This window comes from Tenacibaculum salmonis, from assembly GCF_041053065.1.
Lineage (GTDB): Bacteria > Bacteroidota > Bacteroidia > Flavobacteriales > Flavobacteriaceae > Polaribacter > Polaribacter pacificus_A.
This window is the reverse complement of sequence record NZ_JBFCVV010000001.1, coordinates 1687501-2148873: the sequence shown is the minus strand read 5'-3', so window position 1 is coordinate 2148873 and position 461373 is coordinate 1687501. Positions and strand designations below refer to the sequence as shown.

Sequence of the window (461373 nt, the reverse complement as noted above, 5' to 3'; positions counted from 1 at the left end):
TTGTTTATAGTTTGTTATATTTTCTGCACCTGCATAAATTTCAAACTTCTTTGAAAACACTTTAGTTATTTGTGTGTTTAATAAATTATAACTTTCTGAATATTCTGGTAATTGATGCGTATTTGGTAATCGTTGCTCCCCTACCCAATTATAAGTTACATCAAATTTCCAATGAGCATCGTTTTCTTTTTTAGGAGTTTCATAAGATACATTTGCAAAAAAACGATTTTTTGCCTGTAAAGCTTTATTTAAATTTCCTGATTTAAAATCGGTATTTACATTGTAATGTTTATATGAAAAACGAGTATTAAAATAAGGAATTATATTTTGATTTACTTCTAACTGAAAACTATTAGCAACGCTTTTTCCGTTTAAATTATAAAAAGCTATTTCCTGCGGATTTTCCCAATCAACTACAACTTGATTCGTAAAATCTGTTCGATAAAAATCAAAAGTAACATCTCCTTTTTTACCAAATAATTTATATCCTTGTAAAAAAGATACACCATAATTCCATGCAACTTCAGGATTTAATCCATAAATATTACCTCCTTCGTTATCAATATTTAAACCTCTAGCGGATGCAAAAAATTGTTGATTTTCAGCGAAAATATTCGCACTTCTTTTTCCTTTTCCTACGGATGCTCTAAAAACTCCTTTTTCCCAAGCCGTATAACGAATATGTAAACGTGGCGTTAAAAAAGTTCCTAATAAATTATGAGTATCAACTCTTAAACCAGCGGTAATACTCAAGTTTTCAGAATTATCATAAGCATATTCAAAAAAAGCACCTAAAGAATTTTCTTTTCTATCAAAATTTTGAGCATCAGAAACCTTTACAAACTCATTATAAGTATCGTATGTAAAACTAAGTCCTGTTTTAAATTTATTTCTTGTATCGCTAATAATAGAATTAAAAGTAAAGCTAGAAAATAAACTTTCATGTTCAATATTATAATCTCTTAACCCAAAATAAGAATCTTGTTTATGATTACTATAAGCTGTTTGAATTCCCATACTTTGAAAAGGTAAATCAGGAAAAACATACCCTAATTTAGCAGAAGCATCAAAACGTTTTGTGTTGATTTCACTTCCCCAAATAGTGGTAGAACCTTTATCAAAATCAGGATTAAAATCAACTTCACCTAGTTGTTTATTATCTTCTAAATATCTGAAATTGATAAAACTAATCCATCCTTTTTGGGCATCAATATATTCCCAACGATTCATAACATTTACCTGTTTGGCTAACGGATTATCTAAAAAACCATCTTTATTATTATCAAATTTTTGATTTCTAGAATTTCCATGGATATAAATTCCTGTTTGCCATTTATCACTTATTTTCTGATTAAAATGCGTATTAAACTCAAGCCTTCCTCCTGCTGATCCATAAACATTTGCAAAAAATCGATGATTTGTAAACGGTTTTACTAATTCGGCATTTATTTGCCCTGAAATACTTTCATATCCATTAACAACACTTCCAGCTCCTTTGGTTATTTGAATACTTTCTACCCAAGTTCCTGGTGTAAATGAAAGTCCAAATGCTTGAGATGCTCCTCGAATAGATGGAATATTTTCTTGAGTTATTAACAAATACGGACTTGTTAAACCCAACATTTGAATTTGCTTTGTACCTGTTAAAGCATCAGAATAATTAACATCAATTGACGGATTTGTTTCAAAACTTTCAGCTAAATTACAACATGCCGATTTTAAAAGTTCTGCACTATTGATGGTTACTAAATTTTGAGATGATAAATACGATTTTTGAGTCGCACTCTTCTTTGATTTAACAACAATCTCATTTAAAGTGTTACTTTCCTTTAAAAAATGATGAATCGGTTTTAAACTATTTATAGTAATTGTATCGGTTTTATAACCAACAAAACTAATCACTAGCTTTTTGTATTCGGTTTTATAAGGTATTGTAAACCATCCTTTTTCATTGGTTGTTACACCTACATTTGTATCTAACCAATGAATATTTGCACCGTAAACACCTAAATTATTTTTTTGATTATTTTTATCCATAATCATACCTTTAAACTCACTTTGAGAAAAGGCAACAGACGAAATCAGTATTAAAATACCGAGTATATATATTTTCATTATATTATATTTAAATTCAACAATAATTTGTTACGTATTATTAATACGTACCTAAAAAAATTGTAAAATCATATAATAAAAACTTCATGAAGTACCTGAATATCAAAAATTAAATCAGGCGGAGTGTAATCAGTATGTGATACATCTTGTTTTTCAAGAGCTTGAAAAAGTAATTTATAAGACGCATAAAAAGCAAGAACAAACTTTACTTTATCAAAACTTATTTTATCTAAAGAATCTTTAAATATTTCATCTTGACCTTTAATTTGTTCTACTTCATCTTTACAACATTCTTTTTTCTTAATTATAGTTTCGCAAGTATCATTATTTGAAATACTTCCGCAACTATCTGCATTACCTAAATAAGAGGTATCAACTAAAAAATCACCACAATAATGCTTTTCTACACTAAAAGATAAGGTAGAGAATAATACTAGCAAAGCTAATAATATGGTTGATATTTTAGTAAAAAAAAGTTTCATTTAGTGCAAATATACAAAAAATCATTTTTTTTATTATTTAATAATAGTTAAAGTTATTTTTGTAAGTTGTTAATTTAAATTACGAATAAGATACTAAATTTTTAATTATGAACTTACAAGATTTAAAAAATAATATAAATAATATTACAGAAAGTAATACTACAAAAGAAGAAAAATTACAGCAAATTTGTGACTACCTAGCAGCTAAAGTGTCTTACTATGACTGGGTAGGGTTTTATTTTAAAAATGGAGATAAAGACGAATTAAAATTAGCACAATTTAATGGCGAACCTACTGACCATATAATTATACCTTTTGGAAAAGGAATTTGTGGGCAAGTAGCTGTTAGTAATGAGAATTTTGTTGTGCAAGATGTTACAGAGCAAGATAATTATATTTCTTGTGGATGGAAAGTAAAATCGGAAATTGTAATTCCTATTTTTGTTGATAATCAAAATATTGGTCAAATTGATATTGATTCTCACACCGCTAATATTTTTACATCAGATGATGAAGCTTTATTAGAATATATCTGTAAAAAAGTAGCTTTATTTATTTAAAATAATAAAATAATTATTGTATAACCATTAGGCTTTTAGTAGCTTTGTAAGCTTAACAAAACAACAACAATGAGCAACGAAAAAACTATCAAATCTGCACTAATTTCAGTCTTTCATAAAGACGGATTAGAACCTATAGTAAAAAAATTGAACGACTTAGGAGTAACTATTTACTCTACAGGAGGAACAGAATCTTTTATAAAAGACTTAGGTATTAATGTAGTACCTGTTGAAGAAGTAACTTCTTACCCTTCTATTTTAGGTGGACGTGTAAAAACATTACATCCAAAAGTATTTGGAGGTATTTTAAATCGTCAAGATCATGATGGTGATGTTGCTGAAATGCAAGAATACAATATTCCTCAATTAGATTTAGTAATTGTTGATTTATATCCTTTTGAAAAAACAGTAGCTTCTGGAGCTCCTGAACAAGATATTATTGAAAAAGTTGATATCGGTGGTATTTCATTAATTCGTGCTGCTGCAAAAAACTTTAAAGACACTATTATTGTTTCTTCAATGGAACAATACGGAGATTTTTTAAACACAATTACTGCAAGTAACGGAACAACTACAATTAGTGATAGAAAAAAATTAGCTGCTAAAGCTTTTAATGTTTCTTCTCATTACGATACTGCTATCTTTAACTACTTTAATGAAGATGAAGTTGTTTACAAAGCAAGTGAAACTACTTCTAAAACTTTAAGATATGGTGAAAATCCACATCAAAAAGGATATTTCTTTGGTGATTTAGATGCAATGTTTGATAAATTACACGGAAAAGAATTAAGCTACAACAACTTACTTGATGTTGATGCTGCCGTAAATTTAATGAACGAATTTAAAGGTGAAGCGCCTACTTTTGCCATTTTAAAGCATAATAATGCTTGTGGTTTTGCACAAAGAGAAAACATATATAATGCATATGTAGATGCTTTAGCTGGTGACCCTACTTCTGCTTTTGGTGGAATTTTAATTGCGAATACAACAATAGATAAAGCTACTGCTGAAGAAATTCATAAATTATTTTGTGAAGTAGTAATTGCTCCTTCTTTTGATGATGATGCTTTAGAAATTTTAAAAGGAAAAAAGAATAGAGTACTTTTAATTCAGAAAGAAGTTGCTTTACCTACACAAACTGTTAGAACAGCATTAAACGGTGTTTTAATACAAGATAAAGACAATATTACTGATAAGTTAGAACACTTAACATATCCTACTGATACAAGACCTACTACTGCTCAATTAGATGATTTATTATTTGCATCTAAATTGTGTAAAAACACCAAATCTAATACTATTATTTTAGTAAAAAACAAGCAATTATTAGCTGGTGGAACAGGTCAAACTAGTAGAGTTGATGCCTTAACACAAGCTATTACAAAAGCAAAAACTTTTAATTTTGATTTAAATGGTGCTGTAATGGCAAGTGATGCTTTTTTCCCTTTCCCTGACTGTGTAGAAATAGCAAAAAATGCAGGAATAGAAAGTGTAATTCAGCCAGGAGGTTCTATTAAAGATCAATTAAGTATTGATTATTGTAATGAGAATAATGTTTCTATGGTTTTTACAGGAACAAGACATTTTAAACATTAATCAAATTCAGTGTAAAATACCCGCATATTTTAACTAGATTTGTGAGAGCACATTAAAAACAAGTAAAACAACGGACTTTATATGGGATTCTTCGATTTTATGACGGAAGATATTGCAGTTGATTTAGGTACTGCAAACACACTTATAATCCACAATGGAAAGGTTGTCATTGACAATCCTTCCATTGTTGCACGTAACCGATTGACAGGTAAAATTATTGCTACCGGTCATGAAGCTAGCAGAATGCAGGGGAAGACTCATGAAAATATAAAAACAATTCGTCCGTTAAAAGATGGGGTTATTGCAGATTTTCAGGCATCTGAAGAAATGATTAAAGAATTTGTTAAACAAATTCCGGCTATTAAACGAAAACTTTTCCCTCCTTCTTTAAGAATGGTTATTTGTATTCCTTCAGGAATTACGGAAGTTGAAAAACGTGCTGTAATTGATTCTGGACGTCATATGAATGCTAAAGAAATTTACTTAATTTATGAACCAATGGCAGCAGCTATTGGTGTTGGTATTGATATTATGGAGCCTAAAGGAAACATGATTATTGATATAGGTGGTGGTACTACTGAAATTGCTGTAATTGCACTTGCTGGTATTGTATGTGACCAATCTGTAAAAGTTGCTGGTGATTTATTTACTAGTGACATTATGTATTATATGCGTACACAACACAATTTATATGTGGGTGAAACTACTGCCGAAAAAATAAAAATACAAATAGGTTCTGCTACTGAAGATTTAGAAAGTCCGCCTGATGATATGATGGTGCAAGGACGAGATTTACTTAGTGGTAAACCAAAACAAGTACAAGTTTCATATAGAGAAATTGCAAAAGCTTTAGATAAATCAATATTACGTATTGAAGATGCGGTAATGGAAACTTTATCTAAAACACCGCCTGAATTAGCTGCCGATATTTATAATAGTGGTATTTATTTAGCTGGTGGTGGTTCTATGCTTAGAGGATTAGACAAGCGTTTATCTAGAAAAACAGATTTACCAGTTTATGTAGCAGAAGACCCTTTACGTGCAGTTGTACGTGGAACAGGTATTGCTTTAAAAAACCTTGAAAAATACAAATCTGTATTAATCAAATAAATTTTTAATGATTATTTATGCAACAGCTTCTTTATTTCCTTCAGAAGTATAAAAATTTCTTATTTTTTCTATTTCTAGAAATTATTGCTGTTGCATTAATGATTAATAATCATTCTTTTCACAGGAGTAAATTTATTAGTTCTACGAACTTTATAACTGGTAGTTTTTATGAAAATTCAGCTAATTTTTCTGAATATCTTCATTTAAAAACTAGAAATAAAGAACTTGCAGAAGAAAACATGCTATTAAAAAATAAAATAGCAAAATACTACTCGGCTATTGATTCTGTAAAAACAACTACGGATACCTTAAATTCTAATCAAGAATTTTTATATACAAAAGGTAAAATAATCAATAATTCATACAAAAACGCCAACAATTTCATCACTATAAATAAAGGAGGTAATCATGGAATTACTTCAGAAATGGCGGTTATCAATAATAAAGGAATTATTGGTATTACAGATAATGCAAGCAACAGATACGCAAGAGTTCAATCTATTTTGAATGCTAAAAGTAGTATTAACGCAAGCTTTAAAAACAATAATTATTACGGTACTTTAAAATGGAATGGTGACGATTATAATACTGTTCAATTAACAGATATTCCTCGACAAGCAATTTTTAAAATTGGAGATACTATTATTACAGGTGGTAAATCTACTATTTTTCCAAAAGGAATTCCTATTGGTACTGTTAATGAAATTCCTAATAAATTATCCGCTTCATATAATATTGATATAAAATTATTTAATGATATGGCTAATTTAGGACACATCTATATTATTACAAATCTTCATAAAGAAGAAATTAAAAGCGTAGAAAACACAAATGAATAAAACAATTTACATCATATTCTTATTTGTTTTTTTATTACTGTTACAAGTTCTTGTGCTAAATAATATTTTATTTTTAGGATATATCAATCCTTATTTATACATAGTTTTTGTTTTTTTATATCCATTAAATAAAAATAGATTACCTTTTTTCATTAGTTCTTTTTTATTAGGTTTATGTGTAGATGCTTTTTGTAATTCTGGTGGAATTCATGCTTTTTCAATACTATTTATAGCATATATAAGACTTTCTTTTGTAAAGGCTATTTTCAAAAAAAATGAAGGAGATTACTTATTATTCGACTTAAAATTAGAAACATTTGGGCAAGTTTTTAATTACACTGTAATTTTAACACTAATTCATCATTTTATTTTATTTAGTTTAATTAATTTTAGCTTTTATAATATTCCTAAAGTACTTATGAATACTCTTTATTCAAGTATCTTTACATTAACATTATATTTTTTAGGAAGTTTTATCTTCAGAAAAAAACTAAAATAAATATTAATAGATTAAAAATTACTGTGATTTACTTTATTAAAAGTACACAGAACACAAAATGAAACGAAGCTTATTACTCCTCTTTTTAATTACACTTGTTGGTTTCATTTATATCGGTAGATTATTTCAACTACAAATTATTCGCGGAGCAAACCCAAATCCGATACAAAGTTCAGCTATTAAAATTGAATATGATTATCCTGAACGTGGCTATGTATATGATCGTAATGATAAATTATTAGTTGCTAATCAGCTTTCATATGATGTAATGGTTATCCCTAAAAATGTTACAACTTTAGATACTTTAGAATTTTGTAAGCTGCTAAAAATCGATAAAAAAAGTTTTAAAAAACGCTACAAAAAAGCAGAAAATTTTGCACGTTGGTTGCCTTCTGTATTTTTAAAACAATTAGCCAAAGAAGATTTTGCTTATCTACAAGAAAAATTACCCAAATATAAAGGGTTTTATATTCAAAAACGTATTATCCGAAATTATCCTGTTAAATCTGGGGCAAATATTTTAGGTTTTATTGCCGAAGTAAATGAGCAAAAAGCAAGAACAAATAATTATTACGAACAAGGAGAGTTAATCGGAAAATTAGGTATTGAAAAACAATATGAAACCGTACTTAGAGGTGTTAAAGGTCGAAAATTCTTCAAAAGAAATAATTTAAATAAAATTACAGGCTCTTATAAAAACGGGTTATACGACACGCTTGCCGTTACAGGAAAAGATTTAACATTAACTATTGACAATGAACTTCAAGCATATGGAGAGCTTTTAATGTCAGGAAAAAGAGGTGGTATTGTAGCTATCGAACCAAAAACTGGAGAAATTTTAGCACTTGTAACCGCTCCTTCTTATGATCCTAATTTATTAGTAGGTAGAAAACGTTCTCCTAATTCTGTAAAATTATTTAATGATTCTATCAATATGCCCACTTTTGATAGAGGATTACAAGCAATGTATCCTCCAGGCTCTCCTTTTAAAATACTTAATGGTTTAATTGGTTTACAGGAAGAAGTTATTGATAAAGATTTTGGCGTTTTTTGCCACCATGGATATAGATACGGTAGAGGTAAAAAACAAATAATGGCGTGTCATTGTGGAATTACAGGAAGACCCATTCGTTTAAAAACAGCCATTGCAAAGTCGTGTAACAGTTATTTTGCGACCACTTATAAAAAAATTATTGATAAATCAGGTAATCCAAAAGTTGGAATGCAAAATTGGAACAAACATGTTGAAAGTTTTGGGCTTGGAAACTACTTAGGCTATGATTTACCCGTTGGAAGAAAAGGAAACGTTCCTGATTCGGCATTTTATAATAAATGGTACAAAAGTAGATGGAGATCTTCTTATACAATTTCAAATGCCATAGGTCAAGGTGAAATATTAACCACGCCAATGCAATTAGCAAATATGACTGTCGCAATTGCTAATAAAGGTTATTTTCATACACCACATATTGTTAAAAAAATTAATAATAAAGCAATAATAGATACTGTTTATACTACAAAAAGACATACGACTATTGATCCAAAGCATTTTCCGATTGCTATTGAAGCAATGCATGAAGTTTTTACAAAAGGAACCGCTAGAGGTAGTCAAGTAAAAGGAATTGAAATCTGTGGGAAAACAGGAACTTCAGAGAATAAAATTAAAATGGTCGACGGTAAAAAAGTACAAGCAAAAGATCACTCTATATTTGTTGCATTTGCTCCAAAAGATGACCCTAAAATAGCGATTGCCATTTTTGTGGAAAATGGTGGATATGGTTCGACAATTGCCGCTCCGATAACAAGTTTATTGATTGAAAAATATCTGAACGGAAAAACATCAAGAAAATACATTGAAGATCGTATGATTAATATGAGTCTTCAAAAAGAATATGAAAAATTAATTAAAAAGAAAGATACCCTTGCGCCAGGAACGAAATAACATTTTTGAAGGCATCGATTGGTTGCTTATCGTACTATACATTTTACTTGTTGGTTTCGGATGGATGAATATTTATGCCTCTTCATCAACAGAACATACCAGAGAATTTTTTGATTTTTCAACCAAATATGGAAAACAATTTATTTTTATATCCTTAAGTGTTCCTTTAATAATTGGAATCTTGTTTTTTAATTCGAAATTTTATGAACGCTTTGCCGGTGTATTATACGTTTTATCTTTAATATTATTAGCAGGGATTTTTGTCTTCGGAAAAAAAATTAATGGAGCAACATCTTGGTATAATTTTGGAGGAATTGGACTGCAACCTTCAGAGTTTTCAAAAGCATTTACAGCATTAGCACTTGCTAAATTAATTAGTGATAGAAAATATAACCTGAATTTAATTAAAAATCAGCTAAAAGCATTTGTAATTATATTTACACCCGCTTTTCTTATTGCTTTACAACCCGATATGGGTTCAGTTTTAATCTATTTTGCGTTCTTTTTCGTTTTACATAGAGAAGGATTGAGTTTAAATTATCTTCTATTGGGTGCTTTATCTGTTATATTATTCATTTTAACGATTTATTTTGGGGCAAATTGGATTCTTTTCAGTTGTTTATTAATTATTACTTTAGGAATTGCTTACGGGCTTTATAAAGACAAACGTTTTCTTCGATTTAATGCCATTAAAATAATAACTTTATATTTATTTACTACTGGATTTATTTTTGGTATTGGATACGCCTATGAAAACGTATTAGAACCGCATCAGAAAGATAGATTCGATATTCTTTTAGGAAAAACAACAGATCTTAAAAATAAAGGATATAATACCTATCAATCAGAATTAACAATTAGTTCTGGAGGTTTTTTAGGAAAAGGTTTTTTACAGGGTGATAGAACTCAAGGTAAATTTGTTCCTGAACAAGAAACCGATTACATTTATAGTACTGTTGGTGAAGAATGGGGCTTTTTAGGAAGTTCTTTAGTTATCGTTTTATTTATGCTATTACTTTATCGAATTATTTATTTAGCCGAAATTCAAACAAATAAATTTGGAAGAATATATGGCTATGGTATCGCTTCTATTATCTTTTTTCACATTATTGTGAACATAGGTATGGTTATCGGCTTACTGCCTACTATTGGTATCCCTCTGCCCTTTTTCAGCTACGGAGGATCTTCTTTATGGGGATTTACAGTACTCTTATTTATTTTTATTCGTTTAGATGCTCATAAAAAATACGACTTTTAATAAAATTTTATTTTGATAATTATTTTTATCGACAAAAAACTTAAGTAGTTATTAAAAATGATACACTACTTTTTTTTGATAATGAAAATCATTAAACATTCTAAATTAAGAACTTTTAGAAATACCTTACCGAAGTATTCAATATAAATAAACAGAAAACACTATTAAAAAATATTTTAGTCTTAAAACTAAAAAAACCTCAATCTTTATAGATTAAGGTTTTGTGGGGAGAGCAGGATTCGAACCTGCGAAGTCGTAAGACAACGGAGTTACAGTCCGTCCCAGTTGGCCGCTTTGGTATCTCCCCAAAGCTAGAAAAAAAATAAAAGCTTCTCTTATAAATAAAAGAAGCTTTTTAGTGACCGGGCTGGGGCTCGAACCCAGGACCCTCTCCTTAAAAGGGAGATGCTCTACCAACTGAGCTACCAGGTCATTTATCTTTTATCCTTAGCGGTTGCAAATATACCACCTATTTTTGGTTCTACAAACTTTTTTATAGAAAAAAAAGAATAAAATTAAAACAAAAAACTAAATAACCTCATTATCTGCATGTTAATTAAATATTATTTTTATTTATTTTTTATAAAATATTAACTTCGATAATAAAATTAAGAAAAAGCATTAATCGAAAATGATAGCATCTTCTCCTACTTTTTTTTTGATAAAAATTATTATCCAAGAAAACACAAAGAGTTTAAAATTAAAGAAAAACTAGATTACTATCATCTTCAATTTATTTCAGCATTTCATAAAGCTGAAAAACAAGGATATTAAATTTAAAACAAACTATAATATAACAAAAAGTTTAAAAGAAGAGGTTTAAGACACTTATTTTGATAATTAATAAAGTAAAAAATAAAAATCAACAAGTTATTAATAATTCTATTTAAAGCAATAATAATCTATCTGATATAGTTTTATTCAGATATGAATAATAAACACTTTTAAAGAACTTAATAACAAGGAAAAATCAAATAATTAGAAAAGTATAAAGCAAAAAAAACGTTTCGATATATCGAAACGTTTTTTTAATATTTTAAGTAAACTTAAACTCTTATAAAGAAGCTACGTGTTTAGCTAATTTTGATTTTAAATTTGCTGCTTTATTCTTGTGAATAATGTTGTTCTTTGCTAATTTATCTAACATAGATACTACAGTAGAAAACATTGCAGTTGCTTCTGCTTTATCTTCAGATGCTTTTAATCTTCTAACAGCATTACGTGTTGTTTTATGCTGATATTTATTTCTTAAACGCTTAGCGTCGTTACTTCTGATTCTTTTAATCGCTGACTTGTGATTTGCCATTATGCTAAAATTCTTAAAGGTTTATAAAAAACTTTGTAGTCCGTACGGGAATCGAACCCGTGTTACATGGATGAAAACCATGCGTCCTAACCCCTAGACGAACGGACCAAAACAATCATTCTGATTGCGAGTGCAAATATAAGATACTTTTTTATATTTACGGTAATTTTATTATTAATTTTTTGTTTCGTTAACAAAATAAACATTAACAAAACATCAATTAAATTGTAGTCCGTACGGGAATCGAACCCGTGTTACATGGATGAAAACCATGCGTCCTAACCCCTAGACGAACGGACCGTGACAAACAATTTACCTGATTGCGGGTGCAAACATACAACTGTTTTTCAATATTGCAAAACTTTTTTGAAATTATTTTTAAAAAAACTTACGTATTTCTTCAACAAAAAACATAAACAACTAGAAATCATTTATATAATTTAAACTTATAAGTAAATAAAAAAACTGTTATTTACTTATAAGTTTGAACACAAAAGTAGTTTTCCTTACTTTACTACAATAAAGCCCCTACTCCTAAACTTAAAAAAATTAATAAATATCTGATTCAATTTGATTTTTTATCAGTTTACATTAACTTAATATAGTTTGAATTCTGATTATTAAAAAATAGTAGAATTTCTAGCCCCGATTGAAGCGTTTGTTTGAGCTCTTTTTTATTTTTCTTTTTTAAAAAATAAAAAAAGCGAGTGCGGAAAGCGGGAAATTGCTTCTAATTATTATTCTTAAATAAAAATTGCACTCATTTTTACCCATAAAAAAACCCTACCGAAGCAGGGTTTTTAAATTGTATATAATATAAATACTAGTACGCTTTTGCAAAAAGTACTTTTTTAGAAGAAGGATTTCCTGTAAAAACACAAGTTCCCGCCTCTTCTTTAGCATCATTAGGAATACATCTAATAGTAGCTTTTGTAAGATCTTTAATTTTCTCTTCAGTTTCTTCAGTTCCGTCCCAGTGTGCTAGTACAAATCCTCCTTTATTTTCAATAGCATCTTTAAATTCATCGAAAGTAGTCACCTCTGTAGTGTGATTAGCTCTATAATCTAAAGCTCTTTTAAATAAATTCTCTTGAATCTCTTCTAATAAATTGGTAATAACATCTACAACGTTATCAATAGCAACCGTTTGTTTTTCGAAAGTATCACGACGAGCAACCTCAACAGTACCGTTTTCTAAATCACGATTACCCATTGCAACTCTTACAGGAACTCCTTTTAACTCATATTCAGCAAACTTTGCACCTGGTCTGTAAGTGTCTCTATCATCAAATTTAACAGAAACTCCTTTTTTACGTAACTCTTTTACAATTACAGCTACTTTTTCAGAAATAGCTTCTAATTGGTCATCACCTTTATATATAGGAACAATTACTACTTGAATAGGCGCTAATTTTGGAGGTAATACTAAACCAGCATCATCAGAATGTGTCATAATTAACCCACCGATTAAACGCGTTGAAACTCCCCAAGAAGTAGCCCAAACGTATTCTTTCTTTCCTTCTTTTGATGTATATTTTACATCAAAAGCTTTTGCAAAATTTTGTCCTAAAAAGTGAGATGTTCCTGCTTGTAAAGCTTTTCCATCTTGCATTAATGCTTCAATAGTATAAGTATCTTCAGCACCTGCAAAACGTTCGCTTTCAGATTTAGCTCCTTTTATAACTGGCATCGCCATAAATTCTTCAGCAAAAGTTGCATATACTTCTTGCATTTGTTTTGCTTCTGATACAGCTTCTGTTTTAGTTGCGTGAGCGGTATGCCCTTCTTGCCATAAAAATTCTGCTGTTCTTAAAAATAAACGAGTACGCATTTCCCAACGAACTACGTTTGCCCATTGATTTATCAATAAAGGTAAATCACGGTATGATTGAACCCAACCTTTATAAGTGTTCCAAATAATTGCTTCTGATGTTGGTCGAATTACTAATTCTTCTTCTAATTTAGCGTTCGGGTCAACTCTTAATTTCCCTTTATTCTCAGGATCATTTTCTAAACGATAATGTGTTACAACCGCACATTCTTTAGCAAATCCTTCGGCATTTTTTTCTTCTGCTTCAAATAAACTTTTGGGTACAAGTAACGGAAAATAAGCGTTTTGATGTCCTGTTTCTTTAAACATTCTATCTAATTCTTTTTGCATATTTTCCCAAATAGCATATCCGTAGGGTTTAATAACCATACATCCTCTAACGGCTGAGTTTTCAGCTAAATCAGCTTTTACCACCAATTCGTTATACCATTTCGAATAATCTTCGTCTCTTTTTGTTAAATGTTTGCTCATAATCAAAAGTTTGGCATAAATATTGTTATATTTTATGCGTAAATTGTCTATGCAAAACTACATTAAAAAGGCTACAAGCCCAACAAAGAAATCGTATTTTGTACCCCAGTTTTCTAATTAGTTTTTATAACCTTAAAATTTAACTCATGAAGTTCCATTATACTAACACTAAGCTTCCCTTTTACATGCTATTATTATTTATGACAGCAACAATTGTTTCTTGCGGAACAATGCAAACGGTTGCTGATAATGATGATGGAATTTATGCAGATGATAAACCTATCAAAAAATATCAGCGTACTATTATTGTTGCTGATACAAAAGAAGTTGAAGAGAATGACGAAAATTATTTTTCGAAAGAATTAGACCGTTTAGATAGATTAAATGATACCGAAATTTTTACAGATATTGAAGAGTATGCATCCGAAGAAAATGAAGAGGATACATATGAAGCACCTATAAAATATAATAACTACAATACAAACGAACCTTGGGGATATAGTAATACAAGTAATGTTGTTGTTAACATAAATACTTCTCCTCAATGGGGGTATTACAATAATTGGGACACCTATTACGGATATAATTACAATAGACCTTGGTGGCGTTCTGGATATAATAATTATCACTGGAACTTTTACAATTATGGTACGCCTTATTATTACAGACCATATTACAGAAATAATTATTACGGATACAATTATAACAGGTACAATTATAGAGGAGCTAATTCTTACAGAGGATATAGACAAAATTCAAGTTACAGAAGAAACACAAACTCTTACAGAAGAAATAATACAAGCAGTAATAGAAGATACTCTTCATCAAGAAGAACTTCTAATACATACAGAAAAAGTACAAGGAATGTAAAATCGTCAAGAAGAGCTAACGCTACAAGAAACACTCGCGCTAACTCAACAGGAAATTATAAAAATAACAGAAGTAATACAAGATCGAAAAGATCAACTAGAAAAAGTAGTTCTAGTACTAGACAGAATAACTCTTATAGAAGAAATAATTCTAGAGCATCGAAAACTTATACTAAACCATCATCTTCATCAAGAAGTTCAAATAGCAGAGCAACAAGCACACCAAGAAGAAGCTCATCTTCTAGCAGTAGAAGATCAGGAAATAATAGACGCTAATTTAAATAGCTTTTCTAAATACGTTTTTAAACTAATCAACGAAAAAAATGAAACGACTTTTAACATTTGCGGTTATTATCGCTAGTACTACTTACACTTTTTCGCAATCATTAAATTATACTGATTTAGGTATTTTATTTTCGCAAAATGAAAATTATGGAACAGCACGTTTTGAAGCAATGGCTGGTGCATTTGGAGCTTTAGGTGGCGATGTATCATCAATAAATATTAACCCTGCTGGAGGTGCTGTTGCTAGAAAAAACTTAGTTTCTATTACTTTAGGTAACAGAAATACGGATACATCTATTAATTATTACGGAGAAACATTTAATAATCAAGATAACTTTTTTAACCTAACACAAGCAGGCGCAATACTTTCGTTTGATACAGCATACGATTCTGATTGGAATCGATTTGCTTTAAGCTTTAATTATAGTATTAAAAAAGATTTTAATAACTCTTATCTTTTAAATAATGGAGAATATTTAAAATATTCTGAACACCAAAATGATGAAAAAATTAATAAAACAGCATTTTTAAACTCTGTAGAACATAAATATTCCAATTCATTTGGAGGACAAACAGCTATTTATAACTTTGGATTTTCAGCTGTACATTTAAATAAGTTTTTTGTGGGAGCTGCTTTAAATATTCATGATTTAAATTTCACCCAAACAACCCACTTAAATGAAGTAAATCAAGATAATAAAGGAAATACTTTAAAGGCATACAATTTGACAAGCTCTCAAATGCAAGGAAATGGTTTTTCACTTAGCTTAGGGTTTATTTATAAAGTAAATCGTAATTTTCGTTTTGGTTTAGCATACGAAAGCCCTGCTTGGTATGAAGAAGTTATTGAAAACTATAAAGATAGACTAACAATGAATGGTATCAAAAACCTTGATTTAGACTCTTATTATGATCTTATTAATGATTATCCTAATAGTTTCCGTTTTAAATCTCCAGGTAGAATAACGGCAAGTGGAGCAATTATTTTCGGTAAAAAAGGATTGGTTAGTTTCGATTATACTTATAAAGATTTTAGAAATATTAAATATCAAGAGACTGATCAAACACTTTTACAAGCAAATCAAAGTTTTTCAAATACATTAAGAAGTACACAAGCTTTAAATGTTGGTACGGAATGGCGTTTTGATAAAATGAGTATTAGGGGTGGTTATCATTATGAAAAAAACCCGAACTTACTTACCGCTTTTGGAGGGAATACCAATAAAGATAATTTAAGAGGTTTTACCTTAGGGTTAGGATATAATTTTGGAAAAACAAAATTCGATTTATCATATAGGAAATCTGAAAACATGGATTATTATACCTTAAATAATTCAGGAGATACTGAAGTAAATAATAATAGTTCAAGAGTTTCTGCTACACTAACTTTTAATTTATAATTTCCAATAGTAACAAATTATATAAATCCTGCTTTTGCAGGATTTTTTATATACATATATCTCAGTTTTTTACCGTAATTTTGCACTTCATTTTACAACTTATTATGAGCACTATAAAAATAAATATACAAGAAACAAGTAACGAAACCATCTTAAAATTTACGAGTACTACAATTCTAGTAAACGGTGGTAGTTATGAGTTTAATAATATAGATGAAGCTAAAAATTCACCTTTAGCACAACAACTTTTTCACCTTCCATTTGTAAAGAAAATTTTAATTACAGCTAATTTCATTGCAATTCAACGTTATGATATTGTTCAATGGGAAGATGTAGAAGAAGAACTTCGTGAGCAAATTGAAAACTATTTACAAGAAGGAAATAAGTTAGTAACTGAAGTTACAACTAAAAAAGATGCTGTTGAAGTATATGCTGAAGTTACTCCGAATCCTGCGGTTATGAAGTTCGGTTCGAACAAAGCACTTACTCAAACAGATGTTGAGTTTAAAAATATCGAAGAAGCTAGTAAGTCTTCTCCTTTAGCTAAAGAATTATTCGGATTTCCGTTTGTAAAAGAAATTTTTATTTCTGAAAACTATGTGTCAATTACAAAATATGACATGATAGAATGGAATGAAGTACATCAAGAAATTCGTTCTTTTATTAGAACTTATATTCAAGATGGAAAAATAATAATACAAGAACTTCCTAAGCAAAAAACCAAAGAAAACGTTGAAATTCCTAAAGAAGATTTAACAGATACTGAAGCTGAAATTGTTGCTATTTTAGACGAATATATTAAACCAGCTGTAGCTTCTGATGGTGGAAATATTGCGTTTCAATCATACGATAAAGAAACTAAAATAGTAAGCGTAATTTTACAAGGTGCTTGTAGTGGATGTCCTTCATCAACAGTAACTTTAAAAAATGGTATTGAAACCATGCTTAAAGATATGTTACCTAATAAGATTAATCAAGTAGTTGCTATTAACGGATAATTTATAAAACAGATGTCTAAAACAATCAAACCATACAAAGATTCTGAACTAGGAAAGAAAGAACAAGTAGCTAAAATGTTTGACAATATTTCTGAAGATTATGACGGATTAAATCGTGTAATCTCTTTAGGAATTGATGTTAGTTGGCGAAAAAAAGTAGTAAAATTAGTTGGAGAAAATAATCCGAAACAAATTTTAGATATTGCTACCGGTACTGGTGATTTAGCCTTAATGATGGCAGGTTTAAACCCTGATAAAATTGTAGGTTTAGATATTTCTGCGGGAATGTTAGAAGTTGGTAAGCAAAAAATTGCAAAAGCTAATTTAACTGATAAAATAGAAATGATTGTTGGCGATAGCGAAAAAATGCCTTTTGAAAACAATACTTTTGATGCAATAACAGTCTCTTTTGGAGTAAGAAATTTTGAAAACCTAGACAAAGGTTTAACTGAAATATATCGTATTTTAAAACCTGGTGGTAAATTTGTAGTCTTAGAAACCTCTAACCCTACTAAGTTTCCTTTTAAACAAGGTTATAAATTTCATACAAATGTTTTACTTCCTATTATTGGTAAAATGTTTTCAAAAGATAAAGTTGCATATTCTTATTTATCTGAAAGTGCAAATTCTTTTCCTTTTGGACAGGCCTTTAACAATATTTTACAGAAAAACGGGTTTAAGAATGTAAATAATATACCTGTAACTTTTGGAGTTGCATCAATTTACACCGCTTTCAAATAATATGTTAAAAAAAATTTTACTTTTCGGATTTTTCGGATTTTTTACAATCTGCTTTCAAGCACAAACTGAAAAAATATTAAACCTTCCTAGTTTTGATAAAGATATTTTTCATTATGGTTTTTACTTAGGTGTAAATAACAATGGCTATAAAGTAGGATACAAACCTAGTAGTTTTAATAATGCTGAAGTAGAAGTATCAAGTGCTGTAGGATTTAACGTTGGTTTAATTGCTGATTTAAAGTTACATGAAAATCTGAATTTAAGGTTTGAACCAGGGTTAATGTCCAATACAAAAACATTATTTTTTAAACACATTCCTGGAACAGAAAATAAACATACTAGAGAAGTTGGAGCTACATACTTGCATTTACCTTTAATACTAAAAATGAGTACAAATAGGCTTAACAACATACGCCCTTATGTATTAGGAGGAGTATCATATGATTATAATTTTTCTAGTAATCAAAAAAATGGTGATGATAATTCTGTTGGTGAGTTTAGAACTACAACAAATAATTTAATGTATGAAGTAGGTATTGGAGTTGATTTTTATTTAAATTACTTTAAATTTTCTCCTTCTATTAGAGGTGTTTTTGCTATTAATAATGAAATTATACCAGATAATAATAGTCCAAGTCAATGGACTGACCCTATAGATTATTTAGGTACACGGGGAGTCTTTCTACACCTATCATTTGAATAATATATAAAAGCCACTGTTAAAAAACAGTGGCTTTTTTTATATCTTAATAATGTCGTCTAAAAAACTACATCTTTTACCAATAAAATTCTGAAAAGAAAAATGACTTTCTTACATGAAAGTCATTTTATATATAAGATAGAAGTCCCCCGAAATCTACCTTATACTATTTAGACACTAATTTACCCTACAAGTCACATATAAAACAAAAAAATGACCATCTTTCGATGGTCATAATAGTAAGAATAATATCCTTACTTATAAAATAGAAGTCCCCCGAAATCTATTATTTTAATAAGAGACTGCAAATATAAAACAAAAGGCTAGAAACTATTAATTTTCAACAATTATTTTACTGTCTACTATATCTTTAATAGGAAAGACTACTTTTCCTTCACTAGTTGTAACAACTAAACATATATTATCTATTGCTGTAACAACACCTTTAACGTCTCCTATTATAACTTTTTTACCAATACTAACATTCTTTCTTGAATAGTATCCATAAAGCAACCTTACCACTACTTCTTTTGCACCAAAGCCAAAAGCTAAGGTAAAAGCTAAAAGAATAGAACCTATTAATAAAGTTAAATTACTTTTTATTACTGAAGTATCAACTCCTGCTTGATCTAATGCTGTTATTGTTAAGAAAACTACTATTAAATAAAAAGCAATATTTCCTATTAAATTACCTCCAGAAATATCCAAAGACTTAAACATTGTTTGAGTTGCTTTTTTAAGAATAGTACCTAAATAAACTCCTGCTATAAAAATACCAATAGCTGTTAATAATTTTGGTAAGTAAGCAAAAAAGTTTTTAATTCCTTCTGAAACAATTTCTAACCCAAAAATATTTGAACCAGCCATTACAAATGTTAATATTAAAAACCATTTTAACACTGCAAGTATTATACTTGTTAATTCTATACTTATAGTTGAATTTCCAAAAATTTCTGTTTTACTTAGTTTTTTAGATAATTCATCAATCTTTGTTTTAGCTAAACCTTTTCTTACAATATATAATAAAAACTTAATTATTAACCATGTTAAAATCACAAAACCAACAAACCCTAAAGCTGTTGGTAACGAATCAATAATATTTTTAAAAACCTCATTAAAAGGTTCTAAAATAACTTCTAATATATTCATGACTGTTTTTTATTTAATTTTACCTTTAGATTCTTTTTTAGACACACCTCCACATAACAGATCAGCAATTACACTTGGGTATTTTACCACAAATAAATCAGCCATATCTATAGATAGCTTTATCATCGCCACATCTTTTAGTACTTTTTCTTTAAGTACCTCTGGCAACTCTTCATTATGTAATATTTTCTTAAATGGATTTTCCATAATTATTACAGTGTGTTATATGTTTTTATAACTTTTTCTTTTGCTCTTTTTAAGCGCATTTTTACAGCACTATCCCCTAAATTTAATACCTCTGAAATTTCTTTAATACTCATATCATCTTGATATTTCATTAATAAAATCATTTTTTCAGGAGCAGGAATAATTTCAAGTGCTTTTGCTAGTTTATCAGCTTTTAATTGGAATAATTCAGCATCATCAATTTCATCTTCATCACTATCTTCTTTAATTTGGTCAGTTACAACAGTTACTTTTTCTTTTTTCTTTTCCTTATTTCTTTGTACATAATTTACACAAAAATTATAAGTAAAAGAATACAGCCAAGTAGAAAATTTAGATTTCCCCTTAAAAGTTCTTAGCTTAGCAAATAGACGAATAAACACGTCGTGTGTTAAATCTTGTGCTTCTTCTTTATTTTTAGAAAAACCATAACATTTATTATACACAACTCCAGCATAACGATCATATAAAACTGCGAATAAATGACTATCATTTTTTTCTACTATTTTACTAACCAATTCTTCATCAGTTAATGTTGTAATATCAATACTTTTCAATAGCTTAATTTATAGTTCGACTTACAATTCTTTAGACACTTTTATTTCGAAAAGGTCACTTTTTCTTCTTTTACAAGACAGCGAATTTAAGAATTCTTTAAAGATATTTAGTTTTAAACTAAAAAAAATTAATAAAATAAAATAAAACACTATAGTTTCATATTAATTTCTAAAGCTCTTTATAAACTTTTAAAATTTTAGCTTTAGCTCTTTTTAAACGCATTTTTACGGCACTAACTCCTAAATTTAATTTGTTTGATATTTCTTTAATACTCATATCATCTTGATACTTCATCAATAAAATATTTTTTTCAGATACTCCTATCAAACCAAGTGCTTTTCCTAATTTAACAGATTTTAATTCTAATAATATAGTTTCGTTATCTATTTCTTCTTTAAGAATATTTTTGTCTTTTATTCGATCTGTTACAACCGTAATTTTCGATATTTTTTTATATTGATTTCTTTGAACATAATTAACACAAAAATTATAAGTAAAAGAATATAACCACACTGAAAATTTAGAATTTCCTTTAAATGTTTTTAATTTAATAAATAATCTGACAAAAACATCGTGCATTAAATCTTCGGCTTCTTGCTTATTTTTAGAAAAACCATAACATTTATTAAAAACCATTCTAGAAAAACGATTATATAATATGGCAAATAAAGCAGAATTATTCGTTTTAACTATTTCATAAACTAAATCCTCATCCGTAATTTTTATAGCTATTGCGTTCATAGTAGTTTGGTTTTATAATATAAATTAAAGGAATAAGTCACAATTTCTTTTTAAATAAAGATAAAAGAACTTTTACTATCGATGAATGGTAAAAAACTACCTTTAAAAAAAGATTCATTTTTTTTGTAACATTTATCAAGCATCTTACGTATAATATAGTGTAGACCGATTGATGAATTAAAATATCCTTTAATTAGATGAGACAACTTAAAATTACCAAACAGGTTACCAATAGAGAAACCGCTTCATTAGATAAATATTTACAAGAAATAGGAAAAGTAGATTTAATTACTGCTGATGAAGAAGTAGAATTAGCACAAAGAATTAAAGCTGGTGACCAAAGAGCCTTAGAAAAATTAACTAAAGCAAACTTACGTTTCGTTGTTTCGGTAGCAAAACAATATCAAAATCAAGGATTAACTTTACCCGATTTAATTAACGAAGGTAACTTAGGTTTAATTAAAGCGGCAAAACGTTTTGATGAAACTCGTGGTTTTAAATTTATTTCATATGCTGTATGGTGGATTCGTCAATCTATATTACAAGCATTAGCTGAACAATCTCGTATTGTACGTTTACCGTTAAATAAAATTGGTTCTATCAATAAAATTAACAAAATGTACGCCTTTTTAGAGCAAGAAAACGAAAGACCTCCAAGTCCTGAAGAAATTGCTAAAAAGTTAGACATGACCGTGAATGACGTAAAAGAATCAATGAAAAATTCTGGTCGTCACGTATCAATGGATGCTCCTTTAATTGAAGGGGAAGATTCAAATTTATATGATGTATTAAACTCTGGTGAATCTCCAAACCCAGACAAAACTTTATTACACGAATCTTTACGCATTGAAATTAATCGTGCTTTAGAAACATTAACGCCACGTGAGGCTGATGTTGTAAAATTATACTTCGGATTAGGTGAGCACCAACCAATGACTTTAGAAGAAATTGGTGAAACTTTCGATTTAACTCGCGAGCGTGTTCGTCAAATTAAAGAAAAAGCTATCCGCAGATTAAAACATACTTCTCGTAGTAAAATTTTAATGACTTACTTAGGATAACAATCGCAGATTGTTTTAAGTATTTCACTTATAGATAAAACAGTAAAACTCTCGAATTAATTTTCGAGAGTTTTTTTTTGAAGCAAATTCCTGCTTTCTGCTATATCTTTTTTTCATACTTCAAAAAAGGATGCCGCTTCAATCAGGGCTAAACATCTCAACAAAACAACTTATTGATTAACACCATTTTTAAAATCAGTAATAATATTTTTAAGACTAATTAATTATCTTTGCACAAAAATAACAATACAACAAAAAACCAATGAGTAATTTAATTGCACCTTCAGTTTTAGCAGCAGATTTTGCTAACCTACAAAGAGACATCGAAATGGTAAATAATAGTGAAGCTGATTGGTTTCATATTGATATTATGGATGGTGTATTTGTACCAAACATCTCTTTTGGAATGCCTGTTTTAAAAGCCATAACAAAACACGCAAAAAAAACAATCGATGTACATTTAATGATTGTTAATCCTGATCAATATATTCAAACTTTTGCAGATTTAGGAGCAAATATTTTAACTGTACATTACGAAGCTTGTACTCATTTACACAGAACTATTCAAGCAATAAAAGCTGCAGGCATGAAAGCTGGTGTTGCATTGAATCCACACACACCTATTTCTGTTTTAGAAGATGTTATTCAAGACTTAGATATGGTTTGTATAATGAGTGTAAATCCAGGTTTTGGAGGACAATCATTTATTGAAAATACATATAAAAAAGTAAGTCAATTAAGGCATTTAATCGAATTTTCAAATTCAGAATGTAAAATTGAAATTGATGGTGGTGTAACCGATAAAAATGCCAATCAACTTATTGAAGCTGGAGCAGATGTTTTAGTTGCTGGTAGTTACGTTTTTAAAAGTGACAACCCTACCGAAACTATTAAAAACTTAAAAGAATTAGTAAATTAAATATATAAAAAAGGAGGCTGTAAAAGTCTCCTTTTTTATTATAAATTAATACTGTTCTATTAAATAATTAATTAAATCTGTTGTAGTTACAATTCCAACTAACTCATTATTATCAACAACAGGCAAAGCATGAAATTCTCTTTTCGCTAAAATTTCAGCAACCTCTTTTATTGTTGATGCAGAATTTACAGTCACTAAGTTTTTAGCCATTACTTGTTCAATAGTAAACATATTATAAACCACAGTATCTACCTCTTTTTCATCATCATAAATGGCATCGGCAAAACTGATTCTTAATAAATCGGTATAACTTAGCATTCCTTTTATTTCTGAACCACTTACAACAGGAATATGTCTTATATTTTCTTTTTTAAACAACCTTTCCGCTGTTATTAAATCATCCGAAGTACTTAATGTTAGTACATTTTTAGTCATTATTTCTGAAACTTTTGTGTTTTTATTCATCTTATTTTTTATTTATCAGTATAAATTTCAACAATTAAATCAATTTAAAAGCAAACTAAAATCAGCTATTATTCTTTTATTTTTTTGTAAATTATCGCCTAAAAAATTATTAAAATTGATAGGGAAACTAAAACAGCATTACGGATATTTATTTGAAGATGAACTAATTAAAGAAATAGCAAAAGTAGCTATATATAAAGAGTTTAAAGAAGATACTGTTATAATTGATGCTAATAGCTATCTCGTTGCTATTCCGTTAATTCTTAGCGGTGCAATTAAAGTTTTAAGGGAAGACAAAGACGGTGATGAATTGGTATTATACTACATTGAAAAAGGCGATACCTGTGCTATGACACTTTCTTGTTGTATGGGAGAAACTAAAAGTAAAATTAAAGCGGTTTCAGAAACAGATGTTGCAGTATTAATGATTCCTAAAAATAAGATGTCAGAATGGTTAAGTAAATACAAAAGCTGGCAAGAATATATTTTACAAAGTTATAATTCAAGGCTTAATGAATTTATTGAAGCTGTAGATTCTATTGCTTTTTTAAACATGAACGACCGTTTACTTAAATATTTAAAAGATAAAGCAATGGTTATCGGTAATGATGTTTTAAATGTTACACATTTACAAATAGCTAACGACTTGCACACCTCTAGAGTTGTAGTTTCGAGACTCTTAAAAGCTTTAGAAAGAGAATCAAAAATAAAATTACATAGAAATCAGATAAAAATATTAGAGCTTTAAATAATTTGATTTATGATTAAACATTTCTAAGTTCTAATTTAAATATGTATTATGACTAAAATTAGTTTGAGTTGGTATAATTTAAAACCAAATATTAACGAATATGGTGACTTTGAATGTTTTAATTCTTACATAAAAAGAATACGAAAGCTTAAAGAATTTTCACATATACCAGAAATTATCTTTAAACAATGGATTCGTGGACTTCATGATGATATAAATACTTTAAATAACTATGCTTGGATAGATTATGAAAATATTGTTTTTGAAGCCCAAGAATGGAAGGTCGAAGATTTTTTAAATATAAATGTAGCTAATGATTATGAAACTTATTTTGCGGGAAAAAAAAAATAGAGATTTTTCTGAATTAATTGAATCTAATAATAGAGCTGAATGGTATAATTCATGGGTAGAAAATGGAACATGGCTAACACCTCCTATAATTTTAGATGTTTCTTCAATTAATATTGAAATTCCAGAATGGAGTAATATTAAAGCTCCATTTCAATTAGTTGAAGGGCATACAAGATTAGGTTTTTTATTATCATTGATAAGAAAAAACAAAAAGGAAAATACTACGTTAGCTTTGACTCATTCGGTATACGTTATGAAAGTAGAGAATAAAAAAATATTTAAAAATGAATTAATCAAAGAAGATGAAATAAAACCTCTAACAGTCGAAGAAATCAAAGAAGCTAGGGCTAAATTGAACTCTTTAACACATGAAGAAATCAAAGAATATGAAAGAAAATTTGATGATGAGCTAGGAATTTAATTAAAAAAACATTTTATAAAATTGTTTTATAAAATCAGATAAAAGAACTCTTTTCAAAAAACAATAAAGGAATAAACTGAAAAACTAGCTTATTCCTTTTTATTTGTGACCACGAAGGATTCGAACCCCCAACAGTCAGAGCCGAAATCTGATATTCTATCCAGTTGAACTACGAAGCCTTTCTTTGTCGTTAATTTTTTTAAGCTAATGCTTTTTTAACAAGTACCGAAATCGTTGAACCATCGGCAACTCCTGCCAATTGTTTAGAAACCATCCCCATAACTTTACCCATATCTTTCATTCCTGTTGCGTTAGTTTTGGCGATAACCTCTGCCACTACTTTTGTAATTTCTTCTTCGGATAAAGATTCTGGCAAGAACTGTTCTAAAACTTTTGCTTCTTCAAGTTCTGGTTTTGCTAAATCGTTTCTTCCTTGTTCAGAAAAAACAACTGCACTATCTTTTCGTTGCTTTACTTGCTTTTGAATAATTTTCAATTCTTCTGCTTCAGAAATATCTCCTGTACCTGTTTGGGTATTAGCTAACATAAAAGCCGATTTTAAAGCTCTAAGAGCAGTTAAAGCTACAGTATCTTTCGATTTCATAGCTTCTTTCATCTTATCCATTACTTGTTTTTGCAACCCCATAATTTTTTATTTTAGCATTAAAAAATTCCCGACTAAGCGGGAATTTAAATATAATATATTATTATTTTTATTAATCTACATTATCATGTAAAAATGAATTATTAGAACGTGATAAATCATTGTTATCTGTATTTAATGTAGTATCTGATTTACTTATCGATGAATCAGTATTAATATCTACACCTAATCTCTTATAAGCTGGTTGACGCTCTATTTCGTCAATATTTTTACCTACCTGATCATTGAATTTGTAGTTAAATCCTTTCATTTTATCACGTCTTTCTTGCGTTCTTTTTTGCAATTCAGAAATGGTGATACTCAATGGCGAAATTTCTTCACTTGTAGTATCATTTTTACTAACCTCTTGTTTCGCTTTGGTTTTTACTTGAAACCTTAACGCTTCTTCAACATCATCTTTTATAACAGGAGTAGAACTTTTAGTTATAGTTGGTTCTGCATCAAAAGCATCTAAAACATAACGCTTTTCAACTTGCTGTTCACCTTCATTTGGTGTAGGTTTATTTATAGCTTTACCAGGATTTTCATTTACAGTATTATTAACTGGCAAATTAAATAATAAATCTTGTTCAAAAGGCTCTTGTGCTACCTCTTTATAGTCATTTTTTGAGTCAGAAATATTAGTAATAATAAAATCATCTTCACCTACTGTATCACTAGTAATATCATCATATACTACGTTTATATTATTAATAGTATCTGTAGTTCTATTTAAATTATGCCTAGGTTCTTCATCATCTTCCTTTAAAACGTTAACAACTCTATTGGGTTTATTAACCGAAATAGGGTCATTAATCCCTGGTGTATTTTGTACTTTTCTTTCTCCAAAATTATAGGTTGCTTTCTGTTCATCTTCTAAAGTATGAACAATTTTAGGCACTTCTGCGTTGGTAATTGTTCCTTGTTGATCGGCAGTAAAACCTGTAGCAACAATAGTTACAGCAATACCATCTTCTAAAGTTTCGTCTTCACCAACTCCCATGATAATATTTGCATCATAACCTGCTTCATCTTGAATATAGTCATTTATCTCTCCAATCTCATCTAAAGTTACTTCATTAACTCCTGAAACAATTAATAATAATACATTTTTCGCTCCTGTAATTTTATTATCATTTAACAACGGAGAATCTAATGCTTTTACAATGGCATTTTTAGCACGATTTTCACCTGCTTCTTTAGCTGAACCCATAATTGCAGTTCCACTATTAGAAAGGACTGTTTTAGCATCATGTAAATCGATGTTTTGCTTATAGTGATGTGTTATAACCTCTGCAATACCTTTAGCGGCTGTTGCTAAAACCTCATCTGCCTTAGAAAAACCTGCTTTAAAACCTAAATTCCCGTAAACTTCACGTAGCTTATTATTATTTATAACAATAAGAGAATCTACGTTCCTACGCAATTCATCTATTCCGTTTTGAGCTTGTTTAGTACGCATTCTTCCTTCAAACTGAAATGGCATTGTAACGATACCTACCGTTAGAATATCCATATCTTTTGCTATTTTAGCGATAATAGGTGCTGCACCAGTACCAGTACCACCTCCCATACCTGCGGTAATAAAAACCATTTTGGTATGCGTACTTAACATTTGTTGAATTTCTTGAATACTTTCTGCTGCTGCTTGTGCACCAACATCAGGATTCGCACCTGCTCCTAACCCTGAAGTTAAGTGTGCGCCTAATTGAATTTTATTAGGAATAGGACTACTTTCAAGTGCCTGTGCATCTGTATTACAAATCACGAAATCTACTCCATGAATTTGCTTACTAAACATGTGGTCTACAGCATTACTTCCTCCCCCACCAACACCAATCACCTTAATAGCATTCGACTGTGTTTTTGGCATATCGAATGAAATGTTATTGAATTCTGTGCTCATAATAACTTTTCTTTTTATAATTTGTATTCACTTACACTTCCTTTTTCTGGGGGAAAAATAAAGGTAACTTTTTTATAATTTAACTTATTCTGCGTTATCTAAAAACTCTTTAAACCTATCTGTAAATTTTTCAAAAATAGATTTAGGTTTTTCCTGCGCTATATATTCTTTTCGCTTTACCTCCTCTTCTAAAAACGCTTCATTTTCGATATCGTTTTCAACTTCAGATGTTACTGGTTCTTCAGGAACAACGACTTCTTGTACTACTTTTAAATCCTTTCTCAAACCTTCCATTAACAAACCAACAGCGGTTGCATATGCAGGACTTGATAAAGCATCGTCAGAATCATCTGCCAAATGTTCGTTAGGATATCCTATACGAACGTCCATTCCTGTAATATATTCTACTAATTGACGTAAATGTTTTAATTGAGAGCCTCCTCCTGTTAATACAATACCTGCAATTAGTTTTCCTTTCTGAGTTTCATGTCCATAATTCTTTATCTCTAAATACACATGCTCTATAATTTCTTGTACTCTTGCATGAATTATTTTTGATAAATTTTTAAGTGTAATCTCTTTCGGTTCTCTTCCTCTTAAACCAGGTATAGAAACAATTTCTGTTTCTTTATTTTCTCCTGGCCAGGCAGAACCAAATTTTACTTTTAATAATTCTGCTTGTTTCTCTATAATTGAGCAACCTTCTTTTATATCTTCAGTAATTACGTTTCCTCCAAAAGGAATTACTGCTGTATGACGAATAACACCATCTTTAAATATTGCTAAATCAGTAGTACCACCACCAATATCAATTAAAGCAACTCCTGCTTCTTTTTCTTCTTGACTTAATACTGCTGATGCCGATGCTAAAGGCTCTAATGTTATGTCTGCTAAGTTTAAACCTGCACTTTTAACACATCTTCCTATATTTCTAATAGATGAAACCTGACCAACTACTACATGAAAATTAGCTTCCAATCGCCCACCGTACATCCCAATAGGTTCTTTAATATCAGATTGGCTATCTACTTTAAATTCTTGTGGTAACACATGAATAATTTCTTCCCCAGGTAACATTACCAATTTATGTACTTGACCAACCAAACTTTCAATATCATCATCACTAATTACTACATCTGATTTTTCACGAGTAATATAATCACTATGATGTAAACTTCTAATATGTTGCCCTGCAATTCCTACAACTACATCTTCTATAGATTGACCAGAAATACTTTGTGCTTCATCAATAGCCTGTTCAATCGATTTAATAGTTTGTGTAATATTATTTACCACACCACGTTTTACACCTAAACTTTTAGCTTTACCAATACCCAAAACCTCTATTTTACCATATTCGTTCTTACGACCGATCATAGCAACAATTTTGGTAGTACCAATATCTAAACCAACTGAAATTTTATTATTTTTCATCTTGCTTTTGTTTTGTGCACACAACTTGGTTGTGGTATTTTACATTTATTGTCTTATATTTTTTAATTGTTTTATCAATCAATGCTTTATTGTAAAATGCTATTAACTTTTTAAATTTAACAGCTACATTTTTATGCTTTCCAAAAAGTACTTTATACTCACCACTACGGACTATAAATATATATTCATTTTTAGAATTTTTTTGAATTCCTATAATTTCTTTTTTAAAAAAATCATAATTTTCAATTTTTTTTATTAACTCGATTAATTCGCTTATACCTTCTGAGCCTTCTACTCCTGATACTAATGGAACTCTTGCTGAAAAATTTTCTGATAACGGTATTGCTATTCCAAATTCATCAACATAATAAGATTCATATTTGTTTACAATACGAGCTATCGGTTTACGCTGATTTATTAATGTTTTTAATACACCATCAATCGTTAAATAAACAGTAGCTTTTTCAACATATGGATTTCCGCAAACATTTGTTTCTAAAAAATGTAAATTTACTACTCTTTTCTGTTGATTTTTAACAAATTCACTATTTTGTATTAACATTTTATCAACCATACTGTGTGTCAAAAAGTTATTATCACCTTCTTCAAATTGAATTACAGTGTTTTTCACCTTTTTTAAACCATTTTTACTTGTTGTAAATCCGTACAAAAAACTTATAAAAAGTAACAATAATAAAAAAGACACATATGTTAACAATGTTTTCATAGTTAATTTTTGTATTTTTTATGTAATTTATCTTTTATATTATCAACTAATAAACCAATATCGCCTGCACCAAGTATAACTACAACTTTAGACACACTTTTTAATATTTGGTCACTTACTTTATCCTTAGAAACTAACATTTTATTATTCACTTTCACTTTATCTAATAACCAAGAAGATGTTATCCCTTTTATAGGTAATTCTCTTGCTGGATAAATATCTAATAATAATAATTCATCAAACCTAGAAAGTGCCTTCGCAAAATCATCTGAAAAATCTTTTGTTCTACTAAATAAATGTGGTTGAAAAACAGCTAATACTTTTTCATTCGGATACATTTCTCTTACCGAATCTGCTACAGCATTAATTTCTGTTGGATGATGTGCATAATCATCAATCAATACTACATTTTCTGTTTTAATTTTATATGAAAACCTACGCTGAACGCCTTTAAACGTTTTCAACTGATTTTTAATATCTTCAAGAGGAATACCATAAACATCTGCCATTGCTAACGCTGCTAAAGCATTCATCATATTATGTTTCCCGGGCAAATTAAATTCAATATTTTTGATAATAGCTGTTGGTGTTTTTACATCAAAAATATAAGTTCCTGTTCCTACTTTTACATTATAAGCGCTATAATCAGCATCTTCATTTACTGCATAAGTTAACCCTTTTAAAGGCAAACCTTTTGCTACAATTAAAGTATCAGAAACCTTGTTTGCAAACTCTCTAAAAGATTGTTGCAACATTTCATTTTCACCATAAATATCTAGATGATCGGCATCCATTGAGGTAATACAAGCTATATTTGGTGATAATTTTAAAAATGATCTATCAAATTCATCAGCCTCTACAACCGTAATTTTATCTTCTCCTAAAATAAGGTTTGAATTATAATTTTCTGCAATTCCTCCTAAAAAAGAAGTTGCCTTTACAGGTTGCATAATATGTCCTAAAATAGAAGATGTCGTGGTTTTTCCATGAGTTCCAGCAACCCCCAAACAAAGAGTTGTTTTAGTGATTTCCCCTAAAATTTCGGCTCTTTTTAAAATATCGAATCCATTATTTATAAAATAATTTAATTCTTGATGCGTACTCGGAATCGCAGGCGTATAAACGACTAACGTTGTTTTGGTATCTAAACAAGAAAGAGCTATATTTTTAACTGCATCTTCAAAGTGAATTTTCACTCCAATATCTTCTAGTTTTTTGGTTATCGGACTTGGCGTTTTATCGTAACCAAATACGTTTTTTCCGTTTACAGAAAAATAACGAGCAATTGCACTCATTCCAATTCCTCCAATCCCTATAAAATAGACGTTATGTATTGCTTTTAAATTCACTAAATAATTAATTTTTCTATTTCGTTAACTATATGATTCGTTGCATTAGGTAATGCTAATGCTTTTATATTTTCACTTAAACTATGTTGTTTTTCTTCATCTTTTAATAATGCTTCCATTACTTTCGGAAAAGTAGCTAATTCTTTTTCTGCTACCAAAATCGCGCCATGTTTATCAACTATTGATTTCGCATTTTTAGTTTGATGATCTTCAGATACATTTGGCGATGGAATAAATATAGTTGGCTTACCAACAATGCACAATTCAGAAACAGAACTTGCACCAGCTCTTGATATTATAAAATCCGCAGCTGCATAAGCTAAATCCATTTTATTTAAAAATGTATGAACTTGTACATTTTCTAAAGTATTGTATTGTTTATAATCATCAATATATAGCTTTCCACATTGCCAAATTAATTGAACATTCTGTTCTTTAAAAAAATCTAAATTAGATTCAATTAACTGGTTTATTTTTCTAGCACCTAAACTTCCTCCTAAAATTAAAATTGTCTTTTTTGAAGAATCTAATTTAAAAAAAGTTTTTCCTTCGGATACTTTTGTTTGAACACTTAACAAATCTTGACGAACAGGATTTCCAGTTTTTATAATTTTATCTTTCGAAAAAAAACGTTCTAAATTATCATAAGCAACACATATTTTACTTGCTTTTTTACTTAACAATTTATTGGTAATTCCTGGATATGAATTTTGCTCTTGTATTAAAGTCGGAATATTTTTTTTACCTGCAACCATTAATGTAGGTCCACTAGCAAAACCTCCTGTACCAATAGCAATATCTGGCTTAAATTTTCTGATAATAGCATTTGCCTTCCATAAACTACTGATTAATTTAACAGGAAATAATAAGTTTTTAAACGTTAATTTTCTTTGAATTCCTGAAATCCACAATCCTTTAATATCATAACCAGCCTCTGGGACTTTTTGCATTTCCATTTTATCCGAAGCACCAACAAACAAAATTTCTGCCGATGGATATCGATTTTTAATTTCATTTGCAATAGCAATTGCAGGATAAATATGTCCTCCAGTTCCACCACCACTTATAATAACGTTAATCGACTGTTTCATGTAAAATATCTAAAGGATTATCATCTAAAATTGTTTCTTCAGTTTCATTTTTTGAAGCACTAACACTTAATATCATTCCTAAAGCAAAACAAGTCATCCAAATAGAAGTACCACCACTACTAATTAAAGGAAGTGTTTGCCCTGTTACCGGTAATATATTTACAGCTACCGCCATATTAATCATCGCTTGAAAAACAATAGGAATTCCAACACCTAGTACCATTAATGTTGCAAAAATAGTTGTTGCTTGCTTGGCTGTAATTAAAATTCTTAATAATAATAGTAAATAAATAAACACCACTACTACAGCTCCTACAAAACCATACTCTTCAACAATAATAGCATATATAAAATCAGAAGATGATTGTGGTAAAAAATTTTTCTGTACACTTTTACCAGGTCCTCTTCCTACCATACCTCCTGTTGCAATTGCAATTTTTGCTTTTTCAACCTGATAATTTTCTTTTCCTTCAGATTTAGAAAAACCTTCAATTCTGCTCTGCCAAGTATTTACACGGTTTGGCATTATATCAGGAAAAGCTTTTGCTACAAGTATAAAAAAAAGTAATGAAAAAAGTCCTATCCCAATAATATAACCAATCTGTTTTAATGGATATCCACCGATAAATATCAACAATAAAATCATTAGAAAAATAATAGCTGTTGTTGAAAAATTTGCAGGTAACACTAATAATAATACCACTGAAACAGGCAACCATAATTGTAATAAACTATCTTGAAAGTTTATTACTCTATCTTTATTTTTTGCTAAATATCTTGACACATAAATCATCAAAACTAATCCTGCTAATGTAGAAGTCTGAAAACCAATACCTACAAAAGGAATACTTATCCATCTACTAGCATTTGCACCACCTATAACTCGTCCTTGTGCCAAAGTAAACATTAATAACAAAATTACTACAGGCATCATTAAAACAGCACCACCACTAAAGTACCTGTACGGAATTCTATGTACTCCATAAATAACCGCAAAACCTGTTATTAATAATACTACGTGTTTCATTAAATGCCCAATAGTTGAGCCATTACCGACTACATAAACCAGATTGGTACTTGCACTATATATAGGCATAAATGAAAATATTGCCAATACAGCAACAATAGCCCAAATAGATCTATCTCCTTTTATATGTTTAAATATATCTTTAATCAATCAATTTTATTTTTATAAATTCTTAATTGCTTCTTTAAACTTAACACCTCTGTCTTGGTAATTTTCAAATAAATCAAAACTAGCACATGCTGGCGATAATAAAACAGCATCGCCTGAACTTGCCATTTGACTTGCAACTTCTACTGCTTTATCTGCTGTTTTGGTTTCAATAACAACATCGACAAGGTTACCAAATGTTTCTATAATTTTTTGATTATCGATACCTAAACAAATAATCACTTTTACTTTTTCTTTTACCAAAGATAATAACTCCGTATAATCATTTCCTTTATCAACACCACCAACAATCCAAATTGTTGGAGATTTCATAGAATCTAATGCATAAAAAACAGCGTTTACATTAGTTGCTTTACTATCATTAATAAATTGTACGCCATTTACTTTTTGGACATATTCTAATCGATGCTCTACAGCTTCAAAACTTGATAAACTTTTAGCAATTCCATCAGTATTTATTTGTAATAGTTTTGCAGTTATTGCAGCTGTCATTGCATTTTTAATATTGTGTTTGCCTTTTAACGCTAAATCATCAATTTTGATTAAAACTTCTTCGGTTTCTAGTTTTATTATTATTTTATCATCCCTTAAAAAAGCACCATATTCCAATTCTTTTTCAATTGAAAAAGGGATTTTTTGAGCCTTTGTAGTATTTTTTTTCAGCCAATTTTGTATTTCTATATCATCAGCATCATAGATTAAAAAATCTGTTGCTGTTTGATTTTTTGTAATACGAAATTTTGAATTTATATAATTATCAAAATTATAATCATATCTATCTAAATGATCTGGCGATATATTTGTAACAACAGCAATATGTGGGCTGAAATCAATAATTCCATCTAACTGAAAACTACTTAATTCTAACACATATTCATCATAATTTTGTTCAGCAACTAACTGAGCAAAACTATCACCGATATTACCACCAATACCAACATTCAATCCTGCTTTTTTAAGTAAATGACCTGTTAGTAATGTAGTCGTTGTTTTTCCGTTTGAACCTGTAATTCCTACGATTTTAGCATTTGTATATTTTGCAGCAAATTCAATTTCTGAAACAACTTTTATTTCTTTTAAAATTAGTGCTTGTATTAGCGATACTTTATCAGGAATACCTGGGCTTTTCATAACAACATCAGCATTGAATATTTCAGCTTCTGTATGTTTATTTTCTTCGAAATTAATATTATGCTTTAAAAGAACTTTTTTATATTTTTCAGATATACTTCCTTTATCAGAAACAAAAACATCGAAACCTTTTTGTTTACCTAATAATGCTGTTCCAACACCACTTTCTCCACCACCAAGAATAACTAACCTTTTCATATTATCTTAATTTTAAGGTTACAATAGTTAAAACTGCTAATAAAATTCCAACAATCCAAAAACGAGTAACTATTTTACTTTCGTGATAATTTAATTTTTGATAATGATGATGTAATGGCGCCATTTTAAAAATACGTCGTCCTTCACCAAATTTCTTTTTTGTATATTTAAAATAGAATACTTGTAGTATTACTGATAAATTTTCAACTACAAAAATACCTGCTAAAATTGGTAATAATAATTCTTTACGAATTGCAATAGCAATAACAGCTATAATTCCACCAATAGTTAAACTACCAGTATCACCCATAAATACTTGTGCAGGATATGTATTATACCAAAGAAAACCAATTAATGCACCCGCAAAAGCGAATATAAAAACGGTCATTTCTCCCGAATTAGGAATGTACATGACATCTAAATAATCAGCAAAAATAATATTTCCTGAAACCCAGGCAAATATTGCCAAAGCCATTACCATAATTGCAGAACTTCCGGCAGCAAGTCCATCAATACCATCGGTTAAATTTGCTCCGTTTGAAATACCTGTGACAATAAAAACAACTACAAATATGAAAACAATCCAGCCATATTTTTCATATCCATCACCTAAAAAGCTTAAAGCATCAGCATAATCTAATTCATTATGTTTCAAAAAAGGAACGGTTGTTTTTGTTGATTTATGTGCTTCACCAAATACTTTTACTTTACCGTTTACTTGCTCAATTTGTTGTGTAGCAGGAAGCTGTTCTTTCATGGTTACATCTGGATGAAAATATAACATCGACCCAACAATAATACCTAAACCTACCTGTCCTAATACTTTAAATTTGCCTTTTAAACCTGCCTTATCTTTTTTAAATACTTTAATATAATCATCAGTAAAACCGATAAATCCCATCCAAACGGTGGTTATCAATAAAATAATGATATAAATATTTTCTAATTTCGCCAATAATAATACAGGAAGTAAAGTGGCTAGAATAATAATAAGCCCTCCCATAGTTGGCGTTCCTGCTTTTTGTACTTGACCAGCTAAACCTAAATCACGAACAGTTTCACCAATTTGTAACTTTCTTAAAAAGTTAATAATTTGTTTTCCAAATATTGTTGAAATCAACAAAGACATTATAAATGCCATTGCTGAACGAAAAGTAATAAACTGAAAAACACTTGCTCCAGTTAAATTAAATTCACTTTCTAAATATTGAAATATATAATACAGCATACTAAGTATTTTTTAGTTGATTAAAACAATTTTTTACTTCTTCTAAATCATCAAAATGATGTTTTACACCATTTATCTCTTGATAATCTTCGTGTCCTTTTCCTGCTATTAATATAATATCTCCTTTAACTGCCAATTTACAAGCTGTTTTTATTGCCTGTCTTCTATCTAAAATTGAAAGTGTTTTTTTATAATTTTCTGCGGATACACCAGCTTCCATTTCATCAATAATCACCTGAGCATTTTCAGTTCGAGGATTATCCGAAGTAAATATTGCCTGACTACTTAATTGAGCTGCAATCATTGCCATTTTCGGACGTTTTGTTTTATCTCTATCGCCACCACAACCAACAACAGTAAGTACTTTTTCAGTACCTGTACGAATATCATTAATGGTTTGTAACACGTTTTTAAGTGCATCAGGAGTATGTGCATAATCAACAATGGCTGTTATTCCATCATTTGAAACTACATATTCAAAACGACCATTTACACTTTCTAAATCACTAATAAGTCGTAGTGTTTCTAGTTTTTCAAGACCTAATAAATCGGCAACGCCAAAAATTGCTAACAAATTAGAAGCATTAAATTCGCCAATTAATTTTGTCCAAACCTCAACATTATTGATATATAATAAACTTCCTGACAAACGTTTTTCTAATACTTTTCCTTTAAAATCTCCGAGTGTTTTTAAGGCATAAGTTTTCTTTTTAGCTTTAGAGTTTTGCAACATTATTTGTCCATTCTTATCATCAATATTTACTAAAGCAAATGCTGATTTTGGCAAGGAATCAAAAAATGTTTTTTTCACATCTCTATATTCTGCAAAAGTTTCATGATAATCTAAATGATCGTGTGATAAATTAGTAAAAACACCACCTACAAAATTTAATCCTTCTGTTCTTTTTTGATGAATTCCATGAGAACTAACCTCCATAAAACAATGACTTACTCCCGCATCAATCATTAATGATAAATACTTATTTATAGCTAAAGAATTTGGCGTAGTATGAGTTGCTTTATGTTCTTTATCATCAATCATTATTTTTACTGTTGATAACAAACCAACCTTAAATCCTGCTTTTTTAAAAAGGTGATATAATAAAGTAGCAATAGTCGTTTTACCGTTTGTACCTGTAATACCAACTAATTGCAGTTTTTTTGATGGATTTTGATAAAAATTAGCTGCTATAATTGCCAAGGCTATATTAGAATCTGTAACCTCAATATAAGTTATTTCTTCTTTTTTATCCGTAGGAATATTTTCACAAACTATAACTCTAGCTCCTAAATTTAATGCTTTTTCTATAAATTGATGTCCATCGACTGTTACTCCTTTTTGAGCAATAAACACATCATTTTTTTCAACTAACCGACTATTAAACTGAATATTATTTATAATAATATCACTATCTCCGTAAATTTTATTTACAGATACTTTTTCTAATATTTCTTTTAATTTTTTCAATTATAATAACTTTAAATAAACCGTAGCTCCTTTTGATACTTTTATTCCATTACCTATAGATTGTTCTGTTACTTTTCCCATTCCTGAAAATTCCACTCGTAAACCCATATTTTCTAATAATGCAATCGCATCCATTCCGCTCATACCTACAACACGAGGCATAATTGTTTTATACTTTATTAATTTATTATAATAATCTTGATAATCTTTATCAATACTTGCTGATGAAATTTCATCAGAAACTAATTGATTATTTATAGGTGTTGTTGTGTAAATTTTCTGAGCAATTTCTTTAAAAACTGGCGCAGCAACGATACCTCCATAATATCCTTTTGATTTATTCGGACTATGAACTACTACAATACACGAGTATTTCGGTTTATCTGCAGGAAAAAACCCAGTAAATGAAGCTACATATTTTTTCTTCGAGTAATGACCATAAACAGTTTTACCATTACTGTTTTTATATTTCGGAATCCATTTCTGAGCAGTACCTGTTTTTCCTGCCATAGAAAAATTGGAAGAATATATATTTTCAGCAGTACCTCTTTTCACAGTGTTTTCCATGATTTTTCGCACCTGATTGATAGTGTTTTGAGAAGCTATTTTATCTTTTAAAACTTCAGTTTCAAAACTTTTTTCTACATTTCCACCAACTCTTAATTCCTTAACAAAATAAGGTTTAACTAATTTACCATTATTAGCAACTGCATTATAAAATGTTAATACTTGTAATGCGGTTAAATGAACTCCATATCCCCAAGCCATCCATTCTAATGAAATCGGACTCCAAGTATTTTCCGATGGATTAGGAATATACGGCTTTCCTTCTCCTCTTATTTTAACTCCTGTTAACTGATCTAAACCAAAAGATTTAATTCGTTTTACAAATCTCTTTGGATTTTTATCATAATTTTTTCGAATGGTTTTTACAATTCCAACATTTGATGAAACTTCAAAAACACGTGCTAATGAAATTTTACCATGACCACCACTTTTACTATCCTCGACTTTTCTATTGTTAATAAATATTTTTCCATTTCCACAATTAACAACATCAGAAGTATCTGCAACTCTATCTTCTAAAACAGCCATTAAACTAGCTAGTTTAAAAGTAGATCCAGGTTCATGACTTTCCCAAACTGCGTAATTTCTTTTCTCGTAATATTTTCCTTCGGATGTTCTTCCTAAATTAGAAATCGCTTTTATTTCACCAGTTTCAACTTCCATTACAACAGCACATCCATGGTCTGCTTCAAAATATTCTAATCGATTAAGTAACGCATGATGCGTTATATCCTGAATATTTACATCAATTGTAGTAATTACATCACTACCATCTATCGGTTCTTTTTCATTAACATCATTAATAGGTCTCCATTGCCCTTTTGCAATTTTCTGCTTTAAACGCCAGCCGTTTTCACCTTGCATATAATCTGCAAATGCACCTTCAATACCTGCTCCTCCTCTTTTATTATCGTAGCCTATTGTTCGCGCAGCAATTTTACCTATCGGATGTACACGAACAGTACTTTGTTCGGCAATAAATCCTCCTCTATAAAGTCCTTCGTTAAAAATTGGAAATTTTCTAATTTTCGCACAATCGTTATACCCAACATTTCGAGCAATTAATAAGTAGCGATTTTTTCGTTTTCTGGCACGTCTAATTTTATTTTGATAATAACTAGCAGGCTTGCCTAGCATTTCAGCTAATGCTTCAGATAATGCTCTAATATTTTTTTCGAACACTTCTGATTTTACCACAACAGCATCCATTCTTATGGTATACTTAGTTATTGAAGTAGCTAATAAATTTCCATCAGCAGCATATACATTACCTCTGTTTGCAAATATGGTATCGTTTTTTACTGTTTTTTCTAGAGAAAGTTTACGATACTTATCTCCATCTAAATATTGAAGTTTAAAAACCCTAAAAACAATAAGCAAAAGAAAAAGCGTCATTAAAACTACAACTACATAGAGTCTGTTTAATATGCTTTTTTTTATGACCATTTTTTATCTATTCTTTTTTTGTTGTTACTTTTATTTTTTGAGGTGGTTTCTTTGCGGGAAACAATCCATTAGCTTTTACTTTATCTCGAATACTACTTTCTAATCTAATTTTAGTCAATTCAGTACTCGTATCAAAATCTTCAGCTCTCAACTCTCTTTTTTTCCTATTCAACTTAGCTATTTTCACAACTTTTGCATCTAAACGATGAGAGCTCGATATCATCATTAATAATAAACTCACCACAAAAATTAAGATACCCCAATTATTAAAAGAGTTATCATCTGTTAAAAACCGCCCTCGCAAAACATCATAAATACCTTTCTTTACTTTAGACATTATTTTAAAGTTGCTATTCGTAGCTTTGCACTTCGTGCTCTATTATTTAATTTAATTTCTTCCCAACTTGGTATAATTAGCTTACCAACTTTTTTTAATGGAACAGTAAAATTACCATAAAAATCTTTTTCTGGTTCACCAACAAACAACCCTGTCCTTATAAATCGCTTTACCAATCTATCCTCTAACGAATGGTATGAAATAACGCTTAATCGTCCATTTTCATTTAATAAACCAGGAATTTGCTCTAAAAACTCTTTTAAAACTTCCAATTCTTGATTTACTTCAATTCGAACAGCTTGAAATATCTGAGCTAATATTTTGTGTTCTTTAGCTTCTGGAAGAAATTCTTTTAATACCTCTTTCAATTGAAAACTAGTATTAATTTCTTCTTCTTGCCTAGCCTCTACAATCTTTTTAGCTAACATTCTTGCGTTTCTTAATTCGCCATATAAAAACAAGATATCGGCTAATCGTTCTTCACTATATTTATTGATAATTTTCTTAGCAGATAAATCTGATTTCTGATCCATTCTCATATCTAAATCAGCATCAAAACGAGTAGAAAAACCTCTATCGGCTTCATCAAATTGATGAGAAGAAACTCCTAAATCACCTAAGATACCATCTACTTTTCTAATTCCATAGAAACGTAAAAACCTAGAAATAAATCTAAAATTTTCACCTATTAATACAAAACGACTGTCATCAATTACATTTTGTTGTGCATCAGGATCTTGATCAAAAGCAAATAGCCTACCATTTTCTCCTAACTTACTTAAAATTTCTTTTGAATGACCACCGCCACCAAAAGTTACATCAATATATACTCCGTCTTCTTTAATATCAAGAGCATCTACACTTTCCTTTAACAATACTGGATTATGATAATTCATCTACATCTTCTATATTTCCCATTACTTCTTCTGCTAAATCAGCAAAATCAACAACAGTGTCATCAATTACTTTTTCGTATCTTTCTTTATCCCAAATTTCAATAATATTAACAGCTGAAGAAAGCACTATTTGCTTACTAATACCTGCAAATAAACATAAGTTTTTTGGAATTAATAACCTACCTGAAACATCTACTTCTAGCATTTTTACACCAGCAGTAAACCTTCTTATAAAGTCATCATTTTTTTTACAAATCTATTTAATTTATGAATTTTACACATCACTAAATTCCACTCTTCCATTGGGTATAACTCCAAGCAAGGCTGAAAAACAGACCTTTTAATAACAAACCCATTTAACAACACATCAGACAGTTGTTTCTTGAAAGCTGATGAGAACATAAACCTCCCTTTAGTATCAACTTTACATTCGTATGTTCCTATTAAATTTATCAATTTAAAAAGTCAGTAGTTTGCATCAAAAATAAAAAAAAAATACCACTTATCCCCACTTTACACCACTTTGTTAATAAGTTTTGATTTCACCATTAAAAACTGATTACTAGCTCTTTTAACGACAACTAGAAGCATCAAATAATAAAACTGAAAATTTAACAAAAAAGGACTACATTTGTCATTAAGTCAAACTGATAAATTAATGGGTGATTTTTTAAAGAAAGAGGGCAAATTTACATATGCAGAAGCAGGAGAAGGAAAAGCATTAGTCGTATTACACGGATTAATGGGTGCTCTAAGTAATTTTGATGAAACATTTAAACATTTTTCTGAAAAAGGATATCGGGTTTTAATACCTGAACTACCTTTATATACACTACCGCTAATAAAAACAAATGTAAAAAACTTAGCAGATTATGTACATGATTTTATTGAATACAAAGGTCTTAAAGACGTTGTTCTTTTAGGAAATTCATTAGGTGGACATATTGCTTTATATTACACAAAGCATTACCCTGAAGATGTGGGTGCTATCGTTTTAACAGGTAGTTCTGGTTTGTATGAAAAATCAATGGGAGATAGTTACCCTAAAAGAGGTAATTATGAATATATTGAAAACAAAGCTAGAGAGGTTTTTTACGATCCTGAAATTGCAACAAAAGAACTCGTAGATGGTATTTATGCTATTGTAAGTGATAGAGTTAAAGCTTTAAAAACTTTATCTATTGCTAAAAGTGCTATTCGTCATAATATGGCGAATGACTTACCAAATATGCACCAACCAACCTGTCTTATTTGGGGAAAACAAGACGGAGTCACACCACCTGAAGTTGCAGAAGATTTCCATAAAATATTACCAGATTCAGATTTATTTTGGATTGATAAATGTGGGCATGCAGCAATGATGGAAACTCCTCAAGAATTTAATGAAATTTTAGAAAGCTGGCTTTCTAAAAGAAATTTATAATAGCATAACTTATATTTATGAAAATAAGATCTGCAGATTTTGTAATGAGTAACAGTAATGTTATGAAAGCTCCAAAGGATAGAATTCCTGAATATGCTTTTATAGGTCGCTCAAATGTGGGGAAATCTTCGTTAATCAACATGTTGATGCAACGTAAAGATTTAGCCAAAACTTCTGGTAAACCAGGAAAAACTCAACTGATAAATCACTTTAAAATAAACCAAGAATGGTTTTTAGTCGATTTACCAGGATATGGGTATGCTCAAATATCTAAAAAGAAAAGAACTATTTTTCAATTTTTTATTGAAAATTATTTCAAAGAAAGAGAACAACTTGTTTTTACTTTTGTTTTAATCGATTCTCGCCACGATCCGCAAAAGATTGATTTAGAATTTATGCAGTTTTTAGGTGAAAATCAAATTCCTTTTGGAATCGTTTTTACAAAAGCCGATAAATTAGGAACAACTAAAATAAACAATCAAATAGCAAACTATAAAAAGAAGTTGCTAAAACACTGGGAAATACTTCCTACTTCTTTTCTTACCTCATCAGAAACAGGTTTAGGACGTGAAGAATTTTTAGAATTCATTGATAAAACCAATGAAACTATTCTTAAAGATTTTAAATAAATTACCAATACAACATTTTACATCTTAAAAAATGCACTCTACTAAAGATAATTTACAAGTTTTACATGAAGATAATCATTTAGTGATTATTAATAAAAGAGCTGGTGATATTGTTCAGGGTGATAAAACAGGCGATAAACCATTGTCTGATGTTGTTAAAGAATACATCAAAGAAAAATACGACAAACCTGGTGCTGTTTATTTAGGTACTGTTCACCGATTAGACAGACCAACATCGGGTGTTGTAATTTACGCCCGTACCTCAAAAGCTTTAGAGCGTTTGAATAAAATGTTACGTGATAAAATCATCAAAAAGACATATTGGGCAGTTGTAAAAAATCAACCAAAAAAATCAACTGATACACTTATCAATTTTTTAAAGAAAAATCCGAAGAATAATAAATCTACGGCATATCCGAAGGAAATAAAAGATAGTAAAAAAGCAATTCTTCATTATAAAGTTATCAAAAAATTAGATAATTATTCTTTATTAGAAATTGATTTAGAAACAGGACGTCATCATCAAATTAGAGTACAGTTATCTAATATTGGCGCTACAATTAAAGGAGATTTAAAATACGGTGCAAAAAGAAGTAATAAAGATGGAAGTATTCATTTACATGCTAGTAAAATTGAATTTATTCATCCTGTAAGTAAAGAACTTATAAAAGTTACAGCTCCAACACCTAAAGACCCTATTTGGGAAGCTTGTTCATAATCCTACATATTTTTTAAATAATCAGTTAAATTTGTATCTTTAAACAAATTCTAACAGATGACTATTTCTGAATTAGTACAAGCACAAAAAAACTTCTTTGCAACACAGCAAACTAAAGATATTTCTTTTAGAATAGCATCTTTAAAAAGGCTTCAAAAAGAACTTATCAGAAGAGAAAATGATATTATTAAAGCTTTATATGATGATTTTAAAAAATCTGAATACGAAGCTGTAATGACTGAAACTTCCATTGTTTTAGCTGAATTAAAAATGGCGATTAAAAACTGTCATTCTTGGAGCAAACCAAAACGAGTTTTACCATCGCTATTAAATTTTCCTTCATCAGCAAAAATATATAAAGAACCCTACGGAACAACATTAATTATTGCTCCGTGGAATTATCCGCATCAATTAGCTTTTGCACCACTTTTAGGAGCTATTACAGCGGGAAATACCGTAATTTTAAAACCATCAGAATTAACACCACACGTAAGTAAAGTTACAAAAGAAATTATAGAAGCCGTATTTGATAAAAATCACGTGGCAGTTATTGAAGGTGGCATTGCTGTTTCTGAAGAATTATTAGCACAACGCTGGGATTATATTTTTTTTACAGGAAGTGTACCTGTTGGAAAAATTGTTGCAAAAGCAGCTGCCGAACACCTTACGCCTATCACTTTAGAATTAGGTGGAAAAAGTCCTTGTATTATTGATGAAACGGCAAATATTCCACTAACTGCAAAACGCTTAGTTTGGGGTAAATTTCTAAACGCAGGGCAAACCTGTATTGCTCCTGATTATTTATTGATTCATCAATCTGTAAAAGAAAAATTTGTAAAACATTTTAAAGAAGAAATAATAAATGCTTATGGAGAAAACCCTCAAAACTCACCAGATTTCCCACGAATTGTAAATACTCGTAATTTTGATAGATTAGCCTTACTTTTAAAAAATGAAAACTGCATAATTGGAGGAAAAACAGATAGAGAAAATCGCTATATTTCGCCAACACTTATTGATGAGCCAAGCTTAGATAGTGAGGTTATGAAAGATGAAATATTTGGACCTATACTTCCATTAATTTCATATCAAAAAGAAGAAGATTTTGATAAAATAATTTCTAATTATAATAAACCTTTAGCCTTGTATGTTTTTACAACACGTAATAGTTTTACTAAAAAGATAATTGCAAAATATTCTTTTGGCGGAGGAACAATTAATGATACAACTGTACATTTTGCTAATCATCGTTTACCTTTTGGTGGCGTTGGCGAAAGTGGCATTGGTAGCTATCACGGAAAACAAAGTTTTGAAACTTTTTCTCATCAAAAAGGAGTCGTTACCAGAAAAAACTGGCTAGATATTCCTGTACGATATGCGCCTTATAAAGGAAAATTAAAACAATTAAAAACCTTATTAAAAATAAGTTAATCATTTTTTATGATAACTTATTTTACTAAATATTTTCTTCAAAGATAACAAAGATTTAATTCGTATTTTTGAAGTTCAACAAACTGTTTTTTTAGATGAAAAAAATTCAAATGGTTGACCTACAAGGTCAATATGCAAAAATAAAACCACAAGTAACCAAAGCTTTTGAGAGCGTTTTAGACACTGCCTACTATATTGGAGGTCCTGAGGTTAAAGGATTCGGAAGCGATTTAGAAAAATATTTAGACGTAAAACACGTAATTCCATGTGCTAACGGAACTGATGCTTTGCAAATTGCAATGATGGGTTTAGGTTTAGAACAAGGTGATGAAGTGATTACTGCCGATTTTACCTTTGCTGCAACCGTAGAAGTTATTGCTTTATTAAAGCTAACTCCTGTTTTAGTTGATGTTGATGCTGATACTTTTAACATTAATATTGATGCTTTAAAAAAGGCAATTACTCCAAAAACAAAAGCTATTGTTCCTGTTCATTTATTTGGGCAATGTGCAAATATGGAAGCGGTAATGGAAGTTGCCAAAGAACATAATTTATTTGTTATTGAAGATAATGCTCAAGCAATTGGTGCAGACTATACTTTTTCTGATGGAACAAAAAAGAAATCTGGAACTATTGGAAATGTAGGTACAACATCTTTTTTCCCTTCTAAAAACTTAGGTTGTTATGGTGATGGTGGTGCAATTTTCACTAATGATGATGATTTAGCACATACTATTAGAGGAATTGTAAATCACGGAATGTACAAGCGTTATTACCATGATGTTGTTGGTGTAAATTCTCGTTTAGATAGTTTACAAGCTGCTGTTTTACAAATAAAATTACCTTTATTAGACGGTTTTTGTGATGCTCGTAGAAAAGCTGCTAGATATTATAATACTGCTTTTGCTAATAATCAAAATATCATAACACCAACTACTAGTTCTTGCGGTGCAAAAATATGTGATAATTGTAATTGTCATGTTTTTCATCAATATACTTTAAAAATTACAAACGGAAAACGTAACGAATTACATCAGCATTTATTAGATAATAATATTCCAAATGCAATTTATTATCCTGTTCCATTACATTCTCAAAAAGCATATAAAGACGCACGTTATAATGAAGATGATTTTAAAGTTACAAATCAATTAATTGATGAAGTAATTTCATTACCAATGCACACCGAATTAGATGAAGAGCAATTGGCTTTTATTACTAAAACAATTTTAGATTTTTTAGGATAAAAAAATGATAAATCAAAAAATAAAAACACTTAAAATAATTCATCTTGCCTTAATAGCAGGAGTTACTTTAGCCTATTTTTTAATGGGTGATTTTAAAAACATCTTAAAGATAGAAATAGATGATGCTTCTTTAATATATTCATTTATTCCTGCGGTAGCTTATGTTTTAAGTAATTTTATATTTAAAAATACTTTAAAAGGAATTAAAAAAGAAAGTACTGATGATGAAAAATTTGCTATTTATCAAAGTGCTTCTATTTTTAAGTGGGCTATATTAGAGATTGCTTGTTTTTTGATTCTTCTTTTAAAACCCGATTTTATTCTTTTTGGTGTTATTCTTTTATTTTATATGATTTTATTAGCACCTAAAGAAGATAAAATATTTCAACTTTTGGATATTAAAAATTCAAACATTTAAAAAATACTATGAAAAAGATATTAGTTACTGGTGGATTAGGTTTTATAGGTTCACATACTGTTGTCGAATTACAAAATAAAGGTTTTGAAGTTGTTATTATTGATGATTTATCAAACTCTAAAATAACTGTTTTAGATAAAGTTACAGAAATTACAGGTGTAAAACCCGATTTTCATCAATTAGATTTACGTATAAAATCAAACGTTACTAATTTTTTCAACAATAATACTATTGATGGAATTATTCATTTTGCTGCTTTTAAAGCCGTTGGAGAAAGTGTTCAAAATCCGTTAGATTATTACGAAAACAACATCGGAAGTTTAGTTTATTTACTACAAGAAATCAGAAATAGAAAAATTGATAATTTCATTTTCAGTTCATCTTGCACCGTTTACGGACAAGCCGATGAATTACCAATTACCGAAAATGCGCCTACAAAACCTGCTGAATCTCCTTACGGAAACACAAAGCAAATTGGTGAAGAAATTATAAAAGATAGTTGTGATGCCTATAATATAAATGCTATTGCATTACGTTATTTTAATCCGATTGGCGCACACGATAGCCTTAAAATTGGCGAATTACCTTTAGGAGTTCCTCAAAATTTAATTCCGTATGTAACACAAACTGCAGCAGGAATTAGAGAACAATTAGCCGTTTTTGGTGATGATTACAAAACACCTGACGGAACAGCAATTCGTGACTATATTCATGTAGTCGATTTAGCAAAAGCACATATTGCGGCGTTAAATCGTTTATTAGAAAAAAAGAATAAAACTAATTTTGAGTTTTTTAATGTAGGTACAGGAACAGGAAGTTCTGTTTTAGAGGTTATCAATACATTTGAAAAAGTTACTCATAAAAAACTAAATTATAAAATTGTAGAGAAACGAGCTGGTGATATTACCGCTGCCTACGCAGACACTACAATTGCTAATAAAGAGTTAAATTGGAAAACTGAAAAAACCTTAGAAGATGCTTTATTATCTTCTTGGAAATGGCAAGAAAACCAATAAAAAACCACATTATTTTATAATTATTAAAAACAAGACTCAATATTTTTTATTGAGTCTTATTTTTTTTAGAAGCAATTTCCCGCTTTCCGCACTCGCTTTTTTTATTTTTTTAAAAGAAAAATAAAAAAGAGCTCAAACAATTACTTCAATCGGGGCTATAAATACATCTCTAATTTATAATTTTAGTTTTACATCAAAAAGAACAACTTCTTAACATTAAAAAATCAATTTCAATACTTTGAGTAAACATTATAAGAATTAAAATCAAAACACATTAACAATTACTTGCTTTTATATTAACATTAACTTCTAAAAAAAATTACAGTTTTGCTGAAAATAAAAACAACTGATGAAAACATTACAAAAAATTATTTTAGGTACTACTTTAAGTGTTTTAGCTATAGGATGTCAAAACGATGATGACACTGTTAAAAAACAAATAAATACAGACGTAAACTTCAGTTACAAAACAAGTATAAAAATTGGTGGTGAAGGCGCTTCAGAAATTTCGGCTTTCGATAAGATATCGAAAAAATTATTTACGGTTAATGTTGAATCTAATGAGATATCAATAAATAATATTACAGATTTAAACAACCCTAAAAAAGAAAAAATAGACCTTACTGCTTATGGTTCGCCAAATAGTGTAGCAGTACTTAACGGTCAATTAGCTGTTGCAGTTGAAGCATCAGTAAAACAAAATAACGGTAAAATTTTATTATACAATACTGCTGATAATAAATTAATAAGTGAATTTACAGTAGGTGCTTTACCTGATATGGTTGCTTTTTCACCTGATGGAAAAACAATTGTTTCTGCTAACGAAGGAGAACCAAATAATGATTATACAAACGACCCAAAAGGAACTATAAGTATTATTAATATTGAAAGTAAAGATGTTACTACTTTAAATTTTGATGCTTTTAATTCAGATGAAAGTGCTTTAGAAAATAACGGATTTAGAGTTTTTGGTCCTAATGCTACTTTATCAGAAGATGTAGAACCTGAATATGTTGCTATTTCTGATGATTCTAAAACAGCTTGGATTTCTTTACAAGAAAACAACGGAATTGCAAAAGTTAACTTAGCTACAAAAACAATTGAAGCAATTTATCCTTTAGGATTTAAAGATTACAATCTTGCTGAAAATAGTATTGATGCGAGTGATAAAGACGATAAAAAAGAATTAAAAAACTGGCCAGTAAAAGGAATTTATCAGCCAGATGCTATTAAATATGCAAATATTGGTGGTGTTGATTATATTTTCTCTGCAAACGAAGGGGATTCTAGAGATTATGACGGTTTTAGCGAAGAAGTTAGAATGGATGATTTAACTTTAGATGAAACTGTTTTTCCTACTTCTATGGATTATTTAAATGAAGTAAATTTAGGAAGATTAAAAACTACAACAACTTTAGGAGATACTAATAACGACGGAAAAGTAGAAACTTTATATAGTTATGGAGCTCGTTCTTTTAGTGTATGGTCTGGCGATAGCGGAGCACTTTTATATGATAGTGGAAACAGCATTGCTACTGAAACATTAAACGCTACTTTAGATAGATTTAATGATGACGATAAAAGAAGTGATGATAAAGGTGCTGAACCAGAAAGTGTTGAAATTTTAAATATCGGAAATGAGCGTTATATTTTATTTGTTGGTTTAGAAAGAAACGATCAAGTTATGGTGTATGATGTAACAAATCCTACTGCTCCTGTATTTTTAAATATTTTATCTCATACTGGTGATGAAGGTCCTGAAGGTTTATTAGCTATATCTGCTGAAGATAGCCCAACAGGAAAAGATTTATTAGTAGTTTCTAATGAAGATAGTGGAACTGTAACATTCTACGAAAACAAATAACATTTAGTGTTTTTAGACAAAAAAGCTCAACTTATTAAAATAAGTTGAGCTTTTTATTTTTATAAAATATAATATTATTTTTTTAACTATTCTGCTAAAGTAGCACCACTTGCAGTAACGCTTCTATCAATTTTACGCATTAAACCTTGTAAAACTTTACCAGGACCAACTTCAACAAATTCAGTTCCTCCATCAGCAACCATTGCTTGAATACATTGCGTCCATTTTACTGGTGCAGTTAATTGAGCTATTAAATTTAATTTAATCTCTTCAGGATTTGTAACTGCTTTTGCAACTACATTCTGATATACTGGGCAAGTTGGCTCACTAAAAGTAGTTTCTTCAATTGCTTTTGCTAATTCCTCACGAGCTGGTTCCATCATTGGTGAATGAAATGCACCTCCAACAGGTAAAACTAAAGCTCTACGTGCCCCTTTTTCAGTTAATACTTCACACGCTTTTTCAATAGCTTCTACTTCTCCTGAAATTACTAATTGACCAGGACAGTTATAGTTTGCAGCAACTACAACGCCATCAATTTCGGCACAAGTATCTTCAACAATTTTATCTTCTAAACCTAAAACAGCCGCCATTGTTGATGGCTTAATTTCACAAGCCTTTTGCATTGCCAAAGCACGTTTAGAAACTAAAGTTAATCCATCTTCAAAAGATAAAACTCCGTTTGCTACTAATGCAGATAATTCACCTAATGAATGTCCTGCAACCATTTCAGGTTTAAAATCATCTCCTAAAACTTTAGCTAAAATTACAGAATGTAAAAATATAGCTGGCTGAGTTACCTTTGTTTGCTTTAATTCCTCAGGTGTACCTTCAAACATTACGTCTGTAATACTGAAACCTAATATATCGTTTGCTTTTTCAAATAATTCTTGGGCTACGGGTGATTTTTCATATAAATCTAATCCCATTCCTGTAAATTGCGCTCCTTGACCTGGAAAAATATATGCTTTCATCTTTAATTTATTATTAATAAAAAAATGTAAATTGAAATAATTACATTCTTTAATTGTTATTTTTTGTTTGTTATGTATTGCAAACATACACATTTTTAGATTCATTATTAATTCGAAAAATGGTTCTATAACTGATGAATTAAAAAATAAAACAACATTTTTATTCCTTTTAAAAAAAAAGAATATTAACGATTTTGTAAAAGATTTAAAAAGTATGTAAATATGCCTAGCCCCGATTAAAGCATTTGTTTGAGCTCTTTTTTATTTTTCTTTTCGAAAAAATAAAAAAAGCGAGTGCGGAAAGCGGGAAATTGCTTCAAAAAAAAATGCTTCCTAGTTTTACACTACTATTTTATCGTTTATTATTGTACTTTGGTTTTGAAGAGAAATCAATTAAAAGTTGGTTAATAAAAACCTACTTTTGAAGCTCAAATAAAATTATGATAAGTAAATCTTTTTATCGATTATTTAAAAATTATTTTTCAATATCAGAAGAACTAGCAATTAATTTAAATTTAATTGCAAATTTACTTGTTATTGGAATTTTAGGCTATGTTTTTTATAAAGCTTTTCGATATTTTGGAACTAAATTTATAAAAAAATTGGTTTCAAAAACAACAACAAATTTTGATGATTTTTTATTGAATAATCGAGTGTTTTTAAATATTTCGAGAATTTTTGTTTTTCTGTTTTTACACTCGTTACTTGCTAGTATTTTAATTGATTTCCCTAATGTTTTAAACTACGCACAACGATTTATTAATTTAATTATTTTATTTTCGATTATCTGGTTTATCCGAAGTATTTTATTAACAATCAAAGATTTTTTAAGAACCTTAATAGCTTTTAAAGACAAGCCTTTAGAAAGTTATATTCAAATTTTCATGATTGTTTTATGGGTTATTGGTTTTATTATTTCATTTTCAATAATTACAGGAAAACCACTGATTCGTTTTTTAACAGCTTTAGGAGCTTTTTCAGCTGTTTTATTACTTATTTTTAAAGATACTATTTTAGGTTTTGTAGCAAGTATTCAAATAACTGTAAACGATACGGTACGTTTAAATGATTGGATTACCATCGACAAATACAACGCCGATGGAAATGTAACAGCAATTAATTTAGCCTCGGTAATTGTACAAAATTTTGATAATACAGTAACAAGTATCCCTACGTATTCTTTAATTTCTGAATCGTTTAAAAACTGGCGTGCAATGGATAATTCTGGCGGACGTAGAATAAAACGCTCGGTACTTATAAAATCGAATAGTATTCATTTTTTAACAGATGAAGACATTGAAAACTATAAAAAAATAAGCTTATTAACCGATTATGTTACCACAGCTTATGAAAATGTAAAAGCCCATAATTTGGAAAATAATATTGATAAATCGATATTAATTAACGGTAGAAACTTGACAAATTTTGGAATGTTTAGAAAATATTTAGACGAATATTTAAAACAACATCCGAAGATAAATCAAGAATTATTATTTATGTCACGTCAATTACAACCTACCGAAAACGGAATTCCGTTAGAAATTTATGCCTTTTGTAAAAATAAATCGTGGGTCGCTTACGAAAGAGATATGGCAGATATTTTTGATCATATTTTGGCAAGTATAAAATACTTTAACCTAGAAATTTTTGAAAATCCGACAGGAACAGATATTATCAATTTAAAAAATAACTAGTAACATTGAACTCTAAAAAACCAAATTCGTTATGGCAATTAGCCATTCAAAAATTTAAACAAAGTAAAATAGGTTTATGTAGCTTTTGGTTTATTATTTTCTGTGGATTAATTGCTGTTTTTTGCTATGTAATTGCTCCTGACAATAGTAATTCAGCAAACCAAATGCATTTAGAAATTCACTCAAAATCACCTGGATTTTCAGTATTGATGCTTAGTATTCCGTCAAAATCAAAAGAATCGGAATCGTGGTTTTCAGTTTTTATGGATGGAAAAAAAAATGTTGCTACAGAAATTCCTATAAAGTCATATCAATTAAAAAATAATCAATTAGAGGTTTTAAAATATTCGGATGGTTTATCAAAAGTATATCCGCTGTCTTTATTTAAAAATGAACCTAAAAAATATATTCAACAAAAAACATTTTGGTTTGGAACAGATAAATATGGACGAGATTTATTAAGTCGCTTATTAATTGGAGCACGAATTTCTTTTTTTATCGGATTTATAGCTGTTTTTATATCGCTTTTAATCGGGATTCCTATTGGAGCAATTGCAGGTTATTTTGGTGGGAAAGTTGATAATTTTATTATGTGGATTATCAATATTACTTGGTCTATTCCTACTTTATTATTGGTTATTGCTATCACTTTAGCTTTAGGAAAAGGATTTTGGCAAGTATTTATTGCAGTAGGATTAACCATGTGGGTAGAAGTTGCTCGTGTAGTACGAGGACAAGTTATTACCACCAAACAACAACAATATGTAGAAGCTGCAAAAGCCTTAGGTTTTTCTGATTTTAGAATTATTTTCAAGCATATTTTACCTAATATTTTAGCTCCGATAATTGTAATATCTGCAGCTAATTTTGCAGCTGCAATTTTAATTGAAAGCGGTTTAAGTTTCTTAGGAATTGGAGCACAACCTCCTACTCCATCTTGGGGCGCTATGATTAAAAATCATTATAATTATATCATTTTAGGAAAACCTTTTTTAGCCTTAATTCCTGGATTAGCAATTATGAGTTTAGTAATGGCTTTTATGCTAATAGGAAATACACTTCGTGATGCTTTAGATGTTAAATCTTAATTTAAGAGGCTTTATTTTGTACTTTCGTTTTTCTTAAAAAAAATACAAATGAGTTTTAATGTACCTTTTAAAACAAGATGGGCAGATTTTGATGCCAATATACATATGCGACACACCGCATATAATGATTATGCAGCCGAAGTTAGATTACGATTTTTTAAAGAACATAATATTACTGTTCAAGATTTTTCTAAAGAAAAAATAGGCCCTATTTTATTTGAAGAAAACACCAAGTTTTTAAGTGAAATCCATATGGGTACAGATATTACTGTAAATTTAAAAATAATAGGATTATCAAACAAAGGTGAACGTTGGAAAATTCAACATGAAGTTTTTAATGAAGTAGGAAAATTATCAGCAATAATAACAGTTTACGGTGCTTGGTTAGATTTAGTAAAACGAAAATTAACTGTTCCTCCTGTTAAGTTTCAAACAATATTTAACACAGTCGAAAAAACCGAAGATTTTAAAGAAATTATATTAAAGAATTAATGATTACATCAAAAAAAATAAAATTAATAGTTGGTATTATTGTACTTATTGCAGGTTATTTTATTAACAAAAACCCTAATGGAAACTCGATACAAGTTGAACCGACAGACCAAATAAACATAGGTGATTTTAACTATTTACCAACCTCAACAACAGGAGTTATCGTAAAACATGATGGGTATCAATTATCTTATAACGAAAAACATGAACAGGCAGAATGGGTAGCTTATTCATTAAGTAAAAACGATATTCGTACAACAAAAATTAATCGCCCTTATTTTATTAATGACCCTAAGGTAAAAACAAGGTCTGCTAATTATAAAAGCTATAAAAAATCGGGATATGACAAAGGACATTTATGTCCTGCAGCAGATAAAAAATATTCTAAAGAAGCTTTTAAAGAAACTTTTTATACTTCTAATATTACACCTCAAAGACATAGTTTTAATGCAGGTATTTGGCTACGATTAGAAGAAAAATCAAGATATTGGGCAAAAAAATATGACAATATATATATTGTAACTGGTGGTATTTTAAAAGATGATTTAAGAACTATTGGTCGTGATAAAGTTTCTATTCCTACTGAATTTTATAAAATAATATTAGATTATACAGGACCCGAAGTTAAAGCTATCGCTTTTTTAATACCTCATAAAAAAAGTGCAAAACCATTATATGATTATGTTATTTCTATTGATGATTTAGAAGAAAAAACAGGTATTGATTTTTTTCCTGCCTTACCAGATGATATTGAAGAGAAACTAGAAAGTTCTAGTAATTACAAAGCTTGGAGCTTTAGATAATTTTTAAATTTATAGCATAAAAAAAGCTTCTCATAAATGAGAAGCTTTTTTGTACGGGCAAAGAGACTCGAACTCTCACACCTTGCGGCACCAGATCCTAAGTCTGGCGTGTCTACCAATTCCACCACACCCGCAGTTTATTGTGGGTGCAAATATAAACAATACTTACAAACTACAAAGCAGAAGCACATTTTTTTTATTATTTTTGTAATAGACTAAAAACAACACATGGAAAACGTTCAAGAATATATTGCTCAACATAAAGATAGATTTATAAATGAGCTTATCGATTTATTAAAAATACCATCAGTAAGTGCAGATCCTACTTATAAAAAAGATGTATTAAATACCGCTGATGTTGTTAAAAATAGTTTAGAAAAAGCTGGATGTGATAAAGTAGAAATTTGTGAAACTCCTGGCTATCCTATTATTTATGGTGAAAAAATAATTGACCCTACTTTACCTACTATTTTAATATATGGTCATTATGATGTACAACCTGCAGACCCTATTGAATTATGGACTTCACCGCCTTTTGAACCTGTTATTAAAAAAACAGATATTCATCCTGAAGGGGCAATTTTTGCTCGTGGTGCTTGTGATGATAAAGGGCAAATGTATATGCATGTAAAAGCTTTAGAATACATGACAAATACAGGTAACTTACCTTGTAATGTAAAATTTATGATTGAAGGTGAAGAAGAAGTTGGTTCTGAAAGCTTATCATGGTTTGTACCTAGAAATAAAGAAAAATTAGCAAACGACGTTATTTTAATTTCTGATACAGGAATGATAGCTAACGACATTCCATCAATAACAACAGGTTTACGTGGTTTAAGTTATGTTGAAGTAGAAATTACAGGACCAAACAGAGATTTACACTCTGGTTTATATGGTGGTACTGTTGCTAATCCTATTAATATTTTAACAAAAATGATTGCTTCATTACAAGATGAAAACAATCATATTACTATTCCTGGTTTTTACGATGATGTAGAAGAATTATCTCGTGAAGAACGTGATGAAATGGCAAAAGCTCCTTTTTCTGTTGATGCTTATAAAGATGCCTTAGATATTGATGATATTTATGGTGAAAAAGGATACACAACCAACGAACGTAATTCTATTAGACCAACATTAGATGTAAACGGAATTTGGGGTGGTTATACTGGTGAAGGTGCAAAAACAGTAATTGCATCTAAAGCATATGCTAAAATTTCAATGCGTTTAGTGCCTAATCAAGATTGGAGAGCTATTACAGAATTATTTAAAAATCATTTTGAAAGCATCGCTCCAAAATCGGTAAAAGTAAAAGTTACTCCACATCACGGAGGACAAGCATACGTTACTCCTATTGATAATATCGGTTATAAAGCAGCAAGTAAAGCATATACCGAAACATTTGGTAAAACTCCTATTCCACAACGTAGCGGAGGAAGTATTCCTATTGTAGCTTTATTTGAAGAAGAATTAAAAAGTAAAAGTATTTTAATGGGATTTGGATTAAATTCTGATGCAATTCACTCACCAAACGAACATTTTGGAGTTTGGAACTACCTAAAAGGAATTGAAACAATTCCTTATTTTTATAAATATTTTACAGAATTATCTAAATAAATCCTTTAAAAAACTAATAAAATAGCCTTGAGTTTGAATCAAGGCTGTTTTTTATCAAAAAAAATATTTTATAAAACTATTGTATTAGATTCTTTAACTTTTCCAATAGTAAATGTACTATGTGTACTTCTTATATGTTTTAATACGGTTAATTTATTTACCATAAAATTACGATACTCATCCATATCTTTTACATATACTTTTAAAATATAATCGTATTCTCCACTTACATGAAAACACTCAGTTACCTCTTCTAGCTTATTTATTTCTCTTTCAAAAACAACAATATATTCTTTAGTATGCTTTTCTAGTTTTAAATGACAAAAAACTAAAAAATCTTTCCCTATTTTATTTTTATTTAATAAAGCTACATATTGTGTTATTACTTCTTCTCGTTCTAACTTTTTTATACGCTCATAAACAGCAGTTACCGAAAGTCCTAAATGTAAAGAAAGTTGTTTTGTTGTTTGTTTACTATCTTTTTGAAGTAATACTAAAAGTTTTTTATCTATCGAATCTAATTTCATCTGAAAAATTTTATACTTTTAAAACTAAGGTTCATCAAATTTAAAAAATTTATACACATAATCTTATAAAAAATTATCAAATGAATCCTTTTAATATTTTTAATATTACTTATTAAATAATACTAAAAAGAAAATAATATAATGATAATAAATAGAATCTAATAACTTTAAAAGCCTAATTGAGTATTTAAACACAAAAGAATTAACAATTTTCACTTAACTTAAAACTGACTTTTTACAATTAAGAAAAAAAATATAATCATCTTTAATAAAAAACATTGTAATTAACGAATAAGAAACTCATTTATAAACACCTATAAATCAAGTATTATTAGTATCATAAAAGTAAAATAAAATACTTTTAGTAAGGCGATATTATATAAACTATTTCATCATAAATAATAAGTTAAAAAAAGACTGAATATTTTTTTTACTAAACAAATGTTGTAAACTGATTCTACTTGTATAATTCTTTACAAAATCGTAACATTACATATCTAAAAAAATGACAAATGCAAGACGATAAAAACCTATCTGAAATTAAAATAAAAGACCAAAAAATTATTGATAATAAAGAATTAAGTATCTGGGAAGCCTTAATACCTGTATTTGCTTTAGTAATTATGTTAGCTTATAATGTTTTTATATATGGTGATGATGCTTTAAGTGGAAGTAATCAATTTATACTATTATTAGGAGGAGGTGTTGCAGCTATCGTAGGTTTTAAAAACAAAGTATCTTACGAAAGAATGATGGAAGAGGTTGCTGAAAATATAAAATCAACAGTAGGTGCTATTTTAATATTACTAATGGTTGGTTCTTTAGCGGGTACTTGGTTGATTAGTGGTATTATTCCATCCATGATTTATTATGGTTTACAGGTTTTAAATCCCACAATATTTTTAGTTGCTTGCTTAATTATAAGTGCTGTAATTTCTATTGCCACAGGAAGTTCTTGGACTACTTCTGCTACAGTAGGTATTGCATTAATTGGAATTGGTGAGGCTTTAGGTATTTCATTAGGAATGACTGCTGGAGCCGTTTTATCAGGAGCTTATTTTGGAGATAAAATGTCTCCAATGTCTGATACTACAAATTTAGCACCTGCAATGGCAGGAACAGATTTATTTACACATATACGCTATATGGCATATACCACAATACCTACCTTTGTAGTAAGTATAGTATTTTTTATCATTTTAGGTTTTACTCAAACAGCCACAGGAGAAGCTGATACTCAAGGTATGTTAATAGATATTAATAAAGCTTTTAATATTACTCCTTGGTTATTTTTAGTACCTGTATTTGTAATCATATTAATTATAAAAAAGACGCCACCCTTAATTGCTTTATTAGGAGGAACACTTTTAGGAGGTGTATTTGCTTTAATTTTTCAACCAGAAGTGGTGGCACAAATAGCTGGTGTAAAAGTATTAGATTTTAATGCTGCTTACAAAGGAATAATGCAAGCAATAACAGTTGAAACATCTGTTGCCACAGATAATGAAGTTTTAAAAGATTTATTTACTGCAGGAGGTATGAAAAAAATGTTAGGAACTGTTTGGTTAATTTTATTAGCAATGGTTTTTGGTGGAATTATGGATGCAATTGGAGCATTAGCAAGAATAAGTAGTTTTATGTTAGGTTTATTTGATTCAGTTTTTGGATTATTTGCAAGTACTGTAGCAACTTGTATTGGTTTAAACTTTACAGCATCTGATCAATACTTAGCAATTGTAGTTCCGGGTAAAATGTATGCAAAAGCATATAGAGACAAAGGATTAGCTCCTGAAAATTTAAGTAGAACTTTAGAAGATTCAGGAACGGTAACCTCTGTTTTAATTCCATGGAATACCTGTGGAGCTTATCATTCTGGAGTACTAGGAGTACCTGTTGTTGATTATGCTTTTTTTGCTATGTTTAACTGGCTAAGCCCGTTTATGACATTGCTTTTTGCTGCTTTTAGAATTAAAATTAGAGAAATATCAAAAAAATAATAAAAAGCCTCACTTTTAAACGTGAGGCTTTTTGATATCTAAAAAAGAAGCATCCCCCCGGATTGCTTCTTTTCAAAAGTAAGTTATATAAAACGATTAACTTATACTGTAAAAATAGTACGTTTTATCCTTCTTTTTAAAACTATTAGATGAATGGCAGTTTTTTAAAGATTAATTGCAAGACAAAGTTATTTTAATTTTAAATTGATAAAAAAATAAAGGTTTATATTAGATAAACCAGTTCCAAACAACTCCAAAACGAATTGTAAAATCTCTATACGGATTATTAGGTGCTGATAAATAATCTTTCTTTAAAACAAAAGAACTCACATTATCTGCTTTAAAATAAATACGTGTTCTACGTACTCTTCCATTAAAAAATAAATCAACTGTTGGATAGCCTATTTCAGTATCATTTTGTAAAGTAAATTCTGATAATAAAGGATTATATGCATTTGCTTTATATTTAGAAAAATATTTAAATGTAGCTCCTATTTGTACAAATAACGGATTTCCTTTAAACCAATTATCAGAATAATAAATAGTATTTCTAGTTACAAAATCAGGTACTCTAAATACTGTATTTCCGTTTGCTACTTTTTGATACATTAATGTATTATCTAAAGCAAATTTACCAAGGCTAAATTCTTTTGATACTTTCGCTTTCAAATAATTTACATTTCCTGAAAATTGTTTTGGTAAGCTATTAGCATCAAAATAAGTGTAATTATTAATATTTGTAACATTTACTGATGCATTTATCCATTTAGATTCAATTGTTCCTCCTAAACTTCTTGTTCCTACAGATGCAAAATTATTTTCCCAATTATACTTATTGTAAGTACTTTGATGTAATAAAAAATTAAAATTTGGTAGTTTATTACTAATTTCTAAATGTCCTTTAATCGTTACTATACTATCTTTTTTATAAAATGCTTCTACTTTTAAATTACTACCTGAAAGCCTTCCTTTACCTGGAGTTATATCACCCGAGCTATTTATATAAAAGTTTTTAATTTTTCCTTTCCAATTAGCTCCAAAAGAAACTGCTTTTCCTTTTAATTTATTTTTAGTAATTCCAACAACATTATTTTGTAAGTTTTCATAACCATAATTATACGTTGTATAACCTGTATGTACTCTAAAAGTTCCTAGTACATATTTAGAATTAAAATCTAAAAACACATTATTATTATATAATAAAAAATTTGTTCTATCATTTACACTTCCTATTGTAGGAGCTTCACCAAAAACCAAAGGAGTAACAGATGCTTGTTTAAAGTTATAATATTTAGAATCTCTTGTAAACGAGTGTCCAATTTTTAAATTAGAAAAATCTTTTTGATGTAAACTATCTTTTACTGATAGTAATTTAAAAGTATGTTCAAAATGTAATCGTTTTGCTTCTAAATTATTTTCTGCATCATTTAAATTAATATCTAACCTTCCTCTATCACCACTAAAATTAGGATCATTATTTAAAAAAGAAACTAAAGAATCATCTGTTAAACCACCATTTTCTTGATTTAAAATATCTTGATTAACAGCCTGTCCTCTTATTGCATATTGTCCCTTTGGGCTTTCGTAACTAAAACTAAGCCTAAAATTACCACTACTAGCCAATGAACGCCTGTAAGCACCTAATGAACGAATTCCTTTATAAGCTATTCCTACATTAAATCGTTTTGAAAAATTAGTAGTAAATAACATGTCTAAAACTTGTCCTTGTTGTAAACCTGTTCTGTACATTGCTTCAGTTGTGGGTGTTGGTACATGATAGTAATCAACATCTTCAATTTCAAAATAATTAAACTGTTTGGCACGAAAACCAATATCAGGAAATTGAGAAATATCTGTAAAATTATAAGCTAAATTATTAAACGTTTGTCCTTGATTATGAAATTCTAATAATTCAAAATTATCTTTTCTTAAAGCATTAAATTTATAATGTTTTTTTAGAGTTAGTGTAGTATCAATAATTGTGGTATCATTTTTAAATGATATAATTTTATAGTCGGTATACTTTGTTTTTCCGCTAAGCTTTACACTAATTTCATTATCAGATATAGAGTCTAAATTTCTATTTAAACCTCCTTTATTTAATCCATTTCTCCCACCTTCAAACTGTCTTATTTGAGCATAAAACAATTGAGTACATAATAAACAAAAAAACACTACAAAAAATCTCTTCATAACTACAAAAGTAAAATAATTAAACGACAAAAATTGTGAATATTTTCTTTGAAAACTGTTAATTTGTAGCATGCTAAAATTAAATTATAGTCAATACAAATTAGAAACAGGAACGGATGAAGCTGGTAGAGGTTGCTTAAGTGGTCCTGTGGTAGCTGCTGCCGTTATTTTACCTGAAAATTTTAAACATGATTTTTTGAATGATTCCAAACAACTTTCAGAAAAAAAACGCCAAGAATTACGCCCATATATTGAAAAACATGCCTTAGCGTATGGCGTTGCTTTTGTTAGTCATCAGGAAGTTGATGAAATAAATGTTTTACAAGCTTCTATAACTGGTATGCATCGCTCTATTGCGAAACTTTCCGTACAACCAGAATTTATTATTGTTGATGGAAATAAATTCAAACCTTATAAAGATATCCCACACGAAACAATTGTAAAAGGTGATGCCAAATTTATGAGTATTGCTGCGGCATCTGTTTTAGCAAAAACATATCGAGATGAATATATGGAGAAAATCCATAAAGAATATCCGCAATACAACTGGAAAAAAAACAAAGGATATCCTACAAAAGAGCATAGAAATGCTATTCGTGAATTTGGTATAACTCCTTATCATAGAAAGACTTTTAAATTACTTCCCGAACAACTTAAATTAAAGCTTTAGTTTCTTTATTTTTGTCATCCAATAACTTAGAAGATGATTAAAAGAACACGTGCAGAAATTAGCAAATGTATTATTCATAAAGTTGCTAATAAGTATAATAGCGGTCAAAATGCTTTTTCAGAAAGTTTAGTTCGTTTTGATGAAGAAAGTTACGAATTACTGATGCCTTTTTTATTAAAAAACTTTGGAACAGTTACACAAAGTTATCGTTTTAAGCATCATGCTGATGTTCGTTTAAACGAAATTAACAAATATACTTCTGATATTTTTGACAATAATGAAACATTTATTGAGCATTCAAAAAATATTGTAAATCATTTATATGAGCAATCAAATTCTGCAAATATAAAAACTGGTGATGTACTTGTTGTTTATTTTGAAAACATCGAATATAAAGATATTCTTACAGATGCTGTTGGTGTTTTTAAAATTGAAAGTAAAGTAGATTTTTTACAAACTTATTTAGATGATGATAGTTTTGATGTAGTAGTTCAAAAAGGAATTTCAACTAAAAAATTAGACAAAGGTTGTTTAATTGTAAATTCTACAGATGCAGAAGGAACTGTAATTTTATCTGTTGATAATAATAATTATGATGCCCAATATTGGATTAAAAATTTCTTAAACGCAAAATTTGCAGATGATAGAAACTTACATACTCAAAATTATTTAGAGATGTGTAAAGATTTTTCTGAAGAAATCATCAAACCTGAATTTGGTAAACAAGAACAAAGTAATTTCTTAGCCAGCACCGTTGATTATTTCAAAGAAAATGAAGATGTAGACTATCACAAATTTAAAGAAGAAGTTTTTGAAGATGATAAACATCAAGGAATGTTTGAAGACTACAAAAAACATTTTGAAAAGTTAAATGATGTTTTAATTCGTAATAATTTTGAAGTTTCTGATGTTGTTTTAAAGAAAGAAAAAAGCAAATTTAAAACTGAAATTAAATTAGATACCAATATTCAAATTAAAATTGATATTGATGCTCCTGATGCTTCTTCAGATTACTTAGAACAAGGTTATGACGAAGATAAAAAAATGAAATACTACAAAGTTTTTTACAATACTGAAAAATAAAAAAACACAGAAAAATAAAGAATCGCATCCGTCAACCTGAATTTAGTTCAGGTTCGCATTCTAATTTGCCGTAGTTTTCCTGTTGATGCGATGCTGAAATAAATTCAGCATGACGTTTATCTGTCTTGAAAAACACTTTATTTTAAACAAAAAAGCTGAAGTTTTAAAACTTCAGCTTTTTTGTTTTATTTTATAAAAAACTATTCTTTTTCAGACATTTTCTTTACATAATCAGTAATAATTACAATTTGAGTAGGTCCTACCTTACCTTCAATATAATTAGCATTTTCATGGTCTAAAGAAATTCTTCGAACAGCTGTTCCTTGTTTAGCTACCATGCTAGAACCTTTTACTTTTAAATCTTTAATTAATACAACAGAATCACCTGCTTGTAAAATAGCACCATTTGCATCTCTATGAATAATTTTTTCACTTTCATCTAAATGGTCTCCACTTTCTTTAGCAAAACGTAAATCATCATCTTCTAAATATAACATATCAAGTAAATCTTGAGGCCAACCTTCGTTACGAAGTCTTGATAACATTCTCCAAGCAACTACTTTTACGGCTCTATATTCGCTCCACATACTATCATTTAAACAACGCCAGTAATTAGCATCTGTTTTTTCTGCGTCGTCAATTTGTTCAATACAAGTATTACAAGCTAATAAGCTTCCATCTACACCACCAATTTGCATTGGTTTTACTTCATAAATTGATAAATTTTCTTTTGAAGCACATAGTTCACATTGCTTTCCACTTCTATCTTCTAACTCTTGTAATAAACTCATTTTTTTACTATAAATTATGAGTTGTAAAAGTACATTATTATTTTATCTTATAGATTTAGAAAATTAATTATTAGATAGATAAAAGTCAAAATTTACGCAAAAAAAACACATAACATTAATAGTTAAAAATAAATTATCATTAAAATCACTTAATAATTTAGGCTTAAATTATATCAGATTATAAACAATTTTAGATAATAAAAAAGAGTTTCAGTTTAAAAATCATTGTTTTTTCTAAAAAAACAACAATTAAATACAATAATTAGTTCGAAATCATCCAAATTACATGATTTAACACTTTGAATGTATTTAATCTAGATATATTTGTGATGTAATTATACCCCCCATATAATTAAAAAAACCTTGTTGTTTCTTAAGACAACAAGGTTTCTTTTTTATTAAAAGACTTAAAAGATCCTGATTTTTTATATTTTAAATTTATTCAAAATATAACTCAATTAATCCTTTAGGAGTTTCAACTTCAATAACTTTATTCACTTTATCTACTTTCTTAATAAAATCGTCAATCATAGGAATAAAAATCTCTATATCTCCATTTTCAATTTCAAAAAGAGGCTGAGCAGCTTTATCATTTATATATGCTAAAGTACCTACTTCACCAAAGTTTTTATCAACAATGGTAAAACCAATAACTTCGTGATAATAAAACTTATTTCCTGAAAGTTTTGGCAATAAATTTAAAGGTAAATAAATTCCTGCTCGCATAATGGCATCTGCATCTGCTTCAGTATCTACATCTTCAAATTTTACGCGAAACATAGTACTTCTACTTAAAGAAGATTTTTCAATAAAAAAAGGAACCAGATTATTGCCTAAATCGACAAAAACTGATTCCAAATTTTCGTAAAGATCGGGTTCGTCAGTATCTAACTTAATAACTACCTCTCCCTTAAAACTATGTTTTTTAACGATTTTGCCAAGATAAAAGCAATCTTCTTTTTGCATCATCATTATAGTACAGTTTTTTTATTCTTCGCTATCTGCTCCATTTTCAGCAACAACCTCTTCGCTATCAGCAACAGGTGTGTTAGCAGCAATACGTGCAGCATTTACAGCTTTTTCAGCTTCTAAAGCTTTTGCTTTAGCATCTGCTTCAGCTTTAGCTAAACCATCAACTTTAGTAGCAACTAAACCAGTTTTTTCTTCTAACCAAGCTGCAAATTTAGCATCTGCTTGTTCTTGTGTTAAAGCTCCTTTTTTAACTCCACCAGCTAAATGCTTTTTTAATAAAACTCCTTTATCAGATAAAATAGTTCTAGCAGTATCAGTTGGCTGTGCTCCTTTTTCTAACCATGATACAGCTACATCAACGTTTAAGTCAGTAGTTGCAGGGTTAGTGTTAGGGTTATAAGTTCCAATTTTTTCTAAGAAACGTCCATCTCTTTTAGCTCTTGAATCAGCAGCTACTACCCAGTAAAAAGGTTTTCCTTTCTTTCCGTGTCTTTGTAATCTAATTTTTACAGGCATAATTTTAATTTTTAAGGTTCTCGACCTTTATTATTAATAAATCTTATCATCTCGTGATAAGCGGATGCAAATGTATAATTTATTTTTAATTAAAAAGCAAAAATCAAACATTAATACAACAAAAAAGAGCTTGAATACCAAGCTCTTAAGAAAATAAGTTATGTTTAAATGTTATAAAACTCTAACATCAACAGCATTTAATCCTTTTCTTCCTTCTTTAAGGTCAAATTCTACAGTATCACCTTCTCTAACCTCATCGATTAAACCTGATACGTGTACAAAATATTCTGTGTTTGACCCTGACTCTGTAACAAATCCAAAACCTTTAGATTCGTTAAAGAACTTAATTGTTCCTTCTTTCATTGTAAAAAATATTATATTAAATATGTCGCAAATATACTTTTAATAATTTAGTCTAAAATGATTATTACATAAGATTAAAAAAACTTAACAACTACCTAACAATTAGTTAGCAATTTAATTCAATAAGAAAAATAATACTTTCACTAAAAGCTGGTTAACAAATTACTTCTGTACTAAACATAACAAATTCTTCGTATTTTTACACTTTGTTTTTACCAAAACATTTTAACAAACAAATTTTCTAGATGTATTTAATTTTTGATACTGAAACTACCGGATTACCAAAAAATTGGAAAGCACCTTTTACAGATACTGATAATTGGCCAAGAGCAACCCAAATTGCTTGGCAATTACATGATGAATTAGGTAATTTAATTGAACATAATGATTTTCTTATAAAACCAGAAGGATTTAATATTCCTTATGATGCTGAGCAAATTCATGGTATTTCTACTGATTTAGCTCAAGAACAAGGAATTGAACTTCCTGAAGGTTTGGCTTTATTTAACGAAGCTTTAAGTAAAACAAAATTTGTTGTAGGTCAGAATGTTGGTTTTGATTTAAACATTATGGGTTGTGAGTTTCATCGTTTAGGTGTCGATACCATTTTAAACGACCTCCCTATTTTAGATACTTGTACCGAGCAAACCGCTAAAATGTGTCAAATTCCTGGTGGTCGTGGAGGTAAATTTAAATTACCTACGCTAACAGAATTACACAAACATTTATTTGGTATTGGTTTTGGTGATGCTCACAACGCAACTGCCGATGTAGAAGCAACAACCCGTTGTTTTTTAGAATTAGTTCGTTTGCGTCAATTTACCAAAGAACAATTAGATGTTTCTGTTGATTTCTTTGATAATTTCAACAACACAAACCCTGCTCCTATTCAAGTAATAGGATTAAATCACTTAAACTTAAAGAAAGAAAGTGAAAAAATTCGTACGAGAATTGAAAAATCAAAAGGTGTTACAAAAACCATCAGCACTAATGAAGGTTTAGCTAAATTAGAAAATGCAAGTTTTGCTCATCTTCATAATCATACACAATATTCTGTTTTACAATCAACTATTCAAATAGGAAATATTGTAAAAGCTGCTGCAAAAGACAACATGTCGGCAGTCGCAATGACCGATACTGGTAATATGATGGCGGCTTTTCATTTTGTACAAGCGGTTTTAAATCATAATAAATCCGTAGAAACAGCAAATATTGAAGCTATTGAAAAAGGAGAAACACCAACTCAAAAACCTTTAAAACCTATTGTAGGTTGTGAATTTAATATTTGTAACGATCACACTAATAAAAGTCAAAAAGATAACGGTTATCAAGTTGTTTTATTGGCAAAAAATAAAAAAGGATACCACAATTTAGCAAAAATGTCTTCTATCGCTTTTGTTGATGGATTTTATTATATTCCAAGAATCGACAGAAAAGTAGTTGAACAATATAAAGAAGATATCATTGTACTTACAGGTAGTATTTATGGTGAAGTTCCTAGTAAAATATTAAATGTTGGTGAAGCACAAGCCGAAGAAGCATTACTTTGGTGGAAAGCACAATTTGGTGATGATTTATACATCGAATTAATGCGTCATAATCAAGATGATGAAAGAGTTGTAAATGAAACACTTTTAAAATTTTCGAAAAAACACAACGTAAAAACTGTTGCCTCTAACAATACTTTTTATTTAGATAAAAAAGATGCCAATGCTCATGATATTTTATTGTGTGTAAAAGATGGCGAAAAACAAGCAACTCCAAAAGGACGAGGACGAGGTTATCGTTACGGTTTACCCAACGATGAATATTACTTTAAGTCATCCGAAGAAATGAAAACGTTGTTTGCTGACCTTCCAGAAGCAATTATAAATATTCAAGAAATTGTTGATAAAGTAACCCCTTACACCCTAGCTCGTGATGTTTTATTACCTGCTTTTGATATTCCTGATGAATTTAAAGATGAAAAAGATAATGAAGACAAAGGAAAACGTGGTGAAAATAATTTTTTACGTCATTTAACTTATGTTGGTGCAAAAAAACGATACGGAGAAATTACAGAAAGTATTCGTGAACGTTTAGATTTTGAGCTTGAAGTAATTGAAAAAACAGGATATCCTGGATACTTTTTAATTGTTGAAGATTTTATTCGAGAAGCAAGAAATATGGATGTTGCGGTTGGTCCTGGTCGTGGTTCTGCGGCAGGTTCGGTGGTTGCATATTGCTTGTGGATTACCAATATTGATCCAATTAAATACGATTTACTTTTTGAGCGTTTCTTAAATCCTGAACGTGTATCAATGCCCGATATTGATATTGATTTTGATGATGAAGGACGTGGGCGTGTAATGGATTATGTAATTGATAAATATGGTGCAAATCAGGTAGCGCAAATTATTACTTACGGAACTATGGCGGCAAAATCTTCGATTAGAGATACCGCTCGTGTACTAGATTTACCGCTTTTTGAAGCCGATAGAATTGCCAAATTAATTCCGGGAATGAAGCTGAAGAAAATATTTTCTTTAGATGATAAACAACTAAGCGAAAAACTTAGAACCGAAGAAATTGAATTGGTTAACGAACTTAAAAGACTTTCTAACGGATCTGATTTAATGGCAGAAACCATTAATAAAGCTCGAATTTTAGAAGGTTCTGTTCGTAATACAGGAATTCATGCCTGTGGTGTTATTATTACACCTGATGATATTACAAAATTCGTACCTGTTGCCTTGGCAAAAGATTCTGACATGTATGTAACTCAGTTTGATAACTCGGTTGTAGAAGATGCTGGTTTATTAAAAATGGATTTCTTGGGATTAAAAACGCTAACCTTAATTAAGGATACCGTTAAAATTGTAAAAGCACGCCACGATGTACTTTTAGATCCTGAAACTTTTCCGTTGGATGATGTGAAAACCTACGAACTTTTCCAAAGAGGAGAAACTGTTGGTATTTTTCAATATGAATCTCCAGGAATGCAAAAACATATGCGCTCATTAAAGCCTACTGTTTTTGAAGATTTAATTGCCATGAATGCATTATATCGTCCTGGACCGATGGAATATATTCCTTCTTTTATCCGAAGAAAACACGGTGATGAAGAAATTGAGTACGATTTACCAGCAATGGAAGAATATTTATCTGAAACCTACGGAATTACGGTTTATCAAGAGCAGGTAATGTTATTATCGCAAAAACTTGCCGATTTCACAAAAGGTGAAGCCGATGTTTTACGTAAGGCAATGGGTAAAAAACAAATTGCCGTTTTAGATAAAATGAAGCCTAAATTTGTAAAACAATCAATTGCAAACGGGCATGATGCTAAAAAATTAGAAAAAATCTGGACGGATTGGGAAGCCTTCGCATCATATGCCTTTAACAAATCTCACTCTACGTGTTATGCTTGGATTGCCTATCAAACAGCTTATTTAAAAGCGCATTATCCAGCTGAATATATGGCGGCGGTGCTTTCAAATAATATGAATGATATTAAATCGGTTTCATTTTTTATGGAAGAATGTAAACGTGCTGGAATTACTGTTTTAGGTCCTGACGTAAATGAATCATTTTCTAAATTTTCAGTAAATAAAGAAGGTGCAATTCGTTTTGGAATGGCTGCTATTAAAGGTGTTGGAGGGCTTGCTGTAAAAGCAATTATTAACGAACGAGAAAAAAATGGTACTTTTAATTCTGTTTTTGATGTAGCTAAACGTGTTGATTTACGTGTGGCAAATAAAAAAGCTTTTGAAGGTTTAATTTTAGCAGGGGGTTTTGATTCTTTTGGAACTGCACATAGAGCACAATATTTTGTTGAAGATGAAAAAAATCAAAAATTTATAGAAAAAGTATTACGATTTGGAAATAAACATCAAGAAAATTTAAACTCAGCACAAGTTTCTTTATTTGGCGGCGCATCCGAAGAAGAAATGCCTGAACCTATTATTCCTCTTTGTGAAACTTGGGGTACTATGGAATTACTTGGAAAAGAAAAAGAGGTTGTTGGTATTTATATTTCTGCGCATCCGCTAGATGATTTTAAAAATGAAATGAAATTTTGTAACGCCAAACTTTCTTATTACAATGATTTGCCTAAATATGAAGGAATGGCATTAACTTTTGGAGGAATTGTTACCGATGTACAGCATCGAATTTCGAAAGCTGGAAAAGGATGGGCAACATTTTTTATTGAAGATTATACTGAAAATTATGAATTCAGAATTTTTGGAGAAGAGTATTTAAAATTCAAACACTTTTTAGTTCCTAATTCATTTTTATTTGTAAAAACTATGGTTAAACCTGGTTGGACAAGCAGAGAAGGTGTAAAAGGAGAACCAAGAATTAGCTTTACTGATTTTTCGATTTTACACGACATTATGGATAAAATGTGTAAAAAAGTAACTATAAAAATGCATCTAAAAGAAGTAAGTGAAAATCGAATAAAAGATTTACAGCATTTATTTACGATGAATAAAGGTTCTCAAAATTTACATTTTACCATTTGGGATGAAGAAGAAAAAATAAAATTAGATTTACCTAGTAGAAATACTAAAGTTAAAATAACTAATGCCTTTTTAAAAACTTTAGACGATCAACATATTAATTATAAATTGAATTAAAAAATGCTACCAAATTCTATAAAAAAGTATCAAAATAGCACCGATTTATTAATAAATATAGCTGAAAATGATTTATATAGTAAGCTGATTATACAGCTTACTAAGGATTTTGGTTTGGCAAATTCTGATTTAAAAATTTCAGAAAAAAGTACACCTGATACTTTAAAAGAAGCACTTAATAATGCTATAAAAAATTTAATTCTTACAGATTCAAATACTTATAAAACACTTTTATATATTATTGATGTTCCTGAAGAAATAATACAAAAAATTGACACTTCCGATATTAATAACTATGTAGAAGCCGTTGTTTTTTTAATCTTAAAAAGAGTTTGGAAAAAAGTATGGTTTAGAGCTAAATATACTAACTAGTCAACTCTCTAAAAAGGCTTTCTAAATTCTTATTTTCGGTATTTAAACCTAAAATTTTTAAACCGTTTTCTTGAGCGAAATCAAAAATTACAGGACGCATATCTTCTGATGTTTTAAAAGTAAGTATCCAATTATTTTCAACCGTATTTTTATAATGAGCAATATTTGGTAAACGTTGTATAAATTGTTCTTCTAACTTATAATCAAAAGTTACTTTTATAACTTGCTCTTTACTTGTTTTGAGTTCGGCAATAGGTTTATCAACAACTATTTCACCTTTATTTATAATAATTACTCGACTACAAACAGCCTCTACTTCTTGCATAATATGAGTAGAAAATAACACTGTTTTATCTTTACCAAGTTCTTTTATCAATTCACGAATTTCTACTAATTGATTCGGATCTAAACCTGTGGTTGGTTCATCTAAAATTAAAACCTCTGGATTATGCAAAATTGCTGCAGCTAATCCTACTCTTTGGCGATATCCTTTAGATAATTGCCCTATTTTTTTATGAGCTTCAGGAGTTAAACCTACTTTTTCAATTACTTCAGATATTTTAGTTTTTGATATTTTATAAACAGATGCCTGAAATTGTAAATACTCACGTACATACATTTCTAAATACAACGGATTATGTTCAGGTAAATATCCTATTTTTTTTTGTGCTTCAATAGGATTTTTAAGAACATCTATTCCGCTTACAAAAACAGTTCCTTCGCTAGGCTGAATAAAACCTGTTAAAATTTTCATAGTAGTTGACTTCCCTGCACCATTAGGTCCTAAAAAACCAACTATTTCACCTTTTTTAGCTTCAAAAGAAATACTATTTACGGCTTTTTGTGTTCCGTAATTTTTAATTATTGATGTAAGTTGTATAGACATATTTTTATCAGCTGTAATTCTAGAAAAATTAATAAGTTAAGAATAACGTAAATTCTTATTTTCTTATATAAGAAACGAAACTATAATCGTATTTATTTTTTTCATCGGCTTTAAAATCTTCTCTTGATGCTTCTTTCCAGATATTCATATCAATATTTGGGAAAAAAACATCAGCTTCAAAACTATGATGAACAAGACAAATATCTAGCTTATCTACTAAATTATTTTCAATTGCTTCTTTATAAACTTGTGCACCTCCAATAATAAAAATATCGGTTTCATCTTTTGATAATTCAATAGCTTCTTCTAGCGAATGAGCCACTAAACAACCATCTTTTAAATAATCGTTATTTCGAGTTATTATAACTGATGTACGATTAGGTAATGGTCTACCAATACTTTCAAAAGTATTACGCCCCATTAAAATATAATGTCCTGATGTAACTTTTTTAAACCGTTTTAAATCCGCAGGAAGGTGCCAAATTAAATCGTTATCTTTTCCTAAAGCATTGTTATTTGCTATTGCTGCAATTATTGTAATCATAAATTGTATTTACTGAATGGTTATATATCTTTTGCCCACTCTTTAATATAACTTGTTAAATCTCTTTTTTCTGTAACAGCATCTTGTAAAATATCTGTTTTTATACTATCTACTAAAGTTATAATTGCTTTTAAAACTTTTTCATCGTTTATTCCTTCAATTTTTTCATAAAGGGAATCTTTTAAAACATCAATATTTGTAACCATCGTTTATCTTTTTTAGCACCTCTTACAAAGTTACTAAAGAATATGTTACATACAATGTTAAATTATACCGCTACAACACCTTTTATATGCGAATGTGGATTATATCCAATTAATTCAAAATCTTCAAAAGTAAAATCTTCTATGTTTTTAATTGCCGAATTAATTTTCATCTTAGGCAAAGGTCTTGCTTCACGAGATAATTGTAATGCTAATTGTTCTTGATGATTATTATAAATATGAGCATCACCAAAAGTATGGATAAATTCTCCTGCTTCATAACCACAAACCTGTGCAATCATCATAGTAAATAAAGCATAAGAAGCAATATTAAAAGGAACTCCTAAAAAGATATCTGCGCTTCGTTGATATAATTGACAAGATAATTTTCCATCAGCAACATAAAACTGAAAAAAAGCATGACACGGTGGTAAAGCTGCTTTTCCGTTTGCTACATTTTCAGAAAATGATTTTGATGTATCAGGCATAACAGAAGGATTCCATGCAGAAACCAACATTCTTCGGCTATTCGGATTCTTCTTTAAAGTTTCGATTACATCTTTTAATTGATCAATTTCATCACTATTCCAATTACGCCATTGATGCCCGTAAACAGGTCCTAAATCACCATTTTCATCTGCCCAATCATTCCAAATACGCACACCATTTTCTTGTAAATATTTAGTATTTGTATCACCTTTTATAAACCAAAGTAATTCATAAATAATAGATTTTAAATGTAGTTTTTTGGTAGTTACCATTGGAAAACCTGCACTTAAATCAAACCTCATCTGATGCCCAAAAACACTTTTTGTACCTGTTCCTGTTCTATCTCCTTTTTCGTTTCCGTTTTCTAAAACGTGTTTTACTAAGTCTAAATATTGTTGCATTTGTTACTTGTAATTTTTGAAAAATAAAAAAGCTTCCACATTTAATGTTGAAGCTTTTAAAAATTATATAAATAATTATTAACTATTATTTTGCCTCTACTTTTAATGATTATCCTATAATCATACCTGCAATAGTTGCTGACATTAAAGATGCTATTGTACCTCCAATTAAAGCTTTCATTCCAAATTCTGATAATGTTTTACGCTGTTTTGGAGCTAATGAACCAATACCACCAATTTGAATACCTATTGATGCAAAGTTAGCAAAACCACACAACATATAAGTAGCCATTATAATCGATTTATTATATGTTAAATGTGTTGCACTAGCTACATTTTTAAGTTCTGATAATTGAATATACCCAACAAATTCACTTGCTGCTAATTTAATTCCTAATAACTGTCCCATTAAAGCCATATCTTCTCTAGCAACACCTATTAACCACATTAATGGTGCAAAAGTATATCCTAAAATAAACTCTAATGAAAATGCTTTATAAGCTGTTGAATTTTCTATAATTGTATTAAGAGATGTCATTTTCCATCCAAAATATTCTATTCCATCAAAACCTCCTAAACCGCCTAAAACTCCATTTATCATGGCTATAAAAGCAACAAAAACTAAAAGCATTGCGCCTACATTCATCGCTAATTGTAAACCTTCGGTAGTACCATTTGCTATTGCATCTAATATATTTGAACCTATTTTATCTTGAGAAACTTTTATATCTGTAACAATTTTTTCTGTTTGCGGATATAAAATTTTAGAAATAACAATTGCTCCAGGTGCTGCCATTACAGAGGCTGCTAATAAATGTTTTGCATAAAATAATTTTAATGTTTCATCATCACCACCTAAAAAACCGATATAAGCGGCTAAAACTGCTCCAGCAACGGTTGCCATTCCGCCAATCATTACGAGTAACATTTCCGACTTATTCATTTTTTCTAAATAAGCCTTAATTAATAATGGAGCTTCTGTTTGTCCTAAAAAGATGTTTCCTGCTACCGATAAACTTTCTGCACCAGATATTTTTAACACTTTACTTAACGACCAAGCTAAGGCTTTTACTACCTTTTGTATAACTCCTAAATAAAATAATAATGATGTTAATGCCGAAAAGAAAATAATAGTAGGCAATATTTGAAAGGCAAAAATAAATCCAAAAGTATCCATATCAGAAATTAAACCCTGAAACAAAAATTCACTACCCGCTTGGGTAAAAGCTAATATACTAACAAATCCTTTTCCTATAAATTCAAAAATAGATTGCACAAAAGGTACTTTTAAAACGCCAATCGCAATTACTAATTGAAAAGTAAGTCCTAACCCTACAATTTTCCAATCAATACCTCTTCTATTTGCACTAAATAAAAAAGCGATAATTAACAAAGAAATCATCCCTAAAGCACCACGCCATAAACTCTGCATAGAAAACCCTTTACTAGGAATAATTTGATTTATTGGTGTTTTTAATTCAGTTATTTCTATCACCTTAGCAACAGGAGTAACTGTTTTAGGTTTTGAAGTAAATTTATATGTAATGTTTTTTTCAGATAAAATTAATAAAGTATCTGATAACTCACTGATATTATAATAACGAACCGTATCTCTCGGCTGTTTATAATTAAAAATCAATAAATTATTTTGATGAATATAATTCCCTGAAGCCTGTAAACTATCTTTAGATATTAAGGAATAATTAAATATTCCTTCGGATAAATTTAATACATCTGTAGAATCAATTAATGAAACTACCGATGTACCTTTAGTATTTTTAATTGATGAAAAACGCCATTTTTTCTCTATACTTTGACCAAAAATAGTTATTGATAAACAAAGTATTATGAGCGTAAATAATTTTTTCATATTTAATTTTTTATTAAGAACGCTTACTTATTTCGTCTCTAATTTGTGCGGCTAATTCATAATTTTCATTAGCTACTGCTTCGTTAAGTTGTGCATGTAATTCAGATAATGATATTTCTATATCATCATCATCTTCTTCTAAAGAAAACTCTATTTCATCAGAATCTAAATCTTCTTCAATAATTAATTCTTCATCCATTTTTAAAGATACACCTGCTTTATCTAAAATATTCTCGTAGGTAAAAATAGGTGCTTCAAAACGAACTGCTAAAGCAATTGCATCTGAAGTTCGAGCATCAATAATCTCTTCAAGCCCATCTCTTTCACAAATTAGACTCGAATAAAAAACACCATCAACCAACTTATGAATAATAACTTGGATAACTTTTATAGAAAACCTATCAGAAAATGTTTTAAATAAATCATGCGTAAGTGGACGTGGCGGGCGAATTTCTTTCTCTAAAGCTATGGCAATAGATTGAGCTTCAAAAGCTCCAATAATTATAGGTAATGTCCTTTCTCCTTTGGTTTCACTTAGCACTAATGCATAAGCCCCACTTTGAGTTTGGCTATATGAAATCCCTTTGATATTTAGTTTAATTAAGCTCATGTAGATTATAATAAGTAACTAAAAAGGCTGTCTATATTTTTGGCGCTATGCTTCAAAATTTAGACAACCTACTTAAGTGGGCACAATTTACTAAAAATTATGAATTGATTTATAATTTCTATAAAAAGAAAGTTCCTTTATTTAAATTATGCTTGTTTAAAAGCTTTTAGCTTTTCTATTAATTGAGGTATAACTTCAAAAGCATCACCAACAATACCGTAATCTGCTGCTTTAAAGAAAGGAGCGTCAGCATCAGTATTAATAACAACTTTTACTTTAGATGCATTAATACCTGCTAAATGCTGAATTGCTCCAGAAATACCAATAGCAATATATAAATTTGAAGCTACAGGCTTACCTGTTTGTCCTACATGTTCACCATGAGGTCTCCATCCTAAATCAGATACAGGTTTAGAACATGCCGTTGCAGCACCTAAAACATCAGCTAATTCTTCTATCATTCCCCAGTTTTCAGGTCCTTTTAACCCTCTACCCGCAGAAACTACGATATCAGCATCAGCAATACTTACTTTTCCGCTTGCTTTGTTAACACTTTCAGATTTTACACCTAATGTAGGTAAAGTAGCATCAAAGCTTTCTGTAACTCCGCTTACTACATTTTCATGAGCTCCGTATGAATTCTTAGCAACACCAATTACTTTTTTATCCGTAGAAATTTCAGTATTATTAAATCCTTTGTTTGAAAAAGCGATTCTTTTTACTGTAAACGGACTCGTACTACTTGGCAAAGCAACAACATTAGACGCATAACCAGCCTCTAAAGCAACGGCTACTAATGGCGCTACAGTAAACCCATCAATACTTGAATCAATAATTACAGTATCTGCTGAATTTGCATCGGCTACTTGTGTAATAACTGAAGCGTATGCTTTTGCATTAAAAGAAGCTAAATCATTTTTTACCTCAACAACTTTTTCAGCTCCGTAGGTATATAATTCAGTAGCATCTCCTCCATTAATTGTTAAGGCAACTAAATTACTATTTAATTGTTCGGCTACTTTTTTTCCGTACGAAACTACCTCAAAAGCAGTTTTTTTAAATTTTCCTTCCGATGAATCGGCAAAAACTAATACAGACATATTTTTATATTTTTTAGGTTATTAAAATAATAAATAGCTGTTTTAAATAACAGTTTTTATTTATTGATAACAACGTGATTTTAACTATTATTTTTTAAATAACTTTAGCTTCGTTATGTAATAAGTCGATTAAAGCATCAACATTATCTACTAACTTAACAGCTCCTTTTGCGGCAGGTTTTTCAAAACTTTTTGTTGATGTACTTGCTACAACACCTGTTGGTTCAACAACAGTTAATGGTTTTTTACGAGCAGTCATAATTCCACGCATATTAGGGATACGTAAATCTTTTTCTTCTACCATTCCTTTTTGTCCAGCAATAACCATAGGTAAAGTTGAAGAAACTTTTTCTTCTCCTCCATCTATTTCTCTATCTAAAGTTACATTTGTTCCCTCAACTTCAACACCTACACAAGCGTTTACAAAGTTAAAATCTACTAAAGAAGCTAACATTCCTGGTACCATTTGCCCATTATAATCTGATGATTCTTTACCTGCTAAAACTAAATCATAGCCACCGTTTTTAACAACTTCAGCCAATTCTTTAGCAACCATAAAACCATCTGTTGGTACTGCATTAACACGAATTGCAGCATCTGCTCCAATAGCTAAAGCTTTACGTAATGTTGGTTCTGTTGAAGCATCTCCAACACCTACAACAGTTACAGTAGCACCTTGTTTTTCTTTAAACCACATAGCACGAGTTAAGCTAAACTCATCATAAGGGTTTATAACATATTGAACTCCATTTGTATCAAACTTTGTATCGTTATCAACAAAGTTAATTTTCGAAGTAGTATCAGGTACATGGCTAATACAAACTAATATTTTCATATATCGTTGTTTTTAAGAAACTTAATTTTTGAACTACGAAGTTACGTTTTTTTTTTATTTTACTATGCATGCATAATAAAAATTTTACCTTAAGATGTTTTAATAATTACAAATTAAAAGCAATACAATGATTTGTTTAGCTTAAAAACCCTATTTCTTATTTCTATTTTTATTATTTTTGCTATATTGATAAAACAACTACTAATATAACGTATGAAAACAATACAATTTAGAGAAGCTATTTGCGAGGCAATGAGTGAAGAAATGCGAAGAGATGAAAGCATTTACTTAATGGGCGAAGAAGTAGCAGAATATAATGGAGCTTATAAGGCTTCAAAAGGAATGTTGGATGAATTTGGTGCAAAAAGAGTTATTGATACTCCTATTGCCGAGTTAGGTTTTGGTGGTATTGCGGTTGGGTCTGCAATGAACGGAAACCGTCCAATTGTTGAATACATGACTTTTAACTTCTCTTTAGTTGGTATTGATCAAATTATCAATAACGCAGCTAAAATTCGTCAAATGTCAGGTGGTCAATTTAATTGTCCAATCGTTTTTCGTGGTCCAACAGGTGCTGCTGGTCAATTAGGAGCAACACATTCACAAGCTTTCGAAAACTGGTTTGCAAACACTCCTGGTTTAAAAGTAATCGTACCATCGAATCCTTACGATGCTAAAGGTTTACTTAAAGCAGCCATTCGTGATGATGATCCAGTAATTTTTATGGAATCAGAACAAATGTATGGTGATAAAATGGAAGTTCCTGAAGGAGAATATATCATTCCTATTGGAGTTGCTGACATTAAAAGAGCAGGTACAGATGTTACTGTAGTTTCTTTTGGAAAAATTATCAAAGAAGCTTACAAAGCTGCTGATGAATTAGCTAAAGAAGGTATTTCTATTGAAGTTATTGATTTACGTACAGTTCGTCCGATGGATCATAAAACTATTTTAGAATCTGTAAAGAAAACTAACAGATTAGTTATTTTAGAAGAAGCATGGCCTTTTGGAAGTATTTCTTCAGAAATTACTTTTAGAATACAAGATGAAGCTTTTGATTATTTAGATGCTCCTATAAAAAGAATTACAACTGCTGATACTCCTGCACCGTATTCTCCTGTTTTATTAGCAGAATGGATGCCAAATGCAAATGATGTTATTAAAGCTGTAAAAGATGTTTTGTATATTAACAAGTAATTAACGGCTACTTCAATACATTTTAAATACATTTTAAATACATTTGAATAAAAATAAAAATCCTTTTGGCTACTGTCAAAAGGATTTTACGGTAATAAAAAGAATGAAAAACAAGCTATCAATATTACTTATACTGTTTGTCAGTACTTTATACGCTCAACTTACTTTAAATGGTAAAATTGTTGATGAATTTAATAACCCAATGCCTTTTGTTTCTGTTTTTTTAAAAAACACCGTTAATGGAACAACCACTGATGATATGGGTGATTTCTCGTTAAAAACAACTAAAAATAACGGCGTATTAGAAATATCTTTTATCGGTTTTGAAACACAAAAGATTAACGTTAATCAGAAAACAAAATTTCTAAATATTATTATTAAAGAAGCGGCAAACGAATTAGAAGAAGTAATTATTGTTACTAAACCAAAAAAACGCTTAAAGAAAAAAGAAAACCCTGCATATCGTATTTTAAAAGAAATTTGGAAAAGAAAAAGAAAAAACGGGCTTGATTTAGTTGATTATTATCAATACAAAAAACATAATACCATTGAAATAGGACTTAATAATTTAGATTCTGCTTTCTTAAAAAAAGCATTTAAAAATGATTATAAAGAAACCATCAAAAAAGTAAAATTTGATAGCGATGGAGTTAATTTTTATGTCCCTATTTATTTAAACGAACAAATTTCGAACGTATACGGAGATAATAAAAACAAAAATATTAGAGAAGATATAGAGGCTGAAAAAACAGAAGGTGTAGGTACTGATGGTTTTGTTTATAATCGTATGTCTAATTCATTTCAAAATATTGATGTTTTTAAAAATAATATTCCTTTATTTCAAAAATCATTTGTAAGTCCCTTATCTACTGATGGTTTTGCTACTTACGACTACGTTCTTTACGATAGTATTGTTAAAAATGATAAAAAATTATATAACATCTATTTCTTTCCTATTAGAGATGGTGATTTAGCTTTTCAAGGAAATTTTTGGGTAACCGATAAAATATTTTCTATTAAAAAAATAAAGATGACAGTACATAAAAGTATTATCATAAACTTTATTAGAGGCTTAACATTTGAAAAAGAATTTGATGTATTAAAAGATAGTATTTATATTACTACTAAAAATACTTATGAAGCCGATTTTACTTTTGTTGATAAAAATGAAAGTCAAAAAGGACTGACAATCAAAAAAAAGACACTCTTTGATAAATACAAACTTGACAAACCTTTAAAGCAAGATTTTTACAGCCAAAAAATTGTAAAAACAAGACCTAATCAATATAAAAAAGAAGCTAATTATTGGAAATCAAAAGAAAATAATGAAAGTAATTCAACTTATCAATTTATTAAAGAAGTAAAAGAAAAAAAGAGAATTAAAAATGTTACAGGAATAATAAACACCCTTTCTAGTGGATATATAAACACAAAATCAAGTATTCAATTTGGTCATTTATGGTCATTATTTTCAAGAAATCCAGTAGAAGGTTTTAGAACAAGATTAGGTATTAGAACTTTTAAGACAAAAGAAGATCGCTTTCGATTAGGCGCTTATGTAGCCCATGGATTTAAAGATAATAAAACGAAATATGGTGTTGAAGGACGCTATTTATTATCATACCAACCAAGAATAAGTATTGGTGTAACATATCAAAAAGATATAGAACAACTTGGTCGCACTAGGATTAAAACGACACAGCTTCTGTCTCAAAATTTTGGCACAATGTCTTTATTATCAAAAAATAACAACTTTTTTTTATCTAAAATAGAAAGAACAGCTACAAATTTTGATTATCAAATAAAACAGAATTTACATATCGGTATTAATTTTACACATTCAAAAATACAATCTGCTTCCCCTACTAATTTTTCGATGGATTATCTTGATGAACAAACAAATAAACAATCAAAAGTAACCGATACCGCTTCTGAAGTTTATATTGCTTTTACACCTGGTCGATTTGTATATGGACTTGGTGTTGAAAGACAATTTGGAGAAAATATATTTCCTACCTTAATACTGAACTATCGCAGAGGTTATAAAGATGTTTTTAACGGATCCAATACCTACGATAAATTACAATTCAAATACAAACAACCTATTCTTTTAAGTAAATTTGGTGTTTTAGAAGCTACTTTTGAAGCTGGAAAAACTTTTGGAACAGTACCTCTTGCTTTATTAAACATTATCCCTGTAAACAATACGTTATCAATATCTAAAAACACATTTTCGCTATTAAACTCTTATGATTTTGTAACAGATACTTATTTAACTACTTATTTAGAACATCATTTTAATGGTTTTATAATGAATAGAATCCCATTATTAAATAAATTAAAATTACGTAGTTTGGTTACTTTTAGAGCAGCATACGGTACTATTTCTGATAAAAATGTAGCTATAAATAAATCAACCATAAACTACAATGCTCCTAATAAAGTGTACTATGAATACAGTGTTGGACTTGAAAATATTGGCTATCGTAATTTACGTTTTTTACGTGTTGATGCTGTATGGAGAAGCGACTACAAACAGCCAAAAGACGCAATAATTCCACCTACTCCAAAGTTTGCAATTCGTATAGGAATTAATGTTGGTTTATTATAATTTAATAATTTAATATTAAGATAACCTGTTTTTATATTTAAAAACAGCAATAAATTATTACTTTTGCAATCCGATTTTTAGAAACGAAGAAAAGAAATATATATATGACTTCAAAAGAGAAAAAGACAGTAGATGTCTTAATTGAAATACCTAAAGGAAGTAGAAATAAATACGAATACGATTTTGACTTAGGAAAAATCCGTTTTGATAGAATGTTATTCTCATCAATGATGTATCCTGGAGATTATGGTTTTATTCCTGAAACTTTAGCATTAGATGGTGACCCATTAGATGTATTAATTTTAGGTGCTGAACCAACTTTTCCAATGTGTGTAATGGAAGTAAAACCAATCGGTGTTTTCCATATGGCAGATGAAAAAGGTCCAGATGAAAAAATTCTTTGTGTACCTGTTTCAGATCCTATTTGGAATCAGTATAACGATTTATCTGACTTAAATCCTCACTTACAAAAAGAAATTACTCATTTCTTTAAAGTGTATAAAGATTTAGAAAAGAAAAAAGTTGATATCGGAGACTGGGGGAACGCAGACGAAGCTTATGAAATTTTAGATAAATGTATCCAACGCTATGAAAATAGTGAACATAAAGCTACTGGAAACTTTAAAATATAATTTAAAGCTACCTTTACAAAAAAAGCCATTCAGAATATTCTGAGTGGCTTTTTTTTTATCATTTAAATAGTATTTGAAGCAATTTCCCGCTTTCCGCACTCGCTTTTTTTTGAAGAAAAATCAAAAAAAGAGCTCAAACAATTGCTTCAATCAGGGCTAAAAACTCTTACTATATTTCGAATATTTTATAAATGAATTTATATTTACTTACAACAATATTTGTTTAAAGAATTCAATGCTATTTTTAACAAGCGGTTTCTTATTTTTGTAGCATGTTTAAAAGAACCCAACATAATTTTCAAATAGAAGAACCAACAGTGTTTAAGCAAAAATTATTTGCTTGGGCTAAACAGTTTGAAACCGCTATTTGGTTAGATTCTAATAATTACAAACAAGAATATTCATCATTTGATTGTTGTTTGGCTGCAGAAGAATTTACTTCGATAAAAACAGATTATCAGAATGCTTTTGATAAACTTAAAGAGTATCAAAATTACACCAAAGATTATATTTTTGGATATATTTCTTATGATGTAAAAAATGACGTTGAAAAACTAAAATCTACTAATTTTGATGGACTTCATTTTCCTGATTTGTATTTTTTTCAACCTCAAAAATTAATTTTCATCAAAGGAAATACTGTCGAATTTCATTATTTACAAATGATAGATGATGAAATTGAAGAAGATTTTGAAGATATTATCAGCATAAATGCAAATACTACTCCCCTTTCTGATTCTTTAAAAGACACTGATAAAAAAACATCCGAAGAAAATAATATCAAAATAAAACTTCGAATTCATAAAGAAGAATATCATCAAAAAGTAACAAAGGTTTTAGAACATATTCATAGAGGTGATATTTATGAAGCTAATTTTTGTCAAGAATTTTATGCCGAAAATACAAGCATAAATCCTTATAAAATATATTCACATTTAAACGAAATATCAACACCTCCGTTTGCTACTTTTTTCAGACATGAAAACCTGTATGTATTATCGGCAACGCCAGAAAGATATCTAAAAAAAGAAGGACTTAAAATAATTTCGCAACCTATAAAAGGAACTGCAAAACGATTAATTAATCCTATTGAAGATGAAAAAATAGCCTTCGATTTAGCTCGTGACGAAAAAGAACGTGCCGAAAATATTATGATTGTTGATTTAGTTCGTAATGATTTATCTAAAACTGCAAAAAAAGGAAGTGTTCAAGTAGAAGAACTTTGCAAAGTTTATTCTTTTAAACAAGTACATCAAATGATATCGACTATCGTTTCTGAAATTTCAGAAAACACACATCCTGTTGATTTGATTAAAGATACCTTTCCGATGGGAAGTATGACTGGCGCGCCAAAAGTATCAGCAATGAAAATAATGGAAGCCTTAGAAGAAACAAAACGTGGTTTATATTCAGGAACTATCGGTTATTTTACACCTGATGGCGATTTTGATTTTAATGTAATTATTAGAAGTCTTTTATATAATTCTGACCAAAAATATGTTTCTTTTTCTGTTGGTGGCGCAATTACGGCAAAATCAATTCCTGAAAAAGAATACGAAGAATGCTTGTTAAAAGCTAAAGCAATGAAATATGTTTTACTTAATTCAAAGTAGATAATTATATTAATAAATACCCCTAAAAAATAAGATTAATGATTATAGATCAAGAAGAAAAATTTGCAGCAGTACTTCCAAAAATAGAAGGAAATGTAAATGAACAAAGTTTTTTTAACAAGTTTTTAGATATGTATCCTGAAGCTTGGAAACAACATAAAATTACTTTTTCAAAATTTAAAAGAAGTAAACAATTTGGAAGAACAATACCTTTACCAAGACCTGAAGTATCTTTAAGAAAAGATATCAGACAGTGGTTACAAAAACAATAAAAAATGACACATCAAGACTTCCATTTCGAGTATCATAAAACTACTTTTTTCGGGCAATATTGGCAACCTGAAACAGTAAAAGCAGTAGTTATTATTATTCACGGAATGGGAGAACATTCTGGACGCTACCAAAATGTTGCTAAAAAATTAACTGATAATAATTTTGGTGTAATTGCTTTTGATCATTTTGGACATGGTAAAACATCAGGGAAAAGAGGTCATAACCCTAGTTTTGATGCTGTTTTAGATAGTATTACCATACTTATTAACAAGGCTACTGATATTTTTGGAGATACAGCAATGTTTTTATATGGTCATTCTATGGGTGGAAATGCGGTTATCAATTATGCTCTTCGTAAAGAAAATAATTTAGATGGAATTATCGCCACTAGTCCTATGCTAAAATTAGCTTTTGATCCACCAGTATGGAAACTTAAATTAGGCAAGATTATGCAAAAAATTGCGCCGTCATTTACTTTGAGTAATGAATTAGATAACAATGATCTTTCTCGTGATAAAAATGAAGTTCAAAATTATATTGATGATCCTTTAGTTCATGATAAAATTAGCCCTAATTTTTCTTTATCTTTTATCGATTCAGGTAAATGGGCGATTGAAAATGCTTCTTTATTAAAAAAACCTATGTTATTATTACATGGTACTGCTGATAAAATCATTGATTATAAAGGCTCTGAAGCTTTTGCTAAATCAACAAAAAAAGCAACTTTAAAACTTTATGAAGGCGGTTATCATGAATTACAACATGATTTATGTAAAGAAGAAATGCTACAAGACATCCTAAATTGGTTAAATAATCAACTATAAATATCTTTAAAAAATAAAATGCTACAACAATTAGCAAAACATATAGACACTAATTTTTCGTTTTTAAAAGAGAAAAAACTCCTAATTGCTATTTCTGGAGGAATTGACAGCGTAATTTTAACACATTTATTAAAGCAATTAAATCATACAATTTCATTAGCACATTGTAATTTTCAATTAAGAAATGACCAAAGTAATTTAGATGAAAAATCAGTTATAGAATTAGGAAAAACATTAAATATCACGGTTTTTTCAACTCGATTTGAAACAAGTAAATATGCTTCTGAAAATAAATTATCAACACAATTAGCAGCAAGAAAATTACGCTATGATTGGTTTGATGAATTAATAGAAAAACATGATTTTGATTATGTTTTAACAGGGCATCATGCCGATGATAATTTAGAAACCGTTTTAATCAACTTAACAAGAGGTACAGGATTAGATGGTTTAACAGGAATTCCACCCGTAAACGGAAAAATTGCCCGTCCTTTATTAATTTTTTCAAGAGAAGAAATTGAAGAATTTGCATTAAAGAATGATATTAAATGGCGTGAAGATGCTAGTAATTCAGAAATAAAATATGTCAGAAATAAAATAAGACATCAAGTAATTCCTGTATTAAAAGAATTAAACCCTAGTTTATTAAAAGCCCATCATAAAACAACTGATTTCTTAAAACAATCTCAACAAATTATTGTTGATAAGATGGAAGAAGTATCAGCAAAAATTATTTCTAAAGATAATGATTTATTAAAAATTAATATTTCGGAACTATTAAAGTTATCTACCCCCAAAGCATACTTGTATCAACTTTTAAAAGACTATAAATTTACAGAATGGAATGATGTTTACAAGTTAATTTATGCTCAATCAGGTAAAAAAGTATCAACTAATTATCATACTTTACTAAAAGACAGAGATTTTTTATTACTTTTACATACTAACAAAAAAAAAACCCCTGAAAATGAACAAATTACAATACATAGACAAACTACTAAGATAACAAGCCCTGTAAATTTGTTTTTTGAAAACGATCCTAAGAGTACATTTATTAATATAAATTGTATTTTGGTTGATAAAAATTCATTAAATTACCCCCTCAGTATTAGGAAATGGGAAACTGGCGATTATTTTTACCCAACAGGTATGATTGGAAAGAAAAAAGTTAGTAAATATTTTAAAGATGAAAAATTATCAATTTTTGAAAAAGAAAGCACTTGGTTGCTTTGTACAAATGATAATGAAATTATATGGATTATAGGAAAACGACAAGATAGACGCTTTTTATCATCCAATGAAACAACAGAATTATTAAGAATAACTAATTAAAAACAACCAATTATAAACTAAATCGAATGAAAAAATTATGTACTCTATTTTTATTATTCTTAGGTTTAACGGTCTTCTCTCAATCTGATGATAATCCTATAGTTATAACACCTGTCGTTGAAAAAATTTCGGAGACAAAATATGACTTAATTTTCGATATTGAAATTGCAGAAGATTGGCATTTATACTCTCAATACAATCCAGAAGATGCATCTTTACCAATGACTATTTCTCCTGCAGAAGGACAAACTGGATATGCTCTTAACGGAAAAGCAATAGAAAGTAAAACTGAATCTGAATTTAGTGAAATTTGGGGAAAAGATGAAATTTTCTTTGTAGAAGAAGGTAAATTAGTACAACGAATTACCGTTTCAGATACAAGTTTAACACAAGTTACTTTAAACTTAGATGCTCAAGTTTGTAAAGAATACTGCTTACCATTTGATGAGGATTTTACGTTTTCATTAACAGGTGAAAAAGTTTCACAAACTGTTACTGAGGTTGATGACAAAAGCCAAGCTATGTCACAATCATTAAACTTAAACTTAAAAAATACCGCTGTATTAAAAAGCACAACAAAAGAATCATCTAAAGAAGATGGTGAGGCTAGTTTAATTAATATATTTTTACTTGGATTTGTTGGTGGTTTACTAGCATTTTTAACTCCATGTGTTTTTCCAATGGTTCCTTTAACAGTATCTTTTTTCACAAAACATACTGAGAAAAAAGGAAAAGGAATTGGTAGTGCTATATTATATGGGGCTTTTATAATGATAATTTATGGACTATTAAGTTTACCTTTCCACTATTTAGATACTTTAGACCCTGAAATTTTAAATAGTATTTCAACCAACATGTGGTTAAACTTATTTTTCTTTACAATATTAGTTTTCTTTGCTGGTTCTTTCTTCGGATTTTATGAATTATCATTACCTAGCTCTTGGAGTAATAGAGCTGATACAGCTTCAAACATTGGAGGTATTATCGGTATTTTCTTTATGGCTTTAACATTAGCTATTGTATCATTTTCATGTACAGGACCAATTTTAGGTTCTTTATTAGCAGGTTCTTTAGGAGCTGATGGTGGTGCAATGCAATTATCTGCAGGTATGATTGGTTTTGGACTTGCTTTAGCATTACCTTTTGCATTATTTGCAATGTTTCCTGGATGGTTAAATTCTTTACCTAAATCAGGAGGATGGTTAAATACTGTTAAAGTTGTTTTAGGATTTTTAGAATTAGCATTTGCTTTTAAATTTTTATCTAATGCTGATTTAGTTGGGCATTGGGATTTATTTAAAAGAGAAATATTTATTGGTATATGGGCAATAACAGCTTTATTAATGTCATTATATTTATTTGGTGTTATGGGTAAAAAATATGGTAAAATATCTTTCTTTAGAGTTTTATTAGGAGGAGCTTGTTTTGCTTTGTTTGTTTATTTAGCACCAGGAGTATTACCAAAACCTCTTTGGAATCAAAATAAATTATTAAGTGGATTTGCTCCACCTCAATTTCATAGTATCTATAAAAAAGATAACAAATGTCCTTTATCATTAAATTGCTTTAAAGATTTTGAAGAAGGTATTGCATATGCAAAATCGGTAAACAAACCTGTTTTATTAGATTTTACAGGTTGGGCGTGTGTAAACTGTCGTAAGATGGAAGAAAATATTTGGGTTAAACCTGAAATATATTCATTAATTAATGATGATTATGTATTAATTTCATTGTACGTAGATGACCATGAAAGACAATTACCTGAAGAAGAACAATTCGATTTTATTAAACCAAACGGTAAAGTAAAAAGAATTAGAACTTATGGTGATAAATGGGCTACTCTACAAGTTGCAAACTTTAAAACAGCATCTCAGCCATTTTATGTATTAATGAGTCCTAAATTAGAATTATTAAATTCACCTCAACAATATTCTGACCATACAACTTATTATAACTGGTTAAAAACAGGATTAGATAATTTTAATAAAAACTAATCAATATCATCATATAACATAAAAAAAGCCTCTTTTATAAAGAGGCTTTTTTTATGTTATAATGTTAAATAAATCATCAAAATAGAAATACATAACAAATGTATTTTAGCTATTTCATAAGGTTTTAAATTTCAATATTTTTAGCTACCTTTATCATAAAGAGAAAGTTATGTTGATTAAAACTTATGGATCTGCTGTTTTTGGTATTGAAGCAACCACTATAACTGTAGAAGTAAATATTGATAAAGGTATCGGATATCACCTTGTTGGGTTACCAGATAATGCCGTTCGAGAAAGTTCTTATCGGATTTCTGCAGCACTTAACAACAATGGCTATAAATTACCTGGAAAAAAAATCATTATAAACATGGCTCCTGCTGATATTCGTAAAGAAGGAGCTGCTTATGATTTATCAATTGCAGTTGGTATTCTGGCTGCTTCAAAACAAATTCAAGCAAAAAACATTGATGATTATCTAATTATGGGAGAACTTTCTTTAGATGGAAGTGTACAACCTATAAAAGGAGCTTTGCTTATCGCTATTAAAGCACGTGAAGAAGGCTATAAAAATTTTATTCTGCCTAAAGAAAATGCCAAAGAAGCGGCTATTGTTAATGATGTAAATATATTGGGTGTATCTAATATTATGGAAGTTATCAATCATCTAGAAAACAAAAAACTCATTGAACCTACAATAGTTGATACACGAGCCGAATTTTATAAACATATGGATTTTCCTGAGTTCGATTTTTCAGATGTAAAAGGACAAGAAAGTATAAAACGTTGTATGGAAATTGCGGCATCTGGTGGACACAATATTATTTTAATAGGTCCTCCTGGTGCAGGAAAAACAATGTTAGCCAAACGACTTCCTTCTATATTACCTCCTATGACTTTAGAAGAAGCTTTAGAAACCACCAAAATACATTCTGTAGTAGGTAAAGTAAAAAATACAGGGTTACAGTATAGCCGTCCTTTTAGAGCCCCACATCATAGTTGTTCTGATATTGCACTTATTGGCGGTGGAAATAGTTTACCACAACCTGGTGAAATTTCATTAGCTCATAATGGCGTTTTGTTTTTAGATGAATTACCCGAGTTTAAACGCGGTGTTTTAGAAGTTATGAGACAACCTTTAGAAGATAGAGAAGTAACAATATCTAGAGCTAAATTTACCGTAAATTATCCAAGTAGTTTTATGCTTGTTGCTAGTATGAATCCTAGTCCTTCTGGTTTCTTTAACGACCCAGATTCTCCAATGACTTCATCACCTGCCGAAATGCAACGCTATTTAAGTAAAGTTTCAGGTCCTTTACTTGATCGAATTGATATTCATATCGAAGTCACTCCTGTTCCTTTTGATAAATTATCCGAAGAAAAAAAAGGAGAAGCTAGTATACATATCAGAAATAGAGTTACAAAAGCTCGTGAAATTCAAACAACACGTTTTAGTACTTCTGATACTGTTCATTATAATGCACAAATGACTGTGAAACAAATTCGTGAGTTTTGTAAACTATCAAATGAAAGTAATATATTACTAAAAACAGCTATGGAAAAATTAAATCTTTCGGCAAGAGCTTATGATAGAATTTTAAAAGTTTCTCGTACTATTGCCGATTTAGATGGCTCTGAAAATATAAAATCTAATCATTTAACAGAAGCAATTCAGTACCGAAGTTTAGACCGTGAAGGTTGGTTAGGATAAATTCTAAAAAAACATAAAAAATAAAAAATTATTACAGTTCTATAAAAAAATGTAATTTAGTATTCTCTTAAAATTAATTAAATGCACCAAAAAATGAAAAAAATAATTTATTTAATGGCTATTGCCATAACGATGATCTCCTGTAAAAAACAACAAAATGATTTTGTTACTTTTTCTGGAAAAATCACTAATAAAAACTCTAAATCTATAACACTTTCTAATCCTCAATTAAACTTTAATAGAGTTATTGAAGTTGATGAAAATGGCGCATTTAATGATACTATAAATCTTAAAGATGGTTTTTATCGTCTTTCTGATGGAAAAGAAGCAACAGCATTATATTTAAAAAATGGTGCTACTATTACAATGACTCTTGATACAAAAGAGTTTAATGAATCTATCACTTTTACAGGTGAAGGATCAAATGAAAGTACCTTTTTAGCAAAAAATGCAGTATTACAAAAAGCAATGTTTAAAGACAAAAACTTGTTTAATTTACCTAAAGATAAGTTTGATGCAAAAGTAAAAAAATTTATTACTGACTTTAACAACAGAATAAACGAAAATAAGTTAGACTCTACTTTTGTTGCTTTTCAAAAACAAAATATTACATCTTTAGAAAACTATTTAAATAAAACACATACTGATAAATTATACGCAAATACTGTATTAGCTAAAGGATCTGTATCACCTAAATTTATTAATTATGAAAATCATAAAAAAGGAAATACTTCTTTAGATGATTTTAAAGGAAAATATGTTTATATCGATTTATGGGCTACTTGGTGTAATCCTTGTAAACAAGAAATTCCTTCTTTAGAAAAAGTTGAAAAACAATATCATGGTAAAAATATTGCCTTTGTAAGTATTTCTGTTGATAATCCTAAGGATTATGAAAAATGGAAAAAAATGGTTACTGATAAAAACTTAAGCGGAATTCAATTATATGCTAAAAATGATAAGACTTTTTCTAAAGCTTATAAAGTAAATAGTATTCCTCGTTTTATTTTAATTGACCCGAATGGTAATATTGTTGACTCAAATGCTCCTAGACCTTCTAATCCAAAGTTAATTACTTTATTAGAGTCTTTAAATATTTAATTAGAAACTAAAAATTTGATATATAAAAATCCTGTAACTAAGTTGCAGGATTTTTTTTGCGTTAAGGATAGCAACGGCATCCTTTTTTGGAGGAACGGAAAAAAAGATATAGTGGATAGCCTGTTAAAACGCCCAAATAAAAAAACCCTCACAAATTAATGTAAGGGTTTTTTAATATTTTAAAAATCTAAATTAAATTTAGATATTCAGTTTATTAGTATCTGTAATGCTCTGGCTTAAATGGACCTTGAACAGTTACACCAATATAAGATGCTTGGTCTTCACGTAATTCAGTAAGCTCTACGCCTATTTTAGCTAAGTGTAAGTTTGCTACTTTTTCATCTAAATGCTTTGGTAACATATAAACTTCATTTTGGTAAGCAGCTCTGTTTGTCCAAAGTTCGATTTGTGCTAAAGTTTGGTTTGTAAATGAATTACTCATTACAAAACTTGGGTGACCTGTTGCACATCCTAAGTTTACTAAACGTCCTTCTGCTAAAACAATAATATCGTTTCCTGCAATGTTGTATTTATCAACCTGAGGTTTAATAGTATCTTTTGTATTTCCGTGGTTTTCATTTAACCAAGCCATGTCAATTTCGTTATCGAAGTGACCAATATTACAAACAATAACTTTATCTTTCATAGCCTCAAAATGACGACCTTGAATAATATCTTTATTTCCAGTAGTTGTAATAATGATATCAGAATTTGCTATAACAGTTTCTAAACGCTTAACTTCAAAACCATCCATTGCCGCTTGTAACGCACAAATAGGGTCGATTTCAGTAACAGTAACGATAGAACCCGCACCTTTAAAAGAAGCCGCTGTACCTTTACCTACATCACCATAACCACAAACAGTTACACGTTTACCTGCTAACATGATATCAGTTGCACGACGAATTGCATCAACTGCAGATTCTTTACATCCGTATTTGTTATCAAATTTAGATTTTGTTACAGAATCGTTTACGTTAATTGCTGGCATTGGTAAAGTTCCTGCTTTTACTCTGTCGTATAAACGGTGAACTCCTGTAGTAGTTTCTTCAGATAATCCGTTAATTCCTTCAGCTAATTCAGGGTAACGATCTAAAACCATGTTTGTTAAATCTCCACCATCATCTAAGATTAAGTTTAATGGTTTTTTATCTTCTCCAAAAAATAATGTTTGCTCAATACACCAGTCGAATTCTTCTTCTGTCATATCTTTCCAAGCATACACAGGTGTTCCTGCAGCAGCAATTGCAGCAGCAGCTTGGTCTTGTGTAGAAAAAATATTACAAGAACTCCAAGTTACCTCAGCACCTAAAGCTTGTAAAGTTTCAATTAAAACCGCAGTTTGAATAGTCATGTGTAAACACCCTGCAATTCTTGCGCCTTTTAATGGTTGTTCGTTTTTATATTCTTCACGTAAACTCATTAATCCTGGCATTTCAGCTTCTGCCAATCTAATTTCTTTTCTTCCCCAATCAGCTAAAGAAATATCTTTAACTTTAAAAGGAACGTATGCAGCGGTTTTTGTGCTCATATTTATGTATATTTATGTATCTAAATTTTTATATAGCAAAATTACGAAATAACTTTCTAACTTATGCCTGTTCACAAAACAATAACAGTAAACCAAACCACTAAAGTATTGATTTGGAAGATTGAAGAATCTTTTGATGAATTATCTGAAAATATTACACTTAATCAACGAAGTACTGAGCGTATTAGTAATATGAAATCTGACTTACACCAAAAAGGATTTTTAAGCGTTCGACAGTTATTAAAAGAAGTTAATTATACTGATGATGACTTAATTTATGATGAATTTGGAAAGCCTCATTTAAAAGATGGAAAATTTATTTCGATAACACATTCCTTTACTTTTTCGGCAATTATTATTTCTGATGATAAACCTGTCGGAATCGATATTGAAAAACAACGTGATAAAATCTTAAAAATCGCTCATAAATTTACGCCTATTGAACAATATAAATCAATAGCAAATCATGATGCTTTAATTAGTAAACTTACCATTGTTTGGGGAGCTAAAGAAAGTTTATATAAAATTTATGGTAAGAAAAAATTACTTTTTTTAAACAATATTTATATTGATGATTTCTCTTTTGAAACCAATAACACTTTAGGTAAAATTTTATACGAAGGTGTTACCGATGAATATAAAATCCACTTTTTAGAAACCGAAGGATTTACTTGTGTCTATGCACAATAAAAAAGTAAATCCTTAAAAAAATATCTTATCATAAAATGAACTACAAACTTTGTAACTTTGCAGTTCATTTTTATTTTTTGAAACTTATTTTATGAAAATATCAGTAGAGCTTACTTTAACACCACTTCAAAATGAATTTGAAGCGCCAATTATCGACTTTATAAAAAAATTAAGAGCATCAGGTTTAACAATTCTTGAAAATCCGTTAAGTACACAAGTATATGGAGATTATGATGCTGTAATGCAATTATTAACTTCTGAAATTAAAAACTCTTTTGAATTAATAGAAAGCGGAATAATTTTATTAAAAATTGTAAAATCTGACCGTAGTAAGTATGAACCAAGTTTTTAATTATCTTTTTAGCCAATACGCTACCTACGATACTTTAGATATTTGGTTAGAAATTATTGCCGTTATTTTCGGATTTTTATCTGTTTGGTATTCTAAAAAGAATAAAATTTGGGTATTTCCAACAGGTATGGTTAGCACCGTTATTTTTGTGTATTTACTTTTAAAATGGCAATTATTAGGTGATATGATGATTAACGCATATTACTTTATAATGAGTGTTTACGGCTGGTATATTTGGACTAGAAATATTGACGATACAAATGTTACTCCTATTTCAAGAACAACATCAAAAGAAAAGAAAACTAGTGTTTTTATATTTATAGCAACCCTGTTTTTTGTGTATGCTGTATATTCTTATTTTGATAAATGGACGCATTGGACAGCTTATGTCGATACCTTTACAACAGCAATTTTCTTTGTCGGAATGTGGCTGATGGCTAAACGAAAAATTGAAAATTGGATTTATTGGATTATTGGCGATATTATTTCTGTACCGCTTTATCTTTATAAAGGATTCACTTTTACTAGTTTTCAATATTTAATATTTACCTTTATTGCCGTTAGCGGTTATTTAGCATGGAAAAAAACCTTAAACAACAAAAAAGTAATCTTGTAAAGGTTGTTTTATTTGGTCCTGAATCAACTGGAAAAACAACTCTTTCTAGTCAATTAGCACGATATTATAATACTGTTTGGACACCAGAATTTGCTCGTAAATATTTGCAAGATAAATGGAATAATGAACGCAAAATTTGCGAACAAAAAGATATTATTCCTATTGCCGAAGGTCAAATTAAGTTAGAAAACGATTTAGCTAAAAAAGCAGATAAAGTATTAATTTGTGATACCGATTTACTTGAAACAAAAGTATATTCCGAAGAATATTACGGTGGTTTTGTTGATGGTAATTTAGACAAAGCCGCTATTGAAAATTCTTACGATATTTATTTTTTAACATATATTGATACGCCTTGGGAAGCCGATGATTTACGTGATAAACCTGGCGAGCGTTTAGAAATGTTTAAAGCTTTTGAAAATACATTGATAAAATATAAACGTCCGTATGTTTTATTAAAAGGCGATAAAGAAACGCGTCTTAAAAAAGCCGTTGAAATAATTGATGTACTACTTTCTAAAAAGAAAAATTTATATTCTTTTTCTAAAACATTAAGTCAGGCTGATATTCAATCAATGCTTAAAAATATTAATATAAACGACTACACACTATAAAATGAACATACCAGAACTTATTAAAGAATTAAATTTTAAAGCAACAAGAAGTTCTGGTGCTGGTGGGCAACATGTAAATAAAGTCTCATCAAAAATTGAACTGACTTTTGATGTATCTAAATCTAATGAATTATCAGAAAATCAAAAAGAAATACTCTTAAAAAAATTAGCTTCTCGATTAACAAAAGAACAAATTTTAATACTCTTTTCTGATGAAACTCGCTCACAATACAGAAATAAAGAATTAGCTATTAAGCGTTTTTTATTTATTATTAAAGAAGGTTTAAAAAGACCAAAAATTAGACGTATTACCAAACCAAGTAGAAATTCTGTACTTAAAAAATCGGTAAATAAAAAGCGTCAAGCATTAAAAAAATCGCTTCGAAAAAAACCTAATTTAGATTAATCTTATCTAGATTAAAAAAACTTATTAAATAGACTACATCTAACTTCTTAATGTTACTAATTTAATAAGAAAACATTATAAAATTCTTAATTCTTTAATCGCTATTCTAAAAATGTATCATACATTTGCGCCGTTCTCGTAAAGGGGTGCCAAATATCGGCTGAGATCACACCCAATGAACCTAGAACAGGTAATGCTGTTTAGGGAAATACTGTTATTGCAAAGTAATTTATAAATAGGTAAAACTGTTTATAAATTAATGAAGGTTTTTCTTTGTTAAAGCACTTTGTAATTCTAAAAATTTTATTCAAAAAAACAAAGAATAATTACCTCTTTTTATTCGATTTTATTTTAAAAATGAAAACGATTTCTTTTATTAAACAAGTGAAGATAGTAGCTTTTTTAATGGTATTATTTGCAACCTTAAATGCAAATGCTCAAAATTTTATTTTATCTGGTAAAGTAATTAATAATAATCAAGAACCTTTAATAGGTGCGACTATTACAATTAAAGAATTAAAAAAAGGTACTGCTTCTGATTTTGAAGGTAACTTTAAATTACAATTAGCAAAAGGAACTTATAATATTAGCGTTTCTTATGTAGGACTTAATAGTGTAGTTCAAAATATTGAAATATCAGAAAACAAAACTATTACTTTTCAATTATCTGCTGATAAAAATATACTAGATGAAGTTTTAGTTGATGCTATTCGTGTAAAATCGGATGCTCCTATTGCGCATTCTAATTTATCAAAAAAACAAATTGAAAAACGTAATTTAGGACAAGATATTCCTGTTTTATTAAATTACATGCCTAACGTTGTTTCATCTTCGGATGCTGGAGCTGGTGTTGGATATACTTACATGAGCGTTCGTGGTTCTGATGCTACAAGAGTTAACGTTACCATAAACGGAATTCCTTATAACGATGCCGAAAGTCAAGGTACATTTTGGGTTAACTTAGGTGATTTTGCTTCATCAACTCAAAGTTTACAATTACAACGTGGTGTTGGAACTTCAACAAACGGTGCTGGTGCATTTGGTGCTAGTTTAAATATTCTTACTGATGCAACTTCGGAAGAAGCTGGTGGAGAAATTTCAAATTCTTTTGGTTCATTCGGAACAAGAAAACATACCGTAAAATTTACTACAGGAAAAGTAAACAAACATTTTGAATTTGCTGGTCGTTTATCTAATATTTATTCTGATGGATATGTTGATAGAGCTTCTACCGATTTAAAATCGTACTTTTTACAAGGAAGTTATACTGATGAAAATACTTTAATTAAAGCTGTTGCTTTTGGAGGACAAGAAGAAACTTACCAAGCTTGGTACGGTTTATCTGCTGATGAATTAAAAGAAAATCGTCGTCAAAATCCTTATACTTACGATAACGAAGTTGATAACTACAACCAAAATCATTATCAATTACATTGGAACGAAAAATTAAATAAAAACTGGGCAACTAATGTTAGTTTAAACTACACAAAAGGAGAAGGTTATTTTGAACAATTTAATGGAGAAAGTGCTGTTTCTAAATACAACGGAATTGTTGAAGCAACAACAACTGATTGGTATGGTATTCCTGCAACCGATATTATTGTACGTCGTTGGTTAGACAATGATTTTTATGTTGCTAACGTTAATGCTACGTATAAAAACGATGGTTTAGAAATTATTACAGGAGGTTCTTATAGTCATTATGAAAATGATCATTTTGGAGAAGTAATTTGGGCTAAAGAATTTGCCGATGACGCAAATATTAGAGACCGTTATTATGAAGGAAAATCAACCAAAAATGATTTTAATGTTTTTTCTAAAACAACTGTTAATATTTCTGAAGATTTAAAAGCATTTGTTGATGTACAAGGAAGATTTGTTACTTATAAAACAAACGGTTTAACATCTAAAAGAAAACCTTTAAATGTTGATAAAACTTTTAATTTCTTTAATCCAAAATTAGGTTTAACTTATAAGTTAAATAATGAAAATAGCTTTTACGCTTCATATGCAAGAGCTAATAGAGAGCCAAATAGAGGTGATTTTAAAGGTGGTGTAGATACTCACGAAAGCTTAAATGATTACGAATTAGGATGGCGTTTAAATAACAAAACTGTTAAATTAAACACCAATATTTATTTTATGGATTATAAAAATCAGTTAGTTTTAACTGGTGAAATTGATGATACTGGTGATGCTTTACGTAATGCTAGCGGTAATAGTTATAGATTAGGTTTAGAAATGGATGCTGATATTCGTGTAAATGATAAATTTTCTATTCGTCAAAATGTTTCAGTAAGTCAAAATAAAAATGTAGACTTTTTTATAAATAGAGATGATAACTTACAAGATTTAGGAAATACAAATATTGCTAATTCACCAAATATTGTGGCTGGTAATGCATTTGTATATCAACCATTTGAAAACTTTCAAGTTGCATTTTTATCTAAATTTGTTGGTGAACAGTATTTAAGTAATACAGATACTGAAGCATCTAAATTAGATAGCTACTTTACAAGTGATTTTAATATAATGTATGAATTAAAAACAAATTCAATATTTAAATCTATTGTATTTACAGGTATGGTAAACAATGTTTTTGATAAAGAGTATGTAGATAGAGGTTATATTTATTTAGATGATTGGTCTACTCCTGGAACAACAACAGAAGCTCAAGGATATTATCCACAAGCTACTATTAACTTTTTAGCTGGTGTTACTTTTAAATTTTAATAAGTAATTTTCTTTTTTAGATAAATAAAAAATCCCAAGTTTAAAACTTGGGATTTTTTTATTTATTGATTTTTCCTACGGCACAACTTACAAATGATTTTGCTTTATGTAATACTGTGTTTTCGTTTCCGACTTCTGGATAACCTAGTTTAGCTAATTTTTCTTTCACTAAAATTAAAATAGCTTCGGTAGTATTTAAAGTAACTAATGACTTTTCTACATCGACTTTTACTTCTTCAACTCCTTTAATATTTGTTAATCCGTTGATAATTGTGTTTGCACAACCACAACATTTTAAGTTTTCGATAGAAATTTCTTGCATATTATCGCTGATTTTTTCCGTTCCAAGCCGTATAACCTCCTAAAACATTATAAGCCTGAAAACCTTTTTTTAATAAAATTTCTGAAGCTGTTTTACTTCTACCTCCCGATTTACAATAAACATAAACTGGTTTAGTTTTATCTAACTTTTCTAAAGCTATTTTTTCAAAATCAGCTGATTTTACATTAATTTCTAAAGCATTTTCAATTGTACCTTTTGAACATTCTCCAGGAGTTCGTACATCTAATAATTGAATATTTTTATTCTTTTTAAGAATAATTTCTAAATCATTAACAGAAATATTTTGAACTTCTTCAGTTTGTGATTTACATGAAATAATAAGTGTAAAAATTAATGCGATAAATAAAAAGTATTTTTTCATTAGTTTTATTTTAAAGTTGATGGACAAACTGCTACAGTTTTAGCAATTGTTGTTTTTCTTATTGCTGCAAAACCTCCTGCAACGTCTATTACATTATGATATCCTCTAGCCTTTAATATTGATGAAGCAATTACCGAGCGATATCCTCCTCCACAATACAGATAAAAATCTTCTGTTTTTGGAAATTCATCAATATGATCATTTAAAAAATCTAAAGGTGTACTTGGCACATCAATAACATGTTCTTTGCTATATTCTCCTGGTTTACGTACATCAAAAACTTTTGCTTTCTGTTTTATTACATCTTCTAAATCATCCGCAGTAACAGATTCTAAAGTATCAATTTCTTTACCTGATGTTTTCCAAGTATCAAAACCTCCTTCTAAATATCCTAAAACATTATCAAAACCAACACGAGATAAACGTGTAATAGTCGTTTCTTCTTCGCCAATAGGTGTTATTAATAAAATTGGCTGAGTTATATCTTTAATTAAAGTACCTACCCAAGGAGCAAATGTTCCATCTAAACCAATAAAAATTGATTGCGGTATAAATCCTTTTACAAAATCTAATTGATGACGGACATCTAAAATTATAGCACCTGTATCATTCGCTGTTTTTTCAAAAGCAGCTGCGGATAAACTTATTGCCCCATTTTTAATAACATCATCTATAGATTGATATCCTTCTTTATTCATTTTTACATTTAAAGGAAAATAAGCTGGCGGAGGCAATAACCCGTCAGTTACTTCTTTTATAAATTCTTTTTTTGTCATATCAGAACGCAATGCATAATTAGTTTTCTTTTGATCTCCAATAGAGCCAACAGTTTGTTTACTTAAATTTTTTCCGCAAGCAGATCCTGCCCCATGTGCTGGATATACAATTACGTCATCCTCTAAAATCATAATTTTAGTGCGCAAACTATCATATAAAAAGCCTGCTAAATCATCTTGAGTAAGCGCTCCTTTTTGTGCTAAATCAGGTCTTCCTACATCCCCTAAAAATAAGGTATCTCCACTAAAAATAGCATAATTTTTTCCATTTTTATCTTTTAATAAATAAGAAGTACTTTCCATAGTATGCCCTGGGGTATGCAATGCTGTAATGGTAATATTTCCTATTTTAAAAACTTCGCCATCTATTGCTATGTACGATTTATAATTAGTTTTAGCTGTAGGTCCATAAACTATAGTTGCACCTGTTTTTTCTGCTAAAGTTACATGACCACTAACAAAATCTGCATGAAAATGAGTTTCAAAAATATATTTAATTTTAGCATTATCAGCGTTAGCAGTTTTAATATAAGGTTCAACTTCTCGTAGCGGATCAATAATAGCTACTTCTCCTTCACTTTCTATATAATAAGCTCCTTGTGCTAAACAACCTGTATAAATTTGCGTTATCTTCATAATATTATTTATTTATATGCTTGATGTATATATTGTGCGTATTTTTTTTGATTTTCATTATTTCCTGTTTTGAAAAAATGTACTGCTCCATTGGCTCTCATAAAAAAATGTTCTAAACCAACTTCTTCTAATATACCTCCTCTAAAAAAATCATCTCTTACAGGTCCTTTTACTCCAGCAAAGTAAAAGGAAATATTTCGTTTATGATAATAGCGAATACGTTCTTTTAACATTTCAATTCCTGTACTATCAACTCGATTGATACTTTCCGCATCTAATATAATTAGTTTTAATGAAATTCCTTTTTCTTCGGTCATATCGTCTAATTTTTCACGGAAATAATTACAATTTGCATAAAATAACTGTGCATCAAAACGAAATATTAATATTTCTGGATCGATAATTACTTCTTCAAATCTATTTTTATTTCGATAAAAATCAGAATTTGGTACTCTTCCTAATTGTGCTACGTAAGGTCTGGATGTTCTATAAATCAATACAACTAAAGATAAAAGAACACCTGTTAATATTCCTGGTTCTATTCCTAAAAATATGGTCGAAAAAAAGGTTGCTATTAATAGCCAAAAATCTAAATGATTAGCCTTCCAAAGTCTTTTTGCTTCTTTTATATCGATTAAATTAAATACCGCTACAATAATAATTGCAGCTAATATTGTTTTTGGTAAATAATAAAATACAGGTGTAAAAAAAAGTAAAGTAAGTATTACTATCAATGCTGATACAATTGCTGAAACTCCTGTTTTACCTCCTGCTTCTTCGTTTATTGCTGAACGAGAAAAACTTGATGTAGTTGGATATGATTGAAACAATGAACCAACAATATTACTTAATCCTAAAGCTACTAATTCTTGATTTGCACTTATTCTATATTCATCTTGTTTTGCTTCAAGAGTTTTTCCTATTGATATAATTTCTAAATATCCAACCATTACTAATGTTGCTGCAATAGGAAATAATTGTCTTATTAAAACAGTGTCTATAACAGGAATATTAAATTTAGGCAAACCTGAAGGAATATCTTTTACTATCGCAACATCGGTAAGAAAGTTTTCAAAAAAGCGAAGCACTATAATTCCTAATACTACAACAATTAAAGCATTTGGTATTTTTTTATTTATCTTTCTAAAAAGAACAATTATAATACAAGCTAAAATTCCTATTATAGAAGTATTAATATTAAGATAAGAAATTTTAAAAAAAATATCTTCTAATAAAATGTGTACTTGATCGCTTTGTAAAAAATCTACACCAAGCAAATTTCTAAATTGATTTAAGCCAATAATCATCGCTACCGCGGATGTAAAACCTATAATTACAGGTCTTGATAAAAAATTAACGATAAACCCTAAACGAAAAAGCCCCATTAAAAGTTGCATACTACCAACCATCAATGCTAATAAAATTGCGATAGCAATATAATTTTCAGAACCTATTAAAGCTAATGTAGAAACACCAGTTGCAACAATTAACGAATCCATTGCCACAGGACCAATTGCTACTTGACGAGAAGTTCCGAAAATTACATATATTAATTGGGGTACTAAAGCGGCATATAATCCATAAATAGGTGGCAATCCTGCAATTAATGCATAGGCAATTCCTTGAGGAATTAGGACGGTTGCTACGGTTATCCCAGCTAGAATATCAGCTTTTAATGCTGTTTTTTTGTAGTTGGGTAACCACGCTAATATGGGTATGAGTTTCTTTAGTAATTTCATTTTAAAAAAGCCCGCCTTGTGTTGTTTCTCTTATTTTTCCTAAATGTTTATATGCTAAATCTGTAACCTCTCTTCCTCTTGGTGTACGCATTATGAAACCTTGTTGTATTAAAAAAGGCTCATATACTTCTTCAATAGTTTCGGTGTTTTCACTAACAGCTGTTGCAATTGTACTAAGTCCTACTGGTCCTCCTTTGAATTTATCAATAATAGTTGCTAAAATTTTATTATCCATTTCATCCAAACCATTGGCATCGACATGTAAAGCTTTTAATGCAAAAACAGCAATTTCAATAGTAATACTTCCGTTACCTTTTATTTGAGCAAAATCTCTAACTCTTCGTAATAAGGCATTTGCAATACGAGGTGTTCCTCTACTTCTACCTGCTATTTCAATTGCCGCTTCCATAGAAATTGGCACTCCTAAAATATAAGCACTTCTTTCAATAATGGTAGTTAATAATTCTGTTGAATAATATTGTAATCGACTACTGATACCAAAACGAGCTCTCATCGGAGCAGTTAATAATCCTGAACGAGTTGTTGCACCAACTAAAGTAAATGGTTCTAAATGGATTTGAACAGTACGTGCATTTGGTCCTGACTCAATCATTATATCGATTTTATAGTCTTCCATTGCTGAGTATAAATACTCTTCAACAATAGGGCTTAATCTATGGATTTCATCAATAAATAATACATCACGTTCATCAAGATTTGTTAATAATCCTGCTAAATCTCCTGGTTTATCTAAAACAGGACCTGATGTTACTTTTATTCCTACATCTAATTCATTGGCTAAAATATGAGCCAAGGTGGTTTTTCCTAATCCTGGAGGTCCATGAAATAAGGTATGATCTAATGCTTCGTCTCGTTGATTAGCTGCTTCAACAAATATTTTTAAATTATCAATTGCTTGATCTTGACCTGCAAAATCATCAAAAGAAAGTGGACGTAATTTTTTTTCTACATCCAAATCATCATTTGATAGATTTGTGTTTTCAGGGTTTAAGTTTTCATTCATATAGTCACAAATATACTTGAAATATACTATTTGGTTTGTAATAATTGTTACGTAGTGGTATTATCAATGCTAAGATACATATAAGTAAGAAAGATATAAAACAAAAAAGCCTTCCAAAATTGGAAGGCTTTTTTTAATAATTTATATATTATGAAGGTTCTTCGCCTTCTAATAATGGAGTAGTTTGTAACACGTAATCTTGACCGTGTAAGTACTCACCATTTTCATCTGTTTTACTATAATCATAAGCCCATCTGTGAACTTCAGGAATAGCACCTGGCCAGTTTCCGTGAATGTGTTCTACTGGAGTAGTCCATTCTAAAGTATTCGATTTCCAAGGATTCATAGTTGCTTTTTGACCTCTGTACATTGAGATAAAGAAGTTTGCTAAGAATAATAACTGAGCAGCTCCTCCTAAGAATGCCATTAATGTCATAAATACGTTAATTTCAACTAAATCATCAAACATTGGAAAGTTTGAGTTTGTATAATAACGACGAGGTAAACCAGCTAATCCAACAAAGTGCATCGGGAAAAATACTCCGTAAGCAGAAATTATTGTTAACCAAAAGTGCCAGTAACCTAATGTTTTGTTCATCATTCTACCATACATTTTAGGGAACCAGTGATACACACCAGCAAACATTCCTAATAAAGCAGATACTCCCATCACTAAGTGAAAGTGAGCTACTACGAAATAAGTATCATGTACGTTAATATCTAAAGCAGAATCTCCTAAAACTAATCCTGTTAAACCTCCTGTTACGAATGTCGAAACTAATCCGATAGAAAATAACATTGCAGGATTTAATTGTAAGTTACCTTTCCAAAGCGTTGTTACATAATTAAATGCTTTTACTGCCGATGGAATTGCAATTAATACTGTTGTAAAAGTAAACACAGATCCTAAGAATGGATTCATTCCTGAGATAAACATGTGGTGCCCCCAAACAATTGTAGATAAAAATGCAATTGCCATAATAGATCCAATCATTGCACGATATCCAAAAATTGGCTTACGAGCATTTGTTGAAATTACTTCAGATGTTAATCCTAAAGCTGGTAATAAAATAATATATACTTCAGGGTGACCTAAGAACCAGAATAAGTGTTCAAATAATACTGGTGATCCTCCTTGATAATGTAATACTTCTCCAGAGATAAAAATATCTGATAAGAAAAATGATGTTCCGAAACTTCTATCAAAAATTAATAATAAAGCTGCAGATAATAATACAGGAAATGAAACAACACCAATAATCGCTGTGATAAAGAAAGCCCACATTGTTAGTGGCAATCTTGTCATTTTCATTCCTTTTGTACGTAAATTTAAAATAGTTACGATGTAGTTTAACGATCCGATTAATGAAGAAGCAACAAATATTGCCATAGACACTAACCATAAAGTCATACCTGTACCTGAACCTGGAATTGCTTGTGGCAATGCAGATAATGGAGGATAAATTGTCCATCCTGCTGATGCTGGTCCTGCTTCAACAAATAATGATATAATCATTACTACTGATGATAAGAAAAACAACCAGTATGAAACCATATTTAAGAAACCAGAAGCCATATCACGAGCTCCAATTTGTAATGGTATTAATAAGTTTGAGAAAGTACCACTTAAAGCAGCAGTTAATACAAAAAACACCATTATTGTACCATGTATTGTTACCAATGCTAAGTACATATCAGGATCCATAATTCCATCGGTTTGATGATCTCCTAAAAATGCTTCTATTATTGAAAAAGATGTTTCTGGCCAAGCAATTTGTAAACGGAATAACATAGACATAAAACCTCCTATGATACCCATAAATATACCCGTAACAAGAAATTGTTTCGAGATCATTTTATGATCTTGACTAAAGATGTATTTAGTTACAAATGTTTCTTTGTGATGATGATCTGACATAATCTATATATACTTTTAAAAAATATCTTATTTAATAACTTGCGCTAACGTTTTTTGTTCTGATAACCACTTGTCATATTCTGCTTGTTCAACAACAGTGATTTTCATTTGCATATTGTAGTGAGATGCACCACAAATTTTATTACATAACAATAAATAATTAAATTCGTAAAGGTCTTCACCTTTTACTTTTCTAATTTTGTTAATTCCAGCTGTTTTTTCTATTACTTCAGAACTTAAACGCATTTCATCCGTAGTAAACTTTGGTGTAAAAGCAAATTGAGTAATCATACCTGGTACACAGTTCATTTGCGCTCTAAAGTGAGGCATGTAAGCAGAGTGTAATACATCTTGTGAACGAAACTTAAATAAAACTTTTTTACCCTTTGGTAAAACCATTTCAGTAACTTTCTTATCATCTTGTGCTTTAGGATCAGACATATCAACTCCCATTGAGTTAATACCTTTAATAAAGTTTACGTTTCCTAAACCTAATTCATTATCTGCTCCTGCATAACGTGCTTGCCAGTCAAATTGTCTTGAATATACTTCAATTACAATTGGGTTTTCGTCATCACCAACATACATAATGTTATTCCAAGCCCATAAACCATATCCAATTAATATTACAATTGTTACCGCAGGGATAACAGTCCATATTAATTCTAAAGTATGACTATCAGCATAAAACAATGCCTTTTTACCTTTTTTACCTCTATACTTGTAAGTGAAAAAGAAAATTAAAAATTGCATTGCAAACTGAACAACACCGATTAACCAAAATGTAATGTTAAATAAGTTATCATCATGTTCTCCTTCTATAGAAGCCGATTCAGGTAACATAATTACATTCATGGCTACTAAACAGTAAACCATCATTGCATAGAAAAAAACTAAAAATCCTATAGCTAATTTACCTTGTGTTTCGTTGTCTTTGTCTGTAGCTATTACAGAACGAAGATTCATGATACGTGTAATTTGCCAGAAACTAACTCCTATTGCAATTGCTATGAAAATATAAAATAAAGCGAGCATATTATCTAAACTATTTGTTAATTATTAATGATTACTATCTTCTCCTCTGTGTTCGATATTATAGTAATGGTGTGTTTCACTTTCGTGTAAGAATGGATTTCCTTTTGCTAATGGATTTGCTTTTGCAAACGCGCTAAATGTAGCATAAATAAATAATCCTAAGAAGAATAAAATCCCGCTTATTTCTCCAATACCAAATCCATATTGAGCACCAACTGTTCCTGGCATAATCATTACGAATAAATCTAAATAATGACCAGCTAATATTACAACTCCTCCTATTGTTACAAACCAAGGTATGCTTTTAAAATCACTATTTAATAATAAAAGTATAGGGAAAATAAAGTTCATAACTACCATTGCTAAAAATGGCACTTTATATTCATTAAAACGTAATAAATAATAAGTTGTTTCTTCAGGAATATCAGCATACCAAATTAACATAAATTGAGCAAACCATAAGTAAGTCCAAAATACAGAGAAACCAAACATATACTTTGCTAAATCATGAATATGACTATCATTTACAAATGGTAAAAGACCTTTAGCTCTTAAGTAAATTGTTACAAAAGCAATTACTGTTAATGCAGATACTAAGAAAGTTGCTAATACATACCATCCAAATAATGTAGAGAACCAGTGTGGGTCAATTCCCATAATCCAATCCCAAGACATCATAGATTCTGTTACAAGGAAAAGGAATAAGAAAACTACAGAAATATTGTAATTTCTCATGTGTAATTTTAAATCTCCATTTTCTTGTTTTATAGAACCTTTTCTAATGATAAAACGATATACATTCCAAACTGTTAAATAAAAGATACTTCTAATTAACCATCCTGGCGTATTTAAAAACCATTTTTTTCCATCGATAACAGCATCATAATTTGCGTGTTGCGTATCAAAAACTCCCTCATTCATCCAAGGAAATAAGTGATTCATGTGCATCGCTGTTGCTATTAAAAATAATAACATGATAACACTTACATAGTGTAAATTTGCTGTAATAGCTTCCATTACTCTAAATAATACAACAGACCAACCTGCTTGTGCTACTCTTTGAATTGCATAAAAAGCTAACACTAATAATGTCATTCCTAAAAAGAACATTAAAGCGACAAAAAATGCTGCCCAAGGGCGATTTTGCATTTGATGAAAAGCATGTTCTGCGTGAGCATCATGATTTTCGGCATGAGCTTCAGTAGTATCAGTATGTGCTACTGTAGCTTCAACATGTTTTTCGGTTACTTCTTCTGCATGTGCATTATCTACAGCGTGAGTAGTTATTGCTTCTTCTGAGTGTACTTCTTTTACCGCTTCAGTTTGTATTGCTGTAGTATCAGCAGTATGTGATTCGGTTCTTTTTTCTGAATGTTTTTCAACTTCAGTATGTGCTTCTTCAACATGAGGTGTTGCTACTGCATGAGTATCATCCGTAGCATGTTCATCATGATGAGCACCATGTTGTTTTTCTAAAATCGCTTTTGCCTCTGTTAACGTTTTAGGTGCCGACATAAAACTAATGGCAGTACCTAACGCTCCTAAAATCATAAGAGCAATAGCAAGTATTTTTAATTTTCCTGTAAACTGGTACATATCTTAACTATCTATTATAGAGTTATTTTAATTCGCTTCTTAATTTCTCTACATACTGTACAATTTGCCAACGCTCATTGTATTGTAATTGTCCTGCATGAGATCCCATTAAATTTTTACCATACATAATAACATGATAAATATTCCCTGGATTTAAGTCTCTTTCTTTATAGTTTGGTATACCGTTAAATTTATCTCTTTGAGATAAAACTCCGTTACCATCACCTTTTTTTCCGTGACAAGTAGCACAGTAAATTCCGTATAACTCTTTACCTTTTGCTAAATTTTTTTCAGTAGTCGCTAAAGGATTTTTTAAAGTTGCTTTCGCTTTTTCATATCCTTCATTTGTATTCGGAATATCATAAGCTACAATACCTTTTCTACTTACTGTACCTGCAACAGGTAACCTGTCTACCATTTTACCATTTAAACCATCTGCACCATTCGCATCATAAGGAATAGACACATACATATCAGGCATATATTGTAGTTGTGGTGTACGTTTATCTCCACATGAAATAACACTTGTTATAACAACTAAAGCAACGATTATTTTAAAAAAACTTTTCATATCTCTTTATTAGTGCTTTTCTACTATGTTAATTTCTACAGCTCCTGTTGTTTCTAACAAAGCTTTTAACTCCTCCTCGTTTCCATTTACAGGAATTTCCATTAAAAAATGGTCATCTGTTGTTCTTGGATCTGGATTCTCTGCTTCTTTAAATGGCCATATTCTACTTCTCATATAAAAAGTAATAACCATTAAATGGGCTGCAAAAAAGACTGTTAATTCAAACATAATTGGTACAAATGCTGGCATATTAGAAAACCAACTAAAGTTTGGTTTTCCTCCAATATCTTGTGGCCAATCTTGAATCATCATATAATTAGTCATCCAAATAGCAAAGCACAAACCTGTAATTCCGTAAAAGAATGCAGTAATAGCTAAACGTGTAGGTGCTAATCCTAATGCTTTGTCTAACCCATGAACTGGAAATGGACAAAATACTTCTTCAATGTGGTGATGTTCTCCTTTGATTTTCTTAACGGCATCCATTAAGATATCATCATCATTATAAAATGCGTGAATTACTTTACTAGTGCTCATTGTTCTTATCTCTTAATTTTTTAAAATTCTCTCCTGAAGACTTCAAGATAGTCTTAACTTCTGCTTGTGCAATTACTGGGAAAGTTCTTGCATATAATAAGAATAATACAAAGAAAAAACCAATAGTTCCTACAAAAATACCCACATCTACAAATGTTGGTTCAAAACGCCACCATGTTGATGGTAAGTGTCCTTTACTTAATACAATTGCAATAATGTCGAAACGCTCAAACCACATACCGATATTAATAATGATAGAAATAATGAAAGAAAATATAAAACTTCTTCTTAATTTCTTAATCCATAATAATTGAGGTAAAATAATATTACATATTAACAATGACCAAAATGCCCATCCATATGCTCCTGCTTCTGCTCCAAATGATAAATAAGTATAGTTTTCATAAGGTGATCCTGTATACCATGCAATAAAGAATTCTGTTGCATAAGCTACAGCTACAATACCACCTGTTAAAAGGATTACAATATTCATATATTCTACGTGTAAACGTGTAATATATGCTTCCATATTTGTAACCTTACGCATAATACCTAATAAGGTTTGTACCATTGCAAATCCTGAAAAGATTGCTCCAGCTACGAAATAAGGAGGAAATATTGTTGAATGCCATCCTGGGTTAATAGAAGTAGCAAAATCCATTGATACAATTGTATGTACTGAAAGTACTAATGGTGTAGCTAAACCTGCTAACACTAATGATACTTCTTCAAAACGTTGCCAATCTTTAGCTCTACCTGACCATCCGAAAGATAATAAAGCATATATTTTCTTTTGAAAAGGCTTTACTGCTCTATCACGAATCATTGCAAAATCTGGTAATAAACCTGTCCACCAGAAAACTAATGATACAGATAAATATGTTGAAATTGCGAATACATCCCATAATAATGGTGAGTTAAAGTTAACCCATAATGATCCGAATTGATTTGGCATTGGTAATACCCAGTATCCATTCCATGGACGTCCCATGTGAATAATAGGGAATAAACCTGCTTGGAATACAGCAAAAATTGTCATTGCTTCTGCCGAACGGTTAATTGCCATTCTCCATTTCTGACGGAATAATAATAGTACTGCCGAAATTAAAGTTCCTGCGTGACCAATACCTACCCACCATACGAAGTTGGTAATATCCCATGCCCAACCAATGTTTTTACTTAATCCCCACACACCGATACCTGTACCGACAGTGTAGAAAATACACCCAAACCCCCATAACATTGCTGCTAAGGAGATAAAAAATGCGATATACCAATTTTGATTTGCTTTACCTTCTATAGGCTTTGCAATGTCTTCAGTGATATCATGGTAACTTTTGTTACCTAACACTAAAGGTTCTCTATAAGATGATTCGTAATGAGACGACATAAATCTATATACTTATTAGTTTTGTTATTATGCTTCGTTTGTATTTCTTACTTTTACTTGATAAACTACGTTTGGTTTTGTACCAATATAGTCTAACACATGAAAAGCTCTATCATCCTCTTTTAATGCAGTAACTGCATCTTCAGGATTATTTATATCTCCAAATACCATTGACCCAGATGAACAAGCTGATGAACAAGCTGTTTCAAATTCATCTTTATGTACAGCTCTACCTTCTTTTTTAGCATTTAAGATAGTTGCTTGTGTCATTTGAATACACATAGAACATTTTTCCATAACTCCACGAGAACGAACTACTACATCTGGATTTAACACCATTTTTCCGTATTCGTTATTCATGTTAAAGTCAAACTCGCTATTTTCTGAATAATTAAACCAGTTAAAACGACGAACTCTATAAGGACAGTTGTTAGCACAATATCTTGTACCTACACATCTGTTATAAGCCATTTGATTTTGACCTTGACGACCATGTGATGTTGCTGCTACTGGACATACTGTTTCACACGGAGCATGATTACAGTGCTGACACATCATTGGTTGGAAAGCTACTTCTGGGTTTTCTGCAGAATTTTCTAAAGCGTCAAATAAATCACCTTTACTTAATTCTAAAACTTTTTCAGTATACTTTCTTTCAACTTCTTTGTTTGATAATCTAGGGTTTTGAGCTCTAAATTCTTCAATAGTCATTGAAGCATCATGTTGCTTATCAACTACTGTAGAAGAATAATAACGGTCAATACGCAACCAGTGCATATCTCTACCTACTCTTACCTCGTCTTTACCTACAACTGGCACATTGTTTTCTGCATGACATGCTACAACACAAGCCCCACATCCTGTACAAGATGTTAAATCGATAGATAAATTAAAGTGATGTCCTACCTCACGATTATGGTCTGCCCATAAATCGATACTTTTTGCTTCAACTTCTTGGTGATCATAAGAAACCATTGAAGGCTTATTCCAAGTATGTTTTGGATCTAAATTTTTATTTGATACTTGGTTTAAAGTAGCTTCTTTTAAAATATCATTACGACCAGCAAGAGTACTTTGTACTTGAGTACAAGCAAATTTATGCCATCCTGAAGTTTTTTCTATAGAAACATTATATTGAATATGGTTTCCATTTTTATAAAGAGGATATGCGTTTAAACCAACTTGCATCTCTTCTTTTAAAGTTTGTGTTCTACCGTATCCTAATGCTAAACCTACAGATCCTTTTGCTTGACCTGGCTGAATCATAACTGGAACTTTTTCAACAGAAACTCCGTTTACCGTTACAGTAGCATAGTTACCATTAATAGCTCCGTTATCTTTTACAGGATTTTCAAAACCTAATTCTCTAGCATCAGCCATTGAAACGGTTAAGTAATTATCCCAAGAAGCACGTGTTATAGGGTCTGGTAATTCTTGTAACCAAGGATTGTTTGCTTGTTTACCATCACCTAATGCAGTTGATGAAAATAAGTTTAATTCAAAACCAGAAGCAGTACTTGTAGTTTTTAATAACTCAGATACTGTATTTGTTATAACTACTGCAGATTGAAAAATCTCTTCGTCTTCAGAAGTAATAACATTTGCTTTGAAAAAACCATCATGCAATGCTTGATTCCAAGATGCTCCACCTAATACATTAGTACTCCAAAACTCTTTTAAAGTATCGTAATAGTTTACAGAACTACCTGACCATTTTAATAACACATCTTGTAACTGACGTGTATTAAATAATGGAGAAATTGTTGGCTGCATTAAACTATACGTACCTTTAGTAATTGTAACATCTCCCCAGCTCTCTAAATTGTGAGGTGCTGGTAATGTATATTGTGTAGCATTAGCCGTTGCATCGTTTTGAGTCGATATTGCAACAGATAATTTTAAGTTCTTAATTCCTTCTGCTAAATCAGCAGCATTTGCTAAAGTATATAAAGGGTTTGTGTTATAAGTAACTAAACCTTTTACAACTCCTGCTTTAATATCAGCAACTAATTGAACTACTTGAGTATCGTTACCTTGACGTGTTAAATTAACAGCTTTTGTATCGAATATCTCACTTTGTAATTTCTCGTTAATAGCAAAAGCAATTAACTGAGCATTTTTATCATTTAATCCTGTAACAACAACTCCTTTTGAACCTGCCTTTTTTAAACTAATTGCTAGTTTTTTAATTTCAGCATCAATTTGAGTTGCTTTAGAAGGAATTGACTCTCCTGTTACTTCGTTATATAAATTAACTAAAGCATATACTTGATCAGAAGGTTTCACAACCAATCTTTTATCAGCATTTGCTCCTGCTAAAGACATATTACTTTCTACCTGAACATGGTAAGACATCTTACCAGATGCAGCTTTACGACCATCAGTATATGATTTTTCATAACCTCCTTGCCAGTCACCAATAAAATCAGCACCAATAGAAGCGATTACTTCAGCTTTACTAAAATCGTAATTAGGTAAAGCGCGTGTACCATACATTGCTTCGAAAGCATCAGCAGTTGCACTTTCTGAAATAGCATCATAAACAACGTGCTTTACGTTTGGATATGCAGCAGTAAATGCTGTAATTACTTTTTCAGTTGAAGGACTTGCTAAAGTACCTGTTAATAATACTACAGGTTCATTTGCTGTTTTCAACTCATTCAAAGTTGCAACAATTTCTTTATCGGCAGTTGCCCAAGAAATTTGTTCAGCACCTTTTTTAGGTTCTTTTAAACGTAATTGATCATCGTATAATGATAAAACAGATGCTTGTGTACGTGCGTTTGTTTCTCCTGATGCCAATTTGTTAGGCATTACAAGAATCGGACGACCTTCACGTGTTTTTACTAATACGTTTGCAAAATCAAAACCATCTGCTATTGTAGTTGCGTACCAATCAGCAACACCTACAACGATATCATTTGGTTGTACTACATAAGGGATTGATTTTCTTACGGGACCCTCACAAGCTGCTAAAGAAGCTGCTGCTGTGGTAAATCCAACATATTTCAAGAAATCTCTACGTGAGGTTGATGAAGTTTCTAACGTTTCTTTATCACCTAAAAATTCATCTGTAGGAATATCTTGTACAAACTCATTATTACGTAGCGTTTCAACAACAGAACTACCTTTTAGTTCTTCAACACTTTGCCAGTATTTTTTGTTTGAAGCCATTTATATATGTGTTTTTCTACTTTCTAATTGATTAATAGTGGCACTTACCACACTCTTTTCCACCTAACTGTGCTATTGAAACTTGATCAACTCCATACTTTGCTGCTAATTGCTTATGAATTTTAGCATAGTATTCATTTCCTTTCAAGTCTACTTTAGTCTCTTTATGACAATCGATACACCAACCCATTGTTAATGGAGAGTACTGATATACCTCTTCCATTTCTTCAACTGGTCCGTGACATTTTTGACATTTTACACCTGCAACAGTTACGTGCTGTGAGTGATTAAAGTATGCAAAATCTGGTAAATTATGAACTCTAACCCATTTAACAGGCTTAGTGTTACCAGTATATTCTAAATTTTCAGCATCCCATCCGGCAGCATCATATATCTTAGCTATTTCTTTATCTAAATCAGATTTAGTTAAAGTATGATCATCCATAACCACTTTAGTATCATCTGCTACTTCTGAAATATTCTTATGACAGTTCATACAAACACTTACTGAAGGAATACCTGAAGTTTTACTATGTTTTGCTGAAGAGTGACAATATTGACAATCTATCTTATTATCACCTGCGTGAATTTTATGCGAAAAAGCAATTGGTTGAATTGGCTGATAACCTTCATCAACACCTACTTGAAATAATGTTCCGAATAAAACATAAATCCCAATTAAAGCTCCAAAAATCACAGCTAACACATGTAAAAATGTATTCTTTTTAATACCTTCCCATAACTCAGCTGTTTGACCTGCTAAACCTGGTGTTTTAGGTGCTCCTTTTAACTCACTAATTGTTTTTAATAAACTAGCAATAATTAAAAAAGCAACAATAATCGCTGCTGCTAAAATATACAACAACCATCCTGGAGCATCTCCTTTTTCAGTTGAACCAGCTGCAGCAACTTCAGTTGCACCTGCCTTCTTAATCTCACCAACAGTTGTGTAATAAAGAATATCATCAATATTTTTATCTGTTAACTGAGGAAAAGCAGTCATATTAGATTGCTTATATTCTTCAAAAATTTCAATTGCATCTTTATCTCCAGAAGCTCTTAACGCTGCGTTGTCTTTAATCCAAGACTTTAACCAATCGTTTTCTCTTCTGCTTTCTACTCCTCCTAGTTTAGGACCAACAAGTTTTTTATCTAACTTGTGACAAGAAGCACATAAAGACTTAAATAATTTTTTCCCTTCTTTTTGACGGGCTTCATCAACATCTTGTGAAAACGCTGAAAAACTCACGAATAAAACTAAAAAGAAAGCTAAACTCTTTACGAGTGTCTGGGTTAATCTGTTGTGATGTTTCACACTTTTCATACTGTTAAATATAAGTTTTAATAGATTTTTATCTATAAGACTATTATAAAAATAGCACATAGAAGGTTACGCAAAAGTACTACTTATCTCTAAATTGTGAAAAGTTAAGAGATTGCTAATTTATAATTTATATTTGTTCTAAATAACTTAAGTAGACAATCTATTAAATTGTAAGTCATTACTTTTGTATAAAGTTTTAATCAAATGAAAAAAAGAGGTATTATACTAACTTTAACGTTATCTCTTACAATAGGTGTATTTAGTACAAAAGCACAAGAGAAACACAATAAAAATAAAGATATAGCTTCTCTTATTGTTAAGAAAAGAGAATATAATAAACGAAATGGAACTGGTTACAGAATCCAATTATATAATGGTTTAGAAACGAAAGCTAAGAGTTTACGAAACAGATTTCAGATTGAATATCCGGGTGTTTATACAAAAATCACCTACGATCAACCTGATTGGAAAGCACAAGTTGGTGACTACAGGACAAAATTACAAGCAGATAAAGCTTTAAATAAAATAAGAGAAAAATTTAATGGTTCTATTGTTATTCCACTATAAATAAAAATCAGAATAATAGGTAAACAAAAAAATCAGTGCTAAATTTAGCACTGATTTTTTTGTTAGATGTAGTATAATTATTCTTTAAAATAATTTATGACTCCTCAGAATTATCTATAATATCGATATTTTTAGCTCGTTTTTTCCAATTCATTCTTGCTAGTTTTTGTAAATCGGCAACATTATCGCTCTCATCCATAATTTCAAAACCTAAAAGGGTTTCAATTACATCTTCTTGAGTTACTAAACCACTTACAGAACCGTATTCATCAACAATTAATGCTAAATGTTCTCTTTGTTCTATTAACTTTTTAAATAATTCAGGAATTGATAAATTTCTTTCTGCAATAAGAATAGTTCTTTTTATTGATTTTAAAGGTTGATTTCCTTTTTTCTCAACTAAAGCAAGTAATAATTGATCTTTTAAAATATAACCAGTTATAGTATCCGAATTATCAGAAAAAACAGGAATTCTTGAAAAATTTAGTAAGTTATTTTTATCAAAAAAGGATTGAATTGTTTGATTTTCATCAGCTGATATAAGAACTGTACGAGGCGTCATAATATCTTTTGCTTGAACATCTTTAAAATTCAACATATTTCGGATAACATTACTTTCATCTTCATGAAAAACACCTTCTTGTTCTGCAATATCTGTCATCGCCGAAAAATCTTCCCTACTTAAAACACTTTCCCCATGTCCTCCTTTTCCTCCAATTAACTTAGTAGTCAATTGTAAGATCCATAAAACACCTGTCCATTTTAATGGAAAAATCATTACTTTTAATGCCTTTGTTGTAAAACCAGCTAATTGTTTCCAATAGGTAGCTCCAATTGTTTTTGGAATAATTTCTGATGCCACTAAAATTAAAATAGTCATAACTGCAGAAACGATAAAAACACCATAACCATCATCATTAAATATCTTTTTAGCCTCAGTACCTACTAAAATTGCACCAACAGTGTGGGCAAGGGTATTTAATGTAAGAATAGCGATTAAAGGTTTATCAACATCTTTTTTTAAAATTTCTAATCCTGTTGCAAAAGCTTCGCCTTCGTTCTTTTTCACATTGATAAAAGTAGCGGTTACACTTAGTAAAACTGCCTCTAAAATAGAACATATAAAAGAAAAAAAGATAGAAACTGTAGCGTAAATAATTAATAGTGTCATTTAATTTTGTTTAATTTTTAGCTAAAATACGTAAAAAAGAAAACCTCAAACATTACTGTTTGAGGTTTTATTATAATTATAAAGTTTTTATTTAGAAACCATAACTTAAACCAGCTAACCAGTACGATTGTACTTTTCCTGGTGTTGCTTCTAAAGAAGGATAATTTGTTAAAGCAGAATTAAAAGCTTCTTGTTTATTAGCTCTTAAACCAGATTCAACTCCTACTCCAATACCTTTCCAGATATTAAATCCGATAGAATTTATCCAAGTTGCGTTAGATAAATCTGCTGATTTATAGCTTTGGAAAGTAGATAAATTAGATCTGAATTTAAAGTTACCTATTTTCTTGTTGTATTCAGCAACTATTTTAGCACCTAAAGAAGAATCAAAGTTTGATCCTGATTTACTAAATACATAATTGTAGTTTAATGGGTGTGCAACTACTACTAATTCTGGAATAGGAATCCAAGTAAGTCCAAGTCCAAAATCTAAATAACCTGGGTCATTAAAATTCTTAATTAAAGAAGTTCTGTATTCAACTAAAGTTGAAGCAGCTAATGTTTTAGTTAATTTATAACCAAATAAAGAAGTTACTGTAAAAACATCAGTAGTTCCGTTAAATTCAGTATCGTCATTAGGGTTATTTTTATCATCTAATTTAACCCAACCTAAATTAATATTTCCTGAGTTTCTCCAAAAATACTTTTCTCTATCTAAATTAGCAAAACCATTTATAGTAATACCTACATTTCCAGCAGATGAATTAGGAACAGTATTAGAGTACCAGTTATCGAAAGCAGAAAAATTAGCTCCAATTGTACCAAATGCACCATATTTCCAACCTGGAAAAGCATCAATTTTAGATTGTAAAGCATTAGCTTCACCTTGTAATTTACTTATTTCACCTTTTTTAGTTGCAAGATCTTTTTTTAGTTCTTGAGCTGTTTGTGCTTGTAAAGAAACAATAGAACAAACAAATGCTAATGTTAAGATTATTTTTTTCATTATATTAAATTTTTAAGAACGCAAAACTACGCATTTTATTAGACAACCTTCTTTTTCAAAAGTCACTTATTTTTAATACTTATTTTTTAAATAAAGGCACTGTTGAACAGGCTTCACCAAACATAATGCTTTTACAAATTGGCTGAATTTCACTAACCAACAATGTATAAGCACTTTGCGGAATTGGTTTAGCAGAACAACCTTTTATTATTAATCTTTTATCTTGATATAAAGTTGTATCTAAATTTGTAATAATATCATTAAAAATTACCGTTTCTAATAATTCTAAATCACCAACTACTATTTTTTGAGCAAATTCGGTTAACTTAGTTGTTAATAAAAGATATGCCCAAGAAGGAATTACCGCATCAACAGAACAACTTAAAGCAACAAATGTGTCTTTATATTGCGACCAATTATGATTTTTCACTTGTTCTCTAAAATCTTTCTCACGAAGAATTAATTCTTCATACAACCAATCTTTAATATCAAAAACAATACGATTTCCTTTAGGATAAAAATCTTCAAGATCAATAGTTATTAATTTACTATCGGCAACTCTATTTATAATTTCTTCTGCCATTTTTATAGCATTCCAAGTTCTAACTTCGCCTCTTCACTCATCATTTCATTTGTCCAAGTAGGATCAAAAGTAATTTCAACCTCACAGTTATTAATTTCTTCTAATGATTTTACCTTGTTTTCAATATCAACAGGCAAACTTTCTGCTACTGGGCAATTTGGTGATGTTAAAGTCATTAAAATTTTAGCATCCTTTTCTTCAGAAACGAATACATCATAAATTAATCCTAACTCATATATATCTACTGGAATTTCAGGATCATAAATTGTTTTTAAAACACCTACTATTTTATCTCCTAAATCGTCTAATTCTTTATCTGTCATCTTTTCTACTTCTTTATGTTGTTAATTTAGATTGTTGCGCAAGCGCATACATTTTTATTTGCTTAATCATAGAAACTAAACCATTAGCACGCGTTGGACTTAAATGTTCTTTTAAACCAATTTCATCGATAAAATCAGTTTTTGCTTCTAAAATTGCTGCGGGAGTTTGATTAGAATATACTCTTAATAATAACGCTACAATTCCTTTGGTTAAAATAGCATCGCTATCGGCAGTAAATAGAATTGTGTTGTTATCTAACTCAGAATATAACCAAACTTTTGATTGACATCCTTTAATTAAATTTTCATCTAACTTAAAGGTATCCTTTATCATAGGTAATGATTTTCCTAAGTCAATTATATACTCGTAACGCTCCATCCAGTCATCAAACATAGAAAACTCGTCAATAATTTCTTCTTGTATTTCTTTGATAGTCATTTTTTAAAACTATTTTTGCACTGTCTAAAGACACTTTATTAAAAGTGCAAAATTACAGTAAAAAAACAAGAAATGAGCAAATTATTAGCAGTTGGTACCGTAGCTTTTGATGCTATTGAAACACCTTTTGGTAAAACAGATAAAATATTAGGAGGTTCGGGAACTTATGTAGGTTTGGCGGCTTCTCATTTTGGAGTTAAAACCGGAGTAGTTTCTGTAGTTGGAGGAGATTTCCCTCAATCATATTTAGATATGATGAACAACAAAGATATTAATACCGATGGTATTGAAGTTGTTAAAGAAGGAAAAACATTCTTCTGGAGTGGTAAATATCATAATGATATGAATTCTCGTGATACTTTAATTACTGAATTAAATGTTTTAGAACATTTTACACCAGTAGTACCTGAAAATTTTAAAGATGCAGGTATTGTAATGTTAGGTAATTTACACCCATTAACACAAGCATCTGTTTTAGATCAAATGACTGAAAAGCCAAAATTAGTAGTACTTGATACTATGAACTTTTGGATGGATATCGCATTAACAGAATTACATATCGTTTTAAAACGTGTAGATGTGATTACTATTAATGATGAAGAAGCTCGTCAGTTAAGTGGAGAATATTCGTTAGTGAATGCTGCGAAGAAAATTCATGAAATGGGACCTAAATATGTTATCATTAAAAAAGGAGAACACGGAGCTTTATTATTTAGTGAAGGAAAAATGTTCTTTGCACCAGCATTACCATTAGCAGAAGTTTTTGATCCTACAGGAGCAGGAGACACTTTTGCAGGAGGTTTTTGTGGATATTTAGCAAAAACGCAAGATATTTCGTTTGATAACATGAAAAACGGAATTATTTACGGATCTAATTTAGCTTCCTTTTGTGTTGAAAAATTTGGGACACAACGAATGGAAGAGCTTACAAAAGAAGAAGTGCTAACACGCTTACAGGCTTTTAAAGAATTAACACAATTTGACATAGAATTATCATAATTTAAAAATCCGCGCTTTTTGCTGCGGATTTTTAAATAACAAGAATAACAACAACACACAACATCCTTTAAATATTTTTTCAAATGAGTGACGCTATTAAACATGAGTGCGGTATTGCAATGGTTAGATTATTAAAACCATTACAATATTATAAAGATAAATACGGAACTGCACTTTATGGTGTAAATAAGATGTATTTATTAATGGAAAAACAGCACAATCGCGGACAAGATGGTGCAGGTTTAGCAAGTATCAAATTCGATGTTACACCAGGAACAAGATACATTAGTCGAATTCGTTCGAATCAAGCACAACCAATTAAAGATATTTTTGGAAAAATAAACAACAGAATTAATGGTGTTTTTCAAGAAAACCCTGATAAAACAGATGATACTGAATGGCAAAAAGATAATGTTCCTTATTTAGGTAACTTATTTTTAGGACACCTTCGTTATGGTACTTTTGGAGGAAACTCAATCGAAAATGTACACCCTTTTTTACGTCAACGTAACTGGAGACATCAAAGTTTAATTGTAGCTGGTAACTTTAACATGACCAACTCAAAACAACTTTTAAATGATTTAATTGATTTAGGACAACATCCAAAAGAATCAACCGATACTGTTACAGTAATGGAAAAAATTGGTCATTTTTTAGAAGATGAAGTATCTGACCTATACCTTAAAGCTAAAGCTGAAGGTTTTAGTAAAAAAGATGCCTCTCCTTATATTGAAGAAAATTTAGATATTCAACGAATCTTACAGCGTTCTGCAAAAAACTGGGATGGTGGTTATGCAATGGCAGGTTTATTAGGTCATGGTGATGCTTTTGTATTAAGAGACCCTTCAGCAATTCGTCCTGCATTTTATTATCAAGATGATGAAGTTGTTGTTGTAGCTTCAGAACGTCCTGCAATTCAAACAGTATTTAATGTTGCTATTGATGAAATTAAAGAAATTGATAGAGGTCATGCATTAATTATCAAAAAAAATGGGCAAACTTCTATGTCACCTATTTTAGAACAACGCACTAAAAAAGCCTGTTCTTTTGAAAGAATTTATTTCTCTAGAGGAAATGATGCTGATATTTACACAGAGCGTAAAAACTTAGGAAAATACGTATTCCCTAATGTTTTAAAATCTATTGATAATGATATTGAAAATGCTGTTTTCTCTTACATTCCTAACACTGCAGAAACTTCATTTTTTGGAATGATGGAAGCTGCTGAAGATGTGTTGAATCAGCAAAAAACAACGGCTATTTTAGCTGGTGGAACAAAATTATCAAAAGAAAAAGTAATAGAAATTTTATCAAAAAGACCTCGTTTTGAAAAAATTGCTATTAAAGATGCAAAATTAAGAACCTTTATTACTGATGATAGTAGTAGAGATGATTTAGTAGCACACGTATATGATGTTACTTATAGCGTAGTAAAACCTACAGATAATTTAGTAATTATTGATGATAGTATTGTTCGTGGTACAACCTTGAAGAAAAGTATTATCAAAATATTAGACAGATTAAATCCTAAGAAAATTGTTGTAGTTTCTTCTGCACCTCAAATTCGTTACCCTGATTGTTATGGTATCGATATGGCAAAAATTAATGATTTTATCGCCTTTAAAGCTGCTTTAGCATTATTAAAAGAAACGAATCAATATGATATTATTGATACGGTATATGCTAAATGTAAAAAACAAGAAACTAGCGAAGATAAAGATGTTATCAATTATGTAAAAGAAGTATATGCTCCTTTTACTGATGATGAAATTTCTGGTAAAATTGCAGAATTATTAAAAACATCGGATATTAAAACAGATGTTGAAGTAATTTTTCAGAATGTAGCTAATTTACATAAAGCTTGTCCTGATAATTTAGGTGATTGGTATTTTACAGGTGATTATCCTACTGATGGAGGTAACCGAGTAGTTAATCAAGCTTTCATAAACTTTTATGAAGGAAATGATGAAAGAGCTTACTAAAAGTAATTTTACAAGCTAAAAAAGGGTTATTAATGACTATTAATTTATAGTATATACCCAAAAATCATACAAAAGTATTTTAATCAAAAAGAGCTCGATAGTATATCGAGCTCTTTTTTTGTGTTAAAAAACTATCTTTAGAGCTTGTTTAAATTTAATTTAAAAACATTTTATCCCTGAAAAATCGAATCCGTCAAACTGAATTTATTTCAGTTTCACATCCTGATTTTCGGTATTTCTTCACCTTATGCGATTCTGAAATAAATTCAGAATGACGGTAATTTAGTTTTTAAACAGGCTCTAAATTTATATCATTCTAAAACAATAAAAAACTCGAGCAATAATGCTCGAGTTTTTTATTTTATGTAATATATCTAATTAATTATTGATAATCCAAGAGATATAATACAACTGCCCTATTTGACCAGAACCAGGTGCAACAAAATATTCTTTACCAAATAAATTTGTTCCTCCTATTTTAAATTTAGATTTCATTGAAGGGATGCGATAATTTAATTGAGCATCAATTACAATTCTACTATCTACATCTCCTCTTACAAAAGTAGAAACCCATTTATACTTATCAGACCATCTAGCATTTATATTAAAGCCAACATTTTTATAAAGCTTCGTATTTCCAAACTGTACTTTTACGCTATGTTTTGGTGTATTAAAGTTAGGTTCAAATTGCCCAGCATCTTTATCTTCTACTAAATTATAATCATTAAAATTATAGTTTACACCTACATCAAAATTTTTGAAAATCTTAGTGTGTGTTCCTAAAGAAAAACCATACGAATCTATTTCAGATTTACTATTAGTTATAATATTAGACTCTCGTACATCACCATACTGAAAAGCTCTGGCAGCTAATTCATCAAAAACTAACACACCATCTACTATTAATCCATACTGATTCTCTACAGTTTCTTCAGCTGTTAATTGTCTGTTACCATAAGGATATACAATACCAGCATTAGGAGTAACGACATCTTGTGTAAACACAAAATTCTTATGTTTACTATAATATGCATTAACATCTAAATCAAAATTGGTGTTATTATTTAAACGAAACATACTTCTATACCCTAATTCAATTGTTTTAACTAACTCTGGTACAACTTCACCATAAGTAGATTTTTGATTCAGTTTACCTGTATAGGTATCTCTATCTACATAATAAGTTCTTGTTAATATTGAGTTATTTATAATTTCTTTTCCATGAACAGTTCGTTTTTTCCATACATATTTATTTAATGCATAATCCCAAGCTTCATAATAACTATTTTCATAACCAATTCTATTTAAATTATCACTTACTGTTCCTATAGTCGTTTTAACAGCTGGCTTTAAAAAACTATACTGTTCTTGAATAGTTGGTATTCTAAAACCTGTTTGATATGAAGCTCTTAACACATTATTTTTTTCTTCACCTAAAGCATAAGTCAATGCTAATTTTGGTGAGTAATTTCCATCAAAATTATCTGATTTATCATAACGAAGAGATGTTGTTATTTTAAGTCGGTCTTCAAATAGTTTTTTCTGAACTTGAGAATAAAAACCATATTCTTCTATTCGAATTTTTTCGTAAGCATCATTAAATAAAGTTCCTTTAGAGTTTGGATTGTATTGCCTAAAAGATGCTCCTACTTGTATATCTGCCCAATTACCCAATAAACTTCTAAAGTTATAATTACCATCAATATGCTTATAATTACTCTTTTCATACAAAGCACTTCCTCCTTCAGACATTAAAGTTTTCGTAATTCTATCAAACTCTTGATTAAATCGTTTTGTGTTTGGCTGAAACCTATTTACATCTGCTAAAACTCTTGCTTCTGCTATTGATTTACCATTACCATAAAATTGAGAAATGTATTCATCTACCCAATCATCAATATAATCAGCTTCAAAATTAAGCTCAATACCTGTTTTTGTTAAATCATATGAATCACCAGAATCATTTCCTGTATAATATCCTCTAACATAAAAATCCTTCCCTTTTATTTCTAATTTATGTTGTTCTGTAAAATAATTACGTTGTGCAAATCTACTTGTTCCTTGAAAAAGATTATCTCTTAAAGAAAACCTAGATGATAACTCTATTTCTAATCTATCATCTTTAAAAGGTCTAAAATGTAATGCTCCTGAAAAACGTAAATTACTTGTTTTAAAATCATCTTTTAAAAGTTCCTTTTCAGAATAACCTGTTCTTCTTAAATAAGTTCCGTATACTGGTCTTTCAGCTCCAGGTTTAACTTTTTGTATCTCTACGTTTTTAAAAGATAAATCACGATAAAGTTCATCTCCATAAGTATTAATACCATCATAATTAACTGTTGAATTAATATTTCCTGGTATTATTTTATGAGTATCAATTTCTTTATTTCTTAAATCATTTGCATGCCATTCTTCTGCTTCATAATATGAAAAGTTTACTTTTGCTGCAAAAAAATCATTAAATTTATAAGCCATTCTAACAGCAATATCATAAAAAGGATTATTACCTCCTTCTTCCTGACTCATATACCCAGTTTTAAACATGGTACTAATACCTGTATAATCAAATGGGCTTTTAGTATTCATTAGCATTAGACCATTATAAGCATTAGCTCCATATAAAGCAGATGATGCTCCTGGTAAAATTTCGACACTTTCAATATCTAATTCTGATACACCAGAAAAATTCCCTGTACTAAAACTTAAAGATTGTGCAGCAGTATCCATACCGTCAATCATTTGAACAAAACGAGAATTGCTGAAGTCAGAAAAACCTCTTGTATTTATTGATTTAAACCCATAACTTCCTTCTCTTGATTCTATACCTTTTAAATTAACTAAACCATCATAAAAAGAATTAGAAGATGTATTTTTTATATCTATTAATCCAAATCTTTCAACAGTTACTGGAGATTCTATAATTCTCTCAGGAACTCTAGAAGCAGATATTACTATTTGATCTAATAAAAGAGTCTCTTTTAAAATGATATTAATAGACTTCTTTAAATTAGTAATTAGAAGTTCTTCTTGTTTATAACCAAAAGCTGTAATTTTTAACTTTACAGGTAATGGCTGATTTAGGTTTAATATAAATTTACCTTCTTCATCAGACAATACACTTTTGCCTGCTAGCGTAATTTCTGCATTATAAAAAGGCTCTAGATATTCATCATAGACAGCACCTTTTATTTCTACCTGTGCATATGAAATAATTCCACACAGTGTAAAAAAGAGTATTGTTAATTTTTTCTTGAACATTTTGATTTTTTTTATACAAATATAACCTTATTCTTCCAATGAAAAATTAATTGGAAAACCATATTTTACAGAAGCTTTTTTTCCGTTTTTCTTTGCAGGTATAAATTTAGGCAATAATGAAACTACTCGTATAGCTTCATTATTTAACATTTCACCATCATCAGGACCTAATGTTTTAATATTTTTAACATACCCATCTTTATCAATAATAAAACGAACCCAAACTTCTCCTTCAATATGAGTTCTAACAGCTTCAGCTGGGTAACTAAAATACTTAGAAATATGTTCCATCATTTCATGATTAAAACAATCTGACTTTTCACCTTTCTTTGCTTTTTCACAACCTTTAAAAGTAGGTATTCTATCTACCGATGCAAATTTCAATGCTTTCCTAATCTCTTCTTTTGATAGTTTCTTTTTAAGATCTTCAATATTTTTATTTAAATTAATTTCCTTTCGAATATGAACAATAGGTAAATCAGAAGTTACTTTTTTATCCAAAGATGAAATTACACCTGAAGTTGTTAAATTATTCGTTGATTTAACTATTTTTTTCTTTAAAACTCTTCTTCTTGCTGAAACATTAACTCTAATTTGACGAGATCTATTATTTTTAGCTTCTTTTAATGGTGTTATAGCACATTTAGTTATACTATTTAAATCGATATCTGTATTATCTGGAGATTCACAAACTTGTTGTCCAAAAAGAACAAAAGATGTTATAATATATAATAATGTAAATAAAATTGTTTTTTTCATAAATAATAACTTTAAATAACTTATTATCAAATAACAAGCCATACTTAATCAATATCAAATATACAGTAAAATAATATCATTATTAGGTAGTAAAATATTTTTTAATTTAAAAAACATAAAAAACCCTAAATAATACATGTATTATTTAGGGTTTTTTATGTTTAATTCTTTTATTTAATAAATACTTGACTGATAGACTACTGATTAATAGTCCAAGAAATATAATACATTGAACCAATTAATCCTGAACCAGGAGCTACAACGTATTCTTTACCTCCTAAGTTAGTACCACCAACTTTGATTCTTGATTTTAAATTTGGAATAGTATAGTTTATCTGAGCATCTAATACAGTTCTACTATCAATATTTCCGTTTAAGAAACTCGATTGCCATAAGAATTCATTTTGCCATCTTGCATTTAGATTAAACCCGAAGTTTTTAAACAAATTTGGATTACCAAACATTACTTTTACTTGATGTTCTGGAGTATTAAAACCTGGTTTAAAATCTTCATCATCTTCTTGGTTAAATATTAATTTACTTAATGTGTAATTTGCTCCAAAATTAAATGTTTTAAAAACTTTTGTAGTTAAACCTACGCCAATACCATAAGACTCTACTTTAGCTAAGGTATTTGTATTTAAAGTAAACTCTGTTAAATCTTCGTTTTCAAAAGCATTTTTACCATCAACAAGACCTTCATAATTAGGAACTACAACTGTTTTAGTCGCTGTAAAATTATCATATTGATTGTAATAACCATTTATATCTAATTCAACAATATTAGTAGATGTTAAATTTACAATACTTCTATATCCTAATTCATACGACGTTACTTTTTCAGGCTTTACTCGATTAGGATTTACACGTGTATAAGTACCGTCTTTTAACATAAATGCATTATTAAAAACGTCTTGTCCTTTAATAATAGTATTAGGAAGGTTTTCATTTTCAACTTCTACTAAAAAACGATCTATATTTTCTGAAGAAGTTCCTAATAAAAATTGATTTGGACCCGATCTCAATCCTAAATACTGTTCTAATGTACTTGGTGTTCTAAAACCTGTTTGATATGAAGCTCTTAGTATTTTATTTTCTTTAACGGCATAATTTAAAGCAACCCTTGGTGAAAAATTCCCATCAAAGTTTTTTGTTTTATCATAACGAACAGACCCTGTAAATTTTAAACGATCATCTAAAAATTTCTTTTGTAGCTGTGAATATATTCCATACATATCAAATTCAATAGGATCTTCTTTATCTGTAAATAAAGTACCTTCTGAATTAATATTAAATTTACGGTAAGAACCTCCTATTTGAAATTCACCCCATTTAATGATGTCTCTAAAATTATAATTTACATCAGCATTGTATAAATTTGTATTATCTTTTATTCCTGCTCCTCCTTCACTAATCGAAGTATCTTTTATTTTAGCTAATGCTTTGTTAAAGTCAACTGTTCCTGGTTCAAGTCTACCTATATCAGCAAAACTCCTTGCTACATTATGGTTTCCTGGTGTTATATTTGGTATTAACCCACCAAATGCAGCTCCATATTCAGTAAACCACTGCTTATTAGATTTATAATCCTGATTTAAAGCAATCCCTGCAAAACGTAAATCATAGCTTATTCCTGTAGTATTACTAGTGTAATAAGCACGAGCAAAGAAATTCTTACCTAAAACTTCTACTTTATGCTGTTGAACAAGAAATTCTTGTTGAGAAAACCTATTTGAACCTTGATATAAATTATCTCCTTGAGAGAAACGTGAATTAAGAATTACCTCTAATTTTTCATTCCCCATTGGTCTAAAATGTAACGATGCATCAAACTTTAAACCACTACCATCATAATCATATAGTTCTTTCTCAGCATATCCTGTTCTAGTTACAGTTCCTATATCTTTAAATGGACCTGTAAATGTATAAGTAATCTCATCTCCATAAAAATTTACTCCATCATAATCAGGTGTGTCATTTCTATTTCCTTCTTTAGTAACACCTCCAACACCTGTTGTGTTCGACGCATCATTTGCATGCCATTCTTCAGCTTTATAAACAACTAAATTTGCTTTTGCTGCAATATAATTATTAAACTTATATGCCATTCTAATACCAACATCATGAAATTGATGTGATCCTGATTCTTCTTGATTGATAAAACCTGTTTTATAATAAGTACTTATTCCATCATAATCAAAAGGATTTTTACTTTTCATTAATAAGATACCATTAAATGCATTTGCACCATATAAAGCTGAAGATGCTCCTGGAAGAATTTCTACATCTTTTACATCTAATTCTGACAATCCTACAATATTACCTGCTGAAAAATTTAATGCTGGTATTGAAGTTTCAACACCATCTACTAACTGAACAAATCTTGTATTATCAAAAGTAGAAAATCCACGAGAGTTAATCGATTTAAAACCATAACTTGCTTCTCTAGAATCTACTCCTTTTAAGTTTGTTAATCCATCATAAAAAGAAACAGAAGTATTATTTTTAATATCTGTAAGTCCTAATCTCTCAATAGTTACTGGTGATTCAATAATTCGTTCTGGAGATCTAGAAGCTGAAATTACAACTTCATCTAAGGTTGTATTTTCTTTTAAAATAATATTTAATTCTTGATCTGCAGCTGTTATTTCGATTACTTCTTTACGATATCCGAAAGCAGAAACTTGAATAACAAATGGAAATTCAGATTTTACTGTTAACGTAAAACTTCCATCAATATCTGAAACAATTCTACTGTCTAATGAATTAATAATAGCACTTGGAAAAGGCTCTAGGTATTCATCATAAACCTTTCCTTCTATTGTAACCTGTGCCGAAATAGCAATACTATAAATAACAAAAAAAAGTAGTAGTAGTTTTTTATGCATATTGTTTTGTTTAGTTTAATTGTAATAAGATTATTGCTCTAAAGCAAATGAAATAGGAAAGCCATATTTTACAGAAACACGTCCACCATCTTTTTTTGCTGGAATAAATTGAGGTAATTTAGAAACTACTCTAACTGCTTCTTTATTTAATATACCTCCATTTCTAGGACCTAAAGTTTTAATGTTTTTTACTTCACCATTTTTATCAATAATAAAACGAACCCAAACTTCTCCTTGAATAGATTCTTGAATAGCATCACTTGGGTATCTAAAATGTTTAGAAATATGCGCAACCATTTTTTCATTAAAACAATTAACACGATCACCTTTTTTCACTTTTTTACAAGCATTAAACAAAGGGATTTTATCAACAGTATTAAATTTTGCAGCACTTTTTAATTCTTCAATAGATAATTTCTTTTTTATATCTTCTATATTTGTGTTTGATGATATAGATTTAGTAACTTCTAGATTTTCAGTTACTTTTTTAACCTTAACAAGACCTATACTTCCAATACTAGAAAGCTCCTTTTTCTTTATATTTTGTCTCTTTTTTAAGTGTCTTCTACTTGCAGATACTGTAACCGATATTTGTCTTGATTTTTTATTTTTTTTAGATTTTTTAATAGTACATTTAGTAATACTAATAGTATTTAAATCTAAATCCGTTTTATCTGGAGATTCACAAACTTCTTGTGATATAACATTAATTGAAAAGAAACAGGTTAACACTAATAATAATAATTCTCTCATAGTATAAGGGGATTAAGCTAAATAATTACTTAAAAATAATAGCAATTAAAACAAGCTTATAAGCTATACAAAGATACGTTTTTTTTTTTAAAACAGAAAAACCTTAATTTATCATTAATAAATATTTAATTTAAAGTAAAATTCATAGGGAATTTGTATATAACATTTGCTAAAAGACCTTTTTCTTTACCTGGAGTAAATTTAGGTAATAATAATACAATTCTCATTGCTTCTTTTTTCAATACATCATTATCTTTTTCTCCTTGTATTTTTACATCCTTTACTTCTCCATTCTTATCAATAACAAAACTTACTTCTAAATTACCTTCAACACCTTTCTTTAAAGCTTCCTTCGGATATACAAAATTATTAATAATATGTTTCTCCATTTCATTATTAAAACATTCAATATTATCTGATGAATCTTCATTACAAGATGCGAATAATGGAATATTCTCTACAGAGTCAAAAGAAACTACTTGTTTTTCAGCTTCTTTTTTTAACTTTACTAATAATTGGGGATCTATTTTAGTTGTTGTTTGACTATCAACAAGTGCTTTTGTTTTTAAATTACTAGCTAAATGAACAACCTTATTTAAATAAATACGTTTTTTTAAATATCTTGTACTCGAAGCAATAATATATTTAGTTTTTTGTTTTTTTGTTTTTACAACTTCTTTTCTTATTGCACATTTATTAATAGCATTAATATCTACCAGTACTTTTTTCTCTGAAAGACAAACTTTTTGAGAAAAAACAGATAGCACACTAAAAAAAACGGTTAATATTATTAGTATATTTTTCATTAGAATTTCTTTTAATTTTAAACAAATTATCCAACAATTTTTAAAAACATTGAACAACATCAAGTTATTTGATTTATCTATTTAAAAGGAATGATATCTAATTCTAATTTACTTTGAAAAGTAATTTCAAAAGGAAGTTTTGATATAGCGGAAGGTGTTCTTTTATTATTTTTCATTTTCTAGGGGGAATAAAATGGTTAAAATATTTTCTCTCTAAGAGATACCTCAATATACAACAAAAAGTACATAGACACAAAATATCTATGTACTTTTTACATTAAGCTATGTTAAACTAAGTGTTTACTCTATTGGTAAATTGTCTTCGTATAAGAAGTTATTGTAAGGAAATCGTTGAATATGTATTTTCTTAACTTCATTATATACTCTTTCTTTAAAATCTTCTAAATTATCTTTATTTAATGCTGATATAAAAAGACTTTCTTTTCCTAAATCATTCATCCAAGTGTTCTTCCAATCATCAAGTGTATAATGATTTTTAGATTTCTCGGTAATTAAATCATCCTCTTCAATTGTATCATGAGTATAAGCATCAATTTTATTAAAAACCATTAAAATTGGTTTATTTGAAGCTCCTATTTCATCTAAAATTTTATTTACAGATGCAATATGATCTTCAAAATTTGGATGACAAATATCTACTACATGTAATAATAAATCAGCTTCACGAACTTCATCTAAAGTAGATTTAAATGACTCTACTAATTGTGTAGGTAACTTTCTAATGAAACCAACAGTATCGGTCATTAAAAAAGGAATGTTCTTAATTACAACTTTTCTTACTGTAGTATCTAAAGTTGCAAATAATTTGTTTTCAGCAAAAACATCACTTTTACTGATTACGTTCATTAAAGTCGATTTACCAACATTGGTATATCCAACTAATGCAACACGCACCATTTTACCTCTATTCTTTCTTTGAACTGCCATTTGACGGTCAATAGTAGAAAGTTTTTTCTTTAATAAGGTAATTTTTTCTCTAATAATACGACGGTCAGTTTCAATTTCTGTTTCACCAGGTCCACGCATTCCGATTCCACCTTTTTGCTTATCAAGGTGAGTCCATAACCTTGTTAATCGAGGTAATAAATATTGACATTGTGCCAATTCTACTTGTGCTTTTGCAGAACTTGTTTGCGCTCTTCCTGCAAAAATATCTAATATTAAATTTGTTCTATCTAATACTTTACATCCTAATTCATTCTCAATATTACGCAATTGCGCAGGCGATAATTCGTCATCAAAAATGGCAATACTGATGCCCTTTGATGCGATATACATTCTTACTTCTTCTAATTTACCAGTTCCTAAAAAAGTTTTAGGATTTGGTTTTTCCATTTTCTGAACAAAGCGTTTTACAGCAACTCCTCCTGCTGTTAAAGTCAAAAACTCTAACTCATCTAAATATTCTTCAGATTGTTTTTCGTTTTGTTTTTGGGTTATAATACCAATTAAAACCGCTTTTTCGATTATTTCTTCACGTGTTTCTTCCATACGATGCAAAAATACAATTTTATCAATTGAACAACTCTTTTTTCATTTGTTCTTTATACTTTGTTTTATTTGTTGATTTTTTATTTAAAAAGATATCAAAATATTTTAAATAATTAGAAGAGTTTAGTTAAGTTGCCTAGCCCCGATTGAAGCAATTGTTTGAGCTCTTTTTTGTTTTTTTCAAACAAAAAAAGCGAGTGCGGAAAGCGGGAAATAGCTTCAAATAATTTTTAAAATTTAAGCATAAAAAAACACTCACTTTTTACAAAATGAGTGTTTTTTTATATTGATAAAATTATATTTTGATAAAATCTTCAAATGCCACATAATAAGGTTGATCTTTAAAAACAGGCATTTCAACGCTTTCTGAATTTGCAATACCAATACCTGCAAACCAAATTTTTGCATTATTTTTTTCGGCATGTTGTTTAAATGTTTCCATCCATAAAACATCGTAATCTTCAGGTGTTTGAATATTATTGGTTGTTTTTACCAACACAAAAATAGTAGGTTCACCTTTTTTATATAACACAAACTGAGGATGTTTTTTTAATGCGCTATTAATAGCAACAAACTCATAGCCCATTTCCTGAAGCTTTTTACCAGCAATATTCATCCCTAAATTATGAAGCTCTTGTTTAGTAAGTACTTGCATTATTTTTTCTTATTACGCATGTTATAATTCTTATCACCTTTTGTTTTCGGCTTTTTATATTTTTTCGCAATTTCTCTACGATAAGAACCACCTTGATTTGTTTTACTATTCTTTTCACTTTTTTCATGAAAAGCAGGACCAGGAACATACTCTAAAGAAGTTCTGTTTTTATTCTTTTCTCCGTCTTCTTTCGGACGTTCTTCCTCTGTTAATTCTTTAGAAATTTCAACATGCTCAGGAATTTCGAATAGTGGAATTTCATAATTCATCAATTCTTCAATTCTCGCTTTAGCTGGTAATTCTGCTTCTGTTGAAAAAAGAATTGAAGTTCCTTCTTTTTCTGCACGACCAGTTCTACCGATTCTGTGCATATAATTTTCAGGAAAATAAGGTGTGTTAAAGTTAATTACGTGGGTAACTTCTGATAAATCTAATCCACGAGCAATAACATCAGTTGCTATTAAGATACGTTTTTCGCCTTTATTGAATTGCTCAATAGAACGTAAACGATAATTTTGTGTTTTGTTAGAGTGAATTACACACGATTGCCCAGGAAAATCTTCTTTTGTGCATTCAAACAAGCGATCTGCATTCCTTTTATTCGGAGTAAAAACTAATACTTTGCTATAATCTTTTCTGTTTGATAATAATTCACCTAGTAAATTAACCTTTGTATAAAAGTTAGGTACATCATAACTAATTTGCTTAATATTATCAAGTGGAGTTCCACTTACAGCGATAAAAATCTTTTTCGGAGCGATAAAAAAGTCATCAATTAAAGCTTCAACTTCTTGAGTCATTGTTGCCGAAAACATAATATTTTGACGACGAACAGGTAATAATTCAAAAATGTTTAATAATTGAAATCTAAATCCTAAATCTAGCATTACATCAACTTCATCAATCACTAACTTTTGGATTGATCTTAACTTTAAAATATTACTTAAAGCTAAATCATATAAACGACCTGGAGTAGCTACAATAATATCTGCACCTTGTGCCACAGCTTCTTTATGCCTGTTTAAAGGAATTCCTCCAAATACACCTACAGTATGTAGAGTCATAAACTCTGAAAGCTTTTCAATTTCGCTAACCACTTGTACCACTAATTCACGAGTTGGCACAACAACAAGTACTCTTGGATGCTGTTGTTTTGAAAACTTCAAATCACGAAGTATCGGTAACATATAGGCAAAAGTTTTACCTGTACCTGTTTGAGCAATACCAACAACATCTTTACCTGAACGAATAATAGGAAAGGCTTCTTCCTGAACTGGTGTTGGGTTTACAAAACCTAATTCTTCGATAGCGTTTTGTAATGGATTTGATAAATCTAAATCTTGAAAAGTAATCATTTGCATTAATTTGGTGCAAAGGTACGTTTTATAAGCTCAAATATCACAAGTATATTTCTTTGGATAAAATGTCTTTGTTTTTAATCAAAAAAAAAACCGATACAATAATGTATCGGTTTTTATATAATTTTTGATTTTTTAAATTGATAAAAGGTTTACCCTCCAAAATCATCAAATCGGATATTCTCATCAGCAAGACCAAAATCTTCTCCCATTTTCTGAACAGCGTTGTTCATTAATGGTGGACCACAGAAATATAATTCTAAATCTTCTGGTGCTTCGTGTTTCGATAAATACTCGTTAATTACTACTTGGTGAATAAATCCTGTAAAACCATCTCCGGCTACATCATTTATATCTTTTTTAACTTTCCAGTTATCCGCTTCTGTTGGATCTGATAAAGCAATAAAGAATTTAAAGTTAGGGAAATCTCTTTCTAAAGCTCTAAAGTGTTCTACATAGAACAATTCAGCTTTTGAACGACCACCATACCAATAAGTTACAGTTCTACCTGTTTTTAATGTTCTGAATAAGTGATATAAGTGAGAACGCATTGGTGCCATACCTGCTCCACCACCTACATATAACATTTCAGCTTCAGATTCATTAATAAAGAATTCACCATAAGGACCAGAAATAACACATTTATCTCCTTTCTTTAAGTTAAATATGTATGAAGAAGCAACTCCAGGATTTACATCCATCCATCCACCTTTCACTCTATCAAAAGGAGGTGTTGCAATACGTACATTTAACATAATTTCTCTTCCTTCGGCAGGATAAGAAGCCATAGAATATGCTCTTTCTACAGTTTCTGTATTTTTCATTACCAATGGTCTTAAACCAAATTTATTCCATTCTCCTTCAAACTTATCTGGAGTCTCATGTTCTTCTGGATGGGCAGTAATATCCATATCAGCATAGTTTACCTCACAAGCTGGAATTTCAATTTGAATATATCCACCTGCTTTGTACCCCATATCTTCAGGGATTTCAACTACAAATTCCTTAATAAAAGTTGCAACATTGTAATTTCTTACAACTACTGCTTCCCATTTCTTAATTCCAAAAATTTCTTCAGGAATAGAAATATCCATGTCTTGTTTTACTTTAACTTGACAAGATAAACGAACTCCGTGTGCTAATTCTTTACGTGTAAAGTGAGGTGTTTCTGTTGGTAAAGCTTCCCCTCCACCAGAATTTACGTGACACTCACATTGCACACAAGATCCACCACCACCACAAGCCGATGGTAAAAAAATCTTTTCAGCTCCTAAAGTAGATAATAAAGTTCCTCCTGAAGCAACTTCAATTACTTTATCACCATTAATGGTAATTTTTACTGGTCCTGATGGTGCTAATTTTTGCTTTACAAATAATAACAACCCTACTAAAATTAATAGAATTATTAAAAATGATATAACTGTTACAGCTACCGTACCTCCTGTACTTACTTCTAAAAATATCATTATTCTATAATTTTTTTAGTGTTATCAGCTAATTTTTCAGCTTGCTGTTTTGCTTCTTCTTTCTTTTCTATTTTGATTGCTGCTTTAGGAGCTTCTGGTGTTTTTACTTCTTCGTCACCTCCTGTTAACATACCTCCAAAACTCATAAACCCGATTGCCATTAATCCAGTAATAATAAAAGTAATTCCTAATCCTCTTAATGCTGGTGGCACTGATGAATATCTGATTTTTTCACGAATAGCTGCAATTGCTAAAATTGCTAAAAACCATCCAATTCCTGAACCAATACCATAAGTTAATGATAAACCTAATGTAGGAATTTCACGAGATTGCATAAATAAAGACCCTCCTAAAATTGCACAGTTTACTGCAATTAATGGTAAGAAAATCCCTAAAGAGTTATACAATGCTGGTGCAAATTTCTCTACAATAATTTCTACCAATTGTACCATGGTTGCAATAGTTGCAATAAACATAATAAATGATAAGAAACTTAAATCGTAACCTTCATATTCAGCTCCTAACCAAGATAATGCTCCTGGTTGTAATAAATATTGATCTAATAACCAGTTGATAGGTACTGTTACAGCCAATACAAAAATTACGGCAGCTCCTAAACCTACGGCAGTTGCTACTTTTTTAGATACTGCTAAGTAAGAACACATTCCTAAGAATGTAGCAAATACCATGTTATCAATAAATATCGACTTGAAAAATAATTCTAAATGTTCCATTTTTCTATATTTTTAATGAATTCTAACTCGGTTAGTCTTCAATTAATGCTTTGTTTCTACTACGTTGTATCCAAATAATAATACCTACAACAATTAATGCCATTGGAGATAATAACATAAATCCGTTATTTTCATATCCTAAAGCATATAATCCTGTTTGTTCTATTGGATCTCCTAATACTTTAAATCCTAATAAAGTACCAGAACCTAATAACTCTCTAAAGAAACCTACTGCAATTAAAATAGCTCCGTATCCTAATGCATTTCCAATTCCATCTAAGAATGATTTCCACGGACCGTTTCCTAAAGCAAAAGCTTCAAAACGTCCCATAATAATACAGTTGGTAATAATTAAACCAACAAATACCGAAAGTGTTTTACTTAATTCGTAAGCAAAAGCTTTTAATACTTGATCAACAATAATTACTAAAGCAGCAACTACGATTAACTGTACAATAATTCTAATTTTAGAAGGAATAATATTTCTCATTAAAGAGATTACAACGTTTCCTATACCTAATACAAATAATACAGAAACTGCCATTACTATAGAAGCTTTAAGTTCTGCTGTAATTGCTAATGCTGAACAGATACCTAATACTTGAATCGTAATTGGGTTGTTATCTAATAACGGATCTGTAATTAATGCTGCGTCTTTTTTTGATAAAAGTCCCATATTTATTTCAATGTTTTAAAGTAAGGCACGTATAAACCTAATTCAGATTTAATCATTGCAGCAACTCCATCACCTGTAATTGTTGCACCTGCAATAGCATCTACCTCGTTATCATTTTTATCTTCGTTCTTCGGATCATTATTAGATTTTGAAACTCCAATTCCTTTAAAAGAACCGTTGTTCATTAAATCTTCTCCGATAAAGTCATCCATAAAATAGCGTTGCTTTATGTTTGCACCTAAACCTGGCGTTTCTCCTTTATGATCGAAAAAAGCACCTTGAACTACCATGTTTTTATCCAACGCAACATATCCCCAAATAGCATCCCAAAGACCTTTACCTCTAATTGGTGTGATATAAAACATTTTACCATCTTTTTCTCCCACAAATACTGGTAATTTTCTTGTTTTCCCTGCTTTTGCAGCTGTTTGCTGTTTTTTTACATCGATTAAATATGCATTCGCATCTTCAGTAACTTTAGTACCTTCAATAACGATTTGTTTTTTGATGTATTTTGAAAACTCACCAGCTACTTTGTCTTTAGAAACAAAGATTGCACTAGATTCATCATTTTCATTTATCCCCATAGCATACAAAATATTTTGTTGCTTTTCGATACGTTTATTTGCATCAATCATTGGGCGAAGCGATGAAGCTGTAAAAGCTAACAACGCACCTACTATTAATACCATACCAATGGCAAAAAGTAGTGTATATACATTACTGTCTGTTCTCTTACTCATAATTAGGCAGTTTTAACTTTAGTACGTTTTAATCTTCTCTTTATATTTCCTTGAACCACATAATGGTCAATTGTTGGAGCAAAAACGTTCATTAATAAAATAGCTAACATTACTCCTTCTGGATATGCAGGATTGAATACACGAATCATAATCGAAATAAATCCGATAAAGAAACCATAAATCCATTTTCCTTTGTTAGTTTGCGATGCTGATACAGGATCAGTAGCCATATATACAGCTCCAAATGCAAAACCTCCAATTAATAAATGTTTCCAGAAATCTAAACTCATTAATCCGTAAAACTTACTTGTTTCACCAATCCATCCTAAACCAACTACTTGATTAAAAATGAATCCCATTACTAAAGCTCCAATTACTGCAGATAACATAATTCTCCAGCTTCCAATCTTTGTAAAGATTAAAAATAAAGCTCCTAATAAAATTAAAAATGTAGATGTTTCTCCTACTGAACCAGGAATAAATCCGAAGAACATATCAGAAACAGAATGTGTTAATGGTTGAGATTGTGCTAAACTACCTAAAATAGTTTCACCTGAAATTGCATCTGCAGTTCCAGCTAATTCTCTAGCATCAGCCACCCATACTTTATCTCCCGACATCCAAGTTGGATATGCGAAGAATAAGAATGCACGTATTGTTAATGCAGGATTTAAAATATTCATTCCTGTACCACCAAATACTTCTTTACCTATAACCACACCAAATACTACGGCTACAGATAACATCCATAAAGGTAAATCAATTGGTACAATTAAAGGAACTAACATTCCTGTAACTAAGTACCCTTCTTCTACTTCATGCCCTTTAATTACAGCAAAAATAAATTCTACTACTAATCCTACTACATATGATACAATTACTAACGGTAAAATTTTTACTAAACCGATTAAGAAATTATCCATATTCCAGAAATCTCCACTAAAGAAAGACATTCCTTCTGTAAATCCATTGATTGCAGCGTTATGTTGATAACCCGCATTGAACATTCCGAAGATTAAACAAGGTACTAATGCCATAATAACTATGTTCATTGTACGCTTTAAATCATCAGCGGCCTTAATATGAGTTCCTCCGTGAGTTGTCTCATTTGGCAAATATAAAAAAGTATGGATTGCGTTAAACGCAGGTGCCATTTTAGTTCCTTTATATTTTTCTTTTAAATTATGTAAGTTTTGTTTTAAGCCCATATCTTATCCTAATTCTTCTCTCATTAAATCTAATCCTTCACGAATTATTTTCTGGTGAGGTTGTTTAGACACACAAATAAATTCTGTTAATGCGAAATCTTCTGGTGCAATTTCGTAAGCTCCTAATCCTTCCATTTCGTCAAGATCTTGATATTTACAAGCTTTTAATAATTGCATCGGATAAATATCTAAAGGAAAAACCTCTTCATATGATCCTGTTACAACAAAAGCTCTATGCTCACCGTTTGTATTGGTATTTAAGTCGTATTTTTTCTTCGGATTTAACCAAGAGAACGTAAATGCTCTTGATGTAGAAACCTTGTTAAATACAGGCTTATTCCATCCAAAAAACTCATAATCATTTCCTTCAGGAATTGCAGTTACTATGTTTTCATAGTATCCTAAAAATCCTTCTTCATTAACCTGAAGACCACTTAATACGTTTCCGCTAATTACACGTGCATTATCAGCTTCTAAATTTCCTTTTGTAAGTGCTCCAATATTAACTCCAGCTATTGCTGATACATATTGTGGCTTTGAAAATTTAGATCCTGCTAAAGCAATTGTACGCTTTGCGTTAAATTTACCAGTTAGTAATAACTCACCGATAACTACTAAATCTTGAGGAGTAACAACCCATACAACTTCACCTTTATTAATAGGATCTATTTGTGAAATTTGTGTACTCACATTACCAACAGGATGTGGTCCAGATACGTTGTGCAATTCAACTCCTTTCATTCCTTTAAACGGAGATGATGTTGAGCTTTTTGCAACAGAAACGTGTACTTTACCTGCTGTTAATTTAGTTAATGCAGTTAATGCGGTTTGTAATTCAGCTTCTTTACCTTTTAAGGCGTAATCATAATCGGCTGCTAAAGGTGCACTTGCGTAGGCAGATACAAAAATTGATTTAGGTGCTTGATTCGGATTTGCAACCACGTCATACGGACGCTGTTTTACAAATGGCCAGCAACCTGAAGCAAATAAGTGATTTCTCACTTCTTCACCAGACATTGCATCAACATCTTTTTTACCAAAATCTTTGTATTGCTGCTGTGCATCAGCAGTGATTTTAATTGCTAAAACTTTTCTTCTGGCTCCACGAACGATTTCCGAAATTTTACCACTAACAGGGCTTGGAAATAAAATGCGCTCATCACTTTTTGAATAAAAAAGTGCTTGACCTGCTTTTACTTCGGTACCTTCTTTTGCTAAAATTTTTGGAATAACGCCGTGAAAATCATCTGGCTGAATTGCAAACACGCCACCTAACGGAAGTTCGGTAGTTATTTGCGCTGCATCGCCAACGAGCTTGATGTCCAAGCCTTTCTTAATACGGATGTCTTTTGACATAGGAACTGAACTGATTAAATTGATTTTCTATAAAAAAAACAAATTTACAGATTTTGATTTTTTCGAGTAACTATTTATATTTATATCTTTTAGATAGCTCTTTATTTATATCTATTCTAAATAAATTGTTAATTTTACCTTACATTTTGATACATTTGCATTTATGATAAAAAAGCTATTAATCTTTGTATTTAGTACATTACACTTAATAATTAATGCACAAAATATCAAAACAATTCAATTACGCCCAAAATATAACACGAATCAATTTACGGCAATTGTAAAACTTGGGCAGGTTTTAAAACTCTCTTTTGATGATTTAGAGGCTGATAATAAAGAATATCAGTATAAAATTGCCCATATGACACACGATTGGAAACCGAGTAGCTTAACTTCTAATCAATATATTGATGGTTTTGATGAAAATGAAATCATAAACATCACCAATTCTTTTAACACACTTCAACCTTATACACATTATAGTGTTGATATTCCTAATCAAAATACGATTATCACCAAAAGTGGTAACTATTTAATTTCTATTTTAGATGAAAATTATGACGTAGTATTTACAAGGCGCTGTGTTTTTTATGAAGATATTACAACTGTTGGCGTTGCCGTTTTTAGAAGTAGAGAGACCAAATCAAATAATGAAAAACAAACCATTCAATTTACTGTAAATCATCAAAATTTAAGTATTAACAATGTTAATAAAGAAATTAATATTGCCTTATTTCAAAATCATAATTGGAACACAGTTCTATATAATATTCAACCTAAATTTATAAAACCAGCACAATTAATTTACAATCATACTCTTGAATCAAATTTTTGGGGAGGTAATGAATTTTTAAATTTTGATAGCAAATATTTACGTAGCACCAGTTTTAATATTGCTAAAACCGAAAGAAAAGATATTTATCACAGTTATTTATATACCAATGAAGAACGAGTAGATAAAAAATACACTTACAATCCTGATATCAACGGACAATTTATAATAAGAACTTTAGAAGCAAACGACCCAAATTCAGAAGCTGATTATTCTATGGTTCATTTTTCGTTAGCTGCTTATGAAGCGTATCAAAATAAAGAAGTTTTTATCTATGGAGCGTTTAATAATTATGAATTATCCGAAGAAAATAAAATGAAATATGATGCTATTTCAGAAAGATATAAAGCCAAAATAAAATTTAAACAAGGCTTTTATAATTACAGTTATGTTACAGTCGATAAAAATAAAAAAATAAATTTAAACGAGATAGATGGCTCTTTCTATCAGACTGAAAATGAATATACTGTTATCGTATATTATAAGCCTTTCGGCGAAACTTACGACCGTGTTATCGGACTAGGGAATGGATACTTTAACCAAAACAGGTAACTTAGCAGTATCTTAATTGATTAAAGTAAAACCAACTTAAAAATTTAGACTATGTTAGAACAAATAACCAAAGGTATAAAAATAGCAATCAAGACACATTTTAATGGTTTAATAAACCATGGTCAAAATCAATATTATTCTTTTAGCTACTATATTTCAATAGAAAACAATTCAACAGAAACCGTAAAACTTTTAGAACGTTTTTGGATTATTTTTGATGCACTTAAAAATACTGAACACGTAGCAGGAGAAGGCGTTATAGGTGAAACACCAATACTTAAACCAAATGATGTTTTTAATTACAGGTCAAACTGTTTTTTGCTTTCAGCAACAGGTGCTATGAAAGGGAATTATAAAATGATGAATACAGAAACCTCTGAAGAGTTTTTAGTTACTATTCCTACATTTCAATTAATGAGTACTGGTATTTTAAACTAAAAAGTAAAATGTTATTTTAATATTTTATAGATAAAACTTTGTGGTGTATTTTTAAAAGCAACTTTAAAAGATACTTTATTTGTTTTAGTAACAACTCCTTTAATATTTTTTATTCCTGTTAAATAATCATTAGAAATAATTAAAGAATCTTCTTGAGTTTTTAAATATTCCCCTACATCAAAAAACAATGAAAATTTATTATTTACATGCTGATTATTTTTATCATAATTAGCATGTACAGCTTTTTTGGAATACAAAAATAATTCTTTAGAGTTTTTATCAGCATAAGTTTTAAAAAGTGGATTTACAACTAATATTTTTTCCCCATTAATATTTTTTATTGCTTTTTTTGATGATAAATAAGTGAAAATATAGCTTCCCCCAAGGCTTATATTTAAATCAGGAACTATTGTTTTTTGAATAGTTGTTGTTGCAATTTTATTAAAATCATCATCATATTTATAAGTTACAATAGTATCTTTTTTATTGATAAAAGAATTTAGTTTAATATTAAATTCACCATTCCAATGAGTTTGAATACTATCTAACGATACGTTTGTTAATTTCTCAAAATTATCTTTTGATGATTTTTTTAAATAATCAAACAAAAAAGTTTTCTTTACTTTCCCCGAAAAAGATAATACTGAACGATTAGTAACACTCGTTTTATAAGATAAAAAAGGCATGTTTTTTTCAGATAATTTCCCAATTATTGATATTTCGTTTTCATCAACTCCAAGTTCTAAAAAGCTTTTACTTTTAGTTGATATAGCAATAAGTTCTTTACTATTTTTTAATTTTTGAACAATACTATTTTCATCATTTAAATAATTATTTGTATTTAAAATGGTATTTAATTTAGTTTCAATATTCGAAATTTCATCTAAATTAAATACAATTCTTAATTGATTTTTATTGATAAGATAAACAGTCTTTTTATTGATAAAATAATCAGCTTTTTCAAGAGTTTTTTTCACAAATTTATCTTGATTAAAAAACGATAATAAACGCATTTTATTTTTAATTTCAATAGTCGTACTTACCCACGTATTTTTTAAAACGTTGTTATTACTATAAAAAAATACATTTGAAGGAAACACAACCTCATCAAATAAAGAAAATGCTTTTTTATGCTGATTCTTTTTTATCGATTTAAAATACAAAAAAGGATGTTTTACAACATCCTTTAACATAGTATATTCTATTTCTCGTAAATTCATACGAATAACAACATCCGCAGAAACAGGAATTTTATTAGCTGTATTTACAGTTCGATTATATCTAAAATAACCAAACGTAAATACAGTACAAATAATTATTAAAATAAGAAATATTACTTTTTTAAGCATCTATTTACTTTACCATTTCGTTAATAAATTCCAATAATAATTTTAAGGTATTTTCTTTTTTACCTTTTGTATTTAATTTTAATTCTGATGATATTTTATTTCCTTTCACTTTTGAAACTACAAAACGAACATCTTCAACATTATCATTAGAAAAAGCAATCATTTTTCTTTCAGTACTTCGAAATGATTCCTTTGGTAAATTAGCAATCAAAGCATTTACATCAGCAAATAATACTGTTGAGTTTTTCTTAATTAATTTACGATGTTTACCTCCTTTAAAAAGTCCTTTTCCTATCGATAATTTTACCGCTCTTACTTTTGATGTTGTAACATAAAGTACATCATTTTTTATAACAGCATATAAATTGAAAGGTAATTTAGCATCTTTAACTATTATTTCAAAAACATTTTTAGTTTCTTTTACTAAATGATGTTTTTGCCCTAATTTGAATAATTTTGTTAACAATTCTTTTTCTTCTGATCCAATCATTAAGGTAAAATCAGGAACCAAAGCTTGTTTTGTTTTGGTTACTTCTTTACGTTTATAATCGTCATCATAAGTATATGATTTATAAGATACTTCTTTTTCTCCAAAATCATTTAAGACAAATAATGCATCACCAGTAACTAAACTAGCCATTGCTTTTTCATCTACAATTAAAGATAATATGTCTCCAACAATATTAATTTCTTCATTAAATTTTGGAAACATTCCGCCATACATTTTATTAATCATTTCTGGATATTCCAATAATAATTGTTCTGTATCTATAGAAACACTCCAAAAAGCCAATGCTTCATCATGATTAAAACTATTGATTAAAGTGCTGTTCATTTTTTGATTATAAATCTTTTTGAAAGATTTTTTCATATCATCACTAACAGTCATATCTAATAAAAGACTTGCATTTTTTTTATTGAAAGATAAATTAGCCGTAACTTCTTCTACTCCATAAAGATTCTTACCCTTTTGAGGCATAAAATAAGACATTGAAGAATTTAATTCCTTTCCAAAAGAACCAATTAAATCAGACATTAATTCACCATAATTACGCATCCAAAATGTTGCAACAGCATTTTTTTTCTTTCCCTTCTGAAAACTTGAATTAACAGCAATAGAATTTAATAAAGGATTATTTACAATCGAAAATCCTTTTTGTAAAATCCATTGTTTTGAAAACAACTTTTTTACATCATACATCGATTGTCCTTCTAATTTATGTTTTTCAAAACGCTCGTTATGTTCCTTAAAGTAATTACGATGTTTATCTCCCTTTACGAATAAAATAAATTCATCATTCCAAATCATTACCTCACGACTTTTCTGGATATAGCTGTAACCTTCGTCTTTTTTGATTTTCTTTAAATCTCTTTCTTTCAACATCGATTCGTACAACTTCCTATCATTTAATTCAACTAAAAATGTATGATATGAAATACTATCTGTTTTTTCAAAAAAGTAATACGCATTTGATTTTACATCAATTCCTGCTTTACTTATCGAACTTACTTTATCTTCTCTTCTTCTATTTACACTTCTTAATATTTCTTCACCTAAAAGACTGTCATCAATATCAGAAACCTTTATTAAGTCAAATAAGTTTTCGGCATCGGCAACTACTACAATATCGGCAGTATTAGGAATTTTACTTTCTAATTTTTGAGCTTGTAAAGCAACGATTGTATTTATAAATAGTAGTGTAGCAATTATTTTTTTCATGTTGATTTTAGTTTTTTAGTTTGATATTATTTTTTATACTTTGTTGGTTGGTTATTATATTTTGAGCTTTTACACGTAACATAACTGCTTTTTTACTTTTTGATATTTTAGCCAGTTTATTAGTGCATGATACTACAGGATTTTCAAAACGATATACACCTGTAAAAGTAGCCGTTTCAAAAACTTTTCTATCTTTCATTTTAGTTTTCTGAAATTCTTTTCCGATATTAAAATGATGACTTCGTGTAAATATTTTAGCTGTTTTATCATACTTAAAATGTTTATGATTTTTTATTACTAAAGCTTCCTTTTTAGAACTAAAAGTTGATAAAACTGTATTAAGAGCTTCTACTTTATCAAAATTACAAGAAATAGTAACTATAAAATCTTCAAAATTTAAGGTGTTTTTTACCTCATCAATACCTTTGATGGTTTTTATTTTTTGAACAATCGTTGCTACTTTATTTTTGATAGTATTTTTTGACGGAACTTTATATCCATTAATACTATCTAACAATAATATAGAAGCTATTTTGGTTTTACTTTCACTCAAGTTTATTGTAAAAGTAGCACTTCCTGAACCATCTTTATTGAATGATATTTCTTCTACAAACTCGAAACAACTGGTAAATAAGAACAACGAAATTATTGATAAAAACAAGAATCGTATTTTACTCATAACTTTTTTTTGCGAAAGTAATAAAAAACACAATTTTAAAAACATGATTTTTATCAATAAAAAACCATTTACCTACTAAATAGGATAATAATTCATTTTTACATCAGTAGCCTTTTTTATTATAGAAGTTACGCTTACAGTTTGTACAAGAGTACGTTTCATTTTTGGTGAAATCTCAATATTTCCTTTAGTTTCATCTGTATGAAAATCAAGTATTTTTTCCTTCGGAAGAAAAGTAGGATTCTCTGTTATCCATTCAGAAAACCATTCTCTTCGTAATTCTTTCATTTCTTCAGTATATAATGTTGATGACGACCAAATTTTAGGTTTGTCTCCTAACTTTTGAAAATGTTTTTGGACTCCATCCCAAACTAATTCGTAGGCATTTAGTCCGTTTTCCCAATCGACTAAAACAATAGTAAAAGGTTCTATTTTATCGAAATTAAAATGATGAATAACCGCAACAGGATTATCAACTTTTAATAATTCTTTTACAATAACTCCCCTACTCATTCTGTAACTTTCAGCACGTTTATGTTTTATAAAACCTCCATTTAATAAACAAATCAATCTATTTTTTTCTGATAAACCAATCCAAGTTCCACCTGCTAATTCATCCTTCGGATATCTTAATTTTACGCCATCTTCATCATATTGTTTTGGAGCAATTGTTTTTCTTTTCGGATTTTCATCTCTATTAGAAGTTAATATAAAATCTTCACCGCCTAAAGGCAAATAAGTTACCGTACACATATTCTATTCTGTTTTGATAAATGAGACGTAAAAACAACTTAGTAATTACTAAAATAAATGTTAACTTTGTTCCGTAAAATAATTTGATATTTTTTTACAGAACAAACAATTTAATCTTTGCAAATTAATAGTATTAGATTTTTGTTTTCGTTTTTTAACAAAATTTTTTTAACACACAAATAACAAACTAAAATGGCAAGAGGATTTTTTAAAGTTCCAGAAGCAATTAACGAACCTGTAAAAGGGTATGCTCCTGGATCACCAGAAAGAGAAGAGTTACTAGCAACATATAAAGCTATGTATAATAGTAACATTGATGTGCCAATGCATATTAATGGTGAAGAAGTTAGAACTGGAAACACTAAAAACATTACACCTCCACACGATCATAAACACGTGGTTGGTCAATATCATACAGCAGATAAATCTCACGTAGATGCTGCTATTAGTACTGCTTTAGCTGCAAGACAAGAATGGTCTAGTACTTGTTGGACTGAGCGTGCTTCTATTTTCTTAAAGGCTGCTGAATTATTAGCTGGTCCTTATAGAGCAAGAATGAATGCTGCAACAATGATTGCACAATCTAAAAACGTTCACCAAGCTGAAATTGATGCAGCTTGTGAAATGATTGACTTTTTCCGTTTCAATGTACAGTATATGACTGATATCTTTAAAGATCAGCCATCTTCTGCACCTGGAATTTGGAACAGAGTTGAATACAGACCTTTAGAAGGTTTTGTATATGCAATTTCTCCTTTTAACTTTACTTCTATTGCAGCGAACTTACCCGCAGCAGCTGCCTTAATGGGTAACGTTGTTGTTTGGAAGCCATCTGATCATCAAGCATATTCTGCGCAAGTAATTGTTGATATGTTTAAAGAAGCTGGTTTACCTGACGGTGTAATTAACGTTGTATATGGTGATCCTGTTATGATTTCTGATACTGTATTAGCTTCTCCTGATTTCTCTGGATTACACTTTACAGGTTCAACTCATGTTTTCAAAAACTTATGGAAACAAATTGGAAATAACATCCATACTTACAAAACATATCCAAGAATTGTTGGTGAAACTGGTGGAAAAGATTTTATCTGGGCTCACAATTCATCAAACCCTTTACAAGTTGCTACTGCAATAACTAGAGGTTCTTTTGAATACCAAGGTCAAAAATGTTCTGCTGCTTCACGTGCTTACATTCCTGCTTCTATGTGGGAAGAAGTTAAAGGTCATTTAATTGCGCAAACTAGCGAAATTAAAATGGGTTCTCCTGAAGATACTAGCAACTTTGTTAACGCTGTTATTCATGAAGGTTCTTTTGATAAAATAGCAAGCTTTATTGATGCTGCTAAAGCTGATGCTGATGCTGAAGTTATTATTGGTGGTGGTCACGATAAATCGGTAGGATACTTTATTGAGCCTACTGTAATCGTTGCTAAATCTCCTACTTATGCAACTATGACAACTGAATTATTCGGTCCTGTTATGACTGTTTTCGTATACGAAGATGCTGAATGGGAAGCTTCATTAAAATTAGTTGATGAATCTACTGAATATGCATTAACTGGTGCTATCTTTTCTAAAGATAGATACATTGTTGAAAAAGCTTCTAAAGCTTTAGAAAACGCTGCTGGAAACTTCTATATTAACGATAAGCCAACTGGTGCTGTTGTAGGACAACAACCTTTTGGTGGTGGTAGAGCTTCTGGAACAAATGATAAAGCAGGTTCTGCTCAAAACTTATTACGTTGGACTTCTGTTCGTTTAATTAAGGAAACTCTTGTATCTCCTACAGATTACAAGTACCCTTTCTTAGGATAAGAATCAAATAATATTATTTTAAAACCTCATCAAATTTTGATGGGGTTTTTTTATGCCAAATTCTAAGATTTATTTAACATTTTTCACTTTATAGATTCTGTATCTTTATCGAATTTCAAAAATCACAACCAAACAATTAAAACAATGTTTAAAAAACTACTATTAGTTACAGCAGTAACACTCTTTATAAATTGTAATAAAGAAAAATCAACTACAAATAAAAAACAAACAAAAGCAACTTCTTTAAATGTTCCTTTTGAAAAATTCAAACTAAATAACGGATTAGAAGTTATTTTACATACCGATAAATCAGATCCTATTGTAGCGGTAGAATTAATGGTTCATGTAGGTTCTGGAAGAGAAATTGAAGGAAGAACCGGTTTTGCTCATTTATTTGAACACTTATTATTTTTAGAATCTGAAAACCTTGGTAAAGGTGGTTTAGATAAAATGAGTGCAAAAATTGGTGGATCAGGTGCAAACGGTTCTACAAATAGAGATAGAACAAACTATTTACAAACTGTACCTAACGATGCTTTAGAAAAAATGATTTGGGCTGAAGCCGATAAATTAGGTTGGTTTATTAATACAGTAACAGAACCTGTTTTAGCTAAAGAAAAAGAAGTTGTTAAAAATGAAAAACGTCAGAATTATGACAATCGTCCTTACGGATTCAATCAACAAATTATTGACCATAATTTATATCCAAAAAATCATCCTTATAACTGGCAAGTAATCGGTTCTTTAGAACATTTACAAAATGCTACTTTAAACGATGTAAAAAATTTCTTCAAAAAATGGTATGTTCCTAATAATGCTACTTTAGTTTTATCAGGAGATTTTGATACTGAAAAAGCCAAAGAATGGGTTTATAAATATTTTGATGAAATTCCTAGAGGTGAAGAAATTACTCCTTTAGCAAAACAATCAGGAAAAGTAGCAAAAACAAAATTATTATATTTTGAAGATAATTTAGCCAAACTACCAATGGTTACTTATGCTTGGCCAACAGTTCCATTATATCATAAAGATTCTTATGCTTTAGATATATTAACTGAATATTTATCACAAGGAAAAAAAGCACCTTTAAGTACTATTTTAGTTGATGATTTAAAATTAACAGCAAATACAAATATGTGGAATTGGTCATCAGAATTAGCTGGTCAAATTCAACTAAGTATCCGTGGATTTAATAATGTTAATTTAAATGATATCAATAATGGTGTAAATACAGCTTTTAAAAACTTTGAAAAAGAAGGTATTTCTGATAAAAACTTAAATAGAATTAAAGCAGGATTAGAAACTCAATTTTATAATAATTTATCGAGCGTACTTGGTAAAGGAACAAGTTTAGCTTCTCATAACACTTATGCAGGAGATCCTGATTTTATCAATAAAGAAATTGATTTAACTTTAAGCGTTACCAAAGAAGATGTTATACGTGTTTACAATACATACATCAAAAATAAAAACTTTGTCGCAACTAGTTTTGTGCCTAAAGGAATGGCTAATTTGGCTTTAAAAAACTCTAAAGAAGCAATTATTAAAGAAGAAAAAATTGTTAATGGAGCTGAAGAAAAATTTGATTCTAAAATTAAAGCTCAGTATACAAAAACTCCTTCTAAAATAGATAGAGCTACAGAACCTAATTACGGAAAATCTCCTGCTTTAAAAGTTCCTACTATTTGGAAAAATGAATTATCAAACGGAATTAAAGTATTCGGAATTGAAAACAGTGAAGTACCTTTAGTTCGTTTTAATTTAGTTATTGATGGTGGTCAGTTATTAGAAAACATGAACAAATTAGGTGTTGCAAATTTAACTGCAAACCTTATGAATAAAGGAACTAAAAATAAAACCGTAGCAGAACTTGAAGATGCTATTCAAGAATTAGGCGCATCTATTAATATTTATGCATCAAAAGAAAATATAACCATAAGCGGTAATACTTTAGCTAAAAACTATGCTAAAACAATAGCTTTAGTTGAAGAAATGTTATTAGAACCTCGTTGGGATTCAACTGAATTTGAATTGATAAAAAAATCAGTTGTAGCTAATTTACGTCAGCAAGAAGCAAATCCAACTACTGTAACTCGAAATGTATATAATGAGTTAATTTACGGAAAAGACAACATCCGTTCTAAAAATACTTTAGGAAGCATTACATCCGTAGAAAAAATAAATTTAGATGATTTAAAATCATATTATTCAAATTACATTTCTCCGTCTATTACTAAAATGCATATTGTTGGTGATATCAATAAAGAAAAAGCCTTAAAACCTTTAACTAGTTTAACAACTAAATGGACTTCAAAAGAAGTTACAATTCCTGTATTTAAAACTCCTGAAGCTCCAAAAAAATCGACTGTTTATTTTTATGATATACCAAAAGCAAAACAATCGGTAATTAATTTTGGCGCACCAGCTTTAGCTGTTACTGATAAAGATTTTTATCCAGCAACAGTAATGAATTATATTCTTGGTGGTGGTGGTTTCACTTCTAAATTAATGCAAGAATTAAGAGAAGGAAAAGGATATACGTATGGTATTTATTCTTATTTTTCTGGAACAAAAGCTGTAGGATCTTTTAGTATTTTTAGTAGAGTTAGAAGTAATATTACTTTAGAAGCTGCCGAACTTGTTAAAAAAATAATTACAGACTACCCTACTACTTTTTCTGATAAAGATTTAGCAACTACAAAAGGTTTTCTAATTAAAAGTAATGCTAGAAAATTTGAAACTATGAATGCTAAATTAAATATGTTACAAAATATTAGCGCTTATAATTTAGATACTGATTACGTTAAAAACAGAGAGAAAATAGTTAATGAAATGACTATTGAAAAAGTACAAGAATTATCAAAAAAATACATTAATCCTGATAAAATGATTTGGCTTTTTGTAGGTGATGCCGAAACGCAATTAAATCGTTTAAATAAATTAGGATTCGGAGAACCTATTTTATTAAATAAAAAATAAGATTTTTAATTTTAAAATAAAAAAGCAATCTCTTAGAGGTTGCTTTTTTTGTTTGATTAAAATTATTTTCTAGTAGTTTTGTTTTCTACATTTAAAAAAATGTTTTTTTAATAAAATGAACTACAAAAAAATAATACAAGAAGTATTTTCAAAAGTTGAAAATATTGAAAACAAAGGTGCTTTAGCTTCTTATATTCCTGAATTAGCTAGTTTAAATCCTAATAAATTTGGTGTTCATATTACTACCACCTCTAATATTAAATATGGAATAGGTAATTATCAAGAAAAATTTTCTATTCAAAGTATTGCTAAAGTTTTATCACTTTGTTTGGCTTACAAAATACTTGACGGAGATTTATGGAACAGACTAGGAGTTGAACCTTCAGGAAATCCTTTTAACTCGCTTCTTCAACTAGAAAATGACAACGGAATACCACGAAATCCTTTTATTAATGCGGGTGCAATTGTTATTTCAGATGTTCTTATCAGTAATTTAAAAAATCCTAAAGAAGATTTATTAACCTTTATTAAAAGTCTTTCTGGTAATAATGATATTCATTATTCCGCTAAAATTGCGGCTTCTGAAAAATCCGTAGGTTACAGAAATGTAGCGCTTTGTAATTTTATAAAATCTTTCGGAAATATTAAAAATGAACCTAGTAAAGTTCTTGATTTTTATTTCGATTTATGCTCGTTAGAATTAAGCTGTGAGCATCTATCTGAATTATTTTTGTTCTTAGCTAATAACGGAAAAGCGCCTCATAACAACGAGCAGATAATATCTAAAAGTCAGTCAAAAAGAATCAATGCTTTAATGCAAACTTGTGGTTTTTATGACGAATCTGGTCAGTTTGCTTTTAAAGTAGGTTTAGCAGGAAAAAGTGGTGTTGGTGGTGGTATTATTGCTATACTTCCAAACCAATATAGCGTTGTTGTTTGGAGTCCTAAATTGAATGAAAAAGGAAATTCTTACAAAGGAATGAAGTTTTTAGAGCGTTTTACAACTTTATCAGAACAATCTATTTTTTAAAATAAAAGGATTTACAATCTAAAATTGAAACAAACCAATATCATTACATTTAAGTTATCTTTGCAAAAAAAATAATCAATGAAGTTTACAGATTTACATCTTAATATAGATATTTTAAAAGCACTTAGTGAAGAAAAATATCACAATGCTACTTTAGTACAACAAAAAGTAATTCCGTTAGTACTAGATAAAAAAGATGTAATTGTTGGTTCACAAACAGGATCGGGTAAAACAGCCGCTTTTGCATTGCCTATTATTCATAATTTAGCCAAAGAACTAGCTTTAGTTCCTGAAAGAGGTCCTAGAAAAATAAAAGCCTTAGTTGTAAGTCCAACCAGAGAATTGGCAATTCAAATTGAAGAAAGTTTTAACACCTACGCAAAGTACACAAACATACTTACGGGAGTTGTTTACGGAGGAATATCGACAAAAGCACAAAAAGAAGTTTTAGCAAAAGGAATTGATGTTTTAGTTGCAACACCAGGACGTTTAATCGATTTACACGAACAAGGAAGTGTCGATTTAACAACCTTAAAAACTTTTGTTTTAGATGAAGCCGATTTAATGTTAGACATGGGCTTTATTCAAGATGTAAAAAAGATTGAAGCACTTTGTCCTCGCAAAAAACAAACACTTTTATGTTCGGCAACAATGCCAGAAAAAGTGAGCGATTTAGCAAAACAAATGCTTTATAAGCCAGAAACAGTTAATGTTATTCCAACCGATAATACCGTTAATAAAATTGGACAATTATTATATTATACGCCTAAAAAACATAAAGTAGATTTATGTTTATACTTATTAAAAAACACCATACAAGGACGTATTCTTATTTTTAGACGTACCAAATTTGGTGTTGATAAATTAGAGCAAACTCTTATCAAAAACGGATACAAAGTAACAAGTGTTCACGGAGATAAAACTCAGATTTTACGTAATCAAGCAATTGAAGACTTCAAAAATAATAAAGCAAATATTTTAATTGCTACCGATGTTGCCGCTCGTGGTATTGATATTCATAAAATTGATGCCGTAATTAATGTTGATATTCCTAATGTTCCTGAAACTTACGTTCACCGAATTGGTAGAACTGGTAGAGCTGGAAAAGCAGGAATCGCATTTTCATTTTGTAGCGCCGATGAAACTAGTTATATAAAAGGTATTCAAGAATTTTTAAAACGACCTATAAAAATTATTGAAGATCACCCTTTTTTATTGGTAAAACCTAAACATATAAAGCAACCAAACACTATTAGTACAAACAAAAAAGGACGAAAGTCTGAAGCTTCTAAAAAGAAGAAAAAGCGTTGGTATTAAAACAATATATTTATAAAATTAAAACCTCTTCAATTTATTTGAAGAGGTTTTTTTTATCATTTAAAAATAATAAGATTAATAATTAGAAGCAATTTCCCGCTTTCCGCACTCGCTTTTTTTTGAAGAAAAATCAAAAAAAGAGCTCAAACAATTGCTTCAATCGGGGCTAGGAATTTTTGCAAACTTGTTTATTTCGTTTAAAAAATCATTAATTTTGACAAGATATTTTAGATTTTTATATATCAATTTTAAAACAAAATTATTATGAATATAACCTTATCCGAAGCAAAAAAAGTAATCGACACTGCAACTTTAAAAGCAGTAGCTTTAAATACAAAAATGAGTATTTCAGTTGTAGATGCTGGCGCTAGTTTAGTAGCTTTTGAACGTATGGATAGTGCTTTTATTGGTCCTATTGATATTGCAATGAAAAAAGCTAAAACAGCCGCTTTATTCGGAAAAGATACTGGTATTCTTGGCGAATTATCGCAACCTGGAGCTCCTTTATATAATATTGAACATTCTAATAATGGATTAATTACTTTTGCTGGAGGTATTCCTATTAAAAATAAAAACGGAATTATTATTGGTGCTATTGGTGTAAGTGGTAGTACAGTTCAAAATGATTTTGAAGTTGCTCAAGCTGGTGCAAATGCTATTTAAATATTAGTAATATTCATAAAAAAAGAGTTATTAAATGTAACTCTTTTTTTTAGCCCCGATTGAAGAAATTGTTTGAGCTCTTTTTTATTTTTTTTTCAAAAATAAAAAAAGCGAGTGCGGAAAGCGGGAAATAGCTTCTAATAATTTTTATCAATTTTTAACAAAAAAGAGCAAATAATAGGGATATAACACCTTTTTTAAGTAGAAAATGAAGGTTTTTGAACTTTTATATCATTTTTAACTTTTTTTATTCGAGTATTAATCGTAATATTACAATATAAGAATTTAAAAATGGGACTTACAAAATCAGAAATATTTACAACAGAACAAAACGATCTTTCAAACATTGCAAAAGTACTTGGGCATCCTGCACGTATTGCCATAATACAATATTTATTTAAAATTGATTCCTGTGTGTGTGGCGATTTAGTAAACGAAATCGGGTTAGCACAAGCAACTATTTCTCAACATTTAAAAGCTTTAAAAAACGCCAAATTAATTAAAGGAAGTATAGAAGGAACAAGTGTTTGCTACTGTATCGATCAAGAATATTGGCAACAAATAAAAGGTGTTTTATCTATTTTTTTAAACCTTGATATTAATTCAGGTAATTGCAATTCTAATAATTGCTGTTAAAAAAAAATTACATTAATCAATCGTAATAATACGATTAAAAGACCAAACTTATGAAATTATCACAAATAAAAAATCATTTAGCTTCATTAAAAACAATTGCTTTTCAATTACCAAATGGAGAATTAGTTCCTAATCATTTTCACGTAACAGAAGTTGGAAAAATCACCAAAAACTTTATTGATTGTGGAGGAACAGTTAGAAATGAAGAAGTTGTAAACTTTCAATTATGGGAAGCTGATGATTATGACCACAGATTACATCCTGAAAAATTAACCAATATTATTGAACTTTCTGAAAAGCTATTAAATATTGGTGATTTAGATATTGAAGTAGAATATCAAGGAAATACTATTGGTAAATATGGATTGGATTTTGATGGAACTAATTTCTTACTAACAAACACACTAACTGATTGTTTAGCTAAAGATAATTGTGGAATTCCTGAAAAACCAAAAGTAAAAATAGCAGAAGCGACAAGTTGCGCGCCTAATTCGGGATGTTGTTAAGCTATATTTAATATTAAAAAACAAGGCTGTATTTATAAATACAACCTTGTTTTTTTATGTAATTTAAGTAAATTATTATTTAAACTTCATTCCTAAATGCACTACTTTTTTGGTTTCATAGAAATCTTCTTCAAAAAAGTCAGGTAAATCATAAATAGTTGCCGAAGTATATTTCTCTAATTCTTCAGATAAATCACCACCTTTTAAATATAAAATTCCGTTTTTTAAATCGTGATTTTGTTTTTTAGCGATTTTTCCTTTTGTCCAACCAACAAAAGTTTCCATTTGCGCCACTGCTCTACTTACAATAAAATCGTAAGTATCTTTAACTTCTTCTACACGTCCGTTGGTAGTTTTTACGTTTTGTAAACCTAAACCTTCAACAACTTCGTTCACTACTTTTATTTTTTTTCCGATAGAATCAACTAAATGAAACTGAGTTTCAGGAAACAAAATAGCTAATGGAATTCCAGGGAAACCACCTCCTGTACCAACATCCATAACCTTAGAACCTGGTTTAAATTGCATAACTTTAGCTATACCTAATGAATGTAAAACATGACGCAAGTATAATTCATCAATATCTTTACGAGAAACAACGTTAATTTTTAAGTTCCAATCTTCATACAAAGCTTGTAATTTAGAAAACTGTTCTAACTGTGTTTCCGTTAAATCGGTAAAATATTTTTTTATAAGTTCCATTGATATTGTGATTGAATATATTTTTCGTTGCAAAAATAAAAAACTAATTGTTAATACTCATTTATCTAACAAAAGATATCTTTCTTGTTAAAAAGTGAATAGTAAGCAACAATATAGTGTAAAAACGTTTATTTTTGCTATATATAATTCACAACAAAATGAAGACAGTAAACTTCTCTAGAACAAATAACGTCAAGTTCTTTCGAACTCTAAATAAAAAGGTAAATACCTATTTTAAAGAAAATAATATTAAACGTACAGGTAATTGGAAGTTATATACTAAAGCAATCATAATGTTTGCAACTTTCTTAATTCCGTTTGCATTAATATTAACAGTTGCTATGCCACAATGGTTAATGCTTATACTTGTTGTAATTACAGGAATTGGTATGGCTGGTGTTGGTATGAACGTAATGCACGATGCTAACCATGATTCTTTTTCAAGTAAAAATTGGTTAAATAAATTAATGGGAAGCAGTATTTACATTTTAGCAGGAAATGTATATAACTGGAAAGTACAGCACAATGTATTACACCATACTTTTACCAACATTAAAGGACATGATGAAGATATTGATGCAGGTAGAATTATCCGTTTTTCTAAGCATTCTAAATGGTTACCAGTACACCAGTTTCAACGATTTTATTCAATATTTTTATACGGATTGCTAACCATTAACTGGGCTATTACTACCGATTTTAAACAAATGAGCGGTTATTTAAAACGTAAATTATCATATGGTAAATTTCCTAATCCGAAGGTAGAATGGACAAAATTAGTTATTTCTAAAATTGCTTATTATTCTTTATGGGTTGTACTTCCATTACTTGTTTTAGATATTGCTTGGTGGAAAGTTTTATTAGGTTTCTTTATAATGCATTATACAGCTGGTATGATTTTAAGTGTTGTTTTTCAATTAGCACACGTAGTACCAAATACTGAAATGCCTTTACCTGATAAAGATGGGAATTTAGAACACACATGGGCAGTTCATCAATTATATACAACATCTAACTTTGCACCTAAAAATTGGTTAGTTAACTTTTATACTGGTGGATTAAATCATCAAGTAGAACACCATATTTTTCCGCATATTTCGCATGTTCACTATAATAGTATTGCTAAAATAGTAAAAGAAACTACGGAAGAATTTAACTTACCGTACAACGAATACAAAACAATGACAAAGGCTTTTATTGAGCACTTTAAACAACTTAGTACTTTAGGTGAAAAACCTCAAACGGTTTAAAATAGTACATAATTTAATAGCACTAAACAACACACAATTTAATAATACAACACAATGTCAAACGCATTATCAAACAGAATTAACAGTTTACCTGTATCACAAACTTTAGCAATGGCAGCTAAAGCAAGAGAATTAAAAGCAGAAGGTAGAGATATCATTAGTTTAAGTTTAGGAGAACCAGATTTTAATACTCCTGATTTTATTAAAGATTCAGCTATTGAAGCAATTAATCAAGACTATAACTCATACACTCCAGTTGATGGATATGTAGAGTTAAAAGAAGCTATCTGTACAAAATTTAAGCGTGATAACAACGTAACTTATACTCCAAATCAAATTGTAGTATCAACAGGTGCAAAGCAATCTATTGCAAATATTGCACAAGTTTTATTAAACCCAGGTGACGAAGTTTTATTACCTGCTCCTTATTGGGTAAGTTATTCAGCAATTGCTACTTTATGTGAAGCTAAATTTGTTGAAATTCCTTCTTCTATTGATACTGATTTTAAAATTACTCCAGAGCAATTAGAAGCTGCAATTACGCCTAAAACAAAAATGATTTTCTTTAACTCGCCAAATAACCCAAGTGGTACTATTTATACAGAGGCAGAATACAGAGCTTTAGCCAAAGTATTAGAAAATCACCCAAATATTTATATTTTATCTGACGAAATTTACGAACACATTAACTATGGTACAAAACACTTTAGTTTTGCTGCTATTGAAAATATGTTCGACCGTACTATTACCGTAAACGGATTAGCAAAAGCTTTTGCTATGACAGGTTGGAGAATTGGTTTTATTGGTGCGCCACAATGGATTGCTAAAGCTTGTACTAAAATGCAAGGACAAATTACTTCAGGAACAAACTGTATTGCACAACGTGCTGCAATTACTGCTGTTTTAGCTGAACCAACTCAAATTCAATACATGGTTGATGAATTTAAAACTCGTAGAGATTTAGTTTTAGATTTATTAAGTGATGTTGAAGGAATTAAATTAAACATTCCTGAAGGAGCGTTTTATATTTTCCCTGATGTATCTGCTTATTTCGGAAAAACAATTAAAGGAAAAGAAATTAACAACGCAAGTGATTTTTCTATGTTATTATTAGAAGAAGCTAATGTAGCAACCGTAACTGGTGAAGCTTTTGGTGCACCTGCTTGTATTCGTATGTCATACGCTGCTTCTGAATTACAATTACGTGAAGCTGTTAGAAGAATTAAAGAAGTATTAGCTTAATATTTTCTCAAAATTTCTTATTATTAAAAAGGCTCGTAATTTAAAATTACGAGCCTTTTTTTGTTTTTAAAATCTTTTAAGCATACTTTACATGATTCTAATTCAGAATATTTAAAGCCTTATTCAATTGATATTACAAATACTACTTTCTATTATTAATATACTTTTAAATCCTTTTTCTTTTTTACTATTTATAATACTTTCATCTAAAAAAGAAGCGTATTTTTTCACAAAAGAAGAAACAAATGTTACTAAACTTAAAGTAAAACCTTACCTACTTTTTTCTGTTGGATATCTTATAATTATACTTGGTATAACTTATCTATGTAATTTTTTTGTCGATTTTAATTTTTGGGAAATTTTTGTTCCTAAAAACATATTTATTTCTGTAATTACTTGGTTCGTAACAGCGTTTACTTTACGTGCTTATTTAAAAGGAATGGAAGGCAATATTATGGGATTTATCTTTTTTCCGATGCTTGCTTTATCAATACTTATATTATTTATTTTGAGTTTTTCTGATATTTTATCATCACATAAATTTTTAAGTTTTAGTTTTCCTGTATTAGAAATCAATTTTTGGATAAGATTACTATTACATTCTTTTATGCCTTTTTATGTTTTGATATATATAAACTCCAATAATGAAACTGAAAAACAAGATTTTCCAACTTCTGTTTTGAGTATTTTAATACTCCAAATATTATTCTTTGCAGTTAACTGGATATTTGTCTACATTTTTGGAAGTTCGATAAATCTATCTCAATTTTTAGGAGAAGGACAAACTATTATTTATTATTTACCAATCTTAGGAGGTTTTGTATCTTGTGTTTTATTCTATGTATCAAAAATAATTCCCGTTAAAAAAAGGAAAAATAATTACTTAGAAACTATCTCTTTGTATAGCGTATTTATAACTTTTGGACTTATTATTTTAGAAGTAATCAATTATATCAATTTAATGATTCCTTTTTTTGAATAAATAAGTTCCGTTTTCTTAAAACGGAACTTTCATTATTTTTTTACGTTTCTTTTTATTTAATTTCTTTAAATACAATAATTTTTTATCATAATCGATAAAAGCTTTTCCACTATATAAAATATCCGCACCAATAATTCCGTCTACTTTTTTGGCTTTGTGTTGAGTTAAAGCCGTGTTTACATGCACTAAATCAAATAATACTAAATGGCATTGATTGGTTTTCCACTTTCCAATTTGTAACGAATTATTTTCCGATTTTTGAGTTTCCATATCCACTGCTCCTGCTCCTGCGGCTTTCACTTCACTTTCTTCGGATATTAACTTAAAACGATTTATCAAATCTAAACCGACACATGAATTTGATGCACCTGTATCTAAAATAAAAGTTCCTTTTACGCCATTAATTTTAGCTTTCAATTCTAAATGATTCGTCACCATTTTTTTAAGCTTTATCTTAATGTATTTCTTTTTCTTCAATATTTTTTTCAAACTTGCCATTTCTCGTACTTTTGCTTATTGTAAATATACATAAATGATTACTGATACACACACCCATTTATATTCCGAAGAATTTGACCAAGATAGAAACGAAATGATACAACGTGCAAAAGATGCAGGTGTTTCTCGTTTTTTTATCCCAGCAATCGACAGTTCATCAACAGAAAGAATGCTAGACTTAGAAAAAAATCATCCAAACGAGATGTTTTTAATGATGGGTTTACATCCGACTTATGTCAAAGAAAATTATAAAGACGAATTAGCGCACGTAAAAAAATGGCTTGATAAACGTCCTTTTTATGCAATCGGCGAAATTGGAATCGATTTATATTGGGATAAAACATTTTTAACCCAACAACAAGAAGCTTTTAGAACTCAAATTCAATGGGCAAAAGAAAAAAAATTACCGATTGTTATTCATTGTCGTGATGCTTTTGATGAAGTTTTTGAAGTATTAGAAGCTGAAAAAAGCGATGATTTATTTGGGATTTTTCATTGCTTCACAGGAACTTTAGAACAAGCAAAACTAGCTATTTCGTATAATATGAAATTAGGAATTGGCGGAGTTGCTACTTTTAAAAAGGGTAAAATCGATAAATTTTTAAACGAAATCGACATAAAAGACATCGTTTTAGAAACCGATTCTCCATATTTAGCGCCAACGCCTTATCGAGGAAAACGTAACGAAAGTTCGTACATAACCAATGTTGTTGATAAATTAGTTGACATTTACGGATTAACTTTTAATGAAATTTCAGAAATTACAACTCAAAATTCTAAAGATATTTTCAAAATTTAAAATCATGAAAAAATATATATTCATATTTTTTATATTATTAACTATAACTGTAAAATCACAAGAGCATCGAAAATATTGGAAAGATGGAAAATTAACATGGAATGATTTTCAAGCAATAACTGACCAAAACAATGCCTCTTTTTTACATTATAACCTCTTATATAAAACAGATAAAAAAGAAATTAAAAATACTATTTACAATGGAGTTTTTGCCGATGCATATATAAATAAAAAATTATCTTTTGTTAAGCATAATCTTAAAGACAAATATTTATTAGCATATAATCAAGTTTTATTTAATATTCTTGAGATAAATAAACGAAAACTGCAACAATTAATTTTTAATATAAATAACATTAATGAGTTAAACTCTTATCTAGTTGATTCAAATGAATTTTTAAATAAACAAGTTTATAATTTTCAAAAAGAAAGCAATGAAGGGCTTTCTATTGATGTTATTAATAAGTGGGAATTAAAAACAGCAAAAGAATTAGAAGAATCATCTAATTACTTTTTTATAGATTACAAAAAAAGTAACTGGACATATGGTATCTTTTTAGGTATGGATTTAGGAATGTATACAGGAAGTTATAAACAAAAATTTAATAACACATTAGCTCTAGCAATAGGCTTTGAATTTTCATATAAAAATGTCTATTTATTAACAAATATCTCAGTTACTAATAGTAAATTAAATAATGATTTAACCGACACAAATTTATTTTTAGCTAAAGGAGATAAAACAGTAATAAATAATTTTAATGCTTCATTAGGGTATCCTGTTTATCAAACAGAAAAAATAAAACTAACACCATTTGTAGGTTACGGAATTACCTCTTTTGGAGAAGTATCTGAAGAAAAAAACAGACAATCAATAAGTACAGGAACTTCAATTTTTGGATTAAATCTTGATTTTAAAAACAAAAAAAGAGTAAATTTTGGTCCTTCAGTATTTAATATTAGAGAAGAGGGAAATACTTATATAAGAGCTAGAATATATGTAGGTAACTCTAATTTTAATCCAAATTTAAAAGGATATAGTATTAATATTGGAGTTGCTTATGGACTTGAAGGGCGATTATTATCAAAAAAATAATTTGAAGTTACAAACAACATATTACAAAACTCCCATAGGAACTGCCAAAATTGTTGGCGACCAAAACGGAATTCAATCGGTTTCAGTTGTAGATGAACAAATTAATTCTTCAACTGAAATTCCGATTTGTTTACAAAAATGTGTTACACAATTATCCGAATATTTTGCAGGAACACGAACAACTTTCGATTTAAAATTAAATCCGAAAGGAACAGATTTTCAACAAAAAGTTTGGGCAGAATTATTAAATATTCCGTTCGGAAAAAGCACAACTTATTTACAGCAATCCAAACAATTAGGAAACCCAAAAGCAATACGAGCAGTTGCATCAGCAAACGGAAAAAACCCTATTTGGATACTTATTCCATGTCATCGAGTTATTGGTTCTGATGGTTCTTTAACAGGATACGCTGGCGGTATTTGGCGAAAAAAATGGCTTTTAGAACACGAAAGTGATTGTAAACAGCAAAGCTTATTTTAAATCTTTCATCAAAAAGATAAGTATAAAAAAGATTTTTTGAAGCAATTTCCCGCTTTCCGCACTCGCTTTTTTTTGAAGAAAAATCAAAAAAAGAGCTCAAACAATTGCTTCAATCGGGGCTAGAAATACAGCTATTATTTTATCTTTTAAGATTAATTCAAATTTCGTTTTTCAATAAAAAACTTCTTCAATAAAAAACTACATTCTTCTTGTAAAACCCCCGATATAATTTTAGTTTTAGGATGCAACTTCGTTTGTAATACACTATAACCTAATTTAGGTTCGCTAGCTCCGTACACAATTTTACCAATTTGCGCCCAATAACTTGCACCTGCACACATTTGACAAGGTTCAAGCGTTACATATAAAGTACAATCTTTTAAATATTTTCCGCCTAAAAAATCAGCAGCAGCGGTAAAAGCTTGCATTTCTGCATGTGCTGTTACATCATTTAACATTTCGGTTAAATTATGTGCTCGAGCAATTATTTTATCTTTAAAAACAATAATAGCACCCACAGGAACTTCTCCTTTATCAAAAGCCATTTCAGCTTCTTCTAAAGCTTTTTTCATAAAGTAAGTATCATCAAAAGGATTTATTTCCATGGTATTGTAAGCATTTTTAACAAAAGTAGCTCAAATTAGTTATTTTTACCAAAAACTACAATTTTGATTTCTATAAATACTACTCAAAATAAAAAAATCTATTTTGCTTCCGATCAGCATTTAGGTGCACCAACAACTGAAAAAAGTTTTCCTAGAGAACAAAAATTTATCCGTTGGTTAAATGAAGTAAAAGAAGATGCCGAAGCTATTTTTTTATTAGGTGATTTATTTGATTTCTGGTTTGAATATAAAACTGTAATTCCTAAAGGATTTGTACGTGTTTTAGGAAAACTTGCCGAAATTAAAGACAGCGGAATTCCTATTTATTTTTTTGTAGGAAATCATGATTTATGGATGACCGATTATTTTGAAAAAGAATTAAATATTCCTATTTATCATAAACCGCAACTATTTAATCTTGATGGAAAAACTTTTTTAATAGGTCACGGAGATGGATTAGGACCTCATGATAAAGGTTATAAAAGGATGAAAAAAGTGTTTACTTTTCCATTGTTTAAATTTATGTTTCGTTGGTTGCATCCTGATTTAGGGGTTCGTTTAGGACAATATATGTCTGTTAAAAACAAACTTATTTCTGGTGATGATGATGCTAAATTTTTAGGTGAAGACAACGAGTGGTTAGTTCAATATTGTAAACGAAAACTAGAAACAAAACATTACGATTATTTTGTTTTTGGTCATCGTCATCTTCCTTTAGAAATTGAAGTATCCGAAGAAAAAAGTCAAAAAAGCACCTATTTAAATACTGGTGATTGGGTAAAATATTTTACCTACGCTATTTTTGAGAAGCAAAAGTTATCTTTAAAAGAATATAAATAAAAACAAACATCCTTGTTAAAATATTATTAATTGTATAAAAAAATAACAATATTCCCTGTTTTTTTATCTTTAACCATACTTTAACATCAGTTATTTTCTTATTATTGTAGCTTTGTTTCACATAAAACTATAATATATTTCAATTACTATGGATGTAGATGTAAGAGCTATTAATGAAAAGGTCGAAAGAGAAAGTGCCTTTGTTGATGTATTAACAAATGAAATGAATAAAGTCATTGTTGGGCAAAAACATATGATTGAACGATTACTTATAGGACTTCTTGGTAACGGACATATTTTATTAGAAGGAGTACCTGGTTTAGCAAAAACGCTTGCCATTAATACTTTATCTAAAGCTGTACAAGGCAGTTTTAGTCGTATTCAATTTACACCCGATTTATTACCTGCCGATATTGTAGGAACAATGATTTACAACGTAAAACAAAATGAGTTTACCATTAAAAAAGGACCCATTTTTGCCAACTTTGTATTAGCTGATGAAATTAACCGTGCGCCTGCTAAGGTACAATCTGCATTATTAGAAGCAATGCAAGAGCGTCAAATTACTATTGGTGATGAAACTTTTAAGTTACAAGAACCATTTTTAGTAATGGCAACGCAAAACCCCGTAGAACAAGAAGGAACATACACACTTCCTGAAGCTCAGATTGACCGTTTTATGTTAAAAACAGTTATTGATTATCCAAAAATTGAAGACGAACAATTAATTATGCGTCAAAATTTAAATGGAAGTTTTGGAAAAGTAAATCCTGTAATTTCTGTAGAAGATATTTTAAAAGCTCGTAAAGTAGCTAGTGAAGTATACATGGATGAAAAAATTGAAAAATATATTTTAGATATTATTTTTGCAACTCGTTATCCTGAAAGATATAATTTAGAAAAATTAAAACCATTAATTAGTTTTGGAGCTTCGCCTCGTGGAAGTATCAACTTAGCTAAAACAGCTAAATGTTACGCTTTTATTAAACGAAGAGGTTATGTAATTCCTGAAGATGTTCGTGCAATTGTACACGATGTATTACGTCATAGAGTTGGAATTACTTATGAAGCAGAAGCAGAAAATATTACTTCGCTTGATATTATTGATGCTATAATTAATGAAGTACAAGTGCCTTAATAAAAAATATGGACACTAAAGAATTACTAAAAAAAGTTCGTAAAATAGAAATTAAGACACGTAGGTTGTCTAATCATATTTTTGGAGGAGAATACCACTCAACCTTTAAAGGGCGTGGTATGACTTTTTCTGAAGTACGCCAATATCAATATGGTGATGATATTAGAGCTATTGATTGGAATGTTACCGCACGTTATAACGAAGCTCATATTAAAGTTTTTGAAGAAGAACGTGAACTAACTATGATGTTACTTGTTGATGTTTCTGGTTCTGAATATTTTGGTACTTCTGAGCAATTTAAAAAAGATACCGTTACCGAAATTGCTGCAACACTAGCATTTTCTGCTACCAAAAATAACGATAACGTAGGTTTGATTTTATTTTCTGACAAAATGGAACTTTATATTCCTCCTAAAAAAGGAAAAAGTCATGTATTGCGAATTATTCGAGAATTAATCGAATTTAAACCAGAAAGCAAACAAACCAATATTGACGAAGCTTTAAAGTTTTTATCGAGCATCACCAAAAAGAAAGCTATTGTTTTTTTACTTTCGGATTTTATGGATGATGATTATGAACGTACTTTAAAACTTGTTGGTAAAAAACACGATATAACTGGTATCAGAATTTATGATAAACATGATGAAGAAATTCCTAATTTAGGAATGGTTCCAATGCAAGATGCTGAAACAGGAAATATTCATTTAGTAAATACAAGTTCTAAATCTGTTAGAAATCAATACAAAGAAAATGCTTTACGTTTAGCCGATTATTTTGAAACATCTTTTAAGAAAAGTGGCTCAGGTACTATTAATACTCGAGTAGATGAAAGCTATGTAAAAAAATTATTAGGCTATTTTAAACGAAAATAAGCATTGCCTATTTTAAATTGACAGCATAAAAAATGAGAAATACATTACTTTACATATTCTTACTGATATATTGCGTTGGTTTTTCACAATCAGACAAAATACAGGTTGAAATTGATACTACTAATATTCGTATTGGTGAACAATTTCAATATAAAATTTCGGTGAATGAAACGGAAAACGTCATCATTCCTAAATTAGAAAACTTAAAAGGATTAGAAGTTGTTGATTCTTTAAAAATTGAAAAAATCAATAATAAAATAATTCAAAAATATATTTTAACAGGTTTTGATAGTGGAGCTTTTTACATTCCGCAACAACAAATTTTCATTAAAAATCAAGCTTATTTAACCGATAGTTTACTTGTTAACGTAGCTACAATTGCTATTGATACTACAAAAGCTCAAAAATTCCCTATCAAAGGAATCAAAACTGAAGGATATCAATATAATGATTTTGAACAGTATTTTTGGTGGGTAATAGCACTACTTATTTTAATCGGAGCACTACTCTATTATTTTATTATCAGAAAGAAAAAAGAAATTAAAGAAGAAATTATTGTTCCATTATTGCCTCCGTATGAAGAAGCTATTGAAAAATTACAAGCTTTAGATAAAAAATTATTGTGGCAAAATAATCAAACAAAAAAATATTATAGTGAACTAACAAATATTGTTAGAGGTTATATTGAAAGAGAATTAAAATTACCTGCTTTAGAAATTACAACTGATGAATTAATGGATGTTTTAAATGATTTTAACAACATAAAATCGATTGAAACAGATAAAGAAACCATCTATAAATTAAAAAAATTATTACAAGAATCTGATTTGGTAAAGTTTGCAAAATCAAAACCAATGGATTATGAAATTGAACAAGATCGTAAAGATGCTAAAAGCATTATCGATAATTTAAAACCTAAAAAAGAAGCAATAGAAGATGAAGTGGAATAACTTTGAGTTTCATAATCCTGAATTTTTATGGTTGCTAATATTGATACCTTTATTAGCTTTTTGGAATTTTTATTCTAGAAAAAAAGACAGCGCACAATTAACCATTTCAAGTGTAAAAGGATTTGAAATAAATGGTGGGATTTTACCAAAATTAAAACCATTATTATATATTTTCAGATTACTTGCATTAGCTTGTTTAATAGTTGGTTTAGCAAGACCTAGAAATGTAGCAGTTAGTAAAAAAACAAAATCGAATAAAGGAATTGACATTGTCATGGCAATTGATGTATCTGCAAGTATGTTGGCAAAAGATTTAAAACCAAATCGATTAGAAGCGCTGAAAAAAGTAGCTATTGATTTTGTTAATCAAAGACCAAATGACAGAATCGGAATTGTAGTTTATGCAGGTGAAAGTTTTACTAAAACACCTATTACTAGCGATAAAGGAATTGTAAAAAGAACAATTTCAGAAATAAAATGGGGTCAATTAGATGGCGGAACAGCTATTGGAATGGGCCTAGGTTCTGCCGTAAATCGATTAAAAGAAAGTAAGGCTAAAAGTAAAGTGATTATTCTTTTAACCGATGGTGTAAATAATGCTGGTTTTGTAGATCCAAACACCGCAACCGAACTGGCAAAAGGAAACGGAATTAAAGTATATACAATTGGTATTGGTACAAATGGAATGGCTCCTTTTCCTTGGGCAAAAGACCCTAGAACAGGAAAAATTTCTTTTAGAAATCAACAAGTAGAAATAGACGAAAAGCTATTAAAAAATATAGCAAAAGAAACAGATGGTAAATATTTTAGAGCAACCGACAACTCTAAATTAAAAGCCATTTATAGCGAAATAAATAAGCTTGAAAAAACAAAAATAGAAGAATTTAAATATTATAATTATACCGAAAATTACAGAATATTCGTATTTATTGCAGGTATCTTTTTATTATTAGAATTTTTATTAAAAAACACACTATTTAAAAGTTTTATATAAACATGTTATACAGATTAGAAGAACCGATATATTTTTGGCTATTTGCAATTATTCCGATATTAATTATTGTTTTCTTATTTGTTTTATGGTGGAAAAAACGCACTCAAAAAAAGTTTGCAAACGCTAAAATATTAGCTAAAATCGCCCCTAATTCATCAACTTTTAAATCGGTTTTAAAATTGATTTTCTTCTTAATAGGAATCTCTTTTTTAATTGTTTCGTTAGTAAATCCTAAAATGGGAACAAAACTGAAAACCGTAAAAAGAGAAGGTGTTGATGTGGTTTTTGCTTTGGATGTTTCTAAAAGTATGTTAGCTGAAGATATTGCTCCTAATCGATTAGAAAAAGCAAAACAAATCATTTCAAAAATTATTGATAAACTAGGTAGCGACAGAGTTGGTATTATTATTTATGCAGGAAATGCGTATCCGTTATTGCCAATTACTACAGACCATGCATCAGCTAAAATGTTTTTACAAAATGCCAATCCTGATATGGTTTCAAGCCAAGGAACAGCAATTAATGAAGCACTAAACTTAGCTAAAACCTATTATAATAATGATGAACAAACCAATCGTTTTTTGATTATTATTTCTGATGGTGAAGATCATCAAGAAGAAACAAAACAACTTGCTCAAAATATTTCAAATGATGGCGTAAAAGTATATACCATTGGTGTTGGAACAGAAAAAGGAGCTCCAATTCCTATAAAAAGAAATGGTGTATTAATTGGGTATAAAAAAGATAATCAAGGACAAACCGTTATTACCAAAAGAAAATCGGATGTTTTACAAGATATTGCCGAAGCTTCGGAAGGAAAATATATCGATGGAAATAAAACGTCAAATCCTGTGAATGCTATCGAAAAAATTATAACGAATGCTCAAAAAAGTGAATTTGAAACCAAACAATTTTCTGATTATAAAGATCAGTTTCAATGGTTTTTAGGAATTGGGTTATTATTTTTAATAATAGATTTATTTTTCTTCGAAAGAAAAACAAAATGGGTTAAAAAAGCAGATTTGTTTAACGAAAAAGAGTCGTAACGGCAATTTTATAGAAAATGAAACAACCAAAAAATATACTATTCTTATTATTTATACTGATAACAATACAAATATCAGCACAAATAGACACGTTAAAATTACAGCGAGAATCAAGGGCATTGTTACGCCAAGGAAACAAGCTTTACAACAAGCAAAAGTTTGATGAAGCTAGTATTTTATATCGTAAAGCATTAGATAAAAATAGTACGTACAATAAAGCAAGTTATAATTTTGGTAATACTTTATATCAGCAAAAAAAATATAAAGAAGCAGTAGAACAATTTGAACTTACCACAAAAACAGCGACTGATAAATTATCAAAAGCAGCAGCATATCATAATATAGGAAATGCTATGATGGAGCAAAAACAGTATCAACCTGCTATTGATGCTTATAAAAATGCCTTACGTAAAAATCCGAATGACGATGAAACACGTTATAACCTTGCTATTGCTAAAAAGAAATTAAAGAAAGAACAGCAAGATAAAAAGGATAACAAAGACAATAAGGATAAGAAAGACGACAAAGAAAATAAAGACAAGGATAAAAAAGATAAAGACAAAAAAGGCGACGACAAAGATAAAAAAGATAAGAAAGAAGACGATAAAAATAAAGAGAAAGAAAAGGACAAAGACAAGGAGAAAGAAGGCGACGATAAAGATAAAAAAGAGCAAGAGAAGAATCAGAATAAAAAAGATAATCAGAAAAAAGACGATCAAAAGCCACAGCCTAAACAGGCAAAAATGTCTCCTCAGCAAATGAAACAGTTGTTGGAAAGCTTAAATAATGAAGAGAAGAAGACTCAAAAGAAAATGAATGTGAAAAAATCGAAAGGAAAAAAAGTAAAACAAGAAAAAGATTGGTAATTTTCCAACTTTTAAAACCTTACTAATTTTTACGTTTTTAAAATGAATATGAAGTTAAAACTATATATATCTTTATTAATCTGTTTTATAACATTTACTATTAATGCGCAAGAATCAGCATTAAAAGCAAGCGTTAGCAAAAATAAATTAGGTGTTAATCAACGTTTACGTATCCAGTTTACCATTACCAAACAAGGTGCCGATAACTTTACACCTCCTAACTTTAAAAACTTTAAAGTTGTTGGAGGACCTAGCCAATCGGTTAGTCAATCTTGGATAAATGGTAAAGTATCATTTAAAAAATCATATACATATATTATTCAACCAAAACGAAAGGGAGAATATAATATACCATCTGCAACAATAGAAATAGATGGGAAAATAGTAAAATCAAACACAATAAAAGTTATTGTATTAAGTGCCGTTGAAGTTCCTAAAAACCCTAACGACCCTAATTATATAGCACAACAAAATATACATTTAGTTGCCGAACTTTCTAAATCTCAACCTTATGTTGGTGAAGCTATTTATGTTGAATATCGATTGTATTTTAGTGAAAATATAGGTATTTATGACAATGCAATAACCAAAGCTCCACAATATAATGGGTTTTGGAATCAAGAAATTAAAAGAAACGGAACACCTGTCAAAATAGGTACATATAATAATGAACGATATCGATATGCAGTAATGCATAAAGCTTTATTAGTACCTACAAAAGATGGAAAATTAACCATAGATCCTATGAAAATGGATATTGTAGTAGCTGTTCCTACAGGTCGTGCTGATTTTTTTGGAAACGTAATTACAAAACAAGTTCGTAAAGAGTTTTATTCTGCAAAAAAAGTAGTAAACGCTAAACCTTTACCTCTTGAAAATAAACCTGAAAATTTTACGGGTGCAGTAGGTGAATTTAGTTTTAATGTTGCTTTAAATAAAAATAACTTAAAAGCTAATGAATCTTCTCAAATAAAAGTAAGTGTTAGTGGTAAAGGAAATTTAAAATTATTTGAACTTCCGAAGATAGAAACTCCTAAAGAACTTGAGGTTTATCAACCAGAAAGAAAAGAAAATGTAAGTGTTACTTCAAGCGGATTAAGAGGTTCGGTTTATGATACTTACACCGTAGTTCCAGAATATAAAGGAAAGTATAAAATCCCGAAAACAAGTTTTTCTTATTTTAATCCGAAGGAAAAAACCTATAAAACCATCACGACCAATGATTTATATGTTGATGTTTTAGAAGGAAAAACCTTACTTACTCCAAAATTAAACACAGAAAATAAACAAGAAGTTAAAATTACTGGAGATGATTTTAAATATATTCAAACTTCAACAAGCTTTGAATCTTTCAAACATTTTGATTTTTTTAAGTCTATACTTTTTTATATTCTATTATTGTTGCCAATATTAGCGATTCCTGTTAGTATTTTTATCCAAAAGAAAAAAGAAGAACGAGATGGAGATATTGTTGGAAATAAATTACGAAAAGCAGATAAACTAGCTAAAAAATATTTATCAGAAGCGGCAAATGAATTAGGAAATAAAGATGCTTTTTATGAATCATTAGAAAGAGCTTTACACAATTATTTAAAAGCAAAACTAGGTATAGAAACAACTGATATCAATAGTGAAAAAATAACTCATTTACTAGAAGAAAGACAAGTTGAAAGTGCAACAATAACAAGTTTTATTGAAGTATTACAAAATTGTGATTTAGCAAGATATACGCCAATTACAAACGTACAGATGAAAGAAGAATACGAAAATGCAAAACAAATAATCACTCAATTAGACAAGCAACTATAATGAAACAAATTATTATACTTACATTGTTTTTTATATCAAGTATTTTATTGGCTCAAACTACTGATGAATTGTTTGCAAACGCAAATACATTATATAAAGAAGGGAAATACACAAAAGCTATTAAATTATATAAACAACTTGAAACAACTGAAAATGTTTCATCAGAATTGTATTATAATTTAGCAAATAGCTATTATAAATTAAACAAAATAGCGCCTTCTATTTATAATTATGAAAAAGCAATTCAATTAAATCCATTAAATGAAGATGCTCAGAATAATTTAATCATCGCAAAACGTTTAACTTTAGATAGAATTGAAGAATTACCACTTACTTTTCTTCAAAGGATAAATAAAAATTTATTGCAAAAATTCACTTATAATACTTGGGCTATATTTGTAATTCTGCTTTCTTTTTTAGCTAGTGTTTTATTTATATTGTATTATTTTTCATACACTCCGAACAAAAAAAGATTATTTTTTATAACTAGTACTATTTCCTTTTTATTATTAATTATCACTTTAAGTATTACTTATTTACAGTGTAATCAATCAAAAAACAATATAGAGGCTATTATTTTTTCAGAAGTAGTTGATGTAAAAAATGCACCAACAAAAGATGCTGATGAAATTTTCACATTACATGAAGGTACAAAAGTAAAAATATTAGATACTGTTGATGCTTGGAATAAAATTAAATTAGTTGATGGTAAAATAGGTTGGATTATTTCAAATGATATTAAAAGATTAAATAATTATTAAATAAAAAATAAAAATTTAATAAAGCTTTCTTAAATTTGCAGTGAACTAAAAAAATTATACTTGAAAGTAAAAATTGCACTTTTTTTCTCAATATTATTCATGAGCCTAATTGTTGCGCCTACAATTATTACTTTAATAGATGATAATCAGGATATTTCATATTTTTTCGATTTAACTGAAGAAGAAGAAACCAATACTGAAGAAGGTTTAAAAGAATTAAAAATATATTCAAATTTTGATGTAAATATATTTTTTAAGAAGATTCAAAAAAGAAAAAATGTAATTTTTTACTCTAAAAATTACACTTCTCTTTATTTAAAAATTAGTACCCCTCCCCCAGAATTACCTACTCTTTTGTAGTATCATAATAATTATTTTTTATTAAAAACCTTCAGTATATAAACTCAGGGTAAAAATCACGTACATATGTTTAAAAGTATTAAAAACGATTTACCAGCAAGTGTAGTCGTATTTTTTGTCGCACTTCCTTTATGTTTAGGTATTGCCTTAGCTAGTGGAGCACCACTTTTTTCTGGATTAATTGCAGGAATTATTGGAGGAGTTGTAGTAGGAGCTTTAAGTGGCTCTAAAATAGGAGTTAGTGGACCAGCTGCAGGATTAGCTGCAATTGTTTTAACAGCTATTGGCACATTAGGAGGTTATGAAAACTTTTTAGTTGCTGTTGTGTTAGGAGGAGTTATTCAATTAATTTTTGGTTTTTTAAAAGCAGGAATTATTGGTTATTATTTTCCATCATCAGTAATTAAAGGGATGTTAACAGGTATCGGTATTATTATTATTTTAAAACAAATACCTCATTTCTTTGGTTATACTAAAAGTTCTGGTGAAAACACTTTTTCAGCTATTTTTAATTTTAATATTATTGATAATATTACTTTAGGGTCAACAATAATAGGAATTATAAGTTTAGCTATATTATTACTTTGGAGTAATGTATTATCTAAAAAAGGAAAAATTTTTCAAATAATACAAGGTCCATTAGTTGCTGTTGTTATAGGTATACTATATTATTTTTTTACAACCGAAAACTCTAAATATGGTATAAGTACAAAATACTTAGTAAGTGTACCTGTACCAGATAGTTTAAATTCATTTTTAGGTCAATTTGTTTTTCCTAATTTTAGTGCAATTTCTAATCCACAAGTTTGGATTACTGCTTTTACTATTGCTTTAGTTGCTAGTTTAGAAACATTACTTTGTGTTGAAGCATCAGATAAAATAGATCCTGATAAAAATGTAACACCAACGAATAGAGAATTATTAGCTCAAGGTACAGGAAACATAATTTCTGGTCTTATAGGTGGTTTACCTATTACTCAAGTTATTGTAAGAAGTTCCGCTAATGTTCAATCTGGTGGTAAAAGTAAATTATCAGCTATACTTCATGGATTTTTATTATTAATTTCTGTTATTTTAATTCCTACTTTATTAAATAAAATTCCGCTTTCTGTTTTAGCTGCAGTACTGTTAATAGTTGGTTATAAATTAGCAAAACCATCAGTATTTAAAGAAATATTTCAATTAGGTTGGAAACAATGGATTCCTTTTACTGTTACAGTAATGGGTATTGTATTTGCTGATTTATTAGTAGGTATTGCTTTAGGATTAATGGTAGGAATTGTAGTAATTTTAATTAAAAGTTTTCAAAATTCACACTTTTTACATATTGAAGATAAAAGTAATGGTAAACACAAAATTAAAATGACATTAGCTGAAGAGGTTACTTTTTTTAACAAAGGTGCCATTTTAAAAGAATTAGATAACTTACCTGAAGAAGCTTATTTAGAATTAGATGTAAGAAAAACTAGGTATTTAGATAATGATATTATTGAAATTTTAGAAGATTTTGCTTTTAAAGCAAAAGAAAGAAATATTGATATTCAATTAATTTCAGAACGAGGTGTTGTAGAAAACCCTCCAAGTTATATTGAATTTTTTAATTTAAGAACTAAAAAAACAGCTTAATAAACATATTAAAAAAAGCATTATTTTAACACTTGTTCTTTTTAACAAATGTTAAATAAAAAATATAAAAGACGATTTTAAAAACTAAAAATATGCCACATAGAAATAAAGCAATAACAAAAGATGTACAAGATAAATTAACACCAATGATTGTGTTACAAGATTTTATTGAAGGAAATTCTCGTTTTATTAGAGATGAAGTTCATACAATAGATCATAAAGCATTAATTACACAAACAACAGATGGACAACACCCAAAAGCAATTGTACTTTCATGTATCGATTCTAGAGTTCCTGTTGAATTAATTTTTGATCAAACTATTGGTGATGTTTTTGTTGCTAGAGTTGCTGGAAACTTTGAAAACACTGACATTTTAGGAAGTATGGAATACTCTTGTAAAGTTGCAGGAAGTAAATTAGTTTTTGTGTTAGGACACGAAAGCTGTGGAGCTGTAAAAGCTGCCTGTGATCATGTAGAACTAGGAAATATCACATCAATGTTAGATAATATTCAACCTGCAGTTAAAAAATCTGAAGAAGAAATTTCAGGAGATCATAATTCATCTAATAGCGATTTTGTTAATAAAACAATTGAAAACAATGTTCAATTAACAATTGAAAGAATTAGAGAGAAAAGTCCTATTTTAAATAAAATGGAACAAGATGGAGAAATTAAAATTGTTGGTGGAGTTTACCACATTAGTACAGGAAAAGTAACAATGTTATAATAAAAAACTATCTATAAAGTAAAAAAACCGAGATAAGTATCTCGGTTTTTTTATGTGTTTATTTTTTATTCTTCTGTTTTATCATCCTTAATTATCGAAGGAAAAATCATAGGAGCTATTTTTTTAACAGGTTTATATAAAATAGATTCATCTAAATTTTCTTGCTTTACAAAAGGAAGCGTATCATTCATTTTTCCAAAGAAAATAAAAGCAACACTTAATATTAATCCAATTTTTAAAGCTCCAAAAACACCACCCAATATTTTATTTAAAATACCTAATGAAGCAAAATCAGCTATTTTAGTTAACACTTTTCCTAACAAAGCGATTACTATTATAATTATAACAAATGTAGCAGCAAAGGCAGTTAATGAAACATATTTTTCATCCCAAGTAACACTGTCTTTTAACCAATCAGAAATGAAATAAGAAAAATGCATGGCTCCATAAACTCCTGCAATTAATGCTACTAAAGAAGCTACCTCAACAAATAACCCTTTCATAATTCCACGTACAAAACCAAAAAGTAAAAGTGTTGCTATTATAATATCAAAAGTATTCATATGTTTAAAAATAAAGATTATAAAATATCATTTTAAAAGATCAACACATATTTAAATTTATTATACGTGTAAATTCTATATCAAATATACATAACTCAGTTGTATCTTTGTATATTCAAAAAAATATAGATGACCAAAGAAGTTAACTTAAAGGAAAAATGGGATTTTGTGATAAAAAATTTATCAGATCAATTTGCAGATGGTGATGAGTTAAATGTCGATGCAGTTATTTATTTAATTGGAGTACAAGAATTAGGGCAAGGACAAAGACTATTTAAAAAAGATGAAAAAGTAAACTTAATGCATATCGCAATATGTAAACTTTTAGAACCTTACGGATATTATGAATTTGACTTCTTTGACGAAGATGGTTGGCCACATTACAAAACCTTAACAGAATTACCAAGTTTAAAAGCAGGTGAACAATCTGTTTTAATAAAAGAAGCAATTGTTAATTACTTTGAATTAATTGATTTTTTTAAAGTATAAAACATTGTAAAACTACTTTATTAACCAATACTAAATTATCTTTTTAAGAATAAAAGACAACCACTATTTTCATAAAATAAGAAAAATAAAATAAAATGTGGTACACTTCTTGGATAGATGTTAGTAAATGACTAGTTTTAAATATTAATTCAACTTTTTAAAATATACTAATGAAAAAATTACTGTCGCTATTAATATTTGCCACTTCAATAGTTAGCGCTCAATATACTATTAAAGGTACAATGACGCCACCTGAAAAAAGTGACTGGGTCTATTTACATAAATTACAAGGTGCTAAACCTAAGTTTATTAGTAATACTACTATAAAACTAAATACAATTGTTGTTGCTGGTGAAAAGCAAGTATTAGGTAAATTTGAATTTATTTTACCTGAAGATACAAAACCTGGTGCCTATAGAGCAACTTATAGAAATAAAGGAGCTGGGTTTGTTGATTTCTATTTTAATAAAGAAAATATAGAGTTTATATTTAACCCTAAATACCCAAATCAATCAGTAGTTTTTACAGCTTCTAGAGAAAATAAATTATATATAGAATATTTGCAAGCTTATGCTTTAATACAAAATAAAATTGATGAGAATCAAATTGATTATATTCAAAATGGAAATAAAGAAAATAAAAAAGCCTATAAAATAGCTGTAAAGAAGCTTCAAGATGTACAAAATATTTATGAAAATAAATCAGACGGTATGTTGGTTAATAATTTTATAGAAGCATCACAACGTTATAATCCATCAAGTCCTATTGATAATATGGATGAATATCTTTCGTCTACTGTAAATCATTTTTTTAAATATATAAATTTTAAAAATGATGCTTTATATAACTCTTCTTTTTTAGTAGATCGTATTGCTGATTACGTTTTTTACTTAAACTATTCTGAAAATAAAAAACTACAACAAAAATTACTTAAAGAATCAATTACTAAAGTAATGGGTAAACTTTCTGGTGTTGAATTAAAAAAATCAGTAACAGAGTTTTTAATTACTTCTTTAGCTGACAAACGCGATGGTGAAACAGTAGATTGGTTATTTGAAAAATACTATGATAAATTACCAGAAGATGAAATTAATGCTGAATTTAAAAAAGAAAAATTACAATTATTAAATGCTACCATTGGTAGAATAGCACCTGATTTTTCATGGAAAGAAGAAGGTAAAAAATTAAAGTTATCGACCTTAGATGATGGTGAAAAATATTTATTAATATTTTGGAGTACTGCCTGTCCTCACTGTGTTAAAGATATTCCAGAATTACATACAATAATGCAAAAATATTCTAAAGTATCTGTGGTTTCTTTTGCTGTTGAAAAATACAAAGTTAATGATTGGGACCAATTTGTAATAAACTTACCGTATTGGCATAATGCAATGGGAACACATCCTGAATATAAATGGGATAATGAAACTATACAGAAATATAATTTATTAGCTACACCATCTTATTTTGTTTTAGATAAGGATAAAAAAATAATTGCTGTACCTAATGATTTAGCTGATGTCAAAAAATATTTTGATAATCTTCAAGAAGAAGAATCTGAAGAAGAGTAAAATAATACTTTTCATACAATAAAAAAATCCTGATAAATTTTATCAGGATTTTTTTGTTTTAAAAATATAAAAATGCATCTTCTATATGATGAATATTAAAACCTTCTTTATTTTTTAAAATTGCGATAATATCAAAACGAACCTCAACATCTAAATCTTTTTGATTGATATAATTATCAATTGCATAGACTAATAATTTTATTTTCTTCGGATTTACAAAATCTTGCGGATTACCAAAATAAGAACTAGATCTTGTTTTAACCTCAATAACAATTAAAGTATCTAATTTTTGAGCGATAATATCAACCTCAGCTTTTTTAAATCGATAATTTTTCTCAACAATAATATATCCTTTGTTTTGTAAATATTCGATAGCTAACTGTTCACCTTTTTCTCCAAGATCGTTATGTTGTGCCACTACTTAAATTTTACAGTTACTATTTTATCATTATTTACTTCAACAGTTCTTCCCATAATTAAAGCTCTGTTATCAGGTTCATGACCTGCAGGAAAATTAAACACAACAGGAATATCTTTAGGAATTACATCTAAAATTAATTGCTCGATAGAACTTCCCCAAGCTGTTGAATTTTTTTTAACCTTAGTCATATCACCTACAATAACACCACTTACTTTTGTAAAATATCCTGCACGTTTTAAACTTTGTAACATTCTATCAATCGAATATTTGTACTCCCCTATTTCTTCAATAAATAACACTTTATTTTCTGTTGATATTTGACTATCCGACCCTAACATCGATGCTAAAATAGCAATATTACCACCAACTAATTCTCCTTTAAAACTGCCTAATTGATTGTATTTTGATGCCGAAATCTTATAAGAAAGAGATTCTCCTAACAAGATTTTTTTAAGCGATGCGATACTTTTTGCAATAACTTCGGGTTTATCTTGTAAACTTGTTCCCATTATTCCGTGAATAGTTTCTACGCCTAAATTATGAATATGATTATGAAATGCTGTGATATCAGAATAACCAATAACCCATTTAGGATTTTCAATAAATTTAGAAAAATCTAATTTATCTAATATTCTGACAGAACCATAACCGCCACGAGCCGACCAAATAGCTTTTATATTCGGATTATCTAAAGCATCTTGAAAATCTTGACAACGTTGTTCATCTGTTCCTGCAAAATGATGAGATTGATTAAACATATGTTTTCCGTAAACAACTTTTAATCCCCAACTTTGGGCAAGTTTTTTCGCTTTATCAATAATATGTTTTCTGTTTTTTAAAATTCCTGCTGGAGCAATTATTGCAATTGTGTCGCCTTTTTGTAAAGATGACGGCGTTATTAAATTCATAGTTGATGTTTGTGAAAAAGCTATAGATACGGTTAGTAAAAAAGATAGTATTGCTAAAATTTGCTTCAAAATAGTGTGTTATTTATCAATGTGGTTCAATTAAAAAGTATAATCTATGTAAATGTACCTATTTTATAACAGTTTAAAAAATTGCTTTTTCGTACTTTTGCGCTTTAATTTTAGCACAGAAAAATGACTACACCAAAAAGATATACAATTACAGCGGCATTACCTTATACAAACGGTCCTATACATATTGGACATTTAGCAGGTGTATATGTTCCTGGAGATATTTACTCACGTTTTTTACGTGGAAAAGGAAAAGATGTTGCTTTTATTTGCGGATCTGATGAGCATGGTGTAGCAATACCAATGCGTGCAAAAAAAGAAGGTGTTACACCACAACATATTATTGATAAATATCACGGAATTATTAAAAAATCATTTGTTGATTTTGGTATTTCTTTTGATAATTATTCTCGTACATCTTCTGAAATTCATCATAAAACAGCTTCTGAATTTTTTACAAAATTATATAATGATGGAGAATTTATTGAAGAAGTTACAGAACAATTATACGATGCTGAAGCTAATCAATATTTAGCTGATCGTTTTGTAGTTGGAACTTGCCCAAAATGTGGTAACGAAGAAAGTTACGGAGATCAATGTGAAAAATGTGGAACAAGTCATAATGCAACAGATTTAATCAATCCTAAATCGGCAATTACAGGAAATGTTCCTTCTTTAAAAGAAACAAAACACTGGTTTTTACCTTTAGATAAACACGAAGATTTTTTACGTAAATGGATTTTAGAAAATCATAAAAGCGATTGGAAACCAAACGTTTTAGGGCAATGTAAATCTTGGATTGATGACGGATTACGCCCTAGAGCTGTAACTCGTGATTTAGATTGGGGAATTCCTGTTCCTGCTGAAGGAGCTGACGGAAAAGTATTATATGTTTGGTTTGATGCGCCTATCGGATATATTTCATCAACCAAAGAATGGGCAGAACGTGAAGGAAAAAACTGGGAAGATTATTGGAAAAAAGATGATACTAAATTAGTACACTTTATCGGAAAAGATAATATTGTATTTCACTGTCTTATTTTTCCATCGATGTTAAAAGCGCATGGAGATTATATTTTACCTGAAAATGTACCTGCCAACGAATTTTTAAATTTAGAAAGTAATAAATTATCAACATCTAAAAATTGGGCAGTTTGGTTGCATGAATATTTAGAAGATTTTCCTAATCAGCAAGATGTTTTACGTTACACTTTAACGGCAAACGCTCCTGAAAGTAAAGATAACGATTTTACTTGGAAAGATTTTCAAGCAAAAAATAATAATGAGTTAGTCGCTATCTTCGGAAACTTTATAAACCGTGTAGTTGTTTTAACTAACAAATATTACGAAGGAAAAGTACCTGTTGCAGGTGATTTATCAGAAGTTGATGAAGATACTTTAGCGACTTTAAAAGAGTTTCCGAATGTAATTGCCAAATCAATTGAGCGTTACCGTTTTAGAGAAGCATCTCAAGAATTAATGAATTTAGCGCGTTTAGGTAATAAATATTTAGCCGATGAAGAGCCTTGGAAAATGATTAAGGTTGATGCAGAACGCACTAAAACAATTATGAATGTAGCTTTACAAATTGCTGCGGGATTAGCTATTTTATCAGAACCTTTTTTACCTTTTACTTCAACAAAATTAAAATCAATTTTAAATATTGATACCGCTTTAACTTGGAATGATGTATCAGAAAAAGAAGTTTTAATTTCAGATAATCATCAAATTAACGAAGCAGAATTATTATTTTCTAAAATTGAAGATGCTGAAATTGAAAAACAATTAGCAAAATTAGAAGCTACTAAAAAAGCAAACGAAGCTGAAAACAGAGTTTTAGAGCCTCAAAAAGAAACCATTGAATTTGATGATTTCACAAAAATAGATATCCGTGTAGGAACTATTACTGCTGCCGAAAAAGTAGCAAAAACGAAGAAATTATTAAAACTTACTGTTGATGTTGGACTTGATACCAGAACAATTGTTTCGGGTATTGCTGAAAGTTTTAAACCTGAAGATATTATTGGACAACAAGTTTCTGTAGTTTGTAATTTAGCACCACGTAAATTAAAAGGAATAGAAAGTCAAGGAATGATTTTAATGATTGATACGCCTGATGGTAAACTTGCATTTTCACAACCTTCTGAAAAGGTAACAAACGGAGAGTTTATATCTTAAAAAAATAACATTTTACTATATTTGAAACCTCACTTTAAAAAGTGAGGTTTTTTTTAATCAAAAAATTAATATGAAAAAAATCTATTTATCACTTGTTATTTGCTTAATTTTTTCTGCTGTATTTTCTCAAGAAAAAATTGCTAGTTTTGAAAATCATCTAAAAACAAACGGTACGAATATTAAAGATGTGATACCAATTGTTAATAAAGAAAATGATGAAATAGCAATGTTTATTGTAGATGCAAAAAAAATATATGCTTATAAATTAAATAATAAATTTAAAGTTACTGATGAACTATCTTCAGAAACTAAAAAAAGAAAGTATAAAGTTCTTTTAGGTAGTTCAATCAATGAAAATAATTATCGAATTTTTTTAAGTAATAAAGAAAAAAACAAATACGCTTCAGCAAATTTTTCTTTTACGGATAAAAAAACAGTAATGAATGAATTTGTATTTCCAAAAGATGAAGTATTTATTCAAACTATTACTCATTTAAACAAATTTTATTTATTCACTGTTTCAAACATCGTTGGAAAATTATACTTATATAGTTTTGATCAACAAGGAAATCCGAAAAAAAATGAGATTAACTTAAATGGAAATATGCTTGTTGATAAAAAAAATAACTTAACCAAAATAACAGATTTATTGTTAAAATCTAATACTGGATTTGTAACTATAAATGATTCCGCTTTAAGAAAAATTGAAAAAGACACTCCGAACTCAATTGAATCTGTATCTGAAGCAAAAAAAATGTATATCAGAGGTAATAATATTGTAATTACTTTTGATCATCATAAAAAATTCACTCAGGTAATATCAATTAATATTGATACAAAAGAGCTTATCAAAAAAACATTTAATAAACCTTTAGAGAATATTAAATCTAGAAAAAAGAAAACAAATTCTTTTTTATATGATAACTATATTGCTGTTATTGCTGGTACTAAAGATGTATTTTCTATGTATCTTTTAAATTATAATACTGGTAAATTTATAAAAGAATATTCCGTTGCTAAAGACGAACAAATAAACTTTAAAAATTCTCCTATCATACAAAAAGGAGGTTATTATAATAATCATAGAGAGCTTGAAAAAACGAAACAGTTTTTACGAAAAATTACTACAGATAAAATAGGTGTCTCAATTATTAAGAATAAAGATAACAACTATCAGTTTACCGTAGGGGGTTACGTAAAGCAAGCTTCAGGAGGAGGAATGATGATGGGTGGTTTTGGTGGTGTGGCAATGGCAAGTTTTGGTAGTGCTACATTATTTTTTAATCCAACAATGTTAGCTTATAATTCATTTGAAAATACAAAATCAACAACAATAGAATGTGTTTTTAATCAGAAACTTGAGCACATAAAAGATGCTAAAACTCAAAAAAATGTTTTTGATAAAATTAAAAAATCTAAAACCCCAAATAGAGCTGCTTCAACAGTTTTTAAGTATAAAGATTACTTTATTAAGGGAGATAGTAATTCATTTGGTAAAACGTACACTTTAAAAAAATTCACAAACTAATACGATACATAAAAAATGTCATTTTAGTATATTCGTAACCTCACTTTTAAAAAGTGAGGTTTTTTTATTTCAAATAACTACGCTATGCAACTCATAAACTATATAATTTCTCGCTGTCAAATTTCTTTAAAATCGATTCAAAGTACTATTGAATTATTAAATGAAGATTGTACTATTCCTTTTATTGCTCGTTACAGAAAAGAAAAAACTGGTAATTTAGATGAAGTTGAAATCGGTTTAATAGTCGAATTAAAAGAAGCATTTGAAACTCTAGAAAAAAGGAAAAAAGCAATTTTAAAAGCCATTGAAGAACAAGGTGCTTTAACCGATCAACTAAAAAATAAGATTGATAAAACAGAAAATATTACTGCTTTAGAAGACATTTATCTTCCTTATAAAAAGAAACGAAAAACAAAAGCCGAAACTGCTCGTAAAAATGGATTAGAACCTTTGGCAAAAATGATAATGAGTCAGCGTATAAATGACTTAAATTTTACTGCATCAAAATATAAAAACAAAGAAGTTTTATCCGAAGAAAAAGCTTTAGAAGGCGCTCGACATATTATATCAGAATGGATAAATGAACGCACCGATGTTCGAAATAATATTCGTAAAGAATTAGCACGTTTTTCTGTTATAAATACTAAAGTTGTAAAAACAAAAAAAGAAGAAGAAAACGCACAAAAATTTAAAGATTATTTTGATTGGAATGAAAGTTTTAATAGAATTCCTTCTCATAGATTTTTAGCTATTCTTCGTGCCGAAAAGGAAGGTTTTATCAGAATAAAAATTGATATAGATAACGAAAGAGCAATTCAAAAAATAGAAAATAGTGTTATTCGTTCTCAAAATAATTGTAGTCAACAAATTGAATTAGCTATTGCCGATGCTTATAAACGTTTATTGTTGCCTGCTTTAACAAATGAAGCAATGGTAATTGCTAAAGAAAAAGCAGATGAAAGTGCAATAACTGTGTTTACAAAAAACTTACAACAACTTTTATTAAGTGCTCCGTTAGGCGAAAAACGAATTTTAGCAATTGACCCAGGTTTTAGGTCGGGCTGTAAAGTAGTTTGCTTAAACAAACAAGGCGATTTATTACAAAACGAAACTATTTATCCACATGCACCGCAACATAAATCTGATGAAGCTATTCAAAAAATAAATGCTTTAGTTGAAAAACATAACATTGAAGCAATTGCAATTGGAAACGGAACTGCATCGAGAGAAACGGAACAGTTTATCAAAAAAATATCTTTTAAAAATAATATTTCGGTTTTTGTTATTAGTGAAGCTGGAGCATCTATTTATTCGGCTTCAAAAATTGCTAGAGATGAATTTCCTGATTACGATGTTACCGTTCGTGGTGCAATTTCTATTGGTCGTAGATTAGCTGATCCGCTTGCGGAATTAGTTAAAATTGATGCAAAATCGATTGGTGTAGGACAATATCAACATGATGTAGAACAAGGAAAACTAAAAAAATCATTAGATAATATTGTTGAACATTGTGTCAATAAAGTCGGTGTAAATATAAATACAGCGAGTGTTTCGTTGTTAAGCGCTGTTTCGGGAATTGGAATTAAACTAGCCGAAAATATTGTAAATTATCGAAATGAAAATGGTGCTTTTAAAAATAGAACTGCCATAAAAAAAGTACCTCGTTTAGGCGGAAAAGCATTTGAACAATCCGCAGGTTTTTTACGTATTAAAAATGGCGATAACCCTTTAGATAATTCGGCTGTACATCCCGAACGTTACGCCTTAGTTAAGCAAATGGCAAAAGATTCTGGTAATAAAATTATCGATTTAATAGGAAATAACTCAGTTTTAAAACAATTAAAATTACAACAATATGTTACCGATTCTTACGGATTACCTACCCTTCAGGATATTGTAAAAGAATTAGAAAAACCAGGATTAGATCCTCGAGAAAAAGCAAAAGAATTTAGTTTTAACGAACACGTTAAAACTATTGATGATTTAAAAACAGGAATGATTCTTCCAGGAATTATCAATAATATTACAAATTTTGGTTGTTTTGTCGATATCGGAATTAAAGAAAGTGGTTTAGTTCATGTTTCTAATCTTTCAAATACTTTTGTGAAAGATATAAATGAACATGTTACTTTAAATCAGCATTTACAAGTAAAGGTTTTAGAGATCGATGTAACAAGAAAACGCATTCAACTTTCTATGAATTTCTAATATTTTTTTAAGGATAAAACAAATAATTATTAGAAGCAATTTCCCGCTTTCCGCACTCGCTTTTTTTTGAAGAAAAATCAAAAAAAGAGCTCAAACAAATGCTACAATCGGGGCTAGAAATTTGTACACATTTTTAAATTATTAGATAATTTTAAAATCATAAGTTATCAAATAAAAATACCCAAAAACGTTTAAATTTTCGGGTATTTTTTTATGTCAAAAAAACATTATAATTTACTTTATAGTTGAAGAACCTAATAATTCGGTAGCTTCTAAAACAATCATATACGCCTTTGGATCATGCTTTTCAACAAGATTTTTAAGCGTCATAATTCTATTTTTATTTATCGATAAAAATATTATATTTCTTTGATTTGATTGTGATAAGTTATTCCCTTGTATTAAAGTTCCTGAAATCCCCATTTTAGAGGCAATTACCATGTTTAGCGCATCTAAATCATCCGAAGCAATATGTACAATTTTGTTTTGTTTACGTCCTGTAACTACTAAATCGATAAATTTACTTGCTACAAAAATACTTAGCATTGCCCACAAAGCAAGTTCTAAATCTTTAAAAACAAGTGCTGATAAAAGAACGATACATATATCTAAAGTTAAAATTACAGTACCTGGTTTAAAATCGTATTTATCTTTTAAAATACGAGCAATAATAGCTCCTCCACCTGCAGAAGCATCACCTTTAAATATAATTCCAATACCTAAACCGACACAAGCTCCACCATAAATTGTTGATAATAATGTGTTTGTACTTAATACAGGAAATTGTATAACCTCTCTAAATAAATCAACATATGTCGCTAATGAAGCAATAGAAATCATGGTTCTAAAAGCAAAACGTTTTCCAATATACTTTATCCCTACTAAAATTAATGGAGCATTTAATAATAGTAATAATATTCCTATCGGAATGTTAGATATATAATTTAAAATAATTGATAAACCCGAAGTACCTCCTGTTGCAATTTTATTTGGTGCTAAAAAACCAACTACTCCAATTGCTAAAATTAAACTACCACTAAGTATAAAAAGGTAATTTTTTAACTCATTTTTAAGTTTCTTCCCGTTCATTTTATTCCATTTTAAGTGACAAAAGTACTCTTAATATAAAAAAACAGAGTGTATTTCTGATGTTTTTAATCTAAAAACATCAAAATAAGGTTATATTTAACTCTAAATTTACATAGTATATCAATTTAAAAAAGCCTATTATTTTACGAATTATTCATTTTTAACATATCAAAAATTAGGATTTACTACCTAGCATCAAAAACTCATTTACCACAACTTCGGTTACATATCTTTTTTCACCTTTCGAATTTTCATAAGATCGTGAAGTTAATCTACCTTCAATCATTACTTCTCTTCCTTTAGTTACATATTTTTCAATAATTTCTGCCGTCCTGTTCCAAGCTATTAAATTATGCCATTGTGTATCTGTTATTTTTTCGCCTGCCGAATTTTTATAAGATTCATTAGTTGCTATTGAAAATTTAGCTAATTTCTTACCACTTTCTAAAGTAATAATTTCAGGGTCATTACCTAAATTCCCTATTAATTGCACTTTATTTTTTAATCCGTTCATCCTGTTTTTTTTACTTTTAAATTAAATATTACTATTCAAATTAATTAACACTGCAAAGATGAAATACATTGTAAATTACAAACGGTTAGTAATCATTTGTTTTCGTTTGTAAATGAATGTAAATGTTTAATTATTTTTAATACTTTTGTTATCAGTATTTTATAATATATTCTGATAAAAAAAACTTATGAATGATAAAAAATGTTTAGAATGTAACGAAAAATTAATTGGAAGAATTGATAAAAAATTCTGTTCTGATTATTGCCGAAATACGTATAATAATAAAGTAAATAAAGAGAGTAAAAATTTAATCAGAAATACAAATAATCGGCTACGTAAAAATCATAAAATACTTACGGATTTAAATATATCAGGAAAAACAAAAGTTAGCAGACGTAAATTATTTGATAAAGGATTTGACTTTAAATTTATTACCTCATTATACACCACCAAAACAGGAAATACCTACTACTATGTATATGACCAAGGATATTTGGTTTTAGATACTGAACTTTATTTATTAGTAAAACAAGATTAAACTAAAAAAGCCTTTAATTATTAATAATTAAAGGCTTTTTATAGTGTTTTTTAATTTTTAGTCTATATGAGATACACGTAAAGTATTCACCATACCTTTTGCTTTTACTGGCATTGATGATAAATTAATCATAAAATCACCTGCTTTTACAAAACCTTTTTCTTTTGCTATTTCGTTAATGTCTTCAAGTGTATCATCAGTACTTAAATCTCTATCGTAATAAAAAGCTCTAACTCCCCATAAAAGATTTAACTTACCTAGTATTCTTTTTTCAGATGAAAAAGCTAATACATGTGATTTTGGTCGCCATGCAGAAACTTGAAATGCTGTATATCCACTATTTGTTAAAGTTGTAATAGCAGAAGCTTTCATATCATCAGCCATTAAAGCAGCGTGATGACATACTGATTTTGTGATAAACCTATTAGTACGAATATGTGGTGCTTCTTGTGGAACTTTTATTAAGCTAGAATACTCAACACTTTCAATAATTTCAGTCATCTTTTTGATAACTTTTAAAGGATGTTTACCTACTGATGTTTCACCAGAAAGCATAACAGCATCTGCTCCATCCATAATTGAATTTGCTACGTCATTAACTTCTGCTCTTGTTGGAACAGCGTTATCAATCATAGTTTCCATCATTTGGGTAGCAATAATTACAGGAATCCTTGCTTGCTTTGCTCTTCTAACTAACATTTTTTGAATTAAAGGAACATCTTGCATAGGTACTTCTACACCTAAATCTCCACGAGCAACCATTAATCCATCGCAATATGGAATTAAAGCATCAATATTTTCAACAGCTTCAGGTTTTTCAATTTTAGCAATTACCGGAACTCTATATCTTGATTTTTGCTTAATTAAATCACGTAAAATACGTAAATCTTCAGGAGTTCTTACAAAAGATAATGCAATCCAATCTACTTCTTGTTCTAAAGCAAAAGTTACATCACGCTTATCTTTTTCTGTTAATGCAGGTAATGATATGTTTGTATTTGGTAAATTAACCCCTTTTTTAGATTTTAATTCTCCTCCTACAATTACTTTAGTAACTACTTCTGTTTTTTTATCTGTAGAAATAACTTCAAATAATAATTTACCGTCATCAACTAAAATTTGCTCTCCTGCTTTTACATCTTTAGGAAAACGTTGATAAGTCATAAAAGCTTTTTCATTTGTACCTATGCATTCTTCAGTAGTAAAAGTAAAAGTATTACCTTCTTTTACCTCTACATCATCATTCATAAGTCCTACTCTTAACTTAGGTCCTTGTAAATCTGCTAAAATTGCTAGGTTATAACCTTTTTCTTCATTAATTTCTCTTATATCACGAATACGCTCTTTTACGTTATCATAATCAGCATGAGAAAAATTAACTCTAAAAACATTAACTCCAGCAGTTGCCATTTCAGTTAAAATTTCTTTTGTATTAATTGCAGGCCCTAAGGTTGCTACAATTTTTGTTTTTTTGTTGTGTGGCATAATTTAAAATATTAAAAAATCCTTCGATTTTAAAGATTCAACCTCTACTTCGTATGAGGTTATAATTTGGGGTATATTATTTATTACTTCAATTGTTTTCACAATATGTTCAATATCAAAACCGCTTTCTATTTTTAAAAAAAAATCTATTTTTTGTTTTTCAGGTACAAGATATCTAACAGAATAATTTTCTTCAAAAAGACTTGTTTTTACTTTTTTATTATTAAGTTTATAAACATTAGCTATTAAAAACCAATCATAACCTAATTCTGTATTAGTATATTCATATACAGTATAAAAAGATGTATTATTCTTTTCAGTAAAATCTAAATTGTAAGCAGCCTGACTAAACTTTATATTTAAGTATCTATTTAATAAATAGGCTAATTTATATTCATTTAGCATTGTATGAATACCTATTAATGTATAATCATTAATAGATAATTCATTAATATTTAATGCATGAGTAACCATAAAACAATTATTTGTTTATGGCTAAATTACTAAATGTATATAAATATAATGTGAATTTTAAGAAAACGTTTTATTCCTAATGTTAAGAATTTTCCATTTGGGTTTGCATAGCAAAATATGCTCTATTAGCAGCTATTTCTTGTGCTTTTTTCTTTGAAGTTGCTCTTCCTTTAGCTACAACCTTACCTTCAATATTAAGGGTTACACTAAAATATTTTGTATTTTGATTACCAGAATCTTCAAATGATTCAAATTTATACTTCTTTTTATTCTTCTGACACCACTCAATAACGTATCCTTTATAACTAGATATTTTACCTTCTAATCGTTCAATGTCTACATATGGTAATATTACCTGTTCGTAAATAAATTGATGACAATAATTATAACCTCTATCTAAATAAATAGCACCGACTAAAGCTTCAAAAATATTGCCGTAAAGATTATTACTAATATTCTCATCAGGCATATTACTTTTTACAAATCGAAATAAATTTAAATCTTTACCCAAAGTATTTAGGTGCGATCTACTCACTACCTTAGATCGCATCTGTGTTAAATACCCTTCGTCTCCTGCTGGAACTTTTTTATATAAATAAGACGCCATTACAGACCCTAAAATTGCATCGCCTAAAAATTCTAAGCGCTCATAATTAATAGGATTCCCTTTTTTATCAACTAATTTTAAAGACCTATGTGTAAAAGCTTTTTTATAGTGTGAAAGCTTTATTGGTTTAAAATTAAGCAGTTCTTTTAACTCGTAGTAAAATTTTTCATCCTCTTTATTCTGGGGTTTAACGATTCTACGAAGAAAATTCATATATGATTAATCTAATTTTCTAAAAGCTACACAAGCGTTATGCCCACCAAAACCAAATGTATTACTCATTGCTATTTTAATGTCTCTTTTCTGAGGCTTATTTAACGTTAAGTTTAAATCAGGATTAATATTTTCATCTGGGTTTTCATGATTAATTGTTGGAGGAATAATACCATGTTCCATTGCTAATATAGCAGCAATAGATTCAATAGCTCCTGCAGCGCCTAATAAATGACCTGTCATAGACTTAGTTGAATTTATATTCATAGTCTTAGCATGGTCTCCAAAAACTTCAGAAATAGCTTTTAACTCGGCAACATCACCTAAAGGAGTCGAAGTTCCATGAGTATTAATATGGTCAACATCCTCTGGTTTTAAGCCAGCATTTTCAAGACAGTTTTTCATTACAGCAATAACACCAATTCCTTCAGGATGTGGTGCAGTCATATGGTAAGCGTCAGAAGACATACCTCCACCAATAACTTCTGCATAAATTTTAGCTCCACGAGCTTTAGCGTATTCGTATTCTTCTAATACAAGTGCTCCTGCTCCTTCTCCTAAAACAAATCCATCACGTTCACTATCAAAAGGTTTTGATGCTGATTTATGATTTTCATTATTAGTAGAAAGTGCGTGCATTGCGTTAAATCCACCAACACCTGCTTGTGTAATAGCTGCTTCACTACCACCTGTTACAATTACATCACAATATCCTAATCTGATATAGTTTAAAGCATCAATCATCGCATTTGCTGATGATGCACATGCAGATACTGTTGTATAATTAGGTCCCATAAATCCATTTTTAATAGAAATATGACCTGGTGCAATATCAGCAATCATTTTAGGTATAAAAAATGGATTAAATCTTGGTGTACCGTCTCCAGCACCAAAATTCATAGCCTCATTTTGAAAAGTTTCTAAACCTCCAATACCAGCTCCCCAAATAACACCTACTCTTAATTTATTTATTGTGTCTAGGTCTAGCTTTGAATCTGCAATAGCTTCATCAGCAGCAACTACTGCATATTGCGTAAACCTATCCATTTTACGTGCATCTTTCCTATTTATGAAATCTGTTACGTTAAAATCTTTTAACTCACATGCAAAACGAGTTTTGAACTTGGCAGCATCGAAATTCGTTATAGGCGCTGCTCCGCTAACTCCGTTAACTAAGCTATTCCAATATTCTTCTTTATTATTTCCTATTGGCGTTAATGCGCCAAGTCCAGTTACTACAACTCGTTTTAATTGCATATGAATTTTATATAATTATTATTTTTTAGCTTCTTCAATATAGCTAACTGCTTGACCTACAGTTCCGATGTTTTCTGCTTGATCGTCTGGAATTTGGATATCAAATTCTTTTTCGAATTCCATGATTAATTCTACAGTATCTAAAGAATCTGCTCCTAAATCATTTGTGAAGCTTGCTTCGTTAGTTACTTCGTTATCGTCTACTCCTAATTTGTCTACGATAATTGCTTTTACTCTTGATGCTATGTCTGACATAATTTGTTTGTTTTTAAATTTAAAGTCGAGGCAAAAATACAAATCTTAACTATTAATTCTAACTTTTGCTCAAAAATGTGGTGTTTAATATCAAAAAAAAAATGAATATTTTGCTACAAACACCGTGGTTGTTAATAATAATGCTTTTTTTTGTAGTAACAAAATAACATATTTAAAGATGAAACGTATCGTAATTCTTGCTTCAGGTTCGGGTAGTAATGCCGAAAATATTATTAAATACTTTCAAAAAAGTAAAATTGCTACTGTTACTCATGTACTGTCTAACAATCAGCATGCCAAAGTTTTTGACAGATGTGAACGCTTAAATATTGATGCTTCTTTGTTTGATAAACAAGCATTTACCGAAGATGACACTGTTTTATCTTTTTTACAAGTAGAAGCTGACATAATTATACTTGCTGGTTTTTTATGGCGAATTCCTGCTAAAATAGTAACTGAATTTCCTAATAAAATTATAAATATTCATCCTGCTTTACTACCAAAATATGGTGGAAAAGGTATGTACGGTATGAATGTTCATAAGGCTGTAAAAGAAAATAATGAAACCGAAACAGGTATTACAATTCATTATGTAAATGAAAATTATGATGAAGGTGCTATTATTTTTCAAGCCAAAACAGCTTTAACTTCTTCAGATTCGTCAGAAGATATTGCTGATAAAATTCATATTTTAGAGCAAGAGCATTTTCCTAAAGTTATTGAAGAGCTAATTTTAAAAAATGGCTAAAAAAAAATATTACGTTGTTTGGAAAGGTAAAAAAACAGGTATTTACACATCTTGGAATGATTGTAAAAAACAAATAACAGCTTTTCAAGGAGCAGAATACAAGGCTTTTATCGATAAAAAACAAGCAGAAATTGCTTTTACAAAAACTTATAACGATTATAAAGGAAAGGATACCAAAAAAGTTGTTTTATCTGCTAAAGAAAAAGCAACTTATGGAACACCCAATTTAGAAAGTATTTCTGTAGATGCTGCTTGTGCAGGAAATCCTGGAATTATGGAATACAGAGGCGTACTAACTAAAAGTAAAAAAGAAATTTTTAGGCTAGGACCTTTTAAAAAAGGCACCAATAATATTGGCGAATTTTTAGCTTTAGTACATGGAATTGCACTTTTGAAAAATAAAAAAATGGATCATTATCCTATTTATTCTGACTCTAGAATTGCTATGAGCTGGGTTCAAAAAAAACAATGCAGAACAAATTTAGCTTTTGATGCTAGTAATCAAGAAATTTTAAACTTGATAAAACGTGCCGAAAAATGGCTTAAAGAAAATACATATAAAAATCCAATATTAAAATGGGAAACAAAGGCTTGGGGAGAAATACCTGCAGATTTTGGACGAAAATAAAATAACCGAGCAAAAACTCGGTTATTTACATTTTGTTAACTATTCAAAACTATTTAATAGCCATTTTTGTTTCTTCTTTCCATGTTTGAACACTTGCTATAATATTATTATTGTAGTCTATTTCTTTTAAACCATCTTCTTTCCACATAAACCATTTACCTACTTTTTTACCAGCTTCGTAATGTGCAATTGCAACTTTATTTCCTTTAGAGTCAAAGGCAACCCATGTTCCTGTTAATTTTTTATCCTTAAAAAAACCTTGTTCTTTTAATTGACCATCTTCAAAAAAGTAGCTAGCTTTTACTAAATCTCCTGCTTTTTCGAATTTTGTTTCTGTACTCTGAGCTTGCAATAATGATATCGATAATATACAAACAATTAATATAAATTTTTTCATATCTAGGGGTTTTTAATTTTTTTTAACTTTATCTTAATATTTATAGTTCAAAGATAACACTTAATTTTACATAAAACAAACATTCAAGTAACAATTACATAACATTAAGTTAACATTGGTGTTTTTAATCCATTATTTCAAAGAGTAAAACGTAGATAAGCCCTCTTATTTAAAGGGATTCAAGTGATTATTAAAAAAAACTTTTTTTTTAAATATTTTTTTTGTCATCTAATAAAAAAAGAAAGAAATCTTAAAAAAAGAGAATAAAAGCAAGCTTAGATATTCATCAAAAAATAATAAAATGAATTTTAGTAGTCAATATATAAAGGATACTGTCGATAGCTAAAATACATTTTAATACAAATTTTAGAGAAATGAATCGTACACCTATTTTTACTTTGATATGTTTATCAAAAAAACAATAAAAACTACATAACCATATAAATACGATACTTACCAAAATCGCATACAGAGGTATTTTTGAGAAAAAACAGTAAATTAGTTTATATTCTAATAATTATCTTATCAAGATAAACTCAATTTATAAAGAAACCGTATATAATGCCTTGCAATTTATTAAACGTGAATTAACCGCTGAAAAACGGTGTTTTTTATCTTCTTTAGATTTCGGTTATTTAAATAAGATTGAAGAATTACAGGAAAGTATCTTTTATATTTAAAAGAAAAGCATAAAAAATGAATTACTAACTTTTTAAATTTTTATACAATGAGCATTATACAATACCTTTTAATCGGATTAGTTGCTTTTATCCACATTTACATTCTGATTTTAGAAATGGTTTTATGGACAAAACCAAAAGGAATAAAAACATTTGGGTTAAAAAACAAAGAATTTGCAGAAGAAACCAAAGTTCTTGCCGCTAATCAAGGTTTATATAATGGGTTCTTAGTAGCTGGATTAATTTGGTCAATATTAACTCAAAAAATAGAAATTGCTATTTTCTTTTTATGTTGTGTTTTTATCGCAGGCTTATACGGTACATATTCTACTAAAAAACCAAGAATTTTTATAATTCAATCAATACCTGCTTTATTAGGAATTATTTCTTTATTTATATAAATATATTTTACATTTACAGCAAACTAAAAATTGATAAAATGGAACAATACATCGAAAAATTTAAAAACTTATTATTTGAATTCGGACCAAAAGTAATTTCTGCTATGGTTCTTTTAATTGTTGGACTTTGGGTCATTAAAATGATAACCAAGGGTTCTAAAAAATTAATGATAAATCGTAATTTAGATGCTTCTTTACAAGGTTTTTTCTCTAGTTTAATTGGTTGGGGATTAAAAATATTTTTATTTGTTACTGTTGCAGGACAATTAGGAATAGAAACTACTTCTTTTGCCGCAATTATAGCTGCTTTAGGTTTAGCTATTGGTATGGCATTACAAGGTGCTTTATCTAACTTTGCTGGTGGAGCTTTAATTATGGTTTTTAAACCTTTTAAAATTGGTGATTATATTGAAGCACAAGGAGTGCAAGGATCTGTTAAAGAGATTCAAATATTTACTACAAAATTAAATACTATTGATAATAAAGAATTAATTGTTCCTAACGGAATATTATCTAATGGAAACATTATTAATTATTCTTCAGAAGAAAATAGACGTGTTGATTTAGTTTTTGGTGTTTCTTATGATGCTGATATCAAAGAAACCAAAAATGTATTATTAAGTGTATTAAACAACACGCCATATACATTAACAAACCCTGATAAACCTGCTGTTATGGTAAGTGAATTAGCAGAAAGCTCTGTTAATTTTACAACAAGAACTTGGGTAAAATCAGCTGATTATTGGGATGCTTATTTTTATATTACTGAAAATATGAAAATAGAACTTGATAAAGCAGGAATTGAAATACCATATCCTCATGCTGTTGAAATTCAAAAAGAAGCTTAAACTTTCTTTTTTTCAGGAATAGCAACAAAATCTTTTAAATAAAAAGGTTCAAAATAAGCGACATCTTCGATGTCGTTTTTTTTGTGCTTATTGTAACTTAATAAAGCCATTTGTTTTGCTGATGGAAACTCATCATCTATAAAAATAGCATTATCATTAACAATTACATCTTTACATTTAGCTGCTCCATCACCTAAAAAATAAACTTTTCCTTTTGATAATTCATCTTTAAAAGAATTTTCATCAATAATTTCGGCCTTTATTTCACGTACTTTTTCATAAGATTTATTGTAAATTGCTGAATATACTTCCATTCTTCGTGCATCTAACATTGGAACAATTAAACCTTCTTCTATAGAAATGCTATGTGCTAAAGAAGCCAATGTTTCAATAGATATTAAAGGTTTGTCAATTGCAAAACACATTCCTTTAGCTGTTGAAACTCCTATGCGAAGCCCAGTATAAGAGCCTGGTCCTTTACTAACAGCTACTGCATCAATAGCATTTGTAGTTATATTAACTTCTTTTAAAATCTCTTGAATAAAAGGATGTAATTTTTCGGCATGAGAATAATTACCATCATTTAATTCTCTTATTGCTAAAGTTTCTCCGTTTTTTGCTAATGATACCGAACAATTTTTAGTTGCGGTTTCTATATTTAAAATTATTGCCAATTGAAATTTATTTTTTTACAAAGATACATTATAAACAAAAAACCTCATTAAATTTTAATTAATGAGGTTTTAACTTGTGTTTTATAATTGAAATTAATCAACAATAGATTCCCCAAAATAAAATTTTAATACTTTTACTTTAAATATATAATCATATTTAGAGCGTATCATTACTCCTTGTGCATTTACTAATCGATTACGAACTTGATCAAAATCAAATTGAGTCATTGATCCATAATCATAACTTACTTGAGCATTTTTAAATGCTTCTTTTTGTGCTTCTAAAGATATTTGTGCCGCTTCAAATGTTTTTGCAGCTGCTTTAGCATCTAAAAATGATTTTTCTATTTCTTGTTGTAATTGTAATTTCTGATTTTCTAAAGCAAACTCACTTTGCACTTTGTTAATTACAGATTTTGCTACTCTATTTTTTGTTTGAAAACCACTAAATATAGGAACACTTAATGATAGCCCTATACCGTAACTTAAATTATTATCTAATTGAGTCGTAAAACCATTTGGAACCGACTTTACAATCTTAGTTATTGGATCTGATACATATGTTACATCAGGCTCTCCAAATACCGTAAAATAAGAAGTACCTGCTCTTGCTGAATACCTTAAAGTAGGTAAATAAGCTCCTTTTGCTAACTTAATATTTAAATCAGCATTATCTAAATTTAACTTTGCTTTATCTATTTCGGGTCTACTAGTTAATGCTTTCTCAAATACTTTTTTTGAAGAATCATACAACAAAGCTGTTGATGGAGAATTTACAATAATAGACGCTATATTAAAATTATCAGATGATACTTGAAGTAATTGTGCTAATGTTAACAAAGCTAAATTCAAGGTATTTTCTTGTATTACAAGATTCTGAACATCATTTGCTGCTGTAGATTGTACATTTAATAAATCTCCTTTAGGAATAACCCCTGCTTCAAATTGTACTTTTGCTCTTGTAATCTGCTTTTTACTAATTTCTGCTTGAGTTTTAGCTACGGCTAAATTTTCTTTAGCAAATAATACATTCAAATACGAGTTTACAACATTTAATGAAATATCATTTTCAATCTTTGCTAAATCGAACTTACTACCTTTAATATTAAGTAATGCTTGTTTTTTGGTATTTATATTTCTAAAACCATTAAAAATAGTTCCTCCTGCATCTAAACTAAAATTAGTAGAATATCTATCTTGACTTGTATTAACTCCACTAACTCCTGAAGATAATCCAAAGGTACTACTGTGTGAATTACTTAAACTTAAATTAGGCAAAAAATTACCTTTAGCTATTTCAACATCTTTTTCGGCTAATGTGATATTTAGTTTGTTTTGTTTAATTGTTATGTTATTTTCTAAAGCATGATTAACACATTCTTTTAATGTCCATTGTTTTTGAGAAAAACTAGCTAACGAAGTAAATAAAGCTGTAAATAGTACAATTTTTGTTTTCAAGACGAATATTTTTTTGTTCATTATAGTCAATTAAGAAAAACAATAAGCAACTACATAACAATTGGTTATCATAATATTTTATTTTGATTATCGATAATAACAAAACTCAACAATTATTTTTTTCTTTTTTATATGACGACCAAAAACAATATATGTTACAAAAAAAAACACTCTTATTAAGAGTGTTAGTTTTTTGATGATTTTTTATGTCGATAAATAAAGTAAAATAAAACGCCAACTAAAATATAAGGAAAAATCATTAAATAGGTAATTCCGTTATTAACGCCTTCGGCAATGGTTTCATTTCCTCCTTCTACAACTGCTTTACACATCGCACATTGAGCATTGGCATCCGCAGAAATAATTAATACTAAAATCAATAAAAGTTTTTTATACATAATATGGTGATATCATTAAATATACAATTACACCTGTTACAGCTACATATAACCATAAAGGAAATGTAATTTTTGCTATTTTTTTGTGTTCAGAAAAATTACCTAGACGAGCTCTCATAAAAGTGATTAATACAAAAGGAATTATAATAATCGATAATATAATATGTGTTATTAAAATAAAAAAGTAGATATATTTTATAACTCCTTCGCCACCAAAATTAGTAGAATTTGAAGTCATATGATAAGCCACATACATTACTAAAAACAATGCTGAACAAGCAATTGCAGTAGTATTTAATTGTTCATGTAACTTTTTATTTCCTTTTTTTATAGCAATTACTGATGCTATTAATAATACAGCTGTCAGTCCGTTTATACTTGCGTATATTGGAGGTAAAAACGATAACGGTTCAACATTAGGGATTTTAATTCCGAATAAAGCAGCCACAGCTATTGGAATAACAATGGAAACGATGGTAATAAATTTTTTATATTTCTGTTCTTTTGTGTTCATAATACTGGTTTAAATTATTCGTTTAATAATAACTTAATATCTTGTTTTAGTTCTTGAATTTGGTTTCCAAAACCATGCTCATCTAAGGCTCTGTAATACATTAAAGGGTTTCCGTGTTCATCATAACGAGAACGAATATTTCCATTTTTATCAACTAAAGCAAACAAACCAGAATGTTCAAAACCTCCATGTGAAACCTCTCCTTTTCCTACAAATAATTTAAATCCTTCGTTTGATAAATCATATACTACATCTTCAGATTTACCTGTTAACAAATGCCAATTTTTATGATTAATACCATTTTTAAGCGCATATTGTTTTAATTGATTTGGTGTATCAATTTCTGGAGTAATCGAAAAAGAAGCAATTCCAAAGTTAGGATTTCCCATAAATTCATTTTGAACATCTACCATTCGAGCATTCATAATAGGGCAAATAGTAGGACAAGTAGCAAAGAAAAACTCAACTACATATACTTTATCTTCAAAATTTTTATTACTGATTGTTTCACCATTTTGATTAATAAACTCAAAATTTGGAACTTTATTAAAAGTATGTAAATCGGCAGTTTGAAAATGTTTTATAATTTTTGGCACCGAATAAATACCAAATAATAAAATAATAAACGAAATTCCAACGTATGAATAATTATTTTTTTTCATTTGAAATGCTATTTGTTCTTCTGTCTTCACTCCTATTATTCTTCTTCAAAGCCATTTTATATTCTACTAAAACAACACTGATATCATCAATCATATCATTTTTAAGTTCTGCTACAGAACTCATAGAATAACCGAATAAATCTTGATTTTCTAAACTTTTAATTGTTGACTTTCCTCTTCTTAAATTAAGTTCTTTATCAACAATATAGGCTTTTGGCGAATGAGTATTTTTATCTAAAGGATTTGGAGTTTTAAAACTTTCATGTAAAGCTTCCATTTCTTCGGAAGAAGCAAAAATAAAGTCCCATCTACTTAAATCAGTATTAACACTTAACATTTTTTTCAAATTTTCTATTTCTTCTTTTTGACTTTCATCAACTAAAGAAATCATTTGAAAACTAACATAATTATTAAACTTAGTATAAATTTTTTCTTTTAAATTATATACTTCTCCTTTTACTAAGTCAATGTCATTCCCTAAAAAAGTAACTACAGTAACTCTTTTATCAAAAGAAAAACCTTTATTAATTAAAGAAATATCAATAACACTTTTAGATACTACAGGTAATTTTCCAAAATTATGTGTACCTAATTGTAATAATATATAAAACAATAATGGTACTATAAAGAGTGCAAATAATACCGTAAACTTTTTAAATTTATCCATTTTCAGCTGTTATTAAAGTCAAAAAAAGGGTGGTTAAAACCACCCTTTTTTAAATATTTTATTCAATTACCATTTTACTAATGGCGCTAATGTTTCATGTAAATAATCACCTTCTATTAAAATAATAAATAATAGATAAGAAACTAAAAATACAGCTGTCCAAACAATTGATCTTCTAAGCCATGTTTTTTCACCTTCTAAGTGCATAAAAGCCCAAGCAATATAATACGCTTTAACAAGTGTTAGGATTATAAACAACCAGTTTAACCAACTAGTACCCCATCCATGTAAGTGTAATGAATCTGGTTTAACAATACCAAAAGCAACTTCAACAGTTGTTATAATTGTTAAGATTGCTAAAACAATCCAGATTCTTTTTTTATTTGATTCGTGTGCGTGTCCCATTTTAATATCGTTTTTTAATTATACTAAATAGAAAAAGGTAAATACAAATACCCAAACTAAATCTACAAAGTGCCAATATAAACCTACTTTTTCAACCATTTCATAGTGTCCTCTACGTTCGTAAGTACCTAATACTACATTGAAAAATATAATAATATTTAAGATAATCCCTGATAATACGTGGAAACCGTGGAAACCAGTAATAAAGAAGAAGAAATCTGCAAAAATAGGATTACCATATTCATTTTCGTGTAAGTTAGCACCTTCAACAACTTTAGTTGCTAAAGCTAATTTTGCTAAACTTTCAGCTCTTGATAAAACTATTTTTTGTTTTGTTTCAGTATTTAACTGCTCCGTTCTTATCAATAAAGAAGGATCAGCTTTAAAAGCTTCCTGAATTTGTGCTATTGAATACTCAGAAATGGTAGCTTCTTTTTCAAACCATAACCCATTTTCACGAGTATGCTCCACTCTATCATCTTTTCTTTCAGTATGAACAAAGTCAGCTAAAGCTATTTGATGACCATCTTTTACAAACTGTAAAATATGATTATTCGTAGTTTTAACAGCTCCGTAAGAACCATTAATAAAGTTTTTCCACTCCCATGCTTGCGATCCTACGAAAATAATTCCGAAAATGATCGTTGCAAACATATACCAAGCAACTTTCTTTTGTTTCTTTTGATGACCTGCATCAACGGCTAACACCATTGTTACTGATGAAATAATTAAAATAAATGTCATCAAAGCTACATAATACATGGGTGCATGCACACCATGTAACCCTGGAAAGTGAGTAAACACTTCATCAGCTATTGGCCATGAGTCAATAAATTTAAAACGAGTTAAACCATACGCGGCTAAAAACCCCGAAAAGGTTAATGCATCTGAAACGATGAAAAACCACATCATCATTTTACCATAACTAGCGCCAAATGGTTTTTCACCACCTCCGCCCCAGGCTTCTTTCTTATCAGAATTTACAGCAATATTTGCTTCCATAAATCTCTTTTTGTTAATTTTTGTTAAAACAGTGTGCCAAAATTACGTAATTTTCATCATCTTATGAAATAGAAAAAGAAAAATAGATAAATCCATAAAACATCTACGAAATGCCAAAAGATTCCACCTAACTCAAAGCCAAGCATATCGGCTGCTGAATATTTCTTTTTAAAATGATTATAAATAACGACTAACAATACAATTACACCTGCTAAAAGGTGCAAAATATGCATAAATGTAATTCCTAATATAAAAGATGTAGATACAGTACTTTCTGGACCTGTAAAAAACAAGCCTACAGCTTTTAACTCGTTAAACCCCACATATTGATACCATACAAATCCTAATCCTAAAATTAAAGTTGCTAGTAAACTAAGCAATGAAGCTTTTAAATTATTTTTCTTTAAAAATTTTTGAGATAAAATTAAGGTAATACTACTTAATACTATTAAAATAGTACTAATAAAAAATGCTTGTGGCAAATCAAAAGTAACCCAATCATCTCGTTTCATACTTACTACGTAAGCACTTGTTAGCCCTGCAAAAAACATGACCATACTAATCATAGCAACCCATAACATTGGCTTTGCCGATTTTCTTTTACCTGCCGTTAATTCTTCTTGTAATGTTTGTGTGCTCATTTAGTGTAAAAATTTATCTACCACATAAATTATGGGTACAATTGTTATATAAAAAACGCTCGCTAACATTAATTTTCGCGCGTCAGTATTTTCTTCTGATTTATATAATTTAAAAGCATAATACAACATTAACACTCCTAATAATAAAACTATAATAGCTGTTATTGGATAAATATAAAAATTACCTGTTACTTTTAACACCGGTGCTACCGACATTAGAATCATAATACAAGTGTAAAAAATTATTTGAACAACAGCTCCTTTATCTTTTTTATCCATAGGAAGCATGTGTAAACCTGCTTTATTGTACTCTTCAAATTGTAACCAACCGATTGCCCAAAAGTGAGGAAACTGCCAAAAAAATTGAATCATAAATAAAAAACCTGCTTCAATACCAAATTCACCTGTTGCAGCAACCCAACCTAACATAAAAGGAATCGCTCCTGGAATAGCACCAACAAAAACAGCTAATGGCGTTACAGCTTTTAAAGGCGTGTAAGCACTCGTATATAAAAAGATAGAGATTGCACCAAACAAGGCACATTTCGGATCAATAGCATATAAAACACCAATACCTGTAATAGTAAAAATGATGGCAATAGTTAATGCTACCGTTACGCTCATTCTGCCTGCTGGTAAAGGACGATCTTTAGTACGTTTCATTAACGCATCTATATCTTTTTCTATAACCTGATTAAAAGCATTGGATGCTCCTACCATTAAATACCCACCAAAAGCTAGTAAAAACACTATATTATAGTCAATTGTTTCAGCTCCTAATAAATACCCCGTAATAGAAGTAAAAACAACACTTATAGATAAACCAACTTTAGTTAATTGTTTAAAATCATTAAATAATGATTTTAAAGATACTTTATTATGTGCAGATGAGGATAAATTCAATTCTAGTTATTTTATTTTTGCAAAGATATTTCTTTATTGCTTAATGACCATAAAAAAGGGTCGTAATCGAAATATTTTAAAAAAAATTAAAAAAAGTTTTTTTTATCTAATAAAAGGTTGTAGATTTGCACCCGCATTGAAACACATGCAAACGATCTTTAAAATAATTTTTGACTACGCGAAAGTAGCTCAGGGGTAGAGCATCACCTTGCCAAGGTGGGGGTCGCGGGTTCAAATCCCGTCTTTCGCTCTGAGACTTTCTTAAAAAAAATATTCCAATTTGATTGTACGACAATCAAAATCATGCTGAAGTGGTGGAATTGGTAGACACGTTGGACTTAAAATCCAATGACCCTTGGGTCGTGCGGGTTCAAGTCCCGCCTTCAGTACTAAGCCTCGCTTTAATTAGCGAGGTCTTTTTTAAGAAAGAGTCAAAAAGAAATATAAAATCCACTTGCTGAAGTGGTGGAATTGGTAGACACGTTGGACTTAAAATCCAATGACCCTTGGGTCGTGCGGGTTCAAGTCCCGCCTTCAGTACTAAGCCTTAACATTTATTTGTTAAGGCTTTTTTATGCTTTAATAATTACTATCTAAAAAACATTTCTTTCAAAAAATAAATTAAAGAACACTTTACTAGTTATTTAATTACCTTCCCTCCTATTTTTTTTAATTGTTTTTTGATAAAATAAAAGTAACAGTTTTACACAAACTTTTATTTTGATAAAAAATTTAACCTATTATTTGTAATCTATCAATTAGAAAAGCGTCTAAATTATCAGCTTAAAACAAATAACTATGCGCAAAATATTCTTATTATTTAGTTTAACTTTTTTTATAAACTCATTTGGACAAACAAGTATTTTTGATAATTTATTAAAAGAACATGTTAATAACAAAGGCATCGTAAATTATAAAAACTTAAAAAAGGACGAAGCAAAATTAGATTCTTATTTAAACTATCTGAATAAAACAACTCCTCAAAAAAAATGGTCATCATCAAAAACAAAAGCTTTTTGGGTTAATGCTTACAATGCATATACTTTAAAAATAATTTTAAATAATTATCCGATTAAAAGTATTTTAAAAATTAAAGAGCATAAAAAAGATGCTTGGAATATCTCTTTTGCAAAAGTTGGAGGTAAAACATACACCCTAAATTATATTGAACATAAAATTTTACGTAAAAACTTTAACGACCCTAAAATTCATGTTGCTGTAAATTGTGCTTCTGGTTCTTGTCCTAAATTAGGAAACTTTGCTTTTACCGAAGCTAATTACGAAACTAAAACATCAGAATTAATGAAAGATTTTATTAATGATGCTAAAAGAAATAAAATATCAGAAAAAAAAGTAGCCCTTTCAAAAATTTTCGAATGGTTTAAAGATGATTTTACTAAAAATGGTTCGTTAATCGATTTTTTAAATACCTATTCAGAAACTCAAATATCAGAAAAAGCAACAATTAGTTTCTTAAAATATGATTGGAATTTAAACGGAAAATAAATAGTATTACTTCTTTTTGCCATAAAAACTTTAAAAACAATTTGTATTTTTACTTTTCAACTTAAAAAAAATAGATGTCAAAAACATATTACGATCCAGCTGATTTACGCAAATTTGGAAAAATAACAGAATGGAATGAAGAACTTGGAACTAAATTCTTTGATTATTATGGAAAAGTATTTGAAGATGGTGCTTTAACTGCTCGTGAAAAAAGTTTAATTGCCTTGGCTGTTGCGCATACCGAACAATGTCCGTATTGTATTGATGCCTACACAAAAGATGGTTTAGAACGAGGAATTACAAAAGAAGAAATGATGGAAGCACTTCATGTTGGAGCTGCTATAAAAAGTGGTGCGACTCTTGTTCATGGTGTTCAAATGATGAATAAAGTGAACAAACTTGAAATGTAAAAAAATCTATGAAAAAATCACTTTTAGCTAGAAATAACGATTTAGCAAACACACAACGTCAATTAGATATTTTATCAAACGGAATTTTTGCTGATGGTGAATTACCTACGTTTGCTAAAAAAATAAAGGAAACAAATCAATTTCCTTTACGTCCTAAAAAGCTAGAAATCCTTCAGATTAATTTAGGCTATATGTGTAATCAGGTTTGCGCACATTGCCATGTTGATGCTGGTCCTGATCGTAAAGAAATAATGACCACAGCAACAATGCAACAATGTTTGGAGGTTATAAAAAACACCCAAGCACATACTTTAGATTTAACTGGTGGCGCACCTGAAATGAATCCTAATTTTAGGTGGTTTGTTGAAGAAGCTTCAAAAGCAGGAATCAAAGATTTTATTGTTCGTTCTAATTTAACAATTATTAGAGCTAATAAAAAATATCACGATTTACCCGATTTTTTCAAAAAATATAATATTCATGTTGTTTCGTCAATGCCACATTGGACACGTGGAAAAACCGACAAACAACGTGGTGATGGTGTTTTTGATAAATCAATCAAAGCACTGCAAATGTTAAACGAAGTTGGTTACGGAATTGAAGATTCGGGCTTGAAATTAGATTTGGTTTATAACCCATCTGGTGCTTTTTTACCTGGAAATCAAATGGCACTTGAAAACGATTTTAAAAAAGCTTTAAAAGATGATTTTAATATTGATTTTCATAATTTATTTGCAATTACCAATTTACCAATCAGTCGTTTTTTAGATTATTTAATCGCTTCTGAAAATTATGAAGAGTATATGTATTCTTTAATTGATGCTTATAATCCGAAGGCTGTGGAAAACGTTATGTGTACAAATACTTTGTCGGTAAGTTGGGACGGTAATTTATATGATTGTGATTTTAATCAGATGTTAAACTTAAAAGTAGCAAGCAGCGTAAAACATATTTCGGAATACAATGAAGAAATATTACAAGAGAGAAATATTATTATTAATCAACATTGTTACGGTTGTACTGCTGGTTCTGGAAGTAGTTGCCAAGGTGTGGTTGCATAATTTTTTTTAACATCTAAACGTCATGCTGAATTTATTTCAGCATCGCATAAAACGAAGAACTACGGCAAATCAGGATGTGAAACTGAAATAAATTCAGTTTGACAGATTTGGTTTTTTAGCTATAAAATATTTTTAAATAGATTCTAAAAAGATAAAACTATTTTTGATAATTATAGTTACTTGCAAATAAGCCTAGCCCCGATTGAAGCATTTGTTTGAGCTCTTTTTTTGATTTTTCTTCAAAAAAAAGCGAGTGCGGAAAGCGGGAAATTGCTTCAAATTATTTTTATTAAAATGAATAAATTTATCTTGTTTTTTTTGTTGATTAGCTTAAGTTCTTTTTCTCAAAAGGATTTAAAACAATTGTTAAAAAAACATAATACAGAAACGATTCCTTATATTTTTGTTGATAGTTTGAGTAATTTAATCTATCAAAAAAAGGAGTTTGTTTTATTAGATGCTCGTGAGCCAAAAGAATTTAAAGTAAGTCATCTTAAAAATGCAATATGTGTTGGTTACAATAATTTTAATATCGATAAAATAAATATTCCTTCGGATAAAAAAACTAAAATAATCGTTTATTGTTCTTTAGGAATTCGCTCTGAATATATTGCCGAAAAATTAAAAAAAGAAGGATATACCAATATTTACAATTTATATGGCGGAATTTTTGAATGGAAAAATAAACAAAATTTAATAGTAAATTCGAAGAATAATCAGACCAATAAAGTACACACTTTTAATAAAGCGTGGAGTAAATGGCTGTTAAAAGGTGAAAAAATATATGAGTAAAAATATACTATTAATTTTTACAAGAAATCCAGAATTAGGAAAAACAAAAACACGTTTGGCTAAAACTGTTGGCGATGAAACCGCATTAACTATTTATAAATTTCTATTAGCGAAAACCAATGAAATCACCGCCAATTTAAATTGTGATAAAGCCGTTTATTATTCTGTGAAAATTCGTGATAATGATATTTGGGATACAAAAATTTATCAAAAACATCAACAAAAAGGCGAAAATTTAGGAATTAGAATGGAAAACGCTTTTAAAAATTCGTTTGATGAAAAGTATGAAAAAGTGCTAATTATTGGTAGCGATTTATATGATTTATCCGAAGAAATTATAGAAAATGCCTTTGATAAATTAAATTCAAATGATGTTGTAATTGGTCCTGCCGAAGATGGCGGTTATTATCTTTTAGGGATGAAAACTTTACATCCTAATGTTTTTCAAAATAAAGCTTGGGGAACAGAAACCGTAAGAAAAGACACGCTAAACGATTTGCAAAAAGTAAACGTACATTTGTTAAAAGAACTTAACGATGTTGATGTGTTTGAAGATATTGAAAATCATTCGGCATTTCAACAATTTTTATAAAAATAAGATATCGTAATTTTTAAAAACTGCGAAATTTGAAGATATACAAGTAATGAAAAAACAACAATTACAAGAAACTACAGATTATTTAAAATCAAACGGAATTACAAATCCTGAAATAGGAATTGTTTTAGGTACAGGACTTGGAAAATTAATAAACGAAATTGATATAGAAGCCGAAATTTTATATTCAGATATTCCTCATTTTCCACAAGCAACTGTTGAATCTCATTCTGGAAAATTAATTTACGGAACTTTATCAGGAAAAAAAGTAGTCGTAATGGCGGGGCGTTTTCATGTTTACGAAGGTTACAATCTTTGGGAAGTTACCTACGGAATTAGAACAATGCATAGTTTAGGAATCAAAAATTTATTGATTTCAAATGCCGCAGGTGCAATTAATTTAACCTATAAAAAAGGTGATTTAATGCTTTTAGAAGATCATATAAACTTACAAGGCGGTTCTCCTCTAGCTTTTAAAGGTGCAAAAGATTTCGGAAATATTTTTGCTGATATGCTTGAGCCTTATTCTAAAAAAATCAACAATTTATTGAAAGATATTGCAAGTTCAAACGACATACAGTTACATGAAGGAATGTACGCAAGTGTTGTTGGTCCACAATTAGAAACCAGAGCAGAATACAGAATGTTACAAATACTAGAAGCTGATGCTGTTGGTATGAGTACTGTACCTGAAGTTATTGTTGCAAAACAATTAAACCTTCCTTGTGCAGCTATTTCTGTTTTAACAGATGAATGTGATCCTAAAAATTTACAACCTGTAAATATTGCTGATATCATTGCTGTTGCAGGAAAAGCTGAACCAAAAATGATTACATTATTTAAAGAATTAATCTTTAAATTATAACAACATTCGGAGTTGATTTCGATAAAATAAAAATACATGAGTTATTTAGAAACTACACATAACGTATATAAAGAAGCCGCATTAACACCTGATGTTGGCTTATGTTGCACTACAAATCCTATTTGGGAATTACCTGGATTAAAAATTCCAAGAATCATGCAAGAAATGAACTATGGTTGTGGTTCGACAGTGCATGCTCGTGATTTAACGAACAATCCTAAAATGCTATATGTTGGTGTTGGTGGCGGTATGGAATTATTACAATTTGCTTATTTCAATAGAAATAAAGGCGGTGTAATTGGTTTAGATGTGGTGGATGAAATGTTAGATGCATCACGTAAAAACTTTATAATTGCTGAAGAACAAAACGATTGGTTTAAATCTGATTTTGTCGATTTACGAAAAGGAGATGCAATGGATTTACCTGTGGAAGATAATTCTATTGATGTTGCGGCTCAAAATTGTTTGTTCAATATTTTTAAATCAGATGATTTAAAGAAAGCCATTGCAGAAATGTATCGTGTTTTAAAACCTCACGGAAAATTGGTTATGAGCGACCCAACTTGTGAGCAAGAAATGAACGATGAATTACGTAATGATGAACGTTTGCGTGCTTTGTGTTTGAGTGGAAGTTTATCTATTGCGAATTATGTAAAAGCTTTAACGGATGCTGGTTTTGGAACGATAGAAATTAGAGCTAGAAAACCATACAGGATTTTAGATCCGAAGAATTATCCTACTGATAAATTAATTTATATAGAATCTATTGAAGTTGCCGCAATTAAAGATCCAATGCCTGCAGATGGTCCTTGTATTTTCACAGGAAAAGCAGCTATTTATTATGGTGAAGATGATTATTTTGATGACGGATTAGGACATACTTTATTAAAAAATCAACCTTTGGCAATTTGCGATAAAACAGCTGTAGCTTTAAAAGATTTAGGAAGAGATGATATTTTCTTTTCAGAATCTACCTATCATTACGATGGCGGTGGATGCTGTTAATTTATTGATATAAAACAAAGAAGGAAACATTTATATAAAATTAAGAGTTTCCTTTTTTTTTATAAGTTATTTTTTCAATAACTTGCTCAAAAATAACCATACTCTATAAAGAGTAATTTTAAATTCAAAAAAAATGAAAAATTCAATGAAAATGATTGCTGTTGTATTTGCTGCATCAACATTATTAACTTCTTGTTATTCTTATACAAGTGTTGTTGGAAAAGGAGCTCAAGGAAACTCTCAAACTACTGAGTGGAACCATTATGTATTAGGTGGTTTAGCACCTGTTGGAGTTTCTAACTCTAAGCAAATGGCTGATGGAGCTAAAGATTATACTGTTCATACAAGACAATCTTTTGTTAATGGATTAATATCAGGTTTAACTTTTGGTATTTACACTCCATCTACTACTACAGTTACTAAATAGTAAATTATGATAAAAGAAGCGTAATTAAAATTACGCTTCTTTTTATAAATTATTGAATATGAAAAAAATTATCTTTTACATTTCTATTATACTTTCATTATTATTATTAATTAATATTATTGAAATTTTAATTACTGATTTTAATAGATTAACCGAATATGGGTATGGTTCTTTAATTGGAAAAGTAATTCTTTTTATACTTTTTTTATCTGTTGTATTTTTCACAAGAAAGAAACAAATTAAAATATCCTAAGCAAACAATGTTGCAAAAGCTTCTTCAATTTTACCGACTAAAAGTAATTTTATAGAATGATTTTTTGAGGCTATTTTATTATATTTTGATGCAACTAAAGTTTCATATCCTAACTTTTCAGCCTCTATAATTCGTTGATCGATTCTTGAAACTGGTCTTATTTCACCTGCTAAACCAACTTCGGCAGCAAAACACACATTCGGATTTATTGCCATATCTTGATTTGATGATAAAATAGCTGCTACAACTGCTAAATCTATTGCAGGATCATCAACATGAATTCCTCCTGTAACATTTAAAAAAACATCTTTTGCACCTAATTTAAATCCTGCTCGTTTTTCTAAAACAGCTAAAATCATGTGTAATCTTTTCAAGTTATATCCTGTTGTAGATCGTTGTGGTGTACCGTAAACCGCTGTACTTACCAATGCTTGAATTTCTATCATTAACGGGCGTACGCCTTCTAAAGTTGATGCAATTGCTGTTCCGCTTAAATCGGCATCTTTTTTAGAAATTAATATTTCTGATGGATTTGAAACTTCTCGTAAACCTGTTGATAACATTTCGTAAATTCCTAATTCGGCTGTTGAACCGAATCGGTTTTTTTGAGAACGTAAAATTCTATATGTATGATTTCTGTCTCCTTCAAATTGTAAAACAACATCTACCATGTGTTCTAAAATTTTAGGTCCAGCAATATGTCCGTCTTTATTAATATGTCCAATTAATAATACTGGAGTTCCTGTTTCTTTGGCAAATTTTATTAATTCTGCTGATGTTTCACGGATTTGAGAAATACTTCCTGGTGATGCTTCGATAGAACTTGTATGTAATGTTTGAATAGAATCTATTACCAAAACATCGGGTTGAACTTGTTCTATGTTTTTAAATATTTGTTGCGTACTAGTTTCTGTTAATATTAAACAATTAGAATTGGTTGATTGTAAACGTTCGGCACGCATTTTAATTTGCGATTGACTTTCCTCTCCTGAAACATACAATACTTTTTGAGGAATATTTAAAGCAATTTGTAATAATAAAGTCGATTTTCCTATTCCTGGTTCTCCACCTAATAAAACAACTGCACCTTTTACTATTCCACCACCTAAAACAGTATCTAATTCGTTATTTTGAGTTACAACACGCTCTTCTGTGTTTACTTGAATATCTTGTACTTTTAAAGGTTTAGATACTTTTTTAACTACGTTTTCAGGCGTTTTCCAAGCTCTTTTTTCTTCTTTTTCAATAACTTCTTCAACAATAGTATTCCATTCTTTACAGGTTTTACACTGCCCTATCCATTGTGCATGTTGAGCTCCGCAATTTTGACATAAAAAAGTAGTTTTTGTTTTAGCCATTTAAAATAAATTGAAAGTTTAAAAAATCCTTATTAATAAAAATCAAAGTTACAAACTTAAATAGTTTATAATCGAATTTTAAAAAGTAACTGCGTTAGCGATTGAATGGCATGTTTGAGCTCTTTTTTATTTTTTTCTTTTCGAAAAAATAAAAAAAGCGAGTAATGAAAGCGCGACCTGCAAGGTAACGCCCAATAAATTATTATTACTTTTTGTTTTTATTATAAATAGGTAAAAATAAGAAAGCTAATCCGCCAAAAATAATAATCATAGCTGTTTGAGCTGTCCACATAATCCAACCGAAAGCGGTTGCAGGTTCTTCGGATACTCCAAATAAAGCCAAAGCTCCTGCCACAGCAATTGGGTATAAACCAATACCTCCGTTGGTAGCTGCAATACTAAATCCGCCAGCAATAAAACCGATTAAAACACCTCCAAAAGGAACATTTAAACCACTAATTGCAGGGATAGTTGCCCAAAACATTAAAACATACATCAACCAAATAAATACGGTGTGGAATATAAATGCCCACTTATTTTTCATTTTGAAGATACTTGTTACACCTTCTACTAATCCTGAAATAAAGCTTTTGATTTTTAAACCAATTCCTGAAGTTGCCTTTTTAACATAACGAGTAACTAAATAAAAGCAAAGAATTAATGCAGATAAAATAATTCCGATTCTTATAGGATCGAAATTTTTGGTAAGTAAGTTGTAAATAAAATCGAACTGAAGAAAAAGTGTAATAGTAATGATGCTTAACATCATAATTACATCGGCAATTCTTTCGGCTACAATAGTTCCGAAGGCTTTTTCAAAAGGGATATCTTCGTAATTTGTCATAACCGCTGCACGAGAAACTTCTCCTGCTCTTGGTAATGCTAAATTAACTAAATAACCTACCAAAACGGCTAAAGTACTATTTCCAAAATCTGGTTTATAGCCCATTGGTTCTAATAAAAACTTCCAACGATATGCTCTTGATAAATGACTTAAAATCCCAAAAAATAAGCCTAAAGCAATCCACGAATAATTTGCATCTTTAAAATACTGTAATAAAATATCAACAGAAATTTTAGAGATAGAATACCAAACTAAAAAACCGCCCAAAATGAGCGGTAATATGATTTTTAAGATTTTTTTGAAATTCAAAATTACGTAAGGGTATTATCTGCTTCATTAGGAAAAACTAAAGAAGGTTTAAATTTCTTTGCTTCTTCTAATTCCATAAACGCATACACGATTAGAATTAATACATCACCTTTAGCAACTTTTCTGGCAGCAGCTCCGTTTAATGTAATTTCACCGCTTCCTCTTGGTCCAGGAATGGCGTATGTTTCTAAACGTTCTCCATTATTGTTATTCACAATTTGAACACGTTCTCCTTCTATAATTCCTGCAGCATCCATTAAATCTTCATCAATGGTAATGCTTCCTATATAATTTAAATCGGCACCCGTAACTTTTACGCGGTGGATTTTAGATTTTACTACTTGTACTAACATACGGCAAAAATAGTTTTTTAATGATTAATGTATTGTTTTTGATTGAATTTATTTTAAACGAATATTATCTATCAATCGGATATCACCTGCAAAAACAGCAATAAAGGCACGACATTCACAATTTGTTTCTTTATTTTTAACTGTTTTTAAAGTTTTTTCATCTGCAATAGTAAAATATTCTAAGACTAATAATGGATGCTTTTTAAATTTTTTCTGTATCCATTTTGTAACTTCACCTGCACTTTTTGTGCCAAATTTTTTCTTTGCTTTTTTTAATATTTTATAAATATCAGGTGCAGATTTACGATATTCTTTTGTTAAACGAGTATTTCGAGAACTCATAGCCAAACCATCATCTTCTCTATAAATATCACACCCTTTAATTTTAACAGGTAAATGATGTTTTTCAACCATTTTTTTGATAATCTGAAATTGTTGAAAATCTTTTTTACCAAAATAAGCTTTATTCGGATTTACAATTTCAAATAATTTTTTTACAATAGTACCAACACCATCAAAATGACCGTCTCTAAATTTCCCTTCCATTTGATGTTCTAATCCATCAAAATTAAATTTTTTAGCATCGATAACTTCACTATATATTTCTTCTACAGATGGAAAAAATAACACATCGCATTGAACACTTTCTAATAATTTAATATCTTCTTCAATGGTTTTAGGATATTTTATAAGGTCTTCTTTATTATCAAACTGAGTCGGATTTACAAAGATACTAACCACTGTAATGTCATTTTTTTTCTTTGATTTTTTAATAAGCGATAAATGACCGTGATGTAAAGCTCCCATTGTAGGAACGAACCCTATTGATTTATTCTCTTTTTTTAAAGGAGATAAAAATGCTTTTAATTCTGATTTAGTTTTATAAACTTTCATTCTATTATAGTTGGAATACGTGCAAAATTAGCAATTTAACATCATTATAGCATAAATTTTCGTATTTTTGCGCATTCAATAAAATAGACCGATTTAATGAAGGATAAGAGAATATTATACGTTTCATCAGAGGTAATACCCTATTTACCCGAAACAGAATTATCGTCTACTGCATTTAATGTTGCTAAAAACGCACATTCTAAAGGAGTTCAAACCCGTATTTTTATGCCTCGTTTTGGGGTAATTAACGAACGAAGGCATCAATTACATGAGGTAATTCGTTTGTCTGGAATGAATTTAATAATTAATGACATGGATATGCCATTAATCATTAAAGTTGCTTCAATTCCTAAAGAAAGAATGCAGGTCTATTTCATTGACAATGAAGAATATTTTAAGCGTAAAGCGGTATATTCTGATGAAGATGACAAAATGTTTGATGATAATGACGAACGTATGATTTTCTTTGCAAAGGGAGTTGTAGAAACTGTTAAAAAATTAAACTGGGCACCTGATGTAATTCATATTCATGGATGGATGGCGTCTTTACTTCCATTATATTTAAGAGAATTTTATAAAGAAGAACCATTGTTTACGGAAAGTAAAATTGTAACTTCGATTTATCAAAATAATTTTGAAGGTGAGTTAAATAGTGAATTAGCAAATAAAGTTCGTTTTGATAAAATTGACGAATCAAAAATTGCAACTATTGTAACACCGAATCAAATTAATATCTTAAAAAGTGCCATTGAAAACTCAGATGCTATTGTAAAAGGTAGTGAAGTTTTACCTGATGAAATTAATGATTTTATTGCCGAAAAAGCAACAAAAGTCTTAGAATTTCAATCAGAAGAAACTTTAACAGAGGCGTATTTAGATTTTTACAAAGAAAATGTTTTAGAAATAAGTGAATAAATAATACAAATGATTAGAAAAATTGGGGTTTTAGGTATTAGCTTGTTATGTTTAGCTACTATCATATCATGTGAAAAAGATTTTAACGATGTAAGTGGTCGTGTTATTGATAACACAAAATTTGAAACTGGCGAATTATTATTAGATGTCGCTATTGAAAAAATTGATATATCAGACTCAAATACTAACGATGCGTATAAAGCTGTTAGAGCAGACAATATAAGTAGTACTTTAGGTGAATATTGGCTAGGTGTATATAAAGATGGTAATTATAAAGGAATTGAAGCGTCTATTATTAGCCAATTGGCATATGTGTCAGGATTAAAAAATAAAGCTACTTCTGGAACAGATACCATCTATAACTTAGATAAAGTAATTTTAAAAATACCTTATCCTGCAACTTCTACAGGAGTATCTGAAGGGATGACTAGTTTTAAATTAGATTCTATTTTAGGTAGCCCAAGTAAACCAACATCTTTAAAAGTGTTTCAGAACGAAACATTTTTAAGTTCTTTAAACCCTAGTGAACCATCAAAAAAGAATACTTATTTATCGAATAAAACCTATTTAGGTACTAATTTGTTAAATGAAGATGATACCTTTACTTTTAGCCCTAATGCTAAAAAAGATACCATTTTTAGTTATTCTAAAATAAATAGAATGGATCCTTCTAAAACATATTTAGAAGAGGTTAAGGTAAAAACATCAAGCGAATCAGCAGCGTTACCTTTCTTAGCTATTCCTTTGGATTTAACAAAAATGAAACCCTTATTTTGGGATAAGTTCGAAGGAAATGAATTTGCATCTAAAAAACTTTTTGATGAATATTTTTATGGGCTTAAAATTATGGCTTCAGGAAATGAAGGATCTTTAGTACCTTTTAACTTAAGTTCAACTCCTACTCCATCTTTAGATTTTCATTATACAAAATCTGTTATGGATGGATCTACTGTTAAAGATACTTTAAATAGAAAATACTCTTTTCCTTTATCTGGTATAAAAAACAGTAAATATGTAATGTCAGATGCAACTACAACTGTACCTTCAAATAATTTTGTAGTACAAGGTACTGCTGGAACGATGGCAAAAATTACAATATTAAACGAAAGTAAGCTTCAAGAGTTAAGAGATGATAAGTTATTAATTAATGATGCTTCTTTAACTTTTTATGTCAATCAAAATATTAATACGAATAAAAATATAGTACCTCAAAAGTTATTTATTTATCAAAATATAGATAAAGGAACTAAAGGAATTGTTCCAACACAATTAACAGATGCTTATAAAGAAATAGCTACTTTTGGTGGTTATATTCAATTGTCAGAGGATGATAAACCTGAGAAATATTCTTTTAGTATAAAAGATTATATTTCTGACTTATTAGATGGTACAACAAGTGATATTGAACCTTTAATATTAAAAGTATATAATAACCCTACAGATAGTGCTATAAAAAATAATGCTATTGATGTAAATGTTAGAACATATAATTGGAATCCTAGAGGAGTTACATTGTTAAACGGAAGTGAAACTGCTAACGGAGTAAAAAGAGCTGTATTAAAAATATCATATTCAAAAGAAAAATAAAACATTGCTATGTGTGGAATAACAGGATATATAGGTCATAGAGAAGCATACCCAATAGTTATAAATGGGTTAAAACGCTTAGAATATAGAGGTTACGATAGTTCAGGAATTATGATGTATGATGGAGAATCAATACATTTATCTAAAACTAAAGGAAAAGTTTCTGATTTAGAAACTATTACTAATAAAGACGAAAAAAGAAAGAAAGGAAATATAGGTATTGGTCACACACGTTGGGCTACTCATGGTGTACCTAACGATACTAATTCTCATCCTCATATTTCTGAATCTGGAAATTTAGTTATCGTTCATAATGGAATTATTGAAAATTATGATACTATAAAAAAAGAATTAATATCAAGAGGATATACTTTTAAAAGTGATACTGATACAGAAGTATTAGTAAACCTTATAGAAGAGGTTCAAAAAAATGAAAACTGTAAATTAGGTAAAGCTGTTCAATTAGCACTTACAAATGTTATTGGAGCATACGCTATTGCTGTTTTTGATAAAAATAAACCTAACGAACTAATTGTTGCTCGTTTAGGAAGCCCTATTGCAATAGGTGTTGGAAAAAATAATGAAGAATTTTTTGTTGCTTCTGATGCTTCTCCTTTTATTGAATATACTAAAAATGCTATCTATTTAGAAGATGGTGAATTAGCTATTATCAAAAAAAATAAAGGAATAAAAGTTCGTAAAATTGAAAATGACAAAGAAATTGATACTAATATTCAAGAACTTCAATTAAGTTTAGACCAAATTGAAAAAGGTGGATATGACCATTTTATGTTAAAAGAAATTTACGAACAACCAAAAGCTATTATAGATACTTACAGAGGAAGAATGTTACCAGACAAAGGTATTATTCGTATGGCTGGTATTGATGATAACATTTCTAAATTTAAAAATGCAAGTAGAATTATTATAGTTGCTTGTGGTACTTCTTGGCATGCTGGTTTAGTTGGTGAATATCTTTTTGAAGATATGGCTCGTATTCCTGTTGAAGTAGAATATGCTTCTGAATTCAGATACCGTAACCCTATTATTAATGAAGATGATGTAGTAATCGCTATTTCTCAATCAGGAGAAACTGCCGATACTTTAGCTGCTATTAAATTAGCAAAATCTAAAGGAGCATTTGTTTTTGGTATTTGTAATGTTGTAGGTTCTTCTATTGCAAGAGAAACTCATGCTGGTGCTTATACACATGCTGGTCCTGAGATTGGAGTTGCATCAACAAAGGCATTTACTACACAAATAACAGTACTTTCTTTAATTGCTTTAAAATTAGCTAAAGAGAAAGGAACATTGTCTAAATCTGCAGTAAATAATTATTTACAAACATTACAACAAATTCCTTCTCAAGTAGAAAAATTATTACAAACTAACGAGCAAATTAAGGAAATTGCAAAGGTTTATAAAGACGCTAAAAACTGCTTATATTTAGGTAGAGGATTTAACTTTCCTGTAGCTTTAGAAGGAGCTTTAAAACTTAAAGAGATTTCATACATTCATGCAGAAGGATATCCTGCTGCTGAAATGAAGCATGGTCCTATTGCTTTGATTGATGAAAATATGCCAATTTTTGTAATTGCAACTAATAAAGGGCATTACGAAAAAGTTGTTAGTAATATTCAAGAGATAAAATCTAGAAGTGGTAAAATTATCGCTATTGTAACAGAAGGCGATACTACAGTAAAAGAAATTGCAGATCATGTAATTGAAATTCCTGATACTGATGAAGCTTTTACTCCGTTGTTAACTACAATTCCTTTTCAATTATTATCGTATCATATTGCGGTATTCTTAGAAAAAAATGTAGATCAGCCAAGAAATTTAGCAAAATCTGTAACTGTTGAATAAACAGTTATAATCATAATAAAATAAAAAAATCCTGAGATAGTATCTCAGGATTTTTTTATTTTTAAATATCATCTAAAATATATCAAAAAAAAAGCACGCTATAAATAGCGTGCTTATAATATATCAAAAAGGAATTATTATACAACTCCTTGATCTAACATTGCATCAGCAACTTTTACGAAACCAGCAACATTTGCTCCTTTTACGTAATCTACGTAACCATCAGCTTGCGTACCATACTCAACACAAGAAGCGTGAATATCATTCATAATAGCTTTTAATTTAGCGTCAACTTCTTCTCTTGTCCAGTTATAACGTAATGAGTTTTGACTCATTTCTAAACCAGATGTTGCAACTCCACCAGCATTAGAAGCTTTTCCTGGAGCAAATAATATTTTTGCAGCAACAAATACTTCAACAGCTTCAGGTGTAGAAGGCATGTTTGCTCCTTCAGCAACACAAATACATCCGTTAGCAACTAATGTTTTAGCTTCTTCACCGTTTAACTCATTTTGAGTTGCACATGGTAAAGCTACATCACAAGCTACAGACCAAGGCTTTTCACCTGCAAAGAACTTAGCGTTAGGATATTTTGTTACATATTCGCTAATTCTAGCTCTACGAACATTTTTAATTTCCATAACGTGTGCTAATTTCTCAGCATCAATTCCGTCAGCATCATAAATATATCCTGAAGAATCAGATAAAGTAACTACTTTAGCTCCTAATTCGGTAGCTTTTTCAGTAGCATACTGTGCAACGTTTCCAGAACCAGAAACAACAACAGTTTTACCTTCAAAAGAATCTCCTTTAGTTTTTAACATGTTATCAGCAAAATAAACATCACCGTAACCTGTTGCTTCTGGTCTAATTAAAGAACCACCCCAAGAAGCACCTTTTCCTGTTAAAACTCCAACAAATTCGTTACGTAATTTTTTGTACTGACCGAACATAAATCCGATTTCTCTTCCTCCAACACCAATATCTCCAGCAGGAACATCAGTATTTGCACCAATATGACGGAATAATTCAGACATAAAAGATTGACAAAAAGCCATTACTTCTCTATCAGATTTTCCTTTTGGATTAAAGTCAGAACCTCCTTTTCCTCCACCCATTGGTAAAGTAGTTAAAGAGTTTTTGAATACTTGCTCGAATCCTAAGAATTTTAAGATTGATAAGTTTACAGATGGGTGAAAACGTAAACCACCTTTGTAAGGTCCGATAGCAGAGTTAAACTCAACTCTGTATCCTCTGTTTACTTGAGTTTCTCCTTTATCATCTACCCAAGCAACTCTAAACATTAAAGTTCTTTCAGGTTCAACCATTCTCTCTAACAATTTTTTCCCTTGGTATTTAGGATTGTTTTCAATAAATGGAATTACAGTTTCTGCTACTTCGTGTACAGCTTGTAAAAATTCTGGCTCATTAGAATTACGTTCTTTAACGTAATCCATAAATGCATTTATTTTAGATTCCATAATCTTAGTTGTTATATTAGTGTATATGTTGTTGTATTAATCTTTTTAACAAATTTTGTTAGGCAAATATAATTAATTTACAATCTGTTAAATTTAAAAACATAAAAAATTAACTAATTTTAATATTTATTTATCAATTATATAAGAGAAACAGGTATTCACTAAAAGAATTCCTATTTCTATTTCATCAATTTTTAATAATTATAGATATTGTGTAAATTTGATATAAAAATATTAAATTTGCAATCAAATTTTGGATAGATAAGATGTTAGACAAAGTAAAAGAATTGATTGGTGATGTAAATGTTTTTCAAGCAAATTCGAAAGAAGAAGTTGAAACTTTCAGAATAAAATACCTAGGAAGTAAAGGTTTATTAAAAGATTTGTTTGCTGAATTTAAAAATGTAGATCCAGCAATGCGTAAAGATTTTGGACAAGCATTAAACACTTTAAAGAAATCTGCAGAAGACAAAGTAACTGAACTAAATGATAATTTAGAAAGTGCCTTTGAACATAAAAGTTTTTATGGCGATTTAACCCGTCCGTCAGAACCGATTAACTTAGGTTCTCGTCATCCAATATCTTTGGTTAAAAATCAAATTATTGAGGTTTTTAACAGAATTGGATTTACAGTTTCTGAAGGACCAGAAATTGAAGATGACTGGCATAACTTTACAGCATTAAACTTACCTGAATATCATCCAGCACGTGATATGCAGGATACTTTTTTTATCGATAAAAACCCTGATACCTTATTAAGAACACATACTTCATCGGTACAAGTTCGATATATGGAAAACAACACGCCACCTATTAGAACTATTTCGCCAGGTCGTGTTTTTAGAAACGAAGATATTTCTGCCAGAGCGCACTGTATTTTTCATCAAGTAGAAGGTTTGTATATTGATACTGATGTATCTTTTGCCGATTTAAAGCAAACTTTATTATATTTCACCAAAGAGATGTTTGGTAAGTCTAAAATCCGTTTAAGACCTTCTTATTTCCCATTTACAGAGCCTAGTGCCGAAGTAGATATTTACTGGGGATTAGAAACTGAAACCGATTACAGAATTACAAAAGGAACAGGTTGGTTAGAAATTATGGGCTGCGGAATGGTTGACCCTAATGTATTGAAAAATGCAAATATCGATCCTACTAAATATTCTGGATACGCTTTCGGAATGGGAATTGAACGTATCGCAATGTTATTATATCAAATTCCTGATATTAGAATGTTTTACGAAAATGACAAACGTTTCTTAGAGCAATTTAAATCGGTTATATAAATAAAAGTTACCATAAATACAAAAAGTTGAAAAGTTAAGAATCACTTCTACTTTTCAACTTTTTGCTTTTAACATAGATTAAATGAGAAAAGACATAAAAATACCAGGAGTTACTGATGTAGAAATTGCCATCACTTTAGAAAAAAATCCAAATGATAATTTAGATGAATGGAACGTTTATATTATCAATAAAAAAGAAGTAGATTTAGAAATGGTTGTTATCGTTTCTCAAGGATTTTCTGAAACTAAAAAAACATCATTATTCCGTAGAAAAATAGATCTTTTAAAAGCAAAATCTTTTTCTAAATTCGAAATAATGCAACCAGAATTATTTGCTTTAGATAATCAATTTCAGGTTACTTTTTTCGAAAATAATATTTTACACGATAAAACATTTATCTTTCAAGAAGGAACTATTCAAGAAGGTTTTTTTAGAGATATTGATATACTAAATAAAAAAGGTGTTGTTTGTAAATAATATTTTCACAAATAAATATTGTTATTTTTCATTAAAAAACTCAGATTGTTAACAACAATAGTTTAATTATATATTTAAATGCAACAAAATCAAATAAATGTTATTCTTACAGGTTGTACAGGAACGCTAGGTTCTCAGGTTTTTTATGAATTATTACAACAAGATAACATCAAACATATATTTCTTCCTGTAAGAGAAAAAAATGGAAAATCAGCATTAGAAAGAGTTCAAAAAATAATAAATAGTGATGCTTCACCTTCATTTATTACTGAAAATAAAAAGTTAATCGCTCAAAAAATTAGAGCTTTAGATATGGTTTCATTTTTTAAACCTGAAACTTTTTTATCTAAAGATGAAACCAATTTTTTTATTCATTCCGCAGGAAGTGTAAATTTAACCACCGATAAATCGCAACGAGATGTTGTTTTTAATGGTGTTTATGAGTTTACAAAAAAGGTATTTAACACATTTTCATCTTTCATTACAAAGTTCACTTATATAAGTACGGCGTTTAGTATTGGTAATATTGGCGGATTAATTGATAATGATTATCACGCTACAAAAAAGCCTAAATACCGCAACTTTTACGAAGAAGCAAAGCACACTACCGAGAAGTTTTTATTAAAAAAAGGGAAAAAAAATAACGTCGCTATTCAAATATTAAGACCAAGCGTTTTAGGCGGAAATATTTTTAATAAATCGCCTTATTTTATTTCAAATTACATGGTTTATTATCTTTTAGGAAATTTTTTTTATAAAAATCCGCTTGCTAATAATCCTATTCGAATTACCACCAATTTTAAAACAGGTTTAAATATTATTCCTGTCGATTATGTTGCAAAAATAATAGCAACTGTATATCAACAAAAAATAGAGCAACTTAATATTGTACATTCTAAAAGCACCAATATTGTAAAAGGAATGAAACGAATTTTAAAAACAGTAGATTTTAATAATTTTACTTTTTTAAATTCGTCAACAGGTGGTTCATTATTAAAAAGTAAAAACAGATTAGAAAACATCTATTACAAAACTATTGGATTGCATTTAAACCAATATTTAATTTCTGATCCTTACGAATATGATACTAATTTATTAGAATCAATTTTACCGATACCAAAATATAATACCGAAGATTATTTAGAAAATACTATTAGTTATGCCAAATCTAAAGATTTTAAAGGCGAAGATTGGTAAACCTTATTTTTCATCAAAAAAAACACCTATTATAATTTATAAATTACGATAGGTGTTTTTTTTTGAAGCAATTTCCTGCTTTCCGCACTCGCTTTTTTTTGAAGAAAAATCAAAAAAAGAGCTCAAACAAATGCTTCAATCAGGGCTAGGCATTTTTACTAATTTTGATTATTTATATCAAGAATTATACTTTTTCGCTTAAAGTTTCATTTTCAAAAGAAAGTCCTTCGAAACCTGTATTCATAAAATTTCTAATATTCTGATGATCTGTAGCTGTTGGATTTTCTAAAACATCAATAAAATAATATTGTGCAAAACAAGCCAATGCTTCTTCTTTGCTTAATTGTTGTTTTACGGCAAAAGAAAGCACTTTACACGAACCTAAATTTTGAGTACTAGCATTTTCTAAATCTCCATTTTTAAATGCTGATGGCGTAAAATTATAGTTTTCTTCAATTACATTAATCGTATCTGAAAATTGAATGTTTTTAGGTGTATTCTTTAAAGTATTTTTAAATTCTTGTAATTTCATAATTATAGATTTTATCTAGTTGTTTATTTATCTTCTAAAAAACGTGTAAAATTACATTTTTTATGTAAAATCACTCAAAAAACAGTTGTAAAAAGTTAAAATATAATCAAACTAAAATTTTAAAAAAATTCTATTTTTAAAAAATAAATTAAAAAAAGTAAAGTTTTGATTTAATAATGTAAAGTTTTATTTACATTTGATGAAAAAACTATGAACACACAAATTCTCCCTAATTGGTCTAAAAAACTAGGTATTATATTATATATAATAGGAGCAATTCCATCAGCATACACAGGATTTGTTGCTGGATTTTATAATGAACCTTTTGTAATAACAAATGATTTTTGGCATTATGATATTATACTTTACTCAGGGTTATTAATTTATTTTTTATCAAAAGAGAAAATTGAAGATGATTATATTAATAAACTACGACTAGAAAGCTATCAATTAACACTCATAATCAGTATTATTATATCATTTATTACTTTTATTATTTTTAAAAATATAAAAGTAGATAACTCATTATTTCTAGATGTTTTTTTACTTATTTTCTTAATAATATTTTGGTTTAAAAAAAGACAATTTTAACATGAAAAACCTAGTTAAGGTAGAAAGAGCAAGGCACAGTTTAACACAAGGTGCATTGGCAGAAAAATTAGGTGTTTCAAGACAAACTATTCATGCTATTGAAGCCAAAAAATTCAATCCATCAGTAACATTGGCTATTAAAATGGCACGTTTATTTAATGTTACCGTAGAATATTTATTTGATATTGATGAATAAAAAAATTAATTATGATACAAATTATACTCATCCTTATCATTTATGTTATAGATAAACTACTAATTATCTTAAGTTAAAAAACTTAGATAAAATACCCTTATAATTCCGTAATTTTGTGAATCTAAAATTCTAGAAATGTACAGAACGCATACTTGTGGCGAATTAACAGCCTCGCATATTAATACTGAAGTAACCCTTTCTGGTTGGGTACAAAAATCACGTGATAAAGGTTTTATGATTTGGGTCGATTTACGAGATCGTTACGGAATTACGCAATTAATTTTTGATGAAGAGCGTACTTCTAAAGATTTAATCGAACAAGCAAAAACCTTAGGACGTGAATTTGTAATTCAAGTTACAGGTACTGTTATTGAAAGAGAATCTAAAAATAAAAACATCGCTACTGGTGAAGTTGAAGTATTGGTTACTAAATTAGAAATTTTAAACCAAGCAAAAACTCCGCCTTTTACTATCGAAGATAAAACTGATGGTGGTGAAGATATCAGAATGAAATATCGTTATTTAGATATTCGTCGTAATCCTGTAAAAGATAGTTTGATTTTCAGATCAAAAGTATCTATGGAAGTGCGTAAATATTTATCTGACCAAGAATTTATAGAAGTTGAAACGCCTTATTTAATCAAGTCAACTCCTGAAGGAGCACGTGATTTCTTAGTGCCTTCTCGAATGAATGCAGGGCAATTTTATGCCTTACCACAATCGCCTCAAACCTTCAAACAACTATTAATGGTTGGTGGAATGGATAAATACTTTCAAATTGTAAAGTGTTTTAGAGATGAAGATTTACGTGCCGACCGTCAGCCAGAATTTACACAAATTGACTGTGAAATGGCTTTTGTTGAGCAAGAAGATATTTTAAATATTTTTGAAGGATTAACCCGTCATTTATTAAAGGAAATTAACAATGTTGAAGTTGATAAATTCCCTAGAATGTTATATGATGACGCAATGCGTTTATACGGAAATGATAAACCAGATATCCGTTTTGGAATGGAATTTGGCGAATTAAACGAAGTAACACAACATAAAGATTTTGGCGTTTTTAATAGTGCTGAATTAGTGGTTGGTTTCGCTGTTCCTGGAGGAAATAAATTCACAAGAAAAGAAATAGACAATATTATTAAATGGGTAAAACGTCCTCAAGTTGGCGCTTTAGGAATGATTTATGCTCGTGTAAACGAAGATGGAACATTCAAATCTTCTGTAGATAAATTCTACGATCAAGAAGATTTAGCTAAATGGGCAGAAATTACAGGCGCAAAAACTGGTGATTTAGTATGTGTTTTATCTGGAGACACCAATAAAGTAAGAGCTCAATTATCGGCTTTAAGAATGGAATTAGCAGAACGCTTAGGTTTAAGAGACCCGAAAGTATTTGCTCCGTTATGGGTTATTGATTTCCCTTTATTAGAATTAGACGAGGAAACAGGGCATTATCACGCAATGCACCACCCGTTTACATCGCCAAAACCAGGGCAATTAGAATTGTTAGATACAGATCCTGGAGCAGTTAAAGCAAACGCTTATGATTTAGTGTTAAACGGAAATGAAATCGGTGGAGGTTCTATCAGAATTCATGACAAAGAAACACAAGCAATCATGTTTAAACATTTAGGATTTACCGAAGAAGAAGCAAAAGAGCAATTCGGTTTCTTAATGGATGCTTTTGAATATGGCGCACCACCACACGGAGGTTTAGCTTTCGGATTAGATAGATTAGTTGCTATTTTAGGCGGACAAGAAACAATTCGTGATTTTATCGCTTTCCCTAAAAATAATTCAGGGCGTGATGTAATGATTGATGCTCCTGCTGCTTTAAATGATACACAATTATCAGAATTAAGCATTAAATTAGATTTGAAAGAGTAAAACTAAATATTCTTTTTTTTAATATATTATAAAATCCCGTGCTTTTAGTACGGGATTTTTTGTTTGATTTAGGCTTATAACTTAATCGAAATTAACATTTTAAAATCAATAAAATTTATTTAGATTAATTATATTCGTATTCAAAATGAAATAAAAAAATATGGAAAAAATTGAAAATGTATTAGAGAAACAAAACAAATTCTGGGTATTTATTATTGGTATCGTTTTAATTATTGGAGGAATATATTTCTTTTTTGATATGAAAACAACAGAAGAAGCTGGGTTACCCGTAAGAATGAAAAAAGTATTTCAAATAGTCTATGATTTTGGTGGAAAATATGCAATTCTTGCAATTTTTGAGGGCTTAGGGCTTTTTGCATTAATTTCAGGAATACAACAATTAAGAAATAAACTATAATAATATGAATCAAAATACATACTACATAATAGGCGCAATTGCAATCGTTTTTACAATATATATAATTTTTGTAATCACTTATGCGAGTAAAAGAAAGAAAAAACAATTAGAAAAATTTAATAATCTTAAACCTTTAAACAAAAGCGAAAAAAATGCCTTAGTCTTTGGAGCAATACTTTCTTACCACAGAGGTGAAGATATATTAGAAATTAAACCTAAAGATTCAATTGATACCTATAAAAATGGATTAAGAGATTCTTGGGAAATATCAAATAAAGAAGAAGCTATTGAAACAATTAGTGCTTTAATTTCACTTGAAAGAAGTCAGGAATTTGATAAATATTTATTAAGTTCTTCGGATGATTTAACCAAAATAGAAAAGAAAATAGCAAAAGGCTTAAAGCTAGAACTAGAAGAAATACATAAAGTAAAATCAACTTTTGCTTGGGATACTTGTAGAGCGATATCATTAACAAAATGGTGTTTTTGGTGTGATTATTTAACAGAAGAAGAATGTTGGAACTTTATTAATCAAGCAGTTAATACAGCACAAAATTTAGGTTCAAATTGGAAAGATTATACAATTTCATTTTTATTAGGAAGAACAATGCAAGGTTTTGATTTAGACGATGTAATTATAGAATCTGAACAACTTTTAAGTGGTAAAAATTTACTTGGAGAAAAAGAATTTTTAACTGTTTACTCAAAATTTTCATACAAATAATAACACTTTACGATATATCAGAAGCAAACATTAAAAATCTCGTGCTAATTTTAGTACGAGATTTTTTGTTACTTTTATCTTATAAAAACCTACAAAATTAATGAACGACAAATTACACAATCAAATTATAGATAATTACGATACCTTAAAATATGCCTTATTAAAAGCACAAACTTTTGATGAATCTCATTTTGGTTTTCCTGAAATTTATTATAAAATAATGGAAACTGATACACAAAGAGTCAACGCATTTAAAAAAGCTTTTGAGCTAAATAACAATTTTAAAGATGCCGTTGTTTGTGAAATTGGCGTTGGTACTTTACCGCTAACAAAATTATATATGCCGTATGTTAAAAAGGCGTATTTAATTGAAAATAATCCCGATTTAATTCCTTTTATCAACAAAGAAATTGAAAAATACGATTGGAAAGATAAAGTAGAAGTTATTTATGCCGATGCACTTACCGTCAATTTACCCGAAAAAGTAGATCATGTTATTGGTGAATTAATGAGTATTTATTGTGCTAATGAATTTCAAGTGCAAATTTTTCAGCATATGCGTCAGTTTTTAAAACCTGATGGTAAATTATTCCCGAATAGAATTGTGAATTTTGCAAGATTATGCGAGGCTGAAATAGATGAAAATGTACACCATTATCCTGTAATGTTTACAAGACATCAGCCGATGTTTTTATCGCAACAATTTTTAGCCAATGAAATCGAATTGTTAAAAGAGAAAAAAGAAGGTGTAAATTTAAGTTTTTCAGTTCCTGCTTTATTTTCGGGAACTATTAATGCTTTGTATTTAGAATCGTATGTAGAAGTTACAGAAGGTGCTAATTTTACAGGAACAGACAGTTTAATGCCTCCTACCGTTTTAAAAACCACCAATACTTTAGATGTTAAAGCAGGCGATTTAATACATATTGATTTTAGTTTTAAATATGGCGATTCTCTTGATAAAATTAGCTGTATGCTTTCTTAATTTTTCAGTAAATAATATTTATTAAGATACTATTTCAATATCAAAACCAATAATATCTCTAATGCCTTTTTCAGCTAAATTTATCGGCTGAATAGGCGTTACATAATGCCATAAATCAGTTCCAAATTCTTTTTCTTCGCCAGTATCTGCTTGAAAAGCAAATTCTCCCGCTTCTAAAATCGTATTAAAAACAAGTTCTTTTTTTTCTGAAACAGCTTCAAAAATTTGAGTTTCTCCTCCTAAAATATTTGTTCTGTTGATAACCAAAGCAGAAACAATATATTTTGCACCATCTTCATGAACACCTTCTGGAGAGTTTTCTCCTTTTATCTGAATATCAGAAATTGTGCGCATAAAATGACTCGTAACTTTTATCTTTTGAGTAGTTGGATGAATTTCACTTATCAAAAGAAACACTTCTTTTAAAAGATTTTTAAACAATTCATTTTCTACAGATGCTTTAGAAGCTTGTTTAAAAACACGTTTCCAAACTCTAAAATCAGATACATCTTGTTTAAATGATTTTGCTTCAATTCGTTTTACAAGTAAATTATTTCTTTGTTTTTCTGCGGATTTTTCTGCAGATTTCTCGACTGTAAAAGAAGAAATATTTCGTTGTCTTGTAATTTTAGAAAGGATTAAAAATTCTTTCTTTTGATTTTCTGATAATGTATCAATCCAAGGATTTAAAACACTTTTTGATAAATTTCCTTCAAAATAATCTTGATGTATTTTTTCTAAAGAAACTATATCCTCTATAAAAACCGACTTTAAAAATGCAATTTGATTATTTTTAACCAAATACACATCATCCATTAAATCAGTATCAAAAAAAGGTTTAAAAGATGCTATAAAATCGGCTTTATTAATGGCTAAATCAGTTAACGAACCAATACGAATTGGCGCTTTTATAGTTCGTTTTAATTGTTCAGATATCTCTTTTTCGGTAATCATTTTATAGTACTTCTTCGGCTTCTTGAAACATCAAATATTTTTCCACTGTTTTATTTACTGGCGGTATATCTTGTTCAACAATGGTGATTAATAATTCTTTTGTTATAGGAGCAATTGCAATAATTCTGTTTGCTTGATATTCAATTATTTTTTCAAAAAAATTTCTTGCTACACGAGCATTTCCAAAGTTTTTATCCTTTTTTTCGTAGAGTTTTTCAAAGATAAATAAGAGTTTTTCTTTAGCATCAGCAGCTAAAACAAAATCATTTTTTTTACAAAAAAGCTCAAAAATAGCGACCAATTCTGTTGGTTTATAATGGTCGAAAGTAAAATACCTATTAAAACGAGATTGCAACCCAGGATTTGAATTGATAAAACCTTTCATTTCATCAGGATATCCAGCCACAATAACCACCAATTCTTTTCTGTGGTCTTCCATTTTTTTCAGCAATACTTCAATTGCTTCGTTTCCAAAATCTTTTTTAGCATCTTTTGCCAACGCATATGCTTCATCAATAAATAAAACACCATTTAACGAAGCGGTTACAATTTCTTCAACTTTTAAAGCTGTTTGCCCAACATAACCCGCAACCATTCCACTACGGTCAGTTTCTATTAAATGTCCTTTTTCTAAGTACCCTAAATGTTTATATATTTTAGAAATTAAACGTGCTACCGTGGTCTTTCCTGTTCCTGGAGGTCCCATAAAAACAGAATGCAACGAATTATTTACACTTTTTAATCCTTCGGATTCTCGTAATTTCTGAACCTTTAAAAAATTCGATAATTCAGCAATTGCGCCTTTAATATTGTCCAAACCTACCAATTGATTCAATTCCTCTAAAACTTCTTCTAAAGTTTCATTTTCATCAATCTCAACCTCTTTTACACCTTGTAATTTTTCCTTCGGATGCTGTAATTTATCGTTTATCTTTTTAAGAATTTCTTGTTCTTCTTCGGATACTGTTCCATCTGCTTTTACAATTAAAGAAGCTATTCGATATAAAAAAGCAGCTGAATTTGAAAAATGTGGATTCTTTAATCGCTTTAAAATTAGCGGTAATAAAAACTCATTTTTATAAGTATCTCCTAAATCAAAAAGAGTCGCTTTTTTTATAATTTCGATATTTTTATCAAAACTATCTGAAGTAACAAATTCATTTATTCGGGCGATACTCAAACTACTGATAATATCCTTTCCTTGTAATTTTTCAAACAAAAAAGCCAATAAAAACTTAATTCTTAGCGTTGCTATTTTATTTTCTTCACTTGTTAAATTACAAACCTTATTAAAAACTTTAATAATATCTTGTAATATAATGTGTTCGGCGGTAAATTTTACGGCATCATCGGTTTTAGTTACAATATCATTAATTACTGATGAAAACCGTTTATTATTATTTAAATCGTCTGCTAAATTTTGAATTTTATCACCTTCATTTTTTAAAATTTCTAAAAAAGAAGCATCAATATCAAAATTAGTAGCACTACTTTCTTTTTGATTCACAAAGCGTTTAAATTTATCAGTAAAAGAAACTAAATTTTTCTTTTCTTCATTTACTGATAAACCTAAATCACTCACCAAATTTCTTATTAATGATAAATGCTCTTCATCAAAAGAAAGAAAATCGTCATTTTTTAAAGCCGTAATTTCTAATAAATACGTGTTGCTTTTTGTGTGAATATGTTTTGAAGTAATTACAAAATCGAAATCATTGCTATCTTTCTTTGACGAATAAAGCAATAATAAATCTTCATCTTTAATTTTTAGTTTTGAAAAATCCGCAGAAATAGCAATTATTTTTAAAGGATTTACCAATTTTCCTTTAAAAAAATAAGGCGTATTTTCTAAAGATAATTTCTTAAAAAATAGGTCGATTATTTTATACGATTTTGTACTATTCATAGACTATTTATTATTAATTTTCTGAATCTATTGCCATCATTGCATCTTCTACTTGATGTACTAATTCATCAAAATGAGATAATCTTTTAGTATCTCTATTTCGTTGAAAAGGCAAATCGACATTAATATGTTTTACAAAATTTGACGGTGCGTGTTTCATGATATAAATATCATCAGCTAAATACACCGCTTCTTGAATATCATGGGTTACAAATAAAATAGTTGGGCTAAATTTTTCCCAAATATTGATTAATAAATCTTGCATTTGTAACCTCGTTTTAACATCTAAAGCTCCGAAAGGCTCATCCATCAATAAAATTTCTGGATTCGACATTAAACTTCTTGCAATCGCTATTCGCTGTAACTGTCCTCCTGATAAATTTGGATATTGTGCATACTTTTTTTCGTGTCCGTCTAAACCGACTAATTGAATCATTTCCATAGCACGCTCATCACGTTCTTTTTTAGAAATTCCTTCAAATTTTAATGCTAAACCAACGTTATCTAAAACGGTCATCCAAGGTAAAGAAGAGTATTGCTGAAAAACCATACTCACCCTATTTTGTTTGCTAACAGGTTGCCCTTTTACCAAAACACTTCCTGAAGTTGGTTGTTGCAAACCTGCAATATATCTTAATAAAGTAGATTTCCCACAGCCCGACATTCCTAAAATAACGGCAAATTGCCCTTGCATTGGTTTATCTTCAATTAGTAAATCTAAATTTTGAATAATTTTAGTTTGTCCGTTATTATACGATTGCTCAATATTACGCAATTCGATAATATTAGAAGCTTGTCCGTTATCTGTAAATAGTAAGCTCATAGTTAACGTTTGTTTTTATTAATGTGTTTATAAGGAAACAATAGTTTATCTATAATTACAAATAATCGGTCTTGTATTACGCCAATAATAACGATGATAATTAATATTGCAAACGCCTTATCTATTCTACTTTGTCTTTTTGCAGTCCAAATTAACTCACCAATTCCACCACCTTTATTTAGCATTTCTACAATAGTAATATATGTCCAAGAAATTGCAGTTAACACTCTAATATCATCAATTAATTTTGAAAACACATACGGCATATAAACCGATTTTATAGTTTGCCAAGCATTTGCTCCTAAAGTAAACACGGTGTTTAAATATACTTTTTGAACCTCATCAATTCGCTGAACCACAACAGGAATTAAATAAACCACAATACCAAAAGCTAAAAAACTAACTTTCATTTGGCTTCCTAAACCGAGCCACATAATAAAAATTCCTGTTACAGCTGTTAGCGGAATAAAACGATATGAATCAATTATTTTGCTAAACAAACCTCTAAAAAGTGGTACTAATCCTAAGAGAAAACCAACAGGAATTGCAATAATAATTGCTAATAAATATCCTAAAACATTTAATTTAATCGATAAAAAAGTATTTCCAATAACGTCGTCATCTTTATTTAATTCAGGAAAAGCTTTGATTACTTTTATTGGCGAAGGTAAAATAGGATATACTTTATTTTTAACTAAACCGAATTGTGTTAAATCTTGAATACTTTTTGTTTCTAAAAGTGTGTAATTAGCAACTAAAAGCGAATCGCTTTCGTAATATTTTCTATTTTCTTCGGATAAAGAACTAAGTGAAATTTTATCGTTTTGGGTAATGATTGTTTTCGATAAAACTTCAGCAAATACAAACCAAAATAACATCAAAATTACGCTCCCTAAAATAGTTAGCGTAATTTTTTCTTTTGATGTAAGTTCTCCTCGTAACTCAAATAATTTTTTATAATTCATTAGTCTACAACTAATTCAAAATCGGTTCTTCTATTTTTAGCCTGACAGTTTTTATTCTGATTTCTCTCACAACCAGCAATTGGTTTATCAGGTCCATTTCCTAAAATGATAAATCTATTTTTAGGCATATTATGTTCATCAATTAAATAATTAGCAACCGATTGCGCTCTTCGTCTAGAAAGTAAAACATTAGAACCTCTTTGTCCAACATTATCTGTATTTCCTTCAATACGGATGCGTGTATTTGCAAAAGCTTTTGCTATTGGCGTAAATTGTATATCTATTAATTGCTTCGCATTATCACTTAAAATAAACTGACCCGTTCTAAAACTGATACTTACTTTTTTTGATGATAAAGATGCTTTTTTAGCTAATTTATCATTGGCTTTAGAGAATTGTTTTTCTTTTTCAGAAACATGATTTGCTCCTGTTAAGGAAGTAGTTTTTGTAACTAAATCTTTTGTAGAAAGTAATCTCCAACTTTTAGCACCTGAAGTATTGTATCCTAAGTTTTGATACTTTACTTTCATTTTATTGTATAAATTTTCTCCTGTTACACCGTTGTAATTATTATTTAATCCGAAGAAATTTTGATTATCGCCATGTGTAGCTAAACGTACATTATTAATCGCATCATAACAAAAATCTTCTGGTTGCGATAAACCTTCAGCTAAAATTTTAGCGGCTTTCTTTTTATTAGTATCCGAATTATTAAGTTCAGAAGCTCCAATCATCCAACCTTCGTATAATTCTCTTAATTGTTCTTTATTATTTTCGATAAAATCTTTTTTAGCGACAAAAACATCAGCAATAATATGCGTTGCATTTTTAGTGCTTTCTAAAATACTTGCTCCTGCTACTTTTTGAACACAATCTGCATCATCAGGACTCCAAACAACGGCAGCATCTACTGTTCCACTTTTAAAAGCATCGGCAGCATCAATAGCACTTGGTACTTCAATTATTTTAACATCTTTTACACTGATATCTCCAGCTTCTAATAACCAAATTAAAAACGAATGAGAAGGTGTCATTGGTGCTACTGCAATTTTCTTACCTCTTAAATCGCTTACTTTATTAATTCCTCTACGTGCAACAATTGCATCTCCTCCACGACTCCAATCTGCTTGAAAAACAACTTGTGGTTGATATTGCGATAATCCTGCTACTTCAGTAGGAAAGGCATCAATAGTTGCCCACATTAAATCGATATCGCCATTTTTAAACGCATCACGAGAAGCATCAAAATCATCAATTACTTTAAAATTTACTTTAAATCCGTAATCTTTATAAAATCGAGAATTTGTATTTGCTTTAAAACCTTCATTAAAATACTGTCCACCAGCATAACCTCCCCAAGTAACAACTCCGATATTTAATACATCTTGGTATCCTTCTTTGATTTCTGAATTATCAGCACTTGCAGTTACTTCATTTATTTTATTTTTAACCTTCGGATCTCTTAGTTTATTTAATAAGAAATAAACACCTCCAATAATTACTGCAACAATTAATATTTTGGATAATGGAGTTAACTTTTTTCCTGCCATAATTTATTTTTTTTGATATTATTTTTTGATTGTAAAGATTTAAAAATTGAATAAATCTGAGTACTGATTATTATGATTTTTGTTTTTCTTTAATGTTGGTGCATCTAAATCTACACTATGACTGTCGTTTACTAATAAATCTTTTTGATTTCCAAGGATTAAAGAAACTCCTTCTTTTTCCCACTTATCTAATAATTCTAAACCTTCTTCTTCAAAAATTCCATTTTGTAAATCGATAGAATCCATAAAACCGTTTGACATTTCCATAAAACGCTCCATTTCTCCTATTTTCATACTCACATCATCAGCAATTGCTTCTAAAGCTCTATCGAACATTTCTTTTTTATCGTTGTTACCAGAAATGATATTCATTGCCGATTTCATAGCAGAATGACTCGCACGTATTGCTTTACGTTCTTGTTCTTTTACCATTACTTGGTCTTCAATATCTTCTACTAAAATTTCAGAATTTTCATACATTTTTGTTAATACTCTGTATAAAATTTCCATTTTTCGGTACAACTCATCAAGCTTTAAATTAGATTCTCTTAATCTTCCTGCTTTACGAGATTTCAGAATCATAATTCCTTTTTTATCTTTCTCTTTGGCAGCACTTGCAAGCTTTAAATTATTATTGATATTCTTTTTATTTTCATTCATTATTTGCTGTAGCCTTCTCATTTGACCTTTTAAAACAGCAATTTGTTTGTTCATTTTCTTTAAGTTATCTTTTAAATCATCGATATAACTTTTTAAAATTCCTATCGGATCAATTAAAATAAACAAACCTGTAATCCATCGCATAAACGATTTGTACATATAAAAAATCAGGTTACGCATTTTAGGATCTAAAATCATATAAATTAACGCTCCTAAACCTGCTAAAAGTAATCCTAAATGTAAGGTGTTTTCAACAATATTAATAAGATAAGGCAGTGCTTTGTATAAAAAATACATACTTCCACCTGCTAATAGTGCTGTAAAAAACATTCCTGTTTTTCCTTCTGGTTTTTCCCAAAAAGATTTGGGTGCAAAATTTTCCATTATTTTATGTATTGTTTTATTTTTTGAGCATCTTGTTCAAACTGCGTTCTTAAATGTAAGTACGACATTTTAAAATCATTTTGAGTTTTTGTAATTTTATGGCTACTATCAGCTATCAATTTTTTTAACTCTTCAATTTGATTTTGATGCTTTGTAATTTCGTTTGTAAGTTGTTTTATTTTTTCTGATTTTTCATTAACAACCGCTTCAAACTGTGTAATTTCTTTTTCTTTATTCCCTATTTTAGCTACTAATTGCCCTTCAAAAGCTTTTGTAAAAGTGCTATTTTCAGTATCTAATACCCCAATATAATGGTTTATAGTTTCTAATAAACTCTCTAAAGTTGCTCCCATTGTAGAAGCTGCCGCATAGGTTGAACGATATTTTGTAGCCTCATCCATCGGAATCTTTTCTAAAGCTTTTAAGGCTTTTTTAAATTCTAGATAATCAAATCCTTCTAAGTTATTGTTTTCAATTGCTACTAATAATTTTTCTACAATAGCATTATCAACAGTACCACTAGTATTTGTGTTAGAACTTATAGGTGCTGATTCATTTACAACACTTACTTTTTCTACTGATGATTTTGGGGTCTCTTTTGAAACTACCTTTTTCTTGTTCACCTCTTCACTTTCATCTTCAGTAAAAAATAGCGATTTTAAATTTTTTAACATAGTTACTCTAGTTTTAACAAATTTAAAAAAATTAACCAAGTAAAAGTCTTTATCCTAATACATTACTTTACAAATTTATTCCAACCTAATTTTAAAACCACTAATAAGACTAAGAATATAGCTATAAGCTGAGTAAAACTACCAATAAAGAAAACACCTATAATTGCTTTTTGAATAAAATAGGTAATTAAAAAAGTAATAAATAAGATGATAAATAACCCTGATAATTTATCAAAACCAGGGATTTCTTTTAAAGGAAGTGTTTTTTTGATAATTAAAAACAGTAATATCATGGCTATTATTGGTAAGTAATAGGTAACTAATTCCAATTGCATTAAATTTTTACGCAAGAAGAAAAAATTATAAACAACCAAAATAATAGCTAAAAGACCTGGTATCGCTAAAGCATATATTAAAATACTATACACATATAAAATTGGCGATTTAGGGCGAATCATATTTGAAAATAAAAGCCCTAATAATGTAACTAAAAGTAAGGCTACATAGTAGTTTATTATATTGTTTGAATTATTACTAAGTATGTTTATAAGATCGTATACTGTCATGTTTTTCTTCTTTTATAGCTGACTCACAAATTTATAAGAATAATACTATTGATTTAGTTTTTACCTAAAAAATATCAAAAAACAAATAATAACAGCTTTTATAAACGTATTTTTTACTTTTGATGGCATTAAAAATCGGTATCATTATAAAGGTTTACATTTGATGTGAAATTCAAAATGATATGCTATGGAATTTTTATACTTTATAATGCCCTTACTATGTTTTTATTTTATCAATAAAAATATCAACAAAAAATTTGAGCAACTCAATAAAACAATTGCCGATTTACAAAAAGAAATTTTTTCAAAAGATACCGTTATAGCTAATAAAAATGTAGCATCCGAAGAAGAAAAAATAGTAACTCCGATAATTCCTATTCCTAAAAAAGAGGAAATTATAATACCTCCTATTACTGATTCTTTAAAAGTCAATCCTATTTTAGAGGATAAAAAAACAATAGAAAAACCGATTAAAGATACCATAAAATCAATTCCTAAAAAATCATTTTTTGAAAAATTTAAAGATAAAAATCCTGATTTAGAAAAATTCATCGGTGAAAACCTGATTAATAAACTTGGAATCTTAATTTTAGTATTAGGAATTAGTTTTTTCGTAAAATATGCCATCGATAAAGATTGGATAAACGAACCTGCAAGAGTTGGAATTGGTGTTTTATGTGGTTCATTAATTATGGCAATTGCTCATAAATTAAAGAAAAATTACACCTCTTTTAGCTCGGTTTTAGTGGCGGGAGCTATTAGTATTTTTTACTTTACTATTTATATTGCTTTTCATGAATATGAGTTATTTAGTCAAACGGTAGCTTTTGCTATTATGACGGTAATAACCATTTTTAGTACGCTAGTTGCGGTTTCTTATAACCGACAAGAACTAGCTGTTTTATCATTAATAGGTGGGTTTTCAGCGCCATTTATGGTAAGTACGGGCGAAGGTAATTACGTAGTTTTATTTACTTACATTGCTATTTTAAACATCGGAATATTAGGAATTTCTTATTTTAAAAAATGGCGAATTTCAACAATATTATCTTTTATATTTACAATAATATTATTCGGAAGTTGGTGTGGTTTAAAAATAGGTTACAAAACATTTTCACACTCAGGAGCCTTAACTTTTGCAACCTTATTCTATTTTATATTTAGCATCACTATTGTTTTAAATAATCTTAGAAACAAAGGTGTTTTTTCTACGATAGAATATTTTATTTTAGTAGCAAATACCTTTGTATTTTTCGGATTAGGAATGTTAATTTTAAATGATTTAGAATCAAATTTAACAGGATTATTTACTTTATTATTGGCACTTTATAACATTGCTTACGCTACTGTTTTATATAAAAAATTCGGATTAGATAAAAACGCTATTTATCTGTTAATCGGACTTGCTTTAACTTTTGTTACCTTAACAATTCCAATTCAATTTGAAGGTAATATTATTACACTTTTCTGGGCTTCGGAAGCTGTTTTATTATTTTGGCTATCTCAAAAATCAAAAATAAATACCTTTAAAATTGGTGGATTTATAATACAAGTTTTAACACTTATCAGTTTATTTTTAGATTGGGAAAAATACAACTTTACAGAAGATTTAACTATCATCTTAAATCCGTTATTTATTGCAGGTTTAGTGGTTAGTAGTTCGCTATTTTTAACATATTGGTTATTAAAAAAAGAGAAAAAAATCATTATAAAAAACGTTACTATAAATATTAATTCTTATCGAAATATACTTTTAATTATCACTATTTTAATAACTTATTTTACGGGTATTTTAGAAGTAAATTATCAAGCTTATCAATATTTAAAGAACACTTTTTCTGCCTTATCTTTTCCTGTCACATATCATTTTATATTTATTACCACCATATTATATATGGCATCAATATTAAAAAATAAAAATATTTCAAAAGGAATTTTAATTGTAGGTATTGTTTCAACAGCACTTTATATTATTAATTTTTACAAATTACCTGCAAACGAATTAATTGAAAACTTCGTAGAAAACACTGATACAAACTATGCTTTTTACTTTCATTATATCATTTTAAGTTGTTTAATTTATTTTGGATATCAATTATATAAGACATCCGATTTATTATTTAAGATAAAACCAAAACAACGTAAATGGTTACCTTGGATATTTACTTTTGCCATTGTATATATTTTAAGTAATGAAATAATGATACATGGTTTATATCTTTCAAATTCTGTTGATACAGTAGCTTTATCTGAAAAACTCTCTGAATCAGAAAATGATTTTTACACTAAAAGTAATTTTGTACACAGCCAAATATCAGCGACAAAAACACAAATTATTAAAATAGGATATCCAATACTTTGGGGTATTTTTTCTTTTATTTTTTTAATTATCGGGATAAAAAAACAATGGAAAAATTTACGAGTAATCGCACTTTCGTTACTCGGAATTACCATTTTGAAACTTTTTATCTACGATATTAAAAATGTTTCAGAAACAGGAAAAATTATTGCTTTTATATTATTAGGAGTTTTAATATTGATAATTTCTTTTGTGTATCAAAAATTAAAAAAATTAGTTATTGATGAAACCACCGAAAATAAAAATACAGATGATGAAATATAGTTTATTAATTACCTTTTTTGTTTCTCTTACTACTTTTGCTCAAAATTATACAGGTAGTATTAATTCGATAAATGAAAACGGTTTGCATAAAATAATGCTACCTCTAAAAGTTAGAGCTGTTAGCAATGAAAATTATAATTTTTTAAGAATTAAAGATTCATTAAAAAATGATATTCCGTATGTTTTAATTTATAATAATGATAAAAAATTCTCAACTTTTGAGCAACTTAAAATAGGATCAAAACAAGTTATTAAAGATTCTGTTACTTCAATTATAATAGAAAATAAATCCGTAGAAAAACTAGCTACAATTACGCTAAAAATTGCCAATACAAAAATAATAAAAAGCTATAATCTATACGGAAGTGACAATGGTTCTGACTGGTTTGGATTAACTTCTAATCGTATTTTATCGCATAAAAGCACACCTAAAAAAACAGCTTCAGGAAAAATATTTTTAGAGCAAACTATTCATTTCCCTTTAAATACCTATCCTTTTTTACGCATCAATTTTGATGATAAAAACTCATTACCCATAAATATTTTAGAAGCAGGAATCTATAAAAGTAAAATTTTTACTCAAAATGCAATTGAAATAAATCAATACAAACAAGAATTAATTGCTACCGAAAAAAAGAAAAAGGTTACACAACTTAAATTTACGGCTGAAAATTCGCATAAAATAAATAGTATTTCTTTTAAAATTGACACTGATTTTTTTCTAAGAAATGCTAAAATCTTTGTAAAAAGAGAGCGAAAAATTAAAAAACGTGTAGAAACTTACACTGAAAACATCGCTTCTTTTCAATTAAATTCTAAAAACAAAAACTCATTTACGTTTAACAACTTGAACGAAAAAGAGTTTATCATAGAAATTGAAAATAAAGATAATCCTGCTTTAGCAATAAAAAATATCCAATTATTTCAGAAGCCAATCTATTTAATTGCTAATTTAAAGAAAGCAAATAGTTACAAAATAATAGTTGATGCTACCTTAACAAAACCGTCGTACGATTTAGAAAATTTCATTTCATCGACTACTAAAAACATCACAGAAACAAGTATTACATCGTTTTCTAAAAACAAAACTAAAACTGTATCGCCTAAAAATACACCTTTTTGGCAAACCACTATTTTTATGTGGATTTGTATTGTATTAAGTGGTGGTTTTATTATTTATTTTGCTTTTTCTTTGATAAAAGATATTGGTAATCAAGAAAAAAAACAATCTTAAAAAATTAATTATCATTTAAAAAAACGACCATTTTATCAGGAAAATCAGTAAAACCACCGTCAATATTAGCTTCAAAAAATAATACTTGCATCATTTCTTCAAACGAAGAGAATTCATCTAAACTATCGGCTCTAAAAGTGTATGGATGCACTTTTAAACCGAGCTGATGCGCTTCTGAAACTAAATTTGTAAAAGTAAATTTATCTGCTATTTTTTCAGCTAAAATTTGCTTATACCAAGGTCCTATTCCATCGGCATAAGTTGAAAAATGTTTTAATTGTTTTGTTTCTTCTTCAAATTCTATTAACTGAACTAAAAACAAATCGGATTTTAATTCTTTTCGAATTCTTTCTAATTCCTTGGCATCAAAACATTGAAAAATACAGGCATCTTTTTTAGTTTTGTAACCATAATCAGAAAGAATATCTAACGTTATTTTAGCGATATCTTTTCCATTTTTATGATGAAAATCAGGATTTTTTATCTCTGGATAAATTCCAATATTTTTATTTGTACTATAATTTAAACCTTGAATAAGTTCAATTTCTTGTTGTAAAGAATGAAGTTTAAAATTTCCTTTTCCTTTAGGAAATCGCTTTGGATAAAATTGTTTTTGTGTTTTGGTATCAAACCGTTCGGTTACTTGTAATTGCTGTAATTCATCAAAAGTAAAATCGATTACATAATACCGATTATCTGCTCTTTTTTTATCAGTAAAAATAGTAGCTACATTGGTAACATCATCTAAATAAATATCATGAATAACAATTGGAATATTATCTTTACTTAGTACCAAATCTTGCTCAATATAATCAGGATTCATAGCATATGCCATTGCTTTTGATTCCATGGTATGTTCGGGTAAATATCCTGATGCACCACGATGTGCAATTACTATTTTAGATAATTTCATCTGATAAATATAAAATAATTTGAAGCAATTTCCCGCTTTCCGCACTCGCTTTTTTTTGAAGAAAAATCAAAAAAAGAGCTCAAACAATTGCTTCAATCGGGGCTAGGCATTTTTACACGATTTTTATATCTAGATAATATATAATAACAAAAACCTCACAGATTTTTAATTCTGTGAGGTTTTTTAATATATAAAACACAATTATCTATAAAGATATTTTTAACTCAACATCATTTTAGCTCTTTTTACTGATGCTACTAAAATGTCGATTTCTTCTTTTGTATTATAAAAAGCAAATGATGCTCTAACAGTACCAGGAATACAGAAAAAATTCATAATCGGTTGTGCACAGTGGTGTCCTGTACGAACTGCTACGCCTAATTTATCTAAAATAGAACCAATATCATACGGATGAATTCCTTCAATATTAAAAGAAATTACAGCAGCTTTATTAGTTGTTCCGTAAATTTTTAAGCCTTCAATTTTTTCTAATTCTTGTGTTCCGTAGGCTAATAATTCATTTTCTTGATTCGCTATATTATCAAAACCAACAGCATTCATATAATCTATGGCAGCTCCAAAAGCAATTCCTCCACAAATATTTGGCGTTCCTGCTTCAAATTTATGAGGCAAACCTGCATAAGTTGTTTTTTCGAAAGTTACCGTTTCAATCATTTCACCACCTCCTTGATATGGTGGTAATAAATTTAATAATTCTTCTTTTCCGTATAATAATCCAACACCTGTTGGTCCGCACATTTTATGCGCCGATGCTACATAAAAATCAGCATCTAAAGCTTGAACATCAGGTTTTAAATGTGGTGTTGCTTGTGCTCCATCAATTAAAACATACGCTCCAAATTTATGAGCTGCATCGATAATTTCTTTAATCGGATTTATAGTTCCTAAAGCATTTGAAACATGATTACAAAATACCAATTTAGTATTCGAATTTAATAATTCATGATACACATCCATTTTTAAAGCACCATTTTCATCCATCGGAATTACCTTTAAAACAGCGCCTGTTTTTTCACAAAGCATCTGCCAAGGAACAATATTTGAATGATGTTCTAATGATGAAACAATTACTTCATCTCCTTCTTTTAAAATAGCCGAAAATCCTGAAGCAACAATATTAATACTGTGCGTAGTTCCTGCGGTTAAAATAATTTCATACGAATGTTTTGCATTAAAGTGCTTTTGAACTTTAAGACGAGCTTCTTCATATTTATCAGTTGCTTCCTGACTTAAAGTGTGTACACCTCTATGAATATTCGCGTTATAATTAGAATAATAATCAACAATAGCGTCAATAACTACTTGCGGAGTTTGAGAAGTTGCTCCGTTATCAAAATACACTAATTTTTTTCCGTGTACCTGTCGGTTAAGAATAGGGAAATCAGCTCTAATTTTATCTACTATAAACATAAAAAAAATATTTATAGCAAAGGTAGGTCTTGCATTTTAAATATAAACATCAAACAATTAAATTCTTATATTTGTTAGAAACTGTTTTTATATGAAAAATTTGAAAAGAGTACTATTAATTGTTATTGCAATACTTATTATTATTGTTTATTTTAATTATCCGAAGTTAAATATATTAGCTGGTTATTCTGCTAAAAATACAGCTTCATCGGTTTTTTTAGCCGATAGAAGTTTAGCTTTCACTGATGAAAATGACAATAATTTTTCACCTATAAATTTAACTTCTGATGAAATAAATTCTGAAGAAAAATCAGCGACAGGTTCAGTCTTTGGATTATTAAAAAGAAAAGCAATTTACAGAGAAGGTTTAGGTGCTGTTTTAATTAATGATGATTTTGATATCACTAAAAAAACACCCATTCCAAAGCGTAGCAAACCTGATAATATTACGCCTTTTCCGTATGGAAATGCTAATCAAAAAGATACTTTTTTTTCAAATATTGATTATAAAAAACTAAATGAAGTTATTGATACTTTGTTTAATCCAAAAAATAAAACACGTTCGGTTGTTGTTATTTATAAGGATAAAATTATTGCTGAAAAATACGCCGATGGTTTTGATAAAAACTCAAAACAATTAGGTTGGTCGATGACTAAAAGTATTGCTAGTACTATTGTTGGAATTTTACAATGTAAAGGAAAAATAAATGTAGCAGATACCAATTTATTTGATGAATGGAAAAATGATGAGCGTAAAAACATTACACTTAATAACTTATTACAAATGAATTCTGGTTTAGAATGGGTTGAAGATTACAATACAATATCAGATGTTAGTAAAATGTTGTTTTTAGAAAATGACATGACTAAAACACAGTTAAATAAATCTTTAGTAGGTAAACCGAACCAAACATGGAATTATTCTTCAGGAACAACTAATTTAATATCGGGGCTTATTCGTACTAAATTTAATACGCATCAAGAATATTTAGATTATTGGTACAGTGCTTTAATTGATAAAATAGGTATGAATTCTATGCTAATAGAAACCGATGTAAATGGTAGTTATGTAGGTTCTTCTTATGGTTGGGCAACAGCAAGAGACTGGGCTAAACTAGGACTTTTATATCTACATAATGGCGAATGGAACGGGCAACACCTTTTTGATAAAGATTGGGTAGATTATGCTACAACACCTACTCCTACTTCTAATAAACAGTATGGCGCACAACTATGGTTAAATGCTGGTAATAAATATCCTGATGTACCAAAAAATATGTATTCTTTTAATGGATATAAAGGTCAGAATGTATTTATTTTGCCAAACCAAAATTTAGTAGTAGTTCGTACTGGTTTAAGTAAAAATGCTGATGTGAATATGCTATTAAAAGGAATTATAACTTCAATTAAAAACTAAACAATGAACCCTTATTATTACGTACTATCTGTAAACGGATTTTTATTTTTATTTAGTATTATATTTTATTTTTTTCCACCTAAAAAGATAAATCCTATTTATGGATATCGTACCAATAAAACTATTAAAAATAATATTATTTGGCAATTTGCAAATAGCTTTTTTACCAAACAGTTTTTAATATATTCGAGTATTTCATTTGTTGCAACATTAATACTTGCTTTTATCAGTAAAAATTTAAGCTGGCAACCAATGGCGATTATGTTATTATCTTTAGCTGTATCTGTAATTAAAACAGAACAAGAAATCAGCAAAAATTTTGATGATGATGGAAATAAATTAAAGTAAAAAACACAAATAAATTAAACATAAAACGTCCTTTTTAAATATATTAAAAAGGACGTTTTTATATTTTGATAGTTAAACGAATTACTTTGCGTATTCTTCTTTTAACAAGGTAATATCATCAATAATTTTTTGCATATTTTCTTTTTTTGTTCCATCATACGAACCTCTTATTTGTCCTTTTTTATCGATTAAAACAAAGTTTTCGGTATGAACCCAATCATTTTCTCCGCCATCACCTTCATCTAAAACAGCAAAATAATGCTTACGTGCTAGGTTATAAATATGCTTTTTATCTCCAGTTGTAACATTCCATTTTCCATCAATTACACCTTTTGCATCGGCATATTTTCTTAATTGAGGAACGCTATCCATAACAGGCGTTACCGAATGCGATAAAAACATAATATCATCATCATTTTTATAATGCGCTTGTAATTCGTTCATATTATACGCCATAATCAAACAAATTGTTTGACAACGAGTAAAAAAGAAATCAGCTATATAAATTTTATCTTTATAATTAGCATTAGTAATGGTTTCGCCGTTTTGATTTATCAATTTAAAATCACCAATTTTATGATTTCTTGATTTTGAACGCACTGATTTATCTACCAATCTAGGATTAATATCCGCAGGATTATAAACAGGTAATTTATCATCTACTTTTACTAAATGATAAAAAACAGGAACACCAACTGCACAAAAAACAAGTAAAAAGAGTAACGTACTTTTTGATTTTTTAAAAAATTTTAAGTCCATTTAAATTAATTTATTGAAAATTTAAACAAAAATACAGCTAAAAAGAAATTTGTCTATCTCTTATCTTAAAAAAAATGTTAAAACAAATCTTCATATATAAATCAAACTTTTACAGCTGTATTGAAAAACGTACATTTGTTCGATTTTAAATTTAGAAATACACCTTTATGGAAATTTTAATAAAAGCAGTACAATTTATTTTGAGTTTATCACTCTTAATTGTTTTACATGAATTAGGACATTTTATTCCTGCCAAAATATTTAAAACTAAAGTTGAAAAATTTTACTTATTTTTTGATTATAAGTTTTCTATCTTCAAAAAGAAAATAGGCGATACTGTGTATGGTATTGGTTGGATTCCATTAGGAGGATACGTAAAAATAGCTGGAATGATTGACGAAAGTATGGATACCGAGCAAATGAGCAAACCTGCACAACCTTGGGAATTTCGTTCTAAACCAGCATGGCAACGTTTAATTATTATGTTAGGTGGAGTTTTTGTAAACTTTGTATTAGGTATTGTTATTTACATTTGTTTGATGTATGCTTATGGCGAAAAATTTGTTCCAAACGATAGTTTAAAAGATGGAATTTGGGTACAAGACCAATTAGGTAAAGATTTAGGTTTACAAACTGGTGATAAAGTTCTTTCTGTTGATGGACAAGAAATTAGAAAATTCAGAGAACTTACAGGTGCTTTTATCAATGGAAATAAGTATACTATTGAAAGAAATGGAACTGTTATTAACAAAGAAATTCCTACTAATTTTATTGAAAAATTAGTCGATAGAGATAAAAATTCTGGAAGTTTTATTGGTGTTAGAATGCCTTTTGTTATTGCTAAAGTAGCCGAAGATTCACCAAATATTAAAAGTAATTTAAAATCTAAAGATATTGTTACTGCTATAAATGGCGTTTCAATAACTTATTTTGATGAAGCTAAAACTGAACTAGACAAATTAAAAGGACAAGAAGTTAACCTAACTATTAAAAGAGGTATTGAAAACGTAATTGTTCCTGTTAAAATTACTGAAAAAGGTAAATTAGGCGTTGCATTAGGGCAATTATCTTTAAAAGATTTAGAAAAATTAGGTTATTATAAATTAGCCGAAAAAACATATTCAATTGGTGAGGCTATTCCTGCTGGAACAGTAAAAGCGTGGTCAACAGTTACGAATTATGTAAAGCAATTAAAAAAGGTTTTCAATCCTAGTACAGGAGCTTACAAAGGTTTAGGAGGTTTTATTTCTATCGGAAGTGTTTTTCCTGCTGAATTTAGCTGGGAAGCTTTTTGGAACATTACAGCATTTTTATCAATCATGTTAGGAGTTATGAATTTATTGCCAATTCCTGCTTTAGATGGAGGTCATGTAGTTTTCACTTTATGGGAAATGATTACGGGTAAAAAACCAGGTGATAAATTTTTAGAATATGCACAAATAGCTGGTTTTGTTTTATTGGTAACACTATTACTATTTGCCAATGGTAACGATATTTTCAGAACGTTTTTTAAGTAAAACAACTATTCAATAATTAAAAAAAAGGATTCGTTTTAACGAGTCCTTTTTTTTGTTTCAACTATACTTTAAGAATGATTAAAAATAATTAGAAGCAATTTCCCGCTTTCCGCACTCGCTCTTTTTTTGAAGAAAAAAAAGGAGCTCAAACAATTGCTTCAATCGGGGCTAGGCATTTGTACATAAAAATTTTAATATTGCTAAAAAAGGAATAATAACATCTTATTTAAATAAAAAAGCATCGTAAAATTTTACGATGCTTTTTATTATTTTATAGTAAAGTTAACTATTTATCTATCTTTTCAAGACCTTTCTTTTCTAAAGCTTTCTTTTCTAATTGTGCTTGATACTCTTCTATAACAGGTCTTAAAGTACTATCTGGTATTTCTGCTACCTTTATGTATAATAAACCATCAACAGCATTATTAAACTTTGGGTCTACATTAAAAGCTACTAAACGTCCATTTTGTTTCACATACTTTTTAATAAGTACAGGCATACGCAATGCACCAGGTTCAATTTCGTCAATAATTTTATCAAATTTTTGCATATCTGCTTTGGTTGCATCAAATACAAAATCTTTATCGGCATCTTTTAATTTTACTTTAAATTCTTGCTTCGGATAAATATATTGCGCCACATAAGGGTCATAGTAATGAGATTTCATAAACTCAATCATTAACGACTTAGAAAATGCTGAAAATTTATTACTAATACTCACTCCTCCTAATAAATATTTATATTCAGGATAACGTAATGTAACGTGTACAATTCCTTTCCAAAGTAAAAATAAAGGCATTGGTTTTTGTTGATAACTTTTAGCTACAAAAGCCCTACCCAACTCCATAGAGTTTTCCATCATATTATATAACTCTGGCTCTATTCTAAATAAAGTATGAATATAAAAACCATTTATTCCGTACTTTTTAAAAATATCTTTACCTAACCCCATTCTATAAGCACCTACTAATTCTTTAGCAACGCTGTCCCATAAAAAAAGATGGTGATAATACTTATCAAACTTATCTAAATCAATGGCTTTATTTGTTCCTTCACCAATATCTCTAAAAGTAATTTCACGTAATCGACCTATTTCATGTAAAACATTTGGTATTTCTTTTGCGTTTGCAAAAAACACTTCGTAATTTTTACTTTCTAATAATCGGCTTCCTTTATCTCTTAAAGCATCTACTTCTTTAACAAATAAATCAGGAGATCTTTGAGCTGTAATATCTTTAGCTTTTTTAAGAATTTTTAAATTTTGAGGTGATAATATTTTAGAAGATTCCTTTTCAAAAGGATTCGCTAACATATATGTTTTCTTTCTAATAAATTTATAAAAAGAAGGAATGTCTTTATATTCTTCTTGGTCTTTTACCGAAATAGGTTTTCCTATTCGTACTTTTATAACCTTATTTTTTTGAGAAATAGCCTCTGATGGTAATTTTGCTGTTCGTAAAGTATCACTAATTTTAGATAATAAATAAAATAAGCGACTATTTCGAGCATGAAAATAAATAGGTATTACAGGAACTTTTGCTTTTTTAATCAAGCGTATAGCTCCATCTTCCCAAGGTTTATCAACCATTAATTTTCCATCACGATAGGTCGAAACTTCACCTGCGGGAAAAATACCTAATGGTTTCCCTTCACGTAAATGCAATAATGAATTTTTAATTCCTGCAATGCTCGATTTTGCATCCTTTCTATTTTCAAAAGGATTTACAGGCATTATATACGGTTGTAAAGGTTCAATTTTATGCAATAAAAAATTCCCTATAATCTTATAATCGGTTCTTTTTTCAATTAATATTTTCAATAATAAAACACCGTCTATTCCGCCTAAAGGATGATTAGATATTGTTATAAAAGGACCATCTTTTGGTATTCTTTTTAAATCTTCTTCTGGTATTTCATAGGCAACTTTACAATCAGCTAAAACACCATTTAAAAACTCTAAATCACTCTTATCTTTATTTTTATCATAAATTTTGTTTATCGCAGAAATGCGTAAAACCTTCATTAACATCCAACCCGTAAAAGTTCCTACAATTCCTAATTTATCTAATCCGATAACTTTAGCAATTTCTTTTGATGTAACTATTCCCATAAGTTTAAATTTGGCACAAATGCAAATATAAGCGAATTTTTACGGGTTTTACATTTTTTATTGTATAACCAACTGTGCTGTTTCTGTGTTTATTTGACTAATTATAGCTGTTCCTTTTTCACGTATTTTATTGACTGCCTGTTGGTCAAAATGACGAATTGTATAAAGAGTAACTTCTTTGTATGATTTTATCTTAAATTTAACTTTTAACTCATCATAAAAAGTATCAAATAAATCATATTTATCATCAACACACACCGAAAAACTAATCGCTGAATTTTGAATTAAATTTACTTTTAATTTATATTTATCTAATTTTTCAAAAATATCACTAATATTACTTTCAACCATAAAAGAAAAATCTTTTGCTGAAACTGATATTAAAATCTGATTTTTCTTTACAATAAAACAAGGTACTTCAGGATTTATTTTTGATCCTTTTCCCACGCAAGTTCCTTTATTTGATAGATTATCAAAAGAACGTACAAATAACGGAATATTTTTTTGTTCTAATGGCTGAATTGTTTTTGGATGAATTACAGATGCTCCGTAAAAAGCCATTTCTATCGCTTCAGTATATGATATTTCATGTAATAATTGAGTATCTGAAAATACACGAGGGTCAGCATTTAAAACTCCATCAACATCTTTCCAAATTGTAACACTTTCTACATTTAAGCAATACGCAAAAATACCTGCTGTATAATCAGAACCTTCTCTACCAAGTGTAGTTGTTTCAGTACCTGAACTTCCTAAAAAACCTTGAGTAATGTTTAACGTGTTTTTAACAACATTAGTGTTTATTTGAATTGCTGTTTCTTCCCAATTAATTTGTGCATCTCTATAACTACTATCTGTTTTTATACAGTTTCTAACATCTAACCAATTATTTTCTACACCTGTTTCTGCTAAATAAGCACTTACAATAGTTGTTGATAATAATTCACCAAAACCAACTATTTGATCATAAACATAGTTATAATTATCTGATTTATTTTGAGCCATAAAGCCAGTTAACTCACCTAATAAATGATTAACTTTAATGTAAATATTCGCATTTGATTTAAATAAATCAGCAATTATATTTTTATGAAAATCTTCAATAAATTTTAAAGATTCTTTTAAACTTTGTTCGTCTTTAAAATAAGCGGCAACTAATGCTTCAAAAGCATTGGTCATTTTTCCCATTGCTGAGATTACTACTAAAACATTTTCTGTACCTTCATGTTGTAATACACTTGCTACATTTCTTACCCCTGCGGCATCTTTTACTGATGCACCACCAAACTTAAATATTCTCATTACAAAACTGTGTTAAGTTGTCTTCGTTCATATGACATACTCTCCATTGATTATAAACAGTTGCTCCTGTTTTTTTATAAAAATCAACGGCATTTTTATTCCAATCTAATACTTCCCAAGCAACTCTTTTAAAGTTGTTTTTTTGCGCATATTTCATCACTGAGCCGTATAGTTTTTTACCTGCACCAATACCTCTTTTGGTTTCAGTAACCATCAAATCTTCTAAATGAATTGTTTTTCCTTTCCAAGTAGAATAACGTTCATAAAAAAGTACCATTCCTATAATTGTTCCATCTAATTCTTCAGCTACAAAGGTTTTAAACTTCGGATTATCAGTAAAACCATCTGCAATTAAAGTTTCAAGTGTAATTTTAACAGCATCTGGTTCTTTTTCAAAAATAGCTAATTCAACAATTAAATTAAATATTGATACTGCATCTTTTTTAACTCCTTCTCTAATTATAAAACTCATTGTTTCAATTTTATACAAAGATAATTGTTAATACATCTTCCTAAAAAACAAATAGAAAATTAAAACACATCAATTGTATTTGTTCAAAATTTTAAAATGTAAAATCTTTGTAAAACCGTAAAAAAGTTGGCATCTTTGTGCGCAACACAAAAATTTGACATGAACAACAAGCATATGACTCTTGGTGAGTTTATTATTGGTTATCAAAAAGACTTTAAATACTCTACAGGTGAGTTATCTCGTTTAATCAACTCTATTCGTTTAGCTGCTAAAGTGGTTAATCATGAAATTAGGAAAGCTGGTTTAGTAGATATTACAGGTGCTTCTGGTGATATTAACGTACAAGGAGAAACGCAACAAAAATTAGACATTTTAGCAAATGACCTTTTTAAACAAACACTTATTAACCGTGAAATAGTTTGCGGTATTGCAAGTGAAGAAGAAGATGATTTTGTTATTGTTGAAGGTAAAAACAAAACAAACGAAAACAAATATGTTTTATTGATGGATCCTTTAGATGGTTCTTCAAACATTGATGTAAACGTATCTGTAGGAACTATTTTTTCTATTTACAGACGAATTTCTCCAGTAGGAACTCCTGTAACAAAAGAAGATTTCTTACAAAAAGGAAGTGAACAAGTAGCTGCTGGTTATGTTGCTTACGGAACTTCTACAATGTTAGTATTTACTACTGGTAACGGTGTAAATGGATTTACATTAAATCCTGCAATTGGTACTTTTTACTTATCGCACCCTAACATGCAATATCCTGAAATTGGTAAAATATACTCTGTAAGCGAAGGATATTTCACCTACTTTCAAGAAGGAATGAAACGCTTTTTAGTACATTGTAAAGACCTTAATGAAGCTGACAACAGACCTTATACTGCTCGTTATGTTGGTTCATTAGTAACTGATTTTCATAGAAATATGATTAAAGGAGGTGTTTATATTTATCCATCAACAACAATTACGCCTAACGGAAAATTACGTTTATTATATGAATGTAACCCAATGGCTTTTATTTGTGAACAAGCAGGTGGTAAAGCATCAGACGGATTTACAAGAATTATGGATATCAACCCATCAGAATTACATCAACGTGTGCCTTTTTTCTGCGGAAGTAAACAAATGGTAACAAAAGCAGAAGAATTTATGACTGAATTTTCTGCGGATGAAAAACCAGTATATTAAAGAATAACAATTATTTATACCTAAATAAATTTAGAATAAGGCAAACAGTTGTTTGCCTTATTTTTTTGGGTTAAATTTACATTAGTAAAAACAAAAAATTAACCTATTTAAAAAACAAATAATTATGGCTTTTCAATTACCAGAATTAGGATATGCTTACGATGCATTAGAACCAAATATCGATGCAAGAACTATGGAGATTCACCATAGTAAACACCACAATGGATATACATCTAAATTAAATGCAGCTATTGCAGGTACTGATTTAGAAGGAAAATCTATTGAAGATATTCTTGCTAATTTAGACATGAGTAATGGAGCTGTTCGTAATAATGGTGGTGGTTTTTTTAATCACTCTTTATTTTGGACAGTAATGAAACCTGAAGATAGAGGTTATTTATCTGGAGAATTAAAAGATGCTATTGAAGCTAAATTTGGTTCAAAAGAAGCTTTTATTGAAGCTTTTTCTAAGGCTGCTGCAACACAATTTGGTTCAGGATGGGCTTGGTTATGTGTTAAAAAAGGTGGTGAAATCGAAGTTTGTTCTACTCCAAACCAAGACAACCCATTAATGCCTGGTGTTGCTTGTGAAGGAACTCCTATTTTAGGATTAGATGTTTGGGAACATGCATACTACTTAAACTACCAAAACCGTCGTCCTGATTATATTGATGCTTTCTTTAAAGTAATCAACTGGAACGAAGTAGAAAGAAGATTTGCTGAAGCTAAATAATCTTTAAGCAACTTTTTTTTTAAAATATAAAACTCCAAAGTATTTATTTACTTTGGAGTTTTTTTTATAATTTAAACCAACTTAACTAAAGCTAAAATAACACCTAAATGAATTCCTTCATGTAAATTATTAAAAGCTATTGCCGATTCTATAGAATCTATTGTAAAACCTGTACTTGTTTCATAAGTTGTATATTCAGTAAAAATACCTGCTTCAAAATCTTCTTGTAAAGTATCAGGTAATCCGATAAACAATTCTTTTACCTCTTCTAAATCTTCTTCTGAAAATGCATCCGTAGGAAATGTTCCTTTTCTGTAATTTTCAATTAATTCATCAGAAACTAAACAATTTAATCCTGATAATTTATACTGTAATAACTGTTGAGTTACTACTAAATGAGCAAGATTCCATGCGATATTGTTTTTAAATCCTTCAGGCGTTTTATGTAATTGTTCTATTGATAAACCATCAATTTTACGTAAAACTATTTCTCTTGATCTTTTTAAAATTTCAAATTGTTTATTCATTATTCTACCTATTTTAGCGTTTATCAAAGATAATTATTAAACCATGAAGAAAGTATATTTTTTACAAACTTGTGATACTTGCAAACGTATTTTAAAAGAAGTTAATATTGATGGATTTGAAAAGCAAGAGATAAAAACAAATAACATCACTGTAAGCCAATTAGAAGAAATGAGAGAATTAACTGATAGTTATGAAAGCTTATTTAATAAACGTGCAAGGCTATATAAAGAAAGAGATTTAAAAAATAAAGAAATTACCGAAGCTGAATATCGTGAATATATTTTAGAAGAATATACTTTTTTAAAGCGTCCTGTTTTTATTGTTGATGATAAAATATTTATAGGAAATAGTAAAAAAGTAATTGAAACTTTAAAAGAAGAATTAAATTAATAAAACTAAAAAAAGCTTCAAAATCTTAACGATTATGAAGCTTTTTTGTTGGCCTACAAGGACTCGAACCTTGAATGTCGGTACCAAAAACCGGTGTGTTACCAATTACACCATAGGCCAATTAATAAGTTTTGTAAATATAAAAACAATTTTTATATTTTAGTAATTTTATAAACCTACTTAAACATTTAAAAATACTAAGTTGGCCTACAAGGACTCGAACCTTGAATGTCGGTACCAAAAACCGGTGTGTTACCAATTACACCATAGGCCAATTACTTATTGCGGGTGCAAATATAACACAAAGTTTTATATCTACAAACATTTTTTATTTTTTTATTTTAACATCTTTTTATGTACATACCTAGTAAGTCAAATTCCTTAAAATTATATTTTTGTTTTTAGTAAAAAATCAACAGTTATTAATACTTTCGTACTTATACTATATAAAACACTATGAACGATTTTAATTATAAAAAATGGAACACCCTTTTAGGCTGGGTTTCATTTGCCGTGGCACTAATTACTTATACATTAACACTAGAGCCAACGGTTAGTTCGTGGGATTGTGGCGAATATATATCTACAGCCGTAAATTTAGAAGTTGGGCATCCACCAGGTGCGCCTTTATTTCAAATGTTAGGTGCTTTTTTCGCAATGTTTAGTAATGATCCCAGTCAATGGGCTAAAATGGTAAATTTCATGTCTGGTTTAGCCAGTGCTTTTACTATTTTATTTATGTTTTGGACAATTACCAATTTGGCTAAAAAAATGGCTATCAAAAATGGAAAGTTCAGTAAAAATGAAGCCATTGCTGTTTTAGGAAGTGGATTAGTTGGTGCATTAGCCTATACTTTTTCTGATAGTTTTTGGTTTAGTGCCGTAGAAGGTGAAGTATATGCAATGTCGTCATTTTTAATGGCGTTATTATTTTGGTTAGGGCTACGCTGGGAAGATGAAATAAATACCCCAAGAGGGCACAAATGGTTAGTAATAATAAGTTTTGTAGTTGGGCTTTCGTTTGGAGTTCATATTTTATCGCTCTTAGTTATTCCTTCAATTGTGATGTTATATTTCTTCAAAACCTATAAAAACATCACCTTAAAAACAACCGCATTTGCTACTTTAATTTCCATACTTGTTTTAGCTTTTGTTTTTAAATTCTTGTTTCCGTTTACGCTTAAATTCTTTAGTATTTCAGAATTATTTTTTATCAACGAAATAGGCTTACCATATAACACAGGAACTATTATTGCTTGTGTTGTTTTAATCGGGTTATTTATCTTCGGATTAAGTTATACTCGCAAAAAAAACTTAGTAATGGCAAACACTTTAGTCTTGTCAGTACTATTTATTATGATTGGTTTTTCATCTTGGTTGATGCTTCCAATTCGTGCAAATGCTGATACTGTTATTAACGAAAATAATCCATCAAGTGCTCGTGAATTATTAGCTTATTACAACCGTGAACAATATGGTGATGCTAATGTTTTTTATGACAATTATTATTCAGTTGCACATGATAGAACACAGGATACTGATCAACCTTTTAAGGATGATAAACCGAAATACGAAAAGAAAAACGGAAAATATATTATTGTAAATAAATACAAAAATATAGTTCCTAATTATTCGAGTAAACACAAAGGATTTATCCCTAGAATGGTAAATCCTGCTTCAGAACAACATTATAAGCAAATTGCAGGAATTCCTGCAAGAAGTAAAAGACGACCAACTTTTGTTGAGAACATAAAATTCATGATTGATTATCAATTTGGATACATGTATGGGCGTTATTTTATGTGGAATTTCGTTGGAAGACAAAACGATGCCCAAGGTCATTTAGATATTGAAAATGGAAACTGGTTAAGTGGTATCGATTTTATTGATGAAATCCGTTTAGGTTCTCAACAACATTTACCTGATGATATCAAAAATAATAAAGGACGTAATAAATACTTTTTTTTACCTTTAATTTTAGGATTAATCGGATTAATTTATCAATCTAAAAAAGATAAAAATAATTTATATACCCTTGCCCTATTCTTTGCTTTTACTGGTTTTGCAATTATATTTTATACAAATCCGAAGCCTTTTGAACCTCGTGAACGTGATTATGCCGTAGTAGGTTCGTTTTATGTATTTGCAATTTGGATTGGTTTTGGCGTATTTGCTTTATATGATTATCTAAAAAATTATGCTAACAAAAGAACGGTTGCAATTGGAGTTTCGGCTGTTTCATTATTGGCTGTTCCTGTATTAATGAGTGTTCAGAATTGGGATGACCACGATAGAGGCGACCGTTTTATAGCACAATTAAACGCACAAACGTATTTAGAAAGTTGTGATCCGAATGCCATAATTTTTACCATTGGAGATAACGATACTTTCCCACTTTGGTACATGCAACAAGTTGAAGGTGTTCGTAGAGATATTAAAATTGTAAACACCAGTCTTTTTCAAACTGCTTGGTATATCGACCAAATGAAAAAGAAAACATACGAAGCTGAACCTATTCCATCAAAATTAACACATGACCAATATAAATATGGAACGTTAGATATTGCCTATCATATTCCGCATCCAAGGTTTAAAGATTCTATTATTTCTATAAATAACTTTATGCGATGGATTGAAAGTGATAATGACGGTACTTATTATATTGATGAAGAAAATGATGTAAGAGAAAAGTTTTATCCTACAAACAGAATTAGAATTCCTGTAAATAAAGAAAATGTTTTAAAAACAGGATTAGTTGCACAAAAAGATGCTGATAAAATTTTGGATTATATCGATATTACTGTTGATGAACAAGGTTTGACTAAAAACCGTATTTTAATGCTCGATATTTTAAATAATTTCGAATGGAAACGTCCTATTTATTTCACAGGAGGTGCAAATGCAGATGAAGAATATATTTGGTTAAAAGATTATTTACAGTTAGACGGAATGTCATACAAATTTGTTCCTATTAAAACATCAAACAAAGGGAAATCAATAATGAGTATGGGACGTGTCGATACTAAAAAAATGTACGATAACGTTAAAAAATGGAATTGGAAAACCATCAATAATGGTAAAATTTATTTAGATGAACAATCTAAACGTAACGCTATTTCTATCAGAAATAATTTAATGCGTTTATCTGAAGAATATTTAAAAGAAGGAGATTCTGTGAATGCCAAAGATGTATTGGATTTATCTTTATACAAATTACCGATTAAACAATTTGAACACTACAGTATTTCTTTAGGATATCCTGAATTATATTATCGTATGGGCGACCTCGAAAAAGCACATGAAACCGCAGAAACTTTAATAGATGTTTTTCAGCAAAAACTTAAATATTATAGTACTTTTAAAGATAATGATATTGATTTAATTATTGATAATTTAGAAACAAACTTATATATGTATCAAAATATTATTCAGCAAATTACAAAATATGATGATGATATGGAATACGGAAAAAAAGCTTTTAACGATTATATAAATCATGCTAGTTTATTTAAACATTTAATGGCAGATGAGCCAACACAACAACAACCGAATCAACAATTAGACACAGTAAAACCTTAGGTTTTATGAGTTTCTATCCTATAAAAATGCCAACAATACTTCGAAAAATATTTTCAAAGTATTGTTGGCATTTTATTGTTGATAAAAAAGAAATTTATTTAACTTTTGATGATGGACCAATTCCTGAAGTTACCGAATTTGTATTAGATGAATTAAAAAAATATAATGCCAAAGCTACTTTTTTTTGTATTGGAGATAATATCAAAAAAAATCCTGATATTTTCTGTCGGATAATAAAAGAAGGTCATTCGATAGGGAATCACACAAATAATCACTTAAACGGATGGAAAACTGATACAAAATCCTACGTAGATAATGTACTAGTTTGTGAAAACATCATTTCTGAAATAAGCGAAAAAACAGATGTCATAAAAAACTCAAAATTATTTAGACCACCCTACGGAAAAATAAAAGCATCACAAGGAAAACAGCTTTTAAAAAGAGGCTATAAAATTATTATGTGGAGTGTACTTTCTGGTGATTTTGATAAGTCAATCACAAAAGAAAAATGCCTAAGTAACGTTGTTAAAAACACAAAAAGAGGAGATATAATTGTTTTTCATGATAGTATTAAGGCACGCCATAATTTACAATATGCGCTTCCTAAGTTTCTAGAAATATTCACAAAAAAAGGATATCAATTTAAACCAATAAATTAAATATATTTTTGAACCAAACCAATTAAAGTGTTTGCATCTTGCTCACCTGTTTTACGCCATTGTATTTCTCCATTTTTATAAATTATAAAAGTAGGATTTCCTTTAACGCGCAAAGCATAAGCAAGCGTTTCATTTTTTTTAATATCTATTTTAATTACTTTTGCTTTATCTCCTAAAGCAGCAGCAACATCTCTGAGTATTTCTAAATTAGAGTTTAAGAGGTTTAAATCAGTGTAAAAATCAATTAAAACAGGTTTCTTATTATTTATAATTTCTCCAAATTTTGCCATATAGCATAGTTTTTTAAACAAAAATTACTTTAAAAATACTACTTTTAAAATAATTAAAAAAAATATAACACTATAAAAAACAGAAAGTTAACCTTTTATTAACTCAATAACAGTAATTTCTGGCCAAATTCCTACTCTACCAGGAAAAGCATGATATCCAAATCCTCTATTTACATTAATGTATCTTCCAAATTCATTATATAAACCTGCCCATTGTTTATAAACATATTGTGACGGACTCCATTTAATCCATCCAGGAATTTCAATTCCGAATTGTAAACCATGAGTATGACCACTTAATGTTAATTGATAATTAAAAGCATCCGTTTTTACTTTACTTTCCCAATGGCTTGGATCATGGCTCATTAATATTTTAAAATCTGTTTGATTAATTCCTTCGGATGCTTTAGTTAAATCACCTGCTTTATTAAAGCCTCTTCCCCAATTTTCAACACCAATTAAGGCTATTTTTTGTCCATCTTTTTCTATATATCGATGTTCATTTAATAACAATTCAAATCCTATTTTAGGATGCAATTCTTTTATCGCTTTAAAATTAGCTTTTTTATCTGCTGGATTTTTCCATTTTGAATAATCGCCATAATCATGATTTCCTAATATTGAATATTTACCAACAGGAGCATCTAATTTTTTAAATACGTCAATCCAATTATCCATTTCATGAGCAAAATTATTTACTAAATCACCTGTAAATAAAATCATATCAGATTTTTGTTCGTTTATTAAATCGACAGCATAACTTATTTTTTCTTTATTAGTAAAACTTCCCGCATGTATATCGGTAATTTGTGTGATTGTAAAACCGTCAAAAGCTTCGGGTAAATCTTTAAATGATAATTGATATTTTAGTACTTTATAATTATACTTTCCTTTAAAAATACCATATAATAATCCTGCCAAAGGAATTGCCGCAATACCTAAAGCTAATTTTGCGATAAAATTTCTACGTCCTGCTAATGGTTTTGTTTCGTTTGATGAAATATATGAAACTCCCTTTTGAATCCATCGAAAAACATCTTCGCTAAACAATACTAATAACATAAATAACTTAGGAAGTAATACTACTAAAAGCATTCCTACTGCCCATTGAAAATCTTTTGTTTGTCCCGAAGTTCTATCGGAAGTAAGTATCACATAAAAAAAATTAACATACGCCAAAACTCCAATAAACAACCATCCGTAGCGAATAAATTTATTTTTAGTGATTGTTTTTATCGCTTGAAAAGCATAAACCTCAAACACAATAACAACTAATGATATAATGATAATAGATGCAAAAAAACGAGACATATAAGTATATTTAAAAGTAACACAAATATAGGTTGAATATTAAAAATCAATTTTCAACATCTTGTTAAAGTTTTGTAACTTTACCCGCGAAATTAACAAAGGCATTTTAAGGCTTCATTTCTTTTCATATTATTTACAATTCAAACGTACTTCAACAGGTTTAACACATACTTAATGGCAGATCAAAAAAGACTTTTTTTACTAGATGCTTTCGCATTAATTTTTAGAGGATATTACGCTTTTATAAAAAATCCAAGAATTAACTCGAAAGGAATGGATGTTTCCGCTATTTTGGGTTTTACAAACTCGATGTTAGATGTTATAAAACGTGAACGCCCAGATCATTTAGCGGTATGTTTTGATCGTGGTGGTTCTGTTGCTAGAAAAGACGCTTTTCCTGAATATAAAGCAAACAGACAAGAAACTCCTGAAGCAATAAGAATTGCAATTCCATATATAGAAGCAATGTTAGAAGCTATGAATATTCCTGTAATTGTAAAAACAGGATATGAAGCTGATGATATTATTGGAACTTTAGCAAAAAAAGCAGAAAAAGAAGGCTATCAAACTTTTATGGTAACGCCTGATAAGGATTTTGCTCAGTTAGTATCTGAAAATATTTTTATGTACCGTCCTCGTTTTGGCGGTGGATATGAAACTTGGGGAGTTGCCGAAGTTCAAGAAAAATTTGGCGTAGAACACCCTGAACAAGTTATCGATTATTTAGGAATGATGGGAGATTCTGTTGATAATATCCCTGGTTTACCTGGTGTTGGAGAAAAAACAGCAAAAAAATTTTTAGCACAATATGGTTCTATGGAAAATCTGTTAGCAAACACAGCAGATTTAAAAGGGAAAATGAAAGAAAAAATAGAAGCAAATGCTGAATTAGGTCTTTTATCAAAAGAACTTGCTACTATTATGTTGGATGTTCCTGTTGATTTTCATCAAGAGGATTTTGAAATGTGTCAACCAAATATTCAAGCAACTGCCGATATTTTTAATGATTTAGAATTTCGTCGTTTAGCCGATACTTTTGTTAGAATTTTTACGGCTGCTGTTCCTACAAAAGCAGGTGAAAAAACATCCGAAGAAAATACCGAAAATAAAGACCAAGAAACAATAGTTAAAGCAATTCCTGCTACAGATTCAGATGGACAATTTGATTTGTTTGCAGCTCCAGGAACTGGAACTGTTAGCGAAGAAGTATCTATTTCTGGGTTTAAAACTATCGATAATACACCTCATTTTTATCAACATATAAATTCTCCGATAGCTAGAAAATTATTATTATCAAAATTAATGCAACAAACTACTGTTTGTTTTGATACAGAAACAACAGGTTTAAAAGCTTTAGAAGTTGAATTAATCGGGATTTCTTTTTCTTGGGAAATAGGAAAAGGATATTATGTTTCTTTTCCTGAAAATCAAGAAGAAACAACTGCTATTTTAGAAGAATTCATTCCATTTTTTGAAGCATCAACAATTGAAAAAATTGGGCATAATTTAAAATATGATATCAAAGTTTTATCAAATTATAATATTGCTGTTAAAGGAAAATTATTTGATACGATGATTGCGCATTATTTGATAAATCCTGATATGCGTCATGGAATGGATATTTTGGCGGAAACTTATTTAAATTATCAGCCTGTTCCAATTACTGAATTAATCGGAAAAAAAGGGAAAAATCAACTTTCTATGCGAACTGTTGAAATTGCCAAACAAACCGAATATGCCGTTGAAGATGCTGATATAACATTGCAATTAAAAGAATATTTTACAAAAGAATTAGAAAGCGGAAATGTAACCAAGCTATTTAATGAAATTGAAACACCATTAGTTTCAGTTTTAACGGCTATGGAAATTGAAGGTATCAACTTAAATGTGCCATTTTTAAAAGAACTTTCTGTTGATTTAACTATTGATATTGAACGCTTAGAAAAAAACATTTACGAGCAAGCGGGAGAAGAATTTAATATTGCTTCACCAAAACAAATGGGAATTGTATTATTTGAAAATATGAAATTGGTTGAAAAACCAAAAAAGACTAAAACAGGTCAATATTCTACGGCTGAAGATGTGCTTTCATTTTTAGCAAAAGACCATCAAATTATTAGAGATATTCAAGAATATCGTCAGTATAAAAAACTACAAAGTACTTATGTTGATGCTTTACCGAATGAAGTAAATACAAAAACAGGACGTATTCATACATCTTATGCGCAAGCGGTTGCTGCAACAGGAAGATTGAGTTCGAACAATCCGAACTTACAAAATATTCCGATTCGTACAAAAAGAGGTCAGGAAATTCGAAAATCTTTTATTCCTCGTGATGAAAATTATGTGTTATTAGCTGCCGATTATTCTCAAATTGAATTAAGAATTATTGCTTCATTAAGCCAAGAAGAAACCATGATTGAAGCCTTTAAAAATGGCGAAGATATTCATGCTTCTACGGCTTCAAAAGTATTTAATGTTCCTTTGGAAGAAGTAACTCGTGAGCAACGTAGCAATGCAAAAACGGTCAATTTTGGTATTGTTTATGGAGTTTCTGCCTTCGGATTGAGCAATCAAACGGATTTATCTCGTAAAGAAGCAAAAGCATTGATTGATACCTATTACGAGACGTATCCGAAGTTAAAAAAATATATGGCTGAACAAGTAGACTTTGCCCGTGATAACGGTTATGTTGAAACCGTTTTAAACAGACGTAGGTATTTAAAAGATATTAATTCTAGAAACGGAATTGTTCGTAGTGCAGCTGAAAGAAATGCTGTAAATGCACCGATTCAAGGAAGTGCAGCCGATATTATAAAACTAGCAATGATTAATATTTATAATCGATTTGAGAAAGAAAATTTTAAATCGAAAATGCTATTGCAAGTACATGATGAATTAGTTTTTGACGCTCATAAAGACGAATTAGAAATTATAAAACCAATTATTAAACAAGAAATGGAAAATGCCTTTAAAATGGAAGTTCCGTTAGATGTAGAAATAGGAATTGGCGAAAATTGGTTACAAGCACATTAATTAAGAGAAAAATGGAATTAGATTATATAGATAATGTAAATGGTTTTGACGAAAATGTTGTGCGTTTGTACAATTTCAACAAAGAGGAAGCAACTAAATTTAGCGCATTAATTAAAGAAACAATTATTGAGAAAAAACAACGATTAGATTTATCTGAAGTTGATTTTATAGAAGCTAGAAATTGTAATTTAATTTTTGGTTTATTCAAATCGGATGAAGGGATTTTAACCAAAGATAACCAAACTTTTTTTTGTGTATTGACTTTAGATGGTTTTCAAAATATGCTAAAATTAATAGCACCTTATTGTCATAAAGAAACTAGAAGTTATCAGTATTTATATGATATTGATAATCCAACAGAATTATTATTCTGCCCAAGTGCCACTAGGTATGAGGGAGAATAATAGTCATAAAAAAATGATTGCTAACTTTATAAATTAGCAATCATTTTTTTATATAAAACAGTTTATTTTGATTTATTACTTAATAATAAATACTTCATTCATTTCCCAATTAGCTCTTAGTTTAAATTCCTTTTCAAAGTAAATAACTTTTTCGGGTTGCTGTTTTAATAAGAAATTACCTGTATCCCAAATATTATTATTATTTCTATCAATAATAGCTCTAACCGTATATTTTTTAGGTTCTAATAAATCGAAAGTTACTTTTTCTGATGAAGAAACATATTTAGTCTTTACAACTTCGCCTTTATCTAAAAGTTGAATAATTGTAGAATACTTTGTTTGTTTTTTTACATCTAAAATAATACTTCCATAATCTTCAGTTGTAAGAGTTTTAAATTGATAACTTAAAGTATCGTTGGTAGTTTCATATAAATCAATTATTCCCTTAGGTAAAATATCTAATTTATAATTCATTTTAGGTGTTTTTTTGAACAAAACAGCTAACTTACTTATACTTTGTTTTGCTAGTTTAAAAGGAACAGCAACAGTATCTTTATCGACTAAAGAGAATTTAGAAGCATCAATTTTTATAATCGGATTGTGAGTCTCTAAAAATAAGCTATCATTTAAATGTAAAACCCTGCTTACTTTCGATGAAATTGCAAAAGAATCTATTTTCTTTTTACGCAAACGAACAGTAACAGTATCTATGATTTTTTTATTACTGATGATAAAGTTTAAAGAATCTTGTTCAATTGGTGTAAACCAATAATTAAGTGTGTCTTTTTCTTTTTCGTATTGCGAAAATGATTTAAAAGAAGCAGGAACTTTTGATAATAATTCAATTTTCATATTTCCTCGTTCTCCTTCATATCCGAATTGAATTTTTCCTTTAACAACTTCTTTTCCTCTTTTAAATTTATAAGGTTGTAGTTCTTTAAAAATACGTATCGGATTAAAAACTAGAGTATCTTTTGGTAATGAAATAGTATCTTTATAAAAACCTAATTCATCTGTTCTGCTATTAAAAGTATAATCGCTTGAAACTTCTTTTAAAGCTAATAAAAGGTATTTTCCTGCTCGTAAATTCGTAAATTCAAAATTAGTAGAATCTAAGGTACTTGTAACGTAATTTGGTTTTTTCTTATAGATAATTGAATCGGTATAAGAACTATCTAATTGATACAATAAAACGCTTATGTTTTTTAATTTTTCTTTTGAAAAAGCTGGAACTACAAATCCTTTTAATTTTAAAGAATCAATATAATTCCCTGTAGAAAAAACATATTTAAAGCTCTCTAATTTATTGTTTTCGTTATTATCTTGAACCGAATTACCAAAATTAAAAGTATAGGTTATATTTGTTTTTAGGGTATCTAAAATTTCAATATTGATGTATTTAGTAGGCCTTCCTTGAGGCGTTATAATTGGTGCAAATTTTAACGGTGGAGAAACAACTAACTGTTTTGTTAAATCTTTTAAAACAATATACTCATCAAATTCAATTTTGATGTTTTTTTTATCAAAATGAATAGTTTTATAAGGTGGTTTTGCAGTCATCATAATTGGTGCATTTTCATCTTTAGGACCACCTTCTGGTCTTCCTTTTCTTGCACAACTTATAATGATTACAGATACTAAAGCGACTAAAAATAATAACTTATTTTTCACAAATTGATTGTTTAAATAGAATTTCAAAAGTAGTAAATTAACACCTAATAAAATTATTCTTTTTTAGCGTAAGACATTGTAGCAATACTAATAGTTATGTTTTTTGTTTTTGATAATTCTTCACAACACGACACTAGAGTTGCACCTGTAGTTATTACGTCATCAATTAATAAAACATGCTTGCTCTCAAAAAGCTCAATATCAATTAATTTAAAACTATTTTTAATATTTAAAAACCTTTCGAAACGTTGTTTTTTGGTTTGTGTATTAACACTTTTTAATTTGATTAAAACATCAGATTTATATTCAATATTTAAAATAACACTTAATCTTTCTCCAAATTTTGTAAGCTGATTATAGCCTCTTTTTTTTAATTTAGATTGATGCAATGGCACTGGAATTATATAATCGACCGTTTTAAAAACACCTGATTTTTTTAATTTTTCTCCAAACCAATTTGCTAGAAACAATCCTATTTCATGTTGATTTTTATATTTTAACTCGTAAATTATTTTTTGAGTAATGTTTCCCTTTTTATAATAAAGAAAAGGGCGTACATTTTCTATTAAAACCTGACCATAAAAAACAGATAACAACTCATTATTTATATACTCATTACTAGTTATAATAGGCAAATTATTACTACAAGTAATACATAAATATTCTTCATTTTGTAATAAAACTATAGAACAATGAATACATAAATTAGGATAAAATAAATAGAATATATCTTTTAAAAAGTGCATCTTTACGAACGATATTTTAGTAGAAATATACAGAAAAAACATAATATTATTTTGAGCAAAAAATTTAATTTCTTTAAAGAAGCTGTAAAAAATTACAAAACATCAGGAACTATAGTACCTAGTTCTAAATATTTAGCAAAAAAAATGCTTAGAAATATTAATTTTTCAAAAGCAGAAGTTATTATTGAGTTAGGTCCTGGAAATGGCGCAATAACACATTGTATCTTAGATAAACTTAAATCAAATACCATTTTAATTTGTTTTGAAATTAATGATGCTTTTTATGAAGAATTAAAAAAGATAAAACATCCACAATTAATTGTTTTAAAAGCTTCTGCCGAAGAAATGGTTACTGAAATTGAAAAATTAGGTTATACCAAAGTAAATCATATTATTTCTAGCTTACCGCTAACTATTATTCCTAAAGAAATATCTCATCGTATTTTACTAGAAAGTTATCAAACTTTAAACAATGATGGGTTATTTATTCAATATCAATATAGCTTAACCTACTATAAAAAGTTAAAAGAAGTTTTTGGTAGTAATATTGAACTAAGCTTTGAATCTCTTAATTTTCCACCTGCATTTATTTATAACTGCATAAAAAATAGTACATTAGACCTAAATAAACCTAAATGATCAGTATAAACTTAAAATGATTAATACAAAATTAAAAAATAACGGTTTTATTACCTTTTTACTTGTATTAATAATTCTAATAGGAGTATTATCCTATCAAAATGCTAATGAATACTCTGAATTAAAGGATACTTTTAATTTAGAAAAAAAGGAATTAGTCTCTGAATTAAGTAGTGTATTAAAAAAATATGAGAATACACTTTACGTAAAAGATGATATTTCTTTAAAGTTAAGAGGCAAACTTCACGAAATAATAAAGTTAAAAGACACTATTAATAACTTAAAAACGACTGATTATAATTTATTTCGGTTTTACAGAAAACGAATTTCTGTTTTAATTGAACAAAACAATATTCTTTTTTCATATATTGACTCTTTAAACTCGAAAAACAATCAATTATCAATAAAAAATGATAGTGTAACAGAGGTTTTAGTGTTAAAGGAAAATCAAAATCTAAAATTAAAATACAGAAACCGATCTTTATATGAACAAAAAAAGGTTTTAAAAGAAAAAATTGCGATTGCTAAAGTTATGCAGGTTTCATCTGTAAAAGTAAAAGCAATGAAGAAAAAAACAAGTGGTAAATACAGATCTACATCGAAAGCTAAAAAAACAAATGCTTTTAAAGTAGCATTCAATTTACTAGGAAATAAAATTAGTACTCCAGGTTTAAAAACTATTTATATTCAAATAATTCATAATAAAAATGTAATTATTCCTGTAAAAAAAGTGAAATTAAAAAACAAAGAAGAAATACTTTGTAATGATATATTAACAGCTAATTATAACAAAAAATTATTATCTATTGTTTCATTTATCTATGTAAATAATGATAATATAAATAAAGGTTCTTACCTAATTAATATTTTTATTGATGGTGTTTTTGTAAAAAACACAAGTATTAATCTTAAATAAAAAATAACATAATATAAGCACTACTAACCTACTTAACTTACCTACTTAATTATGAATCAACAACAAAAAAAAAGCTCACTGATTGTTCTACTACTAATACTAACGCTATTTTTAACACTATATTCATTTCAAAAATCCAATCAATACAGTAATCTTCAAGAAATTTTTGAACAAGAAAAAACTGATTTAGAAAAAGAATTGGATGAAATGATTAAAGATTACACCGATGTTGTTCTTCGAAAAAAACGTATTTCCAAAAGATTACAAGTTGAACTTGGTAAAATGAATGTTCTTAGAGATTCAATTAAAAATTTAAAAATAGATAATTATAGTTTAATAAGAATATACAGAAAAAAAATTAGCAGTTTAGAACGTCAAAACAAAAAGTTATTTATTAGAGTTGATTCATTAAGTACTGCAAATGAAGTCTTAGCACAAGAGAACGTTATTACAAATAACATTTTACAACAAAAAGAAAACATAAACAGTTCTTTAAATAATAAAAATAAAAAACTAGAAGAAAAACAGAAAACCCTTGAAACTAAAATAGCTATTGGTAGTCTTATAAAAACAAGCAATCTTAATGTAGTTGCTATGAAAGAACGTAGCAGTGGAAAACTAACTTCAACATCAAGATCTAGCAGAACAGATGCTTTTAGAATAAACTTTGACTTATTAAAAAATTTAATTACTGATGCTGGAGAAAAAGCTGTCTATATTCAAATTAGAGATGATAATAATAATGTTATTGCTCCAAAAGGAATTACTAATTTAAAAGATGGGGCTAAAATTCAATATACTGACTCTATTGAAGTCAATTATAATAATGATAAATTAAGTCTTGTATCACTTATTTTAGTTAACAGAGATGATATCAATAAAGGAAAATATACTATAAGTACCTTTATTGATGGTATTTATTCAGGAGCAACTACGCTTCAATTAAGATAAAAAACATTTTAAAAATTTATACATAAAACGAAAAAGAAAGTAATTCATTTAATTATTCACTTTTTCGTTTTAGAATAGTATTAGTTTAAATCCTTATTTTATTTTTGCAATATGGCAAAACAAGAAGATCACTTTAAAAAAGTAATATCACACGCAAAAGAATATGGTTATGTATTTCAATCTTCTGAAATTTATGACGGTTTAAGTGCGGTTTACGACTATGCTCAAAACGGAGTTGAGTTAAAGAAAAATATTAGAGATTATTGGTGGAAAGCAATGGTGCAAATGCACGAAAATATTGTAGGTATCGATGCTGCTATTTTAATGCATCCAAGTACTTGGAAAGCTTCAGGACATGTAGATGCTTTTACCGATCCTTTAATCGATAATAAAGATTCTAAAAAACGATATAGAGCAGATGTTTTAGTAGAAGATTATTGTGCTAAAATTGAAACTAAAATTGAAAAAGAAGTTAAAAAAGCCGAAAAACGCTTTGGAGAAACTTTTAATAAAGCCGAATTTGTAGCTACAAATGGACGTGTTTTAGGGTATCAAGAAAAAATTAATACCATTTTATCTCGTTTAGGAAAATCTTTAGAAAATGAAGATTTAGCAGATGTAAAATTATTAATTGAAGAATTAGAAATTGCTGATCCTTTAACAGGTTCTAAAAATTGGACGGATGTTAAACAATTTAACTTGATGTTTGGTACTAAATTAGGTGCTTCTGCAGAGTCTGCAATGGATTTATATTTACGCCCAGAAACTGCCCAAGGTATTTTTGTAAACTTTTTAAATGTACAAAAAACAGGGAGAATGAAAATTCCTTTTGGAATTGCTCAAACTGGTAAAGCGTTTCGTAACGAAATTGTTGCTCGTCAATTTATTTTTAGAATGCGTGAATTTGAACAAATGGAATTACAATTTTTTGTAAAACCAGGAACTCAAAAAGAATGGTACAATAAATGGAAAGAAACCCGTTTAAATTGGCATTTATCATTAGGTATGGGCGCTGAAAACTATCGTTTTCACGATCATGAAAAATTAGCTCATTATGCTGATGCTGCCGCTGATATTGAGTTTAAATTTCCTTTCGGATTTAAAGAATTAGAAGGAATTCATTCTCGTACAGATTTCGATTTAAAAGCTCATGAAGAATTTTCAGGAAAGAAATTACAATATTTTGATCATGAAGATAACAAAAGTTATACACCTTGCGTAGTAGAAACATCAATCGGATTAGATAGAATGTTTTTAGCTGTTTTTTCAAATTCTTTACAAGAAGAAGCTTTAGAAAACGGAACTTCAAGAACTGTTTTAAAACTACCTGCTATTTTAGCACCAGTAAAAGCTGCTATTTTACCATTAGTTAAAAAAGATGGTTTACCAGAAGTTGCTCGTAAAATTATGGAAGATTTAAAGTGGGACTTTAACGTAGCTTATGATGAAAAAGATGCTGTAGGTCGTCGTTACCGTCGTCAGGATGCAAATGGTACACCATTTTGTATTACTGTTGATCATGATACTTTAAATGATAATGCTGTTACAATTCGTCATAGAGATACAATGGAACAAAAACGTGTTCCTATTTCTGAATTAAGAGATATTATAAAACAAGAAGTAGATGTAAAAAATTGGTTACAGAAAATGTAATTACTTAACAATATTCAAATAATAAAAATCCTACCAGTATTTACTATGGTAGGATTTTTTACTTTTGTACTATTAAAATAAAAATAATGAAAACTGCATTAAAAATATTATTTATCATCTTTTTACTATGGATGCTTACAGGAGCTTATCTTTTAAATACTGAGCATCCTAATGGAAAAATTGTAATGGGATTTGGTGTTTTATACATGTCTTTTGTATTAATGCCTACATTTATTTATTATCGATATAGAGATAACAAGTATAAAAAATACATTATTAATGATAACAAAATAAAAGAGTGGATTGACAATAGTAAAGAATAAAAAAAGGCTTCATTAGTAAAATGAAGCCTTTTTTTAACATATAAATATTGTGTTGTTATTTTACTAAAGTAGGAGCATAATTTGTAGGATAATCATCTGCTTTAGCTAAACCATTCTTAGCTTTTGAAAAGTTAGAACCGTAAGTTTCATCAATCGATTTTAACATTTCATTTGCCATTAAAGCATAACCTCTGCTTGTTAAATGAACTCCATCTAAACTAACTAAACCACCTGTTACTAAACTTGTAGTCATATAATAATTATCAAATTGTAAACCAGTAGTAGCAGCTTTTTGTAAAATACCATTAAAATCAACTAAAGCATATCCATTTGTATCGGCTACTGATTTTAATTTTATATTAAATGCATCTACAGCAGTTTTAATTTCAGTTTGCTCTTGTGGTGTTAACACCCATTTATCTTCTAATGGTATTTGAGTACCATAACCTTTAGGAATTAAAGACGATAATGGTAATACAAATAAATCATCAGCTGTAGCTTGTCTATATTTAGGTAAAGCTGCAAAAGCAGGATTAATAGCTCCTAAATCGGTTAAAGATTCATCGATAACTACCATTGCATTTCCTTGACCAACTGTAAAATTAATTGTTCTTTTTAATACTTCTTCTTCAGTAAATAACCCTGTAGTTTTTAAGGCTGCAAGAGCTGCTTGAATACCTCCGTTATAAGCTGCATAACCTTGATTTAAAGCATCTGCTGTTGCTTCATCTAAAGGAACTGGATTATAAGGTACTGTTGTAAAATGTGGTAAAGAAGTAATATATGGTAAATTAGCTACAACTCCTTTAGCTCCTGTTGCCTTTAATGCTTCTTCTACTTTTCCTAAAGCGAAATCAAATGTTGCAAGTGGCGTAATTGGATCTGTTCCATCTCCACCAGATGTTGCATATCCTAAAACATCATTTCCTCCAAATTCTGATAAAGTAAAAAATGTTGGTTTTTTTGATACTGCCTCTCCTATTAATGTAGATTCAGTTGAACTCATTCTTACAAAATATGGATTTGCTGTCATTGGGTCTGTCATTAAACCAGCAACATTTCCATAATCTGGGGCAATAAAATGAAAACTTTTAGCTCCAGGAATACCAAAATTATTAAAACTAGCACCTGTTGCAGGTACGCCAATTATAGTTGTAGGTATTTCTTGTAAAGGTGTTGGTCCTGAACCATTAAAATAGAATCTTGGATTCAATTTAACAACTCCTCCACTTATCATACCTCCAATATTATCATTCATTAAAGGCTGAATAAAATCGCCCCCACCAATCATAGCAAATTTAGAAGCTAAAGTATTCGGAAAAGAATTTACTTGACCTTCTTTAAACAAAGCACCATCAGTATAACCAGCTGTAAATGAAGCTCCAATAGATACATATTTAGAAAAATCTATACTACCAGCTTTTAAAGCTATTGTATTTTGAGTATCCCCATTAATTTCAGGTAATGTATTATCTACATCACAGGCTACAAAACCTAAAAATAGTGCAGATAAAAATGTATATTTTAATGTATTTTTCATTTTTATTTTTTTTTAGTTATTGATTGTCCAAGATAAATAATACTGAGAACCAATGCTTCCAACACCTGGAGCACTTAAATATTCTTTTCCTGATAAATTAGATCCTCCTAATTTAAATACAGATTTAATTGAAGGAACAGCATAATTAACTTGTGCGTCAAAAACAGTTCTTTCTTCAATCATTCCTTCTAAGAAAGTCGATTGCCAAAGATATTCTGTTTGCCAACGAGCACTTACATTAAATCCGAAATTTTTAAACACATTTGGATTACCAAACTGTGCTTTTACTTTATGTTCTGGTGTATTAAAACCTGCTTCAAAATCAGGGTCAGATGCTTGATCAAAATCAAATTTAGACCATGTATAATTTAAACCTACATTATATCCTTTTAAAATTTTAGTACTTAATCCTAAACCAACTCCGTAAGAATCTACATCTGTTGAAGAGTTTGTTTTTACACTAAAAGTTTTTATTAAATCTCTACTTGTTAAATTAGTTACGTTTACTGGAGTAGTCGGGTCAATAAAAACAACAACATCTTTACTTGAGATAAAATTAGTGTACATATTATAATATGTACTAAAATCAACAGTTAATTTATTTTCTCCTAAAGGAAGTGCCGAGCGATATCCAACTTCAAAAGACTTTACTTGTTCTGGTTTTACCAATGCTGTTTTAACTAAAGTCGGATTTCCATTTCTGATTGAACTTGCAGAATATCCTCTTGTAAATACATCATTACCTGTTAAAGTAAATGTTTGTGTTGGTGTTTTTACTTCTTTAGAAAAACGATTCGCATTATCTGAGGCTGTACCTAAAATATATCCTGCACCTGTTTCTAAACCGATGTATTGATCTTGTGTTGTTGGATTACGAAATCCTGTTTGAAAAGATGCTCTAAAATTATGGTTTTTAGTTTCTCCTGCGGCATAAGCTAAAGATAATCTTGGTGTAAAATTACCATCAAAATTATCAGATTTATCATAACGGATAGACCCTGTAAACTTTAAACGATCATCCATCATTTTCTTTTGAAGCTGTGCATAAACACCGTATTCACCATATTTAATTGGTGCGTTAGCATCAGTATAAATTGTTCCGAAAGAATTTAATTTATATTGTCTGTAAGAACCTCCTACTTGTACTTCAGCCCAATCGATATAATCACGTAAGTTTAAATTAGCATCTGAATGATAATAACTTGTATTATCTCTAAATTTAGATCCTTCTAATAAATCAGGATCAGTAGTTACTTCATTAAATAATTTTGTAAATTCAGGTGTTCCTGGTACAGCTCTACCTCTGTCAGCATAAATTCTAGCTGCTGCATGATTTGAAGCTGAAACATTAGGTACTGCACCTAAATAAGCATCTGCATATTGTCCAAACCAATCTGTATTTGATTTCCATTTGCTATTTATATTAATTCCTGCAAAACGAGTATCATAAGAATCTCCAGCATTTTCACTAGCATAATATCCTCTTACAAAGAAATTTTTTCCTCTAACCTCTAGTTTATGTTGTTCCATAAAGAAGTTTGCTAAATTATAACGATTCTGTCCTTGATAAATAGTATTACCAGAACCATATTTAGAATTCCAAATAATTTCAACTCTATCATTACCTAACGGACGGTAATGTATCGCACCATTAAATTTAACACTTTTTGCTTCGTTAGACATTAATTCTTGGTCTGTATAACCTGTTCTACTAACATTTCCTATTGCTCCTCCTAAATTAACAGAAACTTCATCTCCATAAGTATTTACTCCATCATAATTAGGATCATCAGCATGACTCATTCCTGGAATGTAAGTTCCTCCAATGCCTGTTGTATTTCGATAATCGGTAGCATGCCATTCTTCTCCTTTTAAGTAAGAAAAACTAACTTTAGCGGCAAATTTATCATCAAAAACATGTGCCATTCTAATGGTTGCATCAGAATAAGAATTGGTTCCTGCAGCATCTTGACTTGTAAAACCACTTTTTAAACCAACACTAATTCCCTGATCTTCAAAAGGACTTTTACTACGCATTAACATAATACCATTAAATGCATTTGCTCCATATAAAGCTGATGCTGCTCCTGGTAAAATTTCAACGCTTTTTACATCTATTTCAGACATCCCTAATAAGTTTCCAATAGCAAAGTTTAAGGCTGGTGATGCATTATCCATTCCGTCAACTAACTGAACAAAACGTTCGTTTCCAAAACTTGCAAAACCACGTGTATTTACTGTTTTAAAAGTTAAACCACCCGAATTAATATCTACTCCTTTTAAGTTTTCTAATCCTTCATAATACGATGCAGAAGCGGTGTTTTTAATAGCTCTTGAATCAAAACGTTCAATTGTTACGGGAGATTCCATAACACGCTCTGGAGTTCGTGATGCTGAAACTACAACTTCATCTAAAGAAGTCGCATTTTCAGTTAAACTAACTTCAATGATTTGATTATTTTTTGTTATTTCAACATTTTTTGAATGATATCCTACAGAAGAAATCTGTATTGTAAAAGGGGGAGTATCTGTAACTTTCATTATAAATTTTCCGTCAAAGTCAGTCGCTGTACCTACTGCTTTTCTTAAAACCTTAATGTTTGCTCCTGGTATTACACCACCAAGAGATGCATCATTAACGCTACCTGTTATGGTTGTCTGAGCAACCATCGTTGCAGTACCAAATAGTACAAATGCAATAAGTAATAGTTTTTTCATCATAATCTATAAATATTTTATTAACTGTATTGCAAAATACACTTTTTTTTTGTCTGCTGTAAGTTTATTTTTTGTTTTTATTTTAAATAACATCTAATTACAATACTATTGTACCTCGTTTTATTTCATCAAAATAAAGTTTTTTAACAAACATTATTTAACATCTTTTACAAATTGTATTTTTGCTGAAATTTTTTTTATATTGAAAGTTATTAACTCTATTTTTAATTTTAAACCGACTCAACAAACAATAGTTACTATTGGTACTTTTGATGGTGTACACATTGGACATCAGAAAATTATTAAAGAGTTAATTGATCAAGCAAAAACAACTAATAAAAAATCAGTATTATTAACTTTTTTTCCGCACCCTAGAATGGTGTTGCAAAAAGATATGTCTATAAAACTGATAAATACAATAGATGAACGTGCAAAATATCTTCAAAAATTAGGCTTAGATTATTTAATTATTCATCCTTTTAGCAAAGAATTTTCAAAATTAACTGCCTTAGATTTTGTACGTACAATTTTAGTAAATCAATTTAATACTTCTAAATTAATTATTGGTTACGATCATCATTTTGGTAAAAATAGAGAAGGAAATATTAAACAATTAACAGAATATTCTCATTTATATGATTTTACTGTTGAAGAAATTCCTGCTCAAGATATTGATGAAGTTTCAGTAAGTTCTACAAAAATTAGAAAAGCGCTTGATATCGGACATTTAAAAACTGCAAATGATTATTTAGGTTATAATTTTTCGTTAACAGGAACTGTTGTTCATGGAAAAAAATTAGGTGGAAAAATTGGTTTTCCTACTGCTAATATTGAAATTAATGAAGATTATAAATTGATTCCTAAAACAGGTGTTTATGTTGTAAAATCGGTTATTGATAACAATACTATTTTTGGAATGATGAATATTGGTAACAGACCAACTATCAACGGAAAAGAACAAAGTATTGAAACTCATTTCTTTGATTTTAACACCGATTTATATGATAAAAAAATCACCATACAATTACTGTATTTTTTAAGAGATGAACAAAAATTTAATTCAATAGATAAATTAGTTATCCAACTTAAAAAAGATAAAGAAAACGCAGTAAATTATCTAGAAAACAACAACTAATCAATAAAATATTGCTGTCTTAATTCTTTTTGATAAAAAATAAATTGTTAAAATCTTATTTAAGAACCTACACAACGTTGTTTAAGTGTACTGCTTCTTATATCTTAGCAGTTCTTAAAAAAATTTAAAAGATGTTACAGGTTCAGTTTATTAGAGACAACAAACAAACTGTTTTAGATGGATTAGCAAAACGTAATTTTGCCAATGCTGAAGCAATTATTGAAGAAGTATTAACTGCTGATGAAACTCGTAGAGCTACGCAAGTTTCTTTAGATAATATATTAGCTGAATCTAACAAAATATCCAAAGAAATTGGAGGTTTTTTTAAATCAGGTGAAATTCAAAAAGCCAACTTATTAAAAGAAAAAACAGGGCAATTAAAAGAAGATTCAAAGCAATTTACAGAAGCTTTTAATACTGTTTCTGATAAATTACAAGAATTATTATATCAAATTCCTAATATTCCTCACGCATCTGTAAAAGCAGGAAAAAGTGAAGAAGATAATGAGAAAATTTTTAGCGAAGGAATTATTCCTGATTTAGGCGAAAACGCCTTACCTCACTGGGAATTAGCTAAAAAATATGATATTATCGATTTTGAATTAGGAACAAAAATTACTGGTGCTGGTTTTCCTGTTTATAAAGGAAAAGGTGCTCGTTTACAACGTGCTTTAATCAATTATTTTTTAGATAAAAATACGGATGCTGGTTATAAAGAAGTTCAAGTTCCTCATTTAGTTAACGAAGCTTCAGGAATTGCAACTGGGCAATTACCAGATAAAGAAGGGCAAATGTATCATTCAACTGTGGATGATTTATATTTAATTCCAACGGGTGAAGTGCCAATTACCAATATCCACAGAAATGATTTACTAAAAGAAACCGATTTACCAATTAAATACACAGGTTATACGCCTTGTTTCCGTAGAGAAGCTGGTAGTTATGGCGCACACGTTCGTGGATTAAATCGTTTACATCAGTTTGATAAAGTAGAAATTGTTCGCATTGAACATCCTGATAATTCGTACCATGTTTTAAGCGAAATGGTCGAACATATTAAAGATATTTTGCGTGATTTAAAATTACCTTATCGTATTTTACGTTTATGTGGAGGCGATACAGGTTTTACATCGGCATTAACTTTCGATTTCGAATTATATTCAACTGCTCAAGAGCGTTGGTTAGAAATTAGTTCGGCTTCAAATTTTGAAACTTATCAGGCAAATCGTTTGAAATTACGTTTTAAAAACAAAGAAGGAAAAAGTCAATATGTACATACTTTAAACGGAAGTTCTTTAGCTTTACCAAGAGTTTTAGCGGGTATTTTAGAGAATTATCAAACTGCTGACGGAATTAAAATTCCTGATGTATTAGTTCCTTATTGTGGTTTTGATATGATTGATTAATCATTAAAAAATATACTTTTATAAAATAATAAACCCCAAGTTTCTTTGTTGAAAACTTGGGGTTTTTAAATGTCTTTATTTTATAATATTTTTTTGAAGCAATTTCCCGCTTTCCGCACTCGCTTTTTTTATTTTTTCGAAAAGAAAAATAAAAAAGAGCTCAAACAATTGCTTCAATCGGGGCTAGGCATTTGTACTATTTTGAAACTTTCACACAAAAAAACAGTAAATTTTCAAACACAAATCATAATTACAACAATTTTGTTCTGTATTTTTGATTGATGAAAAAAGCCGTTATTCTATTTAATTTACTGATTTTTAGTTTATTTTGTTACGCTCAACAAAATGAATATATTGTAGCTGAAAATTATTTCAGAAATAATGAATATGAAAAAGCTATCCAATTTTATAAAAAATTACACGATAAAAGTCCTTACAATACTACTTATTTAAAAAGATTAGTAACCTGTTATCAAGAAACTAATCAGTTTTTGGTTGCTGATGCTCTTTTATCAAAAGAAATCAAAAAAAAACCAACTTTAGTATTTTTAAATATCATCAAAGGATATAATTTTGAACGTCAACAAAAAGATATTGAAGCCAATAAACAGTATCAAATTGCGCTGAAATCACTAGATAAAAAAGGAAACTACGGAAGCAATATCGCACGACTTTTTAAAGATTATAATAAATTAGATTTTGCAATTGAAGCCTACGAAAAAACAATGGCTAATAATCCGAAAGTAAATTACGGATTTCAATTAGCACAAATTCATGGTGAAAAAGGTGATTTCTCTAAAATGTTTACGTCTTATGTTAGTTTAGTTGATAAAAATGAAAAACATCTAAACAACGTAAAACGCTACACAAGTAAATATATTACAGATAATCCTGAAAATGAAAACAACATTTTATTCAAAAAAGCATTGTTACGAAAATCAGTAAGCAATCCTAAAAACATTTGGAATGATTTACTTGCTTGGCTATTTGTAAAACAAAAACAGTATCAAAAAGCACTTATTCAAGAAAAAGCATTGTTAGCCAGAGATCCTGATCATTTAAGTAAAATAAATCAATTAGGTAAAATTGCATTAGAAAATAATGACTATGAAACTGCCAAAGAATGTTTCGATTTAATCATTGAAAAAACAAATTATCCTACAGATAAAATTAATGCTATTAATAATAATTTAAAAATAGCTATCAAAACAAAACAACCAGATGTTTCTGAAAAATTTGAAGCCATTTTTGAAGAATATGGCATCAATAAAAACACTTTTGAAATTCAAGTAGCTTATGCAAATTATCTAACTTTTACAGAAAACAATCCTGAAAAAGCAGTTAAAATTTTAGAAAAAGCTATGACTTTTTCTAATTCGAAATTTAAAAAAGCAGAAGTTAAATTACAACTTGGTGAAGTTTTAGTTTATACAGGTAACTTTAATAAAGCTTTAATTTACTTTTCACAAGTACAAAATCAGTTTAAAAATCATTTTTTAGGACAAGAAGCACGTTTTAAAGTAGCGCAAACATCTTATTTTAAAAATGATTTTAAATGGGCAAAAGCACAATTAAAAATTCTAAAAGGTTCAGCAACACAATTAATTGCCAATGATGCGGCAAATTTATTTTTAACAATTTCAGATAATGAACCTAAAGACAGTATTTCTACAGGTTTAAAAGAATATGCAAAAGCCGATTTATTAGCTTTTCAAAATAAAGATAAAGAAGCTATTACGCTTTTGAAAACTGTCATAATAAAATATAAAGGACAACCTATTGAAGATGATGCATTGTTTAAACAAGCAAGTCTTTTTATCAAAGAGCAAAAATATGAAGATGCTATTTTAAATTATAAAAAAATAATTTCTTTGGATAAAAAAGGAATTTATATAGATGATGTATATTATCAAATGGCAGAATTATATAATACAAAATTAAATAGCCCTGAAAAGGCAAAAGAATACTATCAAAAGATTATTTTTGACCACGCTTCTAGCATCTATTTAATTGATGCTCGTAAGAAGTTTAGACAACTAAGAGGAGACCAATTATAATTAAGAAAAATAGATATGTATATATATAATGTTACAATAAATATTGACGAAAGCGTACACCAAGAATGGCTAGTTTGGATTAAAGATCATATTCCTAATGTTTTGGCTACAGGTAATTTTTTAAGTGCAAAATTAACCGCTGTTTTAGTTGAAGAAGAAATGGGAGGCGCAACATATTCTGTTCAATATACCGCTAAAACACGTGAAGATTTAGATGCTTATTACGACAATCATGCTGATGAACTTCGTGCAGCTAGTTTTAAGAAATTTGGCGATAAAATGTTAGCTTTTCGTACCGAATTAAAAGTTATTAATGAATTTTTTCCTACAGTAATAAGTAACTAAAATACTGTAATCTGATTTATGAAATATAAGCTATCTTTTTAAAGCTTATTTCTAACCCTTTTTTATCTTAATTAATAACATGACTGTAAGAGCAAAAAAACATTTAGGACAACATTTTTTAACCGATGAAGATATCGCTAAAAAAATAGCCGATGCATTAATTGGAAAAGGCTACGATAATGTATTAGAAATTGGTCCTGGAATGGGCGTTTTAACTAAATACTTATTAGAAAGAGAAACCAAAACTACGGTAATGGAAATCGATTATGATTCGGTTGCCTATTTAAAAGATACCTTTCCGTTAGAACATATTAAATTAGATACTACTGCCAAAAAATTTGAAATAATCGAAGGTGATTTTTTAAAGAAAAATTTAAAAGATTTTTTTAAAGAAAAACAAGTAGCTATTATTGGTAATTTTCCGTATAATATTTCTACGCAAATTGTTTTTAAAGCTATTGAATATAGAGAGTTTGTTCCTGAATTTGCAGGAATGTTTCAAAAAGAAGTAGCCAAAAGAATCGCTGAAAAAGAAGGAAGTAAAGTCTATGGAATTATGTCGGTGTTAACACAAGCTTTCTACGATGTAGAATACTTATTTACCGTACCTCCTACTGTTTTTAATCCGCCACCAAAAGTAGATTCTGGTGTTATCAGATTAACCAGAAAAGAAGATTATAGCTTACCTGTTGATGAAAAATTATTTTTTAGGGTAGTAAAAACATCTTTTAATCAACGAAGAAAAATGTTACGTTCTAGTTTAAAATCATTCAATATTTCTGATGCTTTAAAAGAGGATCCTATATTTACAATGCGTCCCGAACAATTATCAGTACAACGATTTATAGAACTGACCGATAAAATTGCAAAAGATGGCATTTGAAATTACCCAAGAAATTCTTAGTAACGTAGCGCAGTATATTGAAAGTGAAAACAACGCTGCTCTTAATCAACTTTTTAAAGAAATTCACCATGCTGATATTGCTGAAATATTAGATGAATTACCCTTTGAAGAAGCTGTTTATATTATCCGTTTATTAGATAGTGAAACAACATCAGAAGTACTGATGGATGTTGATGATGATGTTCGTGAAAAAATACTAGAACAATTAACCGCTAAAGAAATTGCGGAAGAAATTGATGAACTTGATACCGATGATGCTGCCGATGTAATTTCCGAACTTTCTGATAAAAGGAAAAAAGCGGTAATGCAAGAAATTGAAGACGAAGAACATGCAAAAGAAATTGTAGAGTTATTACGTTATTCTGAAAATTCTGCAGGTGGTTTAATGGCTAAAGAGCTTGTTAAGGTTAATGAAAACTGGACAATTTCTCGCTGTGAAAAAGAAATGCGAGTTCAAGCAGAAGAAGTTACTCGTGTACACTCAATATATGTAATTGATGATAGTGGTAAGTTAAAAGGTCGTTTATCTTTAAAAGACTTATTAATGGCTTCTACAAAGGCTACTATTGCCGAAGTGTACATACCAAAAGTAGATTTTGTAAACGTTACAGATGAAGCAGAAGATGTTGCCAATATAATGCGAAAATATGATTTAGAAGCAATACCTGTTGTTGATGAATTAGGCATTTTAGTTGGTAGAATTACTATTGATGATATTGTTGATGTAATTAAAGAAGAAGCTGATAAAGATTATCAATTAGCTGCAGGTATTACACAAGATGTAGAAGCTGATGATACTATTTGGGAATTAACACGAGCACGTTTACCTTGGCTTTTCTTAGGATTACTTGGTGGGGTTGGTGCTGCAAGTATTATGGGATTTTTTGAAGATGCCATGGTTGACAATGCCATTTTATTTATGTTTACACCTTTAATAGCAGCAATGGCAGGTAATGTTGGAGTACAATCTTCAGCAATTATAGTGCAAGGTTTAGCGAATGATGATGTAAAAGGAAGTATTGGTAATAGACTATTAAAAGAAGTTTCTTTAGCAATGGTAAATGGATTAGCATTGGCTATTTTACTTTTCTTTTTTATCTTTATTACAGAACAAGATATAAAAGTAGCAACGGCTATTTCTATATCTCTTTTTGTAGTGATAATTGTAGCGGGTTTAATAGGAACTTTTATTCCTTTATTTTTAGATAAAAGAGGTATTGATCCTGCAATTGCTACAGGACCATTTATTACCACTAGTAATGATATTTTTGGAATCCTTATTTATTTTGGAATCGCTAAAATAATTATTGGTTTTTAATTGTTTTTTCTGGAGTAACTTTATCTAATAAGTTATCAATTTCATCTTTAGGTATAAAACTTTTTAACATAATTAAGAAACCAAAAACAATCAATAAAATACCCATTCCTTTTTTTATGCGATAAATAACTAAAGGCGTTAATTTACTTTTTAATTGTTTTGCTAATAATATTTTACCTAAATCTGTTAGAGCATAGCCAAAAAGTATAGTAGCAAAATACCAAAATATAGCAGTCGGATCCATATTTAATGTGGGTCCTACAACTATAACAACTCCTAGCCAAGTAGCTAAAACACCAACATTTATAAAATTTAACGCAAAACCTTTTAATATTAGTTTTCCGTAATTATTAGTTTTTGAAATCTGAACTTCAGCAATTACAGCTTCTTTTTTATTGCTTTTATCAAAAAAAGTGATAAAACCATATATAATCAAAATAAGCCCACCAACCAGAAATAAACAAGGGTCATCTTTAATTTTTTCTAATAAACTTCTACTTCCAAAATAAGCAATTAGCATAAAAGTAATATCACCTAAAATAACGCCTATATCAAAAGAAATTGCAGCACGAGCACCTTTTAATATACTTGTTTTAATAAGCATAAAAAAAACAGGTCCTATCATAAAAGACATGATAAAACCTATTATAAAAGCATTTTTAAAATTGTAAAAATCCATTTTTTATATATACTTTTTTTCTCTAAACATCATCAAAATCGATAACTACTTTTGGTGTACAAGGATGTGCTACACAGGTTAAAATAAACCCATCTTCTAGTTCATCATCAGATAAAATAGAATTTTTAGACATTACAGCTTTTCCTTCAGTAACTTTTGCAATACAACTACTACAAACACCTCCTTGACAAGAATAAGGAGCATCTAATTTATTACGTAAAGAAGCTGCTAAAATGGTATCTGTTTTTTCCATTGAAAAAGTACTTTCTTCATCATCTAATAAAATAGTGATTTCTGATTTTCCATCAGGATAAATTACAGGAGTTTCAGTTGCTGATGCACTTGCTGTAAATAATTCAAAATGAATTGTTTCTTTATCAAATCCGCTTTCTTGTAAAGTTTCTGACACCAAATTAATCATTTCTTCAGGACCACAAATATAAGTTGCATCAAAAGAAATATCTTTATGAATATCTTTTACAAAATGATTCACATTATTTTTATCTATTCTACCTAATTTACTATCGTTTCTAACTTCTTTACTAAATATATAGTGCAAGTTAAATTGTGATGGATATGCTTCAGATAAAGCATTTAATTCATCATAAAAAATAGTAGTTTCAGCTTTTTTATTACCAAAAACTAACGTAAAAGTTGATGATGCTTCATTATCTAAAACCGTTTTTATCATTGATAAAACAGGCGTAATTCCACTACCAGCAGCAAATGCAATATAATTTTTATTTGCTTTTGGCTCAAGAATAAACTTTCCTTCTGGTTCTGAAACTTCTAAAGTTGTATTTTCTTGTAATTTGGTAGTTGCATAAGTTGAAAAAACTCCTTTTTCAACAGCTTTAACAGCTACTTTAATTTGATTACTATTTGGTGAAGCACATATAGAATAAGCTCTTCGAACTTCTTTATCGTTTAAAGTTGCTTTAATAGTTACGTATTGACCTGCTATAAAATTATAAGCTTCTTTTAATTCTGCAGGAACTGTAAATAATATAGAAACAGCATCTGCAGTTTCTTTTATTATTTTTTCAATATTTAATTTATGAAATGTAGACATGTATTGAGTTTAGATCTACAAAAATAAGCAATACTAAGCAAATCATTTGTTAGAGTTTATATAAAATGATACCCCTAATTTTAAATATCATAAAATTTAGAGGTTATTTATATATTTACAAAACATCAATTAAAACAGTTATAACACTATTTTAAAAGCAATGAAACAACTTAGTATAAAACAGTGTAAATATCTCTTTCTTTTTGTTTTATTTTATTTAATGCATCATCGGCATATGATATTGCTGATGCCTGTATTAATAAATTACTATTTATTGAAAAATTAGTTTTGTGTAACTTTAATTGTAAAGCTATAATTTGACGGAGTAATTCTTCGGTTGTAGGAACTGCACAGCCTACTGTATTTGCGAAACTCTTAAAAAATAACAATGCATAAAATGATTCTGTTATTCGCCTATCTTTCCCTGAAATAGTTACTTGCTTTGCTTTATAAATATCTCCTAACATTTCTGTAATACTATTATTAGGTTTGATACTTATTACACGATTCGATAACCAATCTTTTAACGATTGGCAATTATCAATTTCTAATCGCTTAGCAACCATTATTTGTTCGTTAAAAACCTTTTGAAATAATTGAGAATACGTTTCACTTAAAACATAAATTTCTTTAGCTATCGCTTTTCCTTTTGAATTAATAAGAGCTTGTGAATTATCGCAAATAGCCGCTGCATTTATTGATGAGATTGGAGAACTTAAAGCTGTTTTAAGCGTATTTCCTCCATCAATAAAAGTATCTTCTCCAAACTGAAAGCGTTTATTAAGAAAAGATATCAGATATTTTCTAGTTTCTAAATCATCATAAGCTAAAGGTATTTTTGATTTAAAATCTAATAAATTGACAATAATACCATCATCTGTAGCTTTACTTGTTGCAAAAACAGGCGAATATCCGACCAATCCAACCTTTATATTTTCCTGACCAACTAACCAATTAGCACCTAAATTTCCAGGAATCATTAATATTGGCGTATTCTTTTTACTGATGATTGATTTTTCAAATTCATTAAATTGATACATTGTTGAATTTTGAGGAAAACGACAACAATTAAGTATTAAATCAGCTTTTTCTGCAATTTCTTCTAATGAGGAAGTAATTTTTATTTTAAGTGGTGTTTTCTTAGGAAAAGAAGTATTGTCTGCACTATTAATTACTACTATTTTATCTTTTTCAATAAGCTTTTTATATTGCTCACTTTTTCTATTTTTATGTTTAAACCCGATTATATTTAAACTCGCCTCTTGTAAAATATAAGAGATAGAAATTCCAATTGCTCCCATCCCTATAATTCCAATAGTCTCTATTTTCTGCATTTTTGAATTAAAGATAGTAATTTCATATATACAATTGAAATTACCTTTCATCTAAAATTAGAGGAACTAATTATAAAAACAGAAAATAGATTTAAAAACCACTACCCCGAATACAAGCTTGTTTTAATTATTTTTTACCATCAACAACAATTACAATTTCACCTTTAGCAGGTTTTGTTGTGTAATATGATAACACTTCTTTTATTGTTCCTCGTTTGGTTTCTTCGAATAATTTTGTCAATTCTCTAGAAACTGATATTTGCCTGTCTTCACCAAAATATTCGCCAAAATGAGCTAATGTTTTTAATAATTTATGAGGACTTTCATAAAAAATCATGGTTCTATTTTCTTCGGATAAAAGAATTAAACGAGTTTGTCTTCCTTTTTTAACAGGTAAAAATCCTTCGAAAACAAATTTATCATTTGGCAAACCAGAATTTACTAAAGCAGGTACAAAAGCAGTTGCACCAGGCAAACATTCTACATCAATATTTTGTTGGACACAGGCTCTGGTCAATAAAAAACCTGGATCCGAAATTGCTGGAGTTCCAGCATCAGAAATTAATGCACAAGTTTCACCATTTTTTAATCGATTTAAAACACCATCAACAGATTTGTGTTCGTTATGCATATGATGACTATACATTTGTGTTCCAATTTCAAAATGTTTTAACAATTTTCCACTAGTACGTGTGTCTTCTGCCAAAATAAAATCGACTTCTTTTAAAATTCTAAGTGCTCTTAGCGTAATATCTTCTAAATTCCCGATTGGGGTTGGTACCAAATACAATTTGCTCATACAGCAAAGCTACAACAAAGTTTTTAGTACATTTGCGCTATGCCAAAAAAGCTGTTAAAAAATATTAATTTTCCTTCGGATATAAGGAAATTATCTGCTGATGAATTGCCTTTATTAGCAAAAGAACTACGCGAATTTATTATTGATATTATTGCCACAAAAGAAGGTCATTTAGGCGCTAGTTTAGGCGTTATTGAACTTACTATTGCATTGCATTATTTATTTGATACACCAACCGACCAATTAGTTTGGGATGTTGGACATCAAGCCTACGGACATAAAATTTTAACAGGAAGAAAAGATCTTTTTCATACAAATCGACAATTAGGCGGTATTTCAGGTTTTCCTAAACGAAGCGAAAGTAATTACGATACTTTTGGCGTTGGGCATTCATCAACTTCTATTTCTGCGGCTTTAGGAATGGCAATTGCCTCTAAAATACAAGGAAGTGATAAACATCATATTGCTATTATTGGTGATGCTTCTATTGCTAGCGGAATGGCTTTTGAAGCTTTAAATCATGCAGGCGATACAGATGCTAATTTATTGGTGATTTTAAATGATAATGCCATTGGAATTGACCCTTCGGTGGGAGCTTTAAAAGATTATTTAACACGCATAAAATCGACAAGGTCGGATATTGAGCAACATAATATTTTTGAGGCCTTAAATTTTGAATATTCAGGACCAATTGATGGTCATAATTTTGAAGAAATTTTATCAGAATTAGACCGTTTAAAAGAAATAAAAGGTCCTAAATTTTTACACGTAATTACCACCAAAGGAAAAGGATTACGACAAGCAGAACAAGACCAAGTAAAATATCATGCTCCAGGTAAATTTGATAAAATTTCAGGCGATGTATTGCCTAAAGAAAAAAGTAAGTTCACAAAGTTTCAAGATGTTTTTGGAAAAACTATTATTGAACTTGCACATCAAAATAAAAAAATTGTAGGCATTACACCTGCTATGCTTTCAGGTAGTTCTTTAAATGATATGTTAGCCGAATTTCCTGAACGTACTTTTGATGTTGGTATTGCCGAACAACATGCTGTTACTTTATCCGCAGGAATGGCTACTCAAAATATTATTCCGTTTTGTAATATTTATTCGACGTTTTTACAACGTTCTTTTGACCAAATAATTCATGATGTTGCTTTGCAAAATTTACCTGTTATTTTTTGTTTAGATAGAGCTGGTTTAGTTGGACAGGATGGTGCAACACATCACGGGGTTTTTGATTTAGCGTATTTACGCTTAATTCCAAATATGATAATTTTTGCACCTCGCAACGAAATCGAACTTCGAAATATCATGTTTACGGCACAATTAGGTTTAAAAAATCCTATTGCAATTCGTTATCCAAGAGGTACAGGTAAGTTAGAAAAATGGCAACTTCCTTTTGAAGAAATTCAAATAGGAAAAGGTGTTTGTTTAAAGGAAGGAAATAAAGTAGCAATATTATCCGTAGGAACAATAGCAAATAATGTTTTTGAAGCCATAAATCAACTAGAAAATAGCAACAGTGTAGCTCATTATGATATGCGATTTGTAAAACCTTTAGATAAAAAATTATTAGACACTATTTTTAATTCTTTTGATATTCTAATCACCATAGAAGACGGAACTGTAAGGGGTGGATTTGGTTCTGCTATTTTAGAATATGCATCTGAAAAAAATTATAAAGGAACTATTGATATTTTAGGTATTCCTGATAAATTTATAGACCATGGAACAGTTGAAGAATTACAAATTTTATTAAATATTGATATAAAAAGTATTCAAGAAAAAATTGAAAAATTACTCTTATAAAAACTAAAAAAGCAAATCCGTCAATCTGAATTTATTTCAGATTCGCATCCTGATTTCCCACGGTTCTCTTATTCATGCGATGCTGAATTTATTTCAGCATGACAGTAGTTTCTAAAAACTAAAAAAGCGAATCCAAATGGATTCGCTTTTTTTATATAAATTTAGTTGATAACAACTATAATTTTTTAGTTATTTAATGCTTCTGCACCACCAACAATCTCTAAAATTTCGTTAGTAATAGCTGCCTGACGTGCTTTGTTATATGTTAATAATAACTCATCACGTAATTCAGTAGCATTATCAGTAGCCTTGTGCATTGCAGTCATACGAGCTCCGTGTTCTGATGCAAATGAATCACGAATTGCTTTGTATAATTGTGTTTTTAATGACTTAGGAATCAATTCTAAAACAATCTCTTCTTTAGAAGGTTCAAAAACATAATCTAATGTTACAGTTTCATCACTTTCTATTGGTTCAATTGGTAAAAATTGCTCTAATTGAGGAATTTGAGTTGCTGCATTTTTAAATTGATTATAAACAAGCTGTATCTTTTGATAAGAACCAGCTACATATAAATCCATTATTTTTTGTGCAACTTCTGCAACGTTATCGTACGTTAAATCATCAAAAATATCATTTCTATTTTCAATAATATTGTGTTGTTTTGATAAAATATCGTCTCCTTTTTTACCTATCGTTAACAAATCAACAGCAACATCACTGTAATTTTCATCAATAGCTTTTATTGTTCTTTTAACAATAGAAGAGTTAAAACCACCACACAAACCTCTGTTTGAAGTAATTACAACTAGTAATACATTTTTCACTTCTTTTTGAGTTGAATATACGCCACTAGCATCACTATCTAAAGTCGCGCTTAAGCTTTGTAATAATTCAGTAAGCTTAGATGAATACGGGCGCATTGCCGTAATTGCATCTTGAGCTTTTTTTAACTTTGCAGCCGATACCATTTTCATGGCAGAGGTAATCTGCATTGTTGATTTAATAGAAGTAATTCTGTTACGTATTTCTTTTAAGTTCGCCATACGAATAGTGCTGTTGAGTGTTAAATATAAAGTATTGAGACGCGAATCTCAATACTTTATATTAAAGTCTTTTATTAAGCTGAAAATTTAGCTGAAATTTCTTTTGCAGCTGCTGTTAAAGTATCAATTACTTCATCAGTTAATTTACCTGCTTTTAAAGTATTTAAAGTATCTCTATGCTTTGCATTTAAATACTGAATATAATCTCTTTCAAATTCCTTTACTTTATTTACCGGTACATCTTTTAACAAGTTTTTAGAACCTGCATAAATGATTGAAATTTGGTCTTCTACAGTATAAGGATCGTTTTGTGCTTGCTTTAAGATTTCAACATTACGTTGTCCTTTAGAAATCACATTTAAAGTTGCTGCATCTAAATCAGAACCAAACTTAGCGAATGCTTCTAATTCACGATATTGTGCCTGATCTAATTTTAAAGTACCAGATACTTTTTTCATCGCTTTAATCTGAGCGTTACCACCAACACGAGATACAGAAATACCTACGTTAATTGCTGGACGAACACCAGAGTTAAATAAATCTCCATCTAAGAAAATTTGTCCATCAGTAATCGAAATTACGTTTGTTGGAATATATGCTGATACATCTCCTGCTTGTGTTTCAATAATCGGTAATGCAGTTAAAGAACCTCCACCTTTTACAACTCCTCTTAAAGAATCTGGTAAATCGTTCATTTCACTAGCAATTTTATCATCATTGATAACCTTTGCAGCACGTTCTAATAATCTTGAGTGTAAGTAAAATACATCCCCAGGATATGCCTCACGTCCCGGAGGTCTTCTTAATAATAATGAAATCTCACGGTATGCAACTGCTTGTTTAGATAAATCATCATAAACAATTAAAGCTGGTCTACCAGTATCTCTAAAGTACTCTCCAATTGCAGCTCCTGCAAATGGTGCATATACTTGCATTGCTGCAGGATCAGATGCATTTGCTGCTACAATTGTAGTATAAGCTAAAGCTCCTTTTTCTTCTAAAACATTGGCAATAGCAGCTACAGTAGATGCTTTTTGACCAATTGCAACATATATACAATATACTGGTTTCCCAGCATCGTAAAATTCTTTTTGATTTAAAATAGTATCAATAGCAACTGTAGATTTACCAGTTTGACGGTCTCCAATGATTAACTCACGTTGACCACGTCCTACAGGAATCATAGCATCAATAGATTTGATACCAGTTTGCATTGGTTCAGTTACAGGCTCACGATAAATAACCCCAGGAGCTCTACGCTCTAAAGGCATTTCGTAAGTTTTACCTTCAATAGGTCCTTTACCATCAATTGGCTGACCTAATGTATTTACAACACGTCCTACAATACCTTCTCCAGCTCTTAAAGAAGCAATTCTTTCTGTACGTTTAACAACAGAACCTTCTCTTACTGATGTAGAAGCACCTAATAATACAACACCTGCATTATCTTCTTCTAAGTTTAATACGATACCTTCTAATCCGTTATCGAATTCTACTAATTCACCATATTGTACATTAGACAAACCATAAACACGAGCAATACCATCACCTACTTGTAATACGGTACCAACTTCATTTAATGAAGCTTTAGACTCGAAGTTTGTTAATTGTTCCTTTAAAATTGCTGAAACTTCAGCTGGTTTAATTCCTGCCATCTTATTTCTTTGGATGTATAATTAAATTTGTGGAATGTTATGACTATTGTCAAATTCTCTTCTTAACTCTTTGAATTGATTAGAAATACTTGCATCATACTGCACATCTCCAACACGTAAAATAAATCCTCCTAAAATATTCGGATTTACTATATTTTCTATACTTGCGCTATTTCCTGTTAAAGAAACAATTTTCGCTTGTATTTTATCTTCTAACTCTTTTGTTAAAACTACTGCTGTAGTAACTTTAGCAACCTGTACACCTTTATAAGCATCGTAAATAATAGAATATTGCTTTGCAATAGCTTCTAACATTATCATACGTTTATTCTCTTCTAATAAGTTGAATAAATTTGTTATGATAGCATCTACTTTATCTCCAAAAAGTGCAACTAAAACCGTTTTTTTATCATTGGCTTTAACTACAGGGCTTTTAAGCATTCTGTTTAAATCGCTACTTTCGGCAATAGTACTTGCGATTAACTTCATGTTATCGTTAACTAAAGAATCTTTATTAGTTTCTTTAGCAAGATTTAATATTGCTTTTGCGTAACGTAATGCTGGTCTAGATCCTTTCATCGATTGATTAGTTTAAAGTAATCTCTTCTAACATTCCTTCAACTAGCTTTAAATGATCTGCTGGTGAAGTTAACTCTTTTTTCACTAACTGCTGAGCAATATCTAAAGATAAATCAGTTACTGTTTTCTTTAATTCAGAAATAGCAGCTTGTTGTTCTTGCTTTATTGTTGCTTTAGCATTTTCTATCATGCTAGAAGTTTGTGCTTGTGCTTCTTCTTTTGCTTCTGCTACAATATTTTCTTTAATATCACGAGCTTCTTGCATCATTGCATCTCTTTCGGCACGTGCTTCTTTAAATAACCTATCGTTATCAGCTTGTAAATTTTGCATTTCTTTACGAGCATTTTCAGCTTGATCTAATGCATTTTGGATACCTTCTTCTCTGTCATTTAATGCAGATAAGATTGGCTTCCAAGCAAACTTTACCATTAAAAAGATTAATATTAATAAGATAAAAGCCTGCATGACAAATAATCCTATTGAAAAATCATTAAAAATTCCCATACTAATTTATTTTGTATTTTTTTTATTGTTTAATAAAACACATCTGCAACCAACCGTTGCAGATAGTGTTTCTTTTTAATTTCTGGAAGATTATCCTAAAAGTAAAGCACCGAATGCTAAACCTTCTAATAATGCTCCAATAATAATCATTGCTGTTTGGATTTTTCCAGCAGCTTCAGGTTGACGTGCGATAGCTTCCATTGCGCTACTACCGATTTTCCCTAATCCTAATCCTGCTCCGATTACGATTAAACCTGCTCCTATTAAAGTAAGACCTGTCATAATAATTGATTTATATTAAATTAAACAAAAAATTTCATTTTACTAATGGTGATCGTGTTCTTCTACAGCCATACCAATAAACAATGAAGATAACATTGTAAAAATATATGCTTGTAAGAAGGCTACTAACACTTCGATTAACGTTAAAAACAACGTTAAAAATACAGATACACCTGTTGCACCCGCTGTTCCAAACTTCGCTTTTAATATAATCATTAAAGCGGCAATACCCATTACTACTGAGTGACCTGCTGTAATATTGGCAAATAAACGTACAAATAACGAAAAAGGCTTAGTTAAAATCCCTAAAAATTCGATAGGTGCTAAAATAAATTTCATAGCGACAGGTACTCCTGGCATCCAGAAAATATGTTTCCAATAATCTTTATTTGCAGAAAACTGTACTATAAAAAAGGTAAAAAGAGCCAAACAAACTGTTACAGCTAATTGTCCTGTAATATTAAATCCTAATGGAGTTAAACCTAATAAGTTTGAAACCCATATAAAAAAGAAAACAGTTAATAAGAATCCCATAAATTTACGGTAATGCTTTTCACCAATATTTGGTCTTGCTATTTCATCTCTAACATATAATACTAAAGGCTCTAATACTCTTGCAAAACCTGTTGGAATTGCTCCTTTTTTATATCCTTTAGCTAAAGATCTAAATCCGAAAATCATTAACAAACCTACTAAAAACATTCCTACAACACTTTTTGTTATAGAAAAATCTAATGCTTTATGAGCATTTGTAGCATGGTGAGCTTCATCAAAAGAAACAGCAGTTTCTCCTTCATTTAACTCATATATTTTACTGTGTATTTTAGTTAACTGTACTCCATCTGCTGGAACAACTACGTGACCATCATCATTATGATGAAAAGCTGAAGACATAAAAGTTCTTAATCCTTTACTTGTCCAAACAATTATAGGTAAAGGAACACCTACGTGTTTTCTTTCGTTTTTATCATTTGTGTATGAAAACAAAGTAAAATCATGTGAATCTGCTAAGTGATGTTTCTTATAAGCTTCAATTTCTGCCTTTGTGTTTACACGGCCACCATCATCTTGTAAAGTAGTATCTCCATTTTCAGCTGAAACTGAAAATGATGTAAAAACTAATGCAAGTATTGTTAAAAACTTGATAGATTTTTTTGCTATCATCATATCTTAAATTTGAATAAAGGTTTAAGGTCTGTAAATTTCCGTGCAAAGGTACATATTTAATTAAAACTACAAACCGTTTTTAAACTTAGTTTTGTTACAAATTTAACCTAGTGTTAAAACTACGTTTAAAAAAGCAAACTACTTAGTGTTTAATAACTTAAAAACACCTGCTGCTTCTGTTATCAAAAATATAAATAACGGAATAACTAACGAAACCTTTTCTGGCTTAGTAAGCTGTACATCTGTAAACACATCTGCTTGAAAGATTAATACAAAAAAACCTATTTTTAAAAGCATAGAAGCTAAGTACCCATATCCTGCTTCATTTGGCATTTGACTTACTAGAAGTTCTAATAAAACGTAAACAATACATGTACTTATTACATGAAATAAATATACTGATAGTAATGAGTATGATATACTATCTCCTAGCATATTTAAAATATAATTATGAGAAATATAACTCACTGCAAATAATACAAGAACAGTGATAATAAAATATAAAATACGTTTAATCATTTTTACTTAGATAATTTTGAAACTTGTAATATTACAGAAAACATAGCCCCAAAAACAGCGACCAATGTGCAAATTTTAGTATATAATTGATTTTCATTTACATACTGAGTATCTAGCCATTCACCGAGTTTGTTACCCAAATAAATAGTTAATCCCATTTGAAAAGCAATACTTGTAAACCGAATATATTTACTAAGCGGTTTTTTCTTTTTGTTTTTGTCCATTATTTAATTCTTTTACCGCACCTTTCATAGCACAAGTTGCATTAAATGATGCTCCTGGCTCTACCGAAAGCTTACCCGTAATAACATCTCCATTAATATTAGCAGCTGCTTTTACAGTTAATGTATTTGAAACAACTAAATCTCCTGAAAACTTACCTTCAATATCTGCATTTGCACATTCTACTTTTCCTTTAATAAAACCTGCCGCACCAATAATAACTCTTCCATTGGTTTTTATAGTTCCTTCTAAAGTTCCATCAATTCTAAAGTCTCCTTCTGAAATAATATCACCCTTTATTTGAGTGTTTGTACCTATAACATTTCTTTCTGAAACTTTAGCTTCGCTTGTTTTTTTACTTTCTTTACTAAACATACTAACAATATTTTTTTATTTTATTCTATCTAATATTTCTTTTGCTTTAACACCTTCAGCTTTATTCGCATAACGAATGGCCACAAATTCTAATGCTTTCCTATAAGTTTCTTTATCTTTATACTTTCCTAAAGACAATGCTTTTAAAAGTACAAATTTAGGTGTTAATTCAGATTCTTTAATTGTTGATAAAAAAACATCAATATCTTTTACAACAGCTTCATATTTTTGTTCTTTATATAGATAGTATATTTCTTTGTACTTATCTAAAACAGCATCTTCTTTTTTATTTTCTGTTAATTTTTTAGTCGGATTTCTTATGATTTCCGCAAATGTTGTTTCGGAATACTTAGTTAAAATTACACTTTTGTATTCATTCGCTTTAGCCACATCGTTTATTTCGCTATATATTTGATATAAATGATAGCTTATCGGTAGTTCTAACGTATTATTTTGTTGTTCTTTTTGTAATCGTTCTAAATTTTCAATAGCAAGATTACTATTTTTAAACTGCTCTTTATAAATTAATCCTAATTGATATAAAGCATCATTACGATCTTCTATTAATGTTGTAATTATTTTTTCATCCGTAGGAATTTCGTCTAAATAAGTCGATAATTCGTAACGTAAATTAACTACAGGTTCTGTTGAGTCTTCGTCAATTTCTTCAATTATTGTTGTTGATTTATCTGATAATCGCCAATTATCTTCTAACGGACGCATACCCCATGTATTCTGAAAAGCTGCTTTTCCAAAACCTAAAGCTTGTGAATTATAAAAATACCATTTTCCTTTATTACTACCATTATTAATAGCTTTTCCACTTCCAAAAGAGCTACCAAAATTTTGTGCATTTAATAATAACTGTTTTTTCTCTTCATCTTCTTTTTTAATTTTTTCGATATAAGTTTCAAAAAAAGAAGTTCTCTCAGTAGCTGTCATAGCTACTAACTTAAGAATACTGTCATTATTTTTAACAAGACTTTCATGTTTTCTTAAAGTTGTTAATCCTTTATTTTTTCTGCGGATTCTTCTAATTCTTTTTTCTTGAGTAAATTCTTTAGAAGTAACTGTTAAAACGCTATCGTAATAAGAACCAGCTAAAACATATTGTTCTTTATCAAAAGCAATATTTCCTAAACGTTCATAGGCATATGTTTTTTGATAATCATTGTTATGCTTAGCATTTAATGATTTTTTAAAATATTCAATAGCATTATCAGTTTTGTTTCGTCCTATTTCTAAAACTCCTGCCTGATAATAAAGTGCATTCAAAAACTTACGATTATCAGAATTTCTGATTAGTTTTTTTAATTTGGCTAAAACAACAATCGATGCAGAATCATTTTCTGTATTTTTTGCCATTTCAATACTTGCACGAATACGATATTTATAAGGTGCTTTTTTAGTATTCGCTAACTTATTGAATACAACACGAGCAGAATCTCTGTAATTTAATTCGCTATAAATTTGCCCTAAAACAAACATATTACGTCCAGATTGTTCTTTATTTTTAAATATTTTTGATGCTGCTGTTAAATGCTGAATTACTTTTTGAATCGTATCTGTTTTTTGATACGCCATTGCCATAGCAGTATGTGCTTGTTCTCTTACTCCGTCAGGAAGTTCTGCTTCATTTTCTTCAACTTCTAATAAAAATTTTAGCGATTCTATGGCTAATTTTTCATTATCTAAACGAATATTTGTTTTAGCACGCCAAACTTTTGTTTCATTTATCAAACTAGCGTTTGGATAATTTGCTATAATATAATTAAACGATTCTATAGCAGGAATAAAACGTTGAGTATAGTATCTTGATTTACCTAATAATAGGTAAGCATCATCAATTTGACGATTTTTTTCATATCCGTTTATATTCATTGAATGCTTCTGAATTGCTTTTACGGCTTTTTCTTCGGCTCTATCAAACATTGTTAAAACTTCAACCTCTTCTTCTTCGTTTTCATCAAAACCAGAACCTAGTTGTAAAACAGGTGCTGAAATTTGATTTTCATCAAAAGTAATAGGTTCTATTTCTAAACGTTTCCAAAAATTATCTTTATGCTTACTTTTAACATCTTCTAATCCTTTCAAGTAAGCTTGTTCACCGTTAAAAAGTATGTTGTATTTTGTAGTAAGTGCGTGAAAGTTTCGATTTAAAAACGCATCTTTTTTTACACTACAAGAGTATATTGTAGCTAAAATCAGATTAAAAACTAAAAATTTGGATAGTTTATTCATATAGTTACGCTTTTACTGTACAACAACTATATTCATAATTTTATTGTACGTAAAAGCGTAAAAATAGCAATAAAAAGATAACTTTCAGTTACCTTATTAAATTTATACACCATCAAGTAATTATTTCATGTTAAAAGCTCATATAATTATAAGTATAATTTTTTATCAGAAAAAATATAAGAAAAATAATTTGAAGCAATTTCCCGCTTTCCGCACTCGCTTCTGGCTAAAAAAAAGCCAGAGAGCTCAAACAAATGCTTCAATCGGGGCTAGGCATTTGTACTCAAATTCAAACTACTATATAAAACAGTTTATGTCGTTTATAACGAAAAAAAAAGCATCAATTTTAAATTGATGCTTTTTTGAATATTATTATTTAAATGATAATTATTTTATTTTCATTGATTTTCCAATTGCTTCTAATTCAAACAGAAAATCACGTTTATTTACAGAAGGAGCATAAGTAAATCCTTCAAAAATAACCAAACGATTATTTTTCTTATCAATTATAGTATAATTAACAAAAGGACCTGCCATAAAATCGTTTTTAACTTCCCATTTCCCACGAGTTTCATATGCTTTTTTACCATCAATTATAGCATCAAAAGTAAAAGGTGTGTATGCTTGTTCGGTAATCATGTACATTCCTTCTTTACTTCCTGGTATGTGTTTTTTACCAATAGTATCTCGTACTGCTGTAATATTATCAGCAACTTTATTTTCATCAATTAAAGGAATCGTATAAATTAAAACGTTATTTGTACCATCTCCTCGAGCAATACCACTTCTTAAATGCTGACGAAACCATATAAAATCTCCAGAATCTTCTACTAATCTAAATCGTTTTGGAATATCAATAGTTAATCCAATATTCTTAATTGTTTTAAATCCTGTCTCATCAATACGTTCTTTTTTAAAGATTTTCTGTGTAAAACTAACATCCTCATCTTTAAATAATTGGATAATTTCTTTACCTCTTTTATCTAACATATTTAAAATTCCTGCTTCATTTTTAGCCGTAGCATGCACAATAATTTGAGGTTGCGCATATCTATCTTTTTCAACAGTAATACTTTCTTTAGCTCCTTTTTTGATAATTAAAACAGCTTTTCCATGTCGCATAAAACTACTAAAACCACTAGGATCTATTTGGCTAACCGACAATAATGTTTCTGGTTGTGGTAAACCTACTTGATGTTCACCAAACACCGTACGTATTTGGTTTCCTATTTTACCTTGCCAATCTTCTCCTTTTACAACCACCATTATTTTATTGGTGTTACCATTAGATGTTGGTAAAGTGTAGCCTTCATTACCTGTTTTACATGATATCATTAAAAACATCAAAAAAAGCAAGCCTATTATTTTTTTCATAATTTGTAGTTTTATAACTTTTAAAAATATGTTATACAATAAATTTTAGAATGATTTTTTTAAAAGAATACTAACCTTTAAAAATTTTAAGTTTCATTCCTAATTTTAGATTTTTTACACTCCAAATATTGTTCCACTTTTTAATTTGGTCAATAGAAACAGATGGAAATTTTTTTGATATTGTCCATAATGAATCTCCACTTTTAACAACATACACTTTATAGGGTCCTTTTGGAAGTTTATGTTTTTTTCGTGCTATTTTTTTTTGAGCAACTAATTTCTTCGGATGAATAATTAAAGATTGTCCTATTTTCAATCGATGATTTCGCATTCTGTTCCAACGCTTAATTTGACTTACTTTTACTCCAAACTTATTTGCTATTTTACCTAAATAATCACCGTTACGTACTTTGTAACGTGTACGTTTATCTGTCTCAAAATACTTGGCTAATGGCTTTTCTCTTTTTCCATCTTCTTCATTTGCTAGTACATAAATATCTTCTTCTTTATCTAAAAAGTCAATCATATTTTTTCGAGGCAAACGAACCGCATAATTTTTATCTTTTACATAAGGAATCACATCTAATTTATACGATGGATTCAAAAATGATAATAAATCTGTATCAATATTTGTTTTTGCTGAAATCTGATCAAAAGTAACAGTTCTTTTTACTTGAATTGTATCTGTTTCAAAATGATAAATATTTGGTGGTTCAGGATAAATATTATGTGCATCCGCATATTCAAAAATATACATGGTTGCATAAAAAGCGGGAACATAACTTGCTGTTTCACGAGGTAAATACGGACGAATATTCCAATAATTTCGGTATCCTCCCGAACGTTTTATTGCTTTTGAAACATTTCCAGGTCCTGAATTATAAGCTGCCAAAGCTAAATCCCAATCGCCAAAAATTTTATGTAAATGACTTAAATATTTACACGCTGCAATTGTTGCTTTTACTGGGTTTTGACGCTCATCAACATATGAATTTACTTTTAAATCGAACTGAACTCCTGTTCCATACATAAATTGCCATAAACCTGTTGCCCCCACTCTAGAACGAGCCGCAGGACGTAAAGCAGATTCTACAATCGCTAAATATTTCATTTCTAACGGAACATCAAACTGATCTAAATACTGTTCAAACATCGGAAAATAATATTGTGCCTTTGCCATTAAAGCAGGATAATATTTTGTTCGATATTTTAAATAACTATTAATTACTTTTTCTAAAGATGGATTATAAGCTAAATGAAATGGCGTTTTTAAATTCAAATCATGCAAGCGTGTTTTTAATAAATCCGTAGAAAGCATTGATGTTGTATTAGCAATAATATCTTTATCATCAATTACATATTGAATACTATCAAATGATGATGCATTAAATTTTTTCTCAATCAATAAACTATCTACTTTTTTCAAATCTAAATCTGAAAAACAGGCATAAATCTTTTTTATTTTGATACTATCTTTTACAATAGAATCTGTTGCTACAAAATTAGAATCAATTGCTATTGCTGTATTTTCTATGGGAACAAAAACACTATCCACAGGTTGCTGTGCAAAAATTGATACCGTAAAAAAAAGTAGTATTAGTAAGTTTTTCATGCTTGATTTATAAATTTAATTCAACAACAATCGGGCAATGGTCAGAATGTTTTGCTTCTGGTAAAATGTAAGCTCTTGATATTTTATCTTTCAAAGGTTCAGCAACCATTGCATAATCTAAACGCCAACCTTTATTGTTTGCTCTCGAATTTGCTCGATAACTCCACCAAGAATATTCTTGTTTTTCAGGATTTAAAAATCGAAAACTATCTGTAAATCCCGTTTTTATAAATTCCGTAAACCAAACTCTTTCTTCAGGTAAAAATCCTGAAACCCCTTTCATTTTCGGATTATGAATATCTATTTCTTCATGACAAATATTATAATCACCACAAATAACTAAATTCGGAATTTCTTGTTTTAAATTATTGATGTATTCTTGAAATTCATCCATATAATTCAATTTAAAATTCAAACGTTCTGAATTTGTTCCTGACGGAAGATATAAACTCATTACAGAAACTTCATCAAAATCTACACGCAGATTTCTTCCTTCAAAATCCATGGTTTCAATTCCTGTTCCGTATTCAATATGATTTGGTTTTTCTTTGCAAAAAATAGCTACGGATGAATAGCCTTTTTTTTGTGCTGAAAACCAATAGTGATACGGATATCCTGCATTTTCAAATTCAGTTACATCTAACTGTTCTTTATGTGCTTTGGTTTCTTGAATACAAATCACATCAGGATTTGCAACTTCTAACCAATCGATAAATCCTTTTTTTAAAGCGGCTCTAATTCCGTTTACGTTATATGATATTATTTTCATCAATCTAAAAATATAGGGTTTTTAAGAAAAATCCACGTTAGTTGTTTCTTTTCTCCTGATTCTGTTTGTACTATTTTTTTTCTTGGTGATAAAACATATGCCAGCGCAATTGCAATACCTATTCGAATCCAAGATTCTTCGACAAGAAATACCTTATCTAGTATAAACATAAAAAACACAATTAATAAAGGATAAATAACTAAGTAAAACTTTTTAAAATATTTCATTTTAAATATTCATTTCAGGAATTTCTCCTTCTATTATTAAAGTTGCTTCTGTAGCTTCTTTTATTTCATCAACAGAAACACCAGGCGCTCTTTCTAATAAATAAAATGCGTTATTTTTCACTTCTAATACTGCTAAATTGGTAACTACTTTTGTTACACAACCAACGCCAGTTAAAGGCAAAGAACATTTTTTTAATATTTTAGAAGCACCACGTTTATTAGTGTGCATCATTGCTACAATAATATTTTCTGCAGATGCTACTAAATCCATCGCACCACCCATTCCTTTTACCATTTTCCCAGGGATTTTCCAGTTGGCAATATCACCATTTTGAGCAACTTCCATTGCTCCTAAAACAGTTAATTGCACGTGTTTTCCACGAATCATGGCAAAACTTGTAGCTGAATCAAAAATAGAACCACCATCTAAAACGGTTACTGTTTGTTTTCCTGCGTTTATTAAATCGGCATCTTCAGTTCCTTCGATAGGAAATCCGCCCATTCCTAACAATCCGTTTTCAGACTGAAACTCTACTTCAATTCCTTTAGGAATATAATTAGCAACTAAAGTAGGAATTCCTATTCCTAAATTAACATACCATTTATCTTGTAATTCTTTTGCTATTCGCTGTGCTATTTGTTCTTTTGATAAAGCCATTTTTTACAGTTTAGGAGTTACAGTTCGTTGTTCAATTCTTTTTTCATATTTTTCTCCTTGAAAAATACGCTGTACAAAAATACCTGGAATATGTATTTGATTAGGGTCAAGTGTTCCTACTGGAACTAATTCTTCAACCTCAGCAATAGTTATAGTTGCTGCGCCACACATATTCGGATTAAAATTACGGGCAGTTCCTTTAAAAATTAAATTACCTGCTGTATCTCCTTTCCATGCTTTTACAAAGGCAAAATCGGCTTTAAAAGCAGATTCTAACACGTACATTTTGCCATCAAATTCACGAGTTTCTTTTCCTTCTGCAACTTCCGTTCCATAACCTGCAGGAGTATAAAATGCAGGAAAACCTGCTTGTGCTGCTCTACATTTTTCGGCTAAAGTTCCTTGAGGCGTTAATTCTACTTCTAACTCCCCAGAAAGCATTTGACGTTCAAACTCTTCATTTTCTCCTACATACGAAGAAATCATTTTTTTAATTTGTTTATTTTGAAGTAATAAACCTAAGCCAAAATTATCTACACCTGCATTATTAGAAATACATGTTACCTCTCTAACATTTAATTTCACTAATTGGGCAATAGCATTTTCTGGTATTCCACACAAACCGAAACCTCCTAACATAAAAGTCATTCCGCTTTTTACACCAACAAGTGCATCTTCTACGCTATTTACTTTTTTATTTATCATATTAGTTATTTGTTATCTGTTAAAAAAACTCTTAGTTTATTCTCTAAAAAATATTTTAATTAAAAATCAGTATCTCCGTCTTCTTTTTTATCATCATCACCATCATCGCTATTTTTTACTTCATTACAATTAATAGTAATTGTTAATTCCTCTGATGGTTTTTCAAAATCTTGTTTACTTATATTTAATGTTTTATCAGCATAACATTTTTGCATAAATAATCCCCAAGTAGGTAATGACATTGTTGCTCCTTGACCTAAAGCTATTCCTTTAAAATGGGTTGCTCTATCTTCACCACCTGTCCAAACACCTGTTGCTAAATTAGGAACAACTCCCATAAACCAACCATCAGATTGATTTTGAGTAGTTCCTGTTTTTCCTGCTATTGGATTCGTAAATTTATAAGGAAAACCTGTTGTAGCATCTTTTCTTCTAGTCCAGCCAGAGCGTAATCGTGCACCTGAACCCGATTGTGTAACTCCTTTTAATAAATCTAATACCACATAAGCTGATTCTTCACTTAAAACTTCTTTTGTTTTAGGTACAAAATCTTCTAAAACAGTTCCATTTTTATCTTCAATCCTAGTAATCATCATTGGGCTAACACGTAATCCTTTATTTGCAAAAGTTGAATATGCACTTACCATTTCTATTAATGATAAATCAACTGCACCTAAAGCAATAGATGGATTTGGGTCAATTTCTGATTTTATTCCTGCTGATTCAGCTAAACGTGCCACGTTTACAGGTGATACTTTATCTATCAATCGAGCTGTTATTACGTTTACAGAACGTGCTAAAGCCTCTTTTAATGTTAATTCACCACCATATTTATTGCTCGCATTTTCAGGTGTCCAATCTTTTGGCATTCCATATTTTTCCTTTGGAATCGTGTATAAAATATTAGGTAATTTATCGCAAGGCGACATTTTTAATTGATTAATCGCTGTTGCATATACAAAAGGTTTAAAGGTAGAACCTACTTGACGTTTTTGTTGTTCTACTGCGTCATATTTAAAATATTTATGACTGATACCTCCTACCCAAGCTTTAATATGTCCCGTTTGAGGTTCAATAGAAACCAAACCAGAACGTAAAAAATGCTTATAATAACGAATAGAATCATAAGGAGTCATAACTGTATCACGATCGCCTTTCCATGAAAACACACGCATATCTGTATCAGTATTAAAAGATTTTTCAATTTCTTTTTCACTTTTTCCTGCTGCTTTCATTCGTTTATAACGTGTTGAGCTTCGTTTTCCTCTTTTTAAAATATTTAAAACTTGAGATTTTTCTAAATCATAAAAAGGCGCATTTTTATTTTTCTTTTGTTCTTTAAAGAAAAATGATTGCAAATTAGCCATGTGTTCACTACTTGCTTCCTCTGCATATCTTTGCATACGAGAATCAATAGTCACATGTATTTTTAAGCCATCTTTATAAATATTATAAAACTCTCCGTTTTCTTTTGGATTTTCTTTTGCCCATTTTTTTAAACGTTGTTTTAAATTTTCTCTAAAATAAGTTGCCAATCCATCACTATGACTTTCTGGTGTAAAATTTATTTTTAAAGGTAATTTTTGTAACGAATCTTTTTCTTTCTCTGTAATAATATCATTTTTTGCCATTTGAGCAAAAACAACATTCCTACGCTGTAAAGATTTCTTTTTAGAACGCTCTCTATGCGGATTATACTGTCTAGGGTTTTTTAACATTGCAACTAAAATAGCAGCTTCTTGTATATCTAATTCCTTTGGTTCTTTACCAAAATAAATACGTGTTGCCGAACGAATACCTGTAGCGTTAAAAAGAAATCCTTGCGTATTTAAATACATCGTTGCAATTTCTGCTTTGGTATATTGACGCTCAAGTTTTATAGCAACTACCCATTCTTTCAATTTTTGAGAAAGACGCTTAAATATATTACTAGATCCACCTTTATTAAAAAGGTTTTTAGCTAATTGCTGAGTAATTGTACTTGCACCTCCTTTTCTACCTAAATTTGAAACAGCTCTTGCTGTACCATAAAAATCAATACCTGAATGTTCGTAAAAACGTTCATCTTCAGTAGCTACTAAAGCTTTTATTAAAACCTCAGGTAAATCTTTATATTCAATAGGTGTTCTATTTGCTTTCACATAATATTTCCCTAATGTTTTTCCATCTGAAGAAATAACTTCTGTAGCTAAATCACTTTTAGGATTTTCTAATTCTTCAAAAGAAGGTAATTCACCAAAAGTACCTAAAGAAGCTAATAAAAATAATAGTCCTACAAAAAGGAATCCACTTAATAATATACCCCAAAAACATTTGATATATCCACTAAAATTAGTTGTTTTATGCTCTGTCATTATTATCTTTTTTCAATTCTAAATCCAACTTGAGATATTCCTTCAAGTTCTTTAATTCCTTCAATTTTACCATTTTTTCTCATAGCTTGTGTAACCTTAAAAGTGTATGTTCCTGTGTTTGGAAATAATATATTTTCTTTATAAAAAAGTTTATTTTCTTTGATGCCCGAAATTCCTTTACCTAAAAACTTACCTGTTACATCTGCCATATCATACTCTAAAGTATCAATAACTATCTGCCCATCAGGAAACCGTAATTGTGTTATCAAAAATAAATTACTATATGCATAGTCTTCATTATTTCTAAGATTTATAAAAAGATTTTTCTTGTTTATCGAATCATTCACATCAAAAATAAATGTAACTGCGTTATTTTTATTCCACGAACCTTCTGGTAACGTAATATACGCATCATAAACACTCTTTGAATCACAAGATATGATTGCAAAAACAGCTAAAAAAAATATAACTATGTTATTCCTTTTCATTTTTTGTATCGTTATTTTTAGTAGGCTCTTTTGATGTTTCAGGACTTTTTATTTTAGAGGATACTTTTGACATAGGTTTTCTAGTATCCACAGTTTTTTCATCAATATTATTTTTTACAGCTCTTTTTTCGGGAGTTCTTTGAAGTCTTCGTTTTGGTTGACCTTCTACTGACTGATTTCCTTCTTTTTTATTAGCAGGTGCTCTTTGAGGTCTTCTTTTAGGTTGACCTTCTACTGGCTGATTTCCTTCTCTTTTATTAACAGGTGCTCTTTGAGGTCTTCTTTTAGGTTGACCTTCTATTGGCTGATTTCCTTCTCTTTTATTAGCAGGTGCTCTTTGAGGTCTTCGTTTTGGTTGACCTTCTACTGACTGATTTCCTTCTCTTTTATTAGTAGGTGCTTTTTGAGGTCTTCGTTTTGGTTGACCTTCTAATGGCTGATTTCCTTCTCTTTTATTAACAGGTGCTCTTTGAGGTCTTCGTTTTGGTTGACCTTCTAATGGCTGATTTCCTTCTCTTTTATTAACAGGTGCTCTTTGAGGTCTTTTATTTGGCTGTGTTTTAACAATTGAATTACCTTCTCTTTTATTAGCAGATGCTCTTTGAGGTCTTTTGTTTGGTTGTATTTTTACTGGTAAATTACCTCCTTTTTTTGCTACTGATTTTCTTGATTTTGACCTCGAATTATTACGAGATTTCTTAGGTGTATCAAAACGGGTTAAACTATCTTGACCTACTACATTTTCAAAATCAACAATTGGCTGTACAGTTATCTCTAACTCATACTCATCTAAAGGTAAAGCAAGTTCATTATTTTCATTCAAAATAATAATTTCTTGTACTTGTTCTAACGACAATCTAAACCACTTAAAACTTTCTTCTTTATAAGTATACCAAACTATTTTTTTAAAAATATCCATCTTTACAAAAACAGCATCTCCTTTTTCAGTTTTAAGTATTTTATCTTGCTTCGGGAAACTTTTTAAAGCATCTAAATACGTATCTAATTCAAAATTTAAACAACATTTTAATTTACCACATTGTCCTGCTAATTTTAGCGGATTTAACGATAATTGTTGATATCTTGCAGCTGCAGTATTTACTTTTCTAAAATCGGTTAACCAAGTAGAACAACATAATTCTCTACCACAAGAACCAACACCTCCTAAACGAGCTGCTTCTTGACGCATACCAACTTGTTTCATTTCTACACGTATAGAAAAAGTTCCTGCTAAATCTCTAATTAACTGACGAAAATCTACACGTTCATCGGCTGTATAATAAAAAGTAGCTTTTGTACCATCTCCTTGATATTCTACATCAGAAAGTTTCATTTTCAGCTCTAAACGACTAATTATTTCTCGTCCTTTTCGCTGTGTTTCTTGCTCTCTATCTCTGGCTGTATGCCAAATATCAATATCTTTTTGCGATGCTTTTCTGTATATTTTTTTTACATCTTCACTATCTGCAGTAATTTTACGTTTTTTCATTTGAACTTTTACAAGTTCTCCTGCTAATGCTACAATACCGATATCATGTCCAGATGATCCTTCAACTGCTACAACATCTCCCATCGAAATGGTTAATTTTTCGGTGTTTTTAAAAAAATGTTTACGTCCGTTTTTAAATCGAACTTCATAAATATTAAATGGTGCTTCGCCTGTTGGCAAAGTCATATTCGATAACCAATCAAAAACAGCCAATTTATTTCCGCTTCCACAAGTACCACTGGCACAATTTCCATTACTCTTACATCCTCCAGGAACTCCGTCTTTACTAGTTGAACAACTGTTACAACTCATATAATTATATATTTTAGAAGCATTTTTTAAATCTGATTTAACCCAGTATCAAAAAACGCTTTTTTATGATTAATCTTCAGTTAGATAAAATTTATTATCATAACTTTCCTTAATCAGTAAAGATACGTATTCTCACGAAAATGGAAAATTGATTTTTTGCATAAAAAATATAGTAAATAATTATGAACAACTAATTATTTTAATCTTCTATTTAAAAAGAGTATTTAAGTAATTTATTCAAAGATTTCTAAAATAAAAAAACCTCAGTCTTCGAATGAAAACTGAGGTTTTATTTTTTAAATAAATGATTATAAAAAGTAATTATATACAATACGCCTATTTATTTGCATTTGCCCAATTATCTCTTAATCCAACTGTTTTATTGAATACTAAATTCTCTGAAGTTGAATCATCATCAACATTAAAATATCCTAAACGTTGAAACTGAAATTGCTCTCCAATTTTAGCTGTTTGTAAACTTGGTTCTACAAAAGCAGTAATTTTTTCTAATGAGTTAGGATTTACAAATTCCATAAAATCTTTGTCTTTATGAGAATCTGGTGCTTCATCAGAAAATAATCTATCGTAAACTCTAACCTCAGCTTTTACGGCATGTTTTACAGAAACCCAGTGTAAAGTACCTTTTACTTTACGCTTACTTTCTTCAGTATTACTACCCGATTTTGTTAACGGATCATACGTACAGTGAATTACTGTAATTTCTCCATTTTCATCTTTCTCACAACTTGTTGCTGTTATAAAATAAGCATTTTTTAAACGAACTTCTTTTCCTAATTTTAATCGGAAGAATTTTTTATTAGCTTCTTCTCTAAAATCTTCTCTTTCGATATAAATTTCTCTTGAAAAAGGAACAATTCTAGTACCAGAATTTTCATCCTCAGGATTATTTTCTGCAATAAGAATTTCTTCTCTATCTTCAGGATAATTATCAATAATTACTTTTACAGGATCTAAAACTCCCATAACTCTATTGGCTTTTTTATTTAAATCCTCACGAATTTTAAACTCTAATAAAGAAACATCAATTACATTTTCTCTTTTAGAAACTCCAACAGTTTCAATAAAATTACGAATTGAAGCAGGTGTATATCCACGTCTTCTTAATCCAGAAATTGTTGGCATTCTAGGGTCATCCCATCCGTTTACAATTCCATTTTCTACCAATGTTAATAACTTACGCTTACTCATAATAGTGTAGCTTAAGTTTAAACGAGAAAACTCACGTTGTTTTGGTGCATTTGGAAATTCTGATTTACTGTATTCGTACACATTGTCACGAAACCAGTTATATAATTCTCTGTGAGGTTTAAATTCTAAAGAACATAATGAGTGCGATATTTGCTCTAAATAATCACTTTCTCCATGTGTCCAATCGTACATTGGATAAATAACCCAATCATTACCTGTACGGTGATGTGCTTTCTTTAAAATACGATACATTAATGGATCACGCAATAACATATTTGGCGATTCCATGTCAATTTTTGCACGTAAAACATGCGTTCCTTCTTGAAACTCACCAGCTTTCATTCTACTGAATAAATCTAAATTTTCATCAACAGTTCTATTTCTAAAAGGACTGTTAGTTCCTACTTGAGTTGGCGTTCCTTTTTGAACACGCATTTCTTCAGAAGATTGACTATCAATATACGCTTTTCCGTCTTTTATTAATAAAACAGCCCAATCGTATAATTGTTGAAAATAATCAGATGAGTATAATTCATTTTCCCATTGATATCCTAACCAACTAACATCTTTTTTAATAGCATCTACATATTCTTGCTCTTCTTTAGCAGGATTTGTATCATCAAAACGCAAGTTTACAGGAGCATTATATTTCTGTCCTAAACCGAAACTAATTCCGATAGCTTTTGTATGTCCGATATGTAAATACCCATTAGGTTCTGGAGGAAAACGAAAACGTAAGCTTTCTTTTGGCATTCCGTTTGCTAAATCCTCTTCTATTATTTGCTCTAAAAAATTCAATGATTTTTTTTCTTCTGACATTTTCTGTTGGTATTGAATCACAAAATTACGTAAAATTGTTGAAGAATATTTTATCCGAAAAAGAAACCCTTTCATTTAATTTGAAAGAGTTTCTGAAAAAAAAACTAATTAGATGCTAAATGTATTACTGCAATCCCTTTATAAATTCCATTTGTATCTTTTTTAAAGTCAATTATTCGACAACTATCAATATCTTCATCTGCTGTTGTCGGATCACCTTTAAAGTAGATTTGAGTAACTAATGTTTTATATCCATTTGCTGTTATTTTATAATGAAAATGACGAGGACGTCCTGGATACACTCCTGGACGAATACTTTCAAATATATAATCGCCTTCTGTATTTGTATTTACAAACCCACGAAGTGTAATTTTATCCGCTTTATAATCGGATACATTTCCATCTCCTACAGGATGATATATTCCATCACTATCGGCATGCCAAACTTCAATCATGGCATTAGCAATAGGCTTACTTTTATCTTCACCTCCGTATAATTTTCCTGAAACAATAATTTTATCACCAGAGAAGTTTTGAGTATTCAAATTGGTAATTTGTGAAGTTCCACTTACATAATAAGGACCTAACATATCTGATTTAGTAACCCCACAAGCTGCAGTAGTTGATTTTATTATATCATCTTTTGATGAGCAACTAATTGATGTTATTATTGGAGTAGCGACAAGCCCAAAACCTAAGTTTTTTAAGAATTTTTTTCTATCCATTTTAATTCATTTTATAGTTTTAGCATTTTATACGTTCCTATTTCAGCCTCTGTCATCCAATGTATGCTATTTGCTGCGGCGGCATTTATTGTAAAATAATAAAATGCTTTAGCGGCAGTATCCGTAAATCCAATAGATTTGTAGTATTCAATATATGGCAAATGATTGGCATGCCCTACAGGAAAATCTGTAGCTGTTGAGTCATCTCCAGCCCATGAGTGTACGCCTATTCTAGTTCCAGTTCCACGAGTTCGTTTTTTTCCAGCCAAGAAAAAATCTACGCCACCAGATGCTATTTCAGCATTGTCTAATAAATGAATTTCAATATTTAAATCATACACTTTTTTAGACAACTTTAAATTTACTTCGTCATCTGATGATCCATCACAATTTTTAATATTTATTTTTGTGATTGTTGGATATACTTCATACAGTTTATTGAAATTAATTAATGAAGAACTTCCTATAGTTCCGTTCATCTCTACTATTTTTTTATCACTAGCTATTTTAAAAATTCCAAAATCAGATTCAGTATTAGCAATATCATCATTAGTAGTACAATTAGTAAATAAAAGAAGAAATGATGCTGTAATTAATACAATTAATTTCTGTATTTTCATGGTAAATTATTTTAGGTTTAATTAAAAAGTACCTACTTATTATAATAATCTTTTCAATAGAATATCAAAGTAGGTGATTTTTATGTTTTTTTATCTTAAAAACAGCTAACTGTTACCTTTTATAAGTTCCATCAGGTAAAACCGTTGGGAATTTATATGTTGAATTTGTTAACAATGCGTAGATAGCAGTATCTGTCGCTTGTACTTTTGCTTTAGTATTTAATTTCCACTCATCATTAATTTCACTTAGTCTATTTTCTTGAGCCCCTAAAATACTAGTCATTGCCCAATACATATATTCCGTTGCCTGACAATCATAAGTACAAGTTTTATCATCATAAGTATACCATGCTTTAACAGGATATGAACTTGGAATGCTTGTAAATTTACCAGCACGAGCAATATCCATCGCGTTAGATAATGATGTTCCTTCTTCCTCTCCAAAAATAGTAGGATACGCATTTGCATAACCAACATGAGTAATTAAATGTAAAACTTCTTCTAAACCTGCATCAAAAGTTCCTGTTTTTCCATCAGAAACAAAAGAAGGATGTGTTTCTTCATTTCCTAAATCTTGCCCCATTCTTCCTGATGGTTCACTTGAAAGCATATCTGCTTCTGTTTTCCACATAAATAAAAAAGCCTTATTTTTTATCATTTGATCAACTACTAATTGATTATCTACAACCCCGTCTTCATTGTTATCTAAATATTGCGCCATAATATTAGCGGCATATAATAATTTATTATCTTCTACTGCTGAAGCAGCGTAAATATCAATTCCAAAAACAATTACTTTTCTATTATATTTTTCAAGCCCGACATCTGTATTAGCTACAATTTTAAAATTAGGGTCATTTCCTTCGTTTATATTTCCTTTTGTAATATTATCACTATTATCTGAACACGAAATACAACCAAGAGTAATTATCGCAATTACCAAAACACTTAAACTCATTAATTTTTTCATAAATTTTAAATTTTAAATTCGACTTATTTTACTATAAATAGTTCACAGTAAATAAACGACCAAGCTTATAAAATATTCAATTAAACAAGTCCGTTTGCGGTTACTCGGACTTATTTAATTGATTTTGGTATTGTTTTGGTGTCATATTTTCAATCTTTTTAAAAGCAGCGTAAAAAGTTGATTTTGAAGCAAATCCAGCCTCTGTAGCTATTCCTAAAATAGATAATTGTTTTGCTTTTGGAGATTTTAATAATTTTTTAAATTCTACAATACGAAAGTGATTAATAAAATAGTAAAAGTTATTATTAGTGTGTTTATTTATCAATACTGATAGTTCTTTTTCTTTTAACCCCAATTGATTAGCGAGTATTCTTAAATTTATATTCGTATTTGAAAAAAGTTTTTCTATTTCTATTTTTAAAATAATTTCATTAAAAATACCTGCCGTTTCAGATAAGTCATTTATAACAATAAGTTCTTTTTCTTCATTTAAGAATAAAGAATATTTAAATATTTCCGATTGAGAAAATCCATTATACCCTATCCAATAAATCATAAAAAAAGTCAGCACATTTGAAATGTTTACAAAATACTCAATAAGTTCTTGGGTTTGTGAACCAACCATATCTTCAATAATCCAAAATAGATGAAAAAATAAATATATGTACAAAATTGTTTGAATCCATAAAAGTGTTTTATTTTCTAAATCAGAGTAAAAATCTGTTAATTTATTTTGATAATTTTTTACTATTATCAAAGCATATATCAAAATAAAAATATTAAAAATATACTCTAAATATTTTATAATTGTAATATTAACAGTAGTACTCAAAAAGAAAAATCCGGGGATAAATAATAAGAAATAAAACCAAAAAAATTTTCTATTGAAAGTTTGATTGATATATAAAAATAAAAAAGGAATCGTAAATAAACTTGATTTAGGAAAATTGAATAAGAAGGCTTCATCTAATGGAATGAAAGCATCAAAAACTTCTATTGATAAAGACCATAAAAAAAAACCTAAAAAAATATTTGCTTTTTTATTCTTAGACCTTATCGTTATAAAAAGTAATGCTAATATAAAAGAAGTTGCTATGGATAATAACTCTATTATTGTTAATAAATTAAGTTCAATAATTATTTGATTCATTTTTTTAAATTATTAAAAAGTGTTTACTTATAATAGTTTAACGACTTATTGTTATACCTATTTTATAACAATACAACTCTTAAAAAAATTAATAAAACAATAAAAAAGGTTGAGAAAATTCCCCAACCTTTTTCTAAAACTATTAAAACATTTTTTAGTTTTTAGTAAAACTATCATTATTTAAATTAACATCAGCCATTAATTTCGAAGGATTAATTTGAACCGATTTTACAATTTTTGAAGTTGTAAAACAATAAGTTGGATGTGCAAATGTCCAATCTTCAATAATGGTTGCTTTTGTTGGTTTTTCGCCACGCATCATTCGTAAAGGAATATTAAAAGATTCTTTAGATCCATCAGTATAAACTACCTCAACATCAATAGGCATTGGCATTTTTCCGATTCTTTCTAAAGTAATTTCTTTGCCGTTTACCGATTTTACACCGTAATCTATAGTGTGTGTGGTTTGTGTCCATTCATTTAAAAACCAATCTAATTGAATTCCTGAAACTTTTTCAGCAGTTCTTTTGATATCATTTGGCGTTGGATGCTTAAAAGAGAAATCATTAAAGTATTTTTTTAATGTTTTTGCAGTATTTTCTTCACCAATAATATATTCTAAATGTGTTAAAAAAATATTTCCTTTCGAGTAACTTCCCATTCCGTACGCCATATTTGTATGATAACGGTCAGCATGTGTTGAAAGAGATTCTTCTAAATTATTTTCTACTACATAATTATAATATCTGTAAGAACCAGCATGCGGGTTTTCATCATTTTTACCAGAAATAACATTTTCTGCTTTGTTTGAAATGTACGTTGTAAATCCTTCATCCATCCAAGAATGTTTAGTTTCGTTACTTGCTAATAAAAACTGAAACCAAGTATGTGCTAATTCATGAGCTGTAACTCCAAATAAGCTTCCCCATTTACGTTTTGCTGTAATTAAAGTACTCATTGCATACTCCATTCCTCCGTCACCTCCTTGAATAACTGAATATTGTTTGTAAGGATATTGTCCGATATGCTTACTAAAATATGTCATTAATTCAGCAGTTTTAGGTTGTAATTTTTCCCAATTTTTTCTAAATTCACTAGGTAAATCTTTTTTGTATAAAAAGTGTAAATCGATACCATTATCCATAGTATAAACATCATGTTTATAATTCGGATCAGCAGCCCATGTAAAATCGTGCACATTTGGTGCAGTAAATTTCCAAGTCAATTTTTCTGTTGAAGGGATATTTAAAGCTTCTTTTTTGTTTTCATATCCATGTCCTACTTCCTGCGGATTCTCAACATATCCTGTACCACCAACCGTATAATTTTTATCGATATGAAGCGTTACATTAAAATCTCCCCAAACACCGTGAAATTCACGTCCTAAATACGGAGGTGTATGCCATCCTTCAAAATCATATTCAGCCATTTTAGGATACCATTGTGCCATAGACAAAGCTACTCCTTCTTTATTATTTCTTCCAGAACGACGAATTTGTTTTGGTACTTGCGCATCAAAAAGCATATCAAAAGTTACACTTTCACCTGGCTGAATTGCTTTATTTAAAGTAACCTCTAAAATAGTTCCAACAGTTTGATGTTTTACTATTGTTCCGTTTTGTTTTAAAGAGTTTACTTTGATGTAGCCTATTTCTGATGATGATAATTTACTAATTCTATCGCCTACTCTTTTGTCAGGGTCTTTTATATTTCTAGAACGCACATCCATTTGAGAATTTGGTTGAAATGCATTAAAATATAAATGATAAAATACCTTTTCTAATTTATCAGGTGAATTATTGGTATATACTAATTTTTGAATTCCTTTATATTGATAAGTTTTTACATCCATATCAATATCCATGTTATAATTAACATGTTGTTGCCAATAATTTTGACTTACAGGTGTATTGTTTATATTTTGAATTCTTGATTTTTGAATCGGGTTTTTTACATTATTATTATTTACTGTACTTGTAGAAGCACAAGAAACAATCGATAATAATGAAAGTCCTAAAACTATTTTTTTCATATTATATTGATTTAATCCCTATAGATGTTAGGGTGTTTTTAAGGCTTGTTAGTTCCTTTTCGTTTTTCAATATTGAAAAACTTCTTTTTTTACCGTTCTGTAATTTTAAAGAAATACGCTCTCTACCAAAGCTATTTTTAATTTCTATTCCTTCAATTTCAGAAAGTTTATATGTTTTTTTCCAAGATTTTTTTAATAGATAAAAAAATATTGCAACAACTGAAGCTACTGCAAGTAATGTCATAAAAACAAAAAGTATTTCATTTTTATAAAAACTTATGTAAAATAATTGAACACTCATATTAATTACATTTACTAACATTAAAAAGATAACTAACCATGAATTTGTAGGTACATCATCTTTTATATTTAGTTGTTTTTTTTGGGCATCAAATGTTAACTCCATAAGTTATTTTTAAAGCCAAAAAAGAGCATCAAAATAATGCTCTTTTTTTTAATTATATATTGTTTATTATTTTTTTCCGTTTACCATTTTGTCAGCCATTTTAACAGCATTGTAAGCATTTACAACACGTCCTGAAACTGATAAATCTGCAAAAGGAACTAAATCTCCATTAGGATTTTCTCTAGTTTGAGAACCTGGTTTTGTTACCATTAAGTCGATTTTAGTTCCAGAGTTCATTAAAATATGTTTTACCTGACTTGCCGATAATTCAGGGTAATAAGAACGTACTAATGCAGCAACACCTGCAGCTGCAGGCGCTGCCATTGAAGTCCCACTCATTTTGCTATACGTATTATCTGGCATTGTTGAATGTACTTTTACTCCTGGAGCAAAAACATCAACATTCTTTTTACCATAGTTCGAAAAACTTGCTGGTAAGTTTTCGTTATAATTTGCACTCATTGCCCCTAATGTTAATACATTATCAGAAATTTCGTTTATTAAATCTGGTGCATCATTAGGGAATGTTTTTTCAATATCAATATTTTCACCTGAATTTCCTGCTGCATTTACAATTAATACATCTTTTTTAGCGGCATACTTTAAAGCATCGTAAACCCATTCTTTATTTGGAGAAAAATCTTTACCAAAACTAGTATTTATAACTTTTGCACCATTATCAACAGCATAACGAATACCTAAAGCAACATCTTTATCATATTCATCTCCATCAGAAACAGAACGTACTGCCATCATTTTTACATTATCAGCAACACCATTCATTCCAATCTCATTGTTACGACTTGCTCCAATAATACCCGAAACATGTGTACCATGTGCTTCTTTTTTTGTAGAATGACCTGTATTATTATCTCCGTAAATTGTTTTATCCTTAATATCGTAAGGATTATCACCAACAACTTTACGGTAATCTGTTTTTAAATTATCTTCAGCAATTATTTTTTCTACTCTTTTTATTCCTTTTTCAAAGTATTCTTTTGTTTCAGATAAATCTTTAAAATAACCTAACATACCTGCAGCAAACTCTTTCGATTTATTTAGAGTTTCATCAGTTGTATTAATTGCTGCAATTTCTTCTTTAGTATAAGTAGTTTTTCCAAAATATTTAGTAAAAGCTTTTTCTGATTCAACAGACATTTTTACTAATCCTGTATAACGAGTTTTTGTTTTTTTAGCTCCTTCAATTTTATTTGCATGATATTTTTTTACCTCAGCTAAAGTTTCAGCATCAACCAAAGAAGGATTCATTAAAATACGTTCGTATTCTAAATGTTCTTTATACGATTTCCCTAAAAAGTTCCATCCGTTAATGTCATCAGTATATCCATTTTTATCATCATCAATTCCATTCCCAGCAATTTCGTTGGTATTAACCCAAGCTACATCACCTAAATCTTCATGTTTTAAATCTGTACCAGAATCAACAACACCAACAATAACAGTAACATTTTTCTTTCCTTTTAAAAAGTCGTATGCTTTATTTACACTCATTCCAGGAATGGTGTCTGTAGCTAAATCTAAATGTTGCCAATTATCTTTTTCGTAAGTTGTTAACTCCGCTTTTTTAGCTGAAATATTAACTACAGTATTACTTCCTGTAGGCACTGCTGTTTTGCTTACTGATGAACAACTTGCTAATATTGAAATTGCTACTGCCGAATAAAACATTGGTCTTAAAACTCTCATAATCTCTATCTTAATTAAATATATCTGTAAATTTATAACTCTCATTTAAACGAACTCCTTTTTGGGTATGCTTAACTGTAATTAGCTCGTTATAAGCATCATGTTCTAAAAACAGATAAAAATCATTATCTGCTGCTTCGTTTAAAAATATTCTTTTTTCTTCTATGGTAAGTAAAGGTCTTGTATCATATCCCATTACATAAGGCAAAGGTATGTGTCCTACTGTGGGTAATAAATCGGCCATAAAAACAACTGTTTTTCCTTGATACTGAATTTTAGGAAGCATTTGTTTTTCGGTGTGTCCATCCATAAATAAAACATCAAAACCTAGTTTATTTTGGCTGTTTTTATTGATGAAGTTTAATTGTCCGTTTTGTTGTATTGGTTGTATATTTTCTTTTAGAAACGAAGCTTTCTCACGAGCATTTGGTTCTGTTGCCCATTGCCAATGTTCTTTATTACTCCAAACTTTTGCATTTTTAAAAGCAGGCATATATCCTGTTTTATCTTTATTCCATTTGATAACACCTCCACAATGATCAAAATGTAAATGTGTTAAAAACACATCGGTAATATCATCTCTATGAAAACCATGTTTTGCTAATGAAGTATCTAACGAAAAATCACCAAACATATCATAATATCCAAAAAACTTATCAGATTGCTTATTTCCAACTCCTGTATCAATTAAAGTAAGCCTATCGCCATCTTTAATAAGCATACAACGCATACTCATTGATATTAAGTTTTTATCGTCGGCTGGATTAGTTTTTTGCCAAATTGATTTTGGAACTACGCCAAACATAGCGCCGCCATCTAACTTAAAATTACCAGTTTCTATTGAAAAAATTTGCATAGCTACAAAGATGCAGAAATTTAACGAAACTTTTTGTTAATGAAAACAAAAAAAAGGACATACTAAATTAGCATATCCTTTTTTTTATGTGAAAAAATTATTATTTTTCGTTAAGTGATAGTAAAAAACCTATTGAAAAGTTAGCATCCCAATCAAAAACAAACCTTTTACAAGCTGTTTCATCTACAATTGCTTTAAGTATATTCAGTCCGCTTTCTACTTTTTTACCTTTCTTTTTTACAACATCTTTATAAGAAGCTATATCAGTTGCTAACATTGTGAATCTGTTCTTATTTTTTCTGATAGATTTAGCCATATTATAAGGTACACCTCCAATAATAAAACATAATGATTTTTTTCCTTTAGGAATATGAGAAGCTATTGTTTGTACATCTTTATAAACAACATCGTTTGCTATATTTTTTTGAAAATATTTTGAACCATATGAATTTTCGGCAACAATGTTTTCATCTTGATAATAAGAAATTTTTGTATTTCCAGAACCTATATCAACTACATAAGCAATACTTTTAAACCTATTTGGTAAAACAGATTTTAATGCATAAATACCTTCTTCTTTTGCTGTAACTTGATTAACAACATAACCAATAGTTTTAAGTTGTTTTATAATAATTTTAGAAACATCAGACATTTTTGCTCCTGAACTTACTACAAAATGAATATCATTAGCTTTAACTCCATATTCAATAAAAGTTTGAATATAATTTTTTAATTTTTTGGTAATTTCATTAACATTTGTCATTCCTTCTAAAATAAGGCTATTACCAAACTCTTTACTTTTTACCTCGTAATTATTATCTTTATCAATATCAACTATAAAAGAATTAAAACCAGAAGCACCTAATTCAATAACACCTTTTAATACTCCATTAACAGGTCTATTTGGTGTATAATTAAACGAACTTTCTGTGTTTTTTACTGTTTGAAGTTCTGTGTTTTCTGATTTAGATATTTTTACATCTGAATCTTTTTTACTATCTCCACAAGCACCTAGTAAGAACACCACTATAAAAAGAGGTATTAACATTAAATTTTTCATAAGTTTTTTTTTGCTAAAATACTCCTTTAAAAGGACTAAAAAAACTTATAAAAATTTCTTAAACATAAAAAAACCTTATAAATCAAAAGACTTATAAGGTTTTCTGGAGGTGTCTAGCGGATTCGAACCGCTGTACATGGTTTTGCAAACCATTGCCTAGCCACTCGGCCAAGACACCTTTTTAATATTTAAGACTGCAAATTTACACTTTTTATTTAAAACTTTCCTTTTTTTACAGGATTTTTTATGAAAATGTTATTAACATTCTGTCAACATCGTTTGTTAATTAGTACGTACATCTTTTAAAACAATAACAACTTCGGCTACATTTCCTCCAATTGGTGGATTAATTTTAGCAACGCTAACCTCAGCTTCATCAACAAGTTGTATCTCTTTAAAAACTCTATTTAAAATACGTTGTGCAACGTGTTCTAATAACTCCGAACGAACTGCCATTTCTTCTTTTACAATATGATTTAAATGTACATAATCAACAGTATCAACTAGTGCATCTGTTTTTGCTGATTTTTGCAAATTTGCTTTCACTTCAATATCAACTCTATATTCTGAGCCAATTTTTGCTTCTTCCTCTAAACATCCGTGATTTGTAAATAATCGAATGTCGTTTACACGTATAATTCCCAAAATATATTTTATTGAATTTATAACTGCAAAAATACGTTTTTTACTTTACTTAAAATATTAGTGTTTTCAATAGTTAATAAAGGTATAATCATTTTATTTAAAAGGTATTTTTCACTCAAAAAAAACAGTAAATTTGTTTTAACCGAACAAGTATGTATTTATGATTATTTTTATTCTTTCTGTGAACGACAAAATATATTCTACTCAAAGAATATATAATGAGGCTAATAGTCGTGGACATAATGTCCGTGTTATTAATCATCTAAAATGTAGTATAAAACTTACAAATGGTAAATCGGAAATAATATATAATGGCGAAAATATTATTGATATTCCTGATGTAATTATTCCTAGAATTGGAGCTTCGGCTACACGTCACGGAGCTGCAGTTGTTAAACAATTTGAATTAAATGGTACCTATACAACAGTAAGTTGTTTAGGTATTTTACAAGCTCAAAATAAGGTTCGTACTTTACAAATTTTGAATCAAAATAATATTCCTATTCCTGATACTATATTTTCTGTAAATCCTGATAATATTAATGAACAAATTAATTTATTAGGTGGCGCACCTATCATTATAAAATTACAAGAAGGTACACATGGCTCGGGAGTTATTTTAGCGGAAAGTAATAAATCAGCAAAATCAATTATTGATACCATGTATAGCACCAACGCTAATATTTTATTACAAGAGTTTATAAAAGAAAGTAATAGCGAAGATATTCGTGCTTTTGTAATTGGTAATAATGTTGTTGCAGCAATGAAACGAAAAGGTTTAGAAGATGATTTTCGTTCAAATATCCATCAAGGCGGAAGCGGATTTAAAGTTAATTTATCCGAAGAAGAAAAAGAAATTGCCATAAAAGCAACACAATATTTAAACTTACCTATTGCTGGAGTTGATTTAATTCGCTCAAAAAGAGGCTCTTTATTAATTGAAGTAAATACAGCTCCTGGTTTACAAGGAATTGAAAACTACACAAAACATAATACAGCCAAAGCAATTATTAAATTTTTAGAAGATAATGTTTACACAAAACTTTAAAAATGAAGTTGTAGAAATTCGAGAACATAAAATTGGGCTTGGAAAATCTAAACTTATTAAAATTCCTGTAGATAGATTACCAACTGGTACAATAATCGAAATTCCTGTATATATTTTTAATGGAACACAACCAGGACCTACCGTTTTATTGCAAGGCGGTTTACATGGTGATGAAGTTAATAGTATTGAATTAGTTCGTAGAATGCTAATTGATAAAAACTATAAAATTCATAGAGGTTGCGTTATTGTAGTACCTTTATTAAATGTTTTTGGCTTTTTAAATTTATCAAGAGATATCCACGGTAAGGATGTAAACAGAAGTTTTCCAGGGAATAAAAAAGGTTCTTTAGCTGGTAGAATGGCGTATTATTTAATGAAAGAAATCACTAAAAATGTTGATTTTGCTATTGATTTTCATACTGGTGGAGCTCAAAGAAGTAATTTTCCACAAATAAGATATACTTCTGAAGATAAAAATGCTTTTCAATTAGCTAAAATATTTAATGCACCTTTATTATTTGCATCAAAATTAATTCCTAAATCATTTAGAAATCAATGTTATAAAAATAATATTCCTGTAATTGTGTATGAAGGAGGCGAATCTTTACGTTTAGATGAAGATGCAATTCAGCAAGGAATAAACGGAACACTTCGAGTTTTAAAACATTTTGAAATGATTGATAAAAACATTGAAATTCCTAAAAACACTAGTGTTATAATCAGTAAAAAACGAATGTGGATTCGTGCTAAAGTTGCAGGTTTATTTAATCCGACAGTTAAAAATGGAGCATTTGTTTTAAAAGGACAAGTTTTAGGACATATTATGGATACCTACGGAGCAACAAATTTTGCTGTAAAAGCTCCTGCCGATGGATACATTATTTCCAAAAATAATTTCCCGATTGTAAATATGGGCGATGCTTTATTTCACTTCGGAAATGCCTAATAATTCATCAAAAACAACAAAAAACGGCACTAAATTTATTAAAAACACACCTATAAATAAATAGCAGTATCTTTGCAGCTTCATAGAGATGCTTATTTTAGAGTATTTCTAAAAAAACATATATGACATTTAAATCTTTAGGATTATCCGATGCTTTATTAAAAGCCATCGACGAAAAAGGATACGATACTCCATCACCAATTCAAGCAAAAGCAATACCACCTATTTTAGAAGGGAAAGATGTATTAGCTTCAGCACAAACAGGAACAGGAAAAACTGCAGGTTTTACACTACCTGTTTTACAACGTTTAGCAGACTCTAAACACCCTAAATACAGACCCGTAAGAGCATTAGTACTTACACCAACAAGAGAACTTGCTGCTCAGGTTCATGACAATGTAAGAGAATACAGTAAGTATTTAGATATCAGATCAGCAGTAGTTTTTGGAGGAGTAAAAGCTGCTAGCCAAATAAGAACATTAAGACAAGGAGTAGATATTTTAGTTGCCACTCCTGGTAGATTATTAGATTTACACGATCAAAAAGCAGTTTCATTTAATAGAATAGACGTACTTATTTTAGATGAAGCTGATAGAATGTTAGATATGGGTTTTGTTAGAGATATTAACAAAATCATTAGTTTTATGCCTGCAAAACGTCAAAACTTGATGTTTTCAGCAACTTTTTCAACAGAAATTAAAAGATTAGCTTCAGGGATTTTAAGAAATCCTGTTTCAGTAGAAGCTGAACCTGAAAATTCAACTGCCGAAAAAGTAGCTCAAAAAGTATATGCGGTAGATAAAGGTAAAAAAACAGAAGTAGTTATCAACTTAATTAAAGATGGTAACTGGAGTCAGGTTTTAATCTTTACAAGAACTAAACATGGTGCTAATAAATTAACTGAAAAGTTAATAAAATCAGGAATTTCTGCTGCGGCAATTCATGGAAATAAAAGTCAAGGAGCTCGTACAAAAGCATTGGCTAATTTCAAGAATAATACCAACCGAGTATTAGTAGCTACTGATATTGCGGCTCGTGGAATTGATATTCCTTTATTGCCACACGTTATAAACTTCGAATTACCAAATGTACCAGAAGATTACGTACACAGAATTGGTAGAACAGGTAGAGCGGGTGCAAAAGGTGAAGCGCTTTCATTAGTTTGTAGTGAAGAAACTGAGTATCAAAAGGAAATTGAAAAAATATTAAAGCAAAAATTAAAAACCGAAATTATCGCAGGATACGAACCTAGAGATACTGCTGGTCCTAAAAGAGCTTCAACACAAAAGAAAGGTTCTACTCCTAAGAAAAAAGGCGTAGGTGCAAGTCATAGAGGTGGTAGTACTGCTGCAAAACCAAAAAGACAGCGTCCTAGTAATAACTCAAGAAGCAATTCTGGGAGTTCTTCTAGAGGTCGTTCTTCAAGTAGTAACGAAAGTTCTTCAAAAAGAAATACAAGAAGATAATTTTTTAAACTTCTTATAAAATACCAAAACCTCCAAAGTTTGATTTTTCAAATTTTGGAGGTTTTTTATTTTAACATCTTTTTTCACTGTGATTCAAACACTTTTCATTAAAATTATTAGAAGCAATTTCCTGCTTTCCGCACTCGCTTTTTTTATTTTTTCAAAAGAAAAATAAAAAAGAGCTCAAACAATTGCTTCAATCAGGGCTAGGCATTTTTACTGATTTTTAAATTTTTACACAAAAAACTTTATCTAAAATAGCAAAACAACAAAAAACACCTCATAAAAACACAAAATAATATTATATAATAAACTAGCAAAGCTATCTTTTAGCTACTTTTGAAGAAGAATTTTAATTATTAGCATTATGAAATACGCCCCAATAAACAGTAATTTATTTATCAAAAATCGTAAAAACTTTATGGCACGAATGAAGCCAAATAGTTTAGCTGTTTTTAATTCAAATGACATATATCCTGTAAGTGCTGACAGTGCACTTCCTTTTGAACAACATCGTGATATCTTTTTTTTAAGCGGTGTAGATCAAGAAGAAAGTATTTTAATTTTATTTCCTAATTGCCCAAAAGAACATTTACGTGAAGTATTATTTGTGCGTGAAACAAACGAACATATTGCCGTTTGGGAAGGTGCTAAATTAACCAAAGAAAAAGCTACAGAAACTAGTGGAGTAAAAACAGTATTCTGGTTACAAGATTTAGAAAAAGTACTTGCAGAAATGATGGCACTTGCCGAAAATGTATACATTAATACGAATGAACATTATCGTGCTTCGGTAGAAACAGAAACTCGTGAAGCTCGTTTTACAAAATGGTTATTAGCAAAATATCCAGCACATTCTGTGGCGAAAAGTAATCCTATTTTACAGCATTTACGTTCTTTAAAAGACCAGATTGAATTAGATTTAATTCAAAAAGCCTGTGATATTACTGAAAAAGGATTCAGACGTATCTTAAATTTTGTAAAGCCTGATGTTTGGGAATATGAAATTGAAGCAGAATTTATTCATGAATTTATTAGAAATCGTTCTAAAAAATTCGCTTATACGCCAATTATTGCTTCAGGAAATAATGCCAACGTATTACATTATATTGAAAATAATCAACAATGTAAAGCTGGCGATTTAATTTTAATGGATGTTGGTGCGCAATATGCAAATTATGCTTCGGATATGACTCGTGTAGTACCTGTTTCTGGTCGTTTTTCTGAGCGTCAAAAAGCAGTGTATAATGCAGTAAATTATGTAAAAGATGAAGCGACAAAATTATTAGTTCCTGGAACTATTTGGGCTGATTATCATATGGAAGTTGGTAAAATAATGACTTCAGAATTGTTGAAGTTAAAATTAATTGACAAAACTGATGTTCAAAATGAAGACCCTAACTGGCCTGCTTATAAAAAATATTTTATGCACGGAACTTCGCATCATATGGGCTTAGATACGCATGATTACGGATTATTACATCAACCAATGGAAGCGAATATGGTTTTTACTGTTGAGCCTGGTATTTATCTTCCAAAAGAAGGTTTTGGTATTCGTTTAGAAGATGATGTGGTTATTCAACAAAAGGGAGAACCTTTTAATTTAATGCGCAATATTCCTATTAATGCTGATGAAATTGAAGACATTATGAATTCGTAATATTTTTTTGTGGATAAAGTTCTGAAATATCATTATATAAAAACCTTAGCAAACCGCTAAGGTTTTTTTGTTACTTTTAAATGCTATAAATTAGTTAAACTCAAACTTTTAAAAAAATGATGAAAAAGATATTTACAATACTATTTATATTTCTTTTTATAAATTTTGGATTTTCTCAAAATGGAAAAATACTATCAAAAAAAATAATTGACATTTCAAAAACACCTATTTGGAATAGCGTTTCTCAAAACAATGAATTACGTTCTAATTTTAAATATTTAAACAAATTAAATTTTTATCTTATTACCTATAAAAGTGATAATCTAAAAGTTAGTGGAGTCGTTATTGAACCAAAAAAAGAAGGTAAATATCCAGTCGTTATTTTTAATGGAGGATATAATAGAGTTCCGATGAAATCAACTATTAGAAAAACAATAATGTCAGTTTCAAAGTTAGCATCAGCAGGTTATGTTGTTATAGGAAGTAGTTATCGAGAAAAAGATGAATTTGGCGGTGCTGAAATTAATGACCTTCTGAACTTAATAACGACTGTAAAAAATATTGAAAAAGCCGATTCGAATTGTATTGGAATGTTTGGATGGTCAAGAGGTGGAATGACAACATATTTAGCGCTACAAAAATCAAAAAAAATAAAAACTGCTATTATAGGAAATGCTACCGTTGACTTATTTGAAACAATAAAATTTAGACCAGAAATGGAAACTGAAGTATTTACTGAATGTATTCCTAATTACTGGAAAAATAAAGAAACTGAATTAAAGAAACGTTCGGCTATTTATTGGGCTGATGAATTAGATAAAAACAGTAGTGTTTTAATAATCTGTGGAACAAATGATAAAAAAGTAAACCCTCAACAATCTGAAAGAATCGCTGAAAAATTAAAGAAAATAAATTATAATTTTGAATTCAAAAAATTTGAAACGAATCATTTTTTTCATCAAAAAACAACTGAATTAAATGAATTGGTTATAAAATGGTTTGATAAAAATTTGAAATAGAATAATTAATACGAAAACAAAAAATCCGCCAAAAAGCGGATTTTCTATCTTATATTTTAAAATTTACTTAACCGTTAAAGCATATTGAGGGGTTGGATTTAAAGGACAAAAATATACATATTCTCCTTTTTTTAAGGTTACTTTTTTAGAAGTAGACTTTCCATTATTTTTTACTAAAGAAGTTACATATGCATTTTTAATATGATGCTCTGCTTCTACTTTTCCTTTTGGTGCTAATACAAAACCTACATCTTTTCCGACATTAGAGTTTGCAATTTCAAAAATATAAGTTCCTTCAGAAAGTGTTATTGCTTTTTGAGTAAATGCTTCTTTGGTTTGTTCTAAAGAAACCGTTTTAACATCTTGTGCGTTTATATTAAATGTAAATCCTAATACTATTATGATTACTGCTATTAATTTTTTCATGATTTTAAGTTTTAAACTTTATGATTTATATATTATTATACTTTTAGACTAAATTTCCCTGTGATAGTTTTAATGTTTAATGTTTTAATTCTTGTTCTCATTTTTTATATTCTTTATTAGTTTGTTCACATTTACATAATTCTCTATCAGACAATTGCTCATTGTACTCTTGATATCCCCAACAATTAGGGCATTGATACTCTTCTAGTGTTTTCATCTTTTTACTTTTTATTTCAACCAAAAAAATTGTTGATGATTAATACTGGTACAAAGATGCGACGAGAATAGACTTTTAAAAATGGACAAAGGTTCCTTAAACTTGGACTAAATAACATATTAAAAATGTTTTGTTAACCTTAACTTGTATTTACAGTAGAAAAAACAATATATATTTGTAGTGTTATTATAAGTTACATATCCCCTGTATGTAAGAATCCCCCCAGAAATAATAGCCAAACTCGTAGCCTTGTATATTACGAGTTTTTTTGTGCCTTTTTTTTAATAATGAATAACATAAATATCCTAATTTGTTAACATATACTCACATTTTAAGGCTAAGAAACAATATATATTTGCAGCGTTGTTGTTATTTAGAACATGCGAATAGTATGTTTACTCTTTAACTCGTAAACTTGTGTGTTGCGAGTTTTTTTATGCCTTTTTTTTAAAGAAATTTAAATTTCACTGATAGTTATTTTATATAAAAAAAAATAATTATAAAATTATTAAAGTGTAAAAAAACTCTACTAGTAGATTTATCTAACATTTAAAATAACACATCATTAATTACATCAATATTATAATTAAGAATTATCCTTATTTTAAGAAATTTACAAACTCTTTTATATTTTTTTAAAAAATAATTAAGAATAATAAAACATCCCTATTTTTTAAAATTAAAGAACTTTTTTTAAGGTTTTAATGATTAACAGAAACAACATGATTTGTTAACATATACTCACATTTTAATCTTAAAAAAACAAATAGATTTGTAGTGTTGTTATTCTGTAGTAGCCCCCAGATACTAATCCCCCCAGAGATGATAATGCCCAACTCGTAAACTTGTGTGTTGCGAGTTTTTTTTATACCTTTTTTTTAAATTATGATAATTCTTTTTGTGCTTTTTGAAATTGCTTTGGAGATTGTCCTGTGGCTTTGGTAAAAAATCGAGAAAAATATGCAGGATCATTAAACCCTAAATCAAAAGCAATATATTTTATAGCATCAGTAGAATATAATAATTGACGCTTTGCTTCTATTATAATTCTATTTTTAATAAAATCACTAGGTGTTTTTGAATTTATTTTTTGAAAATGCTTCGTTAATGATTTTGGCGAAATACCCAAACGATTCGCATAATCAGAAACACTATGTAGTTTTTTAAAATTTTGAGAAACTAATAAACTAAAATCTTTAAATAACTTAGTTTCGTCGTCTTCTTTAATTAAATTATATTCTTTTTTTATACGAACAGAATGAATAATAAATTGCTTTAAGTATGCTTGTAACATATCATATTTTGCAGTTTTAGTATTTTCAAATTCATCAACTAAACTATCAATAATAAAATCTAATTTTTGACTATCTTTTTTACTTGGTTTTACAAAAGGAGTTTCGTACACATTATTAAACAATACGCCGTTACAGGAAATTTCAGAATCATGAGCTTGAACACAATAAAAATCTTGATCAAAACTTAATTGATATGCTTCTTTTACTTTTTCAGAAGTTACCGAAAAAACTTGTCCTGGAGATAAAAAAAATAACACACCACTATTAAAAGAATAGCGCTCAAAATCAATATGATAAGTTCCATTACCTTCTTTAATCCAAAAAATTTTGTAGGTATTAATTTGAGTTGGTTTATTAACTATACAAGCTTTTTCAAATTGTACAGTTTGTAATGAAAATATTTCTTGATATTTATACGTTTTTATATCTTGAATAGCCATTTTTATTCTTGGTCGAAAAAATATGAATAGTTAACAAAAATAAATAGAAAGAGTTAACTAAACTGTATTTGATTTTTAATTTATTTTCTGATAATTTAGTTGTATAAGCTATTATATTTAAATAATTATTTGACAACAAAAAATATGACACGTTTTATTAAAAAAAATAAAAAAGACATTGGTCTTTCTCCTGATGATTTAATCTTTAGAGGAGAAAAAAAAATTGATCAAATTTTACTTAGAATCATTGACTTTGATGACAAAAATCTAACTGAAAAAACCACAAAAACTGTTAAGGAGATTAGCCAGTTGCAACATAAAGATACCGTATCTTGGATAAATTTAGATGGTCTTCATAATACATCTATAATGCAAGAAATAACCACAACTTTTAACCTTGACACTTTAGTTGTTCCTGAAGTTTTAAATACTGATGCCAGACCAAGAGTTATTGAATATGATAATTGTACACTTATAACTATTAAAATGCTAATGCTTAACGAAAGTGATGGTACAACAGTTATTGAAAACTTAAGTTTAATTCTTACAAAGACAGTATTAATTTCTTTTCAAGAACAAAAAGGTGATGTATTTGAACCTGTAAGAGAACGAATTAGAAAACAAAAAAAGAGAATTAGAACTGGTGGAACTGACTATTTAACTTTTGCTTTATTAGATATTGTAGTTGATAATTATTTATATGTAATTAGTGTACTAGGTGATAAAATTGAAACACTAGAAGAAAACCTATTATTAAACCCTAATCAAAATACTATTACAGAAATTAATAACTATAAACGAGAACTAAATTTTTTACGAAAAAATATAAAACCTGCTAAAGAAATGATATTTTCATTAGCAAAAACCGACTCTGATTTTATTACCGAAAACACCTATATACATTTTAAAGAACTGGAAGATAATATTAGTCAAGCAAATGATGCTTCTGATAGTTACCGAGAAATACTATCCGATCAACTTAATATCTATCACACAACCATTACAAGTAAACTAAATGATATTATGAAGTTCTTAACCGTGTTTTCTGTAATATTTATTCCTTTAACTTTTATCGCAGGTATTTATGGTACTAATTTTCAATATATACCAGAGCTTTCTTATAAATATAGTTATTTTATAATGTGGATAATAATGATTTTAGTAGCCCTAGGTATGCTATTATTCTTTAAAAAGAAAAAATGGTTTTAATACCTCAAAAATTGCAATTTTATTTTAATCAATACTTTCAAATTAACAAGTTTTATGAATATCGATTTTCAAAAAATTTTTAGTGATTATTTAGAAAAAATAAGCACTCTTATTCCAAATATTATTACAGGAATAATCATTTTAATAATAGCTATTATTACAGGTAAAGTTGTTTATAAAATAATCAATAAAACAACAGAAAAAAGATGGCAAGACAATATTATGTCTAATTTTTTAGCACAAGTTATAAAATGGTCTTTTTATTTATTCGGAATTATAATGGCATTAACTGTAATTGGTTTTACAGAAATTGCTAGTACTATTTTTGCTGGTGCAGGTGTCAGTGCCATCGTGTTTGGTTTTGCTTTTAAAGATATTGGAGAAAATTTTTTAGCAGGAATTATTTTAGCATTAAAACGCCCTTTTGAAATAGGTGATATTATTGAAATTAATAGTACTAAAGGAACTGTAAAAGACCTAGATTTACGATTAACACACTTAAAAAATTCAGAAGGTAAAGATATTTATATTCCTAATTCTACGATCTTAAAAAACACCTTAATTAACTATACAAAAGATGGTTACTTAAGAGTTAATTTTACTATTGGTATTGCACCAGAGTGCGATATTGAAACAACTCGAAAATTAATATTAGACTATCTTCTTACAAATGAAACTATTTTAAAAACTCCTGACCCACGTGTTTTAGTACAAGAATTAGGTGAATTTACTACGGATATTCAAATATTATTTTGGGTAGATGTTTTAACTAATAAAAAATTACCAGAAAATTATTTAGGACATAATACAAGAAGTAAAATAATTACAGATGTAAAAATGATTTTAGATAAAAATAACATTGAAATGCCATCACAAGTTATTGAACATAAAATGTATCAAAAACATAAAATTAGTATTGAAAAATAGTAAAAAACTAACAGTTTAAATTACTAAAAAAAACTATTTTATTTAAACCCATTCTAAATATTAAATAAAAAAATTCGTAAAGTTTGTGCAAGTAGCTTGTAGCCCTTAAATTTGTTCTATATTCTTTAATAAACAAACAACATAATGGGATTATTAAAATCTTCTATTGGAAGAAAATTTGCCATGGCACTTTCTGCCTTTTTCTTGATGTTCTTCTTATTACAACATTTTGTAATAAACATCACCTCAATTTTTCCTGACAACGGAGCAACATTTAACGCGTTATCCCACTTTATGGGAACAAACCCGTTAATTCAATATGTTATGCAACCTGTCTTAATTTTTGGTGTAGTTTTTCACTTTGTAATGGGATTCGTCTTAGAATTAAAAAACAAGAAAGCAACTAATGTAAGTTATGCAAAAGATAACGGAGCTGCAAATTCTACTTGGATGAGTAGAAACATGATTTGGTCTGGTGCAGCTATTTTAGCTTTTGTACTATTGCATTTTATTGATTTCTGGTTTCCAGAGATTAATACGAAATTTATTCAGGGTGATTGGAGTGGAATGCATGATGGTGAGTTAAGATACTTCCATGAATTACAGCACAAATTTGTAAACCCACTAAGAGTTGGAGCTTACATAATCGCTTTTGTATTTTTAGCATTACACTTATTACACGGATTTACTTCAGCATTCCAATCGGTTGGAGCAAATAACAAATACACTAAAGGATTGAAAACATTTTGTAAAGTATATGCAATTGGTATTCCTGTAGGATTTATCATTATTGCGTTATTTCATTATTTCAATCATTAATACGAAACTAGTATGGCTTTAGATTCAAAAATTCCAAAAGGTCCATTAAAAGATAAATGGACAGATTATAAAAATCATATCGATTTAGTAAATCCAGCAAACAAACGTAATATTGATGTTATTGTTGTAGGTACTGGATTAGCGGGTGGTTCTGCTTCAGCAACTTTAGCTGAATTAGGATACAACGTAAAAGCATTTGCTTATCAAGATTCTCCTCGTAGAGCGCATTCAATTGCAGCACAAGGTGGAATTAATGCAGCAAAAAATTATCAAGGTGATGGAGATTCTTTTTACAGATTGTTTTACGATACTGTAAAGGGTGGAGATTACCGTTCTCGTGAAGCTAACGTATATCGTTTAGCTGAGGTTTCTGCAAATATTATTGACCAGTGTGTGGCACAAGGGGTTCCTTTTGCTCGTGATTATGGTGGTTTGTTAGATAACCGTTCGTTTGGTGGTGTACTAGTATCTCGTACTTTTTATGCTAAAGGACAAACAGGACAACAATTATTATTAGGTGCTTATTCTGCAATGAACCGTCAAATTGCTCGTGGTAAGATTGAAATGTTCAATCGTCATGAAATGTTAGACGTTGTTAAAGTTGATGGAAAAGCCCGTGGAATTATCGCTCGTAACTTAGTTACTGGTGAAATTGAGCGTCATTCAGCACATGCTGTTGTAATTGCTACTGGTGGATACGGAAATGTATATTTCTTATCAACAAATGCAATGGGTTCTAATGCTACTGCAGCTTGGAAAATCCATAAAAAAGGAGCATTTTTTGCAAATCCTTGTTATACACAAATTCACCCTACTTGTATTCCTCGTTCAGGTGATTATCAATCAAAGTTAACGTTAATGTCTGAGTCATTACGTAACGATGGTCGTATTTGGGTTCCTAAGAATTTAGATGATGTTAAGGCAATTAAAGAAGGTCGTAAAAAACCTACTGATTTATCTGAAAACGAAAGAGATTACTATTTAGAAAGAAGATATCCTGCCTTTGGTAACTTAGTACCTCGTGATGTTGCCTCTCGTGCAGCTAAAGAACGTTGTGATGCTGGTTATGGTGTTAACGCTACTGGTGAAGCTGTTTATTTAGATTTTGCTTCGGCAATTACTCGTTACGGTTCGGAGCAAGCAAAAATTCAAAATATTGCAAACCCTTCTGATGCTAAAGTGTATGAATTAGGTCAAGCAATTGTTGAAGCTAAATATGGAAACTTATTCCAGATGTACAATAAAATTGTAGATGAAGATCCTTATAAAACACCTATGATGATTTATCCTGCAGTTCACTACACAATGGGTGGTGTTTGGGTTGATTATAACTTAATGACAACTGTTGAAGGATTATATTGTTTAGGAGAAGCTAATTTTTCTGATCATGGTGCTAACCGTTTAGGTGCATCTGCTTTAATGCAAGGTTTATCTGATGGATATTTTGTATTACCATATACTATTGGTGATTATTTATCTAATGATATTAGAACAGGAAAAATTTCTACAGATACCAAAGAATTTGAAGAAGCAGAGAAAGAAGTTACAGCACGTATTGATTTCTTTGTAAATAATAAAGGACAACATTCTGTAGATTATTACCACAAGAAATTAGGAAAAATTATGTGGGAAAAATGTGGAATGTCTCGTAACGAAAAAGGTTTAATTGAAGCTATGGCTGAAATTAAAGCATTACGTGAAGATTTCTGGAAAAACGTTACTGTTCCTGGTAGTTCGGATGAAATGAATCCTGAATTAGAAAAAGCAGGTCGTGTAGCAGATTTCTTAGAATTAGGAGAATTGTTTGCCAAAGATGCTTTAGATAGAAACGAATCTTGTGGTGGTCACTTTAGAGAAGAATCTGTTGAATTAGACGGATTACAAAAAGGTGAAGCTAAACGTAACGATAAAGATTTTGCTTACGTAGCTGCTTGGGAATACAAAGGTGAACCTGCTAATGCAGTTTTACACAAAGAAGAATTAGAGTTTAACGATATTGAATTAAAACAACGTTCATACAAATAAGAAGATATTATGAATTTAACACTTAAAGTTTGGCGTCAGAAAAACGCAAGTGATAAGGGAAAGATGGTCGATTACCAAGTAACCGAGATTTCTGAGCATATGTCTTTCTTAGAAATGATGGATGTACTTAACGAGCAAATAATTAATAAAGGTGACGAGCCTGTTGCATTTGACCATGATTGTCGTGAAGGAATTTGCGGTATGTGTTCTATGTATATTAATGGTGAAGCTCATGGACCTGATAGAGGTGTAACTACGTGTCAATTACACATGCGTATGTTTAAAGATGGTGATACTATTACTATCGAACCATTTAGAGCTGCTGCTTTTCCTGTAATAAAAGATTTAGTTGTTGATAGAAGTTCTTTTGAACGTATTCAACAATCTGGTGGATATATTTCTGTAAACACATCTGGTAATACTCAAGATGCAAATGCAATTCCTGTTTCTAAAGAAGCTGCTGATAAAGCAATGGATGCTGCAACTTGTATTGGTTGTGGTGCTTGTGTTGCTACTTGTAAAAACTCTTCTGCAATGTTATTTGTAGGTGCTAAAGTATCTCAATATGCTTTATTACCTCAAGGACAAGTTGAAGCTACTGATCGTGTTTTAAACATGGTAGCTCAAATGGATGCTGAAGGTTTTGGTAACTGTACAAATACTGGTGCTTGTGAAGTGGAATGTCCTAAAGGAATTTCATTAGAAAACATTGCTCGTATGAATACTGAGTTTATGAAAGCTAGTTTAAAAGGATAAATCCTTTTTTATATATAAATTAAAAATCCCGAGTTTTCACTCGGGATTTTTTTTTGTTTAATTTTGCATTCAATTTATTTAATCAATTATGAAAAAATTACAATTTTTAATTCTAACTATTTTAACAATCTTTTTAACTTCTTGTAAATCAGAAATACAAGAAACTACTTCTACTACACAAACTTCAAAATATCAGTTTACAACCGATTTAATATTAAATGATATTAAAACTTTATCTTCTGATGAATTCGAAGGTAGAAAAACAGCTACTCAAGGAGGAATAAAAGCAAAAAATTATATAAAAGAGCGTTTTAAAAAATTAAATGTAACACCACTTATTGAAAACTTCGAACAACCTTTTACTTTCAATAAAGGAAAAGATACATATAATGCTATTAATGTTTTAGGACTTATTAAAGGTACAAAATATACTGATAAATACGTTGTATTATCTGCTCATTACGATCATTTAGGTACTATAAATGGGAAGATTTTTAATGGTGCTGATGATAATGCTTCAGGTGTTGCTACCTTATTAGCTTTTGCTGAATATTTTAAAAAATATCCTCCAAAACATAATGTGATATTGGCTTCTTTTGATGCTGAAGAAATAGGTTTAAAAGGTGCTTATTATTATGCAGATAATTCTATAATTGATTTAAATAAAATAGTCTTAAACTTAAATTTTGATATGATTTCAAGAAGTGATAGTAAAAAACTATTCGCTGTAGGAACTCGTTATACACCAATATTAAAAGAAACAATAACTTCATTAGATAAAGTTGGAGAAGTTGAATTACTTATAGGACATGAAGGTTTAGATAGCTCAGAAAACTGGACAAACTCTAGTGATCATGCAGCATTTCATAAAAAAGATATTCCATTTATATATTTTGGTGTGCCAGATCATGAAGATTATCATAAAGCTACCGATGTTTATGAAAACATCGATCAAAAATTTACCGTTGATGCTATTCAAACAGTTTTAAATGTGTTCACTAAATTAGATGCTAAAGAATTATAAAACTACTATTATTTAACATTTTATATAAAAAATCCCGAGTGAAAACTCAGGATTTTTTGTTTAAAATTTATTTAGAAGCTAGTGTGTTTTTAGCACTTACATGCCCTTTAATTTTTATTCGTTTACTTTTTGCATTAGAAACAATAGTAAACATTTTAGAAAAACCTCCTATTCTATTGGTATCATAAGAAACTGCTATTTTACCTTTTTCACCAGGCATAATTGGGTTTTCTGGTTTCTTTGGAACGGCACATCCACAAGTAGATACCACTTGTTTAATAATTAAAGGAGCATCACCAATATTTGTAAACTCAAATACACGATTTTTTTCTGATCCTTGTGTAATTTTTCCGTAATCAATAGACTCTGTTACAAACTTAAATTCTTGTGCATTTACAGATAATGCCATTAAAAAAACAGCCGATAATGTTAAAATTGTTTTCATATTATTGAAGTTTTAGTATTAATTTAGTTCGAAAGTAATTTTTTTTTATCCTTGATAAAAAAACAAAGTATATACATCAAAAAAAGAAGTATAAACTGCAATTAAAAAGCTAAAACGGTATTATGTACTTAACAAATAGCCTTTAGTACTTATTATTTTGTTGAATCAACAAATTTTAGTTACTTACAAAAACTATGATTAAACTAAATAAAAAAGATAGTGCTCAAGCATTAATTCACGTACTTTTTTGGCTACTTTTTACTTTTGTGTCATTATTTGTGTTTACACGTTATTATTGGACTGAAAACCCATTTTTATATTATTTTTTTATCCTTGTTATTATTGTTTACACAAATAATCAAGTACTGTTACCTTTTTTTGTAAAGAAGAAATGGTATGTATTATACAGCGTTATTTTTATGCTGATTTCATTTTTAGCAACACAATTGTATTGCTATGTTTTTGCACGTTGCGGATGTTCAGTTATGAAATGTTTAAGTGATTATTTATGGCAAACTTTAACACCTTTATTGTTTTTTTCATTTATATGGATGTTATTTCGATATATAAATCAATCTGAAGAAGTAGCAAGAATTCAACAAGAAAAAACAGCTATGGAATTGAAATTTTTAAAATCGCAAATCAACCCTCATGTGCTATTCAATAATTTAAATACTATTTATGCATACGCTATTGAAAAACCCGAAAAAGCACCCGATTTAATTTTAAAATTATCAGACAATTTAAAGCATGTTTTATATGAAAGTAATTCAGAAAAAGTAAGCTTAGCTAAAGAAATTCAGTTTTTAGATAATTATATCGTTTTCCATAAAATCAGAACAGAAGGACTCAAAGAAATAGAATATCAGACTTCAACAGATTCTGAAAATTATAAAATAGCACCATTATTATTGATTACGATTATTGAAAATGCTTTTAAACATAGTACTATTAATAGTGTTATTTCTATAATAATTAAAGCAGATAAAAACAAATTAACCTGTGTTTGCAGCAATAATTATGATATCAAAAAGATAAAAAACACCAATACTATCGGGCTAGAAAATTTAAAAAAGCGATTGAACTTATTGTATAAAAACAACTATGAATTATCTATTGATGCTACAGATATTTTTACAATATCATTAACGTTAAATTTAATCTAAAAAAACATGGATTGTATTATTATTGAAGATGAACTTCCTGCACAAAATATCATAAAAAATTACATTCGTAAAATTCCAGATTTAGAAGTAATTGCTACTTTTCAAACTGCTATGAAGGCTAATGAATTTTTTAAAAATAATACTGTTGATACTGTTTTTTTAGATATTAATTTACCCGATATTTCTGGATTAGATTTTATAAAAACAATTAAAAATCCGCCAAAAATAATTATTACAACTGCTTATCCTGATTATGCTGTTTCAAGTTTTGAACTAGATACTATTGTAGATTATTTAGTAAAACCTTTTTCTTTTGATAGATTTTTAAAAGCAGTTTCTAAAGTTGAAAAACAGTTAAATTCATCCGAAGAAAAAAAGAAAGAAGCACTGTTTTTAAATGTAGATAAAACAATTCATAAAATTTATATTGATGATATTTTGTATTTAGAATCGGACAGAAATTATGTAACTTTTTTTACTACGGATAAAAAATTAACCATAATTGATTCTTTAAAAAACTGGAAAGACACTTTAAATGATACTCAATTTATACAGATTCATAAATCGTATATTATAAATATCAAAAAAATGGTAAAATTCACAGGAACCAACCTTTTTATCGACTCTAAAAATTTACCGATTGGAAGAACCTATAAAAAAACACTATTGGCGCATTTAAAAACGAACCAATAGTATTTATCGATAAAATTAAACGGTAATTTTATCGTGTATTTTTGTTGGAGTATGATTGTTCCATATTGTTAATATATCAGTCGCTACACTAGCTCCACTACCTGCTGCTATTGCAAACTGACTACGCCAACCAGCTAAAGTTCCGCAAACATATAAGCCTTCTTTTATTAAGTGATTAAAGTTACGAAGTTGTATTCTATCTTTCATCACATTTGCTCGCATATGTGGCTCTATATATTGTTCTAAACCTGCTATTTCAAATGGTTTTGAATAATTTAAAGCAACTACAACCAATTTACTGTAATGTTCACCTTTATTTGTTATAATTTTATAACCGTTTTCATCATCTAAAACAGCAATTACTTTTTCATTTTCAATTTGAGATACTGATGGATATTGCTTTTTTAAGTGTACTTTTCCTTCTTTTAAAATATCACTTCCTAAGGTTGCTTCAGGTAAGCCTAAAACATTATTAAATAAAGCATCTTGTAAATGAGATGCTCTTTGATGCATTAAAATACCTACTTTTTTATCTTTGGCATACTCTTTTTCATGTGCCGATCCTAAAACCAAAGCACATTGCATCCCCGAAACTCCTCCTCCTATAATTAATACGTCAAAAATCATTAAGAAAATAATATTTTAATATTGGCAGCAAACAATTTAACCGCTATTGCTAATAAAATAACTCCAAATATTTTTTGAATAATTTTAATACCATTGGCACCAATAAATTTCTCAATTTTTACTGAAGTTTTTAAAACGATATATATCAATATTACGTTTAAAAAGATAGCTATTAATATATTTTCAAAATCATATTCTGTTTTGATAGATAATAAAGTTGTTAAACTTCCTGGACCAGCAATTAATGGAAAAGCAATCGGAAATACTGATGCATTTAATGCCTCATCTTCATCATCTTTATAAAGTGTAATTCCTAAAATCATTTCTAAAGCGATAAAAAATAAAATAAAAGAACCAGCAACAGCAAACTCTTCTACTGCAACACCTAAAAACTTCAATAAATTTTCACCTAAAAATAAAAATACAACCATAATAACACCAGCTATTATTGATGCTTTTTCAGACTGAATATGTCCTGCTTTTTTACGCAAATTAATAATGATTGGAATGTTACCAATAATATCAATAACAGCAAACAATACCATAAATGCCGTTATTATTTGTTTTAAATCAAAGTTCATTTATATTATTTTTTAAGTGACAAATTTATATATGTTAAATAACAAAAACCTATTTTTGCAGCCTAAATATACATTAAGTTTTTGTAAACGTAATGTTTTTAACTTTAGTATTTATGTTCCAATTAGGAAAAACACTTGTGTCAGAAGATCTTTTTGATAAAGATTTTGTTTGTAATATAGCTGCCTGTAAAGGCGCTTGTTGTATTGATGGAGATGCTGGTGCGCCATTAGAAAAAGAAGAAACTAAAATTTTAGAAGATATCTATCCTAAAATTAAACCATTTCTTCGAAAAGAAGGTATTGATGCTATTGAAAAACAAGGTACATGGGTTACTGGTGATTTTGGTGAGTTAGAAACTCCTTTAATCAACGGTGCTGATTGTGCGTATGTTATTTTTGATGATAAAAACACCGCTTTATGTGCCATTGAAGAAGCATATAATCAAGGAGTTGTTGATTGGAAAAAACCTGTTTCTTGCCATTTATACCCTGTTCGAGTAAAAGAATACAGTGAATTTTCGGCAGTAAATTATGATAAATGGGATATTTGTGATGACGCTTGTTCATTAGGTAAAGAGCTACAAGTACCTGTTTACAAATTTGTAAAACAAGCTTTGGTTAGAAAATTCGGACAAAACTGGTACGATGAACTAGAAGAAATAGCCGAAAAAAGAAAAAAAGAATAATTATTTCTCAATAAAAAAACGACGCTATTAAGCGTCGTTTTTGTTTTATAATAAATATTAAAGAAAAGCCTTTCGACTTCTCTTTAATATTATAATTTTTCTTGATTTAAGAACCACACATTAAACAATCATCATCAGGAGCTCCATTTTTAGAGGCATCAATCATTGCTTTATATTCTTCGGCGCTCATTGGTTTATCTTCTTCAACAACGTCTGCTTTCTTTTCAATATTTAACGTAAACTGCTTGGCATTTACTGCCGATTTAGTACGTAAATAATACATTCCTGTTTTTAAACCAACTTTGTGCGCATAAAAATGCATCGAAGTTAATTTTGCATAATCAGGATCTTTCATAAATAAGTTTAACGATTGAGATTGATCGATAAAATATCCTCTATCACGAGCCATATCTATAATATCTTTCATACTCATTTCCCAAACTGTTCTATATAAATCTTTTAAATCTTGTGGAATAGTCGCAATATGTTGGATAGATCCGTTTGCACGCATAATATCTTCCTTCATTGCATTGTCCCATAAATTCAATTCTACTAAGTCTTCTAATAAATGTTTGTTAACAACAATAAATTCACCAGATAAAACTCTACGAGTATAAATATTAGAAGTATATGGTTCAAAAGCTTCGTTGTTCCCTAAAATTTGAGAAGTAGATGCAGTAGGCATTGGCGCTACTAATAAAGAGTTACGAACACCATGTTCTACAACTTCTTTACGTAAAGATTCCCAATCCCAACGACCGCTTAAATCAGCTTCAGTTACGCCCCACATATCTTGTTGAAATTCTCCTTTAGACATTGGCGAACCTTTAAAAGTAGAATATGGCTCTTTTGCTTTTGCAATTTCCATTGATGAAGTTACAGAAGCAAAATACAAGGTTTCAAAGATTTCTTTATTTAACTTTTTAGCTTCATCCGAAGTAAAAGGCATACGTAACATAATAAAAGCATCAGCAAGTCCTTGAATTCCTAAACCTACTGGACGATGACGCACATTAGAATTTTCTGCTTCAATAACAGGATAATAATTTCTATCAATAACCGTATCTAAGTTTCTAATTACTTTTTTAGTTACTTTATATAATTCATCATGGTCGAAAAACTTCTTTCCATTTTTATCTTTAGCAATAAACATTGGCATTGCTATAGATGCTAAATTACATACTGCTACCTCATCTTCGGCAGTATATTCCATAATTTCGGTACATAAGTTTGAAGAACGAATTGTTCCTAAATTCTTTTGATTCGATTTACGGTTTGCAGCATCTTTGTATAACATGTACGGCGTACCTGTTTCAATTTGCGACTCTAAAATTTTCTCCCATAATTCACGTGCTTTTATGGTTTTTCTACCTTTTCCAGCAGCTTCATACCCTGTATACAAACGGTTGAATTCTTCACCATAAGTATCAAATAAATTTGGGCATTCTTGCGGACACATTAATGTCCAATCAGCATCTTGCTGTACACGTTCCATAAATAAATCAGAAATCCACATAGCGTAAAATAAATCACGTGCTCTCATTTCTTCTTTACCATGATTTTTCTTTAAATCTAAAAAATCAAAAATATCAGCATGCCAAGGCTCTAAATACATAGCGAAAGAACCTTTACGTTTTCCTCCTCCTTGATCTACGTAACGTGCCGTATCGTTAAACACTTTTAACATCGGTACAATACCGTTTGATGTTCCGTTAGTTCCAGCAATATAACTTCCTGTAGCACGGATATTATGTAAAGACAAACCAATACCACCAGCCGATTGCGAAATTTTTGCAGTTTGCTTTAAAGTATCATAAATTCCTTCGATACTATCATCTTGCATTTGTAATAAAAAACAAGAAGACATTTGTGGTTTAGGCGTTCCTGCATTAAATAATGTAGGCGTTGCATGGGTAAAATATTTTTTACTCATTAACTCATAAGTTGCTATTGCTTCATCAATATCATCTTTATGAATACCTATTGATACACGCATTAACATATGTTGCGGACGCTCTGCAATAGTTCCATTTAATTTTAATAAATAAGAACGTTCTAAGGTTTTAAAACCAAAGTAATCATAATTAAAATCACGACTATAAATAATTGTAGAGTCTAATTTATCAGCATTTTTTTGAATGATATCATATACATCATCAGCTAATAAAGGTGCTTTTTTATCTGTACGAGGATTTACATATTGATATAAATCAGTCATCGTTTCAGAAAACGATTTTTTGGTACTTTTATGTAAGTTAGATACTGCTATTCTTGCCGCTAATTTTGCATAATCAGGATGAGCAGTAGTCATTGTAGCAGCAACTTCTGCCGCTAAATTATCTAATTCCGAAGAAGATACGCCATCATATAATCCTTCAATTACACGCATTGCTACTTTTACAGGATCTACAATTTTATTTAACCTATAACACTCTCTTCGAACCCTTTCGGTAATTTTATCAAACATCACTGGCTCTTTACGACCATTTCTCTTTGTTACATACATATTATTATTCGGTTTAATTTTATTGATAATATCACTAAAAAATAAAATTTAAAGTGAATTATCTATTTTTAAAAAAATTGAGAATTTAAAAAAATTATTATAATTATAATTTTTTTATTTAAAACTCAGCATCAAAGCTGATATCACCTGTACCTCCACCAGAAACACCTGCTTTTTGATATTCTGAAACTCTTTTTTCAAAGAAATTTGTTTTCCCTTCTAAAGAAATCATTTCCATAAAATCAAATGGATTTGTAGAGTTATATTCTTTGTCACAACCAAACTCTAATAATAATCTGTCAGTTACGTACTCTAAATACTGTGTCATTAATTTAGCATTCATACCAATTAAACTTACAGGTAACGATTCTGTGATAAATTCTCTTTCAATAGTAAGTGCATCTAAAATAATTTCACGAATACGTGATTTAGGCACTTTATTTACAATATGATGATTGTGTAAATGCACAGCAAAATCACAATGCATTCCTTCATCTCTTGAAATTAATTCATTCGAAAAAGCCAATCCAGGTAATAAACCTCTTTTCTTTAACCAGAAAATTGAACAAAATGATCCTGAGAAGAAAATACCTTCAACAGCTGCAAAAGCAATTAAACGTTCTGCAAACGAATCTGATTCAATCCATTTTAAAGCCCAATCTGCTTTCTTTTTTATAGCAGGAAAAATTTCAATTGCTTTAAATAATTGATCTTTTTCTGCATCATTCTTCACATAAGTATCTATTAATAAAGAGTATGTTTCTGAATGAATGTTTTCCATCATTATTTGAAAACCATAGAAAAATTTTGCTTCTGAATATTGTACTTCATTTACAAAATTTTCGGCTAAATTTTCATTTACAATTCCATCAGAAGCTGCAAAAAAAGCTAAAACATGTTTAATAAAGTAACGCTCATCTTCTGTTAATTTAGTTTCCCAATCGATAACATCAACAGATAAATCTATTTCTTCAGCAGTCCAAATACATGCTTGTTGTTTTTTATACCAGTCCCATAAATCATCATGTTGAATTGGAAAAATTACAAATCTATCTTTATTTTCTTGTAAAATCGGTTCGATTGCAGCCATTATTTTGTGTGCTAAATTATGTTTGTTATTTTGCGTTATTGGGGGGCAACAAATATCCATAAATTTACTAAAATTCGAAAGCTTTACTTATTCACAAATCCCTTGAAGTTTTCAACAAACTGAAAAAAATTATAAAACAAATTTATTTCTATAAAATTTTAAAACACTTAAAAACAAGCACTTAAAAACAAAAAAATAAGCTTGAGTAGTGATTATCACAGAGTTCCATATTTTGGTTTTATTCAAAAAAAAAGCGATGTAAAAACATCACTTTTTAAACTCATTTTAAAGCTTATTTCTCTACTTTTAAAACATCTTTTATAATTTCTTCTAACTGTTTTTTAGGTAATGCACCATTCGCCCTTTGAGGCGCTTCTCCCATAGGGCAAAATAACATTGAAGGAATGCTTCGGATATCAAAAGCTGCAGCTAATTCTTGTTCTGCCTCTGTATCTATTTTATAGATATCTATTTTACCTTCATATTCCTTACTTAATTCTTCTAAAATTGGCGCTAATGCTTTACAAGGACCACACCAATCTGCATAAAAATCAATTAATACAGGTTTATCTCCCTCAAACTTCCACTCTTTATTTTCTTCAAAATTAAACACTTTTTTTAAAAAAGTTTCTTTCGTTAAATTTTCTGTCATCCTGTTTATATTATATTACTACGTAAAAATTTTCAAGTATAAAGATAGTCGTTTTTATTTTTGAAAAGTTACAAGAGCTATACTTTAGTGTTAAAGTCATATTAAAAAAGTGTTTTACCTATTTTTTTCGGCTAACTTTGAAACAATTAACTAACTTTTATATCATGAAAAAAATATTTTTTTCACTTCTTTGTGCTAGCACTATTTTAGTCTCTTGTAAAAAAGAAAATCAACTTAAAAAAAATACGATTGTGAACTATCCAAAAACAAATAAAAAACCTGTTGTAGATAATTATTTCGGAACAAAAATAACTGATAATTATCGTTGGTTAGAAGATGATAAAAGTTCAGAAACTGAAAATTGGGTAAAAGCAGAAAATGAAGTTACTTTTAATTATTTAAGTAAAATTCCGTATCGTGAGCAATTAAAAGATAGATTATCAGAATTATGGAATTACGAAAAATTAGGAACGCCTTTTAAAGAAGGTGATTATACCTACTTCTACAAAAATAATGGATTACAAAATCAATCAGTTTTATACAGAAAAGATGCTCAAGGAAATGAAGAGGTTTTCTTAAATCCAAATACTTTTTCTGAAGATGGAACAACTTCATTAGGTTCGGTAAGTTTTACTAAAGATGGAAGTATTGTTGCATATTCAATTTCTGAAGGAGGAAGCGATTGGCGAAAAATTATTGTTTTAAACACCAAAACTAAAGAAATTATTGGTGATACTTTAATTGATGTAAAATTCTCTGGAATCGCTTGGAAAGGAAACGAAGGTTTTTATTATTCTAGTTACGATAAACCCAAAGGAAGTGAATTATCTGCAAAAACAGATCAGCATAAATTATATTATCACGCTTTAAATACGCCACAAAAAATCGACAAAATTATTTTTGGTGCAACATCCGAAGAAAAAAACAGATATGTTGGCGGTTATTTAACTGAAGATAACAAATATTTAATTATTTCTGCGGCTACTTCAACATCAGGAAATAAATTATTTTTAAAAGATTTAACGACTCCTAATAGTAAGTTAGTTACAATTACAGATAATTACGATAACGATACGTATGTAATTGACAGTCGTGGCGATAAATTATATTTAGTTACCAACTTAAATGCACCAAATAAAAAAATAATAACTGTTGATGCTAAAAATCCAACGCCAGAAAACTGGAAAGATTTTATTACAGAAACTAAAAACGTATTATCACCATCAACAGGAGCTGGATATTTTTTCACAGAATATATGGTTGATGCTGTTTCTAAAGTTTTACAATACGATTTTGATGGAAAATTAATCCGTGAAGTAAAACTTCCAGGTGTTGGTTCTGCTGGTGGTTTTGACGGAAAAACGAAAGCTAAAGAAATCTATTTTTCATTTACAAACTACAATACACCAAGTTCATCTTATAAATTTAATCCTGAAGATGGAACGTATATTTTATCTTGGAAACCTGAAATTTCTTTCAATGCTGATGCTTACGAAAGTAAACAAGTATTTTATACATCAAAAGATGGAACAAAAGTTCCGATGATAATTACCTATAAAAAAGGTTTAGAATTAAACGGTAAAAATCCAACTATTTTATACGGTTATGGCGGGTTTAATGTCAGTTTAACACCTGCTTTTAGCATTGCAAACGCCGTTTGGATGGAACAAGGCGGAGTATATGCCGTTCCTAATTTACGTGGTGGAGGTGAATATGGTAAAAAATGGCACGATGCAGGAACACAATTAAAAAAACAAAATGTATTTGATGATTTTATTGCTGCTGCCGAATATTTAATCAATCAAAAATATACTTCTTCTGATTATTTGGCAATCCGTGGAGGTTCAAACGGTGGATTATTAGTTGGCGCAACAATGACACAGCGTCCCGATTTAATGAAAGTCGCTTTGCCTGCCGTTGGAGTTTTAGATATGTTACGTTATCACACGTTTACTGCGGGTGCAGGTTGGGCTTATGATTACGGAACATCTGCCGATAACAAAGAAATGTTCGATTATTTAAACGGATATTCTCCTGTGCATAATGTAAATAAAGTGGAGTATCCTGCTACACTTGTTACCACTGGTGATCATGATGACCGTGTAGTTCCTGCCCACAGTTTTAAGTTTGCTGCCGAATTACAAGACAAGCAACAAGGCGAAAATCCTGTATTAATTCGTATTGAAACAAATGCTGGTCATGGTGCGGGAACTCCCGTAGCTAAAACCATCGAACAATATGCCGATATCTTCGGATTTACATTATATAACATGGGTTTTAAAGAATTACCTAATCAAGATAAAAAGTAAAACATCAATAAAAATCATAAAAAACCGATGCGAAAGTATCGGTTTTTTTGTGCTTATAATTTGGGCGTTACCACAAGGGTCGCGCTTTCCGCACTCGCTTTTTTTATTTTTTCAAAAGAAAAATAAAAAAGAGCTCAAACAATTGCTTCAATCGCTAACGCAAGAAGTATTTAACTTTTAAAAATAATTTCGATAACTTTATTAAAATTAGAAACTTTATTTTTGCACCTATGCTACAAGTTAACAATATTACATTCGGATATTCTAAAGAAAAGATAATCTTAAAAAACATTAATTTCTCTCTTAAAAAAGGAGAACATTTATGTCTTTTGGGTGAAAGTGGTTGCGGAAAATCGACTTTATTAAAAGCTATTTACGGATTATTAAACCTAAACGAAGGAACTTTATTTTGGAACGATTTTCAAATTTTAGGACCTTCACATCATTTAGTACCAGGTGTCGATTTTTTTAAATATGTTGCTCAAGATTTCGATTTAATGCCATTTATTTCTGTTAGCGAAAATATTAAAAAATTCTTATCTCGTTTTTATCCTGAGGAATCGCAAAGAAGAACAGACGAATTATTAAACGTCATAGAAATGACAGAATTTGCAAACGTAAAAGTTAAAAATTTAAGTGGCGGACAACAACAACGAGTTGCAATTGCAAGGGCTTTAGCAAAAGAACCTGAATTATTATTGCTAGATGAACCTTTCGGACAGATAGATAATTTCAAAAAAAACTCATTACGTAGAAACTTATTTTCTTATCTGAAAGAAAAAAATATTGCTTGTATTATAGCAACTCACGAAGGAAATGACGCTTTATCTTTTGCTGATAAAATGATTGTAATTAAAAACAGTCAAATAATTGCAAATGATACGCCCAAAAAAATATACGAAAATCCGAAGTTAAAATACATTGCCACTTTATTTGATGATGTAAACGAAATTAAAATTGATAATAATGTTGTTTTATTATATCCGCATCAAATATCAATTGTTACAAATTCTTATGAGAAAGCTATTGTTTTAAAAACCTATTTTAAAGGTTCATATTGGTTAATTGAAGCGAATTATAATAGTCAGAATATCTTTTTTAAGCATTCTTTAAACATCGAAATAAACGAAATAATATCATTAAAATTTAATGATATTATTTAAATAAAAGATACACTTTTTTACCTGTATAATTATCAATATTAATAAAGTGTATCTTAAATTTAGTTATTAAAAAACTGACATTACTTTTTGTTCCATATTATTAAAAACAAAAGTATCACCTGCTTTTTTACCTAATAATAAACTTCCTATTGGCGATGAAACAGAAACTGCAAAATAAGTTTCATCATCAACAATAATTTTTCCTGAACTAATACTTAAAAAAAAAGAAGCTTTCGTTGTTTTAATAACGCTTCCTAAATGGGCAATTTCAGAGGTATTTTCAATATTTATTTTAGAAAGTATTCCTTTCATTTTTACAATTCCATGAAGTTGTTGCCCTGCTTTTTCCATTTCTAATTGTAGCATTGCTCTGCCTGTTTCGTGCTTATCACCTGCCGAACTTTTAGTTTCAGATTCCAATCCTTTTTGATTAGATATCATAATTTCTTCGACTGTTTTTAAACGATTTGCTACATAAATAACGCATTGTTCATACAGTTTTTCTTTAATCTTCATATAAATATTTTGTATTGATAAGGTTTAAAAATTTTCAAGATATTATAAACCTTATCTTTTATAACTTGGTATATTAGTTGTAATGTATAAAATTAAACCTTAAAAAGTACTACTATGAAATTATTTGGAATATTAATTTTTGTATGCATATTTACACAATGTGCTAGTGTTAAATTAAATAATGATTTGCCTTTTAGTATAAAAAAAGCATCTTATACTATTGTTAATAACACTGTTTATAACAGTAATTGTAATTTAATAATTGAATTTACATCCGATGAAATTATTGATTTTAAAAAGGTGTATTTTCAAGATAAAATAATGAATCCTATTATTGAACATAAAATGGATAAAAAATATATTATTGCACATCATAATTCATCAATAAATCAAGATAAAAAAGATTTCGTTTTAAATGCTGATTCTCAAAAAGAATACGGAAATACAGCTCCTAAAATCAATAAAAAATTCCCTTTTAATTTGAAAGATAATGAAGCTATTATTACCTATAAAATTGGCGATAAAATGTATAATTATAAAATTAAAAACATCAGCAAAAAAATTAATTGATTTTTATAAAAGTCAGATTTTTAATCATATATTTTATTTTGGCATATAATTTGATTTATTAAAAGTATCCATAAAACCAATGCTTATGAAATCATTAAAACTACTCTTCTTATTTATTACCGCAAGTATAACATTTTCTTCTTGTGTGATTCAAGATAATATGATTAATGATTTTGAAGATATCGACAATACTCCTTTTTCATTAAGCGAATATATATCAAGTTATGATTTATGGTATGTTGATTATCATAGAACTGATGGTTCTGGTGATGTGCCTTTTTTATCAAAAGCCTTTACTGTTTCATTTATAAATGGAAATATGTATGCTAACAATAATATTGTTGATATTGGAAAAACAGGAAACGGGCTTGGTATTTTAGTCGGAAATTATGGAACAAACGGAACTATTTTACAAGCTAGGCATAATAATGGAAACTATAATTTTGAAGTATTTCAAGTCGCTGAAAATGAAATTAGAATTGATGATTTACATGAAAATGTAAGTTATTATTTAATAGGATATCAAAAAAATAATTTTGATTATGATAAATTATTTTATGATAATATTGAATATTTTTTACAAGAATATGTTGCTTGGGAAAGAATAGATGAAGAAGGTGGATATGAAAATCCTTTTGATAATGAACACTTTTTACAATTTACTCCTGAAGATGATGTAACATTTTATTCTTCTCATGATTCTTTTGGTACTAACATTGATTACATTAAATGGGATTTTGTTGGAGGTTATGATATCGCTGATATTTCAGGTAATAATGACTCAAAAATTTTAACACTTAATTATGACGGTGGAGATACAGAAAAATTTAAACTAAGCGTTATAAATGAACAAACAATTTCATTGTTTCATTTAAGTTCAGAAACTACCTATACTTTTTATGGTAAAGGATTTTTAACACTTTTAAAAAGTAAAAATAAAAACACAATAAAATCAGCTGTAAGAAATAATAACAGAAAGCGTACTAAAATAAAACGTAAAATGGTTGATCTATAATATTTAAGAAAGTTTGGTTAGTTGATTTTGGTTGGGGTAGTAGCCGACTAAAACAAACCGCTCTAGCAATAGAGCGGTTTTTGTTTTTATAATTTTTCAATATACTTAAAATATTTTACCTTTATAAAAAACAAAAACATGCAACAAACCGCCTTAATTACAGGTGCTACTTCTGGTATCGGTAAAGCTACTGCAAAACTATTTGCTAAAAATAATATCAACCTTATTATTTGCGGAAGACGTACTGAAAAACTAAAAGAACTTCAACAAGAACTTGCTACATTAACAAAAGTACATACGCTACAATTTGATGTTCGTTATAAAGAAGAAGTACAAAATGCTATTAATAGTTTACCTGATGACTTTAAACATATTGATATTCTGATTAATAATGCAGGAAATGCTCATGGATTAAGTAGTATTCAAGACGGAAGTATTGATGATTGGGATGCGATGATTGATGGAAATGTAAAAGGATTATTGTATGTTTCAAAAGCAATTATTCCGCAAATGATAGATAGAAATAATGGTTTTATTTTAAATATCGGTTCTATTGCAGGGAAGGAAGTATATCCAAATGGAAATGTTTATTGTGCTTCTAAATTTGCTGTAAACGCTTTAAATAAAGGAATGCGTATTGATTTAAATAAACATAATATTAGAGTTTCAGCAATTCATCCAGGGCTTGTAGAAACTGAGTTTTCAGAGGTGCGTTTTAAAGGTAATACTGATAAAGCTAAAACTGTATATGAAGGATACAAAGCTTTACAAGCCGAAGATATTGCCGATATTATTTACTTTGTTATTAGCCGACCTTATCATGTAAACATTGAAGATTTAGTTGTCTATCCTACGGCACAAGCTAGCGCAACTATTTTAAATAAAAATATATAAATTATGTATTTTTAATGCTATAATAATAGCAGAAAATTAGGACTTCTTTTTATCAAAAAACAAGCGGTCTTTTTAAGTACTTTTAAACAAAAAAAATTGTATCTTGATTAACAAACGCCTTTTAATTAAAAACTTACTTTCTCATAACGATGAGAACAGTTTTTATGATAAAAAGCAAAAACTATCTTTACATTCAAAAGAAGGGAAAGCTAAATTTATAAAACATGTATGTGCTTTATCAAATTCAAATCCGGGAAACAACTCTTACATTGTAATTGGGGTTGAAGATGAAGATAATAAAATTATGGGAGTAGATTTTTATGATGATAGTAAAATTCAAAACCTAGTGAATGCTTACTTAAATAATTCGCCAAAAATAGAATACGAAAATGTTCCTTTTCCTCGATTACCACGCTATAAAGTTATAGGATTAATCACTATTTACCCTAACGATAAAATTAGTTCTCTTGTTAAAACTATTTGGAAATACAATAAAGGAACTGTTTTTTTTCGTAGAGGAAGTAACTCTTTACCTGTTGATAATAATTTTATATCAAATGATTTAAATAGTAATATTGTTGCCGCTATTGAAAAAAATTCGAGTAACAACATACAACTAACCCTTGATGGTGTTTTTGATTTTATCAATAATCACAAGCCTAAATACAATCCAAAATACAAGGTATTTAACGAGCAATTTGTGCTTTGTTGGGCAGGGAAAAAAAAAGTAATTAACAATAAAGAGTTTTATACACGTGTTGATATTGAGTTGATAAATGAACAAGTACGTTTATTTTTTTCTGCCTTAGATGCTGTTAAAATTAACTATAATGAGCAATCATTTATTGTTACCGAATATATTGTATTAGGTATTGATAAAAGTGAAAAACAGTATCCTCTAGAAAAAACTAGCATACATTTTAAAGATAATGGAAGGTATGATATTAATACCGAGTTTTTATTTAAGCCTCCACTTTACAACCATACTATCCTTAAACATATATATAATAATAATAAAATACTCATTTCAAAAATTGAACAACAGCAACCATTATCTATAACCGAACATAAAAACATATTAAAACTGCCAACCTCTTCTTTAATTTGCTATTTAAATGGTTTTTTAGATGCACCTGAGCAATTAAAAAAAGTAAAAAATTACATTAAAAACTTAAGAGATAAAACTACTTATATCAAATATAAAGAAGCAATGCGAGTAATACGAAAAGTTAGATATAATTAATGAGTTTTTACAAAAAAACTACTTTAATCAAAGATGAAATACTCTATCTATTTTGAATAAAAAATAAACGAAGATTATTTATAAAAAACATCCGTACCTAAAAACAGTTCATAAAATTAACTTTATAAAAAAAATTTAAGTATTTAAATTTATATAAAAAAAGGCTTTACTAATAAAGTAAAGCCTTTTTTATATAACTAATTATTTAATTACTTTCCCCCGTCTAATTCATCTTGCCACTTCAATAATGCTTCCCATTTCCCTTCATAAGCTAATTTAGCTTGTCTTGGCCATGTTGTTGGTTTATGTATTCTGTAACGATCTCCACCGCTATTTAATACTTCTTGACATTTTTCTATAGAAGCTTCAGATAATTGTTTCCATGTCTTAATATCAAAATCATGAAATAATCCTTCAATTTTAGGTCCTATACCTTCTACAATTTTCAAATCATTTTCTTTAATTTTTTTACCAAAAACACTTTTTGCTAATTCATCATTAAATGGTATTAACGTTACAGTTGTTGTTTTTAAGGTAGTTAAAGAAGCTGCTAAACTTAAGTTTTTTGATTCTACCTCTTTTAAACTTAATGCTATACCTGATTTATTCTTCTCACAATGTTTTAGATCTTTTTTAGTAGTATCTAAGGCTGTTTTTAATTTTGACTTTTCATCACTACAAGATTTTAAAGATACTTCAAGCTTACTTATTTTATTATTTAAAATAGTAATTTCTTCATTATTGTTACCTTTTCTAAAAAGTCTACCCAATAAATACCCCAATAAAGCACATATAATTCCAACTAATAAAGGAATTAACCAACATGCTATATGTATTATTAATAAATTCATAATTTAAATTTGTTTTAGTTAATTGTTACAATTGATCTTCTATTTTTTGCTCTCCCTTCTTTACTAGCATTAGTTGCTATAGGAGTTGTTTCACCTTTAGAAACGGTATTAATTCTTGTTTTTATTATTCCACTTCTTGTAAAATATTCTTTAATAAATTCAGCTCTTTGTTTACCTATAACTAAATTTCTACTAGCACTTCCTGTATTATCTGTATGTCCAGTAATTAAACAAAATGAATTATCTACCTTATCTAAATAAGTAGATATGTTTACTATTTTTCTACGCTGATTATGTGAGAAATTTAATGTTGTTTTTCCACTATTAAAGTTTAATAATAATGGGTTTGATTCTATTTCTTTAATAATTGAATTTATTAATTTAGAATAATCTTTTGATTTTCCAACACTTAATTTTAAAGGTGTTTTCATAACATTGTTTTCATCAACAATCATATTATCATCTAATTTACCTTCAATATCAATTATTTTTGTAGGTATTCCTTGACCAGCTACGTAATTTTTAAACGAAATAGCTCTAGCCATTCCTATGTTAGGAAAAATAGAATTGTTAACCTCATCACTAGTATAATAACCTGTAATAGATAATGATTTTTCATTTTCTTTCGCTAAAAAATCTTTTAACTTACCAATTTTAGAATTTAACTCACCCGATATTGGTGATGAAAAATTTATACTTGATTTATTAAACTTTACTCCATCATTTAAGGGTATTCCAATAGTACCATTAGCATTATATGTACCAAAAGATAGTATAGGTTGCTTATCAACTACTACTTCAACTTTTTTGGGTATTTTTTCATTTTTTTTAATTTCTTTTTTACAACAACAAAATTTCCAATACAAAAATGATCCTAAAATAATTGTTATAAAAATACCTAGTAAGTAAATTATTTTCTTGTTCATACGTATCTAATTTATTGACTGTTAATTTATTAAAAAAAAATGAAGGAATAAAATATATGATAAAATATATCTATATGAAACAAATACATAAAAAAAGTCACATCTTTCGATGTGACTTTTTAATTTTATGATTTTATATTTACAACAAATATTATGCTATTATAAATCAAATTTAATTCCTTGCGCTAAAGGTAATTCATCAGAATAATTTATCGTATTTGTTTGACGTCTCATATATACTTTCCAAGCATCAGAACCAGACTCACGTCCACCACCAGTTTCTTTTTCACCACCAAAAGCACCACCAATTTCAGCACCAGAAGTTCCGATGTTTACATTTGCAATACCACAATCAGAACCAGCGTATGATAAAAACTTTTCAGCCTCTTTCAATTCATTAGTCATTATTGCTGATGATAATCCTTGAGCAACACCATTTTGTTTTTCAATAGCATTTTCAACTTCTCCAGAATATTTCATTAAATATAAAATAGGAGCAAAAGTTTCATGTTGAACTATTTCAAAATGATTTTCAGCTTCAATAATTGCTGGTTTTACGTAACATCCGCTTTCGTAACCTTCACCTTCTAAAACACCACCTTCAACTAATACGTTTCCACCTTCAGCTTTTGCTTTTTCAATAGCAGCTAAATAAGTATTTACCGAATCTTTGTCAATTAATGGTCCAATATGATTTGTTTCATCTAAAGGATTTCCAATTGTTAATTGACCATAAGCACCAACAATAGCATCTCTTACTTTATCATATACTGATTCATGAATAATTAATCTACGAGTAGAAGTACAACGTTGTCCACAAGTTCCAACAGCACCAAATACAGCACCAGGAACAACTACTTTTAAATCGGCTGTTGGCGTAATAATAATAGCGTTATTTCCTCCTAATTCTAATAATGATTTTCCGAAACGTTGTGCAACAGTTGCACCAACAATACGTCCCATTCTTGTAGACCCTGTAGCAGAAACTAAAGGAATACGAGTATCGGTAGTCATCATTTCACCAACTTTATAATCTCCATTGATGATAGAAGAAATTCCTTCAGGTAAGTTATTTTCTTTTAATACATCAGCAATAATATTTTGACAAGCAATAGAACATAAAGGTGCTTTTTCAGAACCTTTCCAAACACAAACATCACCACAAATCCAAGCTAAAGCAGTATTCCAAGCCCAAACAGCCACTGGAAAATTAAATGCAGAAATAATACCAACAACTCCAATTGGATGCCATTGCTCTCTCATTACGTGTCCTGGACGCTCAGATGGAATTGTTTGTCCGTTTAACTGACGTGATAATCCAACAGCAAAATCACAGATATCAATCATTTCTTGAACCTCTCCGTAACCTTCTTGTAAAGATTTCCCCATTTCGTAAGAAACTAACTTACCTAATGGCTCTTTTAAATCTCTTAATTTATTACCAAACTGACGAACAATTTCTCCTCTTTGTGGAGCTGGCATATTTCTAAAAGACTTGTATGCTTTTGTAGCCGTTTCCATTACTTTGTCGTAATCTTCTCTTGTAGTAGCTTTTACTTTTCCTATTAATTTACCATCAACAGGTGAATAACTTTCAATAATTTCTCCATTAGAGAAATTTACAGAACCTGTAGAAGTTCCATCATTAATATCTTTTACTCCTAATTGAGCCAAAGCTTCTTTGATTCCGAAATCTGTCATTTTGTTTTAAATTTAAATTGAACCACGAAATTACAAATAATTTAACAAATGTGTAAATCAAACATAAATTGTTATTTTGTTCATAATTAAACAATCTATAAATGTCTTATTTTACATTTATTTTAAGAAAACATATAATATTCTTTAAGAAACTATTTAACTTATTAAATAATTAATTTTTATAAAAAAAGACACTTTAACTTAAAGAATAAAACTCTTATAATGCTATTTTTGTAAACCCTTATGAAAGAACACGTTTTTAAAATATCATCGGAAAAAGAGTTTAGCAAAGTTGCTTTACAAGTATTTAAACATCAATTTAAAAATAATAGAGTGTATCGGTCTTTTTGTGACTTACTACACATACATTATTCAGATATTACTAAAATTGAAGAAATCCCTTTTTTACCTATTCAATTTTTTAAAACAAAACAGATTCTTTCATCAACAGATATAATTCAAGAAACATTTTCAAGTTCTGGAACTACAGGTAGTATTACTAGTAAACATCATGTTACTGACTTATCATGGTATGAAACGAGTTATTTAAAAGGATTTGATTATTTCTATGGAGATATAAAAGAATATGCTGTTTTAGCTTTATTACCTAATTATTTAGAACGAAAAGGCTCATCATTAGTATATATGGTAGATGATTTAATTAAAAAATCAAAGCATTCTAATAGTGGATTTTATCTAAATAATTTAGATGAATTAGCAAAAAAACTCATCGAATTAGACAAAAAAGGACAAAAAGTACTGCTTATTGGCGTTTCATTTGCATTGTTAGATTTAATTGAAAAGCATCAGTTTAATCTAAAACACACTATTGTTATGGAAACTGGTGGTATGAAAGGACGTAGAAAAGAACTAATTAGAGCTGAGTTACATCAAGTTTTAAGTACTGGTTTTGGTGTTTCACAAATTCATTCAGAATATGGTATGACAGAATTATTAAGCCAAGCATATTCTAAAGAAAATGGTGTTTTTAATTGCCCACCTTGGATGCGTATTTTAATTAGAGATACCGAAGATGCTTTAACTATTTTATCTAAAGAAAAAAATGGAGGGGTTAATATTATTGATTTAGCAAACTATAATTCTTGTTCGTTTATAGCAACTCAAGATTTAGGAAAAGTACACGCAGATAATAGTGTTGAAATTATAGGTCGCTTTGATAATTCAGACATTCGTGGTTGTAATTTAATGGTATTATAAATTGTTTTTGTAATCTAACGGAAATCTCATCGACTATTTAAAAAAGTATAAAACGATGAAACATATTATTACATTATTTTTTTTAACTATTTCTACAACATTATTAGCTCAAAAATTAGATTATAATACTGAAAAAGGCACTGTTGCAAAAGGCTACGATATAGTTGCTTATTTTTCAAATAAAGTAGTTGAAGGAAGTAAAAAAATAACCTTTAAACATAACAATGTTAATTTTAGATTTTCTAATAAAGAGAATTTAAATAAATTCAAAGAAAACCCTAACAAATATATACCACAATATGGAGGGTATTGTGCGTATGCACTGGGTAAAAAAGGAAAAAAAATAGATATCAACCCTGAAACTTTTGAAATAAGAAACGGTAAACTCTATTTATTTTACAATTCTTGGGGAAGTAATACGTTAAACCTTTGGAAACAAGAAAATACTGAAAAGTTAAAAAAACAAGCCGATATTAATTGGCAAAAATTAAATCATTAATTGATTTAAAATGTTGCTGGGGGGCAACGATTAAGAGCTGATATATTCAGCTCTTTTTTTTGATATATTTTAACTTAACCTTATTTTTATCCTTATTTTAGCTAGCAAAAACTAGCTATGATCAATTTTTCTTTTTTAACCAGAAAAAAAATTCAAAAAGAATTACAAGAAACTGAATTCGATATTTTAATTATTGGTGGTGGTATTACTGGCGCAGGTATTGCATTAGATGCAGCATCAAGAGGGATGAAAGTTGCATTAATTGAAAAAAATGATTTTGCATCGGGTACTTCAAGTAAATCAACAAAATTAATACACGGTGGTTTACGTTACTTAAAACAATTCGATTTTTGGTTAGTAAAAGAAGTAGGTTCGGAACGTGCAATTGTACATAAAATAGCACCACATTTAGTCATCCCTGAAAAAATGATTTTACCATTAATTGATGGTGGTACTTATGGAGCTTGGTTAACTTCTATCGGATTAAAAATTTACGATGTATTAGCTTCTGTAGAAGGAGATGATAAACGTAAAATGCTTGATAAAAAAGAAGCGCTAGAAATAGAACCTTTATTACCTGAACATATTTTAAAAGGAGCTGGTTATTATGCTGAGTATCGTACAGATGATGCTCGTTTAACTATTGAAGTATTAAAAACGGCAAGTCAATATGATGCACAAATACTTAATTATACAAAAGCAGATACCTTTATTTATGAAAATAATAGAGTAGTAGGAGCAAAAGTTACCGATATTTTTAATAATGAAAGCTATAATATTAAGGCAAAATATGTTGTAAATGCAGCAGGACCTTGGGTTGATGAATTACGTCAACTTAATAACTCAAAAATTGGAAAAAGACTTCATTTAACAAAAGGTGTGCATTTAGTAGTTGCTCACGAAAAATTCCCCATAAAACAATCTGTTTATTTTGATGTTCCTGATGGACGTATGATGTTTGCAATTCCTCGTGGAAAAGTAACCTACTTTGGTACTACAGATACCAATTTTCAACAAGATAAAAACACCGTAAAAATAGATATTACAGATACTATTTATTTAATAGCGGCTGTAAATAATATGTTTCCTAATGTACATTTAACCATCGATGATATTCAATCATCGTGGGCAGGTTTGCGCCCGTTAATTCATGAAGAAGGAAAATCAGCTTCAGAACTATCTCGTAAAGATGAAATTTTTGTTTCTGATACTAAATTAATTTCTATCGCTGGTGGTAAATTAACTGGATATCGTAAAATGGCAGAGCGTACTGTTGATTTAATCGCTAAAAAAATGGTGCGCCGTTTTGAAATTGAATTTGAACCTATACAAACAGAAGATATTTTATTAACTGGTGGACCTTTTGAAGATTATAAATCTGTAAAAAAATATGTAACAGAAGTTTATGATACTTTAAAAAAAGATAGTTTTACTAAAAAAGATGCTGAATATTTAGTCCATAATTACGGAAGACAAACAAATATCATTTTAGATAAGTTTAATACTCTTGAAGAAAAAAATATAGAGCTTCGATTATTAAAAGCAGAAATTTGGTTTACAATTCAATATGAAATGACCTGTACACCTACTGATTTTTTTATGCGTAGAACTGGTCGTTTATTTTTTGATAAACCTAGTGTTAATAACTATAAAAATGAAGTTTTAAAAGAGTTTACAAACTACTTTAATTGGTCTGATTTAGAAACCGAAAAACATCGACAAGAATTAAAATCTAAAATAAAAATGACTGTAAATTTTAACTAATTATTAGTTAAAGGTTAATTGTAACTTAAAAAAAACAAATCTATCTTTGAGTTTCTTAATTTTTTTTTTGATAAAAATACTATCAATACTTAAAATAACATGAAACAAAAGTTAATTATATACTTATTTTTAATAAGTAGTTTTATAGCTAAAGGACAAACAAGTAATATTGTAACAGCAACAGAATTTGATGCTTTTAAAATAAATAATATTACGTTATCTGATTTAAAAAATACACAAGGAAAAAAATCATTGATTGAAAACTTACTTGGGACTGTTAATTCTTATAAATCAGATGAAGGCTATGTTTATATTACCTTTAAAGGTTTAAAGGTAGATTTTTCTTTAGCAAATAATAAACCATACATAGAGTCTTTTGAAGTAAACACAAAAGAACATAATATAACAGTAAAGAATACAACTGTTAATATAGGAAGTAATATAAGTGAATTAGGTACAATTGTTTTTAGTACTGGTAGAAATGGTAATAAAAGTATTTTATATACTACGTGTGAAGATTGTGATAGTTTTATCAATATTGAATTTAATCAAAAAACTAATATTATTACTAAAATTAGCTATTTAGATATGTCTTAAGTAATGAAAAAAATCCCCGATAAAATCGAGGATTTTTTATTGAAAAAATATTTGTATTAAAATTTACAACCTGTAACTTCAATAGCACTTTTTACTTGTATTTTTTATAAGTTTAAAATTAAAGACGTATCTAAAAGCCTGTTAACTTAATATATTTTCAGTTTATTTTTCTTGATGTTTCTTTTATTACTCTAAAATAATTTTTTTATTAATCGTTCCTAAATCAGATTTTAATTCAACAATATAAACTCCTATTGAAGTTTTAGGTAATTGAATAACACTAACACCAGTTGATTTAAATGAAGTACTAATAATTTTTGCACCTAAAATAGAATAGATATTTAACGATGCATTATCAGTTTGTAAACCAGTAATTGTTATGCTATTATTTACTGATTTAAAAATACTTACATTTTGTAATTTTTGTTGGATAGGCGCTTCTTCTAAAATTTTAGAAGTAGTATGAATATAAAATTGTCCCGCACCTTTAGTTGTATTTTCTAAAATAACTTTATGATTTTTTTCAGAAATATTTGTAAATGTATTAGCAATTCTATCTTCTAAGTAAATTTTAATATCTTCAGGAAGATTTTGAGTTTTTACAGAAAAAGTAACTTCTTTAACTGATTTTGCTGTTATTCCAACAGGAACAATCATTGCTTCTAAATCTGTATTTGGTAACGATTGTATCGCTAATTTATTACCTTTATTATCTGCTAATAATTCTGTAAATATTTCAAAGTTAGCTTTTTTTCCTTCTTCAAATATTTTAGAATCATATCCTTTATCAAAACCAGTAGTTTTATTAGCTATATAAAATACTTTAGTTGATTTTTTACTAGCCTCATTTTCTACAAATAGTTCAAAAGAAGGCTTAGGTGCTTGTCTCATAAAAGTGTCATTTTGATGACTTTGATTTGAGATAGCAAAAGTGACATTACCATTAGTAGCAGCTTTAACAAAGAAAGATTGCCCTGGAGCAATTTCTATCGGGTTTATTTCATTGTGTGTTTCATAAGCTGTTCCATTCCATAACCAAACTGTTTGTTCACTAAGTGCTTCTGTATTTTCAGTAGCAAAATCTGCCGAATTTATATAAGCAGTAAATGGATTACCAACTAAATTTAAATTGTTTCTAGTACCAGCAGTTATGCTAGAATTAACATCTGAGGTATTTATTGTTCCTGTAAAAGATAACGTACCAGCAGTTGCTAATTTTACAGATAAACCATTTCCTGAAGGCAATAGACCAGTTTTACTTGATTGTGCATATGACCAAGCCGAACCAATATCATTTGAATACTCTCCAATTCCAATATTAGAACCACTTCCTGTTACAAAAGTATTATTCGCTATAAGATTTTCATAAGTTTCCTCAGAAAGAGGAGAAGAAACTAGATGCCAATTTGTATTAGGTATATTTCTTTTGTAAGTTACAGATCCTGTTACGGTACTTTTTGGTATAAAAGAAGCACCAGATTCAATAGTTAAACGAGTAAATGTTACTGCTGAATTAGCTGTTGGATAGTTTGTTAATCCAGAAGGAATTACAATACGACTACTCGCTGTTGGTAAAGAATTTGTACTCCAGTTAGATGTTGTATTCCAATCGTTATTTGTAGTTCCTGTCCAAGTAATATCATCACTATTAATTGTAACGTTTACAGTTTCATCTGCTGTAATTACTGGTGCGTTAAAATCAAAATAAATAGCAGCACCATTTACAATTTTATCTCCTTCAACTAAAGTCGCTTTACTCTTTATTTTAAATAATACATATCCATCATTATTGGCATCATCAAAAGGAAGGTTTATATCATTAAAAATAAATTCTACCTCGTTACCTTTAGTAATTGTTGTTGAATAAGAGTGACTAGATTCTAATGGTATTAAAGATTCAATATCCAATTTAGTAGTATCGATAACGTCTTTAACACGGATGTTTACTGCCTCAGCTGTTCCTTTATTTTCAAAACGAATTAAATAATGCAAGTAGTTACCTACATCGTTAGGGTTTAAAATATTTCCTTCCAAACACCTTTTATCATTAGGATCGTAAGAATTTACAACTATTTGTGATAAAGTCATTACATTATTATCAGGTGTTTCATCTGTTGCTCCTGTTACTCTTGCTGTATAATTTAAAATATCTCCATTATTTAATGCTGGAGAATCTAAAGGTGTATTTAATATAAAAGTTACAGGTATTTCTACTGATTGTAATGGTAATAAATTAGTAAAACTCCAAGTCAATTGTCCGTTTGTATTGCTATTTACAGTAGGTATTGAACTAACGTAGTTTAATACATTTTCTTGATAATCTAAAGTAACTATACCAGATTGTGTCGTTGTTCCTATGTTTTTATAGATAAGTTTATAGGTTGCATTAAAACCAGGTCTTGCTCTAGTTAAAGGCACAATACTTACTTCTAAATCATTAAAATTACCAATTGATTTTACGCAATAATCTGTTATTAGTGTATTTAAATCTTCAGGAATATTTATTGGATTTGTAATAACAGGTGTTGAAAATGTAAAATAATTTAAATTCTGTAATGCAGGAGTTATAGAATAGGTATCATCAGCTATAAATAAATTGTATTCTCCTTCTTTATTTGGGTATACCACAGCAGATTCTCCAGTAGTTTGCGAAATTGCAGTAACTTTTAATCCTCCTGTAAAAGGAATATCAGCACTATCACATCCATCACCATTCACATCATAAGTAACAGTACCTTGAATACGATTATGAGGTACATCACAATTATTAGAAAGCATACAACTTGTTTGATTAGCCTCTTCTAATAGAGAAAAAATATCGTTTAAATATTCTTGGTCTGCGCAAATAAATTCTAGGTTAGGACAACCTACTAGATCTAATTTTTTTCCACTTGAAGCTGATGTCCCATATTCTATTTGCTGTCCTATCATAGAAACAGTTTTTAAATTAGGATTATAGCTAAAATATAAAAGTGTAAGTGAACAAGAACTTACATCTAAAGTATTTAAATTATTACGATAAATACGTAAGCTTTTTAATTTAGAATTATTAGAAAGATTTATATCTGTTAATTTATTATTCTCTGCTGATAACCCTTGTAATAATACATTTTTAGAGATATCTAAATCTAATAAATTATTGAACGGAACATAAAGCCATACCAAATTAACATTTTTAGAAACATCAATTCCTGTTAATATATTACCACGTACCTGTAGTTTTTGTAATAATACATTTTTAGTAACATCTAGCTGTCCTAAATCATTATAACCTACATCTAAGTCTGTTAATAATATATTTTTAGAAACATCAATACCTTCTATATTATTACCAGAAACATTTAAAGATATTAAATCTAAATTATTAGTTAAATCAATATTGCTAATTTTATTACGACTTAATTCAATTGTTAGTAAATTAACATTCTTAGTAAAATCTATTGATGTTAATTGATTAAAACTCAAACTAATTGATCTTAATTTAATATTCTTCGTAAAATCTATTGATGTTAATTGATTGAAATCTAAATTAATTGATGTTAAATCTAAATTATTAGTTAAATCAATATTACTAATTTTATAATTTCTAGCTAAACTAATTGAACTTAACTTAATATTCTTCGTAACATCTATTGATGTTAATTTACTCCAATTTAAATTAATTGATCTTAGTTCAACATTCTTAGTAATATCTATTGATGTTAATTGATTCTTATTAGCTTGTAACGTTACTAAATTTACGAAGTTTTCAATACCACTCAAATTATTTATCCATTTGTTATCTAAATTTAAATACGTTACATTTTCAGCTTCTTGAATACTTATTTCACTATTGTTATCTGTATCTATTTTAGGAATATGATTTAAAAGCGCATTTTCAAAAAGAGGATCAGGGAAATCTATTTTTTGGGCATTTCCAATAGCAAAGTAAGCTATTAATAAGGTTAGTAATAATAATTTTTTCATCTATTTTTATTTTTTGGTTTATATCATTGTTACTAATAATGTTATTTTTTAAATGATTTCAATTATTTAAAAAATTTTAATTTAAAACATCATAAATAAATGAAATTCAATATATTAATTACATATAAGCATTAATGATTTAGCAATATTAAGTGATATTATTCACAGCTACAATACCCAATACCCCTAACTAAAAATAGGGTTAACCCTATATTAGTTAACTTATCTTTAATATTTTAAGGATAAAATTTCTATCAAAAAAACAGGATAGGTATTCATTTTTTTTTAAAAAAAATACACTAAAAAATATTTTAGAAATAAATTTAAAAAAATTATTTAGTTACTTTTAAAAACACAAAAAAAGCCCGTTAAGGCCTTTATTTAAAATCTGAAGAAAAAATAAATTAGATTAAACTGTTTTTTTTATAGTATTACTCGATTTTTTCATGTGCTTCTAAATCTTTTGTTAAGTCTAATTTTCGTAATGTTGGATTTATTATTCCAGTAGTAATTACAGTTATTAAAGTCATCGTTCCTCCAAAAACAACTGCCGTAACCGTTCCCATTAATTTTGCGGTAACACCACTTTCAAAAGCTCCTAATTCATTCGAAGAGCCTACAAACATCGAGTTTACCGAAGCTACTCTACCACGCATATGATCGGGTGTTTTTAGTTGTAAAATAGTTTGACGGATAACCATTGAAACACCATCGGTAACTCCACTAAAAAATAAAGCTACAATTGATATCCAAAAAACAGATGATAATCCGAATACAATAATACAGATACCAAAACCAAAAATTGCAGCTAATAATTTCATTCCTGCATTTTTACTAATCGGAATATAAGCCGTTATTAACATTGTTAAAAAAGCTCCTATTGCTGGTGCAGCTCGTAAAGCTCCAAATCCTTCTGGTCCTACTTTTAAAATATCTTGTGCATAAATCGGTAATAAAGCGATCGCTCCTCCAAATAACACAGAAATCATATCTAAAGTAATCGCGCCTAAAATGGCTTTTGTTTTAAATACAAAAGTGATTCCTTCTTGTAAACTTTTCATAATTGGCTCGCCTATCTTCGGATTTAAAATGGGTTTTTTATCGATAAAAAAGACCATCAAAAATGAAAATAAAACCAATCCAAAAACAATACAAAGCGACCAATGAACTCCTAACCATGAAATTGTAAACCCTGCAAAAGCAGGTCCTAAAACGGAAGCCATTTGCCAAGTAGAACTACTCCATGTGGCAGCATTTGGATATAATTTTTTAGGAACTATTAAAGCGATTAATGAAAATATTGTAGGTCCAAAAAAAGAACGCAATAATCCCCCAAAAAACACCAAAGCATAAATAGCATATAAAACAGTATTTGATTGCCAACCTTCAATAAAACTAGGAAGTGTTAAAAAAAACAAGCCTAAACTAATCAATGAAAAAACACCGATACAAAGTGCTAGTAAATTTCTTTTTTCTTTCTGATCAACAATATGACCTGCAAATAATGCCATCGATACCGCAGGAATTACTTCCATTAAACCAATAATACCTAATGATAAAGGGCTTTTAGTAATACTATATACCTGCCATTCTATAATGATAAATTGCATAGACCAACCAAATACCAAAGCAAAACGAACTAAAAGAAATATATTAAATTCTTTAATTCTTAACGAAGCATACGGATCTTTTTTTTCCATTTTGTAACGTTAATTCAATTTTAAATCCATTAAAATTGAAAAAGTTTCATTCACATCTTCTTCTTTTACAACAATGGTCATTTCATTAGTTGTTGATATTATTTCTTGTACAGCTATATTTGCCCAAGCAAATTGCTTTAAAATAAAATAATATATACCTGATTGTTCAAGGTTACCTTTAGGAAGTTTTATAGTTATTGAAGCTAAATCATTTACATTATGAATTAATGTTTCTTTCTTAAATATTTCTTCTACAAAAGGTTGTAAGTTTTTACTAGTTACAATATTTGTTTCAAAAATTCCTTGAGAAACTGTTAAGAAATAATCATTACTATCTGCCGATTTACTTAATATTTTAGCAATTTCTCTTAATAAAGAAGTGGTGTTTTTAAAGGTAAAATCACACAAGTCTGAACGCACAATTACATCGCCTAAATCAAGCGCTAGTTTTTTAATATTTTTACGAACTCTTAATTCATTCGCTGGCGATAACCTATTAATAGCCATCATAACTGCTCCTACCTTTATATCTTTTTTTAATAATTTAGATACTTCAGGTAATACAACTCTTGCTAAAGAAGATACATTTATTAATTTTTCATTTAAAGCCTCTTCAATAAAAGGTGTTTTTCTTATCGTTATTTCAACAGCTTCTTGAATTGTTTTCATGATTGTTTAATTTTAAACAAATATAATTAAAATACAACTAACAGTAGAATTTTTCTAAAACTTTTAAATTGTTTAGATTTAAGACAAAATAGTCATGACTCAAATTTTTGAATTATTTTTGTATTTGCAATTATTTTTGCGAAAACAAAAACACAACTAAATTACAGAAGCGACTGATGAATTTTCTTCTTTTTATTAAGAAGGATTATTTTATTAAATGCAAACAACTAATCTAATCTATTTGTTAACTTCAAAAATTCATCCTTCGCTTCTTTTTTATCATATAAAATATTGTATACTGCTTCAATAATAGGAGTTTTAGCACCTATTTTTTGATTAATTTCATAAGCACTTTTAGTAGCATAATATCCTTCGGCAACCATACTCATTTCCATTTGTGCCGATTTTACCGTGTACCCTTTACCAATCATGTTTCCAAACATTCTATTTCTACTAAAAACAGAATATCCTGTAACTAATAAATCACCTAAATAAGCCGAATCATTAATGTTACGTTTCATTTTATGTACTTTTTTAATAAAACGTTTCATTTCACGAATACCATTACTCATTAATACAGCCTGAAAATTATCTCCGTACCCTAAACCATGTGCAATACCAGCTGCTATAGCATAAATATTTTTTAACATAGCCGCATATTCTGTACCAATAATATCATCTGATATTTTAGTTTTAATATAACGACCAGCAATAAATTGACTTAAATTTATGGCTTTTTCTTCATCTTGACAAGCTAAAGTTAAGTAAGATAAACGCTCCATTGCTACTTCTTCGGCATGGCAAGGTCCTGTAATTACTCCTATATTTTGATAAGGAATATTAAACTTTTGATGAAAATGTTCACCAACAATTAATCCTGTTTCAGGTACTATTCCTTTTATTGCAGAAAAAATAATTTTATCACTTAATGAAGCTGTTAATTTTTGAAGTTCTATATTTAAAAAAGCTGATGGAATGGCAAAAATTAATATATCATAATTTTGAATAATGTAATTAATATCATCAGACAAATCTAATTGTTCAGGATGTAATTCAGCTGAACTCAAATAATTAGGGTTATGTTTATTATGTTTTATATGTTCAATAGCATATATACTTCGCATATACCAACCAATAGTTTGAAGGTTTTCAGATAACATTTTTACAATGGCAGTAGCCCAACTTCCTCCACCTAAAACTGCTATTTTACTTTGATTATTCATATTCGTAGTTTGTTTGTTGTACAAAATTAATAAAACTATATTCTACTATCTAAACCTTAAGGGTATTATATTTGAAAATTGAAAAAATGAATAGAATGAACGTACAAATAATAAATAAATCGAAACATCAAACACCTGCATATGAAACTCAAGGTGCTGCAGGAATGGATTTAAGAGCTAATATTACAGAAGCTATTACCTTAAAACCTTTAGAAAGAGCTATTATAAAAACAGGATTATTTATAGCATTACCTGTTGGTTTTGAAGCACAAGTACGCCCAAGAAGCGGATTAGCTGCTAAAAATGGAGTAACTGTGTTAAATGCTCCTGGAACTGTTGATGCTGATTATCGTGGTGAAATTGGGGTTATTTTAGTTAACTTATCGAATGATAACTTTGTTATAAATGATGGTGAACGAATAGCACAATTAGTAATAGCAAAACACGAACGTGTAAACTGGCAAGAAGTTACTGTTTTAAATGAAACTGAACGTGGTACTGGTGGTTTTGGTAGTACTGGTGTTTAATTAGTGTTCAAATTTTTAGCCCCGATTGAAGCATTTGTTTGAGCTCTTTTTTGTTTTTTTCAAACAAAAAAAGCGAGTGCGGAAAGCGGGAAATTGCTTCTAAAAATAAAAACCTGTTGTAAAATATTACAACAGGTTTTTATTTTAAATATTAAAAAAAAGTTATTCTTGATTTTCAATAGCCTCCTTTATTTTAGCTTCTAATTCTTCTGCTAATTCAGGATTATCTTTAATCAAACCTTTTACAGCATCTCTACCTTGCCCTAATTTAGTTTCACCATAGCTAAACCATGAACCACTTTTTTTGATAATTCCGTATTCAACACCAATATCTAAAATTTCACCAACTTTTGAAATTCCTTTACCATACATAATATCAAATTCTGCAATCTGAAATGGTGGAGCTACTTTATTTTTTACAATTTTAACTTTCGTACTGTTTCCGATAACTTTATCGCCATCTTTAATTTGTGTTCTACGACGAATATCTAAACGAACAGAAGCATAAAATTTTAATGCATTACCACCTGTTGTTGTTTCAGGATTTCCGAACATTACACCAATTTTTTCACGTAATTGGTTAATAAAAATAACCGTACATTTTGTTTTACTAATTGTACCTGTTAATTTACGTAATGCTTGAGACATTAAACGGGCGTGTAATCCCATTTTAGAATCTCCCATTTCACCTTCAATTTCCGATTTTGGAGTTAATGCAGCAACAGAATCTACTACTACAATATCTACCGCACCAGAACGAATTAAATTATCAGCAATTTCTAATGCTTGCTCACCGTGGTCTGGCTGAGAAATAATTAAATTATCAGTATCAATACCTAAACTTTCAGCATAAAAACGGTCAAAAGCGTGTTCTGCATCAATAAAAGCTGCAATACCTCCAGCTTTTTGAGCTTCAGCAATTGCATGTAATGTTAAGGTCGTTTTACCTGATGATTCTGGTCCATAAATTTCAATAACTCTTCCACGAGGATATCCACCAACGCCTAAAGCTAAATCTAATCCTAAAGAACCTGATGAAATTACTTCCATTTCCTCTACCTTAGTATCACCTAATTTCATTACCGATCCTTTTCCATAAGTTTTATCTAACTTGTCTAAGGTCAATTGAAGTGCTTTTAATTTTGCTTCTTTTTCTTTATCTTTATTTTTATTTTCTTTATCTGCTGCCATAAATCTTGCTATTTTTATTATAAAAAGAGTTGCTAAGTTATGAAAAACTACTTTTAATTTACCATCTTTTTTATACTACATTTTGTAATATTGTTTTTCTTAATTTCAATAAAAATGAGTGCTACTATTCTTTTAAAAAACTGCTATAGTTCGGCAACTATATGTAAAGGTGAGTTAATTAGTTTTATCGTTAATAATGAAGAACTAATGCATTCAAAAGATTCACCTGGTTGGAATGCTTCTGATATAGAAATGTTTCCGATTATTGGACCTACAAAATTAAATGATTTTTCTGTTGATACACCTAACGGAGTTGCTAAACAAGACCAACATGGTTTATTAAGAGAGCTTAATTATCAACTTATTTCTAGTGATAAAACTTCTGCCGTTTTTGAAAAAAAATACAAGAAAAATACGCTTATAAAAAACAGTAAATTTCCTAAAAAATCAACACAAGAAAATTTATTTTGGACATATGATTTTATTTTCAGAAAAATTATTTCGCTTGAAAAATCAGCTATAAAAATAGATTTTGAAATTATTAGTGATAAAAAAATGCCTTATATGTTAGGCTATCACCCAAGTTTTAAATTGTCTGGTTTTGCTGATGAAATTATAAAAACAAAAAATAAAGAAATTAGCTTATCGGAAATTTTAAATGTAGGTTCGGCAGCTTATAAAGTTTTAAATACAAATGAAATTAATTTGATAAAAAAAGAGGGGAGTAGTATAAAAATTAGCACCAAAAATTTTGATAATTTTATGTTGTGGACTCCCGTTAAAAATATGGTTTGTATCGAACCGATAACGCAATATCCTTTAGAAAAAAACACCGAAAATTCAATAAAAAATAGCAGAATAAGTACAGGTAAAGACTTATTTTCTGTAATAATAAGTACCTTATATATTTAATATGGAACACCGTCATTTTATTATTCATAAACCTTATGGTTATCTTTCTCAATTCATTACAAATGAAACTAAAAGAAAGAAAAAAATGTTAGGCGAATTGTTTGATTTCCCTGAAAAAACAATGGCAATCGGACGTTTAGATTTTTCATCCGAAGGACTTTTATTTTTAACTACTGATGGAAAAGTAAGCGCAGAGGTTCGCAGTAAAAAAGTAGAAAAAGAATACTATGTTCAAGTTGATGGACTTATAACTAATGATGCTATTGAAAAATTAAAAAAAGGTGTTGAAATTGGTTTCGATGGTAAAAAATACATCACACTACCAGGAAAAGCATCTATAATAGATACTCCTAATTTTCCTAACAGATCTCAAAAAATAAGAGATGAACGTCATGGACCTACAAGCTGGGTTAGTATTGTTATTTCAGAAGGAAAATTTAGGCAAGTCCGTAAAATGACAGCCGCTGTTGGTTTTCCTACATTACGTTTAATTAGAATTCGTATTGGTGATATTCATTTAAATGATATGAAATCTGGTGAAGTTAAAGAAGTCAATATTTTATTATAAATAAACGATATGTTAATCAATTAATTTTAAAAAATATAATACTTCCTAAAAGAAAAAATACACCAATAAAAATTAATGTAACAACACTATTTTTAAAGGAAGTTGTATTTAATTTTGATATAAAAAAAACAGATTTTAAAGTATTCCATTCAATAGAATTTGCATTTTCATTATTAAATATTTTAGGATAAAACTGTAATCTTAAATTTTCATGAAAACCTGTAGTAGCATGTAAAAATTCTATTTGATGTTTTAAACTTGTATTTGCTAATTCATTCATAGATAATTGTACTTGTACAACAGGAAAAAACGCTGTCATTTTAGCAGTTAATAACACTCGTTTTGTTATTGTTGCATACATGGCTTCTTGTTCTAATTTAGAAGTATCATCTCCCATTTGTTGCATAGCATAATACCATAACCACGAAAATCCTTTTTCTTTTATTCCATAAGAAGCAAACTGTGGATAATGTTTATAAAAAGCTTCTAAAGTCTCTTTTTTATCGGTATCCCATTTTTTATGATAACCATCTCTTTGCTTTATTGTCATTGCAAAAGCCTTATCTAAAGGATATTTATTTGTAATATGATTATTTATAACTACAGGTAAAAAAACAACTAAAAACAACCAAGTAACTAATAGAATAATAGCATTACTATTGGTTGATTTTTTAAATGAAATAACAAAAAAACATACCACAAACCAAAATAATAGATACAAATAGCTTAAAATTATAAAATAAATAAAATTTATATCTAAAGGTATTTGTAAACTATATTTAGCTATTAAAAACAAGAAGCCTAAAATACTACTTACAAAAAACAGTTTAATAGATATTTTTTGTAGTAAAAATATAAACGCAGAATTAGCCTGAATACGAATTAATTTCCAAGTTCCATTTTCTATTTCTTCGGATAAAACATTAAAATTTAAGGCTATAATAACTAAAGGTAATAGAAAAATAATTACAAAACTTAAATCTAAATTTCCTACTTGTAAGCACATCGGATTTACCAAATCGGTATCATATTTCTGCCCTTCTAAATTTAAAATTCCTATATTTTGAATATGAGGATTTAAATCACTTTGTCCTATTGCTAATCCTGCTAAAGGATTATGTTTCTTTATAAATGAAAATTTCAAGTAATATAATAACAATCCTAAATCTTTCTGATGAAGATTTGTTTGTTTCCTTATCTCTTTTTCTTGCTCTGTGATTGCTTGATTTACAGAATTTTGTTTTTGCAATAAAAATTGTTTTCCTACCTGAATACTTGCTATACCTAATAACATTAATATTGTAAAAACAAGCCATACAGTTTTTGATTGTAAAAACTTTTTTATTAGCGGAATATACATTTTTAAATAATTTTAATATGATGAGAAAGTTTGTTAATCAAAAATAAGGTTGCCAGAAACCAAAATAATAATGATATAATACTTAATAAAGTAATTTTTATAATTTTAGATATTGATATAAAATGATATTTAAATTTAGGAGCTAATTTCCAATGCTCTTTTTTAACCACATGTACCTTTCCTTCACTTCCTTTAGCTGTATTACTTATAAATTTCATTTGTAAATTATTCATAAATTGCGATTGGTTATACCTGTGTTTTTCTACTTGTGCTAAAAAATCAACATAAGTATTAAAATCAGTACTAGAAAAACACATCGATATATTTTTGATTGCCAAAAATGGATTTATCAGAGTAGCGTAATGAGTTATCGTATTTTGTTTTTTATAACTATCTATTAATTTTTGATACTCTTGCTGATAAATTACAGCTGATTGTTTTTCACCTCTACGCATTAAAAAACCTTTATAATTAAAAGGAAGTTCTTTTATACTTGTAACTTTATTTGCTTTTAAAATAGAATCCTGAATATTTTTAAATGTAGGGTCTTTAGGATTATGACTATCTCCTTTTTTTGCAGTTTTTTCTTTTACAATTGCTCTAAACTTTACTTTAGAAATATTAGGATGCAATGTACTACCAATACTTTGTGTTACTTTAGGTATTACAATAAAAAACAATAACCAAATACTTAATAAAATTAGCAATGCTTTGGTTGTATTTTTACTTTTTGCTGATACTGATACGGTTATTCCACATAATATAAAATAAAAAATAAAGTAGCTTATAGTTATAAAAATGCACCTAATAATAAGATGATTATGAAGTGTTGTATTCTTAAAAAAAGTAATACTCCATAATGATAAAAAAGCTGGTAAAAAAAACAAACTAGAAACAAGAAACAACCCGAATAATTTTCCGAAAATAATTTCTTTTATACTAGCTCCTTGTATGTAAACAATTTTAAGTGTTCCGTTTTCTTTTTCAGAAACCATAGTATTATATCCTAAAAAGAAAATAATTAGAGGCAAAAATAGTTGTAATAGAATAGCTATATTTAAATCTCCAAAACGAACCAAACCAGTAGACATACTTGCTTTAGAAAAATTAGCTGTATTTTGTTTATGTGCTTCTAAAAAAATAGCATTACCCGTATAACTTTCTATACCAGAGTCAAAAATAGTTAAAGGGTGTTGTAAGCGAAATATAAACGACCCAAAATGAGCCATTCTATGCGGGTGTTTATCGGGGTTACTTTCCCAACTATCTCTTGATTTTTCTTGATGATGTAAGGCTGTATGTTGTTGCTTTTCAAATGCCTTATAACCATTTACTGTTACGTATATTAAAATAGTTAAAAATAACAGCAATAAAGTAAAAAGGCCTTTAGTACTAAAGGCCTTTTTGAAGAACTGTTTTGTTATTAAAATAACAACATCCTTTTTCATGTTTCTTAAAATTTATACGTAGCATTTAATAAAACATTTCTAGGAGTTCCTGGTGCTAACCTAGCAGGGCTAAGACCTCCTAACCAATGTTTTTTATCTAATAAATTATTTACTTTTAATGTTAATTGCATATTTGTATTTACTGGTTTGTAATATAAAGCTGCATCAAAAACAGTATACTCAGGTAATAAAACTCTTCCTCTATACCAAGTATATTTTTCATCAGAATACTGAGCTCCAAATCCAAGTCCAATTCCTTTTAAAGTTTTACTCGTAAAATCATACTTTCCCCAAAAATTTGCATTATGCTTTGGAGCTCCTCCAATTGGTTGTCCTATTAAACTAGCATCATTATCTTTTACAATTTTAGCGTCATTATAAGCATATGATAGTGTTACCTGAAAATTATCTGACACATAGCCTGATAAATCTGCTTCAACTCCTTTACTTTTTTGCTCTCCTCTTAATTCTAAATTTTCAATATCCCAATAATCTCCCATCAATAAATTTTTCTGAGTGATTTCATATAAAGCCACATTAGTACTTAATCTTCCATTAAAAAACAATCCTTTTGCTCCAAACTCCTTTAAACTACTCTCTAAAGGGTCAAATTTACCTGGAGAAGACTGCCAGAAAAACCCTTCTGCTGTTGGTGATAAAGAAACGGTATTGGTATGTGGTTGAAAACCTTCTAAATATGTTGCATATGCACTAATATTATCTGTAACTTCATATGTTAAACCTAATCTTGGTACAAGTGCAGTAGTTGTATATTTTTTCTCGTTACTTCCTTTGTAATCAAAAATATCTGTAAACCACTCATATCTTAAATTAAATAAAAGTGAGAATTTTCCTGTTTTAAATTGATTTTGAATATAAATACCATCAGAAGTAGTTAAATTAGCTGGTTTTTCTGATTGAGAAATTACATAATTACTTGTATTTCTAATACCGTTAAAAGGGTTCTTTAAATCTAAATGAGGTACAGCAGGAACTAATAATCCGTCGATTTGTTGAAAATCATTAGGGTCACTTTTACCTGGTTTAAATCTTCCTGTTGTTCCATCGTTTAACAAATAATCTCTTGATGAATTAGTAGCAACAGCAACTCTTTCCCAACGTGTTGCATCATATCCTACTAAAACTTTATTACTAATATTTCCAGTTTTAATATCAAAATTAAAGTAAGTACTAAAATTATCTGTATCCCAATTTTGTTGTCTCTCAGCATATCGCATTGCAACAACATCAGGAATTACAACACCTGTAGCATCATAAGCACCACGAAAAGCATCTGCTCTATGTTCTTTTAAATCTTCATCCCAAGTTTGTTTCATATATTTAGCATTAAAACCAATAGTTTTAGTAAATTTTTTGTTGAAACTTGCCATAAAAGTTAGCTCTTTAGTTTTATAAAAGTCATTAGCTGCACTTGGACTTAAAGTAATTGGCGTACTATTTGGGTTATAGTTATTATCAACAGCATCAAAAATTGGTTGTCCTCTATCTAAGTTTCCATCCGCATTATTATAAATCATCTCTACATTAAGTGCCGTAGTTTCATTAGGAATATAACTAAAAGAAGGTGCTATTAAAAGTGCATTGTTATTTACAATATCTCTAAAAGAATTCGCATCTTGATAAGCAGCATTAAAACGATACAATAACGTTTTTTCATCATTTAAAGGTCCTGTAAAATCAGCTGTAGTTCTTAACGTTCCAAAACTTCCTGCTGATATAGAAACTTCACTACGCTTTTCTTTTAATGGTTTTTTTGTTACCATATTTACTGTTCCACCAGGGTCTGCACTTGAAAAAGTTACTGAACTAGGTCCTTTAATAACTTCTACACGCTCTAAATGCGAGGTTATTGGTTGTAAAAAATAATATTGACGGGTACGCATTCCATTTACGACCTGTCCATCATCTGCTTGTGTAATTCCTCTAATATTAAAATGATTATAAAGTCCTGTAGCAGAAACACTACTTACTGTTTTAACGGCATCTACCAATTGAAATGCTTGACGATCAGTAATAAGCTCTTTAGTAACCGTTGCAACTGCTTGTGGAAGTTCTTTATTTTTAATGGCTATTTTAGTCGCTGAAAAAGAATAATCACTATTATAATCTTTTCGTTTTCTTCCTAAAACTTCAACAGATTGTAAAAACTCGACAGATTCTTGTAAAGTTATAGTTCCGATATTTTTAATAGCTGTAACATTTACATTATTTTGGTATGATTCATACCCCATAAATGTTATTAGTAAATTATATTCTCCTGTTTCTTTTAGAGTAACACTAAAAGCACCATCTTTATCAGATACTGCTCCCATTTTATACTTATCGTTTGAAACAATAATATTAGCATTTTGAATGGCTTTTTTATTTTTATCTAAAACCTTACCCGTTATTTTAGATTGAGAAAAACCTAATTGTATTGTCAATAGAATAATTGAAAATATAATTTTTTGAAAGTTATTTTTAAATTGCATTATTAATTAAATTAAATAGTTTTGATGTATAAATCTTGTAATTCTTGTGCACTAATTTTTGCTGTTTCCGTTGTATAAACTATTTGTCCTTCTTTCATAATTCCTATTCTAGAACCTATACTAACGGCATTAAAAATATCATGCGTAGCCATCAATATTCCTACTCCATTTGTGGCTAGTTGTTTGCATGTTTTTGCAAACTCTAAAGATGCTTTTGGGTCTAAACCAGAAGTAGGTTCATCCATTAAAATATAAGAAGCTTTTTTGGCTAAGGCTATTGCGATACTTACTTTTTGACGCATTCCTTTTGAGTATGTAATTAATTTTTTTAAATATGCTTCCTCTTGTAGATTTACTTGTTGTAAAAAGGCTTTTAATTCTTCTTTTGCATAACGAAAACCAGCCAATCTACTAAAAAAATCTAAATTTTCTAATGCTGTAAAATCAGAATATAATTGTACGGTTTCTGGTATATATGCAATTTGTTTCCGTATCAATTTACTATTAGTTACCGAAATATTATTTATTGAAGCTTTTCCTGAACTAGGTTTTAGTAACCCTAAAAAAATAGTAATTGTAGTTGTTTTTCCTGCTCCATTTTGTCCTAGTAAACAAAAAATTTCTCCTGGTGCAATACTAAAAGATAAATTTTTAATTGCTTGAATATCGTTATAATTCTTAGATATATTTTGAGCTATCAACATTATTAATAATATAAATTATAATTGCATTATTATAAAAAATATCCTTTTGATTATTATTTTATATGGTATAAAATCAGCTCAAAAGAAACACTTCTTCTTTTTTTATTTAAAATAAAAACAGTGTAAATTTCTAATTATCTATGATAATCAGAAGGCAAATTTAAACATTTTTCTTTAAAACGCAACTAAGTTGCATTAAATTACGATTACTACATCAGTGTCATTAAAAAAAATACAATACACACTACAAGTTTAATTGAAGAACTCAATAAATAAAATTATGTGAATTTTTAGTATATTTATTGTAAAATATAATTGATATTATGAATGATAATTCAAACACTTTTATTTATATAATAGCAGGTATTATACTACTACACTTTATTGTTGGATTTGGCTATTTATTATATAAAATGACTAAAAAAAAGGATTAATTATTAGTCATTTTATACTCTAAAAAATAACTTAATAGTTCTATAATAAAACTATTAGGCTACCTGTCTAATACCATTTTTTTATATTTTATTTTTGACTTCTTGTTTTTATACTTATTTTTAAAAAATTACCCGTGTAAAATACACAGGTGTAAATACTAAAAAAATCAAATAATGATATTGATTGCTGATGGAGGATCTACAAAAGTAGATTGGGTTGCTTTAGATAATAATAAAAAAGAAGTTTTTAGAACACAAACATTAGGTTTAAATCCAAATGTAGTTACATCTGAAGAATTACTTGCTAGAATAGAAAACTGTAATGAATTAAAAAAGCATCAAAATGCTATAAAAAATATTTACTTTTATGGTGCAGGTTGTGGTACAAAAACACCTAAAGAAATTTTAAAAAATATTTTAGTCGATTTTTTTTCAGCAACAATTAATGTTGATGTTGATGAAGATATTTTAGGAGCTGTTTACGCTTCGGCAAAACACAAAAAATCGATAGTTTGTATATTAGGTACAGGTTCTAATAGCTGTTATTTTAATGGAAAATCAATAGAATATATATCTCCTGCTCTTGGTTATTCAGTTATGGATGAAGCTAGTGGTAATTATTTTGGTAAAAAATTACTAAGAGATTTTTTTTACAAGAAAATGCCTAATAAAATGGCTATAGCTTTTGAAGAAAATTTTAATTTAAATCCTGATTTTGTAAAGCAAAATCTTTATAAAAATGATAATCCGAATAGATATTTAGCCTCATTTGCTAAATTTATGTACCTGTATAAAGATACTCCTTACATAAAAAAATTAGTAAAAAAAGGTTTTAAAAAATTCTTTAATTTTCATGTTTTAGCATACAATAAGAATAAAAAAACACCCGTTTATTTTATAGGTTCTATAGCTTTTTATTTTAAAGATATGCTACAAGATGTAGCAAGTAAAAACAATATTGAAATTACAAATATTATAGAAAAACCTATTAATAATTTAATAGAATATCATCAAGAGTTTTAATTAAATTTTTCTGCTATTTTTAATAATATCTTATCTAAAATAGCAGAGAAAAAGTATTTATATTTTACTCTTTTTTCATTTTAACATGTGGAATTCCGTCTTCTAAATAACCTTTTCCAACTTTAAAGAATCCGTGAGATTCATAAAATTTTATCAAATATTTTTGAGCAGAAATAGTAATATTATTTTTATTGTAATAATCAAAAATAGCTTGTATAGAAACTTTTATTAAATGATGCCCGTAACCATATGTACGTTCACTATTTTTTACAATAACTCTACCAATACTTGGAGTATCAAAATATTCACCACTATTAAATAAACGTGTATAAGCTATAATTTTCTGATTTTTTATACCTAAAACATGCAATGCTTTTTGGTCTTTTCCGTCAATATCTTGATAAACACAATTTTGTTCTACAACAAAAACTTCAGAACGTAATTGAAGTATTTCATATAGTTCTGAAGTAGTTAATTCTGTAAATTTTTTTATTAAAAAAATCATTTAAAAATAATTCAATTTATAAGGATTGTAAATTATTATTAACAACCACAAGCAATTTTATTAACTCTATCGGCATGTCTTCCGCCTTCAAATTCTGTATTTAAAAATATAGTTACAAAACCTAAAGCTTGTTGTAATGATACAAAACGAGCAGGAATAGTTAAAATATTTGCATTATTATGCTGACGAGTTAATGCTACTAATTCATTATTCCAACATAAAGCAGCACGTACACCTTGATGTTTATTAGCTGTCATTTGCGCACCATTACCGCTTCCACATAAAATAATTCCCATTTCAGCTTGTTCAGTTTCTACTGCTTCTGCTGTTGGATGTATAGCATCTGGATAATCCATACTACTATTATCATTTGTTCCAAAATTAATTACTTTATGTCCTAATTCTTCTAAAAGTTTAATAATTTCAAATTTATACTCGGTACCTGCATGGTCGTTTCCGATGGCAATTGTCATAATTTGTTGATTTTAATTTAGTTGTCTGTTACAAAAATACAGTTATTCAGGGTTATCAACAGTAATTAACAATGCTTTTTTAACGATTCTTAATAAAGTGTTAAAAATCAATTAATTAACAATATTCATTAAATGTTAACAAATACTAGTATCTTTTTAAAACTTTTTTTGGTTATTAAATTATTTTTTACAATACTCGAATAGGTATTAAATATGCAACTTTTTTTATGATTTTATAATAAACATTTATCAACATAAAATTAACCTCTTATTAACAATATAGGTCTCATTAGATATTAAGAATTAACAGTTAATAACTGTTAATAAGTATTGTTAACAAGTACTATAAAAGCCTAATAATCAAATAAATGAATATCTAATGAAATGTTAATTATTTTTAATAAGTCATATAAACAAAAATTATACCTTTTATTTATTGTAGCTATTAACACACTATAATAACAATCATATTTATTTTTAAAATTTAAAGAAAAGATTTATATAATATAGTAAATGTTAATAACCTAAAACTTAATAGAAATTAAGAATTTATTTTATCAATAAATAAATAGAATCAATTATAAAAAAGGACAATAATTATATAAATTGTTTTTATATATATTTGCAGTATAATTCTGTTAACTATATAACGTAATATTCCTTCTCCATTAACAGAAATTATATTTTACAACTTTATTAAATGAATTCTATAAATTTCATTTAGCAATTATGAATAGTTGTAAAAAAATAAAAAATTCGATATTTTTTGTAGATTAATTACTCAACTTCTTTTCAATTTTCAAATTATTTTTATTTGTCTAAAGAAGATTGGTTATTAAAAAAAAGAATATATCATCAATAATAAAATTTCACCTAATTAAGAATAAATTGATAACAGTTATTTAATAATAAATACCGTTAATTTATTTGTAAATTGGTGATAATTAACAATAAGACGAAAGATTAATGACTAGAAAGAAAAAAATATATAAAAAAAAGGGAAAAGTAATTAAAGACTTAACTTTAAAGATTTTTAAAATATTAAAAGAAGACACTTCAAAAACATATAATTACAAACAGATTGCAAGTAAAATGGATATTTCTGATTCTGACGGAAAAAGCCAAGTACTTAAAAAATTAGTAGAACTACACGAAACAAAAAAAATTAAAGAACTTGATAGAGGTAAATATCAAATAAATAATGACCGTAAATATCATATCGGTACATTAGATTTAACATCAACAGGAAATGCATATTTTATGTCTGATGATTTTGAAAATGATATTTTTATTCCAGCAATAAATTTAGGAAAAGGATTACATCAAGATACCGTAAAAGTTTTTGTTTACAATAAAAGAAGATCTTCTAAATTAGAAGCTGAAGTTGTTGAAATAATTGAACGTAAAAAAACAGAATTTGTAGGTATTTTACAAATGAATAAAACTTTTGGCTTTGTAATTCCTGATAATCAAAAAATGCCTGTAGATTTATTTATCTCTCAAAATAAATTAAACGGAGCACAAGACGGAGAAAAAGTAGTTGTACAAATGACCGATTGGCCAGAAAATTCTAAAAACCCGTTTGGAAAAATTACTCAAGTTTTAGGTAAACCTGGCGAACATGAAACTGAAATACATTCTATTTTATTAGAATATGGTTTGCCTTACGAATTTCCTGAAGAAGTAGAAAAAGAAGCCGAAAATTTACCTATTGAAATTACTGAAAACGAAATTTCAAAAAGAAGAGATATGCGTAAAGATTTAACCTTTACCATTGACCCAAAAGATGCCAAAGATTTTGATGATGCATTATCATTTACAAAATTAGAAAATGGAAATTATGAAATAGGAGTTCATATTGCCGATGTTTCGCATTATTTACAACCAAAAACTATTTTAGATGATGAAGCTTATGAAAGAGCAACATCGGTTTATTTAGTTGATAGAGTAGTACCAATGTTACCAGAAATGTTAAGTAACGGGGTTTGTTCATTACGTCCGCATGAAGAAAAATTAACTTTTTCGGCAGTTTTTGAAATGAATGAAAAAACAGAAATTGTAAATAAATGGTTTGGTAGAACGGTAACTTATTCTGATCAACGTTTTGCTTATGAAGAAGCGCAATCAATTATTGAGAACTGTAAATTATCAGAAAATATTGAAGTCTACGAAATGCCTGTAGATATTTCAATTACTGATGAAAGTTATCAAGTAGCATCAGAAATAGTTGAAGCTACTTTAAAACTAGATGAATTAGCCAAAAAATTACGTAAAAAACGTATGAAAGCAGGCGCAATTTCATTTGATAGAGTAGAAGTAAAGTTTGATTTAGATGAAGCTGCAAATCCTGTGGGAGTTTTCTTTAAAGAATCGAAAGATGCTAATAAATTAATTGAAGAATTTATGTTATTAGCCAATAGAAAAGTAGCCGAATTTATTGGTTTTTCTAAAGGAAAAGAAACAAAAAGCACTTTTATATATCGTACACACGATGAACCAAATATTGATAAATTAGCTTCTTTACAGAACATTATCAACAAGTTTGGGTACAAAATAGATACTGAAACAAAAGAAAAAACATCACAATCGTTAAATAAATTATTAGCTGATGTTCAAGGTAAAGGAGAAGCCAATATGGTAGAAACTTTAGCAATTCGTTCTATGAGTAAAGCAGCTTATACGACTCAAAATATTGGTCATTATGGTTTAGCTTTTGATTATTATTCGCACTTTACATCGCCAATTCGTCGTTATCCAGATGTGATGACACACCGTTTATTACAGCATTATTTAGACGGCGGAACTTCTCCTAAATCAGATGAATACGAAGTAAAATGTAAGCACTCCTCACAAATGGAAGAATTAGCTGCAAAAGCAGAGCGTTCTAGCATAAAATATATGCAAATAAAATACATGAAAGATCATCAAGATGAAGAGTTTGAAGGTGTTATTTCAGGAGTTACTGAATGGGGAATTTATGTAGAAATTACTTCAAATAAATGTGAAGGAATGGTTAGAATCAGAGATATAAAAGATGATTATTATACTTTTGATGAGAAACAGTATGCTATTGTAGGACAGTCATCGAACAATGTTATTCAATTAGGAGATAAAGTTGTTGTAAGAGTTAAAAATACTGATTTAGAGCGTAAACATTTAGATTTTCACTTAGTTTCTCATTAATTTAGAGCAGTTGTCACAATAAAAAATAGTATTTATCTTTATAGTATTGGTATAATTATTGAAATTATCAAGTAACTAATAACAATTATGATTAAAAAAATAATATTTTTAAGTTTGATTTTGATGCCATTTTTATCAACTGCTCAAACAACAGTAACAAAAAAACTAGGAGAATTTTCTATAGTGAAAGTGTTTAATGGTATTGATGTCGTATTAGTAAAATCGACAGAAAATAAAATTATTATTACAGGAGAAAAAGCAGAAAAGGTAACTGTAAAAAGTAAAAATAATACCTTAAAAATATCTTTAAAATTTCCTGAAACTATAGCTGATAATAAGGTTAAAATAACACTTTATTATGAATCAATATTACAAATAATTGACGCTAATGAAGGTGCTGTTGTTACTGGAAAAGATATTGAACAACCAACAATTGAAATAAAAGCACAAGAAGGTGCTTTTATAAACATGGTTGTTAAGGTGAAACATTTAAAGGTAAAAAGTTCATCAGGTGCTGTTGTAAAGCTCTCAGGTTCTGCTAAAAATCAAAATGTGGAGGCTAATTTAGGAGGCATGTATCACGGATATAATTTATCTATTACCGATTTAAACTATATTCGTGCAGGTTCAGGCTCTAAAGTAGAAGTACAATCTGGCGAAACATTGGACGCTAAAGTTTCTTTTGGAGGTTCTATTTTTTATAAAGGAACTCCCGAAATTTTAAAAGAGAAAAAAGTAATTGGAGGAGTAATTGAACACAGAATTTAATTTAGTATATTTGTACTGTAAAATTTAATTAAAATGATTTCACTTACTATAGTTTTAGGAATGATTGGACCATGGCAAATAGCCATTGTAGTTGCATTAGTTTTATTAATGTTTGGAGGTAAAAAAATTCCAGAATTAATGAAAGGTTTAGGTACAGGTATCAAAGAATTTAAAGATGCTACCAAAATCGAAGAAGATGAAGAGACAAAAGAAAATACTGAAAATAAAAAATAAGTATTTTTAATTATATATAAAAAACCGAAACTATTAAGTTTCGGTTTTTTTATGTTTAATTTTTAGAGTTAAAATTTAATTGCCGTTCCCGAGGCTGTTACCATTAGCATTCCGCCATTTGGTCCTACGGTTTCATAATCTAAATCGACACCAACAATAGCGTCTGCACCTAAAGATTTAGCTCTTTCTTGCATTTCTTGTAAAGATGTATCTTTTGCTTCTCGCAATACTTTTTCATATGAACTAGAACGTCCACCAACAATATCTCTAATTCCTGCAAAAAAATCTTTAATAAAATTTGCTCCAATAATTGTTTCACCAGTAACAATTCCTAAATACTCTTTAGCTGGTTTATTTTCGATGTTAGGTGTTGTAGTTATAATCATAATATTATGCGTCTTTTTTAAGATTCTTACTTTCCTTCATGCTTTCGCCTATTTGATTTGTAGCTGCAAAACTAGCTACCATATCATTTAACATAGAACTTGCTGCATTCGGGTTATTTGGAAGTAAAATTAGGTTACTATTTGTATCAGCCCCAATAGATTGTAAGGTATCGTAATGTTGTGTAATTACAATTAATGCCGATGCTTCTTGCGAGTTAATTCCTGCTCTGTTTAAAACCTCTACTGATTCTTCTAAACCACGAGCAATTTCTCTACGCTGATCGGCAATACCTTTTCCTTGTAAACGTTTACTTTCTGCTTCTGCTTTGGCTCTTTCAACAATTAAAATACGTTGTGCATCACCTTCATATTGAGCAGCTGTTTTTTCTCTATCAGCAGCATTAATACGGTTCATAGCTTCTTTTACCTGTGCATCAGGATCAATATCGGTAACTAATGTTTTAATGATATCATATCCATAAGTCATCATTGCTTCATTTAATTCTGATTTTACAGCAATTGCAATATCATCTTTTTTCAAGAAAACATCATCTAAAATCATTTTAGGAACTTCCGCACGAACTACATCAAAAACATACGAAGTAATTTGATCGTGAGGATAATCTAATTTATAAAATGAATCATATACTTTTTCTTTAATAACCTTATATTGAACAGATACTTTTAGTTTTACAAAAACATTATCCAATGTTTTGGTTTCAATAATTACATCTAATTGCTGAATTTTTAAACTTAATTTTCCTGAAATTTTATCGACTAAAGGAATTTTTAAATGTAAACCTGATTGACGAATACTATGGAATTTACCAAAACGTTCTAGAATAGCCGCAGATTGTTGTTTAACTGTAAAAAATGATTTGAAGAAAATAAATAATCCAATAAGTATTATTGGATACAAATAATTAAACATAGTTTTAATTTTTTTAGTTAGTAATTTTTTTATAAAGATACAGAAAGAAGTAGCTAACTACAAGACGCTTTTTTTTTTAAATGTTATATTTTTTTTCTTTTAAAGGTATATTTGCTTAAAATCAATTTTATGGAAATTATTAAACAACACGGAGCAGAAATTTTAATTTTACTTTTTTTAATTGTAACTTTTTTACAGTCGGGTGTAGATAAAGTTTCCGATTGGAATGGTAATGTTTCTTTTATTAAAGATCATTTTAAAAATACGCCTTTAAAAAATTTAGTCCCACTTTTATTAATGATAATTGTAGTGATGGAATTAATTGCTGGAGCTTTTATGTTTATCGGAATTTTTAATTTAATTACTATGGGAGATGGTGATTTAGCTTTACTAGGAGTTCAAATAGCAGCACTTTGTTTAATTTTTCTTTTGATAGGTCAAAGACTTGCAAAAGATTATCAAGGAGCAATGTCATTAGGAGTTTATTTTATAGTAACAATTTTAGGAATGCATTTGTTAAGTAATTAAAATCTATAGTGAAATGGTTATTAATAAATTTTAACTATATTAAAAACCTCTTAAAATAGTTATTTAAGAGGTTTTTTATTTTTAATAATGTAAATGTGTATTTAATTATTTTAAATAGATAAAAATATATTTAAAATAATTTTAATTATTTTTTATCAAATAAATTAAAGAAGAATACTCTCCATTTTTATTTGCTTTTATATTTGATGTTAATCCTGTAAAAAAAGCACTAATTGGTTTTGATGTATTATTTTTATATTTTTCTGATAATAAAGAAACATAAAAAGCATCAAACTTCATTGGAAGTATTTTTGTTACTTTCATATCAATATCAGCAAATAATTTAGAAATTGAAATTTTAGAAAAATGCCATAAATGTCTTGGAACATCATAAGCAGCCCAAAATTCTTTATATTTTTTCGCATCGTAACTTTTATAATTTGGTACTGCAATAATTAAAACACCATTTGGTTTTAATAATTTTTTTAATTGATTTGTATATTCAATTAAATTAGGAATATGCTCTAAAACATGCCAAAGAGAAATAACATCAAATTGTTCTCCTTTATAGTCTGAAATATCTTCTTGAAGCTCAATATTTTTTTTTGAAGCAAAGTTTCTAGCTTTTTCTGATGGTTCAACTCCTGATACTTTCCAATTATTTTCTTTACAAACTTTTAAAAAATCACCAGTACCAGCACCTACATCTAAAATTGTTTTTTCTTCGGATTTAAAAGAATTTATCAATTTTAATTTTTGTTTTAAAGTATGATTTTTTACTACTTGGTAAACTTTATCAAAAACACTTTTTTTACTATCAGTATGCGAAATATACGCATCACTTACATAGTAATTTTCTAAATTTTGAGGAACAGGCGAAGTAACAAGCATATCATATTTCTTGTTATACATTACTTCGTAACTTTCATCAGAAACCGTATGATCGATACAATTTAATAATGGTGTAAGATTTTTGTAAAGCTCTTTTGTTGTTTCCAATTTTTTGTTTTTTATGATGTTCTAAGCTAAATATTGATGCTTTATTATTGCAATAATACGTAAAAAAAAACGCTCCATATGGAACGTTTTTTTATCAATATAATTTTTATTTTATTACCTTCCCATGTAAACTAATAAAACAGAAATATCACTTGGTGATACACCACTTATTCTACTAGCTTGTGATATTGAAGTTGGTTGAATTTTATTTAATTTTTCTCTAGCTTCATGTGATAATGAATGTACTTTACTAAAATCAAATTTAGCAGGAATTTTAACGTTTTCTAATCGGTTTAATTTATCGGCATTATTTTTTTCTTTTTCAATATAACCAGAATATTTTAAGTGAATTTCAACTTGTTCAATTATTTCTTGATCCATATCATTTTCTTGAAGATAATTTTCTAGTTTTTCAATAACTCTAAAATCATTAAATGATAATTGTGGTCTTGTGGCTATTTTAAATAATTTAACTGATTGATTAATTAAACTAAGTTCTTTGCTTTCTAAAATAGGATTTATCTCATCTTGTTTAACACTTAAATTTTCTACAAATTTAACAAGAGCGGCTGTTTTAATTCTCTTATTTGTTACTCTGTCTAATCTTTCTTTAGATGCTAAACCAAGATTATAAGCTATTTCTGTTAAACGTAAATCAGCATTATCTTGTCTTAATAAGGTTCTATATTCAGCACGAGAAGTAAACATTCTGTAAGGTTCTTCTGTTCCTTTTGTAATTAAATCATCAATTAAAACTCCAATATAAGCCTCACTTCTTTTTAAGATAAAAGGTTCTTTATTTTGAGTTTTTAAAGCTGCATTTACACCTGCCATTAAACCTTGTGCAGCAGCTTCTTCGTAACCAGTAGTTCCGTTAATTTGTCCAGCGAAAAATAAATTTTCAATTAACTTAGTTTCTAAATTATGTTTTAATTGTGTTGGTTGAAAGAAATCATATTCAATAGCATATCCAAAACGCAAGAATTTCACATTTTCAAAACCTGCAATATGTCGAATTGCTTTGTCTTGAATATCTTCAGGTAATGATGTAGAAAATCCGTTTACATAAATTTCTACGGTATTCCATCCTTCAGGTTCAACAAAAACTTGATGACGATCTTTATCAGCAAAACGATCAATTTTATCTTCTACAGATGGGCAATATCTTGGTCCTGTTGATTTAATTCTACCGTTAAACATTGGCGAACGATCAAAACCTTCACGAAGAATATCGTGTACTTTTTGATTTGTATATGTTAAATAACAAGAACGTTGTGTGGTTAATTTGTCAGTAATTGGTAAGTAAGAAAATTTCTCAGGATTTTCATCACCAGGTTGTTCAGTCATTTTAGAAAAATCTAAAGACCTTGCATCAACTCTTGGCGGAGTTCCTGTTTTCATCCTTCCAGCTTCAAAACCTTTTTCAACTAAATCTTCAGTAATACCAGTTGAAGCACCTTCACCAGCTCTACCACCGCCAAAGGTTTTTTCACCAATATGGATTAATCCATTTAAAAAAGTACCTGCAGTAATAATTACTGTTTTGGCTTTTATTTCTAAACCTAAGGCTGTTTTTACTCCAACAATTTTATTTTCATCAAAAATTAATCCGTTAACGGCATCTTGATAAAAATCTAAATTATCGGTTTTTTCAAGCATATTTCTCCAACATTCTGCAAATTGCATTCTGTCAGATTGCGCTCTAGGACTCCACATTGCAGGTCCTTTCGATTTGTTAAGCATCTTAAATTGAATAGCTGTTTTATCAGTTACAATTCCACTGTAACCACCTAAGGCATCAATTTCTCTTACTATTTGTCCTTTCGCAATACCACCCATGGCTGGGTTACAGCTCATTTGAGCAATATTTTGAAGATTCATTGTTATTAGTAATGTATGTGCGCCCATGTTTGCACTTGCTGCGGCAGCTTCACTACCAGCATGTCCACCACCTACTACAATTACATCGTATGTTGTATTAAATAAACTCATTTTTTAATGCTGTTCCATTAGGAACGATTTTTAGTTTAAATTTAAAAGTTTTAAAGAATCATTTTCTTTAGTACGCATTATTTGTTTTTCTTCATCCGTTTTATCTTTGTATTTCATGTAGTGCAATACGCCATGAATAATAACTCGGTGTAATTCGTTTTCAAATAATACATCAAACTCTTCTGCATTTTCTTTTACTCTTTCAATTGAAATAAAAATATCTCCACCAACTAATTTTCCTAAGGTATAATCGAAACTGATAATATCTGTTAAGGTATCATGTTGTAAAAACTCCACATTCATTTTATGTAAATAGGTGTCATCACAAAAAACATAGTTTATTTCTCCTAATTCAAAACCTTCTTTTTCGATACAATTTAAAATCCATTGTGCCGTTTTTTCTTCATTTTTTAGTTGAAAATCGGTTTCGTAATTAAATTCAATCATGTTATTTTAGTTGTTTAAAAATAATATTTTTAAGTATTATTTGTTGCTTTTAGGAAGGCTAAAATACTCTTGAACCTTCTTTTTATAATCAGGTTGCAAAGGTAATGATTGTCTATTTAATATTTCTGTTTGGTTATAAAACAACTTTTTAAACTTTAATTCTTTAGCACTTTTGTTGTCAAACTCTTTTAAATTAGCATCAGATTTTCGTTGTTTGTCTTTATTTTGTTCAAAAGTAGCTTTATCTAATTTCAGTAATTGATAATTTAATTGTTGCATTCTGTTAATGCTTTGTTGGGTAAAACCTTTTTCTAAAATGTCGTTTTCTAATTGTTCCATTTTTTTTACCGCTTTTTTAGCATTTCCGTTTCCACCTTTTCCTTGTTTTAAAGCTTCTTCTAATTGCTGTCTTAATTGCGATTGTTCTTTATAAATTTGATACAATTCTCCATTTAATTTTTCACTTTGTCCTTCGCCTTCACCATTTTTTTGACCTTTCTTTTTACCTCCTTTACCATCTTTAGGTTTCCCACCTTTTTTCTTTTTCATTCCATCTTGCATCTTTTTCATTAATTCACCTTGTTTTTTAATGATGTCGGGCAAGCTAAAAGATTTCCCTTTTCCCTTTCCTTTTCCGCTACCAGATTTCGGGTTTTTCATGGCGTCAAGCGTACTACTTAACATATCGGCTAAGGCATTTGCGGCGGTCATTATATATCGCTGATTTGTAATACCATTTTGAAATTTATTATCGGCAAAATTTTCTAAAGATTCATCTAAATTATAATGAGCCAAAGAAAGTTGATTTTGAATTTTTGAAGATATTTTAGGATTTTTCATTGATAAAACAAATAAACTATCATCAATATGTTCAAAATAAGTTTTAAGTTGAAATTGTTTTTGCAAGTTTTTTCCAAAGTTCGGATGCGAAGAATTACTTTCCGAAAATACATTCATTAAATCTTCTTGATCAAAAGAAAAAGTAATTAAATTTTCTAAAACCTGACGCAAACCTTCCATGTTTTCTTCTTCAGATTCTGCGCTCATTTGTTGCATTGATTTTTGCATTTTCTGAGCCATCTCTTCCATTTTTTCGGAAGCTTTTTTCTGATTTTTTTTCGATTCAGGTTCGTTTTTCTTTTCTAAATTTTCTTTTGCTTTGTTTAATTCTTCTTGCGTTTTTTTCGCTAAATCTTCCATTTTTGGAATTTCCATTGGAGATTTTAAATTTTTATTATCTTTTTTAAGTTCGTCTAGCTCTTTTTTAACTTGCTGAAAATCGTTGTTTATTTTTTGTTGTTCTTCTTTTATTTTTTCTTCAGAAGCTTTTTTATTAGATTCTTTAGATGTTTCTTTTTTACTTAAATCTTTTTGTTTTTTTGATAAATCTTTTAAGTTATCAGCTATTTTTTGCATTTTTTGTTCCATATAAAAACGCTTGGTCATTTCTAAAATACGCTCTAAACTTTTTTCTTGTTGTTTGTTTTGTTCGGCTAATTCTTTAGTTTTTTTAAGTAAATCTTCTCTATTTAATTTTTCAGCTAACTTTTCAAGTTCGTCTAGTAATTTTTGTTGTTTATCTAATTTTTTAAGCTCTTCAATTCGTTTTTTTAAGTCTTCTTTCTTTTCTTGTAAGGCTTCATTTTTCTCTTTTTTCTCTGAAAAATTTTCTTTTAAATTATCAGTTTGTCGTTGCATCATTTTTTTATATTGATTTTGACGCTTAATTAAACTTTCAATTTTTTTCTGATTATTCCAGTTTACATTTTTCTTATTTTGAAGCTCAAATTGAATTTTTTCTAACGATTTTTTCTCTTCTTTTTGCTTCCTTAAAGACTTTTCTAAATTTTCAATATGATTACGTTGTTCTTGTAAAAGTTCCGTTTCAATTTGATTTTTTGTTTTTTGTTGATACGAAAATTTCTGACTTTTAGTCTTTTTACTACCGTTGATAATATCGTTATCAAACACTTGAAAATACATTTCGTAGTTAATTCCTTTTTGTAAATTCAAGTTATCAGGAAATTCAAAAAAGAACGTTTGCAAGGTGTTTTTAGTAAGTTCTATTCTTTTAATTTTTTGATTTTGTTGACTATTATTTTTATCATAATAAACTAATTCTAATTTTTTGAAACCATAATCATCAGAAATTTGCCCTACAAACTGTGCATTTCCACGCGATATACTATCAATATTAGATTTTACATTAATTGTTGGATGTTCATCTTTAGTAACCCCAATTGAAAATTGTAATTTCTCGTAATCTTTTAAATTTTTATTGGTCGTTGTAATTTGATAATTGAGTGCTTTTTTTACTTGTTTTTTGAATTGAAATTTATTTTTTTTATCCTTTAAAAAAGGAAATCGTTTGTTATTTGAAAGTAAATGAACACTATCAGTTTCAGAAGTTTTAACTGCCCATTTTACAATTGTTCCTTGTGGAATAATTATATTTCCTGTGTTTTTAATGATTTCATTTTTCTTTTTGATATAGTTCGGATACGTTAAATGCAATGAAATATTTTGAATCGAAGGCGTATTTATTACCGCTATTTTAAATAAATCCGAAGTAATACCATTTGCACTTGCATAAAAATTAACAGGTTTTTGTACTTGTGTAAAGGTGTAAGAAAACAAACCATTTCCTTCATTTTTGAAGAAATATTGTTGTTCATTAAAATGAATTTTTACTTGTTCAGGAACAGTTTTTCCTGTTATTTGTACGTACACAGTAATGTCTTTTTCTTTAATAACAGTCAAATTTTTTGAGGTGATATTAAAGTAAAAAGGGGCAGGAGCTTTATAAGCTACCGAATGATTTACAACTCGATTAAAACTTTCAGATAATTGTTGAGAAGTACCTGTTAAAAAAAATAATCCCCAAATAATTAGCGGAATTAACGCATATTTTAAATAGCGAATATTAGTTTTAAAATCGATTGCTTTGTTAAAAGAAATAGGTTGTATTTCTTCTGATTTTTGATTAATACTTGCTATTAATAAATCAGATTTAGTGTCATTTTGTTTTAATTGAAGCAGATTTAAAAGTTTATCTTGTACTTCAGGAAAATGATTTCCTATTATTTTTGATGCTTCTTCAAAAGAAATTCCTTGTTTTAATCCTATAATTTTAAATATCGGAAAACAGATAAAACGTATCAATAAAAATAATTGTACAATTATAAATAACCAAAATAATAAAGTTCTGGCATTGGGTTTAAGCCATAAAAAATGCTCTATAAATAAAGTAAATAAAAGGTATATTAAACCTAATGAGATAAATAAAATGCTTCCTTTTATTAATTCGCTTGTATAGTATTTTTTACTAAACAGCTGTAATTTTTGTTCTATTTTGCTAAAATTCTCCATATCAGTTTATAAAAGTACTATTTTTAAAAGGAAAATTTAAGTAAATATTTCTGTAAGATTTTTTTGTTATTTACTACTAAAGTATTAAAACCTAATCAAAAATCTTTTAACAAAAATATCTTAATGAAAAAAACAGCTATTTTATTATTATTAACAGTGTCTTTTAATCTTTTGGCTCAAAGTCCTTGGGTTCAAAAAAAATCAAAAGGATATACACAGTTATCTTATACGAGTATTTCTAATTATAATACACTTTTTGGAGAGCCTCAAATAGATTTATCTAATGAAATATCAGATAATACTTTACAGTTTTATGGAGAATATGGGCTTTCAGAAAAAACAAGTTTATTGGTAAATTTACCGTTTAAATTAACAACATCAAAAGGAGTAATATCAACAAGTAATAATTCATTAGGAAATATTCAAATAGGTGTAAAACATAATTTTTATAAGAAAAAATGGCTTTTATCAGGTCAACTAGCCGTTGAAGCTAATACGGGAACTTATGATAAAATTTCAGGATTAAGAACTGGTTATGATGCTTGGAGCTTTACTCCATTATTTTTAGCAGGTCGTGGATTTGATAAATGGTATATTCAAGCTTTTACAGGTTTTGATATTCGTACCAATAAATATAGTAGCAATTATAAATTAGGTGGAGAAATAGGTTATAAAACATTTGATTGGTTATGGATTGCTTGTTTTTTAGATGGGGTAGCTTCTTTAAATAATGGCAATATTGTAGTGCCAACTCAAAATTTAAATACAGGTTTGTATATTAATAATCAAAGTTATTCAGGTTTTGGACTTAAATTTATAGGAGAAATTAACGATAAATTTGGAACAAATTTGGCTTTAGGTGGTGCTTTTTCAGGATATAATGTAGCCAAAGTACCCGCTATTAGTTTTGGATTTTATTATAAATTATAAAGTTTTTATAGCTTCTAAAATATAGGAGTTTACTTAGCAAATTTCTTTATTTTATTCTTTTCTTTTTTCTCTTTCCGTTTCTCTAAACATAAAACTATATTTGTAGCTTCAAATCAACATAAAATGACTGATAACGTAAGAGTACGCTTTGCTCCTAGCCCAACAGGACCTTTACACATTGGTGGTGTAAGAACCGCTTTATTTAACTATTTATTTGCTAAAAAATATAACGGAACTTTTGTGTTACGTATTGAAGATACCGACCAAACTCGTTATGTTAAAAATGCCGAACAATATATAGTTGATGCTTTAGAATGGTGTAATATTCCTTTTGATGAAGGACCAAATAATAATGAAAAATTTGGACCTTACCGTCAGTCAGAACGTAAAGAATTATATAAAGAATATGCCAATATTTTATTAGAAAAAGGATGGGCATATTATGCGTTTGATACTGCTGAAGAGTTAGATACTCATCGTAAAAATCATGAAGAAAACGGAAAAACGTTTACTTATAATTGGCATAATCGTCAAAAATTAAACAGTTCATTAGCACTTTCATCAGAAGAAGTTGAAGCTAAATTAGCAGCTGGTGATAAATACGTTGTTCGTTTTAAAACGCCACAAGATGAAACTTTAATACTTGAGGATGAAATCCGTGGAAAAATTAAAATTGATACTAATGTTTTAGATGATAAGGTTTTGTTTAAATCAGACGGAATGCCAACCTATCATTTAGCAAATATTGTTGATGACCATTTAATGGAAATTTCGCACGTTATTCGTGGTGAAGAATGGTTACCATCAATGGCATTACATATTTTATTATATCGTGCTTTTGATTGGAAAGCTCCAAAATTTGCACATTTACCTTTAATTTTAAAACCTGTAGGAAAAGGAAAATTAAGTAAACGTGATGGTGATAAATTAGGATTTCCTGTATTTCCATTAGAATATACCAATGAACAAACTGGTGATGTTTCTAGAGGATATAAAGAAGACGGTTATTTTAACGATGCTTTTATAAATATGTTAGCTTTATTAGGATGGAATCCTGGTACGGAGCAAGAAATTTTTTCATTAGAAGAATTAGTTGAAGTTTTTGATTTAAGCAGAGTTAGTAAATCGGGAGCTAAATTTAGTCCAGACAAAACAAACTGGTTTAATCAGCAATATTTACAGACAAAATCAAACGAAGAATTAACAGCTTTATATTTACCTATTCTTAAAGAAAAAGGAATTGAAGCAGATGCTGTTTTTACAGAAAAAATAGTATCATTAATAAAAGAGCGTGCTACGTTTGTTGCTGATTTTTGGGAATTATCAAGTTTTTTCTTTGAAAATCCATCAGAATATGATGAAAAAGCAACCAAAAAACAATGGAAAGAAACTACTGGTGAATTAATGCAAGAGTTAATTACGGTAATTTCTAACATTGAAGGTTTTACAATAGAAAATGCTCAAACCGAAATTAAAGGATGGATAACATCAAAAGAAATTGGTTTTGGAAAAGTAATGCAACCACTTCGTTTGAGTTTGGTAGGTAAATTAGCAGGTCCTGATTTATTTGATATTATGACAATGATAGGTAAAGAGAATACTTTACAGCGAATTAAAAACGCAATAGATAAATTGTCTTAAAAAGACATCAAAAATAATAATATAAAAAAACGCCACTTTATAACAAAGTGGCATTTTTTTATATTTGGAAAAGCTTTTTAGTATTTATTATAATAACAATCAGGTCTTGATTTTGAACCATTACGACCATTACGACCATTCGATTTTAGTTTAAATACTAAAGATAAAGTAGCTTGAATATGAGAACGCATACTTTCAAAGCTATCTGCCGAATATTTATAATAAACTTGTGGGTTAAGCCCAATTGTATTGGTAAACCAATAAATTCCACCAGTACCAATGTTTAAAGTAGGTGTTGATCTTAACTCAGAATCAACGACACTTCCTCCTACAAAAACATACGGGCTAAATTTATTTAAGATAGCATCAAAATTATAACGTAACGAAGCATCCATAGAAAAATAATTAACAGAATTTTCCATAATACCAATATTATCAATAACACTTAAAGACATTGCACCATTAACTGATAAATGCTTACTAACAGGTACTGTTAAACTAAGTACAGGTACTTGAAACATATTGGTATCACCAATAACAGCACCATCACTTTCACTAAACTTTGTAATTCCTATACCAGCACCTATTTGCCATGAATCATTTAAATTTTGTGAACATAAATTGATTGAAAAACAAAAAAGTGTAATAAGTAAAATTCTATTTATCATTAAAAAGGGGGGGTATAATTATATTATTAATTAATATTTAATGAAATAAGATTAAATCGCATTTACTTTTTTGATAGCTGCAGTAAAATCATCTAAATCATTATCATTATTTACTAAATGGATTGCTTCATTACAAACTTTTTCAACATTATCTGTAGGAAATTGTAAAGCAACAGCAATTTTTTGCATAAGCGATACTTCTTTCTGATCTATTTGTCCGTCTGCAAAAACCATTTTAGTTAAACGATATAAACGCTCAATACGCTCATCATAATTTGCAGGAGGATTTACAGGGTATTTTTCAGGATTTTTTAAAACATTAGTATATTCTGTTGCATCAATGTTTAATCGAGTAGCCGTTCTATCTAATAATTTTTGTTCTCCTTCTGAAATAATTCCATCAGTTTTTGCAATTTTTACAACACTTGCAAAGTGTCCTAGTTCTTGTTTGTGTTTTCCAGTAGAATATAAATCTGATATTGACATTTTTTTATAATTTAATAATTAAAATTAGTTGTTTATTATTCAAGGCGCAAAGATGAAAAAAAAGACACGAATAACCTTTTATGAAAGTTAAGAAATATAGGAATAATTTACTATTATTTTTTCATGAAATTTTTGTCAAAATTAATAAATATTATTGATTAAAAAAGATATTGATATAACGTATTTTTACCTATTTACAAGATAAAAAATATAGTAGTTAAACATCAATAAAATGAAAATACTTCACACTGCCGATTGGCATTTAGGACATCGATTACACGAACAATCGCAACTAGAAGAGCAAACGTTATTTTTAAATTGGATAGAAAATTATATCAGCAATGAAAAAATAGATTTGCTGTTAATTTCAGGTGATATTTTTGATAACGGTTCGCCGTCTAATCAAAGTTTAGCGATGTATTATAATTTTTTGATAAAGCTAAAATCGACTACTTGTAGTCAAATTATTATTACAGGTGGAAATCACGATTCGCCAGGAACATTAAACGCTCCCAAAGAATTATTAAATGCTTTATCAATAAAAGTAGTTGGTAAAGCCACCGAAAATATTGCTGATGAAGTTTTTGAAATTGATATAAATGATGAAAAAATTATCATAGCGGCTGTTCCTTATTTGCGTGATGGCGATATTAGGCGTGCCGTAGCAGGTGAATCATTCGATGAACTAACTGATAAATATAAAAAAGCTTTAATTAATCATTATAAATCGGCGGCAAATCAATCTGAAAAAATAAATACTAGCAATGCACCCGTTATTGCTATGGGACATTTATTTGCAATCGGTGGTTCTATTTCCGATAGCGAACAAAATATTTACGTAGGAACTTTAGGGCATATTGGCGCTCAAGATTTTCCAATTTATTTTGATTATGTGGCTTTAGGGCATTTACACCGACCTCAAATAATTGGCGAAAATGATAAAATTAGATACTCAGGTTCTCCAAATATTTTAAGTTTCAGTGAAATTAATTATGATAAAAAAATCATTGTTTTAGATGTATCAGCAAATAAAATCACCAATATTGAAGATGTTATTATTCCTAATTTTAGAGAGTTTTACAAACTAAAAGGAAGTATGGAAGATTGTATCGCCAAATTCCCGAGTATTGTTTCGAATTCGTATCAATTAAAACCTTGGGTAGAAATTGTTTTAGATGAAGATAATACGATACAAACCGATGAATTAAAAATAGCTTCTGAAGCATACGATTTTGAAATATTAAAAATCACTTTAAAAAATCAACGAAAAATTAAAGGAATTGAAGAATTATTAGCAGATGCAACATCAATAAAAGAATTAGTACCTACCGAAGTTTTTAAATTAAAATGCGAAGAAATGGATTTTGATTTAGAAGAAAATCAGCAAGTTTGGGACGCTTTTAATGAAGTTTTACAAGCAGTTAAAAAACAATAATAATTCACAATAAGACCAATTAAGCGCCGTGTTAAAATAGCATCGAATCCGTCAACCTGAATTTATTTTAGGTTCGCATTCTGATTTGTCGCAGTTCTCCTATTGATGCGATGCTGAAATAAATTCAGCATGACGGTAAATAGATAAGGTATATCAAAATCGGTATAATAACTCAATAAAAATTCGTTATGAAAATTTTAAAGATAACATTACAAAATATAAATTCATTAAAATCAGAAACTCCAATTGTTATTGATTTTGAAAATCAGCAATTTAAAGACGTTGGTTTATACGCTATAACAGGAGTTACGGGAGCAGGAAAAACTACTATTTTAGATGCAATTACCATTGCATTATATCATAATATACCTCGTTTTAACGGAACAAAAGGAACTTTAATTGATGTTGTAAGTTATGGTGCAAATGATGCTTTTTGTAGTGTTGTTTTCGAAAACAATAATTTTATTTATGAAGGATATTGGGGCGTACGATTAGCAAATAAAGCAGGAGTTCTTTTAAAAAATCCTATTGAAACAGTTAGTTTAAAAAATTTATCTACCGAGAAAATAATAGCAAATCAGAAAAGAAAATATATTGAAGAAGTTGAAAAAGTAACCCAATTAAATTACGATCAATTTTTACGTTCTGTACTATTAGCTCAAGGTGAATTTGCCTCTTTTTTATCCGCAAAAGGACCAGATAAAGGAAAATTATTAGAGCAAATTACAGGAGAACAAATCTATAAAAAAATAGGTGAAGAAATTTTAAATAGAAAATCATCCGAAGAAAAGAAACTAAAAGAAATTCAAGCTAAAATTAATGCTGATGATATTTTATCGAAAGAACAAAAAGATGAATTATTAGAGAAATTAGCAATTTTAACAACCGATATTGCTAAAAATGAACAAGAAATAGCAAAAATTACAGCGGTTATTAATTGGTATATAAATTATCAAAAATTACTAGATAAAGATACCAATTTAGAAAAAAACACTCAAGAGCTTACTCTTTTTGTTGATAATTCTAAAAAAGAATTAGACCGATTATCTTTAGATGAAAAAGCATCATTTTTTGTAGATGTACTTCAGAATATTAAAAGAAATGAGAAAAATATTCTTGATAAAACACATCAAAAGAAAATATTAGAAGATGAATTAATAAAGCTTACGCCTAAAATTGAAAACTTCAAAAATCAAGTTAAAAACGAAATAACAGTTTTAGAAAATACAGATAAAGAATTTAAAATTTGGTTGCCGAAATTTGATGAAATTACGAAGTTAGATGCTCAATTAAAAAATGAAATTGATATTACTTTTCAATCATCTGAAAAATTAAAAGAGTTAAAAATAGATATTACAAAGTTAGAAAATAAAGAAAATAAGCTAAAAATCAATTTAGATAAAATAAAAGGAAATATTAAAATTGATGAAAATAAATTACATCAAAATAAATTTTTATTAGAAGTTAAAAATCATATTTCTAGTTGGAATTCAGATTTAATTACTTTAAAATCACATAAAAATATTTTAAAAGAAAATGCTGGTTTTATTGCTAAAAAAAATGAAGAAATATCAAAAACAACGACTTTTTTAAAAGAAAAAAATGATTTTTTATCTAAAGAAAATATCGAAATTGAAAAGTTTGAAAAAGAAATTTTAGATGTAAACTCGAAATTATCAAAAAATAATATTACTGATTTATTAGCAAATCAAAATATACTTTCATCATCAGAAAATAAATGGAAAGAATTTAAAAATTTATCCGAAGAAATTGCAAAAAACGAGAAAGAACAAATTGAAAAAATAACTCAAAAATCAAATTTATCAACTGAATTAATCAAGTGTAAAGAAAAAATTGAAAATCTTAAAAATGATATTTTAAAACAAGAAATATCAGTTAAAGATGCTGAAAAAATTCTGAATTTAGAAAAAAGTATCGCTAATTATGAAGCCGACCGTCAAAAATTAAAAAAAGGCGAACCTTGTGGTTTATGTGGTTCAAAAGAACATCCGTTTACGGAAAATTTAGAAGTTGTTGGCGTTTCAGAATCTGAAAAAATATTTATCGAAAGAAAAAATATTTTAAAAAATTTAGAAAAATCAAAAGTAGCTTTAAATATAAACGAAACACAATTAAATACAAATATTAAAGCTTTAGAAACTCAAATAATTTCAATTTTAGAAGTTGTAAAAAAACTGAAATTAAAAGCAAAAACTTTAGATATTAATTGTGATTTAACAAATATTTCTGAAATTAATTCAGTGTTAAAATCAATATCAGAAAAAATAAAAGTACTTACTCAAAATTTAAAAGTAGCAGAAGAATTACAAAAAAAGAAAGATAGCTTATCTAAAATAATTGATTCGAAAAAAAACGAAATAAATATACTTAAAACAGAAGTTGCAACACTCACCGAAAAAAATAAAAATGCAACAGCAGAAATAATATCCAAGGAAAAAATAACCGATGATTTAAGGAGTATTTGTAACAACTTAGAAAGCACTTTAAAAACTAATTTAGCCGAATTTAAGTATGAATTGCCAACTATAAATCAGGTAGATTTATTTATTCAAAATATTGAGAAATCTGTTACTGAATATTCAAAAATTCAACAAAATTTAGATGCTTTAAAATCAGAAGAAAAAGTAAATAATCTTGATTTAGAAAACACTAAAAAACAAGTAGAAAATTATACAAAAACGAAAAATGAGTTTCTTCAAAAAAAATCAGCATCTGAAAATAATACGAAGCTTTTAAAAGAGCAACGAAATACTATTTTACCTCTTGAAATCAGTATAGAAAAAAAGCGTGAAAATTTACAATTAAGATGTAAAGAAGCTTCAATAAAACTAGAAGAAAGTAAAAAGTATTTACAGAAATTATCAGAAGAAAAATCAGTAAAAGAAGCGTTAAAAGTTAAAAACAATCAAGAGTTTAAAGTTTTATCCGAAGAAATAAAAATCTTAGAAATTGATTTTAATAAACAACTAAAAAACAGTGATTTTGAATCGAAAGAAGCAATTGAAAATGCGTTGTTATCAAAAGAAATTAAAGAAAAATATATTCGAAATAAAGACAAAATAAACAAAAAACAACTTGAATTAAAAACGTTAAAAGAAGAGAATGTAAAAGCAAAAGAATCTTTAAATAACCTTAAAAATTTTGAAATTTCAGAAGAAGATAGCAAATTTAAATTAGCGGATTTTCAACAAAAAAATAAAGAATATTTAACTGAAAAAGGGGAAATATCAGAAGCTTTTAGAAAAGATAAAGAAATAGAAGATAGGAATAAAGAAGTGTATCAAAAAATTGATGCGCAAACTAAAATTTGTAACGTTTGGAAAGAGTTATTTAAAATTATCGGGAACTCAAAAGATGCGTTTAATGTGTATGTGCAACGTTTAACTTTAAAGCATTTATTAGACCTTGCCAATGTGCATTTGTACAAATTGAACAAGCGTTATTCCTTGAAAATGGAGGATTTATACAAGCCTAAAGAAGAGCTTAATTTTAATTTAATAGACCATTATCAAACTGACCAATCTCGTTTGGTAGATACTTCGAGTGGTGGCGAAAAGTTTATTATTAGTTTGGCGTTGGCATTAGGATTATCGGATTTGGCGAGTAAAAATGTGAAAATTGATTCGCTTTTTATTGATGAAGGTTTCGGAACTTTAGACAGCAACACGCTTGAAACGGTAATATCAACCTTAGAAACGCTGCAGGCGCAAGGAAAAATGATTGGGATTATATCGCACGTTGAAAACCTGAAAGAACGTATTCCGACGCAAATACAAATCACTAAAAAAAGTAACGGGGTTAGTGTTTTAGATGTTGTGTAATGTGGTTGGTGGTTTATCTAAATAATTGTGTAGTTTTATAGGTGAAAAATTGAAAAAGGAAAAACTCTTCATTTACGATGTGTTTTGCATTGTTTAATGGTGGAGGGATGTGGGGATTTTAGGAATAAAGAGCGTAAAATTATGAAAAACAAAGAAATATTGAAAACGAAGATTAACGTATTGAAAGCACACGAAGGAGATTCAATAATTATTGAAACTTATGATATTGAAAAGAATAAATATATTATTCTTATTGATGGTGGTCCTCGTCAAACTTTTAAAACAACCTTAGTAAAAGAGCTAGATAAATATCAAAGAATAGATTTACTAATACTTACTCATATTGATAATGATCATATTGCGGGTTTGATTCAGTACTTATCAAGTTCCCATGCGGATAAACATAGCTTTGGAAAATTATTAATTAATGCTCCAAATTTATTAAAATGTAATGATAATGGAACACAGATTAGTATTAATGAAGGAATCGAATTTGAAAAAATAATTAATAAAAAATATCCTAATTTAGAAATAATTGGAAAAATAACTTCAGAGATAGAGTTGAAATTAAACCTTCCTGAAGGTATTGATATTAAAATATTATCACCAAACCAAGCTGCTTTAGATGAATTAATCAAAAATTGGCGAGAAATTGACTTCAATAAAGAAGAAAACACTCAACTATCATCTACAGAATTAAAAGCAAAAGATTTTGACAAAAGTTTTAAAAAACTAGCAGAAAAAACAACTAGTGAGAAAAAAATAAGTAGAGATTTCGCAAATGCTTCTTCTATTGCTTTCTCTATTAAAACAATAGATTTTCATGGTCTATTTTTAGGAGACTCTCATTCATCTATTGTTACAGAAAGTATTAAAAATAAGTATAAAGATAACCTTCCAGTTAAATTTGATTATGTAAAAATATCTCATCATGGAAGTAAGCATAATACATCTAACAACTTTCTTGATACTATAGAATGTAATAAATTTATAATATCTACTAATGGAGGTAAAGGAAGAGCTAAGCATCCTGATAGGCAAACCTTAGCGAAAATTGTAAGTCATAAAAATATGCAAAAAGAAAAAGTTCAGTTCTTTTTTAATTACCCACTTTCGAAGATAGAAGAAAAAACAGGAAAATTATTTAAAGATGAAGAATTAAAATTCTTCGAATATTATGAAATAAATGAAATCACAACATGAGTAAAGAATTATTAAAACAACTTGTAGTTCGAATTACCACAAGTGATGGAACTGGTTCTATGACAGGTAGTGGAGTTATCGTAAAAAACAAAAATGAAGAGTATTTTGTAATAACGGCAGAGCATTGTATTTATGGGAAAAAGGAAAATAGACTAGAAGGCATAACTAAAAAATGTATCACAATAGAATATAAAAAAAACTACAGTGATCCTTTTAAAAAAATTGAAATAAAAAAAATATCAGACCCTGACCCAGATAATGATATTGCTATTATTTCAATTTTTTCTTTAAATGGACAGGCTGACAATTTGGTTTGTTCAGAATTAGAAAATGAGTCTGATTGTACTAATCTTTATTTTAGGGGGTTTCCTAAGTGGTTAAATAAAAAAAATGAAGCCAAAACATACAATTGTATTATTGAGGAAAACGATAATCAATCTTTCTTTATAAAAGTAACTGAATTAAAAGATTATTCTTTATCACTTCATGTTACTGAAACTTCTAGTGGACTATCGGGAAGTGGTGTTTTTGATATTAAAAATGGTAAAATGTTTCTAATTGGAATAGTTACAAATTTACGTGATTCTAATGCTTCTTTTGGTCATATTAAATGTTCTAAGCTTGATGATATATTTAATAAATTCGACTTTGAAGTTTACCCTCTTTCAAATAAAGCTCAACAATTATTTTTAAAAAGTAATGCCTTAGATAAGGAATTTATAAAAAAAAGAATCAAGGAATTAAGGGAGAGTAAAAATTATGAATTTAATAACCTGTATAAAAAATGTAAGGAGCATTTATATGATAAAGAAATAACAGATGAAATGGTGGATAAAATATTGACAGATTTCTTTTCTGTAGAAATATCATTGAAGGCATTAGGTAAATTAAATTCCTATATACAGGAGGATTTTGATAATGCAATGATTCAACTTTCTAAAAGAGTTGAAATTAATTTTAATAAAAGACCTGTGAATGATATTTCTGAAGCCCAAGATATTTATGCTAAAGTAAAAGATTTTTTTATAGAGGTTTTTAAAGAAGAGAATGAGAATAGAATAAAGGCTTCTATAGTGAGAGAATTCTCAGAAAATGCTGGTGCTGGATTATTACTTAACTGTGATTTAGATTTTAGAAAAGTATGAAGGAAACAATAATCAACCCAAAACCAGTGTATATTCCTTTACACTTACAACCGATATACAGGGTTTCTCAAATTCTTTTGATACTGTATATAAATACAGGTTCTTCAAAATCTGCTACTATTTCACTTCTACAAACCATCGCTTGGGCAATGAGAGATGAACAAAACATGAAAATATTAATAGATTATAAAAATAATTTACGAAATACTTTGGTTCCATGGTGCTTTGAACCAGCATTGGATAAAGCTTTAATTATTGCTTTAGTTAACGACTATTGTATAAAACAGATTGGCGGTAAAATTAAATTAACACCTAAAGGTAAAAAATTTGTTGAATTAATAAATAACAATAGTTTGTTTAAAAAACAAATAGACCTACTTGAAAACATTGGTGATGTCTCTAAAATAATAAGTGAAAAACAAAACTGGAAAACTAAATAATGATACAGATTAATAGATTAAAATTAGACATACAAGGATATTCTGCTTTTGACACAAGTAATAAAGAACGTTTTGGATTTGATATCCCTTTTAAAAAAGGACTTAACGTAATTAAAGGTGAAAATACTTCTGGAAAATCAACAATAGTATCATGTTTATTGTATTCTCTTGCTCTAGAAGAAATGCTAGGTGTTAAATATGAACATTCTTTAGATAACTCTCTTAAAAAAGAATTTTCAATAGATGAAATTAAGATAAAAGTGCACTCATCATATGTATTCATTGAAATTGAGAATTCAAAAGGAGCTATAAGAACTATAAAAAGGAGTATTGTTGGAAATCCTAATGAAAAATTTTATTTGAAAGTTTATGAAGGAAGAATCTCTGAATTAAATTCTATTGATAACCCAAGAACATTATATATTCATAGAAAGCGAAATCATGAAAGTGAGATTGCATATTTTACGTGGTTTTCTGAGTTTTTAGGATTTTCTAAACTACCTAAAGTTTTAAATCAAAAAAATGAATACTCACACTTATATTTACAAACTATTTTTCCTGCTCTTTTTATTGAACAAACTAAAGGTTGGTCTGATTTCCTTTCATCAATACCTTATTTTGGTATCAAAGAAAATAAACAAAGAACTATAGAATTTTTATTAAACCTTAAAGCATTAAAAAATGAAGTTGAAAAGGAAAAATTATCAGGGACTAGAAAGAAGATAATTCAAAATTGGCGGTCTACAATTAATAAAATGAATATTCTTGCGATTTCGAACTCTGGGAGGTTCTTAGATATATCAGATGAACCACTTATCGATAGTTCTCATTTAAAAGAAGTTTTTCTTGAGATTCGGAAAGACATTAATACAGATGAATATATTAAAATAGAAAATTTAATTTTAGATTTAATTAAACAAAAAAATAAAATAAAATTAGTTCCTAAACTGGTTAAAGATGCAAGCCCTCATCTAAAAAATAAACTTAAAAGTTTAAGTAGAGAATATCAAAATTACACTAAATATTATAAAAAATTCACACTTAAATATGAATCTGACAGATATCAGCTAAAATCATATATTAATCATCTTAAAGAGTTAAAAAATGAAATAGAAGTAAATAATGATATTAAATATTTAACAGAAAAAGACCCTAGTATTAATGAATTAGATAATTGCCCTACATGTCATCAAGAATTTGGTAGCTCTATTATCAAAACAAACCTATCGGTCGAGTTTAAAACTATAAAAGGAAATTTAGCTTATCTTAAAAATCAAGAAAAAATTTTAACTAGTTCAATTAGTAATCTTAATTTAATCTTAACAGAAAAAGCTGTCATTGATAATACTTTCAATCTAGAAATTTCAGATTTACAATCCAAAATAAAACAGCTAAAAAATGAACTTCTCGACCCAGCTTTAATGCCTTCTAGATCTCAGATTTATGAAGAGCTAAAATTAGAAAATAATATAAAAAATATCTCAGAAGTACAGTCAAATTTTGGATTTTTAATAAAAGAATTAGAAGGTATTTGTGAAAATTTCAGTAAGAATAAAAGAAAAATTCAAAATTTGGTATTAGATGAAGAAGGCGATAACTTAAAACTTGAGAAACTTGAAATTAGTTTTAAAAATTTACTAAGTAAATTTAAGTATACTAGTAACGAAATGAGTTCTGTATCTCTAAATAAAAAATTTCCATTTAAATACTTACCTATCTCAAAATACGGAAACGATATTCAGAAAATTCAAATAAGCTCTTCAGCAAGTGATTTTATAAGAAGTATATGGGCTTATACAATCAGTTTGTTAGTAAATGCAGAAAATCATCCAGGAATATTATTGTTTGATGAACCAAGTCAACACTCAATGAAGAGTAGTAGTTTAAAAGAATTTTTCAATACATTATCTGAGCTTAATGATTATCAAATAATTGTTGCAGCTTCAACTGAAGAACATCTAAAAACAGAAGATAAAAACCCATATTCAATTAATAATATTTTAAGTGATTTAAAATACAACGAATACAAAATAGTAAATAAAGCAATTCATCGAATGTAGGTCTATGTTTTAAAATGAGTTTCACTCAAAAAAATAAACCACGTATATTTGTATAAAATACTTGTACGTTGAGCAAACAATTGATTGTAAACCATTACCAACAATCTGATACTATCAAACAGATTGTTAAAGAGCTTCAACAAGAACAAAACCACTTTCAAATATCGAATTTGGTTGGTTCTTCGTTGTCTTTTGTTATTTCTGAAACTTTTAAAAAAGCCGAAAAACCCTATTTATTAATTTTTAATGATAAGGAAGAAGCAGCTTATTATTTAAACGATTTAGAGCAATTATTAGGGGATAAAAATGTGTTGTTTTATCCAGGATCTTATCGCCGACCTTATCAGATTGATGAAACCGATAATGCCAATGTTTTGTTGCGTTCAGAGGTTTTAAATCGGATTAATTCACGAAGAAAACCCGCTGTTATTGTAACATATCCAACAGCTTTGTTTGAAAAAGTAGTCACCAAAAAAGAACTCGATAAAAACACCTTAAAAATTAAAGTTGGCGAAAATATATCGCCCGATTTTGTAAATGAAGTATTATTTGAATATCATTTTAATAGAGTAGATTTTGTTACTGAACCTGGTGATTTTTCAGTACGTGGCGGAATTATTGATGTGTTTTCATTTTCGAATGATGAACCTTATCGAATGGAGTTTTTTGGCGATGAAATAGAAAGTATCCGAACTTTTGATGTGGAAACGCAATTATCAAAAGAAAAACATCAAAAAATAAGTATCATGCCCAATGTAGAAAACAAAGGGCTACAAGAAAATAGAGAAAGTTTTTTAAAATATATATCGGCTAAAACAGCAATTTTTGTAAAAGATATAACCACAATTACAACAAATTTAGATACGTTTTTTAAAAAAGGAACTGATTCATTTGATGAATTATCGAAAGAAATAAAACGCTCAAAACCCGCTGAATTATTTTGTGATGGTGCTTTAATTCAAGAAGAATTACAACAATTTACGACAGTAAATATGAGTAAATCTGTTATCAAAAATGTAACAAATATTACTTTTGATACCAAGGCACAACCTTCTTTTAATAAAAAATTCGATTTGTTAATTCAGAATCTTAACGAATTTTCAGCAAAAGGATTTACCAATTATATTTTTTGTTCTAACGATAAACAAGCTCAGCGTTTTCATGATATTTTTGATGATAATGAAGTCGAAGTATCTTATGAAACTATTGTTTTTCCATTGTATCAAGGGTTTGTAGATCATCAAAATAAAATAGTTTGTTATACCGATCATCAAATATTTGAGCGTTATTATAAATTTCGCTTAAAAAATGGATACGAAAAAAAGCAATCTATAAGCATACAAGAACTTACCAAACTAGAAATTGGCGATTATGTAACGCATATCGACCATGGAATTGGAAAATTTGGAGGACTTCAAAAAATAGATGTAGAAGGAAAAAAACAAGAAGCAATTAAGTTAATTTATGGCGATAGAGATATTTTATATGTAAGTATTCATTCATTACATAAAATTACAAGGTTTAACGGAAAAGATGGAAAACCACCTAAAATATATAAATTAGGTTCGGGTGCTTGGAAAAAAGTAAAACAAAAAACAAAGGCTCGAGTTAAACATATTGCGTTTAATTTAATTCAATTATACGCTAAAAGAAAATTACAAAAAGGCTACGCTTTTGCTCCTGATACGCATATGCAACATGAGTTGGAAGCAAGTTTTATTTATGAAGATACGCCTGATCAATTTACATCAACTCAAGATGTGAAAAATGATATGGAAAAACCGCAACCCATGGATAGATTGGTTTGTGGTGATGTTGGTTTTGGAAAAACAGAAGTAGCAATTCGTGCAGCTTTTAAAGCTGTCGATAACGGAAAACAAGTAGCTGTTTTAGTGCCTACAACTATTTTAGCGTTTCAACATTTTAAAACTTTTACCGAGCGTTTAAAAGATTTTCCTGTTACGGTTGATTATTTAAATCGATTTAGAACGGTAAAACAACGAAATACTGTTTTAGAAGGTGTTGCAAATGGAAGTGTAGATATTGTAATCGGAACGCATCAATTAACTAATAAAAAACTGCAATTCAAAAATTTAGGATTGTTAGTTATTGATGAAGAACAAAAGTTTGGAGTTGCCGTAAAAGACAAGTTAAAAACCATCAAAGAAAATGTAGATACGCTTACTTTAACAGCCACGCCAATACCAAGAACCCTACAATTTAGTTTGATGGCAGCCAGAGATTTATCAGTAATAAAAACAGCACCACCAAATCGTCATCCTATTGAAACCAATGTCATCCGCTTTAGCGAAGAAACCATTCGTGATGCAATTTCTTATGAAATTTCTCGTGGAGGACAAGTGTTTTTTATCCATAATAGAATCGAAAATATTAAGGAAGTAGCAGGTTTATTACAACGTTTAGTTCCGAATGCTAAAATCGGTATCGGTCATGGACAAATGGAAGGTAAAAAGTTAGAAGAATTGATGCTCGGTTTTATGAATAATGAGTTTGATGTATTGGTATCAACCACCATTATTGAAAGTGGATTGGACGTGCCAAATGCCAATACTATTTTTATCAACAATGCGAATAACTTCGGATTGTCAGATTTACACCAAATGCGTGGTCGTGTTGGGCGTTCGAATAAAAAAGCATTCTGTTATTTTATTACGCCAGCGTATCATATGATGACTACTGATGCGAGGAAACGTATCGAAGCTTTAGAGTTGTTTTCAGAATTAGGAAGCGGTTTAAATATCGCCATGAAAGATTTAGAAATTCGTGGAGCTGGAGATTTATTAGGAGGTGAACAAAGCGGATTTATCAATGATATTGGGTTTGAAACTTATCAGAAAATACTACAAGAAGCTATTGAAGAATTGAAAGAAAATGAGTTTAAAGAATTATATGTTACGGATGAAAATACACCGAAAGAATATGTAAAAGATGTACAAATTGAAACAGATTTTGAAATTCTTATTCCTGATGCTTACGTAAATTCGGTAACTGAAAGATTAAGTTTATATAATGATTTAGGAAACTTAACAAAAGAAGAAGAGTTATTAACATTTGAAAGTCAAATTATTGATAGGTTTGGCGAATATCCGCCAGAAGTACAAGATTTATTAGACAGCGTTCGCATAAAATGGTTGGCGAAAGAGTTAGGACTTGAAAAAATCATATTAAAACAAAAACGCTTATTAGGATATTTTATATCTGATCAACAAAGTTCATTTTATGAAACCGAAGCGTTTACAAAGACGTTACAATATGTACAACAAAATCCGAAAAGTTGTGTAATGAAAGAGAAAGATACTAAAAATGGAAAAAGATTATTAGTTACTTTTATTCGAATTGATTCAGTAAAAACAGCCTTAAACTTATTACAAAAAATATAATTAAACAATGGAAAATAATCATACTAAAAATTTAGCTGGTTTATTATTAGCAACTTTATTTATAAGTACATCAGGTGTTTTAGGAAGATATATAGCAATGCCTTCGGAAGTAATTATTTGGTTTCGTTCGGTTTTTGCGATGTTAATTTTATTTGCTTTTTGTAAGTTTAAAAAAATTGATTTAACCATAAAATCAAGCAAACATATATTTCCGCTTATTATTAGCGGAATTTTTATGGCAGCTCATTGGATTACTTATTTCTATGCCTTAAAATTATCGAATGTTGCCATAGGAATGTTGTCATTATACACCTTTCCTGTAATGATTGCTTTTTTAGAACCCTTATTTTTAAAGGTCAAATTTAACCCGATTTACATTGTTTTAGGATGTATGGTATTGTTAGGACTTTATATTTTATCGCCCGAATTTAATTTAGAAAGCTCTAATGTACAAGGAATTTTATTTGGGTTACTTTCTGCATTATTTTATGCTATCAGAATTTTGATGTTAAAACAATATGTAGTTCAATATAACGGAACAATGTTGATGTTTTATCAAACTTTAATTATTACGATTTGTTTGTTACCAGTATTGTTTTTTATGGATGTTTCAGGTTTTACAAATCAATATCCATATGTGTTATTATTGGCACTTTTAACCACGGCAATAGGGCATAGTTTAATGGTACATTCTTTACAGTTTTTTACGGTTTCAACATCTAGTATTATTAGTAGTGTACAACCTATTTTCGGAATTATTTTAGCATTTATCTTTTTAAATGAAATACCAACATGGAATACTTTTATAGGAGGTTCATTAATATTAGCAACGGTAGTTATTGAAAGTATCCGAAGTAAAAATTAATACGGTTTTTGTTGTTGTTCTATAATACTTTTAAGCGTTACATCTTCATAATTTCTACGAACAAAGGTTAGTGCATTTTCTAATATTTGTCCCATACCATCACTATCTCTAAAATTTATGTCACCTGTAAAATCAAAAATTTCGGCTTTTAGTTTTTCTATATTTTTAGGGATAGAAATGGTATCCGATTTCATAGCAGTAAGTAATCTGCTTAAACGAGAACGATATCCTAAAATTCGTTTTGCAACAATAGAGCGTTCTTCTAACTTATATTGCTCAATAGAATCGGATGTTAATTTTTTGGCTACTAACTGCACCATTTTTAAATTTTCTTTAAAAAACTGCGGATAATAGACTTTAAACTTACCTTCATAACATTGTTGGTCAAAATCGATAGGTCTAATTTTATAAACTACATTTTCAAAATCATGTGTTGGTACAACTACGTAATTATACGAGCGCATATCGCCTAACAAACGAATCATACAACGTTCGTTAAATTTTACAAATTCTTTGGCTATTTGTGCTTTTTCAATATCTAAACAATCATCTAAATAATCTTTGATAAAAACATCACCAGGAATTCCTGAAATATGTTCTTCAATTAAGGTGTCTTTATAAACTAAAAAGTTCAAATTATAAGGCGATAAAATATCTTCTAATTCTAATCCATAAATACGAGAAGCATCTGTTTTTTTAACGTAAAAGTAAGTGTAATTATCATTTAAAATATTACGAACCTTTACTCTAAATGGCTGAGAATTTCCAAAAGTACAGAAATCTACAGCATCAATATTTAAATGTTTTATACTTGCATCTGAACCGTTTGAATGTAAAATATTATATATTTTTTTTAAACTGAAATCTATTTCTTCACGTTCAAATTCATTGTAATAAACACGTACCCATAAGGTATCATTATCATTTTTATCGTAGACAGTTATAGCGCCTTGATAGCGTAATAAATCATCATAAAAAATAGGTATTTTAATAGTTCTATTATATTTTTTTAAATAAAGTCCTAGTTTTTTATTAACAGGATATACAGGTTTTCTTTGAGATATTAATTTTTCTTCAGCCATAAATCAAAGATACTAAACCTCAAACAGTTTACCTGGTAAAGGTTTAATAACTCCTTTAAGTTCCATTTCGAGTACTAAAGATGATAATTTATAAACAGGAATTTCACATTTATAGGCAATTACATCAAATAATTGTTTGCCGTTTTCTGATAAATAATCGTGTATTTTTTGTTCAGAATCGTTTAGAGTAACAAATAATTGGTTTTGTATAGGAGCTATATTTTTTGATAAAGTAACATCCCAATTAAGCATTTTTATAATGTCATCAGCACTACTTAATAAATGAGCTTGGTCGTTTTTGATAAGGTTATTACAGCCTTTACTGTAAGTATCATAAGTTCTACCTGGCACTGCAAAAACATCTCTATTATAAGAGTTTGCAATATCGGCAGTAACAAGTGAGCCTCCTTTTCCTGCAGATTCAATTACGATAGTAGCTTTTGATAGTCCAGCAACAATTCTATTTCTTTTTAAAAAATTATCACGTAGTGGTTGTTCTTCATGCCAAAAATCAGTAATAAATCCACCATTTTTAGTTACTTCTGTACAGTATTTTTTATGTGTATTCGGATATATCATTTCTAATCCATGAGCTAAAACTCCAACTGTTTGCAAATTATTTTCAATCGATGCTTTGTGTGCGCAAATATCAACACCATAGGCAAAACCACTTATAATTATTGGGTTATGTACTGCTAAATCAGTTATAAGTTGATTGCAAAAATCACGTCCATAAGTGGTAATTTTTCTAGTACCGACTATTGAAATTATTTTTTGACTATTCAAATTGATAGTTCCATCTTTAAAAAATAGAATAGGAGCATCAATACAGTTTTTTAAGTTTTGAGGATAATCGGCATCTAAAAAATAAGAATATTGAATATTATTTTTGATGATATAATCAAACTCTTTTTCAGCTTTTTTTAAGTTTTCAATATTTAATAATTGTTGTATAATATGATTTCCTATTCCGTTTATTTTATATAGAGAACTTGCTTTTTCTTTAAATATTTGCTCAACATTACCTGTAGCTGTAATTAATTTTTTAGCTAAAATATCGCCTACATTTTTGGTGGCTTGTAGGCGTAAAATAGCTAATATTTTTTCAGGTTTCATATAGTAATTATTTGATTATCAATATACAAAAAATACTATTATTAGTTTAATAGAGTATGTAAATAATTGTAATGTAAGGTGATAATACCCTATAATTAAAGTTGGTTTAACTTATGTATTATTTATTATCTTTATGTATATCTTTGCATCAAAATTTAATTGATGACAGCTAAAACACCTATAGAATCATTAACAGTACTTACTGATCTTGTTTTACCAGGAGAAACAAATTATTTAGATAATCTTTTTGGAGGAGAGTTATTAGCTCGTATGGACAGAGCTTGTAGTATTGCTGCACGCCGTCATTCAAGAAGAATTGTGGTTACTGCATCAGTTAATCATGTTGCTTTTACAAAATCAGTTCCTGTAGGAAGTGTTGTTACATTGGAAGCAAAGGTTTCAAGAGCATTCAGGTCATCAATGGAAGTATATGTTGATGTTTGGACTGAAGACCGTCAATCAGGAGAAAGAACAAAGGTTAATGAAGGTATTTATACATTTGTTGCTGTAAATGAAACAGGAAAACCTGTACCTGTTCCTTCAATTACACCAGAAACAGAGTTAGAAAAGAAACGTTTCGATGGTGCTTTACGTAGAAAACAATTAAGTTTAGTTTTGGCTGGTAAATTAGATCCGAAAGAAGCAACCGAACTAAAAGCATTATTTTTAGGAGAAGAATAATATTACTGAAAATCTTAATAAATTTTTTATAATTCCTCAAATACCTTGAAAACTTTAGTCTTATTTAAAAGACTAAAGTTTTTATATTTCATCTATTTCGCCATTTTCAGATAAAAAAATTGCCATTGTTTTTGTTTTTTCAAATTGAGAAAATACAATAATCATAATTACGGTAATTGGTACACTTAAAATCATTCCTGTAACGCCCCAAATTTTACCCCAAATAGCTAATGATAATATAGTTACTAGTGGGCTTAAATTTAGTGATTTTCCAAATAATTTAGGTTCAATAATATTACCAACAATTATTTGAATAGACCCAACAGCGGCAAGTACAATTAAAAAAGGTGGAAATTCACCAAATTGTATAAGGCTAAAAATAGTAGGAAAAATAGTTCCTATTAATGAGCCAATAGTTGGTATATAGTTTAATAAAAAAATTAAAAAAGCCCAAAAAGGCGCACTGTCTACGCCTACTAATAGTAAAACGATATAACTTAAAATACCTGTAAGTAAGCTTACGTAGGTTTTTAGTCTAAGATAATTTGAAACAGAAAATTCTATTTTAGCAATCATAGATTGCATGTTGGTAAACTTATTTCCTTTTGCTTCAAATACTTTAATTAGTTTCTTTTTAAAGCTACTTTCTTCTAAAAATATAAATAAAGCATAAATAATAATCATAAAAGTATCTCCTAACAAACTACTAATTCCGTTTGCAATATCTCCTAAAACCGATCCATAATTAAAATCACCTATAAAAGATTTTACTAATTTGATAATATCAATATTAAAATAGGCATCTAATTTTTTTATAATAGCACCAATATTAGGTTCATATTTTGAATAAGATGTTGATAAATTAGTAATACTATTAGTTATTATTTCTGACATAAAACTAAAGCTCAAAATAATAAAAGTAAACACAAAAATATTACTCAACCAAATAGGAATAAATTTAGTTGCGAAAGGTATTTTATAAATAGTTTTTCGTATTTCTCGTGTTAAAAACCAAAAAATTAAGGCAAAAATAAACGGAATTAATATCCCTTTACCGATAACCAATGCAGTTATGATAACAACAATAATAATAATGAAATTTGCGGAATTTTTCATGTGGTATTATTATTTAGTATTTATCCATTTTGCAGGATTTAATTTTTCGGTATTTTTAAATAATACAAAAAGTAACTTGGTTTTTCCTGATACTTTATCGGTAAAAACTTTTCCAACTTTTTCTCCAGTTTTTATGATATCTCCTTTTTTTACGTAAACTTTTTCAAGATTATTATAAGCCGATATATAATTACCATGTTGTATTAATACAGATTTTTTACCTCCTGATTGTGATTGTAAAGCAAGAACTTTACCGTTAAAAATACTTTTAGCATCGGTATTTTCTTTGGTAACAATATGTAATCCTGGGCTATTAATATTAATTCCTGAAAATGTTGGATGTGGTTGTACTCCATATTTTCGTGTAATAATTCCTTTAACAGGCCAAGGTAAGTTACCTTTATTTTGTTCAAAATTTAGTAATAATTCTTTTTCATCATCATCTAAAACAAAAGTATTTGTTGTTTTTTTGCTTTCTTTTTTTATTTCGAGCTCTTTTTCCTTTTCTTTTTTCTTTGCAATTTCTAACTCTTTTGTTCTTTCTTCAGCAAGTTCTTTTGCTTTTTTTAGCGCAATATCTCTTTCTTTTTTATCAGCAAGTTCATTTGCTTTTTTTCTAGCTTTTGCTAGTGCTAATTTTCTGGCTTTTTCTAAAGCTTTTGCTTTTGCTAGTGCTCTTGCTTTTGCAATTGCTCTTTTCCTTTCATTGGCTTTAGCAATTTCATATAAAATTAATTTATCGATACGAGCGGTAATTTGTTTTTCTTCTTTTATTTTAGTTTGTAAATCTTGTTTGTATTTTTTTTCTTCTCCTTTTATTTTAGTAACTAAAGTTTCTTGTGCTTTTTTATCCGTTTCAATTTCTGATTTTTGTGATTTTTCATCAGAAATTAATAGTTCTTTCTTTTTTTTCTTTTGGATTAAGGCATTATTAACTTTCTTAATTTCATCTGATTTTATAATGATTGCTTCTCCTTGTTTTTTGCGATAATCATTATATTGTTCCATATATTTTAAACGCTTATATGCCTGATGAAAACTTTCAGAAGATAGTAAAAACATGGCTTTACTTTGTTGAGATTTGCTTTTGTAGGTTTTCACAACCATATCAGCATACTCTTTTTTTAAGCTTTTAAGTTGCTTATTATAAGTTTTTAATTGCTTCTGATTTGCACTTATTTCTTTTGATATTTTTTTAGATTCTAACTCAATAACTTTAATTAAACGTTCTCTTGTATCAATTTTTTGAGTTAAATCTTTTAAATCATCTAAGGCATTTCCTTTTTCTTTTTTGGTTTCAAACAATAAATTATTAATCTGCTTAATTTCATTTTTTAGCTTTTTATGTTTTTTTTCAAGGCTTTTCCTTTCTTGACTAAAAGAAGAAAAGCTAACCAAAACAAAGCATAAAAATGAGATATATAAAACAGTTTTTTTCATTATAATTTAATTTCTTTATAGCCGTTTGGCATTCTAAAATCAATATTTAATTTGGTGTTAAAATCAACCGAACGAGTTGTAATATCAATAGCAGTAACTTGTTTATGTTGTTTTGCGTTTATCTTTATTTTTTCAGGAAATAAGATGTTATTTTTATTTGAATAGCTAGGATATGTAATATCTAAACGCTGTTTTTTTGCTGAATTTACAATTGATTGTTTGTTCAGTTTATAATGTATCGGATTTATAAGAAAGAATATATCAAATAACTCAGATTGTTTTTTAGGCGAAAGTTGATATGCTTTTTCAGTAATAACAACTTCTTGTCTTTTTGATTTTACATTTAATAACGATTGCCCTAAAAGCATATTTTGTAATTGTTCAAAATTGATATCTGTTCCTAATAATTTTTTAAGCATAGAAAAATCTCCATCAAAATAATTTTTATAAAATGGCGAATAAAACTGCACTCTTGTAGGTGTAATTTTGGCTTTAAAAACGGTAATAAATTTAACACCTTTCAGCCAAATAACTTCTCCTTTTTTTATTTTCATTCTAACAGAAAAACCTACTTTTTCTTTAGTTGTGCTATAATTTACTTTTAAACGGGCATCAATATTTTTTTCATCAAAATTAGCTGCAACGTGTTTTTTTGCGACTCTTCTTGCAGATATTTCTTTAATTGTTGCCGAATTACCTGTTAAATTTTTACTTGATTTACAAGATGTAAAACTTAAAAATAAGATACTTAATATTACAAAATACTTCATAAATGTTATAGTGGTGAAGAAAAATTATTTTAAAATTTTAGCTGCTTTGTTTTTAAAAGTGTTTGCTTTTTTAACATTGTGTAAGCTTTTATAAGCACTTGCCATTTCTAAATAAAATTTTGCTTCAATTTTAGGATTATCAATTACAAAATCAATACCATTTTGTAAACTTTGTAATGCTTTTTTGTGTTGCTTATTATTATTAAGAGCCTTAGCATTCATTAAATAAACAAAAGGTTGAGCAGGGAACAAAGCTAAGCCTTGCGAACTATATTTTAATAAATCAGGATGCTTATTTACAGCTAATTTTATCAATAAAGGTTTTAAACTGGTAAATGATTTTTCTTTTTCAAAAATAGCATGTAAATCAGTATTTACTAATTTTTTTGGCTGTTTTTTAACGTTAACAGCTTTATTATTTATTTTTTTTAGAATTCTTCGAAGTGTTGGATTTAATAATTTAGCTTCTTTTAATTCTGATAAAACCTTTTTTGCAGTAACAATATCTTTGTTTTGTAAATGAAGATAGACTAATTCTTGTTTTTTCTTCGGATGTGTTTTTGCAATTTTTTCTTGTACTTTAATTGCTTCTTTAAAATCAGGAATTCTTTTTAAAATAGTAATTTTATGTTCTAGCATCCATAAATTATCGGGTGCTATATTTAAAGCTAACTCAATATATTCTAAAGCTTCAATACTTCTTGCTAGTTTTAAATTGTTTTTAGAAAGTTCAAAAAATACAGCTTCGTTATTTGGGCGTAATTGATTGCAGTTTTCTAAATATTCAATTGCTTTTTTATGATTAAAAAGTGCTTTTTGAGAAAGTGCTTTAAAAAAATCGTTTTGAAATGCAATATTATCTTTTTCACTGATAGCCATTGTAGGAACAACACTATTTTGAGCATTCAAAATAAATGAAAATAACAACAAGAAGAAAGGCAATAGTACGTGTTGTACTATTGTCTTTCCTTTTTTTGGGTGGTTCTTTTTATGTAAGATCTGTATAATCACCTATACTTACTGATGTATAATTAGCATTATATTTGGCATGATTACCAATCATTGCATTATCTAAGGTTGCATTAGAAATACGAACATTTGTTTGAATTAATGAATTTACAATCGTTGAATTTTCAACAATACTATTTTCACCAATAGAAACATAAGGTCCTATTTTAGTATTTTTTAAAATTACATTTTTTCCAACATAACAAGGTTGAATAATTTCTGAATTTTCTAAAACAACATCATCAGAAACTAAATTATTACCATCGGCTTGTTCAAAACCTAAAACTTGTTTGTTAGTATCAACCGTTGGATCTTTTTTACCGCAATCCATCCACGCATCTACTTTTCCAGGGATAAATTTAGCACCTTGTTGTTTTAAAGATTCTAAAACTTCTGTTAATTGAAATTCACCAGAAGGTCTGATATCGTTATCAATTAAATACTTAATTTCTTCACGAAGTTTATCACCATCTTTAAAATAATAAATTCCGATAATTGCTAAATCAGAAACAAATTCTTTTGGTTTTTCAACAAAATCAGTAATAAAACCATCTTTTAATTTTACCACACCAAAAGCGCTTGGATCTTCTACTTGTTTAACCCAAATAGCACCATCAGCGTTAGCGTCTAAAGTAAAATCAGCTTTAAATAAAGTATCAGCAAAAGCCACTACACAAGATCCGTTTAAGGCTTCTTTAGCACAATAAATAGCATGCGCAGTTCCTAAAGCTTCTTCTTGAATAAATACAGAACCTTTAGCACCTAAGCTTTCAGCAATTGCTATTAATTTATCTTTGGTATCCGCAGGAAATCCTTTGGCAGCTGTACCGATAATAAAAGCAATTTCATCAATAGGTTGATTTACTACCGCAGTAATATCTTCAACTAAGCGTTGTACAATTGGTTTACCAGCTATAACTGTTAATGGTTTTGGAGTAGTTAAACTATGAGGTCTTAAACGAGACCCGATTCCTGCCATTGGAACTATAATTTTCATATTTTTTTGGTTTTAACGCTGCAATATACCATTAATATGGTATTGAAAAAAGTTACAAACCTTTTGGTATTGCAGCTATCAATGTTTTTGTGTAGGTTGTTTTCGGATTGTTGTAAATTTCATCGGCATCGGCAATTTCTTCTATTTTACCTTTATTCATAACAACTAATTGATCAGACATATATTTTACTACTGATAAATCATGAGAAATAAACAGATAAGTAAAATTAAATTCAGCTTTTAATTGGTTTAATAAATTTAAAACTTGTGCTTGTACCGATACATCTAAAGCCGAAACCGATTCATCACAAATAATTAATTTTGGTTGTAAAGCAATGGTTCTGGCAATTCCGATTCGTTGTCGTTGTCCGCCAGAAAACTCATGTGGATATCTGTAAAAATGCGCTTTTTCTAAGCCTACTTTTTCTAATAAATTGAATACATATTCTTTTCGTTCTTTTAATGAATTTAAAATATTGTGAACTTTCATCGGCTCAATAATGGCATTTCCTACCGTAATTCTTGGGTTTAAAGATGAAAAAGGGTCTTGAAATATAATTTGAATTTCTTTACGTAATTTTTTAAATGATTTTTTTGAAAGCTTCGTAATATCTTCTCCTTTATATATTATTTGTCCTGAACTCGCATTTTCTAGCTGTAAAATGGTTCTACCGAGTGTTGTTTTTCCGCAACCACTTTCGCCGACTAAACCTATTGTTTCGCCTTCATAAATTTTAAAAGATACGTTGTTTACTGCTTTTACAGAACTCGATTTAGAAAACCAAGAAGCTTTTGATATAAATTCTTTATGCAGGTTTTTAATTTCTAAAAGAGGTGCTTTTGCATATATTTTCTGATGAAATTCTTGACGTTCTTCATCTGTATATAATTCTGTTTTTACAGTGTTTTGGATAAAATCAATAACAGTAGGCAATATTTTAAAACGTTTTTTTACTGTTGGTTTTGAGTTTATTAATGCTTTGGTGTAGTTTTCCTTCGGATGTAAAAAAAGTTCTTTTGTTATACCTTTTTCAACTATTTTTCCTTTGTGCATTACAACAACAGTATCTGCAATTTCTGATACTAAACCTAAATCATGAGAAATAAAAATAATTCCCATTTTATATTCTTTCTGTAGTTCTTTTAAAAGTAAAATAATTTCTTTCTGAACTGTTACATCTAAAGCGGTTGTAGGTTCATCAGCAATTAAAAGTTTTGGTTTACAAGCAATTGCCATTGCAATCATAACACGTTGTTTTTGTCCGCCACTTATTTGATGTGGATACGAGTTAAAAATAGCACTTGGTCTTGGAAGCTGTACTTTTTCAAATAGAGATATAACGGCTTCTTTTATTTCTTCTTTTGATAAATTTGTGTGTTGTTGTAAAACTTCTGAAACTTGATATCCACAGGTTAATGTTGGATTTAAAGAGCTCATAGGTTCTTGAAAAATCATGGCTATTTCACTTCCTCTAATTTTTTGAAATTCTATATTATTTAAAGCGACTAAATTTTGATTGTTAAATAAAATTTCACCTTTTATAGTTGCCGATTTAGGAAGTAACCCTAAAATAGCTAATGAAGTAACCGATTTTCCACTACCACTTTCTCCTACAATACCAGTCACCGTAGTTTTTTCTACGTTAAAAGATACATTTTGAATAATGGACGGTGCATTTTTAAAACTTATTTCTAAATTTTTAATTTGTAGCATCTGTGTAAATTTTAATAAAAATACAATTAATATTTTTCAATTCTTTTAAAAACGAATGTCAATTGTAATTGGTTAATATTAATGATTAATGAGCTAAATTTTTATCAAGTTATAAAATAATATGATTTTCCATATAGATAAGTTATTTAACTAAAAATCATTTAGTTATAACACCCTCTGTTTAGTGTAGATAAAAAATAATAAAAAAAAATGAGTGCGATTAAAATTAACTAAAAAAGACTGTATTTACTGATTTTTCATAATGATAAACTAGATGTTTAAAGTCTAGTTGATTGGAAATGAGTATTTAGTGTGTTATTTTTTCGTTATATTTGAGAGATACATAAACATAAAAAAAGATTTTGATGATAATATAAATATAAACATAATAATTAATTTCATACCCCCTGAAAAAATGAAATACGTTTACTTAAAAAGTCTTGCATTAGCAAGTATTGTTTTTGGATTAAATATTCAATCTCAAGCTCAGAACAAAAGAGAAGTTGCAAAAATTCGTAGTACATACAATTTAACAAAGCTTCAAGAAATAAAAGATAACTTTCAAAAAACTGCAATCGCAGAAAAAAAACAAGCATTACAAATAGCAAAAGAACAAGGTTGGAAAACGAAGTTTACAACTAAAAAAGGTGATTTTGTTGAATTACAAAAAATAGTAAATGGAAAACCTATTTATTATACCACTCTTAATGCTAATGCAGCAAAATCTACAAGAACAAACCATTTAAATACTGATGGATCATTAGGATTAAACCTAATGGGACAAGGTATGACTGCACATGTTTGGGATGCTGGAGTGGCAAGAATAACACATCAAGAATACGATGGTACAGGAGGAAATAATCGTTTTTCTGTAGGAGATGGTACTACTACTAAAAATTATCATTCTGGTCATGTAACAGGTACTATTATGGCATCGGGTTTTGTAGCCAAGGCAAAAGGAATGGCACCGCACGCAAAAGTTGTTGGCTATGATTGGAATAATGATACATCGGAAGCTATAATAGCTGCTTCAGAAGGTATGTTAGTTTCAAATCATTCTTATGGGTATATTCTTAGAAGTCAGCAAGGAAATGTACAATTACCTCAGTTTTATTTAGGAGGATATATTAATACCTCTAGGTCATGGGATATAATTTCATTTAATGCTCCAAATTTTTTAATGGTTGTTTCTGCAGGAAATGATGGCTATGATAATTCAGCAAATGACAATCCAACAGGAGGTTATGGCTATGATAAATTATCAGGTATAACAACTTCTAAAAATAATTTAGTAGTTGCAAATGCACAAGATGCAATAGTAGATGCTGACGGAAACTTAATAACTGTTTCTATTGCGGGAAGTAGTAGCCAAGGACCTACGGATGATTTTCGAATTAAACCAGATATTACAGGTAATGGTTCGTCAGTTTATTCTACTTACACAAGTGGTGATACAGCTTATGGGTCATTGTCAGGAACTTCTATGGCGGCTCCAAATGTTTCAGGTTCTCTAATTTTATTACAAGAACATTATAAAAACTTAAATAATGGAAATTTTATGAAAGCGGCTACTTTAAAAGGATTAGCTCTTCATACTGCTGATGACGCAGGGTTTTCTGGACCAGATGCTATTTTTGGTTGGGGATTGTTAAATGCTAAAAAAGCTGCGGAAGCAATTACTAATAATGGAACTAATTCTAAAATTGAAGAATTAACATTAAATTCGGGGGAAACATACACTGTTGTTGTTGATTCTGATGGAGAGAGTCCTTTATTAGCATCTATTTCTTGGACAGATAGACCTGGTTCAGTAAGTGGAATGATAAATTCTACAACTCCTATTTTAATAAATGATTTAGATATAAGAGTATCTCATTCAGAAAAAACATATTTACCTTATAAATTAACAGGAGCAACTACTAGTAGTAAACAAGATAATAATGTAGATCCTTTTGAAAGAATTGATCTTAGTAGAGCTAAAGGAAGATACACAATAACGGTAACTCATAAAGGAACTTTAACAGGAGGAAGCCAAAATTTTTCATTAATAGTAACAGGTATTAAAAGTTTACCAACTATTTGTAATATAACAGTTCCAACAAAAATTTCTACTAATGAATTTTCTGAAACAGCAGTACTTGTAAATTGGGAAAAAGTTATTGGTGCAACATATGATTTTAGATATAAAGCGGTTTTAGCTTCTTCTTGGATCATAAAGCCTGCTTATCAAAATTCTATTGGATTAAGTAGTTTATCCGAATCAGTTTTATATGAAATTCAAATACGTAGTATTTGCCCTTTAGGAAAATCGAGTTACAGTCCTTCAGTTTATTTTACAACTTCAGGTAGAGAGTTAAATTATTGTACATCAAAAGGAGCTAATATAAATAACGAGTATATCCAAAAAGTAACATTAGGCGCAATTAATAATCTATCAACAGGAGGAAATGGATATTCAGATTATACATCTATTTCAACTAATTTAATAAAAGGAAAATCAAATACTATTACTATTACTCCAAAATGGTCAGGTAATTCTTATGATGAAGGTTATGGTGTTTGGATTGATTACAATAAAGATGGTGATTTTTCTGATTCAGGTGAAAAAGTATGGGCTAAATTTAAAGGAAAAGAAACTCCAGTAAGTGGAACTTTTACAGTGCCTTATTTTGCTAAAAAAGGTGCAACAAGAATGCGTATAATTTTAAAAAATAATGAAATACCAACAGCATGTGAAAGATCTATTGACTATGGAGAAGTAGAAGATTATTTAGTTGTAATTACTGAAGAAGAAGATACCGTATTAAGTGCTCCATCAAACTTGCTAGTTTCAAAAAATGGACAAAACAGTTTAACTTTAAATTGGTCTGCATCTGTTGGTAATTTAGCTATAACAAGTTATGATATATATGAAGGAACTACTAAATTAGAAACTGTAAAAACTACAGCTACAACAATTACAGGGCTAAATGCTGAAACGCTATATTCTTTTTTTATAAAAGCAAAAGATGTGGGAGGAAATATATCAGAAGCAAGTAATGTAGTTAGTATAAAAACTTTACCTAATAATATTAAGTATTGTTCATCAAAAGGAATAACAAGTAATTATGAGTGGATTGATTATGTTGCTTTCGGAGGAATGATGAATACTACAGGAGCAAATGATGGGTATGGTAATTTTACATCAAAAGTAGCAACAGTATCATTAGGTAGTACTAATCAGTTGATATTAAGTGCAGGGTTTTTAGAAACAGCATATAATGAACATTTTACTGTATGGATAGATTATAACGGAGATGGAGACTTTTTAGATGCTGGTGAAACAGTTACAAAAGGGAACTCTTCAAGTAGAACTAATAGGGTTGCTAATATTGTAATACCAACAAATGCAAAATTAGGGAAGACAAGAATGCGTGTTTCAATGAAATATGGCGTATTACCAAATTCATGTGAAAATTTTGGTGATGGAGAAGTAGAAGATTATACAGTTAATATAATTTCTGAATCGCTAAATAGAGATTCTTCTGATTTTTTGGAAGAAAATATTCGAGTTCAAGATGAACCAATTCTGTCTGTATATCCAAATCCTGCAGTAAATTTTGTAAAGGTTAAATTAGTATCAGATGCAAGTAATATTACTTATAAAATTGTAAGTGTGCAGGGAAGTGTTGTACAAATTGGTCGTTTAAATAATTCTAAATTAAATATTACAAATCTTACTTCAGGAATGTATATTTTAGAAATTAACGATGGTCAAAAAAACCTTACAGTAAAGTTATTAAAAAAATAATAAGAGTTTTTTTGTATGTAAATTATTTCTTTTAAAGAATAGCAGTAGACTATAAAGGTTTATAAAAAAATGCTATTTGATAACACCTCTTTTGGAATTAATAAAAACTATAAAAACAATTTTTTTGTTTGAAAGATTACTGATTAAATTTTAATTTATATAGAATTAACAACTTCTATATAAAGTTAGAATAAGTAAATATCTTTTTTTTAACTGTTTTTAACAAATTATCATCATTTTAGTGTCTTTTTTTTGTAGATATGATAATAACTATCTATACTTGTAATCTGTTAACATATTAGGTACTAATGTGTTCTAATAATTAATTTTTAAGTTCATTTAAAATGAAAAACAAGTATATTAAAGGTTTTGTATTTGTTAGTTTAGTCCTTGGACTAAATTTTCATATTCAGGCTCAAAGTAAGAAAGAAGTAACACAAATTCGTAGTAAATACAATTTAACCAAACTTCAACAATTAGAAAAAAGCTTTCAGGAAGTAGCAAAAACCGAGAAAGAACAGGCTATACGAGTAGCAAAACAAAAAGGTTGGAAGACTAAATTTACCAAAAAAGATGGGGCTCTACTTGAATTACAAAGAATTGTAAATGGTAAACCAATTTATTATACTACTTTTAATGTTTCAGCATCAAAATCAACAAGAGCAAATCATTTAAATATTGGAGGTTCATTAGGCTTAAATTTAATGGGACAAGGAATTACAGCTCGTGTATGGGACGGGGGTATTGCAAGAGCTTCTCATCAAGAATATCATGGAGCAGGAGGAGCGAATAGGTTTTCAGCTGGAGATTATGGTTCTTTAAATTCTCATGCTGCTCACGTAACAGGTACTATTATGTCTTCAGGTGTTGTTGCAAACGCAAAAGGTATGGCACCATATTCAAAAGTAAAAGGATTTGATTGGAATAGTGATAAATCTGAAGCTATAACAGAAGCTTCAAATGGTATGTTAATATCTAATCACTCTTATGGTTATGCAGCAAGAGATCAACAGGGACAAGTACAATTACCTCAATATTATTTTGGTGGTTATATTGATGAGTCTAGAGATTGGGATGAAATACTTTTTAATGCGCCAAATTATTTAATGGTAGTTGCTGCAGGTAATGATGGATATGATAATTCAGCAAATACAAACCCAACGGGAGGTTATGGTTTTGATAAACTAACAGGACATGCAACATCAAAAAATAATTTAGTAGTTGCAAATGCTAATGATGCAACTATTAATTCAAACGGAGAGTTAGTTTCTGTTTATATTAATAATTCAAGTAGTGAAGGACCTACAGATGATTTTAGAATTAAACCAGATATTACAGGAAATGGTACTGGAGTATATTCTACTTATCAAAGTAGTGATTCTGATTATCAGTCTATTACAGGTACATCAATGGCGTCACCAAATGTAACAGGTTCTTTACTTTTATTACAAGAGCATTATAAAAATTTAAGTAATGGTGATTTTATGAAAGCTGCTACTTTAAAAGGTTTAGCACTTCATACTGCTGATGATGCTGGAGTTTCTGGACCTGATGCTGTTTTTGGTTGGGGGTTATTACACACTAAAAAAGCAGCAGAAGTAATTACTAATAAAGGAAATAAATCAAAAATAGAAGAGTTAACATTAACATCTGGAAATACTTATACAATTACAGTTGAATCTGATGGAATTAATCCATTATTAGCTTCTATTTCTTGGACAGATAGACCTGGTGTAGCAACTACTACACTTAATTCTACTACACCTGTTTTAGTAAATGATTTAGATATAAGAGTTTCTAAAGATGGAGAAACTTATTTTCCATATGAATTGACAGGAGCAACAACAAGTACAAAAAGAGATAATAATGTAGACCCTTATGAAAGAGTTGATGTAGATAATGCTTCAGGAACTTACACTATTACAGTAACAAATAAAGGTTCTTTAGTTGGTGGTAGTCAAAATTATAGTTTAATTGTAACAGGTTTAACAAGTACACCAGTAGTGTGTAATGCAACTACACCTGTAGAACTTTCTGTTACAGAAGTTACAGCAAAAAAAGCAGTTGTAAATTGGGAAATGGTACCAGGAGCAACATACGATTTAAGATATAGAGCTGTTTCTACTTCATCTTGGGAAACAAAAGAAGTATCAGTAAATAAAAATACATTAAATGATTTGTTAGAATTAACAGAATATGAAGTACAAGTACGTAGTAGATGTTCTTCAGATAATTCTAATTATAGTAGTTCAGTAAATTTTACAACTACAGATGTGCCTTTAAATTACTGTATTTCTGAATCAAATAGTGCAAGTGATGAATATATTCAAAAGGTAGTACTAGGTACTATAAATAATGTATCAACAGGAGAAAATGGGTATTCAAATTATACTTCAATTTCTACAAAATTAATAAAAGGATCATCTAATACAATAACAATTACTCCAAATTGGACTAGTACTATTTATAATGAAGGATGTGGTGTTTGGATTGATTATAATAAAGATGGTGATTTTTCTGATGAGGGAGAAGCCGTTTTTATAAACAATCCATCAAAAGATACTCCTGTTGCTGGTACTTTTACAGTGCCTTTATCTGCAGTAAATGGAGCAACAAGAATGCGTATCGTATTAAAGTATAATGAAGTACCAACAGCTTGTGAATCTTCATTTTCTTATGGTGAGGTTGAAGATTATACTGTTGTAATTGAAGAAGATCAAACTGATACTACTGCTCCAAGTGCTCCTGCTAATTTATCTGTATCAAATATTGATAAAACAGCTTTAACTTTAGATTGGTCTGAAGCTACAGATAATGTAGGAGTAACAGGTTATGAGGTATATCAAGATGGAATAAAATTAATTAATACCGCTAATACAACACTACAAGTTACAGGTTTAACAGAAGCAACAACATATGTTTTTTCTGTAAAAGCTATTGATGCAGAAGGAAATGTTTCAGTTTCAAGTAATGAAGTTAATGCAACAACATTATTAAATGATATAACTTACTGTACTTCAAAAGGAGCTAGAGTTAATTACGAATGGATAGATTATGTATCATTTGGAGGAATGACTAATACAACAGGTCGTGATGGAGGTTATGGTGATTTTACATCAAAAATAGCAACAGTAGCCTTAGGAAGTACAAATCAATTAGTTTTAAGCGCTGGTTTTGCAAGTAGATCTTATAATGAGCACTTTACAGTTTGGATTGATTATAATAGAGATGGTGATTTTACTGATGCAGGTGAGCAAATAGTAACAGGTAACTCTGTAAGTAAATTAAATAGAATTACAAATATTACGATACCATCAAATGCTAAATTAGGTAGAACAAGAATGCGTGTTTCAATGAAGTTTGAATTAGCATCAACTCCATGTGAAAATTTTGGAGATGGAGAAGTAGAAGATTATACAGTTAATATTACTACAGCTACATCTACATCATTTATAAATACATTAACAACAATGAGTGTTTCAGGAGAAGATATTAAAACTCAAGAAACATCAAACTTATTGATATATCCAAATCCATCAGTAGATTTTGTACATGTTTATTTAGCTTCAAAAGCAACAAATATTACTTATAGAATTGTAAATACAATAGGTAGTATTGTACAAAAAGGTGATTTAAATAACTCTAAATTAGATGTTACAAATCTTCTTTCTGGAATTTATATTTTAGAAATTAACGATGGTCAAAAAACATTTACAAGAAAATTATTGAAGAAATAATACAACTTTCTTATTAAATAAATAAAACCCGAGCATTTGCTCGGGTTTTTTGTTTCTTTGCATAAAATATAGAATATGAATTACCTATCAGTTGAAGGCATTGCAAAAGCTTATGGAGAAAAAGTGTTATTTGAAGACATTTCTTTCGGAATTAATAAAGATCAAAAAATAGCTTTTGTTGCTAAAAATGGTAGCGGTAAAACGTCTATTTTAAATATCGTAGCAGGAGTTGATACCGCTGATTCAGGGCAGGTTGTTAGTAGAAAAGATATTGACATTGCCTATTTATCGCAAGCGGATAATTTAAATCCTGATTTAACGATTGAAGAAACTATTTTTTCTACGGATAATAAAGTTTTATCAGTAATTAAACAATACGAAAAAGCAGTAGAAAATCCTGATAATGCAGATGCTTTTCAAGAAGCTTTTGAATTAATGGAGCAATACAATGCGTGGGATTTTGAAACGCAATACACGCAAATTTTATCTAAATTAAAATTAGATAATTTACAATTAAAAGTAAATAAACTTTCTGGAGGACAAAAGAAACGTTTAGCATTGGCAATTGTACTTATTAAAAAGCCTGATTTATTAATTTTAGATGAACCTACCAATCATTTAGATTTAGAAATGATTGAATGGTTAGAGGCTTTTTTCGCTAAAGAAAAAATCACCTTATTTATGGTTACTCACGACCGTTATTTTTTAGAGCGTGTGTGTAATGAAATTATCGAATTAGATAACGGACAATTATATAAATACAAAGGAAATTATTCTTATTATTTACAAAATAAAGAGGAACGTTTAGCTCTTGAAGCAACCAATTTAGGAAAAGCAAAAAGTTTATTCAAAAAAGAATTAGATTGGATGCGTCGTCAACCAAAGGCACGTACTACAAAATCGAAATCTCGTACCGATGATTTTTATGAAATCAAAGAAAAAGCTCATAAACGACGTAACGAACACGAGGTTCAGTTAGAAATTAACATGGAGCGTTTAGGAAGTAAAATTTTAGAGCTTCATAAAATGCACAAATCGTTTGATGATAAAGTAATTTTAAACGGTTTCGATTATGTTTTTAAACGTGGAGAACGTATCGGTATTATTGGTAAAAATGGTACAGGTAAATCTTCTTTTTTAAATATGCTTACTGGAGGTATCGAATTAGATAGCGGAAAAGTGACTATTGGTGAAACAGTGAAGTTTGGATATTATACTCAAAATGGAATTGTTATAAAACCAGGTCAAAAAGTAATTGAAGTTGTTAAAGAATTTGGAGAATATATTCCGTTATCAAAAGGACGAAAAATATCTGCAAGTCAATTATTAGAACGCTTTTTATTCGATAGAAAAAAACAATACGATTTTGTTGAAAAATTAAGTGGTGGAGAACAAAAACGATTGTATTTATGTGCAATTTTAATTCAAAACCCAAATTTTTTAATTTTAGATGAACCTACTAACGATTTAGATGTAGTAACATTAAATGTATTAGAAAATTTCTTATTAGATTATCCTGGTAACTTAATGGTCGTTTCTCACGATCGTTATTTTATGGATAAAATTGTTGATAACTTATTTGTTTTTAGAGGCGAAGGTGTTATTGATAATTTTCCTGGTAATTATTCTGATTTTAGAGTTTATGAAGACTCTAAAGTAAAAGAAGCAAGAGAGGTAAAAAATGAAGCTAAAAAAGCAGTTGCTGCTCCCGTTAAAACAAATAAAAAAGTAGCATTAAGTTTTGATGAAAAACGAGAATGGGGCTTGCTAGAAAAAGATATTGAAAAACTTCAAAAGAAAAAACAAATTATTGAAGGTAAATTTATGAATGTTGAATTTTCTCCTGAAGAAATTAACGATAAATCAAAAGAACTTCAAGAAATAATTGAGGCTTTAGAAACTAAAGAAGAACGTTGGTTTGAGCTTTCAATGAAAATAGAAGGTGAATAATTTTATGTTTTAATTACCTTAAAAAACGTAACCTAAGTTTTATATATCATAACCGTGTTAATTACTATTTAATAGTAATCAACACGGTTTTTTTATGTTACATATTAAAAATTTACTACCCTTTTCTTATAGGAAAAACCCTTTTTTTATTTAATAGAATCTTGTTTTTATTTCAGGCTATGTATTTAAAATGATTCGTTTATTTGAATTTGTAATATTAATAAATATATTCTTTTATGATTTGATTATGAGTGTTTTATTGTTTGTTTTCGAACTGATTATTAATAGGGTGTTTTTATCAATTCATTTTATGTTGCTTTTTTATCGATATAAATATTCCGAATTTTATATAAAATTAAACTAAAAAACAGTTTTTCTGTTATTTATATAATTGAAAACAAAAGCTATATTATAATGAAAAAAAGAAACAGAATTTTAGCTATTTTACTTTTAGTAATCATTCATTTTACAAATGCACAACAAAAGTGTGAACATTCAAACGAAATTATAAATGATTTAAATAGTATTACAAAATGTACTATAGAGAAAAAACCATCAGTTTTTAGAAAAAAAACAGCTGATTCTTTAACGAATAAATCAGTATCAAGACGTAGTTTAATTAGGCGAAAAAGATTAAAAAAGATGGGAATATATAGCAATTCTAAGAAATTTAGAAACTTAAAAAAAGAAAATAAATTTACTAAAAGAATCATATTGAATAATTAAAATCTGTATTTCTATATTGATTACATTTATCTATAATGGTAAGAATAAGTGTAATTAAAATTTTAAATTATTGACACTGATAGTTCAGTTAAAATTAAATGAAAATTATTGATTTTTTCATTCTTTTTTTTAAAGAATAAATAAATAAATTTTTTTTAATAGATTTTTTTTCTGATATTTAACACTGAAAGTGCTTGTTTTTTAGTCTTTTATCTTTTTTATTATTAAAATAACCCCCCTAATTATTATGAAAAAAAGAAAAATAATTTTTGTTTTTTGTGTTTTTATTATTTCCATTTTTGGAAATGCCCAAGAAAAATGTGTATCACCAGAAGAAAATATTGAAGATTTAAATAGTATTACAAAATGTAGTGTTAAAAAACTAGATAATACTACTGATAAAAATATAAAACAAATATCAGTAAAAGTATCAGTTTCTAGGAGAAGTTTAATAAAACGAAAAAGGTTAAAAAAATCTGCAAGAGCAGTTAGAGGTATAAATACTGTAGGTGTTCAAAATACAAATGCAAAAGAAGTAATTTCAACTCCTATTTTTTTAAATACAAAAGTAACAAATCTTACTAGTAAATTATCATCAGAACAAGCAAGAAGTGCTGCTGCTTTTGAAGATGTTGATAAAATTCCTGCTTTTAATTCTTGTAAATCAGAAAATAACTCTAAAAATTTAGATTGTTTTAACGAACAGATGATGTTGCATATTCAAAAACATTTTAGATATCCTAATGATGCAGTTATTTCAAAAACCCAAGGAGAAGTTTGGATTCGTTTTATAATAGATGAAAACGGAACTGTTACTAATATTAAAACTTTAGGACCTGAAAATGGTGAGATATTAATTGATGAAGCAATAAGAGTTGTATCTAATTTACCAAAATTTACTCCAGCAATGAAAAAAGGAAAAAAAGTGCTTTCTAAGTTTGGCTTTCCTATTAACTTTTCATTAGAAGAATAAAAATAATTTTCCCAAAATAGTATTATAATCAACAACCATTCAACTATGATTAGATTATTAATAACAGGAGTAGTATTTTTTTATGCTACTTTATTAACAGCACAAGTTACAGTTAAAGGAAAGGTATTCGATATTTACTTAGAGCCTATATCTATTGTAAATGTAACATCTTTACCAGTAAAAACAACCACAGATATTAATGGTAATTTTACATTAAAAGTAAATAAAAAATTACCTTTTTCAATATTAATAACAGGTGTTGGCTACCAAACACAAACGGTACAAATAACTAAAGAAAATCAAAAAATTAATGTAGTATTAAAAGTAAAAACAAGACTTCAGGAAGTTATTGTTTCCGCTTCGCGTATACCTGAAAGAATATTAGAATCACCTGTAACAATAGAAAGAGTAGGTGCTAGAGATATTAAAAATAATACTTCGCTAAATTTTTATGATGATTTGGTAAATTTAAAAGATGTAGATATACATACAATTGGTTTTAATGTAAAAATGATTAATACAAGAGGTTTTGCATCTTTAGAAAATGTTCGTTTTGTACAGTTAGTAGATGGTGCTGATACAGCGAGTCCTTCAGGTAACTTTTCTTTTGGAAATGTAACTGGCTTAAATGAATTAGATGTTATGAATGTAGAGATATTACCAGGAGCAGCATCTGCCTTGTATGGAGCAAATGCTTTTAATGGTATTTTATTAATGCGTAGTAAAAATCCATTTGAGTATGGAGGAATAAGTGCTTATTCTAAATCAGGAATAAGTGAACAGAATCAAAATACAGCAGAAATAAATGCTTTTAATGATACAGGAGTTCGAATGGCTTATGCTTTTAATGATAATTTTGCCGCTAAAGTTAATTTTAGTCAAACAATTGCTGAAGAATGGAATGCTGTTGATACTAGAAATATCGATTTAGATGGAAATATAGGGCTTGGAAATAGAGATAATACTACAGCTTATAACGGAGTAAATGTATATGGTGATGATTCGAACGTTGATCTTAAAAGTATTTTATTATTTTTAGAAGAAGGTGGTGTTATTACATCAGGAATTACTAAACAAGTACCAAATTCTAGAGTTTCAAGAACAGGAATTAATAACAACAGTTTAGTAAATAATCATGTGAAATCTGTATTTTTTGATGGTTCTTTATATTTTAGACCTACGGGGAAAAAAAATCTTGAACTGATATGGAACTCAAAATATTCTTATGGTGATAATACCTTACAAGGAGATACTCGTTATGTTCAAGAAGGTGCTTTATTTCAGCAATATAAATTAGAGCTAAAATCGAAGTATGTAACTGCAAGAGGATATTATGTGAATTTTAATCAAGGAGATAAATCGTTTAATACCGTTTTATTGGCCGAAGGTATTAATAATTCTTATTCAATAGATGATATCTGGTATCAAGACTACGGAGCAGTTTATGGGAATACATTTGAAACGGCAATACAAACTAATAGTGTAGAACAGGCAGATATCATGGCACATGAACAAGCTAGAATTTATGCTGAACGACATAAAACAGGTACTATTGATGCCATTTCTAATACCTTAAAAAATAAAAATATAAGTGATGGAGGTGCTAAAACTACAGATAACTCTAGTTATATAAATGGTGATATTGATTTTAATTTAACTGATGTTATTAAGTTTGCAGACATTCAAATGGGGGCAACTTATAGACAACATAAATTAAATTCAAAAGGTCAGTTATTTACCGATTTAAATGACCCAATTATTTATGATTCTTATGGTATTTACACACAGGTAATTAAAAAATTAGTTGATGATCGTTTAAGGTTAACAGGTTCTATTCGTTATGATAAATCAACAAATTTTAAAGGGAATTATTCTCCTCGAATTTCAGCTACTTATGCATCAGGTGTAAATAGAAATCATAATTTTAGAGGATCTTATCAAACAGCCTTTAGAAATCCAACATCTGCAGATCAATATGCAGATCAAAATTTAGGAAGTCGTATTTTTGAAGTTGGTAATGTATCTGAAAATTTAGAGCGTTATGTATCTAGAACAATAGCCTTAAGACCTGGTAGTCCAGGGATTCCTGTAGTTGGAACATCAGTAAGTTTAACAGGGAAACAGATAGTAGAAAATTCATATACTTTAAATTCACAACAATCATTTAGTAATGCTGTTATTGAAAGTATAGATAACAATATTAGTCCATTATTAGCCATTCAAAATAATGTAGGACTTTTAGAAAAGGCTATAATTAATCCATTAAGAACAGAAAAAGTAAAAACATTCGAAACAGGGTATCGTAGTTCTTTTGATTTATTTGGTAGTTTATTTGAGGTTGATGTAAATGGATATTATAGTATTGTAGAAGATTTTATTGTAACTAAAATAGTAAGTACTCCTTTATTTGGAGATATAAATCAAGGAAGCACGGACCTTTTAGCACCTTTTGCAATTGGAAGATATGATTATGCTCAATTTGCTTTTAGGGTTAATAGTCCACAAAATCATGATTATTATGGTGGTGGACTTTCTTTAAGTACTGCTGTTTTAGATGGGCTAAATATTGGCGTTAATTATATGTATAATAAATTTAAAGAACATCAAAAAGGAGGTGATATTTATGAGACAGGAAGCTTTTTTAATACACCAGAACACAAGTTTCGAGCTTCTTTAGGAAAAGAAACTGTTTTTAAAAATGTAGGCTTTAATATAAATGCACGCTGGCAAGATAGTTTCTTATGGAGTTCAAATACTGTAAATAGTATTATAGCTGCTAGAACAGTATTAGATGCACAAATAAATTTGAGAGTTCCTACTATAAAATCGACCTTTAAAGTGGGGGGAACCAATTTATTCGGTAAGCCGTATTTAACAGCTCCTGGTATTGGTGAAATAGGATCTGTATATTATGTTTCTTGGAAAATAAATGACTAAAAAACAGTTTTCTTTTTTTAAGAAAACTGTTTTTTATAACTTATACTTTAACTATTGATTCGTTACTAATTAATGGTTTGTTATTAAAGCGTAATAATAATTGTGCTACTGCTATAGTATCTCGTTCACAATAACTCACAATTTTAGGTAAATTTTTTTCTTTATAATAAATTTTAGCAACTTCACTACCATTAATATCTTGTTTTGGTGAAGGAATACCTAAAATAGCTGTTAATAAATTTAAAGAAGTATAGTGTTTATAATCGCCAAATTTCCATAATTCTAAGGTATCTAAATGTGGAACTTCCCAAGGTTTTTTCCCAAATAAATTTAATTTTTTAGGTAATTCAATTCTGTTTATAATCATGCGACGAGCTATATATGGAAAATCAAATTCTTTACCATTATGAGCACATAATAGTTGTTTTTCTTTATTAAAATGTGTGTCAAGTAATTTTTTGAAATCTATTAAAATACGCTCTTCATTATCACCAGAAAAAGAAGTAATTCGAAGCTGATTTTCAGATGATTTATTAACAAAATACCCAACAGAGATACATATTATTTTTCCAAATTCTGCCCATATACCAGCTTTGTGATAAAAATCTACTGCTTCAATATCTTCTTTTCGCTGATATTCAGTTTTTAAGGCATACAGTTTTTGTTTTTCTTCGGATAAATCAGAAAAAAACTCTTTTTCAGGAACAGTTTCAATATCTAAAAATAAAATATTTTCTAGTTCTATTTTATGTAGCATTTTTTATTTTTTAAAATAATTAGATTGTCTTTAAATAGTAATTATACTTGTTTATTTGAATAACAATAATTACTTAATTCTTTCTGGTTTTTTGATGAAAAATCAATTTTTATAAAGATACAAAAACCTTTATCACAATATGTGCCACTATTTAAGCAAAGGTTTATGAAAGATTAAATGAATGTTAAGTTAAAGAAGATGGTGTACAATTTATAATTTTATAGTTACTTTTGGGTAACATAATATAAAATGACTTATGAACACGAATGATGTTAAAATTTTACTAGTTGATGATGAGCCAGATATCTTAGAAATAGTAGGATATAACTTAAAATCAGAAGGGTATCAGGTTTTTACAGCCAATAATGGTGCTGAAGCAGTAAAATTAGCAAAAAAAGTAACCCCGCATTTAATATTATTAGATATTATGATGCCTCAAATGGATGGTATTGAAGCCTGTGAGAAAATTAGAAATATCAAATCTTTAGAGAATGTAATTATTTCTTTTTTAACTGCTAGAGGTGAAGATTATTCACAAATGGCAGGTTTTGATGCTGGTGCTGACGATTATATTACTAAACCTGTAAAACCGAAAGTATTAGTAAGTAAAATAAAGTCTTTATTAAGACGTTTAAAAACAGAAGATAAAACAGCTGCAACAACAACATTAGGAGATATTGTTATTAATAGAGATGAATACATTGTATTAAAAGGTGATAAAAAAATTGCTTTACCTAGAAAAGAATTTGAATTGCTATCATTATTAACATCAAAACCAGGAAAGGTATTTAAAAGAGAAGTGATTTTAGATAGCGTTTGGGGTAATGAAGTTGTTGTTGGAGGAAGAACTATTGATGTTCATATTCGTAAACTTCGAGAAAAAATAGGAGATGATTTTTTCAAAACTGTTAAAGGTGTTGGATATAAATTTGTTTTAGAAGGGGAAGACAAGTAAAAATAACTAAAAATAAATAGATATAGATTGCTGAAAAGCAATCTATTTTTTTATAATGAAAAAAATTAAAAAAACATATCGTTACGCGCTTTGGTCAGCGTTTTACTCTACTTCAATTTCTGTAATAATTGCTTTATTATCGTACTTTATTTTAATTGATTTATTAGGTATATGGGCTGTTGTTATTTTTGGAATTTTAATGTTTATTGTTTTATTTTTGATTATTCAATACAGAGCTGAACATTTTATTTATCAAAGAGTAAAAAAATTATATGAAGATATTTCTATTTTAGATGTTAATGATTTAGAAAGAAAAGATGTTACAACAGATGTTGAGGCATTAACCAAAAGCCTACAAACATACGTAGAAGATAGAAGTAAAGAAATAGTAGTATTAACACAAAGAGACTCTTTTAGAAGAGATTTTTTAGGAAACGTAGCACACGAGTTAAAAACGCCACTTTTTACAATACAAGGGTATATTTTAACTTTGATTGAAGGCGCAGCCGAAGACAAAGAAATCCGTACAAAATATTTAGGAAGAGCTAATAAAGGCGTAGAAAGATTGACTTCTATTATTAAAGATTTAGACATGCTTGCTAAATTGGAAACTGAAGGAATGAAAATGAATATTCAAACCTTTAATATTGTAGAGCTTATTCAAAATGTTTTTGATTTATTTGAAATGAAAGCTAAAAAACGAAACATTACTTTGTTATTTGATACAATTTATGAGTTTCCTCGTTTTGTTAGAGGTGATGTTGAGCGTATTGAACAAGTTTTAATTAACCTAATAGTTAACTCTATTAAATATGGTAAAGTAGGAGGTATTACTACAGCAAGTATTGAAAGTTACAGCCCTAATAAGTTTATTATTAAAATAACTGATAATGGAGAAGGTATTAAAGAAGATCATATTTCACGTTTATTTGAACGTTTTTACCGAGTAGATCAAAGTCGTTCTCGTGAACAAGGAGGTTCTGGTTTAGGTTTATCAATTGTAAAACATATTATTGAAGCTCATAACGAAACCATTTTACTAAAAAGTGATTATGGTAAAGGATCAGAGTTTTCTTTTACTTTAGAAAAAGCAATGTAATAAAAAAGGAGTTGATTTAATCAACTCCTTTTTTTATGATTTTATTTACTATTTATACTAAATCAAATCCAATATCTTTTCTGTAATTCATTCCTTCAAAAGAAATTTTGTCGATGCTTTTGTATGATTTATCAAGTGCTTCTTGAATAGAATCTCCAAAAGAAGTAACCGCCATAACTCTTCCTCCGTTTGAAACTACTTTACCATCTTTTTCTGTTGTTCCTGCATGAAAAACAATAGAATCTTCAGCTAAATCGAAACCAGTAATTTCTTTACCTTTTTCATATGCTTCAGGATATCCACCTGCAACTAACATTACTGTTGTTGCTGTTTGAGAAGTTACTTCGTATGATTTTTCATCTAAAGTTCTATTTGCAACACCTTCGAATAAATCAACTAAATCAGATTCAATTCTTGGTAAAACAACTTCTGTTTCAGGATCTCCCATACGAACGTTATATTCTACAACAGATGGATTTCCGTTATCGTTCATTAATCCGATAAAAATAAATCCACGGTAATCAATTCCATCTTTTTGTAAACCATCAATAGTTGGTTTAACTACTAAATCTTCTACTTTTTGTAAAAAATCATCCGTAGCAAAAGGAACAGGAGAAATAGCACCCATTCCACCAGTATTTAAACCAGCGTCTCCTTCACCGATACGTTTGTAATCTTTTGCAGAAGGTAAAATTTTATAATTTTTTCCATCTGTTAAAACGAATACAGAAAGCTCAATTCCTTTTAAAAATTCTTCAATAACAACGGTTGCTGAAGCTGCTCCAAATTTTTCATTTGAAAGCATTTCTTTTAATTCAGCTTTTGCTTCATCTAAATCAGTTAAAATTAAAACACCTTTACCACCAGCTAATCCATCAGCTTTTAAAACATAAGGAGGAGTTAAAGTTTCTAAAAAAGCTTGTCCTTGTTGTAAAGTTTCGGCAGTAAATGATTCATACTTTGCAGTAGGAATATTGTGCTTAATCATAAACTGTTTAGAAAAATCTTTACTACCTTCTAATAAAGCTCCGTCTTTTTTAGGACCAATAATAGCAATGTTTTTTAACTCGTTATCAGCTAAAAAGAAATCATGAATACCTTCTACTAAAGGAGCTTCAGGACCTACAACAACCATATTAATTTGGTGTTGTAAAACAACTTCTTTTACTTGATTAAAGTTTGTTGGATTGATTGCAATATTTGTTGCAACCTCACTAGTACCTGCATTACCAGGTGCTACAAAAAGTTTTTTTGTTTTATTACTTTCTGAAAGTTTTTTTGCAAAAGCATGTTCTCTACCTCCTGACCCTAAAATTAAAATATTCATTGTGTATGTGTTGTATTGTTGTGAATGCAAATATAAAATAAGAAAAAAGGCTATTTTAAAAAATAGCCTTTAATTGTTAAAATAATTATTAAAATATTTGTTCTAGTATTTTTTGTGTAATTGCATAAGTGGGTAACACTCCGCTCATACCTAAACCTCCAGAGGCAAGAGTAGCTCCTGTTTCTAGCGGATTATCAGAGGCATAATAGGCATATCTTACCTTAATATCTTTTCTAACATTTCCTCTTATTTTTGATGCCGATTGAATTGCTTTCTGATAATGTGCACCTTCCATTTCTAAACCGATAACATTCCAAGTAGAATCATGGAAAAACTTCAATAAATCTTTATTTTGTAAAGATGTTCCCAGTACACTAACCATAGCACCATCAAAAACATTTACGCCAAAGCCTTCTAAATCTTCTTTTGATAATTCATTTTCAAAAGGATAATTATCCGCAGTACCTTCAAAAATATGTGCAGAAGGAATCATAATATCACCTTTTCCACCTTCTAAAATTCCTGCTTTTCCCATTATAGAAACCGAATCAACATTTAAGTGAATCCTTTTTCCATCAGTTTTATATGGTTTTAGTAATTCATCCATCGTTTCAAAAGCTTGTTCACCAAAGGCATAATCCATTACTATAAGTACTGGTTTTTCTCCTTCAGAATTTACTTTTTTAAATGAAGTTGTATTAAAATCTATTTTTTCGGTATCAATAATTTGAACATTAATATTTGTTCCTGAAGTATCTTTCAAATAAATCAGTCCATTTTCTGAAGCATAATTTTTAACAGTTTCTTGTAAATTATGACTATCACTATTACTTAATACTTCAAAAAGTTCAAAGCCTTTATTATTTTTAGCTTCTTTAGGTAGGGCATTTTTTGCATAAATACTATTCATAACGCTGTGCATATTGGCACTAATAATATGAATAGGACGTTTTAATAAGTTATTATCAAGCAACGATTTTTTAATAGTATTTGCCCAAATTTCACCATAAATATGATGTCCAATTTCTTCTATTAAAGCAGTACTAAATTTTATAGAACGTTTGTTGTCGTTTGTTGTTTCGTTAATTGCTAGTTTACCTAACCAATATATTAAGTGAAAAAATCTGTTAGGATTTTCTTCGGATGAAAAGGTATTGTAAGTTGTATATACCTCATCATAAGTTCTTCCTAAAATGTTTCCAAGATGTACAACAATTACATCTTTTTCTTCATCCGTAAGTGTTTTATTATAAATTACAATATCTTCTAAAAGAAGCCATTCTCTAATAAAACCATCTTCGGTATCAGAAATAACACGGTCTTTTATTTTATGCGATTCAATAAACAAAAAAGTAATATGCGTTAGAATATCATAAATTTCAGAACGACCACGAGTAATTTCGATATTCATTTGATCTTTATCAATACGATAACAATTTCTTCGTCTTTTCGGAGGAACAATTGTTTTAAATTTTGAATTTCGATATCCTTCATCAGCAGTTAAGTTGATAAATTGACATTCTTCAATTCCTTCGGGTAATCGTTCAATAATATAAACTAAACCGTTTAATTCGATTTTACTTTCAGCAATTGATCCGTAAATTTCAGGTCGTAATTGTAATAACGATTTACGTAATGTTTCACCCGAAATTCCCATAGGTTTATAAAATCCGCGACTAAATAAATGACGCATAGATATATATAGTTTTTCTATTGCATTGGTAGATTCTTGTGCTCTGGTACGTTCTTTATAATTGGGGTTTGGCATATTTTTTTATACCAAATATACAAATTAACTTGTTGATTTTTATTTTGTTAAAATACTAGTATATTTTTTTTGATTATTAAGTAAACTCACAGCTTTGCTTATGGTTTCATCATTTTTAAGTTGATGCTTAAATAACCCTTCTTTATACACGTATCTTTTTATAATTTGATTTTGTATTTCTTTAGATAAAAAACTTTTGTTGATAACAATTTGTGCTACTTTTTCTTTTTTCAATTTTTGAATAATAGCTTTATATTCTGTTGAAATATCATTGTTATTTTTTACTGAATGATATGCTTTTTTAAATAATTTTTCTTCTTTGGAAACAAAAGATGTGTCTTTATAAAGTAAATAGTTTTTAAAGTCTGTAAAATTTTCAGTTTTAAAACTAAAATTATCTGTTATTAAGTTTTCATTTTTATTGGTAAAATCAGTTACAAAATTAAAGATAGCTTTCGATTTTAATAGTTTTTTTGTTTCTACTGATTTTTTAGAGAATCCTGTTTTTATATCAGGATTTACACCACCGCCATCATAAACCGTTCTTCCGTTTTTTGTTTTAAATTGATTAACTGTTCCTTCAGAAAACTTAGGAACTTTTCCTGTTTTAGCATCTCTATTCGTATAATCTAATTCTTGAATACAACGTCCGCTAGGAGTATAGTATTTCGAAATAGTAGCTTTCATTTGTGTTCCGTAATTTAGTTTAAAATAACGTTGCACTAAACCTTTTCCAAAAGAGCGTTCGCCCATAATTACGGCTCTATCATAATCTTGCAAAGCACCCGATACAATTTCAGAAGCCGAAGCAGAACGATCATTTATTAAAACAACAACAGGTATTTCAGTATCTAAAGGATCTCTTCTTGTTTTATAAATATTGCTATTTTTTTTAGTTTTACCACGAGTATCTACTACTTTTAAGTCTTTTGGAATAAATATATTTGTAATATTTACGGCATCAAATAAAGAACCTCCAGGATTGTTACGTAAATCAAAAACTAACTTTTTCATTCCTTTTTCTTTCAATTCATTGAAAGCTTTGGCAACTTCTTGTGTTGCTTTTTGATTGGTAAATTTTGTTAAAATAATATAGCCAGTTTCGGCATCAATCATATCGTAAAAAGGAACAGGATTTAAAATAACTTTATCTAGTTTTAAATCAATATTTTTTAGTGTTCCGTTTCTATCAATAATTAAAGAAAGTTCTTTATTAGGAGTTCCTTTTAGCATTTGTGAATATTGGCTTTTGGCTAGTTCAACTAACTTTTGACCGTTCACTGTTGTAATAATATCTCCTGCTTTTAAGCCTGCTTTATCTGCTGAAAACCCTTTGTAAACTTCTAAAATAGTAATTCCTTTCTTTGTGTAAAAAACAGAAATCCCAATACCTCCATATTCTCCTTCACGTCTAATACGTGCATCTTCCACATCTTGTTCGTTGTAAAAATTGGTATAAGGATCTAAATTTTTAAGCGTATTTTTAATGGCTTTGTCTGTTAATTCTCCAGGATTAATTTCATCAATATAATTAATGTTTAATTCTTTGAATAAGTTGTTGTAAATTTCTATTTGTTTTGCAATTTCAAAAAACTTAGATTGAAATGAAAAAAAAACAGAAATAACAATAAGTGAACCAAAAAAAAGCGCTTTTTTATTCTTCATTTTTATTAATTTCAGTGACAAATAGCGTTAATAATTTCTTCATTTTAACTTCTAAATCGGCATAAGTCCATTCGTCTCTTGCAATATAAGAAATCATAAAGACATGAGGTTTATTTACAGCATCATAGACTGTATATTTCTCTTTTCGATACGTTTCACGTAATAAACGTTTTATTCGGTTTCTGTCAACCGCACTTTTAAAATTTCTTTTTGGAACAGAAACTCCTACCTGAACAGGAAATTTTGAAGTATGTTCTGTTTGTATATATACCATTCGAAGTGGAAAAACTTTTATAGATTTTCCTTCCTCATACAATTTGCCTATCAGCTTTTTGCTCTTTAATCGTTCTTGTTTTCCTAGTGTAAATTTCATCATCATTACAAACATACATAAACCGCTACAAATCTTTTATAAAAACCTATTATAAAAGCTTTTTTTAAGGATTTTTAAATTGATATCTTTAATTTTTTATCTTTATAAGATATCTCTAGCCCTGATTGAAGCAATTGTTTGAGCTCCTTTTTTGATTTTTTTCAAAAAAGAGCGAGTGCGGAAAGCAGGAAATAGCTTCAAAAAAAAATCATTAAAACAATCTTAAAATAACTTTATGAAATCTGATTTATTTCAAGCACCTGATTATTATCAAACAGATGATTTATTAACATATGAACACAAACTTGTTCGTGAAACTGCTCGTGAATGGGTAAAAAAAAATGTGTCTCCAATTATTGAAGATGCCGCACAAAACGCAAAGTTTCCGACGGAATTAATTAGTGGTTTGGCAGAAGTTGGAGCTTTTGGTTCATATATTCCTGAAGAATATGGAGGTGCAGGTTTAGACCAAATTTCTTATGGATTAATAATGCAAGAATTAGAACGTGGCGATAGTGGTATTCGTTCAACAGCTTCGGTACAATCGTCTTTAGTAATGTTGCCTATTTATAATTATGGAAATGAAGCACAACGCCAAAAATATTTACCAAAGTTAGCTTCAGGAGAATGGATTGGAAGTTTTGGATTGACAGAACCAAATCATGGAAGTAATCCATCAGGTATGGAAACCAAGTTTAAAGATATGGGTGATTATTACTTATTAAATGGTGCAAAAATGTGGATTTCGAATGCGCCAATCTGTGATGTTGCCGTAGTTTGGGCAAAAAATGAAGAAGGACGTATTCATGGTTTACTTGTTGAAAGAGGCATGGAAGGATTTTCTACGCCAGAAACACACAATAAATGGTCGTTAAGAGCTTCAATTACTGGTGAGCTTATTTTTGATAATGTTAAAATTCCTAAAGAAAATATATTACCTAATAAATCGGGATTAGGAGCGCCTTTGTTATGTTTGGATTCGGCTCGTTATGGAATTGCTTGGGGTGCTATTGGTGCTGCAATGGATTGTTATGATACCGCTTTGCGATACGCAAAAGAACGTACACAATTTGGTAAACCGATTGGTCAATTTCAATTGCAACAAAAAAAGTTAGCCGAAATGATTACCGAAATTACCAAAGCTCAGTTATTAACTTGGCGATTAGGTATGTTAAAAAATGAAAATCGTGCAAGTTCGGCTCAAATATCTATGGCAAAAAGAAATAATGTTGATATGGCGATAAATATAGCTAGAGAAGCACGACAAATTTTAGGCGCTATGGGAATATCGGGGGATTATTCTATTATGAGGCACGCTATGAATTTAGAAAGTGTAATTACTTATGAAGGAACACACGATGTTCATTTGTTAATTACAGGGTTGGATATTACAGGATTAAATGCTTTTAAGTAAAAGGAGGAAGAAATGCTCTAAACGCTAAACCACTAACATACAAACAGAGCATTTCTTCTCTAAAATTAACTATTAAAACTATAAAAATTTAAATACAATTGATTACTTTTTTTTCTTACCACTATTAATAAGAATTAAAAGAGTACTAACTAATCCCACGCAAACAAGTGCAAAAACTCCTATTATTATGGTACCATTTGTCCAAGAAACTATTGGTAAATTAATTAATTGTATCATACTATTATTTTTCAACAAAAATACTTGAGCTTGTTTTCTTAAAATATGATTTTTATCATCTTTTATCTTTTTTGAATAAAAAAAATGAAAAAATATTTTTAATTTATTCTTTAAGTTTGGTCTTTAAACCGTCAATACTAACTTTATTTTTTTCGTCCCAATAATCTTCAATACCACTTTGTCCTATTTCATCAGCCCAATTTGATAATTCATTTCGCTCTTCTTTATATTCATAAAAAGGAATTGACATACCACATGAATTCTGTGTAGTTTCAACTGTTACATCAAATATTTGTCGTGTTCCTGCTAGTTTTGGAAATAAGCTAATTAATTCATTCCATTCAGCATCTTCAGGTAATATTTCTTTAGCTGTACCATATAAACGTAAAATATTAGGAGCACCTTCAAAAGCACAAAACATAATGGTAATTCTATTATCAACTAATAAATGTGCTGAAGTTTCATTTCCACTACCTGTAACACTTAACCAAGTAACACGGTTTGGGCTTAATACACGAAAAGAATCCATTCCTTTAGGAGATAAATTAATACGCCCGTTTTTAGGAGCTGTTGCAACAAAAAACACTTTTTGTGCTTCTATAAATTTTTGAACTCTTGAAGTAATTTTATCATTTAATTTTCCCATAATTATTTGTTTAATTAATCCAGTTTTTAGTAAGTTTTATTGCTTTTTGATTCAAAAGGTAGGTATGAGGATTTTCAGAATTTTAGTTTTTTTTAAATTTTATGAAGTTACATTATTTAATTTAAAACAAAAAAACCTTCTAGAATTAATCTAGAAGGTTAGTTTTCCCTTAAATACCATTTTTCGCTTATCCTCGAAACTTGATATTACGAAGATATAGATTTTTGAGCTATTTATAAAGAGAATATAAGTGTAAAAAAGTGTGTCTTTCCACAGGTTTTGTTAAAGTTAAATCACTTAAAATAAAAAATACCTCGATTAATTCTAGAAGGTTTTTTTAAGTTTAAAAAAAAGGATTATTTTGAAAAAAGTAAACCTTTCAGAATGAACTGAAAGGTCTACTAAAAATTTTCAAAATATTTCCCCAAATAATATTGAATTCGTTGCAAATATATAAGTAGCTTTTTAATTTTGAAAGAAAATTGATCTAATAAAAAGTGTGTCTTTCCACAGGTTAAAAAAATATAACTTTTTTTGAAAGAAAAAAATCATTCGAAATCGGAGTTCTCTTATTAATGAGCTGCTGAAATAAATTGGTATTATTAAATAAATGAAGTAATAAAAAATGAAGTAAATATGCCTAGCCCTGATTGAAGCAATTGTTTGAGCTCTTTTTTTAATTTTTCTTTAAAAAAAAGCGAGTGCGTAAAGCAGGAAATTGCTTCAAAGTAATTGATTACTTCTTAAACTCTGTTTAAACCTTATGTAAAAAAATAGGGTAGTCTTTATGTAATTTTAAAAACTAAATAAATATATTTATAAAAGTTAGATTTTATAACAAAAAAACAAACCTTTCAGTATGAACTGAAAGGTTTGTTTAACATTTTCTTTTTCAAAATATTTCCCCAAATAATATTGAATTGTCCGGCAAATATAAATGGAGTTATTTGATTTAAAAAGGGAATTACCGCCGTAAAAGATGTATATTTCCGCAGTAAATTAAATTAATCTAATATTCCTAACTCTTTAGCCTTTAGTACTAAATCAGTATTATTATGTGCTTGTAAATTATTACGAAGCTTTGATAGTTTTGCTTCTATAGACCTTAATTTAACTAATGAACCATCTGTTTTTTTAATAAAACCTTCTAGGTTTGAAATTTTAGAATGCCTTGGTAATTCTTTTAAAATTTGAATAGCAACATCATCCATTTGAATTTCAATTAAAGCTCTTTTTAACAATTTTTGATGTATTTCATGTGTGTAATATACCTCGCCTTTTATTATTTTTTTTATAGCAAATGTTAGCTCATCCGTATTACAATTTCCTTTTAAAATATAAGCACTAGGATTCAAATTATGGATAACATTAAAAACCCGATTGGTTTCTGAATGTCCTGTAATAACACCTGTTTTAATATCAATATTTTTTTTTTGAATAGCTTTAATTAAGGCTTCACCTCCGTCTAAAGTGACATTTTCATCTGTATTATCAAAACTTAAGTCAGTAAAAACAATATCAAAAGGTGTATTTTGAATTGCTGTTTTTATTTTAGAAAAAGCTTCATCGCAACAATTAGTAGTTTCTATAACTAAATTATCAATATTTTTTAGGCAGGAAAGTATGCCTTCAAGTATTAATTGATGGTCATCAACTACGAGTATTTTTAATGGTCCAAGCATTTAAGGGGATTTGAATATTAGTTTGTGTTCCATTACCTACTTCACTTTTAATATTTAGAGTTCCGTTTAACTCTTCAACACGTTCTTGTAGGTTTTGTAAACCAATTCCTTTTTTAATAGCATTGGTATTAAAACCAACTCCATTATCTTTAATGAGCAAAAATACGTGTTTCTTATGTATCGTAAATGTTATCATTACCTTATTGGCATTTGCATATTTTTTACAATTTTCAAGACTTTCTCGTACGCTTAAATACAATAACCTATTAATAGCATTATTTAATTCTTCCCAGTTATATTCTTGTAGCCCCGTAACACTTATTCTAAAATCAAGTTCAAAGTAATCACTTACTAAATTAATTATCTGATCTTTAAATGACACTTTATTAAAGCTGACACTACTTAATTGATGTGATAAATTTCTAATGTTTTCTTTAACGGCATCTAATTTTTTAGCTTCTTCTAATAAATTAGATTTTTTAAATTTTTGATGTAATAAACTTAAGTCACCTGCAACTTCATCATGTAACGATTTTGCAATTTGTTGTCGTTCATCTTCTCTAGCGGTTATTCTTTCTAATTGTGCTTGATATAACAGTTTTCTTTTTCTATAAAAATAAAATAAAATACTACTAATAAATAATAATAAACCACTCGCAGCAATTAATCTACCAATAGTTTGTTGTTGCTTATGATAGATTATTTCTAATTGTTTACTTTTATTTTCTGTTTTTAAAACCGTATTTTCTTTTTCTTTTTTATCAGTTTCATACCTAATTTTAGCAAACTGATTTTTTAATCGGCGTTCTTTTTCAAATAAACTGTCGTTAAGTTGTATGTATTCTTCTAAATGTTTTTTAGCTTTTTGCCCTTTATTAAGGTCTGATAAAAGTTTTAAACATTCTAAAACTATTTTATTATTTCTTGTTTTTCTAGCTAATTTTAAACCAATATTTGCATGTTTTTCTGCTAGTGTATAGTTTTTGTTTTTGATATATGCTTCTGTTAAAAAAGCATGAGAAAAACTTTCTGCGTATGAGTTTTTAAGTTTTTTTCGACCTTCTAAAACTATTTTATAACCTTCTATTGCTTTTTTTGTATCGCCTTGTAGAAAATAAATTGAAGATAAGTTACCTAAAAAAGATTGATAATTTTTAGGATATTTTATTTCTAAACTATCTGTATCTAAACCTTCTTGAAATAAAGAAATTGCTTTTTCATAATTACCTTCATCTTTATAAGTCATCCCTATATTATTCAGAAGGTTTAAATAATTTTTTTCTCTTTTGTGTTTTATCTTATTGAATTTAACAATATTCTGTGCTTTATGATAATAGGCTCTGGCTTCTTTTGATCTTTTTAGACTCGCTAAAGCATTTCCCATAGTTTGATATAAAGAAATTAAAACTCGATATTTTTTTAAAGGTTCTACATATTTTAAACCTTCAACTGTAGTTATTTCACAACCCAAAAAATCTAACTCTTTTACCTGAAGAATTGCCATAGATAAAAGCCTTCTGCCTATTTCGGCAGAATCTTTTAAAGCGACAGATATATTTTTTGATTTATGATAATAGTAAAAAGTACTATCTAAATTGTTTTTTATTTTGTTGTTCAAAGCAGCAAAATGATACGCTTTAGCCAAAGAAAAAGAATCTTTTTTTACAGAATAGTGTTTTAGTAATTTGTTCTTTGAGAATGTTATTCCTAAGGTATCTTTACTAAAATAACTTTGTTTACCATACGCAATACTTGTTTGCTTTAAAAGAGAGTCCTTCTTTAAATCATTTGAAAGTATAACTGCTTTTTTGAGATATGATAATTTATGTACTCCTTTTGCATTGTTTAAATAAAAGTAAATAGAATCTTTTTGCTCTTGAGAATAAACAAAAAATGTAGTAAGTAGTAAGGAAAAAACAAGAATTTTTTTCATAAGATGAAAAAGGTATCTATTTGTGTTAATAAGGTGAAATATATTTTTTCTTAAAAAAACTAAGATATTTTCTGAAATAAATCCCAAATTACAATACCTGTTGTAACCGATATGTTTAAAGAATGCTTCGTTCCTAATTGTGGAATTTCAATACAAAAATCCGAAGCAGAAACAACTTCTTGTTGCACACCTTTTACTTCATTTCCCATAACAACCGCATATTTTTGGTTTGCTTTTGGAATAAATTCATTTAACATCGTGCTATTTTCAGCTTGTTCTATGGCTAAAATAGTAACGTTATCTTTTTTAAGCTTTTCAACTAACTCAATAGTATTTTCAATATGTTCCCAAGCAACAGATTCGGTAGCTCCTAAAGCAGTTTTATGAATTTCTTTATTAGGAGGAGTTGCAGTAATACCGCACAAATATATTTTTTCAATTAAAAAAGCATCCGAAGTTCTAAAAACCGACCCCACATTATTTAAACTTCTGATGTTGTCTAAGATTACAATAATGGGCGTTTTTTCGGTTTCTTTAAACTCATTAACTGTAATTCTACCTAATTCACTATTTTTTAGTTTTCTCATAAAAAATGTTCACTTTAAAATCGAATATTTATCTTCGCAAAACTAATTTAAAAAAACTAAAAAATTGGCAAAAACAAAGGCAAAAAAGGTAACTCCATTAATGCAACAATACAACGGAATTAAAGCCAAATATCCCGATGCAATGTTGCTTTTTAGAGTCGGAGATTTTTATGAAACCTTTGGCGAAGATGCCGTAAAAGCATCCAGTGTTTTAGGAATTGTTTTAACAAAAAGAAGTGCAGGTAGTGCTAGTGAAATCGCTTTGGCTGGTTTTCCGCATCATTCGTTAAATACATATTTACCTAAATTAGTAAAATCGGGTTTAAGGGTGGCAATTTGCGATCAGTTAGAAGATCCGAAAATGACTAAAAGTATTGTAAAACGAGGTGTCACCGAATTGGTTACTCCAGGTGTTGCTTTAAACGATGAAGTTTTACAATCGAAATCAAATAATTTTTTAGCTGCCGTACATTTCGGTAAAAAATTAATAGGAATTTCTTTTTTAGATGTTTCTACAGGCGAATTTTTAATTGCCCAAGGAAACGAAGAATATATTGATAAATTATTACAAAATTTTTCTCCTAGCGAAGTTTTAGTTGAAAAAAAATACAAACAACAATTTTCAGAATTGTTTACAAATCGTTTTCACACCTTTTATTTAGAAGATTGGGTTTTTCAAAAGGAATATGGAAATGAATTATTAAGTACTCATTTTAAAGTTAAAAATTTAAAAGGTTTTGGTGTTGAATCCCTAGAACAAGGTATTGTTGCTGGTGGTGCAGTAATGTATTATTTATCAGAAACACAACATAATAAAATTGAACACATACAATCTATCAGCAGAATTGCTGAAGATAATTATGTTTGGATGGACAGATTTACCGTTAAAAATTTAGAATTATACGGCGGAAATTCGTTAAATTCAGTGTCTTTATTAAATGTTATTGATAAAACAATTTCGCCTATGGGCGGAAGATTATTAAAACGTTGGTTGGCTTTGCCGTTAAAAGATTTGACACAAATACAAGAACGTCATGAGTTGGTCGCTTTTTTAATTGATAATGAATCTTTTTTTGAAACGGTAACCTATCAATTAAAGCAAATTTCTGATATAGAGCGATTAATTTCAAAAGTTGCCACAGGAAAAGTATCGCCAAGAGAAGTTGTTTTATTGAAAAATTCATTAAAAGCTATTCTTCCGATAAAAGCATCAGCAGAAAAAAGCCGCAATAAAACGGTTAAAGAAATAGGAAAAAAATTACACGATTGTGAAATTTTAATTACTAAAATTGTTCAAACTATTTTTGAAGATGCACCTGTAAATATCAATAAAGGAAATGCTATTGCAAGCGGTGTTTCTGATGAATTAGATGAACTTCGTAGTATTTCTAATTCAGGAAAAGAATATTTAGAAATGATGTTGGCTCGTGAAACCGAAAGAACGGGAATTACAAGTTTAAAAATTGCTTTCAATAATGTTTTTGGATATTATATTGAAGTTAGAAACACGCATAAAGATAAAGTTCCTGAAGAATGGGTTCGTAAGCAAACCCTTGTAAATGCTGAACGATATATTACTGAAGAATTAAAAGAATACGAAACTAAAATTTTAGGCGCAGAAGATAAAATTCAGCAAATAGAAGCGGATATTTTTTCAAAATTAGTACAGTTTATTATTGATTTTGTACAACCTGTTCAGCAAAATGCTCAAAATATTGCTAAAATAGATGTGTTATTATCATTTGCCAAATTGGCTATGGACAACGAATATGTGCGTCCAGAAATGGATAATAGTACGGATATTGATATTAAAAATGGGCGTCATCCTGTAATAGAAAAACAACTTCCAATTGGCGAAGAATATATTGCAAATGATGTTGTTTTAAATAGAGATAATCAACAAATAATTATGATTACCGGACCAAATATGTCGGGTAAATCGGCAATATTACGTCAAACGGCTTTAATCGTTTTATTAGCTCAAATGGGAAGTTATATTCCTGCACAAAGTGCTAGAATTGGTATGGTAGATAAAATTTTTACCAGAGTAGGAGCAAGCGATAATATTTCGATGGGAGAATCTACTTTTATGGTAGAAATGAATGAAACGGCTTCTATTTTAAATAATATATCGGAACGTAGTTTGGTTTTATTAGATGAAATTGGGCGTGGAACTTCTACTTATGATGGAATTTCAATTGCTTGGGCTATTGCCGAATATTTACACGAACATCCATCAAAAGGAAAAACATTATTTGCTACGCATTATCATGAATTAAACGAAATGACAAGCACTTTTAAACGTATTAAAAACTTTAATGTATCGGTAAAAGAATTAAAAGATAGTATCATTTTTTTACGAAAATTAGTAGAAGGTGGAAGTAATCATAGTTTTGGTATTCATGTAGCAAAATTAGCAGGAATGCCAAATTTAGTGATTACAAAAGCACAAAAAATTCTAACACAATTAGAAGCAAATAACACTCATAAAGAAGTAAAAGAGGTTTTAAAAGATTCACAAAAAGAAGAAATGCAAATGAGCTTCTTTCAATTAGATGATCCTTTATTAGAAAATGTTAGAGATGAAATTTTAGCTACTAATATTGATACACTTACGCCAATTGAAGCTTTAATGAAGTTGAACGAAATTAAGCGAATGCTTATTAAAAAATAAACTTTGTTAAATGCAAGACATTAGTTTTAAACGAATAAATAAATTGGCTTTTCCTGCTTTAATTGCAGGAGTTGCCGAACCTTTATTATCAACTACCGATTTAGCTATCGTAGGAAATATCAATCATAATGCAACCGAAAGTATTGCCGCTATTGGAATTGTAGGTGCTTTTTTATCGATGCTAATTTGGGTTTTTGGGCAGGCTCGTAGTAGTATTTCGTCAATTATTTCGCAATATATAGGTGCTGATAAATTATCCGAAGTAAAAAATTTACCTGCTCAAGCTATCGCTATTATCTTAGTAACAAGTTTGGTTATTTTAGGAATTACATATCCGTTTGCTAAAGAAATATTTCAGTTTTATAATGCTTCTAATGCTATTTTAGATTATTCGATTGAATATTATAAAATACGTGTTTTTGGCTTTCCGTTTACATTATTTGTAATCGCTATTTTTGGAACATTTCGAGGGCTTCAAAATACCATGTACCCGATGTTAATTGCCATAATTGGTACAGTTGTAAATATTCTACTAGATGTTGTTTTTGTTTATGGAATTGAAGGATATATTCCCGCCATGAACATTTCAGGAGCAGCTTATGCAAGTGTAATTGCACAAATAATTATGGCACTTGTTGCTACTTATTTATTGATAACTAAAACAGAAATATCTTTAAAATTTGAGCTTCCTTTTAATAAAGAAATTTCGAAGTTTATCAATATGATGTTAAACTTATTTGTTAGAACTATTGCTTTAAATCTTGCTTTATATTTTGCTACTTCTTATGCTGTTTCTTACGGAAAAGAATACATTGCAGCCTATACAATCGGTTTTAATATATGGCTAATGGGAGCTTTTATGATTGATGGTTATTCATCCGCAGGAAATATTTTATCAGGAAAATTATTAGGAGCAAAAGCGTATTCATCATTACTTAAATTAGGAAATAAATTGCTTCTTTATGGATTTGTATTTGGTGTTTTTTTAGCAATTATTGGATTTGTTTTTTATGATTTTATAGGTAGAATTTTTACACAAGAACAAGCCGTATTAGAACATTTTTATAATACTTTTTGGATTATTTTAATTATGCAACCGATTTGTGCTATCGCTTTTATTTATGATGGAATGTTTAAAGGAATGGGCAAAATGAAGTATTTAAGAAATTTATTATTGATATCAACAGCAGTTATTTTTATTCCTGTTTTATTATTTTTTGATTCCTTAGATTATAAATTACATGCCATTTGGATTGCTTTTTATGCATGGATAATAGCACGTGCACTTCCTTTAATTCTTAAATTTAGAAATACTTTTTTATCACACTCTCAAAATGAGTAAATTTGAGAATAAAATATTAAGTATGACAACAACAAGAGAAAGCGGAAGTTTATATACTCATATAGATAAAAAAATTGCAACTATTGAATTTGGACATCCTGCAAGTAATTCTTTTCCAAGTGAATTATTAGCACGTTTAGCGAATGAATTTAATACTTTATCAAATAATGATGAAGTGGCAATTATTATTTTAAAATCCGAAGGAAATAAAGCTTTTTGTGCGGGTGCTTCTTTTGATGAATTAGTTGCTATTGATACTTTAGAAGCTGGTAAACAGTTTTTCTCAGGATTTGCGAACGTAATTAATGCGATGCGTTGTTGTTCAAAATTAATTATTGGACGTGTACAAGGTAAAACCGTTGGCGGTGGAGTTGGTTTAGCTTCAGCTTGCGATTATGTTTTTGCTACCGAAAGTGCTAGTATTAAGTTATCAGAATTAAGTATCGGAATTGGTCCTTTTGTTATTGCTCCTGCGGTTACTCGTAAAATTAATGTAAGCGGTTTAGCCGAATTAACTTTAGATGCCACTAGTTGGAAAAATGCGTATTGGGCAAAAGATAAAGGATTATACGCTCGTGTTTTTGAATCGATAGAAGATTTAGATAAAGAAGTTGAAATTTTTACTGAAAAATTAGCATCTTATAATTATGAAGCTTTATCAGAAATGAAAAAAACCTTGTGGATTGGTACAGAACATTGGCAAGAATTATTAATAGAAAATGCCGAAATATCAGGAAAGTTGGTTTTATCAGAAGCGACTAAAAAAGCATTATCAAAATTTAAAAAATAAAAAATGTTCTTATTTCAAGAGATAAAAAATATTCAAAATAAAACAACAGGACAGGAAATTGCAAGGTGGATACTTGAGAATCAAATAGTGTTTTTACTAGTAGGAGTATTGTTTTCAGTAGGTTTCGTATGGGTATTAACAAAAGTTGCAAAACAAATTCGTACTTTCGGCAAATAAAAAATAAAATTATGGGTGGAGATTATTTATTTGCCATTTTAGCAGCAGGAGTAGCAATCGTGTATTTTTACAATAAATACAGAGCAAACAAAAAATTTAAGAGATAGTGAATAATATAAGAATTACAAAACAGTTTACTTTTGAAACAGGGCATGCGTTGTATGGTTATGATGGAAAATGTAAAAATGTACACGGACATAGTTATAAACTTTTTGTTACTGTAACAGGTCAGCCAATTATGGATATGACCAATGTAAAATTTGGTATGGTCATCGATTTTGGCGATTTAAAGAAAATTGTTAAAGAAGAAATTGTTGATATTTTTGATCACGCAACCGTGTTTAATCAAAATACGCCACATGTTGAATTAGCAAAAGAGTTAAAAGATAGAGGGCATCATGTTATTTTGGTAGATTATCAACCAACAAGCGAAATGATGGCAATTGATTTTGCTAAAAAAATTAAAGGTAGACTTCCTGAAAATATTAAACTTCACGGAATAAAATTACAAGAAACCGATACTAGTTTTGCAGAGTGGTTTGCAAGTGATAATGAATAAAAGACTAGATAAAAAAAACTCAAAATTAAATTTTGAGTTTTTTTTTAGAAGTTTATTATTTACATTGGTTACTTAATTTTTTAAAATCTTTCTTTTTAAAGTAGTTGTAACTTGTTATTCCTGAATGTTTTACAAAACCAACTATATTTTTTGTTTTTGTATTCAATAAAATTTTATGGCTAATAGGTAGAATTACAGTTACCCCACCTTTTTGTTTTACGAATTTTTTAATTGCAGGAAAACCGATAAAAACGTCTTCTTTATTCTCTATTGCTTCTGCAATTCTATCACTAGAAACTAATTGAATATTAGCTTTTGGAAATAAAGAACTTAAATCATCTTGAATCTTTCCGTGTACAGAGGCTTCTTGTATTAAAATAGTTTTATTATCTATTTTAGAGCAGTTTTCTTTAGATTCTTGTTCAGCAAAATCTTCAAAAGATATTTTTTTATTTAATTTAATTACTTTTTCTATATATTTTTGAGATAATGAAATAGAAATAATTAGATTTTCTTTTGACAATACTTTTGCCTTATTTTCTCTTTCGGTTTTTAAAGACTCTATTTGTTTTTTCTGCTTTTTGTCACCATGATCTGGTAAATTGTAAATTACATTATTAATAAAATTTTTAAAAGTACTTTTATATCTTCTTTTTATTGGACTTCCGTAAGTTATTACATAAATATCCATTGTATGAAAGTTATAATAGTCAGCACTTATTTTTTCAAAAGTTAAATCAAGTACAGCAAATTTTTTAGATTTATTTTCAGCAAGTTTGTTTACTTCCTTTTTTGTTATATATTTAATATTATCTGTGTTATTTAACTTCCAATATTCAGTAACTACTTCTTTAATAGCTTTGTTAAAAAAAGAAATATGGTTTTTATACTCTTTTAATTCATTTTTAAATTCTTCTTTTTTTCTATTGTTTTTAGCTATTTTTTTTTCCAATTTTTGAATATACTCTTTATCTTCATCATAAATAACTACTGCTAATTCTCGTTCTTTTAATTGTTTTAGTTCTTCAATAGTTCCTTTTTTAATACAATTTTGACTATTAGATATTAAGTGAACTAGAATTAAGATAAAAGTAAGTACTAATTTTTTCATTTTTTTTAATTTATTTAAAAATTGAAGGTACTCATTTTTGTGAAACTTTCAATATTAGTTGTGTTTAGTTCATATTGATCAATACTATTTTCAGAAATAATAAATGCATGGTTATTTCTTATGATAATATCCATGGCATTTTTTGTAGGAATTTCATTAATATATTTTGAATCTTTAGGGTTTGAAACATCAAAAATTTTAACCGAATCATCACAAACTAATAAGTAATTATCGCCATATAAACTTAATCCTTTAGGTTGAGTTAAACCTCTATTGTTTAATAAAATTGGATTTTTTATATCGGTAATATCATAGGTTTTTAATTCGTTTACCATACCCTGACAATTCGTGTTCGTATGTAAAGTTACATAAGCATTTGTGCCATTTGCAACCACAGGATCACAGGAAGTAAAATGATTAGATTGCGCTAATTTTTCAGGTAATTCTTTGTTTGTAATATCATAAATAAACATCGCATTTTGTGAACCGATGAATAAATAATTATCAAAACTAAATAAAGTTTCAATATTAAAGCCAACTTCAATAGTGTTTACTTTTACAGGATTTTTAGTATCTGAAATATTAAAAACAGTCAGTTTAAAAAAATCAACAGTGTATAAATAATTATCTTTTAAAATAAAAGTAGCTAAAGAACCACCCATTCCATCTCCAGATTGATTACTAGAATTATCATTTGAATCTTGACTACAGGCAAAAATAAGAAGGCAAGTAATTAATAATATATATATCTTTTTCATAACCTTTATTTTTTTATCCAATTAACAATAATTTCTTCATTTTTAACATTACCATAAAAACCATCAGGAGATTCTAGTTTAGGAAAAACATTTTCTAATCTCTTATTGATGGTAAAAGTAGAAGCATCAATATTGATGCTTAATGAAACTAAATCTGTAGCTTGGTTTATAAAAAAAGTATTATTTCTGATACTAATATCAGTAGCACCTGGTATTTTTAAGAATTTCTTTTTTATAGGATTTGAAGGGTCTGAATTATCAAAAATATGGAATCCTTTTCTTTTATCATTTATAAAAATATAATCGTTAAAAATATAAATTTTAGACGATTCAGTCATTTCTATGTTATCTAAAAAAGCAATAGAAGAATCTAAATTAGTTCTTTCTATTGTAATAGGATCATAATTAGATATAGGTTCTACATATCTATGCTCTTCCTCATAAAATATACAGCTTGAGAAGCTAATACAAAACAGCAATGTTATTATTATTTTCATAGTCAATTATTTAGACTTTAAAAATAATGAAAATTAACTATTTATAATTAATTTAAATAATGTTTTTTTGAAAAAAAGTAAGTATTAAAATATATGATTATTTACCATTAAATTCATTCATAGTATTTGCCATTCCTGCTGTAATAAAAGAGGTAACAGCATTTACTGAAGTCGGAATTCGTTCAATCATTTCGCTTTCTTCGTCTTTGCTCCATTGTCCTAAAACATAATCTACTTGACGACCTTTGCCATAATCAGCGCCAACACCAAAACGAAAACGAGGATAAGCTCCTGTATTAAATTTTTCTTGAATATCTTTTAAACCATTATGTCCACCAGAACTTCCTTTTGGTTTAATACGAAGTTTACCGAAATCAATATTTAAATCATCGGTAATTATTAATAGGTTTTCAACAGAAATATTTTCTTGTTGCATCCAATACATAACCGATTTTCCGCTTAAATTCATGTAAGTACTCGGTTTTAAAACAAGAACTGTTTTTCCTTTAATTTTAAGTCTGGCAATGTCACCTAATTTTTCAGTTTCAAAACTAGCATCGTTTTCTTTAACAAAAGCATCTACTATTTTAAACCCTATATTATGACGTGTATTGTGGTATTGTTCACCAATATTACCTAAACCTACGATTAAAAACTTCTTCATCGGATTATTTTACTGTATTTGTTGATTTTATTTTATAGATGGTTTTTAATCTTTTTAAAAAGATTAAAAACTATATTTCAAAAATAAAAAAAAAGCGTTACACAATGGTAACGCTTTTCTTTTATTGTATAATAGTTTTTAAGCTTCAGTTTCAGCTTCAGCAGCAGCTTTTGCAGCATTACGAGACATACGAACTTGAGCAACTACAGTGTTATCTGGGTGTAATAAAGAATACTTATCGTTTCTTAATTCAGTAACATATAATTTATTACCAATAGCTAATTCAGTAATATCAGCTTCAATAAAGTCTGGTAAATTAGTAGGTAAACCTTTTACTTTTAACTTACGTAAGTTGTGACGTAAAGCCCCACCTAACATAATACCTTTTGCTACTCCTACTAAACGTACAGGAATATCCATAGTAAGCTCTTTATCATCAAAAATTTGATAAAAATCTACGTGTAAAATAGCTTCAGTTACTGGGTGAAATTGGATATCTTGTAAAATAGCATTGTATTTTACACCATCTAATTCAATCGTAGCAGTAAATACATCAGGAGTAAATACTAAAGGCTTGAATACTTTTTCAGTTGCTGAAAAATGAACAAGTTCTTCTCCTCCGTATAATACGCAAGGAACCTTTCCAGCATTACGTAAGTCTTTAGTTGCTCTTTTACCTACGCTTTCTCTTTTTGATCCGTTGATTGTAATTGATTTCATTACTTTATTTATTTATTAAATTTATTTACATTAAAAACTCATCACTGATTGATACGTTGTCATGAACTTTACGCATTACTTCAGCAAATAAGGGAGCGCAATTTACGACTTTTATTTTAGACACACTCTTCTTTAACGGAATTGTATTTGAAACAATTAATTCTGTTAGTTTTGAGTTTTGAATTCTTTCAGCAGCTTCACCAGAAAGAATAGGGTGTGTACAAATAGCACGCACGCTAATAGCTCCTCTTTCCATCATTAAATCGGCAGCTTTAGCAAGGGTTCCTCCTGTATCAATCATGTCATCTACAAGAATTACATTTTTACCTTTTACATCACCAATTAACTCCATGTGAGAAATCACATTTGCTTTTTGACGTTGTTTGTAACAAATAACTACATCACTTTCTAAAAATTTAGAATAAGCATATGCTCTTTTTGAACCACCCATATCAGGTGAAGCAATAGTAAGATTCTCTAAATTTAAGCTTTTTACATATGGAAGGAAAATAGTAGAAGCAAATAAATGATCTACTGGTTTTTCGAAGAAACCTTGAATTTGATCAGCATGTAAATCCATTGTCATAATTCTGGTAGCTCCTGCAGATTCTAATAGTTTTGCAACTAATTTAGCACCAATAGCCACACGAGGTTTGTCTTTTCTATCTTGACGAGCCCATCCAAAATAAGGCATAACAGCTGTAATATGTCTTGCCGAAGCACGTTTAGCAGCATCACACATTAATAACATTTCCATTAAATTATCTGCTGAAGGAAAAGTCGATCCAATAAGAAATATTCTTCTTCCTCTAATAGATTCTTCAAATGCTGGTTGAAATTCACCATCACTAAAATGAGTTGTTATTACGTTCCCAAGTTCTATACCGTATTCTTTAGCAATTTCTTTAGCAAGTTCAATACTTTGAGAACATGCAAAAATTTTTGGACTTAATTGATCTATAGGCATTTACAATGTTTTGTTAAGAGTTAATGTTGTTGTTGCCGCAAAAGTAAAACTATTTTAAGAGTTTAAAACTTATTTTAAGTGAATTTAATTAATTTTTTTAATAGATTTGCAGCTTCAATAATGCTCGAGTGGCGGAATTGGTAGACGCGCTGGATTCAAAATCCAGTGACTTCGGTCGTGCGGGTTCGATTCCCGCCTCGAGTACATATTAAAGCCTTAACTTTTTATAGTTAAGGCTTTTTTTATGATATATAGTAAACTGCTAATTAACTAGTAATTAGATTTAAAAATTAGTGTTTAGAAATAGAGTATTTAGCAATATCACTTTTATTGCTTTAAATAAAAAACTCGAACAGTTTTTGTATAGTTAAAACAGAAAATGAGAGTTTTATGTTTATAAAAATATAATATCTAATTTTTTAAGCTATTTTTAATTCTTTGCAAATTTTAGTACATCTAGTACATTGTTATATTTCGGAGCAAAAAAGAAATCTTCTAATATTGTTTTAATAGCTTTTTTTTCTGAAGTTACTATTTCTTTTACTTTTGGAGTATCAGGAGTATTTTGTAATACCTTATACTTATAGATATCTTGATAAGACTCTATATATGTTATAAAGTCATTATCAAAATTATAATCCTTTAAGTCAATTTCATTATAATTCATTATCTAAGTCTTTTTTATACTTATTTAATAAGGTTCTAGTAAGTGCTAAATTTGCTTTTTTAGAATCAACAGCTAAATAAATAAAATACTCACCACTTGGTGATAAATTAATTATGTGTATTTGATCTTTTAAGTTAAAATAAATATCTTTTATTTCCTCTTTTAATTCTAAAGCATCAATAGCTTTTCGTTTTGCATTTATTATTTCTACATTATATGCAGAAGCTAAAGCAGGATCAAAATTAGGGTTATTAGAATCTGATATAAGAGATTCACCAGAAGCCATTTCAGCAATACTAATTGCTATATATCCAGGAATACCTTCTTTTACATTCTCTACTAATTTATCTAAAATTTTTTGCATTTTCTTTATAGTTGATTGTTAAATTCTTTTTTCAAAATAAGGTCTAGTAAAGCAACGTTTACTTTTTTGTTAGATAAGAAACATAATATGTATTCATTATGTTTAATCATAAGTATATTTTCATTGTCAGATTTTAGTCGAATCTCTTTCAATTCGGTATTAAAAAAGGTACTAAAAAAATGATTACTCATATTAAAAATAGTTGTTTGAAATACAATCATTTTATCTTGTAAATCACCTAAATCATTTTCTTTAGGATAAAAGTCAACAACTTTTCCATCTTCCTTTAAAAGGTAAACAGCATTTGATTTTGTTTCTATTAAAAGTTCTTTTAAATCCAATTTTTTTGATTTTTTATACAACCAAAATTAATGCTTAAAAAAGAATATTTTATTGAACAATAGTATTCAATTGTTGAACAATAGAGTTTTTATAAAAAGTGTTGTGTTTTATTATATAATATTTAAAAGAATAATAACTGATTTTTTTTATATCACATTTAATAAAATAAGGTTTAAATTATAGAGATATAAAGTGTCTTAAAAATTAAAAATCATTTATTTTCACCTAGATGTCTATTTTTTAGTTATTTCTGTTTATTTATTTTTTTGAAAATAAATCAATATCAAAAAAAATAAAAGCATAGTTTCGCAATAAAAAGTATCATGAATAATTTGTTTTTTAATAAGTATATTCTTTTGTTAATTTTATTGTTTTCACTTTTTATTTTGGTTTTTTTAACAAAAAAAATCACCAAAATTTACGTGATTAAAAACTCAATAGAACCACATAGAAGAAAGTTAATACTCAATCTTTTTTATTTAGTTTATTATGTTGTTTTTTTCTTTTTATTACTTTTAACTTTAGGAATAGAATTAAAACAAATAGGTGTTTTTGCTTCTTCTATTTTGGCGGTACTAGGTGTTGGTTTTTTTGCACAATGGTCTATGTTATCAAATTTAACAGCTAGTGTTATTTTATTTTTTTATCATCCGATGAGAATAGGAGATACTATAAAAATCATAGATAAAGAATATGACTTTACAGGTGAGGTGAAAAATATTACAGGTTTTTATGTACTATTGTATGTAGCTGAAGGAAATAGAAAAATAACAATACCCAATACTACTATTCTTTATAAAGGTATCGAGTTAATTGATATATCAAAGTAACTTAATATTATTTTAAATCCGAAGAAATCATTACATTTATAATATAACCTTACCATATATAAGGTATCAAAAAAAATAATAATTTTAAATTAAATAACTATGATAGCTACTTTTCATTTATCACTTCCTTGTTTAGATATAAAGGAAACAAAAAGGTTTTATTCTGAAGATTTAGGGCTTAGTTGTGGTAGAGAAACAAGTACTTGGTTAGATGTTAATTTATTTAACAATCAATTAACTTATGTTTTGGTTGATAAATTTAAGTTTGACTATCCTGACTATACGTTTGAAAAAGATGTTTTACCTTCTTTTCATTTTGGTGTTGTTTTAACAGCAGATGATTGGGAAAAAATGCATGATAGAATAAATTATTGGTCATCAGAAACAATAATAACAAAAACATTTTTAAAAGAAAAAAATGGTGAACATGTTTCTTTTTTTGTAAAAGACCCTAATGGCTATACCATCGAGTTTAAAACTTTTATCGAAGAAGATGAAATGTTTATGATGTAAATAATATCATTTTTAATTAAAATAAATTTTTATAAACCATTATTAAATAATAATATCACATTGAACAATTTAAAAATAATAGGGAGCGAAGAGTGGTGTTCGTTTGATACTTTCAGTATCCCAGCTATAAAAGCAAGAGTCGATTCAGGAGCCAAAACATCATCAATACAGGCTAATAATATAACTTCTTTCTACAAAGGAACAGAAGAATGGGTGCGTTTTGATGTAAATCCAATTCAAGAAAATAGAAGTATTAGTATTCGTTGTGAGTCAAAAGTACATTCAAAACGTTCTATAAAAAGTTCTACAGGGATTTCTGAAGAACGACTTGTTATAAAAACACCAGTAACTTTAGGGACTAATACTTTTGATATTGAATTGACATTAGCAAATCGTGACTCTATGGAGTTTAGAATGTTGCTAGGACGTGAAGCTTTATCTAATGGATATTTAGTAAATCCTTCTGAAACCTATTTATTACCAGAATATACTCAGGCTGATTTAGACGAAAAATATGCTGCCTTTAAAAAAGAAGCAACAGGCTTAAAAATAGCTTTATTAGCAAGTAATTCAGGCTTATTTAGTAACAAGCGTATTATGGAAGCAGGTCGTGCAAGAGGTCATGAAATGGTGTTTTTAAATGTGCAACAAGCTTACATGAAATTTGATGCAAAAGATCCTCAAATACGTTATCGTGGTGGAAATGTTATTGATGAGTTCGATGCTATTATTCCTCGTATTAAGCCATCTGTAACTTTTTACGCATGTGCTTTAATACGTCAGTTTGATGCTATGGGTACTTATTGTTTAAATTCTGCAGAAGCTATCAATCAATCAAGAGATAAATTATTAGCTACACAATTATTTGCTAAAAATGATATACAAGTTCCTATAACAGGTTTTGCTAATTCTCCTTTAGATACTAAAGATCTTATAAAAATGGTAAACGGAGCGCCGTTAATCATTAAGTTATTAGAAAGTACACAAGGTAAGGGGGTTGTTTTGGCAGAAACGACTAAGGCAGCAGAAAGTGTTATCAATGCTTTTAAAAGTGTTAAAACAAATATCCTTGTGCAAGAGTTTATTAAAGAAGCAAACGGGCAAGATTTAAGATGTTTTGTTGTAAACGGAAAAGTAGTAGCGTCAATGCAAAGACAAGCCGAAAAAGGTGAATTTAGAGCAAACATACATCAAGGAGGTTCTGCTTCTAAAGTTAGAATTACTTCTGATGAACGAAGATTAGCTATAAAAGCGGCTAAAGTGTTAGATTTACCTGTCGCAGGTGTCGATATTATACGTTCTAATAAAGGTCCTTTATTATTAGAGGTAAATTCATCTCCAGGATTAGAAGGTATTGAAGCGGCAACTGGTTTAGATATTGCTAATATTATGATTGAAGCAATTGAAAAGAAGTTAAAGTTCAAAAAATAAACAGATATTCAAGATATATCGTTTCAAAAAAGGCATCTATTTTTAATAAAATGGATGCTTTTTAATTATAAGATTATTAAAATATTGATTTTTTAGAAGCAATTTCCCGCTTTCCGCACTCGCTTTTTTTGTTTTTTCGAAAAGAAAAACAAAAAAGAGCTCAAACAAATGCTTCAATCGTGGCTAGGCATTTGTACAAAACGATTATAATTCCTTATTTTATTGATTATTTAGAGTTTTTTTAAAACAAGATTCCCGTCATGTTGAATTTATTTCAGCATCACATAATACAAAGAACTATGGAAAATAAGGATTTTAAAAAAAATAAACCAGCTGTAAACCGAATAAACCAGCTGTTTTAAATTCAAATAATTAAAAATACTTAAAAAGTGAATTGTTTAATTATTTGGAAATCAATACTTAATAAAATACTTTCAAAATAAACAAAAAAAGATGCTTGCTGTTTCAATAAAAGGGCGTAGATTTGCAACCGCTAACGGAAAAACGCAAGTTTAGAAGTTAGTAAAGGTTCATTAAAACATCGGTAAGTATCACATTAATAAAATGTAAAAAATAAGTTAAGTTTAGCTTGTTTGTAACAAATAAAAGGATGTATATTTGCAACCGCTTTAAGAAAATAAAGCGATTAAGAAATTTGGGATGGCTGTAAAAAGTCAGTTAGTTCGACTCTAACGTTTCTTCAAAAAATGATAAGTGTAAAAGTTTATCTCTGGTTTTTTTTAAAAACTAGGTTCATTGAAAACATTGAAATTGACAGCGTAAAATAAGAGTAGAATAACCACGTTCTAATTTGTTAGAACAAATTCTTTTGAAACTTATTCATTAATATTATTTAAAATATACAATGAAGAGTTTGATCCTGGCTCAGGATGAACGCTAGCGGCAGGCTTAACACATGCAAGTCGAGGGGTAACAGGTAGCTTGCTATGCTGACGACCGGCGAACGGGTGCGTAACGCGTATAGAATCTGCCTTGTACAGGAGGATAGCCTTTAGAAATGAAGATTAACACTCCATAATGTAGTGATTCGGCATCGAACCACTATTAAACATTTATGGGTACAAGATGACTATGCGTCCTATTAGCTAGATGGTGAGGTAACGGCTTACCATGGCGACGATAGGTAGGGGGTCTGAGAGGATTATCCCCCACACTGGTACTGAGACACGGACCAGACTCCTACGGGAGGCAGCAGTGAGGAATATTGGTCAATGGAGGCAACTCTGAACCAGCCATGCCGCGTGCAGGATGACTGCCCTATGGGTTGTAAACTGCTTTTATACAGGAAGAAACCGTGCTACGTGTAGCGCCTTGACGGTACTGTAAGAATAAGGACCGGCTAACTCCGTGCCAGCAGCCGCGGTAATACGGAGGGTCCGAGCGTTATCCGGAATCATTGGGTTTAAAGGGTCCGCAGGCGGTCAATTAAGTCAGAGGTGAAATCCCATCGCTCAACGATGGAACTGCCTTTGATACTGATTGACTTGAGTTATATGGAAGTAGATAGAATAAGTAGTGTAGCGGTGAAATGCATAGATATTACTTAGAATACCGATTGCGAAGGCAGTCTACTACGTATATACTGACGCTGAGGGACGAAAGCGTGGGGAGCGAACAGGATTAGATACCCTGGTAGTCCACGCCGTAAACGATGGATACTAGTTGTTGGACTTCGGTTCAGTGACTAAGCGAAAGTGATAAGTATCCCACCTGGGGAGTACGGTCGCAAGACTGAAACTCAAAGGAATTGACGGGGGCCCGCACAAGCGGTGGAGCATGTGGTTTAATTCGATGATACGCGAGGAACCTTACCAGGGCTTAAATGTGGTCTGACAGCTTTAGAGATAGAGTTTTCTTCGGACAGATCACAAGGTGCTGCATGGTTGTCGTCAGCTCGTGCCGTGAGGTGTCAGGTTAAGTCCTATAACGAGCGCAACCCCTATTTTTAGTTGCTAACAGGTTAAGCTGAGGACTCTAGAGAGACTGCCGGTGCAAACCGTGAGGAAGGTGGGGATGACGTCAAATCATCACGGCCCTTACGTCCTGGGCTACACACGTGCTACAATGGTATGGACAATGAGCAGCCACTGGGCGACCAGGAGCGAATCTATAAACCATATCACAGTTCGGATCGGAGTCTGCAACTCGACTCCGTGAAGCTGGAATCGCTAGTAATCGGATATCAGCCATGATCCGGTGAATACGTTCCCGGGCCTTGTACACACCGCCCGTCAAGCCATGGAAGCTGGGGGTGCCTGAAGTTCGTTACCGCAAGGAGCGACCTAGGGTAAAACTGGTAACTAGGGCTAAGTCGTAACAAGGTAGCCGTACCGGAAGGTGCGGCTGGAACACCTCCTTTCTAGAGAAAGATGGTGAGTTACAAAAGGGAAATTTTACTCTTTGCTGTTAATTTTAAAAAACACTAATAACAAGCTATTATAGTCTCATAGCTCAGCTGGTTAGAGCGCTACACTGATAATGTAGAGGTCGGCAGTTCGAGTCTGCCTGAGACTACAAAAAGCAAGTTGTTAGAAAGGAAATTCTAGAAACTAGAGGATTCGACATTCAAATTCTGAATAGTATTCTAGGATTTATAATGGGGGATTAGCTCAGTTGGCTAGAGCGCTTGCCTTGCACGCAAGAGGTCATCAGTTCGACTCTGATATTCTCCACAATCAGATTTAAATCTGAAAAAGTTCATTGACATATTGGTAAAATGATATCGTAAAGAAATCAAGATAGAGAAGTTAATCTTCGGGTTAACAACAATATTTTTATAAAAATAAATAATTATAAAGAGCTCGTTCTAAACAGTAATGTTTAGAGCAAAAAGTACAATAAGCTAAATAAGGGCGTATGGCGGATGCCTAGGCTTTCAGAGGCGATGAAGGACGCGATAAGCTGCGATAAGCTACGGGGAGGGGCACATACCTTATAATCCGTAGATTTCCGAATGGGGCAACCCGGTATGTTGAAGACATATCACCCGCAAGGGGGCAAACCCGGTGAACTGAAACATCTAAGTAACCGGAGGAAGAGAAAACAATAGTGATTCCGTTAGTAGTG

General features: G+C 29.0%; 410 protein-coding genes, 14 tRNA genes, 2 rRNA genes and 2 pseudogenes (2 of these 428 cut by a window edge). 203 read left to right on the top strand and 225 right to left on the bottom strand.

The features are described 5' to 3' along the window. Both AB0T67_RS09485 and AB0T67_RS09480 read right to left on the bottom strand, forming a co-directional pair. A protein-coding gene (locus tag AB0T67_RS09485; protein ID WP_369220100.1) for a TonB-dependent receptor crosses the window boundary here: on the bottom strand, positions 1 to 2115 show its 5' portion. It extends 117 nt beyond the left edge of the window; 2115 of the gene's 2232 nt are visible here — the first part of the coding sequence; the start codon lies at positions 2113 to 2115; its stop codon lies off the left edge, out of view. 68 nt (positions 2116 to 2183) lie between these two features. After that, the gene (locus AB0T67_RS09480) at positions 2184 to 2597 is read right to left on the bottom strand and encodes an HYC_CC_PP family protein (protein WP_101903167.1); all 414 of its coding nucleotides are present in this window, start codon (positions 2595 to 2597) and stop codon (positions 2184 to 2186) included. 107 nt (positions 2598 to 2704) lie between these two features. Between AB0T67_RS09480 and AB0T67_RS09475 the strand changes: the two genes are divergently transcribed. The 7 genes from AB0T67_RS09475 (at position 2705) to rodA (ending at position 10401) form a co-directional block, all read left to right on the top strand. Further along, on the top strand, positions 2705 to 3157 hold the full coding sequence (locus AB0T67_RS09475; RefSeq protein ID WP_101903168.1) for a GAF domain-containing protein: 453 nt from the start codon (positions 2705 to 2707) through the stop codon (positions 3155 to 3157). Between the two features lie 69 nt (positions 3158 to 3226). Continuing rightward, complete coding sequence (purH, locus tag AB0T67_RS09470) at positions 3227 to 4753, top strand: bifunctional phosphoribosylaminoimidazolecarboxamide formyltransferase/IMP cyclohydrolase (protein WP_101931350.1); 1527 nt, start codon at positions 3227 to 3229, stop codon at positions 4751 to 4753. Positions 4754 to 4834: 81 nt separating this feature from the next. Further along, positions 4835 to 5863, top strand: a complete 1029-nt coding sequence (locus tag AB0T67_RS09465; protein ID WP_369220099.1) for a rod shape-determining protein — start codon at positions 4835 to 4837, stop codon at positions 5861 to 5863. Positions 5864 to 5880: 17 nt separating this feature from the next. Continuing rightward, the gene (mreC, locus tag AB0T67_RS09460; RefSeq protein WP_369220098.1) at positions 5881 to 6702 is read left to right on the top strand and encodes a rod shape-determining protein MreC; all 822 of its coding nucleotides are present in this window, start codon (positions 5881 to 5883) and stop codon (positions 6700 to 6702) included. Continuing rightward, complete coding sequence (gene mreD / locus AB0T67_RS09455; protein ID WP_369220097.1) at positions 6695 to 7201, top strand: rod shape-determining protein MreD; 507 nt, start codon at positions 6695 to 6697, stop codon at positions 7199 to 7201. The genes mreC and mreD overlap by 8 nt, the downstream gene beginning before the upstream one ends. 58 nt (positions 7202 to 7259) lie before the next feature. Beyond that, on the top strand, positions 7260 to 9143 hold the full coding sequence (mrdA, locus tag AB0T67_RS09450) for a penicillin-binding protein 2 (protein ID WP_369220096.1): 1884 nt from the start codon (positions 7260 to 7262) through the stop codon (positions 9141 to 9143). Continuing rightward, the gene (gene rodA, locus AB0T67_RS09445; protein WP_369220095.1) at positions 9124 to 10401 is read left to right on the top strand and encodes a rod shape-determining protein RodA; all 1278 of its coding nucleotides are present in this window, start codon (positions 9124 to 9126) and stop codon (positions 10399 to 10401) included. The genes mrdA and rodA overlap by 20 nt, the downstream gene beginning before the upstream one ends. Positions 10402 to 10625: 224 nt before the next feature. Here rodA and AB0T67_RS09440 read toward each other — a convergent pair. The 6 genes from AB0T67_RS09440 to proS form a co-directional block, all read right to left on the bottom strand. Beyond that, positions 10626 to 10708: transfer RNA gene (locus AB0T67_RS09440), tRNA-Tyr, on the bottom strand. Between the two features lie 52 nt (positions 10709 to 10760). After that, a tRNA-Lys gene (locus tag AB0T67_RS09435) sits at positions 10761 to 10833 on the bottom strand. 622 nt (positions 10834 to 11455) lie between these two features. Next, complete coding sequence (rpsT, locus tag AB0T67_RS09430) at positions 11456 to 11707, bottom strand: 30S ribosomal protein S20 (RefSeq protein WP_058884204.1); 252 nt, start codon at positions 11705 to 11707, stop codon at positions 11456 to 11458. A 36-nt stretch (positions 11708 to 11743) separates the two neighbouring features. Next, positions 11744 to 11815: transfer RNA gene (locus AB0T67_RS09425), tRNA-Glu, on the bottom strand. A gap of 120 nt (positions 11816 to 11935) precedes the next feature. Then, positions 11936 to 12007: transfer RNA gene (locus AB0T67_RS09420), tRNA-Glu, on the bottom strand. Positions 12008 to 12530: 523 nt separating this feature from the next. Next, entirely contained in the window at positions 12531 to 14009 is a 1479-nt protein-coding gene (gene proS / locus AB0T67_RS09415) for a proline--tRNA ligase (RefSeq protein WP_369220094.1), read from the bottom strand. 185 nt (positions 14010 to 14194) lie between these two features. On the opposite strand from proS, the gene AB0T67_RS09410 reads away from it, so the two are divergent. From AB0T67_RS09410 to porT, 5 genes are all read left to right on the top strand, one after another. After that, positions 14195 to 15154, top strand: coding sequence for a hypothetical protein (locus AB0T67_RS09410; protein WP_369220093.1), 960 nt, complete (start codon positions 14195 to 14197; stop codon positions 15152 to 15154). A 47-nt stretch (positions 15155 to 15201) separates the two neighbouring features. Then, entirely contained in the window at positions 15202 to 16563 is a 1362-nt protein-coding gene (locus AB0T67_RS09405; RefSeq protein WP_369220092.1) for an OmpP1/FadL family transporter, read from the top strand. A 104-nt stretch (positions 16564 to 16667) separates the two neighbouring features. Continuing rightward, complete coding sequence (locus tag AB0T67_RS09400; protein WP_271230759.1) at positions 16668 to 17561, top strand: NifU family protein; 894 nt, start codon at positions 16668 to 16670, stop codon at positions 17559 to 17561. Between the two features lie 12 nt (positions 17562 to 17573). Beyond that, the gene (ubiE, locus tag AB0T67_RS09395) at positions 17574 to 18302 is read left to right on the top strand and encodes a bifunctional demethylmenaquinone methyltransferase/2-methoxy-6-polyprenyl-1,4-benzoquinol methylase UbiE (protein ID WP_369220091.1); all 729 of its coding nucleotides are present in this window, start codon (positions 17574 to 17576) and stop codon (positions 18300 to 18302) included. Position 18303: 1 nt separating this feature from the next. Further along, positions 18304 to 19005 (top strand): type IX secretion/gliding motility protein PorT/SprT, encoded by a 702-nt coding sequence (gene porT, locus AB0T67_RS09390; protein WP_369220090.1) that lies wholly within the window; start codon positions 18304 to 18306, stop codon positions 19003 to 19005. A 330-nt stretch (positions 19006 to 19335) separates the two neighbouring features. On the opposite strand, the gene AB0T67_RS09385 is transcribed toward porT, so the two are convergent. The 4 genes from AB0T67_RS09385 to AB0T67_RS09370 form a co-directional block, all read right to left on the bottom strand. Continuing rightward, on the bottom strand, positions 19336 to 20151 hold the full coding sequence (locus tag AB0T67_RS09385; protein WP_369220089.1) for a mechanosensitive ion channel family protein: 816 nt from the start codon (positions 20149 to 20151) through the stop codon (positions 19336 to 19338). A 9-nt stretch (positions 20152 to 20160) separates the two neighbouring features. After that, positions 20161 to 20358: a hypothetical protein gene (locus AB0T67_RS09380; RefSeq protein WP_369220088.1), complete on the bottom strand. Its 198-nt coding sequence runs from the start codon at positions 20356 to 20358 to the stop codon at positions 20161 to 20163. A gap of 5 nt (positions 20359 to 20363) precedes the next feature. Then, positions 20364 to 20933: an RNA polymerase sigma factor gene (locus tag AB0T67_RS09375; RefSeq protein ID WP_369220087.1), complete on the bottom strand. Its 570-nt coding sequence runs from the start codon at positions 20931 to 20933 to the stop codon at positions 20364 to 20366. 169 nt (positions 20934 to 21102) lie between these two features. Next, positions 21103 to 21675: an RNA polymerase sigma factor gene (locus AB0T67_RS09370; RefSeq protein ID WP_369220086.1), complete on the bottom strand. Its 573-nt coding sequence runs from the start codon at positions 21673 to 21675 to the stop codon at positions 21103 to 21105. A gap of 197 nt (positions 21676 to 21872) precedes the next feature. On the opposite strand from AB0T67_RS09370, the gene AB0T67_RS09365 reads away from it, so the two are divergent. Both AB0T67_RS09365 and rpe read left to right on the top strand, forming a co-directional pair. Further along, positions 21873 to 22736 (top strand): sigma-70 family RNA polymerase sigma factor, encoded by an 864-nt coding sequence (locus AB0T67_RS09365; protein ID WP_028890199.1) that lies wholly within the window; start codon positions 21873 to 21875, stop codon positions 22734 to 22736. A 262-nt stretch (positions 22737 to 22998) separates the two neighbouring features. Beyond that, the gene (rpe, locus tag AB0T67_RS09360; protein ID WP_271230766.1) at positions 22999 to 23655 is read left to right on the top strand and encodes a ribulose-phosphate 3-epimerase; all 657 of its coding nucleotides are present in this window, start codon (positions 22999 to 23001) and stop codon (positions 23653 to 23655) included. A gap of 45 nt (positions 23656 to 23700) precedes the next feature. Here the strand turns inward: rpe and AB0T67_RS09355 are convergent, their stop codons facing one another. After that, a complete protein-coding gene (locus tag AB0T67_RS09355; RefSeq protein ID WP_369220085.1) occupies positions 23701 to 24120 on the bottom strand; it encodes a CBS domain-containing protein in 420 nt (139 codons plus the stop codon). 115 nt (positions 24121 to 24235) lie between these two features. Here AB0T67_RS09355 and AB0T67_RS09350 point away from each other — a divergent pair, with 115 nt between their 5' ends. Genes AB0T67_RS09350 through AB0T67_RS09340 form a run of 3 tightly spaced genes read left to right on the top strand, consistent with a single transcriptional unit; the run spans position 24236 to position 25643 of the window. Beyond that, positions 24236 to 24868, top strand: coding sequence for a Crp/Fnr family transcriptional regulator (locus AB0T67_RS09350; RefSeq protein ID WP_369220084.1), 633 nt, complete (start codon positions 24236 to 24238; stop codon positions 24866 to 24868). Positions 24869 to 24919: 51 nt separating this feature from the next. After that, complete coding sequence (locus AB0T67_RS09345; protein ID WP_369220083.1) at positions 24920 to 25222, top strand: hypothetical protein; 303 nt, start codon at positions 24920 to 24922, stop codon at positions 25220 to 25222. Then, positions 25185 to 25643, top strand: a complete 459-nt coding sequence (locus AB0T67_RS09340; protein ID WP_369220082.1) for a hypothetical protein — start codon at positions 25185 to 25187, stop codon at positions 25641 to 25643. Before AB0T67_RS09345 ends, AB0T67_RS09340 begins: the two co-directional genes overlap by 38 nt. A 199-nt stretch (positions 25644 to 25842) precedes the next feature. Here the strand turns inward: AB0T67_RS09340 and AB0T67_RS09335 are convergent, their stop codons facing one another. From AB0T67_RS09335 to AB0T67_RS09270, 14 genes and pseudogenes are all read right to left on the bottom strand, one after another. Then, positions 25843 to 26289, bottom strand: a complete 447-nt coding sequence (locus AB0T67_RS09335; RefSeq protein WP_369220081.1) for a GatB/YqeY domain-containing protein — start codon at positions 26287 to 26289, stop codon at positions 25843 to 25845. Positions 26290 to 26359: 70 nt separating this feature from the next. Beyond that, entirely contained in the window at positions 26360 to 28192 is a 1833-nt protein-coding gene (gene ftsZ, locus AB0T67_RS09330; protein ID WP_369220080.1) for a cell division protein FtsZ, read from the bottom strand. A gap of 84 nt (positions 28193 to 28276) precedes the next feature. Next, the gene (gene ftsA, locus AB0T67_RS09325) at positions 28277 to 29626 is read right to left on the bottom strand and encodes a cell division protein FtsA (protein ID WP_369220079.1); all 1350 of its coding nucleotides are present in this window, start codon (positions 29624 to 29626) and stop codon (positions 28277 to 28279) included. Beyond that, positions 29616 to 30353, bottom strand: coding sequence for a cell division protein FtsQ/DivIB (locus AB0T67_RS09320; protein ID WP_369220078.1), 738 nt, complete (start codon positions 30351 to 30353; stop codon positions 29616 to 29618). Before AB0T67_RS09320 ends, ftsA begins: the two co-directional genes overlap by 11 nt. Before the next feature lie 2 nt (positions 30354 to 30355). Further along, complete coding sequence (gene murC / locus AB0T67_RS09315) at positions 30356 to 31702, bottom strand: UDP-N-acetylmuramate--L-alanine ligase (protein ID WP_369220077.1); 1347 nt, start codon at positions 31700 to 31702, stop codon at positions 30356 to 30358. Then, entirely contained in the window at positions 31702 to 32793 is a 1092-nt protein-coding gene (murG, locus tag AB0T67_RS09310; protein ID WP_369220076.1) for an undecaprenyldiphospho-muramoylpentapeptide beta-N-acetylglucosaminyltransferase, read from the bottom strand. The genes murC and murG overlap by 1 nt, the downstream gene beginning before the upstream one ends. After that, on the bottom strand, positions 32777 to 33967 hold the full coding sequence (locus AB0T67_RS09305; RefSeq protein ID WP_369220505.1) for an FtsW/RodA/SpoVE family cell cycle protein: 1191 nt from the start codon (positions 33965 to 33967) through the stop codon (positions 32777 to 32779). The genes murG and AB0T67_RS09305 overlap by 17 nt, the downstream gene beginning before the upstream one ends. 15 nt (positions 33968 to 33982) lie before the next feature. Then, positions 33983 to 35317 (bottom strand): UDP-N-acetylmuramoyl-L-alanine--D-glutamate ligase, encoded by a 1335-nt coding sequence (gene murD / locus AB0T67_RS09300; RefSeq protein ID WP_369220075.1) that lies wholly within the window; start codon positions 35315 to 35317, stop codon positions 33983 to 33985. A 1-nt stretch (position 35318) separates the two neighbouring features. Then, the gene (gene mraY / locus AB0T67_RS09295; RefSeq protein WP_271230780.1) at positions 35319 to 36545 is read right to left on the bottom strand and encodes a phospho-N-acetylmuramoyl-pentapeptide-transferase; all 1227 of its coding nucleotides are present in this window, start codon (positions 36543 to 36545) and stop codon (positions 35319 to 35321) included. A 1-nt stretch (position 36546) separates the two neighbouring features. After that, positions 36547 to 38013 carry a UDP-N-acetylmuramoyl-L-alanyl-D-glutamate--2,6-diaminopimelate ligase gene (locus tag AB0T67_RS09290; protein ID WP_369220074.1) on the bottom strand — a complete coding sequence of 489 codons (1467 nt, stop codon included), beginning with the start codon at positions 38011 to 38013 and terminating at the stop codon, positions 36547 to 36549. Further along, the gene (locus tag AB0T67_RS09285) at positions 38014 to 39975 is read right to left on the bottom strand and encodes a penicillin-binding protein (RefSeq protein ID WP_271230782.1); all 1962 of its coding nucleotides are present in this window, start codon (positions 39973 to 39975) and stop codon (positions 38014 to 38016) included. It lies immediately after the preceding gene. Between the two features lie 58 nt (positions 39976 to 40033). Then, positions 40034 to 40363 carry an FtsL-like putative cell division protein gene (locus tag AB0T67_RS09280; protein WP_271230783.1) on the bottom strand — a complete coding sequence of 110 codons (330 nt, stop codon included), beginning with the start codon at positions 40361 to 40363 and terminating at the stop codon, positions 40034 to 40036. Continuing rightward, positions 40363 to 41259: a 16S rRNA (cytosine(1402)-N(4))-methyltransferase RsmH gene (gene rsmH, locus AB0T67_RS09275; RefSeq protein WP_369220073.1), complete on the bottom strand. Its 897-nt coding sequence runs from the start codon at positions 41257 to 41259 to the stop codon at positions 40363 to 40365. Before rsmH ends, AB0T67_RS09280 begins: the two co-directional genes overlap by 1 nt. Next, positions 41246 to 41715, bottom strand: a pseudogene (locus tag AB0T67_RS09270) (division/cell wall cluster transcriptional repressor MraZ). Before AB0T67_RS09270 ends, rsmH begins: the two are co-directional and overlap by 14 nt. 202 nt (positions 41716 to 41917) lie before the next feature. On the opposite strand from AB0T67_RS09270, the gene AB0T67_RS09265 reads away from it, so the two are divergent. From AB0T67_RS09265 to AB0T67_RS09230, 8 genes are all read left to right on the top strand, one after another. Continuing rightward, positions 41918 to 42682, top strand: a complete 765-nt coding sequence (locus AB0T67_RS09265; RefSeq protein WP_369220504.1) for an alpha/beta fold hydrolase — start codon at positions 41918 to 41920, stop codon at positions 42680 to 42682. Positions 42683 to 42699: 17 nt separating this feature from the next. After that, positions 42700 to 43311 (top strand): ribosome biogenesis GTP-binding protein YihA/YsxC, encoded by a 612-nt coding sequence (yihA, locus tag AB0T67_RS09260; protein WP_369220072.1) that lies wholly within the window; start codon positions 42700 to 42702, stop codon positions 43309 to 43311. Positions 43312 to 43342: 31 nt separating this feature from the next. Next, positions 43343 to 44029 carry an RluA family pseudouridine synthase gene (locus tag AB0T67_RS09255; protein WP_369220071.1) on the top strand — a complete coding sequence of 229 codons (687 nt, stop codon included), beginning with the start codon at positions 43343 to 43345 and terminating at the stop codon, positions 44027 to 44029. A 57-nt stretch (positions 44030 to 44086) separates the two neighbouring features. Then, positions 44087 to 45460, top strand: a complete 1374-nt coding sequence (locus tag AB0T67_RS09250) for an aldehyde dehydrogenase (protein ID WP_369220070.1) — start codon at positions 44087 to 44089, stop codon at positions 45458 to 45460. Positions 45461 to 45555: 95 nt separating this feature from the next. After that, complete coding sequence (locus AB0T67_RS09245; protein ID WP_369220069.1) at positions 45556 to 46707, top strand: DegT/DnrJ/EryC1/StrS family aminotransferase; 1152 nt, start codon at positions 45556 to 45558, stop codon at positions 46705 to 46707. 4 nt (positions 46708 to 46711) lie between these two features. After that, the gene (locus AB0T67_RS09240) at positions 46712 to 47125 is read left to right on the top strand and encodes an MFS transporter (protein WP_369220068.1); all 414 of its coding nucleotides are present in this window, start codon (positions 46712 to 46714) and stop codon (positions 47123 to 47125) included. A gap of 8 nt (positions 47126 to 47133) precedes the next feature. Next, entirely contained in the window at positions 47134 to 48141 is a 1008-nt protein-coding gene (gene galE, locus AB0T67_RS09235; RefSeq protein WP_369220067.1) for a UDP-glucose 4-epimerase GalE, read from the top strand. A gap of 349 nt (positions 48142 to 48490) precedes the next feature. Next, on the top strand, positions 48491 to 50005 hold the full coding sequence (locus tag AB0T67_RS09230; protein ID WP_369220066.1) for a choice-of-anchor I family protein: 1515 nt from the start codon (positions 48491 to 48493) through the stop codon (positions 50003 to 50005). Between the two features lie 86 nt (positions 50006 to 50091). On the opposite strand, the gene fabD is transcribed toward AB0T67_RS09230, so the two are convergent. Further along, on the bottom strand, positions 50092 to 50979 hold the full coding sequence (fabD, locus tag AB0T67_RS09225) for an ACP S-malonyltransferase (RefSeq protein ID WP_369220065.1): 888 nt from the start codon (positions 50977 to 50979) through the stop codon (positions 50092 to 50094). A gap of 440 nt (positions 50980 to 51419) precedes the next feature. On the opposite strand from fabD, the gene AB0T67_RS09220 reads away from it, so the two are divergent. From AB0T67_RS09220 to AB0T67_RS09205, 4 genes are read left to right on the top strand one after another with little or no spacing between them, the layout of a single operon-like run. Further along, positions 51420 to 52673, top strand: a complete 1254-nt coding sequence (locus AB0T67_RS09220) for a mechanosensitive ion channel family protein (RefSeq protein WP_369220064.1) — start codon at positions 51420 to 51422, stop codon at positions 52671 to 52673. Between the two features lie 5 nt (positions 52674 to 52678). Continuing rightward, positions 52679 to 53761, top strand: coding sequence for an ABC transporter permease (locus AB0T67_RS09215; RefSeq protein WP_369220063.1), 1083 nt, complete (start codon positions 52679 to 52681; stop codon positions 53759 to 53761). Between the two features lie 48 nt (positions 53762 to 53809). Continuing rightward, positions 53810 to 54253, top strand: a complete 444-nt coding sequence (locus tag AB0T67_RS09210) for an acyl-CoA thioesterase (protein ID WP_369220062.1) — start codon at positions 53810 to 53812, stop codon at positions 54251 to 54253. Next, entirely contained in the window at positions 54253 to 55056 is an 804-nt protein-coding gene (locus AB0T67_RS09205) for a DNA/RNA non-specific endonuclease (protein WP_369220061.1), read from the top strand. Before AB0T67_RS09210 ends, AB0T67_RS09205 begins: the two co-directional genes overlap by 1 nt. 52 nt (positions 55057 to 55108) lie before the next feature. On the opposite strand, the gene AB0T67_RS09200 is transcribed toward AB0T67_RS09205, so the two are convergent. Further along, positions 55109 to 55190 (bottom strand) — tRNA-Leu (locus tag AB0T67_RS09200). Between the two features lie 94 nt (positions 55191 to 55284). Here AB0T67_RS09200 and AB0T67_RS09195 point away from each other — a divergent pair. Next, on the top strand, positions 55285 to 56673 hold the full coding sequence (locus AB0T67_RS09195; RefSeq protein ID WP_369220060.1) for a dipeptidase: 1389 nt from the start codon (positions 55285 to 55287) through the stop codon (positions 56671 to 56673). A 68-nt stretch (positions 56674 to 56741) separates the two neighbouring features. Here the strand turns inward: AB0T67_RS09195 and AB0T67_RS09190 are convergent, their stop codons facing one another. Continuing rightward, on the bottom strand, positions 56742 to 57200 hold the full coding sequence (locus tag AB0T67_RS09190) for an Lrp/AsnC family transcriptional regulator (RefSeq protein WP_271230798.1): 459 nt from the start codon (positions 57198 to 57200) through the stop codon (positions 56742 to 56744). A 512-nt stretch (positions 57201 to 57712) separates the two neighbouring features. Between AB0T67_RS09190 and nhaC the strand changes: the two genes are divergently transcribed. After that, complete coding sequence (gene nhaC, locus AB0T67_RS09185) at positions 57713 to 59197, top strand: Na+/H+ antiporter NhaC (RefSeq protein ID WP_271230799.1); 1485 nt, start codon at positions 57713 to 57715, stop codon at positions 59195 to 59197. A gap of 228 nt (positions 59198 to 59425) precedes the next feature. Here the strand turns inward: nhaC and AB0T67_RS09180 are convergent, their stop codons facing one another. Beyond that, positions 59426 to 61390, bottom strand: coding sequence for a putative porin (locus AB0T67_RS09180; RefSeq protein WP_369220059.1), 1965 nt, complete (start codon positions 61388 to 61390; stop codon positions 59426 to 59428). 70 nt (positions 61391 to 61460) lie between these two features. Here AB0T67_RS09180 and AB0T67_RS09175 point away from each other — a divergent pair, with 70 nt between their 5' ends. Together AB0T67_RS09175 and AB0T67_RS09170 are read left to right on the top strand one after the other, a co-directional pair. Further along, on the top strand, positions 61461 to 62060 hold the full coding sequence (locus AB0T67_RS09175; protein WP_369220058.1) for a ribonuclease HII: 600 nt from the start codon (positions 61461 to 61463) through the stop codon (positions 62058 to 62060). A gap of 33 nt (positions 62061 to 62093) precedes the next feature. Next, positions 62094 to 63143: a nucleoid-associated protein gene (locus tag AB0T67_RS09170; RefSeq protein ID WP_101903232.1), complete on the top strand. Its 1050-nt coding sequence runs from the start codon at positions 62094 to 62096 to the stop codon at positions 63141 to 63143. 200 nt (positions 63144 to 63343) lie between these two features. Here AB0T67_RS09170 and AB0T67_RS09165 read toward each other — a convergent pair whose 3' ends face one another. The 4 genes from AB0T67_RS09165 to AB0T67_RS09150 all read right to left on the bottom strand — a co-directional run bounded on the left by AB0T67_RS09165 (position 63344) and on the right by AB0T67_RS09150 (position 65785). Continuing rightward, positions 63344 to 63934 carry a PhnA domain-containing protein gene (locus tag AB0T67_RS09165; RefSeq protein WP_369220057.1) on the bottom strand — a complete coding sequence of 197 codons (591 nt, stop codon included), beginning with the start codon at positions 63932 to 63934 and terminating at the stop codon, positions 63344 to 63346. A gap of 438 nt (positions 63935 to 64372) precedes the next feature. Next, positions 64373 to 64900, bottom strand: a complete 528-nt coding sequence (gene rimM, locus AB0T67_RS09160; protein ID WP_271232173.1) for a ribosome maturation factor RimM — start codon at positions 64898 to 64900, stop codon at positions 64373 to 64375. A gap of 21 nt (positions 64901 to 64921) precedes the next feature. After that, positions 64922 to 65422, bottom strand: a complete 501-nt coding sequence (locus AB0T67_RS09155; RefSeq protein ID WP_369220056.1) for a 30S ribosomal protein S16 — start codon at positions 65420 to 65422, stop codon at positions 64922 to 64924. Positions 65423 to 65593: 171 nt separating this feature from the next. Continuing rightward, on the bottom strand, positions 65594 to 65785 hold the full coding sequence (locus AB0T67_RS09150) for a cold-shock protein (RefSeq protein ID WP_101903235.1): 192 nt from the start codon (positions 65783 to 65785) through the stop codon (positions 65594 to 65596). Between the two features lie 245 nt (positions 65786 to 66030). Here AB0T67_RS09150 and dnaE point away from each other — a divergent pair, with 245 nt between their 5' ends. After that, complete coding sequence (gene dnaE, locus AB0T67_RS09145) at positions 66031 to 70404, top strand: DNA polymerase III subunit alpha (protein ID WP_369220055.1); 4374 nt, start codon at positions 66031 to 66033, stop codon at positions 70402 to 70404. Between the two features lie 3 nt (positions 70405 to 70407). After that, positions 70408 to 70776, top strand: a complete 369-nt coding sequence (locus AB0T67_RS09140; protein WP_369220054.1) for a hypothetical protein — start codon at positions 70408 to 70410, stop codon at positions 70774 to 70776. Here the strand turns inward: AB0T67_RS09140 and gldA are convergent. From gldA to AB0T67_RS09100, 8 genes are all read right to left on the bottom strand, one after another. After that, the gene (gene gldA / locus AB0T67_RS09135; RefSeq protein ID WP_271230805.1) at positions 70769 to 71662 is read right to left on the bottom strand and encodes a gliding motility-associated ABC transporter ATP-binding subunit GldA; all 894 of its coding nucleotides are present in this window, start codon (positions 71660 to 71662) and stop codon (positions 70769 to 70771) included. The genes AB0T67_RS09140 and gldA overlap by 8 nt on opposite strands. 55 nt (positions 71663 to 71717) lie before the next feature. Further along, entirely contained in the window at positions 71718 to 72206 is a 489-nt protein-coding gene (locus tag AB0T67_RS09130; RefSeq protein WP_369220053.1) for a dihydrofolate reductase, read from the bottom strand. 20 nt (positions 72207 to 72226) lie between these two features. Further along, positions 72227 to 72412, bottom strand: coding sequence for a hypothetical protein (locus AB0T67_RS09125; RefSeq protein WP_271230807.1), 186 nt, complete (start codon positions 72410 to 72412; stop codon positions 72227 to 72229). A gap of 62 nt (positions 72413 to 72474) precedes the next feature. After that, positions 72475 to 73299, bottom strand: a complete 825-nt coding sequence (locus AB0T67_RS09120; protein ID WP_369220052.1) for a thymidylate synthase — start codon at positions 73297 to 73299, stop codon at positions 72475 to 72477. Positions 73300 to 73408: 109 nt separating this feature from the next. After that, positions 73409 to 75169: a NupC/NupG family nucleoside CNT transporter gene (locus AB0T67_RS09115; RefSeq protein WP_369220051.1), complete on the bottom strand. Its 1761-nt coding sequence runs from the start codon at positions 75167 to 75169 to the stop codon at positions 73409 to 73411. A 13-nt stretch (positions 75170 to 75182) separates the two neighbouring features. Beyond that, the gene (locus AB0T67_RS09110; RefSeq protein WP_369220050.1) at positions 75183 to 75779 is read right to left on the bottom strand and encodes a bifunctional nuclease domain-containing protein; all 597 of its coding nucleotides are present in this window, start codon (positions 75777 to 75779) and stop codon (positions 75183 to 75185) included. Between the two features lie 146 nt (positions 75780 to 75925). Continuing rightward, complete coding sequence (locus AB0T67_RS09105) at positions 75926 to 76879, bottom strand: electron transfer flavoprotein subunit alpha/FixB family protein (RefSeq protein ID WP_369220049.1); 954 nt, start codon at positions 76877 to 76879, stop codon at positions 75926 to 75928. A 94-nt stretch (positions 76880 to 76973) separates the two neighbouring features. Continuing rightward, entirely contained in the window at positions 76974 to 77714 is a 741-nt protein-coding gene (locus AB0T67_RS09100; RefSeq protein WP_369220048.1) for an electron transfer flavoprotein subunit beta/FixA family protein, read from the bottom strand. Between the two features lie 213 nt (positions 77715 to 77927). Here AB0T67_RS09100 and AB0T67_RS09095 point away from each other — a divergent pair, with 213 nt between their 5' ends. From AB0T67_RS09095 to AB0T67_RS09050, 10 genes are all read left to right on the top strand, one after another. Continuing rightward, on the top strand, positions 77928 to 78911 hold the full coding sequence (locus AB0T67_RS09095) for a pyruvate dehydrogenase complex E1 component subunit beta (RefSeq protein WP_193707140.1): 984 nt from the start codon (positions 77928 to 77930) through the stop codon (positions 78909 to 78911). 103 nt (positions 78912 to 79014) lie between these two features. Then, entirely contained in the window at positions 79015 to 81522 is a 2508-nt protein-coding gene (locus AB0T67_RS09090; RefSeq protein WP_369220047.1) for a DUF5686 family protein, read from the top strand. A 104-nt stretch (positions 81523 to 81626) separates the two neighbouring features. Further along, positions 81627 to 82154, top strand: a complete 528-nt coding sequence (locus AB0T67_RS09085) for an inorganic diphosphatase (protein WP_369220046.1) — start codon at positions 81627 to 81629, stop codon at positions 82152 to 82154. A gap of 272 nt (positions 82155 to 82426) precedes the next feature. Beyond that, positions 82427 to 83767: an anthranilate synthase component I family protein gene (locus AB0T67_RS09080; protein WP_369220045.1), complete on the top strand. Its 1341-nt coding sequence runs from the start codon at positions 82427 to 82429 to the stop codon at positions 83765 to 83767. 38 nt (positions 83768 to 83805) lie between these two features. Then, a complete protein-coding gene (locus tag AB0T67_RS09075) occupies positions 83806 to 84039 on the top strand; it encodes a hypothetical protein (RefSeq protein ID WP_369220044.1) in 234 nt (77 codons plus the stop codon). Between the two features lie 3 nt (positions 84040 to 84042). Next, positions 84043 to 84864 carry an alpha/beta hydrolase gene (locus tag AB0T67_RS09070; protein ID WP_369220043.1) on the top strand — a complete coding sequence of 274 codons (822 nt, stop codon included), beginning with the start codon at positions 84043 to 84045 and terminating at the stop codon, positions 84862 to 84864. 18 nt (positions 84865 to 84882) lie between these two features. Next, a complete protein-coding gene (gene tilS / locus AB0T67_RS09065) occupies positions 84883 to 86196 on the top strand; it encodes a tRNA lysidine(34) synthetase TilS (RefSeq protein WP_369220042.1) in 1314 nt (437 codons plus the stop codon). Between the two features lie 26 nt (positions 86197 to 86222). Next, a complete protein-coding gene (locus tag AB0T67_RS09060) occupies positions 86223 to 88190 on the top strand; it encodes a protein-disulfide reductase DsbD family protein (RefSeq protein WP_369220041.1) in 1968 nt (655 codons plus the stop codon). Between the two features lie 169 nt (positions 88191 to 88359). Next, positions 88360 to 89898, top strand: a complete 1539-nt coding sequence (locus tag AB0T67_RS09055; protein ID WP_369220040.1) for a YifB family Mg chelatase-like AAA ATPase — start codon at positions 88360 to 88362, stop codon at positions 89896 to 89898. A 93-nt stretch (positions 89899 to 89991) separates the two neighbouring features. Beyond that, positions 89992 to 90999, top strand: a complete 1008-nt coding sequence (locus tag AB0T67_RS09050; RefSeq protein WP_369220039.1) for a TlpA family protein disulfide reductase — start codon at positions 89992 to 89994, stop codon at positions 90997 to 90999. Positions 91000 to 91213: 214 nt separating this feature from the next. Here the strand turns inward: AB0T67_RS09050 and ahcY are convergent, their stop codons facing one another. Next, positions 91214 to 92530, bottom strand: coding sequence for an adenosylhomocysteinase (gene ahcY, locus AB0T67_RS09045; protein WP_369220038.1), 1317 nt, complete (start codon positions 92528 to 92530; stop codon positions 91214 to 91216). A gap of 63 nt (positions 92531 to 92593) precedes the next feature. Between ahcY and AB0T67_RS09040 the strand changes: the two genes are divergently transcribed. The 6 genes from AB0T67_RS09040 to AB0T67_RS09015 all read left to right on the top strand — a co-directional run bounded on the left by AB0T67_RS09040 (position 92594) and on the right by AB0T67_RS09015 (position 97941). Then, positions 92594 to 93220, top strand: coding sequence for a 4'-phosphopantetheinyl transferase family protein (locus AB0T67_RS09040; RefSeq protein ID WP_369220037.1), 627 nt, complete (start codon positions 92594 to 92596; stop codon positions 93218 to 93220). A 91-nt stretch (positions 93221 to 93311) separates the two neighbouring features. Beyond that, positions 93312 to 93572, top strand: a complete 261-nt coding sequence (locus AB0T67_RS09035) for a hypothetical protein (protein ID WP_369220036.1) — start codon at positions 93312 to 93314, stop codon at positions 93570 to 93572. Next, positions 93556 to 94188, top strand: a complete 633-nt coding sequence (pnuC, locus tag AB0T67_RS09030; RefSeq protein ID WP_369220035.1) for a nicotinamide riboside transporter PnuC — start codon at positions 93556 to 93558, stop codon at positions 94186 to 94188. Before AB0T67_RS09035 ends, pnuC begins: the two co-directional genes overlap by 17 nt. After that, on the top strand, positions 94149 to 94802 hold the full coding sequence (locus AB0T67_RS09025; RefSeq protein ID WP_369220034.1) for an AAA family ATPase: 654 nt from the start codon (positions 94149 to 94151) through the stop codon (positions 94800 to 94802). The genes pnuC and AB0T67_RS09025 overlap by 40 nt, the downstream gene beginning before the upstream one ends. 1 nt (position 94803) lies before the next feature. Further along, positions 94804 to 95208, top strand: coding sequence for an alternative ribosome rescue aminoacyl-tRNA hydrolase ArfB (gene arfB, locus AB0T67_RS09020; RefSeq protein WP_369220033.1), 405 nt, complete (start codon positions 94804 to 94806; stop codon positions 95206 to 95208). Positions 95209 to 95565: 357 nt separating this feature from the next. Next, the gene (locus tag AB0T67_RS09015; protein WP_369220032.1) at positions 95566 to 97941 is read left to right on the top strand and encodes a TonB-dependent receptor; all 2376 of its coding nucleotides are present in this window, start codon (positions 95566 to 95568) and stop codon (positions 97939 to 97941) included. 58 nt (positions 97942 to 97999) lie between these two features. On the opposite strand, the gene AB0T67_RS09010 is transcribed toward AB0T67_RS09015, so the two are convergent. The 13 genes from AB0T67_RS09010 to AB0T67_RS08950 all read right to left on the bottom strand — a co-directional run bounded on the left by AB0T67_RS09010 (position 98000) and on the right by AB0T67_RS08950 (position 114365). Beyond that, positions 98000 to 98263 carry a heavy-metal-associated domain-containing protein gene (locus tag AB0T67_RS09010; protein ID WP_369220031.1) on the bottom strand — a complete coding sequence of 88 codons (264 nt, stop codon included), beginning with the start codon at positions 98261 to 98263 and terminating at the stop codon, positions 98000 to 98002. A gap of 1 nt (position 98264) precedes the next feature. Continuing rightward, on the bottom strand, positions 98265 to 98645 hold the full coding sequence (locus AB0T67_RS09005) for a rhodanese-like domain-containing protein (RefSeq protein WP_369220030.1): 381 nt from the start codon (positions 98643 to 98645) through the stop codon (positions 98265 to 98267). A 5-nt stretch (positions 98646 to 98650) separates the two neighbouring features. Continuing rightward, on the bottom strand, positions 98651 to 100057 hold the full coding sequence (locus AB0T67_RS09000) for an MBL fold metallo-hydrolase (RefSeq protein WP_369220029.1): 1407 nt from the start codon (positions 100055 to 100057) through the stop codon (positions 98651 to 98653). Between the two features lie 8 nt (positions 100058 to 100065). Continuing rightward, positions 100066 to 101796 (bottom strand): SulP family inorganic anion transporter, encoded by a 1731-nt coding sequence (locus tag AB0T67_RS08995; RefSeq protein ID WP_369220028.1) that lies wholly within the window; start codon positions 101794 to 101796, stop codon positions 100066 to 100068. A gap of 1 nt (position 101797) precedes the next feature. Continuing rightward, positions 101798 to 102820: a Holliday junction branch migration DNA helicase RuvB gene (ruvB, locus tag AB0T67_RS08990; RefSeq protein ID WP_369220027.1), complete on the bottom strand. Its 1023-nt coding sequence runs from the start codon at positions 102818 to 102820 to the stop codon at positions 101798 to 101800. 148 nt (positions 102821 to 102968) lie between these two features. Continuing rightward, positions 102969 to 104738: a cytochrome c oxidase subunit I gene (locus tag AB0T67_RS08985; RefSeq protein ID WP_369220026.1), complete on the bottom strand. Its 1770-nt coding sequence runs from the start codon at positions 104736 to 104738 to the stop codon at positions 102969 to 102971. 27 nt (positions 104739 to 104765) lie between these two features. Continuing rightward, positions 104766 to 105773 carry a cytochrome c oxidase subunit II gene (locus AB0T67_RS08980; RefSeq protein ID WP_369220025.1) on the bottom strand — a complete coding sequence of 336 codons (1008 nt, stop codon included), beginning with the start codon at positions 105771 to 105773 and terminating at the stop codon, positions 104766 to 104768. A 24-nt stretch (positions 105774 to 105797) separates the two neighbouring features. Beyond that, a complete protein-coding gene (locus AB0T67_RS08975) occupies positions 105798 to 107369 on the bottom strand; it encodes a quinol:cytochrome C oxidoreductase (protein WP_369220024.1) in 1572 nt (523 codons plus the stop codon). A 22-nt stretch (positions 107370 to 107391) separates the two neighbouring features. After that, the gene (locus AB0T67_RS08970; protein ID WP_271230835.1) at positions 107392 to 107940 is read right to left on the bottom strand and encodes a c-type cytochrome; all 549 of its coding nucleotides are present in this window, start codon (positions 107938 to 107940) and stop codon (positions 107392 to 107394) included. Positions 107941 to 107949: 9 nt separating this feature from the next. Beyond that, positions 107950 to 108477: a DUF3341 domain-containing protein gene (locus AB0T67_RS08965; RefSeq protein WP_369220023.1), complete on the bottom strand. Its 528-nt coding sequence runs from the start codon at positions 108475 to 108477 to the stop codon at positions 107950 to 107952. Next, positions 108467 to 109867, bottom strand: a complete 1401-nt coding sequence (nrfD, locus tag AB0T67_RS08960; RefSeq protein ID WP_271230836.1) for an NrfD/PsrC family molybdoenzyme membrane anchor subunit — start codon at positions 109865 to 109867, stop codon at positions 108467 to 108469. Before nrfD ends, AB0T67_RS08965 begins: the two co-directional genes overlap by 11 nt. 27 nt (positions 109868 to 109894) lie before the next feature. Next, entirely contained in the window at positions 109895 to 113041 is a 3147-nt protein-coding gene (locus tag AB0T67_RS08955; RefSeq protein ID WP_369220022.1) for a TAT-variant-translocated molybdopterin oxidoreductase, read from the bottom strand. Positions 113042 to 113072: 31 nt separating this feature from the next. Further along, complete coding sequence (locus AB0T67_RS08950; RefSeq protein ID WP_271230837.1) at positions 113073 to 114365, bottom strand: cytochrome c3 family protein; 1293 nt, start codon at positions 114363 to 114365, stop codon at positions 113073 to 113075. A gap of 204 nt (positions 114366 to 114569) precedes the next feature. Here AB0T67_RS08950 and AB0T67_RS08945 point away from each other — a divergent pair, with 204 nt between their 5' ends. After that, the gene (locus AB0T67_RS08945) at positions 114570 to 114932 is read left to right on the top strand and encodes an SPOR domain-containing protein (protein WP_271230838.1); all 363 of its coding nucleotides are present in this window, start codon (positions 114570 to 114572) and stop codon (positions 114930 to 114932) included. A 94-nt stretch (positions 114933 to 115026) separates the two neighbouring features. Here the strand turns inward: AB0T67_RS08945 and AB0T67_RS08940 are convergent, their stop codons facing one another. The 5 genes from AB0T67_RS08940 to AB0T67_RS08920 form a co-directional block, all read right to left on the bottom strand. Continuing rightward, positions 115027 to 116103, bottom strand: a complete 1077-nt coding sequence (locus AB0T67_RS08940) for a CNNM domain-containing protein (protein WP_369220021.1) — start codon at positions 116101 to 116103, stop codon at positions 115027 to 115029. A gap of 91 nt (positions 116104 to 116194) precedes the next feature. After that, complete coding sequence (locus AB0T67_RS08935) at positions 116195 to 117109, bottom strand: DUF3078 domain-containing protein (RefSeq protein WP_369220020.1); 915 nt, start codon at positions 117107 to 117109, stop codon at positions 116195 to 116197. A 79-nt stretch (positions 117110 to 117188) separates the two neighbouring features. Beyond that, a complete protein-coding gene (locus AB0T67_RS08930; RefSeq protein WP_369220019.1) occupies positions 117189 to 117692 on the bottom strand; it encodes a DUF2480 family protein in 504 nt (167 codons plus the stop codon). Between the two features lie 2 nt (positions 117693 to 117694). Then, a complete protein-coding gene (locus AB0T67_RS08925) occupies positions 117695 to 118015 on the bottom strand; it encodes a DUF59 domain-containing protein (protein ID WP_271230842.1) in 321 nt (106 codons plus the stop codon). Positions 118016 to 118028: 13 nt separating this feature from the next. Then, entirely contained in the window at positions 118029 to 118454 is a 426-nt protein-coding gene (locus AB0T67_RS08920; RefSeq protein ID WP_369220018.1) for a SufE family protein, read from the bottom strand. Positions 118455 to 118526: 72 nt separating this feature from the next. Here AB0T67_RS08920 and AB0T67_RS08915 point away from each other — a divergent pair, with 72 nt between their 5' ends. Next, complete coding sequence (locus tag AB0T67_RS08915) at positions 118527 to 119453, top strand: PfkB family carbohydrate kinase (RefSeq protein WP_369220017.1); 927 nt, start codon at positions 118527 to 118529, stop codon at positions 119451 to 119453. An 83-nt stretch (positions 119454 to 119536) separates the two neighbouring features. Then, positions 119537 to 121435 (top strand): amidophosphoribosyltransferase, encoded by a 1899-nt coding sequence (locus AB0T67_RS08910; RefSeq protein ID WP_369220016.1) that lies wholly within the window; start codon positions 119537 to 119539, stop codon positions 121433 to 121435. 378 nt (positions 121436 to 121813) lie between these two features. On the opposite strand, the gene AB0T67_RS08905 is transcribed toward AB0T67_RS08910, so the two are convergent. The 14 genes from AB0T67_RS08905 to AB0T67_RS08840 all read right to left on the bottom strand — a co-directional run bounded on the left by AB0T67_RS08905 (position 121814) and on the right by AB0T67_RS08840 (position 139607). Then, positions 121814 to 124693: a TonB-dependent receptor gene (locus AB0T67_RS08905; RefSeq protein WP_369220015.1), complete on the bottom strand. Its 2880-nt coding sequence runs from the start codon at positions 124691 to 124693 to the stop codon at positions 121814 to 121816. Between the two features lie 27 nt (positions 124694 to 124720). Further along, a complete protein-coding gene (locus AB0T67_RS08900) occupies positions 124721 to 125452 on the bottom strand; it encodes an energy transducer TonB (protein ID WP_369220014.1) in 732 nt (243 codons plus the stop codon). 197 nt (positions 125453 to 125649) lie between these two features. Then, positions 125650 to 128340, bottom strand: coding sequence for a TonB-dependent receptor (locus AB0T67_RS08895; RefSeq protein WP_369220013.1), 2691 nt, complete (start codon positions 128338 to 128340; stop codon positions 125650 to 125652). 30 nt (positions 128341 to 128370) lie between these two features. After that, entirely contained in the window at positions 128371 to 129093 is a 723-nt protein-coding gene (locus AB0T67_RS08890) for an energy transducer TonB (RefSeq protein ID WP_271230847.1), read from the bottom strand. Positions 129094 to 129218: 125 nt separating this feature from the next. Then, positions 129219 to 129899 (bottom strand): energy transducer TonB, encoded by a 681-nt coding sequence (locus AB0T67_RS08885; RefSeq protein WP_369220012.1) that lies wholly within the window; start codon positions 129897 to 129899, stop codon positions 129219 to 129221. Positions 129900 to 130199: 300 nt separating this feature from the next. Beyond that, a complete protein-coding gene (hflX, locus tag AB0T67_RS08880; protein ID WP_369220011.1) occupies positions 130200 to 131411 on the bottom strand; it encodes a GTPase HflX in 1212 nt (403 codons plus the stop codon). A gap of 295 nt (positions 131412 to 131706) precedes the next feature. Beyond that, positions 131707 to 132066, bottom strand: coding sequence for a Na(+)-translocating NADH-quinone reductase subunit F (locus AB0T67_RS08875; RefSeq protein ID WP_101914107.1), 360 nt, complete (start codon positions 132064 to 132066; stop codon positions 131707 to 131709). Then, the gene (locus AB0T67_RS08870; protein ID WP_369220503.1) at positions 132066 to 133418 is read right to left on the bottom strand and encodes a DEAD/DEAH box helicase; all 1353 of its coding nucleotides are present in this window, start codon (positions 133416 to 133418) and stop codon (positions 132066 to 132068) included. The genes AB0T67_RS08875 and AB0T67_RS08870 overlap by 1 nt, the downstream gene beginning before the upstream one ends. Before the next feature lie 158 nt (positions 133419 to 133576). Next, on the bottom strand, positions 133577 to 134890 hold the full coding sequence (gene nqrF, locus AB0T67_RS08865; RefSeq protein WP_369220010.1) for an NADH:ubiquinone reductase (Na(+)-transporting) subunit F: 1314 nt from the start codon (positions 134888 to 134890) through the stop codon (positions 133577 to 133579). Then, positions 134890 to 135624, bottom strand: a complete 735-nt coding sequence (gene nqrE, locus AB0T67_RS08860; protein WP_369220009.1) for an NADH:ubiquinone reductase (Na(+)-transporting) subunit E — start codon at positions 135622 to 135624, stop codon at positions 134890 to 134892. Before nqrE ends, nqrF begins: the two co-directional genes overlap by 1 nt. 31 nt (positions 135625 to 135655) lie before the next feature. Further along, the gene (locus AB0T67_RS08855; protein WP_058886083.1) at positions 135656 to 136300 is read right to left on the bottom strand and encodes an NADH:ubiquinone reductase (Na(+)-transporting) subunit D; all 645 of its coding nucleotides are present in this window, start codon (positions 136298 to 136300) and stop codon (positions 135656 to 135658) included. Between the two features lie 2 nt (positions 136301 to 136302). After that, a complete protein-coding gene (locus AB0T67_RS08850) occupies positions 136303 to 137043 on the bottom strand; it encodes a Na(+)-translocating NADH-quinone reductase subunit C (RefSeq protein ID WP_369220008.1) in 741 nt (246 codons plus the stop codon). A gap of 2 nt (positions 137044 to 137045) precedes the next feature. After that, positions 137046 to 138251, bottom strand: coding sequence for an NADH:ubiquinone reductase (Na(+)-transporting) subunit B (locus AB0T67_RS08845; protein WP_369220007.1), 1206 nt, complete (start codon positions 138249 to 138251; stop codon positions 137046 to 137048). Positions 138252 to 138254: 3 nt separating this feature from the next. Then, the gene (locus tag AB0T67_RS08840) at positions 138255 to 139607 is read right to left on the bottom strand and encodes a Na(+)-translocating NADH-quinone reductase subunit A (RefSeq protein WP_271230854.1); all 1353 of its coding nucleotides are present in this window, start codon (positions 139605 to 139607) and stop codon (positions 138255 to 138257) included. Between the two features lie 163 nt (positions 139608 to 139770). Here AB0T67_RS08840 and AB0T67_RS08835 point away from each other — a divergent pair, with 163 nt between their 5' ends. Both AB0T67_RS08835 and apaG read left to right on the top strand, forming a co-directional pair. Beyond that, positions 139771 to 140991 (top strand): type IX secretion system plug protein, encoded by a 1221-nt coding sequence (locus AB0T67_RS08835; RefSeq protein WP_369220006.1) that lies wholly within the window; start codon positions 139771 to 139773, stop codon positions 140989 to 140991. Positions 140992 to 141042: 51 nt separating this feature from the next. Next, on the top strand, positions 141043 to 141429 hold the full coding sequence (gene apaG, locus AB0T67_RS08830; RefSeq protein WP_271230856.1) for a Co2+/Mg2+ efflux protein ApaG: 387 nt from the start codon (positions 141043 to 141045) through the stop codon (positions 141427 to 141429). A gap of 11 nt (positions 141430 to 141440) precedes the next feature. Here apaG and AB0T67_RS08825 read toward each other — a convergent pair whose 3' ends face one another. The 4 genes from AB0T67_RS08825 to AB0T67_RS08810 form a co-directional block, all read right to left on the bottom strand. Next, positions 141441 to 142778, bottom strand: a complete 1338-nt coding sequence (locus AB0T67_RS08825; protein ID WP_369220005.1) for a hypothetical protein — start codon at positions 142776 to 142778, stop codon at positions 141441 to 141443. 4 nt (positions 142779 to 142782) lie between these two features. Beyond that, the gene (locus AB0T67_RS08820) at positions 142783 to 144498 is read right to left on the bottom strand and encodes a hypothetical protein (protein WP_369220004.1); all 1716 of its coding nucleotides are present in this window, start codon (positions 144496 to 144498) and stop codon (positions 142783 to 142785) included. A 7-nt stretch (positions 144499 to 144505) separates the two neighbouring features. Beyond that, positions 144506 to 145177 (bottom strand): hypothetical protein, encoded by a 672-nt coding sequence (locus AB0T67_RS08815; RefSeq protein ID WP_369220003.1) that lies wholly within the window; start codon positions 145175 to 145177, stop codon positions 144506 to 144508. Between the two features lie 75 nt (positions 145178 to 145252). Further along, positions 145253 to 145930: an NRDE family protein gene (locus AB0T67_RS08810; RefSeq protein ID WP_369220002.1), complete on the bottom strand. Its 678-nt coding sequence runs from the start codon at positions 145928 to 145930 to the stop codon at positions 145253 to 145255. A 192-nt stretch (positions 145931 to 146122) separates the two neighbouring features. On the opposite strand from AB0T67_RS08810, the gene pruA reads away from it, so the two are divergent. From pruA to AB0T67_RS08775, 7 genes are all read left to right on the top strand, one after another. Next, complete coding sequence (pruA, locus tag AB0T67_RS08805) at positions 146123 to 147748, top strand: L-glutamate gamma-semialdehyde dehydrogenase (protein ID WP_369220001.1); 1626 nt, start codon at positions 146123 to 146125, stop codon at positions 147746 to 147748. Positions 147749 to 147892: 144 nt separating this feature from the next. Then, complete coding sequence (locus AB0T67_RS08800; RefSeq protein WP_369220000.1) at positions 147893 to 150727, top strand: M16 family metallopeptidase; 2835 nt, start codon at positions 147893 to 147895, stop codon at positions 150725 to 150727. 115 nt (positions 150728 to 150842) lie between these two features. Further along, positions 150843 to 151757: a glutaminase gene (locus tag AB0T67_RS08795; protein WP_369219999.1), complete on the top strand. Its 915-nt coding sequence runs from the start codon at positions 150843 to 150845 to the stop codon at positions 151755 to 151757. A 78-nt stretch (positions 151758 to 151835) separates the two neighbouring features. Beyond that, the gene (locus AB0T67_RS08790) at positions 151836 to 153074 is read left to right on the top strand and encodes a DEAD/DEAH box helicase (protein ID WP_369219998.1); all 1239 of its coding nucleotides are present in this window, start codon (positions 151836 to 151838) and stop codon (positions 153072 to 153074) included. A gap of 264 nt (positions 153075 to 153338) precedes the next feature. Further along, positions 153339 to 153737: a GlcG/HbpS family heme-binding protein gene (locus AB0T67_RS08785; RefSeq protein ID WP_369219997.1), complete on the top strand. Its 399-nt coding sequence runs from the start codon at positions 153339 to 153341 to the stop codon at positions 153735 to 153737. A gap of 291 nt (positions 153738 to 154028) precedes the next feature. After that, positions 154029 to 154373 (top strand): ArsR/SmtB family transcription factor, encoded by a 345-nt coding sequence (locus AB0T67_RS08780; RefSeq protein WP_369219996.1) that lies wholly within the window; start codon positions 154029 to 154031, stop codon positions 154371 to 154373. Positions 154374 to 154423: 50 nt separating this feature from the next. Then, positions 154424 to 154879, top strand: a complete 456-nt coding sequence (locus tag AB0T67_RS08775) for a DUF6428 family protein (protein ID WP_369219995.1) — start codon at positions 154424 to 154426, stop codon at positions 154877 to 154879. 75 nt (positions 154880 to 154954) lie between these two features. Here AB0T67_RS08775 and rsmG read toward each other — a convergent pair whose 3' ends face one another. Beyond that, positions 154955 to 155581 carry a 16S rRNA (guanine(527)-N(7))-methyltransferase RsmG gene (gene rsmG / locus AB0T67_RS08770; RefSeq protein ID WP_271230868.1) on the bottom strand — a complete coding sequence of 209 codons (627 nt, stop codon included), beginning with the start codon at positions 155579 to 155581 and terminating at the stop codon, positions 154955 to 154957. A 158-nt stretch (positions 155582 to 155739) separates the two neighbouring features. Here rsmG and AB0T67_RS08765 point away from each other — a divergent pair, with 158 nt between their 5' ends. The 3 genes from AB0T67_RS08765 to AB0T67_RS08755 all read left to right on the top strand — a co-directional run bounded on the left by AB0T67_RS08765 (position 155740) and on the right by AB0T67_RS08755 (position 159055). After that, positions 155740 to 156831 carry a fatty acid desaturase family protein gene (locus tag AB0T67_RS08765; protein ID WP_369219994.1) on the top strand — a complete coding sequence of 364 codons (1092 nt, stop codon included), beginning with the start codon at positions 155740 to 155742 and terminating at the stop codon, positions 156829 to 156831. 54 nt (positions 156832 to 156885) lie between these two features. After that, the gene (locus tag AB0T67_RS08760; protein WP_369219993.1) at positions 156886 to 158073 is read left to right on the top strand and encodes a pyridoxal phosphate-dependent aminotransferase; all 1188 of its coding nucleotides are present in this window, start codon (positions 156886 to 156888) and stop codon (positions 158071 to 158073) included. Positions 158074 to 158200: 127 nt separating this feature from the next. Further along, positions 158201 to 159055 (top strand): hypothetical protein, encoded by an 855-nt coding sequence (locus AB0T67_RS08755; RefSeq protein ID WP_369219992.1) that lies wholly within the window; start codon positions 158201 to 158203, stop codon positions 159053 to 159055. Between the two features lie 15 nt (positions 159056 to 159070). Here the strand turns inward: AB0T67_RS08755 and AB0T67_RS08750 are convergent, their stop codons facing one another. After that, positions 159071 to 159553 (bottom strand): retropepsin-like aspartic protease, encoded by a 483-nt coding sequence (locus AB0T67_RS08750; RefSeq protein ID WP_369219991.1) that lies wholly within the window; start codon positions 159551 to 159553, stop codon positions 159071 to 159073. A gap of 34 nt (positions 159554 to 159587) precedes the next feature. On the opposite strand from AB0T67_RS08750, the gene AB0T67_RS08745 reads away from it, so the two are divergent. Genes AB0T67_RS08745 through AB0T67_RS08735 form a run of 3 tightly spaced genes read left to right on the top strand, consistent with a single transcriptional unit; the run spans position 159588 to position 161929 of the window. Next, positions 159588 to 160352: a TatD family hydrolase gene (locus tag AB0T67_RS08745; protein ID WP_369219990.1), complete on the top strand. Its 765-nt coding sequence runs from the start codon at positions 159588 to 159590 to the stop codon at positions 160350 to 160352. A 4-nt stretch (positions 160353 to 160356) separates the two neighbouring features. Further along, on the top strand, positions 160357 to 161448 hold the full coding sequence (locus AB0T67_RS08740; protein WP_369219989.1) for a hypothetical protein: 1092 nt from the start codon (positions 160357 to 160359) through the stop codon (positions 161446 to 161448). Beyond that, a complete protein-coding gene (locus tag AB0T67_RS08735) occupies positions 161414 to 161929 on the top strand; it encodes a methylated-DNA--[protein]-cysteine S-methyltransferase (protein ID WP_369219988.1) in 516 nt (171 codons plus the stop codon). The genes AB0T67_RS08740 and AB0T67_RS08735 overlap by 35 nt, the downstream gene beginning before the upstream one ends. A gap of 152 nt (positions 161930 to 162081) precedes the next feature. Here AB0T67_RS08735 and AB0T67_RS08730 read toward each other — a convergent pair whose 3' ends face one another. Continuing rightward, a complete protein-coding gene (locus tag AB0T67_RS08730; protein WP_369219987.1) occupies positions 162082 to 162534 on the bottom strand; it encodes a nucleoside deaminase in 453 nt (150 codons plus the stop codon). A gap of 63 nt (positions 162535 to 162597) precedes the next feature. Between AB0T67_RS08730 and AB0T67_RS08725 the strand changes: the two genes are divergently transcribed. From AB0T67_RS08725 to AB0T67_RS08670, 12 genes are all read left to right on the top strand, one after another. After that, positions 162598 to 163374, top strand: a complete 777-nt coding sequence (locus AB0T67_RS08725; protein ID WP_369219986.1) for a UDP-2,3-diacylglucosamine diphosphatase — start codon at positions 162598 to 162600, stop codon at positions 163372 to 163374. Between the two features lie 148 nt (positions 163375 to 163522). Then, positions 163523 to 164512: an AAA family ATPase gene (locus AB0T67_RS08720; RefSeq protein ID WP_369219985.1), complete on the top strand. Its 990-nt coding sequence runs from the start codon at positions 163523 to 163525 to the stop codon at positions 164510 to 164512. Positions 164513 to 164520: 8 nt separating this feature from the next. Then, the gene (locus AB0T67_RS08715) at positions 164521 to 165384 is read left to right on the top strand and encodes a DUF58 domain-containing protein (RefSeq protein ID WP_369219984.1); all 864 of its coding nucleotides are present in this window, start codon (positions 164521 to 164523) and stop codon (positions 165382 to 165384) included. A gap of 32 nt (positions 165385 to 165416) precedes the next feature. Beyond that, positions 165417 to 166334: a BatD family protein gene (locus tag AB0T67_RS08710; protein WP_369219983.1), complete on the top strand. Its 918-nt coding sequence runs from the start codon at positions 165417 to 165419 to the stop codon at positions 166332 to 166334. After that, entirely contained in the window at positions 166321 to 167328 is a 1008-nt protein-coding gene (locus AB0T67_RS08705; RefSeq protein WP_369219982.1) for a vWA domain-containing protein, read from the top strand. The genes AB0T67_RS08710 and AB0T67_RS08705 overlap by 14 nt, the downstream gene beginning before the upstream one ends. A 2-nt stretch (positions 167329 to 167330) precedes the next feature. Then, positions 167331 to 168374, top strand: a complete 1044-nt coding sequence (locus AB0T67_RS08700; RefSeq protein ID WP_369219981.1) for a vWA domain-containing protein — start codon at positions 167331 to 167333, stop codon at positions 168372 to 168374. A 17-nt stretch (positions 168375 to 168391) separates the two neighbouring features. Further along, entirely contained in the window at positions 168392 to 169240 is an 849-nt protein-coding gene (locus tag AB0T67_RS08695) for a tetratricopeptide repeat protein (RefSeq protein ID WP_369219980.1), read from the top strand. Between the two features lie 48 nt (positions 169241 to 169288). Continuing rightward, entirely contained in the window at positions 169289 to 171049 is a 1761-nt protein-coding gene (locus AB0T67_RS08690; protein WP_369219979.1) for a BatD family protein, read from the top strand. Beyond that, positions 171049 to 171810: a tetratricopeptide repeat protein gene (locus AB0T67_RS08685; protein ID WP_369219978.1), complete on the top strand. Its 762-nt coding sequence runs from the start codon at positions 171049 to 171051 to the stop codon at positions 171808 to 171810. The genes AB0T67_RS08690 and AB0T67_RS08685 overlap by 1 nt, the downstream gene beginning before the upstream one ends. Before the next feature lie 60 nt (positions 171811 to 171870). Next, positions 171871 to 172170, top strand: coding sequence for a hypothetical protein (locus tag AB0T67_RS08680; RefSeq protein ID WP_369219977.1), 300 nt, complete (start codon positions 171871 to 171873; stop codon positions 172168 to 172170). 66 nt (positions 172171 to 172236) lie between these two features. Then, on the top strand, positions 172237 to 173796 hold the full coding sequence (locus AB0T67_RS08675) for a SulP family inorganic anion transporter (RefSeq protein ID WP_369219976.1): 1560 nt from the start codon (positions 172237 to 172239) through the stop codon (positions 173794 to 173796). A gap of 92 nt (positions 173797 to 173888) precedes the next feature. Further along, positions 173889 to 174524 carry a carbonic anhydrase family protein gene (locus AB0T67_RS08670; RefSeq protein WP_369219975.1) on the top strand — a complete coding sequence of 212 codons (636 nt, stop codon included), beginning with the start codon at positions 173889 to 173891 and terminating at the stop codon, positions 174522 to 174524. 65 nt (positions 174525 to 174589) lie between these two features. Here AB0T67_RS08670 and AB0T67_RS08665 read toward each other — a convergent pair whose 3' ends face one another. After that, positions 174590 to 175087 carry a CvpA family protein gene (locus tag AB0T67_RS08665; protein ID WP_369219974.1) on the bottom strand — a complete coding sequence of 166 codons (498 nt, stop codon included), beginning with the start codon at positions 175085 to 175087 and terminating at the stop codon, positions 174590 to 174592. Positions 175088 to 175216: 129 nt separating this feature from the next. Between AB0T67_RS08665 and AB0T67_RS08660 the strand changes: the two genes are divergently transcribed. Together AB0T67_RS08660 and AB0T67_RS08655 are read left to right on the top strand one after the other, a co-directional pair. Next, on the top strand, positions 175217 to 175576 hold the full coding sequence (locus AB0T67_RS08660) for a hypothetical protein (protein WP_271230888.1): 360 nt from the start codon (positions 175217 to 175219) through the stop codon (positions 175574 to 175576). A gap of 170 nt (positions 175577 to 175746) precedes the next feature. After that, positions 175747 to 177147, top strand: a complete 1401-nt coding sequence (locus AB0T67_RS08655) for a redoxin domain-containing protein (protein ID WP_369219973.1) — start codon at positions 175747 to 175749, stop codon at positions 177145 to 177147. A 58-nt stretch (positions 177148 to 177205) separates the two neighbouring features. On the opposite strand, the gene AB0T67_RS08650 is transcribed toward AB0T67_RS08655, so the two are convergent. Both AB0T67_RS08650 and AB0T67_RS08645 read right to left on the bottom strand, forming a co-directional pair. Next, positions 177206 to 177565, bottom strand: coding sequence for a YraN family protein (locus AB0T67_RS08650; protein WP_369219972.1), 360 nt, complete (start codon positions 177563 to 177565; stop codon positions 177206 to 177208). After that, positions 177565 to 178476 (bottom strand): S66 peptidase family protein, encoded by a 912-nt coding sequence (locus AB0T67_RS08645; RefSeq protein ID WP_369219971.1) that lies wholly within the window; start codon positions 178474 to 178476, stop codon positions 177565 to 177567. The genes AB0T67_RS08650 and AB0T67_RS08645 overlap by 1 nt, the downstream gene beginning before the upstream one ends. A gap of 192 nt (positions 178477 to 178668) precedes the next feature. On the opposite strand from AB0T67_RS08645, the gene metG reads away from it, so the two are divergent. The 3 genes from metG to AB0T67_RS08630 all read left to right on the top strand — a co-directional run bounded on the left by metG (position 178669) and on the right by AB0T67_RS08630 (position 184459). Next, positions 178669 to 180723: a methionine--tRNA ligase gene (gene metG / locus AB0T67_RS08640; protein ID WP_369219970.1), complete on the top strand. Its 2055-nt coding sequence runs from the start codon at positions 178669 to 178671 to the stop codon at positions 180721 to 180723. A 70-nt stretch (positions 180724 to 180793) separates the two neighbouring features. After that, positions 180794 to 182251: a hypothetical protein gene (locus tag AB0T67_RS08635; RefSeq protein WP_369219969.1), complete on the top strand. Its 1458-nt coding sequence runs from the start codon at positions 180794 to 180796 to the stop codon at positions 182249 to 182251. Positions 182252 to 182335: 84 nt separating this feature from the next. After that, positions 182336 to 184459, top strand: coding sequence for a Tex family protein (locus AB0T67_RS08630; RefSeq protein WP_369219968.1), 2124 nt, complete (start codon positions 182336 to 182338; stop codon positions 184457 to 184459). Positions 184460 to 184693: 234 nt separating this feature from the next. Here AB0T67_RS08630 and AB0T67_RS08625 read toward each other — a convergent pair whose 3' ends face one another. Together AB0T67_RS08625 and AB0T67_RS08620 are read right to left on the bottom strand one after the other, a co-directional pair. Continuing rightward, positions 184694 to 185548, bottom strand: coding sequence for a YitT family protein (locus tag AB0T67_RS08625; protein ID WP_369219967.1), 855 nt, complete (start codon positions 185546 to 185548; stop codon positions 184694 to 184696). Positions 185549 to 185723: 175 nt separating this feature from the next. Then, a complete protein-coding gene (locus AB0T67_RS08620) occupies positions 185724 to 186062 on the bottom strand; it encodes a single-stranded DNA-binding protein (protein WP_369219966.1) in 339 nt (112 codons plus the stop codon). Positions 186063 to 186249: 187 nt separating this feature from the next. Here AB0T67_RS08620 and AB0T67_RS08615 point away from each other — a divergent pair, with 187 nt between their 5' ends. Next, a complete protein-coding gene (locus tag AB0T67_RS08615) occupies positions 186250 to 186600 on the top strand; it encodes a hypothetical protein (protein ID WP_369219965.1) in 351 nt (116 codons plus the stop codon). A gap of 57 nt (positions 186601 to 186657) precedes the next feature. Here the strand turns inward: AB0T67_RS08615 and pyk are convergent, their stop codons facing one another. The 5 genes from pyk to AB0T67_RS08590 all read right to left on the bottom strand — a co-directional run bounded on the left by pyk (position 186658) and on the right by AB0T67_RS08590 (position 190891). Then, entirely contained in the window at positions 186658 to 188085 is a 1428-nt protein-coding gene (pyk, locus tag AB0T67_RS08610; protein WP_369219964.1) for a pyruvate kinase, read from the bottom strand. A gap of 3 nt (positions 188086 to 188088) precedes the next feature. Next, complete coding sequence (locus AB0T67_RS08605; protein ID WP_369219963.1) at positions 188089 to 188559, bottom strand: IPExxxVDY family protein; 471 nt, start codon at positions 188557 to 188559, stop codon at positions 188089 to 188091. Positions 188560 to 188641: 82 nt separating this feature from the next. After that, positions 188642 to 189379, bottom strand: coding sequence for a ribonuclease III (rnc, locus tag AB0T67_RS08600; RefSeq protein WP_271230898.1), 738 nt, complete (start codon positions 189377 to 189379; stop codon positions 188642 to 188644). A 6-nt stretch (positions 189380 to 189385) separates the two neighbouring features. Continuing rightward, the gene (fabF, locus tag AB0T67_RS08595; protein WP_369219962.1) at positions 189386 to 190636 is read right to left on the bottom strand and encodes a beta-ketoacyl-ACP synthase II; all 1251 of its coding nucleotides are present in this window, start codon (positions 190634 to 190636) and stop codon (positions 189386 to 189388) included. 18 nt (positions 190637 to 190654) lie between these two features. Then, positions 190655 to 190891, bottom strand: coding sequence for an acyl carrier protein (locus tag AB0T67_RS08590; protein ID WP_068702406.1), 237 nt, complete (start codon positions 190889 to 190891; stop codon positions 190655 to 190657). A 178-nt stretch (positions 190892 to 191069) separates the two neighbouring features. Between AB0T67_RS08590 and purN the strand changes: the two genes are divergently transcribed. Together purN and AB0T67_RS08580 are read left to right on the top strand one after the other, a co-directional pair. Beyond that, positions 191070 to 191639, top strand: coding sequence for a phosphoribosylglycinamide formyltransferase (gene purN, locus AB0T67_RS08585; protein WP_271230900.1), 570 nt, complete (start codon positions 191070 to 191072; stop codon positions 191637 to 191639). Beyond that, entirely contained in the window at positions 191632 to 192267 is a 636-nt protein-coding gene (locus AB0T67_RS08580; protein ID WP_369219961.1) for a ribonuclease H1 domain-containing protein, read from the top strand. Before purN ends, AB0T67_RS08580 begins: the two co-directional genes overlap by 8 nt. A 49-nt stretch (positions 192268 to 192316) precedes the next feature. Here the strand turns inward: AB0T67_RS08580 and AB0T67_RS08575 are convergent, their stop codons facing one another. Continuing rightward, positions 192317 to 192664, bottom strand: coding sequence for a toxin-antitoxin system YwqK family antitoxin (locus AB0T67_RS08575; protein WP_271230901.1), 348 nt, complete (start codon positions 192662 to 192664; stop codon positions 192317 to 192319). A 727-nt stretch (positions 192665 to 193391) separates the two neighbouring features. Between AB0T67_RS08575 and AB0T67_RS08570 the strand changes: the two genes are divergently transcribed. Both AB0T67_RS08570 and AB0T67_RS08565 read left to right on the top strand, forming a co-directional pair. Continuing rightward, positions 193392 to 193745 (top strand): DUF1304 domain-containing protein, encoded by a 354-nt coding sequence (locus AB0T67_RS08570; RefSeq protein ID WP_271230902.1) that lies wholly within the window; start codon positions 193392 to 193394, stop codon positions 193743 to 193745. Between the two features lie 38 nt (positions 193746 to 193783). Next, positions 193784 to 194593, top strand: coding sequence for a mechanosensitive ion channel family protein (locus tag AB0T67_RS08565; RefSeq protein WP_271230903.1), 810 nt, complete (start codon positions 193784 to 193786; stop codon positions 194591 to 194593). Here the strand turns inward: AB0T67_RS08565 and tsaB are convergent. The 10 genes from tsaB to cyoE all read right to left on the bottom strand — a co-directional run bounded on the left by tsaB (position 194590) and on the right by cyoE (position 201917). After that, positions 194590 to 195267 (bottom strand): tRNA (adenosine(37)-N6)-threonylcarbamoyltransferase complex dimerization subunit type 1 TsaB, encoded by a 678-nt coding sequence (gene tsaB, locus AB0T67_RS08560; protein WP_369219960.1) that lies wholly within the window; start codon positions 195265 to 195267, stop codon positions 194590 to 194592. The two genes, AB0T67_RS08565 and tsaB, sit on opposite strands and share 4 nt — an antisense overlap. A gap of 93 nt (positions 195268 to 195360) precedes the next feature. Then, positions 195361 to 196725 (bottom strand): TolC family protein, encoded by a 1365-nt coding sequence (locus AB0T67_RS08555; protein WP_369219959.1) that lies wholly within the window; start codon positions 196723 to 196725, stop codon positions 195361 to 195363. 185 nt (positions 196726 to 196910) lie between these two features. Beyond that, complete coding sequence (locus tag AB0T67_RS08550; protein WP_369219958.1) at positions 196911 to 197123, bottom strand: hypothetical protein; 213 nt, start codon at positions 197121 to 197123, stop codon at positions 196911 to 196913. Continuing rightward, on the bottom strand, positions 197116 to 197637 hold the full coding sequence (locus AB0T67_RS08545; RefSeq protein WP_369219957.1) for a DUF420 domain-containing protein: 522 nt from the start codon (positions 197635 to 197637) through the stop codon (positions 197116 to 197118). The genes AB0T67_RS08550 and AB0T67_RS08545 overlap by 8 nt, the downstream gene beginning before the upstream one ends. A 14-nt stretch (positions 197638 to 197651) precedes the next feature. Then, the gene (locus tag AB0T67_RS08540) at positions 197652 to 198299 is read right to left on the bottom strand and encodes an SCO family protein (RefSeq protein WP_369219956.1); all 648 of its coding nucleotides are present in this window, start codon (positions 198297 to 198299) and stop codon (positions 197652 to 197654) included. Continuing rightward, positions 198286 to 198966: a hypothetical protein gene (locus AB0T67_RS08535; RefSeq protein ID WP_369219955.1), complete on the bottom strand. Its 681-nt coding sequence runs from the start codon at positions 198964 to 198966 to the stop codon at positions 198286 to 198288. The genes AB0T67_RS08540 and AB0T67_RS08535 overlap by 14 nt, the downstream gene beginning before the upstream one ends. Positions 198967 to 199032: 66 nt before the next feature. Next, positions 199033 to 199371, bottom strand: a complete 339-nt coding sequence (locus tag AB0T67_RS08530; protein ID WP_271230910.1) for a cytochrome C oxidase subunit IV family protein — start codon at positions 199369 to 199371, stop codon at positions 199033 to 199035. 18 nt (positions 199372 to 199389) lie between these two features. Next, the gene (locus AB0T67_RS08525; protein ID WP_369219954.1) at positions 199390 to 200373 is read right to left on the bottom strand and encodes a cytochrome c oxidase subunit 3; all 984 of its coding nucleotides are present in this window, start codon (positions 200371 to 200373) and stop codon (positions 199390 to 199392) included. Positions 200374 to 200429: 56 nt separating this feature from the next. Continuing rightward, on the bottom strand, positions 200430 to 201014 hold the full coding sequence (locus tag AB0T67_RS08520) for a cytochrome c oxidase subunit 3 (protein WP_271230912.1): 585 nt from the start codon (positions 201012 to 201014) through the stop codon (positions 200430 to 200432). After that, complete coding sequence (cyoE, locus tag AB0T67_RS08515) at positions 201015 to 201917, bottom strand: heme o synthase (RefSeq protein WP_369219953.1); 903 nt, start codon at positions 201915 to 201917, stop codon at positions 201015 to 201017. Between the two features lie 178 nt (positions 201918 to 202095). Between cyoE and AB0T67_RS08510 the strand changes: the two genes are divergently transcribed. From AB0T67_RS08510 to AB0T67_RS08455, 12 genes are all read left to right on the top strand, one after another. After that, positions 202096 to 202167: transfer RNA gene (locus tag AB0T67_RS08510), tRNA-Gly, on the top strand. 55 nt (positions 202168 to 202222) lie between these two features. Continuing rightward, positions 202223 to 202306 (top strand) — tRNA-Leu (locus AB0T67_RS08505). 67 nt (positions 202307 to 202373) lie between these two features. Continuing rightward, positions 202374 to 202457, top strand: a tRNA-Leu gene (locus tag AB0T67_RS08500). Between the two features lie 258 nt (positions 202458 to 202715). After that, the gene (locus tag AB0T67_RS08495) at positions 202716 to 203423 is read left to right on the top strand and encodes a DUF547 domain-containing protein (RefSeq protein WP_369219952.1); all 708 of its coding nucleotides are present in this window, start codon (positions 202716 to 202718) and stop codon (positions 203421 to 203423) included. 74 nt (positions 203424 to 203497) lie between these two features. Further along, positions 203498 to 203833 (top strand): arsenosugar biosynthesis-associated peroxidase-like protein, encoded by a 336-nt coding sequence (locus AB0T67_RS08490; protein WP_369219951.1) that lies wholly within the window; start codon positions 203498 to 203500, stop codon positions 203831 to 203833. A gap of 8 nt (positions 203834 to 203841) precedes the next feature. Beyond that, positions 203842 to 204894, top strand: a complete 1053-nt coding sequence (gene arsS / locus AB0T67_RS08485; RefSeq protein WP_369219950.1) for an arsenosugar biosynthesis radical SAM (seleno)protein ArsS — start codon at positions 203842 to 203844, stop codon at positions 204892 to 204894. Positions 204895 to 205188: 294 nt separating this feature from the next. Further along, a complete protein-coding gene (locus AB0T67_RS08480; protein ID WP_369219949.1) occupies positions 205189 to 205686 on the top strand; it encodes a rhodanese-like domain-containing protein in 498 nt (165 codons plus the stop codon). Then, on the top strand, positions 205679 to 206278 hold the full coding sequence (locus AB0T67_RS08475) for a TIGR04282 family arsenosugar biosynthesis glycosyltransferase (RefSeq protein WP_369219948.1): 600 nt from the start codon (positions 205679 to 205681) through the stop codon (positions 206276 to 206278). The genes AB0T67_RS08480 and AB0T67_RS08475 overlap by 8 nt, the downstream gene beginning before the upstream one ends. 52 nt (positions 206279 to 206330) lie before the next feature. Continuing rightward, positions 206331 to 207146 carry a purine-nucleoside phosphorylase gene (locus tag AB0T67_RS08470; RefSeq protein ID WP_369219947.1) on the top strand — a complete coding sequence of 272 codons (816 nt, stop codon included), beginning with the start codon at positions 206331 to 206333 and terminating at the stop codon, positions 207144 to 207146. 36 nt (positions 207147 to 207182) lie between these two features. Continuing rightward, positions 207183 to 208151, top strand: coding sequence for an arsenosugar biosynthesis arsenite methyltransferase ArsM (arsM, locus tag AB0T67_RS08465; RefSeq protein ID WP_369219946.1), 969 nt, complete (start codon positions 207183 to 207185; stop codon positions 208149 to 208151). A 133-nt stretch (positions 208152 to 208284) separates the two neighbouring features. Continuing rightward, entirely contained in the window at positions 208285 to 208578 is a 294-nt protein-coding gene (locus tag AB0T67_RS08460) for a Bor family protein (protein WP_369219945.1), read from the top strand. Between the two features lie 58 nt (positions 208579 to 208636). Continuing rightward, positions 208637 to 208831 carry a hypothetical protein gene (locus AB0T67_RS08455; protein ID WP_369219944.1) on the top strand — a complete coding sequence of 65 codons (195 nt, stop codon included), beginning with the start codon at positions 208637 to 208639 and terminating at the stop codon, positions 208829 to 208831. Here the strand turns inward: AB0T67_RS08455 and radA are convergent. The 4 genes from radA to panC all read right to left on the bottom strand — a co-directional run bounded on the left by radA (position 208828) and on the right by panC (position 212589). Next, positions 208828 to 210189 carry a DNA repair protein RadA gene (gene radA, locus AB0T67_RS08450; protein ID WP_369219943.1) on the bottom strand — a complete coding sequence of 454 codons (1362 nt, stop codon included), beginning with the start codon at positions 210187 to 210189 and terminating at the stop codon, positions 208828 to 208830. The two genes, AB0T67_RS08455 and radA, sit on opposite strands and share 4 nt — an antisense overlap. Positions 210190 to 210394: 205 nt before the next feature. Next, entirely contained in the window at positions 210395 to 211342 is a 948-nt protein-coding gene (locus AB0T67_RS08445) for a lysylphosphatidylglycerol synthase transmembrane domain-containing protein (protein ID WP_369219942.1), read from the bottom strand. Positions 211343 to 211344: 2 nt separating this feature from the next. After that, on the bottom strand, positions 211345 to 211695 hold the full coding sequence (gene panD / locus AB0T67_RS08440; protein ID WP_101903293.1) for an aspartate 1-decarboxylase: 351 nt from the start codon (positions 211693 to 211695) through the stop codon (positions 211345 to 211347). Positions 211696 to 211743: 48 nt separating this feature from the next. Beyond that, on the bottom strand, positions 211744 to 212589 hold the full coding sequence (panC, locus tag AB0T67_RS08435; protein ID WP_369219941.1) for a pantoate--beta-alanine ligase: 846 nt from the start codon (positions 212587 to 212589) through the stop codon (positions 211744 to 211746). Between the two features lie 96 nt (positions 212590 to 212685). Here panC and AB0T67_RS08430 point away from each other — a divergent pair, with 96 nt between their 5' ends. The 3 genes from AB0T67_RS08430 to glmS are packed head-to-tail and all read left to right on the top strand — an operon-like array spanning position 212686 to position 216957. Next, entirely contained in the window at positions 212686 to 213504 is an 819-nt protein-coding gene (locus tag AB0T67_RS08430) for a glycogen/starch synthase (protein WP_271230928.1), read from the top strand. A gap of 9 nt (positions 213505 to 213513) precedes the next feature. Continuing rightward, a complete protein-coding gene (locus AB0T67_RS08425; RefSeq protein WP_369219940.1) occupies positions 213514 to 215091 on the top strand; it encodes a DUF4270 family protein in 1578 nt (525 codons plus the stop codon). Positions 215092 to 215100: 9 nt separating this feature from the next. Beyond that, positions 215101 to 216957, top strand: coding sequence for a glutamine--fructose-6-phosphate transaminase (isomerizing) (glmS, locus tag AB0T67_RS08420; protein WP_369219939.1), 1857 nt, complete (start codon positions 215101 to 215103; stop codon positions 216955 to 216957). A 137-nt stretch (positions 216958 to 217094) separates the two neighbouring features. Here the strand turns inward: glmS and gdhA are convergent, their stop codons facing one another. Then, the gene (gene gdhA, locus AB0T67_RS08415; RefSeq protein ID WP_271230931.1) at positions 217095 to 218438 is read right to left on the bottom strand and encodes an NADP-specific glutamate dehydrogenase; all 1344 of its coding nucleotides are present in this window, start codon (positions 218436 to 218438) and stop codon (positions 217095 to 217097) included. Between the two features lie 266 nt (positions 218439 to 218704). On the opposite strand from gdhA, the gene pheS reads away from it, so the two are divergent. The 3 genes from pheS (at position 218705) to AB0T67_RS08400 (ending at position 221399) form a co-directional block, all read left to right on the top strand. After that, positions 218705 to 219724 carry a phenylalanine--tRNA ligase subunit alpha gene (gene pheS / locus AB0T67_RS08410; protein WP_369219938.1) on the top strand — a complete coding sequence of 340 codons (1020 nt, stop codon included), beginning with the start codon at positions 218705 to 218707 and terminating at the stop codon, positions 219722 to 219724. Between the two features lie 82 nt (positions 219725 to 219806). Further along, the gene (locus AB0T67_RS08405; protein WP_369219937.1) at positions 219807 to 220202 is read left to right on the top strand and encodes a hypothetical protein; all 396 of its coding nucleotides are present in this window, start codon (positions 219807 to 219809) and stop codon (positions 220200 to 220202) included. A 78-nt stretch (positions 220203 to 220280) separates the two neighbouring features. Further along, positions 220281 to 221399 (top strand): SDR family oxidoreductase, encoded by a 1119-nt coding sequence (locus tag AB0T67_RS08400; protein WP_369219936.1) that lies wholly within the window; start codon positions 220281 to 220283, stop codon positions 221397 to 221399. 184 nt (positions 221400 to 221583) lie between these two features. Here the strand turns inward: AB0T67_RS08400 and AB0T67_RS08395 are convergent, their stop codons facing one another. Further along, positions 221584 to 221931: a HopJ type III effector protein gene (locus AB0T67_RS08395; protein ID WP_369219935.1), complete on the bottom strand. Its 348-nt coding sequence runs from the start codon at positions 221929 to 221931 to the stop codon at positions 221584 to 221586. A 210-nt stretch (positions 221932 to 222141) separates the two neighbouring features. Between AB0T67_RS08395 and AB0T67_RS08390 the strand changes: the two genes are divergently transcribed. From AB0T67_RS08390 to AB0T67_RS08365, 6 genes are all read left to right on the top strand, one after another. Next, positions 222142 to 222522, top strand: a complete 381-nt coding sequence (locus tag AB0T67_RS08390) for a hypothetical protein (RefSeq protein WP_369219934.1) — start codon at positions 222142 to 222144, stop codon at positions 222520 to 222522. Position 222523: 1 nt separating this feature from the next. After that, complete coding sequence (locus AB0T67_RS08385; protein ID WP_369219933.1) at positions 222524 to 222718, top strand: helix-turn-helix transcriptional regulator; 195 nt, start codon at positions 222524 to 222526, stop codon at positions 222716 to 222718. A gap of 135 nt (positions 222719 to 222853) precedes the next feature. After that, a complete protein-coding gene (gene aspS / locus AB0T67_RS08380; protein ID WP_369219932.1) occupies positions 222854 to 224608 on the top strand; it encodes an aspartate--tRNA ligase in 1755 nt (584 codons plus the stop codon). Between the two features lie 160 nt (positions 224609 to 224768). Further along, positions 224769 to 225026: a hypothetical protein gene (locus AB0T67_RS08375; RefSeq protein ID WP_369219931.1), complete on the top strand. Its 258-nt coding sequence runs from the start codon at positions 224769 to 224771 to the stop codon at positions 225024 to 225026. 4 nt (positions 225027 to 225030) lie between these two features. Next, positions 225031 to 225750, top strand: a complete 720-nt coding sequence (locus AB0T67_RS08370) for a DUF1266 domain-containing protein (protein ID WP_369219930.1) — start codon at positions 225031 to 225033, stop codon at positions 225748 to 225750. Positions 225751 to 225850: 100 nt separating this feature from the next. Next, positions 225851 to 226735, top strand: a complete 885-nt coding sequence (locus AB0T67_RS08365) for an rRNA adenine N-6-methyltransferase family protein (protein WP_369219929.1) — start codon at positions 225851 to 225853, stop codon at positions 226733 to 226735. A 21-nt stretch (positions 226736 to 226756) separates the two neighbouring features. Here AB0T67_RS08365 and AB0T67_RS08360 read toward each other — a convergent pair whose 3' ends face one another. From AB0T67_RS08360 to AB0T67_RS08325, 8 genes are all read right to left on the bottom strand, one after another. Then, a complete protein-coding gene (locus AB0T67_RS08360) occupies positions 226757 to 227689 on the bottom strand; it encodes a 2OG-Fe dioxygenase family protein (protein WP_369219928.1) in 933 nt (310 codons plus the stop codon). A 1-nt stretch (position 227690) separates the two neighbouring features. Next, the gene (locus AB0T67_RS08355; protein WP_369219927.1) at positions 227691 to 229595 is read right to left on the bottom strand and encodes an AAA family ATPase; all 1905 of its coding nucleotides are present in this window, start codon (positions 229593 to 229595) and stop codon (positions 227691 to 227693) included. A gap of 13 nt (positions 229596 to 229608) precedes the next feature. Continuing rightward, on the bottom strand, positions 229609 to 230418 hold the full coding sequence (locus tag AB0T67_RS08350) for an ABC transporter ATP-binding protein (protein ID WP_369219926.1): 810 nt from the start codon (positions 230416 to 230418) through the stop codon (positions 229609 to 229611). A gap of 2 nt (positions 230419 to 230420) precedes the next feature. Further along, on the bottom strand, positions 230421 to 231383 hold the full coding sequence (locus AB0T67_RS08345) for an ABC transporter permease (protein ID WP_369219925.1): 963 nt from the start codon (positions 231381 to 231383) through the stop codon (positions 230421 to 230423). Next, positions 231383 to 232933 (bottom strand): phosphate ABC transporter substrate-binding/OmpA family protein, encoded by a 1551-nt coding sequence (locus AB0T67_RS08340; protein ID WP_369219924.1) that lies wholly within the window; start codon positions 232931 to 232933, stop codon positions 231383 to 231385. Before AB0T67_RS08340 ends, AB0T67_RS08345 begins: the two co-directional genes overlap by 1 nt. A 39-nt stretch (positions 232934 to 232972) precedes the next feature. Then, positions 232973 to 233977, bottom strand: a complete 1005-nt coding sequence (locus tag AB0T67_RS08335) for a PspA/IM30 family protein (RefSeq protein ID WP_369219923.1) — start codon at positions 233975 to 233977, stop codon at positions 232973 to 232975. Continuing rightward, positions 233977 to 234651 carry a hypothetical protein gene (locus AB0T67_RS08330; protein WP_145993584.1) on the bottom strand — a complete coding sequence of 225 codons (675 nt, stop codon included), beginning with the start codon at positions 234649 to 234651 and terminating at the stop codon, positions 233977 to 233979. Before AB0T67_RS08330 ends, AB0T67_RS08335 begins: the two co-directional genes overlap by 1 nt. Before the next feature lie 62 nt (positions 234652 to 234713). After that, positions 234714 to 235217, bottom strand: a complete 504-nt coding sequence (locus AB0T67_RS08325) for a hypothetical protein (protein WP_369219922.1) — start codon at positions 235215 to 235217, stop codon at positions 234714 to 234716. A 187-nt stretch (positions 235218 to 235404) separates the two neighbouring features. Between AB0T67_RS08325 and AB0T67_RS08320 the strand changes: the two genes are divergently transcribed. After that, positions 235405 to 237840 carry a DUF2339 domain-containing protein gene (locus tag AB0T67_RS08320; RefSeq protein WP_369219921.1) on the top strand — a complete coding sequence of 812 codons (2436 nt, stop codon included), beginning with the start codon at positions 235405 to 235407 and terminating at the stop codon, positions 237838 to 237840. After that, entirely contained in the window at positions 237827 to 239074 is a 1248-nt protein-coding gene (locus AB0T67_RS08315; protein WP_369219920.1) for a hypothetical protein, read from the top strand. Before AB0T67_RS08320 ends, AB0T67_RS08315 begins: the two co-directional genes overlap by 14 nt. A 4-nt stretch (positions 239075 to 239078) precedes the next feature. On the opposite strand, the gene glpQ is transcribed toward AB0T67_RS08315, so the two are convergent. Together glpQ and AB0T67_RS08305 are read right to left on the bottom strand one after the other, a co-directional pair. Continuing rightward, positions 239079 to 239987, bottom strand: coding sequence for a glycerophosphodiester phosphodiesterase (glpQ, locus tag AB0T67_RS08310; protein WP_369219919.1), 909 nt, complete (start codon positions 239985 to 239987; stop codon positions 239079 to 239081). A gap of 219 nt (positions 239988 to 240206) precedes the next feature. Then, on the bottom strand, positions 240207 to 241418 hold the full coding sequence (locus AB0T67_RS08305) for an aminotransferase class V-fold PLP-dependent enzyme (RefSeq protein WP_369219918.1): 1212 nt from the start codon (positions 241416 to 241418) through the stop codon (positions 240207 to 240209). Between the two features lie 91 nt (positions 241419 to 241509). On the opposite strand from AB0T67_RS08305, the gene AB0T67_RS08300 reads away from it, so the two are divergent. Together AB0T67_RS08300 and AB0T67_RS08295 are read left to right on the top strand one after the other, a co-directional pair. Beyond that, positions 241510 to 242835 (top strand): serine hydrolase domain-containing protein, encoded by a 1326-nt coding sequence (locus AB0T67_RS08300; RefSeq protein ID WP_369219917.1) that lies wholly within the window; start codon positions 241510 to 241512, stop codon positions 242833 to 242835. A 3-nt stretch (positions 242836 to 242838) separates the two neighbouring features. Further along, on the top strand, positions 242839 to 243183 hold the full coding sequence (locus tag AB0T67_RS08295; RefSeq protein ID WP_369219916.1) for an SdpI family protein: 345 nt from the start codon (positions 242839 to 242841) through the stop codon (positions 243181 to 243183). 81 nt (positions 243184 to 243264) lie between these two features. Here the strand turns inward: AB0T67_RS08295 and AB0T67_RS08290 are convergent, their stop codons facing one another. Beyond that, positions 243265 to 243942 carry an SCO family protein gene (locus AB0T67_RS08290; RefSeq protein ID WP_369219915.1) on the bottom strand — a complete coding sequence of 226 codons (678 nt, stop codon included), beginning with the start codon at positions 243940 to 243942 and terminating at the stop codon, positions 243265 to 243267. A 167-nt stretch (positions 243943 to 244109) separates the two neighbouring features. Between AB0T67_RS08290 and rseP the strand changes: the two genes are divergently transcribed. Then, positions 244110 to 245459: an RIP metalloprotease RseP gene (rseP, locus tag AB0T67_RS08285; RefSeq protein ID WP_369219914.1), complete on the top strand. Its 1350-nt coding sequence runs from the start codon at positions 244110 to 244112 to the stop codon at positions 245457 to 245459. A 286-nt stretch (positions 245460 to 245745) separates the two neighbouring features. Here rseP and AB0T67_RS08280 read toward each other — a convergent pair whose 3' ends face one another. From AB0T67_RS08280 to AB0T67_RS08270, 3 genes are read right to left on the bottom strand one after another with little or no spacing between them, the layout of a single operon-like run. Continuing rightward, positions 245746 to 247569, bottom strand: a complete 1824-nt coding sequence (locus tag AB0T67_RS08280; RefSeq protein ID WP_369219913.1) for a GNAT family N-acyltransferase — start codon at positions 247567 to 247569, stop codon at positions 245746 to 245748. Between the two features lie 57 nt (positions 247570 to 247626). After that, entirely contained in the window at positions 247627 to 248871 is a 1245-nt protein-coding gene (locus AB0T67_RS08275) for an aspartate kinase (RefSeq protein ID WP_369219912.1), read from the bottom strand. After that, positions 248858 to 249343, bottom strand: coding sequence for a GNAT family N-acetyltransferase (locus tag AB0T67_RS08270; RefSeq protein WP_369219911.1), 486 nt, complete (start codon positions 249341 to 249343; stop codon positions 248858 to 248860). Before AB0T67_RS08270 ends, AB0T67_RS08275 begins: the two co-directional genes overlap by 14 nt. Before the next feature lie 159 nt (positions 249344 to 249502). Between AB0T67_RS08270 and fbp the strand changes: the two genes are divergently transcribed. Together fbp and AB0T67_RS08260 are read left to right on the top strand one after the other, a co-directional pair. After that, positions 249503 to 250537, top strand: a complete 1035-nt coding sequence (fbp, locus tag AB0T67_RS08265) for a class 1 fructose-bisphosphatase (RefSeq protein WP_369219910.1) — start codon at positions 249503 to 249505, stop codon at positions 250535 to 250537. 124 nt (positions 250538 to 250661) lie between these two features. Next, positions 250662 to 251270: a superoxide dismutase gene (locus AB0T67_RS08260; protein ID WP_369219909.1), complete on the top strand. Its 609-nt coding sequence runs from the start codon at positions 250662 to 250664 to the stop codon at positions 251268 to 251270. 71 nt (positions 251271 to 251341) lie between these two features. Here the strand turns inward: AB0T67_RS08260 and AB0T67_RS08255 are convergent, their stop codons facing one another. After that, positions 251342 to 251797, bottom strand: coding sequence for a DinB family protein (locus AB0T67_RS08255; RefSeq protein WP_369219908.1), 456 nt, complete (start codon positions 251795 to 251797; stop codon positions 251342 to 251344). A 43-nt stretch (positions 251798 to 251840) separates the two neighbouring features. Between AB0T67_RS08255 and AB0T67_RS08250 the strand changes: the two genes are divergently transcribed. Then, on the top strand, positions 251841 to 252188 hold the full coding sequence (locus tag AB0T67_RS08250) for an arsenate reductase family protein (RefSeq protein ID WP_271230962.1): 348 nt from the start codon (positions 251841 to 251843) through the stop codon (positions 252186 to 252188). A gap of 48 nt (positions 252189 to 252236) precedes the next feature. On the opposite strand, the gene AB0T67_RS08245 is transcribed toward AB0T67_RS08250, so the two are convergent. Then, a tRNA-Gln gene (locus AB0T67_RS08245) sits at positions 252237 to 252308 on the bottom strand. An 82-nt stretch (positions 252309 to 252390) separates the two neighbouring features. Next, positions 252391 to 252462: transfer RNA gene (locus AB0T67_RS08240), tRNA-Gln, on the bottom strand. Between the two features lie 182 nt (positions 252463 to 252644). Here AB0T67_RS08240 and AB0T67_RS08235 point away from each other — a divergent pair. Then, positions 252645 to 255767 (top strand): glycosyltransferase family 117 protein, encoded by a 3123-nt coding sequence (locus AB0T67_RS08235; protein ID WP_369219907.1) that lies wholly within the window; start codon positions 252645 to 252647, stop codon positions 255765 to 255767. 5 nt (positions 255768 to 255772) lie between these two features. Beyond that, positions 255773 to 256426 (top strand): polysaccharide deacetylase family protein, encoded by a 654-nt coding sequence (locus AB0T67_RS08230; RefSeq protein ID WP_369219906.1) that lies wholly within the window; start codon positions 255773 to 255775, stop codon positions 256424 to 256426. Here the strand turns inward: AB0T67_RS08230 and AB0T67_RS08225 are convergent. Together AB0T67_RS08225 and AB0T67_RS08220 are read right to left on the bottom strand one after the other, a co-directional pair. After that, a complete protein-coding gene (locus AB0T67_RS08225; RefSeq protein ID WP_369219905.1) occupies positions 256423 to 256716 on the bottom strand; it encodes a thioredoxin family protein in 294 nt (97 codons plus the stop codon). The two genes, AB0T67_RS08230 and AB0T67_RS08225, sit on opposite strands and share 4 nt — an antisense overlap. Before the next feature lie 87 nt (positions 256717 to 256803). After that, entirely contained in the window at positions 256804 to 258027 is a 1224-nt protein-coding gene (locus AB0T67_RS08220) for a metallophosphoesterase (protein ID WP_369219904.1), read from the bottom strand. A gap of 174 nt (positions 258028 to 258201) precedes the next feature. Between AB0T67_RS08220 and polA the strand changes: the two genes are divergently transcribed. Both polA and AB0T67_RS08210 read left to right on the top strand, forming a co-directional pair. Continuing rightward, the gene (polA, locus tag AB0T67_RS08215) at positions 258202 to 261063 is read left to right on the top strand and encodes a DNA polymerase I (RefSeq protein WP_369219903.1); all 2862 of its coding nucleotides are present in this window, start codon (positions 258202 to 258204) and stop codon (positions 261061 to 261063) included. An 11-nt stretch (positions 261064 to 261074) separates the two neighbouring features. Beyond that, positions 261075 to 261467: a hypothetical protein gene (locus tag AB0T67_RS08210; protein WP_369219902.1), complete on the top strand. Its 393-nt coding sequence runs from the start codon at positions 261075 to 261077 to the stop codon at positions 261465 to 261467. Positions 261468 to 261542: 75 nt separating this feature from the next. Here the strand turns inward: AB0T67_RS08210 and AB0T67_RS08205 are convergent, their stop codons facing one another. Together AB0T67_RS08205 and AB0T67_RS08200 are read right to left on the bottom strand one after the other, a co-directional pair. Beyond that, positions 261543 to 263138, bottom strand: a complete 1596-nt coding sequence (locus AB0T67_RS08205) for an Ig-like domain-containing protein (protein WP_369219901.1) — start codon at positions 263136 to 263138, stop codon at positions 261543 to 261545. Positions 263139 to 263191: 53 nt separating this feature from the next. Beyond that, on the bottom strand, positions 263192 to 263884 hold the full coding sequence (locus tag AB0T67_RS08200) for a ComF family protein (protein ID WP_369219900.1): 693 nt from the start codon (positions 263882 to 263884) through the stop codon (positions 263192 to 263194). A 51-nt stretch (positions 263885 to 263935) separates the two neighbouring features. On the opposite strand from AB0T67_RS08200, the gene AB0T67_RS08195 reads away from it, so the two are divergent. From AB0T67_RS08195 to AB0T67_RS08175, 5 genes are all read left to right on the top strand, one after another. Continuing rightward, positions 263936 to 264523 carry a class I SAM-dependent methyltransferase gene (locus AB0T67_RS08195; RefSeq protein ID WP_271230971.1) on the top strand — a complete coding sequence of 196 codons (588 nt, stop codon included), beginning with the start codon at positions 263936 to 263938 and terminating at the stop codon, positions 264521 to 264523. Between the two features lie 16 nt (positions 264524 to 264539). Further along, entirely contained in the window at positions 264540 to 265439 is a 900-nt protein-coding gene (locus AB0T67_RS08190) for a hypothetical protein (RefSeq protein WP_369219899.1), read from the top strand. A gap of 51 nt (positions 265440 to 265490) precedes the next feature. Then, positions 265491 to 266390: a hypothetical protein gene (locus tag AB0T67_RS08185; protein WP_369219898.1), complete on the top strand. Its 900-nt coding sequence runs from the start codon at positions 265491 to 265493 to the stop codon at positions 266388 to 266390. 111 nt (positions 266391 to 266501) lie between these two features. Beyond that, positions 266502 to 268043 (top strand): glycine--tRNA ligase, encoded by a 1542-nt coding sequence (locus AB0T67_RS08180; protein WP_369219897.1) that lies wholly within the window; start codon positions 266502 to 266504, stop codon positions 268041 to 268043. Positions 268044 to 268129: 86 nt separating this feature from the next. Further along, positions 268130 to 268366 (top strand): hypothetical protein, encoded by a 237-nt coding sequence (locus AB0T67_RS08175; protein WP_271230975.1) that lies wholly within the window; start codon positions 268130 to 268132, stop codon positions 268364 to 268366. 55 nt (positions 268367 to 268421) lie between these two features. On the opposite strand, the gene AB0T67_RS08170 is transcribed toward AB0T67_RS08175, so the two are convergent. Both AB0T67_RS08170 and AB0T67_RS08165 read right to left on the bottom strand, forming a co-directional pair. Continuing rightward, positions 268422 to 269906 (bottom strand): G-D-S-L family lipolytic protein, encoded by a 1485-nt coding sequence (locus AB0T67_RS08170; protein WP_369219896.1) that lies wholly within the window; start codon positions 269904 to 269906, stop codon positions 268422 to 268424. A gap of 12 nt (positions 269907 to 269918) precedes the next feature. Then, the gene (locus AB0T67_RS08165) at positions 269919 to 272627 is read right to left on the bottom strand and encodes a TonB-dependent receptor (protein WP_369219895.1); all 2709 of its coding nucleotides are present in this window, start codon (positions 272625 to 272627) and stop codon (positions 269919 to 269921) included. Positions 272628 to 272826: 199 nt separating this feature from the next. Here AB0T67_RS08165 and AB0T67_RS08160 point away from each other — a divergent pair, with 199 nt between their 5' ends. The 6 genes from AB0T67_RS08160 to mgtE all read left to right on the top strand — a co-directional run bounded on the left by AB0T67_RS08160 (position 272827) and on the right by mgtE (position 279789). Beyond that, a complete protein-coding gene (locus tag AB0T67_RS08160; RefSeq protein ID WP_369219894.1) occupies positions 272827 to 273759 on the top strand; it encodes a bifunctional riboflavin kinase/FAD synthetase in 933 nt (310 codons plus the stop codon). A 131-nt stretch (positions 273760 to 273890) separates the two neighbouring features. Then, on the top strand, positions 273891 to 275165 hold the full coding sequence (serS, locus tag AB0T67_RS08155; protein WP_369219893.1) for a serine--tRNA ligase: 1275 nt from the start codon (positions 273891 to 273893) through the stop codon (positions 275163 to 275165). A gap of 281 nt (positions 275166 to 275446) precedes the next feature. Then, positions 275447 to 277222, top strand: a complete 1776-nt coding sequence (locus AB0T67_RS08150; protein WP_369219892.1) for a tetratricopeptide repeat protein — start codon at positions 275447 to 275449, stop codon at positions 277220 to 277222. Between the two features lie 15 nt (positions 277223 to 277237). Then, on the top strand, positions 277238 to 277567 hold the full coding sequence (locus tag AB0T67_RS08145) for a DUF4286 family protein (RefSeq protein ID WP_369219891.1): 330 nt from the start codon (positions 277238 to 277240) through the stop codon (positions 277565 to 277567). A gap of 79 nt (positions 277568 to 277646) precedes the next feature. Then, complete coding sequence (gene rsmA, locus AB0T67_RS08140; protein WP_369219890.1) at positions 277647 to 278450, top strand: 16S rRNA (adenine(1518)-N(6)/adenine(1519)-N(6))-dimethyltransferase RsmA; 804 nt, start codon at positions 277647 to 277649, stop codon at positions 278448 to 278450. Continuing rightward, positions 278440 to 279789, top strand: a complete 1350-nt coding sequence (gene mgtE / locus AB0T67_RS08135) for a magnesium transporter (protein WP_369219889.1) — start codon at positions 278440 to 278442, stop codon at positions 279787 to 279789. Before rsmA ends, mgtE begins: the two co-directional genes overlap by 11 nt. On the opposite strand, the gene AB0T67_RS08130 is transcribed toward mgtE, so the two are convergent. The 4 genes from AB0T67_RS08130 to rsmI form a co-directional block, all read right to left on the bottom strand. Continuing rightward, positions 279776 to 280468, bottom strand: a complete 693-nt coding sequence (locus AB0T67_RS08130; RefSeq protein ID WP_369219888.1) for a LysE family translocator — start codon at positions 280466 to 280468, stop codon at positions 279776 to 279778. The two genes, mgtE and AB0T67_RS08130, sit on opposite strands and share 14 nt — an antisense overlap. Before the next feature lie 22 nt (positions 280469 to 280490). Next, on the bottom strand, positions 280491 to 281540 hold the full coding sequence (locus AB0T67_RS08125; RefSeq protein WP_369219887.1) for a 2Fe-2S iron-sulfur cluster-binding protein: 1050 nt from the start codon (positions 281538 to 281540) through the stop codon (positions 280491 to 280493). A gap of 170 nt (positions 281541 to 281710) precedes the next feature. After that, positions 281711 to 282874, bottom strand: coding sequence for a hypothetical protein (locus tag AB0T67_RS08120; RefSeq protein WP_369219886.1), 1164 nt, complete (start codon positions 282872 to 282874; stop codon positions 281711 to 281713). Between the two features lie 127 nt (positions 282875 to 283001). Then, positions 283002 to 283673 (bottom strand): 16S rRNA (cytidine(1402)-2'-O)-methyltransferase, encoded by a 672-nt coding sequence (rsmI, locus tag AB0T67_RS08115; RefSeq protein ID WP_369219885.1) that lies wholly within the window; start codon positions 283671 to 283673, stop codon positions 283002 to 283004. A 39-nt stretch (positions 283674 to 283712) separates the two neighbouring features. Here rsmI and dxs point away from each other — a divergent pair, with 39 nt between their 5' ends. Further along, positions 283713 to 285485, top strand: a complete 1773-nt coding sequence (gene dxs / locus AB0T67_RS08110) for a 1-deoxy-D-xylulose-5-phosphate synthase (RefSeq protein ID WP_369219884.1) — start codon at positions 283713 to 283715, stop codon at positions 285483 to 285485. 185 nt (positions 285486 to 285670) lie between these two features. On the opposite strand, the gene atpG is transcribed toward dxs, so the two are convergent. The 31 genes and pseudogenes from atpG to folB all read right to left on the bottom strand — a co-directional run bounded on the left by atpG (position 285671) and on the right by folB (position 316263). Further along, the gene (gene atpG, locus AB0T67_RS08105) at positions 285671 to 286531 is read right to left on the bottom strand and encodes an ATP synthase F1 subunit gamma (protein WP_369219883.1); all 861 of its coding nucleotides are present in this window, start codon (positions 286529 to 286531) and stop codon (positions 285671 to 285673) included. Positions 286532 to 286605: 74 nt separating this feature from the next. Continuing rightward, a complete protein-coding gene (atpA, locus tag AB0T67_RS08100) occupies positions 286606 to 288186 on the bottom strand; it encodes a F0F1 ATP synthase subunit alpha (protein WP_369219882.1) in 1581 nt (526 codons plus the stop codon). Between the two features lie 21 nt (positions 288187 to 288207). Next, complete coding sequence (gene atpH / locus AB0T67_RS08095) at positions 288208 to 288765, bottom strand: ATP synthase F1 subunit delta (protein WP_271230993.1); 558 nt, start codon at positions 288763 to 288765, stop codon at positions 288208 to 288210. 7 nt (positions 288766 to 288772) lie between these two features. Then, positions 288773 to 289270: a F0F1 ATP synthase subunit B gene (locus AB0T67_RS08090; protein ID WP_271230994.1), complete on the bottom strand. Its 498-nt coding sequence runs from the start codon at positions 289268 to 289270 to the stop codon at positions 288773 to 288775. 90 nt (positions 289271 to 289360) lie between these two features. Continuing rightward, positions 289361 to 289552: an ATP synthase F0 subunit C gene (gene atpE / locus AB0T67_RS08085; RefSeq protein WP_058886136.1), complete on the bottom strand. Its 192-nt coding sequence runs from the start codon at positions 289550 to 289552 to the stop codon at positions 289361 to 289363. A 42-nt stretch (positions 289553 to 289594) separates the two neighbouring features. Continuing rightward, positions 289595 to 290719 carry a F0F1 ATP synthase subunit A gene (gene atpB, locus AB0T67_RS08080; protein WP_369219881.1) on the bottom strand — a complete coding sequence of 375 codons (1125 nt, stop codon included), beginning with the start codon at positions 290717 to 290719 and terminating at the stop codon, positions 289595 to 289597. 138 nt (positions 290720 to 290857) lie between these two features. Further along, the gene (locus AB0T67_RS08075; RefSeq protein WP_271230996.1) at positions 290858 to 291238 is read right to left on the bottom strand and encodes a DUF6168 family protein; all 381 of its coding nucleotides are present in this window, start codon (positions 291236 to 291238) and stop codon (positions 290858 to 290860) included. A 2-nt stretch (positions 291239 to 291240) separates the two neighbouring features. Then, positions 291241 to 291462, bottom strand: a complete 222-nt coding sequence (locus tag AB0T67_RS08070) for an AtpZ/AtpI family protein (protein WP_271230997.1) — start codon at positions 291460 to 291462, stop codon at positions 291241 to 291243. Continuing rightward, complete coding sequence (locus AB0T67_RS08065; RefSeq protein WP_271230998.1) at positions 291431 to 291835, bottom strand: bactofilin family protein; 405 nt, start codon at positions 291833 to 291835, stop codon at positions 291431 to 291433. The genes AB0T67_RS08070 and AB0T67_RS08065 overlap by 32 nt, the downstream gene beginning before the upstream one ends. Before the next feature lie 15 nt (positions 291836 to 291850). Continuing rightward, the gene (gene porW, locus AB0T67_RS12320; protein WP_455432244.1) at positions 291851 to 294076 is read right to left on the bottom strand and encodes a type IX secretion system periplasmic lipoprotein PorW/SprE; all 2226 of its coding nucleotides are present in this window, start codon (positions 294074 to 294076) and stop codon (positions 291851 to 291853) included. Positions 294077 to 294463: 387 nt separating this feature from the next. Continuing rightward, positions 294464 to 295450, bottom strand: a complete 987-nt coding sequence (locus tag AB0T67_RS08045; protein ID WP_369219880.1) for a DUF4837 family protein — start codon at positions 295448 to 295450, stop codon at positions 294464 to 294466. Positions 295451 to 295520: 70 nt separating this feature from the next. Continuing rightward, a complete protein-coding gene (locus AB0T67_RS08040) occupies positions 295521 to 297062 on the bottom strand; it encodes a lytic transglycosylase domain-containing protein (RefSeq protein ID WP_369219879.1) in 1542 nt (513 codons plus the stop codon). Positions 297063 to 297069: 7 nt separating this feature from the next. Next, positions 297070 to 297831: an exodeoxyribonuclease III gene (locus AB0T67_RS08035; RefSeq protein WP_369219878.1), complete on the bottom strand. Its 762-nt coding sequence runs from the start codon at positions 297829 to 297831 to the stop codon at positions 297070 to 297072. After that, on the bottom strand, positions 297831 to 298001 hold the full coding sequence (locus tag AB0T67_RS08030) for a hypothetical protein (protein WP_369219877.1): 171 nt from the start codon (positions 297999 to 298001) through the stop codon (positions 297831 to 297833). The genes AB0T67_RS08035 and AB0T67_RS08030 overlap by 1 nt, the downstream gene beginning before the upstream one ends. A gap of 58 nt (positions 298002 to 298059) precedes the next feature. After that, positions 298060 to 298716 (bottom strand): 3-oxoacid CoA-transferase subunit B, encoded by a 657-nt coding sequence (locus AB0T67_RS08025; protein WP_369219876.1) that lies wholly within the window; start codon positions 298714 to 298716, stop codon positions 298060 to 298062. Positions 298717 to 298719: 3 nt separating this feature from the next. After that, positions 298720 to 299421 (bottom strand): CoA transferase subunit A, encoded by a 702-nt coding sequence (locus tag AB0T67_RS08020; protein WP_369219875.1) that lies wholly within the window; start codon positions 299419 to 299421, stop codon positions 298720 to 298722. A 59-nt stretch (positions 299422 to 299480) separates the two neighbouring features. Beyond that, entirely contained in the window at positions 299481 to 301775 is a 2295-nt protein-coding gene (locus AB0T67_RS08015; protein ID WP_369219874.1) for a transglycosylase domain-containing protein, read from the bottom strand. Between the two features lie 2 nt (positions 301776 to 301777). Beyond that, positions 301778 to 302263 carry a gliding motility lipoprotein GldH gene (locus AB0T67_RS08010; protein WP_271231007.1) on the bottom strand — a complete coding sequence of 162 codons (486 nt, stop codon included), beginning with the start codon at positions 302261 to 302263 and terminating at the stop codon, positions 301778 to 301780. A 700-nt stretch (positions 302264 to 302963) separates the two neighbouring features. After that, positions 302964 to 304064: pseudogene (locus AB0T67_RS08005) on the bottom strand (PSP1 domain-containing protein); the annotation flags it as partial. Between the two features lie 336 nt (positions 304065 to 304400). Continuing rightward, positions 304401 to 306092, bottom strand: coding sequence for a glutamine--tRNA ligase/YqeY domain fusion protein (locus AB0T67_RS08000; protein ID WP_369219873.1), 1692 nt, complete (start codon positions 306090 to 306092; stop codon positions 304401 to 304403). Between the two features lie 104 nt (positions 306093 to 306196). After that, complete coding sequence (locus AB0T67_RS07995; RefSeq protein WP_369219872.1) at positions 306197 to 306817, bottom strand: dioxygenase family protein; 621 nt, start codon at positions 306815 to 306817, stop codon at positions 306197 to 306199. An 11-nt stretch (positions 306818 to 306828) separates the two neighbouring features. Next, the gene (locus AB0T67_RS07990; RefSeq protein ID WP_369219871.1) at positions 306829 to 307437 is read right to left on the bottom strand and encodes a hypothetical protein; all 609 of its coding nucleotides are present in this window, start codon (positions 307435 to 307437) and stop codon (positions 306829 to 306831) included. Between the two features lie 112 nt (positions 307438 to 307549). Beyond that, complete coding sequence (locus AB0T67_RS07985) at positions 307550 to 308407, bottom strand: hypothetical protein (RefSeq protein ID WP_369219870.1); 858 nt, start codon at positions 308405 to 308407, stop codon at positions 307550 to 307552. Positions 308408 to 308507: 100 nt separating this feature from the next. Beyond that, a complete protein-coding gene (locus AB0T67_RS07980; protein ID WP_369219869.1) occupies positions 308508 to 309557 on the bottom strand; it encodes a helix-turn-helix domain-containing protein in 1050 nt (349 codons plus the stop codon). A 154-nt stretch (positions 309558 to 309711) separates the two neighbouring features. Further along, entirely contained in the window at positions 309712 to 311589 is a 1878-nt protein-coding gene (locus AB0T67_RS07975) for a M1 family metallopeptidase (protein WP_369219868.1), read from the bottom strand. A gap of 1 nt (position 311590) precedes the next feature. Then, complete coding sequence (locus AB0T67_RS07970; protein ID WP_369219867.1) at positions 311591 to 311995, bottom strand: hypothetical protein; 405 nt, start codon at positions 311993 to 311995, stop codon at positions 311591 to 311593. A 66-nt stretch (positions 311996 to 312061) separates the two neighbouring features. After that, the gene (locus AB0T67_RS07965; protein ID WP_369219866.1) at positions 312062 to 313702 is read right to left on the bottom strand and encodes a S8 family serine peptidase; all 1641 of its coding nucleotides are present in this window, start codon (positions 313700 to 313702) and stop codon (positions 312062 to 312064) included. Between the two features lie 10 nt (positions 313703 to 313712). Beyond that, a complete protein-coding gene (locus AB0T67_RS07960; protein ID WP_369219865.1) occupies positions 313713 to 314558 on the bottom strand; it encodes an MBL fold metallo-hydrolase in 846 nt (281 codons plus the stop codon). Positions 314559 to 314658: 100 nt separating this feature from the next. Further along, entirely contained in the window at positions 314659 to 315618 is a 960-nt protein-coding gene (locus AB0T67_RS07955; protein ID WP_369219864.1) for a hypothetical protein, read from the bottom strand. A gap of 104 nt (positions 315619 to 315722) precedes the next feature. Further along, positions 315723 to 315796, bottom strand: a tRNA-Cys gene (locus tag AB0T67_RS07950). Positions 315797 to 315900: 104 nt separating this feature from the next. Beyond that, complete coding sequence (gene folB, locus AB0T67_RS07945; RefSeq protein WP_369219863.1) at positions 315901 to 316263, bottom strand: dihydroneopterin aldolase; 363 nt, start codon at positions 316261 to 316263, stop codon at positions 315901 to 315903. A gap of 160 nt (positions 316264 to 316423) precedes the next feature. Between folB and AB0T67_RS07940 the strand changes: the two genes are divergently transcribed. The 5 genes from AB0T67_RS07940 to AB0T67_RS07920 all read left to right on the top strand — a co-directional run bounded on the left by AB0T67_RS07940 (position 316424) and on the right by AB0T67_RS07920 (position 322402). Then, positions 316424 to 317311, top strand: coding sequence for a RimK family alpha-L-glutamate ligase (locus AB0T67_RS07940; protein ID WP_369219862.1), 888 nt, complete (start codon positions 316424 to 316426; stop codon positions 317309 to 317311). After that, entirely contained in the window at positions 317292 to 318257 is a 966-nt protein-coding gene (locus AB0T67_RS07935; RefSeq protein ID WP_369219861.1) for a succinylglutamate desuccinylase/aspartoacylase family protein, read from the top strand. Before AB0T67_RS07940 ends, AB0T67_RS07935 begins: the two co-directional genes overlap by 20 nt. Positions 318258 to 318379: 122 nt before the next feature. After that, on the top strand, positions 318380 to 319723 hold the full coding sequence (locus AB0T67_RS07930; RefSeq protein ID WP_369219860.1) for a DEAD/DEAH box helicase: 1344 nt from the start codon (positions 318380 to 318382) through the stop codon (positions 319721 to 319723). Positions 319724 to 320090: 367 nt separating this feature from the next. Next, positions 320091 to 321383, top strand: a complete 1293-nt coding sequence (locus AB0T67_RS07925; RefSeq protein ID WP_369219859.1) for an aminopeptidase P family protein — start codon at positions 320091 to 320093, stop codon at positions 321381 to 321383. A gap of 116 nt (positions 321384 to 321499) precedes the next feature. Continuing rightward, positions 321500 to 322402 (top strand): alpha/beta hydrolase family protein, encoded by a 903-nt coding sequence (locus AB0T67_RS07920; RefSeq protein ID WP_369219858.1) that lies wholly within the window; start codon positions 321500 to 321502, stop codon positions 322400 to 322402. A 63-nt stretch (positions 322403 to 322465) separates the two neighbouring features. On the opposite strand, the gene AB0T67_RS07915 is transcribed toward AB0T67_RS07920, so the two are convergent. Both AB0T67_RS07915 and AB0T67_RS07910 read right to left on the bottom strand, forming a co-directional pair. After that, complete coding sequence (locus AB0T67_RS07915) at positions 322466 to 322828, bottom strand: plastocyanin/azurin family copper-binding protein (RefSeq protein WP_369219857.1); 363 nt, start codon at positions 322826 to 322828, stop codon at positions 322466 to 322468. 1100 nt (positions 322829 to 323928) lie between these two features. Then, positions 323929 to 324780, bottom strand: a complete 852-nt coding sequence (locus AB0T67_RS07910) for a helix-turn-helix domain-containing protein (protein ID WP_369219856.1) — start codon at positions 324778 to 324780, stop codon at positions 323929 to 323931. A gap of 144 nt (positions 324781 to 324924) precedes the next feature. On the opposite strand from AB0T67_RS07910, the gene corA reads away from it, so the two are divergent. The 6 genes from corA to AB0T67_RS07880 all read left to right on the top strand — a co-directional run bounded on the left by corA (position 324925) and on the right by AB0T67_RS07880 (position 331540). Beyond that, positions 324925 to 325989: a magnesium/cobalt transporter CorA gene (gene corA, locus AB0T67_RS07905; RefSeq protein WP_369219855.1), complete on the top strand. Its 1065-nt coding sequence runs from the start codon at positions 324925 to 324927 to the stop codon at positions 325987 to 325989. A 54-nt stretch (positions 325990 to 326043) separates the two neighbouring features. Beyond that, a complete protein-coding gene (locus AB0T67_RS07900) occupies positions 326044 to 326916 on the top strand; it encodes a mechanosensitive ion channel family protein (protein ID WP_369219854.1) in 873 nt (290 codons plus the stop codon). A gap of 141 nt (positions 326917 to 327057) precedes the next feature. Beyond that, entirely contained in the window at positions 327058 to 327735 is a 678-nt protein-coding gene (locus AB0T67_RS07895) for a succinate dehydrogenase cytochrome b subunit (RefSeq protein WP_369220500.1), read from the top strand. 12 nt (positions 327736 to 327747) lie between these two features. Beyond that, positions 327748 to 329760 carry a fumarate reductase/succinate dehydrogenase flavoprotein subunit gene (locus tag AB0T67_RS07890; protein WP_369219853.1) on the top strand — a complete coding sequence of 671 codons (2013 nt, stop codon included), beginning with the start codon at positions 327748 to 327750 and terminating at the stop codon, positions 329758 to 329760. Between the two features lie 9 nt (positions 329761 to 329769). Further along, positions 329770 to 330516 (top strand): succinate dehydrogenase/fumarate reductase iron-sulfur subunit, encoded by a 747-nt coding sequence (locus AB0T67_RS07885; protein ID WP_271231027.1) that lies wholly within the window; start codon positions 329770 to 329772, stop codon positions 330514 to 330516. Between the two features lie 88 nt (positions 330517 to 330604). Further along, the gene (locus AB0T67_RS07880) at positions 330605 to 331540 is read left to right on the top strand and encodes a M28 family peptidase (protein WP_369219852.1); all 936 of its coding nucleotides are present in this window, start codon (positions 330605 to 330607) and stop codon (positions 331538 to 331540) included. 67 nt (positions 331541 to 331607) lie between these two features. Here AB0T67_RS07880 and AB0T67_RS07875 read toward each other — a convergent pair whose 3' ends face one another. Further along, entirely contained in the window at positions 331608 to 331985 is a 378-nt protein-coding gene (locus AB0T67_RS07875) for a DUF1573 domain-containing protein (RefSeq protein WP_271231029.1), read from the bottom strand. A gap of 194 nt (positions 331986 to 332179) precedes the next feature. On the opposite strand from AB0T67_RS07875, the gene AB0T67_RS07870 reads away from it, so the two are divergent. Both AB0T67_RS07870 and AB0T67_RS07865 read left to right on the top strand, forming a co-directional pair. Then, positions 332180 to 333151 (top strand): sensor histidine kinase, encoded by a 972-nt coding sequence (locus tag AB0T67_RS07870; protein ID WP_369219851.1) that lies wholly within the window; start codon positions 332180 to 332182, stop codon positions 333149 to 333151. 6 nt (positions 333152 to 333157) lie between these two features. Continuing rightward, entirely contained in the window at positions 333158 to 333844 is a 687-nt protein-coding gene (locus AB0T67_RS07865) for a LytR/AlgR family response regulator transcription factor (RefSeq protein WP_369219850.1), read from the top strand. Between the two features lie 15 nt (positions 333845 to 333859). Here the strand turns inward: AB0T67_RS07865 and AB0T67_RS07860 are convergent, their stop codons facing one another. Beyond that, positions 333860 to 334471 (bottom strand): NAD(P)/FAD-dependent oxidoreductase, encoded by a 612-nt coding sequence (locus AB0T67_RS07860; RefSeq protein ID WP_369219849.1) that lies wholly within the window; start codon positions 334469 to 334471, stop codon positions 333860 to 333862. Next, entirely contained in the window at positions 334471 to 335052 is a 582-nt protein-coding gene (locus AB0T67_RS07855) for a MarC family protein (RefSeq protein ID WP_271231032.1), read from the bottom strand. The genes AB0T67_RS07860 and AB0T67_RS07855 overlap by 1 nt, the downstream gene beginning before the upstream one ends. A gap of 113 nt (positions 335053 to 335165) precedes the next feature. On the opposite strand from AB0T67_RS07855, the gene AB0T67_RS07850 reads away from it, so the two are divergent. Then, positions 335166 to 335738 carry a DUF3109 family protein gene (locus tag AB0T67_RS07850; RefSeq protein ID WP_271231033.1) on the top strand — a complete coding sequence of 191 codons (573 nt, stop codon included), beginning with the start codon at positions 335166 to 335168 and terminating at the stop codon, positions 335736 to 335738. A 106-nt stretch (positions 335739 to 335844) separates the two neighbouring features. On the opposite strand, the gene AB0T67_RS07845 is transcribed toward AB0T67_RS07850, so the two are convergent. The 3 genes from AB0T67_RS07845 to trxA form a co-directional block, all read right to left on the bottom strand. Further along, positions 335845 to 338244 (bottom strand): ribonucleoside-diphosphate reductase subunit alpha, encoded by a 2400-nt coding sequence (locus AB0T67_RS07845; protein ID WP_369219848.1) that lies wholly within the window; start codon positions 338242 to 338244, stop codon positions 335845 to 335847. A 118-nt stretch (positions 338245 to 338362) separates the two neighbouring features. After that, positions 338363 to 339334 carry a ribonucleotide-diphosphate reductase subunit beta gene (locus AB0T67_RS07840; protein WP_369219847.1) on the bottom strand — a complete coding sequence of 324 codons (972 nt, stop codon included), beginning with the start codon at positions 339332 to 339334 and terminating at the stop codon, positions 338363 to 338365. A 292-nt stretch (positions 339335 to 339626) separates the two neighbouring features. Next, complete coding sequence (trxA, locus tag AB0T67_RS07835; RefSeq protein WP_369219846.1) at positions 339627 to 339986, bottom strand: thioredoxin; 360 nt, start codon at positions 339984 to 339986, stop codon at positions 339627 to 339629. A 164-nt stretch (positions 339987 to 340150) separates the two neighbouring features. On the opposite strand from trxA, the gene AB0T67_RS07830 reads away from it, so the two are divergent. Both AB0T67_RS07830 and AB0T67_RS07825 read left to right on the top strand, forming a co-directional pair. Further along, the gene (locus AB0T67_RS07830; RefSeq protein WP_369219845.1) at positions 340151 to 342295 is read left to right on the top strand and encodes a prolyl oligopeptidase family serine peptidase; all 2145 of its coding nucleotides are present in this window, start codon (positions 340151 to 340153) and stop codon (positions 342293 to 342295) included. Positions 342296 to 342525: 230 nt separating this feature from the next. Then, positions 342526 to 343458, top strand: a complete 933-nt coding sequence (locus AB0T67_RS07825; RefSeq protein WP_369219844.1) for an ABC transporter ATP-binding protein — start codon at positions 342526 to 342528, stop codon at positions 343456 to 343458. A 66-nt stretch (positions 343459 to 343524) separates the two neighbouring features. On the opposite strand, the gene AB0T67_RS07820 is transcribed toward AB0T67_RS07825, so the two are convergent. Next, positions 343525 to 343974, bottom strand: coding sequence for a 3-oxoacyl-ACP synthase (locus AB0T67_RS07820; protein ID WP_369219843.1), 450 nt, complete (start codon positions 343972 to 343974; stop codon positions 343525 to 343527). A 114-nt stretch (positions 343975 to 344088) separates the two neighbouring features. Between AB0T67_RS07820 and AB0T67_RS07815 the strand changes: the two genes are divergently transcribed. From AB0T67_RS07815 to AB0T67_RS07800, 4 genes are all read left to right on the top strand, one after another. Then, a complete protein-coding gene (locus AB0T67_RS07815; RefSeq protein WP_369219842.1) occupies positions 344089 to 344544 on the top strand; it encodes a hypothetical protein in 456 nt (151 codons plus the stop codon). A gap of 85 nt (positions 344545 to 344629) precedes the next feature. After that, positions 344630 to 345559 (top strand): hypothetical protein, encoded by a 930-nt coding sequence (locus tag AB0T67_RS07810; protein ID WP_369219841.1) that lies wholly within the window; start codon positions 344630 to 344632, stop codon positions 345557 to 345559. Positions 345560 to 345697: 138 nt separating this feature from the next. Continuing rightward, a complete protein-coding gene (locus AB0T67_RS07805) occupies positions 345698 to 346453 on the top strand; it encodes an SDR family NAD(P)-dependent oxidoreductase (protein ID WP_369219840.1) in 756 nt (251 codons plus the stop codon). A 103-nt stretch (positions 346454 to 346556) separates the two neighbouring features. After that, on the top strand, positions 346557 to 347696 hold the full coding sequence (locus tag AB0T67_RS07800) for an ATP-binding protein (RefSeq protein WP_369219839.1): 1140 nt from the start codon (positions 346557 to 346559) through the stop codon (positions 347694 to 347696). 209 nt (positions 347697 to 347905) lie between these two features. On the opposite strand, the gene AB0T67_RS07795 is transcribed toward AB0T67_RS07800, so the two are convergent. From AB0T67_RS07795 to amaB, 3 genes are all read right to left on the bottom strand, one after another. Continuing rightward, positions 347906 to 348547, bottom strand: a complete 642-nt coding sequence (locus AB0T67_RS07795) for a hypothetical protein (RefSeq protein WP_369219838.1) — start codon at positions 348545 to 348547, stop codon at positions 347906 to 347908. 14 nt (positions 348548 to 348561) lie between these two features. Beyond that, positions 348562 to 349473: an OmpA family protein gene (locus AB0T67_RS07790; RefSeq protein ID WP_369219837.1), complete on the bottom strand. Its 912-nt coding sequence runs from the start codon at positions 349471 to 349473 to the stop codon at positions 348562 to 348564. A gap of 159 nt (positions 349474 to 349632) precedes the next feature. After that, on the bottom strand, positions 349633 to 351174 hold the full coding sequence (amaB, locus tag AB0T67_RS07785; protein ID WP_369219836.1) for an L-piperidine-6-carboxylate dehydrogenase: 1542 nt from the start codon (positions 351172 to 351174) through the stop codon (positions 349633 to 349635). Between the two features lie 243 nt (positions 351175 to 351417). Between amaB and AB0T67_RS07780 the strand changes: the two genes are divergently transcribed. From AB0T67_RS07780 to AB0T67_RS07765, 4 genes are all read left to right on the top strand, one after another. Continuing rightward, positions 351418 to 352392 carry a LuxE/PaaK family acyltransferase gene (locus AB0T67_RS07780; protein ID WP_369219835.1) on the top strand — a complete coding sequence of 325 codons (975 nt, stop codon included), beginning with the start codon at positions 351418 to 351420 and terminating at the stop codon, positions 352390 to 352392. A gap of 55 nt (positions 352393 to 352447) precedes the next feature. Continuing rightward, entirely contained in the window at positions 352448 to 352891 is a 444-nt protein-coding gene (locus tag AB0T67_RS07775; RefSeq protein ID WP_271231047.1) for a YHS domain-containing (seleno)protein, read from the top strand. A gap of 117 nt (positions 352892 to 353008) precedes the next feature. Next, complete coding sequence (locus tag AB0T67_RS07770; RefSeq protein ID WP_369219834.1) at positions 353009 to 354655, top strand: glycerol-3-phosphate dehydrogenase/oxidase; 1647 nt, start codon at positions 353009 to 353011, stop codon at positions 354653 to 354655. 99 nt (positions 354656 to 354754) lie between these two features. Further along, complete coding sequence (locus tag AB0T67_RS07765; RefSeq protein ID WP_271231048.1) at positions 354755 to 355252, top strand: hypothetical protein; 498 nt, start codon at positions 354755 to 354757, stop codon at positions 355250 to 355252. 186 nt (positions 355253 to 355438) lie between these two features. Here AB0T67_RS07765 and AB0T67_RS07760 read toward each other — a convergent pair whose 3' ends face one another. The 4 genes from AB0T67_RS07760 to AB0T67_RS07745 all read right to left on the bottom strand — a co-directional run bounded on the left by AB0T67_RS07760 (position 355439) and on the right by AB0T67_RS07745 (position 362810). After that, positions 355439 to 359218, bottom strand: coding sequence for a DUF7619 domain-containing protein (locus AB0T67_RS07760; RefSeq protein ID WP_369219833.1), 3780 nt, complete (start codon positions 359216 to 359218; stop codon positions 355439 to 355441). Between the two features lie 431 nt (positions 359219 to 359649). After that, a complete protein-coding gene (locus AB0T67_RS07755; protein WP_369219832.1) occupies positions 359650 to 360918 on the bottom strand; it encodes an MFS transporter in 1269 nt (422 codons plus the stop codon). Positions 360919 to 360927: 9 nt separating this feature from the next. After that, positions 360928 to 361587 (bottom strand): hypothetical protein, encoded by a 660-nt coding sequence (locus tag AB0T67_RS07750; protein WP_271231051.1) that lies wholly within the window; start codon positions 361585 to 361587, stop codon positions 360928 to 360930. A 227-nt stretch (positions 361588 to 361814) separates the two neighbouring features. After that, positions 361815 to 362810: an NAD(P)H-dependent glycerol-3-phosphate dehydrogenase gene (locus tag AB0T67_RS07745; protein ID WP_369219831.1), complete on the bottom strand. Its 996-nt coding sequence runs from the start codon at positions 362808 to 362810 to the stop codon at positions 361815 to 361817. Between the two features lie 95 nt (positions 362811 to 362905). Here AB0T67_RS07745 and dut point away from each other — a divergent pair, with 95 nt between their 5' ends. Then, the gene (gene dut, locus AB0T67_RS07740; RefSeq protein ID WP_271231053.1) at positions 362906 to 363337 is read left to right on the top strand and encodes a dUTP diphosphatase; all 432 of its coding nucleotides are present in this window, start codon (positions 362906 to 362908) and stop codon (positions 363335 to 363337) included. Positions 363338 to 363499: 162 nt separating this feature from the next. Here dut and recA read toward each other — a convergent pair whose 3' ends face one another. Then, positions 363500 to 364528, bottom strand: a complete 1029-nt coding sequence (gene recA, locus AB0T67_RS07735) for a recombinase RecA (RefSeq protein ID WP_271231054.1) — start codon at positions 364526 to 364528, stop codon at positions 363500 to 363502. A 114-nt stretch (positions 364529 to 364642) separates the two neighbouring features. Here recA and AB0T67_RS07730 point away from each other — a divergent pair, with 114 nt between their 5' ends. Both AB0T67_RS07730 and AB0T67_RS07725 read left to right on the top strand, forming a co-directional pair. After that, positions 364643 to 365440 (top strand): aldose epimerase family protein, encoded by a 798-nt coding sequence (locus tag AB0T67_RS07730; protein WP_369219830.1) that lies wholly within the window; start codon positions 364643 to 364645, stop codon positions 365438 to 365440. A 1-nt stretch (position 365441) separates the two neighbouring features. Then, positions 365442 to 366008: a pseudouridine synthase gene (locus AB0T67_RS07725; RefSeq protein ID WP_369219829.1), complete on the top strand. Its 567-nt coding sequence runs from the start codon at positions 365442 to 365444 to the stop codon at positions 366006 to 366008. A 16-nt stretch (positions 366009 to 366024) separates the two neighbouring features. On the opposite strand, the gene AB0T67_RS07720 is transcribed toward AB0T67_RS07725, so the two are convergent. Genes AB0T67_RS07720 through AB0T67_RS07705 form a run of 4 tightly spaced genes read right to left on the bottom strand, consistent with a single transcriptional unit; the run spans position 366025 to position 372012 of the window. Further along, positions 366025 to 367368, bottom strand: a complete 1344-nt coding sequence (locus AB0T67_RS07720; protein ID WP_369219828.1) for a DUF3526 domain-containing protein — start codon at positions 367366 to 367368, stop codon at positions 366025 to 366027. Positions 367369 to 367370: 2 nt separating this feature from the next. Then, positions 367371 to 368816, bottom strand: a complete 1446-nt coding sequence (locus tag AB0T67_RS07715) for a DUF3526 domain-containing protein (protein ID WP_369219827.1) — start codon at positions 368814 to 368816, stop codon at positions 367371 to 367373. 5 nt (positions 368817 to 368821) lie between these two features. Beyond that, positions 368822 to 371260, bottom strand: coding sequence for a TonB-dependent siderophore receptor (locus AB0T67_RS07710; RefSeq protein ID WP_369219826.1), 2439 nt, complete (start codon positions 371258 to 371260; stop codon positions 368822 to 368824). Between the two features lie 59 nt (positions 371261 to 371319). Then, complete coding sequence (locus tag AB0T67_RS07705) at positions 371320 to 372012, bottom strand: ABC transporter ATP-binding protein (RefSeq protein ID WP_369219825.1); 693 nt, start codon at positions 372010 to 372012, stop codon at positions 371320 to 371322. A 608-nt stretch (positions 372013 to 372620) separates the two neighbouring features. Between AB0T67_RS07705 and AB0T67_RS07700 the strand changes: the two genes are divergently transcribed. Then, positions 372621 to 373469, top strand: coding sequence for an N-acetylglucosamine kinase (locus AB0T67_RS07700; RefSeq protein ID WP_369219824.1), 849 nt, complete (start codon positions 372621 to 372623; stop codon positions 373467 to 373469). 64 nt (positions 373470 to 373533) lie between these two features. Here the strand turns inward: AB0T67_RS07700 and AB0T67_RS07695 are convergent, their stop codons facing one another. After that, positions 373534 to 373974, bottom strand: a complete 441-nt coding sequence (locus AB0T67_RS07695) for a GNAT family N-acetyltransferase (RefSeq protein ID WP_369219823.1) — start codon at positions 373972 to 373974, stop codon at positions 373534 to 373536. A gap of 38 nt (positions 373975 to 374012) precedes the next feature. Continuing rightward, positions 374013 to 374447: a ribose 5-phosphate isomerase B gene (gene rpiB / locus AB0T67_RS07690; RefSeq protein WP_271231058.1), complete on the bottom strand. Its 435-nt coding sequence runs from the start codon at positions 374445 to 374447 to the stop codon at positions 374013 to 374015. Between the two features lie 966 nt (positions 374448 to 375413). Between rpiB and rnr the strand changes: the two genes are divergently transcribed. The 3 genes from rnr to AB0T67_RS07675 all read left to right on the top strand — a co-directional run bounded on the left by rnr (position 375414) and on the right by AB0T67_RS07675 (position 378632). After that, positions 375414 to 377630, top strand: coding sequence for a ribonuclease R (gene rnr, locus AB0T67_RS07685; RefSeq protein ID WP_369219822.1), 2217 nt, complete (start codon positions 375414 to 375416; stop codon positions 377628 to 377630). 87 nt (positions 377631 to 377717) lie between these two features. Further along, positions 377718 to 378398, top strand: a complete 681-nt coding sequence (locus AB0T67_RS07680; protein ID WP_271231060.1) for a head GIN domain-containing protein — start codon at positions 377718 to 377720, stop codon at positions 378396 to 378398. A gap of 33 nt (positions 378399 to 378431) precedes the next feature. Next, positions 378432 to 378632, top strand: a complete 201-nt coding sequence (locus tag AB0T67_RS07675; protein WP_271231061.1) for a Sec-independent protein translocase subunit TatA/TatB — start codon at positions 378432 to 378434, stop codon at positions 378630 to 378632. Positions 378633 to 378700: 68 nt separating this feature from the next. Here the strand turns inward: AB0T67_RS07675 and AB0T67_RS07670 are convergent, their stop codons facing one another. Further along, positions 378701 to 379018 carry a heavy metal-binding domain-containing protein gene (locus AB0T67_RS07670; protein ID WP_101902192.1) on the bottom strand — a complete coding sequence of 106 codons (318 nt, stop codon included), beginning with the start codon at positions 379016 to 379018 and terminating at the stop codon, positions 378701 to 378703. Positions 379019 to 379022: 4 nt separating this feature from the next. Further along, positions 379023 to 379949 carry an SPFH domain-containing protein gene (locus AB0T67_RS07665; protein ID WP_271231062.1) on the bottom strand — a complete coding sequence of 309 codons (927 nt, stop codon included), beginning with the start codon at positions 379947 to 379949 and terminating at the stop codon, positions 379023 to 379025. A 129-nt stretch (positions 379950 to 380078) separates the two neighbouring features. On the opposite strand from AB0T67_RS07665, the gene AB0T67_RS07660 reads away from it, so the two are divergent. Then, a complete protein-coding gene (locus AB0T67_RS07660; RefSeq protein WP_271231063.1) occupies positions 380079 to 380477 on the top strand; it encodes a DoxX family membrane protein in 399 nt (132 codons plus the stop codon). A 141-nt stretch (positions 380478 to 380618) separates the two neighbouring features. Here the strand turns inward: AB0T67_RS07660 and AB0T67_RS07655 are convergent, their stop codons facing one another. The 4 genes from AB0T67_RS07655 to AB0T67_RS07640 form a co-directional block, all read right to left on the bottom strand. Next, positions 380619 to 381476: a class I SAM-dependent methyltransferase gene (locus AB0T67_RS07655; protein WP_369219821.1), complete on the bottom strand. Its 858-nt coding sequence runs from the start codon at positions 381474 to 381476 to the stop codon at positions 380619 to 380621. A gap of 114 nt (positions 381477 to 381590) precedes the next feature. Continuing rightward, positions 381591 to 383468, bottom strand: coding sequence for a tRNA uridine-5-carboxymethylaminomethyl(34) synthesis enzyme MnmG (mnmG, locus tag AB0T67_RS07650; RefSeq protein ID WP_369219820.1), 1878 nt, complete (start codon positions 383466 to 383468; stop codon positions 381591 to 381593). Positions 383469 to 383498: 30 nt separating this feature from the next. Then, positions 383499 to 383915 (bottom strand): rRNA maturation RNase YbeY, encoded by a 417-nt coding sequence (ybeY, locus tag AB0T67_RS07645; RefSeq protein WP_369219819.1) that lies wholly within the window; start codon positions 383913 to 383915, stop codon positions 383499 to 383501. A 36-nt stretch (positions 383916 to 383951) separates the two neighbouring features. Then, positions 383952 to 387284, bottom strand: a complete 3333-nt coding sequence (locus AB0T67_RS07640; RefSeq protein ID WP_369219818.1) for a DUF4175 family protein — start codon at positions 387282 to 387284, stop codon at positions 383952 to 383954. 123 nt (positions 387285 to 387407) lie between these two features. Here AB0T67_RS07640 and AB0T67_RS07635 point away from each other — a divergent pair, with 123 nt between their 5' ends. Both AB0T67_RS07635 and gltX read left to right on the top strand, forming a co-directional pair. Next, on the top strand, positions 387408 to 388214 hold the full coding sequence (locus AB0T67_RS07635; protein ID WP_369219817.1) for a transporter: 807 nt from the start codon (positions 387408 to 387410) through the stop codon (positions 388212 to 388214). Between the two features lie 123 nt (positions 388215 to 388337). Continuing rightward, on the top strand, positions 388338 to 389855 hold the full coding sequence (gene gltX, locus AB0T67_RS07630; protein WP_369219816.1) for a glutamate--tRNA ligase: 1518 nt from the start codon (positions 388338 to 388340) through the stop codon (positions 389853 to 389855). Between the two features lie 77 nt (positions 389856 to 389932). Here gltX and AB0T67_RS07625 read toward each other — a convergent pair whose 3' ends face one another. Continuing rightward, positions 389933 to 390523, bottom strand: a complete 591-nt coding sequence (locus AB0T67_RS07625) for a hypothetical protein (RefSeq protein WP_369219815.1) — start codon at positions 390521 to 390523, stop codon at positions 389933 to 389935. Between the two features lie 51 nt (positions 390524 to 390574). Next, positions 390575 to 391009 (bottom strand): tellurite resistance TerB family protein, encoded by a 435-nt coding sequence (locus tag AB0T67_RS07620; RefSeq protein ID WP_369219814.1) that lies wholly within the window; start codon positions 391007 to 391009, stop codon positions 390575 to 390577. 232 nt (positions 391010 to 391241) lie between these two features. Between AB0T67_RS07620 and AB0T67_RS07615 the strand changes: the two genes are divergently transcribed. From AB0T67_RS07615 to AB0T67_RS07580, 8 genes are all read left to right on the top strand, one after another. Then, complete coding sequence (locus tag AB0T67_RS07615) at positions 391242 to 392444, top strand: exonuclease SbcCD subunit D C-terminal domain-containing protein (RefSeq protein WP_369219813.1); 1203 nt, start codon at positions 391242 to 391244, stop codon at positions 392442 to 392444. Positions 392445 to 392632: 188 nt separating this feature from the next. After that, positions 392633 to 396286, top strand: coding sequence for an AAA family ATPase (locus tag AB0T67_RS07610; protein ID WP_369219812.1), 3654 nt, complete (start codon positions 392633 to 392635; stop codon positions 396284 to 396286). A 141-nt stretch (positions 396287 to 396427) separates the two neighbouring features. After that, a complete protein-coding gene (locus tag AB0T67_RS07605) occupies positions 396428 to 397489 on the top strand; it encodes a ComEC/Rec2 family competence protein (RefSeq protein WP_369219811.1) in 1062 nt (353 codons plus the stop codon). Then, positions 397486 to 398634, top strand: coding sequence for a trypsin-like peptidase domain-containing protein (locus AB0T67_RS07600; protein WP_369219810.1), 1149 nt, complete (start codon positions 397486 to 397488; stop codon positions 398632 to 398634). The genes AB0T67_RS07605 and AB0T67_RS07600 overlap by 4 nt, the downstream gene beginning before the upstream one ends. Then, on the top strand, positions 398631 to 399074 hold the full coding sequence (locus AB0T67_RS07595) for a hypothetical protein (RefSeq protein ID WP_369219809.1): 444 nt from the start codon (positions 398631 to 398633) through the stop codon (positions 399072 to 399074). Before AB0T67_RS07600 ends, AB0T67_RS07595 begins: the two co-directional genes overlap by 4 nt. Beyond that, on the top strand, positions 399074 to 401134 hold the full coding sequence (locus AB0T67_RS07590; protein WP_193699944.1) for a P-loop NTPase family protein: 2061 nt from the start codon (positions 399074 to 399076) through the stop codon (positions 401132 to 401134). Before AB0T67_RS07595 ends, AB0T67_RS07590 begins: the two co-directional genes overlap by 1 nt. Before the next feature lie 68 nt (positions 401135 to 401202). Further along, positions 401203 to 404535: a transcription-repair coupling factor gene (gene mfd, locus AB0T67_RS07585; RefSeq protein ID WP_369219808.1), complete on the top strand. Its 3333-nt coding sequence runs from the start codon at positions 401203 to 401205 to the stop codon at positions 404533 to 404535. 7 nt (positions 404536 to 404542) lie between these two features. Next, positions 404543 to 405400 (top strand): DMT family transporter, encoded by an 858-nt coding sequence (locus AB0T67_RS07580; protein WP_369219807.1) that lies wholly within the window; start codon positions 404543 to 404545, stop codon positions 405398 to 405400. On the opposite strand, the gene AB0T67_RS07575 is transcribed toward AB0T67_RS07580, so the two are convergent. Both AB0T67_RS07575 and dprA read right to left on the bottom strand, forming a co-directional pair. Next, a complete protein-coding gene (locus tag AB0T67_RS07575) occupies positions 405397 to 406482 on the bottom strand; it encodes a hypothetical protein (protein WP_369219806.1) in 1086 nt (361 codons plus the stop codon). The two genes, AB0T67_RS07580 and AB0T67_RS07575, sit on opposite strands and share 4 nt — an antisense overlap. A 12-nt stretch (positions 406483 to 406494) precedes the next feature. Continuing rightward, positions 406495 to 407598, bottom strand: coding sequence for a DNA-processing protein DprA (dprA, locus tag AB0T67_RS07570; RefSeq protein WP_369219805.1), 1104 nt, complete (start codon positions 407596 to 407598; stop codon positions 406495 to 406497). Between the two features lie 162 nt (positions 407599 to 407760). On the opposite strand from dprA, the gene AB0T67_RS07565 reads away from it, so the two are divergent. Continuing rightward, complete coding sequence (locus AB0T67_RS07565; protein WP_271231079.1) at positions 407761 to 408279, top strand: acyl-CoA thioesterase; 519 nt, start codon at positions 407761 to 407763, stop codon at positions 408277 to 408279. An 81-nt stretch (positions 408280 to 408360) separates the two neighbouring features. On the opposite strand, the gene AB0T67_RS07560 is transcribed toward AB0T67_RS07565, so the two are convergent. From AB0T67_RS07560 to AB0T67_RS07535, 6 genes are all read right to left on the bottom strand, one after another. Further along, positions 408361 to 409395: an AI-2E family transporter gene (locus tag AB0T67_RS07560; RefSeq protein ID WP_369219804.1), complete on the bottom strand. Its 1035-nt coding sequence runs from the start codon at positions 409393 to 409395 to the stop codon at positions 408361 to 408363. A 9-nt stretch (positions 409396 to 409404) separates the two neighbouring features. Beyond that, positions 409405 to 410835 carry a murein hydrolase activator EnvC family protein gene (locus tag AB0T67_RS07555; RefSeq protein WP_369219803.1) on the bottom strand — a complete coding sequence of 477 codons (1431 nt, stop codon included), beginning with the start codon at positions 410833 to 410835 and terminating at the stop codon, positions 409405 to 409407. Next, positions 410835 to 411605 (bottom strand): DUF4292 domain-containing protein, encoded by a 771-nt coding sequence (locus tag AB0T67_RS07550; protein WP_369219802.1) that lies wholly within the window; start codon positions 411603 to 411605, stop codon positions 410835 to 410837. Before AB0T67_RS07550 ends, AB0T67_RS07555 begins: the two co-directional genes overlap by 1 nt. 24 nt (positions 411606 to 411629) lie before the next feature. Next, positions 411630 to 412514, bottom strand: a complete 885-nt coding sequence (locus AB0T67_RS07545; RefSeq protein ID WP_369219801.1) for a tetratricopeptide repeat protein — start codon at positions 412512 to 412514, stop codon at positions 411630 to 411632. Between the two features lie 79 nt (positions 412515 to 412593). Beyond that, positions 412594 to 413610 (bottom strand): sugar phosphate nucleotidyltransferase, encoded by a 1017-nt coding sequence (locus AB0T67_RS07540; RefSeq protein WP_369219800.1) that lies wholly within the window; start codon positions 413608 to 413610, stop codon positions 412594 to 412596. A gap of 52 nt (positions 413611 to 413662) precedes the next feature. Next, entirely contained in the window at positions 413663 to 415324 is a 1662-nt protein-coding gene (locus tag AB0T67_RS07535; protein WP_369219799.1) for an ABC transporter ATP-binding protein, read from the bottom strand. Positions 415325 to 415739: 415 nt separating this feature from the next. On the opposite strand from AB0T67_RS07535, the gene AB0T67_RS07530 reads away from it, so the two are divergent. The 6 genes from AB0T67_RS07530 (at position 415740) to AB0T67_RS07505 (ending at position 429437) form a co-directional block, all read left to right on the top strand. Further along, positions 415740 to 419114 carry a GEVED domain-containing protein gene (locus AB0T67_RS07530; RefSeq protein WP_369219798.1) on the top strand — a complete coding sequence of 1125 codons (3375 nt, stop codon included), beginning with the start codon at positions 415740 to 415742 and terminating at the stop codon, positions 419112 to 419114. A gap of 344 nt (positions 419115 to 419458) precedes the next feature. After that, positions 419459 to 422851 (top strand): GEVED domain-containing protein, encoded by a 3393-nt coding sequence (locus tag AB0T67_RS07525; RefSeq protein WP_369219797.1) that lies wholly within the window; start codon positions 419459 to 419461, stop codon positions 422849 to 422851. A gap of 75 nt (positions 422852 to 422926) precedes the next feature. Next, positions 422927 to 424801, top strand: a complete 1875-nt coding sequence (locus tag AB0T67_RS07520) for an ABC-F family ATP-binding cassette domain-containing protein (protein ID WP_369219796.1) — start codon at positions 422927 to 422929, stop codon at positions 424799 to 424801. A 414-nt stretch (positions 424802 to 425215) separates the two neighbouring features. After that, the gene (locus AB0T67_RS07515) at positions 425216 to 425527 is read left to right on the top strand and encodes a hypothetical protein (RefSeq protein ID WP_369219795.1); all 312 of its coding nucleotides are present in this window, start codon (positions 425216 to 425218) and stop codon (positions 425525 to 425527) included. A gap of 247 nt (positions 425528 to 425774) precedes the next feature. Then, on the top strand, positions 425775 to 426500 hold the full coding sequence (locus AB0T67_RS07510; RefSeq protein ID WP_369219794.1) for an energy transducer TonB: 726 nt from the start codon (positions 425775 to 425777) through the stop codon (positions 426498 to 426500). Between the two features lie 45 nt (positions 426501 to 426545). Continuing rightward, positions 426546 to 429437, top strand: coding sequence for a TonB-dependent receptor domain-containing protein (locus tag AB0T67_RS07505; protein WP_369219793.1), 2892 nt, complete (start codon positions 426546 to 426548; stop codon positions 429435 to 429437). A 40-nt stretch (positions 429438 to 429477) separates the two neighbouring features. On the opposite strand, the gene AB0T67_RS07500 is transcribed toward AB0T67_RS07505, so the two are convergent. Next, entirely contained in the window at positions 429478 to 430194 is a 717-nt protein-coding gene (locus tag AB0T67_RS07500) for a 3'-5' exonuclease (RefSeq protein ID WP_369219792.1), read from the bottom strand. 256 nt (positions 430195 to 430450) lie between these two features. On the opposite strand from AB0T67_RS07500, the gene AB0T67_RS07495 reads away from it, so the two are divergent. Beyond that, on the top strand, positions 430451 to 431149 hold the full coding sequence (locus tag AB0T67_RS07495; protein WP_271231096.1) for a response regulator transcription factor: 699 nt from the start codon (positions 430451 to 430453) through the stop codon (positions 431147 to 431149). Positions 431150 to 431204: 55 nt separating this feature from the next. Continuing rightward, the gene (locus AB0T67_RS07490) at positions 431205 to 432248 is read left to right on the top strand and encodes a sensor histidine kinase (RefSeq protein WP_369219791.1); all 1044 of its coding nucleotides are present in this window, start codon (positions 431205 to 431207) and stop codon (positions 432246 to 432248) included. A 52-nt stretch (positions 432249 to 432300) separates the two neighbouring features. Here AB0T67_RS07490 and purD read toward each other — a convergent pair whose 3' ends face one another. From purD to rnpA, 4 genes are all read right to left on the bottom strand, one after another. Further along, complete coding sequence (purD, locus tag AB0T67_RS07485; protein WP_271231098.1) at positions 432301 to 433575, bottom strand: phosphoribosylamine--glycine ligase; 1275 nt, start codon at positions 433573 to 433575, stop codon at positions 432301 to 432303. Positions 433576 to 433663: 88 nt separating this feature from the next. Beyond that, positions 433664 to 435343, bottom strand: coding sequence for a DUF6909 family protein (locus tag AB0T67_RS07480; RefSeq protein ID WP_369219790.1), 1680 nt, complete (start codon positions 435341 to 435343; stop codon positions 433664 to 433666). A 39-nt stretch (positions 435344 to 435382) separates the two neighbouring features. Beyond that, positions 435383 to 437008, bottom strand: coding sequence for a S41 family peptidase (locus tag AB0T67_RS07475; RefSeq protein WP_369219789.1), 1626 nt, complete (start codon positions 437006 to 437008; stop codon positions 435383 to 435385). Next, on the bottom strand, positions 436998 to 437381 hold the full coding sequence (rnpA, locus tag AB0T67_RS07470; RefSeq protein WP_369220499.1) for a ribonuclease P protein component: 384 nt from the start codon (positions 437379 to 437381) through the stop codon (positions 436998 to 437000). The genes AB0T67_RS07475 and rnpA overlap by 11 nt, the downstream gene beginning before the upstream one ends. A gap of 235 nt (positions 437382 to 437616) precedes the next feature. Between rnpA and AB0T67_RS07465 the strand changes: the two genes are divergently transcribed. Then, complete coding sequence (locus AB0T67_RS07465) at positions 437617 to 438795, top strand: acyl-CoA dehydrogenase family protein (protein ID WP_369219788.1); 1179 nt, start codon at positions 437617 to 437619, stop codon at positions 438793 to 438795. Positions 438796 to 439135: 340 nt separating this feature from the next. On the opposite strand, the gene AB0T67_RS07460 is transcribed toward AB0T67_RS07465, so the two are convergent. The 4 genes from AB0T67_RS07460 to AB0T67_RS07445 form a co-directional block, all read right to left on the bottom strand. Next, the gene (locus tag AB0T67_RS07460) at positions 439136 to 439678 is read right to left on the bottom strand and encodes a pyridoxamine 5'-phosphate oxidase family protein (RefSeq protein WP_369219787.1); all 543 of its coding nucleotides are present in this window, start codon (positions 439676 to 439678) and stop codon (positions 439136 to 439138) included. Between the two features lie 1004 nt (positions 439679 to 440682). Further along, positions 440683 to 441360: a response regulator transcription factor gene (locus AB0T67_RS07455; protein ID WP_369219786.1), complete on the bottom strand. Its 678-nt coding sequence runs from the start codon at positions 441358 to 441360 to the stop codon at positions 440683 to 440685. Then, complete coding sequence (locus tag AB0T67_RS07450) at positions 441329 to 443293, bottom strand: tetratricopeptide repeat-containing sensor histidine kinase (protein ID WP_369219785.1); 1965 nt, start codon at positions 443291 to 443293, stop codon at positions 441329 to 441331. The genes AB0T67_RS07455 and AB0T67_RS07450 overlap by 32 nt, the downstream gene beginning before the upstream one ends. Positions 443294 to 443352: 59 nt before the next feature. Next, positions 443353 to 443880, bottom strand: coding sequence for an RNA methyltransferase (locus tag AB0T67_RS07445; protein WP_369219784.1), 528 nt, complete (start codon positions 443878 to 443880; stop codon positions 443353 to 443355). 64 nt (positions 443881 to 443944) lie between these two features. On the opposite strand from AB0T67_RS07445, the gene mutS reads away from it, so the two are divergent. The 4 genes from mutS (at position 443945) to AB0T67_RS07425 (ending at position 449422) form a co-directional block, all read left to right on the top strand. Then, complete coding sequence (gene mutS / locus AB0T67_RS07440) at positions 443945 to 446554, top strand: DNA mismatch repair protein MutS (RefSeq protein ID WP_369219783.1); 2610 nt, start codon at positions 443945 to 443947, stop codon at positions 446552 to 446554. Positions 446555 to 446564: 10 nt separating this feature from the next. Next, entirely contained in the window at positions 446565 to 447896 is a 1332-nt protein-coding gene (locus AB0T67_RS07435) for an MATE family efflux transporter (protein WP_369219782.1), read from the top strand. 22 nt (positions 447897 to 447918) lie between these two features. Continuing rightward, positions 447919 to 448686, top strand: a complete 768-nt coding sequence (locus AB0T67_RS07430; RefSeq protein ID WP_369220498.1) for an enoyl-CoA hydratase/isomerase family protein — start codon at positions 447919 to 447921, stop codon at positions 448684 to 448686. A gap of 283 nt (positions 448687 to 448969) precedes the next feature. Next, positions 448970 to 449422 carry a 6-pyruvoyl trahydropterin synthase family protein gene (locus AB0T67_RS07425; protein WP_369219781.1) on the top strand — a complete coding sequence of 151 codons (453 nt, stop codon included), beginning with the start codon at positions 448970 to 448972 and terminating at the stop codon, positions 449420 to 449422. Positions 449423 to 449477: 55 nt separating this feature from the next. On the opposite strand, the gene AB0T67_RS07420 is transcribed toward AB0T67_RS07425, so the two are convergent. The 6 genes from AB0T67_RS07420 to AB0T67_RS07395 form a co-directional block, all read right to left on the bottom strand. After that, on the bottom strand, positions 449478 to 450533 hold the full coding sequence (locus tag AB0T67_RS07420; protein ID WP_369219780.1) for a hypothetical protein: 1056 nt from the start codon (positions 450531 to 450533) through the stop codon (positions 449478 to 449480). Positions 450534 to 450547: 14 nt separating this feature from the next. Then, the gene (locus AB0T67_RS07415) at positions 450548 to 451291 is read right to left on the bottom strand and encodes an LVIVD repeat-containing protein (protein WP_369219779.1); all 744 of its coding nucleotides are present in this window, start codon (positions 451289 to 451291) and stop codon (positions 450548 to 450550) included. Positions 451292 to 451296: 5 nt separating this feature from the next. Beyond that, positions 451297 to 451788: a hypothetical protein gene (locus tag AB0T67_RS07410; RefSeq protein ID WP_369219778.1), complete on the bottom strand. Its 492-nt coding sequence runs from the start codon at positions 451786 to 451788 to the stop codon at positions 451297 to 451299. A gap of 97 nt (positions 451789 to 451885) precedes the next feature. Next, the gene (gene pth / locus AB0T67_RS07405; RefSeq protein ID WP_369219777.1) at positions 451886 to 452452 is read right to left on the bottom strand and encodes an aminoacyl-tRNA hydrolase; all 567 of its coding nucleotides are present in this window, start codon (positions 452450 to 452452) and stop codon (positions 451886 to 451888) included. 138 nt (positions 452453 to 452590) lie between these two features. Next, positions 452591 to 453172 (bottom strand): 50S ribosomal protein L25/general stress protein Ctc, encoded by a 582-nt coding sequence (locus tag AB0T67_RS07400; protein WP_369219776.1) that lies wholly within the window; start codon positions 453170 to 453172, stop codon positions 452591 to 452593. A 25-nt stretch (positions 453173 to 453197) separates the two neighbouring features. Then, a complete protein-coding gene (locus tag AB0T67_RS07395; protein ID WP_369219775.1) occupies positions 453198 to 454139 on the bottom strand; it encodes a ribose-phosphate pyrophosphokinase in 942 nt (313 codons plus the stop codon). A 122-nt stretch (positions 454140 to 454261) separates the two neighbouring features. Here AB0T67_RS07395 and AB0T67_RS07390 point away from each other — a divergent pair. Then, positions 454262 to 454343 (top strand) — tRNA-Leu (locus AB0T67_RS07390). 226 nt (positions 454344 to 454569) lie between these two features. On the opposite strand, the gene AB0T67_RS07385 is transcribed toward AB0T67_RS07390, so the two are convergent. Genes AB0T67_RS07385 through AB0T67_RS07375 form a run of 3 tightly spaced genes read right to left on the bottom strand, consistent with a single transcriptional unit; the run spans position 454570 to position 455511 of the window. Next, positions 454570 to 454806 (bottom strand): hypothetical protein, encoded by a 237-nt coding sequence (locus AB0T67_RS07385; RefSeq protein WP_369219774.1) that lies wholly within the window; start codon positions 454804 to 454806, stop codon positions 454570 to 454572. Beyond that, on the bottom strand, positions 454796 to 455170 hold the full coding sequence (locus AB0T67_RS07380) for a hypothetical protein (protein WP_369219773.1): 375 nt from the start codon (positions 455168 to 455170) through the stop codon (positions 454796 to 454798). Before AB0T67_RS07380 ends, AB0T67_RS07385 begins: the two co-directional genes overlap by 11 nt. A gap of 5 nt (positions 455171 to 455175) precedes the next feature. Beyond that, on the bottom strand, positions 455176 to 455511 hold the full coding sequence (locus tag AB0T67_RS07375; protein WP_369219772.1) for a hypothetical protein: 336 nt from the start codon (positions 455509 to 455511) through the stop codon (positions 455176 to 455178). A 423-nt stretch (positions 455512 to 455934) separates the two neighbouring features. On the opposite strand from AB0T67_RS07375, the gene AB0T67_RS07370 reads away from it, so the two are divergent. The 7 genes from AB0T67_RS07370 to AB0T67_RS07340 form a co-directional block, all read left to right on the top strand. Continuing rightward, positions 455935 to 456342, top strand: a complete 408-nt coding sequence (locus AB0T67_RS07370; RefSeq protein WP_369219771.1) for a mechanosensitive ion channel domain-containing protein — start codon at positions 455935 to 455937, stop codon at positions 456340 to 456342. A 99-nt stretch (positions 456343 to 456441) separates the two neighbouring features. Beyond that, positions 456442 to 456855: a VOC family protein gene (locus AB0T67_RS07365; protein ID WP_271231121.1), complete on the top strand. Its 414-nt coding sequence runs from the start codon at positions 456442 to 456444 to the stop codon at positions 456853 to 456855. A gap of 60 nt (positions 456856 to 456915) precedes the next feature. After that, positions 456916 to 458286, top strand: a complete 1371-nt coding sequence (gene rimK, locus AB0T67_RS07360; RefSeq protein ID WP_369219770.1) for a 30S ribosomal protein S6--L-glutamate ligase — start codon at positions 456916 to 456918, stop codon at positions 458284 to 458286. Positions 458287 to 459148: 862 nt separating this feature from the next. Then, positions 459149 to 460666: ribosomal RNA gene (locus AB0T67_RS07355) — 16S ribosomal RNA — on the top strand. A gap of 81 nt (positions 460667 to 460747) precedes the next feature. Further along, positions 460748 to 460821, top strand: a tRNA-Ile gene (locus AB0T67_RS07350). Between the two features lie 84 nt (positions 460822 to 460905). Further along, positions 460906 to 460979: transfer RNA gene (locus AB0T67_RS07345), tRNA-Ala, on the top strand. 163 nt (positions 460980 to 461142) lie between these two features. Further along, positions 461143 to 461373, top strand: a 23S ribosomal RNA gene (locus AB0T67_RS07340); it runs 2645 nt beyond the window's last position. The 16S and 23S rRNA genes sit together here with 2 tRNA genes alongside, the layout of an rRNA operon.

Bases quoted from the DNA above. Each gene is read 5' to 3' on its own strand.
- panD (WP_101903293.1), bottom strand. From the start codon at position 211,695: ATGTTAGTACAAGTAGTAAAATCTAAAATCCACCGCGTAAAAGTTACG.
- AB0T67_RS08565 (WP_271230903.1), top strand. From the start codon at position 193,784: ATGGAACAATACATCGAAAAATTTAAAAACTTATTATTTGAATTCGGA.
- AB0T67_RS08530 (WP_271230910.1), bottom strand. From the start codon at position 199,371: ATGGGACACGCACACGAATCAAATAAAAAAAGAATCTGGATTGTTTTA.
- AB0T67_RS08665 (WP_369219974.1), bottom strand. From the start codon at position 175,087: ATGAATACTTTTGATATTATAATAGCAACACTTTTACTTTTTGGTTTT.
- atpG (WP_369219883.1), bottom strand. From the start codon at position 286,531: ATGGCGAACTTAAAAGAAATACGTAACAGAATTACTTCTATTAAATCA.
- AB0T67_RS09025 (WP_369220034.1), top strand. From the start codon at position 94,149: ATGGAAAAAAACCTTAAACAACAAAAAAGTAATCTTGTAAAGGTTGTT.
- AB0T67_RS09250 (WP_369220070.1), top strand. From the start codon at position 44,087: ATGACTATTTCTGAATTAGTACAAGCACAAAAAAACTTCTTTGCAACA.
- AB0T67_RS08875 (WP_101914107.1), bottom strand. From the start codon at position 132,066: ATGCAAGTACTTACTAAACAAGAGCTTCATAATTTAGGGATGAATATT.
- AB0T67_RS09335 (WP_369220081.1), bottom strand. From the start codon at position 26,289: ATGGGGTTGCAAAAACAAGTAATGGATAAGATGAAAGAAGCTATGAAA.
- AB0T67_RS08620 (WP_369219966.1), bottom strand. From the start codon at position 186,062: ATGAACGGATTAAAAAATAAAGTGCAATTAATAGGGAATTTAGGTAAT.
- AB0T67_RS09340 (WP_369220082.1), top strand. From the start codon at position 25,185: ATGATTATGAAACTTATTTTGCGGGAAAAAAAAAATAGAGATTTTTCT.
- AB0T67_RS08180 (WP_369219897.1), top strand. From the start codon at position 266,502: ATGGCAAAACAAGAAGATCACTTTAAAAAAGTAATATCACACGCAAAA.
- AB0T67_RS07755 (WP_369219832.1), bottom strand. From the start codon at position 360,918: ATGGAAAAAAAAGATCCGTATGCTTCGTTAAGAATTAAAGAATTTAAT.
- AB0T67_RS07880 (WP_369219852.1), top strand. From the start codon at position 330,605: ATGAAAAAATTACAATTTTTAATTCTAACTATTTTAACAATCTTTTTA.
- AB0T67_RS07530 (WP_369219798.1), top strand. From the start codon at position 415,740: ATGAAATACGTTTACTTAAAAAGTCTTGCATTAGCAAGTATTGTTTTT.
- AB0T67_RS07365 (WP_271231121.1), top strand. From the start codon at position 456,442: ATGATAGCTACTTTTCATTTATCACTTCCTTGTTTAGATATAAAGGAA.
- AB0T67_RS08320 (WP_369219921.1), top strand. From the start codon at position 235,405: ATGGAATTTTTATACTTTATAATGCCCTTACTATGTTTTTATTTTATC.
- hflX (WP_369220011.1), bottom strand. From the start codon at position 131,411: ATGGAAGAAACACGTGAAGAAATAATCGAAAAAGCGGTTTTAATTGGT.
- AB0T67_RS08580 (WP_369219961.1), top strand. From the start codon at position 191,632: ATGGCTAAAAAAAAATATTACGTTGTTTGGAAAGGTAAAAAAACAGGT.
- AB0T67_RS08775 (WP_369219995.1), top strand. From the start codon at position 154,424: ATGAAATTATCACAAATAAAAAATCATTTAGCTTCATTAAAAACAATT.
- dprA (WP_369219805.1), bottom strand. From the start codon at position 407,598: ATGAAACCTGAAAAAATATTAGCTATTTTACGCCTACAAGCCACCAAA.
- AB0T67_RS09090 (WP_369220047.1), top strand. From the start codon at position 79,015: ATGAAAAACAAGCTATCAATATTACTTATACTGTTTGTCAGTACTTTA.
- AB0T67_RS07505 (WP_369219793.1), top strand. From the start codon at position 426,546: ATGATTAGATTATTAATAACAGGAGTAGTATTTTTTTATGCTACTTTA.
- AB0T67_RS07915 (WP_369219857.1), bottom strand. From the start codon at position 322,828: ATGAAAAAATTAATAGCAGTAATCATAATAGTATTAGGATTTACATTT.
- AB0T67_RS08720 (WP_369219985.1), top strand. From the start codon at position 163,523: ATGGATGTAGATGTAAGAGCTATTAATGAAAAGGTCGAAAGAGAAAGT.
- AB0T67_RS08270 (WP_369219911.1), bottom strand. From the start codon at position 249,343: ATGAGTTTTATAATTAGAGAAGGAGTTAAAAAAGATGCAGTATCAATA.
- AB0T67_RS07940 (WP_369219862.1), top strand. From the start codon at position 316,424: ATGATTATTTTTATTCTTTCTGTGAACGACAAAATATATTCTACTCAA.
- AB0T67_RS08685 (WP_369219978.1), top strand. From the start codon at position 171,049: ATGAAACAAATTATTATACTTACATTGTTTTTTATATCAAGTATTTTA.
- AB0T67_RS07765 (WP_271231048.1), top strand. From the start codon at position 354,755: ATGAAACAAAAGTTAATTATATACTTATTTTTAATAAGTAGTTTTATA.
- AB0T67_RS08935 (WP_369220020.1), bottom strand. From the start codon at position 117,109: ATGAAAAAAATAATCTTAACATTAGCATTTGTTTGTTCTATTGTTTCT.
- AB0T67_RS08940 (WP_369220021.1), bottom strand. From the start codon at position 116,103: ATGACACTATTAATTATTTACGCTACAGTTTCTATCTTTTTTTCTTTT.
- AB0T67_RS07490 (WP_369219791.1), top strand. From the start codon at position 431,205: ATGAAAAAAATTAAAAAAACATATCGTTACGCGCTTTGGTCAGCGTTT.
- AB0T67_RS07560 (WP_369219804.1), bottom strand. From the start codon at position 409,395: ATGAAAAATTCCGCAAATTTCATTATTATTATTGTTGTTATCATAACT.
- AB0T67_RS07725 (WP_369219829.1), top strand. From the start codon at position 365,442: ATGGAACACCGTCATTTTATTATTCATAAACCTTATGGTTATCTTTCT.
- AB0T67_RS07935 (WP_369219861.1), top strand. From the start codon at position 317,292: ATGTTTACACAAAACTTTAAAAATGAAGTTGTAGAAATTCGAGAACAT.
- AB0T67_RS08225 (WP_369219905.1), bottom strand. From the start codon at position 256,716: ATGGCAAAATTTGGAGAAATTATAAATAATAAGAAACCTGTTTTAATT.
- AB0T67_RS08810 (WP_369220002.1), bottom strand. From the start codon at position 145,930: ATGTGTACGGTAACTTATTTGCCTTTAGGCGGTGAAGATTTTATATTA.
- AB0T67_RS07960 (WP_369219865.1), bottom strand. From the start codon at position 314,558: ATGCAAATTTTTTCAATAGAAACTGGTAATTTTAAGTTAGATGGCGGC.
- AB0T67_RS08390 (WP_369219934.1), top strand. From the start codon at position 222,142: ATGAACACACAAATTCTCCCTAATTGGTCTAAAAAACTAGGTATTATA.
- AB0T67_RS07745 (WP_369219831.1), bottom strand. From the start codon at position 362,810: ATGAATAATCAAAGTAAAATAGCAGTTTTAGGTGGAGGAAGTTGGGCT.
- apaG (WP_271230856.1), top strand. From the start codon at position 141,043: ATGTTAGAACAAATAACCAAAGGTATAAAAATAGCAATCAAGACACAT.
- AB0T67_RS07475 (WP_369219789.1), bottom strand. From the start codon at position 437,008: ATGAAGAATAAAAAAGCGCTTTTTTTTGGTTCACTTATTGTTATTTCT.
- AB0T67_RS07720 (WP_369219828.1), bottom strand. From the start codon at position 367,368: ATGTATATTCCGCTAATAAAAAAGTTTTTACAATCAAAAACTGTATGG.
- AB0T67_RS08790 (WP_369219998.1), top strand. From the start codon at position 151,836: ATGAAGTTTACAGATTTACATCTTAATATAGATATTTTAAAAGCACTT.
- AB0T67_RS09120 (WP_369220052.1), bottom strand. From the start codon at position 73,299: ATGCAACAATATTTAGACTTAGTAAAACACGTTTTAGAAAACGGAAAC.
- AB0T67_RS08170 (WP_369219896.1), bottom strand. From the start codon at position 269,906: ATGAAAAATACATTAAAATATACATTTTTATCTGCACTATTTTTAGGT.
- AB0T67_RS07515 (WP_369219795.1), top strand. From the start codon at position 425,216: ATGAAAAAAAGAAACAGAATTTTAGCTATTTTACTTTTAGTAATCATT.
- rimM (WP_271232173.1), bottom strand. From the start codon at position 64,900: ATGCAAAAAGAAGATTGCTTTTATCTTGGCAAAATCGTTAAAAAACAT.
- serS (WP_369219893.1), top strand. From the start codon at position 273,891: ATGTTACAGGTTCAGTTTATTAGAGACAACAAACAAACTGTTTTAGAT.
- AB0T67_RS08470 (WP_369219947.1), top strand. From the start codon at position 206,331: ATGAAAAAACAACAATTACAAGAAACTACAGATTATTTAAAATCAAAC.
- metG (WP_369219970.1), top strand. From the start codon at position 178,669: ATGACTACACCAAAAAGATATACAATTACAGCGGCATTACCTTATACA.
- AB0T67_RS08930 (WP_369220019.1), bottom strand. From the start codon at position 117,692: ATGGCAGAAGAAATTATAAATAGAGTTGCCGATAGTAAATTAATAACT.
- pheS (WP_369219938.1), top strand. From the start codon at position 218,705: ATGTTAGACAAAGTAAAAGAATTGATTGGTGATGTAAATGTTTTTCAA.
- AB0T67_RS07865 (WP_369219850.1), top strand. From the start codon at position 333,158: ATGGATTGTATTATTATTGAAGATGAACTTCCTGCACAAAATATCATA.
- AB0T67_RS08535 (WP_369219955.1), bottom strand. From the start codon at position 198,966: ATGGATAAATTTAAAAAGTTTACGGTATTATTTGCACTCTTTATAGTA.
- AB0T67_RS09205 (WP_369220061.1), top strand. From the start codon at position 54,253: ATGATTACATCAAAAAAAATAAAATTAATAGTTGGTATTATTGTACTT.
- AB0T67_RS08965 (WP_369220023.1), bottom strand. From the start codon at position 108,477: ATGAGCACTAGTAAAGTAATTCACGCATTTTATAATGATGATGATATC.
- AB0T67_RS09465 (WP_369220099.1), top strand. From the start codon at position 4,835: ATGGGATTCTTCGATTTTATGACGGAAGATATTGCAGTTGATTTAGGT.
- AB0T67_RS07970 (WP_369219867.1), bottom strand. From the start codon at position 311,995: ATGGAGTTAACATTTGATGCCCAAAAAAAACAACTAAATATAAAAGAT.
- AB0T67_RS08910 (WP_369220016.1), top strand. From the start codon at position 119,537: ATGAGTGACGCTATTAAACATGAGTGCGGTATTGCAATGGTTAGATTA.
- AB0T67_RS08350 (WP_369219926.1), bottom strand. From the start codon at position 230,418: ATGAGCTTACTATTTACAGATAACGGACAAGCTTCTAATATTATCGAA.
- AB0T67_RS07610 (WP_369219812.1), top strand. From the start codon at position 392,633: ATGAAAATTTTAAAGATAACATTACAAAATATAAATTCATTAAAATCA.
- AB0T67_RS08815 (WP_369220003.1), bottom strand. From the start codon at position 145,177: ATGAGTAAAATACGATTCTTGTTTTTATCAATAATTTCGTTGTTCTTA.
- AB0T67_RS08025 (WP_369219876.1), bottom strand. From the start codon at position 298,716: ATGGCTTTATCAAAAGAACAAATAGCACAGCGAATAGCAAAAGAATTA.
- AB0T67_RS08295 (WP_369219916.1), top strand. From the start codon at position 242,839: ATGAACCCTTATTATTACGTACTATCTGTAAACGGATTTTTATTTTTA.
- AB0T67_RS08895 (WP_369220013.1), bottom strand. From the start codon at position 128,340: ATGCATAAAAAACTACTACTACTTTTTTTTGTTATTTATAGTATTGCT.
- purH (WP_101931350.1), top strand. From the start codon at position 3,227: ATGAGCAACGAAAAAACTATCAAATCTGCACTAATTTCAGTCTTTCAT.
- nrfD (WP_271230836.1), bottom strand. From the start codon at position 109,867: ATGTCGTCTCATTACGAATCATCTTATAGAGAACCTTTAGTGTTAGGT.
- AB0T67_RS08305 (WP_369219918.1), bottom strand. From the start codon at position 241,418: ATGTTTATAGTAGATAAAATTAGAGCTGATTTCCCTATTCTTAACCGA.
- AB0T67_RS07975 (WP_369219868.1), bottom strand. From the start codon at position 311,589: ATGAAAAAAATAGTTTTAGGACTTTCATTATTATCGATTGTTTCTTGT.
- AB0T67_RS07695 (WP_369219823.1), bottom strand. From the start codon at position 373,974: ATGATTTTTTTAATAAAAAAATTTACAGAATTAACTACTTCAGAACTA.
- AB0T67_RS09210 (WP_369220062.1), top strand. From the start codon at position 53,810: ATGAGTTTTAATGTACCTTTTAAAACAAGATGGGCAGATTTTGATGCC.
- AB0T67_RS08120 (WP_369219886.1), bottom strand. From the start codon at position 282,874: ATGCAGAAAATAGAGACTATTGGAATTATAGGGATGGGAGCAATTGGA.
- AB0T67_RS08730 (WP_369219987.1), bottom strand. From the start codon at position 162,534: ATGGAAATAAATCCTTTTGATGATACTTACTTTATGAAAAAAGCTTTA.
- rseP (WP_369219914.1), top strand. From the start codon at position 244,110: ATGGAAATTTTAATAAAAGCAGTACAATTTATTTTGAGTTTATCACTC.
- AB0T67_RS07380 (WP_369219773.1), bottom strand. From the start codon at position 455,170: ATGCAAAAAATTTTAGATAAATTAGTAGAGAATGTAAAAGAAGGTATT.
- AB0T67_RS08635 (WP_369219969.1), top strand. From the start codon at position 180,794: ATGAAAAAAATCTATTTATCACTTGTTATTTGCTTAATTTTTTCTGCT.
- AB0T67_RS09240 (WP_369220068.1), top strand. From the start codon at position 46,712: ATGATAAATCAAAAAATAAAAACACTTAAAATAATTCATCTTGCCTTA.
- AB0T67_RS08200 (WP_369219900.1), bottom strand. From the start codon at position 263,884: ATGCACTTTTTAAAAGATATATTCTATTTATTTTATCCTAATTTATGT.
- AB0T67_RS09095 (WP_193707140.1), top strand. From the start codon at position 77,928: ATGAAAACAATACAATTTAGAGAAGCTATTTGCGAGGCAATGAGTGAA.
- mreD (WP_369220097.1), top strand. From the start codon at position 6,695: ATGAATAAAACAATTTACATCATATTCTTATTTGTTTTTTTATTACTG.
- AB0T67_RS08945 (WP_271230838.1), top strand. From the start codon at position 114,570: ATGAAAAAAAGAGGTATTATACTAACTTTAACGTTATCTCTTACAATA.
- AB0T67_RS08360 (WP_369219928.1), bottom strand. From the start codon at position 227,689: ATGATTACCGAAAAAGAGATATCTGAACAATTAAAACGAACTATAAAA.
- AB0T67_RS08970 (WP_271230835.1), bottom strand. From the start codon at position 107,940: ATGAAAAGTTTTTTTAAAATAATCGTTGCTTTAGTTGTTATAACAAGT.
- rnr (WP_369219822.1), top strand. From the start codon at position 375,414: ATGACTAGAAAGAAAAAAATATATAAAAAAAAGGGAAAAGTAATTAAA.
- AB0T67_RS08980 (WP_369220025.1), bottom strand. From the start codon at position 105,773: ATGCTCGCTTTATTTTATATTTTCATAGCAATTGCAATAGGAGTTAGT.
- AB0T67_RS09165 (WP_369220057.1), bottom strand. From the start codon at position 63,934: ATGAGTTTATTACAAGAGTTAGAAGATAGAAGTGGAAAGCAATGTGAA.
- AB0T67_RS09280 (WP_271230783.1), bottom strand. From the start codon at position 40,363: ATGTCTAAAGTAAAGAAAGGTATTTATGATGTTTTGCGAGGGCGGTTT.
- AB0T67_RS08455 (WP_369219944.1), top strand. From the start codon at position 208,637: ATGAAAAAAATTATCTTTTACATTTCTATTATACTTTCATTATTATTA.
- AB0T67_RS07550 (WP_369219802.1), bottom strand. From the start codon at position 411,605: ATGAAGTATTTTGTAATATTAAGTATCTTATTTTTAAGTTTTACATCT.
- AB0T67_RS09245 (WP_369220069.1), top strand. From the start codon at position 45,556: ATGAAAAAAATTCAAATGGTTGACCTACAAGGTCAATATGCAAAAATA.
- AB0T67_RS08045 (WP_369219880.1), bottom strand. From the start codon at position 295,450: ATGAAAAAAATAATAGGCTTGCTTTTTTTGATGTTTTTAATGATATCA.
- AB0T67_RS09070 (WP_369220043.1), top strand. From the start codon at position 84,043: ATGACACATCAAGACTTCCATTTCGAGTATCATAAAACTACTTTTTTC.
- AB0T67_RS08175 (WP_271230975.1), top strand. From the start codon at position 268,130: ATGAAAACTGCATTAAAAATATTATTTATCATCTTTTTACTATGGATG.
- AB0T67_RS07845 (WP_369219848.1), bottom strand. From the start codon at position 338,244: ATGTATGTAACAAAGAGAAATGGTCGTAAAGAGCCAGTGATGTTTGAT.
- AB0T67_RS09410 (WP_369220093.1), top strand. From the start codon at position 14,195: ATGCTATTATTATTTATGACAGCAACAATTGTTTCTTGCGGAACAATG.
- AB0T67_RS08015 (WP_369219874.1), bottom strand. From the start codon at position 301,775: ATGACAGAGCATAAAACAACTAATTTTAGTGGATATATCAAATGTTTT.
- AB0T67_RS09195 (WP_369220060.1), top strand. From the start codon at position 55,285: ATGGAAAACGTTCAAGAATATATTGCTCAACATAAAGATAGATTTATA.
- AB0T67_RS08915 (WP_369220017.1), top strand. From the start codon at position 118,527: ATGAGCAAATTATTAGCAGTTGGTACCGTAGCTTTTGATGCTATTGAA.
- AB0T67_RS09075 (WP_369220044.1), top strand. From the start codon at position 83,806: ATGATTATAGATCAAGAAGAAAAATTTGCAGCAGTACTTCCAAAAATA.
- AB0T67_RS08655 (WP_369219973.1), top strand. From the start codon at position 175,747: ATGAAAAAATTACTGTCGCTATTAATATTTGCCACTTCAATAGTTAGC.
- AB0T67_RS08785 (WP_369219997.1), top strand. From the start codon at position 153,339: ATGAATATAACCTTATCCGAAGCAAAAAAAGTAATCGACACTGCAACT.
- AB0T67_RS08040 (WP_369219879.1), bottom strand. From the start codon at position 297,062: ATGAAAAACTTACTAATACTACTTTTTTTTACGGTATCAATTTTTGCA.
- AB0T67_RS07805 (WP_369219840.1), top strand. From the start codon at position 345,698: ATGCAACAAACCGCCTTAATTACAGGTGCTACTTCTGGTATCGGTAAA.
- AB0T67_RS08975 (WP_369220024.1), bottom strand. From the start codon at position 107,369: ATGTACCAGTTTACAGGAAAATTAAAAATACTTGCTATTGCTCTTATG.
- AB0T67_RS08765 (WP_369219994.1), top strand. From the start codon at position 155,740: ATGAAGACAGTAAACTTCTCTAGAACAAATAACGTCAAGTTCTTTCGA.
- AB0T67_RS07900 (WP_369219854.1), top strand. From the start codon at position 326,044: ATGAATATCGATTTTCAAAAAATTTTTAGTGATTATTTAGAAAAAATA.
- dxs (WP_369219884.1), top strand. From the start codon at position 283,713: ATGCCAAAAAAGCTGTTAAAAAATATTAATTTTCCTTCGGATATAAGG.
- nqrE (WP_369220009.1), bottom strand. From the start codon at position 135,624: ATGGAACATTTAGAATTATTTTTCAAGTCGATATTTATTGATAACATG.
- AB0T67_RS09110 (WP_369220050.1), bottom strand. From the start codon at position 75,779: ATGAGCTTAATTAAACTAAATATCAAAGGGATTTCATATAGCCAAACT.
- AB0T67_RS08035 (WP_369219878.1), bottom strand. From the start codon at position 297,831: ATGAAAATAATATCATATAACGTAAACGGAATTAGAGCCGCTTTAAAA.
- ubiE (WP_369220091.1), top strand. From the start codon at position 17,574: ATGTCTAAAACAATCAAACCATACAAAGATTCTGAACTAGGAAAGAAA.
- AB0T67_RS08385 (WP_369219933.1), top strand. From the start codon at position 222,524: ATGAAAAACCTAGTTAAGGTAGAAAGAGCAAGGCACAGTTTAACACAA.
- AB0T67_RS09320 (WP_369220078.1), bottom strand. From the start codon at position 30,353: ATGAAAACATTGTTAACATATGTGTCTTTTTTATTATTGTTACTTTTT.
- AB0T67_RS09155 (WP_369220056.1), bottom strand. From the start codon at position 65,422: ATGCCTGTAAAAATTAGATTACAAAGACACGGAAAGAAAGGAAAACCT.
- AB0T67_RS07750 (WP_271231051.1), bottom strand. From the start codon at position 361,587: ATGAAAACAATTCAAGAAGCTGTTGAAATAACGATAAGAAAAACACCT.
- AB0T67_RS09355 (WP_369220085.1), bottom strand. From the start codon at position 24,120: ATGAATAAAAACACAAAAGTTTCAGAAATAATGACTAAAAATGTACTA.
- AB0T67_RS08065 (WP_271230998.1), bottom strand. From the start codon at position 291,835: ATGTTTAGTAAAGAAAGTAAAAAAACAAGCGAAGCTAAAGTTTCAGAA.
- atpA (WP_369219882.1), bottom strand. From the start codon at position 288,186: ATGGCAGGAATTAAACCAGCTGAAGTTTCAGCAATTTTAAAGGAACAA.
- porW (WP_455432244.1), bottom strand. From the start codon at position 294,076: ATGAATAAACTATCCAAATTTTTAGTTTTTAATCTGATTTTAGCTACA.
- ahcY (WP_369220038.1), bottom strand. From the start codon at position 92,530: ATGAGCACAAAAACCGCTGCATACGTTCCTTTTAAAGTTAAAGATATT.
- AB0T67_RS08430 (WP_271230928.1), top strand. From the start codon at position 212,686: ATGAAGGATAAGAGAATATTATACGTTTCATCAGAGGTAATACCCTAT.
- AB0T67_RS08630 (WP_369219968.1), top strand. From the start codon at position 182,336: ATGCAACTCATAAACTATATAATTTCTCGCTGTCAAATTTCTTTAAAA.
- atpE (WP_058886136.1), bottom strand. From the start codon at position 289,552: ATGACAGGTCTTACTTTAATAGGAGCAGGTTTAATCGTAATCGGAGCA.
- dnaE (WP_369220055.1), top strand. From the start codon at position 66,031: ATGTATTTAATTTTTGATACTGAAACTACCGGATTACCAAAAAATTGG.
- AB0T67_RS09080 (WP_369220045.1), top strand. From the start codon at position 82,427: ATGTTTAAAAGAACCCAACATAATTTTCAAATAGAAGAACCAACAGTG.
- AB0T67_RS08480 (WP_369219949.1), top strand. From the start codon at position 205,189: ATGAATAAATTTATCTTGTTTTTTTTGTTGATTAGCTTAAGTTCTTTT.
- AB0T67_RS07415 (WP_369219779.1), bottom strand. From the start codon at position 451,291: ATGAAAAAGATATATATATTATTAATTACTTGCCTTCTTATTTTTGCC.
- AB0T67_RS07400 (WP_369219776.1), bottom strand. From the start codon at position 453,172: ATGAAATCAATTACAATCAACGGATCAAAAAGAGAAAGCGTAGGTAAA.
- AB0T67_RS07625 (WP_369219815.1), bottom strand. From the start codon at position 390,523: ATGATAAATAGAATTTTACTTATTACACTTTTTTGTTTTTCAATCAAT.
- mreC (WP_369220098.1), top strand. From the start codon at position 5,881: ATGCAACAGCTTCTTTATTTCCTTCAGAAGTATAAAAATTTCTTATTT.
- AB0T67_RS08335 (WP_369219923.1), bottom strand. From the start codon at position 233,977: ATGGAAAATTTTGCACCCAAATCTTTTTGGGAAAAACCAGAAGGAAAA.
- AB0T67_RS09385 (WP_369220089.1), bottom strand. From the start codon at position 20,151: ATGAATATATTAGAAGTTATTTTAGAACCTTTTAATGAGGTTTTTAAA.
- AB0T67_RS08460 (WP_369219945.1), top strand. From the start codon at position 208,285: ATGAAAAATTCAATGAAAATGATTGCTGTTGTATTTGCTGCATCAACA.
- AB0T67_RS09085 (WP_369220046.1), top strand. From the start codon at position 81,627: ATGACTTCAAAAGAGAAAAAGACAGTAGATGTCTTAATTGAAATACCT.
- AB0T67_RS08705 (WP_369219982.1), top strand. From the start codon at position 166,321: ATGAAGTGGAATAACTTTGAGTTTCATAATCCTGAATTTTTATGGTTG.
- AB0T67_RS08375 (WP_369219931.1), top strand. From the start codon at position 224,769: ATGGAAAAAATTGAAAATGTATTAGAGAAACAAAACAAATTCTGGGTA.
- AB0T67_RS08250 (WP_271230962.1), top strand. From the start codon at position 251,841: ATGAAGAAAGTATATTTTTTACAAACTTGTGATACTTGCAAACGTATT.
- AB0T67_RS09100 (WP_369220048.1), bottom strand. From the start codon at position 77,714: ATGAAAATATTAGTTTGTATTAGCCATGTACCTGATACTACTTCGAAA.
- AB0T67_RS07435 (WP_369219782.1), top strand. From the start codon at position 446,565: ATGCAAGACATTAGTTTTAAACGAATAAATAAATTGGCTTTTCCTGCT.
- AB0T67_RS08490 (WP_369219951.1), top strand. From the start codon at position 203,498: ATGTCAAAAACATATTACGATCCAGCTGATTTACGCAAATTTGGAAAA.
- AB0T67_RS08345 (WP_369219925.1), bottom strand. From the start codon at position 231,383: ATGAATTATAAAAAATTATTTGAGTTACGAGGAGAACTTACATCAAAA.
- AB0T67_RS08955 (WP_369220022.1), bottom strand. From the start codon at position 113,041: ATGGCTTCAAACAAAAAATACTGGCAAAGTGTTGAAGAACTAAAAGGT.
- mnmG (WP_369219820.1), bottom strand. From the start codon at position 383,468: ATGAGTTTATTTAATACAACATACGATGTAATTGTAGTAGGTGGTGGA.
- nqrF (WP_369220010.1), bottom strand. From the start codon at position 134,890: ATGATATTTTTAGAAGTAAGTACAGGAGGTACGGTAGCTGTAACAGTT.
- AB0T67_RS07910 (WP_369219856.1), bottom strand. From the start codon at position 324,780: ATGGCTATTCAAGATATAAAAACGTATAAATATCAAGAAATATTTTCA.
- AB0T67_RS09125 (WP_271230807.1), bottom strand. From the start codon at position 72,412: ATGGTTACAAATATTGATGTTTTAAAAGATTCCCTTTATGAAAAAATT.
- AB0T67_RS07535 (WP_369219799.1), bottom strand. From the start codon at position 415,324: ATGCTACAAATTAAAAATTTAGAAATAAGTTTTAAAAATGCACCGTCC.
- porT (WP_369220090.1), top strand. From the start codon at position 18,304: ATGTTAAAAAAAATTTTACTTTTCGGATTTTTCGGATTTTTTACAATC.
- AB0T67_RS08710 (WP_369219983.1), top strand. From the start codon at position 165,417: ATGAGAAATACATTACTTTACATATTCTTACTGATATATTGCGTTGGT.
- AB0T67_RS07825 (WP_369219844.1), top strand. From the start codon at position 342,526: ATGCTACAAGTTAACAATATTACATTCGGATATTCTAAAGAAAAGATA.
- AB0T67_RS08575 (WP_271230901.1), bottom strand. From the start codon at position 192,664: ATGAAAAAATTTATATTAATTGTTTGTATATTATCGATATCATTATTG.
- AB0T67_RS07760 (WP_369219833.1), bottom strand. From the start codon at position 359,218: ATGAAAAAATTATTATTACTAACCTTATTAATAGCTTACTTTGCTATT.
- amaB (WP_369219836.1), bottom strand. From the start codon at position 351,174: ATGACAGATTTCGGAATCAAAGAAGCTTTGGCTCAATTAGGAGTAAAA.
- AB0T67_RS07420 (WP_369219780.1), bottom strand. From the start codon at position 450,533: ATGAAAAAATTAGTACTTACTTTTATCTTAATTCTAGTTCACTTAATA.
- AB0T67_RS08820 (WP_369220004.1), bottom strand. From the start codon at position 144,498: ATGAAAAAAATAATTGCTACACTACTATTTATAAATACAATCGTTGCT.
- AB0T67_RS07620 (WP_369219814.1), bottom strand. From the start codon at position 391,009: ATGTCAATATCAGATTTATATTCTACTGGAAAACACAAACAAGAACTA.
- AB0T67_RS08220 (WP_369219904.1), bottom strand. From the start codon at position 258,027: ATGTCTCGTTTTTTTGCATCTATTATCATTATATCATTAGTTGTTATT.
- AB0T67_RS07815 (WP_369219842.1), top strand. From the start codon at position 344,089: ATGAAATTATTTGGAATATTAATTTTTGTATGCATATTTACACAATGT.
- rnc (WP_271230898.1), bottom strand. From the start codon at position 189,379: ATGAATTTTCTTCGTAGAATCGTTAAACCCCAGAATAAAGAGGATGAA.
- gltX (WP_369219816.1), top strand. From the start codon at position 388,338: ATGACTGATAACGTAAGAGTACGCTTTGCTCCTAGCCCAACAGGACCT.
- AB0T67_RS07600 (WP_369219810.1), top strand. From the start codon at position 397,486: ATGAGTAAAGAATTATTAAAACAACTTGTAGTTCGAATTACCACAAGT.
- AB0T67_RS08210 (WP_369219902.1), top strand. From the start codon at position 261,075: ATGGAATTAGATTATATAGATAATGTAAATGGTTTTGACGAAAATGTT.
- AB0T67_RS07730 (WP_369219830.1), top strand. From the start codon at position 364,643: ATGAGTGCTACTATTCTTTTAAAAAACTGCTATAGTTCGGCAACTATA.
- AB0T67_RS08835 (WP_369220006.1), top strand. From the start codon at position 139,771: ATGATAAAAAAGCTATTAATCTTTGTATTTAGTACATTACACTTAATA.
- AB0T67_RS07870 (WP_369219851.1), top strand. From the start codon at position 332,180: ATGATTAAACTAAATAAAAAAGATAGTGCTCAAGCATTAATTCACGTA.
- AB0T67_RS07670 (WP_101902192.1), bottom strand. From the start codon at position 379,018: ATGATTATAACTACAACACCTAACATCGAAAATAAACCAGCTAAAGAG.
- AB0T67_RS09000 (WP_369220029.1), bottom strand. From the start codon at position 100,057: ATGAAGATAACGCAAATTTATACAGGTTGTTTAGCACAAGGAGCTTAT.
- AB0T67_RS07715 (WP_369219827.1), bottom strand. From the start codon at position 368,816: ATGAAAAAGGATGTTGTTATTTTAATAACAAAACAGTTCTTCAAAAAG.
- AB0T67_RS08130 (WP_369219888.1), bottom strand. From the start codon at position 280,468: ATGGATTTTTACAATTTTAAAAATGCTTTTATAATAGGTTTTATCATG.
- AB0T67_RS07410 (WP_369219778.1), bottom strand. From the start codon at position 451,788: ATGAAAATAATAATAACATTGCTGTTTTGTATTAGCTTCTCAAGCTGT.
- AB0T67_RS08425 (WP_369219940.1), top strand. From the start codon at position 213,514: ATGATTAGAAAAATTGGGGTTTTAGGTATTAGCTTGTTATGTTTAGCT.
- AB0T67_RS07990 (WP_369219871.1), bottom strand. From the start codon at position 307,437: ATGAAAATACAGAAATTAATTGTATTAATTACAGCATCATTTCTTCTT.
- AB0T67_RS07385 (WP_369219774.1), bottom strand. From the start codon at position 454,806: ATGAATTATAATGAAATTGACTTAAAGGATTATAATTTTGATAATGAC.
- AB0T67_RS07430 (WP_369220498.1), top strand. From the start codon at position 447,919: ATGACAACAACAAGAGAAAGCGGAAGTTTATATACTCATATAGATAAA.
- AB0T67_RS09230 (WP_369220066.1), top strand. From the start codon at position 48,491: ATGAAAACATTACAAAAAATTATTTTAGGTACTACTTTAAGTGTTTTA.
- AB0T67_RS09140 (WP_369220054.1), top strand. From the start codon at position 70,408: ATGCTACCAAATTCTATAAAAAAGTATCAAAATAGCACCGATTTATTA.
- AB0T67_RS07775 (WP_271231047.1), top strand. From the start codon at position 352,448: ATGAAACATATTATTACATTATTTTTTTTAACTATTTCTACAACATTA.
- AB0T67_RS08780 (WP_369219996.1), top strand. From the start codon at position 154,029: ATGGGACTTACAAAATCAGAAATATTTACAACAGAACAAAACGATCTT.
- AB0T67_RS08845 (WP_369220007.1), bottom strand. From the start codon at position 138,251: ATGGGCTTAAAACAAAACTTACATAATTTAAAAGAAAAATATAAAGGA.
- AB0T67_RS09400 (WP_271230759.1), top strand. From the start codon at position 16,668: ATGAGCACTATAAAAATAAATATACAAGAAACAAGTAACGAAACCATC.
- AB0T67_RS07820 (WP_369219843.1), bottom strand. From the start codon at position 343,974: ATGAAGATTAAAGAAAAACTGTATGAACAATGCGTTATTTATGTAGCA.
- pth (WP_369219777.1), bottom strand. From the start codon at position 452,452: ATGAAGAAGTTTTTAATCGTAGGTTTAGGTAATATTGGTGAACAATAC.
- AB0T67_RS08670 (WP_369219975.1), top strand. From the start codon at position 173,889: ATGCCACATAGAAATAAAGCAATAACAAAAGATGTACAAGATAAATTA.
- AB0T67_RS09255 (WP_369220071.1), top strand. From the start codon at position 43,343: ATGCACTCTACTAAAGATAATTTACAAGTTTTACATGAAGATAATCAT.
- AB0T67_RS09480 (WP_101903167.1), bottom strand. From the start codon at position 2,597: ATGAAACTTTTTTTTACTAAAATATCAACCATATTATTAGCTTTGCTA.
- fbp (WP_369219910.1), top strand. From the start codon at position 249,503: ATGAACAACAAGCATATGACTCTTGGTGAGTTTATTATTGGTTATCAA.
- murD (WP_369220075.1), bottom strand. From the start codon at position 35,317: ATGAAAAGGTTAGTTATTCTTGGTGGTGGAGAAAGTGGTGTTGGAACA.
- AB0T67_RS07860 (WP_369219849.1), bottom strand. From the start codon at position 334,471: ATGATTTTTGACGTATTAATTATAGGAGGAGGAGTTTCGGGGATGCAA.
- purN (WP_271230900.1), top strand. From the start codon at position 191,070: ATGAAACGTATCGTAATTCTTGCTTCAGGTTCGGGTAGTAATGCCGAA.
- AB0T67_RS07525 (WP_369219797.1), top strand. From the start codon at position 419,459: ATGAAAAACAAGTATATTAAAGGTTTTGTATTTGTTAGTTTAGTCCTT.
- AB0T67_RS09150 (WP_101903235.1), bottom strand. From the start codon at position 65,785: ATGAAAGAAGGAACAATTAAGTTCTTTAACGAATCTAAAGGTTTTGGA.
- AB0T67_RS09050 (WP_369220039.1), top strand. From the start codon at position 89,992: ATGAAAAAAATAATTTATTTAATGGCTATTGCCATAACGATGATCTCC.
- AB0T67_RS07540 (WP_369219800.1), bottom strand. From the start codon at position 413,610: ATGAAAATTATAGTTCCAATGGCAGGAATCGGGTCTCGTTTAAGACCT.
- AB0T67_RS08660 (WP_271230888.1), top strand. From the start codon at position 175,217: ATGACCAAAGAAGTTAACTTAAAGGAAAAATGGGATTTTGTGATAAAA.
- pyk (WP_369219964.1), bottom strand. From the start codon at position 188,085: ATGCCACACAACAAAAAAACAAAAATTGTAGCAACCTTAGGGCCTGCA.
- AB0T67_RS09040 (WP_369220037.1), top strand. From the start codon at position 92,594: ATGCCTGTTCACAAAACAATAACAGTAAACCAAACCACTAAAGTATTG.
- AB0T67_RS07875 (WP_271231029.1), bottom strand. From the start codon at position 331,985: ATGAAAACAATTTTAACATTATCGGCTGTTTTTTTAATGGCATTATCT.
- AB0T67_RS07955 (WP_369219864.1), bottom strand. From the start codon at position 315,618: ATGAAAAATTTAATGTTAATACCTCTTTTTATAGTGGTGTTCTTACTA.
- rsmH (WP_369220073.1), bottom strand. From the start codon at position 41,259: ATGAATTATCATAATCCAGTATTGTTAAAGGAAAGTGTAGATGCTCTT.
- AB0T67_RS09285 (WP_271230782.1), bottom strand. From the start codon at position 39,975: ATGACGCTTTTTCTTTTGCTTATTGTTTTTAGGGTTTTTAAACTTCAA.
- AB0T67_RS08695 (WP_369219980.1), top strand. From the start codon at position 168,392: ATGAAACAACCAAAAAATATACTATTCTTATTATTTATACTGATAACA.
- AB0T67_RS08000 (WP_369219873.1), bottom strand. From the start codon at position 306,092: ATGTCAGAAGAAAAAAAATCATTGAATTTTTTAGAGCAAATAATAGAA.
- AB0T67_RS08400 (WP_369219936.1), top strand. From the start codon at position 220,281: ATGCAACAAAATCAAATAAATGTTATTCTTACAGGTTGTACAGGAACG.
- pruA (WP_369220001.1), top strand. From the start codon at position 146,123: ATGGCAAGAGGATTTTTTAAAGTTCCAGAAGCAATTAACGAACCTGTA.
- AB0T67_RS08395 (WP_369219935.1), bottom strand. From the start codon at position 221,931: ATGAAATTACAAGAATTTAAAAATACTTTAAAGAATACACCTAAAAAC.
- pnuC (WP_369220035.1), top strand. From the start codon at position 93,556: ATGAACCAAGTTTTTAATTATCTTTTTAGCCAATACGCTACCTACGAT.
- AB0T67_RS08150 (WP_369219892.1), top strand. From the start codon at position 275,447: ATGAAAAAAGCCGTTATTCTATTTAATTTACTGATTTTTAGTTTATTT.
- AB0T67_RS09055 (WP_369220040.1), top strand. From the start codon at position 88,360: ATGTTGATTAAAACTTATGGATCTGCTGTTTTTGGTATTGAAGCAACC.
- atpB (WP_369219881.1), bottom strand. From the start codon at position 290,719: ATGATGATAGCAAAAAAATCTATCAAGTTTTTAACAATACTTGCATTA.
- AB0T67_RS08255 (WP_369219908.1), bottom strand. From the start codon at position 251,797: ATGAATAAACAATTTGAAATTTTAAAAAGATCAAGAGAAATAGTTTTA.
- AB0T67_RS07495 (WP_271231096.1), top strand. From the start codon at position 430,451: ATGAACACGAATGATGTTAAAATTTTACTAGTTGATGATGAGCCAGAT.
- AB0T67_RS08190 (WP_369219899.1), top strand. From the start codon at position 264,540: ATGATTAATACAAAATTAAAAAATAACGGTTTTATTACCTTTTTACTT.
- AB0T67_RS08645 (WP_369219971.1), bottom strand. From the start codon at position 178,476: ATGAATTTAATAACGCCGTCATCTTTACAAAAAGGCGACACAATTGCA.
- AB0T67_RS07700 (WP_369219824.1), top strand. From the start codon at position 372,621: ATGATATTGATTGCTGATGGAGGATCTACAAAAGTAGATTGGGTTGCT.
- radA (WP_369219943.1), bottom strand. From the start codon at position 210,189: ATGGCTAAAACAAAAACTACTTTTTTATGTCAAAATTGCGGAGCTCAA.
- AB0T67_RS07565 (WP_271231079.1), top strand. From the start codon at position 407,761: ATGACAGCTAAAACACCTATAGAATCATTAACAGTACTTACTGATCTT.
- rsmI (WP_369219885.1), bottom strand. From the start codon at position 283,673: ATGAGCAAATTGTATTTGGTACCAACCCCAATCGGGAATTTAGAAGAT.
- AB0T67_RS09220 (WP_369220064.1), top strand. From the start codon at position 51,420: ATGATAAGTAAATCTTTTTATCGATTATTTAAAAATTATTTTTCAATA.
- AB0T67_RS08825 (WP_369220005.1), bottom strand. From the start codon at position 142,778: ATGCTTAAAAAAGTAATATTTCTTATTTTAATAATTATTTGTACTGTA.
- AB0T67_RS08995 (WP_369220028.1), bottom strand. From the start codon at position 101,796: ATGAAATTACTAAAGAAACTCATACCCATATTAGCGTGGTTACCCAAC.
- AB0T67_RS08625 (WP_369219967.1), bottom strand. From the start codon at position 185,548: ATGAACGGGAAGAAACTTAAAAATGAGTTAAAAAATTACCTTTTTATA.
- gdhA (WP_271230931.1), bottom strand. From the start codon at position 218,438: ATGGAATCTAAAATAAATGCATTTATGGATTACGTTAAAGAACGTAAT.
- AB0T67_RS08985 (WP_369220026.1), bottom strand. From the start codon at position 104,738: ATGTCAGATCATCATCACAAAGAAACATTTGTAACTAAATACATCTTT.
- AB0T67_RS09010 (WP_369220031.1), bottom strand. From the start codon at position 98,263: ATGCAAGAAATTTCTATCGAAAACTTAAAATGTTGTGGTTGTGCAAAC.
- AB0T67_RS08370 (WP_369219930.1), top strand. From the start codon at position 225,031: ATGAATCAAAATACATACTACATAATAGGCGCAATTGCAATCGTTTTT.
- atpH (WP_271230993.1), bottom strand. From the start codon at position 288,765: ATGAAAGGATCTAGACCAGCATTACGTTACGCAAAAGCAATATTAAAT.
- AB0T67_RS07520 (WP_369219796.1), top strand. From the start codon at position 422,927: ATGAATTACCTATCAGTTGAAGGCATTGCAAAAGCTTATGGAGAAAAA.
- AB0T67_RS07920 (WP_369219858.1), top strand. From the start codon at position 321,500: ATGATGAAAAAGATATTTACAATACTATTTATATTTCTTTTTATAAAT.
- AB0T67_RS08165 (WP_369219895.1), bottom strand. From the start codon at position 272,627: ATGATGAAAAAACTATTACTTATTGCATTTGTACTATTTGGTACTGCA.
- AB0T67_RS07850 (WP_271231033.1), top strand. From the start codon at position 335,166: ATGTTCCAATTAGGAAAAACACTTGTGTCAGAAGATCTTTTTGATAAA.
- AB0T67_RS09370 (WP_369220086.1), bottom strand. From the start codon at position 21,675: ATGAACGCAATAGCTATAAAAATTACGGATGAGGATTTAGTTTATGAA.
- AB0T67_RS09365 (WP_028890199.1), top strand. From the start codon at position 21,873: ATGAGACAACTTAAAATTACCAAACAGGTTACCAATAGAGAAACCGCT.
- corA (WP_369219855.1), top strand. From the start codon at position 324,925: ATGACACGTTTTATTAAAAAAAATAAAAAAGACATTGGTCTTTCTCCT.
- AB0T67_RS07465 (WP_369219788.1), top strand. From the start codon at position 437,617: ATGAAATCTGATTTATTTCAAGCACCTGATTATTATCAAACAGATGAT.
- AB0T67_RS07665 (WP_271231062.1), bottom strand. From the start codon at position 379,949: ATGTTTAATTATTTGTATCCAATAATACTTATTGGATTATTTATTTTC.
- AB0T67_RS08230 (WP_369219906.1), top strand. From the start codon at position 255,773: ATGAGTTTCTATCCTATAAAAATGCCAACAATACTTCGAAAAATATTT.
- AB0T67_RS08145 (WP_369219891.1), top strand. From the start codon at position 277,238: ATGTATATATATAATGTTACAATAAATATTGACGAAAGCGTACACCAA.
- AB0T67_RS08740 (WP_369219989.1), top strand. From the start codon at position 160,357: ATGAAAAAATATATATTCATATTTTTTATATTATTAACTATAACTGTA.
- AB0T67_RS07395 (WP_369219775.1), bottom strand. From the start codon at position 454,139: ATGCCTATAGATCAATTAAGTCCAAAAATTTTTGCATGTTCTCAAAGT.
- AB0T67_RS09170 (WP_101903232.1), top strand. From the start codon at position 62,094: ATGATTAAAAGAACACGTGCAGAAATTAGCAAATGTATTATTCATAAA.
- ftsZ (WP_369220080.1), bottom strand. From the start codon at position 28,192: ATGAGCACAGAATTCAATAACATTTCATTCGATATGCCAAAAACACAG.
- AB0T67_RS07595 (WP_369219809.1), top strand. From the start codon at position 398,631: ATGAAGGAAACAATAATCAACCCAAAACCAGTGTATATTCCTTTACAC.
- AB0T67_RS07790 (WP_369219837.1), bottom strand. From the start codon at position 349,473: ATGAACAAGAAAATAATTTACTTACTAGGTATTTTTATAACAATTATT.
- AB0T67_RS08020 (WP_369219875.1), bottom strand. From the start codon at position 299,421: ATGATAAATAAAAAAGTAAATAGCGTAGAAGATGCACTTGTTGGTGTA.
- fabF (WP_369219962.1), bottom strand. From the start codon at position 190,636: ATGCAATTAAAACGAGTTGTAGTAACTGGACTTGGCGCATTAACGCCA.
- AB0T67_RS08340 (WP_369219924.1), bottom strand. From the start codon at position 232,933: ATGGCAGGAAAAAAGTTAACTCCATTATCCAAAATATTAATTGTTGCA.
- AB0T67_RS08260 (WP_369219909.1), top strand. From the start codon at position 250,662: ATGGCTTTTCAATTACCAGAATTAGGATATGCTTACGATGCATTAGAA.
- AB0T67_RS08545 (WP_369219957.1), bottom strand. From the start codon at position 197,637: ATGAACACAAAAGAACAGAAATATAAAAAATTTATTACCATCGTTTCC.
- AB0T67_RS08590 (WP_068702406.1), bottom strand. From the start codon at position 190,891: ATGTCAGACATAGCATCAAGAGTAAAAGCAATTATCGTAGACAAATTA.
- galE (WP_369220067.1), top strand. From the start codon at position 47,134: ATGAAAAAGATATTAGTTACTGGTGGATTAGGTTTTATAGGTTCACAT.
- AB0T67_RS07455 (WP_369219786.1), bottom strand. From the start codon at position 441,360: ATGCTTGGACCATTAAAAATACTCGTAGTTGATGACCATCAATTAATA.
- AB0T67_RS08075 (WP_271230996.1), bottom strand. From the start codon at position 291,238: ATGATTAAACGTATTTTATATTTTATTATCACTGTTCTTGTATTATTT.
- mraY (WP_271230780.1), bottom strand. From the start codon at position 36,545: ATGCTGTATTATATATTTCAATATTTAGAAAGTGAATTTAATTTAACT.
- AB0T67_RS08920 (WP_369220018.1), bottom strand. From the start codon at position 118,454: ATGACTATCAAAGAAATACAAGAAGAAATTATTGACGAGTTTTCTATG.
- arfB (WP_369220033.1), top strand. From the start codon at position 94,804: ATGAACATACCAGAACTTATTAAAGAATTAAATTTTAAAGCAACAAGA.
- AB0T67_RS09175 (WP_369220058.1), top strand. From the start codon at position 61,461: ATGCTAAAATTAAATTATAGTCAATACAAATTAGAAACAGGAACGGAT.
- AB0T67_RS08885 (WP_369220012.1), bottom strand. From the start codon at position 129,899: ATGAAAAATATACTAATAATATTAACCGTTTTTTTTAGTGTGCTATCT.
- AB0T67_RS08715 (WP_369219984.1), top strand. From the start codon at position 164,521: ATGGACACTAAAGAATTACTAAAAAAAGTTCGTAAAATAGAAATTAAG.
- panC (WP_369219941.1), bottom strand. From the start codon at position 212,589: ATGAAAGTTTATAAAACTAAATCAGAATTAAAAGCATTTTTATCTCCT.
- AB0T67_RS08495 (WP_369219952.1), top strand. From the start codon at position 202,716: ATGCGCAAAATATTCTTATTATTTAGTTTAACTTTTTTTATAAACTCA.
- AB0T67_RS09380 (WP_369220088.1), bottom strand. From the start codon at position 20,358: ATGGAAAATCCATTTAAGAAAATATTACATAATGAAGAGTTGCCAGAG.
- glmS (WP_369219939.1), top strand. From the start codon at position 215,101: ATGTGTGGAATAACAGGATATATAGGTCATAGAGAAGCATACCCAATA.
- AB0T67_RS08675 (WP_369219976.1), top strand. From the start codon at position 172,237: ATGTTTAAAAGTATTAAAAACGATTTACCAGCAAGTGTAGTCGTATTT.
- AB0T67_RS08800 (WP_369220000.1), top strand. From the start codon at position 147,893: ATGTTTAAAAAACTACTATTAGTTACAGCAGTAACACTCTTTATAAAT.
- AB0T67_RS07445 (WP_369219784.1), bottom strand. From the start codon at position 443,880: ATGAGAAAACTAAAAAATAGTGAATTAGGTAGAATTACAGTTAATGAG.
- AB0T67_RS08185 (WP_369219898.1), top strand. From the start codon at position 265,491: ATGAATCAACAACAAAAAAAAAGCTCACTGATTGTTCTACTACTAATA.
- AB0T67_RS08735 (WP_369219988.1), top strand. From the start codon at position 161,414: ATGGACTTGAAGGGCGATTATTATCAAAAAAATAATTTGAAGTTACAA.
- AB0T67_RS07605 (WP_369219811.1), top strand. From the start codon at position 396,428: ATGAAAAACAAAGAAATATTGAAAACGAAGATTAACGTATTGAAAGCA.
- AB0T67_RS07965 (WP_369219866.1), bottom strand. From the start codon at position 313,702: ATGAGAGTTTTAAGACCAATGTTTTATTCGGCAGTAGCAATTTCAATA.
- AB0T67_RS07680 (WP_271231060.1), top strand. From the start codon at position 377,718: ATGATTAAAAAAATAATATTTTTAAGTTTGATTTTGATGCCATTTTTA.
- AB0T67_RS08405 (WP_369219937.1), top strand. From the start codon at position 219,807: ATGAGAAAAGACATAAAAATACCAGGAGTTACTGATGTAGAAATTGCC.
- AB0T67_RS07500 (WP_369219792.1), bottom strand. From the start codon at position 430,194: ATGCTACATAAAATAGAACTAGAAAATATTTTATTTTTAGATATTGAA.
- AB0T67_RS07995 (WP_369219872.1), bottom strand. From the start codon at position 306,817: ATGGATAGAAAAAAATTCTTAAAAAACTTAGGTTTTGGGCTTGTCGCT.
- AB0T67_RS07980 (WP_369219869.1), bottom strand. From the start codon at position 309,557: ATGAATCAAATAATTATTGAACTTAATTTATTAACAATAATAGAGTTA.
- AB0T67_RS08125 (WP_369219887.1), bottom strand. From the start codon at position 281,540: ATGTCTACATTTCATAAATTAAATATTGAAAAAATAATAAAAGAAACT.
- AB0T67_RS08570 (WP_271230902.1), top strand. From the start codon at position 193,392: ATGAGCATTATACAATACCTTTTAATCGGATTAGTTGCTTTTATCCAC.
- AB0T67_RS07890 (WP_369219853.1), top strand. From the start codon at position 327,748: ATGGCTTTAGATTCAAAAATTCCAAAAGGTCCATTAAAAGATAAATGG.
- rpsT (WP_058884204.1), bottom strand. From the start codon at position 11,707: ATGGCAAATCACAAGTCAGCGATTAAAAGAATCAGAAGTAACGACGCT.
- arsS (WP_369219950.1), top strand. From the start codon at position 203,842: ATGAAAAAATCACTTTTAGCTAGAAATAACGATTTAGCAAACACACAA.
- AB0T67_RS09180 (WP_369220059.1), bottom strand. From the start codon at position 61,390: ATGAAGAGATTTTTTGTAGTGTTTTTTTGTTTATTATGTACTCAATTG.
- AB0T67_RS09130 (WP_369220053.1), bottom strand. From the start codon at position 72,206: ATGATTACAATAATTGCAGCAATAGCAAATAACAATGCTTTAGGAAAA.
- AB0T67_RS07925 (WP_369219859.1), top strand. From the start codon at position 320,091: ATGAAATACGCCCCAATAAACAGTAATTTATTTATCAAAAATCGTAAA.
- AB0T67_RS07450 (WP_369219785.1), bottom strand. From the start codon at position 443,293: ATGAAAAAAATTCTTGTTTTTTCCTTACTACTTACTACATTTTTTGTT.
- nhaC (WP_271230799.1), top strand. From the start codon at position 57,713: ATGCAAGACGATAAAAACCTATCTGAAATTAAAATAAAAGACCAAAAA.
- AB0T67_RS08925 (WP_271230842.1), bottom strand. From the start codon at position 118,015: ATGACAGATAAAGAATTAGACGATTTAGGAGATAAAATAGTAGGTGTT.
- trxA (WP_369219846.1), bottom strand. From the start codon at position 339,986: ATGACAGAAAATTTAACGAAAGAAACTTTTTTAAAAAAAGTGTTTAAT.
- AB0T67_RS07580 (WP_369219807.1), top strand. From the start codon at position 404,543: ATGGAAAATAATCATACTAAAAATTTAGCTGGTTTATTATTAGCAACT.
- AB0T67_RS08850 (WP_369220008.1), bottom strand. From the start codon at position 137,043: ATGAGTAAGAGAACAGACAGTAATGTATATACACTACTTTTTGCCATT.
- AB0T67_RS07795 (WP_369219838.1), bottom strand. From the start codon at position 348,547: ATGAATTTATTAATAATACATATAGCATGTTGGTTAATTCCTTTATTA.
- AB0T67_RS07635 (WP_369219817.1), top strand. From the start codon at position 387,408: ATGAAAAAAACAGCTATTTTATTATTATTAACAGTGTCTTTTAATCTT.
- AB0T67_RS08900 (WP_369220014.1), bottom strand. From the start codon at position 125,452: ATGAAAAAAACAATTTTATTTACATTATTATATATTATAACATCTTTT.
- AB0T67_RS08010 (WP_271231007.1), bottom strand. From the start codon at position 302,263: ATGAAAAGGAATAACATAGTTATATTTTTTTTAGCTGTTTTTGCAATC.
- AB0T67_RS07660 (WP_271231063.1), top strand. From the start codon at position 380,079: ATGGAAATTATTAAACAACACGGAGCAGAAATTTTAATTTTACTTTTT.
- aspS (WP_369219932.1), top strand. From the start codon at position 222,854: ATGTACAGAACGCATACTTGTGGCGAATTAACAGCCTCGCATATTAAT.
- AB0T67_RS08235 (WP_369219907.1), top strand. From the start codon at position 252,645: ATGAACGATTTTAATTATAAAAAATGGAACACCCTTTTAGGCTGGGTT.
- AB0T67_RS09015 (WP_369220032.1), top strand. From the start codon at position 95,566: ATGAAAACGATTTCTTTTATTAAACAAGTGAAGATAGTAGCTTTTTTA.
- AB0T67_RS08275 (WP_369219912.1), bottom strand. From the start codon at position 248,871: ATGAGAATATTTAAGTTTGGTGGTGCATCAGTAAAAGATGCCGCAGGG.
- AB0T67_RS09060 (WP_369220041.1), top strand. From the start codon at position 86,223: ATGAAAAAATTATGTACTCTATTTTTATTATTCTTAGGTTTAACGGTC.
- polA (WP_369219903.1), top strand. From the start codon at position 258,202: ATGGCAGATCAAAAAAGACTTTTTTTACTAGATGCTTTCGCATTAATT.
- AB0T67_RS07780 (WP_369219835.1), top strand. From the start codon at position 351,418: ATGAAAGAACACGTTTTTAAAATATCATCGGAAAAAGAGTTTAGCAAA.
- rsmG (WP_271230868.1), bottom strand. From the start codon at position 155,581: ATGGAACTTATAAAAAAATATTTTACCGATTTAACGGAAACACAGTTA.
- AB0T67_RS07575 (WP_369219806.1), bottom strand. From the start codon at position 406,482: ATGGCTGAAGAAAAATTAATATCTCAAAGAAAACCTGTATATCCTGTT.
- AB0T67_RS08605 (WP_369219963.1), bottom strand. From the start codon at position 188,559: ATGGTTACTCATGCATTAAATATTAATGAATTATCTATTAATGATTAT.
- dut (WP_271231053.1), top strand. From the start codon at position 362,906: ATGAACGTACAAATAATAAATAAATCGAAACATCAAACACCTGCATAT.
- AB0T67_RS08315 (WP_369219920.1), top strand. From the start codon at position 237,827: ATGATGAAATATAGTTTATTAATTACCTTTTTTGTTTCTCTTACTACT.
- AB0T67_RS07705 (WP_369219825.1), bottom strand. From the start codon at position 372,012: ATGTTGATAGCTCAAAATATATCTAAGAATTATAACGATATTCAAGCA.
- AB0T67_RS08325 (WP_369219922.1), bottom strand. From the start codon at position 235,217: ATGACAGTATACGATCTTATAAACATACTTAGTAATAATTCAAACAAT.
- ruvB (WP_369220027.1), bottom strand. From the start codon at position 102,820: ATGAATGAAAACTTAAACCCTGAAAACACAAATCTATCAAATGATGAT.
- AB0T67_RS07510 (WP_369219794.1), top strand. From the start codon at position 425,775: ATGAAAAAAAGAAAAATAATTTTTGTTTTTTGTGTTTTTATTATTTCC.
- rpe (WP_271230766.1), top strand. From the start codon at position 22,999: ATGAGTAATTTAATTGCACCTTCAGTTTTAGCAGCAGATTTTGCTAAC.
- AB0T67_RS09405 (WP_369220092.1), top strand. From the start codon at position 15,202: ATGAAACGACTTTTAACATTTGCGGTTATTATCGCTAGTACTACTTAC.
- gldA (WP_271230805.1), bottom strand. From the start codon at position 71,662: ATGTCTATACAACTTACATCAATAATTAAAAATTACGGAACACAAAAA.
- AB0T67_RS07930 (WP_369219860.1), top strand. From the start codon at position 318,380: ATGACATTTAAATCTTTAGGATTATCCGATGCTTTATTAAAAGCCATC.
- AB0T67_RS07480 (WP_369219790.1), bottom strand. From the start codon at position 435,343: ATGCCAAACCCCAATTATAAAGAACGTACCAGAGCACAAGAATCTACC.
- AB0T67_RS09105 (WP_369220049.1), bottom strand. From the start codon at position 76,879: ATGTCTGTATTAGTTTTTGCCGATTCATCGGAAGGAAAATTTAAAAAA.
- AB0T67_RS08330 (WP_145993584.1), bottom strand. From the start codon at position 234,651: ATGTTAAAAAATTTAAAATCGCTATTTTTTACTGAAGATGAAAGTGAA.
- AB0T67_RS08890 (WP_271230847.1), bottom strand. From the start codon at position 129,093: ATGAGAGAATTATTATTATTAGTGTTAACCTGTTTCTTTTCAATTAAT.
- AB0T67_RS07615 (WP_369219813.1), top strand. From the start codon at position 391,242: ATGAAAATACTTCACACTGCCGATTGGCATTTAGGACATCGATTACAC.
- AB0T67_RS08355 (WP_369219927.1), bottom strand. From the start codon at position 229,595: ATGAATAGTACAAAATCGTATAAAATAATCGACCTATTTTTTAAGAAA.
- AB0T67_RS07855 (WP_271231032.1), bottom strand. From the start codon at position 335,052: ATGAACTTTGATTTAAAACAAATAATAACGGCATTTATGGTATTGTTT.
- mrdA (WP_369220096.1), top strand. From the start codon at position 7,260: ATGAAACGAAGCTTATTACTCCTCTTTTTAATTACACTTGTTGGTTTC.
- AB0T67_RS07985 (WP_369219870.1), bottom strand. From the start codon at position 308,407: ATGAAAAAATTAATGAGTTTAAGTGTTTTGGTAATTGCGATAATTACT.
- yihA (WP_369220072.1), top strand. From the start codon at position 42,700: ATGAAAATAAGATCTGCAGATTTTGTAATGAGTAACAGTAATGTTATG.
- rpiB (WP_271231058.1), bottom strand. From the start codon at position 374,447: ATGACAATTGCCATCGGAAACGACCATGCAGGTACCGAGTATAAATTT.
- AB0T67_RS08690 (WP_369219979.1), top strand. From the start codon at position 169,289: ATGAAGTTAAAACTATATATATCTTTATTAATCTGTTTTATAACATTT.
- AB0T67_RS07555 (WP_369219803.1), bottom strand. From the start codon at position 410,835: ATGAAAAAAACTGTTTTATATATCTCATTTTTATGCTTTGTTTTGGTT.
- rnpA (WP_369220499.1), bottom strand. From the start codon at position 437,381: ATGAAATTTACACTAGGAAAACAAGAACGATTAAAGAGCAAAAAGCTG.
- AB0T67_RS08550 (WP_369219958.1), bottom strand. From the start codon at position 197,123: ATGTATAAAAAACTTTTATTGATTTTAGTATTAATTATTTCTGCGGAT.
- AB0T67_RS08760 (WP_369219993.1), top strand. From the start codon at position 156,886: ATGTCAAACGCATTATCAAACAGAATTAACAGTTTACCTGTATCACAA.
- ybeY (WP_369219819.1), bottom strand. From the start codon at position 383,915: ATGATTGAATTTAATTACGAAACCGATTTTCAACTAAAAAATGAAGAA.
- AB0T67_RS07885 (WP_271231027.1), top strand. From the start codon at position 329,770: ATGAATTTAACACTTAAAGTTTGGCGTCAGAAAAACGCAAGTGATAAG.
- AB0T67_RS08030 (WP_369219877.1), bottom strand. From the start codon at position 298,001: ATGTTTATACTAGATAAGGTATTTCTTGTCGAAGAATCTTGGATTCGA.
- AB0T67_RS08795 (WP_369219999.1), top strand. From the start codon at position 150,843: ATGAACTACAAAAAAATAATACAAGAAGTATTTTCAAAAGTTGAAAAT.
- AB0T67_RS08540 (WP_369219956.1), bottom strand. From the start codon at position 198,299: ATGAAAAAAAATAATTATTCATACGTTGGAATTTCGTTTATTATTTTA.
- AB0T67_RS09475 (WP_101903168.1), top strand. From the start codon at position 2,705: ATGAACTTACAAGATTTAAAAAATAATATAAATAATATTACAGAAAGT.
- AB0T67_RS08855 (WP_058886083.1), bottom strand. From the start codon at position 136,300: ATGGGACTTTTATCAAAAAAAGACGCAGCATTAATTACAGATCCGTTA.
- AB0T67_RS09035 (WP_369220036.1), top strand. From the start codon at position 93,312: ATGAAAATATCAGTAGAGCTTACTTTAACACCACTTCAAAATGAATTT.
- AB0T67_RS08520 (WP_271230912.1), bottom strand. From the start codon at position 201,014: ATGAGCACACAAACATTACAAGAAGAATTAACGGCAGGTAAAAGAAAA.
- AB0T67_RS09115 (WP_369220051.1), bottom strand. From the start codon at position 75,169: ATGAAAAAATTATTTACGCTCATAATACTTTGTTTATCAATAACTATT.
- AB0T67_RS08475 (WP_369219948.1), top strand. From the start codon at position 205,679: ATGAGTAAAAATATACTATTAATTTTTACAAGAAATCCAGAATTAGGA.
- mgtE (WP_369219889.1), top strand. From the start codon at position 278,440: ATGGCATTTGAAATTACCCAAGAAATTCTTAGTAACGTAGCGCAGTAT.
- purD (WP_271231098.1), bottom strand. From the start codon at position 433,575: ATGAATATTTTAATTTTAGGGTCAGGAGGTAGAGAACATGCTTTTGCA.
- AB0T67_RS07810 (WP_369219841.1), top strand. From the start codon at position 344,630: ATGAAATCATTAAAACTACTCTTCTTATTTATTACCGCAAGTATAACA.
- rsmA (WP_369219890.1), top strand. From the start codon at position 277,647: ATGACTGTAAGAGCAAAAAAACATTTAGGACAACATTTTTTAACCGAT.
- AB0T67_RS09345 (WP_369220083.1), top strand. From the start codon at position 24,920: ATGACTAAAATTAGTTTGAGTTGGTATAATTTAAAACCAAATATTAAC.
- AB0T67_RS08280 (WP_369219913.1), bottom strand. From the start codon at position 247,569: ATGGGAATAGTTACATCAAAAGAAATTGCTAAAGTTATCGGATTAGAT.
- AB0T67_RS07840 (WP_369219847.1), bottom strand. From the start codon at position 339,334: ATGGCTGCAATCGAACCGATTTTACAAGAAAATAAAGATAGATTTGTA.
- AB0T67_RS08290 (WP_369219915.1), bottom strand. From the start codon at position 243,942: ATGGACTTAAAATTTTTTAAAAAATCAAAAAGTACGTTACTCTTTTTA.
- fabD (WP_369220065.1), bottom strand. From the start codon at position 50,979: ATGAAAGCATATATTTTTCCAGGTCAAGGAGCGCAATTTACAGGAATG.
- AB0T67_RS08840 (WP_271230854.1), bottom strand. From the start codon at position 139,607: ATGTCAAAAGACATCCGTATTAAGAAAGGCTTGGACATCAAGCTCGTT.
- AB0T67_RS08750 (WP_369219991.1), bottom strand. From the start codon at position 159,553: ATGGCAAGTTTGAAAAAAATATTGAAGAAAAAGAAATACATTAAGATA.
- AB0T67_RS08090 (WP_271230994.1), bottom strand. From the start codon at position 289,270: ATGGGAATTTTTAATGATTTTTCAATAGGATTATTTGTCATGCAGGCT.
- tilS (WP_369220042.1), top strand. From the start codon at position 84,883: ATGCTACAACAATTAGCAAAACATATAGACACTAATTTTTCGTTTTTA.
- murG (WP_369220076.1), bottom strand. From the start codon at position 32,793: ATGAAACAGTCGATTAACGTTATTATAAGTGGTGGTGGAACTGGAGGA.
- AB0T67_RS07830 (WP_369219845.1), top strand. From the start codon at position 340,151: ATGAAAAAAATATTTTTTTCACTTCTTTGTGCTAGCACTATTTTAGTC.
- AB0T67_RS07590 (WP_193699944.1), top strand. From the start codon at position 399,074: ATGATACAGATTAATAGATTAAAATTAGACATACAAGGATATTCTGCT.
- AB0T67_RS08905 (WP_369220015.1), bottom strand. From the start codon at position 124,693: ATGTTCAAGAAAAAATTAACAATACTCTTTTTTACACTGTGTGGAATT.
- AB0T67_RS08525 (WP_369219954.1), bottom strand. From the start codon at position 200,373: ATGGAAGCAAATATTGCTGTAAATTCTGATAAGAAAGAAGCCTGGGGC.
- AB0T67_RS07675 (WP_271231061.1), top strand. From the start codon at position 378,432: ATGATTTCACTTACTATAGTTTTAGGAATGATTGGACCATGGCAAATA.
- AB0T67_RS07460 (WP_369219787.1), bottom strand. From the start codon at position 439,678: ATGGGAAAATTAAATGATAAAATTACTTCAAGAGTTCAAAAATTTATA.
- AB0T67_RS08300 (WP_369219917.1), top strand. From the start codon at position 241,510: ATGAAAAATTTGAAAAGAGTACTATTAATTGTTATTGCAATACTTATT.
- AB0T67_RS08950 (WP_271230837.1), bottom strand. From the start codon at position 114,365: ATGAAAAGTGTGAAACATCACAACAGATTAACCCAGACACTCGTAAAG.
- AB0T67_RS08700 (WP_369219981.1), top strand. From the start codon at position 167,331: ATGTTATACAGATTAGAAGAACCGATATATTTTTGGCTATTTGCAATT.
- arsM (WP_369219946.1), top strand. From the start codon at position 207,183: ATGAGTTATTTAGAAACTACACATAACGTATATAAAGAAGCCGCATTA.
- ftsA (WP_369220079.1), bottom strand. From the start codon at position 29,626: ATGAAAAATAATAAAATTTCAGTTGGTTTAGATATTGGTACTACCAAA.
- AB0T67_RS07640 (WP_369219818.1), bottom strand. From the start codon at position 387,284: ATGGAGAATTTTAGCAAAATAGAACAAAAATTACAGCTGTTTAGTAAA.
- recA (WP_271231054.1), bottom strand. From the start codon at position 364,528: ATGGCAGCAGATAAAGAAAATAAAAATAAAGATAAAGAAAAAGAAGCA.
- AB0T67_RS09190 (WP_271230798.1), bottom strand. From the start codon at position 57,200: ATGAAATTAGATTCGATAGATAAAAAACTTTTAGTATTACTTCAAAAA.
- AB0T67_RS08365 (WP_369219929.1), top strand. From the start codon at position 225,851: ATGAACGACAAATTACACAATCAAATTATAGATAATTACGATACCTTA.
- glpQ (WP_369219919.1), bottom strand. From the start codon at position 239,987: ATGAAATTATCTAAAATAGTAATTGCACATCGTGGTGCATCAGGATAT.
- AB0T67_RS07770 (WP_369219834.1), top strand. From the start codon at position 353,009: ATGATCAATTTTTCTTTTTTAACCAGAAAAAAAATTCAAAAAGAATTA.
- AB0T67_RS09265 (WP_369220504.1), top strand. From the start codon at position 41,918: ATGGGTGATTTTTTAAAGAAAGAGGGCAAATTTACATATGCAGAAGCA.
- AB0T67_RS08745 (WP_369219990.1), top strand. From the start codon at position 159,588: ATGATTACTGATACACACACCCATTTATATTCCGAAGAATTTGACCAA.
- proS (WP_369220094.1), bottom strand. From the start codon at position 14,009: ATGAGCAAACATTTAACAAAAAGAGACGAAGATTATTCGAAATGGTAT.
- AB0T67_RS09005 (WP_369220030.1), bottom strand. From the start codon at position 98,645: ATGAAAAAATACTTTTTATTTATCGCATTAATTTTTACACTTATTATT.
- AB0T67_RS08070 (WP_271230997.1), bottom strand. From the start codon at position 291,462: ATGGACAAAAACAAAAAGAAAAAACCGCTTAGTAAATATATTCGGTTT.
- AB0T67_RS08615 (WP_369219965.1), top strand. From the start codon at position 186,250: ATGAATGATAAAAAATGTTTAGAATGTAACGAAAAATTAATTGGAAGA.